Origin of the sequence: Micromonospora chalcea (assembly GCF_028768405.1) — a bacterium.
In the GTDB taxonomy this organism is placed as follows: Bacteria; Actinomycetota; Actinomycetes; order Mycobacteriales; family Micromonosporaceae; genus Micromonospora; species Micromonospora chalcea.
This window is the reverse complement of the sequence record NZ_CP118233.1, coordinates 5,558,057-6,017,322: the sequence shown is the minus strand read 5'-3', so window position 1 is coordinate 6,017,322 and position 459,266 is coordinate 5,558,057. Positions and strand designations below refer to the sequence as shown.

At 72.6% G+C, this 459,266-nt stretch carries 422 protein-coding genes, 4 tRNA genes, 1 other RNA gene and 1 pseudogene (1 of these 428 cut by a window edge); 181 read left to right on the top strand and 247 right to left on the bottom strand.

The genetic code is table 11. The features are described from left to right. Positions 1-244: 244 nt before the first annotated feature. Together PVK74_RS27265 and orn are read right to left on the bottom strand one after the other, a co-directional pair. Positions 245-317, bottom strand: a tRNA-His gene (locus tag PVK74_RS27265). 90 nt (positions 318-407) lie between these two features. Beyond that, on the bottom strand, positions 408-965 hold the full coding sequence (orn, locus tag PVK74_RS27260; RefSeq protein WP_030501804.1) for an oligoribonuclease: 558 nt from the start codon (positions 963-965) through the stop codon (positions 408-410). 107 nt (positions 966-1,072) lie between these two features. Here orn and PVK74_RS27255 point away from each other — a divergent pair, with 107 nt between their 5' ends. Then, positions 1,073-2,368 (top strand): glycosyltransferase 87 family protein, encoded by a 1,296-nt coding sequence (locus PVK74_RS27255; protein WP_274477537.1) that lies wholly within the window; start codon positions 1,073-1,075, stop codon positions 2,366-2,368. A 100-nt stretch (positions 2,369-2,468) separates the two neighbouring features. On the opposite strand, the gene PVK74_RS27250 is transcribed toward PVK74_RS27255, so the two are convergent. The 3 genes from PVK74_RS27250 to PVK74_RS27240 all read right to left on the bottom strand — a co-directional run bounded on the left by PVK74_RS27250 (position 2,469) and on the right by PVK74_RS27240 (position 5,879). After that, complete coding sequence (locus PVK74_RS27250; RefSeq protein ID WP_187693861.1) at positions 2,469-3,320, bottom strand: hypothetical protein; 852 nt, start codon at positions 3,318-3,320, stop codon at positions 2,469-2,471. 140 nt (positions 3,321-3,460) lie between these two features. Next, positions 3,461-4,195, bottom strand: a complete 735-nt coding sequence (locus PVK74_RS27245; RefSeq protein WP_043326141.1) for a YcnI family copper-binding membrane protein — start codon at positions 4,193-4,195, stop codon at positions 3,461-3,463. Positions 4,196-4,211: 16 nt separating this feature from the next. Continuing rightward, positions 4,212-5,879: a copper resistance CopC/CopD family protein gene (locus PVK74_RS27240; RefSeq protein ID WP_043330589.1), complete on the bottom strand. Its 1,668-nt coding sequence runs from the start codon at positions 5,877-5,879 to the stop codon at positions 4,212-4,214. Positions 5,880-6,101: 222 nt separating this feature from the next. Here PVK74_RS27240 and PVK74_RS27235 point away from each other — a divergent pair, with 222 nt between their 5' ends. From PVK74_RS27235 to PVK74_RS27215, 5 genes are all read left to right on the top strand, one after another. Then, positions 6,102-6,689 carry a sigma-70 family RNA polymerase sigma factor gene (locus PVK74_RS27235; RefSeq protein WP_064446940.1) on the top strand — a complete coding sequence of 196 codons (588 nt, stop codon included), beginning with the start codon at positions 6,102-6,104 and terminating at the stop codon, positions 6,687-6,689. Positions 6,690-6,719: 30 nt separating this feature from the next. Continuing rightward, positions 6,720-7,244 carry a MauE/DoxX family redox-associated membrane protein gene (locus PVK74_RS27230; protein WP_043326143.1) on the top strand — a complete coding sequence of 175 codons (525 nt, stop codon included), beginning with the start codon at positions 6,720-6,722 and terminating at the stop codon, positions 7,242-7,244. Next, positions 7,237-7,953 (top strand): DsbA family protein, encoded by a 717-nt coding sequence (locus PVK74_RS27225; protein WP_274477535.1) that lies wholly within the window; start codon positions 7,237-7,239, stop codon positions 7,951-7,953. The genes PVK74_RS27230 and PVK74_RS27225 overlap by 8 nt, the downstream gene beginning before the upstream one ends. Next, a complete protein-coding gene (locus PVK74_RS27220) occupies positions 7,950-9,041 on the top strand; it encodes a hypothetical protein (RefSeq protein WP_274477534.1) in 1,092 nt (363 codons plus the stop codon). The genes PVK74_RS27225 and PVK74_RS27220 overlap by 4 nt, the downstream gene beginning before the upstream one ends. A gap of 334 nt (positions 9,042-9,375) precedes the next feature. Next, a complete protein-coding gene (locus PVK74_RS27215; RefSeq protein WP_274479270.1) occupies positions 9,376-10,575 on the top strand; it encodes an IS110 family RNA-guided transposase in 1,200 nt (399 codons plus the stop codon). A 142-nt stretch (positions 10,576-10,717) separates the two neighbouring features. Here PVK74_RS27215 and PVK74_RS27210 read toward each other — a convergent pair whose 3' ends face one another. From PVK74_RS27210 to PVK74_RS27195, 4 genes are read right to left on the bottom strand one after another with little or no spacing between them, the layout of a single operon-like run. Continuing rightward, positions 10,718-11,479 (bottom strand): energy-coupling factor ABC transporter ATP-binding protein, encoded by a 762-nt coding sequence (locus PVK74_RS27210; protein WP_043326148.1) that lies wholly within the window; start codon positions 11,477-11,479, stop codon positions 10,718-10,720. Beyond that, positions 11,476-12,246 carry a cobalt ECF transporter T component CbiQ gene (gene cbiQ, locus PVK74_RS27205; RefSeq protein WP_043326150.1) on the bottom strand — a complete coding sequence of 257 codons (771 nt, stop codon included), beginning with the start codon at positions 12,244-12,246 and terminating at the stop codon, positions 11,476-11,478. Before cbiQ ends, PVK74_RS27210 begins: the two co-directional genes overlap by 4 nt. A 2-nt stretch (positions 12,247-12,248) precedes the next feature. Beyond that, a complete protein-coding gene (locus tag PVK74_RS27200; RefSeq protein WP_274477533.1) occupies positions 12,249-12,695 on the bottom strand; it encodes a PDGLE domain-containing protein in 447 nt (148 codons plus the stop codon). After that, a complete protein-coding gene (locus PVK74_RS27195; protein ID WP_069087509.1) occupies positions 12,692-13,411 on the bottom strand; it encodes an energy-coupling factor ABC transporter permease in 720 nt (239 codons plus the stop codon). The genes PVK74_RS27200 and PVK74_RS27195 overlap by 4 nt, the downstream gene beginning before the upstream one ends. A gap of 123 nt (positions 13,412-13,534) precedes the next feature. Between PVK74_RS27195 and bcp the strand changes: the two genes are divergently transcribed. The 3 genes from bcp to PVK74_RS27180 all read left to right on the top strand — a co-directional run bounded on the left by bcp (position 13,535) and on the right by PVK74_RS27180 (position 14,801). Continuing rightward, on the top strand, positions 13,535-14,005 hold the full coding sequence (gene bcp, locus PVK74_RS27190) for a thioredoxin-dependent thiol peroxidase (protein WP_043326156.1): 471 nt from the start codon (positions 13,535-13,537) through the stop codon (positions 14,003-14,005). 108 nt (positions 14,006-14,113) lie between these two features. Next, positions 14,114-14,189, top strand: a tRNA-Leu gene (locus PVK74_RS27185). Between the two features lie 84 nt (positions 14,190-14,273). Continuing rightward, complete coding sequence (locus PVK74_RS27180) at positions 14,274-14,801, top strand: GNAT family N-acetyltransferase (RefSeq protein WP_064446937.1); 528 nt, start codon at positions 14,274-14,276, stop codon at positions 14,799-14,801. A gap of 111 nt (positions 14,802-14,912) precedes the next feature. Here PVK74_RS27180 and PVK74_RS27175 read toward each other — a convergent pair whose 3' ends face one another. Together PVK74_RS27175 and PVK74_RS27170 are read right to left on the bottom strand one after the other, a co-directional pair. After that, positions 14,913-15,911 (bottom strand): expansin EXLX1 family cellulose-binding protein, encoded by a 999-nt coding sequence (locus PVK74_RS27175; protein WP_274477532.1) that lies wholly within the window; start codon positions 15,909-15,911, stop codon positions 14,913-14,915. A gap of 71 nt (positions 15,912-15,982) precedes the next feature. Next, positions 15,983-16,282: a hypothetical protein gene (locus tag PVK74_RS27170; RefSeq protein ID WP_274477531.1), complete on the bottom strand. Its 300-nt coding sequence runs from the start codon at positions 16,280-16,282 to the stop codon at positions 15,983-15,985. Positions 16,283-16,447: 165 nt separating this feature from the next. Between PVK74_RS27170 and PVK74_RS27165 the strand changes: the two genes are divergently transcribed. Together PVK74_RS27165 and PVK74_RS27160 are read left to right on the top strand one after the other, a co-directional pair. Further along, positions 16,448-17,515 carry an LCP family protein gene (locus PVK74_RS27165; protein ID WP_043326162.1) on the top strand — a complete coding sequence of 356 codons (1,068 nt, stop codon included), beginning with the start codon at positions 16,448-16,450 and terminating at the stop codon, positions 17,513-17,515. A 109-nt stretch (positions 17,516-17,624) separates the two neighbouring features. Then, entirely contained in the window at positions 17,625-19,067 is a 1,443-nt protein-coding gene (locus PVK74_RS27160; RefSeq protein WP_274477530.1) for a sugar transferase, read from the top strand. Here PVK74_RS27160 and rfbD read toward each other — a convergent pair. Further along, a complete protein-coding gene (gene rfbD, locus PVK74_RS27155; RefSeq protein WP_274479325.1) occupies positions 19,036-19,914 on the bottom strand; it encodes a dTDP-4-dehydrorhamnose reductase in 879 nt (292 codons plus the stop codon). The genes PVK74_RS27160 and rfbD overlap by 32 nt on opposite strands. Beyond that, positions 19,911-20,912 carry a dTDP-glucose 4,6-dehydratase gene (gene rfbB, locus PVK74_RS27150; RefSeq protein WP_274477529.1) on the bottom strand — a complete coding sequence of 334 codons (1,002 nt, stop codon included), beginning with the start codon at positions 20,910-20,912 and terminating at the stop codon, positions 19,911-19,913. The genes rfbD and rfbB overlap by 4 nt, the downstream gene beginning before the upstream one ends. Positions 20,913-20,998: 86 nt before the next feature. Here rfbB and rfbA point away from each other — a divergent pair, with 86 nt between their 5' ends. From rfbA to PVK74_RS27110, 8 genes are read left to right on the top strand one after another with little or no spacing between them, the layout of a single operon-like run. Continuing rightward, entirely contained in the window at positions 20,999-21,880 is an 882-nt protein-coding gene (gene rfbA / locus PVK74_RS27145; RefSeq protein WP_043326169.1) for a glucose-1-phosphate thymidylyltransferase RfbA, read from the top strand. Further along, the gene (locus PVK74_RS27140) at positions 21,877-22,479 is read left to right on the top strand and encodes a dTDP-4-dehydrorhamnose 3,5-epimerase family protein (RefSeq protein ID WP_043326171.1); all 603 of its coding nucleotides are present in this window, start codon (positions 21,877-21,879) and stop codon (positions 22,477-22,479) included. Before rfbA ends, PVK74_RS27140 begins: the two co-directional genes overlap by 4 nt. Continuing rightward, on the top strand, positions 22,476-23,744 hold the full coding sequence (locus PVK74_RS27135; RefSeq protein ID WP_274477528.1) for a hypothetical protein: 1,269 nt from the start codon (positions 22,476-22,478) through the stop codon (positions 23,742-23,744). The genes PVK74_RS27140 and PVK74_RS27135 overlap by 4 nt, the downstream gene beginning before the upstream one ends. Position 23,745: 1 nt before the next feature. Then, positions 23,746-24,597: a glycosyltransferase gene (locus tag PVK74_RS27130; protein WP_274477527.1), complete on the top strand. Its 852-nt coding sequence runs from the start codon at positions 23,746-23,748 to the stop codon at positions 24,595-24,597. Next, entirely contained in the window at positions 24,594-25,670 is a 1,077-nt protein-coding gene (locus PVK74_RS27125; protein ID WP_064446932.1) for a glycosyltransferase family 4 protein, read from the top strand. The genes PVK74_RS27130 and PVK74_RS27125 overlap by 4 nt, the downstream gene beginning before the upstream one ends. 5 nt (positions 25,671-25,675) lie before the next feature. Next, positions 25,676-26,584: a glycosyltransferase family 2 protein gene (locus PVK74_RS27120; protein WP_233514569.1), complete on the top strand. Its 909-nt coding sequence runs from the start codon at positions 25,676-25,678 to the stop codon at positions 26,582-26,584. Beyond that, entirely contained in the window at positions 26,584-27,414 is an 831-nt protein-coding gene (locus PVK74_RS27115; protein WP_274477526.1) for a glycosyltransferase family 2 protein, read from the top strand. The genes PVK74_RS27120 and PVK74_RS27115 overlap by 1 nt, the downstream gene beginning before the upstream one ends. A 15-nt stretch (positions 27,415-27,429) precedes the next feature. Beyond that, positions 27,430-28,719, top strand: coding sequence for an acyltransferase family protein (locus PVK74_RS27110; RefSeq protein ID WP_274477525.1), 1,290 nt, complete (start codon positions 27,430-27,432; stop codon positions 28,717-28,719). On the opposite strand, the gene PVK74_RS27105 is transcribed toward PVK74_RS27110, so the two are convergent. Further along, positions 28,635-30,350, bottom strand: coding sequence for an O-antigen ligase family protein (locus tag PVK74_RS27105; RefSeq protein WP_274477524.1), 1,716 nt, complete (start codon positions 30,348-30,350; stop codon positions 28,635-28,637). The two genes, PVK74_RS27110 and PVK74_RS27105, sit on opposite strands and share 85 nt — an antisense overlap. Positions 30,351-30,503: 153 nt before the next feature. On the opposite strand from PVK74_RS27105, the gene PVK74_RS27100 reads away from it, so the two are divergent. Continuing rightward, a complete protein-coding gene (locus PVK74_RS27100) occupies positions 30,504-32,108 on the top strand; it encodes a hypothetical protein (RefSeq protein WP_274477523.1) in 1,605 nt (534 codons plus the stop codon). Positions 32,109-32,121: 13 nt separating this feature from the next. On the opposite strand, the gene PVK74_RS27095 is transcribed toward PVK74_RS27100, so the two are convergent. Next, entirely contained in the window at positions 32,122-33,315 is a 1,194-nt protein-coding gene (locus PVK74_RS27095) for a hypothetical protein (protein WP_209960243.1), read from the bottom strand. Between the two features lie 114 nt (positions 33,316-33,429). Here PVK74_RS27095 and PVK74_RS27090 point away from each other — a divergent pair, with 114 nt between their 5' ends. From PVK74_RS27090 to hutH, 6 genes are read left to right on the top strand one after another with little or no spacing between them, the layout of a single operon-like run. Beyond that, positions 33,430-34,278 (top strand): MurR/RpiR family transcriptional regulator, encoded by an 849-nt coding sequence (locus PVK74_RS27090; RefSeq protein WP_113971894.1) that lies wholly within the window; start codon positions 33,430-33,432, stop codon positions 34,276-34,278. Positions 34,279-34,290: 12 nt separating this feature from the next. Further along, positions 34,291-35,940: a urocanate hydratase gene (gene hutU, locus PVK74_RS27085; protein WP_274477522.1), complete on the top strand. Its 1,650-nt coding sequence runs from the start codon at positions 34,291-34,293 to the stop codon at positions 35,938-35,940. Between the two features lie 11 nt (positions 35,941-35,951). Beyond that, complete coding sequence (locus PVK74_RS27080; RefSeq protein ID WP_274477520.1) at positions 35,952-37,172, top strand: allantoate amidohydrolase; 1,221 nt, start codon at positions 35,952-35,954, stop codon at positions 37,170-37,172. Beyond that, positions 37,169-38,533, top strand: coding sequence for a formimidoylglutamate deiminase (locus PVK74_RS27075; protein ID WP_064447244.1), 1,365 nt, complete (start codon positions 37,169-37,171; stop codon positions 38,531-38,533). Before PVK74_RS27080 ends, PVK74_RS27075 begins: the two co-directional genes overlap by 4 nt. Next, positions 38,530-39,699 (top strand): imidazolonepropionase, encoded by a 1,170-nt coding sequence (gene hutI / locus PVK74_RS27070; RefSeq protein ID WP_064446923.1) that lies wholly within the window; start codon positions 38,530-38,532, stop codon positions 39,697-39,699. Before PVK74_RS27075 ends, hutI begins: the two co-directional genes overlap by 4 nt. Beyond that, positions 39,696-41,234, top strand: coding sequence for a histidine ammonia-lyase (hutH, locus tag PVK74_RS27065; RefSeq protein ID WP_274477519.1), 1,539 nt, complete (start codon positions 39,696-39,698; stop codon positions 41,232-41,234). The genes hutI and hutH overlap by 4 nt, the downstream gene beginning before the upstream one ends. 2 nt (positions 41,235-41,236) lie before the next feature. On the opposite strand, the gene rdgB is transcribed toward hutH, so the two are convergent. From rdgB to PVK74_RS27020, 9 genes are all read right to left on the bottom strand, one after another. Then, positions 41,237-41,854, bottom strand: a complete 618-nt coding sequence (gene rdgB, locus PVK74_RS27060) for an RdgB/HAM1 family non-canonical purine NTP pyrophosphatase (RefSeq protein WP_043326198.1) — start codon at positions 41,852-41,854, stop codon at positions 41,237-41,239. Continuing rightward, positions 41,851-42,579, bottom strand: a complete 729-nt coding sequence (gene rph / locus PVK74_RS27055) for a ribonuclease PH (protein ID WP_043326200.1) — start codon at positions 42,577-42,579, stop codon at positions 41,851-41,853. Before rph ends, rdgB begins: the two co-directional genes overlap by 4 nt. Positions 42,580-42,652: 73 nt before the next feature. Continuing rightward, positions 42,653-43,399, bottom strand: a complete 747-nt coding sequence (locus PVK74_RS27050; protein ID WP_043326202.1) for an MBL fold metallo-hydrolase — start codon at positions 43,397-43,399, stop codon at positions 42,653-42,655. A 224-nt stretch (positions 43,400-43,623) separates the two neighbouring features. After that, complete coding sequence (locus tag PVK74_RS27045; RefSeq protein WP_043326204.1) at positions 43,624-44,589, bottom strand: PLP-dependent cysteine synthase family protein; 966 nt, start codon at positions 44,587-44,589, stop codon at positions 43,624-43,626. Positions 44,590-44,600: 11 nt separating this feature from the next. Then, the gene (locus PVK74_RS27040; protein WP_030501846.1) at positions 44,601-44,939 is read right to left on the bottom strand and encodes a MoaD family protein; all 339 of its coding nucleotides are present in this window, start codon (positions 44,937-44,939) and stop codon (positions 44,601-44,603) included. Positions 44,940-45,006: 67 nt separating this feature from the next. Next, complete coding sequence (locus PVK74_RS27035; RefSeq protein WP_030501847.1) at positions 45,007-45,495, bottom strand: M67 family metallopeptidase; 489 nt, start codon at positions 45,493-45,495, stop codon at positions 45,007-45,009. 54 nt (positions 45,496-45,549) lie between these two features. After that, on the bottom strand, positions 45,550-46,053 hold the full coding sequence (locus tag PVK74_RS27030) for a DUF2017 domain-containing protein (RefSeq protein WP_030501848.1): 504 nt from the start codon (positions 46,051-46,053) through the stop codon (positions 45,550-45,552). Next, a complete protein-coding gene (clpS, locus tag PVK74_RS27025) occupies positions 46,050-46,340 on the bottom strand; it encodes an ATP-dependent Clp protease adapter ClpS (RefSeq protein ID WP_030501849.1) in 291 nt (96 codons plus the stop codon). Before clpS ends, PVK74_RS27030 begins: the two co-directional genes overlap by 4 nt. A 115-nt stretch (positions 46,341-46,455) precedes the next feature. After that, the gene (locus PVK74_RS27020) at positions 46,456-47,982 is read right to left on the bottom strand and encodes a P-loop NTPase family protein (RefSeq protein WP_069087528.1); all 1,527 of its coding nucleotides are present in this window, start codon (positions 47,980-47,982) and stop codon (positions 46,456-46,458) included. 192 nt (positions 47,983-48,174) lie between these two features. Between PVK74_RS27020 and PVK74_RS27015 the strand changes: the two genes are divergently transcribed. The 4 genes from PVK74_RS27015 to PVK74_RS27000 are packed head-to-tail and all read left to right on the top strand — an operon-like array spanning position 48,175 to position 54,012. Then, positions 48,175-50,847, top strand: a complete 2,673-nt coding sequence (locus PVK74_RS27015; protein WP_064446921.1) for a LuxR C-terminal-related transcriptional regulator — start codon at positions 48,175-48,177, stop codon at positions 50,845-50,847. Positions 50,848-50,863: 16 nt separating this feature from the next. After that, the gene (locus PVK74_RS27010; RefSeq protein WP_043326210.1) at positions 50,864-52,150 is read left to right on the top strand and encodes a nicotinate phosphoribosyltransferase; all 1,287 of its coding nucleotides are present in this window, start codon (positions 50,864-50,866) and stop codon (positions 52,148-52,150) included. An 11-nt stretch (positions 52,151-52,161) separates the two neighbouring features. Then, a complete protein-coding gene (locus PVK74_RS27005; protein WP_043326212.1) occupies positions 52,162-52,743 on the top strand; it encodes an isochorismatase family protein in 582 nt (193 codons plus the stop codon). Between the two features lie 39 nt (positions 52,744-52,782). Beyond that, positions 52,783-54,012, top strand: a complete 1,230-nt coding sequence (locus tag PVK74_RS27000; protein WP_274477518.1) for an MFS transporter — start codon at positions 52,783-52,785, stop codon at positions 54,010-54,012. 215 nt (positions 54,013-54,227) lie between these two features. Here the strand turns inward: PVK74_RS27000 and ctaD are convergent, their stop codons facing one another. Both ctaD and PVK74_RS26990 read right to left on the bottom strand, forming a co-directional pair. Continuing rightward, positions 54,228-55,985 carry an aa3-type cytochrome oxidase subunit I gene (gene ctaD / locus PVK74_RS26995; RefSeq protein ID WP_043326216.1) on the bottom strand — a complete coding sequence of 586 codons (1,758 nt, stop codon included), beginning with the start codon at positions 55,983-55,985 and terminating at the stop codon, positions 54,228-54,230. A gap of 127 nt (positions 55,986-56,112) precedes the next feature. Continuing rightward, on the bottom strand, positions 56,113-57,219 hold the full coding sequence (locus PVK74_RS26990) for an FAD-dependent monooxygenase (protein WP_043326218.1): 1,107 nt from the start codon (positions 57,217-57,219) through the stop codon (positions 56,113-56,115). 329 nt (positions 57,220-57,548) lie between these two features. Between PVK74_RS26990 and PVK74_RS26985 the strand changes: the two genes are divergently transcribed. Beyond that, positions 57,549-58,685 carry a glycoside hydrolase family 12 protein gene (locus PVK74_RS26985; RefSeq protein WP_043326220.1) on the top strand — a complete coding sequence of 379 codons (1,137 nt, stop codon included), beginning with the start codon at positions 57,549-57,551 and terminating at the stop codon, positions 58,683-58,685. Positions 58,686-58,747: 62 nt separating this feature from the next. On the opposite strand, the gene PVK74_RS26980 is transcribed toward PVK74_RS26985, so the two are convergent. Further along, on the bottom strand, positions 58,748-59,530 hold the full coding sequence (locus PVK74_RS26980) for an aldo/keto reductase (RefSeq protein WP_043326222.1): 783 nt from the start codon (positions 59,528-59,530) through the stop codon (positions 58,748-58,750). A gap of 78 nt (positions 59,531-59,608) precedes the next feature. Here PVK74_RS26980 and PVK74_RS26975 point away from each other — a divergent pair, with 78 nt between their 5' ends. Then, complete coding sequence (locus tag PVK74_RS26975; RefSeq protein WP_274477517.1) at positions 59,609-60,643, top strand: DNA polymerase ligase N-terminal domain-containing protein; 1,035 nt, start codon at positions 59,609-59,611, stop codon at positions 60,641-60,643. Between the two features lie 8 nt (positions 60,644-60,651). Then, positions 60,652-61,833 carry a threonine synthase gene (locus tag PVK74_RS26970; RefSeq protein WP_274477516.1) on the top strand — a complete coding sequence of 394 codons (1,182 nt, stop codon included), beginning with the start codon at positions 60,652-60,654 and terminating at the stop codon, positions 61,831-61,833. A 48-nt stretch (positions 61,834-61,881) separates the two neighbouring features. Here PVK74_RS26970 and PVK74_RS26965 read toward each other — a convergent pair whose 3' ends face one another. Beyond that, positions 61,882-62,274, bottom strand: a complete 393-nt coding sequence (locus PVK74_RS26965) for a cupin domain-containing protein (RefSeq protein ID WP_013284343.1) — start codon at positions 62,272-62,274, stop codon at positions 61,882-61,884. 250 nt (positions 62,275-62,524) lie between these two features. After that, positions 62,525-62,929 (bottom strand): hypothetical protein, encoded by a 405-nt coding sequence (locus PVK74_RS26960; protein ID WP_043326228.1) that lies wholly within the window; start codon positions 62,927-62,929, stop codon positions 62,525-62,527. Between the two features lie 209 nt (positions 62,930-63,138). Between PVK74_RS26960 and PVK74_RS26955 the strand changes: the two genes are divergently transcribed. Continuing rightward, complete coding sequence (locus PVK74_RS26955) at positions 63,139-64,230, top strand: beta family protein (protein WP_274477515.1); 1,092 nt, start codon at positions 63,139-63,141, stop codon at positions 64,228-64,230. A 1-nt stretch (position 64,231) separates the two neighbouring features. Here PVK74_RS26955 and PVK74_RS26950 read toward each other — a convergent pair whose 3' ends face one another. After that, positions 64,232-64,513 carry an iron-sulfur cluster biosynthesis family protein gene (locus PVK74_RS26950; protein ID WP_030501863.1) on the bottom strand — a complete coding sequence of 94 codons (282 nt, stop codon included), beginning with the start codon at positions 64,511-64,513 and terminating at the stop codon, positions 64,232-64,234. 192 nt (positions 64,514-64,705) lie between these two features. Here PVK74_RS26950 and dacB point away from each other — a divergent pair, with 192 nt between their 5' ends. Beyond that, a complete protein-coding gene (gene dacB, locus PVK74_RS26945) occupies positions 64,706-66,289 on the top strand; it encodes a D-alanyl-D-alanine carboxypeptidase/D-alanyl-D-alanine endopeptidase (RefSeq protein WP_043326229.1) in 1,584 nt (527 codons plus the stop codon). A gap of 22 nt (positions 66,290-66,311) precedes the next feature. Here dacB and PVK74_RS26940 read toward each other — a convergent pair whose 3' ends face one another. The 5 genes from PVK74_RS26940 to PVK74_RS26920 all read right to left on the bottom strand — a co-directional run bounded on the left by PVK74_RS26940 (position 66,312) and on the right by PVK74_RS26920 (position 70,767). After that, a complete protein-coding gene (locus PVK74_RS26940; RefSeq protein WP_274477514.1) occupies positions 66,312-66,623 on the bottom strand; it encodes a hypothetical protein in 312 nt (103 codons plus the stop codon). A gap of 88 nt (positions 66,624-66,711) precedes the next feature. Beyond that, positions 66,712-67,623: a hypothetical protein gene (locus PVK74_RS26935; protein WP_233607903.1), complete on the bottom strand. Its 912-nt coding sequence runs from the start codon at positions 67,621-67,623 to the stop codon at positions 66,712-66,714. Positions 67,624-67,748: 125 nt separating this feature from the next. After that, positions 67,749-69,332 carry a hypothetical protein gene (locus tag PVK74_RS26930; protein WP_274477513.1) on the bottom strand — a complete coding sequence of 528 codons (1,584 nt, stop codon included), beginning with the start codon at positions 69,330-69,332 and terminating at the stop codon, positions 67,749-67,751. Between the two features lie 345 nt (positions 69,333-69,677). After that, complete coding sequence (locus PVK74_RS26925) at positions 69,678-70,130, bottom strand: pyridoxamine 5'-phosphate oxidase family protein (protein WP_166455613.1); 453 nt, start codon at positions 70,128-70,130, stop codon at positions 69,678-69,680. Positions 70,131-70,173: 43 nt separating this feature from the next. Further along, positions 70,174-70,767 (bottom strand): pentapeptide repeat-containing protein, encoded by a 594-nt coding sequence (locus PVK74_RS26920; protein WP_013284334.1) that lies wholly within the window; start codon positions 70,765-70,767, stop codon positions 70,174-70,176. Positions 70,768-70,823: 56 nt separating this feature from the next. Here PVK74_RS26920 and PVK74_RS26915 point away from each other — a divergent pair, with 56 nt between their 5' ends. Together PVK74_RS26915 and PVK74_RS26910 are read left to right on the top strand one after the other, a co-directional pair. Further along, on the top strand, positions 70,824-72,056 hold the full coding sequence (locus PVK74_RS26915) for a serine hydrolase domain-containing protein (protein ID WP_274477512.1): 1,233 nt from the start codon (positions 70,824-70,826) through the stop codon (positions 72,054-72,056). A 54-nt stretch (positions 72,057-72,110) separates the two neighbouring features. Further along, positions 72,111-72,752 carry an NAD(P)-dependent oxidoreductase gene (locus PVK74_RS26910; RefSeq protein ID WP_274477511.1) on the top strand — a complete coding sequence of 214 codons (642 nt, stop codon included), beginning with the start codon at positions 72,111-72,113 and terminating at the stop codon, positions 72,750-72,752. Position 72,753: 1 nt separating this feature from the next. On the opposite strand, the gene PVK74_RS26905 is transcribed toward PVK74_RS26910, so the two are convergent. Continuing rightward, on the bottom strand, positions 72,754-73,218 hold the full coding sequence (locus tag PVK74_RS26905; protein ID WP_030272926.1) for a PPOX class F420-dependent oxidoreductase: 465 nt from the start codon (positions 73,216-73,218) through the stop codon (positions 72,754-72,756). A 31-nt stretch (positions 73,219-73,249) separates the two neighbouring features. Then, on the bottom strand, positions 73,250-73,891 hold the full coding sequence (locus PVK74_RS26900) for a DUF6642 family protein (RefSeq protein ID WP_043326246.1): 642 nt from the start codon (positions 73,889-73,891) through the stop codon (positions 73,250-73,252). A 256-nt stretch (positions 73,892-74,147) separates the two neighbouring features. Between PVK74_RS26900 and PVK74_RS26895 the strand changes: the two genes are divergently transcribed. Then, positions 74,148-74,927, top strand: coding sequence for a D-Ala-D-Ala carboxypeptidase family metallohydrolase (locus PVK74_RS26895; protein ID WP_274477510.1), 780 nt, complete (start codon positions 74,148-74,150; stop codon positions 74,925-74,927). A gap of 124 nt (positions 74,928-75,051) precedes the next feature. Here the strand turns inward: PVK74_RS26895 and PVK74_RS26890 are convergent, their stop codons facing one another. From PVK74_RS26890 to PVK74_RS26875, 4 genes are all read right to left on the bottom strand, one after another. Further along, on the bottom strand, positions 75,052-75,597 hold the full coding sequence (locus PVK74_RS26890; RefSeq protein WP_274477509.1) for a hypothetical protein: 546 nt from the start codon (positions 75,595-75,597) through the stop codon (positions 75,052-75,054). A gap of 87 nt (positions 75,598-75,684) precedes the next feature. Next, positions 75,685-77,109, bottom strand: coding sequence for an ATP-binding protein (locus PVK74_RS26885; RefSeq protein WP_176722750.1), 1,425 nt, complete (start codon positions 77,107-77,109; stop codon positions 75,685-75,687). 70 nt (positions 77,110-77,179) lie between these two features. Continuing rightward, positions 77,180-77,788 carry a response regulator gene (locus tag PVK74_RS26880; RefSeq protein WP_240925503.1) on the bottom strand — a complete coding sequence of 203 codons (609 nt, stop codon included), beginning with the start codon at positions 77,786-77,788 and terminating at the stop codon, positions 77,180-77,182. Positions 77,789-77,847: 59 nt separating this feature from the next. Continuing rightward, on the bottom strand, positions 77,848-79,083 hold the full coding sequence (locus PVK74_RS26875; RefSeq protein ID WP_274477508.1) for a sensor histidine kinase: 1,236 nt from the start codon (positions 79,081-79,083) through the stop codon (positions 77,848-77,850). A 132-nt stretch (positions 79,084-79,215) separates the two neighbouring features. Here PVK74_RS26875 and PVK74_RS26870 point away from each other — a divergent pair, with 132 nt between their 5' ends. The 7 genes from PVK74_RS26870 to PVK74_RS26840 all read left to right on the top strand — a co-directional run bounded on the left by PVK74_RS26870 (position 79,216) and on the right by PVK74_RS26840 (position 85,664). Continuing rightward, positions 79,216-80,115: an ABC transporter ATP-binding protein gene (locus tag PVK74_RS26870; RefSeq protein ID WP_069087539.1), complete on the top strand. Its 900-nt coding sequence runs from the start codon at positions 79,216-79,218 to the stop codon at positions 80,113-80,115. Then, positions 80,112-80,897: a hypothetical protein gene (locus PVK74_RS26865; protein ID WP_069087540.1), complete on the top strand. Its 786-nt coding sequence runs from the start codon at positions 80,112-80,114 to the stop codon at positions 80,895-80,897. Before PVK74_RS26870 ends, PVK74_RS26865 begins: the two co-directional genes overlap by 4 nt. Then, positions 80,894-81,604: a YqeB family protein gene (locus PVK74_RS26860; RefSeq protein WP_274477507.1), complete on the top strand. Its 711-nt coding sequence runs from the start codon at positions 80,894-80,896 to the stop codon at positions 81,602-81,604. The genes PVK74_RS26865 and PVK74_RS26860 overlap by 4 nt, the downstream gene beginning before the upstream one ends. A gap of 153 nt (positions 81,605-81,757) precedes the next feature. Further along, positions 81,758-82,564 (top strand): CDP-alcohol phosphatidyltransferase family protein, encoded by an 807-nt coding sequence (locus PVK74_RS26855; RefSeq protein ID WP_274477506.1) that lies wholly within the window; start codon positions 81,758-81,760, stop codon positions 82,562-82,564. After that, on the top strand, positions 82,561-84,330 hold the full coding sequence (locus tag PVK74_RS26850; RefSeq protein ID WP_274477505.1) for an alkaline phosphatase family protein: 1,770 nt from the start codon (positions 82,561-82,563) through the stop codon (positions 84,328-84,330). Before PVK74_RS26855 ends, PVK74_RS26850 begins: the two co-directional genes overlap by 4 nt. 13 nt (positions 84,331-84,343) lie before the next feature. Then, positions 84,344-85,087: an FkbM family methyltransferase gene (locus PVK74_RS26845; protein ID WP_064446905.1), complete on the top strand. Its 744-nt coding sequence runs from the start codon at positions 84,344-84,346 to the stop codon at positions 85,085-85,087. A gap of 37 nt (positions 85,088-85,124) precedes the next feature. Next, a complete protein-coding gene (locus PVK74_RS26840; RefSeq protein WP_274477504.1) occupies positions 85,125-85,664 on the top strand; it encodes a DUF1697 domain-containing protein in 540 nt (179 codons plus the stop codon). Positions 85,665-85,673: 9 nt separating this feature from the next. Here PVK74_RS26840 and PVK74_RS26835 read toward each other — a convergent pair whose 3' ends face one another. Beyond that, positions 85,674-86,675 (bottom strand): MBL fold metallo-hydrolase, encoded by a 1,002-nt coding sequence (locus PVK74_RS26835; RefSeq protein ID WP_073830768.1) that lies wholly within the window; start codon positions 86,673-86,675, stop codon positions 85,674-85,676. A gap of 140 nt (positions 86,676-86,815) precedes the next feature. Continuing rightward, on the bottom strand, positions 86,816-87,697 hold the full coding sequence (locus PVK74_RS26830) for a serine hydrolase (RefSeq protein ID WP_113971915.1): 882 nt from the start codon (positions 87,695-87,697) through the stop codon (positions 86,816-86,818). Between the two features lie 38 nt (positions 87,698-87,735). Between PVK74_RS26830 and PVK74_RS26825 the strand changes: the two genes are divergently transcribed. The 4 genes from PVK74_RS26825 (at position 87,736) to PVK74_RS26810 (ending at position 91,991) form a co-directional block, all read left to right on the top strand. After that, positions 87,736-88,713, top strand: a complete 978-nt coding sequence (locus tag PVK74_RS26825; protein ID WP_210871498.1) for a LysR substrate-binding domain-containing protein — start codon at positions 87,736-87,738, stop codon at positions 88,711-88,713. 40 nt (positions 88,714-88,753) lie between these two features. Next, a complete protein-coding gene (locus tag PVK74_RS26820; protein ID WP_274477503.1) occupies positions 88,754-89,929 on the top strand; it encodes an endonuclease in 1,176 nt (391 codons plus the stop codon). A gap of 115 nt (positions 89,930-90,044) precedes the next feature. After that, positions 90,045-90,899, top strand: a complete 855-nt coding sequence (locus tag PVK74_RS26815; protein ID WP_043330601.1) for an aldo/keto reductase — start codon at positions 90,045-90,047, stop codon at positions 90,897-90,899. 108 nt (positions 90,900-91,007) lie between these two features. Further along, entirely contained in the window at positions 91,008-91,991 is a 984-nt protein-coding gene (locus PVK74_RS26810; RefSeq protein WP_166455619.1) for an aldo/keto reductase, read from the top strand. A 63-nt stretch (positions 91,992-92,054) separates the two neighbouring features. Here PVK74_RS26810 and PVK74_RS26805 read toward each other — a convergent pair whose 3' ends face one another. Further along, positions 92,055-93,578 carry an MSCRAMM family protein gene (locus PVK74_RS26805; RefSeq protein WP_274477502.1) on the bottom strand — a complete coding sequence of 508 codons (1,524 nt, stop codon included), beginning with the start codon at positions 93,576-93,578 and terminating at the stop codon, positions 92,055-92,057. A 371-nt stretch (positions 93,579-93,949) separates the two neighbouring features. On the opposite strand from PVK74_RS26805, the gene PVK74_RS26800 reads away from it, so the two are divergent. After that, positions 93,950-94,963: an ATP-binding cassette domain-containing protein gene (locus tag PVK74_RS26800; RefSeq protein WP_064446900.1), complete on the top strand. Its 1,014-nt coding sequence runs from the start codon at positions 93,950-93,952 to the stop codon at positions 94,961-94,963. Then, positions 94,960-95,814, top strand: coding sequence for an ABC transporter permease (locus tag PVK74_RS26795; protein ID WP_064446899.1), 855 nt, complete (start codon positions 94,960-94,962; stop codon positions 95,812-95,814). Before PVK74_RS26800 ends, PVK74_RS26795 begins: the two co-directional genes overlap by 4 nt. Positions 95,815-95,865: 51 nt before the next feature. Here PVK74_RS26795 and PVK74_RS26790 read toward each other — a convergent pair whose 3' ends face one another. From PVK74_RS26790 to PVK74_RS26770, 5 genes are all read right to left on the bottom strand, one after another. Further along, entirely contained in the window at positions 95,866-99,075 is a 3,210-nt protein-coding gene (locus PVK74_RS26790; RefSeq protein WP_274477501.1) for an ATP-binding protein, read from the bottom strand. A 43-nt stretch (positions 99,076-99,118) separates the two neighbouring features. Beyond that, a complete protein-coding gene (locus tag PVK74_RS26785) occupies positions 99,119-99,526 on the bottom strand; it encodes a hypothetical protein (RefSeq protein ID WP_030501892.1) in 408 nt (135 codons plus the stop codon). Further along, positions 99,523-99,783 (bottom strand): hypothetical protein, encoded by a 261-nt coding sequence (locus tag PVK74_RS26780; protein WP_030501893.1) that lies wholly within the window; start codon positions 99,781-99,783, stop codon positions 99,523-99,525. Before PVK74_RS26780 ends, PVK74_RS26785 begins: the two co-directional genes overlap by 4 nt. Positions 99,784-99,796: 13 nt before the next feature. Continuing rightward, entirely contained in the window at positions 99,797-100,510 is a 714-nt protein-coding gene (locus PVK74_RS26775; RefSeq protein WP_113971921.1) for a hypothetical protein, read from the bottom strand. 138 nt (positions 100,511-100,648) lie between these two features. Further along, the gene (locus PVK74_RS26770; protein ID WP_274477500.1) at positions 100,649-101,035 is read right to left on the bottom strand and encodes a globin family protein; all 387 of its coding nucleotides are present in this window, start codon (positions 101,033-101,035) and stop codon (positions 100,649-100,651) included. 116 nt (positions 101,036-101,151) lie between these two features. Here PVK74_RS26770 and PVK74_RS26765 point away from each other — a divergent pair, with 116 nt between their 5' ends. Continuing rightward, entirely contained in the window at positions 101,152-101,718 is a 567-nt protein-coding gene (locus PVK74_RS26765) for a snapalysin family zinc-dependent metalloprotease (RefSeq protein WP_064446896.1), read from the top strand. Positions 101,719-101,745: 27 nt separating this feature from the next. Here PVK74_RS26765 and PVK74_RS26760 read toward each other — a convergent pair whose 3' ends face one another. From PVK74_RS26760 to PVK74_RS26740, 5 genes are all read right to left on the bottom strand, one after another. Continuing rightward, a complete protein-coding gene (locus PVK74_RS26760; RefSeq protein WP_069087546.1) occupies positions 101,746-102,834 on the bottom strand; it encodes a hypothetical protein in 1,089 nt (362 codons plus the stop codon). Continuing rightward, positions 102,831-104,195: a hypothetical protein gene (locus PVK74_RS26755; protein ID WP_274477499.1), complete on the bottom strand. Its 1,365-nt coding sequence runs from the start codon at positions 104,193-104,195 to the stop codon at positions 102,831-102,833. Before PVK74_RS26755 ends, PVK74_RS26760 begins: the two co-directional genes overlap by 4 nt. Next, positions 104,192-104,497 (bottom strand): DUF6403 family protein, encoded by a 306-nt coding sequence (locus PVK74_RS26750; protein WP_043326275.1) that lies wholly within the window; start codon positions 104,495-104,497, stop codon positions 104,192-104,194. The genes PVK74_RS26755 and PVK74_RS26750 overlap by 4 nt, the downstream gene beginning before the upstream one ends. A gap of 47 nt (positions 104,498-104,544) precedes the next feature. Further along, the gene (locus PVK74_RS26745; protein WP_209960204.1) at positions 104,545-104,802 is read right to left on the bottom strand and encodes a hypothetical protein; all 258 of its coding nucleotides are present in this window, start codon (positions 104,800-104,802) and stop codon (positions 104,545-104,547) included. Positions 104,803-104,878: 76 nt separating this feature from the next. After that, positions 104,879-106,171: an AAA family ATPase gene (locus PVK74_RS26740; protein WP_043326280.1), complete on the bottom strand. Its 1,293-nt coding sequence runs from the start codon at positions 106,169-106,171 to the stop codon at positions 104,879-104,881. A gap of 545 nt (positions 106,172-106,716) precedes the next feature. Here PVK74_RS26740 and queC point away from each other — a divergent pair. From queC to dbpB (PVK74_RS26705), 7 genes are read left to right on the top strand one after another with little or no spacing between them, the layout of a single operon-like run. After that, complete coding sequence (queC, locus tag PVK74_RS26735; protein WP_210869975.1) at positions 106,717-107,418, top strand: 7-cyano-7-deazaguanine synthase QueC; 702 nt, start codon at positions 106,717-106,719, stop codon at positions 107,416-107,418. Further along, positions 107,415-108,062 carry a 7-carboxy-7-deazaguanine synthase gene (gene queE / locus PVK74_RS26730; protein ID WP_210869973.1) on the top strand — a complete coding sequence of 216 codons (648 nt, stop codon included), beginning with the start codon at positions 107,415-107,417 and terminating at the stop codon, positions 108,060-108,062. The genes queC and queE overlap by 4 nt, the downstream gene beginning before the upstream one ends. Continuing rightward, a complete protein-coding gene (gene queD / locus PVK74_RS26725; RefSeq protein WP_210869971.1) occupies positions 108,062-108,421 on the top strand; it encodes a 6-carboxytetrahydropterin synthase QueD in 360 nt (119 codons plus the stop codon). Before queE ends, queD begins: the two co-directional genes overlap by 1 nt. Then, complete coding sequence (locus tag PVK74_RS26720; RefSeq protein ID WP_274477498.1) at positions 108,418-109,422, top strand: hypothetical protein; 1,005 nt, start codon at positions 108,418-108,420, stop codon at positions 109,420-109,422. Before queD ends, PVK74_RS26720 begins: the two co-directional genes overlap by 4 nt. Further along, positions 109,422-110,564 carry a DGQHR domain-containing protein DpdB gene (gene dbpB / locus PVK74_RS26715; RefSeq protein WP_274477497.1) on the top strand — a complete coding sequence of 381 codons (1,143 nt, stop codon included), beginning with the start codon at positions 109,422-109,424 and terminating at the stop codon, positions 110,562-110,564. The genes PVK74_RS26720 and dbpB (PVK74_RS26715) overlap by 1 nt, the downstream gene beginning before the upstream one ends. Continuing rightward, complete coding sequence (dpdA, locus tag PVK74_RS26710; RefSeq protein ID WP_210869967.1) at positions 110,561-111,802, top strand: tRNA-guanine transglycosylase DpdA; 1,242 nt, start codon at positions 110,561-110,563, stop codon at positions 111,800-111,802. The genes dbpB (PVK74_RS26715) and dpdA overlap by 4 nt, the downstream gene beginning before the upstream one ends. After that, positions 111,780-112,985, top strand: coding sequence for a DGQHR domain-containing protein DpdB (gene dbpB / locus PVK74_RS26705; RefSeq protein WP_247660004.1), 1,206 nt, complete (start codon positions 111,780-111,782; stop codon positions 112,983-112,985). Before dpdA ends, dbpB (PVK74_RS26705) begins: the two co-directional genes overlap by 23 nt. A gap of 175 nt (positions 112,986-113,160) precedes the next feature. Here the strand turns inward: dbpB (PVK74_RS26705) and dpdD are convergent, their stop codons facing one another. Genes dpdD through dpdE form a run of 8 tightly spaced genes read right to left on the bottom strand, consistent with a single transcriptional unit; the run spans position 113,161 to position 130,504 of the window. Beyond that, positions 113,161-115,314 carry a protein DpdD gene (dpdD, locus tag PVK74_RS26700; RefSeq protein WP_274477496.1) on the bottom strand — a complete coding sequence of 718 codons (2,154 nt, stop codon included), beginning with the start codon at positions 115,312-115,314 and terminating at the stop codon, positions 113,161-113,163. After that, entirely contained in the window at positions 115,311-115,841 is a 531-nt protein-coding gene (gene dpdK, locus PVK74_RS26695) for a phospholipase D-like domain-containing protein DpdK (protein ID WP_210868889.1), read from the bottom strand. The genes dpdD and dpdK overlap by 4 nt, the downstream gene beginning before the upstream one ends. After that, positions 115,838-120,265: a protein DpdJ gene (dpdJ, locus tag PVK74_RS26690; protein WP_274477495.1), complete on the bottom strand. Its 4,428-nt coding sequence runs from the start codon at positions 120,263-120,265 to the stop codon at positions 115,838-115,840. Before dpdJ ends, dpdK begins: the two co-directional genes overlap by 4 nt. Further along, positions 120,258-120,923 carry a hypothetical protein gene (locus PVK74_RS26685; RefSeq protein ID WP_210868894.1) on the bottom strand — a complete coding sequence of 222 codons (666 nt, stop codon included), beginning with the start codon at positions 120,921-120,923 and terminating at the stop codon, positions 120,258-120,260. Before PVK74_RS26685 ends, dpdJ begins: the two co-directional genes overlap by 8 nt. Before the next feature lie 20 nt (positions 120,924-120,943). After that, positions 120,944-124,018, bottom strand: coding sequence for an ATP-binding protein (locus PVK74_RS26680; protein ID WP_210868896.1), 3,075 nt, complete (start codon positions 124,016-124,018; stop codon positions 120,944-120,946). Then, positions 124,015-124,926 carry a protein DpdG gene (gene dpdG / locus PVK74_RS26675; RefSeq protein WP_210868897.1) on the bottom strand — a complete coding sequence of 304 codons (912 nt, stop codon included), beginning with the start codon at positions 124,924-124,926 and terminating at the stop codon, positions 124,015-124,017. The genes PVK74_RS26680 and dpdG overlap by 4 nt, the downstream gene beginning before the upstream one ends. After that, on the bottom strand, positions 124,914-127,466 hold the full coding sequence (dpdF, locus tag PVK74_RS26670) for a protein DpdF (protein WP_210868899.1): 2,553 nt from the start codon (positions 127,464-127,466) through the stop codon (positions 124,914-124,916). Before dpdF ends, dpdG begins: the two co-directional genes overlap by 13 nt. After that, positions 127,463-130,504: a protein DpdE gene (dpdE, locus tag PVK74_RS26665; RefSeq protein WP_274477494.1), complete on the bottom strand. Its 3,042-nt coding sequence runs from the start codon at positions 130,502-130,504 to the stop codon at positions 127,463-127,465. The genes dpdF and dpdE overlap by 4 nt, the downstream gene beginning before the upstream one ends. Positions 130,505-131,027: 523 nt before the next feature. Between dpdE and PVK74_RS26660 the strand changes: the two genes are divergently transcribed. The 3 genes and pseudogenes from PVK74_RS26660 to PVK74_RS26650 all read left to right on the top strand — a co-directional run. Then, on the top strand, positions 131,028-131,168 hold the full coding sequence (locus PVK74_RS26660) for a hypothetical protein (protein WP_274477493.1): 141 nt from the start codon (positions 131,028-131,030) through the stop codon (positions 131,166-131,168). Positions 131,169-131,276: 108 nt separating this feature from the next. Beyond that, entirely contained in the window at positions 131,277-132,053 is a 777-nt protein-coding gene (locus PVK74_RS26655; RefSeq protein WP_274477492.1) for a transposase family protein, read from the top strand. 9 nt (positions 132,054-132,062) lie between these two features. Then, positions 132,063-135,014 (top strand): annotated as a pseudogene (locus PVK74_RS26650) (DEAD/DEAH box helicase); the annotation flags it as partial. 25 nt (positions 135,015-135,039) lie between these two features. Here PVK74_RS26650 and PVK74_RS26645 read toward each other — a convergent pair. Together PVK74_RS26645 and PVK74_RS26640 are read right to left on the bottom strand one after the other, a co-directional pair. After that, the gene (locus tag PVK74_RS26645; RefSeq protein WP_274477490.1) at positions 135,040-135,513 is read right to left on the bottom strand and encodes a hypothetical protein; all 474 of its coding nucleotides are present in this window, start codon (positions 135,511-135,513) and stop codon (positions 135,040-135,042) included. Next, a complete protein-coding gene (locus PVK74_RS26640; protein ID WP_274477489.1) occupies positions 135,510-136,013 on the bottom strand; it encodes an anthrone oxygenase family protein in 504 nt (167 codons plus the stop codon). The genes PVK74_RS26645 and PVK74_RS26640 overlap by 4 nt, the downstream gene beginning before the upstream one ends. Before the next feature lie 226 nt (positions 136,014-136,239). Between PVK74_RS26640 and PVK74_RS26635 the strand changes: the two genes are divergently transcribed. Both PVK74_RS26635 and PVK74_RS26630 read left to right on the top strand, forming a co-directional pair. After that, complete coding sequence (locus PVK74_RS26635) at positions 136,240-137,412, top strand: sensor histidine kinase (RefSeq protein ID WP_274477488.1); 1,173 nt, start codon at positions 136,240-136,242, stop codon at positions 137,410-137,412. Further along, positions 137,409-138,071, top strand: a complete 663-nt coding sequence (locus tag PVK74_RS26630; protein WP_113971935.1) for a response regulator — start codon at positions 137,409-137,411, stop codon at positions 138,069-138,071. The genes PVK74_RS26635 and PVK74_RS26630 overlap by 4 nt, the downstream gene beginning before the upstream one ends. Positions 138,072-138,093: 22 nt before the next feature. Here the strand turns inward: PVK74_RS26630 and PVK74_RS26625 are convergent, their stop codons facing one another. Continuing rightward, positions 138,094-140,265, bottom strand: a complete 2,172-nt coding sequence (locus tag PVK74_RS26625) for an MMPL family transporter (RefSeq protein ID WP_274477487.1) — start codon at positions 140,263-140,265, stop codon at positions 138,094-138,096. A gap of 592 nt (positions 140,266-140,857) precedes the next feature. Between PVK74_RS26625 and PVK74_RS26620 the strand changes: the two genes are divergently transcribed. Then, positions 140,858-141,223: a VOC family protein gene (locus PVK74_RS26620; protein WP_069087558.1), complete on the top strand. Its 366-nt coding sequence runs from the start codon at positions 140,858-140,860 to the stop codon at positions 141,221-141,223. A 32-nt stretch (positions 141,224-141,255) separates the two neighbouring features. After that, positions 141,256-141,990 (top strand): YqjF family protein, encoded by a 735-nt coding sequence (locus tag PVK74_RS26615; protein ID WP_274477486.1) that lies wholly within the window; start codon positions 141,256-141,258, stop codon positions 141,988-141,990. Positions 141,991-142,080: 90 nt separating this feature from the next. Here PVK74_RS26615 and yidD read toward each other — a convergent pair whose 3' ends face one another. Further along, entirely contained in the window at positions 142,081-142,452 is a 372-nt protein-coding gene (gene yidD, locus PVK74_RS26610) for a membrane protein insertion efficiency factor YidD (RefSeq protein ID WP_274477485.1), read from the bottom strand. A gap of 121 nt (positions 142,453-142,573) precedes the next feature. On the opposite strand from yidD, the gene PVK74_RS26605 reads away from it, so the two are divergent. Further along, on the top strand, positions 142,574-143,434 hold the full coding sequence (locus PVK74_RS26605; RefSeq protein WP_064446879.1) for an AraC family transcriptional regulator: 861 nt from the start codon (positions 142,574-142,576) through the stop codon (positions 143,432-143,434). On the opposite strand, the gene PVK74_RS26600 is transcribed toward PVK74_RS26605, so the two are convergent. After that, on the bottom strand, positions 143,431-144,603 hold the full coding sequence (locus tag PVK74_RS26600; protein WP_274477484.1) for an aminoglycoside phosphotransferase family protein: 1,173 nt from the start codon (positions 144,601-144,603) through the stop codon (positions 143,431-143,433). The two genes, PVK74_RS26605 and PVK74_RS26600, sit on opposite strands and share 4 nt — an antisense overlap. Positions 144,604-144,645: 42 nt before the next feature. Continuing rightward, positions 144,646-145,800, bottom strand: a complete 1,155-nt coding sequence (locus PVK74_RS26595; RefSeq protein WP_274477483.1) for a hypothetical protein — start codon at positions 145,798-145,800, stop codon at positions 144,646-144,648. 244 nt (positions 145,801-146,044) lie between these two features. Here PVK74_RS26595 and PVK74_RS26590 point away from each other — a divergent pair, with 244 nt between their 5' ends. Both PVK74_RS26590 and PVK74_RS26585 read left to right on the top strand, forming a co-directional pair. Next, complete coding sequence (locus PVK74_RS26590) at positions 146,045-147,586, top strand: gluconokinase (RefSeq protein WP_210884515.1); 1,542 nt, start codon at positions 146,045-146,047, stop codon at positions 147,584-147,586. Between the two features lie 22 nt (positions 147,587-147,608). After that, positions 147,609-149,117 (top strand): GntT/GntP/DsdX family permease, encoded by a 1,509-nt coding sequence (locus PVK74_RS26585; RefSeq protein ID WP_274477482.1) that lies wholly within the window; start codon positions 147,609-147,611, stop codon positions 149,115-149,117. A 4-nt stretch (positions 149,118-149,121) separates the two neighbouring features. Here PVK74_RS26585 and PVK74_RS26580 read toward each other — a convergent pair whose 3' ends face one another. The 12 genes from PVK74_RS26580 to PVK74_RS26525 all read right to left on the bottom strand — a co-directional run bounded on the left by PVK74_RS26580 (position 149,122) and on the right by PVK74_RS26525 (position 160,825). After that, positions 149,122-149,406: a putative quinol monooxygenase gene (locus PVK74_RS26580; RefSeq protein WP_013474158.1), complete on the bottom strand. Its 285-nt coding sequence runs from the start codon at positions 149,404-149,406 to the stop codon at positions 149,122-149,124. 27 nt (positions 149,407-149,433) lie between these two features. Continuing rightward, complete coding sequence (locus PVK74_RS26575) at positions 149,434-150,192, bottom strand: MerR family transcriptional regulator (RefSeq protein WP_274477481.1); 759 nt, start codon at positions 150,190-150,192, stop codon at positions 149,434-149,436. 110 nt (positions 150,193-150,302) lie between these two features. Next, positions 150,303-150,935, bottom strand: coding sequence for a hypothetical protein (locus tag PVK74_RS26570; protein WP_043326326.1), 633 nt, complete (start codon positions 150,933-150,935; stop codon positions 150,303-150,305). Positions 150,936-151,065: 130 nt separating this feature from the next. Beyond that, the gene (locus tag PVK74_RS26565) at positions 151,066-153,345 is read right to left on the bottom strand and encodes a putative bifunctional diguanylate cyclase/phosphodiesterase (protein ID WP_181373807.1); all 2,280 of its coding nucleotides are present in this window, start codon (positions 153,343-153,345) and stop codon (positions 151,066-151,068) included. Positions 153,346-153,491: 146 nt separating this feature from the next. Continuing rightward, positions 153,492-154,997 (bottom strand): hypothetical protein, encoded by a 1,506-nt coding sequence (locus tag PVK74_RS26560; RefSeq protein ID WP_274477480.1) that lies wholly within the window; start codon positions 154,995-154,997, stop codon positions 153,492-153,494. Further along, a complete protein-coding gene (locus tag PVK74_RS26555; RefSeq protein ID WP_043326330.1) occupies positions 154,994-156,064 on the bottom strand; it encodes a hypothetical protein in 1,071 nt (356 codons plus the stop codon). Before PVK74_RS26555 ends, PVK74_RS26560 begins: the two co-directional genes overlap by 4 nt. A 72-nt stretch (positions 156,065-156,136) precedes the next feature. Then, positions 156,137-156,313 (bottom strand): hypothetical protein, encoded by a 177-nt coding sequence (locus PVK74_RS26550; RefSeq protein ID WP_274477479.1) that lies wholly within the window; start codon positions 156,311-156,313, stop codon positions 156,137-156,139. 2 nt (positions 156,314-156,315) lie between these two features. Continuing rightward, the gene (locus PVK74_RS26545) at positions 156,316-156,549 is read right to left on the bottom strand and encodes a zinc-ribbon domain-containing protein (RefSeq protein ID WP_043326332.1); all 234 of its coding nucleotides are present in this window, start codon (positions 156,547-156,549) and stop codon (positions 156,316-156,318) included. A gap of 78 nt (positions 156,550-156,627) precedes the next feature. Beyond that, positions 156,628-157,455, bottom strand: coding sequence for an SRPBCC family protein (locus tag PVK74_RS26540; protein ID WP_274477478.1), 828 nt, complete (start codon positions 157,453-157,455; stop codon positions 156,628-156,630). Further along, positions 157,448-158,008 (bottom strand): winged helix-turn-helix domain-containing protein, encoded by a 561-nt coding sequence (locus tag PVK74_RS26535; RefSeq protein ID WP_187693773.1) that lies wholly within the window; start codon positions 158,006-158,008, stop codon positions 157,448-157,450. The genes PVK74_RS26540 and PVK74_RS26535 overlap by 8 nt, the downstream gene beginning before the upstream one ends. A 91-nt stretch (positions 158,009-158,099) precedes the next feature. Beyond that, positions 158,100-159,443, bottom strand: coding sequence for a class I SAM-dependent methyltransferase (locus PVK74_RS26530; protein ID WP_274477477.1), 1,344 nt, complete (start codon positions 159,441-159,443; stop codon positions 158,100-158,102). Continuing rightward, a complete protein-coding gene (locus tag PVK74_RS26525; RefSeq protein ID WP_274477476.1) occupies positions 159,440-160,825 on the bottom strand; it encodes an FAD-binding oxidoreductase in 1,386 nt (461 codons plus the stop codon). Before PVK74_RS26525 ends, PVK74_RS26530 begins: the two co-directional genes overlap by 4 nt. A 91-nt stretch (positions 160,826-160,916) precedes the next feature. On the opposite strand from PVK74_RS26525, the gene PVK74_RS26520 reads away from it, so the two are divergent. From PVK74_RS26520 to PVK74_RS26510, 3 genes are read left to right on the top strand one after another with little or no spacing between them, the layout of a single operon-like run. Next, on the top strand, positions 160,917-161,387 hold the full coding sequence (locus PVK74_RS26520; protein ID WP_069087588.1) for an aminoacyl-tRNA deacylase: 471 nt from the start codon (positions 160,917-160,919) through the stop codon (positions 161,385-161,387). A 40-nt stretch (positions 161,388-161,427) separates the two neighbouring features. Then, the gene (locus PVK74_RS26515) at positions 161,428-161,712 is read left to right on the top strand and encodes a DUF427 domain-containing protein (protein ID WP_043330617.1); all 285 of its coding nucleotides are present in this window, start codon (positions 161,428-161,430) and stop codon (positions 161,710-161,712) included. A 58-nt stretch (positions 161,713-161,770) separates the two neighbouring features. Next, positions 161,771-162,487, top strand: coding sequence for an RICIN domain-containing protein (locus PVK74_RS26510; RefSeq protein ID WP_113971947.1), 717 nt, complete (start codon positions 161,771-161,773; stop codon positions 162,485-162,487). Between the two features lie 15 nt (positions 162,488-162,502). Here PVK74_RS26510 and PVK74_RS26505 read toward each other — a convergent pair whose 3' ends face one another. Further along, a complete protein-coding gene (locus PVK74_RS26505) occupies positions 162,503-163,801 on the bottom strand; it encodes an MFS transporter (RefSeq protein ID WP_064446869.1) in 1,299 nt (432 codons plus the stop codon). Positions 163,802-163,854: 53 nt separating this feature from the next. On the opposite strand from PVK74_RS26505, the gene PVK74_RS26500 reads away from it, so the two are divergent. Beyond that, positions 163,855-164,958 (top strand): GlxA family transcriptional regulator, encoded by a 1,104-nt coding sequence (locus PVK74_RS26500; RefSeq protein WP_274477475.1) that lies wholly within the window; start codon positions 163,855-163,857, stop codon positions 164,956-164,958. Positions 164,959-164,996: 38 nt separating this feature from the next. Here PVK74_RS26500 and PVK74_RS26495 read toward each other — a convergent pair whose 3' ends face one another. The 5 genes from PVK74_RS26495 to PVK74_RS26475 all read right to left on the bottom strand — a co-directional run bounded on the left by PVK74_RS26495 (position 164,997) and on the right by PVK74_RS26475 (position 171,615). Continuing rightward, entirely contained in the window at positions 164,997-165,473 is a 477-nt protein-coding gene (locus PVK74_RS26495) for a hypothetical protein (RefSeq protein ID WP_064447233.1), read from the bottom strand. Positions 165,474-165,610: 137 nt separating this feature from the next. Beyond that, complete coding sequence (locus PVK74_RS26490) at positions 165,611-166,186, bottom strand: hypothetical protein (RefSeq protein WP_274477474.1); 576 nt, start codon at positions 166,184-166,186, stop codon at positions 165,611-165,613. Between the two features lie 962 nt (positions 166,187-167,148). Further along, a complete protein-coding gene (locus tag PVK74_RS26485) occupies positions 167,149-169,104 on the bottom strand; it encodes a vWA domain-containing protein (protein ID WP_274477473.1) in 1,956 nt (651 codons plus the stop codon). 2 nt (positions 169,105-169,106) lie between these two features. Continuing rightward, complete coding sequence (locus tag PVK74_RS26480; RefSeq protein ID WP_274477472.1) at positions 169,107-170,588, bottom strand: magnesium chelatase ATPase subunit I; 1,482 nt, start codon at positions 170,586-170,588, stop codon at positions 169,107-169,109. 58 nt (positions 170,589-170,646) lie between these two features. Then, a complete protein-coding gene (locus PVK74_RS26475; protein ID WP_113971953.1) occupies positions 170,647-171,615 on the bottom strand; it encodes an aldo/keto reductase in 969 nt (322 codons plus the stop codon). 57 nt (positions 171,616-171,672) lie between these two features. Between PVK74_RS26475 and mgrA the strand changes: the two genes are divergently transcribed. Continuing rightward, complete coding sequence (gene mgrA / locus PVK74_RS26470) at positions 171,673-172,662, top strand: L-glyceraldehyde 3-phosphate reductase (RefSeq protein WP_043326357.1); 990 nt, start codon at positions 171,673-171,675, stop codon at positions 172,660-172,662. A gap of 1 nt (position 172,663) precedes the next feature. Here the strand turns inward: mgrA and PVK74_RS26465 are convergent, their stop codons facing one another. Next, positions 172,664-173,569: a lytic polysaccharide monooxygenase auxiliary activity family 9 protein gene (locus PVK74_RS26465; RefSeq protein WP_064447744.1), complete on the bottom strand. Its 906-nt coding sequence runs from the start codon at positions 173,567-173,569 to the stop codon at positions 172,664-172,666. Positions 173,570-173,724: 155 nt separating this feature from the next. Here PVK74_RS26465 and PVK74_RS26460 point away from each other — a divergent pair, with 155 nt between their 5' ends. After that, positions 173,725-176,133 (top strand): DUF4153 domain-containing protein, encoded by a 2,409-nt coding sequence (locus PVK74_RS26460; protein WP_274477471.1) that lies wholly within the window; start codon positions 173,725-173,727, stop codon positions 176,131-176,133. 35 nt (positions 176,134-176,168) lie between these two features. On the opposite strand, the gene PVK74_RS26455 is transcribed toward PVK74_RS26460, so the two are convergent. Together PVK74_RS26455 and PVK74_RS26450 are read right to left on the bottom strand one after the other, a co-directional pair. Next, positions 176,169-176,510, bottom strand: a complete 342-nt coding sequence (locus PVK74_RS26455; protein ID WP_274477470.1) for a VOC family protein — start codon at positions 176,508-176,510, stop codon at positions 176,169-176,171. Then, the gene (locus tag PVK74_RS26450) at positions 176,507-177,451 is read right to left on the bottom strand and encodes an AraC family transcriptional regulator (RefSeq protein ID WP_274477469.1); all 945 of its coding nucleotides are present in this window, start codon (positions 177,449-177,451) and stop codon (positions 176,507-176,509) included. The genes PVK74_RS26455 and PVK74_RS26450 overlap by 4 nt, the downstream gene beginning before the upstream one ends. A gap of 71 nt (positions 177,452-177,522) precedes the next feature. Between PVK74_RS26450 and PVK74_RS26445 the strand changes: the two genes are divergently transcribed. Next, on the top strand, positions 177,523-178,011 hold the full coding sequence (locus PVK74_RS26445) for an anthrone oxygenase family protein (RefSeq protein WP_274477468.1): 489 nt from the start codon (positions 177,523-177,525) through the stop codon (positions 178,009-178,011). 31 nt (positions 178,012-178,042) lie between these two features. Here the strand turns inward: PVK74_RS26445 and PVK74_RS26440 are convergent, their stop codons facing one another. Beyond that, positions 178,043-178,537 (bottom strand): GNAT family N-acetyltransferase, encoded by a 495-nt coding sequence (locus PVK74_RS26440; protein ID WP_274477467.1) that lies wholly within the window; start codon positions 178,535-178,537, stop codon positions 178,043-178,045. Positions 178,538-178,949: 412 nt separating this feature from the next. On the opposite strand from PVK74_RS26440, the gene PVK74_RS26435 reads away from it, so the two are divergent. Then, positions 178,950-179,864 (top strand): DNA-processing protein DprA, encoded by a 915-nt coding sequence (locus tag PVK74_RS26435; protein ID WP_274477466.1) that lies wholly within the window; start codon positions 178,950-178,952, stop codon positions 179,862-179,864. 274 nt (positions 179,865-180,138) lie between these two features. After that, a complete protein-coding gene (locus tag PVK74_RS26430; protein WP_274477465.1) occupies positions 180,139-180,600 on the top strand; it encodes a hypothetical protein in 462 nt (153 codons plus the stop codon). Between the two features lie 438 nt (positions 180,601-181,038). Here PVK74_RS26430 and PVK74_RS26425 read toward each other — a convergent pair. Then, positions 181,039-181,111 (bottom strand) — tRNA-Ala (locus PVK74_RS26425). Between the two features lie 90 nt (positions 181,112-181,201). Further along, positions 181,202-181,792, bottom strand: coding sequence for a YqgE/AlgH family protein (locus tag PVK74_RS26420; protein WP_043330624.1), 591 nt, complete (start codon positions 181,790-181,792; stop codon positions 181,202-181,204). A gap of 148 nt (positions 181,793-181,940) precedes the next feature. Here PVK74_RS26420 and PVK74_RS26415 point away from each other — a divergent pair, with 148 nt between their 5' ends. Together PVK74_RS26415 and mdlC are read left to right on the top strand one after the other, a co-directional pair. Further along, positions 181,941-182,741, top strand: a complete 801-nt coding sequence (locus PVK74_RS26415) for an S-methyl-5'-thioadenosine phosphorylase (protein ID WP_064447741.1) — start codon at positions 181,941-181,943, stop codon at positions 182,739-182,741. 109 nt (positions 182,742-182,850) lie between these two features. Next, positions 182,851-184,443, top strand: a complete 1,593-nt coding sequence (gene mdlC, locus PVK74_RS26410) for a benzoylformate decarboxylase (protein WP_274477464.1) — start codon at positions 182,851-182,853, stop codon at positions 184,441-184,443. A 3-nt stretch (positions 184,444-184,446) separates the two neighbouring features. Here the strand turns inward: mdlC and PVK74_RS26405 are convergent, their stop codons facing one another. From PVK74_RS26405 to pruA, 9 genes are all read right to left on the bottom strand, one after another. After that, positions 184,447-185,391: a hypothetical protein gene (locus PVK74_RS26405; protein ID WP_274477463.1), complete on the bottom strand. Its 945-nt coding sequence runs from the start codon at positions 185,389-185,391 to the stop codon at positions 184,447-184,449. 41 nt (positions 185,392-185,432) lie between these two features. Next, positions 185,433-185,855: a hypothetical protein gene (locus tag PVK74_RS26400; protein ID WP_043326371.1), complete on the bottom strand. Its 423-nt coding sequence runs from the start codon at positions 185,853-185,855 to the stop codon at positions 185,433-185,435. A gap of 175 nt (positions 185,856-186,030) precedes the next feature. After that, positions 186,031-186,406, bottom strand: a transfer-messenger RNA (tmRNA) gene (ssrA, locus tag PVK74_RS26395). 103 nt (positions 186,407-186,509) lie between these two features. Further along, positions 186,510-186,989, bottom strand: coding sequence for an SsrA-binding protein SmpB (gene smpB / locus PVK74_RS26390; RefSeq protein ID WP_274477462.1), 480 nt, complete (start codon positions 186,987-186,989; stop codon positions 186,510-186,512). 131 nt (positions 186,990-187,120) lie between these two features. Further along, positions 187,121-187,996, bottom strand: a complete 876-nt coding sequence (ftsX, locus tag PVK74_RS26385; RefSeq protein ID WP_030501420.1) for a permease-like cell division protein FtsX — start codon at positions 187,994-187,996, stop codon at positions 187,121-187,123. A 65-nt stretch (positions 187,997-188,061) separates the two neighbouring features. Then, positions 188,062-188,742 carry a cell division ATP-binding protein FtsE gene (gene ftsE / locus PVK74_RS26380; protein WP_013284225.1) on the bottom strand — a complete coding sequence of 227 codons (681 nt, stop codon included), beginning with the start codon at positions 188,740-188,742 and terminating at the stop codon, positions 188,062-188,064. A 118-nt stretch (positions 188,743-188,860) separates the two neighbouring features. Continuing rightward, a complete protein-coding gene (prfB, locus tag PVK74_RS26375; RefSeq protein WP_043326373.1) occupies positions 188,861-189,982 on the bottom strand; it encodes a peptide chain release factor 2 in 1,122 nt (373 codons plus the stop codon). Positions 189,983-190,027: 45 nt separating this feature from the next. Further along, positions 190,028-190,543 (bottom strand): PadR family transcriptional regulator, encoded by a 516-nt coding sequence (locus tag PVK74_RS26370; RefSeq protein WP_043326375.1) that lies wholly within the window; start codon positions 190,541-190,543, stop codon positions 190,028-190,030. Between the two features lie 134 nt (positions 190,544-190,677). After that, complete coding sequence (pruA, locus tag PVK74_RS26365; RefSeq protein WP_064447768.1) at positions 190,678-192,306, bottom strand: L-glutamate gamma-semialdehyde dehydrogenase; 1,629 nt, start codon at positions 192,304-192,306, stop codon at positions 190,678-190,680. A 569-nt stretch (positions 192,307-192,875) separates the two neighbouring features. On the opposite strand from pruA, the gene PVK74_RS26360 reads away from it, so the two are divergent. Then, a complete protein-coding gene (locus PVK74_RS26360) occupies positions 192,876-194,009 on the top strand; it encodes a hypothetical protein (RefSeq protein WP_274477461.1) in 1,134 nt (377 codons plus the stop codon). A 9-nt stretch (positions 194,010-194,018) separates the two neighbouring features. Here the strand turns inward: PVK74_RS26360 and PVK74_RS26355 are convergent, their stop codons facing one another. Continuing rightward, on the bottom strand, positions 194,019-194,528 hold the full coding sequence (locus PVK74_RS26355) for a DUF6912 family protein (protein WP_043326377.1): 510 nt from the start codon (positions 194,526-194,528) through the stop codon (positions 194,019-194,021). 195 nt (positions 194,529-194,723) lie between these two features. On the opposite strand from PVK74_RS26355, the gene PVK74_RS26350 reads away from it, so the two are divergent. Further along, the gene (locus PVK74_RS26350; protein ID WP_030501414.1) at positions 194,724-194,951 is read left to right on the top strand and encodes a helix-turn-helix domain-containing protein; all 228 of its coding nucleotides are present in this window, start codon (positions 194,724-194,726) and stop codon (positions 194,949-194,951) included. Between the two features lie 95 nt (positions 194,952-195,046). Further along, positions 195,047-195,625 carry an Rv3235 family protein gene (locus PVK74_RS26345; RefSeq protein WP_274477460.1) on the top strand — a complete coding sequence of 193 codons (579 nt, stop codon included), beginning with the start codon at positions 195,047-195,049 and terminating at the stop codon, positions 195,623-195,625. A gap of 220 nt (positions 195,626-195,845) precedes the next feature. Here PVK74_RS26345 and secA read toward each other — a convergent pair whose 3' ends face one another. Beyond that, the gene (gene secA / locus PVK74_RS26340) at positions 195,846-198,743 is read right to left on the bottom strand and encodes a preprotein translocase subunit SecA (RefSeq protein ID WP_274477459.1); all 2,898 of its coding nucleotides are present in this window, start codon (positions 198,741-198,743) and stop codon (positions 195,846-195,848) included. A 169-nt stretch (positions 198,744-198,912) separates the two neighbouring features. On the opposite strand from secA, the gene PVK74_RS26335 reads away from it, so the two are divergent. Together PVK74_RS26335 and PVK74_RS26330 are read left to right on the top strand one after the other, a co-directional pair. Beyond that, positions 198,913-200,070 (top strand): GNAT family N-acetyltransferase, encoded by a 1,158-nt coding sequence (locus tag PVK74_RS26335; protein ID WP_274477458.1) that lies wholly within the window; start codon positions 198,913-198,915, stop codon positions 200,068-200,070. Beyond that, a complete protein-coding gene (locus PVK74_RS26330; protein ID WP_274477457.1) occupies positions 200,067-201,173 on the top strand; it encodes a GNAT family N-acetyltransferase in 1,107 nt (368 codons plus the stop codon). Before PVK74_RS26335 ends, PVK74_RS26330 begins: the two co-directional genes overlap by 4 nt. Positions 201,174-201,218: 45 nt before the next feature. Here the strand turns inward: PVK74_RS26330 and hpf are convergent, their stop codons facing one another. The 5 genes from hpf to mtrA all read right to left on the bottom strand — a co-directional run bounded on the left by hpf (position 201,219) and on the right by mtrA (position 207,078). Then, positions 201,219-201,863 carry a ribosome hibernation-promoting factor, HPF/YfiA family gene (hpf, locus tag PVK74_RS26325; RefSeq protein ID WP_166457271.1) on the bottom strand — a complete coding sequence of 215 codons (645 nt, stop codon included), beginning with the start codon at positions 201,861-201,863 and terminating at the stop codon, positions 201,219-201,221. A gap of 250 nt (positions 201,864-202,113) precedes the next feature. Then, positions 202,114-202,818: a ComF family protein gene (locus tag PVK74_RS26320; RefSeq protein ID WP_043326388.1), complete on the bottom strand. Its 705-nt coding sequence runs from the start codon at positions 202,816-202,818 to the stop codon at positions 202,114-202,116. 6 nt (positions 202,819-202,824) lie between these two features. After that, positions 202,825-204,624: an LpqB family beta-propeller domain-containing protein gene (locus PVK74_RS26315; RefSeq protein WP_043326390.1), complete on the bottom strand. Its 1,800-nt coding sequence runs from the start codon at positions 204,622-204,624 to the stop codon at positions 202,825-202,827. Then, the gene (gene mtrB / locus PVK74_RS26310; RefSeq protein WP_420800509.1) at positions 204,621-206,372 is read right to left on the bottom strand and encodes an MtrAB system histidine kinase MtrB; all 1,752 of its coding nucleotides are present in this window, start codon (positions 206,370-206,372) and stop codon (positions 204,621-204,623) included. The genes PVK74_RS26315 and mtrB overlap by 4 nt, the downstream gene beginning before the upstream one ends. A gap of 16 nt (positions 206,373-206,388) precedes the next feature. Further along, positions 206,389-207,078: an MtrAB system response regulator MtrA gene (mtrA, locus tag PVK74_RS26305; RefSeq protein WP_030501405.1), complete on the bottom strand. Its 690-nt coding sequence runs from the start codon at positions 207,076-207,078 to the stop codon at positions 206,389-206,391. A 214-nt stretch (positions 207,079-207,292) separates the two neighbouring features. Here mtrA and PVK74_RS26300 point away from each other — a divergent pair, with 214 nt between their 5' ends. From PVK74_RS26300 to PVK74_RS26280, 5 genes are read left to right on the top strand one after another with little or no spacing between them, the layout of a single operon-like run. Beyond that, positions 207,293-208,138, top strand: a complete 846-nt coding sequence (locus PVK74_RS26300) for a hypothetical protein (protein ID WP_274477455.1) — start codon at positions 207,293-207,295, stop codon at positions 208,136-208,138. Next, positions 208,135-208,740, top strand: coding sequence for a DUF4129 domain-containing protein (locus tag PVK74_RS26295; protein WP_274477454.1), 606 nt, complete (start codon positions 208,135-208,137; stop codon positions 208,738-208,740). The genes PVK74_RS26300 and PVK74_RS26295 overlap by 4 nt, the downstream gene beginning before the upstream one ends. Then, positions 208,737-210,035, top strand: a complete 1,299-nt coding sequence (locus tag PVK74_RS26290) for a DUF4350 domain-containing protein (protein ID WP_274477453.1) — start codon at positions 208,737-208,739, stop codon at positions 210,033-210,035. The genes PVK74_RS26295 and PVK74_RS26290 overlap by 4 nt, the downstream gene beginning before the upstream one ends. Next, positions 210,032-211,009: an AAA family ATPase gene (locus PVK74_RS26285; protein ID WP_064447732.1), complete on the top strand. Its 978-nt coding sequence runs from the start codon at positions 210,032-210,034 to the stop codon at positions 211,007-211,009. Before PVK74_RS26290 ends, PVK74_RS26285 begins: the two co-directional genes overlap by 4 nt. Next, complete coding sequence (locus PVK74_RS26280) at positions 211,006-212,316, top strand: DUF58 domain-containing protein (RefSeq protein ID WP_274477452.1); 1,311 nt, start codon at positions 211,006-211,008, stop codon at positions 212,314-212,316. Before PVK74_RS26285 ends, PVK74_RS26280 begins: the two co-directional genes overlap by 4 nt. On the opposite strand, the gene PVK74_RS26275 is transcribed toward PVK74_RS26280, so the two are convergent. Beyond that, the gene (locus PVK74_RS26275; protein WP_274477451.1) at positions 212,294-213,247 is read right to left on the bottom strand and encodes a stage II sporulation protein M; all 954 of its coding nucleotides are present in this window, start codon (positions 213,245-213,247) and stop codon (positions 212,294-212,296) included. The genes PVK74_RS26280 and PVK74_RS26275 overlap by 23 nt on opposite strands. Positions 213,248-213,270: 23 nt before the next feature. Here PVK74_RS26275 and PVK74_RS26270 point away from each other — a divergent pair, with 23 nt between their 5' ends. Further along, positions 213,271-214,263, top strand: coding sequence for an RDD family protein (locus tag PVK74_RS26270; protein ID WP_210871345.1), 993 nt, complete (start codon positions 213,271-213,273; stop codon positions 214,261-214,263). 26 nt (positions 214,264-214,289) lie between these two features. Here PVK74_RS26270 and efeB read toward each other — a convergent pair whose 3' ends face one another. From efeB to PVK74_RS26200, 14 genes are all read right to left on the bottom strand, one after another. Continuing rightward, a complete protein-coding gene (efeB, locus tag PVK74_RS26265) occupies positions 214,290-215,612 on the bottom strand; it encodes an iron uptake transporter deferrochelatase/peroxidase subunit (protein ID WP_043326398.1) in 1,323 nt (440 codons plus the stop codon). Continuing rightward, positions 215,609-216,739 (bottom strand): iron uptake system protein EfeO, encoded by a 1,131-nt coding sequence (gene efeO / locus PVK74_RS26260; protein WP_069087459.1) that lies wholly within the window; start codon positions 216,737-216,739, stop codon positions 215,609-215,611. Before efeO ends, efeB begins: the two co-directional genes overlap by 4 nt. Before the next feature lie 27 nt (positions 216,740-216,766). Next, positions 216,767-217,654: an iron uptake transporter permease EfeU gene (gene efeU, locus PVK74_RS26255; RefSeq protein WP_274477450.1), complete on the bottom strand. Its 888-nt coding sequence runs from the start codon at positions 217,652-217,654 to the stop codon at positions 216,767-216,769. 175 nt (positions 217,655-217,829) lie between these two features. Beyond that, entirely contained in the window at positions 217,830-219,329 is a 1,500-nt protein-coding gene (ahcY, locus tag PVK74_RS26250) for an adenosylhomocysteinase (RefSeq protein ID WP_043326405.1), read from the bottom strand. 298 nt (positions 219,330-219,627) lie between these two features. After that, entirely contained in the window at positions 219,628-220,788 is a 1,161-nt protein-coding gene (gene manA / locus PVK74_RS26245) for a mannose-6-phosphate isomerase, class I (protein ID WP_274477449.1), read from the bottom strand. A gap of 3 nt (positions 220,789-220,791) precedes the next feature. After that, positions 220,792-221,814, bottom strand: a complete 1,023-nt coding sequence (locus tag PVK74_RS26240) for a cation diffusion facilitator family transporter (RefSeq protein WP_274477448.1) — start codon at positions 221,812-221,814, stop codon at positions 220,792-220,794. A gap of 28 nt (positions 221,815-221,842) precedes the next feature. Further along, positions 221,843-223,039 carry an SIS domain-containing protein gene (locus PVK74_RS26235; protein ID WP_043326408.1) on the bottom strand — a complete coding sequence of 399 codons (1,197 nt, stop codon included), beginning with the start codon at positions 223,037-223,039 and terminating at the stop codon, positions 221,843-221,845. After that, positions 223,036-223,242, bottom strand: coding sequence for a Trm112 family protein (locus tag PVK74_RS26230; protein WP_030501390.1), 207 nt, complete (start codon positions 223,240-223,242; stop codon positions 223,036-223,038). The genes PVK74_RS26235 and PVK74_RS26230 overlap by 4 nt, the downstream gene beginning before the upstream one ends. A 199-nt stretch (positions 223,243-223,441) precedes the next feature. Next, entirely contained in the window at positions 223,442-224,413 is a 972-nt protein-coding gene (locus tag PVK74_RS26225) for a hypothetical protein (RefSeq protein ID WP_113971974.1), read from the bottom strand. A 105-nt stretch (positions 224,414-224,518) separates the two neighbouring features. After that, on the bottom strand, positions 224,519-225,238 hold the full coding sequence (gene nfi / locus PVK74_RS26220; protein WP_274477447.1) for a deoxyribonuclease V: 720 nt from the start codon (positions 225,236-225,238) through the stop codon (positions 224,519-224,521). Positions 225,239-225,244: 6 nt separating this feature from the next. Then, positions 225,245-225,688, bottom strand: coding sequence for a hypothetical protein (locus PVK74_RS26215; RefSeq protein WP_104113178.1), 444 nt, complete (start codon positions 225,686-225,688; stop codon positions 225,245-225,247). After that, complete coding sequence (locus PVK74_RS26210) at positions 225,685-229,893, bottom strand: toxin glutamine deamidase domain-containing protein (protein ID WP_274479324.1); 4,209 nt, start codon at positions 229,891-229,893, stop codon at positions 225,685-225,687. The genes PVK74_RS26215 and PVK74_RS26210 overlap by 4 nt, the downstream gene beginning before the upstream one ends. A gap of 24 nt (positions 229,894-229,917) precedes the next feature. After that, positions 229,918-230,274, bottom strand: a complete 357-nt coding sequence (locus PVK74_RS26205; RefSeq protein WP_043326416.1) for a hypothetical protein — start codon at positions 230,272-230,274, stop codon at positions 229,918-229,920. 3 nt (positions 230,275-230,277) lie between these two features. Further along, positions 230,278-230,691, bottom strand: coding sequence for a YbaB/EbfC family nucleoid-associated protein (locus PVK74_RS26200; RefSeq protein WP_043326418.1), 414 nt, complete (start codon positions 230,689-230,691; stop codon positions 230,278-230,280). Positions 230,692-230,769: 78 nt separating this feature from the next. On the opposite strand from PVK74_RS26200, the gene PVK74_RS26195 reads away from it, so the two are divergent. Continuing rightward, positions 230,770-232,005, top strand: coding sequence for an SUKH-3 domain-containing protein (locus tag PVK74_RS26195; protein WP_393098022.1), 1,236 nt, complete (start codon positions 230,770-230,772; stop codon positions 232,003-232,005). A gap of 10 nt (positions 232,006-232,015) precedes the next feature. Here PVK74_RS26195 and PVK74_RS26190 read toward each other — a convergent pair whose 3' ends face one another. After that, a complete protein-coding gene (locus PVK74_RS26190; protein WP_274477445.1) occupies positions 232,016-233,455 on the bottom strand; it encodes an aldehyde dehydrogenase family protein in 1,440 nt (479 codons plus the stop codon). A gap of 142 nt (positions 233,456-233,597) precedes the next feature. On the opposite strand from PVK74_RS26190, the gene PVK74_RS26185 reads away from it, so the two are divergent. Further along, positions 233,598-235,034: a gamma-aminobutyraldehyde dehydrogenase gene (locus PVK74_RS26185; protein ID WP_030501380.1), complete on the top strand. Its 1,437-nt coding sequence runs from the start codon at positions 233,598-233,600 to the stop codon at positions 235,032-235,034. A 5-nt stretch (positions 235,035-235,039) separates the two neighbouring features. Further along, positions 235,040-236,311, top strand: coding sequence for a 4-aminobutyrate--2-oxoglutarate transaminase (gene gabT / locus PVK74_RS26180; RefSeq protein WP_113971980.1), 1,272 nt, complete (start codon positions 235,040-235,042; stop codon positions 236,309-236,311). A gap of 66 nt (positions 236,312-236,377) precedes the next feature. Here the strand turns inward: gabT and PVK74_RS26175 are convergent, their stop codons facing one another. The 6 genes from PVK74_RS26175 to PVK74_RS26150 all read right to left on the bottom strand — a co-directional run bounded on the left by PVK74_RS26175 (position 236,378) and on the right by PVK74_RS26150 (position 242,808). Next, on the bottom strand, positions 236,378-237,037 hold the full coding sequence (locus tag PVK74_RS26175; protein WP_064447721.1) for an RlpA-like double-psi beta-barrel domain-containing protein: 660 nt from the start codon (positions 237,035-237,037) through the stop codon (positions 236,378-236,380). A gap of 75 nt (positions 237,038-237,112) precedes the next feature. Then, a complete protein-coding gene (locus PVK74_RS26170) occupies positions 237,113-237,748 on the bottom strand; it encodes a M15 family metallopeptidase (RefSeq protein ID WP_104113171.1) in 636 nt (211 codons plus the stop codon). Then, a complete protein-coding gene (locus PVK74_RS26165; RefSeq protein ID WP_274477444.1) occupies positions 237,745-238,878 on the bottom strand; it encodes a D-alanine--D-alanine ligase family protein in 1,134 nt (377 codons plus the stop codon). Before PVK74_RS26165 ends, PVK74_RS26170 begins: the two co-directional genes overlap by 4 nt. Beyond that, complete coding sequence (locus tag PVK74_RS26160) at positions 238,875-240,977, bottom strand: pyridoxal-phosphate dependent enzyme (RefSeq protein WP_274477443.1); 2,103 nt, start codon at positions 240,975-240,977, stop codon at positions 238,875-238,877. Before PVK74_RS26160 ends, PVK74_RS26165 begins: the two co-directional genes overlap by 4 nt. 116 nt (positions 240,978-241,093) lie before the next feature. Next, positions 241,094-242,146 carry a sensor histidine kinase gene (locus tag PVK74_RS26155; protein ID WP_043326434.1) on the bottom strand — a complete coding sequence of 351 codons (1,053 nt, stop codon included), beginning with the start codon at positions 242,144-242,146 and terminating at the stop codon, positions 241,094-241,096. Continuing rightward, positions 242,143-242,808: a response regulator transcription factor gene (locus tag PVK74_RS26150; protein ID WP_043326436.1), complete on the bottom strand. Its 666-nt coding sequence runs from the start codon at positions 242,806-242,808 to the stop codon at positions 242,143-242,145. The genes PVK74_RS26155 and PVK74_RS26150 overlap by 4 nt, the downstream gene beginning before the upstream one ends. Positions 242,809-243,043: 235 nt before the next feature. Between PVK74_RS26150 and PVK74_RS26145 the strand changes: the two genes are divergently transcribed. The 4 genes from PVK74_RS26145 (at position 243,044) to PVK74_RS26130 (ending at position 246,761) form a co-directional block, all read left to right on the top strand. Further along, complete coding sequence (locus PVK74_RS26145; RefSeq protein WP_064447716.1) at positions 243,044-244,327, top strand: sigma-54-dependent transcriptional regulator family protein; 1,284 nt, start codon at positions 243,044-243,046, stop codon at positions 244,325-244,327. Positions 244,328-244,367: 40 nt separating this feature from the next. Continuing rightward, entirely contained in the window at positions 244,368-245,873 is a 1,506-nt protein-coding gene (gene adh / locus PVK74_RS26140) for an aldehyde dehydrogenase (RefSeq protein WP_043326441.1), read from the top strand. Further along, positions 245,873-246,220: a DUF779 domain-containing protein gene (locus PVK74_RS26135; RefSeq protein ID WP_043326443.1), complete on the top strand. Its 348-nt coding sequence runs from the start codon at positions 245,873-245,875 to the stop codon at positions 246,218-246,220. Before adh ends, PVK74_RS26135 begins: the two co-directional genes overlap by 1 nt. Positions 246,221-246,317: 97 nt before the next feature. Further along, positions 246,318-246,761, top strand: coding sequence for a hypothetical protein (locus PVK74_RS26130; protein WP_274477442.1), 444 nt, complete (start codon positions 246,318-246,320; stop codon positions 246,759-246,761). A gap of 19 nt (positions 246,762-246,780) precedes the next feature. Here the strand turns inward: PVK74_RS26130 and PVK74_RS26125 are convergent, their stop codons facing one another. The 9 genes from PVK74_RS26125 to PVK74_RS26085 all read right to left on the bottom strand — a co-directional run bounded on the left by PVK74_RS26125 (position 246,781) and on the right by PVK74_RS26085 (position 255,358). Beyond that, positions 246,781-247,092: a helix-turn-helix domain-containing protein gene (locus PVK74_RS26125; protein ID WP_013284175.1), complete on the bottom strand. Its 312-nt coding sequence runs from the start codon at positions 247,090-247,092 to the stop codon at positions 246,781-246,783. Next, entirely contained in the window at positions 247,089-247,481 is a 393-nt protein-coding gene (locus PVK74_RS26120; protein WP_274477441.1) for a type II toxin-antitoxin system RelE/ParE family toxin, read from the bottom strand. Before PVK74_RS26120 ends, PVK74_RS26125 begins: the two co-directional genes overlap by 4 nt. Positions 247,482-247,521: 40 nt before the next feature. Further along, complete coding sequence (gene speB, locus PVK74_RS26115) at positions 247,522-248,535, bottom strand: agmatinase (protein ID WP_274477440.1); 1,014 nt, start codon at positions 248,533-248,535, stop codon at positions 247,522-247,524. Beyond that, the gene (locus PVK74_RS26110) at positions 248,532-249,734 is read right to left on the bottom strand and encodes a saccharopine dehydrogenase family protein (protein ID WP_274477439.1); all 1,203 of its coding nucleotides are present in this window, start codon (positions 249,732-249,734) and stop codon (positions 248,532-248,534) included. The genes speB and PVK74_RS26110 overlap by 4 nt, the downstream gene beginning before the upstream one ends. Then, on the bottom strand, positions 249,734-251,155 hold the full coding sequence (locus PVK74_RS26105) for an NAD(P)/FAD-dependent oxidoreductase (RefSeq protein WP_043326455.1): 1,422 nt from the start codon (positions 251,153-251,155) through the stop codon (positions 249,734-249,736). Before PVK74_RS26105 ends, PVK74_RS26110 begins: the two co-directional genes overlap by 1 nt. Further along, the gene (locus tag PVK74_RS26100; protein WP_043326456.1) at positions 251,152-251,976 is read right to left on the bottom strand and encodes an ABC transporter permease; all 825 of its coding nucleotides are present in this window, start codon (positions 251,974-251,976) and stop codon (positions 251,152-251,154) included. Before PVK74_RS26100 ends, PVK74_RS26105 begins: the two co-directional genes overlap by 4 nt. A gap of 58 nt (positions 251,977-252,034) precedes the next feature. Then, complete coding sequence (locus PVK74_RS26095) at positions 252,035-252,943, bottom strand: ABC transporter permease (RefSeq protein WP_113971992.1); 909 nt, start codon at positions 252,941-252,943, stop codon at positions 252,035-252,037. A 76-nt stretch (positions 252,944-253,019) separates the two neighbouring features. Then, positions 253,020-254,177: an ABC transporter ATP-binding protein gene (locus PVK74_RS26090; RefSeq protein ID WP_113971993.1), complete on the bottom strand. Its 1,158-nt coding sequence runs from the start codon at positions 254,175-254,177 to the stop codon at positions 253,020-253,022. Continuing rightward, positions 254,174-255,358, bottom strand: a complete 1,185-nt coding sequence (locus PVK74_RS26085; RefSeq protein ID WP_064447711.1) for a polyamine ABC transporter substrate-binding protein — start codon at positions 255,356-255,358, stop codon at positions 254,174-254,176. The genes PVK74_RS26090 and PVK74_RS26085 overlap by 4 nt, the downstream gene beginning before the upstream one ends. A 206-nt stretch (positions 255,359-255,564) precedes the next feature. Here PVK74_RS26085 and PVK74_RS26080 point away from each other — a divergent pair, with 206 nt between their 5' ends. The 3 genes from PVK74_RS26080 (at position 255,565) to PVK74_RS26070 (ending at position 258,957) form a co-directional block, all read left to right on the top strand. Then, entirely contained in the window at positions 255,565-256,077 is a 513-nt protein-coding gene (locus PVK74_RS26080; RefSeq protein WP_030501361.1) for an Lrp/AsnC family transcriptional regulator, read from the top strand. Between the two features lie 148 nt (positions 256,078-256,225). After that, positions 256,226-257,572 carry an aspartate aminotransferase family protein gene (locus PVK74_RS26075; protein ID WP_043326464.1) on the top strand — a complete coding sequence of 449 codons (1,347 nt, stop codon included), beginning with the start codon at positions 256,226-256,228 and terminating at the stop codon, positions 257,570-257,572. Between the two features lie 5 nt (positions 257,573-257,577). After that, a complete protein-coding gene (locus tag PVK74_RS26070; protein WP_274479323.1) occupies positions 257,578-258,957 on the top strand; it encodes an NAD(P)/FAD-dependent oxidoreductase in 1,380 nt (459 codons plus the stop codon). Positions 258,958-259,057: 100 nt separating this feature from the next. On the opposite strand, the gene PVK74_RS26065 is transcribed toward PVK74_RS26070, so the two are convergent. After that, positions 259,058-259,432 carry a DUF3499 domain-containing protein gene (locus PVK74_RS26065; RefSeq protein ID WP_043326466.1) on the bottom strand — a complete coding sequence of 125 codons (375 nt, stop codon included), beginning with the start codon at positions 259,430-259,432 and terminating at the stop codon, positions 259,058-259,060. Between the two features lie 153 nt (positions 259,433-259,585). Here PVK74_RS26065 and PVK74_RS26060 point away from each other — a divergent pair, with 153 nt between their 5' ends. Beyond that, a complete protein-coding gene (locus tag PVK74_RS26060; protein ID WP_018787548.1) occupies positions 259,586-260,035 on the top strand; it encodes a metallopeptidase family protein in 450 nt (149 codons plus the stop codon). 82 nt (positions 260,036-260,117) lie between these two features. Here the strand turns inward: PVK74_RS26060 and PVK74_RS26055 are convergent, their stop codons facing one another. The 6 genes from PVK74_RS26055 to PVK74_RS26030 all read right to left on the bottom strand — a co-directional run bounded on the left by PVK74_RS26055 (position 260,118) and on the right by PVK74_RS26030 (position 266,746). After that, positions 260,118-260,378 carry a WhiB family transcriptional regulator gene (locus tag PVK74_RS26055; RefSeq protein WP_013284161.1) on the bottom strand — a complete coding sequence of 87 codons (261 nt, stop codon included), beginning with the start codon at positions 260,376-260,378 and terminating at the stop codon, positions 260,118-260,120. Positions 260,379-260,838: 460 nt separating this feature from the next. Beyond that, positions 260,839-261,177 carry a phospholipase gene (locus tag PVK74_RS26050; RefSeq protein WP_274477438.1) on the bottom strand — a complete coding sequence of 113 codons (339 nt, stop codon included), beginning with the start codon at positions 261,175-261,177 and terminating at the stop codon, positions 260,839-260,841. A 12-nt stretch (positions 261,178-261,189) separates the two neighbouring features. Next, entirely contained in the window at positions 261,190-262,587 is a 1,398-nt protein-coding gene (locus tag PVK74_RS26045; protein ID WP_274477437.1) for a DUF4331 domain-containing protein, read from the bottom strand. Between the two features lie 73 nt (positions 262,588-262,660). Then, positions 262,661-262,957: a hypothetical protein gene (locus PVK74_RS26040; protein ID WP_030501355.1), complete on the bottom strand. Its 297-nt coding sequence runs from the start codon at positions 262,955-262,957 to the stop codon at positions 262,661-262,663. A gap of 153 nt (positions 262,958-263,110) precedes the next feature. Beyond that, entirely contained in the window at positions 263,111-265,636 is a 2,526-nt protein-coding gene (locus PVK74_RS26035; protein WP_274477436.1) for a bifunctional FO biosynthesis protein CofGH, read from the bottom strand. Positions 265,637-265,795: 159 nt separating this feature from the next. Then, the gene (locus PVK74_RS26030) at positions 265,796-266,746 is read right to left on the bottom strand and encodes a hypothetical protein (RefSeq protein WP_274477435.1); all 951 of its coding nucleotides are present in this window, start codon (positions 266,744-266,746) and stop codon (positions 265,796-265,798) included. 98 nt (positions 266,747-266,844) lie between these two features. On the opposite strand from PVK74_RS26030, the gene cofD reads away from it, so the two are divergent. Further along, positions 266,845-267,792, top strand: a complete 948-nt coding sequence (cofD, locus tag PVK74_RS26025) for a 2-phospho-L-lactate transferase (RefSeq protein WP_274477434.1) — start codon at positions 266,845-266,847, stop codon at positions 267,790-267,792. Next, positions 267,789-268,874 carry a coenzyme F420-0:L-glutamate ligase gene (locus PVK74_RS26020; RefSeq protein WP_274477433.1) on the top strand — a complete coding sequence of 362 codons (1,086 nt, stop codon included), beginning with the start codon at positions 267,789-267,791 and terminating at the stop codon, positions 268,872-268,874. The genes cofD and PVK74_RS26020 overlap by 4 nt, the downstream gene beginning before the upstream one ends. A 16-nt stretch (positions 268,875-268,890) precedes the next feature. On the opposite strand, the gene PVK74_RS26015 is transcribed toward PVK74_RS26020, so the two are convergent. After that, positions 268,891-269,880 (bottom strand): ArsR/SmtB family transcription factor, encoded by a 990-nt coding sequence (locus PVK74_RS26015; protein ID WP_043326482.1) that lies wholly within the window; start codon positions 269,878-269,880, stop codon positions 268,891-268,893. Between the two features lie 298 nt (positions 269,881-270,178). Between PVK74_RS26015 and PVK74_RS26010 the strand changes: the two genes are divergently transcribed. Further along, positions 270,179-270,754 (top strand): NUDIX hydrolase, encoded by a 576-nt coding sequence (locus PVK74_RS26010; RefSeq protein ID WP_064447703.1) that lies wholly within the window; start codon positions 270,179-270,181, stop codon positions 270,752-270,754. 28 nt (positions 270,755-270,782) lie between these two features. On the opposite strand, the gene PVK74_RS26005 is transcribed toward PVK74_RS26010, so the two are convergent. Both PVK74_RS26005 and PVK74_RS26000 read right to left on the bottom strand, forming a co-directional pair. Next, complete coding sequence (locus PVK74_RS26005) at positions 270,783-271,874, bottom strand: mannose-1-phosphate guanylyltransferase (RefSeq protein ID WP_043330633.1); 1,092 nt, start codon at positions 271,872-271,874, stop codon at positions 270,783-270,785. Positions 271,875-271,939: 65 nt separating this feature from the next. Next, positions 271,940-273,085, bottom strand: a complete 1,146-nt coding sequence (locus PVK74_RS26000; RefSeq protein ID WP_030501347.1) for a glycosyltransferase family 4 protein — start codon at positions 273,083-273,085, stop codon at positions 271,940-271,942. A 150-nt stretch (positions 273,086-273,235) separates the two neighbouring features. On the opposite strand from PVK74_RS26000, the gene PVK74_RS25995 reads away from it, so the two are divergent. Further along, the gene (locus PVK74_RS25995; RefSeq protein ID WP_274477432.1) at positions 273,236-273,925 is read left to right on the top strand and encodes a TIGR03089 family protein; all 690 of its coding nucleotides are present in this window, start codon (positions 273,236-273,238) and stop codon (positions 273,923-273,925) included. Between the two features lie 114 nt (positions 273,926-274,039). Here PVK74_RS25995 and PVK74_RS25990 read toward each other — a convergent pair whose 3' ends face one another. Both PVK74_RS25990 and PVK74_RS25985 read right to left on the bottom strand, forming a co-directional pair. Continuing rightward, positions 274,040-276,031: an acetoacetate--CoA ligase gene (locus PVK74_RS25990; protein WP_274477431.1), complete on the bottom strand. Its 1,992-nt coding sequence runs from the start codon at positions 276,029-276,031 to the stop codon at positions 274,040-274,042. 318 nt (positions 276,032-276,349) lie between these two features. After that, the gene (locus PVK74_RS25985) at positions 276,350-276,865 is read right to left on the bottom strand and encodes an acyl-CoA thioesterase (protein WP_030501344.1); all 516 of its coding nucleotides are present in this window, start codon (positions 276,863-276,865) and stop codon (positions 276,350-276,352) included. Between the two features lie 23 nt (positions 276,866-276,888). Between PVK74_RS25985 and PVK74_RS25980 the strand changes: the two genes are divergently transcribed. Next, the gene (locus PVK74_RS25980; RefSeq protein ID WP_064447700.1) at positions 276,889-277,542 is read left to right on the top strand and encodes a hypothetical protein; all 654 of its coding nucleotides are present in this window, start codon (positions 276,889-276,891) and stop codon (positions 277,540-277,542) included. Between the two features lie 52 nt (positions 277,543-277,594). On the opposite strand, the gene PVK74_RS25975 is transcribed toward PVK74_RS25980, so the two are convergent. After that, positions 277,595-278,758 carry an acyl-CoA dehydrogenase family protein gene (locus PVK74_RS25975; protein WP_043326488.1) on the bottom strand — a complete coding sequence of 388 codons (1,164 nt, stop codon included), beginning with the start codon at positions 278,756-278,758 and terminating at the stop codon, positions 277,595-277,597. A gap of 248 nt (positions 278,759-279,006) precedes the next feature. On the opposite strand from PVK74_RS25975, the gene PVK74_RS25970 reads away from it, so the two are divergent. Together PVK74_RS25970 and PVK74_RS25965 are read left to right on the top strand one after the other, a co-directional pair. Continuing rightward, a complete protein-coding gene (locus tag PVK74_RS25970; RefSeq protein ID WP_043326489.1) occupies positions 279,007-280,434 on the top strand; it encodes a UDP-glucose dehydrogenase family protein in 1,428 nt (475 codons plus the stop codon). Between the two features lie 162 nt (positions 280,435-280,596). After that, positions 280,597-285,504, top strand: coding sequence for an SCO7613 C-terminal domain-containing membrane protein (locus tag PVK74_RS25965; protein ID WP_274477430.1), 4,908 nt, complete (start codon positions 280,597-280,599; stop codon positions 285,502-285,504). A gap of 418 nt (positions 285,505-285,922) precedes the next feature. Here PVK74_RS25965 and purE read toward each other — a convergent pair whose 3' ends face one another. The 6 genes from purE to mca form a co-directional block, all read right to left on the bottom strand. Beyond that, positions 285,923-286,414 carry a 5-(carboxyamino)imidazole ribonucleotide mutase gene (purE, locus tag PVK74_RS25960; RefSeq protein ID WP_104114281.1) on the bottom strand — a complete coding sequence of 164 codons (492 nt, stop codon included), beginning with the start codon at positions 286,412-286,414 and terminating at the stop codon, positions 285,923-285,925. Continuing rightward, positions 286,414-287,571, bottom strand: coding sequence for a 5-(carboxyamino)imidazole ribonucleotide synthase (locus PVK74_RS25955; RefSeq protein WP_209960072.1), 1,158 nt, complete (start codon positions 287,569-287,571; stop codon positions 286,414-286,416). The genes purE and PVK74_RS25955 overlap by 1 nt, the downstream gene beginning before the upstream one ends. Before the next feature lie 64 nt (positions 287,572-287,635). Next, the gene (locus PVK74_RS25950) at positions 287,636-289,672 is read right to left on the bottom strand and encodes a thioredoxin domain-containing protein (protein ID WP_274477429.1); all 2,037 of its coding nucleotides are present in this window, start codon (positions 289,670-289,672) and stop codon (positions 287,636-287,638) included. Between the two features lie 50 nt (positions 289,673-289,722). Continuing rightward, positions 289,723-292,212: a putative bifunctional diguanylate cyclase/phosphodiesterase gene (locus PVK74_RS25945; RefSeq protein WP_274479322.1), complete on the bottom strand. Its 2,490-nt coding sequence runs from the start codon at positions 292,210-292,212 to the stop codon at positions 289,723-289,725. Positions 292,213-292,434: 222 nt separating this feature from the next. After that, positions 292,435-292,719, bottom strand: a complete 285-nt coding sequence (locus tag PVK74_RS25940; protein ID WP_113972001.1) for a hypothetical protein — start codon at positions 292,717-292,719, stop codon at positions 292,435-292,437. Positions 292,720-292,767: 48 nt separating this feature from the next. After that, positions 292,768-293,649 carry a mycothiol conjugate amidase Mca gene (gene mca, locus PVK74_RS25935; protein ID WP_043326504.1) on the bottom strand — a complete coding sequence of 294 codons (882 nt, stop codon included), beginning with the start codon at positions 293,647-293,649 and terminating at the stop codon, positions 292,768-292,770. Positions 293,650-293,887: 238 nt separating this feature from the next. Between mca and PVK74_RS25930 the strand changes: the two genes are divergently transcribed. Next, entirely contained in the window at positions 293,888-294,322 is a 435-nt protein-coding gene (locus PVK74_RS25930; RefSeq protein WP_043326506.1) for a DUF4307 domain-containing protein, read from the top strand. Between the two features lie 144 nt (positions 294,323-294,466). Next, positions 294,467-294,967, top strand: coding sequence for a transcription elongation factor GreA (gene greA / locus PVK74_RS25925; protein WP_043326508.1), 501 nt, complete (start codon positions 294,467-294,469; stop codon positions 294,965-294,967). Between the two features lie 151 nt (positions 294,968-295,118). Here the strand turns inward: greA and ilvA are convergent, their stop codons facing one another. The 4 genes from ilvA to PVK74_RS25905 all read right to left on the bottom strand — a co-directional run bounded on the left by ilvA (position 295,119) and on the right by PVK74_RS25905 (position 299,885). After that, positions 295,119-296,339, bottom strand: a complete 1,221-nt coding sequence (gene ilvA, locus PVK74_RS25920; RefSeq protein ID WP_043326509.1) for a threonine ammonia-lyase — start codon at positions 296,337-296,339, stop codon at positions 295,119-295,121. Then, entirely contained in the window at positions 296,336-297,166 is an 831-nt protein-coding gene (locus tag PVK74_RS25915; protein WP_274477428.1) for a DUF4328 domain-containing protein, read from the bottom strand. The genes ilvA and PVK74_RS25915 overlap by 4 nt, the downstream gene beginning before the upstream one ends. A 147-nt stretch (positions 297,167-297,313) precedes the next feature. Continuing rightward, entirely contained in the window at positions 297,314-298,726 is a 1,413-nt protein-coding gene (locus PVK74_RS25910; protein WP_043326513.1) for an amidase, read from the bottom strand. Positions 298,727-298,742: 16 nt separating this feature from the next. Next, positions 298,743-299,885 (bottom strand): cystathionine gamma-synthase, encoded by a 1,143-nt coding sequence (locus tag PVK74_RS25905; protein WP_274477427.1) that lies wholly within the window; start codon positions 299,883-299,885, stop codon positions 298,743-298,745. A gap of 100 nt (positions 299,886-299,985) precedes the next feature. Between PVK74_RS25905 and PVK74_RS25900 the strand changes: the two genes are divergently transcribed. The 9 genes from PVK74_RS25900 (at position 299,986) to PVK74_RS25860 (ending at position 309,126) form a co-directional block, all read left to right on the top strand. Continuing rightward, complete coding sequence (locus PVK74_RS25900) at positions 299,986-300,312, top strand: hypothetical protein (protein ID WP_064447694.1); 327 nt, start codon at positions 299,986-299,988, stop codon at positions 300,310-300,312. A 2-nt stretch (positions 300,313-300,314) separates the two neighbouring features. Then, positions 300,315-301,007, top strand: a complete 693-nt coding sequence (locus tag PVK74_RS25895; RefSeq protein ID WP_274477426.1) for a nucleotidyl transferase AbiEii/AbiGii toxin family protein — start codon at positions 300,315-300,317, stop codon at positions 301,005-301,007. A gap of 124 nt (positions 301,008-301,131) precedes the next feature. Beyond that, a complete protein-coding gene (locus PVK74_RS25890; protein ID WP_043326522.1) occupies positions 301,132-301,545 on the top strand; it encodes an HIT family protein in 414 nt (137 codons plus the stop codon). Between the two features lie 76 nt (positions 301,546-301,621). Beyond that, complete coding sequence (gene msrA, locus PVK74_RS25885) at positions 301,622-302,284, top strand: peptide-methionine (S)-S-oxide reductase MsrA (RefSeq protein WP_274477425.1); 663 nt, start codon at positions 301,622-301,624, stop codon at positions 302,282-302,284. Positions 302,285-302,568: 284 nt separating this feature from the next. Next, on the top strand, positions 302,569-304,359 hold the full coding sequence (locus PVK74_RS25880) for an N-acetylglutaminylglutamine amidotransferase (RefSeq protein WP_274477424.1): 1,791 nt from the start codon (positions 302,569-302,571) through the stop codon (positions 304,357-304,359). A gap of 2 nt (positions 304,360-304,361) precedes the next feature. Further along, entirely contained in the window at positions 304,362-306,200 is a 1,839-nt protein-coding gene (gene ngg, locus PVK74_RS25875) for an N-acetylglutaminylglutamine synthetase (RefSeq protein ID WP_274477423.1), read from the top strand. After that, on the top strand, positions 306,197-307,381 hold the full coding sequence (locus tag PVK74_RS25870; protein ID WP_104114273.1) for an osmoprotectant NAGGN system M42 family peptidase: 1,185 nt from the start codon (positions 306,197-306,199) through the stop codon (positions 307,379-307,381). Before ngg ends, PVK74_RS25870 begins: the two co-directional genes overlap by 4 nt. Positions 307,382-307,690: 309 nt before the next feature. After that, positions 307,691-308,620: a ribonuclease Z gene (locus tag PVK74_RS25865; RefSeq protein WP_274477422.1), complete on the top strand. Its 930-nt coding sequence runs from the start codon at positions 307,691-307,693 to the stop codon at positions 308,618-308,620. Beyond that, the gene (locus tag PVK74_RS25860) at positions 308,617-309,126 is read left to right on the top strand and encodes a GNAT family N-acetyltransferase (protein WP_210884227.1); all 510 of its coding nucleotides are present in this window, start codon (positions 308,617-308,619) and stop codon (positions 309,124-309,126) included. Before PVK74_RS25865 ends, PVK74_RS25860 begins: the two co-directional genes overlap by 4 nt. Positions 309,127-309,215: 89 nt before the next feature. Here the strand turns inward: PVK74_RS25860 and PVK74_RS25855 are convergent, their stop codons facing one another. Together PVK74_RS25855 and PVK74_RS25850 are read right to left on the bottom strand one after the other, a co-directional pair. After that, positions 309,216-310,586, bottom strand: a complete 1,371-nt coding sequence (locus tag PVK74_RS25855; protein ID WP_210873750.1) for a cystathionine beta-synthase — start codon at positions 310,584-310,586, stop codon at positions 309,216-309,218. A 76-nt stretch (positions 310,587-310,662) separates the two neighbouring features. Beyond that, complete coding sequence (locus PVK74_RS25850; protein WP_013474058.1) at positions 310,663-311,019, bottom strand: YkvA family protein; 357 nt, start codon at positions 311,017-311,019, stop codon at positions 310,663-310,665. A gap of 141 nt (positions 311,020-311,160) precedes the next feature. On the opposite strand from PVK74_RS25850, the gene PVK74_RS25845 reads away from it, so the two are divergent. From PVK74_RS25845 to PVK74_RS25830, 4 genes are all read left to right on the top strand, one after another. Next, a complete protein-coding gene (locus tag PVK74_RS25845; protein ID WP_043326540.1) occupies positions 311,161-312,207 on the top strand; it encodes an SGNH/GDSL hydrolase family protein in 1,047 nt (348 codons plus the stop codon). 102 nt (positions 312,208-312,309) lie between these two features. After that, entirely contained in the window at positions 312,310-313,122 is an 813-nt protein-coding gene (locus PVK74_RS25840) for an SGNH/GDSL hydrolase family protein (protein WP_043326542.1), read from the top strand. Between the two features lie 58 nt (positions 313,123-313,180). Then, on the top strand, positions 313,181-314,443 hold the full coding sequence (locus tag PVK74_RS25835) for an acetyl-CoA C-acetyltransferase (protein WP_043326544.1): 1,263 nt from the start codon (positions 313,181-313,183) through the stop codon (positions 314,441-314,443). Between the two features lie 40 nt (positions 314,444-314,483). Next, a complete protein-coding gene (locus PVK74_RS25830) occupies positions 314,484-315,968 on the top strand; it encodes a CYTH and CHAD domain-containing protein (RefSeq protein WP_274477421.1) in 1,485 nt (494 codons plus the stop codon). 100 nt (positions 315,969-316,068) lie between these two features. Here the strand turns inward: PVK74_RS25830 and PVK74_RS25825 are convergent, their stop codons facing one another. From PVK74_RS25825 to PVK74_RS25810, 4 genes are all read right to left on the bottom strand, one after another. After that, positions 316,069-316,389 (bottom strand): hypothetical protein, encoded by a 321-nt coding sequence (locus tag PVK74_RS25825; protein ID WP_069087424.1) that lies wholly within the window; start codon positions 316,387-316,389, stop codon positions 316,069-316,071. A 38-nt stretch (positions 316,390-316,427) separates the two neighbouring features. Then, the gene (locus tag PVK74_RS25820) at positions 316,428-317,186 is read right to left on the bottom strand and encodes a Bax inhibitor-1/YccA family protein (RefSeq protein ID WP_274477420.1); all 759 of its coding nucleotides are present in this window, start codon (positions 317,184-317,186) and stop codon (positions 316,428-316,430) included. 123 nt (positions 317,187-317,309) lie between these two features. Beyond that, the gene (locus PVK74_RS25815) at positions 317,310-318,140 is read right to left on the bottom strand and encodes a Bax inhibitor-1/YccA family protein (protein WP_274477419.1); all 831 of its coding nucleotides are present in this window, start codon (positions 318,138-318,140) and stop codon (positions 317,310-317,312) included. Positions 318,141-318,250: 110 nt separating this feature from the next. Then, positions 318,251-318,331, bottom strand: a tRNA-Leu gene (locus PVK74_RS25810). A gap of 89 nt (positions 318,332-318,420) precedes the next feature. On the opposite strand from PVK74_RS25810, the gene PVK74_RS25805 reads away from it, so the two are divergent. Then, positions 318,421-320,247 carry a DUF6311 domain-containing protein gene (locus PVK74_RS25805; protein ID WP_393097996.1) on the top strand — a complete coding sequence of 609 codons (1,827 nt, stop codon included), beginning with the start codon at positions 318,421-318,423 and terminating at the stop codon, positions 320,245-320,247. Positions 320,248-320,300: 53 nt separating this feature from the next. On the opposite strand, the gene PVK74_RS25800 is transcribed toward PVK74_RS25805, so the two are convergent. The 8 genes from PVK74_RS25800 to PVK74_RS25765 form a co-directional block, all read right to left on the bottom strand. Next, a complete protein-coding gene (locus PVK74_RS25800; RefSeq protein ID WP_274477417.1) occupies positions 320,301-321,632 on the bottom strand; it encodes an NAD(P)/FAD-dependent oxidoreductase in 1,332 nt (443 codons plus the stop codon). 103 nt (positions 321,633-321,735) lie between these two features. Continuing rightward, a complete protein-coding gene (locus PVK74_RS25795) occupies positions 321,736-322,299 on the bottom strand; it encodes a hypothetical protein (protein ID WP_043326554.1) in 564 nt (187 codons plus the stop codon). A gap of 55 nt (positions 322,300-322,354) precedes the next feature. Beyond that, a complete protein-coding gene (locus tag PVK74_RS25790; protein WP_274477416.1) occupies positions 322,355-323,716 on the bottom strand; it encodes a DUF58 domain-containing protein in 1,362 nt (453 codons plus the stop codon). Next, a complete protein-coding gene (locus tag PVK74_RS25785) occupies positions 323,716-324,714 on the bottom strand; it encodes an AAA family ATPase (RefSeq protein ID WP_043326556.1) in 999 nt (332 codons plus the stop codon). The genes PVK74_RS25790 and PVK74_RS25785 overlap by 1 nt, the downstream gene beginning before the upstream one ends. Continuing rightward, positions 324,714-325,298 (bottom strand): hypothetical protein, encoded by a 585-nt coding sequence (locus PVK74_RS25780; RefSeq protein ID WP_210870315.1) that lies wholly within the window; start codon positions 325,296-325,298, stop codon positions 324,714-324,716. Before PVK74_RS25780 ends, PVK74_RS25785 begins: the two co-directional genes overlap by 1 nt. Next, complete coding sequence (locus tag PVK74_RS25775) at positions 325,295-326,026, bottom strand: DUF4129 domain-containing protein (protein ID WP_174534686.1); 732 nt, start codon at positions 326,024-326,026, stop codon at positions 325,295-325,297. The genes PVK74_RS25780 and PVK74_RS25775 overlap by 4 nt, the downstream gene beginning before the upstream one ends. Before the next feature lie 20 nt (positions 326,027-326,046). Then, positions 326,047-326,760 carry a uracil-DNA glycosylase gene (locus tag PVK74_RS25770; protein WP_187694622.1) on the bottom strand — a complete coding sequence of 238 codons (714 nt, stop codon included), beginning with the start codon at positions 326,758-326,760 and terminating at the stop codon, positions 326,047-326,049. 19 nt (positions 326,761-326,779) lie between these two features. Continuing rightward, positions 326,780-327,466: a dienelactone hydrolase family protein gene (locus tag PVK74_RS25765; protein WP_166457232.1), complete on the bottom strand. Its 687-nt coding sequence runs from the start codon at positions 327,464-327,466 to the stop codon at positions 326,780-326,782. 194 nt (positions 327,467-327,660) lie between these two features. On the opposite strand from PVK74_RS25765, the gene PVK74_RS25760 reads away from it, so the two are divergent. Continuing rightward, complete coding sequence (locus PVK74_RS25760; RefSeq protein WP_073824954.1) at positions 327,661-327,978, top strand: helix-turn-helix domain-containing protein; 318 nt, start codon at positions 327,661-327,663, stop codon at positions 327,976-327,978. An 82-nt stretch (positions 327,979-328,060) separates the two neighbouring features. On the opposite strand, the gene PVK74_RS25755 is transcribed toward PVK74_RS25760, so the two are convergent. The 9 genes from PVK74_RS25755 to eno form a co-directional block, all read right to left on the bottom strand. Next, positions 328,061-329,008 (bottom strand): HAAS signaling domain-containing protein, encoded by a 948-nt coding sequence (locus PVK74_RS25755; protein WP_194798554.1) that lies wholly within the window; start codon positions 329,006-329,008, stop codon positions 328,061-328,063. Continuing rightward, positions 329,005-329,337 (bottom strand): PadR family transcriptional regulator, encoded by a 333-nt coding sequence (locus tag PVK74_RS25750; RefSeq protein ID WP_026268078.1) that lies wholly within the window; start codon positions 329,335-329,337, stop codon positions 329,005-329,007. The genes PVK74_RS25755 and PVK74_RS25750 overlap by 4 nt, the downstream gene beginning before the upstream one ends. A 156-nt stretch (positions 329,338-329,493) precedes the next feature. Beyond that, the gene (locus PVK74_RS25745) at positions 329,494-329,871 is read right to left on the bottom strand and encodes a type II toxin-antitoxin system death-on-curing family toxin (RefSeq protein WP_116504050.1); all 378 of its coding nucleotides are present in this window, start codon (positions 329,869-329,871) and stop codon (positions 329,494-329,496) included. Continuing rightward, the gene (locus PVK74_RS25740; protein WP_073824963.1) at positions 329,868-330,071 is read right to left on the bottom strand and encodes a ribbon-helix-helix domain-containing protein; all 204 of its coding nucleotides are present in this window, start codon (positions 330,069-330,071) and stop codon (positions 329,868-329,870) included. The genes PVK74_RS25745 and PVK74_RS25740 overlap by 4 nt, the downstream gene beginning before the upstream one ends. 35 nt (positions 330,072-330,106) lie before the next feature. Next, positions 330,107-331,048, bottom strand: a complete 942-nt coding sequence (locus PVK74_RS25735; protein WP_274479321.1) for a Ppx/GppA phosphatase family protein — start codon at positions 331,046-331,048, stop codon at positions 330,107-330,109. A gap of 46 nt (positions 331,049-331,094) precedes the next feature. Continuing rightward, positions 331,095-331,604, bottom strand: coding sequence for an amino-acid N-acetyltransferase (locus PVK74_RS25730; RefSeq protein WP_030501300.1), 510 nt, complete (start codon positions 331,602-331,604; stop codon positions 331,095-331,097). 1 nt (position 331,605) lies between these two features. Beyond that, complete coding sequence (locus tag PVK74_RS25725; RefSeq protein ID WP_274477415.1) at positions 331,606-332,160, bottom strand: DUF501 domain-containing protein; 555 nt, start codon at positions 332,158-332,160, stop codon at positions 331,606-331,608. Positions 332,161-332,182: 22 nt separating this feature from the next. Beyond that, positions 332,183-332,818 carry an FtsB family cell division protein gene (locus tag PVK74_RS25720; protein WP_174534683.1) on the bottom strand — a complete coding sequence of 212 codons (636 nt, stop codon included), beginning with the start codon at positions 332,816-332,818 and terminating at the stop codon, positions 332,183-332,185. Between the two features lie 28 nt (positions 332,819-332,846). After that, a complete protein-coding gene (gene eno, locus PVK74_RS25715) occupies positions 332,847-334,130 on the bottom strand; it encodes a phosphopyruvate hydratase (protein WP_069087417.1) in 1,284 nt (427 codons plus the stop codon). Between the two features lie 212 nt (positions 334,131-334,342). Between eno and PVK74_RS25710 the strand changes: the two genes are divergently transcribed. Continuing rightward, positions 334,343-335,035 (top strand): hypothetical protein, encoded by a 693-nt coding sequence (locus tag PVK74_RS25710; protein ID WP_043326578.1) that lies wholly within the window; start codon positions 334,343-334,345, stop codon positions 335,033-335,035. Then, positions 335,032-335,871: an NAD(+) diphosphatase gene (locus tag PVK74_RS25705; protein WP_274477414.1), complete on the top strand. Its 840-nt coding sequence runs from the start codon at positions 335,032-335,034 to the stop codon at positions 335,869-335,871. The genes PVK74_RS25710 and PVK74_RS25705 overlap by 4 nt, the downstream gene beginning before the upstream one ends. A gap of 4 nt (positions 335,872-335,875) precedes the next feature. Here PVK74_RS25705 and PVK74_RS25700 read toward each other — a convergent pair whose 3' ends face one another. The 4 genes from PVK74_RS25700 to mfd form a co-directional block, all read right to left on the bottom strand. Next, entirely contained in the window at positions 335,876-337,495 is a 1,620-nt protein-coding gene (locus PVK74_RS25700) for a DUF885 domain-containing protein (RefSeq protein ID WP_274477413.1), read from the bottom strand. 397 nt (positions 337,496-337,892) lie between these two features. Next, entirely contained in the window at positions 337,893-338,867 is a 975-nt protein-coding gene (locus PVK74_RS25695) for a nucleoside triphosphate pyrophosphohydrolase (protein WP_043326583.1), read from the bottom strand. Beyond that, positions 338,864-339,634, bottom strand: coding sequence for a SurA N-terminal domain-containing protein (locus PVK74_RS25690; protein ID WP_166457228.1), 771 nt, complete (start codon positions 339,632-339,634; stop codon positions 338,864-338,866). Before PVK74_RS25690 ends, PVK74_RS25695 begins: the two co-directional genes overlap by 4 nt. Before the next feature lie 47 nt (positions 339,635-339,681). Beyond that, positions 339,682-343,329, bottom strand: coding sequence for a transcription-repair coupling factor (gene mfd, locus PVK74_RS25685; protein WP_209960033.1), 3,648 nt, complete (start codon positions 343,327-343,329; stop codon positions 339,682-339,684). A gap of 155 nt (positions 343,330-343,484) precedes the next feature. Between mfd and PVK74_RS25680 the strand changes: the two genes are divergently transcribed. Next, positions 343,485-344,393, top strand: coding sequence for a cyclase family protein (locus PVK74_RS25680; protein ID WP_274477412.1), 909 nt, complete (start codon positions 343,485-343,487; stop codon positions 344,391-344,393). A gap of 188 nt (positions 344,394-344,581) precedes the next feature. Here the strand turns inward: PVK74_RS25680 and PVK74_RS25675 are convergent, their stop codons facing one another. After that, positions 344,582-345,622, bottom strand: coding sequence for a S66 family peptidase (locus tag PVK74_RS25675; protein WP_043326591.1), 1,041 nt, complete (start codon positions 345,620-345,622; stop codon positions 344,582-344,584). An 85-nt stretch (positions 345,623-345,707) separates the two neighbouring features. On the opposite strand from PVK74_RS25675, the gene PVK74_RS25670 reads away from it, so the two are divergent. Together PVK74_RS25670 and ppc are read left to right on the top strand one after the other, a co-directional pair. Beyond that, complete coding sequence (locus PVK74_RS25670; protein ID WP_274477411.1) at positions 345,708-346,736, top strand: ABC-2 transporter permease; 1,029 nt, start codon at positions 345,708-345,710, stop codon at positions 346,734-346,736. A gap of 123 nt (positions 346,737-346,859) precedes the next feature. Then, positions 346,860-349,646, top strand: a complete 2,787-nt coding sequence (ppc, locus tag PVK74_RS25665; protein WP_064447670.1) for a phosphoenolpyruvate carboxylase — start codon at positions 346,860-346,862, stop codon at positions 349,644-349,646. Positions 349,647-349,772: 126 nt separating this feature from the next. Here the strand turns inward: ppc and PVK74_RS25660 are convergent, their stop codons facing one another. Further along, positions 349,773-350,573: a hypothetical protein gene (locus tag PVK74_RS25660; RefSeq protein WP_274477410.1), complete on the bottom strand. Its 801-nt coding sequence runs from the start codon at positions 350,571-350,573 to the stop codon at positions 349,773-349,775. A gap of 54 nt (positions 350,574-350,627) precedes the next feature. Here PVK74_RS25660 and PVK74_RS25655 point away from each other — a divergent pair, with 54 nt between their 5' ends. From PVK74_RS25655 to PVK74_RS25645, 3 genes are all read left to right on the top strand, one after another. Beyond that, entirely contained in the window at positions 350,628-351,773 is a 1,146-nt protein-coding gene (locus PVK74_RS25655) for a DNA recombination protein RmuC (protein WP_064447669.1), read from the top strand. 214 nt (positions 351,774-351,987) lie between these two features. Continuing rightward, positions 351,988-352,521 carry a hypothetical protein gene (locus PVK74_RS25650; RefSeq protein WP_064447668.1) on the top strand — a complete coding sequence of 178 codons (534 nt, stop codon included), beginning with the start codon at positions 351,988-351,990 and terminating at the stop codon, positions 352,519-352,521. A gap of 153 nt (positions 352,522-352,674) precedes the next feature. Continuing rightward, on the top strand, positions 352,675-353,598 hold the full coding sequence (locus PVK74_RS25645) for a hypothetical protein (RefSeq protein WP_157539127.1): 924 nt from the start codon (positions 352,675-352,677) through the stop codon (positions 353,596-353,598). A 54-nt stretch (positions 353,599-353,652) separates the two neighbouring features. Here the strand turns inward: PVK74_RS25645 and PVK74_RS25640 are convergent, their stop codons facing one another. Both PVK74_RS25640 and PVK74_RS25635 read right to left on the bottom strand, forming a co-directional pair. Beyond that, positions 353,653-354,063: a hypothetical protein gene (locus PVK74_RS25640; RefSeq protein ID WP_043326603.1), complete on the bottom strand. Its 411-nt coding sequence runs from the start codon at positions 354,061-354,063 to the stop codon at positions 353,653-353,655. 37 nt (positions 354,064-354,100) lie between these two features. Beyond that, the gene (locus PVK74_RS25635) at positions 354,101-355,090 is read right to left on the bottom strand and encodes a 4-hydroxy-3-methylbut-2-enyl diphosphate reductase (protein WP_064447666.1); all 990 of its coding nucleotides are present in this window, start codon (positions 355,088-355,090) and stop codon (positions 354,101-354,103) included. Positions 355,091-355,177: 87 nt separating this feature from the next. On the opposite strand from PVK74_RS25635, the gene xseA reads away from it, so the two are divergent. Together xseA and PVK74_RS25625 are read left to right on the top strand one after the other, a co-directional pair. Continuing rightward, entirely contained in the window at positions 355,178-356,434 is a 1,257-nt protein-coding gene (gene xseA, locus PVK74_RS25630; RefSeq protein WP_209960020.1) for an exodeoxyribonuclease VII large subunit, read from the top strand. A gap of 13 nt (positions 356,435-356,447) precedes the next feature. Then, entirely contained in the window at positions 356,448-356,657 is a 210-nt protein-coding gene (locus tag PVK74_RS25625; RefSeq protein WP_064447665.1) for an exodeoxyribonuclease VII small subunit, read from the top strand. A gap of 40 nt (positions 356,658-356,697) precedes the next feature. Here PVK74_RS25625 and PVK74_RS25620 read toward each other — a convergent pair whose 3' ends face one another. Then, positions 356,698-357,537, bottom strand: a complete 840-nt coding sequence (locus PVK74_RS25620) for a hypothetical protein (protein ID WP_209960018.1) — start codon at positions 357,535-357,537, stop codon at positions 356,698-356,700. A 92-nt stretch (positions 357,538-357,629) separates the two neighbouring features. Further along, positions 357,630-358,319, bottom strand: coding sequence for a DUF4245 domain-containing protein (locus tag PVK74_RS25615; RefSeq protein WP_043326612.1), 690 nt, complete (start codon positions 358,317-358,319; stop codon positions 357,630-357,632). 147 nt (positions 358,320-358,466) lie between these two features. On the opposite strand from PVK74_RS25615, the gene glpX reads away from it, so the two are divergent. Next, positions 358,467-359,498 carry a class II fructose-bisphosphatase gene (gene glpX, locus PVK74_RS25610; RefSeq protein ID WP_043326614.1) on the top strand — a complete coding sequence of 344 codons (1,032 nt, stop codon included), beginning with the start codon at positions 358,467-358,469 and terminating at the stop codon, positions 359,496-359,498. Positions 359,499-359,523: 25 nt separating this feature from the next. Here glpX and PVK74_RS25605 read toward each other — a convergent pair whose 3' ends face one another. Beyond that, complete coding sequence (locus tag PVK74_RS25605) at positions 359,524-360,459, bottom strand: NAD-dependent epimerase/dehydratase family protein (RefSeq protein WP_274477409.1); 936 nt, start codon at positions 360,457-360,459, stop codon at positions 359,524-359,526. A gap of 140 nt (positions 360,460-360,599) precedes the next feature. On the opposite strand from PVK74_RS25605, the gene PVK74_RS25600 reads away from it, so the two are divergent. Beyond that, positions 360,600-361,286 carry a TetR/AcrR family transcriptional regulator gene (locus PVK74_RS25600; protein WP_043326618.1) on the top strand — a complete coding sequence of 229 codons (687 nt, stop codon included), beginning with the start codon at positions 360,600-360,602 and terminating at the stop codon, positions 361,284-361,286. A 7-nt stretch (positions 361,287-361,293) separates the two neighbouring features. Here the strand turns inward: PVK74_RS25600 and PVK74_RS25595 are convergent, their stop codons facing one another. The 7 genes from PVK74_RS25595 to PVK74_RS25565 all read right to left on the bottom strand — a co-directional run bounded on the left by PVK74_RS25595 (position 361,294) and on the right by PVK74_RS25565 (position 368,189). After that, on the bottom strand, positions 361,294-362,886 hold the full coding sequence (locus PVK74_RS25595; protein ID WP_274477408.1) for a hypothetical protein: 1,593 nt from the start codon (positions 362,884-362,886) through the stop codon (positions 361,294-361,296). 58 nt (positions 362,887-362,944) lie between these two features. Next, positions 362,945-363,913, bottom strand: a complete 969-nt coding sequence (locus PVK74_RS25590) for an NAD(P)/FAD-dependent oxidoreductase (RefSeq protein ID WP_043326622.1) — start codon at positions 363,911-363,913, stop codon at positions 362,945-362,947. A 106-nt stretch (positions 363,914-364,019) separates the two neighbouring features. Beyond that, positions 364,020-364,679 carry a rhomboid family intramembrane serine protease gene (locus tag PVK74_RS25585; RefSeq protein WP_043326624.1) on the bottom strand — a complete coding sequence of 220 codons (660 nt, stop codon included), beginning with the start codon at positions 364,677-364,679 and terminating at the stop codon, positions 364,020-364,022. 103 nt (positions 364,680-364,782) lie between these two features. Then, positions 364,783-365,466 (bottom strand): aggregation-promoting factor C-terminal-like domain-containing protein, encoded by a 684-nt coding sequence (locus PVK74_RS25580; protein WP_043326625.1) that lies wholly within the window; start codon positions 365,464-365,466, stop codon positions 364,783-364,785. 231 nt (positions 365,467-365,697) lie between these two features. Then, positions 365,698-367,107 carry a PhoH family protein gene (locus PVK74_RS25575; protein WP_043326627.1) on the bottom strand — a complete coding sequence of 470 codons (1,410 nt, stop codon included), beginning with the start codon at positions 367,105-367,107 and terminating at the stop codon, positions 365,698-365,700. 318 nt (positions 367,108-367,425) lie between these two features. Then, positions 367,426-367,851 (bottom strand): hypothetical protein, encoded by a 426-nt coding sequence (locus PVK74_RS25570; RefSeq protein WP_064447659.1) that lies wholly within the window; start codon positions 367,849-367,851, stop codon positions 367,426-367,428. Further along, positions 367,848-368,189, bottom strand: a complete 342-nt coding sequence (locus PVK74_RS25565) for a hypothetical protein (protein ID WP_064447658.1) — start codon at positions 368,187-368,189, stop codon at positions 367,848-367,850. Before PVK74_RS25565 ends, PVK74_RS25570 begins: the two co-directional genes overlap by 4 nt. 264 nt (positions 368,190-368,453) lie before the next feature. Between PVK74_RS25565 and PVK74_RS25560 the strand changes: the two genes are divergently transcribed. The 3 genes from PVK74_RS25560 to otsB all read left to right on the top strand — a co-directional run bounded on the left by PVK74_RS25560 (position 368,454) and on the right by otsB (position 370,305). After that, positions 368,454-368,894, top strand: coding sequence for a helix-turn-helix domain-containing protein (locus PVK74_RS25560; protein WP_030501268.1), 441 nt, complete (start codon positions 368,454-368,456; stop codon positions 368,892-368,894). 163 nt (positions 368,895-369,057) lie between these two features. Further along, positions 369,058-369,411 (top strand): hypothetical protein, encoded by a 354-nt coding sequence (locus PVK74_RS25555; protein ID WP_013284062.1) that lies wholly within the window; start codon positions 369,058-369,060, stop codon positions 369,409-369,411. Between the two features lie 69 nt (positions 369,412-369,480). Then, entirely contained in the window at positions 369,481-370,305 is an 825-nt protein-coding gene (gene otsB, locus PVK74_RS25550; protein ID WP_064447657.1) for a trehalose-phosphatase, read from the top strand. 101 nt (positions 370,306-370,406) lie between these two features. Here otsB and PVK74_RS25545 read toward each other — a convergent pair whose 3' ends face one another. The 4 genes from PVK74_RS25545 to PVK74_RS25530 are packed head-to-tail and all read right to left on the bottom strand — an operon-like array spanning position 370,407 to position 375,133. Continuing rightward, a complete protein-coding gene (locus tag PVK74_RS25545) occupies positions 370,407-371,177 on the bottom strand; it encodes an isoprenyl transferase (RefSeq protein WP_043326637.1) in 771 nt (256 codons plus the stop codon). Between the two features lie 31 nt (positions 371,178-371,208). Then, on the bottom strand, positions 371,209-372,369 hold the full coding sequence (locus tag PVK74_RS25540; RefSeq protein WP_274477407.1) for a geranylgeranyl reductase family protein: 1,161 nt from the start codon (positions 372,367-372,369) through the stop codon (positions 371,209-371,211). Positions 372,370-372,405: 36 nt separating this feature from the next. Further along, entirely contained in the window at positions 372,406-373,251 is an 846-nt protein-coding gene (locus PVK74_RS25535) for a hypothetical protein (protein ID WP_043326642.1), read from the bottom strand. A 40-nt stretch (positions 373,252-373,291) separates the two neighbouring features. Continuing rightward, positions 373,292-375,133, bottom strand: a complete 1,842-nt coding sequence (locus tag PVK74_RS25530; protein ID WP_274477406.1) for a phosphoenolpyruvate carboxykinase (GTP) — start codon at positions 375,131-375,133, stop codon at positions 373,292-373,294. A gap of 491 nt (positions 375,134-375,624) precedes the next feature. On the opposite strand from PVK74_RS25530, the gene PVK74_RS25525 reads away from it, so the two are divergent. Beyond that, positions 375,625-376,161: a GtrA family protein gene (locus PVK74_RS25525; RefSeq protein ID WP_043330644.1), complete on the top strand. Its 537-nt coding sequence runs from the start codon at positions 375,625-375,627 to the stop codon at positions 376,159-376,161. A 62-nt stretch (positions 376,162-376,223) separates the two neighbouring features. Further along, entirely contained in the window at positions 376,224-376,916 is a 693-nt protein-coding gene (locus PVK74_RS25520; protein WP_274479320.1) for a GtrA family protein, read from the top strand. A gap of 63 nt (positions 376,917-376,979) precedes the next feature. On the opposite strand, the gene PVK74_RS25515 is transcribed toward PVK74_RS25520, so the two are convergent. Beyond that, positions 376,980-377,549, bottom strand: coding sequence for a PH domain-containing protein (locus PVK74_RS25515; protein WP_043326648.1), 570 nt, complete (start codon positions 377,547-377,549; stop codon positions 376,980-376,982). A 111-nt stretch (positions 377,550-377,660) separates the two neighbouring features. Then, positions 377,661-378,533, bottom strand: a complete 873-nt coding sequence (locus PVK74_RS25510; protein WP_274477405.1) for a biotin--[acetyl-CoA-carboxylase] ligase — start codon at positions 378,531-378,533, stop codon at positions 377,661-377,663. A gap of 72 nt (positions 378,534-378,605) precedes the next feature. Between PVK74_RS25510 and PVK74_RS25505 the strand changes: the two genes are divergently transcribed. Next, a complete protein-coding gene (locus tag PVK74_RS25505) occupies positions 378,606-380,189 on the top strand; it encodes an acyl-CoA carboxylase subunit beta (protein WP_069087137.1) in 1,584 nt (527 codons plus the stop codon). 43 nt (positions 380,190-380,232) lie between these two features. Here the strand turns inward: PVK74_RS25505 and PVK74_RS25500 are convergent, their stop codons facing one another. The 4 genes from PVK74_RS25500 to PVK74_RS25485 form a co-directional block, all read right to left on the bottom strand. Further along, positions 380,233-381,105: a hypothetical protein gene (locus PVK74_RS25500; RefSeq protein ID WP_166455851.1), complete on the bottom strand. Its 873-nt coding sequence runs from the start codon at positions 381,103-381,105 to the stop codon at positions 380,233-380,235. After that, positions 381,098-381,598 carry a SigE family RNA polymerase sigma factor gene (locus tag PVK74_RS25495; RefSeq protein ID WP_043326656.1) on the bottom strand — a complete coding sequence of 167 codons (501 nt, stop codon included), beginning with the start codon at positions 381,596-381,598 and terminating at the stop codon, positions 381,098-381,100. The genes PVK74_RS25500 and PVK74_RS25495 overlap by 8 nt, the downstream gene beginning before the upstream one ends. Positions 381,599-381,660: 62 nt before the next feature. After that, entirely contained in the window at positions 381,661-382,644 is a 984-nt protein-coding gene (locus PVK74_RS25490; RefSeq protein WP_166455850.1) for a ketopantoate reductase family protein, read from the bottom strand. Between the two features lie 49 nt (positions 382,645-382,693). After that, positions 382,694-383,437: a M50 family metallopeptidase gene (locus PVK74_RS25485; RefSeq protein WP_166455849.1), complete on the bottom strand. Its 744-nt coding sequence runs from the start codon at positions 383,435-383,437 to the stop codon at positions 382,694-382,696. 99 nt (positions 383,438-383,536) lie between these two features. On the opposite strand from PVK74_RS25485, the gene PVK74_RS25480 reads away from it, so the two are divergent. Beyond that, on the top strand, positions 383,537-383,716 hold the full coding sequence (locus tag PVK74_RS25480) for a hypothetical protein (RefSeq protein ID WP_233514584.1): 180 nt from the start codon (positions 383,537-383,539) through the stop codon (positions 383,714-383,716). Between the two features lie 128 nt (positions 383,717-383,844). Next, positions 383,845-384,597 carry a GH25 family lysozyme gene (locus tag PVK74_RS25475; RefSeq protein WP_043326667.1) on the top strand — a complete coding sequence of 251 codons (753 nt, stop codon included), beginning with the start codon at positions 383,845-383,847 and terminating at the stop codon, positions 384,595-384,597. 66 nt (positions 384,598-384,663) lie between these two features. On the opposite strand, the gene PVK74_RS25470 is transcribed toward PVK74_RS25475, so the two are convergent. Next, positions 384,664-384,870, bottom strand: a complete 207-nt coding sequence (locus tag PVK74_RS25470; RefSeq protein ID WP_043326669.1) for a hypothetical protein — start codon at positions 384,868-384,870, stop codon at positions 384,664-384,666. 88 nt (positions 384,871-384,958) lie between these two features. Further along, positions 384,959-386,944 (bottom strand): serine/threonine-protein kinase, encoded by a 1,986-nt coding sequence (locus PVK74_RS25465; protein ID WP_274477404.1) that lies wholly within the window; start codon positions 386,942-386,944, stop codon positions 384,959-384,961. A gap of 91 nt (positions 386,945-387,035) precedes the next feature. Here PVK74_RS25465 and PVK74_RS25460 point away from each other — a divergent pair, with 91 nt between their 5' ends. Together PVK74_RS25460 and PVK74_RS25455 are read left to right on the top strand one after the other, a co-directional pair. After that, entirely contained in the window at positions 387,036-387,248 is a 213-nt protein-coding gene (locus tag PVK74_RS25460; RefSeq protein ID WP_274477403.1) for an acyl-CoA carboxylase subunit epsilon, read from the top strand. Between the two features lie 100 nt (positions 387,249-387,348). Further along, the gene (locus PVK74_RS25455; RefSeq protein WP_113972043.1) at positions 387,349-387,801 is read left to right on the top strand and encodes a hypothetical protein; all 453 of its coding nucleotides are present in this window, start codon (positions 387,349-387,351) and stop codon (positions 387,799-387,801) included. A gap of 292 nt (positions 387,802-388,093) precedes the next feature. Here PVK74_RS25455 and PVK74_RS31170 read toward each other — a convergent pair whose 3' ends face one another. Next, on the bottom strand, positions 388,094-388,348 hold the full coding sequence (locus PVK74_RS31170; protein WP_064447650.1) for a hypothetical protein: 255 nt from the start codon (positions 388,346-388,348) through the stop codon (positions 388,094-388,096). A gap of 806 nt (positions 388,349-389,154) precedes the next feature. Between PVK74_RS31170 and PVK74_RS25445 the strand changes: the two genes are divergently transcribed. Genes PVK74_RS25445 through PVK74_RS25435 form a run of 3 tightly spaced genes read left to right on the top strand, consistent with a single transcriptional unit; the run spans position 389,155 to position 391,603 of the window. Then, a complete protein-coding gene (locus tag PVK74_RS25445) occupies positions 389,155-390,273 on the top strand; it encodes a S8 family serine peptidase (RefSeq protein WP_274477401.1) in 1,119 nt (372 codons plus the stop codon). A 10-nt stretch (positions 390,274-390,283) separates the two neighbouring features. After that, positions 390,284-390,940, top strand: a complete 657-nt coding sequence (locus tag PVK74_RS25440; RefSeq protein WP_043326679.1) for a Maf family protein — start codon at positions 390,284-390,286, stop codon at positions 390,938-390,940. A 9-nt stretch (positions 390,941-390,949) separates the two neighbouring features. Next, entirely contained in the window at positions 390,950-391,603 is a 654-nt protein-coding gene (locus tag PVK74_RS25435) for an O-methyltransferase (RefSeq protein WP_274477400.1), read from the top strand. Between the two features lie 36 nt (positions 391,604-391,639). Here the strand turns inward: PVK74_RS25435 and PVK74_RS25430 are convergent, their stop codons facing one another. The 4 genes from PVK74_RS25430 to PVK74_RS25415 all read right to left on the bottom strand — a co-directional run bounded on the left by PVK74_RS25430 (position 391,640) and on the right by PVK74_RS25415 (position 395,556). Next, entirely contained in the window at positions 391,640-393,043 is a 1,404-nt protein-coding gene (locus tag PVK74_RS25430; RefSeq protein WP_274477399.1) for an MFS transporter, read from the bottom strand. A gap of 62 nt (positions 393,044-393,105) precedes the next feature. Further along, positions 393,106-393,861 carry an ABC transporter permease gene (locus PVK74_RS25425; protein ID WP_013284036.1) on the bottom strand — a complete coding sequence of 252 codons (756 nt, stop codon included), beginning with the start codon at positions 393,859-393,861 and terminating at the stop codon, positions 393,106-393,108. A 17-nt stretch (positions 393,862-393,878) separates the two neighbouring features. Next, positions 393,879-394,838, bottom strand: coding sequence for a daunorubicin resistance protein DrrA family ABC transporter ATP-binding protein (locus PVK74_RS25420; RefSeq protein WP_043326688.1), 960 nt, complete (start codon positions 394,836-394,838; stop codon positions 393,879-393,881). Between the two features lie 127 nt (positions 394,839-394,965). After that, the gene (locus PVK74_RS25415; protein ID WP_043326691.1) at positions 394,966-395,556 is read right to left on the bottom strand and encodes a PadR family transcriptional regulator; all 591 of its coding nucleotides are present in this window, start codon (positions 395,554-395,556) and stop codon (positions 394,966-394,968) included. 132 nt (positions 395,557-395,688) lie between these two features. On the opposite strand from PVK74_RS25415, the gene PVK74_RS25410 reads away from it, so the two are divergent. Together PVK74_RS25410 and PVK74_RS25405 are read left to right on the top strand one after the other, a co-directional pair. Then, the gene (locus PVK74_RS25410; RefSeq protein ID WP_069087149.1) at positions 395,689-397,440 is read left to right on the top strand and encodes an acetyl/propionyl/methylcrotonyl-CoA carboxylase subunit alpha; all 1,752 of its coding nucleotides are present in this window, start codon (positions 395,689-395,691) and stop codon (positions 397,438-397,440) included. 125 nt (positions 397,441-397,565) lie between these two features. Next, positions 397,566-399,005: a GuaB1 family IMP dehydrogenase-related protein gene (locus PVK74_RS25405; RefSeq protein WP_043326696.1), complete on the top strand. Its 1,440-nt coding sequence runs from the start codon at positions 397,566-397,568 to the stop codon at positions 399,003-399,005. Positions 399,006-399,018: 13 nt separating this feature from the next. Here the strand turns inward: PVK74_RS25405 and PVK74_RS25400 are convergent, their stop codons facing one another. After that, complete coding sequence (locus PVK74_RS25400) at positions 399,019-399,558, bottom strand: TetR/AcrR family transcriptional regulator (RefSeq protein ID WP_043326698.1); 540 nt, start codon at positions 399,556-399,558, stop codon at positions 399,019-399,021. 84 nt (positions 399,559-399,642) lie between these two features. Here PVK74_RS25400 and PVK74_RS25395 point away from each other — a divergent pair, with 84 nt between their 5' ends. Continuing rightward, on the top strand, positions 399,643-400,086 hold the full coding sequence (locus tag PVK74_RS25395) for a DoxX family protein (protein ID WP_274477398.1): 444 nt from the start codon (positions 399,643-399,645) through the stop codon (positions 400,084-400,086). A 53-nt stretch (positions 400,087-400,139) separates the two neighbouring features. Here PVK74_RS25395 and PVK74_RS25390 read toward each other — a convergent pair whose 3' ends face one another. Next, positions 400,140-401,762 carry an MFS transporter gene (locus PVK74_RS25390; protein WP_113972047.1) on the bottom strand — a complete coding sequence of 541 codons (1,623 nt, stop codon included), beginning with the start codon at positions 401,760-401,762 and terminating at the stop codon, positions 400,140-400,142. Positions 401,763-401,816: 54 nt separating this feature from the next. Between PVK74_RS25390 and PVK74_RS25385 the strand changes: the two genes are divergently transcribed. The 4 genes from PVK74_RS25385 (at position 401,817) to PVK74_RS25370 (ending at position 406,693) form a co-directional block, all read left to right on the top strand. Next, on the top strand, positions 401,817-402,332 hold the full coding sequence (locus tag PVK74_RS25385; RefSeq protein ID WP_043326705.1) for a MarR family winged helix-turn-helix transcriptional regulator: 516 nt from the start codon (positions 401,817-401,819) through the stop codon (positions 402,330-402,332). Between the two features lie 61 nt (positions 402,333-402,393). Then, entirely contained in the window at positions 402,394-402,915 is a 522-nt protein-coding gene (locus tag PVK74_RS25380) for a MarR family winged helix-turn-helix transcriptional regulator (RefSeq protein ID WP_043330646.1), read from the top strand. Continuing rightward, positions 402,909-404,642, top strand: coding sequence for an ABC transporter ATP-binding protein (locus PVK74_RS25375; RefSeq protein ID WP_030501234.1), 1,734 nt, complete (start codon positions 402,909-402,911; stop codon positions 404,640-404,642). The genes PVK74_RS25380 and PVK74_RS25375 overlap by 7 nt, the downstream gene beginning before the upstream one ends. Further along, positions 404,639-406,693: an ABC transporter ATP-binding protein gene (locus PVK74_RS25370; protein ID WP_393097957.1), complete on the top strand. Its 2,055-nt coding sequence runs from the start codon at positions 404,639-404,641 to the stop codon at positions 406,691-406,693. Before PVK74_RS25375 ends, PVK74_RS25370 begins: the two co-directional genes overlap by 4 nt. A 70-nt stretch (positions 406,694-406,763) precedes the next feature. On the opposite strand, the gene thrS is transcribed toward PVK74_RS25370, so the two are convergent. Further along, entirely contained in the window at positions 406,764-407,978 is a 1,215-nt protein-coding gene (gene thrS, locus PVK74_RS25365) for a threonine--tRNA ligase (protein ID WP_274477397.1), read from the bottom strand. A 496-nt stretch (positions 407,979-408,474) separates the two neighbouring features. On the opposite strand from thrS, the gene PVK74_RS25360 reads away from it, so the two are divergent. The 3 genes from PVK74_RS25360 (at position 408,475) to PVK74_RS25350 (ending at position 410,069) form a co-directional block, all read left to right on the top strand. Beyond that, entirely contained in the window at positions 408,475-409,098 is a 624-nt protein-coding gene (locus tag PVK74_RS25360) for a DedA family protein (RefSeq protein ID WP_043330647.1), read from the top strand. Continuing rightward, complete coding sequence (locus PVK74_RS25355) at positions 409,026-409,319, top strand: hypothetical protein (RefSeq protein ID WP_187692537.1); 294 nt, start codon at positions 409,026-409,028, stop codon at positions 409,317-409,319. The genes PVK74_RS25360 and PVK74_RS25355 overlap by 73 nt, the downstream gene beginning before the upstream one ends. Before the next feature lie 96 nt (positions 409,320-409,415). Beyond that, complete coding sequence (locus PVK74_RS25350; RefSeq protein ID WP_274477396.1) at positions 409,416-410,069, top strand: DUF998 domain-containing protein; 654 nt, start codon at positions 409,416-409,418, stop codon at positions 410,067-410,069. Positions 410,070-410,086: 17 nt separating this feature from the next. Here PVK74_RS25350 and PVK74_RS25345 read toward each other — a convergent pair whose 3' ends face one another. Further along, entirely contained in the window at positions 410,087-411,490 is a 1,404-nt protein-coding gene (locus PVK74_RS25345; RefSeq protein WP_043326713.1) for an NAD(P)H-quinone dehydrogenase, read from the bottom strand. 106 nt (positions 411,491-411,596) lie between these two features. On the opposite strand from PVK74_RS25345, the gene PVK74_RS25340 reads away from it, so the two are divergent. After that, positions 411,597-412,052: a gamma-glutamylcyclotransferase gene (locus PVK74_RS25340; RefSeq protein WP_030501227.1), complete on the top strand. Its 456-nt coding sequence runs from the start codon at positions 411,597-411,599 to the stop codon at positions 412,050-412,052. A 75-nt stretch (positions 412,053-412,127) separates the two neighbouring features. On the opposite strand, the gene PVK74_RS25335 is transcribed toward PVK74_RS25340, so the two are convergent. From PVK74_RS25335 to PVK74_RS25320, 4 genes are read right to left on the bottom strand one after another with little or no spacing between them, the layout of a single operon-like run. Beyond that, complete coding sequence (locus PVK74_RS25335; protein ID WP_064447638.1) at positions 412,128-413,090, bottom strand: GNAT family N-acetyltransferase; 963 nt, start codon at positions 413,088-413,090, stop codon at positions 412,128-412,130. A gap of 42 nt (positions 413,091-413,132) precedes the next feature. Then, positions 413,133-413,873 carry an SCO6745 family protein gene (locus PVK74_RS25330; protein ID WP_064447637.1) on the bottom strand — a complete coding sequence of 247 codons (741 nt, stop codon included), beginning with the start codon at positions 413,871-413,873 and terminating at the stop codon, positions 413,133-413,135. A gap of 37 nt (positions 413,874-413,910) precedes the next feature. After that, entirely contained in the window at positions 413,911-414,837 is a 927-nt protein-coding gene (locus PVK74_RS25325) for a hypothetical protein (protein ID WP_274477395.1), read from the bottom strand. A 2-nt stretch (positions 414,838-414,839) separates the two neighbouring features. Beyond that, complete coding sequence (locus tag PVK74_RS25320) at positions 414,840-415,469, bottom strand: MBL fold metallo-hydrolase (RefSeq protein ID WP_043326720.1); 630 nt, start codon at positions 415,467-415,469, stop codon at positions 414,840-414,842. Positions 415,470-415,593: 124 nt separating this feature from the next. Here PVK74_RS25320 and PVK74_RS25315 point away from each other — a divergent pair, with 124 nt between their 5' ends. Beyond that, the gene (locus tag PVK74_RS25315; RefSeq protein ID WP_274477394.1) at positions 415,594-416,595 is read left to right on the top strand and encodes a DUF4349 domain-containing protein; all 1,002 of its coding nucleotides are present in this window, start codon (positions 415,594-415,596) and stop codon (positions 416,593-416,595) included. Here the strand turns inward: PVK74_RS25315 and PVK74_RS25310 are convergent. Both PVK74_RS25310 and PVK74_RS25305 read right to left on the bottom strand, forming a co-directional pair. Continuing rightward, entirely contained in the window at positions 416,552-417,811 is a 1,260-nt protein-coding gene (locus PVK74_RS25310; protein ID WP_274477393.1) for an amidohydrolase, read from the bottom strand. The two genes, PVK74_RS25315 and PVK74_RS25310, sit on opposite strands and share 44 nt — an antisense overlap. A 595-nt stretch (positions 417,812-418,406) precedes the next feature. Then, a complete protein-coding gene (locus PVK74_RS25305; RefSeq protein ID WP_043326726.1) occupies positions 418,407-419,990 on the bottom strand; it encodes an acyl-CoA mutase large subunit family protein in 1,584 nt (527 codons plus the stop codon). 203 nt (positions 419,991-420,193) lie between these two features. Between PVK74_RS25305 and PVK74_RS25300 the strand changes: the two genes are divergently transcribed. Together PVK74_RS25300 and PVK74_RS25295 are read left to right on the top strand one after the other, a co-directional pair. Further along, the gene (locus PVK74_RS25300; protein ID WP_274477392.1) at positions 420,194-422,215 is read left to right on the top strand and encodes a serine/threonine-protein kinase; all 2,022 of its coding nucleotides are present in this window, start codon (positions 420,194-420,196) and stop codon (positions 422,213-422,215) included. Between the two features lie 49 nt (positions 422,216-422,264). Next, the gene (locus tag PVK74_RS25295) at positions 422,265-423,929 is read left to right on the top strand and encodes a phospho-sugar mutase (protein WP_274477391.1); all 1,665 of its coding nucleotides are present in this window, start codon (positions 422,265-422,267) and stop codon (positions 423,927-423,929) included. Positions 423,930-424,015: 86 nt separating this feature from the next. Here the strand turns inward: PVK74_RS25295 and PVK74_RS25290 are convergent, their stop codons facing one another. Both PVK74_RS25290 and upp read right to left on the bottom strand, forming a co-directional pair. Beyond that, complete coding sequence (locus PVK74_RS25290) at positions 424,016-424,690, bottom strand: GOLPH3/VPS74 family protein (RefSeq protein WP_030501217.1); 675 nt, start codon at positions 424,688-424,690, stop codon at positions 424,016-424,018. A gap of 100 nt (positions 424,691-424,790) precedes the next feature. Beyond that, on the bottom strand, positions 424,791-425,423 hold the full coding sequence (gene upp / locus PVK74_RS25285; protein ID WP_043326733.1) for a uracil phosphoribosyltransferase: 633 nt from the start codon (positions 425,421-425,423) through the stop codon (positions 424,791-424,793). A 136-nt stretch (positions 425,424-425,559) separates the two neighbouring features. On the opposite strand from upp, the gene deoC reads away from it, so the two are divergent. From deoC to PVK74_RS25235, 10 genes are all read left to right on the top strand, one after another. Further along, complete coding sequence (deoC, locus tag PVK74_RS25280) at positions 425,560-426,519, top strand: deoxyribose-phosphate aldolase (protein ID WP_030501215.1); 960 nt, start codon at positions 425,560-425,562, stop codon at positions 426,517-426,519. A gap of 5 nt (positions 426,520-426,524) precedes the next feature. Then, entirely contained in the window at positions 426,525-427,955 is a 1,431-nt protein-coding gene (locus PVK74_RS25275) for an aldehyde dehydrogenase family protein (protein WP_274477390.1), read from the top strand. Then, a complete protein-coding gene (locus PVK74_RS25270) occupies positions 427,948-428,772 on the top strand; it encodes an aldehyde dehydrogenase family protein (protein WP_064447630.1) in 825 nt (274 codons plus the stop codon). Before PVK74_RS25275 ends, PVK74_RS25270 begins: the two co-directional genes overlap by 8 nt. 536 nt (positions 428,773-429,308) lie before the next feature. Then, complete coding sequence (locus PVK74_RS25265) at positions 429,309-429,827, top strand: BlaI/MecI/CopY family transcriptional regulator (protein ID WP_274477389.1); 519 nt, start codon at positions 429,309-429,311, stop codon at positions 429,825-429,827. A 9-nt stretch (positions 429,828-429,836) separates the two neighbouring features. Then, a complete protein-coding gene (locus PVK74_RS25260; RefSeq protein WP_043326742.1) occupies positions 429,837-430,742 on the top strand; it encodes a M56 family metallopeptidase in 906 nt (301 codons plus the stop codon). Between the two features lie 104 nt (positions 430,743-430,846). After that, the gene (locus PVK74_RS25255) at positions 430,847-432,094 is read left to right on the top strand and encodes a cytochrome ubiquinol oxidase subunit I (RefSeq protein ID WP_166455836.1); all 1,248 of its coding nucleotides are present in this window, start codon (positions 430,847-430,849) and stop codon (positions 432,092-432,094) included. Between the two features lie 11 nt (positions 432,095-432,105). Next, positions 432,106-433,113, top strand: coding sequence for a cytochrome d ubiquinol oxidase subunit II (locus PVK74_RS25250; RefSeq protein ID WP_274477388.1), 1,008 nt, complete (start codon positions 432,106-432,108; stop codon positions 433,111-433,113). Then, positions 433,110-434,789 (top strand): thiol reductant ABC exporter subunit CydD, encoded by a 1,680-nt coding sequence (cydD, locus tag PVK74_RS25245; protein WP_274477387.1) that lies wholly within the window; start codon positions 433,110-433,112, stop codon positions 434,787-434,789. Before PVK74_RS25250 ends, cydD begins: the two co-directional genes overlap by 4 nt. Then, positions 434,786-436,528 (top strand): thiol reductant ABC exporter subunit CydC, encoded by a 1,743-nt coding sequence (gene cydC, locus PVK74_RS25240; protein WP_420800508.1) that lies wholly within the window; start codon positions 434,786-434,788, stop codon positions 436,526-436,528. The genes cydD and cydC overlap by 4 nt, the downstream gene beginning before the upstream one ends. Before the next feature lie 68 nt (positions 436,529-436,596). Next, on the top strand, positions 436,597-437,280 hold the full coding sequence (locus PVK74_RS25235; RefSeq protein ID WP_274477386.1) for a permease prefix domain 1-containing protein: 684 nt from the start codon (positions 436,597-436,599) through the stop codon (positions 437,278-437,280). Positions 437,281-437,328: 48 nt separating this feature from the next. Here PVK74_RS25235 and PVK74_RS25230 read toward each other — a convergent pair whose 3' ends face one another. After that, complete coding sequence (locus PVK74_RS25230; protein ID WP_043326746.1) at positions 437,329-437,670, bottom strand: PadR family transcriptional regulator; 342 nt, start codon at positions 437,668-437,670, stop codon at positions 437,329-437,331. Between the two features lie 115 nt (positions 437,671-437,785). On the opposite strand from PVK74_RS25230, the gene PVK74_RS25225 reads away from it, so the two are divergent. The 3 genes from PVK74_RS25225 to PVK74_RS25215 all read left to right on the top strand — a co-directional run bounded on the left by PVK74_RS25225 (position 437,786) and on the right by PVK74_RS25215 (position 442,576). After that, positions 437,786-438,775, top strand: a complete 990-nt coding sequence (locus PVK74_RS25225) for a hypothetical protein (protein WP_064447625.1) — start codon at positions 437,786-437,788, stop codon at positions 438,773-438,775. Between the two features lie 40 nt (positions 438,776-438,815). Continuing rightward, a complete protein-coding gene (locus PVK74_RS25220) occupies positions 438,816-441,221 on the top strand; it encodes a transposase (RefSeq protein WP_210884190.1) in 2,406 nt (801 codons plus the stop codon). Positions 441,222-441,355: 134 nt separating this feature from the next. Then, positions 441,356-442,576, top strand: coding sequence for an ABC transporter substrate-binding protein (locus tag PVK74_RS25215; protein ID WP_104113226.1), 1,221 nt, complete (start codon positions 441,356-441,358; stop codon positions 442,574-442,576). 120 nt (positions 442,577-442,696) lie between these two features. Here the strand turns inward: PVK74_RS25215 and PVK74_RS25210 are convergent, their stop codons facing one another. The 4 genes from PVK74_RS25210 to PVK74_RS25195 all read right to left on the bottom strand — a co-directional run bounded on the left by PVK74_RS25210 (position 442,697) and on the right by PVK74_RS25195 (position 447,836). After that, entirely contained in the window at positions 442,697-443,290 is a 594-nt protein-coding gene (locus PVK74_RS25210; protein WP_030501201.1) for a GTP-binding protein, read from the bottom strand. A 1-nt stretch (position 443,291) separates the two neighbouring features. After that, positions 443,292-443,669, bottom strand: coding sequence for a DUF742 domain-containing protein (locus PVK74_RS25205; protein ID WP_030501200.1), 378 nt, complete (start codon positions 443,667-443,669; stop codon positions 443,292-443,294). Positions 443,670-443,769: 100 nt separating this feature from the next. Beyond that, positions 443,770-444,174: a roadblock/LC7 domain-containing protein gene (locus tag PVK74_RS25200; RefSeq protein ID WP_013283992.1), complete on the bottom strand. Its 405-nt coding sequence runs from the start codon at positions 444,172-444,174 to the stop codon at positions 443,770-443,772. Then, entirely contained in the window at positions 444,171-447,836 is a 3,666-nt protein-coding gene (locus PVK74_RS25195; RefSeq protein WP_064447624.1) for a sensor histidine kinase, read from the bottom strand. The genes PVK74_RS25200 and PVK74_RS25195 overlap by 4 nt, the downstream gene beginning before the upstream one ends. A gap of 459 nt (positions 447,837-448,295) precedes the next feature. Here PVK74_RS25195 and PVK74_RS25190 point away from each other — a divergent pair, with 459 nt between their 5' ends. After that, complete coding sequence (locus PVK74_RS25190) at positions 448,296-448,634, top strand: hypothetical protein (RefSeq protein ID WP_223201242.1); 339 nt, start codon at positions 448,296-448,298, stop codon at positions 448,632-448,634. Here the strand turns inward: PVK74_RS25190 and PVK74_RS25185 are convergent, their stop codons facing one another. Genes PVK74_RS25185 through yczE form a run of 4 tightly spaced genes read right to left on the bottom strand, consistent with a single transcriptional unit; the run spans position 448,635 to position 451,356 of the window. Further along, entirely contained in the window at positions 448,635-449,711 is a 1,077-nt protein-coding gene (locus tag PVK74_RS25185) for an adenosine deaminase (protein WP_043326756.1), read from the bottom strand. It abuts the gene before it with no gap. 51 nt (positions 449,712-449,762) lie between these two features. Further along, complete coding sequence (locus PVK74_RS25180; RefSeq protein WP_069087173.1) at positions 449,763-450,176, bottom strand: PPOX class F420-dependent oxidoreductase; 414 nt, start codon at positions 450,174-450,176, stop codon at positions 449,763-449,765. Next, the gene (locus PVK74_RS25175; protein ID WP_043326759.1) at positions 450,173-450,742 is read right to left on the bottom strand and encodes an NADPH-dependent FMN reductase; all 570 of its coding nucleotides are present in this window, start codon (positions 450,740-450,742) and stop codon (positions 450,173-450,175) included. The genes PVK74_RS25180 and PVK74_RS25175 overlap by 4 nt, the downstream gene beginning before the upstream one ends. Then, positions 450,730-451,356 (bottom strand): membrane protein YczE, encoded by a 627-nt coding sequence (yczE, locus tag PVK74_RS25170; protein WP_209959978.1) that lies wholly within the window; start codon positions 451,354-451,356, stop codon positions 450,730-450,732. Before yczE ends, PVK74_RS25175 begins: the two co-directional genes overlap by 13 nt. Before the next feature lie 57 nt (positions 451,357-451,413). Here yczE and PVK74_RS25165 point away from each other — a divergent pair, with 57 nt between their 5' ends. Continuing rightward, complete coding sequence (locus PVK74_RS25165) at positions 451,414-451,899, top strand: MarR family winged helix-turn-helix transcriptional regulator (protein ID WP_043326762.1); 486 nt, start codon at positions 451,414-451,416, stop codon at positions 451,897-451,899. 3 nt (positions 451,900-451,902) lie between these two features. Continuing rightward, positions 451,903-452,754: a putative RNA methyltransferase gene (locus PVK74_RS25160; RefSeq protein ID WP_209959976.1), complete on the top strand. Its 852-nt coding sequence runs from the start codon at positions 451,903-451,905 to the stop codon at positions 452,752-452,754. 6 nt (positions 452,755-452,760) lie between these two features. On the opposite strand, the gene PVK74_RS25155 is transcribed toward PVK74_RS25160, so the two are convergent. The 6 genes from PVK74_RS25155 to PVK74_RS25130 form a co-directional block, all read right to left on the bottom strand. Further along, on the bottom strand, positions 452,761-453,441 hold the full coding sequence (locus PVK74_RS25155; RefSeq protein ID WP_043326765.1) for a DUF4272 domain-containing protein: 681 nt from the start codon (positions 453,439-453,441) through the stop codon (positions 452,761-452,763). An 88-nt stretch (positions 453,442-453,529) separates the two neighbouring features. Next, positions 453,530-454,810 (bottom strand): thymidine phosphorylase, encoded by a 1,281-nt coding sequence (locus PVK74_RS25150; RefSeq protein ID WP_043326767.1) that lies wholly within the window; start codon positions 454,808-454,810, stop codon positions 453,530-453,532. Between the two features lie 142 nt (positions 454,811-454,952). Further along, positions 454,953-455,654 (bottom strand): cytidine deaminase, encoded by a 702-nt coding sequence (locus PVK74_RS25145; RefSeq protein ID WP_166455874.1) that lies wholly within the window; start codon positions 455,652-455,654, stop codon positions 454,953-454,955. Positions 455,655-455,757: 103 nt separating this feature from the next. After that, the gene (locus tag PVK74_RS25140; RefSeq protein ID WP_043326769.1) at positions 455,758-457,038 is read right to left on the bottom strand and encodes an ABC transporter permease; all 1,281 of its coding nucleotides are present in this window, start codon (positions 457,036-457,038) and stop codon (positions 455,758-455,760) included. A 2-nt stretch (positions 457,039-457,040) separates the two neighbouring features. Continuing rightward, positions 457,041-458,228: an ABC transporter permease gene (locus PVK74_RS25135; protein ID WP_396796553.1), complete on the bottom strand. Its 1,188-nt coding sequence runs from the start codon at positions 458,226-458,228 to the stop codon at positions 457,041-457,043. Between the two features lie 173 nt (positions 458,229-458,401). Continuing rightward, a protein-coding gene (locus tag PVK74_RS25130; RefSeq protein ID WP_043326773.1) for an ABC transporter ATP-binding protein crosses the window boundary here: on the bottom strand, positions 458,402-459,266 show its 3' portion. Its footprint extends 791 nt past the window's final position; only the last 865 of its 1,656 coding nucleotides appear in the window; its start codon lies beyond the right edge, outside the window; it ends in the stop codon at positions 458,402-458,404.

Below are 459,266 nucleotides of genomic sequence, written 5' to 3'. Positions count from 1 at the left end.
CGGGAGTCCTCGGCCCGACTTCCGACCACATCCGCGGACTGATCGGCTCTATGTACCACCCCAGTGTAGGCGTGCTTCTTCGGACAGGAAGCACATCGCGTCGATTTCCAGCCGGAGTTCGAACGCCTTCCGCAGGGGAGACGCGCACTGGCGGGGCCACGACTCCCCTGCGGTGCCCCTGAAACGACTCACGCCCCCTCGGAGGAGGGGGCGTGATCAGGCAGTGGAGCAGATCCACTATCGGGGTGACTGATGGGAATTGAACCCACGACAACCGGGACCACAACCCGGTGCTCTGCCAACTGAGCTACAGCCACCATGCTCGCCGCTTGCGGTTGCCCGGGCGGTGCGCGGACTAATAATAGCCACACTCCGGCCGACCCCGTCCACCGGGTTCGGCGCGGGCGTCAGAGCTGGGCGGCGATCGCCTTCGCGGCCTCGACGTCCGGGCCCGGCAGCGGCACGAACACGGTCCGCCGGTAGTACTCCAGCTCGCGGATGCTCTCCCGGATGTCGGCGAGCGCCCGGTGGGCCAGGCCCTTCTGCGGCTGCCCGAAGTACACCCGCGGGTACCAGCGCCGGCACAGCTCCTTGATCGACGACACGTCGATCATCCGGTAGTGCAGGTGGGCGTCGAGCCGGGTCATGTCGCGGGCCAGGAAGCCCCGGTCGGTGGCGATCGAGTTGCCGCACAGCGGCGCGGTACGTGGGTCCTTCACGTAGCTGGTCACGTAGTCGAGCACCATGTCCTCGGCCTCGGCCAGGGTGACCGTGGAGCGGCGCACCTCCTCGGTGAGCCCGGACTTGGCGTGCATGCTGCGCACGATCTCCGGCATGCCGTCGAGCACCTCGTCGTCGGCGTGGATCACCACGTCGACGCCGTCACCGAGCACGTTGAGATCGGGATCGGTGACCAGCGCCGCGACCTCGATCAGCGCGTCCCGCCGCAGGTCCAGCCCGGTCATCTCACAGTCGATCCAGACGAGAAGATCAGCCACCGGAACAGACTACGCGCCGCCGACCCGCCCGCGCCTCGGCACGGTGGCCGACGTGGACCGCTAGGGTTTCCTGCGTGCCAGCCGAACCCGCCGCCCCACCCGCCGTCGCCCGCGGCGACGTGGGCGCGCGTACGGTCCGGCGGGTCGTAGCGGTGCTGGCGCTGGTCGCGATCCTGCCGGCGCTCTACCTGCCCAACCTGCGCCACGACTACTACGACCAGAAGATCTACATGTCGGCGATGGACTGGTGGGCGGCCGGGCATCCGCTCTACGACTACGTCCAGCCGGACCGGGTGCAGGGCGCGCTCTACTTCACCTATCCGCCGTTCGCGGCGCTGCTGCTGCTGCCGTTCGGCTATCTGCGGCTCGGCGTCGCGGTCGCCACGTTCGTGGTGCTGACCGTGGCCGCCGTGGTGGTGACGACCCGCTGGCTGGTGCTGCCGGTGCTGCGGCGGCACGACCTGCCGCGCGGGTTCGGGCTGACGGTCGCCGTGCTGCTGGTGCTGGCGGTGGAGAGCACCCGGGAGACGCTCACGCTCGGGCAGATCAACATGCTGCTGGTGGTGCTGATCCTGGCCGACCTGCTGTTCGCCGTACCCCAGGGGCGACGCTGGGCCGGCGTGGGCGTGGGACTGGCCGCGGCGCTCAAGCTCTTCCCCGGCATCTTCGTCCTCTACCTGCTGGTCGCCCGCAAGTGGCGGGCGGCGGCGGTGGCGGCGGCGACCGCGGCGGCGGCCACGTTGCTGGCGGCGGCGGTCGCGCCCGGTGACTCGTGGCGGTTCTGGACCCACGAGCTGTGGGCCACCGACCGGGTGGGCCGCACCGACTACACCGGCAACCAGTCGCTGTTCGGGCTGCTCAGCCGCCTGTCCGCGTCGGCCGAGGCGGACCGGCTGCTGTGGCTGCTGCTCGCGCTGGCGGTGGCCGCGTTCGGCCTGTGGCGCGCGGCGCGGGCGGCGCGCGCCGGGGACGCGCTGGTGGGGCTCACAGTGACCGGCCTGGTGGGCGGCCTGGTCAGCCCGATCACCTGGATCCACCACCTCTACTGGTTCATCCCCGCCGTGGTGGTGCTCGTCGACGCGGCGCTGGATGCCGATCCGGCGACGCCGGCCGGGGCGCGCCGCCGGGGCGGGCTGTTCGCGCTGGCCGCCGTGGTCGGCCTGCCGATCGTGTACGGCCTGGTGACGTTCCAGGACTGGGGCACCGCCATCGTGCACACGGACGACCCGGTCGACTTCGTCGTGCGCAACGTGTACGTGCTGCTCAGCCTGCTGTTGCTGGTGGCGCTCCCGATCCGCCACCACCGGGACGAACCTCGGATAACACGGACTGAACGGACACACCTCGCAACAAACGGCGATCAGCGCTAATCTGGTCTCAACTACCTCAGATTTCTCCCAGGTAGCACCGATCCCCCGGTGAGGACGGCCCTCCGCGTCGGCAGCGCGGAGGGCCGTTCGGTTCTTCCGGTCAGTCCTGGTCGTCCGGGCACCGGCCGGGCGGCGGGGCGATCGCCGCGCGGGTCCGCCCGTGGGCGCCCGAGCCCACCGCCACCAGATGCCGTTCGGGCCGCGACGCCGGACCCGGCTGCCGGCCCAGCCCGCTCAGCGAGGTGACGCCGAGGCGCCCGGCCAGCACCGGCACCTGGTCCGGCTCGACCACGAAGACCACCTCACGCGGCCGCAGCGGCCGCAGCAGCACCACCACGGCGAGGACCACCAGCAGCGTCCCGCCGGTCAGCAGCGCCCACGCCAGCCCGGGGAACCAGCCGGCCCGCAGCTCGCCCCGCATCCGCAGGTCGAGCCCGTCGGCGCCGTCCACGCGCATCACGACCAGGCTCAACGACCGGCCACCCAGCTCGGCCGGGCTCCACTCCAGGGAGCCGATGCCCTCGCGTACCCAGAAGGGCTGGGCCAGCGGCACGGCGACGCCGTCGCCGGCGGTGGCCGGGTCGAGATCGACCGGAAGCGGGCCCCGGGTGACGGCGACGCGGCGCACGGTGCTGTGCGGGACGTCGGCCAGCCACCGCCGCACCTCGTCGGCCGGGGCGAGGCCGAGGAAGACCGGGCCGTGGTCGTCCCGCGCGGTGAGGTGCAGCCGGGCCTGCCCGGTGCGCGCCACCGGCAGGTCGGTGCGCAGCAGCGCGTCCACGTCGGTCACCAGCACCGCGCGGGCGGGCGTGCGGACCGGCTCGAACCGGGCGCCGAAACCGCCGTCCGGGTCGGCATGCCCGGCCGCGAGCCAGAGGCCGGCGCCGGCCAGCAGGGCCGGAACCCCCAGCGCCAGCAGCACCATGCCGGCGATCGTGCGTGCGAAACGCATTCGCGTCGTCCCTCTCGGTAGCCAACTACCCGGCCGACCTTACCGACGCGGGTCGGCCGATCGCCGGATATCGGCGGCACCCGGCCGGGACGGCGACCGGCCCGGCGGATCGTTCCGCCGGGCCGGTGCGTCGCTCGCGTTCAGGACTTCGCCGCGGGCTCCCGCCGGGTACGCGCGAACGCCAGACCGCCGAGGACCAGGCCGGCCAGTCCGGCGACCAGACCGGCCACCCCGAGGGCGGTCGCCGCGCCGGAGCCGGCGTCGTCGTCATCGTCGTCGGCCGCCGCGGCGGCCGGCGCGCTCGCGCCCGGCGAGGCGGGCGCGTTCTCGGCGGCGGCCAGCTTGAGCACCGGCGCCGGGTTCTCCGGCTCCTCCGCGCCCGGCGTCGGCTCCTCGATCCACCGGGAGACGTTGCCGTCGGAGTACGTCTGGAGCACCTTGAACACCATCGTGTCGACCTGCGGCAGCGGGCCCATCGACACCGGGAACTCCTGGAACTCGCCCGGCTTCACGCCGCCGTTCGGCGCCGCGGTGAAGGTGAGCTTCGACACCGCCTCGGTGAGCTGGCTGCCGTGCACCTCGATCGGCGGGTCGACCTTGCGCTTCTCCACCGCCACCGTCCAGCCCGGCACCGGCATCGTGGACACCGAACCGACGGGTGCGTTCTCCGGCAGGTTCACCTCGACCTTGACCGTCGACGCCGTGTCGCTCTCGTTCGGCACCCGGAAGGCGAACCGGCCGTAGCCGCCCTGCTTGCCCTCGGCCGGGTTGATCGTGACGTGCGCCGAGGCCGGCCCGGCCAGGCCGAGCACGGTCGTGGCGACGGCGGTCAGGGTCAGCGCGGCGACGGTCGCGGAGCGCCGGAGACGGATCATCAGTGGGACCTTCCCGTTACTTGATCGGCACGGTGGCGGTCACCGTGGCCTGGTCGATGTCGGACGTGCGGACGGTGATGCGCAACTGCCAGTCACCACGGGCCGGCAGGTTGACCTCCCCGGTGGCGTGGTTGTCGCTCAACGGCAGCAGCGGAACCGTGATCGGCTCGATCCCGGCCGACGGCAGGGCGGCGGTCACCTTCCACTCCTGCACCGGCTGCGGCCGGTTGTCCGGGGTGTAGGCGTACAGGTGCATCGAGTTGTTGCCGGTCTCGGCCGGGTCCAGCTCGACCTGCAGCGAGTAGATCGGGCTGCTCAGCGTGGTGGAGAAGTAGCCGGGCGAGGCGCCCGGCGCGTCCGCGACGGCGGTCCGCGCCGGTGTGGTCTGCACGAGCGTCGCCGACACGCCCAGCACCACCGCCGTGATCACCAGCTCGGCCACCACCGCCCGCCGCATCGAGCCCGGCCGTCCGGCGGCGACCCGCCGCCGCACCAGCGCCCGGGAGTACGCGGCCACGCCGATCACCAGCGCGAACAGCGCGATCTTGGCGAGCAGCAGCTGCCCGTACGTGGTGTCGATCAGGGCCTGGAGGCTGGCCACCTCGATCAGCCCCTGCACGGTGCCGGCCAGCAGCAGCGCGGCCACCGCGAGCGCCGCCCAGCGGGACCAGATCGGCAGGATCGCGTCCAGCTCGCGCTCGTCGGCCCGGCGCAGCAGGAACACCGCGAGCATCACCAGCCCGCCGAGCCAGACCGCCATGGCGCCCAGGTGCACCGCGTCCACCACCACCGACACGGCCGGGGCCGGCGAGGCCGCCGCGTGCCCGGCGAGCGGCCAGGTGAACAGCGCGGCGCCGCCGAGAACGGCGAGGATGATCCCGTCGGTGCGGCCGACCGGGCCGGCGAACAGCGGCCGGAGCAGGAACGCCGCCGCGGCGAGCAGGCCCAGCCGGACCAGGTGGGTCGTGCCGTACGCGCTGCCGAGCACGTCGCCGAGCCCGGAGCCGGTCACGTCGAACAGGCCGCCGCCGTTGACGTAGGGCACCTGGAGCCAGATCTCGGCCAGCGTCGCCACCGCCAGCACGCCCAGCCCGGTCCAGGCCAGCCGGGCCGGGCCGCGGCGGGACAGCCGGCGCGGCCAGAGCGCGGCCAGCACCAGCGCCGGGCCGACGAGCAGCAGCAACCCGGCGTAGCCGGCGTACTTCGCCACCTTCACCGCGGTCTCGGTCACCGGGTTCGCCCGGTTGTCGGTGCCGCTGTCCGTCGGCGGCTCGGACGGCGCGCCGACGGAGTAGGTGAAGGCGCCGGAGACCGGGTGACTGTCCGCCGAGATGACCCGGTAACTCACCAGATAGGTGCCGCGCCCCGCGCCGGGGTCCACCGGGATGGTGACCTCGGCGCCCTGGAACGTCGGCTCGCCCCGGTCGGCCCGCGAGCCGTCGGGGGCGATCACGCGGACCTTCCCGGGCACCTTGCGGACGCTCTCGCTGAAGGTGATCACCACCTGCGCGGGCGCGTCGGGCACCACGGCGGAGGCGGCCGGGCTGCTGCTCACCAGCACCGCGTGGGCGCTGGCCGGGGTGGCCGGGACGAGCAGCAGGGCGACCAGCAGGAGCAGCAGCCCGGCGACGGCCCCGGATCGGGCGGCGACGGCCCGGGACGGGCGGCGTACGGCAGCAGTCATGACCGCCATGGTTCCCGAACCGGAGCCGATCCGGCGAGCCGGTCCCGGGCGGGCGTGACCGAGCGCCCACCCGGCGCGGCGGCGCGCGCCACGCCGGGCCTGCTCGGAGGTCATGGGAGGGTAGTCGGACGGCGGCGGGAAAAAGTTCCCGGCGTGTGCGGGACCACGGAATGGGCCGAAGGACCCTGTCCCCTCCAGGTACGCCGCGTAACCTCGGGTGACGTGATCCCCGGCTCGCGTGACACCGCCGACGACCGCCCCGAGGCGGCCGCCGAGGCTGTCCGGGACACGGCCACCGGCTGGGCGCTCGCCGCCCGCGACGGGGACCGCGACGCGCAGGCCGCCCTCGTCCGGGCCACCCAGGCCGAGGTGTGGCGCTTCGCCGCCGCGCTCGTCGACCCGGACAGCGCGGACGACCTGACCCAGGAGACGTACCTGCGGGCGTTCCGGGCGCTGCCCGGCTTCGAGGGGCGCTCCAGCGTGCGTACCTGGTTGCTCGGCATCGCCCGCCGGGCCTGCGCCGACCACCTGCGCACGGTGGTACGCCGCCGGCGGCTCGACGCGCGACTCGCCGCCCAGGCCGCCACCGACCGCCCCTACCCGGACCCGGCCGGTCAGCTCGGCGCCACCGACCTGGTCCGCCGGCTACCGGCCGAGCGGCGCTCCGCGTTCGTGCTCACCCAGTTGCTCGGCCTGTCCTACGCCGAGGCCGCCGACGTGGAGGGGGTGCCGGTGGGCACCATCCGCTCCCGGGTGGCCCGCGCCCGGGACGAACTGGTCGGCGCCGTCGGCGACACGATGACCGGATAGCGGGAACCTTTCGTGACGCTCGGACGACGAATGACTGTGACCCCCTCCCCCTCCCCGGCCGGCCGCTGGCAGACCCTGCGCCCCTGGCTCGGCGTCGCCGCCCGCCTCGGACTGGCCGCCGTCTGGCTGATCGCCGGCGGCACCAAGGTCGGCGATCTCGCCGCCTCCGGCCGGGCCGTCAACGCCTACCAGGTGATGCCGTACGAGCTGGCCACCGTGATCGGCGCGGCGCTGCCCTTCGTCGAGCTGGCCCTGGGTCTGCTGCTTCTCGCCGGGCTGGCCACCCGGGTCAGCGCCGGGATCTCGGCGGTGCTGCTCGTGGTCTTCATCGCCGGCATCGCCTCGGCCTGGGCGCGCGGCCTGGCCATCGACTGCGGGTGCTTCGGCAGCGGCGGCCAGCTCGCCGCCGGCGAGACACCCAGTTACCTCCCGGAGATCCTCCGGGACCTGGGGTTCCTGGCGCTCGCCGGGTTCCTGCTGATCTGGCCCCGCACGCCGTTCTCGGTGGACGGCTGGCTGGCCGGCGACGACACCGTGGAGGACACCGATGAGTAGCCGCAAGGGCCGCAGGGACGCGGCGCGGGTGGTACGCGAGCAGATCGCCCGGGAGAAGCGTCGCAAGCGCACGCTCTGGACCACGATCGCCGCCGTGCTGGTGCTGGTCATCGCCGGTGGCATCGGCTGGGCCGTCTACTCCAGCCAGAAGTCGGACGACTTCACCGCGCCGCCCGGCGCGAACGACGCCGGCACCGGCATCGTCCAGGGCACCGGGCCGGTCACCATCGACCTGTACGAGGACTACCTCTGCCCGGCCTGCAAGCAGTTCCAGCAGATCAACGGCGAGACGCTCAACCAGCTCGTCACCGAGGGCAAGGCCAAGCTGGTGTTCCACCCGGTCGCCTTCCTCAACCGCTTCTCCACCACCGAGTACTCCACCCGCTCCTCGGCCGCCTCCGGCTGCGCCGCGCAGGGCGGCAAGTTCCGCGAGTTCACCGACCAGCTCTTCGCCAAGCAGCCGCCGGAGGGCGGCGCCGGGCTCAGCAACGACGAGCTGGTCGACATCGGCGCGGGCGTCGGGCTGAACCGGGACGAGTTCGCGTCCTGCGTCTCCGACGGCACGTACCGGTCGTGGACCGAGCACGTCACCGACGAGGCGAGCAAGTCCGGCGTGACCAGCACCCCGACCATCAAGATCAACGGAAGTGAGCTGCGGGACCGCAGCCCCGAGGGGATCAGGGCAGCGGTGGAGGCGGCCGGGAAGTGATCCCCGCACCCCTGCGCCGGGCCGCGCTGGTGTTCACCGGCGCGGCCGTCGCCCTGCTCACGTTCGCCGCGCCGGCCGCCGCGCACGGCGCGGACGCGCCCGACGGCACCGACTACCGCGCCACGATCACCGGCGTCGAGCCCGACCGTCCCGGGCTCACCGCCCGCATGGTGGAGGCCGGCGCGCGGCTGGAGCTGACGAACGACACCGGCGCCGACGTCACGGTGATGGGCTACTCCGGCGAGCCGTACCTGCGCGTCGGCCCGGGCGGCGTGTACGAGAACGTCCACTCCCCCGCCACGTACCTGAACCGGACGCTGGCCGGCGAGACCCGGCTGCCCGCCGAGGCGAACCCGGCCGCCGCGCCGGACTGGCGGCGGATCGACGACGGGCCCACCGCCCGCTGGCACGACCAGCGCACGCTGTGGCGGGAGGAGGCGCCGCCGGCCGCCGTCGCCACCGACCCGGACCGGGAGCACCGGGTACGCGACTGGTCGGTGCCGCTGCGCGCCGGTGACACCACCGGAGCCGTACGCGGCACACTGGACTGGGTGCCGCCGCCCGACCCGTACCCCTGGTGGGTGGCCACCACGCTCGGCTTCCTGGTGATCGGCGCGGCCGGGCTCGCGCCGGGCGGCACGACCGCCGGGGTACGCGCGCTGCGCGGAGTGGGCGCACTGCTCGCCCTGGGCGGCGCGGCGACAGTGGCGCTCACCGTCGCCCGGGCGTTCGACACCGGCACCCCGGGCCTCGGCGGAATGCTCGCCGAACTGTTCACCGGGCAGGTGTGGACGCTGCTCACCGGCCTCGGCGCGCTCGCCGCGGGCGGGTACGCGCTGGCCCGCCGCCCGGCCGCCGACTTCGTGCTGGCGCTGGCCGGCGCGTGCCTGACGGTGTTCGCCGGGGTGACGAACCTCGCCGCGCTGTCCCGCGCGATCCCCCCGGCCGCCGGCCCGCCGGTCCTGGTGCGGGTGCTGGTGGTGGTCGGCCTGGCGACGGGAGCCGGCGCGGTCGCGGCGGGCCTGTTGCGCCTGCGCACCGCAGCAAGAGCAGCCCGCCCCACCCCCCACCCAACCCCCACGCCCTGACCATCTGCGAGCGCCGGGCAGCCCGAGTGGAACACCACGGGTGTCAAACCGCCCTCGACACACCCATCACGTTCCACTCCCGCCGCACTCACCCCGTTACCTTTTTGGTCGTCCCCAGCCGGGGACCCTCGGTCGCCCGGCCCGGTATGACTTCCTGCCCCTGTCGTTCGGATGATCCGGGGGGTGTTGTCGCCGGGTCGGGTGGCGTCGGTGGACCGCTGATAGGGACACGGCCACCCGTGTTCGGGGTAGGTCTCTTCGTAACGTGGCTGCCGGCAGTCCGACGCTCAGACCAGCGGCCGAGGCCACGGAGCGATGCGTGGAGGCGGGTGTGGTGCACGGCGGATATGGCGTCTACCTCGGCTTGGACGTCGGCAAAGAGGGTCACCACGCGGTCGGGTTGGCGCCGGACGGCAAGCGGCTGCACGATGCGGCGTTGCCGAACACTGAGGCCCGGCTGCGGCAGTTGTTCGACAAACTCGCCCGTCACGGCCGGGTGCTGGTGGTGGTCGACCAGCCGGCCTCGATCGGTGCCTTGCCGGTCGCGGTGGCTCGGGCGGCCGGGCATCAGGTGGCCTACCTGCCTGGCCTGGCGATGCGGCGCATCGCTGACCTGCATCCCGGTGCGGCGAAGACCGACGCCCGGGACGCCTACGTCATCGCCGATGCGGCCCGGACCCTGCCGCACACGCTGCGGCGGGTCGACGTCGGCGACGAAGCCCTTGCGGAGCTGGAGGTGCTGGTCGGCTTCGACGACGACCTCGCCGGCGAAGCCACCCGCGTGTCGAACCGGATCCGTGGTCTGCTGACGCAGATCCATCCCGCCCTGGAACGGGTCCTCGGCCCGAAGGTTCACCACAAGGCCGTGCTGGAGTTGCTGTCACGCTGCGGCGGCCCGGTCGGGCTGCGCAAGGCAGGCCGCCGCAAGCTGATGGCGATCGCCGCCGTCCACGCACCCCGCATGGGTGAACGCCTGGTCGAGCAGATCATGACCGCCCTGGACGAGCAGACCGTCACCGTCCCCGGCACCCAGGCCGCGGAGACGATCCTGCCCCGCCTCGCCGACACCCTCCGCGACATCCTGCGGCAACGCGACCAGGCCGCCGGCGAGGTCGAGAGGATGCTTGATGCACACCCTCTTGCCCCGGTCCTGACCTCGATGCCCGGCATCGGCGTCAGGACCGCCGCCCGGATCCTGCTCGAAGTCGGCGACGGCACCGCCTTCCCGACTCCCGGGCACCTCGCCGCCTACGCCGGCCTCGCCCCCGTCACCCGACGATCCGGCAGCAGCATCCGCGGCGAACACCCACCCCGCGGCGGCAACAAGAACCTCAAACGGGCGTTCTTCCTCGCCGCGTTCGCTGCCCTCGCTGACCCCACCAGCCGCGCCTACTACGACCGAAAGAGAGCCGAGGGCAAGCGCCACAACGCCGCCCTCATCTGCCTCGCCCGCCGCCGCTGCGACGTCCTGTTCGCCATGCTCCGCGACAAGATCCCCTACCAGCCCCGCCCAGCCACGCCGATCGCCGCTTGACGAAACCCATAGGGACACCCCCCCGGGCGGCGCGATCTTGCAGTTGCCGCCCCGAGCGCGCGGCTTTTGCCCGGAATGCCCGGGCGGAAAGTGCAAGATCGCGGCGGAGGGGGACGGGCGGGAGGGAGGGGCTAGGGCGGGGTCAGGACGGGCGGGGGGCGAAGCCGTAGGGGAGTTCCAGGCGGTGGGCCGTCAGCAGCGCCTCGTCGGACAGGAGGTCCGCGGTCGGGGCGTCGGCGACGATGCGGCCGCCGTCCAGGATCACCGAGCGGGGGCACAGCTCGGCCGCGTACGGCAGGTCGTGCGTGACCATGAGCAGCGTCACCGGCAGGGCGCGCAGGATCTCCGCCAGCTCCCGCCGGGCGGCCGGGTCGAGGTTCGACGACGGCTCGTCCAGCACCAGGATCTCCGGGCGCATGGCCAGCACAGTGGCCACCGCCACCCGGCGCCGCTGCCCGAACGACAGGTGGTGCGGGGCGCGGTCCCGGTGCTCGCTCATCCCGACCGCCGCGAGCGCCTCGTCGACCCGGGCGGCCAGCTCGGCGCCGCGCAGGCCCAGGTTGGCCGGGCCGAACGCCACGTCCTCGGCGACCGTGGGCAGGAACAGCTGGTCGTCCGGGTCCTGGAAGACGATGCCGACGCGGCGGCGTACCTCGGCCAGCGTGTCCCGGTCCCGGGTGACGGTGAGGCCGCCGACGCTCACCGTGCCCTCGGTCGGGGTGAGGATGCCGTTGAGGTGCAGCACGAGCGTGGTCTTGCCGGCGCCGTTGGGCCCGAGCAGCGCCACCCGATCGCCGCGCGGCACGGTCAGGTCCACGCCGTGCAGGGCGACGTGACCGTCCGGGTACGCGTACCGGACGCCGTCGACGTCGAGGGAGGGCGGCTGCTGCACGTACCCGATCATTGCAGGACGAGCGCGACGGCGGCGATGGTGGCCGCGATCGCCGGCACCGTCGCGGCGACCGCCCACTGGCCGGCGGTGGCCGCGCCGGCCCCCTGCCACACCGCCGGCATCCGGCCGGTGTAGCCCCGGGAGAGCATCGCCAGGTAGACCCGCTCGCCGCGCTCGAACGCGCGCAGGAACAGCGCGCCGACCCCGGCCGCGAAGCCGCGCAACTGCCACAGGAACCGCGGGTCGTCGCCGCGCGACACCCGCGCCACGCGCATCCGGCGGGCCTCGCCGACCAGCACCTCCAGGTAGCGCAGCATGAACGTGGCGATCTGGGTGAGGATCTGCGGGCACCGCAGCCGGTCCAGGCCGAGCAGCAGGTCCCGCGTCGTCGTGGTCGCCGCCAGCAGAAGCGACGCGAGTACGCCGAGCGTGCCCTTGGCGAGGATGTTGAACGCGCCGTGCAGCCCGTCCACGGACAGGGCGAGCCCCGCCACCTCGACCCGCTCCCCCGCCCCGAGGAACGGCAGCGCGAACGCGAACAGCACGAACGGCAGCTCGATCAGCGCCCGGCTGAGCAGCCAGCGCGGGCCGACCCGGGCCAGCGCGGCCACCACGGCGACCAGGAGCGCGTACCCGCCGAAGGCCCAGTACGCCTCCCGGGGCGTGGCCACCACCGCGACGGTGAACAGCACCATCGCGGCGATCTTCACCTCGGGTGGAAGGCGGTGCACCGGCGAGCCGGACTCGCGGTAGAGGACGTGCGCGTGACCGGCGCCCACGGTCAGCGGCTGCCGGTGGACGGGGTCGCTGCGTCGTCCGCCGGGTCGGCGCTCGCGGTGTCCGGGGCGGGCGTGGCGGGCGCGGCGGGGCCGGCGGACGTGGCGGGCGTGGCGGGGCCGCGGCGGCGGGCCAGCCAGAACAGGCCGGCGCCGAACGCGAAGGTGAGCAGCACGCCGAGCACGCCGGACAGGCCGGTGGAGACGAAGTCGTTGCCGATTCCGCGTACGCCGTAGTCGGCCAGCGGGCTGTCCGCCAGCTCGTGGTCCTTCGCCTCCTGGGCCGGACAGCTGCCGCCGGTGATCTCGTCGTCGGCGTTCACCGTGCAGCCCTTGAGCAGCGAAGAGTCGAGCCCGTCCGGGTGCGAGGAGGCGTAGTTGCTGACCACGCCCGCCAGCAGCAGCGCCACCAGCAGGCCGCCGAGAAGGAACGGCCACTGACGCTTGCTCATCGGGCACCTCCGGCGACCGGGACGGCGGGAGCCGGCGTGGCCGGCTTGAGGGCGCGCAGCGCGTACACCAGGTCGGGCCGGACCTTCGCGACGGTGACCACGGTGGTCGCGGTGATCAGGCCCTCGCCGATGCCGATCAGCAGGTGGGCGAAGGCCATGGTGCCGGCCAGGCCGGTGAGGTTGCCGCCGAGGTCGGTGGTGCCGCCCAGCCAGTACTGCAGGACGAAGCCCTGGGACGCGACCACCACGCTGACCAGCGCGGACACGAACGCGGTGACCGCCAGGCCGGCCGGGGTACGCGGCAGCACACGCAGCAGGAGCGCGATCAGCAGGTACGCGGCGGCGGTGCCGAGCAGCGCCATGTTGGTGATGTTGAGGCCGAGCATCGCCACGCCGCCGTCGCCGAAGACCAGCGCCTGCACGATGAGCACCACGGCCACGCAGAGCGCGCCGACCCAGGGGCCGACGAGCATCGCCGCGAGCGCGCCCCCGAGCAGGTGGCCGCTGACCCCGGCGGTGAAGATCGGGAAGTTGAGCATCTGCACGGCGAAGATGAACGCCGCCACCAGCCCGGCCATCGGGGCCAGCCGGTCGTCGAGGTCGGCTCGGCCCCGCATCACGCAGAACGCGAGCGCGGCGAGGGCGAGAGCCGCGAAGATCGCGGCGACCGGACCGTTGATGATCCCGTTGGAGATGTGCATCGCCAGGGTGTCCACGCGCTCAGCGTATTTCCAGGAAGGCACTGTTGCCAATATCTGGCAACAACCTCATGATGGCCGTCACCGCGTCCGCGCGTCGCCGTCCGCCGAGCGCACCGGCCCGGCGGTATCGTCACCGCCATGACCGACCGCCTCAAGCCCGGCGACCCCGCCCCCGAATTCACCCTTCCCACCGACGACGGCGGGACACTCTCCCTGGCCGACCTGCGCGGCCGCAAGGTCATCCTGTACGCGTACCCGGCCGCCATGACGCCCGGCTGCACCAAGCAGGCATGTGACTTCCGGGACTCCCTCGCCTCCCTGCAGGCCGCCGGCTACGAGGTGGTGGGCATCTCGCCGGACAAGCCGGCCAAGCTGGCGAAGTTCCGCGAGCGGGACGCGATCACGTTCCCGCTGGTCTCCGACGCGGACAAGGCGGTGCTGACCGCGTACGGCGCGTTCGGCGAGAAGCAGATGTACGGCCGCACGGTCACCGGCGTGATCCGCTCGACGTTCGTCGTGGACGAGGACGGCAAGATCGAGCAGGCGTTCTACAACGTGCGGGCCACCGGCCACGTCGCCAAGCTGCGCCGGGATCTCGGGCTCGACTGAGGTCGGCGCGCGGTGCGGCTCGTGACGGCCGCGCCGCAGTGGTGACCCCGAATGTGGTCTACGATCCGGAGGCTGTGACACCGGTCCGCGGGCGGTGGTCACGATGAAGGGGCCGTAGCCCAACGGCAGAGGCATGCGGTTTAGGTCCGCACCAGTGCGGGTTCGAATCCCGCCGGCCCTACCAGTCGCCGGTGCCACGCGCACCGGCGACTGTCGGGAAGGTCACGAACGCGGGTCCGCACCGCGTCGCCACGAGCAGGATTACGGCGTGGACCTGCGTTTCTCCCTCGACCCCGACCTGACCCCCGAGCTGCGCGAACAGATCATCGCGCTCTGGGTGGACGTGACGAACGCCGGCGGCGCCGTCGGCTTCGTCGCCCCCGTGACCGCCGACGAGGTACGCCCGCTCGCCACCTCCACGCTCGACGAGGTCGCGGACGGGCCGGACCGGCTACTCGTCGGCCACGAGGGCGAAAAGCTGGTCGCGGTGCTGGTCATCGCCGACAACCGGTTCCACCTCAAGACGCACTGGCGGGTGCTCAAGCGCGTCATGGTGCACCCCGACACGCAGGGGCGCGGCCACGGCGCGGCGCTGATGCGCGAGGCCGAGCGGATCGCCCGAGGGCTGGGCCTGGCGGCGCTGCACGTGACGGTCCGCGACGGGCTGGGGCTGGACCGCTTCTACAAGCGCCTCGGCTACCGCGAGATCGGCCGCCTCCCCGCCGCGCTGCGCCTGTCCGCCACCGACGCCCGCGACGAGATCCTCATGTGGCTGGACCTCCCCACCCCAACCTGACCCCTCGCCCCGCCCCCCGCCGCGCTGATCTTGCACTCATGGCCCCGGCAGATCGGGCATTCACGACACGCACGGGTCCCCAAGTGCAAGATCAGCGAGGGCGGGGGCGGGCTAGGCGCAGCTTGTGGGGGTGGGTGGGGTGGCGGCTGCCTGCACGACGGGGTCGGCGAGGGCTGACGTGGGGGCCGCGGGGGTGGGGGTGGATGCGGTCGGGGTCGGGGTGGACGGGGTCGGGGATGCGGGGCGGGACTTCTTCGGGGTCGGTGTGGTGGCGGCGGGCTTCGCGCCGTACATCCGGACCGCGCTGCGCTGCACCTGGCCCGGGAGCATCCGGACGCCGGTGGCGGTCGCGCGGTTGCCGTACACGTCGGTGACCCGGATCGTGTACGGGCCGGGGCCGGCGCCGGAATCGATCAGCCAGTAGTTGTAGTCCTGCCGCTGGGCCGCCCGCCACGATCCGTTCTGCCGGACCTCGACCGAGCGCAGCGGGTTGCCGTGGTCACCGACCAGGACGGCGAACCACCACTGCGACGAGCCCTCCTTCATGCGGAAGGTGAGCGGCCCGGACAGCGGCGGGTTCACCACGGCCCGGTAGCTGACCTTCACCACTCCCTGCACCGGGTCGGCGATCCGGGCGAACGCTTCCGCGGACAGGTCGAGGTGGCCGGGGGCGCACTCCGGGCACTGGTCCATGACGAGCACCCGGACCGTGCCGCGCGGACCGGTGACGTCGAGGAACCCGCCGCAGGAGGCGCCGGCCGCGTACTCGCCCGGGCCGAGCGCGACGTACATCCGGTTGGCCGGGGCGGCGGGGCGGGAGCAGTTGCCGCCGGCGCCCGCGGAGTCGTAGAAGGTGGCCTTGCCGCTGCGGGTCGTCCCACCGACGGGCGGAGCGGCGCCGAGTGGACCCGCCGCCAGGACCGGGACGCCGGCGGGTGGAGGCGGGGCCGCGCAGGCGGGGGCGGCGCCGCCGCGTACCGCGAGGGCGACAGCGACCGCCGCCGCGACGGTGACCAGACCGGCGGCGGCGAGCCGGCGACGGCGCGTGGCCGCACGGCTGGCGGGCGCGTGGTCGTCGGTCGGCGGGTGGGGTACGGTGCCGTCGGTCACGCCGGTCGATGCTGCCGGACCGGCGTGCCGCCGGACAAGCGAGCTAAGCGAAAGCTAAACCGGCGCGGCGGCTAGTACGGCCGGACCGCGCGGGCGGTGGCGACGATGCCGGCCAGCTCGTCGGCGAGGTCGGGGCGTCCGCGCAGCGAGTCCTCCAGGCGGACGCGCCACACTCCGGTCTCGACCGGGATCCGGTCGTCGCCGGACCAACGGACCCGGTCGCGGGTCTCGTCGAGGGCCGCCCATGTGGCGGGGCCGAGCAGATCGCCGAGTACACGGTAGAGCCAGCGGAACAGTTCCTCGTCGTGGATCGACGCGCCGATGACGCGGGCCGCGTCCCACGCCACCCGGGGCTGGTGGATAACCTGCATCTCGACTCCTCGGTCGACCTGGCTGCCCCACCATCATCGATCCGTGACGCTCCTCACGGCAAGGCCCGGCACGCCGGTCGTGCGGCTCGCCGACCGGTGCCGAGGCCCACCGCCTGCCGTCCGAGGGTCCCCCCGCGGCGCAGCGCGAATCAGTAGCATCGCAGCATGTCAGATCGCCATCAGCTCGCCGATTCCGACGCCCGCTCCGGGGTCTCCGATGTGGAGGCGGGCGAGCCGGTGCGGGAGAAGGCGCCGCGCCGTCGCCGGGGCCGCCGGATCGCCCTGATCGTGCTGCTCGTGATGGTGCTGCTCGCCGGCGGGGGCGCGCTGGCCGGCGGCCTGTACTACCGCTCCGTCGACAAGTCGATCGAACGGGTCGACGCCTTCGAGGGCGTACCGGAGGAGTCGCGCCCGCAGGTCGAGGTCAAGGGCGCCATGAACATCATGATCCTGGGCAGCGACTCCCGCGACCCGGAGAGCACCGGCGGTTCGCGCAGCGACACGATCATCCTGGCCCACCTGCCGAAGGACCGGTCGAGCGCCCAGCTCATCTCGATCCCGCGGGACACCTGGACGGCCGTCCCGAAGTCGAAGGAGGGTCGCGGCGGTCGCGACGCGAAGATCAATGCCGCGTACGCCTGGGGCGGTGTGCCGCTGATGGTGCAGACGGTGGAGAAGTTCAGCGGCGTACGGGTGGACAACGTGGCGATGGTGGACTTCGCCGGCTTCAAGGAGATCATCGACGCGCTGGGCGGTGTCGAGATCGACGTGGAGAAGGGGTTCACCACGAACTACTCGCTGATCGGCACGCGGACGTTCAAGAAGGGCCGCCAGACCATGGACGGCGCCGCCGCGCTCGACTACGCGCGGGAACGGCACGCCTTCCCCGACGGCGACTTCGCCCGCATCCGGCACCAGCAGCAGGTGATCAAGGCCATTCTGGACAAGGCCGCCTCGGGCGGGGTGATGACCAACCCGGCGAAGCTCAACTCGTTCGTCCGCGCCACGTCGAACTCGGTGGCCGTCGACAAATCACTGTCTCTGGTGGACCTCGCGATGGAGATGCGTGGCCTGCGCAGCGGCAATCTGACGTTCTTCACCTGCCCGGTGAAGGGGACCGGCCGGGTCGGCAGCGAGAGCGTCGTGTTCCCGGATCCGGCGCGCGCGAAGACGCTGTTCGACGCGGTCCGCCGCGACTCGGTCCCGGAGATTCTCGCCGTCAGCGGAAAGTAGGACGTCGATCTGCCATGCCGGTGGTGGCGGCGCGGCGGGGCCGCTCGTATCCTGCGATCGTCGTCGGTCTCCGCATCCGGGCCGGCGGCGTCACGGGGGAGGATCGACAATGCCACGCCTTCCGGCGTTCGAGCATCCGGCCGCGCCGTCGAGCGATCCGCCGATGAACAGCGGCCTGGACACGACAACGGTCCTGCCCTACGCCGGGTCGCGGGCGTCGACGCGTACCCGATGGGTGCGCGCATGGATGGTGACCGCGCCCATCGACGTGGCGGCGCTGCTCGCGCCGCTGCTGCTGACCCAGAACTACTGGCGCGGCACGCTGGCCAACGCGGCCCTGACGGTGGGCTTCTTCGCGGCGGGCGGACTGTACCGGCCGCGCCGGCACATCAGCATCCTGGACGAGCTGCCGAGCCTCGGCGGGCGGCTGCTGGCCTCCGGCGCGGTGGTGGCGATCATCGCGGCGCTGCGGCACGACTCGGTGCCGCACGTGAGCGGCTTCGTCCAGGGCGTCGCGTTCTCCGCCGGCCTGGTGATCGTCGGGCGCGCGCTGAACAGCCGGCTCGTCCTGCTGGCCCGTAAGCGCCGGTGGGTGGAGCGCAACACCATCGTCATCGGCGGCGGTCCGATCGGCGGGGAGCTGGCCCGGCTGCTGCGCCGCCACCCGCAGTACGGGCTGCGGTTCGTCGGCGCGGTGGACGCCCCGTCGAGGCCCCGCATGGGGGCGTTGCCGCTGATCGGCACGATCGACGACCTGGAGAAGCTCACCGACATGCTGGAGTGCGAGGTCCTGGTCATCGCCGACCCGGACTGCTCCGAGTCGGAGCTGATGGAGTCGCTGCTGCGTCCGGCCAGCTCGCGGTGTGACCTGTGGGCGGTGCCCCGGCTGTGGGGCTCGCGGTCGCAGGGCGGCTACCCCGACCACATCGGCGCCATTCCGATCGTCAAGATCGGCGACACCACGCTCACCGGCCCCCGGTGGCGGCTCAAGCGGGCCTCGGACGTGGTCTTCGCGGTGACCGCGCTGGTGGTGCTGAGCCCGCTGCTGCTGCTCTGCGCCCTCGCCACGTTCCTCGACGGCGGCCGGGGCGTGTTCTTCCGGCAGGAGCGCATCGGCCGGTTCGGCAAGCCGTTCCACGTCATCAAGTTCCGGTCGATGCGCCCGGAGGACGAGCACGAGTCGCAGACGACCTGGTCCATCGCCCACGATCAGCGGGTCGGGCCGATCGGGCGGTTCATGCGGCGCACCTCGCTGGACGAGCTGCCGCAACTGTGGAACATCCTGCGCGGTGAGATGAGCGTGGTGGGGCCCCGCCCGGAGCGGCCGTACTTCGTGGAGAAGTTCTCGGTGGAGTACCCGACCTACGCGATGCGGCACCGCGTACCGGTCGGGCTCACCGGGCTGGCGCAGGTCAGCGGCCTGCGCGGGGACACGCCGATCTCGGACCGGGCGCGGTTCGACAACTACTACGTCGAGAACTGGTCGCTCTGGCTCGACGTCAAGATCGTGCTGCGTACCGTCAGCGAGGTGTTCCGGGGCGGTGGAGGCTGAGCGCCTCGGCCAGGTCCGCGTGCCAGTCCCCGGGCGGCGGCAGCTTCGCCGCGGCCCACCGGCCGTGCGCGAGCACGCTGTAGCGGGGACGCCGCGCCGGGCGCGGGAAACTGTCGCTCGTGGTGGGCCGGATCCGGTCCGGGTCCAGGCCGCGCAGGGCGAACACGGCGCGGGCCAGGCCGTACCAGGTGGTCTCGCCGGCGGCGGTGCCGTGGTACGTCCCGGGCGCCGCGTCGCCGGCCAGCGCCGCGTCGGCGAGCGCCACGAGCCGCTCCGCGAGACGGTACGACCAGGTGGGCTGCCCGCGCTGGTCGTCCACCACGTCGAGCCGGTCGCGTTCGGCGGCCAGCCGCAGCATCGTGGTGACGAAGTTGCGGCCGTGGGTGGCGTAGAGCCAGGCGGTACGCACCACGTACCCGGTCTCGGGCAGCAGCCGGGCCACCGCAAGCTCCCCGGCGAGCTTGCCGCGCCCGTACGCGTTGACCGGGCCGGTCGGGGCGTCCTCCGGGTACGGCTCGACCGCGTCCCCGGCGAACACGTAGTCGGTGGAGACGTGCACCAGGCGCGCGCCGGACCCGGCGCAGGCGTGGGCCAGGTGGGCGACCGCGTCGCCGTTGACAGCCGTGGCGTCCGCCTCGCGGGTCTCCGCGCCGTCCACGTCGGTCCACGCTGCGGCGTTGAGCACCACGTCGTGCCCGCTCACCGCGTCCCGGACGGCGTGGGCGTCGGTGACGTCGAGGCCGGCGCGGGTGGCGGCGGTGACCGACAGGTCCGGCCGGGTCCGCAGCACGGCGAGCAGGTCCCGCCCCAGCATGCCGCCCGCGCCGGTGACGAGCACCCGGGTCACCGGTGGCCGGCCGTCTTCAGCGGTTCCCACCAGGCCCGGTTGTCCCGGTACCAGCGCACGGTTTCGGCCAGGCCCCGGTCGAGGTCGATGGTCGGGGCGTACCCCAGCTCGTCGCTGATCTTGCTGATGTCCAGCGAGTAGCGGCGGTCGTGGCCCTTGCGGTCGGTGACCGGGACGACCCGGTCCCAGCCGGCTCCGCAGGCGGCCAGGAGCCGCTCGGTGAGCTGCCGGTTGGTCAGCTCGGTGCCGCCGCCGATGTGGTAGACCTCGCCGGCCCGCCCCTTCTCCTGGACCATCGCCACGCCCCGGCAGTGGTCGTGCACGTGCAGCCAGTCCCGCACGTTGCCGCCGTCGCCGTAGAGCGGCACGGTGCCGCCGTCGAGCAGGTTCGTCACGAACAGCGGGACGACCTTCTCCGGGTACTGGTACGGCCCGTAGTTGTTGGAGCAGCGCGTCACCACCACGTCCAGGCCGTGGGTGCGGTGGTAGGCCAGCGCCAGCAGGTCGGACCCGGCCTTCGAGGCGGAGTACGGCGAGTTCGGCGACAGCGGCCAGTCCTCCGTCCAGGAGCCGGAGTCGATCGAGCCGTACACCTCGTCGGTGGAGACGTGCACGAACCGGCCGGCGCCGTGACGCAGCGCGGCGTCCAGCAGCGTCTGGGTGCCGAGCACGTTCGTGGTGACGAACGGCGCCGCGCCGGTGATCGAGCGGTCCACGTGCGACTCGGCGGCGAAGTGGACGATCACGTCGTGGCCGGGCACCACCTCGTCGACGAGCGCCGCGTCGCAGATGTCGCCCTGCACGAAGCGCAGGCGCGGGTCGTCGCGTACCGGGGCCAGGTTCGCCAGGTTGCCGGAGTAGGTGAGCTTGTCCAGCACGGTGAGCGCCGTGGGCGCCGTCGCGGGCACCCCGGCCGCGTCGCCGCCGGGCACGCCCAGCAGCATCCGCACGTACTCCGACCCGATGAAGCCGGCGCCGCCGGTGACGAGGATCCTCACGGGTGGAGGAGTCTACGCCGTACCCGCAGCGCAGGCGGGACGTCGACGGGCCACGGTGGTGACGGCGTCACGGGTAGTCTCCGCGAGTGCGTGGAATCCTTCTCGCCGGCGGCACCGGGTCCCGGTTGTGGCCGATCACCCGGGCCGTCTCCAAGCAGCTGATGCCGGTGTTCGACAAGCCGATGGTCTACTACCCGCTCTCCACTCTGGTGATGGCCGGCGTGCGGGAGATCCTGGTGGTGACCACTCCGGAGGACCGCGCCCAGTTCGAGCGGCTGCTCGGCGACGGCAGCCAGTGGGGGCTGCGGCTGGCGTACGCCGAACAGCCCCGTCCGGAGGGCATCGCGCAGGCGCTGGTGCTCGGCGCGGACTTCATCGGCGACGAGTCGGTGGCGCTGATCCTCGGCGACAACATCTTCCACGGCGTCGGGCTCGGCCGGCAGCTCGCCCAGCACGGCGAACCGGCGGGCGGCCGGGTCTTCGCGTACCCGGTGGCGAACCCGCAGGCGTACGGCGTGGTCGAGTTCGACGCCGACGGCCGGGTGCTCTCGATCGAGGAGAAGCCGGCCCGTCCCCGGTCCCGGTACGCGGTGCCCGGCCTCTACTTCTACGACAACCGGGCGGTCGACATCGCCCGCAAGCTGACGCCGAGCGCGCGCGGCGAGCTGGAGATCACGGCGGTCAACGAGACGTACCGGGCGTGGGGCGAGCTGACCGTGACGGTCCTCGACCGGGGCACGGCGTGGCTGGACACCGGCACGTTCACCTCGATGATGCAGGCCGCGGAGTTCGTCCGGGTGATCGAGGAGCGCCAGGGCATGAAGATCGGCTGCGTCGAGGAGGTGGTCTGGCGGTCCGGGCTGATCGACGACGAGCGGCTGCGCGTGCTCGCCCATCCGCTGACCCGCAGCGGCTACGGCGAATACCTGCTGGGCCTGCTGGCCGAGCGGAGCGGGACCGAAGGATGAAGATCCGGCCGCTGAGCATCGAGGGGGCGTGGGAGATCACGCCCCGGCAGCACGGCGACTCCCGCGGGTTGTTCATGGAGTGGTACCGGTTCGACCGGCTCGCCGAGGTGGTCGGGCGTCCGCTGCGGCTGGCCCAGGGCAACCTGTCCGTCTCCGCGCGGGGCGTGGTCCGCGGCATCCACTTCGCCGACGTCCCGCCCGGCCAGGCCAAGTACGTGACCTGCGTACGCGGGGCCGTGGTCGACCTGGTGGTGGACATCCGGGTGGGCTCGCCGACGTTCGGCCGGTGGGAGGCGGTGCGGCTGGACGACGTCGACCGGCGAGCCGTCTATCTCAGCGAGGGCCTGGGGCACGGTTTCTGCGCGCTGACCGACGACGCCACGCTCAGCTATCTCTGCTCCACCACCTACAACCCGGGCGCCGAGCACACGGTGCACCCTCTCGACCCGGACCTGGCGATCGACTGGCCGGCCGAGGCACCGGTGCTGTCGGCCCGCGACGCCGCCGCGCCGAGCCTGGCCCACGCGCGTACGGCCGGGCTCCTGCCCGACTACCGCCGTACCCGCACCTGTGCCGCACCGTTCGGGGGCGACGAGTGACAGGCGGTTCGCTGGTCGACGCCGCGCAGTCCTCGTCGGACCCCGGCACGACGCCTCCGTCCGGGCACCGGGCGGCCGGTCTGCTGCGGCGGCTCGTCGCGCCCGAGCGCCTCTATCTCGGCGCGCTGGGACTGACCGGCCTGGCGGCGGTCATGTCGGTGGCGCTGCCCGCGGCGGAGCGCGGCGAACTGTCGGCAAACATGGTGAGCGCGACGCTCGGCGCGGCCGTCGGCGGGCTGTCGCTCGACACCTTCCTCATCTCGCGTCCGGCCGGCTGGGTGCAGTCCCGGGGACGGACGTACGTGATCGCGATCCTCGGCGTCGCCGTACTCCTCTCCGGTGTCGCCGCCGCGCTGCTCACCGCGGCGGCGGGCGTCGGCGCCTATCTGGTCGGCGTCGGGTCCGCGGTGGGTCTGACCGTGTTCAACACGGTCTCGTCGCTCGCCCTGCGGCAGCGCAGCTTCCGGCTGGTCTACGCGATGCGCGCGGCGAGCGGCGCGGTCCTGGTCGCCGGGTACGCCGCCCTCTACGCCGCCGGCCGGCTCGACGGCGGCGTGTGGAGCATGGTGTGGCTCGCGGTGCAGTGGCTCAGCGCCTTCGCCGTGTGCGGCCTGGTCCTGGTCCGGCTGCGGCGGGCCGGCGCGGCCCCGGCGCCCACCTCGACCGGCGCGGACCTCCGGGCCGACCTGCTCGCGGCCGGGAGCCTGCACCTGGGCATCTTCGCGCAGATGATGACGCTGCGGTTCAACCAGGTCCTGGTGGCCCGGTTCGCCGGGGCCGGTCCGCTCGGCGTCTACGCGCTGGCGGTCGCCGCCCTGGAGTTCGCGCAGGCCGGAGCCGTGGTGCGGGCACAGCGCATCCTCGCCGACCGGGACGGTGGGAACGGCCCGGACCCGACGCGGGCGGTGGTGACGGCGGCCCTGCCGATCGCCCTGGCCGCGATCGTCGGGCTCGGCGTGCTGGGCTTCCTGGCGCCGGAGTACCGGCACGCCTGGCTCCTCGGGCTGCTGCTCCTGCCGGGCTCGCTGGCCACGGCGGCCGGAAAGAGCTGGAGCGCCCTGCTGCTGAAGCGGCGGGGTGAGAGGGCGACCACTGTGGTCGCCGTGGTCACGTCGGCGGTCGCGGTTCCGGCATACCTCGGCGTCATCCCGTGGGCCGGTGTGGTCGGGGCGGCGGTCGCCTCCTCGCTCGCCTACGCCGTACACGCGTTCGCGTCGAGAGCGAGCCTGCGCCGGGCGCAGCCGCCGAATCCTGGGATGGTGTGAGTTGGACGTCTCGATCGTGGTTCTCGCCTGGGAGGACTTCCACCGCACCCGCGACTGCGTGCTGTCCCTGCCCGCCGAGGCCGAGATCGTCGTGGTGGACAACGGCAGCTCGGCGGAGATCCGCGAGGCGCTGAGCGAGTTCTGCGCCCAGCAGGGCGTCACCTACGTCCAGTCCGGCTCGAACCTGGGGTACGCCCGCGGCATGAACCTCGGCGTACGGCACACCAGCAGGGCGAACGTCATCCTCTCCAACAACGACATCTTCGTGCACGGTGACGCGGTGGCCCGGCTGCTGACAGCTCTGGAGGACCCGGAGGTGGGCGCCGCCTTCCCCGCTGTGGTGACGCCGGAGGGCGTGCCGCAGACCGAGGGCGGCCGGTTCCTGACCATGGGGGTCGGGCTGGGCCACGCCACCGGGCTGAGCCTCGTGGTGCCGCGCCTGCGGATCGTCGCGCCCCCGGAGCAGGCGGACTGGCTGACCGGGCCGTTCGTCGCGTTGCGGCGCAGCACCTTCGACGCCATCGGCGGAGTCGACGAGACGTCGTTCTTCTACTCCGAGGACATGCGGCTGTGCTGGGCGGTACGCCGGCAGGGCAAACGGCTGGCGTACGTGGCGGACGCCGTGATCATGCACGAGGACGACGCGACCGCCAAGCGGCGCTGGTCGGCGGAGGAGATCTCCGAGCGGCGTACCCGGGAGTTCATCCGGGCCAGCCGGGACCTGGGCGGCCGCCGTGGTCGCGTGGCGGCCACCGCGTACGTCTGCGGCATCCTGCTGCGGGCGGCGGTGGGCCGCGACTCCGTGCGCCGCGCGATCGCGCGCGGGGCCGTCGCGGGGCTGCGTGCGTCGTGAAGGTGCTCTTCGTCTGCACGACCGGTGGCTCCGGGCGGCGGCAGTTGGGCGGCGCGGAACGGATGCTCGCCGAGCTGGTGCCGGCGCACGCCCGTACCGGCGTCGACGTGGTGGCCGCCACCTCGGACGACGAGGTGGGCCGGTCGCTGCGCGAGGCCGGGGTGCCGTGGGTCGGGCTCGGCGCGACCAGCCGGATCGACCTCGGCTACGCACGTCAGATCCGCCGTCTCGTCCGCGAGGTGAAGCCGGACGTGGTCTGCGCCCATCTGCTGTCCGCCGCGATGCACGCGCGGGCCGCGCTCAGCCTGGACCGCACCCCGCTCGTGGTCACCCTGCACAACAGCCTCTGGCAGTACCGGGACACCGCCGGGTCGTGGCAGCAGAAGGCCGCCACCCAGTCCAACATCGCGCTGGACCTGGCGATGCGCCGCCTCCGGCCGCACGCGACGGTGGCGGTGTCCGAGTTCGAGGCCACCGAGCTGCGTGAGCGGGGCCGCGTCCGGAACGTCCACCTGATCCCCAACCCGCTGCCGGCCGACTGGCCCGCCCCGAAACCCGCCGACGCGCCGGCGTCCGGCCGGCGTCCAGTGGTCGGCTACCTGGGCCGGCTGGAACGGGAGAAGGGCGCGGACCTGCTGGCCGAGACCGCCGCGCACCTGCCGGAGATGGACGTCCGGGTCGCCGGGGCCGGCTCGCTGCCGATCGCGGCCCGGCCGAACCTGGAACTCGTCGGCCGGGTCGTCGCGGCGGACTTCCTCCGCGGGATCGACTGCCTCCTGGTGCCGTCGCGGGTCGAGTCGTTCGGGCTCAGCGCGCTGGAGGCGCTGTCCCTGGGCGTACCGGTGGTGCACACCGGGGCCGGCGGGCTGGCCGAGGTCACCCGGCACGCCACCGGCACGCTCGCCGTCCGGGCCGACCCCAGCCCCGCCGCGCTGGCCGGCGCCGTCCGCCGGGCGCTGGCCCAGGCCGGGCCCGCCGAGGAGCGGCGGGGTGTGGCCGAGTGGTACGCCCAGGAGTACGCCTTCGACCGGTGCGTGACGCGCTGGCAGAGCCTGTACCGGTCGCTGCGGTGACCGCCGTGGAACTGACTGTCGTCACGGTGCTCTACCGGTCCGCCGGCATGCTCGCCGAGACGCTGCCCACCTGGGTACGCAGCGCCGAAGGGCTGCCGGTGCGGTTCGTCTTCGCCGACAACTGGCCCGAGGACGGCTGCGCGGAGATCATCGCCGGTTGCCTCGACCAGGACCGGTACCGGTACCTTCCCGACTCGTCCAACCCGGGCTTCGCGGCCGGCTGCAACCGGGCCGTCGCGGCCACCACCACCGGCCACGTGCTGCTGCTGAATCCGGACGTCTGGCTGCCCGACGGCGCGCTGGCCCGCATCTGCGCCGCCGTCGCGGAGGACCCCGGCACCCCGGTCGCGGTCGGCCTGGCCATGCACGGCGGCGAGTACGTGGGCATCGACCTGAACCCGGTCTCGCTGTTCATCGACCGGTCCGCCACGACGGCACGGGCGCCACTGGGCCCGTCCGGCGGCGCGGCGGTCTTCCCCACCGAGCTGTACCGCAGGTTCGGCGGGTTCTACGAGCACCTGTTCGCCTGGGGTGAGGACGCCGACCTCGCCCTGCGGCTCCACGCCTCGGGGGTTCGTACCCGGGCGCTGGATCTGATGCTGCCGCACGCCGGTGGGCACAGCGTCGACGGCGACGACCGGCTCCAGGGCTTCCGGGCGTTCCTCCTGGCCCGCAACCGGCTCCTGGTCGCGGCGCGCACGCTCACCTGGCCGCTGCTGCTCGTCGCGCTGCCGGTCCTCGCGCTGGCGCACGTCGCGCTCGCCGCCCGGCGGGTCCGCCAGGGCCTGCTGCGGCCGTTCCTGCGTGGCGTGGGACACGGCCTGCGGCAGGGGCCGGCCGCCCGCCGGCAGTGGACCGGCAAGCGGTTCGGCTTCGCGACCCTGCTCAGCTATCTGACAGTTCGGAGAGCGTGATGACGGGACACCCGTGGAGTGTCGTGACTGTCACCTACAACTCGGCCGACACGCTGCGCCGCTGCTGGCGCGGCGAGAAGCCGTACGAGTGGATCGTGGTGGACAACGCGTCGTCCGACGACTCGGCGGCGGTGGCCCGGGAGCTGGGCGCGCGGGTCGTCCGGCTGCCGGAGAACGTGGGCTTCTCCCGGGCCAACAACGTCGCGCTGCACGAGGCCGCCGGCAGGTACGTCCTCTTCGCGAACCCGGACCTGGAGGTCCGCCCGGACGGGCTGGAGGCGCTCGCGCGGCACCTGGACGCGCACGGCGGACTGGTGGCGCCCCAACTGCTCTCGACCGACGGGACCCCGCAGCCAAACGGGCGTGGCTTCCCGTACGCCACCGCGAAGCTCGGCAACCGGAAGGTGTGGCCGCTGTCCCGCCTGCACGAGTCGTACCGGATGGTCGCGGAGCCGGGCGAGGTCCGCTACGTTGCCTGGCTGATGGGGGCGGCGGTCGCCGGACGCACCGGGGACCTCGTCGAGCTGGGCGGATGGAACGAGCGTTTCTTCCTCTACTACGAGGACCACGAGCTGGGCCTGCGGGCGTGGCAGCGCGGTTTCCCGGTCGCCCTGCTCGGTGACGTGCGGTGGACCCACCACTGGGCGCGGGCGACGAACTCGGTGCGGTGGTCACCGGCGCACACGCTGGAGCTGCGCAGCGCCCGGATCTTCTTCGGCATGTTCCCCGAGTTCCTGGTCGGCCTGCCGCCGGCTGCCCGCCGGCACCACCGGGCGGCCGGGCTGATCGGTTCACGGGTGCCCGCGCCCCGCCCGCCGGTGGCCGGCTGAGCCGGGTCGGTCCGCGTGTCTCCCCTCCTGAAGGCCGCCGTCCGGCGTGCGCTCGTGTCGCAGCCGCTGGCGAGCGCGTACCACGGGCGGGCCAACGGTTTCGGCGCGCTGCGGCTCGTCTTCGCGCTGGCCGTGGTGCTGTCCCACACCGCCGCCCTCGGGTTCGGGCGTCCGCTGATGCACCGGGTCGACCTGGGCGCCCTGGCGGTGGCGGGCTTCTTCACGATCTCCGGTTTCCTCGTCGTCGGCTCGGCGCGACGCAACTCGGTGCCCCGCTTCCTGTGGCACCGGGCGCTGCGGATCTGGCCCGGGCTGTGGGTCTGCCTGCTGTTCACCGGCCTGGTCGTGGCGCCCCTGCTGTACCTCGACCGGCACGGCACGCTCGACGGGCTGTGGCGCAGCCCGGGCGGCGTGCTCGACTACCTGCGGCTGAACTGGTGGGGCGGGCTGCGGCAGTTCGGCATCGCCGACCTGCTGCGCGGTGACACGCCGTACTGGCACTGGCAGGGCGGGAACACGATCAACGGGTCGTTGTGGACGCTCGCCTACGAGATCTACTGCTATCTGGCGGTGGCCGTCCTGGCCGCGCTGACCGTGCTGCGCCGGCAGCTCCGCTGGGTCACGCTGCTCGCCGTGGTCGCGGTGTTCGGCGTCCTCTGCTGGAACCACCTCCAGCCCGGTGCGGCGCTCTGGACCAGCGGGGCGGTCGGTCCGCTGCCGATGCTCGGCGCGCTGCAGAAGACCTACCTGCTCTGGTTCGGGTTCATGTTCCTGGCCGGCGGGGCCGCCGAGCTGTACCGCGACCGGCTGCCGATGAACGACCTGCTCGGCGTGCTCGCGCTCGGCACGGTCGGCTGGCTCGCCGTGCGGGGCGACTTCGTCGGCCCGGGGGTGTACGCCGTCGACGGCGCGTTCTTCGCACCGGCGCTGCTCGCCTACGCGTACGCCGTCCTCTGGCTCGCCGTACGGCTGCCGCGCGTGCTGCACCGCGTCGGCCGCGACAACGACTACTCGTACGGTGTCTACATCTACTCGTTCGTGGTGCAGCAGGTGCTCGCCAAGTTCGGCCTGCCGGCTCTCGGCGTGGCCGGGTTCTTCCTGGTCAGCGCCGTGCTCAGCCTCGGGCTGGCGATGCTCTCCTGGCATCTGGTGGAGAAGCCGGCGCTGCGGGGAAAGGACTGGACGCCGCCCGCGCTGCGCGAGCCGCCGGATCGGCCGGGTCAGGACGGTCCCGACGCGCCTGCGCTGCCCGGGCGCGCGGCGGGCGCCGAGCCGGATCCGGCCGCCGCGCCGGCCGCTGGCTGACGGGGGCCGGCGGCGGCCGGGGCGGCGGCTTGCGCGCCAGGTTGCCGGCGACGCGGCACCGGCAGCGACCGCGCCGACAGGGACGGGTTGTCGGCGGCGCCCAGCGCGACCGCCAGGAGCAGCACGGCTACGGCGCCCAGCCACAGCCACACGTCGAAGAAGAAGATCTGGGCCGCGAACCCGACCAGCAGGAGGCGGGCCGGCAGCGACCGGAGGTGCCGGTAGAGCAGCACCAGCAGCGCCAGCAGGCAGGCCAGTCCGATCAGGCCGAAGTTGTACCAGAACGTCAGGTAGGTGTTGTCGAAGACCTGGGCCTGGCCGTCGCCGATGCCGACGTTCTCCAGGAAGCGCACGTTGGCCTCCGGCCCGTTGCCGAAGACGACTGTGGACCAGTCGCGGGTGATGCCGTCCCAGACCACGCTCATGCGCGTGAAGCGTGCGTCGGCGCTGGCCGGGTCGGAGATCCGTGATCCCGCCACGTCGACGGAGTCCACGGCGCTGGCGGTGGGCGCGGCCGAGGTCGGCGCGACTGGCTCCGGCGGCAGGGAACTCGCCGCCGGAGGCGCCGGAGCGGCCGGGCTCGGCGCGGCCGGGCTCGGCGCGGCAGGGCTCGGCGCGGCCGGGCTCGGCGTGGCAGCGGGCGATTCGGGGGCCGGCGCCGCCGAACTCGCTGCCGGAGCGGCCGGGCTCGGCGTGGGTGCGGCGGTGGTGGTGTCGGGCCGCAGGGCCGGCGGGTTGACCGCCACGAGCGTGAAGGTGACCGCGGCGACGGCGGCAGCGGCGCCCAGGCCGCGCCAGCTGACCTTCCGCCACTGGAAGAACAGCCAGAGCCCGAGCGCGAGAACCGTGCCCACCCAGGCGCTCCGGGTGCCGGAGAGCACCAGGCCGACGAGGTTGGCGGTGACCGGCACGTACCAGAACCGGCCCCGGAGCGTCAGCGCGACGAGCACCATGGCCATGGCGAACGTGCCGTAGATGATGGGGTGCCCGGACAGGCCCACCGCCCGGGTCGCGTCGAACGCCGAGGTGTAGGTCCAGTCGTACGCGAACTGGTCGAAGATCGGCCAGCTCCGGGAAGCGGTCTGGTACTTGGCGAACACTGCCACGGCGACGCTGAACCAGGTGAGCGCCTCCGCGATCCGCCGGACGGCCCGCCGGTCGTGCCGTGCCTCCTCGGCGAGGTGCCAGGCCAGCACGCCGAAGCACAGCAGGGGCGCGACGCCGACCGCGATCGGCTTCACCCCGTGCCAGTGGACCAGCCCCGCGAGCACCGCGCACGCCGGGAGCAGAAGCGCCGCCGCGAGCGCCTTCGGCGGCCACCCGTCGCGTTCGGCGCGCAGCACCCGCCCCCACGCGGCGAGGAGGAACAGGACCAGCAGCAGCGCGTACGAGGGATTCGTCGGATAGCCGACGTCGATGGTCACCGGGACGGCGAACGCGATGACGAAGACCGCCCAGGTGATCCGGACCGGGTCCGTCAGCACCCAGCCGAGCAGGGCGCCGACGGCGACCCCGAGCGCGAGCTGCCACCTGCCCGTCAGCAGGAACCCGGCCGCCAGAACGACGAGGCCGAGGCCGAGGTAGCGGACCCTGCGCTCCACGCCCCTGATCCGGTCAGCCAACACGCGCACCGCACGATCGTACGGATCAGCAGTGGCCGATCGGCACCAGCCCCGGGGACGGGGACGCGGACCCGCAGTTCCGGGCCTGTCGACGCACCTGAGTGGTGGGTTAGGGTGACGGCCGGTCGGCAGGCGGGGATAGGGATCTACGTGGTGACACGGGTGGAACCAGCCGATGTGGACAGAACCGGCGCGGCGGCGGGCCGACCGCCGGGGCCCCGCCCGATCCTGTGGGACAGCACCGCCGTCCTCGCGCTGCTGTGCCTGCTGCCGATCCTGCACGACGTCAAGACCATGCTCGGCGCGCCGTACTGGCTCGACGAGGCGTGGGTCGCGCTGTCCGTCCGGTTCCCGCTGGGCGACCTGCCGGTCACCACGTCGTCCAGCCCGCTCGGCTGGAGCTTCCTGCTGCGGCTGGTGCCCGACCCGGACGACCTGCGGCTGGTCACCCTGGCGTTCCAGGGGCTCGCGGTCGTGGCGGCGTACGGGCTCGGCAGGTCGCTGCGGTGGTCGACGCCCGGCCGGGGCGTGGTGGCCGGCGCGGCCTGCGCGGCGGCGGTCCTGCTGCTCCCCGCCCAGCAGGTGCGCCACGACCTCAAGCAGTACACCGCCGACGCCGCCGTGGCCGTGGGCGTGCTCGCCCTGGTCGCCTGGGTCGAGCAACGGTGGTCGCGGCGGCGGCTCAACGTGCTGACCGCCGCCGTCGCCGCGGGCATGCTGTTCAGCCACGTCACCGCGATCGTGGCGCCGTGCGCGTTCGGCGGGCTGCTGCTGGTCACCACGGTCCGGCGGCAGTGGCTACGCCTGGTCGAGGTGGCGGTGGCCGGGCTCAACGCCGGGCTGGTCCTCACCGGCGTCTACTTCGGCATCTCGATGCAGGGCCGCAACGTACCCATGCAGCAGTTCTGGGCCGGCAACTTCCCCGGCGTCACCGAGCTGCCCGGCTACCTGGCGCGGCAGGTCGACACGCTGATGCCGGTGGTCGGCGCGCCCGGGCTGGTGGTGGTCGCCCTGCTCGTGGCCGGCACGCTGACGCTCCGCCGGCACGGCCGGCCCGCCGCCGCGGTCGCCGTGATGCTCCTGCCCGTGGTGGCGACGATCGTCGGCGTCGCGAAGGTCTATCCGCTGCTGGAACTGCGTACCTCGCACTTCCTGCTCGTCACCGCCGCCGCGGTGGCCGGGCTCGGGGTCGCCGGGTCGGCGAGCCGCGCGGCCGACCTGGCCTGCCGCCGGCTCCCCCGGGTGCGGCCCGCCGTCCTGACCGCTGCCGCCTGCGCGGTAGTGCTCGGGGGGTACGCGGCCGGCAACAGCCACTGGTACCGGTTCGACGGGAACGAGCCGGGGCTCTACTACACGGCGATCGCCGTCACCGACGTGCGTTCGGCGACCGAGTACGTGGCCCGGCACCGCCTCCCGAACGACGTCGTGGTCATGAACAACGCGGCCTGGTACGGGTTCGCGTTCTACTCCCGGCACGAGCGGCTGAGACTGGTGGTGCCGCACGGCAACACGGTGGGCTGGTGGGTCGACATGCCCGACCGGCCCGACGTCGTGGTGGTGCCCGGCCACGACACCACTGCCGTGCAGGCCGGTCTCCGGCACGCGGTCGAGCTGGCGGCCGAGCGCGGCGACGGGGCGCGCGTCTGGCTGATCCGCTCGCACGTCGTCGGCGACGAGGTGGACGCCTGGCGGCAGGCGCTCGCCGCCTACCGCGTCGAGCAGGTCACCGGCGGGGTCGAGCCGGTCGCGCGGATCAGCGCCGCATGACGCGGCGCGGCGGTCAGCTGCCGCGCTGCCACAGGTCGCGCAGGGCGTCCCAGTCGCCGTCCACACCGTCCTTGCAGAGCGTCTCGATGTAGAAGGCCCCCTGCATGTCGTCGGGGTCCCACCAGACGCCGCAGATCGCCCGGCCGTCCTCGCCCTCGAAGGCGTACTCGACGTAGCTGCCGGGCTTGCCGGTCACCCCGCCCTTCGTGGTGCTCGCCTCGCGCAGCCCCGGCGCCAGCGAGCCGCCGGCGAGGTTGAGCTGCTGGCGGTACGCCCGCGCGGTGTCCTTCTGCTTCTGTCCCGGGTAGAGCGTGAAGTGCAGCCACGCGCCGCCGTAGTGGCAGAACACGTGCCCCTTCTCGTCCGCCGGCAGCTTCGGGGCGCCCGGCTGGTCGTAGACGGTGCAGCCGCCGATCCGGGTCAGCCAGGGCTCGACCAGCGGGGCCAGCTCACCCTCGAACTTGGCCTTGTTGATGGCGAGCTGCGTGGCCTCGTAGGGCGGCAACGACGGGCTGGCCGACGGCGTGGGCGTCGCGGCCTCCTTCTCGCGCCCTGCGCCCAGGAAGAACCCGGCGGTGCCGGCGACCAGGGTGAGCACCAGGGCGCCGACGATCGAGATCCAGTCGCGCCGCTTCGGCGCCGGCTGCACCGGGGCGATCCGGCGTCCGCCGGACGGGTCCAGCGGGTCGGTGGCCACCGGCGCCGAGCCGACGGCGGGTGGCGCGGAGACGGCGGACTGCGCGGGGACCCCGGAGGTCGCGGAGACGGCGGCCGGGGACATCGGCGCGCCGGAGATCGGCTGAGCCGCCATCGCCCAGGGCTGCGGAACCCACGGCAACTGGGACGGCGGGGAGACCGGGGCGGCGGCCGGGGGCGGCGGGAGCATCTCGGCCGTCGGGGTGCGCTGGTAGTCCATGCCGAGGCTGCGGAACAGCCGCTCGGCCGCACCTTCCTCTTCGGACGGGTACGCGATCCAGGGCTCGGCGGCGGCGAAGTCGGCGTTGACGTACCGGTGGCCGCCGGAGGTCTGGGCCAGCACGTTCGCCGCGTTGGCGAACGCCTCCCGCCAGCGCTGGTCACCGGCGGCGGCGCCTTCGAGGACGGCGACGGTGACCGGGCGGTCCTGCCCGTCGAGAGCCGCCCACGCCCGGCCGACCTGGCACTCGCCCAACGTCTCGGTGAACCTGTACGGCCCCTCCGGCTGCATGCCCCACTCCTCTGTTCACCCGCCGTGCGGATAGTACAGAGAGCACGCTCATCGGACCTCCCTACGGTCGCGCGACGCTTGCGCTCTGAAAGTTTTCATGCATAGAGTCGGCTCGTGAATGAAAGCGGTGCGGCCTCCCCTGACCGCCTGCTCGACCTCTTCCACGGCGTACGGCTCACCCCGACGCAGCGCCGCATCGCGCACTGCCTGGTGCGGCACGCGGGCGCGGCGGCGTACCTGTCCGCCGCCGAGGTGGCCGAGCTCGCAGGCGTCAGCCAGCCGTCGGTGACCCGGTTCGCCATGGCGCTCGGCCACGACGGCTACCCCGCGCTGCGCCGCCGCCTGCGCGAACTGGGCGCGCGCGACGCCGCCGACCAGGACCGCGCCGGGAACGCCCTGCAACGGGCGGTGCGCGCCGAACGGGACAACCTCGACCGGCTCGCCGCGCAGCTCGCCGACGCCGACCGGGTCGCCGAGGTGGGCCGCCTGCTCGCCGCCAGCCGCCCGCTGCCGGTGCTCGGGCTGCGGGCCGCCGCGCCGCTGGCCGCCTACTTCGCCTACTTCGCGGCGAAGGTGCACCCGGACGTACGGGTGTTCGACGACGGCGGCAGCATGCTCGTGGACCGCCTGGACCAGGCGGTGGCGGCCGGCGCGACGGCGATGCTCGCGTTCGTGCTGCCCCGCTACCCCCGGGAGACCCTGGAGGCGCTGCGCGAGGCCCGGGACGCCGGCCTGACCGTCGTGGCGATCACCGACTCGCCGGTCAGCCCGGCCACCGAGCACGCCCAGGTGGTGCTGCCCGCCGCCGTCGGCGCCGACCTCGTCTTCGACCTGCACACCGCACCGATGACCCTGGCCATGGTGGTGCTCCAGGCGATCTGCGACGCCGCACCGGCCGAGACCCAGGACCGGCTCGAGGCGTTCGAGTCGTCCGCCGCCCGCCGCCAGTTGTTCCTCGGCTGAGAGGAGTACGAGATGCACCAGCCCGTCCGCGCCGCCCGCGGCGTCACCCGCACCGCGAAGGGGTGGCCGCAGGAGGCCGCCCTGCGGATGCTGATGAACAATCTCGACCCGGAGGTGGCCGAGCGCCCCGACGACCTGGTGGTCTACGGCGGCACCGGCAAGGCGGCCCGGGACTGGCCGTCGTACCACGCGCTCGTGCGCACGCTCACCGAGCTGCGCGAAGACGAGACGATGCTGGTGCAGTCCGGCCGGCCGGTCGGTGTGATGCGGACCCACGAGTGGGCGCCGCGCGTGCTGCTGGCCAACTCCAACCTGGTCGGCGACTGGGCCACCTGGCCGGAGTTCCGCCGCCTGGAGTCGCTGGGCCTGACCATGTACGGGCAGATGACCGCCGGTTCGTGGATCTACATCGGCACCCAGGGCATCCTCCAGGGCACGTACGAGACGTTCGCCGCCGTCGCCGCCAAGCGCTTCGGGGGCACGCTCGGCGGCACGCTGACGCTCACCGCCGGCTGCGGCGGGATGGGCGGGGCGCAGCCGCTCGCCGTCACCATGAACGGCGGCGCCTGCCTGATCGTGGACGTGGACCGGTCGCGGCTGGACCGCCGGGTGCACGACCGCTACCTCGACGAGGTGGCCGACTCGCTCGACGACGCCATCGAGCGGGCGCTCGCGGCCAGACGGGACCGGCGGGCGCTCAGCGTCGGCGTGGTCGGCAACGCCGCCACCGTCTTCCCCGAGCTGCTGCGCCGGGGCGTGGCCATCGACATCGTGACCGACCAGACCAGCGCGCACGACCCGCTGTCGTACGTGCCGGAGGGCGTGGACCCGGGCGACGCGCGGGACTACGCGGCGGCCAAGCCGGCCGAGTTCACCGACCGGGCCCGCGCGTCGATGGCGAAGCACGTGGAGGCGATGGTCGGCTTCCTGGACGCGGGCGCGGAGGTCTTCGACTACGGCAACTCGATCCGGGGCGAGGCCAAGCTCGGCGGATACGAGCGGGCGTTCGACTTCCCCGGGTTCGTGCCCGCGTACATCAGGCCGTTGTTCTGCGAGGGCAAGGGCCCGTTCCGCTGGGCCGCGCTCTCCGGCGACCCGCGCGACATCGCGGCCACCGACCGGGCGATCCTCGACCTGTTCCCGGAGAACGAGTCCCTCGCCCGGTGGATCCGGATGGCCGGCGAGCGGGTCGCGTTCCAGGGTCTGCCGGCGCGGATCTGCTGGCTCGGCTACGGCGAGCGGGACCGGGCCGGGGTGCGGTTCAACGAGATGGTCGCGTCCGGCGAGCTGAGCGCGCCGGTGGTGATCGGCCGGGACCACCTGGACTGCGGCAGCGTGGCCAGCCCCTACCGGGAGACCGAGGCGATGGCCGACGGCTCCGACGCGATCGCCGACTGGCCGCTGCTGAACGCGCTCGTGAACACCGCCAGCGGCGCGTCCTGGGTGTCGATCCACCACGGCGGCGGCGTCGGCATCGGCCGGTCCATCCACGCCGGGCAGGTCTGCGTGGCCGACGGCAGCGAGCTGGCCGGCCAGAAGATCGAGCGGGTGCTGACGAACGACCCGGCGATGGGCGTCATCCGGCACGTCGACGCCGGCTACGACGACGCCCGCGCGGTAGCGGAGCGCACCGGTGTCCGCGTCCCGATGGCCGAAGCGTAAGGAAGGGCCCCTTGTTAACGCATTCTGCATGTGAAGGGCCCCTTCCTAACCGGTTCCGCGCGTTGTGGGACGAGATCGCCGACGTCGGGCGGGACGCCGGCAGCGGCGGCTACCTGCGGTACGCGCTGACCGAGCCGGAGCTGCGGCTGCGCGCGTGGTTCCGGGAACAGGCCGACCGGCGGGGGATGCCGGTGTCCGAGGACGGCAACGGCAACCTGTTCGCCTGGTGGGGCGACCTGGAGGCCGGCGACGCGGTGCTCACCGGCAGCCACTTCGACTCGGTGCCGCACGGCGGCGCGTACGACGGTCCGCTCGGCATCGTCAGCGCGTTCCTCGCCGTGGACGAGCTGCGGGCCGCGGGCATCACCCCGGAACGGCCGGTGGTGGTGGCCGCGTTCGTGGAGGAGGAGGGCGCGCGGTTCGGCGTACCCTGCCTGGGGTCGAGGCTGCTCACCGGCGAGATCGACGTCGACCGCGCGGCCGGGCTGCGCGACCAGGCCGGGACGACCTTCGCGCAGGCGCTCGGCGAGCGGCCGGCGGGCGCCGACCCGGCGCTGCTCGGCCGCTTCGCGGCCTTCGTGGAGCTGCACGTCGAGCAGGGCCGCGCGCTGGTCGACCAGGACGCGCCGGTCGCGGTGGCCTCCGCGATCTGGCCGCACGGCCGGTGGCGGTTCGACTTCACCGGCGAGGGCAACCACGCGGGTACGACAGCGATGGCCGACCGCCGCGATCCCATGCTCACCTACGCGTTCACCGTGCTGGCCGCGAACAAGGAGGCCCGGCTGCGCGACGCGCACGCCACAGTGGGCCGGGTGTCGGTCGAGCCGAACGCCACGAACGCGATCCCGTCCCGGGTCACCGGCTGGCTGGACGCGCGGGCGGCCGAGGCGGAGACGCTGTACGGTCTGGTCGAGGCGGTACGCGCCAAGGCCGCCGACCGGGCCGGCCGCGACGGCACCGCGCTGACCTGCACCCAGGAGTCGGCGACCCCGCTCGTCGCGTTCGACCGCGGGCTGGCCGACCGGCTGGTCACGCTGCTCGGCGCGCCGGTGCTGCCCACCGGCGCCGGGCACGACGCGGGGGTGCTGGCGGCGCACCTGCCCACCGCGATGCTGTTCGTGCGCAACCCGACCGGGGTGTCGCACTCCCCCGCCGAGGCGGCCACCGACGCCGACTGCGCCGCCGGGGTGACCGCCCTGGCCCGGGTCCTGGAGGAGCTGGCATGCCGCTGACCCGCTGGCTGGCCGAGTACGCCTGGCTGCCCGACCGCGCCGAGCCCACCCGGGACGTGCTGATCGAGGCGACCGACGGGCGGCTCACCGCTGTCACCCCGCTGACCGGGGACGGTCCGCCGACCGCCGGGGTGGAGGTGCTCGGCGACGCGGTACGGCTGCCCGGGCTGACGGTGCCCGGCCTGGCGAACGCGCACTCGCACGCGTTCCACCGGGCGCTGCGCGGGCGCACCCACGACGGGCGCGGCGACTTCTGGTCCTGGCGCAGCCTGATGTACGCGATCGCGACCCGGCTCGACCCGGACACCTACCTGGCGCTGGCCCGCGCCGTGTACGCGGAGATGGCGCTGTCCGGGATCACCTGCGTGGGCGAGTTCCACTATCTGCACCACGGTCCCGGCGGCACCCCGTACGACGACCCGAACGCGATGTCCGCCGCGCTGGTGGAGGCCGCCGCGCACGCCGGGATCCGAATCACGCTGCTGGACACCGCGTACCTGGCCGGGGGCGTGGACGGCGCGCCGCTGACCGGGCCGCAACGCCGGTTCGGTGACGGCGACGCGCTGCGCTGGGCGGCGCGGGTGGACGCGTTCGGGCCGGCCGACGACCACGTCCGGCTCGGCGCGGCCATCCACTCGGTGCGCGCGGTCCCGGCCGAGCAGCTCGCCACCGTGGCCGGCTGGGCCGACCGCAACGGGCTGCCGCTGCACGTGCACCTGTCCGAGCAGCCGGCCGAGAACGACGCCTGCCGGGCCGTGCACGGCTGCACCCCGACGCGGCTGCTGGCCGACCACGGCGTGCTCGGCCCGCACACCACAGCGGTGCACGCCACCCACCCGACCGCCGCCGACGTGGCGCTGCTCGGCGACAGCCGTACCCGGGTCTGCGTCTGCCCCACCACCGAACGCGACCTGGCCGACGGGGTCGGCCCGGTGCGGCGGATGGCCGACGCGGGCAGCCCGCTGAGCCTGGGCAGCGACAGCAACGCCGTGGTGGACCTGTTCGAGGAGGCCCGCGCGCTGGAGATGGACGAGCGGCTGCGTACCCGACGGCGGGGGCACTTCACGCCGGTCGAGCTGCTCGGCGCCGCCACCGTCGGCGGCCACGCCGCGCTGGGCTGGGGCGACGCCGGCCGGCTCGCCGTCGGGCAGCGGGCCGACCTGGTCACGGTACGGCTGGACAGCGCCCGCACCGCCGGGGTGCCGCCGGCCGGCGCGTTCTTCGCCGCCACCGCCGCCGACGTGACGAGCGTGATCGTGGACGGGAGGCCGGTGGTGGACGGCGGCCGGCACCTGACCGTGGACGTGCCCACCGAGCTGCGGGACGCGATCGCGGCGGTGACCGCGAAGGAGGACTCGTGACGCGCGGCAGCCTGCTCGTCGACCACATCGGCGAGCTGGTCACGAACGACGGCCGCGACGGCGACCCGCTGGGCATCAGGCGCGACGCCGCGCTGCTGGTCGAGGACGGCCAGGTGGCCTGGATCGGGTCGGCCCGCTACGCGCCCGCCGCCGACCGGCGGATCGACGCCGGTGGCGCGGCGGTACTGCCCGGCTTCGTGGACAGCCACGCCCACCTGGTCTTCGCCGGGGACCGGGCCGCCGAGTTCGCCGCCCGGATGGCCGGCGAGCCCTACACCGGCGGCGGCATCCGCACCACAGTCGGCGCCACCCGCGCGGCCTCCGACGGCGACCTGCGCGCCACTGTGGGCCGGCTACGCGCGGAGATGCTGCGGCAGGGCACCACCACCGTCGAGATCAAGAGCGGGTACGGCCTCACCGTCGCCGACGAGGCCCGCTCGCTGCGCATCGCCGCCGAGTTCACCGAGGACACCACGTTCCTCGGCGCGCACGTGGTCCCCGCCGAGTACGCCGACCGCCCGGACGACTACGTCGGCATGGTCTGCGGGCCGATGCTCGCCGCCGCCGCGCCGTACGCCCGCTGGATCGACGTGTTCTGCGAGCGGGGCGCGTTCGACGCCGACCACGCGCGGGCGATCCTCGCCTGCGGGCAGGCCGCCGGTCTGGGCGTACGGCTGCACGCCAACCAGCTCGGCCCGGGGCCGGGCGTACGGCTCGGCGTTGAGCTGGGCGCGGCCAGCGTCGACCACTGCACCCACCTGACCGACGCCGACGTCGACGCGCTGGCCGGCTCGGAGACGGTCGCCACGCTGCTGCCCGGCGCCGAGTTCTCCACCCGGTCGCCGTACCCGGACGCCCGGCGGCTGCTCGACGCGGGCGTGACAGTCGCGCTCGCCACCGACTGCAACCCCGGCTCGTCGTACACGTCGTCGATGCCGTTCTGTGTCGCGCTCGCCGTACGCGAGATGCGGATGACCCCGGCGGAGGCGGTGTGGGCCGCTACCGCCGGTGGGGCGGCGGCGCTGCGCCGCACCGACGTGGGGCGGCTGACCCCCGGGGCGCGGGCCGACCTGATCATCCTCGACGCCCCGTCCCACCTGCACCTGGCCTACCGGCCGGGGGTGCCACTGATCCGCCAGGTTCTGCACAACGGAGTGCCGCGATGACCACAGTGACCATCCTGTCCACCGGGGTCACCCCCGCCGACGTGCTCGCGGTGGCCCGCGGCACCGCCAAGGTCGTGCTCGACCCGGCCGCCACCGAGGCGATGGCGACCTCCCGGTCCATCGTGGACCGGATCGAGGCGGCCGGGCGGCCGGTGTACGGCGTCTCCACCGGGTTCGGCGCGCTCGCCAACACGTTCGTCGCACCGGAGCGCCGGGCCGAGCTGCAGCACGCGCTGATCCGCTCGCACGCCGCCGGGGTGGGCGCGCCGATGCCGCGCGAGGTGGTACGCGCCATGATGCTGCTGCGGGTGCGCTCGCTGGCGCTCGGCCGCTCCGGGGTACGCCCGCTGGTCGCCGAGGCGCTCGTGGACCTGCTCAACCACGACGTCACCCCGTGGGTGCCGGAGCACGGCTCGCTCGGCGCGTCCGGCGACCTGGCGCCGCTGGCGCACTGCGCGCTGGTGCTGCTCGGTGAGGGCTGGGTGCTCGGCCCGTCCGGGGAGCGCGTCCCGGCCGCCGACGCGCTGCACCAGGTCGGGCTGAAGCCGGTGTCGCTGGCCGCCAAGGAGGGGCTGGCGCTGATCAACGGCACCGACGGCATGCTCGGCATGCTGCTGCTGGCCGTCTCCGACGCCCGGCACCTGTTCGCCATGGCGGACGTGACAGCGGCGCTCGCCATCGAGGCGATGCTCGGCTCGGAGCGGCCCTTCCTGCCCGAGCTGCACGCCATCCGCCCGCATCCCGGCCAGGCCGCCTCGGCGGCGAACATCCACCGGCTGCTGCAGGGCTCGGCGGTGATGGACTCGCACCGCGACGACCTGGCGCACGCGGTGCAGGACGCGTACTCCATGCGCTGCGCCCCGCAGGTCGCCGGCGCGGCCCGGGACACGCTCGACTTCGTCGAGGTGGTCGCGGGCCGGGAACTGCTGTCCGTGGTGGACAACCCGGTGGTGCTGCCGGACGGGCGGGTCGAGTCGACCGGCAACTTCCACGGCGCGCCGCTCGGCTTCGCCGCCGACTACCTGGCCATCGCCGCCGCCGAGGTGGGCGCGATCGCCGAACGCCGGGTGGACCGGCTGCTGGACGTCACCCGCTCCCGGGAGCTGCCCGCGTTCCTGTCCCCCGACGCCGGGGTGAACTCCGGGCTGATGATCGCCCAGTACACCGCCGCCGGGATCGTGGCGGAGAACCGCCGGCTCGCCGCGCCCGCCTCGGTCGACTCGCTGCCCACCAGCGGCATGCAGGAGGACCACGTCTCGATGGGCTGGGCGGCCACCAAGAAGCTGCGCACCGTGCTGGACAACCTGACCAGCCTGCTCGCGGTGGAGCTGCTGGCGGCCGTACGCGGGCTCCAGCTCCGCGCCCCGCTGACGCCGTCACCGGCCGGGCGGGCGGCGCTCGACGTGCTCGGCCGCACGATCGGCGAGCCGGGACCGGACGTGTTCCTCGCGCCGCTGATGGAGACGGCGCGCGACGTGGTACGCGGCCCGGAGCTGCGCGCGGCGATCGAACGGGAGATCGGCCCGCTGGGCTGATCTCAGGTGGCGGGCGGGAGCACCTTCGCGACCAGCTTGGCCAGCTCCCGCAGCGCCTTGCCGCGGTGGCTGACCGCGTCCTTCTCCTCGGGCGTCAGCTCCGCGTTGGTGCGCTCCTGCCCGTCGCCCAGGAAGATCGGGTCGTAGCCGAAGCCGCCCTCGCCACGCGGCGCGCGCAGCAGCCGGCCGGACTGGCGGCCGTCGACCAGGTGCTCCTTGCCGCCCGGCAGCACCAGCGCGACGGTGCAGACGAACGCCGCGCCCCGGTGCTCGTCCGGCACGTCGCCGACCTGGTCCAGCACGAGCTGGAGGTTGGCGTGGTCGTCGCCGTGCCGGCCGGACCAGCGGGCGCTGAACACACCCGGCATGCCGTTGAGCGCGTCCACCGCCAGCCCCGAGTCGTCGGCGATCGTCGGCAGGCCGGTACGCCGGCAGCCCTCCCGCGCCTTGATCAGCGCGTTCTCGCCGAACGTGAGGCCGGTCTCCGGCAGCTCCGGGTACTCCTCGACGTCGTCGAGGCCGAGCAGCGCGATCCGGTGCGCGCCGAGCGCGCCGTCCAGGATCCGCTGCAGCTCGACGAGCTTCTTCCGGTTCCGGGTGGCCAGCAGGACCTTGTTCATGACGAGAGCGCCTTCCGCTGCGCGTCGGCCAGTTCCAGGCAGCCCGCCACGCCCAGGTCGAGCAGCGCGTCGAGCTGATCGCGGGCGAAGACACCCGCCTCGCCGGTGCCCTGCACCTCGACGAAGTCGCCGGCGCCGGTGCACACCACGTTCATGTCGACCTCGGCTGTGACGTCCTCGGCGTAGCAGAGGTCGAGCATCGGCTCGCCGCCGATCACCCCGACGCTCACCGCCGCCACCGAACGGTGCATCACCTTCTCCACCTTGCCGGCCAGCGCCTTGCGCTCGGCCAGCCAGGTCACCGCGTCGTGCAGCGCGACGTACGCGCCGGTGATCGCCGCGGTCCGGGTGCCGCCGTCGGCCTGGAGCACGTCGCAGTCGAGCACGATCGAGTTCTCGCCGAGCGCCTTGAGGTCCACGCAGGCACGCAGGCTGCGGCCGATCAGACGGGAGATCTCATGGGTACGTCCGCCGACCTTGCCGCGCACGCTCTCCCGGTCCGAGCGCGTGTTCGTGGCCCGGGGCAGCATCGCGTACTCGGCTGTCACCCAGCCCAGCCCGGAACCCTTGCGCCAGCGCGGCACGCCCTCGGTGACGCTCGCCGTGCAGAGCACCCGGGTCGCGCCGAACTCGACGAGCACCGAACCCTCCGGGTGGGTGCTCCAGCCCCGGGTCAGGGTCACCGGTCGGAGTTGGTCGGGCTCCCGCCCGTCAGGTCGCGCCATGCCTGCACCCTATGCGGTGCGGTGATCGGATCGTCCGCGGGTGTCCGCCGACACGGCCAGGCCGCCGCCGGGGTCACACGTCGTAGCAGGCGCCGGGCCGCACCACGTCCAGCGGCCCGGCGTACGCCCCGGCCGCCGCCTCCACCGTCTGCGACTCGCTGCCCCAGGCCGGTACGAGATGGGTGAGCAGCAGCCGCCCCACGCCCGCCTTGGTGGCCGCCTCGCCCGCCTCCCGGCCGGTCAGGTGCAGATCCGGCGGGTTCTCCACGCCGTCCATGTAGCTCGCCTCGCAGAGGAACACGTCGGCGTCCTGGGCCAGGCGCAGCAACGCCTCGCAGGGCGCGGTGTCGGCGGAGTAGCAGAACACCCGCCCGCCGTGCTCCAGCCGCACCCCGTACGTCTCGACCGGGTGGTTCATCCGGTCGACGGTGACGCTGAACGGGCCGATCGGGAACGTGCCCGGCTGGAGGCCGTAGAACTGGTAGACGTCCTCCACCGAGCCCTCCTCCTGCCCGTACGCGGCGGCGAGCCGGTCGGGCGCGCCGGAGGGGGCGTACATCGGCAGGGGCGGGTACGGACCGTCCGGCGCGTACCGGCGCACCACCACGTAGGACACCGCGTCGAACATGTGGTCGCAGTGCAGGTGGGTGAGGAGGACCGCGTCGGGGGCGTGCAGCCCGACGTAGCGCTGGAGCGTGGAGAGCGAACCCACGCCGAAGTCGATCAGGAGCCGGAAGCCCTCGGCTTCCATGAGATAGGCCGAGCAGGGCGATTCGGGGCCCGGGAAGCTGCCCGCGCAGCCGAGGACGGTCAGTCTCATCCGGTGGCCTCGATCTCACCATGAGTAGTCGATGCGCCGGCGGCGACGCCGCCGATGATCTCTACCGACGCGCTCGCCACGCTGCGCAGCCTACGCGCCGCCCCGGTCGGGCAAGAATCATCTGCCGGAAGTTGTCATCAACGTGACACCCATACACGTCCGCTCCGGGCAGGCGCGGCGGTCCGGCCGGCGGGGACACCACCGGCCGGACCGTCGCCGGACCGTCAGGCCCAGAGCTGCCCCTCCAGCGACTCCTCGGCGTCGGCGAGCGTGCCGCCGTACGCGCCGGTCGACAGGTATTTCCAGCCGCCGTCGCAGACCACGAACGCCACGTCGGCGCGGCGGCCGTCGCGGACCGCCTCGTGCGCCACCGCGAGCGCGGCGTGCAGGATGGCGCCGGTGGAGAACCCGGCGAAGATGCCCTCCACCTCGACGAGCTGCCGGGTCCGCAGCACGGCGTCCCGGGTGCCCACGGAGAAGCGGCGGGACAGCACACCCGCGTCGTACAGCTCGGGCACGTAGCCCTCGTCGATGTTGCGCAGACCGTAGACCAGCTCGCCGTACCGCGGCTCGGCCGCCACGATCTGGATCCCGTCGACCTTCTCCCGCAGGAAGCGGCCGGTGCCCATGAGCGTGCCGGTGGTGCCCAGCCCGGCCACGAAGTGGGTGATGCCCGGCAGGTCCTGCAGCAGCTCCGGTCCGGTCGTCTCGTAGTGCGCCCGGGCGTTCGCCTCGTTGCCGTACTGGTAGAGCATCACCCAGTCCGGGTGCTCGGCGGAGATCTGCTTCGCGGTCGCGACGGCCTGGTTCGAACCACCGGCGGCCGGCGAGAAGATGATCTCCGCGCCGTACATCCGGAGCAGCTGCACCCGCTCGGTGGAGACGTTCTCCGGCATCACGCAGACCAGCCGGTAGCCCCGCAGCTTCGCCACCATGGCCAGCGAGATGCCGGTGTTGCCGCTGGTCGGCTCCAGGATCGTGTCACCGGGACGGAGCCGGCCGGCCTCCTCGGCCGCGCGCACCATGTACAGCGCCGCGCGGTCCTTGATGCTGCCGGTCGGGTTCCGGTCCTCCAGCTTGGCCCAGAGCCGCACCGGCGGCGCCCCGGCGGGAACCGTCGGCGAGAGCCGGGGCAACCCGACCAGCGGGGTGCCACCGCACGCGTCGAGCAGGCTGTCGTACCGCGCCATCGCGGGCCCCCTCAGCGGGCGGCGCGCGTGGAGACCGCGTGCGAGGCGATCGCCGCGGCGGCCGCGAAGCCGAACGCGCCACCGGCCACGGCCGGCAGGATGGTCACGCTGTCGCCGTCGTTGAGCTTGGCGTCGAGCGCGCCCAGGAAACGGACGTCCTCGTCGTTGACGTAGACGTTGACGAACCGGTGCAGCACGCCCGCGTCGGTGACCAGGCGGGCCTTCAGGCCGCCGTGCCGCGAATCCAGGTCGGCGATCAGGTCGGCGAGCGTGTCGCCGCTGCCCTCGACGACCTTCGCGCCGCCGGTGTAGCTGCGCAGGATGGTGGGGATGCGAACCTCGATGGCCATGATGTCTCGTGCTCCTCGTTCGGGATGGTGCCAGGTGACGGGAAAAGGAAGGTGCCGGCGCTGAAGATCAGCGGTCGGAACACTCGTAGTCGACCGTCGCCGGGCTCTGCCCGAACATGTAGGACTGGACGGCGTTCGGGTCCACGGCGGCATCCACGATCTTCACCGGTTCCTCGGTGATCACGCCGTCGACGATCCGGAAGGAGCGGATCTCCTCGGTGTCGGGCTCGCGGGTCGAGACGAGCAGGTAGTGCGCGCCCGGCTCGCCGGCGAAGGAGACGTCCGTGCGGGACGGGTAGGCCTCGGTCGCGGTGTGCGAGTGGTAGATCACCACCGGCTCCTCGTCGCGGTCGTCCATCTCCCGCCACACCCGCAACTGCTCCATCGAGTCGAACTCGTAGAAGGTCATGGAGCGGGCCGCGTTGTCCATCGGGATGTGCCGGGTCGGGGTGTCGCTGCCGACGGGGCCGGCGACCACGCCGCACGCCTCGTCCGGGTGGTCCCGACGCGCGTGGGCGACGATCGCGTCGATGATCGACCGGTCGATGCTCAGCACGCCACCAGCCTAGCCCCTGGCCGGGCCGGGCGGCGAGGTGGCAACCGTCACCACTCAGTCGATGAGCGCGTTGAGCAGGGACTCCTGCAGATAACCGAGGTAGGCGTAGACCGACAGTTGGAACACCCGGGACGAACCGGGGTCCTCGGCGACCGCGTCGTCGAGCTCCTCACCCAGGTCGGTGCCGTCCTTGATCTCCAGGCGTACGCCCATCGCCAGCCGGGCGTCGTTGAGCGCGCGCAGCCACGCCTCGGCCGCCTCCGCGTCGAGTCGCACCTCGCCGCCGGAGTCGCCGTCGGGCAGGGCGGCGAGGATCGCGCCCGCCTGGTCGATCTTCCCGGTCTTCAGATCGCCCTCGGTGTAGCGGCGGAACTCGGCGGTGCCGGCGTCGTCGTCCGGGTAGACGTCGGGGAAGAGCCGGCCGACCACCGGGTCACCGTGGTCGAAGCCGTCGGTCAGCAGCCCGACCACCTCGGCGGCGACCTTGCGCAGCACCCGGACCTCGTCGACGGCGAACGTCGCCACGTAGTGGTCGCCCCGGCGGCGGAACATGCTCATGACCTCTCCACCGTCGCCCAGAGACCGTACGCGTGCAGCTGCGCCGCGTCGTGCTCCATCCGTTCCCGGGCGCCGGTGGACACCACGGCCTTGCCCTTGTGGTGCACGTCCAGCATGAGCCGCTCCGCCTTCTCCCGGCTGTATCCGAAGAGCTTCTGGAACACCCAGGTCACATACGTCATCAGGTTGACCGGATCGTCCCAGACGATGGTCACCCACGGCCGGTCGGAGACCGGCACCTCTTCGGTGTCCGGCGTCTCGACCGGCGCAACCTGTGGAGCCGCCATGCCCCCCATCGTGCCACCGGATCCGGGGAACCGATGAACCGGAACACCGCGGCGGCCGTCGTCACCCGCCCGGGCCGCGTACGCGAGCCCGGGTCGCGGTGTGCCCGCGCCGTGGTCAGGCAAGCAGGATGCCGTGGTCGACAGCATCGGCGAGCACCCCGGTCAGCGAGAGACGGATCACCTCGAAGCGGCGGGACACCTCGCGGGACAGTTCGAGTTCGACCTCGCGCAGCGCGCGCTGGGCCCAGGACCGGGCGGCGTTCGGGTCGTTGTTGTCGGTCGCCCGCCAGTGCTGCCAGCAGCCGCCGTTGAGGGCGACGCCCACGGGCGGGAGCATCTCGTCCCGCTGCCCGCCGGGCAGCCCGGCCAGGGCGTCGAGAGCGCCTTCGCCGGTCAGCGCGGCGACCCCGGCCGTGCTGGTGACCAGGAGGACCCGGTCCAGCTCCCGGCCGTCCGGATGGTCGGCCAGGCTACAGCGCACCGCGTGCGCGATCCGCCCGCGTACGCCCTCTGCCAGCGGCGCGCCGAAGACCCGGGCGGCGGCGGCGTCGACGAGACCGCGGACGGCCTCGTCGCACTGCGCGGTGGCGAGCAGCGACAGCGCCTCCAGTTCGCGGTCGAGCATCTGTGGCAGGCCGACGCAGCCGACCCCGAAGACGATCTCCTGCACCACCCGCAGGTGGATGTTCGCCAACTCCAGGGCGAGGTGCTGACGGATCCGGCGGGCGCAGGCTCGTGACCCCCTGTCGATCCGGTCGGCCAGCTCGCCGGGCTCGACGCCGGCCAGCACCGGCACCCGGCCGTGCGCGCCGGGCGGCACCGGCGGGCTTGCGCTGCCGCGGCGCAGTCCCTCGTCGGCGGCCCAGCCGACCAGGGCACGCCGCAGGTGCGGCAGCTCGGCCCGGCGGGCCGGGAACCACCGGGCCGGGGTGAGCGCCGGCACCGCGGCCAGCAGCGCCGCGCGGTGCGCCTCGATGGAGACCGACACCGGGTCGAGCCGGCGGGCGGACGGACCGGTGGCCTCCGCCGCCGGGCCGTCGGCCGACGCGGTCCAGCCGGTCGTGCCGGGGGTGACGGCGAAGAACACCTCGACCCGGGCGCGCGCCATCTCGGCGAGCAGGTGCAGCTCGGCCGCGCTGAACGCCTGGTCGGCGGAGATCACGAAGAGCAGCGCGCCGGCCCGGCCGACGGCGTCGCGCAGCACCCGGCCGCCGGCCACGCCGAGCGTGCCGGTGTCCGGCGTGTCGACCACGGCGAAGTGCCGCAGCAGCGGGTCGGGCAGGCTCAGCTCGACCCGGCGTGGCGGCCGGGCCAGCGCCGGGCCGGTCGCCATCGGGTCGGCGCCGTAGGCGTGCGGCTGGCGGTAGCCCGGGACGTACGCGGCGCGGGTCGCCTTCTCGGCGTGCTGGACCAGCAGGTTGCTTCCCGCGGGCACGGCGAGCGTCGCGGAGTCGATCCCGAGCAGGCCGGCGATCACCTCGCGCCGGCCGGCGCCGGCCGGGCCGGCGACGACCACGGCCATCGGATCGTCCGGTCCGGGCGTGGCCGCCCCGAGCCGGGTCGGCAGCGGGGCGCACCCGGGCGGGCCGGCCTGACGGCGCGGGTCGGGCACGTCGACCGAGGGGAGTGGACCCGGCGTCATCAGGTGGCCTCCCGGTCAGGCGACCGGGGTGCCGGTCGCGGCTTTTCCCTGGTTGCAGGGGCTGTCGGAAGAGTACGGCTGTCGGCCATCCGACAACGAACACCTCCGATACTCATGGGTAACGGCCAGATTACTCAACTTCACTGCGTAACGGCCCGCACGCGGACGGAACACGGTCGATATGCTGCTCCGATGAGTAGGTGGGAGTTCGTCGGCCGTAGGGATGAACTCAACCGTCTGTTGTCGACGATCGGCCGACCCGGAGGGCGCGGGTTGCTCTTCAGCGGCGACGCCGGAGTCGGCAAGAGCCGGCTGCTGCGCGAGGGCGTCTCCGAGCTCTCCCCCGAGCGGTACGCGATCTGGTCCATCGCGGCCAGCGCCACCACCGCCGCGCTCCCCTTCGGCGGGCTCGTCCAGGTGCTGCCCGCCACCCAGCCGCAGGGGCTCTCCCCCGCCGGAATCCTGCGCTGGGCCGTCGACGTGCTGCAGGAACAGGCCGCCGGCCGGCCCATCGTCCTCGCCATCGACGACGCGCACCTGCTCGACCCACCCTCGGCCGCGCTTGTGCACCTGGTCGCCCGCTCCGAGAACGCCACAGTCATCGGGACGCTGCGCAACGGCGAGCAGATCCCGCTGCCGATCCGCGCGCTCTGGACCGACGACCTGGTCGAACTGGTCGAACTGGGCCCGCTCGGCCGCAGCGAGACCACCGGTCTGCTCGCCGCCATCCTGGGTGGACCGGTCGACGCCGGCTCCTCCGACCGGCTCTTCCAGCTCTGCGCCGGCAACCCGCTGCTGCTGCGCGAGCTGGTCCTGGCCGCCGACGACGAGCTGCGCCGCACGTACGGGATCTGGACCTGGACCGGGCGGCTGGAGCTGGCGCCCAGCCTCACCGACCTGATCGACACCCGGATCGGGCAGCTCACCCCCGGCGTCCGGGCGGTGGTCGAGCTGGTCGCCTTCGGCGAGCCGCTGGGCCTGCAACTGCTGGAACGGGCGGTCGACCCGGCGGACGTGGAGACGGCCGAGGAGCGCGGGCTCATCACCCTGATCCACGACGACCGGCGGCTCAACGTCCGCCTGGCGCACCCGCTCTACGGCGAGGTGATGCGCCGGCACTGCCCGGTCAGCCGCACCCGCCGGCTCCAGGCCACCCTCGCCGGGCTGCTGGAGCAGGTCGGCACGCGCCGCCGCGACGACCTGCTGCGGGTCGCGGTGTGGCGGCTCGACTCGGGCACGGCGCAGGACGTCGCCCTGCTGCTCGACGCGGCGGTCCAGGCGTTCGGCCGGTACGACGTGCCGCTGGCCACCCGGCTGGCCCGCGCCGCGCTGGAGGCCGGCGGCGGCACCGACGCGGCCGAGCTGCTGGCCACCATCCTGATGTTCGGCGACCGGCCGGACGAGGCGATCAGCGTGCTCGACCAGGTCGCCGGGGAGATCCACGACGACCGCCGGCGCAGCCGGTGGCTGACGGTCCGGGGCATGGTCAGCTACTGGGGACTCAACCGGGAGTCCACGGTGGAGGAGATCGCCGCGCGCGGCGAGGAGCTGCGCGACCCCGCCGACCGGACTCGCGTACGCGCGTTCGAGGCCATCATGCGACTGCACCGGCTCGACGTCGACGTCGCGGTACGGCTGGCCCAGGAGGTGCTCGACCGCCCGGCCGCCCCGATGGCCGCCCGGGAGCTGGCCCGCTGCACGCTGGCCCACCTCCAGGCCGCGCAGGGGCAGTATCAGCGCAGCGCCACCGCGATCGCCCGGGTCCAGGCCGAGGCGGCGTGCTGGCGGGCCGACATGCCCTACCTCCAGCTCGCCATGGAGCTGGCCCGGGGCACCCGGCTGACGCTCTCCGGCGACCTGCCCGGCATCGACGCGATAGTCGCCGACGAGTTCGCCGACCTGGCCGGGGCCGGTGACTTCCGGCTCGGCACCGGCTACCTGGCCATCCTCCAGGCGTACGCGGCGCGGCTGCGCGGGCGCGGCGACGAGGCGCTGCGGACCAGCCTGGAGGCGTGCGCGGTGCTCGCCACCAGCCGCGTGTACGCCGGGCTGGCGCACGCCGAGCGCGCCCAGGCCGCCGCGCTGCGCGGGGACGTGACGCACGCGGCCGACGCGATGGCCGAGGCGGACCGGACGCACGCACCCGGCATGGCCGTGCTCTATCCCTGGCTGGAGCAGGCCCGGGGCGCGGTCCAGGCCGCGACGGGTGACCTGCCGGCGGCCACCAAGCACCTGTGCGCGCTCGCCGACCGGCTGCGCGAGGACGGCCTGGCCGGGCACGAGCTGCTCGTCCTGCTCGACCTGGTCCGGTTCGACCAGGCCGCCGCGCCGGTCGGCCCGACCTGCACCGACGGCGGCCGGCGCACCGTGGCGCAACGCCTGGCCGAGCTCTCCGAGAAGGTCGACGGCGTGCTGCCGCCGCTCGTCGCCCGGTTCGGCCGGGCCGCCGCCGACGGCGCCCCGGACGCCCTGCTGGCCGTCGCCGACGGTTTCGCCGACCGCGAGCTGACCGTGTACGCCGCCGAGGCGACCGCCATGGCGCTGCACCGGACGCGGAACGCCCGCGCCGGCGCCACCGGGCCGGTCCGGGAACGCCTCGCCGACCTGCTGCGCCGCTGCGACGAGATCTCCACCCCGGCGCTGCGGCGGCTCCGCCCGACGCTCAGCGACCGGGAGTGGGAGGTCGCCCGCCTGGCCGCCGACGGGGTGACCAGCCGGGCCATCGCGGAGCGGCTGTTCCTGTCCACGCGAACGGTGGAGAACCACCTCCAGCGCGTCTACAGCAAGCTCGGCGTCGCCGGGCGCGGCGAGTTGCGGGCCGCGCTGCGGTCGATGCCGGGGCACGACGGCACGGAGCCGGACTGAACTCTAGGCTGGAGCGGTGAGCACCCTTCGCCCCGCGCTGCTGACCGACCACTACGAGCTGACCATGGTCAGCGCCGCGCTGCGTGACGGCACGGCCGACCGGAGCTGCGTCTTCGAGGTGTTCAGCCGGCGGCTGCCGGCCGGGCGCCGGTACGGGGTGGTCGCCGGCACCGGCCGGTTGATCGAGATGATCCGCGACTTCCGGTTCGACCCGGCCGAGATCGACTTCCTGCGCCGTACCGGTGTGGTGGACGACCGGGCCGCGCAGTGGCTGGCCGACTACCGCTTCACCGGCGACATCGACGGCTACGCCGAGGGCGAGCTGTTCTTCCCCGGCTCCCCGATCCTCACCGTGTCCGGCACGTTCGCCGAGTGCGTGGTGCTGGAGACGCTCGTGCTGTCGGTGCTCAACCACGACTGCGCGGTCGCCGCCGCCGCGGCCCGGATGGTCACCGCCGCACGGGGGCGGGCGCTGATCGAGATGGGCTCCCGCCGCGCGCACGAGGAGGCTGCCGTCGCCGCGGCGCGGGCCGCGTACCTGGCCGGGTTCCGGTTCACCTCCAACCTGGCCGCCGGGCAGCGCTACGGCATCCCCACCGCGGGCACCGCCGCGCACGCCTTCACACTGCTGCACGACGACGAGCGGGCCGCGTTCGCGTCCCAGGTCGCCACGCTGGGCAAGGACACCACGCTGCTGGTCGACACGTACGACATCGCCCAGGGCATCCGCAACGCGATCGCGGTGGCCGGGCCGGAGCTGCGGGCGGTCCGGATCGACTCCGGCGACCTCGCGGTGATCGCCCAGCAGTCCCGCGAGCTGCTCGACTCGCTCGGCGCCACCGAGACGAAGATCATCGTCTCCGGTGACCTCGACGAGTACGCGATCGCCGCGCTCGCCGCCGAACCGGTGGACATGTACGGCGCCGGCACCGCCGTGGTGACCGGCTCCGGCGCGCCCACCGCCGGACTGGTCTACAAGCTGGTCGAGGTGGAGGGGCGGCCGGTGGTCAAACGCTCCGAGCACAAGGCCACCATCGGCGGCCGGAAGGTCGCGGTCCGCCGGCACAAGCCGACCGGGACCGCCACCGAGGAGGTCATCGTCCCGCAGGGCGTGCCGGACCGGCAGCCCAACGACCGGTTGCTCCAGCGCTCGTACGTGGTGTCGGGCGAGCCGGAGACACTGCCCACGCTGGAGGAGTCGCGGGACCACCTGCGCCAGTGCCTGATCTCCATCCCGTGGGAGGGGCTCAAGCTCTCCGCCGGCGACCCGGCCGTCCCCGTCACCGTCGTACCCGCGAGCTGAGGAGGAACCCGATGGCGAACGCCCTGATCATCGTGGACGTGCAGAACGACTTCTGCGAGGGCGGCTCCCTCGCGGTCGGCGGCGGGGCGGGAGTGGCCGCCGGGATCTCCCGGCTGCTCGCCGCCGAGCCGGACCGGTGGGACCACGTGGTCGCGACGAAGGACTACCACATCGACCCGGGCGCGCACTTCGGCGACCCGCCGGACTACGTCGACTCCTGGCCCCGGCACTGCGTGGTCGGCACCTCCGGCTCCGAGTTCCACCCCGAGCTGGCGACCGACCGGGTGGAGGCGATCTTCCACAAGGGCGAGCACGCGGCCGCGTACTCCGGTTTCGAAGGCCATGCGCCCGACGGCGAGTGCCTGGCCGACTGGCTGCGCCGGCACGACGTGGACCGGGTCGACGTGGTCGGCATCGCCACCGACCACTGCGTGCGCGCGACCGCGCTGGACGCCGCCCGGGAGGGCTTCCGGACCACTGTGCTGCTCGACCTGACCGCCGCCGTCGCGCCGGACACGCTCGACGTGGCGCTGCGGGCCCTCGACGGCGCCGGGGTGACAATGGTGGGCGAGCCTGTGATCGCCACCGCTTGACCCGGTAATCGCTTGCGGGTGTCGTACCCCGGCCCCAGGATGACGCCGGAGGTACGGACCGTCGTGAACCTGAAGCCTTACCGGGAGGCGCTCGCCCTACCCGGTGTCCGATCGTTGCTGCTGGTGTCGGTGCTGGCCCGCGTGCCGCTCACCGCCACCGGGGTGACGCTCACCTTCTACGTGGTGCTCGACCTGGGCCGCGGCTACGGCGCCGCCGGCCTGGTCGGCGCCGCGTCGACCATCGGCGCGGCGGTCGGCGCCCCGCTGCTCGGGCGGCTCATCGACCGCCGGGGACTGCGGCCGGTGCTGGTGCTCACCACCGTCGCCGAGGCGCTGTTCTGGTCCGCCGCGCCCACACTGCCGTACCCGGTGCTGCTGCCGGCCGCGTTCCTCGCCGGGCTGCTCGCGCTGCCGATCTTCTCGATGATCCGCCAGTCGATCGCCGCGCTCGTGCCGGTGGAGAAGCGCCGCCCCGCGTACGCGCTGGACTCGATGGCGATGGAGTTGTCGTTCATGGTCGGCCCGGCGCTCGCCGTCGCCCTGGCCACCGCCGTCACGCCGCGCCTGACGCTGTGGGCGGTCGGCGCCGGGATCGTCGGCTCCGGCATCTGCTTCTGGCTGCTCAACCCGCCGGTGCGGGCCGCCGACGAGCAGACCGGGCCGCAGCGCCCGGTGCACCGCCGCGAGTGGCTCACCCCGCGCCTGCTCGCCGTGCTGGCGGTCAGCCTCGCCGCCACCCTCGTGCTCGGCGGCACCGACGTCGCAGTGGTCGCCGTGCTCCGCTCCGGCGGCGAGGTCGGCTGGACCGGCGTCGTGCTCGCCGCCTGGGCGGTCGCCTCGCTGGTGGGTGGCTTCGCGTACGGCGCGGTACGCCGCTCGTTCTCCCCGCTGGCGCTGGTGGCGGTGCTGAGCCTCGCCACCATCCCGGTCGGGCTGGGCGGATCGCACTGGTGGCTGCTCTGTCTCGCGCTGATCCCGGCCGGTGCGCTCTGCGCGCCCACCCTCGCGTCCACCTCCGACGCGGTCAGCCGGCTGGCCCCGCCCTCCGTACGCGGTGTGGCGATGGGGCTGCACGGCTCCGCCGTGACGGTGGGCATCGCGCTCGGCGCGCCGCTGGCCGGCGCGGTGATCGACGCCTCCGCGCCCGCGTGGGGCTTCGCGGTCACCGGCGCGATCGGGGCGCTGGTGGCGCTGGTGGTGCTCCCGATCGAGCTGCGCCACCGCCGCACCCCGATCCCGGACCCCGACCTGGCCCTAGCCTCCCGCTAATCCCCTCGGCCGGCGGGATCAGGAGTTCGTGTCTCCCGCGAGGCGGAGGGCGAGGCCAGTACGGGGAAGTGGCTGGATCCACGCGCCCTGGACACCGCCACTTCCCCGAACTGGTGCCGCGGGGCAGGCGGGCGGGGACGGGAAAGGGCGGAAAGGGCGGGCGCCGCACCCCCGTTGGGGAGTGCGGCGCCCGGCTCGACGTGACGGCGCGAAACTCAGCGCTGGTCGAGGTTGCCTGCGGTGTCCTCCTGGTAGCTGGCGCCACCGTTGACCTCGCTGGTCAGCGGCTTCGCACCACCCTCGGGCGGTCCGGCCAGGCTCTGCCCGGCGGCCAGCTCGGGGAACTTCGCGTCGAAGGCCGGCCGCTCGGAGCGGATGCGCGGCATGCGGTCGAAGTTGCGCAGCGGCGGCGGGGAGCTGGTGGCCCACTCGAGCGAGTTGCCGTAGCCCCACGGGTCGTCGACCTCGACGACCGGGCCGGTCTTGTACGACTTCCAGCAGTTCCAGATGAACGGCAGCGTCGAGATACCGGTGATGAACGCGCCGATCGTGGAGATCGTGTTCAGCGTGGTGAAGCCGTCGATGGCCTGGTAGTCGGCGTACCGGCGCGGCATGCCCTCGTTGCCCAGCCAGTGCTGCACCAGGAACGTGGTGTGGAAGCCGATCATGGTGAGCCAGAAGTGGATCTTACCGAGGCGCTCGTCGAGCATCCGGCCGAACATCTTCGGGAACCAGAAGTAGATGCCGGCGAAGACGGCGAACACGATGGTGCCGAAGAGCACGTAGTGGAAGTGCGCCACCACGAAGTACGAGTCGTGCAGGTGGAAGTCGAGCGGCGGGCTGGCCAGCAGCACACCGGTGAGACCACCGAAGAGGAAGGTCACCAGGAAGCCGATCGAGAACAGCATCGGCGTCTCGAAGGTGATCTGGCCCCGCCACATGGTGCCGATCCAGTTGAAGAACTTCATACCGGTGGGCACCGCGATCAGGTAGCTCAGGAAGCTGAAGAACGGCAGCAGCACCTGGCCGGTGGCGAACATGTGGTGCGCCCAGACGCTCATCGACAGCGCGGCGATGGCGATGGTGGCGGCCACCAGGCCCTTGTAGCCGAAGATCGGCTTCCGGGAGAACACCGGGATGATCTCGCTGATGATGCCGAAGAACGGCAGCGCGATGATGTACACCTCGGGGTGACCGAAGAACCAGAACAGGTGCTGCCACAGCATCGGCCCGCCGGTCGCCGGGTCGTACACGTGGGCGCCCATCAGGCGGTCCGCGGCGAGCGCGAACAGCGCGGCGGCCAGCAGCGGGAAGACCAGGATCGCCAGCAGGCTGGTGACCAGCATGTTCCAGGTGAAGATCGGCATCCGGAACATGGTCATGCCGGGCGCGCGCAGGGTCAGGATCGTGGTGATCAGGTTGACCGCGCCGAGGATCGTGCCCAGACCGGAGATGGCCAGGCCGACGACCCACATGTTCGCGCCGACGCCCGGGGCGTGGTCGGCGGTGCTCAGCGGCGTGTACGCGGTCCAGCCGAAGTCGGCCGCGCCGCCCGGGGCAATGAAGCCCGCGGTGGCGAGCGTGCCGCCGAACAGGTAGAGCCAGTACGCGAAGGCGTTGAGCCGCGGGAACGACACGTCCGGCGCGCCGATCTGCAGCGGCACCACGTAGTTCGCGAAGGCGAACACGATCGGCGTCGCGAAGAACAGCAGCATGATCGTGCCGTGCATCGTGAAGAGCTGGTTGTACTGCTCGGGCGACAGGAACTGCAGGCCCGGCCGCGCCAGTTCGGCACGCATGATCAGGGCCATCAGGCCACCGATCATGAAGAACACGAACGCGGTGACCATGTACATGATCCCGATCTGCTTCGCGTCCGTGGTGCGCAACAGCCGCGCGAGGGCCGACCCCTTGACCGGCTCCCGGACCGGCCAGGGCCGGGTCACGACCGGCTTGGGTGCGACGGTGGTCACGAGTGGCCTCCGGTTCTGGTTGTCCCGCTCGGCGCGCTGGTCATCGGCGCAGCCGTCATCCGCAAGGAGGATAGTCCCCGGTAGGTGGCCCCGCCGCGTGGGGTGGGCGGCTACGATCTCCGGCCGCCTAGAGCGGGCCGGTCAGGAGCCGGTAGTGCTCCCGGAAGATCCGTCCGCCGCGTCCGCGCAGCAACGGGTCGCGCAGCGCCGGCGGCACGTCGCGGGTGCGGTTGCGGTCCCGGGTCCGGTCCCGCACCCAGCGGGTACGCGGGCGGCGGCGACTCTCGTACGCCAGCAGCGCGGCGTCGACGCTGCCGGCGGCGCGCAGCGACTCGGCGAGCACGACGGCGTCCTCCAGCGCCATGGCCGCGCCCTGGGAGAGCGTCGGCGCGGTGGCGTGAGCGGCGTCACCGACGAGCAGCACCCGGCCGTGGAACCACCGCCCCAGCTCGACCTCCTCGGTGCGCTCGACGCACACCGTCTCCAGCGCGTCCAGCACCTCCGGGACGGGGCCGCCGTAGGAGCCGAACAGCTCGCGCAGCCGGGCGAGCGGGTCGGCGGGCAGGTCGGTGCCGGCCTCGTCGGCGTAGCAGTAGAGCCGCCCGGCGCCGAGCGGCACCACCAGGAACCCGGCCCGCTGGCCGAGCAGGGCGGTCCAGTCGGCGATCCGCGGGCCGCCGCGCACGAGGGCCCGGTAGACCACGTGACCGGCGGGGCGGGGCGGCCCGCCGAGCGCGGCGAGCGTGCGTACCGCCGAGCGTGGGCCGTCCGCGCCGACGACCAGGTCGTACTCCGCGCTGGTGCCGTCGGTGAAGCCGACCGCCACGCCTCCGGGCAGCGGGTCGACGGTACTGACCTCGGCGCCGTGGCGGACCGCGCCGCCGGCGCCGGTGAGCAGCACCCGGTGCAGCTCGGCCCGGGGCAGCGCCCGGCATTCCCCCACTCCGGTCCAGAGCGCGTCGAGGTCGACCTCGCACAGCGGCGCACCGGCGGCGTCGAGGAAGCGCTGCCGGTGGATCACCTGACCGAGCGGGCGCAGCGGGCCGTCGAGGTCGAGCCGGCGCATCGCCCGGGCCGCGTTGCCCGGCAGGTAGAGGCCGGTGTCTGTCGACTCCGCGGGTGGCAGCCGCTCGGTGACGTCGGGCCGGAATCCCGCCAGGCGAAGCGCCCGGGCGACGGCGAGTCCGGCGATGCCCGCGCCGACGACGAGGACGCGCAGGGGTGAACCACCCATGGTGGGTTACGCCTCCGGAGGGGAACGGCACGCGTTGGAGGCAAGACATTACTCGCCGCAACCAGGCGGCGGAAGTGCCCGCTCGCCCTGGCACGGACCGCCGGTCGGCGGCACACCCCGTCCCACCGGCAGGAATCCCGCCTCCATCTGGGGGAAGGGGTCGGCCGCGGCACTCGGTCGCACCGCCGGCCGTACGCGGAGCGTTAACGAGCCCGGCGCATTTGCGCAATGATTTGAGACATGTAAATGTATTCCCTGCACCGTGGGAGCGCTCCCGTCCGTAGCACCGACCGAACCGGCGCCGTCCCCGCGCCGAGCCAAGGAGCATCATGAAGCGTCCACTCAGGGCTCTCGCCGCAGCCGGCCTGCTGGCCGCCGGCACCATCGTCGCCGTCGCGCTCGGCGGCACCGCCTCCGCCGACACGCAGATCTGCGAGCAGTACGGCTCGACCACCATCGGCGGCAAGTACGTGGTGCAGAACAACCGCTGGGGCACCAGCGCCCAGCAGTGCATCAACGTCACCTCGACCGGCTTCTCGATCACCCGGGCGGACGGCTCCGCGCCGACAAACGGGGCGCCGGTCGCCTACCCGTCGATCTTCGTGGGCTGCCACTACACCAACTGCTCGCCCGGCACGAACCTGCCGGTGCAGGTGAAGAACATCAGCAGCGCACCGTCCAGCATCAGCTACAACTACGTCAGCGGCGCGATCTTCAACGCCTCGTACGACATCTGGCTCGACCCGTCGCCGAAGCGGGACGGCGTGAACCAGATGGAGATCATGATCTGGCTCAACCGGCAGGGCTCGATCCAGCCCATCGGCTCCCCGGTCGGCACCGCCAACATCGCGGGCCGGACCTGGGAGGTGTGGCGCGGCAGCAACGGCTCGAACAACGTCATCTCGTACCTGTCGCCGTCGGCCATCCCCAGCTTCAGCTTCGACGCGCTGGCGTTCATCAACGACACCCGCAACCGGGGCGCGATCACGAACGACTGGTACCTGACCAGCATCCAGGCCGGCTTCGAGCCGTGGCAGGGCGGCGTCGGGCTGGCGGTCAACTCGTTCTCGCAGAACGTCAACACCGGCGGCTCCAACCCGCCGCCGACCACGTCGGCGCCGACCACGCCCCCGCCCTCGGGCGGCGCGTCCTGCACCGTCACCTACAAGGCGGCGAACGTGTGGAACAACGGCTTCACCGCCGAGGTGACGGTCAAGAACACCGGCTCCGGCACGATCAACGGCTGGACCCTCAACTACAACCTGCCCTCCGGGCAGACCGTCACCAACGCGTGGAACGCCACCGTCAGCCAGAGCGGCTCCGCGGTGACCGCCCGCGACGCCGGCTACAACGGCACGCTGTCGCCCGGCGCGTCGACCACCTTCGGCTACCAGGCGACGCTCAACGGCAGCTACTCGGCACCGAGCAGCTTCACGCTCAACGGCTCCACCTGCGCCCGGGGCTGACCACCGCACACGGGAGGGGGCGCGGTCCGTCGCGGACCGCGCCCCCTCCCCCCGGGTACGCCTCAGCCGGCGAGCGCGTCGATGTCGCGCATCTCCTCGGCGGTGAGCGAGAACCCGAACACGTCGACGTTGGCCCGGATCCGCTCCGGCGTGACCGACTTCGGGATGACCACGATCTCGTGGTCGATGTGCCAGCGCAGCACCACCTGGGCCGGCGACACGTCGTGCGCCTGGGCGATGCGGACCAGCACCGGGTCGGACAGGTCGCTGGTCTTGAACGGGCTGTACCCCTCCAGCGCCACGCCCCGGTCCCGGTGGGCGGCGTGCGTGTGCCGCTCGTACAGCGAGGGGCTCCAGCGGATCTGGTTGACCGCCGGGGTCTCCTCGGTGGCCTGGATCAGCTCGTCGATCTGCCCGATCGAGTAGTTGCTCACCCCGACCGTGCGCGCCATGTTCTCGTCCCGCGCGGCGAGCATCTCCCGCCACACCGGGATGCTGTCGCCGGGCGCGGACGGCGGCCAGTGCACCAGCCACAGGTCCACGTAGTCGGTGTCCAGGGCGGCCAGGCTCGCCTCGATGGTCTCCCGCTCCCGGCCCACCCGGTCCGGCGGCAGCTTGGTGGTGATGAAGACGTCCTCGCGGCGCAGCCCGCTCTCCTTGACCGCCCGCCCGACCTCCTTCTCGTTGCCGTACATGGTGGCCGTGTCGATGTGCCGGTAGCCGGCGTCGAGCGCGGCGAGCACGGCCTGGAAGCCGGCCTCGCCGGTGGCCTGCCACGTCCCGAAGCCGAGCAGCGGGATCCGGACGTCACCGGCGAGCGGAAGGGTGGGCTGGTCGCTGTCCATGTCCCCCGTTCTACCCCGGTTCGCCGCACACACACCGGCATCCCGGCGCGCACGGCGCGTCTGGGGGAGGATGCGGGGATGGCGGACCGGCTGGACGAGTACCGGCGCAAACGGGACGCCGCGCGTACCCCGGAACCGGTGCCCGAGCGGGTGCCCGGCCGGAAGCGGTCCGCGCGGCGCGCGCCCCGCTTCGTCATCCAGCAGCACCACGCCCGGAGCCTGCACTGGGACCTGCGGCTGGAGCACGACGGCGTGCTCGCCTCCTGGGCGGTGCCGCGCGGCCTGCCCCGCGACCCGGGCCGCAACCACCTCGCCGTGCACACCGAGGACCACCCGATGGAGTACCTGACGTTCCACGGGGAGATTCCCGCCGGGGAGTACGGCGGCGGCCGGATGACAGTGCACGACACCGGCACCTACCGGGCCGAGAAGTGGCGCGACGACGAGGTGATCGTGGTGCTCGACGGCGAGCGCACGAAGGGGCGGTACGTGCTGTTCGCCACCGGCGGGCGGGGCCGGGACTGGATGATCAGGCGCACCGACCCGGCGCCGGAGGGCTGGACGCCGATGCCCGACCTGGTCCGCCCGATGCGGCCCGCCGAGGGTGGGCGGCTGCCGCGCGACGCCGACGCCTGGGGGTACGAGCTGCGCTGGGCGGGCGTGCGCGCGATGGCGTACGTCTCGGGCGGCCGGCTGCGGCTGCTCGACGGCGACGACAACGAGGTCACCGGGTCGTACCCCTGGCTGCGGGCGATGGCCGAGGCGCTGGCCCCGGCCGAGGCGGTGCTGGACGGCGTGCTGGTCCGGATCGACCCGGCCGGGCGGGTCCGGCCGCCGACCCGGCGCGACGGGCAGTTCCTCGCCGTCGACCTGCTCTGGCTGGAGGGCGTGCCGAGCTTCGACGTGCCGTACGCGCAACGCCGTGACCTGCTCGACGGTCTGGCGCTCGCCGGTCCGCACTGGCAGACTCCGCCGTGGTTCCCGGGAGTCGGTGCGGACGCCCTGCGGGCCGCCCGTGAGCAGGGGCTCCCGGGAGTGGTGGCGAAACGCCTCGACTCCCCGTACGAGCCGGGCCGGCGCAGCCGGCACTGGCTGAGCATCGACGCGAGCTGAGGACCACCGTGCACCTGACGCACCTGGAGTGCCCGCGCTGCGGTCGTGACCATCCGGCCGACGTGTTGCAGAACCTGTGCGGCTGCGGCTCGCCGCTGCTGGCCCGCTACGACCTCGCCGAGGTGGCCGCCACCGTGGCCCCGGAGCAGTTCGGGCTGCGCCCGGCCGACCTGTGGCGCTACCGGGAGCTGCTGCCGGTGGCCGATCCCCGGTGCGTCACCACGCTCGGCGAGGGCTGGACGCCGATGTGGCGTGCGCCCGCGTACGGCCACGAGATCGGCATCGCGGATCTGCTCGTCAAGGACGAGGGGCTGACCCCGACCGGGTCGTTCAAGGCGCGGGGCGCGTCGGTGGGCGTGAGCCGGGCCCGGGAACTGGGCGTGGAGCGGATCGCCATGCCCACGAACGGCAACGCCGGGGCGGCCTGGGCCACGTACGCGGCGCGGGCCGGGATGGGCGCGACGATCGCCATGCCGCTGGCCGCGCCGACCATCTGCCGGGAGGAGTGCCTCGCCGCCGGCGCGGATCTGCGGCTGATCGACGGCCTGATCAACGACGCCGGCCGGGACATCGCCGAGCTGATCGCCGGGTCGGACGGCGGGATCTTCGACGCGGGCACGCTGCGCGAGCCGTACCGCCTCGAAGGCAAGAAGACCATGGGGTACGAGATCGTCGAGCAGCTCGGCTGGCAGGTGCCCGACGTGATCGTCTACCCGACCGGCGGGGGCGTCGGGCTGATCGGCATCCACAAGGCGCTGCACGAGCTGCGCGAGCTGGGCTGGGTCGAGGACCGGCTGCCCCGGCTGGTAGCGGTGCAGTCCACCGGATGCGCGCCGATCGTGCGGGCGTTCGCGGCCGGCGAGGACCGCGTCACCCCGTGGGAGGACGCGCGCACCGTCGCGTTCGGCATCACCGTGCCCGCCCCGCTCGGCGACGAGCTGATCCTGTCCGCGCTGCGGGAGAGCGCCGGCACCGCGATCGCCGTGGACGACGCGGAGATCCTCACCGACCTGCGCGACTTCGCCGCCCGCGAGGGGCTGCTGCTCTGCCCGGAGGGCGCGGCCTGCCTGACCGCCGCCCGGCACCTGCGGGCCGGTGGCTGGATCCGCCCCGGCGAGCGCGTGGTGGTGCTGAACACCGGCGCCGGCCTGAAATACCCCGGCCTGGTGCAAGGAGGGGCCCCTTCTTAACGTCTCCGGTATAGCAGGGGCCCCCGCTTAACACGTGCGCACCGGGCGTCAGGACGTCGGCGGCTCGTCCTCGCCGGCCTCCTCGGCGGCGTCCGCCTCCTCCTTCGTCTTGTGCACCGCGCCGTCGGCGTGCTCCGGCGGGCCGTAGACGGTGTAGAGCACCAGCGGGTTCGGCCCGGTGTTGACGAAGTTGTGCTTCGTGCCGGCCGGGACGACCACGAGGTCGCCGGAGACGACCTCCTTCTTCTCGCCGGCCACCCGGGCCTCGCCGGTGCCGCTGACGAACGTGAGGATCTGGTCGATGCCCTCGTGGACCTCCTCGCCGATCTCGCCGCCCGGCGGAATGGTCATGATGACCAGCTGGGTGTGCTCCCCGGTCCAGAGCACGCGGCGGAAGTCGGGACTCTTCTCGGCGACTGTCGCGATAGTGAAATGCTCCATGGCCCGCTCATACCCCGATCACGCGCCCGCCACGCCGGGAGTCGCAGATGGTGGAATTCCCCACGCCGATCCGGTTTGGATCCCCGGAGAAGGGGCATGTGCTGCCGACAAGACCGGTGCGGGACGGGCCGGTCGAGCCAAGTCCCCGCTGGCGTACCGCCTGTACGGCTGCGGCGGTGGGAGACGGCCGGAGCGCGGCGACGTTACGACCGGAGGTCGTGCGGCGCCGTGCGCTCGTCTGCGCGTCCGGTCAGGCCAGCACGGCCAGGTGGAACGGACGGTCCACGTGCCCGCTCGTGCCGTGCGTCTCGACGAACACGGCGTTCGCGATACCCGAGCGCGGCGCCACGGTGATGACACCCTGCGGGACCAGCCCGTTCGCCGTCGCGGGGCCCACCGATCCGACGTACGCCGCTCCGGCCACGTCCTGGTCGAACGCGACCTGGTACATCCCGGCGGCGAGCCGGGTGGCCGAGGTGGCGCCGAGGCCGCGGACGAGTTTTCCGTCGGCGTCGACCACGGCGAACAGCATCCGTGCGGTGGCCGGCAGCCCGACCGGCGAACACGAGTTGATCTCGGTGTCGGCGCGTGCGGCCTCCCGCATGCTCGGGATCGGCTGGCCGGTGGTTTCCCTCCTACCTCTGCGGCTGGGCATGGTGATCCTCTCTCCCGCCGGTACGCCGGCCGGAGGCGTTCGTGCGCGTTCGGGCGATCGTCGGCGGTCACCCTCGATGATTCCGACGCTATGTCGGCGCACCGCCCGGCAACCAGCCGGAGAAGTGTCCGATCATTGACAGCCAACGGCTCTGACCTGCGAAAACGTTCACGACGTGACGCAGAGCGATCGGCTGGCTACATTTAAGTATGGTGCAGTCGCCCCGAGGCCCGGTCTACCGCCCGGTGCTGGCCGCGCGGCGCGGTGAGCTGGAGGCGCTGTCCCATCTCGACGGAGCCTCCACCCCGCTGCTCGCACCGGTTCTCGACGTCGCGGCGGACACACCGTCCATCAAGGACTCGCTGGCTCGGTTGCCGGACGGGCTGCTGCCCGCCGTCGACGTGTCGGCGCTTCCGGACACCCCGGAACACGATCCGGTCCGTTGGGGCGTACCGCTGGCGCCTGTCATCGGCCTGACGGACAGCGACCGGCGGCTGGCCGCGCACGGCGCGGCGGCACGGGCCTGGGCGCACCACGCGGTCGTCCGGTTGCGCACCGGCCCGGACCGAAGCGGGCCGGACGCCGCGACGGCCGCCGCGGAGCGGGTGTGGCGGCTGACCGGCCTGATGCCGGAGCAGTGCGACCTGCTGCTCGACGCGGAGGACGTGTGCTGCACCGCGGACGTCCGGCTGGCCGAGCCACGGGTGCGGCGCGCGGCGGAATGGGCCCGGCGGCACGCCTGGCGCTCGGTGACGGTGGCGGCCGGCGGGATGCCGCCGGCCCTGTCCCGGCTTCCGGTGGACGAGCCGGTCCGGCTGGACCGGTACGACTGGTCGCTCTGGCAACGCCTGGCCGACCTGGACCTCGGGTACGGCGACTACGGCGTGAGCTGCGCGGTACGCGGCGCGGACGAGCCGGTCGACCGGGTTCCCACGCTGCGCTGGGCAACCGACGACGCGTGGTGGGTCTACCGCTGGTCGCGGCGCGGCGGGCGGGGCGACGAGCGCTTCGCCGACCTGTGCCGCACGATGACCGCCGCCGCGCACTGGCCGGCAGCCGGGGCCGGCTTCTCCTGGGGCGACCACGAGATCGTCCGGCGGGCCCGGCGCGGCGCGGGCGCAGGCTCCCCGGCCAACTGGATCGCGTGGAGCACCTCCCACCACCTGGCGCAGGTGCTGGCCGCACTGATCCGACCGGAACGGGACCAGCGCGGCCGGGCGTGGTGGGCCGACCCGGACGTCCCGGAACGGGGACGTACCGGCCGCTCGCCGCGCGGCGGGGAGTCCCGCCGCGCCGGCTGACTCACTCCTTCTCGGTGAACCCGAACTGCACCACGCCCTCGTCGTCGACGACCGCGTCCACCGAGGTGTCGTTCAGCAGTTCGGCGGCGTCGGAGTCGAGGAAGATGCGCGCCCCCTCGGTGTCCACCACCTGGTCGCCCCGCACCGGCTCCGGCACCAGTTCGATGGAGAGCGAACCGGCCTCGGTGTCGGCGGCGATGCGCAGCCCACCGGCGTCGGCCACGTCCTGCTGGGCGGCGAGGTCACGGATCACCAGGACGGCGTTGTCGGTCATGGTCAGCATCGCTGAACTCCTCATGGCTGGATGTCGGGATTCGCGCGGGCGACAAGGCCCACGTACAGGTCTTTTCCCTCCCTCGGCCCGGCGAATCCCTAGGCTGGGGGCAGAGACGGCGCGGTGCGCGCCACGCCTCCTGGCGATAACCTTTCACACCGGAGTCTTTCCCGCAGGAAATCTCCATGGCAGCATCGGCACATGCATCGTCGCCTATTCCCCCGGGCGCTCGCGGTGCTGGTGCTGGTCGCCACCGCGGCCACCGCCGGCGCCACCACCGCCACTGCCGAAGCGCCCACCCCCGCGCAGACCCGGCTGCACGCCACCATCGACGCCGTCCTCGCCGACAGCCGGCTCGACGGCGCGCAGGCGGGCGTGGTCGTCGTCGACACCACCACCGGCCGCACGCTGTACGACCGCAACGGGACGCGACGGCTCATCCCGGCCTCCAACACCAAGCTGTTCACCTCCGCGGCGGCGATGGAACTGCTCGGACCGGGCCACCGGTTCACCACCGACGTGAGCGCCGACGGGCCGCGCCACGCCGGCATGCTCTCCGGCGACCTCTACCTGCGCGGCGGAGGCGACCCCACCATCCTCGCCGCCGACTACGACCGGCTCGCCGCGCAGGTCGCCGCGACCGGCGTACGGGTCGTCGCGGGCAACCTGGTCGCCGACGACACCCGGTACGACCGCGACCGGCTCGGCCCGGACTGGACCTGGGACGACGAGCCCTACTACTACGCCGCCCAGGTGTCCGCGCTCACCGTGGCCCCGGACACCGACTACGACGCCGGCACGGTGATCGTCCACGCCGCGCCGGGAACGCGGGCGGGCGCCCGACCGAAGATCACCATGACTCCGGACAACGGCTGGCTGCGCATCGAGAACCGGGCCGAGACGGTGACCGAGGGCGAGACCACCATCTCGTTCGAACGCGAGCACGGCGGCAACACAGTGGTGGTCACCGGCCAGATCGCGCTCGGCCAGGCCACCGAGAGCGACTGGGTGACGGTCTGGGAACCAACCGGGTACGCGGCCGACGTGTTCCGGTCCGCGCTGCGCCGCCACGGCGTACGGGTGCTCGGGCGGACCGTGCTCGGCGCCGCCACCCCGGACACGGCCAAGCCGCTGGCCCGGCACGACTCGATGCCGCTGACCGACCTCATGGTGCCGTTCCTCAAGCTCTCCAACAACGGCCACGCCGAAGTGCTCACCAAGGAACTCGGCCGGCAGCTCTCCGGCTCCGGCACCTGGGCCGCCGGGCTCTCCGCGATCAGCGGGTACGTGGGCGACACCGGGGTGGACACCGGCACGCTGCGCCAACGTGACGGCTCCGGCCTGTCCCGGCGCAACCTCGTCCCGCCGGGACAGTTCGTCACGCTGCTCTCGGCGGTCCGCGCCGAACCGTGGTTCGACACCTGGTACGCCGCGCTGCCGGTGGCCGGCAACCCGAACCGGCTCGTCGGCGGGACGCTGCGCAGCCGGATGAGCGGCACCGCCGCCGCGAACAACGTGCACGCCAAGACCGGCAGCCTGACCGGCGCGTCAGCGCTCTCCGGCTACGTCACGAGTGCGGACGGCCGGCTGCTGGCGTTCTCGATCGTGCTGAACAACTACCTGACCTCGTCGGTGAAGGGGCTGGAGGATCAGATCGCGATCGCCCTGGCCGCGTACACCGAGAGGGAGACGGCCACTGCCCGGCGTACCGTGCCGGCCGCGCCGGAGTCACCGCGCGTACCGGAGGGACGGGAGTGCTCCTGGGTCAAACCGGCGCTCTGCTGACCGGCGCCGTACCGCCCCGGTGCTAGGCGCCGGGGCGGCGCGGCTGCGGGCCGGCGGCGGGGTCACCCCCCTCGACGAGCGCGTCGATCTCGGCCGGTGGGAGCCCGCGCAGGGTGAGCACCCGGCGACCCCACCGGTGCAGCCGGCACGGGTGGGGGCTGGCGTCGTTGCGGCAGATGGTCCCGCCCGACCACGTCCGCGGCGCGTGCACCACCACCGCGCGCACCGCGAACTGGACGTCCTCGACCGTCACGTACGGCGGCATCGGGATCTCGCGCAGCACGTCACCGTCGGCGCGGGAGCGGGCGGGGACGACGGGAGCAGGGCCGGTCATCGGTCGTGCCTCCACAGGGGATGGTCGGACGGGAACAACGGAAACCTACGACGCCGTGCCGGGTACGCGACGGACAAACTGTCCCCGCTCAGCGCAGCGCCACCGCCTGGAGGCTGACGTTGCCGCAGTCGCCGAGCGACTCCTCCACCGTCCAGTTCAGCAGCAGCCGCGCGCCACGCTGGGCGCGGAACTTGATCGTGAACTCGGTGGTGAGCGCGGTGTGCGGGTCCTCCATCCGGAGCGTGGTCACCGGTCCGCCGGTGGAGACACGCACGTCGAGACGGCCACGGGCCATCCAGAGCCCGGCGTACAGACGCACCGTGCGCTGCTGCCCGTCGGCGGCCACCGCCAGGTTGAACCCGCTGCCCCGGTGGCAGGCGTACACGCCGGACATGGTGCCGCTCGCCGACGCGACCGGGTTGCCGTCGCGCCAGGCGTACGCCTCGGGGTTGTTGCTGAAGCTCTGCCGCCGCCCCCGGCCGCCCTCGTCGCGGATCTCGCCGGAGCCGCCCCGCTTGCGGACCGTCCGGTCGGCGCCGGTGAGCCCCCAGTGGACCCAGTCGGTGGTGCCCACGGCGGTGAGGTCGACGGTGGCGGGCACCTCGGCGCGGGTCACGGTGACTGTCGGCGGGAGCGCGCTCGTCGGCGACGGCGACGGCGACGGCGTGGACGGCGTCGGGCTCGGCGACGGTGGCCGCTGCCGGGGACGCAGTCCCGGATTGGCCACCGTGTCGTCGGCCTCGTTCGGCAGCCCGACCCGGCCGGGCGGCGCGGCCGGCAGCCGGGCGTGCTCCTCGCGTGGCGCGTCGTGCCGCTCGACGCCGAGGTAGAGCGCCAGTGCCGCCAGGCAGAGGAACGCGGCCAGCCCTTCCAGCATCAGCCGTCGTCGGCGGCGCAGCCGCCGCAGCGCGGAGCGGGTACGCGGAAGGCCGTGCCGATGCGAGCCGGGGCCGGTACGCGGACGGTCCTCCTGGCCCACCACACCCTCCACTTCGGTCACGACACCGCCGGATACGACTGGTGCGCAACGGGCTTCACGGTGTCACCGGACGGCTCTTTGCGCCATATGTCGAGTGACGGGCGTTTCCAGTTCGTTACCTGGCGGCCGCTCGCCGGACCGGCCGCTCAGCTTACCGTGACCGCCTGCAGCGCCACCCCGTCGTTCTGCGCGCCGGTGACCGTCAGGGCCTGCCATTTGATCAGCAGCCGCTCCCCCGGGGCCGCCCGGAAGCGGATGACGTACTGGTAGAAGCGGTCGCCCGCGGCGAGGGCGACCTCACGGACGACGGGATCGCCGCCGCTGGACAGCGTCAGGTCGAGCCGCGCGCCGGCCGAGAACGTGCCTACGAACAGCCGGACCGTGCGCAGGTCCCCGCTCCCGGCCACCCCGAGCGTGAAGCTCTTCCCGGCGCCGCGCTGGAAGACACCCGCCCGGGTGCCCTCCTGGCGCGCTGTCGGCGTACCGTCGGTCCACTGGAGATCACAGGCGCCCGCGTTGTGCTCCAGCCGCTCGCCACCCGGATCCTGGATCTCGCCGGTGCCGCCCGCCTTGCGATGGAAGCTGTCCGCGCCGGTACCGCCCCAGTGCCGCCAGTCCCGCGTACCGAGCGCGGTGAGCGACAACGCCCCCGGCAGCGGCGCCAGGTCCACGTCGAGCAGCGGCCCGCCGGGTGACACCGGGTCGGCCGGCGCCTGATCGGGCGCCTGGTCGCCGGGCGCCTGATCGCTCGGCGCCGCCACGGGCGACGTGTCCCGGTTCGACGGCGGCGCGGGTGACCGGCTCGCGTACGCCAGCGCCGCCACCAGCCCGGTCACGGCCACCGCCGCCAGCACGGCGCGCCGGCGCCGACGACGGGCCCGGGCCACAGCGACCCGGGTGGCCGGGGCGTCGGCCGGGGGCCGGGTCGGGCCGAGTGTCAGCCTGGTTCGCGCCGCGTCGCGCAGCCGGACGCCGATCCCGCCCGCCAGATCGCCGATCCGGCCGGCCAGGTCGCCGATCCCGCTGGTCAGGTGGCCGATCCCGCTGGTCATATCGGCGAGGCGCGCCGGGATGCTCTCCCGGGCGGAGTGCCGGCCCGGTCTCGCTTCTGTTTCGGCCACCTGCGGCGGGCCGGGTTCGGCCGGATCGGGAGCGGGCCGGACCGGCGACGGAGCGGACAGGTGCAGTCCGATCGGCGCCGGCCCGACCAGCGGAACCCGGCCGCCGGGCGGGTTCGGACGGGACTCGGGGCCGGCCGAAGCAGCGGCCCCGGAGACGAGTGGCCTCGGGCCGAGCGAACCCGGAGCGGGCGTGCCGGAGCCGGGCGGACCCGGAGCAGGCGCACCCGGGCTGAGCGGACCCGAAGCGATCGAGCCCGAAGCGATCGAGCCCGAAGCGATCGAGCCCGGGGCAAGCGGGCCCGGGGCGGGCGTGTCGGCCGGGAGCGGGCCGGCGGCCGGAAGGTCGAGAGCCGGCGGTCCGCCGGCGCGCGGAGGCGGCCACACAGCGGTACCGGGCGGATCCAGGTCGACCGGCGGCACCGGATCGTCCGCGCCGGAAGGTGCGCGTTCGACGTCCGGGGGCGTCACCGGCCGGGACACGCCGGGGTCGGTGTTCCCGGGCAGGCGGCGTGGACCGGTGGGCCGCGCCGGCGCGTCTGCCGATTCGTCCGGCGCGGGCAGCCAACCCCCGACCCGGATTCCGGTCCGCGCGATGTCGTCCTCAGCCACCGACCCTCCTCGGCCACCGGCGGCGAGCGGCCCGGCCCCGTGGCTCGCCGTAGGGAGGATGACACAGAACGCGATCTTGCAGAAGGCATCCGCCCTCGCAATTCCCACGCACCCCACGCCGCCAACCCGCCCACGGACCAGATCTTGGAAGATTCAGGTCCCCATAGGAGCCATTTCCTTCCAAGATCTCCCCCGGCCGGCGCGCCCACCCTCGTCAACCTGTTGATCATGAGGTTGGCGGGGACATTTCGGGCGCGGAATGCCGTCAACTTCATGATCGACGGGAGCGGGGCGGGGGTGGGGGTGGGGGTGGGGCGCCCCCGGGGGGCGGGATGGTGGGTGGCGTCAGTGGCGGGTGCGGCGGTGCAGGCCCCGGGTGGGGTGCCAGCTCTCGATCAGCAGGTGGTCGGGCGGGTCGCCGACCCGGGTGAGCACCACCTCGGTCAGCTCGATCCGGAAGCTGTGCGAGCCGTCCTCGGCGGGCTGCTCCTCGTGCGCCCGGCCGGCGATCTTCGCGTCCCCGTCCCAGGTGGACGGGTCGTCCGGCGGGGCGTCCTCGGTCGGGCTGTGCAGCGCCACCCGAGGATCGCGGCGCAGGTCGAGCGCCTTGACCGCGCCGGCCATGCTGCCCAGCCGCAGCTGCCCGTCGTCACCGAAGTCGAACTCGGTGCCGCTGATCCGCGGCGAACCGTCCCGCCGCAGTGTCGCCATCGTGCCGTGCTTGCGGACCGCGAAGCGGGCGCGCACCCGCGCCGCGAACTCGGGTTCGGCCGCCACCAGATCGGACCACCATGTCATGCGCCCGATTCTGGCCGGGAAACCTGACAACCCGCGGCAGCTTTCAGCCGACCTGGAAACCGAGCGCCTGGGCCAGCATCACCGCCTGCTCGGCGTCGATCCGCGCGCCGGAACGCTGCACCGCCGTCGGGTCGAGCGCGGACAGGTCGCTGCCGCGCAGGTCGGCCCGGATCAGCTTGGCGGCGTGCAACTGGGCGCCGGAGAGGTCCACGCCGGTCAGCGTCGCGCCGGTGAGGTCGGCACCGGTCAGGTCGACCTCCCGCATCCGTACGTCGGTGATCCGCGCCCCGCGCAGGTCGGCGCCGGCGAGCGTGACGAAGGACCAGTCGCCCCGGTCGACCCGCAGCGGGCGCAGGTCGCAGCGGTCGAACGTGCTGCCGACCAGCTTGCAGCCGGTGAACTCGGCCTCGAAGAGGTTGCACTTGCTGAACGAGCACCTGGTGAACGCCGAGTCGGTGTGCCGGGAGGCGTTGAACGCCACGTTGCCGAACACGCAGTCGGTGAAGACCGCGCCCCGGCTGACCGCCTCGGTCAGGTCGACGTGGAAGAACTCGCACCGTACGAAGTGCCTGTCGGCCAACTCCTCGGCGTACCAGTCCTGCTGGCGGTAGGTGACGTCCTCGACCGGCTCCGGCATGCCACCGACACTAGTGACACTTCCCGGCCGCGATACCTGCGGGTAGGTTCGCGGTCGTGAGTGTCACCGTGAGCACCGACCCCGGACGTGTCGGCCTCGATCCCGCCCGGCTGGCGCGGATCGACGAGCACTTCGCCCGGTACGTCGACGACGGCCGGCTCGCCGGCTGGCAGATCGTCGTCACCCGCCGGGGCGAGATCGCCCACTCCTCGACGTACGGGCTGCGCGACCGGGAGGCCGGTACGCCGGTCGAGGCGGACACGCTCTGGCGCATCTACTCGATGACCAAGCCGATCACCTCGGTCGCCGCGATGATGCTCTGGGAGGAGGGCCGGCTCGAGCTGAACGACCCGGTCAGCCGCTGGCTGCCGGAGTTCGCCGACGTACGGGTCTACGACCGGGGTTCGGTGCTGAAGCCGTACACGGTGCCGGCGACCGAGCCGATCCGGATCTGGCACCTGCTCACCCACACCGCCGGCCTGACGTACGGCTTCGCCCAGGTGTCAGTGGTCGACGGCCTGTACCGGGCGGCGGGCTTCGACCTGGGAGTGCCGCCGGGCGCGGACCTGGCGGCGGCCTCGGCCGGGCTGGCCCGGCTGCCGCTGCTGTTCCAGCCCGGCACGAGCTGGAACTACGGCGTCTCCACCGACGTCCTGGGCCGCCTGGTCGAGGTGATCTCCGGGCAGTCGCTCGACGCGTTCTTCGCCGAGCGGATCCTGGGCCCGCTGGGCATGACCGACACCCGCTGGTGGGTGGACGCGGCGGACGCGAAACGCCTGGCCGCGCTCTACGCCCCGCACCCGGCGACCGGTCAGGCGGTACGCGCCGACGGGGTGGGCCGGGCCGCGCTGGCGGAGCCGACGTGGCACTCCGGCGGCGGCGGGCTGGTCTCCACGGCGGCCGACTACCACCGGTTCACCCAGTTCCTGCTGCGTGGCGGCGAGCTGGACGGGGTGCGCCTGCTCGGGCCGCGCACGGTGCGCTTCATGACCCGCAACCACCTGCCCGGCAACCGGGACCTGGCCTCGTTCTCGCCGGAGGGCTTCGCCGAGACGATCCTCGACGGGGTCGGCTTCGGGCTGGGCTTCGCGGTCGTGCTGGACCCGGTGCCGTCGCGGGTGCCGAGCAGCGTCGGCGAGTTCTACTGGGGCGGCCTGGCCAGCACCGCGTTCTGGGTGGACCCGGTGGAGGAGGTCACCGCGCTGCTGTTCACCCAGTTGATGCCGTCCAGCACGTACCCGCTGCGCAGCCAGTTGCGCCAGCTCGTCTACTCGGCGATCGTCGACTGAGCCGGTTCGGCGGAACTCCCGCCGTCCGCCGGCAGGCTGCCTAGCCTGTGAGGCATGAGCGACATCGTCGTGTTCGGCGCCGGCGGGACGGCGGGCTCGCGGATCGCCGCGGAGGCGGTCGAGCGGGGGCACCGGGTGACAGCGGCGGTGCGGCGTCCGGAGGCGGTCGGCTACCTACCCCCAGGCGTACGCACGGTGACCGGCGACGCCACGTCGGCGCGGAGCGTACGCGAACTGGCCGAGGACGCGGACGTGCTGGTGGTGGCCATCGGCGGCGGCGAGCGGGCCCTGTGGCGCGACGCCGCGCGGACGCTGGTCGACACGCTGCGTGAGTTGCCGGACCCACCTCGGGTGATCCACGTCGGCGGTGGCTCGACGCTGCTCACGCCGAAGGGGACCCGGTATCTGGACGAGCCGGACTTCCCGGAGGAGTACCGGGACTCGGCGCACGGTCAGGCCGACGCGCTGGAGCTCTACAGGTCCAGCGCCGACGGGGTGACCTGGACGTACGTCTCCCCGCCGCCGCTGGAGTTCCACCCGGGCGAGCGGACCGGGCACTACCGCACCGGCACCGACCACCCGGTGACCGACGCGCAGGGCCGTTCGGTGCTCACCTACGAGGACCTGGCGGTGGCGATCGTCGACGAGATCGAGGATCCGCGCTTCGGCAACGCCCGGTTCACGGTCGCGTACTGATTCAGTCGGCCAGCCGGGCCGGGAAGCCGCCGGTGGCGATCGGGCCCCAGGACTCGATCGTGACCCGGATCAGCGACTTGCCCTGCGCGACCATGGCCGACCGGTACTCGTCCCAGTCCGGGTGCTCGCCGGAGATGCTGCGGAAGTACTCGACCAGCGGTTCCAGCGCCTCGGGCAGGTCGAGCACCTCGGCCACGCCGTCGACCTGCACCCACGGGCCGTTCCAGTCGTCGGAGAGCACGCACGCAGAGACGCGCGGGTCGCGGCGGATGTTGGCGACCTTGGCACGCTCGGGATAGGTGGAGATCACCAGCCGGCCCTCGGCATCCACCCCGCAGGCCACCGGGGAGGACTGCGGGCGCCCGTCGGAGCGGGTGGTCATGAGCACGACGTGGTGGCGGGGGCGGAGGAACTCGATCAGGGCGTCCCGGTCGACCCGGGTGTTCTTCGCGATGCTGCGTGCCATGCCTCGGTTCTACCAGGCATGTCCGTCGTTCTCAGCGCGGGCGGCCGGCGGACCGCTGCGCGGTGACCTGCTCCGGCACGCGCGGGCGGGCCGAGGGCCGCCAGGCGCGGCCGTTGGCGTAGATCACCCGGAAACCGAGGTACGCGGCCAGCGGCGCCCAGTGCGCCGAGCGCATCCGCAGCTCGGCGGCGTTGTGCCGCTGCCCGTTGGCGAGCACGTCGAGCAGCACCGTCTCGAAGGCGGCCGACTCGACCCAGTCCACCTCGCGGGTGAAGCCGCAGATCAGCGCCGCGCCGGTGACGTCGAGGAACTCGCGCAGCGTGGCGTCGGAGGCGCGCAGCACCGAGCAGCTGCCGAAGTAGAGGCGGCGGCCCTCGCAGCGGCCGGCCATCCGCTCGGCCACGTCCGACAGCTCGACCGAGTCCCAGTCGGTGAGGCAGAGCCGGCTCGGCTCGCCGTGCATGGCGAAGAAGCCCACCCGGTGGTCGGCGTACTGCTTGAGCAGCCAGCGGTCGACGAAGTAGAACAGCTCGTCGCGGGTGGCCGCGTCCTTGTGGATGTAGCGGATGCGGCCGAGCCGCTCCAGCAGGTCGAGCGTGGGCAGGACGGACCCGCGTTCGTTGAGGTCGCGGTGCCACTGCCCCTCGACGCAGAACACGCCGCCACGCGCCAACGCCCACCTCCCCGCCCGTCGAGGTCGCCGCCCGGTCCGGGAGCAGACGTTACCGGTCACGTCCGACGGGCGACACCCGGCAGCGCGTACGCAAAAGGGCAGTATTCACAGCCAATACCCAGCAACCGGGCGATGTGAGAACAATTTCCGCTAATCACCACGAAGAATCCTCGTACCTGTCACGGTGAGAGGGACGGGACGTACCGGTCGATGTGCCCGTCGGATCCCAGTTCCGCTCTGACATCGGGAGGACTCTGTGCGCGTCAACACCCTGAAGCGGGCGGCGGTCGCGTTCGCGCTGGCCCTGCCCGGGGCCGCCGTGGCGACAGTCGTGGCCGTGCCACCGGCGCACGCCGACGGCTGCTACACCTGGAACCGGACGCTGTCCCAGGGAAGCTCCGGCGACGACGTCCGGCAGCTCCAGATCCGGGTGGCCGGCTGGGCCGCGTACGGCGGCATCGTCCGGGTCGACGGCGTGTACGGCCCGGAGACGGCCGCCGCGGTCAAGCGCTTCCAGACCGCGTACGGGCTGCGCGCCGACGGCGTGGCCGGGCCGCAGACGTTCGCCAGGATCTACGACCTGCAGAAGGACAGCGACTGCACGCCAAAGCACTTCAGCTACGCCGAGCTGGACAACGGCTGCGGCAAGGGCGGGTGGGCCGGCGGCCCGCTCTCCGCGTCGGCCACCCGGGAGAACGCGCTGCGCACCATGTGGAAGCTGGAGGCGCTACGGCGCAGCCTCGGCGACAAGCCGCTCTACGTGACCAGCGGGTTCCGCAGCATCGCCTGCAACCGGCAGGTCGGCGGCGCCGCGGACAGCCAGCACCTCTACGGCAACGCGGCCGACCTGATCGCCAAGCACCGCAGCCTCTGCGACATCGCCCGCTCGGCCCGCAGCCGGGGCTTCAGCGGCATCTACGGCCCCGGCTACCCGGACCACGACGACCACACGCACGTCGACTCGCGGCGGGAGAACAACCGGGACAAGTCGTCGAACACGAAGGGCTGGTCCGCACCGGACTGCGGAGTCAAGTGATGCGGTGACGGCGGCCCGGACCGGGGGTGGGGGCTCCCCGTCCGGGCCGCCGTCGGCATGCTCCGGCGCGACCGACGCCACTCCGCGACGGGGCGTCGGCGCGACCGGAACCGGTCGCCGGGCGTCAGCTCGCCCGGGGCCAGCGGGGCCGGGCGCTGGGAGCCGACCGCCCGGCGACCGGTCGCAGACCGGGCCGTACCGGCGGCGCGGCGGGGCGGGCGGCCTGACCCGGCACCGCCCGGGCCGGCTGTCCGGGCACAGGGCGGCCGGCCTGACCGGGTACGCCGGGCCGCGCCACCTGACCGGGTACGCCCGGTCGCGCCGTCTGACCGCGGGCGGCCTGCCCGGGGGCGGGACGGGCGCCGGACGGTCCGGTCAGCACGAACGGGAAGGGCACGTGCACGAACGGGTTGCCGTGCCGGATCAGCGCGTCGATCTGGCGGTCGTTGAGACCGTGTGTCTCCAGCACGCGCCGGCCCCAGCGATGCAACCGGCAGGGGAACGACGAACCGTCGTTGCGGCACTTCGGCCCCGCGGGCCACTCCTCGGCGGCGTGCACCACCACCGCCCGGACCGCGAGGCGGACGTCCTCGGGGGTCAACGGCGCCGGTACCGGCACCTCGCCCAGGATCTGGTCGATGGGATCCGTCGACTGCTCACCAACTCGCACGGCAGGCCTCCCGCAGTTCGGCAGCGGTGCGGCGGAACGGCCGCACCACATCCTCGACCACTGGTACGGCCGGATGACGGCAGCAGTTCAATCCCGCCACGCGGCGAGCAGTTCGGCCGGCCCGAGCGCGGTGACTCCGTCGACCGCTCGGCCACTGCGCACCACCGCGACGACCGGTGTGTGGTCGTCGGCGCCCGGTAGCTGGGCGCGGTGGTGAAGCAGCCGGGCCAGGTCGTGACCGTCGAACGCGCCGTTCTCCAGCCACTTGACCGAGCCCACGAACGTGATCCGCTTGGCCACCGGGCTCCGATCGCCGCCGACCAGGTCGATCTCGGGATCGTTGGTACGCGTCCAGTAACCGCCCACCTCCGCCGTCCCGGACGGCAGGCTCCCCGGCGGCAGCCGCCGCAGGGACTCCCGGATCACCGGCTCGACCGCACGCCCTCGCCATGAGGTCCAGGACGAATGGATGCGGGCGAGCGTCAGATCCCCTCTGCCGCGCTCGATCTCGGCGAGGTAGGGGTCGAGGAAGGCGAGCCAGAAGCGGAGATACGGATCGGCGACCACGTAGCGGGTCTCGCGCGACGGACGGGTGGACAGCGGGAGGGCGGCCTCCACGACCCGCTTGTCGGTCAGCAGTCGGAGCGCGCGGTGCAGCGACGCCTGCGGGATTCCGCCGGCCGCCCGCGCGATGGAGGAGGAGGTGCGCTCCCCGGAGCCGATGGCGCGCAGCACCACGCCCGGCTGGGACTGCGGCGGAAACTCGGCAGCGAGGGCCCGTTCCCCGCTGACGAGCAGCGCGGAAGTGGGGTCCGGGACGGCCTGGGCGAGGTAGTCGCGCACGGTCTCGCCGGGGGCCCAGTCGTCGAGGACGAGCGGCAGGCCACCGGTGACGAGGTACGCGTCGATGGCATCCGCCGGCGGCAACTGGAGCATCTCGGCCACGTCGCCGGGGCTCAGGGGCGGCACGACCATCTCGGTCGCGCGCTGGTGGAACGGGCGGCCGTAGTCGTTGAGCGCCTCCATCATCGCCAGGTCCGAGCCGACGCAGATCAGCAGGACCGGCCGACGGGACAGCTCCCGGTCGAAGACCTTCTGGAGGGTGCCCTCGAAGCCGGGATCGGTGGCGATGAGGTAGGGCATCTCGTCGAGCACGACGACGCTGGGCTGATCCGTGGGCAGCGCGGCGGCGAGGAGGGTGAGAGCCGCGTCCCAGGTGGCCGGCGCCTGTCCGGCGAACAGACCCGCTCCAGGGAGCGTCGAGCCGGCCGCCGCTTCGACGAAGAGCCGCAGGTCGGCGGCGGGGGTGGGTTGCGCCGAGGCGGTGAAGAAGAGGTGGGGTACGCCCGCGCGCTCGACGAACTCCTCAACGAGGCGGGACTTACCCACCCGTCGGCGTCCACGCATGAGCAGCGCCCGTCCCGGGCGCCCCGCCCGGCCGCCGCGTTCGACGCGCGCCAACATGCCGTCGAGCCGGGCCAGCTCCCTCGTCCTGCCGACGAAACCGGCCACGTCATCACCTCATACTCTCAGGACGGATACTCTCATCTCTGATAGTATCCCGAATGAGAGTGTCTATGCCTCAGACCAGGCCGGCGTCCTGGACCAGCAGGGCCACCTGCACACGGTTGTTCAGGTCGAGCTTCGTCAGCAGCCGGGACACGTACGCCTTCACCGTCGCCACGCTCATGAACAACTCGGCGGAGATCTCCGCGTTGGTCCGGCCCCGGCCGAGCAGCACCGCGACCTCCCGTTCCCGTTCGGAGAGCCCGTCGAGCAGCCGTACCGCCCGCTCCCGCTTCGGGTCCGGGCCGGGCGCCGGCGCGGCGCCGGTGACGTGCGCGATGAGTTTGCGGGTCACCGCCGGGGACAGCGTCGCCTCCCCCGCCGCGACCCGGCGTACCGCCGCCACGATCTCGGCCGGCGGGGTGTCCTTGAGCAGGAAGCCGCTCGCCCCGGCCCGCAGCGCCCGCAGCACCTGCTCGTCCGCGTCGAACGTGGTGAGCACCAGCACCTCGGGCGGTTCCGCTGTGGCACGCAGCGCCTCGGTGGCGGCCAGGCCGTCGACCCGGGGCATGCGGATGTCCATCAGCACCACGTCCGGGGCGTGGGCGGCGACGGCCTCGGGCACCTCGGCGCCGTCGGTGGCCTCGCCGACCACCGCGAGGTCGGGTACGCCGCCGAGGATCATCGACAGCGCGCCGCGGACCAGCGGGTCGTCGTCGACGATCAGCACCCGTACCGGGGCGCTCACTGCGCCGCCCAGGGCAGCCAGGCGGTCAGCCGGAACGTGCCGTCGGCGTCCCGCCCGTGCTCCAGGCGGCCACCGGCGAGCGTGACCCGCTCGGCGATGCCGACCAGGCCGGTGCCGGTGCCCGGGATCGCGGTGGCCGGGCTGCCCACCGGCCACGGGTTGCTGATCTCCACCACCAGCCCGTCACCCGGGCCACCGGCCAGCCGGACGGTCACCACCGCGCCGGGCGCGTGCTTGCGGGCGTTTGTCAGCCCCTCCTGCACGATCCGGTACGCGCTGCGCCCGATCGCCGCGGGCACCGCCTCCGGCTCAATCACCTCGTCGACGACGGCGACCCGTACCCCGGCGTCGCGGCTCTCGGCGACCAGCGCGGGCACGTCGGCCAGCGTGGGCTGCGGCCGTTCCGGCGTGGCCTCGGAGCCGACCTCGGCCCGCAGCACGCCGATCACCTCGCGCAGGTCCTGGAGCGCGGCGTGCGCGCTGGCCCGGATCACCCCGGCCGCCCGCGCCACCTCCTCCGGCGGCGCGTCCGGCCGGAACTCCAGCGCGCCCGCGTGCAGGCTGAGCAGGGAGATCCGGTGGGCGAGCACGTCGTGCATCTCCCGGGCGATCCGGCCGCGTTCGAGCTGCCGGGCCTGGTCGAGCCGGAGCTGCTGCTCGGCCTCGGCCCGCTCGGCGCGGTCGCGCAGGGACAGCACCAGCTGGCGGCGGGCCCGGACGAACAGCGCCCACGCCACCACCACGCCGATGAACAGCGCGGTCCAGATCACCGAACCCCAGAACGGCATCGTCGGGTCGGGCCGGACGGCGAGGTAGACCGGCAGGCTGAGCACGTTCCAGGCCGCCAGGGCCAGGCCCACCGGCAGTGGCCGGTGCACCAGCACGGTGAACGTGATGACGAGCAACGCGACGCCGGAGGTGACCGAGAAGAACACCAGCGGCGCGGTGGCCAGTGCCAGCCCGACCGGCCAGCGCCGGCGCAGCCAGAGCGCCCCGCTGATCCACAGGCCGATCAGCAGGTCGACCTCCTCCAGCCAGGCCGGACCGGCGTTGAGCCCGAACTCCGGGCTCGCGCTGGTGACGTCGCCGTGGGCGATGAGCACCCAGAGCAGTGAGGCCACGAACAGCGCGCCGTCGACGAACCAGTCCCGCGGGGTCCGCCGGGGGGTCCGGGCGGGCGTCAGGGAGCCCGGCAGGAGCCAGGGATGATCGGGTACGACGGCGCTGCTCACCCACCCATGCTAGGAAGCCGTCCGGACCGGCCACCAGCTACCAAAGTCGACGACTGCGGTGAACCGAGGTCGACGGCGACGCCGACCGCCGGCCGCAGCGCGTGGCCGGGTGGCCCCGGCAGGCTCGACGGCATGATCGAAGTCGACCAGCTCACCAAGCGGTACGGCCCGCACACCGCCGTCGCGGACGTCACGTTCCGGTGCGAACCGGGCACAGTGACCGGTTTCCTCGGGCCGAACGGCGCCGGGAAGTCCACCACGATGCGGATGATCTGCGGGATGACGCCGCCCAGCTCCGGCGGCGCCACGGTCGCCGGCCGCCCATACCGCGACCTGCCCAATCCGGGGCGGGAGATCGGCGTGCTGCTCGACGCCTCGGCGCAGCACGCCGGACGCACCGGACGGGAGGCGCTCACGCTCGCCGCCCGCACCATGGGCGTGGACCGGGCACGGGTGGCGGCGGCACTGGACCGGGTCGGGCTGAACGAGACCGCCGCCCGGCGCCGCGTCGGGGCGTACTCCCTGGGCATGCGGCAGCGGCTCGGCCTGGCGCTGGCGCTGCTGGGTGACCCCCGGGTGCTGATCCTGGACGAGCCGGCCAACGGCCTCGACCCGGAGGGGATCTTCTGGATGCGCGGCCTGCTGCGCGACTTCGCCGACCGGGGCGGCACGGTGCTGCTCTCCTCGCACCTGCTGCGCGAGGTGGAGGCGGTGGCCGACCGGCTGGTGGTGATCGGCGGGGGCCGGGTGGTCGCCCAGGGCGGCAAGGACGAGCTGCTGGCAGGCGCCGGCACGCTGGTGCGCGCCCGCGACGCGCACGCCCTGCGCCTGACGCTGGAGCGGGCCGCGCTGCCCGCCACGGCCGGCACCGACGGCGGCTACGTGGTCCGGGCCGAGCCGGGTCAGGTCGGCCAGGCCGCGGCGGACGCCGGACTGGTCCTCACCGAGCTGCGCCCGGCCGGCAGCGGCGGCCTCGAACAGCTCTTCCTCACCCTCACCGCCGGCGCGTCGACCAAGGAGGCCGTCCGATGACCACCGCCACCCGTACCCCAGCGCCGCCGCGTCCCGAGGCCGCCGTCGCCGGACCGACGCTGGCCCGGCTGACCGCCGTCGAACTGCGCAAGCTCGCCGACACCCGGGCCGGACGGTGGCTGCTGATCACGATCGGGCTGATCGCGGCCGTGATCGTGGTGGTGCAGCTGTTCGTCGTCGAGGCGCCGGACCAGACGTTCACCGCCTTCTTCACCCCGTCGCTGCTGCCGGTCGGCCTGCTGCTGCCGGTGCTCGGCATCCTCTCCATCACCGGCGAGTGGTCGCAGCGCACCGCGCTCACCACGTTCGCGCTGGTGCCCCGCCGGGAACGGGTGATCGTCGCCAAGCTCGCCGCCGTGGTGCTGGCCGCGCTCGCCTCGGTGCTGGTCAGCCTCGCGGTCGCCGCGGTCGGCACGCTCGCCGCCGGCGCCACCGGCGGGGCGGGCGCCTGGACGTTCGACTGGCAACTGCTGCCGCACGCGGCCGTGTTCCAGGTGGTGAACGTGCTGATGGGCGCCGCCTTCGGGCTGCTGCTGCTGAACACGCCGCTGGCGATCGTCACCTATCTGCTGCTGCCCACGGTGTGGAGCCTGCTCGCCGCGATGATCTCCGCGCTGCGGGAGCCGGCCCGCTGGCTCGACACCTCGTACACGATGGAGCCGCTGCTCGGCGCCGAGATGACCGGCGGGCAGTGGGGCCGGCTCGGCGTCTCGCTCGCCGTCTGGGTGCTCCTGCCGCTGGTCGCCGGTCTGGTCCGCACGCTGCGCCGGGAGGTGTCGTGACCGTGGCGGCCCGGCACACCGGCGAGGATGTCGTGGTCGACGGCGGACGCGGCGAGCTGGTGCTGTTCTGGGCGGGGTTCCCGCTGCTCGGGGCGGGACTGGGCGCCGGTCTGACCGCGCTGTCCGGCTGGATCGCCGGGCTGCCCTGGTTCCCGTTCCAGGGCCTGTTCGAGCTGCTCGACCGGTGGCCGGACGAGCGGGCGTACCCGATCGGGGCCGGGCTGGGCCTGCTCGGCGGCCTGGCCCTGGCGGTGGTGGCGGTACGCGACCGGCTGACCGTCACGGTCGGGCACCGCACGGTACGGCTGCACCGCGACGGGCACGGCCGGGACGTGGCCCGCGCCGACGTCGCCGGGGTGTTCGTCGACGGTGAGGCGCTGGTGCTGCTGGACACCGCCGGCGGCGAGCTGGCCCGGGAGAAGTCCGACCTGGACACCGAGCGGCTGCGGGAGGCGTTCACCCGGCAGGGCTGGCCGTGGACCGGGCAGGACCCGCACCGGGACGCGTACCGCAGGTGGGTCGAAGGGCTGCCCGACCTGCCGCCGGGCGCGGACGCCCTGCTGCGCGCCCGGCAGCGGGCGCTCGACGGCGGCCACGACGCCGAGACCCGGGAGCTGCACGGGGAGCTGGCCCGGCTCGGCGTCGTGGTCCGCGACGAGGGCAAACGGCAGTACTGGCGGCTGGTCCCTGGACCGCCGCCGCGCTGACGGCCTCCGCTCCGGCGCCTGATCCGCGCGGTGCCCGCCGCGACGCCGGTGGACGTGACAAGTCACATCGCTGGCGCGTTTCCGGCATCAGAACGAACTGTTCGGGCATGTTCTCCGTACACAGGTGTGGTACGTGACGTCTACCTCGGAGGCATGGTGTCCGCAGTTCGAACTGATCCATTCGCGGGGGCGATACTCCAGGTCGGCGTACTGGCGGCCCTGGCCGGCACGGTCGGCCTGAGCGCGTACGGCTGGCTGGCCGGTCTGCTCTTCGGGGTGGTCATGGTCGCGGCGCTCGGATACGGGCTGCGCCGCTCGGGCGCGGACCGGCTCGGCCCGGCCGACTGGGTGACGCTCACCCGGGCCACGCTCGCCGGCGGGGTGGCCGCGTTGACAGTCGAGGCGTTCCGCGGCCCGATCGCGGTGCCGGTGCTGGTCGCGCTGGCCGCCGTGGCCCTCTCCCTGGACTGGGTCGACGGGCAGGTGGCCCGGCGCACCGGCACGACCAGCGCGCTCGGCGCCCGGTTCGACATGGAGGTCGACTCCTTCCTCGTCCTGGTCCTCTGCGGGTACGTCGCCGACCAGGTGGGCGCCTGGGTGCTGGTGATCGGCGCGATGCGGTACGTCTTCGTCGCCGCCGGCTGGGCGCTGCCGTGGATGCGCGGCTCGCTGCCGCCGCGCTACTGGCGCAAGGTGGTCGCCGCCACGCAGGGCATCGCGCTGACGGTGGTGGCGGCCGGTGTGCTGCCCCGGCCGCTGGCCCTCGCGGTGGTGCTCGGCGCGCTCGCGCTGCTGGTCGAGTCGTTCGGACGCGACGTCGGCTGGCTGTGGCGGCACCGCGTACGGCCGGCGCTCCCGGCGGCGCCGGTCTCCCCCGCGCCGGCGGGCCACGGGTCCGAGTGGACGCCGGGCACGCGGATCGTGCGCCAGCCCGTCGAGGTCGGCGGGCGGCGCCGGTGACCGACCTGTCCCGGCCGGCCGACGGCGACGACGTCTCGACCGGCGCCACGTCCACGGAAGACAGCACGCCGGACAGCGCCGGCGCCTCGGCCGAGAGCGGCGACCGCACCCCGAACGACAGGGAGACGAGCGACCCGGGCAACGACGCGGTCGGCGCGTGGAGCGCCCGGCGGCTGCTCGGCGCGGCGGTCACCGCGCTGGCCGGAGCGCTCGTGCTGGTGGCCCTGGTCGCGCCGAGCGAGGTCAAACTGCTGTCCCTCGGGGCGTTGCTCCGCATCCCGGTGGAAGGGCTGCTCGCCGTCGCCCTGCTGCTGGTCCTGCCGGCCCGCCCGCGCCGCGTGGTGGCCACGCTGCTCGGCGCGCTGCTCGGCCTGATCCTGGTGCTCAAGGTCACCGATCTCGGGTTCTCGATGGTGCTCGACCGGCGCTTCGACCTGATCGCCGACTGGACGTTCCTCGGCGCGGGCGCGGAGTTCCTGTCCGAGTCGTACGGCGGGGCCGCCGAGGTGGGCGCGCTCGCCCTGGCCGTGGTCGCGGCGCTCGCCGTACCGGTGCTGGTGACGCTCTCGGCGCGGCGGCTGGCCCGCGCCGCGGCGGCCCACCGCCGGGTGACCACGCGCGCCGTCACCGCGCTCGCCGCCGCCTGGGTGGTCTGCGCCGTGCTCGGCGCGCAGATCGTGCCCGGCCTCCCGGTCGCCGCGGACACCGTCGCCGCCGACGTCTTCGACCGTGCCCGGCAGGTGCGGGCGGGCCTGAACGACAAGGAGACGCTGAACACGCAACTCGCCGGCGACCCGTTCCGGGACGTGCCGGGTGAGCGGATGCTCACCGCGCTGCGCGGCAAGGACGTCCTGTTCACGTTCGTGGAGAGCTACGGCCGGGTCGCGCTGGAGGATCCGGAACTGGCCCCGGAGGTGGACGCCGTCCTCGACGAGGGGACCCGGCAGTTGCGCGCGGCCGGTTACGGCAGCCGCAGCGCGTTCCTCACCTCGTCCACCACCGGCGGTGGAAGCTGGCTCGCGCACGCCACGCTGATGAGCGGCATCCGCACCGACAACCAGTTGCGCTACACCAACCTGGTACGCAGCGACCACCTGACCCTCAACGGCGCGTTCAAGCGCGCCGGCTGGCGGACCGCGCTCGTCATGCCGGCGCTGAACCGGGCGTGGCCGGAGGCGGCATTCTTCGAACCCGACACGCTGTACGGGGCAAAGGAACTCGGCTACAAGGGGCCGCTGTTCAGCTTCTCCTCGCCACCGGACCAGTACACGCTGGCGGAGTTCCAACGCCGCGAGCGCGGCCCCGGGCGCACGCCCGTGATGGCCGAGATCCCGCTGCTCTCCAGCCACCTGCCGTGGACGCCGGTCCCGCCCCTCGTCGGCTGGGACGACATCGGCGACGGCTCGGTCTACAAGGGAACGGCGCGCGCCGACCGCTCGGCGGAGGGCACCCGGGAGGCGTACCGGCAGGCCGTCGTGTACTCGCTGCGCACGCTCATCTCCTACGTGCAGCGGTACGGTGACGAGAACCTGGTGCTGGTGTTCCTCGGCGACCATCAGCCCGCCCGCACGATCACCGGCGACGACGCCGGCAAGGACGTGCCGATCACCGTCGTCGCGAAGGACCCGGCAGTGCTCGACCGCATCGCCGGATGGGGCTGGCAGGACGGGCTCAACCCGGACCCGCAGGCCCCGGTCTGGCCGATGGAGTCGTTCCGGGACCGCTTCCTGCGGGCGTTCGGACCGCAGTCCACCACTCACAGTTAGGGATGTCGTGACGATGCTCGCGCGGGCCTGGGGGATCACCCGTTCCCTGGCCGTCTACCACGGTCAGCCGGCCAAGCACCGGCGTGCCCGGCAGCTCTACGGGCAGTTCCTCTCCCCCGGCGACCTCGCCTTCGACATCGGCGCCCACGTCGGCGGCCGGGTGCGCACCTGGCGGCGGCTGGGCGCGCGGGTGGTCGCGGTGGAGCCGCAGCCCGACTGCCTGCGGGTGCTGCGCCTGGGCTTCGGGCGGGACGCCGACGTGGTGATCGAGCCGACGGCGGTCGGTGCGCGGTCCGGGAGCGCGCGGCTGGAGCTGTCGTCGGCGACGCCGACGGTGTCCACCATGTCGTCGTCCTGGATCGAGTCGGTCACCGCCGATCCGAGCTTCGCCGGGGTCCGCTGGGACCGGTCGGTCGAGGTGCCTGTGGTGACGCTCGACGACCTGGTGGCGCGGCACGGCGTACCGGCGTTCTGCAAGGTCGACGTCGAGGGCTTCGAGGTCGACGTGCTGTCCGGGCTCAGCCACCCGGTGCGCGGGCTGTCCTTCGAGTACCTGCCACCGGCGCACGACGCCGCGCTCGCGTCGCTGGACCTCGTGGAACAGCTGGGCGCGTACCGCTACAACTACTCGCCGGTGGAGACCATGCGGTTCGCGAGCGAGAGCTGGCTGGACGCGGCCGGGCTGGTGCGGCTGCTGGAGACGTACCGTCCCGGCGGCCGCTCCGGCGACGTCTACGCCCGGCTGTCGGACTCCTGACGTAGGGTCGGCCCCGGGCACGAGTCGAGGAGGGCCGATGGCCAGGTACGCCGCTCTGCTGCGGGCCGTCAACGTCGGGGTCAACAAGCTGGCCATGGCCGACCTGCGCCGCGTGGTCACCGACCTCGGTCACACCGACGTCAAGACGTACCTGCAGAGCGGCAACGTGGTCTTCACCAGCCCGCCGGCCCGGCCGGAGACGCTGGCCGAGGGCATCGCGAACCGGCTCGGCGACGACCTGGGCCTGCGGGTGCCGGTGCTGGTCCGCGACGGGGACGAGCTGGCCGCGGTGGCCGCCGCGAGCCCGTACGCGGGCCGGCAGGACGACCACACGCGGGTGCTCGTGGTGTTCCTGTCGGCCGCGCCCGCCGCCGCGCGGGTGCGCGAGCTGGCCGTGCCGCCGGGCGAGACGATGGAGTACGAGGTGATCGGCCGGGAAGCGCACCTGCACTTCCCGGCCGGCGGCTACGGACGGACGAAGTTCACCGCCGCGTACCTGGAGAAGAAGCTGGGTGTGGTGGCGACGGCCCGCAACTGGCGTTCGGTGCTGGCCCTGCGCGACCTCACCGCCGCCTGAGCGACGCCGTCAGAACCGGTACGCCGTGTGGTACTCGGGCACCAGCACACGGCTGCGCGGCGAGACCCGGCGTACCTCTGCGACGAGGGCGTCCAGACGTTCCCGGTCGTTGTCTGCGACAGTCGGCGGGTTGGTGAGCGGCGTCTCGAAGTTGTCCCAGTGCACCGGCACCACGACCTTCGGACGGTCCAGCGCGGCCATCAGCCGGGGCACGTAGTCGGCGGTCGCCGTGGTGGCGGCGGAGGCGACCATCGCGACGTCCGGGGCCAGTCCGCTCAGCTTGCGCTCGTCGAAGTCGCTGGCGCCCATGAAGAACACGGACGGTCCGCCGTCGATCCGGATCTGGTACGCCAGCGTGTCGCCCTCGGGCAGGTCGGCGATCGTCTCCGGGCGGGGCGGCGGGCTGACCCGTACCCCAGGGAAGGCCATCGACCAGGTGGGATTCCGGCTGTGCAGCGAGCCGACCACCTCCACCGTGTACCCGTCGAAGTCGAGCACCTCGCCGCCCTTGACCGGGGCCAGTTGCCCGGTCGGCAGCCCGTACGCCAGGCCGAGGTGGTACGCGGTGAGCGTGCCGAAGACCCGGGCACCGGTCCGGACGGCGATGTGCGGCACGTCGTTGAAGTGGTCCCAGTGGGTGTGGGTGACGAAGATGTTCTCCGCCCGGTCGGCGAGCCGGTCGACCACGTCGGCGGCCACTGTCAGCCGGGTGTCCGGGTTGAACGGCTTCCGGAACAGCCCGGTGTCGTACCGGCTCAGGTACGGGTCGACGAGCACCGTCCGGTCCCCCATGTCGATCCGCCAGCCGGAGGTCCCCCACCAGCGGAAGCTCACCGCGCCGCGGCGGCGCGTGCCGCCGGCGGTGCGGCTCGGCGCGGCAACTGGGTTCGGCCCGGCGGCTCGGGCCGGGGCACCGGCGACGAGTCCGGCGGTGGTGACGACGGCGGCGCCGACTGCGGTGTCGCGTAGCAGTCGACGGCGGGCGTAGCCGGACGGCTGGTTCTCGGGCATGTGTCGTCCTCCCCGTTCGGGATCGGTGATCGGTAGGCCCAGACCACCACCCCGCCGATGCCGATGTCCAAGATCGACGAGCGCAACAGCCGATATCCGGACCGATATCACCGCAGGTCAGGCCGAGGGCTCGGCCTGCATCAACGCAAGGATTCGACAGCGGTCCGGGCCGCCTCCCCCATCGCCAGGTCCACATCGATCCGGCGGGCGGCAAGCCGTTCAGCGCGTACCGCCACCGCTATCGCGTACCTGCGACCGTCGGGATACTCCGCGACGCCCGCTTCGAGGTGCAGTCCCGGCAGGGTGCCGGTCTTCCCGGCGACCCGGACCCCGGGCGGGAAACCGGCGGCCAGCCGAGTCCAGAAGAGCTGCCGTGCCATCAACTCCCGGACCATGGCGCACGCGGGTGCCGGGCCGGCCTCGTCCCGCCACACCAGACGGAGCAGCCGGGTCAGCTCCCGGGCGGTGCTGGAGCTGGTGTGCTCGGGGTCGAAGACCCGCATCGCGCGGACCCGTTCGGGCGACAGGGTGGGGAAGATCCGCGCGAAGTCCGCCTCGGTGCGTGCGCCCACGTCGGAGAGCATCGTCTCGACGAGTTGCCGGGGGCCGCCGACGATCCGGGTGCGCGGCAGGTCCAGCTCCGCGGCCAGCATCGGCAGCACGTCCGCCCCGACCCGGCGCAGCAGAAGGTCGGCCGCCGTGTTGTCACTCACCGACATGGCCAGGTACGCGAGGTCGCGCAGGGAGACCTCCACGTCGTCGGCGCAGCCGGCCACACCCCAGCCGCCGAGCCGGTCGGCGGCACCGGCAAGCACCCGTTCGGTCGGGTCGAGCTGGCCGGCGGCTGCCTGCCGGGCGAACTCCAGCACCACCATGATCTTGAAGATGGAGGCGATGACTATCTGCTCGTCGGCGCGCAGCGCCACCTCACCGCCGGTCGGGTCGTCCACGTCCACGACGTGCAGGCAACCCCGCACCCCGGCCCGCCCGAAGATCTCCCCGACCCGTTCCGCCACATCCACGCCGACACGGTAACCAGCGGCGACGCTAGGGTGCCCGGATGGACCTGCTGCGGCACCTGCGGCATTTCGTGGTGGTCGCCCGGGAACTGCACTTCGGCCGGGCCGCCGAGACGCTCGGCATGGCACAGCCGCCGCTGAGCCAGTCGATCCAGCGTTTGGAGCGGGAGCTGGGCGTCACCCTGTTCGACAGGTCACAGCGCCAGGTCGGCCTCACCACCGCCGGCCAGTTGCTGCTCGGCGAGGCCGACGAACTGCTGGCCGGTGAACGCCGGCTGCGTCACCTCGCCGAGCGGGTCCGCCGGGGCGCGCTCGGGGTGCTGCGCGCCGGCGTACCCCCGGAGACCCCGGCCGTGACGTTGCGCGCGCTGCTCGACGCGCTCGCGGCCCGCGCGCCCGGGCTCGCCCTCGACCTGCACGAACTGACGAGCGCCGAGCAGCACCGGATGCTCACGGACGGGCGGCTGGACGTCGGCCTGCTGCACCATCCGGTCGACGGGGCCGGGCTGCGCTTCGGTGAGCCGGTGGACGTACCTGTGGGTGTGCTGCTGCCCCGGGCCTCGCCGCTGGCCCGGCCGCGGGAGATCGCGCTCGCCGATCTGGCCGGCATGGACCTGGTCACCGCGCCACCGGCCACCGCGCCCGGCTGGCACGAGCATCTGCTGACCGTGTGCCGGCAGCACGGTTTCGCCCCGGCCCGGGTCCGCCCCGCGCGCAACCCGGAGTTCCTGTTCGGTCTGCTGCTCACCGGCGGCGCGGTCGCCGTTGAGCCCGCCGCGCTGGCCCGCCGGGAACCGCGTATCGCCTGGCGACCGATCACCGGCACGCCGCTGGTCCGGCGGATCTCCGCGGCCTGGCCGATCCGGGCGGCGCACCCGGCCGCGCCGATGTTCGGCCACCTCGCCACCGAGACGCTGACCGCGCCAGACGAACCGGGCGGGCCGGCGCTCCTCGCCCCGGCGGCCCGGCCGTGGCCGGTGCTGTTCGAGGCCGGCCGGGACGAAAAGTTGGCCCGCTGACCTCCCGCAGTTCACCCCGATCCGACTAACATCGCTGATCATGAATATAAAGCGCGTCACCCGCTCGCGATCCGGGCGGCTGATCGCGGCGGTCGTGCTCGCCGTCGCGGTCGCGATCCCGCTCGGCATGACCGGCGCCGCCTCGGCCGCGACCACGCTGACCGTGGCGCAGGCGCTCGCCGCGCAGGACGGCCGGACCGCCACCGTGACCGGCTACGTCATCGGCCAGCCCACCGCCACCAACACGGTGCTCACCTCCGGCTTCACCGCCGACACCGCGATCGCCATCGCCGACCAGGCCGGCGAGACCGGCACCTCCCGGATGCTGTACGTGCAGGTCACGGCCGCCTGGCGGAGCACCTTCGGGCTGCTCGGCAACCCGTCGCTGCGCGGGCGGCAGGTGACCGCGACCGGCGCGCTGACCGCGTACTTCAGTCACGGCGGGCTGAAGAACCCGAGCGCGATGAGCCTCGGCGGCGGCGCCACGCCGAGCCCTTCCCCGACCCCGACCCCGGCGCCGACCGGCACGTCCGACGCCTACTACGCGGCCGCGGCCGGCAAGACCGGGCCGGCGCTGCGCACCGCGCTGCACGGCATCATCCGGGTGCAGACGAAGCTCAGCTACGACCAGGTGTGGGACGCGCTCAAGGACACCGACCAGGACCCGGCCAACCCGGCGAACGTGATCCTGCTCTACAGCGGACGCTCGCAGAGCAAGACCAGCAACGGCGGCGGTGCGAACGACTGGAACCGGGAGCACGTCTGGGCCAAGTCGCACGGCGACTTCGGCACCGCCACCGGCCCCGGCACCGACGTGCACCACCTGCGGCCGGAGGACGTGTCGGTCAACTCGCTGCGCGGCAACAAGGACTTCGACGCCGGCGGCGGCGCGGTCGCCGAGGCGCCCGGCTGCTACACAGACGCCGACTCGTTCGAGCCGCGCGACGCGGTGAAGGGCGACGTGGCCCGGATGATCCTGTACATGGCGATCCGGTACGAGGGCGGCGACGGCTGGCCGGACCTGGAACCGAACGACTCGGTGTCGAACGGCTCCGCGCCCCGGCTCGGGCGGCTGTCGAAGCTGCTGGCCTGGAACGACCAGGACCCGCCGGACGCCTTCGAGCAGCGACGCAACCAGCGGATCTACGAACGCTGGCAGGGCAACCGCAATCCGTTCGTCGACCACCCGGAGTGGGCCCGGTCGATCTGGGGTTGACGCTCGTCCCCGATGTGAGGAAGCGTGGCGAGCGGGTAGAGACATCCGGTTGGCACGGCCGGGGCGGGCGGCACGGACGCGCCCCGGCACCGCACGATCGGAGATGAGACTCTTCATGGCCCCCAACAGCGTTCCGGACATCGCGCTCAACGACGGAAACTCCATCCCACAGCTCGGTTTCGGCGTGTTCCAGATCGAACCGAAGGACACCGCCCGGGCGGTCGGCACCGCGCTGGAGATCGGCTACCGGCACATCGACACCGCCCAGATGTACGGCAACGAGGCCGAGGTGGGTCAGGCGCTGCGCGCCTCCGGGCTGGACCGCGGCGAGGTCTTCGTGACCAGCAAGCTGAACAACGGCTTCCACCGCCCGGACGACGCCCGCAAGGCGTTCGAGCAGACGCTGCGGGAACTCAAGTTCGACTACCTCGACCTGTTCCTGATCCACTGGCCGCTGCCCACCCGCTACGACGGCGACTTCGTCTCCACCTGGAAGGTGCTGGAGGAGCTGCGTGACGCGGGCACGGTCCGGTCGATCGGCGTGTCCAACTTCCAGGTCGCGCACCTGGAGCGGCTGGCCGCCGAGGCGGACGTGGTGCCGGCGGTCAACCAGATCGAGGCGCACCCCTACCTCGGCAACGAGGAGGTGCGGGCGTACGACAAGGCGCACGGCATCCTCACCGAGGCGTGGTCGCCGATCGCTCAGGGCGCGGTGCTCGACGACCCGACGGTCGTCGACGTGGCCGAGCAGGTCGGCCGGACCCCGGCCCAGGTGGTGCTGCGCTGGCACGTGCAGCGCGGCGACATCGTCTTCCCGAAGTCGACCACCCCGAAGCGGATCGAGGAGAACTTCGCGATCTTCGACTTCACGCTCGACGACACCGCGATGGAGCGGCTCACCTCGCTGGACCGGGGCGAGGACGGCCGGACGGGCCCGAACCCGGACGAGTTCGACTACATCCCGAGCTGAACCGCCGCACACCGAAGGGCCCCGGGGAACCGGGGCCCTTCGACGTTTGACTTCGCGCGCACTCGAAGGGGCAGGGTGACCGGCAAAGCTCCGACGGGGAGGAAATCCATGCGCTACCGCACCATCGGCACCGACCCTGCGACGCGCCGCAAGGTCAGCGTGCTCAGCCTCGGCGCGATGCTCTTCGGCACCGCCACCGACGAGGCCACCTCGTTCGCCATCCTCGACCGCTACGTGGAGGCCGGCGGCACGTTCATCGACACCTCGGACAACTATGCCTTCTGGCAGAACGGGGGCCAGGGTGGCGAGAGCGAGGAACTGCTCGGCCGCTGGCGGCGCAGCCGCGGGGTCGGCGACGAGGTGGTCATCGCCACGAAGCTCGGTGCCCGGCCACTCGCCCCGGGCACCAGCTACGTGGACAACCCCGAAGGGCTGTCGGCGAAGGTGATCCGCGAGTCCGCCGAACGCAGCCGGGAGCGGCTCGGGCTCGACCGCATCGACCTGCTCTACGCCCACATCGAGGACCACACGGTTGCGCTGCGGGAGACCGTGGAGGGCTTCGCCGAGCTGGTCGCGGAGGGCACCGTCGGGCTGCTGGGCGCCAGCAACCACCGCGCCTGGCGGGTGGAGCGGGCGCGGGCGCTCGCCGCCGCGGCCGGGTTGCCCGGGTACGAGGTGCTCCAGTACCACCGCAGCTACCTGCCCCGGCGTCTCGACGTGCCGAGCGAGCTGGACCGGGACGGGGACGTCGGCTGGGTCGGCCCGGACCTGCTCAGCTATCTGCGGGCCGAGCCGCAGCTCACGCTGGTCGCGTACTCGCCGCTGCTCAAGGGCGCGTACGTCCGGCCGGAACGGCTCGGCGAGGAGTACGCGGTGCCCGCCACCCCGGCCCGGCTGGAGGCGTTGCGGGCGGTGGCCGCCGAGACCGGGGCCACCGTCAACCAGGTGGTGCTGGCCTGGCTGATGGGCGGCGACATCCCGTCGATCCCGCTCGTCGGCTTCTCCTCGGTGGCGCAGCTGGAGGAGAGCCTGGGCGCTGTCGACCTGGAGCTGACCGCCGAGCAGCGGACCCGGCTGGACTCGGCGCGCTGACCGGCGCCGGGCCGGGTGGCTCACACGCCACCCGGCCCGTGCCGATCGACCGGATCGTGTCGCTCAGCCGGCCGGGTACCGGTCGACAGCGACGTCGAGCCGCAGGGTGCCGGTGCCCGGCACTGTCACCTCGGTGGCGTCGGCCGGGCGGGCCGCGCCGTCGTACCAGCCGGCGTAGCTGACGAACGGCGGCGTCCACAGCCACGCCACGGTGACCGGCTGGGGGCCGAGCACGCGCAGCGCGTACTCGCCGTCGCGATCCAGCGTCCAGCCGATGACCTCACGGGTACGCGCGTTGCGCACCGTCAGTTCGGCGACCACCGGGCGGCCCTCCGGATCGACGAGCCGGCCGGTGACCAGGACGCCTCGCCGCACGGCGAGGTCGTAGACGGTGGTGGCGCCGGCCCGGACCGTGACCGGCACGGCCTTGCCCCGCAGGGCGAACCCACCGGACCACTGGGTGGCGTTGTCGGCGGTGGTGAACAGCAGCGGCCAGGCGTACGGGCCGAGCCAGTCGATCCGGTAGCGGCCCTGCGCGTCCAGTTCCACTCCCCAATCCGGGAAGTCGCCCGTCTCAGGCGCGAGCGTCACGGTGCCGGAGGTCGCCGGCCTGCCGGTGGCCGCGCTGGTCACGGTGCCGGTGACGACACCGGCACGGTCGAGCCGGATCGGCGGCACGGTGACCGTCTGCCCGGCCCGGAGGGCGACCACCCGGGCCTGCTTCGCGTCACCGGTGCCGCCGGTCGCGCCGACCCACTGCGCGCCGTACGCCGATCCGCCGGCGGGGCGGGCGAACAGGTTCCAGGAGCCGGCCGCGACCAGGCCGACGCGGACGTTCCCGGAGGCGTCGGAGCAGTACCGTCCCGGGTTGGCGGGCAGCTCGCCGGTACCGGCGGGCGCCGGCGTCACGCAGGCCCCGGCGACTGGTGCGCCGGTCGCCGCGTCGACCACCCGGGAGACCACGTTCGCGGCCGGGGTCAGGACGACCACGGCGGTGCCGCTGCCGTCGGGCAGGACGTTCACCGTGGCGTAGCGGGGCAGGTGGGTGTCATCCCGGGTGTAGACCCACACCTCCTGCGGGCCGGGGATCAGCGGCGGGACGGTCACCCGGGTGTCGCCGCACGGATTGCGCCGGGGGTCGAGGAACACGCACACCCCGTCGACCGCGGCGCCGGTGACCGCGTCGCGCGCCCGCAGGGTCGACCCGCTGGGCGTGACCAGGCGCTCGGAGACCTCCGTCGTGTCCCCCGCGGACACCCGGACCGTTCCGGCCTGCGCCCAGCTGGTGCGGCCCGGCACCCACTGCCGGAGCACCTCGTCGTCCTGGCCGTCGCTGTACACCGGGGTGACGGCGATCTTGTAGTCGCCGGCCGGCACCTCCACGCTGAGCTGCCCGGACTCGTCCAGCGGCAGCAGGTCCTTGTCGTAGCTGCTGTCGGCTGCGGTCACGGCGACGTTGCCGCCGGCCGGGCTGCCGTCGGTCCCGGTGACGGTCAGGTGGAGCACGCCTGCCGGATCCGCCGCCGCACCGGCGGCGGTGGGTGCGGCGGTGACGGCCAGGGCCGCCACGGCGAGTGCGCCGAGCACTCTTCGGACGATGGACACGGTGGACCCCTCTCGGTTTCAATGCGCTCAAGAGGCGTCCGCGTCACCACAACCAGGGCACGCCCCCCGTGCGTCGGATGCCGGCGCAGCATATGGCAGACGATCGATCGCGCACTGTCCGCGACCGGTCATCCGGCGGACTGCTGCGGGAACGGTCATAACCCCGTCTTTCTCCCGTACCGGGCCGCCGTCGGCCGGGAACCGCCACCGCCAGATCGGATCTGGCGGACCGTCTGGCGCCGAAGAGGTGAGGCCGGCACAACACCACAGCTCCCCGGCCTCGTTGAAACAGGCGATCGGTCCGGCGGCACGCCGTACGCCTGTCGAGACACCGACGAGAGAGGTAGCAATCCATGAGTAACCGGAACACCGGCCTGGCCGTCGAGGCCGAGGGCCTGGTCCGGTCCTTCGGTACGACGCGGGCGCTCGACGGGCTGGACCTGCGGGTCCCCGCCGGCACCGTGTACGGGGTGCTGGGCCCCAACGGCGCCGGCAAGACCACAGCCGTACGGGTGCTGGCGACGCTGCTGCGCCCGGACGGCGGCACCGCGCGGGTCTTCGGCCACGACGTGGTGCGCGACGCCGACGCGGTCCGCTCCCGGGTGAGCCTGACCGGCCAGTACGCCTCGCTGGACGAGGACCTGACCGGTGCGGAGAACCTGATTCTGCTGGCGCGGCTGCTCGGGCTGAGCCGGGCCGGCGCCCGGGACCGCGCCGACCAGCTGCTCGCCGCCTTCGGGCTGACCGAGGCCGCCGGGCGGCAGGTGAAGAAGTACTCCGGCGGGATGCGGCGGCGCATCGACATCGCCGCGAGCATCCTCAACACCCCGGATCTGCTGTTCCTGGACGAGCCGACCACCGGGCTGGACCCGCGCAGCCGCAACCAGGTGTGGGCGATCGTGCGGGCGGTGGTGGCGTACGGCACCACTGTGCTGCTGACCACGCAGTACCTGGACGAGGCGGACCAGCTCGCCGGGCGGATCGCGGTGGTCGACCACGGCCGGGTGATCGCGGAGGGCACCCCGGGCGAGTTGAAGTCGTCGGTCGGATCCGGCAGCGTCCACATCCGGCTGCGCGATCCGGGGCAGCGGCCCCAGGCCGAGAAGGTGCTGCGGGCGGCGCTGGGCGTACCGGTGCAGCTCGACACGGACCCGGTGGCGCTGACCGCCCGGGTCGGCGAGGACGGCACCGACCTGGAGGCGAGCGCGCAGGCCGCCCGCGCGCTCGGTGAGCTGGCCGGCGCCGGCATCGTGGTGGACGACTTCTCCCTCGGCCAGCCCAGCCTGGACGAGGTCTTCCTGGCCCTGACCGATCACCCGGCCGTCCCGGCGGACGAGCGGGACGACGAGCTGGAGGCGGCGCGATGAGCGACACCGCTATCACCACCGGGCGCGCGCCGTCCGTCTACGTCCCGTCCGCCGAGGCGCTCGCCACGGTGCTCGCCCCGGCGGAACGGCCGGCCCGGCCGAGTCCGCTCGCCGCGTCGCTGACGTTCGGCTGGCGGGCCCTGCTGAAGATCAAGCACGTGCCGGAGCAGCTGTTCGACGTGACCGCGTTCCCGATCATCATGGTGCTGATGTTCACGTACCTGTTCGGTGGCGCGCTCGCCGACAGCCCGCGTGCGTACCTGCAGTTCTTCCTGCCCGGCATCATGGTCACGAGCGTCGTGATGATCACCATGTACACCGGGGTCGGGCTGAACAACGACATCGAGAAGGGCGTCTTCGACCGGATCCGTACGCTGCCGGTCTGGCGGCCGGCCGCGCTGGTCGGGATGATCTTCGGGGACGTGCTGCGCTACGTGCTCGCCGCGGTGGTCATCCTCTCGGTCGGGCTGGTGCTCGGCTTCCGCCCCGACGGCGGGCTGCTCGGGGTGCTGGCCGGGATCGGGCTGCTCGTGGTCTTCTCGTTCGCGTTCTCCTGGGTGTGGACGTTCTTCGGCCTGGTGCTGCGCAGCGAGAAGTCGGTGATGGGGGTCAGCATGATGGCGCTGTTCCCGCTGACGTTCCTCAGCAACGTGTTCGTGGAACCGTCCACCATGCCCGGTTGGCTGCAGGCGTTCGTCAAGGTCAACCCGATCACCCACCTGGTCGGCGCGGTCCGCGCGGCGATGGCCGGCTCGATGGACGGCCCGAACACGATGTGGTTGCTGCTCTGGAGCGCCGGTTTCGTGGCCGTCTTCGGCACGCTGACCATGTACCGCTACAACCGCCACTGACCGCCCGCCGGGGTGGCGGGACCCGAACCCGCCACCCCGGCGTACGGCAGGTCAGAGCCGCCAGGACACCGGTTCGGGCGGCAGGTAGCGGCAGGCGCCGCCGGTGGTGACGGACTCGCGCAGATGGGCGGCGAGCGCCGGATGCCGCTGGTCGATGCGTCGCAGCGTGTCCCGGATCCGCCCGGTCACCGCCTTGCGTGCCCGTTCGGCCTGGTCACCGAGGCGGCGGCTGCGCCCGGCCAGCCCGGCGGCGGTCCGCAACTGGTCGAGCAGCGCGGCGCGCTCCGCGTCCAGCGCGGACAGCCGCCGCTCGTCGTGGCGTACGGCGGCCCGGTCGATCTCGTCGTCGAGCCGCCGCAGATGCCGGCGGTAGCGGGCCTTCGCCTCGTCGTCCAGCACCGGGTCGGCGCCGAGGCGGCGGGCCGCGACAAGTTCCGGGCCGGCCGCCGGGTCGAGCAGCTCGACGGCGGGCACGTCGGTGCCGGGCCTGCTCAACAGCAGCCGCAGGTCGTGCAGCCCTTTGGCGTCGGGTAGGTGCACCACCACACCGCCGTACCCGAGGCGCCACACCGGCCCGTCCGGGCGGAACTCCGGCGGAGCGGACACCGCCGGGCGAACAGCGGCCAGCGGAGAAACCGCCACCGCCGGGGCATCCGTCCGGGCGGCAGCCAGCCGGCCGGGCACCTGTCTCATGCCCAGCGCCCGCGCCTCGGCCGCCGTCGCGGCGCGCAGCCGCCGCGCCTCGGCCGCGTCGCCCGGCCCGTCGCGGCCGGTCAGCGCGGCCACCAGCCCGGCCCGGGCCAGCACCGACCACGGGCGGCCGCCCAGCCGGTCGGCGGCGTCCCGGGCCGCCGTGTAACCGGCGACCGCGTCGTCCCACCGGCCGTCGGCCGCGTCCACCGCGGCCAGCCACAGGTCGACCGGGCCGGCGATGTCGCAGCCGAACAGCGCGGCCATCCACCGTCCCCGGTGCGGCGCCAGCGCCGCCCGCGTCTCGGCGCACCGGCCCGGGTCGCCGTCCACTGCCGCCGCCTGGGCCCGCAGCCGCAGCCACAGCGGCGACACCGACCGGGGGTACGTGGCGCCGGCGGCCTCGATCCCGGCGGTGAGTCCCAGTACGGCGGCCGGGTCGCCGCGTTCGGCGGCGGTGATCGCCCGGAGCAGCTCGGCCTGCGGGTGGCCGGCGCCCACCTTGTCGAGCAGGGCCTCGGCCTCGGCGACGCGGCCGTAGAGAAGCAGCACCGACCAGCGGATGTGGTGCGTCATGAAGGCGTGGTCGGAGTGTTCCGGCTCGGGGTGGCTCTCCACCTCGGCGAAGCACTCCTCGGCGGTGGCGAGGTCGCCCCGGAACGCGGCGATGATGCCGCTGTCCATGGTGGCCGCCATCCGCTGCCGGGGGACCTCGCCCTGCCGGGCGCCGGCCACGAACGAGGCCAGTTCCCGGCGGTATCCCGGGTCGCCCAGTTCCAGCAGCGCGACCCAGCGCAGCGCGGTGGCCCACAGCTCGGTCTCCCGGTCGCCGCCGCGACGGGCCACCTCCCGGATCTCGGCGGTCACCTGGGCTCGCTCCTCGGCGGTCCCGAGCCCCCAGGTGGTGTCGTGGCGGGCCCACAGGCTGAACGTGAGCGCCTCGTCGTCGCTGCCGTGCCTCGCGAGCGTCTCGGTGGCGGTGATCAGGTCGGTGACCAGGCTGCGCACGGACCGCTGCGGATCCGGCTCGCCGATCAACCGCCGGTACGCCTCGCGGACCAGGTCGTCGGCGTCGAGCCGGCGGCGGGTGGCCGAGTGCCGCCGGTGCGCGGTGAGCGCCACCCGGGTCAGCACGCCGGGGTCGTCGGCCTGCCGGGCCAGCGCGGCGGCCTCGGTCAGCAGCCGCTCGACCTCCTCGGCCGGGCCGATGTGGTGCAGCAGCCCGGCCAGTTCCAGCAGCAGCCGGACCCGCGGGACGGGCTCACCGGGAAGATCGAGCGCCCGCCGGTAGTGCCGGACCGACTCGTCCACGGCGAGCCGGCCGGCCGCGTCCCGCGCGGCTGTGACCAGCAGCTCACCGGCGCGTACCGGGTCCAGCTCGGCGCCGGCCAGCCACGCGTGCCGGGCCAGGTGGGCGGGGCTGAGCGCGCCGGCGAGCGCGCCGGACCTGTCCACGGCGCGGACGACGCCCGCGTGCCGGGCCCGCCGCGCGTCCGCGGCGAGCCCGTCGTAGAGCGTCTCGCGGACCAGGTCGTGCACGAAGACGAACCGCCCGCCGCCCCGGGGCAGCACCAGCCGGGCCGCGGCGGCGCGGCCGAGCATGCGGTCGACCTGGGCGACCGGAGCGGGTACGCAGGCCGCCACCGTCCCCCTGTCGAACTCGTGGCCGAGCACCGCGGCGACGGTGAGCGCCTCGACGACCGGGGCGGTCAACTGGGCGAGCCGGCGGCGCACCACCTCCCGGACGCCGGGCGCGATGGTGTCGGTCAGGCCGTCGGTGTGCCAGAGCCGGGCGGTCTGCTCGACGAAGAACGGGTTCCCGCCGGTGCGCCGGTGCACCTCGGCGACCAGATCGGCGCCCGGCTCGCGGCCGGCGGTGCGGGTCATCAGGGCGGCCACGTCGTCCCGGCCGAGGCCGGTGAGCGTGACCGTGGTGGCCTTCGCGCTCAGCGGCACCAGCAACGGGCGCAGCGGATGCTCGCCGGACTCGACCTCGGCGTCCCGATAGGTGCCGACGAACAGCAGCCGCTCGAACCAGGTGTGCCGGGTGACGAACTGGAGCAGCCGGACCGACGCCGGGTCGGCCCAGTGCAGGTCGTCGAGGACCACCACGACCGGCCGGTGCTGCGCGACGGCGACGAGCGCCGCGGTCACCGCGTCGTGCCTGTCGAACTCGGCCCGGCCGCCGTCCCCCGCCTCGTCGCCGTCGTCCCCCGCTTCGTCGCCCTCTCCGGCGGGGCGCTCGCCGAGCAGCGCGGCCAGCCCGGCGTCGACCGCTTCGCGGGCGCCGGACGGGTCGTCGGCGAAGCGGGCCAGCCGGCGCAGCACCTGGACCCAGGGCCAGTAGTCGGGGGCGGTGTCGGAGTCCCAGCATGCGGCGCCGAGCACGAGCGCGCCGCTTCGGCGGGCCTCGTCGGCGGCGGCCGAGACCAGTGTGGTCTTGCCGATGCCCGGCTCGCCGGTGACCAGGGCGAGGCCGCCGTGGCCCGCGGTCAGCCGGGCCACCTCGGCGCGCAACAGCGCCGCGGGGTGTTCCCGCCCGATGATCTGCTCGCCGAACCGCGGCTCCATGACCTCCCGACGCTAGTCGAGGGGTCCGACAAGACGACAGCGATCAGGTCCGCGCGTCGGTCACCACGTGCGCGCACGCCGGGCACGCCGACGGCCCCTGCTCGGCGAACCACCTGCAGGTACGCCGGATGGCGCACTTCGGCAGCGCCTCCTCGGCGGGCGGGGCGGTCTCGGCGTACGAGGCGGCCATCCGCGCGCCCAGCCCGCAGTGCGAGCCGGTCCAGAAGCCGCAGGACGAGGTGACGCACGGACCGGCGAGCCGGACCCGTGCCTCGACCGGCTCGTCGGAGTCGCCGAGCCCGGCGAGCGCCACCTCGGCCGGTACGGCCGGGGTCACGTAGGCCACCCGGCCCGCCGGAGTGATCATGCCCAGGAACACCGTGGCGTTCGACGCCGGGGTGCTCGGGCACATCCGCTCCGGCGCGCCGGCCGGCCGGGCGGCGTCGGTCACCGCTGGATCCAGAACCCGATGTCGTTGATCTTCTGCCCGAGGTCCTGGGCGAACGGGCCGTCGATGACCCAGAGCCCGTACCACTCGGGGCGCAGCTTGATGTTGCCGTGGCCGACGGTCAGCGGGTTGGTCAGTTTCGCGTCGGCGGTACGCAGGGCGGCCAGGCCGGCCTTCTGGATCTCCGCGGCGATCAGCGTCTGCTGCTCGGCGCTCAGGTCGACACCGTCGACCACGAAGCGGAACTCGTTGCGGGCCATGTGCTTCCTCCGGTCACTCGTACGATTCGGTGCCCAGCCCGCGACGCAGGCTGGTTCGGGTGAAGGCCGCCCAGCCGGCGTGCGAGGCGGCGTCGGTGCGTTGTCCGGCGCGGGCGAGCACCCGGGCGGCGTGTTCCGCCCAGCGGCCGGTGGTGGCCGCGGCGTCGCCCCACAGTTCGCGGCAGGCCGCGACCGCGAAGGCGACCTGCTCCGGCGCGCCGGTGAACCCGGCCGGTCCGTCGGCGACCCGGATCGTGCCGTCCGGCCGGACCCGCACGTCCGGGAAGTGGTGGTGCAGGCTGGCCAGCGTGGCCAGGTGGGTGGCGTCGCGCCGGCCGGCGGCGAACCCGGCGTGCAGCTCGTCGTCGCGGCGGTGCCGGATCGCGTGCAGCACCAGCGCGTCGCCGGCCGGCTCGACCCGGGCGACCACGTGCACCGGCGTACTCCAGGCCGGCGGCGAGTTCGCCGACCAGAAGGCGAGCCAGGCGGCGAGCCGGGCGTGGAAGTCGGTCTGGACGCCGACCGCGGGCGCGGAGCCGTCGGGCGCGCGCAGCGCGGCGGTGGCGATGCGGTCCCGGGCGATCAGCGGTGTCGCGGGACGGGCGGGAGCCGCCGCGGCGGCGGCTCCGGTGGAGGCGACGGCCAGGCCGGTCACTGTGACCGCCGAGGCTGCCGCCGCGCCGGCGAGCAGTCGCCGGCGGTCGAGCGGGTGTCCGTTGTCGTTCATCGTCGGCCCTTCGTCGACGGCAGTGGCCCGACGTTATCGACCGGAAGCGATCAGAAAAACACCCCGCGTGACGGGAGGTTGACAGGAAAACCGGGGATTCCCGGCGGCGTGAACGACCATTCCTGTGCTGGTGGGCGATCAGGCGCGCAGCAGTCCGGCGACGGCCCGCTGGGCGTCCACGAGCGCGGTCGGCGGCAGGTCGAGCGTCCAGAGCGCGGCGGCCAGGTAGTCCAGGACGCGCCAGCGCTGCTCCTCGCTCAACGGCGGTCGCCGCGCGCCGCCGAGGACCGGCCCGCCATCCGGGCCGGCGCCGCCGGGGCTGCGCCACACGCCGCCGAGCGCCGCGTTCAGCCGGTCGGTGAGCAGCGCCGCGAGCCGGCGGCGGTCGACCCCGATCAGGTACGGGGCCAGTTCCGCGTCCGCCGCGATCAGCCGCAGCCAGCGGTGCACCGCCTCGCGTACGGCGACCGGGCCGAGCCGGTCGCGCGGCTCGCGGGGACAGGTCACCAGCTCCGTGGTCCGCACGACAAGGGGTACGGATGATCGAGCCCGGTCAGTTCACCGCCACGCTTGATATCGATGGATACCTATCTATAGGCTGGCGGCGTTCCGCTCACCCCCCATCCCAAGGAGTGTGAACCATGCGTAAGCCCAAGCTGTCCCGGATCCTCGCCACCCTCGCGGCCGCGACGCTGGCAGCGCTCGGCGCGGTAGCCGTCAACCCGGCTCCGGCCTCCGCCGCCGTCCGCAACGTCTGCTACAACATCAGCCAGGCCGGCCCGTTCGCCAACACGGCGGTGCAGGCGGCGGCGATCTGGAACAACTACACGAACAACATCAACATGGCCCAGTGCGGGTCCAACCTGCGGATCACCTACACCTACGGCGGCGGCTCGTACGCCCAGCGCACCAGCCTCGGCAACGGCCGCGTGGTGATCGACTACAACCAGGCCCAGCAGTACTCGGCACTGCGCATCATGACGCACGAGATCGGCCACATCCTCGGCCTGCCGGACAACTACAACGGCAACTGCGCCATCCTGATGTCCGGCGGCAGCGCCGGCACGAGCTGCACCAACCCGTACCCCAGCTCCGCCGAGGCCTCCCGGGTCGACTCGCTGTTCGGCTTCGCGGCCCGCAGCGCGACGCCCGCCCAGGTCTTCACCGGCAGCTGGCCGGCCGCCGCGACGGTGGGCGCCCAGCGCTGACGACGCAGTGACGACGGGGTCGGCGGGTCACCGCCGGCCCCGTCCGCGCGTCCGGCCCTTCCCCGGCGCGCCGGCCGCCGTCCGGCCCGGCCGCCCGCCCGCCGACCTGCCGGCGCTCCCGGCCGGCGGCTTGTCCTGCTTGCGGCCACCCGCGCGATCGGCGCCCCGCCCGGACGCGGCGTCGTCGGCCAGAGCCGCCGCGCGGCGGTTCAGCTCCTCGACCCGCTCCCGGAGCCGGCGCAACGCCCCGGCGTCGTCGTCCACCTCGGACACCTCGTCGAGCAGGCCGACGTAGTCGGCGGCCAGCCGCCGGTGCGCCGGCGCGGCCGGACCGGCGTACCCGTCCAGGTCGATGATCTGCTGGGCGAGCACAGCGGTGGCGGCGCCGAGCGCGGCCCGTTCGTCGGCGCGCGCGTCCCGCCCGGCCCGGCGCGCGTCGGCCAGGCGACCGGCCCGACGACCGCCGAACCAGAGCACCGCCGCGCCGGCCACCACGCCGGTCACCGCGCCACCGGCCAGCAGGTACCGGGGCAGCGACGGGCTGATGGTACGAGCGCCGTCCGGCACCAGACCGGCCCGGACCAGCCGGTCGTAGTTGAGCACGATCACCTTCAGCGCCTCGACCGGCCGGTCCACGAACGCGTCGGCGCCCCGGCCGATGGTGGTCTCGGCGACCACGGCCCGGCCGAGGTCCTTGGCGCCGTCGCCACCGAGCCGGGAGCAGCCGTAGGTGTCCCAGTCCTCGCCGTCGCGGCTCATCGCCAGCACCAGCGTGCCCTGGGCGGCGCGCTTCGTGTCGGCGCACGCCTCGCGCAGGTCGGCGCCCGGCTCCATGATCAGCACCACCAGCCGCCGGTTGCCGATGACCCGCTCGGCGGCGGCCCGGTCCAGGTCCACCCCGGGAGCGGCGTAGACCGACGAGACGCGCACCTGCCGCGCGACCGGCCCGTCCAGGATGCCGCCGGACCACAGCGCCCAGCCGGCCAGCGCCAGGCAGGCGAGCGTCGCCCGGCCGAAGGCGGTGCCGACCAGGCGGCCGAGCAGCCGGCGCGGACCGGTCGCCGCCGCGCCGCGCCGGGCGGGCACCCGCGCGGGCCGGGTCGCGACGCCGCTCACGACAGCCTCGCCCGCAGGTAGACGTCCGGCCGGTAGCCGGGCATCCGCACGTCCCGGGCCACGTCGTCCAGCTCGGCCGCCGCGTCGGCCAGCAACTCGCGTACGTGCCGGTCGGGCAACCCCTCGCCCAGCGCGTCCCGGGCCGCCCGCAACCGGCCCACGCCCCGCACCAGCGCCGGGTCGGTGCGGGCGTCGGTGAGCAGCGACAGCTCCACCGCCAGCGCGGAGAGCCCGGCCAGCCGGGCCGGCGTACCGCCCGGACCGACGTCGGCCGGACGGCGACCGCTGCCCCGCACGGTACGGATCGACAGCGCCACGAAACCGGCCACGCAGGCGGCGAAGATCCAGGGCAACGCCGGCAGCGCCACCCGCAGCGGATCGAACGGGCGGTACGGCAGCGGACGGTCGAACAGCCCCGCGTACCGCACGTCGGTCACCTGGCCAAGGTACGTGGCGAGCACGTTCTGCTGCGGGTAGGCGTACCGGCCGAGCCGGCTGCCGAACTGGGCGTAGAAGCTCGCGCCGGCCACCTCGGCGAACTCCGCCGCACTCGGACCGTGGTACTCGATCCAGTCGCCGTACATCACCAGGAGCGGCTGATCCGGGGCGAGCCGGTGCAGCGCCGGCCCGTACGCGGGCAGCGGCTCCCCGTACGGCTGCGCGGGCAGCACCACGAACCAGGCCCCGTCCGGGAACGCGCTGCTCGCCGCCTTCTCCGGCAGCTTGGTCAGCGTGGCGCCGGGGCCCACGTACCGGCCGGTGGCACGCAACGCGGCCACCATCGGTGCCAGCTCCGGACCGGTCGGTTCCCGCCAGCGCAGGTCGTCGCGGTCGGGCGGGGTCGGCTGGTCGTGCAGTGTGGCCAGCAGCGTGAGCAGCGGGCTGGTCACGTCACGGGTGGCGAACCGGGCCCGCCAGCCCGGCAGGTCGTCCGGCGAAGCCACGTAGAGCCCGCCGCTGACCTCGGTGCCGACGATCCGGATCTCGGCGTTCTCCACGTCCTTGACCCGGCGGCGTTCCGCCTCGTCCAGACCGGGCGGGGCGACCAGGATCCGGGTGCCCCGGTCACCGATGGCCGCCCGTACCCGCTGCTCGTCCCAGCGCGCGACCGCCCCGGGCAGCCGCACCACGGGTTCGGCCGCGACCAGCGCCGTCATCTCCTCGACCGACGGCACGCTCGCGTCGCTCAGCTCCCCGGCCGACCCCTCCTGCGGCAGCGCGCCCGCCGACGGGGACCGCCCGTAGCTGACCTCCACGCTCTGCCGTTGCGCCCCCAGGAACACCACGAGCACGGCCGCCGCGGCGGCCAGCAGCGACCAGCGCACCAGATCCCGGCGTACCGGCAGCTTCGGCGCGGTCACCGGCCGGCCCGCCACAGCTCGTCGGCCCGGCGGGCGTGCTCGGCCGCGGCCCGGGCCGCGTCGGCGCCGCCCCGGGCGGCGGCGAGCATCTCGGCCCGGGCCAGCAGCCGCTCCGCCTCCGGCACCGCCGTCGGGGACGCGTCCCGGCTCACGGTGGCGTCGTGGATCGCCGCCCGCGCCGAGGACCAGGCGACGCGCCGGCCCTGCGCGCGGGCGCGGCGCCGGGGCAGCAACGCGGCGAGGAACCCGGCCGCCAGGGCCACCACGCCCCCACCCAGCCAGGGCAGCACACTCGCGGTCATGATCCCTTCCTAACGCACCGCCGCCAGCGGCGCGCGGCGAGGTACGCCTACGACGACGAATAGCCCTCGTTGAACCCCTCGATGAACCCGCCCGCGAACCCGGACGCGACACAGCCGGCACAGCAGAGGATCACCAGCAGCGCCGGCACCGCCACCCACAGGACGATCGCCCACCTGTTCGTCGGCTGCTCCGGCTGCGGCGCGTACGCCTGCGGCGGGTACTGCGGGTACTGCGGCGGCGGGTACTGCTGCTGGTACGGATCCGGCTGGTACGGATCCTGCTGATACGGGTCGTGAGGGTACATCCGGCCATCGTGCCCACCGCCCTCCACCGCCCGGAAGATCCGTTCGGTTCGCCGGACATGCCACGACGGCCCGTCGTCACGCCCGGTGCGCGTCCAGGTGGGTGAGCACCGTCTGGTTGGCCTCCCAGCCGTCCGGGAACTTCACCGGCACGTCCAGGTGCACCCGCTCGGTCGACGGGTACGCGTCGAGCAGCTCACCGATCCCGGCCCGGGCCACCACCACGCAGGCGTGCCGGTGCCGCGACGCCAGCACGCACAGCCGCCCCGACTCCAGGTGGAACGCGGTCGCGTCCCGCCGGCCGGAGAGTGGGTGCAGCACTATCGTCACGTCGTACTCCCGGCCCTGGAGCCGGTTGGCGGTGTCCACGGTGATGCCCGCCCCGGCCGTGCCCAGCCGGGACCGGATGGCCGCGACCTGGTCGCGGTGCGCGGCCCCGACGGCGATCCGGTCCGCGGTGACCGGCGCGCCGCCCGGCGCTGCTTCGCTCACCGCGACCGCGCCGCGCGCCAGCACCCGCAACGCCAGCTCCGCGCAGGCCGCGGCGGCTTCGGCATCGGTACGCACGGTGTGCCGGGCCGGCAGCTCGTGCAACGCCCAGCCGGTCGCGGCGGCCACCTCCACCGAGGCGTCGTAGGCGTCCCCCGGACCGGGCTCGGTGAACGTCAGCACCCGGTCGGCCGGACCGGTGCCGGCGCGGAACCCGGTGAACGGGTAGAACGCGGCGGACACCACCGGGGCGGCCGAGTCGGGCAGCCGCCACGACACCGGCAGCCGGTGCACCGGGAGCTCCGGGTTGTGCCGCAGCAGCGTGGCCACCGCCGACTGCATCGGATCCCAGGTCAGTCCGGTCCAGCGGAACGTCTCCACAGTGGAGAACGGATCGAGCTGCCCGGGATCGCCGACGAACAGCGCCCGCTCGAACCGCCCCGCCACGCGCAGCAGCGCGTCCGCGCGCATCTGGTACGCCTCGTCCACGATCGCCCACGGCCAGCTCCCCTCGGTGACGGTGGCCCACTTGGCCGCCGTACCGATGGTGACCGCCGGGCCGCCCAGGTCGGCGACCTTCGCCGCGACCCGGACCGCCGGATGGCCGGTGACCCGCCCGGTGGGCCGGTAGTCGGTGGCGGAGAGCCGCCCGACGCGCAGCTCCGGGGCCTTACGGCCGAGCCGGTCGATGAGGTCGTCGACCTGCTCGTTGGTCTGCGCCACGATCATCAGCGGGTCGCCGGTGGCGGCGATCTCGACCGCGGCGCGGACCACGAGGGTGGACTTCCCGGCACCGGGAGGCGAGTCCACGACGACGCCGCGGTGCGCCCCCTCCCGGAGGTCCCGCAGCACCCGTTGGATCACCTGCTCCGCTTCGTGCAAGGAAGGGCCCCCTTTTAACGTCTCCGGTAGAGGCGGGGCCCCTTCTTAACACGCGCCGGGTAAGACTGCGGGCATGAGTCAAGCGCCGGTGCTCTACCTCATCGTCTGCGCCGCTCCCCCGGCCCAGCGGATCGGCATAACCCGCCGACCTGATTACTGAGGGCCGGCGTGTGTGTTCACCCGATCCCGGCGTGCTGACTCGACTGCCACGCGCTCGCCGTCCGGCTGGCGACTGCCTCAACGAACTGATCTGCCGGGTTCAACGACACGCCAGCCGACTGCACCCGCCGACAGGACCCGAGGAAAGCTCCGTTCCGTGACCCCACGCAGCAACTTTCCGGCCTACTTCTTCTCTGCTCGGCCCGGTTGGCCGACCTGAGTTGATACCACCGATCGTCGCGACAGTGAGCAGGACACGCCCTGCTCACCTTCCGACAACGCGCAGTACTCGGGTAACGTGACGCCACCTGCGCGCAGAAACTACGCATTACTTGCGGAGCAAGCTACTGCAGTTTCTCGACCAACGACGAAGCGAGGAGCCTCAGATGTCGGCACCCAAGCGCCAAGCGGTAGTACTGCTCAGCGGCGGTCTGGACTCCGCCACGGCCCTCGCTGTGGCCGTCAAGGAGGGCTTCGAGACTAACGCCCTGAGCTTCCGCTACGGCCAACGGCATACGGTAGAACTCGATGCCGCTGCTCGGGTCGCTAAGGCACTGGGGGCGACACGGCACGTCGTTGCGGACATCGATCTTAGGTTGTTTGGCGGCTCCGCCCTGACCGACGAAGCCCTCGCCGTGCCCCACCATGAGAGCGCCGAGGAGATCGGGAGCGAGATTCCCATCACCTACGTGCCCGCGCGGAACACCATCTTTCTGTCGTTCGCGCTTGCCTGGGCCGAGACCTTGAGGGCGTCCGATGTCTTCATCGGCGTGAGCGCTCTCGACTACAGTGGCTACCCGGACTGCCGACCTGAATACATCGAGGCATACGAGCGGATGGCAAACCTCGCCACCAAGGCCGGAGTCGAGGGCACTCAGCGCATGAAGATCCATACGCCCCTCATCAACCTCACGAAGGCAGACACGATCCGGCTAGGCCTCAGCCTTGGCGTTGATTACTCCCTCACCCACAGTTGCTACGACCCGATTGAAGGACACCCTTGTGGCACCTGCGACTCCTGCCTACTCCGCACTAGAGGCTTCGCTGAACTCGGCATGTCAGACCCCGCGGTCGGCAGAGCGGCATGAGACCCGCGTACCGCATTAAAGAAATCTTCTACACGCTCCAAGGCGAAGGTACGCATGCTGGGCGACCCGCTGTCTTCTGTCGATTCACGAGTTGCAACCTCTGGACCGGACGCGAGGCCGACCGACACCGCGCCATATGCCAGTTCTGCGACACAGACTTTGTAGGCACTGATGGGCCAGGAGGGGGTCGCTTCCAGTCAGCCCAGGACCTGGCGGCAGCGGTGGCGAAGGCGTGGGCCGGTGCAGCCCACCCGAGGAGCAGACCATACGTTGTCTGCACTGGCGGAGAGCCGCTACTGCAACTCGATGCCGCCGCTGTCGACGCCCTTCATGACGAAGGCTTCGAGGTGGCTATCGAGACGAACGGGACTCGGCCCGCACCCGCTGGCATCGATTGGATCTGCGTCAGCCCGAAGGCCGGCAGCGAGCTGGTTCTCACCGAGGGTCATGATCTTAAGCTTGTCTACCCCCAACCGGGGGCAGAGCCTGAACGATTCGAAGATCTGAACTTCGCTAACTTTCTCCTTCAGCCGATGGATGGGCCCGACCAAGCAGCGAACACCCGGACCGCCATCAGTTATTGCCTCGCCCATCCTCAATGGTCGTTGAGCCTGCAGACACACAAGTACATCGGGATTGCTTGATGGAAATCTTCCGTGAGTTCACCTTCGAAGCTGCTCACCGCTTGCCGCGCGTGCCCGAGGGGCACAAGTGCGCTCGCCTCCATGGGCACTCCTATCGCGTTGAGGTACACGTACGCGGCGAGGTCGGAGCGTCGACCGGATGGGTGATGGACTTTGGCGACATCAAGGCAGCATTCCGGCCCCTCCTGGACCAACTGGACCACTACTACCTAAACGAGGTGCCGGGCCTCGACAACCCGACCAGCGAAGTGCTGGCGCAATGGATCTGGGCGAGACTTGTCGATCAGTTGCCGCTGTCGGCCATCATGGTCAGGGAGACCTGCACCTCGGGCGCTGTCTACCGAGGCGATGCCTCGTGACGGAGGCGATGGCCGACGAAAGTTCGCCGGGCGTCCCTGCAGACAGCAACAGCCCGTCGCAGGCGCCAGTTCGCGTTCATATCGTCGTCACCTGCGCAAATCGCAAGAACCTGGCAGTGCCTGCGGCGCTGCGGGTCAGGGCGCTTTCGAACTACGCACCTAGGCAGAAGCTCGCAGAGTGGACCCGACGACTGTCCGAACCTAGCCAGTCTTCCACTGCCGCAACGTCGCTCTATGCTGGCGAGCACTGGGCCATAGCACGTCAGCTGGTCAACCCGAGAAGCGTGGAGACGCAACTCTGGATCTGCTCCGCGGGGTACGGACTGATCCCCGCCACCGCGCAGCTTCGCCCCTACGCCGCGACCTTCGCGTTGCGCGAAGCAGACTCGGTCGGACAAGGTTCGACCGAGAACCGCGACTGGTGGCGGGGACTAAGCGAGTGGGTTGGCCCGGAGCCCGGTACGCCCCGATCGTTCTACCACCTGGCCCGAATGAATCCCGACGACACGATCATCGCCGTCCTATCGGATACCTACCTTCGGGCGTGCAGTGATGACCTACTGAGGGCGGCGGGGCGGCTAGGCGACCCGCAACGGCTGACAATCGTTGGGCCGGCTCAGTCGGACCCCGACTTGGACGAGCTCGTCGTCGGCGTGACCGCTCGCATGAGACCGGCAGTCGGCGGCAGTCTGCTCGCCCTTAACGTGCGCGTTGCGCAGCACCTCCTCGGCCGAGTCACCGCGGAGCATCGCACCCACCGCCGCTCGTACTTCCGGGCGTTGGCCCACGAACTGGCAGCCGCCGCGCCCCCGCCGCCGCCTCCGATTCACCGTGAGCGCATGACCGACGACGAGGTTAAGGCCTTCATCCGGCCACTGGCGGAGGCCGGGCCAACCTCGGCAACGCGCCTGCTCAGACAACTACGGAACTCCGGCAAGTCATGTGAGCAGGCACGTTTTAAGCAACTGTTCGATGAGATCTCGCTGGAAGTGCACTGCTGATGGCGCCCTCACATGACTCGAAGAACATCGCACGTCGTGCGCTGCGAATCGCTCAGCCGGGCACTCCAGCGCTCTACCTCTTCGCACTGCAGGCAGAAGAGGTACTCCAAATCGCAGATATCTCCCGCGTCAGCCGAGACGATGCCGGGAAGTTGATCGGCTACCAACGCCCGCAGGTACGGAAGCACATACAAGAGATCGTCGAGTACCTCGACACCGAGGCCGCCGTCTTTCCCAACCCCATCATCTTGGCCCTCTCGTCCAGCGTCCGGTTTCAGTCGAGCAGAGGGCCAGGTGCCGCAGATGGACTCGCGACCTCCGGGCTACTTAGCATCCCCCTGCCGCAATCCGGCAAGCCGAAGCCCGCATGGATCGTCGACGGACAGCAGCGAGCCCTGGCGCTGTCCCGTACCCAACGGCAGCAGTTTCCTGTACCAGTCACGGCGTTCGTAGCGGACAGCGTAGGTTTCCAGCGCGACCAGTTCCTACGTATCAACAACACGCGTCCACTGCCGCGTGGCCTGGTGACCGAACTCCTGCCGGAGGTCGACAGCCCGCTACCACCGCGACTCGCAATCCGGAAGGCACCCTCGGCGCTGTGCGACGTCCTGAATGCCGACAAGGCATCGCCGTTCTACGGGCTGATTAAGCGGGCGTCGACCAACCGGCAGCAGGCACCGAACGCTGTTATCACAGACACCGTCGTTGTCGAGATGATCCAAGAGAGCCTCACCTCACCGGCCGGTTGCCTCTTCCCCTACCGCGACGTCACGCGCAACGAGACAGACTTCGACGGGATCCTCCAGGCGCTCTGCACATATTGGTCAGTAGTGCGTGACACGTTCCCCGAGGCATGGGGCAAGCCGCCAACCAAGAGCCGCCTCATGCATGGGGCCGGCATACGAGCTATGGGACGGCTGATGGACCGCGTGCTGGGCACGGTTGATCCACGCCTCCCCGAAGCACCCGAGTTGATCAGCAAACACCTCGCCGTGATCGCGCCGCATTGCCAATGGACGGGAGGAAGGTGGGACGAACTCAACCTTCGCTGGAACGAGATTGAGAACGTGTCCCGCCATGTACAGGAATTGTCCAATTATCTCATCCGCGTCTACCTGAACGAACGGGCGGGAATTCGATGAAATTCTTCTTCCCCGACAGCCAGGACCAGGTAGACCCCACCTTCGACTTCCTAACAGAGGAACGCGACCCGTTCCGAGTGCGCCAACGCGATGACCTGTACGCCCACGAAGTGCTGAAGCCACCGCCGTTCAACGGCCTCTTGGTCTCCAAGGCAATCGTAGATGGGACTGTCGGCACCAGCACCGGCAAGTACACCCTGCCCCAGCGCCACAGGCTTTACCGGCAAGGGGCGCGTGAGTTCTTCCGCCTCGATAATGGCAGCGCGCCGTTAAAGATCATGGGTGACTGCGGAGCTTTCTCGTACGTTGGCGAGGATTATCCTCCCTACACTGTCGAAGAGGTTGTCAGCTTTTACGAGGGGTGCGGGTTCAACTACGGCATCTCCGTCGACCACGTCATCTTTCAGTACGAGCCGAAGGTCCTTCGTACCGACGAGGCAGCCAAGGAGTGGGTCCGACGGCAACAGATCACCCTCGATCTCGCGGCAGAATTCTGGCAACGTTGTTCAGCCAGCGACGTTCACTTCACGCCCCTTGGAGTGACTCAGGGTTGGAGCCCGGAGTCATATGCCGATGCAGTGGTGGAGTTGCAACGGATCGGGTACCGACGGATCGCGGTCGGGGGCATGGTGCCGCTGAAGACGAAGGAAATCCTCGCTTGCCTCCGCGCCATCGACGATGTACGCCTGCCCGACACCCAGTTGCACCTCCTAGGCATCAGCCGCGTCGACGAAATTCCAACCTTCGCTGGCCACGGCGTAACGAGCTTCGACAGCACGTCGCCCTTCCGTCAGGCATTCAAAGACGACCGGGACAACTACTACGCGCTCGATCGGACTTTCGTGGCGCTTCGCGTCCCTCAAGTCGACGGGAACGCGAAGCTCAAAGCGCGGATTCGCTCCGGTGAGATCAGCCAACGGCAGGCCATGCTGCTCGAGCGCGCCGCGCTAGCCCGCCTTCGCGAGTTCGATAGGGGAGAAATCCCCGTTGAGGCCGCGCTGGAGGCACTGGACGCCTACAGCGCGGTATGGGACGGCAAGGCAAACAGAAGTAGTCAGTACCGAGACACACTTGAGAACCGGCCGTGGCAGGAATGTGATTGCTCGATCTGCAAGAAGGTGGGTATCGAGACAGTCATCTTCCGTGGGGCGGAGCGCAACAAGCGCCGCGGTTTTCACAACCTACACGTATTTGGGCAGCGACTACGCCGGCACCTTGGAGACGACGATCATGATTAAGCAGGGAGACGAGAGCACCATGGCCGCGACCTCTGGGATCGTCCTACACCTTCCGGCGCTCGAAATCAGCCAGGGGCCAGACCGGCGCCTGTACACGTTTGCGGTGGACGGCAAGCAAGTCCCGTCCTTCGCCGCTGTCTCGCGCGTTAGGCGAGACAGCCAGCAGCAGCTGCACGGCTACCAACGGCCCGAGGTCCTGGCCCACGTGGCGGCGATTCGCCGCTACGTGGAGTCTGATGACAGCCCACTACTGCCGAACGCAATCGTCGTGGCCTTCGACGACCGGGTTCGCTTCATCCCTTCTGCAGAGCACAGCGACGGGCCTGGCTACGTTCGGATGGGGACCCTAGTCGTACCCGTGAGTGAGGACTGGGAGGACGCCGACAAGCCTGGCTTCATCGTGGATGGTCAGCAGCGTTGCGCGGCCATTCGGGATGCGGCGGTCTCGGCGTTCCCAATCTGCGTCACCGCCTTCATCACCGCCGACCAGGCCGACCACCGATCGCAGTTCATCCTCGTCAACTCCACCAAGCCCCTCCCTAAGGGCCTAATCCATGAGCTGCTTCCGACGGCGTCTGGCCCACTGCCGAACCAACTGCGCGTACGGCAACTCCCCGCGACGGTCCTTGAGCGACTGAACTTCGAAGAGCGTTCGCCGCTACGTCACATGATCCAGACGCCAACCAATCCCACGGGCGTCATCAAGGACAACTCCATGCTGCGCATGCTCGAGAACAGCATCTCGGATGGGGTCCTGTACCGGTTCCGCGGAAGCGACGGGGCACTGCCCAACATTGGACTGATGGTGACCGTACTGAGCGACTTCTGGACAGCCGTGCGGGAGGTATTCGGTGAGGATGCCTGGGGCAAACCCCCTCGCAAGTCGCGCCTGATGCACGGAGCCGGGATCATCAGCATGGGCTATCTGATGGACGCCATCGCCGACACAAACGGCAGCGGCGAGGACGTGCCGGACACTCAGGGATTCGCTGCCGGGCTGAAGACCGTAAAGGACTACTGCCGCTGGACCGAGGGCACGTGGGATCTGGGCGATGGGATTCCGCGCCGCTGGAACGATGTTCAAAACACCCCTCGGGATATTCAACGAATCACCGACTTCCTGGTTTCCACATATTATTCCAAGCAGGGACGGCGGCACGACCGGTCAAGCCGGCTCTTTTAGCCGCACCTCCCGTCGAGACCAAGGTCCAGGAGTCTAGCGCCGGACTGGCTGCGACCAGCCGCTGAAATTTGCCGGTTGTCCTTGGCCCTACTACTGGGCAGGGCCAAGGACAAGCATTGCCCGGCGGAATGCTGACAAAAGGCAAACGGCGGGGATCCGAGCACGACTTGGCGTTCTAGGAGTTAGTCGCAGCCGGGGAAAGCGAATGCTCTAACGCCTGCAGGAATGAGGTCACCCCACGCCCCCGCGGCAATATCTGTCTACTTCTTGGGCGTGCGGCATCGATGGCGCCGGTAGCGGAATGGGAGGCATGCCAGGTGTCAACGATCAGATAGTCAGCGCGACGCGCGAGCGACTGCAGCGCCGTTGTGGAGACCGTGTCGGCATTTCCCTCCACCGCTTTAAGCGAGCAGAGCCGCGACAGCCGCTTCTCAAGCGATTCTGCCGCTCTCGGTAGGAGCGAATACAGCCCGACTACTCGACCATCAAGCTGTCGCCACGTTCCGTCGGTCTCCTCCGTCGGCTCCTGCACGATCTGAAGCGGCATGCCGACCTCTTCGGCCAGCACCTCCAACTCCGAGCGCTGTCGGAGGTTGAGCCGCTTCTGGAAGTCCTGGCCCCTACCCAGGACCTCCATCACGGTGGCGGCCCGGCTGCCGAGATCAGGAGCAGGAGTATTGAGCAGGACTTCGACCAGGCCGAGACCCCAGTCGAACACGGTTGGCGAGGCCACCCGCCGCCAGAGCGTGCCCACCTGGTCCAGCAGCTCCCGATAACGCGTCTCCGCTGGCGCCGCCTGCAGTAGTTGATCGAGCAGAACGAGGTACGCCTCACGTACCGGTGCGCTCATGTTTTGCTGGTCCGCCAGCACTACCAGGACGGTGTCGCAGAACTCCACCGCCTGTGCTGTCGAAGCCGTGTCCGCAGCGGCCAGACAGAGGAGGTCAAGCACCATCGCCACCTGGTCCGCGTTGGCGCCCGTCCAACCGTCCAGCACATCGCTCGCTAGTTGGCTCAGCTTGGAAGCCTCCAGCGTTCCCAGCCCCTCCCATTGTGCGTGCTGCGAACGCAAGACCTCCGCCGCCTTCGGCCAGCGATCGTCCCGGCTCAGCCGGGAGGACCATTCGACCCAACCTTTGCAAGTGCTGTCGACGAATCGGGCAAGGTCGTCGATGTCACGGTTCAGCCGCCGGTCGAGGCTTATCCGTTCCTCGACGACGAGTGCCTGGACGATCTCGAGCACGACGGACCCGTTCGCGTGGTCCGCGATGTCGAGAACGGCCTGGACGGCGAACTCTGCGATCTCAGGGTCGGCGGTGTTGAGGAACGCCTGAATAACGACCTCGTACTGTCCGTCCTCGAACAATGCGCGGACATCGGCGCCTCCGGTTGTTGTCGGCTGAGCGGCAGGCTGCGCGAGCGCGCCCAGGCGGTGCAGCCGCTCTCGTTCGGCGTCGTCAGCGACGTGCAGCAATCGCTGAAATCGCTCGTCGTCACCTCGCGTCAGAGCGTCGACGGCGGCGACAGCACGGCCGCCTGCGCTGGCCGGGACGTCGACTGCGGCGGCGAGGGAGCCGTAGCGGGCGCCGAGGCCAGTGCTTTCGTACACGTCCTGTGGGGTGAGACCGGCCGCGCAGAGGTCGGCTACCTCGGTCCACCACAGCATTTCGAGGAGGACTTCGTTGACCGCACGAGACCGACGCGTCCGCAGCAGTTCGGCCAGGTACGGCAACTCGCGGAGCTCGCGCCACCGCCCGAGTTCGCCGAGCAATTCGATGCGCAGGAACCGGAGGTTCTCGGCGCTGAGTTGCCCGGTCAGGCGCAGGTCCTGCAGCGCCTGCTCGGCAAGTCGACTGTCCCGCTGCAGCAGAGCAAGTCGGAAGTCACGCAGCAGGTCGATGTGCGAGTGCCGGATCGGGCGTACCCGCGCGTCCCTCCCCCTGACGGTCGCGACGGCGTCTTCCAGCCGGTCGAGCAACTCCACGGGGGCGACAGCGGCACGGCGCACGTACGACACCTGCACTAGGCCCGCCACCTGCAGTGACCGGTCGGCCTGCTCCGCGGTGGAGAGCTGTACCGCCTCGATGGTCGCGGTCGCCGGACCGAGGAACGCCTGTAACACCTCGCGCCCCCGGCGCTGCCCCTCCCGATCCTCGGACAGCAGGTAGAACCCCTGAGGGTCGCGCTGAAGCGGGATGACCAACCAGCCACCATTACCGCTGACCCAGTCCGTTGCCTGTCCCTCTACGAGCATTTCCACGCGCTGGCGGAGGCCCTTGAAGCGGGTCAGGTCTCCCAGGCCGGCCCGCAGCGCTTCCAGCACCGTCACAGTGCACCCCCGAAGCGGTCGAAGGCGTCCATTCGCGCCTGGGCGACGTAGGCGGGATCGCGTCTCAACTCCACCTGCTCCTCGTTGAGGAGGATGCCGTTGTAGGTGATGTTCATGCTGCCAGCCAGGGCGTAGTCATCGCCGGTCAGGGCTTTGGTGTGCAGGCCGCGAGTGGCATTCATGATCATGGAGACCTGGTCGGTAACCCGCATGTCGACGGTGAGCCGTTCAATGCGACGGCGGAAGGCGTCGTTGTGTGCGTCGGACGTCGTGGCAATCACGACCCGCGTCTTTTCCGCAGCCAAGCTGGTGAGGACCTCAGCGAGCCGGATCCACCGGCGACCATAGCGGGTCAGGGCCGGATAGGTGCCGCCGCGGTTGTCGACGAGCTCGACGTCGGAGATCCACGGCGACACCAGCCACAGACATTTGCTGGGGCTGACGAGTTCCGCAGCGAACAGCGCGCCGAGCAGGTCCAGTACCTCGCTCGCGCTCTGCGCCTTGGACTTACGAATGACCCTGTTCACGGCGCCTCCCGTAGCAACACCCGGGCTTCCAGGAAGAGACCGGTCTTCCGTACGCCGAGGACCACCGGATGGCACAGGAGGGCCCCGACTTCGATCGGTTGGGTCTGTAGGTCCAGGAGGATAGATCGCAGTACCGTCCGATCGGCGTGCCCGACCCGCAGCGCCACCTCACGCTGCTCAATCAGCAGTTCGTGGAGCTCCTTACGCCGCTTGTCATCCCACGGCGCGACGTCGAACACGACCGGTCCGAGGTCCACGTGGTCCCGCACGAGGGGAAACGACGCCGCAAGGCGGGGAGCATAGGGGTTTGAGGCGACAGTCGGCTGGGCGGTCTGGCCCCACGGCCACAGTACGTTGGATACCGCGCGGGCCCGTCGCTGGGCGGTCACCCCGGCTCCAAGGTGCAGCACCTCGTCGAGGTATACGTGGTCGGCCAGGAGCCCCCCGAGCGTCCGGGCACTCACCTCGATTCCAGTCTGCTCGGCCGCCTGATCTCGCAGATCCAGCCATGACGCGACTTCCGCCAAGAGGCGAGGATGGGCACCCGGCCCGGCAAGGCGGGTGCTCAGCGCGGAGCGGGCTGCACCACCCAGGGCCAGACCGTGCGCCTGTGCCGCCTCGTCCACGCGCTCAATTGCCCGGGCGACAACAGCGTGACCGTTACGCCAAGAGACCCGGAGCTCGTCAAGCGCCGACCGGACCTCCGCTGCCCCCGTATGGACCAGCAGGCTGAGCTCCTCGTCCATCGTCTCCGCCTCAGACGGGGTGAGTGCGTCCTCGAGCGCGTGAGCGAACGCCTCGGGATTTTCCGCGAGTAGCCGCTGGAATGCCTCGACGTGGCCCGTCCCACCAGGTGAGGGCTCCGAAATCCAAAACACGGTGTCGTCTTCGGAGGACAAGTCCACCATGAGGTCGTCGGTGTCGACGCCGGGACATAGCGTCGAGAGCGCAGCCAGGGCGAGTTGAGCCACCGATAGGGTGAATCGCCTGCGCCACCACGTGGACCATGCCGGCGAACGGTCATCGCCCGAAATTTCCCGCAACGCGTCCCGCACAGCAGAGAGCAGCGTGGAATCGCCGAGCCAGTTCTCCCAGCGCCGCTCGTCGTTCTCGTTCCGCTCGCCGGTCTCATCATCAACCGCCAGGCCCAAAGTCTCGGCTGCCTGCCGCAACGCACCCGCTAGACCTGGCTCGTCCAACGGCTTCCCGCTCTCGACCTGCTCCGATGCAGCGGCGAGAAGCACTACTTCAACGAGAGTGTCGCGGTCAAAGATCGACATGGTGTCCGGGAAATCAGCTTCGACCTCGAGCCGGTGCCGTAGGCGCTGCGACCGCTCCTGGGCAGTGGGAACTTGGATCTCGTCGGGGATCCGGACCTTGCCTTCCAAGGCGTCGCACTGCACGTCCACGCCCACGGCGGCCGGCAGCCACCCGGGCTCCCCGGCAATACCGAAGCTCAGGGCGACCGGTCGAGGGCGGGGCTCCCACACCGTCCCGCGTGCTGTCCTGGCGTACCGCACTGTCCGAACCCCACCGCCTTGGACATGGAGGTGGGCGGTGAGCGCGTCGAGCAACCGACTAACACGCCGGGCCAGCCGGACCGGGGAGCCGGCGGCGAGGGTTGACACGTGGAACTGCCACTCGGGGCGGACGCTGGACGCGTCCCGGACGCTGTCCGGGACAGGCTCCAAGGCTGCGGCCGTCGGCGCATAGACGGCGACCCGGTCGTCGCCCTCGTCGATCAGGTCCACCAGCGCCGCACGGTAGGTGCTCACCACGTCGACCAGCAGTTCCTGGTCAGCGGCAGCAATAGTGGGCAGCGGCAGCCAATGCCGCTTGTTCGTCGCCCACACGCCGAAGTGCCTGCTCACGTTGCCCGGGCAGAACTCGTTCAGCGCCCTCAGTGCCGGGAGGTGCGCGACCTCCAATTCGCCACCGCGCCCGGGCACCTGCAACTCGACATCGGGGACCAGAAGATCGTCGAAAAGGTTGCCCGGCACAAACTGCCGCAGAGGAGTGCGCGTCCGCAGCCCCGCGTCGTCTTCCAGTGGCTCCTCGCCACGCCACTGGTCTCGCAACTGACGACGCATCGTCGGCACCACCGCCAGCAGCAGGGGCCGGGGCGCGTCCCACAGGAGGGTATCGACCACACTGTCCGCCCACTCGCCCTTGCCGATGGCGAGCGCGTCCCGGAGGTGGCGCCGGAGCCGCTCTCGTTCCGGGCCGGGGCGCAACAGCCGATCGAGCAGAGTCGACAGGGCCGCCTGCCGGCTACGCGCCTCTGACTGCTTCTTGGGGTTCTCGCGGAACAGCGCTGAGGCGGGACCCGCCAGGTCTTCCCAGGTCGATTCACCGGCGGAGTAACCCAACTCGATGGACAGCCAGTCGAAAAGAGCGTAGACCGCCTGGATCCGCAGTACGTAGAAGTTCTCGATGGGGAGGTTTCTCGGCGGTAGGTCCGGGTCGAACAGGGCCTCGTACGCGTCCCACGCCTGGCGGTCCCGGCCCCAGTCGCTAAGCACTACCGCGGTCCACGGGCGCATCAACGGCATTCTTCCGGCGCGGCCCTTGCGCTGCAGGAACTGCGCGGCGTCGTGTGGCGCCTTGTGCTGCAGGACCGCGCCCACCCGATCGTCGTCAAACCCGACCTCGAGGGTTGCGGTCGCGACGATCACCTGGGCGGTGGTAGCAACTCCCCGATCCTGCGAACTGGTACGTCCGATCTGCAAGGGTCGATCCGCCTCCACGCCGTGACCCAGGTGGTCTGCCAGCCACCACCATTGCCCGTCGGGATCGCGGTCACCGCTGGCCTCCCGCTGGTTCGCCGCCATCCGTCCCTGCTTTGCCCCGCGCAGGTGCGCGAGGGTCTGCGGGCGACGTGTGACAAGCTTCCCGGGCCACCGCCAGCCTTCGGCGTCCAAAAGATCCCAGTAGAGGCGGTTGGTGCTGTCTAGCTTGTCGGTAAAGGCGAACAGCCGACTGCCGAAAGCGCCGCCGGACGAGGGCGGTGGGTTGAACGGGTCATCCCCGGTTGAGTCGAGGCATCGGGCGAGCGCCATGCAGGCCTGAATGGTGGTGGAAAGCGTACCGGTCCCGGAGTGTGGGTCGTGGCGAAGCGCTAGGAGGTACTCAGCCCCTGACTCCTCCAGTTCGCCGACGTCTGGCTCGACGACAGTGACGGCGTTGGGCGGCAGATCCACGAGCCGGGAGAAGAAGTCACCCGCGTGACGCAGCGTCGCCGACAGGCCGACCCACACCGGAGTACGGCCGAGCCGGTGTTTGAGCCGGCGCAGCAGGAGGGCGTTCTGCGCCCCAGCGGTGCCCTCATACGTGTGAACCTCGTCCAGCAGGACGGCGGCGAGGGTGGCCGGACGAATACCGAACGCACCGAGGTTGCCTGGAGCGGCAAGTTGCCGGTTGAGCGACTCGGTCGTGCTGAGCATGAGATCGGCTGGCTGCTGCCGTGCCCGATCGCGCGTCAGCCTGAGGTACTTGCCCTCCACCTCCGCCTTGCAGGAGGAGGAGGTGCACACCAGCCGCTCATCGCCAGCACGGCAGTCAGCCTCAGGCCATACCAACTCCGCGTCGCACTCGAGGCATCGCAGGTACGGGCAGACGTAGCCCCTTCCGCGCTTCTCCCAGCCGTCAGCCCAGCCCTTCTGAACGTGGTAGGCGGAGGCGGGCGTGGGACCGAACCAGGTCGCGACGCTCAATGTCGCACCCTCTGAACGGTCGGTCTCGCCGAGGCGCTTCGCGTACCCGACTAGCGTTCGCAGTTGGTCCTTCAATAGCTCGTTACGGGGATAGAGGGCCAGAGCGAGTGTGCCGTCTCGTGGCCCACTCCGCCTCGCGGCCGTCTGGTCAGCCAACCAACTGATCAATGGCAGGTAGAAGGCCAATGACTTTCCACTGCCGGTCCCAGCGGTGATCATCGCTCCCGCCTGCTGGCCGCTGACCAGCGCCTCCAGCACGGCCGCTGTACTCCGCTGTTGAAATCCGGACAGCCACGCCGGAATGATCCGCTTCGCGGTGGCGAGGCCTGCATGACCAAGCGACCCGCGGATTTCCGTGAGTACTTTTCCGGCGGCTACGTCCCGCTTGGGACGCCTACGCGGCCGATGGAGGAACCGATGATCCAGCACTAGTGGCCGGCCGTCGGTAACTCGCCTTCCCGGGAATGCCTGACGCAACATGGAGAGCAGACGTACGGTCTCGGCACTGCGGGACCGGTAGCCGCCGGCCGGGGAGCGGACAACGAGCGCGGCATCGACCAGGTCACGTAGCAACTGGGTCGGTTCGCCATGGTCCGCCAGCAGAGCCAGGAGTTCGTCTTCAGTCCACTCGGCGCCAACTGCTCCCCACGCGAGCAGTTCCGCCTCATGAAGCTCGATGGCCGTGAGCGCCTCGAGCGCCGGTTCACCCACTGTTGCCATCCTGAGGCCGCCCCGGCACCACCCGGAAGTTGTGAAGAGCGTTGTTGTCGACAAGCCAACTTCGCACGTCATCGTCGAGGAGGTCGAGTGCCGCGCCGCCCCGTGTCGCTGCAGAGACAAACCCCTTCACCGCTGCAGGCAGCCGCTGCTCAAGCAGTGTCAGGAGTTCGGTGACCTCCGCGAGCACCCGCACCGCGTCAGCGTCGGGCGGCTTACGTTGAAGCCGCGCCAGGTGGACGAGGGCTGCATCCAATCTGGGCGCCACAGCCTCGAGCCCCTCGACGCCGGCGAGTGCCTTCACCAGGTCTCGGAGTTCGAGTGCATTACCGGCCTGCGACGCGACATGATCGCTCCACCCGTCTCGTACAGCCTCCCGCACCTGGCTCCTCAACCCGTTGAGCAGGCGTAGGACCGAACCCAACTGCCGTGTGTCCAGCTCACGTTGTGCCGACCTAAGTTGAGTCCAGAGGTCCGGTGTGGGGTCCACGGGAGCCCACCAGTCGCCACTTCCGAGAGCTGCAGCCTGAGCCAATGCCGTGAGCTCCCGTAGGGCATCGTCAAGTTGCTCGTCGAACTGGCGAAGCGCGTCAAGGTCGGCCTCCAGCCGCAGGGTGCCGCTGGCCTGGTCGACCGCTACGCGGGTCTCCAAGATCCACGTCGTGGCGTTAGTCACTCTTCGCCCCCCGGGGTACTCAGCGCCTGGAGCAGGACCTCAAGCTGACCGAGCTTCCGGCACACTGTCGTCGACAGGTGGTCTAGATCGCCGGCCTGCCCTCCGCTGTGGGTGCACTCCCGACGAGTCGCTGCCATGTTTTGCCGGACCAAGCGGAGGTCCTGGGCTCCCAAGACCGCCTTTCGTGCCCAGTGCTGGACGTTTAGGGCCTCTTGCACGGCTGACGCTCCCAGGTTTGCGTGCCAGTCGAGCGGAAGGTCGGCTGGTAGGTCCTCGAGCCGGTCAAGCGCGTTGCTGAACGTGAACCAGCCGTCATGAGGACGGAACAGGTGGCTGTCGAGAGCACGCTTTCCTACCTCCTTCGCGGCCTGGGCAACGGACCTCGGCGCCTGCCCTTCGAGGCCGCCGGCCAACTCCTTGACGGCCGCAGCCACCTCCGCCAGGAAACCTTCGGTCTCTCCCTCCATGGCGGAAAGCAGGTCCCGGGCCGCCTTGGCGACGACTGGCGCAGCGTCGACGTATCGCGTCGCCACAGCATTAAGCTGCTCTGCAGGTGCGTTGAGCACTCGTTGAAGGCCAGCCTCAAGCTCGGCGGCATCGATGAGTTGTGGTTTGCCGGTCGGTCCCTGCCGCACCGCCGCGAGTTGTCCCACCAGGTCAGTCGCCCGTACATCGCGCAGCACATCGCGTGCCACGCTGTCCACGCGTGCCCAGCCCGATGTGCTCTTGATGACCGCTCCGGCGGTCCCAGTCAGCACAGCGCCGACGTCACGAAGTTGGTCGGGCGAGGCTCCGGCGGCGAGTAGCGCCACTGCTCGGGTGCCCACCGCCGCGCACGCCAGGTCCCGTCCACCGACGTAATCCCGGAACGCCGTCCGGACGAGCTCGGCCCAGTAATCCAGCCGCTCTTCGAGGCTGATCATCATCTCGACCGGATCGTAGCCCTCTGGCCACGGCCATCCGCCCTTGTCTGAGAGCCAGTGCCCGTGGTCCACGAACCACCGCGCCGCGATCAGGACCCGGATGTCCTCCGCACTGCGATGTAGTTCGAAGCGAAGTTTCCCGGCACCGGCAGATCGACCACGAGCGTCCGAGCCGAAGTCGAACGTTTGCCGGCTAATGAGACCGCTCAGGATTTCGGCACCAGGCGTGTTCGCAGTCGCAGTGTGGAACAAGTCCTGGTCAAGATCGAGGCGGGAGGACACGAGACGGTGAAGGATGTCCCTGTAGAGGTCTACCTGGCTATCCGGAAGCCGCTCACCGTTCTGCCACTGAAAGAGATGCAAGAGGGGACTCGGTTGCGCCTGCGGGGGTTCCTCACGGCGCTTGGGCGGGATGATAGGCGTCGCCTGCCGTTGGCGTGCCGCGCCGTTGTCGAGCCCGAAGGCCTCGGCAACGGCGGGCGGTAGGGGCTCTTCGTCTCCCCAAATCACGAGGGCTCGATACAGCCGCTCTGCTTCGTCACCCATTCGGCCGCCGAGCAGAATCTCCTTCCCACGTTGGACCTTGAAGTCGAAACGCTCGCGCACGCGCTCGTGGGGATAGGTGCCGCGCACGATGTGGGGTTCGGCCTCGACGAGCGCCTCTGAGACGCAGATGTCCAGGATCTGCCTCGGCGTTGCACCTGAGCCACGGGCCTCAAGAGACCGCCGTAGTGCAGTGCTGTTGTACGGATAGAGCCCGACCTCGCCCAGTCCTGGGACATAGGTGTTGCCGAAGCCCGCGTGGCATTGACTGCGGAACCGGCACGGCAACCCCTCCTCGCGAGTATCACAGGCGTTGGGCACCCAGTCCTCTGTTCCACTGCTGCGCGCCGCAGACCAGGCAGAATCGACATTCTTACGCCCGAGGCGGACGAGGTTCAGGTAGCGGGCCACGAAGGCGTCACGATCCTCGAGGGGGAAGTTGCCGACCTTGAACTGATGCGTGATGCGCGTCTGTACCGTCTCTGGGAAGTCTGCGTAGCGGTCCTCGGTCACCGCGAAGAGGACGCGTAGCGGAGCCATGTCGGGTCCGGGTTGAATGACGAACTGGTCGTACAGTTCACCGTCGACCAGACCGAACTGGGCGAGATCCTCGAAGAGGAGGACCAGTTCGCGCCCCTGTTGGCGAAGCGCTTGCCGGGAGCGCTGAAACAGCAGGCTCAGGGTTTCGCCCGTGTGATCGTGCAGGCCGATGGTCCTGGGTAGGGCCTTGCGCAGTGCCTCATCCAGCAACCGCAATGCCGGCTCGGGATCCAACGTGATCTGATCCCACAGAACGCGAAGGTTACCGTTTCGAGCCAATTCTCTGCGCACACCCGGCACACGCAATGGTAAGTCCGCGTCCTCGAACCGCTCCTGCTGTTCATCCCGACGGGATGTCTGCGCGAAGATCGACTGTACGACGTGATCGAGTAATCCACCTGACCGGAGAAGGGCTCGGTTCACCTGTGTCAGGACCAGAAGATCGGCCAGGCCGTCCCGGCGCTTTCCGTTCTCGTCCGGCTCTCCGAGGAGGTTGTTGCGCTCCTCCCGAGCGCTCCGCTTGTCCGGGTCCTCGTCGTTGCTTCCTGCTTGCAACTCGAGCGTCCAGGTAAGGGCGAGCCGCATCTCCTCCAGGAGTCGGTCCTGCAACTCGGCAGGCGTCGTCTTCCCCACGGCCGCGTCGATGCGTTTCATCAGGTCCTGCCCTCCACTGCCGGGGAGACCAGCGACGATACGCCGGAGCAGGTCGCGGATAGTCTGCACTGCACGCGGCACGTAGAGGACGTGATAGCGAGGACTTGGGTCTAGGTGTGCGTTGACCCACCGGACCACATGGCTCTTGCCCGCTCCCGATTCACCGGTGACCGCGATTAGCGTATTCCGGTCGGGATCTCCGATGTGAGCCTGAAGGGCGCCTAGGACCTGACGCTCGTCGGAACCATCGCCCGGAAACTGTTCCCCCCTGGGGTGCGACACGACCATGGGCGTGTGCGCCGCGAGGAAAACTGCGCCTGCATCGCTGGGCAATGCACCGATGTCGGAGTAGACCGTCTGGCGGACGTCCGCGTTTGTCCAGCAGCGGAAACCTTTCATCGTGCTGGTCATGCGGCCACCTCCGCAACAAATACCTGGCCAATCCGCCAACTCTGGTCGCCGATCCGGAGGACAGCTGCGGTGCTCGCGTCGGCGGATGGGGCGAGATCAAGGATTCCTCGGCGCTTCAGCTTTTGTGCGGCTAGCGCTACCGAGGCGGAAATTCCCTGAGGTCGTACGCTGCCCTGCGGCAGGGCCGAAATGAGGGCCGGATGGCCGAGCACGGGCAGGATCTCATGTAGTTGACGGAACCACTGCTCCGCGCGTTCCTGCTGCGGCAGTCTGTCGAGGACGTCAAGCAGTGCCCTGGTGGGGTCTACCAGAAGGTAGGCATCCTGCCTGCCGACCTGTGCGACCGTCGCTATCCCGAGGGACCGGATCCAACGCCGAAAGGCTCCCCACTGCTCGACGTTCTCAACAGCGTTACGCATGCCGGCCTTCTCGAACGCGGTCTCTGGCCCCTTGTCCCAATTCACCGAAAGAGGTTCCAGTGGATCCCGTAGCAAGATCCAGGTTAGGGCGAGCGCAACGTCGGACGGCTTGTTCCCGGCCCTCACCTCTTCCAGCGCTCGCGATGAGAGCAGACGGAGGACCAGGCTGCGAAAAACGCGGGAGTCTGCGGATGGGAGTGGCCCAACCTCCCCGCGAATGCTGTCTGTCAGCTTCCATATGCGTCGCCCACGCCCGCCGCGCTCGCTGTCGAACAGCCCCAGGTCCTCGCCAACGCTCAAAGATGAGGTGAGGACGCTTGAGGGGTCGTCGCCAGCGGATGAGACACCACGCGTCTCGGCCATGGCCGTTGGTCGCAGCACCCTCTGCAACTCGTTCTCTTCCACACCGTCGAGTTGCGTCGCCAGATACCGGCTGATCACTAGCAATGCGGGAACGCTTGCGAGTACGTGCCGCTTCAGATAGTCCACGAATTGCTCCCCAGAATGTGCAGGGCGGTGTCGGCGTCGAGCCCCGCGAGATCCCGCCCCACCTCACTACTTCCGATGGTGGCCCCACTCGCCACCAGCAGCACATCGAATGCCGGGGGAGCGGCGAGCCGCCGAGACATTCGGGCTCGCGGGCTCAGCCAGGATCTCGGGATGCGGCGTCCTGGTGGCCAAACCACAAAGGAAGAGCAGGGCGTCAGGTCGCTTGGAGTGACAGGCAAGGGGTCGACAAATAGCCAATCAGGGTCCTCTACAAGACCTCCGACAGTCCCGGCGATGTGCCGGACGCCTCGGCGGACCAGTGCGCGAGCGAGCGGGGGAGTGACTCGCTCATGGTCGTCCGCCAGGAGGAAGATAAGACCGTCACGGGCGCCCGCGGCGTCCGCCAGGTCTTTGAGGTCAGCCATCATATCGCCTGGAAGTGGCCACGCCTGGGACGGCCAAGGCGGCCGTTCGTCCGCCCTATTCTCCCCGCATGCTCGGCAACCTGGGCACCGCCCGCACGGCGAGGCGGGCTCGACGAAGTGGGCTGCCTGGCCGAACAGCGCATAGAGTTCGTTGTCTGGACGGTACGCCTGTGCGATCGCCTCGCAAGCCCGTACGTCTCGCTTGGCAACTGACTCCATGAGTTCCAGGGCTTGGATGGAGCGCCCTGCTTCAGCCTTCTGCCATGGCGTCCACTCCTGCGACCAGAACTGAGCGGTGGCGAGGTCGCCCTGAGTCAGATTCACGGCCGCCCAGTCGGCCTGCTGATCGTCGCCGTCCCCGACCAACTCGGCCAGATCCTCTGCGTCGACCTGGAAGCGGCCAATTCGACGCAGCTCTACGAGGCCCTGAACGAGTTGGGCATTCCAGCGGCGGTTGTACGATCCCCGGCCGACACCGCGGCTGCCTTCTAGATCGAGGAAAGACGTCCCGCGCAACTCTCGACGGTGGCGCCAGAGGTCTGACCATCGCTCTCGAGCAGTATCGGCGGTGAGCACCGTGATCCCGAGACTTGCAGCCTCTCGACGGTCCTGCGGGGCAGTCGCCAGGAGCGCAATCGAGGCGTCGCCGTCGCGCCCACCCCGACCCAACTCCTGGTACCACCGGTCAACCGTCTCGGGCAGGCAGGCATGCACGACGGCCCGAACATGTCCGTAATCAATACCGAGGCCGAAGGCCGACGTGGCGACGACGAGGTCCACCTTGCTTGGCTGGCCGTTTGTTGCACGGAGGTCGGCCAGCACGCGGGCGCGATCGTCAGACTTGGTCTCGCCCGTCACCGTCGCAACCCGTCGATACCCCCCGTCGCGTAGGCGAGTCAGCCAGCGCTGGGCGATTTCCGGAGCGGTGACATAGAGCACGGCTGGCCGCGGCAGGTGCGCCAGGGCCTCAAGCACCCACTCCTCGCGCTGCTGGTCGTCGTCCGCGTCGCTGATCCACATATCGGGCTCGGCCCGGAGGGAGTTGGCCGCGATCAAAGTGCACGTGTCCGCGGATCCGAAGAGATCCCGCAGGTCCCGCAGTTCGTGCGAACCCAGAGTTGCGCTGAGTAGCAGCGTCGTCGGGCTGGGATGTCCTACTTCCCCGGCCCGCTTCACGAGCTCATCCCGAAGGTTGCCAAGCGTCCGGAACTCGGGGCGGAAGTCTCGCCCCCACTGAGTGACCAGATGGGCCTCGTCGACGACGAAGCCTCCGAGGCGACCGCCGGACGCAGCCTCCATCAACAGTGAGCGCAGTGCCCTGCTGACAGACTCTGGCGAGGTGACGAGGATCGGTTGTGTGCCGTCAAGGACCCGACGCCGCAGGCTTTGCCTCGAATCCTCGTTCGTGCTGGCAGTCCATGCGAAATGCAGGGCGGACTTGTCCACCCGGGGGTTCCTGCGCGCGTAGTGATCTCGGAAGCGGCGTTCGAAGTCGTAGGCCAGCGCCACAGTCGGCACGACGATTATGGTTACGGCGTCCGGGTACCGTTCTGCCAAGCAGAGCGCTACCTCCGTCTTACCGGAGCCCGTGGGCAGCATGGCGATGATGCTGCTGCCGGCCGGAACCGACACTACGGCCCGGCAGGCGGCACGTTGGCCAGCGGTGCGGTACTGCGAATGTCCGGTGTAACGCTCAAAGAACGGGTCGGCTGGCAAGTCGTCCTGGTGAAAGCGTTGCCCCAATTTCGTGCCAGCCGCAGCTGCGGCGTCCGGTGCTTCTCCCGACAGATCGAGCCACTTGGGCTGCCAGGCAGGCGCGAACCAGATGCCACCCCACTCCTCTCGTAGGTCTACGACGCCAGCCACTCGGCGTAGCCGGGCGGAGATTTCTGGGGAGACGGTGACTCGCACGTTCCGTTTGGCTACCAGGGACCACCGCCGCAGGAGATGCCGGATGAGCACAGCGAGGTCAAGGTCAGCGCTCTTGGCGTCGCCGACAACTTGCGCCACCCGGGCATAGAGATCGTCCTCGAAGACCGGTGCACCGACCGCGGGGGAGGCCAGGAGTTGACGAAGTTGCTCGTCCTGATCGAGTGATGGCCCGCGCTCTGTCATGAGGCCGGCCAGAGGACAATCGCGCCGCAAGCAGTCATGATCGCAGCGGGCTTCCCGATCCCCCGCTCCAGCGCCTGGCCGAGAGCCTCCTCGCGCTGAAGGTCCAACTGCGCGCCAAGACGTTCAGCAGCTGAACTTAGCCGCTCCGATCTGGCACGCAGTACAGCGAGGCGCCCCGCTACCTCCTCCTGTGCCCGCTTCGCCGCGGCCGCCGGTGCGCTCGCCAGCGCCGGCGACCTCTGCAGGGTGTCATAGGCTGTCTCTCCGGCCATCTGGCATAGTTGCTGCCAGTCAGGGAAAGCGGACAACACCTTCTCCCACAGTTCGCCCCTCAACACTTCGTCGGATCCCGGGTCGAACGGTAAGCCCAGTACATCCCGCACGAGGTCTGCTGGGGCGTAGCCGGAGGCGCTCGTCCAAGTGCGAACGATAGCTGGTGGCAGCAGAGCATCGGCCCGGCGCCGCAAACGCCGGCGCTCGGCTTCACTGGTGACCTGAGCGTGGGAGGCGTCAAATTCCACCAGGAAGTCGCAATGCAGCCAGAGAGTTGGTACTTCGACCGCCGAGCAGAGTCGGACGAAGGCGTGTGCCCGTCCCCGCTCGTCCCGCTGGAGGTATCCGGCAAGCCAGTCGACGAGGGGGTCCCCGAGTCGTAGCGGGGCAGCACCTCTTCGGGCGATGGCCGCGTCGCGCGAGTATGCGCGGGGCCGTTTGAGCAGCGGGCGTACCTCGTCTACTGCATCGGCGGGAAGCCCGTGGATCTCCGAGCCGAAATGCACGAGGCTCTTGTTCGGGTCCCCATAAGTGTGAAGCCCGACGCCTCCTCGCCTCCCGACAAGGCGCGCGAACGCTTCGCGCAACTCGGCGACATCCTGTTCCGCTTCGCGGAGCTCAACCACGGCTGCCTGGTCGAAGTGGGATGTAAGTGCGCCGGACTCGACTTCCTCCAGAAGGTCGACCTCTTCGCGCTCCTCCTCAAGGTTGGCCCGCAGCTCGGCAAGGTCGAAATCGAACGCATGCCTGCCGGACTGCTGCAGCCGCTGGGTCACCTCATCCAGAATTTCGGCCAACCTGTGCTGTAGCGTCGCGGCGGACTGCTCGAAAATTCCGATTCCGTCGGCCAGTAGGCGTAGGTGCGCGCTGACCCAATCGCTGTCCGGTTCAGAGAAGACAACTATCTCAGCAGCACCTGGTCGCTGACTGTATCGATCCAAGCGCCCAATCCTCTGCTCTAGGCGGTTCGGATCGAGCGGCAGGTCCAAGTTCACGAGTACGTGTGCATCCTGCAGGTTACGGCCTTCTTCGAGTGACTGGTCGCCGACCAGCACCTGGCCGCCCGACGCTGACAGGAAATCCCACACGACCTCTTCGTGGTCGCTCTGACCCGCACCGCCGAAGTGCCTGCCGACCTGCCCCGGCCAGCGAGCGGTGGCATGCTCGTAGAACTCCCGAGCCGTGTCAGGCGATGTCGCCACCACCACAACCTTCAGGTCCTGGTCGAGCCGACCTTGTACTGCCTCGAGACTGGAGCGCAGGCGCACGCTCGTGTCCATCAGTTGGAGGCGAGCCACGGCTGCCTTCAGCAGCGGCCGGTCGTTCGGAGGCACGAAGTCATGAGTCCCGGCCGATGCCGCGAGCCGCAACTGCAGGTGACGTAGAAGGGCTCGTGGTCCGCCTAGCCCGTTGAGGACCGCCCTCGCGTACAGGCTTCGACTGGCTCGGCTCCCCAGATGTTCCTGGTATCGCTCTAGGAACGCATCCACTGTTGGGCGGGCGGGGTCATCAATCCGGACGAAGACCGTGCGCCGGCCAGCCACCGGGTAGTCTTCAGTGGCTGGCGTATTCCGGCGATGCCGAACCATCCTCCTGCTGACTCGGTACGTTTCCCGCACGTAGTTGACAAGGTCGGACCAGAGGGGAGACGCTGCGTTCTCCTCCGATCGGCACTCCTGCACGAGGCGGAGAACTGTCGGGTCCGTTCCGTGCAGCAGTTCCAGATTGTTCAGAACGCTGAGGCGATGGCGCCTGGCAGTGCGGGGCGACGAAAGCAACTGAAGTCCGGTGGCCTCTCTCTCGCGTTGTTGTACTCGCTCTCGGAAGCCCTCTATGTCGTTCCTTGGGAAGGCGACAGGATCAATAAGGTTGAGCAGGTCGAGGAAAGTAGCATGATTCCTCCGCATTGGCGTTGCCGACAGCAGCAGGAGGGCGTTTGTTTGCAAAAGGTTAAGGCGGAGTGCGGGCGTTCGGTCGAGAAGATCAGCGGTTCGATGCGCCTCGTCTACAACAACAAGCGCAAAATGCCCCAGTGATCGGTAGCCTTCTAGTTGCTCGTGGGAGGCCAACTGCAGCCTTCCTGCGTCAATCTCCTCCCCCAGGAGGAACCGATCGGCCAACTCCTCCTCCCATTGACTCGTCAACTCGGCCGGTGCGGAAACCATCACGATCGCCGCGGGGTCATCGAGGAGCATCTGGCGGATAACAAGGCCGGCTTCAATGGTCTTGCCTAGCCCCACCTCGTCTGCCAGAAGATAGCGTGGCACCGGATCTGCCAGCACCCTGGCGGCAGTGTCGAGTTGGTGCTGATAAAGCCCGATGGGCGCCGATAGCGCGGCGGTAAAACCTCGGGCGACACCGCGTTGATGGACCAACTGGTCAAGGAAGCGATAACGCGCCTCGTAGTACTCAGGTGAATCACAGAATCCAACTGCGACGGCAGCGACCGGGTCGACCAGTGGCCGGTTCCACCGCACCAACAGGTGCTGCTCTTCAAGGGCGATGTCGCCGGACACGGCGTGTAGCCGAACGAGGTAGCGGCCGTGGCTCAGATGGCCGGCCACCTCGCCTGCCAACCAGCCATACATCGTGCTCCTCACCCAGACCCGCGCGCCATGGTTAAGCTTCGCCAAACGAACCCTAGATGCAGGTACTTTGCGAACTTCCTCGCGCACGCCCGGCAAGTCGACGTATCGGAGGTGCGCCTGCCCACCCTCAACTGCCTCGCACCATGCGAAACCGTCATGGCTCTCGAGTTCGCGCACAATCCGTCTGACCAGATGCGATTTCTCGCCAGCGCTGACGTGCCGCGTCCGGCTAAAAGCATTCGAGGCGGTGGGCAATCCGGACAAAGGGTACCTTTCGGCGCAAGGGCCTAAACACGTAGAGCGGCTTCATTCAATCGCCCACCGCCTTCAGTGGGCCGCGGCTTCAGTCCAGCGAGCGTCCCCTCCCCCATAAGATGTGTCGGGACATTACCGGGAGAGCGCGCGTCGCGGGACCCTCAGGGGTTCACCCGTTCAGCCGACCCCACATCGCCTCTCTGCACTGTCAATGACCTGCGAAGTTGAAGTTGCCCTGCGGAACCTTTGGCCCCGTTCGGATTCCCGAGTTCAGGGCGTCGCCCACGGACTTGATCTTGCGCTGGGGCCGCACAGCCGCCGGTAGTGCGCTAACGATCGTCACAGGAAAGCACACCTCATGTGTCGGAGACTCGACAGGAGCTTTGTTGGCCCGTGGCGGGGCAGTATCCGTGTCTCAACTCGGGGCCGCAGCTACCTTGCCAAGATGACGGAGCTCAAACGGGGCATCTATGAACACGTGATCACACGTTCGCTCGCCGACGAGCTCGAGCGTATGGGAGATGCCGTCGTCCAGCGCCACATGTTCGACCCAGCCGACGCCCACAATGAGCCATTTTCATCGTGATCAAGGGGCCTGAGCAGGTAGGCAGGGGCGTGTCGATGCTCCAGATAGGACGAAGCTCCCGGTAGGACAGCAGTCGACCAAGACGCACTGCCCAGCACAGGAGCTTCGTTGCTGACCTATCCTGCCAGCATCCCGCTGTCCACGCGTAGCCTGACCCGCCTGACCGAGCTGATCCGTGGTCGGCGCCGCACGCTCGGCGGCCGCTGGCGCCGGCTGCCTGCGCAGCAGCAGGCGCTGATGGCTCTGGCCCACCTGCGCAACGGCGACACCCTCACCCGGCTGGCCGCCGGCTTCGCCGTGTCGGTGGCCACCGTATGGCGCTACCTGCGCGAGGCCGTCGACCTGCTCGCCGGCTGCGCCGACGACCTCACCGCGGCGATGCGTCGAGTCACCCGGTTGGCGTACGCGATCCTCGACGGCACGCTGATCCCGATCGACCGGGTCGCCGACCAGCGGCCCTACTACTCCGGCAAGCACAAGCGACACGGCGTGAACGTGCAGGTCCTGGCCGACCCGGCCGGGCGGCTGGTCTGGGCCTCACCCGCCCTGCCCGGCGCCGTCCACGACCTGACCGCCGCCCGCACGCACGGCCTGATCGACGCCCTGACCAGCACCAACGTGCTGACCTTCGCGGACAAGGGCTATCAAGGCGCCCGCGGCGCCATCTGGACCCCGTTCAAACGCCGCCGCACCCGACTGTCCCGCCGGCAGAAGTCCGTCAACCGGCACCACGCCAAGATCCGAGCCCTCGGCGAACGCGCCGTCTCCACGCTCAAGACGTGGAAGATCCTGACCAAACTCCGCTGCTGCCCACGCCGCGCCACCCCAATCGTCCAGGCCATCCTCGTCCTCCAAGCCGCCGAGGAGGCCCGCTACCCACGATGAAAATGGCTCAATGTGCTCGCTCGACATCTCGGAGCGGTAGCCCGTCGAGCGTTGCTAGCCGTTCGCGGCGACGACAAACTCGCTCGCCAGATCGACTTGGCCAACCGGATCGCCGAGAGTATCGCCCAGGCCGAACCCCGTGCGGTGACCGCCGAGGACCAGGTGGCCGACGCCCAGCGTCTGCTGCACGCCATCGCCGCACCGCCCACCCCGCCGGCCGCGCCGGTCTTCCCGACCCGCCCCTCGACACCGCTGTCCACCGGCGCGCTCCTGGTGAACGGGCGGCACCAGCCGCGTATCGGCCACGAGGTCAGCCACGAGATGGCCTCGGCGGACGAAGTGGACCTGCTCTGCGCTTTCATCAAGTGGCACGGTCTGCGCATCATCGAACCCGCGATCACCGAGTTGATCGCCCGAGGTGGCCGGGTCCGCGTCATCACGACCACATACATGGGGGCGACCGACCAGCGGGCGCTTGATCGGCTCGCGGAGCTCGGCGCCGAGATCAAGGTTTCCTACGAGACACGGACCACCCGCCTGCACGCGAAAGCCTGGCTGTTCCGGCGCAACAACGGCACCACCACCGCGTACGTCGGCTCGTCGAACCTGTCCAAGGCCGCGCTTGTCGACGGCGTGGAGTGGAACGTACGCATCTCGAACCTGGAGCAGCCGCACGTTATCGACACGTTCGAGGCGACGTTCGCCGACTACTGGCACGATTCGGCGTTCGAGCCGTACGACCCGGCAACCGACGCCGAGCGTCTGCGCATCGCGTTGCGCGGGGAGCGCGCCGACGATGGGCCGACCGAGATCGCGAACCTGGACGTGCGGCCGTTCCCGTACCAGCAGGAGGTTCTGGACGACCTCGACGCCGAACGGCTGGTGCACGGCCGCTGGCGCAACCTGGTGGTGATGGCGACCGGCACCGGCAAGACCGTGGTGGCAGCGCTTGACTATCGCCGGCTCCAGCGGGCGGGCCACGTCGACTCGCTGCTCTTCGTCGCGCATCAGGAGCAGATCCTGCGGCAGAGCCGGTCCGTGTTCCGCCAGGTCATGGGCGACGGCACGTTCGGCGAGACGCTTGTCGGCGGCGATCGACCGCAGGGCTGGAAGCACGTCTTCGCGTCGATCCAGTCGCTGCACCGGCAGGAGATCGACCCCGAGGCGTACGACATGGTGATCGTTGACGAGTTCCACCACGCCGAGGCGGCCACGTACACGGCGTTGCTGGAACGCCTTCGGCCCCGCGTACTCCTGGGCCTGACCGCGACCCCCGACCGGAGCGACGGCGGCGACGTGCGCCGGTGGTTCGACGGCCGCGCATCGGTGGAGCTGCACCTGTGGGAAGCCCTCGAACGTCAGTTGCTAGCGCCGTTCCAATACTTCGGGGTGCATGACGACGTAGACCTGGCGCGAGTGCGGTGGAAGCGTGGACAGGGGTACGACAAAGCCGAGCTGGACGGCGTCTACACCGGCAACCACGCTCGGGCTCGCCTCATCCTGCATGCGGTCCGGCGCATCGCTGACGTCGGCCGGATGCGTGCGCTCGGCTTCTGCGTGAGCATCGGGCATGCCGAATTCATGGCCGACTGGTTCACCCAGCACGGTGTACCGGCGGCGGCCGTGACGTCAACCCTCGGCCGCGCCGACCGGCACGCGCTGATCGACCGCTTCCGCAAGCGCGAGCTGAGGGCGCTCTTCACCGTCGACCTGTTCAACGAGGGTGTCGACCTGCCGATGGTCGACACCATCCTCATGCTTCGTCCCACCGAGAGTGCCACGATCTTCCTTCAGCAGCTTGGCCGAGGTCTGCGGCTGGACGACGACAAGCCGTGCCTGACCGTGCTCGACTTCATCGGCGGCCAGCACGCGAACTTCCGCTTCGATCTGCGGTGGCGGGCACTTGCCGGGGTCAGCCGTAGGGCGGTGCAGACCGCCGTCGAGGAGGGTTTTCCCTCGCTACCAAGCGGCTGCCATATCCATCTGGATCCGGTGGCTCAAAAGGCAGTCCTCGCCAACCTCAAGTCGGCGCTGCCGACGTCGAAGAACGCCCTGGTGGCGGAACTACGGCAACTCGGTGATGTGAGCCTGCCGGACTTCCTGCGCGAGACCGGCCTGGAGGTCGAGGACGTCTACCGGTCGGCAAGCCTCGGCGGCTGGGCGGGGCTGCGGCGTCTCGCCGGCCTCGACCCGACCGAAGGCGGCCCGGACGACCGTGATCTGAGCCGGGCCATCGGCCGGATGCTGCACACCGACGACGTCGACAGGTTGGATCTACTCGCCCGGGTCGCCGCCGGCCAGCGCCCCGCCGCCGGACGGCTGCTCGACATGTTGCACTTCAGCTTGTGGGGTCCGTCGGTGCCGCTGACCGAACGCGACGCCCGGCTCAAGCGGCTGTGGGCGGAACCGGCGCGCTGCGCCGAACTGCGGCAGGTGGCCGAGGTGCTGCGCGACCGTATCCACCGGGTCACCGATCGACCGGCCTCCAGCCGGGTACCGCTGCGGGTGCACGCCCGCTACAGCCGCAACGAAGCGTGCGCGGCGTTCGGCATGACCAACCCGGGCTCGCTGCGCGAGGGCGTCAAGTGGCTGCCCGACGAGCGAGCGGACCTGTTCTTCGTCACGCTCGTGAAGTCCGAGGAGCACTACTCCCCCACCACGATGTACGCCGACCGCGCCATCACCGACCGCCTGTTCCAGTGGGAGTCGCAGAGCACCACGTCGTCGGGCTCGGCCACCGGGCGGCGATACGTCAACCACGTCGCGCAGGGCTCGACGGTCCACCTGTTCGTCCGCGGGACCAAGATCGCCGACCGGGATCTCGGCGCTCCGCCGTACCTGTACGCGGGGCCGATGACGTACCGGGAGCACAGCGGCGACCGGCCGATGCGGATCCTCTGGGAGCTGCGGACTCCGCTGCCCGCCGACATGTACGCCGCCGCTCGCGCCATCGCCGCCTGATCCGGATTCTTGCCCGCTTGCCTGCTCAGGCGGGCGGGCGAGAACCATCGGCCTGCTCGGGACGTCGGCCGGGCGCAGGTAGCAACCGGCTCAGCAGCACCGCCACCACCCCGGCCACCACCCCCACCACCGTCCCGGTGACCAGGCTCGACATCACCGCAGCACCCCGCAACAACGCCTCCCGCGCCTTCGGCGCCAGCCCGGCCAGCCCCGGCGCGTCCATCCCCAGCGACGAGTCCCAGAACACCTGGTGACTGACCGCGAGGAACACCCCGTACAGCGCCCCGACCACGACAAGCGTCAGGAACGGGCGCGGCGGTCGCCGCCACAGCACGGCGGCCACCCAGCACAGCGGCGGCCCGACCGCCAGCAGCGCGGCCACGATCGTGCCCTCCGGCACCACACCCAGGTCGTGCAGAGCTACGCGCGGGGCGGCCAGCGCGGCGAGCGCGACCAGCGCCGGCCAGGAGAACCCGAGGGTACGGCGGGCCCCGCTCATCGCGTCACGTCGGAAGAATCCGCAACCGAAACAGAAGCAGGCGCGGGAGCCGAAACCGGGGCCGGCGCGGTCGAGCGCACGAACTTCAGCAGCGCAACGAACGCCAGTACGGCGGTGACCGCCCCTCCGGCGACGCGCACCCAGTGCCCAGCGACGAACTCCGCGGCGACCTGCCGCAGGTATTCCGGCGAGTGCGTCCCCACCGGGTCCACGAACATGATCTCGTTGCGCGGCCAGAAGAAGACCGCCGAGAACAGGAACTCGCAGACGACGAAGACGGCTGTGGCGCCGGCGATCCACCAGCGCAGCCGGCCGTCGCGCCAGGTGAGCAGGGTCGCGGCGACGCTGCTCAGGATCACCGACGCGCCGAGCGGCGGGAAGTAGTCGTGCGGGCCGCCGTGGACGAGGAACTCGCGGGCCCGGTCGAGGGAGGAGGGGGCGTCGTTGAAGATGTTCGGGTAGAGCATGACTGTCTCGGCGGCGACCCCGCCGAACGACATCATCGAAGCCCAAACCATCGCAATTAGGGCTATCCAGGTCAGTCGTGTGCGTACCACGAGGGTTCTCCTCACGTTTTGGGGACGCCATCGACGCTAGGTCGGCGGCCAGGCGACGTCGTCCGCGTGGCCGCGCGACCGGTTGTCGCTTCTCGGCGTACGCCTCGGGGTTGTCCCTGACGCCTGCGGACGACAGCGGCGAAGGGCCGCGCGGACCTAGGCTCGAAGCGTGCCCGACGCCCTGCCCACACGTGCCGATGCGCTGCTCGCCGCGGCCACGCTCGGCCTGGTCGCGGTGGCCGTGGCGGCCGAGCGGCCCGCTGCCGGCGGCGCGGCGCTCGCCGTGGTGGTCGGCGCGGTGCTCGGTGGGCTGGTGCTGTGCGCCAGGCGGTGGCCGGTGCCGGCGCTGCTGGCCACGGCGGTCGCCATCCTCCTGTACTACGCGCTGGACCTGCCGCCGGTCGGCGTGGCCGCTCCGGCCGCCGCAGTTCTCTACCGGGCGTCGGAACGCGGGCGGGTGGTCCCTGCTGCTGTGGTCGCCGGGAGCCTGCTGGCCGTATCGGTGGTCGCGCGGCTGGCCGAGGGCGACGACGTCGGCGTCGTCGTCGGTACGCAACTGGGCTCGGAGGCGGCGTTGCTGCTCGCCGTCATCGCCCTCGGTGATGCGGTACGCAACCGCAGGTCGCTCCGGGCGGCGCTGATCCGGCAGGCGGTCGCGGCCGACGAGGAGCGCCACCGGGAGGCGGCCCGTCAGGTCGAGGCGGAACGGCTGCGCATCGCCCGGGAGGTGCACGACACGCTCGGCCACACGATGTCGGTGATCACGTTGCAGTCCGCAGTCGCCCAGGAGGCGCTCGCCGACAGCGACCCGGCGCAGGCGGAGAGCGCGCTCGCAGCGATCCGGTCGGTGAGCGGCAGCGCGATGGCGGAGTTGCGGGCCACGCTCGGCACGCTGCGCCGCGAACCGGGGCCGCGGGAGCCGGTACCCGGCTTCGACCGGCTCCCGGCGCTCGTGGACGGCGTACGCCAGGGCGGGCTGGCAGTCGACCTGCGCGTCGAGGGGCCGGTGGACAGACTGCCGGCGGTGGTGGGCAGCACCGTCTACCGGGTCGTGCAGGAGGCGCTGACGAACGTGCTGCGCCATGCCGGGGCCACCCGGGTCACCGTCACGGTGCGCGCCACGGCCGCTCGGCTCGCGCTTGAAGTGGTGGACGACGGTCGCGGCGGCCCACCCGCCGGTCGGGCGGACGGGAGGGGTCAGGGCCTTCGCGGCATGGCCGAGCGCGTCGCCCTGCTGGGCGGCACCGTCGAAACCGACACAGTCCAGAACGGCACCGCCGCATCCGGCGGCACCGGTTTCCGGGTGGCGGTCAGCCTGCCGCTGGCGGGAGTCGCCGCGTGAGCCCGATCCGCGTCGTCCTCGTCGACGACCAGCACCTCGTCCGTACCGGCCTGCGGGCGCTGCTCGACCGGGCGCCGGACATCGAGGTGGTGGGCGAGGCGGGCGACGGCCGCAGCGGCCTCGCCGTGGTACGCGAGCAGCGGCCCGACATCGTGCTGATGGACGTACGGATGCCCGGCGGGGACGGGCTGGAGGCGACCCGGCGGATCCTCACCGACCCGACGCTGGACGGCGTGCAGGTGCTCATGCTGACGACGTTCGACGACGACGAGTACCTGTTCGAGGCGATCCGCGCCGGGGCGGCCGGTTTCCTGCTGAAGGACACCGCGCCGGACGCCCTGCGGGACGCGGTCCGGACGGTGGCCGGCGGCGACGCGCTGCTGTCTCCCGCCGTGACCCGGCGGGTGCTCGCGGCGGCGGCCCGCTCGCCGGTGGCTGACCCGGCGCGGCTGGCCGGACTGACCGCGCGGGAGCGGGACGTGCTCGCGCAGGTGGGCGCCGGACGGTCGAACACGGAGATCGGGCAGGCGCTGTTCCTGAGCCCGGATACCGCCCGCACCTACGTGAGCCGCCTGCTGCAGAAGTTGAACGCCCGGGATCGGGCGCAGCTCGTCGTGATCGCGTACGAGAGCGGGCTGGTCCGCCCCGGCGAGGGCTGAGCCGCGCCGGGGCGGGTCACAGTCAGACCGGCGTCGCGTCGGCCGGCTCGGGCGCGGCGTGCCGGCCGCCGCCACCGCCACCGCCGTTGCGCCGTTCGTCGCCGTGCCCCGGCCACCATGCCGTGTGGCCGATCAGCCCGGTCAGCGCCGGTACGAAGAACATCGACATGACGAATGCGGACAGCACGATCCCGATCGCCACCGCGAAACCCATCTGCTGCAGGAACGAGATCGGCGCGAGCATCAGCACCCCGAACGTGCCGGCCAGGATCAGCCCGGCCGCGGCGACTGTCGGGCCGGCGTGTTCCACCCCGATCGCGGCGGCCTCGTGCGGTTCGTGCCCTTCGCGCGCCTCCTCGCGGAGCCGGGCGATCATCAGGATGTTGTAGTCGGTGCCGATCGCCACCACGAACAGGTAGAGGATGATCGGCAGCTGGAACGTGACGCCAGGGTTGCCCTGGAGCCCTTGGAACACGTACACGGTCGCGCCGAGCGTGGCGGCGAAGTTGAGCAGCACCGCGATCACCAGGTAGACCGGCGCGACGAGGCTGCGCAGCAGCAACCCGAGGATGAGCGCGATCAGGCCGGCGGCAACCGGCAGGATGACCGAGAGGTCCCTGTTGTTCGCCGAGTTGATGTCCGCGAAGATCGCGGTGGCGCCGCCGACCAGGGCCTTGGTGCCCGGCGGCGCGGCGGCGTGCAGCGCGTCCCGCAGGTCGTCGCGGACCAGCGTGATCGCCTCGTTGGACATCGGGTTCTCGTTCAGCAGCAGGCTGATCCGGGCGACGCTCGGGTCGGTGGCGCTGCGCTCCGGCGGCTGCGCCCGCCCGACGCCCGGCGCCTTGGCCGACGCGGCGGCGAAGTCGTTCACCTGCTGGTCGGTGAGCGGGGTGCCGTTGCCGGTGGTCAGGTAGACCTCGGTGGGCGCGAGCGCACCGGCGGCGAAGCCGCGCTGGAGGTCCTGCGCGGCCCGCGCAGACTCGGTGTCCTGCGGGAATCCGGCGCTGAAGTCGTAGTCGGCCTTGTAGCCGAGCACCCCGGCGGCGAGCGCGACGAGCAGCACACCGGAGGCGGCTGCGACGACGGCCGGGCGACGGCCGACGGCGGCGCCGAGCCGCCGGGACAGGGTCGCCTTCGGTGGGCGCTGCCACGCCTTCGACGGCCAGAACACCCACCGGCCGAGCAGCGACACCAGTGCCGGGATCAGGGTCAGCGAGGTGACGAGCATGACGCCGACGGCGATGGCGAGCGCGGGGCCGAGCGAGCCGAAGAAGCCGAGCGAGGCGAGCAGCAGCACCAGGAACGCCACGATGACGGCGCCGGCGGCCGAGGTGATGACCTCGCCGACCCGCTGCACCGAGACGACCATGGCGGTGCGCTTGTCGTCACCGGCGCGCAGCCGTTCCCGGTAGCGGAACAGTAGGAACAGGATGTAGTCGGTGCCGATGCCGAAGAGCACGATCAGCAGGATGGTCTGCAGGTCCTGGCTGACGTTGAGGTCGAACGCCTTGCCGGCGGCGGCGACCAGCCCGGTGGTGACGGACATGACGACGCTGATGACCACCACCGGCAGCAGCGCGGCGATCGGGCTGCGGAAGATGATCAGGATCAGCCCGATGATGAGGATGATGGTGGCGACGCCGACCACCGCGAACGCGTCGTTGAACGTGTCCTCGTTGTCGACGAAGCTCGCCACGTCGCCGGCCACCCCGGCGGTCAGGCCGCTGCCGGCCAGGTCCGGCCCGAGGGCGGCACGCAGATCGCGTACGGCGTCGAGCAGGCCCGGGTCGTCCGGGCTGTCGGCGTCGAGACCGACAGTGACCACCTGCACCGACTTGTCCGGCGCGACGGCCTGCGGGCCGGTCAGGTAGCCGGAGGTCTGCGGGATGTTCCGGGCCTTCAGCGCGGCGGCGAGCTGGCTCACGCGCGCCTCGTCGGCCGGGGTGAGCGGCTTGCCGTCGCCGCGTTTGACCACGACGGTGGCGGTGGCGGTGGCGGCCTGCGGGAACGACTTCTCGGCCAGCTCGGTGGCCTGCACCGACTCGTAGGAGCGCGGCAGGAAGCTCTCCTGGTCCGCGGAGGTGATGTCGCTCAGTGACGGGCTGGCGGCGATGATCGCTATTGCGGCGACGACCCAGCCGCCGATCACCCACCACGCCTTGCCCACGACGAATCTGCCCAGGCGCTCGAACATCGTTTCCCCCGTGTGTTCGGCTGTGTCGCACGCGATCCTACGCTGCGTGAGCAATCCCTTTCGGACGGCTCGCGGACTTCGTCGACGATCCGGTCTCCACCGCGCTGTGGTGGCCCGTGCTCGCGGCGCCGGTGCTCGCCCCCGTGCTGACGGTCCACCAACCCCGACGCCCCGCCGCTGATCGGGTACGCCGTCGTGTTCGGCGCGCTGCTGGCGCTGAGCACGGTACGGCTCGGCGCCGAGGACAGAACCCACTACGTGGTGGGTGGCGTGCGGAAATCCGGGGCGCGGTGGGCGAGTTCATTCACCGCCCGGCGGCGACGCGCGTCCCGCCCGACGGTCCTTACCGCCGCCCGGAAATACATGGAGGCAGAAGCGATATACCTCAAAGTCATAATCATGACTCTGAGGTATATCGCTCTGGATGGCACACGTCTTCAACGAGGCTGGACCACCGAGCCAGGGCGCTCGACGACGGCTGGCGTCACCGCGACGGCTGCCCGGCAGCGGCGGGCGCGACCAAACCGGGCGGCGGAAGTGTCGTAGAGGGCTCGTAGCCTGGCGCGGTCAACGACGATCGCAGGGAGGCGACGTGCTCGACCACTTCTCCGTAGCGGTGCGCGACCTGGCGGCCAGCGGCGCCTTCTACGACACGGTGCTCGCCCCGCTGGGCGCGCGGCGGCTCATGGAGCCCGGCCCGATCGGTTACGGCGTCGACAAGCCCGACTTCTGGGTGGAACCCGCGCCGTCCGACGCCACGCCGGTGCCGGTGCACATCGCGTTCACCGCTGCCGACCGTGCCACGGTGCGCGCGTTCCACGACGCGGCTGTCGCGGCCGGCGCGGAGGTGCTGCACGCGCCGAAGGAGTGGCCGGAATACCACGCCACCTACTACGGCGCGTTCGTCCGCGACCCGGACGGCAACAACGTCGAGGCGGTCTGCCACCGTCCGGAGTGAGTCCGGTTGCGTCGGCGAGACAGGATGGACCGGTGGAGATCGAACCGGTCGAGCACGCTCCGGTACGCGCCATCCGCCGGTCCTGGCTGGCACAGCGCTGGCACGACCTGACGTTCCTGCACTGGGCGGTCCCGCCGGAGCGGGTGGCTCCACTGCTGCCCGCCGGCACCCGGCCGGACACGTTCGACGGGCTCACCTACGTCGGGCTGATCGGGTTCCAGATGGTCGGGCTGGGGTTCGGCGTCGGCCCGGGCGTGCCGTACTTCGGCACGTTCTGGGAGACGAACGTCCGGCTCTACTCCGTCGACGGCTCCGGGCGGCGCGCCGTCGTGTTCCGCTCGCTCGACGCGTCCCGGCTGGTGCCGGTGCTGGTGGCCCAGCTGAGTCTGCGCCTGCCGTACAAGTGGTCGGCGATGCGGCTGGACCGCTCCGGCGACACGCTCACCTACCGCTGCCGCCGCCGCTGGCCCGGTCCGTCCGGCGCGTCCAGCCGTATGACGGTGCGCGTCGGCGCGCCGATCGCTGAGCCGACGCCGCTGGAGCACTTCCTCACCGCGCGCTGGGGTCTGCACACCCGCGCATACGGCCGCACCCTTCACGTGCCGAACTGGCATCCACAGTGGCCGCTGCACCGTGCCGAACTGCTGGACCTGGACGACGAACTGGTCACCGCCGCCGGCCTGCCCGCGCCGGACGGCCCACCGGTGAGCGTGCTCTACTCCCCCGGCGTCCCCGTCGTCTTCGGCGGCCCCACGTCGGCCGGATGACCGCCACCGCCTTGATCGACACCAGGTCGCCGGAGTGGCGGCATCCGGCGCACCGGGACACCGCCACCTCCCCGACGTGGCGAGGGCGCGTCAGCGCAACGGGTCTTGGGTGCCGTGCGGCACGTCGGGACGGCATCGGCGTACCCGGTCGGCGGCCATCCGACCGCCCACCGCCAGCCCGTACCGCTCGACCGCTGCGAGCCCGTACGCGCTGCACGTGGGCGTGTAGCGGCAGGTCGCCGGCCAGCGGTGCGACAGCCAGCGCCGGTAACCGAGGATGGCGGCCCGGCCGGCGCGGTCCACGGCGGGTCGGCGCACGACGCCGGCGGTCACCGAACCGAGGGTGAGCAGCATCGAGAAGAGGCCCAGGTCGCAGCAGCCCGGCCCGTCACAGGTGGGCACGTCGCAGTTGCACCAGTCCCGGCTCTTCTTCTTGTGGCGGTGCCGCTTTCGGAAGATCACCACGTCATGATGCGACACGCCCGCCAGTGCCGAATGAGGCGACCGGACCGGGTCCGGTGTGATCGGGTCTGTGGACGGCCGGGAACCTAGCGTCGAGGTCGTCACCAGGAAGGAACATCGGGTGCTGGATCGGCTCAACGCCGCGTTGGATTACCTCGAACAGCGGCTCGAGCAGCCGCTCGACGTGGCCGCGCTGGCCCGGATCGCGGGCGTCTCGGAGCACCACTTCGGCCGGCTGTTCTCGGCGCTGGCCGGGCTGCCGCTGTCGGAGTACGTCCGCCGTCGCCGGATGACGCTGGCCGGCGCGGACGTGCTCGCGGGGCGGGAGTCACTGCTCGACGTGGCGGTCCGCTGGGGTTACGGCTCGAACGAGGCGTTCGCCCGCGCGTTCCGGGCCGTGCACGGCGTCGGGCCGACGCAGGCCCGGCAGGCCGGGGCGGTGCTGCGGTCCCAGCCCCGGCTGTCCTTCCGGCTCGTCGTCGAAGGGAACACCAGCATGGACTACCGGATCGTGACCAAGGACGCCTTCCGGCTCGCCGGGCTGAAAGCGCGGGTGCCGCTTGTGCACGAGGGGATGAACCCGCACATCGTGGCGTTCGTCAGGGGCATCGACCCGGCCACCGTACGCCGCATCGAGGCGCTGTCCGACCAGGAGCCGCGCGGGATCGTCAACGTCAGCGCCGAGCTGGCCGGTTCCCGCGACGAGGGCGCCGAGCTGGACTACTGGTACGCGGCGGTGACCGGCGCGGAGGTGCCCGGCGATCTGGACAGCCTGCCGGTCGAGGCCGGTGACTGGGCGGTGTTCTCCAGTTCCGGGGCGTTCCCGGTGGCGGTGCAGCACCTGTGGCGGGCCGTGTTCACGTCCTGGTTCCCGTCCAACCCGTACGAGGCCCGCCCGGGGCCGGAGATCTCGCGCGTGCGGGTCGCCGAGGACGGCGGCACCGCCGACGCGGAGCTGTGGATCCCGGTCCGCCGGGTCTAGGGAGTAGCTGCCGCTCGCGCCAGCGCGGCCGGCACGTCGTGTACGTGGTACGGATGCTCGCCCGGCTCGATGGCGGCGAGGAACATCGCGTACACGGCGGCCAGCCGCAGCGGCGCGACCGGCCGGAGCAGGTCGACGGCCCGGTGCGGGTCGCTGCCCGGCACGTCGGTGCGCCAGCGCCGCGCCCACGCGCCGATCAGCCGGGCGGCGGCGTCCGCGTCGACGTCCTCGGTCAGGCGCAGGATGTCGAAGGCGGGGTGGCCGACGAACGAGTCCGCCCAGTCGATCACCGTCCGCCGCCGACCGTCGCCGCGCACGTTGCCGGGGTGCAGGTCACCGTGCACGAGCGTGTCGGGCAGGCCGCAGTCACGGACCTGCTGGAGCCGGTGGTCGAGCCCGTCGAGCAGACCGGCGGCCGCCGACACGTCGTGCCCGGCGAGCCGCTCGCGGATCCAGTCCGCCAGCCCGACTCCGCGCAGATCCGGCACCCCGGCGGCGACCAGCTCACCGACGACCCCACACGCCCGCAGTTGCACCGCGTGATGCTCTACCGCGATGGAGGCACGCTCCCCCTCCCCGGCCCCGTACCGGTCCTGCCCCGGCACGTCCGCCAGCAGCATCCGCCCCTCCCCGTCGGCGGCGAGCACCATCGGCCCGTTGACCAAGGAGTTCGTGTCACCGGGGAACGCCAGGACCGTGGGCTCGTGGCGGGCGAAGGGCGGGAGCTGCTTCAGCCACGCCGGGCCCGCGTCGGTGTCCAGGCGCCAGATGGCGGAGAGGTTCCAGGTGCGCTGCTGCGCCACCGCCGTCACCCGGCGGCCGAGCCGGCGCAGCTCACCGGTCGCCCAGACGACGCTGCGGTCCGGGCCGCCGGCCCGCGCCCACGACTGGCGCAGCGGGTGCGGCGCGAGGTCCACGGCAACCGGTTCCAGGGGTACGGCGGGAGCGTCGGCGGTCTGCGCCAGGTAGCGGACGTGGCCGCCGGGCGGCGCGGGACGGTCGGCGTCGAGCAGCCGCAGCACGGCGACCGCCAGACCGTGGCGACGACGAACCTCGGCCACGATCGAGGCGACCTCCTGCCACCACGGCTCCGGTACGTCGAACGGCGGCAGCGCGCCGAGCGGACGGCCGGTGGCGTCTAGCAGGACGAGCGTCACGGTGCGGGACACGGCCGGACGGTAGCCGGACGCCCCGACGGGAGGCGAGCGGATTCAGCGCCAGACCGTGCGGCGCAGCCCCTTGTGCCCGGCGCACACGTCGCGCTGGCCACCCGTGCGGCTGATCGAGCCGTCGCGGCACTGCACCAGCCAGCCGCGATCGGACCAGAACCCGGGTACGCACTCGAACCAATCGCACACCCCGGCGGCCGGCCTGCGGATCCGCTGGCCGCCGCAGAAGTCGTACCCGAAGGGGTTCGCCGGGGCGCCGCAGCGGCGCTCGACCGGCGGCTGGGGCGTGCCGCGCGGCGGCGCGGGACGGGCGCGCGACGGCTCGGGGCTGGTCGTGGGCCGGACCTGGACGGCGGGCGCGACCTGCGGCGGCGCGGGGGTTCCGGTGGCCGCCGGGGTGGCCGCGACGGCGCGCTCCGAGCCGGCCCGGGTCGGCGGGTTGGACTCGAAGAGCATCGCCGGGACGACGAGCGCGAGCGCCGCGCCGACGGCCACCGTGCGCCGGCCGCCGGGCACCAGCGCGGAGACCCGGGCCTGGGCGGGGGTGAGCACGGGCGGGCGCTGGGGGCGCTCCGCCGCGTGTTCCTCGATCAGCTCGTCCAGCTCGGCCACGACCGCGGCGCGCTGCTCGATCGCGTCGGCGAACGCGAGCGTGAGCGTGAACCGGAAGTCGGCCACCGCGCCGGTGGGCAGCAGCAACCCGGAGGTACGTCGCCGGTCCAGCACCTGGATCAGGGTGACCGGCGCGCCGGGGTCGTGGGACAGGCCGGTCATCCGGCCGTACGCCCAGTCGCGCCGGCCTCGCCCGCCGAGCAGCACCAGCCGGCGGTTGGTGAGCACGGCGAGCCCGGCGTCGACCACCTTGACCCCCTCGGGGCGGCGCGGGCGCAGCACGGGCGGGTCGGGGTCGACCGTCAGCTCGGGGGCGGGCAGCACTGCGGTGTGCCGGACCTCCACCAGTTGCGCGGCCGGGAGCGTCCAGAAGACCACCTCACCGGGGGCCAGCTCCATCGGCAGGCCGACGCCCGCCTGGGCCGAGCCGTGGAAGGACACCGCGAGCGTACGCAGGCGGCGCAGCTCGTCGTCGCGGCGTCGCCACGCCTCGTCGGCCGCGCGGAAGGCCCGCTGCCGCCGTTCGTTCTGCCGGTGCGCCCACCGGTACCGCCATGTGGAACCCGTCGAATCAGTCTTCGTCACGCCGACTCCTCCGCCGCGCGAGCCCACCAATCGGGGTGTCATTCATGTCAACGATCCGGCAGGGGTACGAAGACACGCGAAAGTCGCCAATTAGACCGATCGGCTGATTGACCGACACTATCGACGGAAACTCCCCCGCGCTTCCCGGCGGCGCTGCTTCGTCATGCGCGCGCGGGAGCACGTCGGTAACGTCAGCCGCACAGCGGGGCGTACCGCGGCCCCCGGGCGGCGAGGAGGTGCACCGGTGGGCGACCCGGCCGTCGTGGTGGGCGTGGACATCGGCACCACCAGTTCCAAGGCGGTCGCGTTCGACACCTCCGGCCGGCAACTGGCGAGCCACTCGATCGGTTACCCGCTGGAGGAGCCGAACCCCGGCTGGGCCGAGCAGGACCCGGACCTCATCTACGAAGCGGTGCTCGGCGTCATCCGCGCGGTCGTCGACGAGCTGGCCGCGCCGATCGCCGGCCTGTCGTTCAGCACCGCCATGCACAGCCTGATCGGGCTGGACGCCGACGGCACCCCGCTGACCCCGTCGATCACCTGGGCCGATTCCCGGGCCAGCGCGCAGGCCGAGCGGCTGCGGGCGGTGCCGTCCGGGCTCGCGCTGCACCGCCGCACCGGCACCCCGGTGCACCCGATGGCGCCGCTGCCCAAGCTGGTCTGGTTCGCCGAGCAGGAGCCGAAACTGCACGAGCGGGTCGCGCACTGGGTCGGCATCAAGGATCTGGTGCTGCGGCGGCTCGCCGACGCGCTCGTCACCGACCACTCGGTCGCCTCCGCCAGCGGGCTGATGGACATCCACCGGCTGGCCTGGGACACCGAGGCGCTACGCCTGGCCGGCATCACCGAGGAGCAGCTCCCCCAGCTCGTACCCACCACGCACGTGCTGCCCGGGCTCACCGCCGAGGCGGCGCGGGCCACCGGCCTGCCGGCGGACACCCCGCTGGTGGTGGGCGCCGGCGACGGGCCGCTGGCCAACCTCGGCCTCGGCGCGGTACGCCCCGGCGTGGTGGCCTGCTCGATCGGCACCAGCGGCGCGATGCGGGTGATGGTGGAACGCCCCGGCGTGGACCCGCTCGGCGGCGTGTTCTGCTACGCCCTCACCGAGGACCGCTGGGTGGTCGGCGGCGCCATCAACAACGGCGGGATCGTCCTCCAGTGGGCGAACGACGCGCTCGCCCCCGAACTGGGCGAGCACGCCGAGGAGGAACTGCTCGACCTGGCCGCCACGGCGCCGGTCGGCTCCGGCGGGCTGATCATGCTGCCGTACCTGCTCAGCGAGCGGGCACCACACTGGAGCGCGCTGCCGCGCGGCGCGTACGTCGGGCTGACCCACGGCCACGGCCGGGCGCACCTGGTCCGGGCCGCGCTGGAGGGCGTCTGCCAGCAGCTCGCGCTGGTCCTCGCCTCGGTCCGGGCGGCCGGGAACGAGGTACGCGAGGTCCGCGCCAGCGGCGGCTTCGCCCGCAGCCCGCTGTGGCGGCAGATCCTCGCCGACGCGCTCGGCATGCCGGTGCGGTTCCCCGCCGGGCACGAGGGGTCCGGCTTCGGCGCGGCGCTGCTCGGCATGCAGGCGCTCGGCCTCATCGAATCGATCGAGGTCGCCGCCGACCTGGTCCGGATCGAAGAGACGGTCCGCCCGGATCCCGCCTCCGCCGCGACGTACGCGGCGCTGCTCCCGCTCTTCTCCGAGCTGTACGACGCACTGGTACCCACTTTCGCCTCACTGCGACGGATGGCGCCGAGCCTGCCGCCGGAACCCCCACCCACCGCACCACCCCGCTGACCGACCGAAGGGCGTGATAGCCGTGGTCACACTGCTCGCCGCACCAGCGGAACCGCTCACGAACGCCGGTGACACCCAGCTCGTCCTCGCCGCCCTGCTCGGCATCGCCGCTGTCGTCCTGCTCATCGCGTGGGGCAAGGTGCACCCGTTCCTCGCGCTGATCCTCGGCGCCGCGGTGCTCGGCGTGGTCGCCGCCGTACCCGTCGACAAGATCGTCACGTCGTTCAGCGGCGGCGTCGGCTCCACGGTCGGCGGCGTGGGCCTGCTGATCGCGCTCGGCGCGATGATCGGCGGCCTGCTGGCCGAGTCCGGCGGCGCGGACGGCATCGTGGAACGGGTGGTCGGCCGGGTCTCCGGGACCGCGCTGCCCTGGGCGATGGCCAGCGTGGCCGCGCTCATCGGCCTGCCGCTGTTCTTCGAGGTCGGCGTGGTGCTGCTGGTGCCGATCGTGCTGCTCGTCTCGCTGCGGGTGAACGTGCCGCTGATCAAGATCGGCATTCCCGCGCTGGCCGGCCTGTCGGTGCTGCACGGCCTGGTGCCGCCGCACCCGGGCCCGCTGGTGGCCATCGACGCGCTCGGCGCGAACCTCGGTCAGACGCTCGCCCTGGGCCTGCTGGTGGCGATCCCCACGGTGATCATCGCCGGGCCGGTCTTCGGTAACTTCATCGCCCGGTACGTGCCGGCCACCGCCCCGGCCGAGCTGCTGCCGACCCGGCGCGACGCCGACGACCACAGCCCGACCCGTCCCGGTGACGGACGGCTCGACGCCGACGGCGACCTGGTCACCGAGGACGACCTGGTCAACCCGGGCACCGGGCGGCCCGGCGGCGCGATCGACGAGCCGGCCGGACGGCGCTCGCGCCGCGCCCCGGCGCTGTGGGCGGCGGTGGTCACCGTGCTGCTGCCGGTGGTGCTGATGCTGCTGCGGGCGATCGGCGAGCTGACGCTCGGCGAGGACACCACCGGCCGCAAGGCGCTGGACATCGTCGGCACCCCGATCATCGCCCTGCTCGCCGGCGTCATCTTCGCCATGATCTTCCTGGGCTACCGGTCCGGCTTCAGCCGTACCCAGGTCTCCGGTTTCCTCGGCGGCTCGCTGCCGCCGATCGCCGGCATCCTGCTGATCGTCGCCGCCGGTGGCGGCTTCAAGCAGGTGCTCGTCGACGCCGGCGTGGGCGACCTGGTGGCGAACGCCGCCGACGGCGCGAACCTCTCCCCGCTGCTGCTCGGCTGGCTGGTAGCTGTCGGCATCCGGGTCGCCACCGGCTCGGCCACCGTCGCCACCATCACCGCCGCCGGCATCGTCGCGCCGCTGGCCGACACGCTCGCCGCCCCCGAGGTGGCGCTGCTGGCGCTGGCCATCGGCTGTGGGTCGCTGTTCTTCTCCCACGTCAACGACGCCGGCTTCTGGCTGGTGAAGGAGTACTTCGGGTTGACCGTCGGGCAGACCATCAAGAGCTGGTCGGTGATGGAGACCATCATCTCGGTGGTCGGTTTCCTCGGCGTCCTGCTGCTCGACGTCTTCATCTAACGGGTCAGGGAGCCTCGACGCCGGAGATGCGGAACTTGTGCACCTCGGCGCCGAGGATCTCCGTCACCTGCTCGGCCTCCGGGCCGGAACCCCGGAACGCCAGCAACTGCTCGTCGGACTCCCACCGCTCGTAGACGTTGATCCGGCCCGGCTCGACCAGGTCCGCGCTGACCGCGAAGTCCACGCAGCCGGGCGCGTCCCGGGCCGCGCGGACGGCAGCCTCGCAGGACGCCAGGTAGGCGTCCCGCCGGGCCGGATCGACGTAGAGGGTGCCGGCGACGATGAGCATGCCGGCCATCCTGCCACCCGCTCCCGGTCAGGACCGGGTGATCGCGTTGGCGTGGATCGCCTCGTTCAGGTACGCGGCCATCCCCGGCCGCAGCGCCTCGAAGTACGCGGTGAACCGCGGGTCCGCCACGTACATGTCGGCCAGACCGGTGTGGATCTCGTACGAGCAGTCGTACCACCACTTGGTGATGAGCTGCCGGTGCTCCTCGGCCAGCGCCATCGCCTCCGGGCCGTCAGCCGGCGCGCCCGAGTCCATCAGCGCGGCGAACCGCCGCCCCCACTCCTCGTTCTCCGCCTTGTTGCGCAGCCAGTCCTCCTTCGAGTAGCGGCCCGCGCGCTCCTGCGACTGCCGGTACGCCTCGGTGCCGCCCCAGCGCTGCTCCGCCTCCTCGGCGTGCTCGTCCGGGTCGAAGTCCCCGAACACCTCGAACCGCTCCTCCGGCGTCAACTGGATCCCCAACGTCCTCGCCTCCATCGCGTGTTCGATCGCCGCGACCATCTCCTGGAGCTTCCCGATCCGCCCGGACAGCAGCTCGTGCTGCCGGCGCAGGTGCGCCACCGGGTCGGCGTCCGGATCGTCCAGGATCTCGGCGATCTCCTCCAGCGGGAACCCCAGCTCACGGTAGTAGCGGATGAGCTGCAACCGGTCCAGGTCCGCCTCGTCGTAGCGGCGGTAGCCCGCCGCCGTGCGCCCGCTGGGCCGCAGCAGCCCGATCTCGTCGTAGTGGTGCAGCGTCCGGACCGTCACCCGGGCCGCCCGCGCCACCTGCCCCACCGTGTACGCCATGGTTCCCTCCCTTCCGCGACCAACGCTGCCGCCTTCCGCTGCGTGAGGGTCAAGCCGGAAAACACGACGACGCCCCCGACCAGGATCGGCCGGGGGCGTCGTCGGTGCGGTCAGTTGGTGACCTTCTCCTTCTCCGGGGCGGCGAAGGTCGCGGTCGGCGGGGTGCGGAAGGCGTGCACCAGGCCGGCGGCGGAGAGCAGCAGGAGCAGGCCCGCGCCGAGGTACACGGCCAGGGCGCCCTGCTCGGCCTTGCGGCCGAACTCGCTGAAGCCGTACGAGGTGAGCAGCAGGCCGCGCAGCGTCTCACCCTTGAACACGGTCTCCCGCTGGGCGGTCACCTCGGCGAGCTGCTTCTGCAGGTCGGCCAGGTTCGCGGCGTTGCTCTGCTCGGCCTGGGCCACCTGCTCACGAAGCGCGCTCTGCGGCTCGCCCAGGTCGGCGTAGGTCTTGCCGCCGGCCATGTTCTTCAGGTGCAGGCCGATGTACTCGTTGGCGTAGCACTCCGCCTGCTTGCCGGTGGTCATCTTCTGGCCGGCGTACTCGCGCAGGCAGTCCGACTTCTTCTCCTCGTCGGAGAGCTTGTCCGCCGGGGTGAAGGTGATGTTCTGCTCGCCGAGCTGGCTGCGTACGTAGTCGTTGGCGAAGTTGGCGTTCGTCGTCAGGACGACGCCGACGACGAGCAGCAGGACCGCCAGGCCCAGCCCACCGATGCTGAACAGCAGGTCGAGAGTCCGTCGCTTCATATCAAGCTCCCGTGTGGAGGGTGTGTTCGTCTTGTTGACGAGAACCATCATGGCGGTGCCGGACCGCCCGTGAGCAGGGTCGAACCCCCTGTCCCGTCCGGGACCTTCGGCCCCCGTGGACCCGGGCCGGTCAGCGGTCCGCGCCCGCCCCGGACAACGCGGGAAGCAGGTCGGTCAGGGCGGCCGGGCGGCCGTACCGCCAGCCCTGGCCCTGCCGGCAGCCGATCGCGGTGACCGCCGCGTGCTGCGCGACCGTCTCCACACCCTCGGCCACCACGGCCAGGTCGAACGCGCCGGCCAGCCGGTTCACCATCTCGACTGTGGCGTACGCGCGGCTGTCCCCGGCGTCCAGCCGGGACACGAACGACCTGTCGATCTTCAGCTCGGTGGCCGGGATGCGGTGCAGATAGCTCAGCGACGAGTAGCCGGTGCCGAAGTCGTCGATGGCGATGCGGATGCCGAGGTCACGCAGCTGGGACAGCCGGTCCAGCACCGCCTCGCTGCCCTCGATCAGCGCGGACTCGGTGAGTTCCAGGGTGAGCGCGCGGGGCGGCAGGCCGGCCGCGGCGACCGCGCCGGTGACGGTGGCGATCAGGTCGGGCCGGCACAGGTGGGCGGCGGCGATGTTGACCGCGACCGTCACCTCCGGCGCGTGCGCGCGCCAGGTCGCCGCGGCCCGGCACGCCTCGTGGATGACCCACCTGTCGATCGCCACGATCAGCCCGGTCTCCTCCGCCAGCGGCAGGAACCGGGCCGGGGTGAGCACGCCGAGGCGGGGATGCCGCCAGCGCACCAGCGCCTCGGCGCTGCGTACCGCGCCGGTGTCGAGGTCGACGATCGGCTGGAACTCCATCAGCAACTGGCCCTCGTCCACCGCCCGGCGCAGGTCGGCGATCAGCTCGGCGCGGCTGACCGCCGACTCGCGCAGTTGCGGCGTGCACGTGCGGTACGCGGCCTTGCCGGCCGCCTTCGCCGCGTACATGGCGATGTCGGCGTCGCGGAGCAGGTCGGTGTGCGAGGCGTGCTGCGGCCCGTACTCGGCGATGCCGATGCTCGCCGACGGGTGCACTCCCAGGTCCTCCTCGCCGGGCAGCGGCTCCAGCGCGGCCAGCAGCCGGATCGCGAGCCGCTCGGGCGGCACCGCGCGGTCCCCGGCGACCAGCACCGCGAACTCGTCGCCGCCCAGCCGCGCGATCATCCCGTCCGGGCCGACCGCGTCCCGCATGCGCTCCGCCGTGGCGGTGAGCAGCCGGTCCCCGGCGGCGTGCCCGAACCTGTCGTTCACCTGCTTGAAGCCGTCCAGGTCGAGCAGCACCACAGCGACCGGCCCGCCGGTGCGCAACGCCCGCCGCAGCCGCCGGACGAACGTCAGCCGGTTCGGCAGGCCGGTGAGCTGGTCGGAGTACGCGAGCCGGCGCAGCCGGCCGACCAGCCGCAGGTTCTCGTTCGCGGCCAGCCCCTGACGCAGCGCCAGTACGCCGAGCAGGGCCATCATGCCGACGAAGACCACGTGCGGGGTCTGCCCGCTGGGCCGCCGCGACAGCATGACCGCGACGATCGCGCCGCCCACCGGCAGGTACGGCAGCGCCACCCGCCACCACGGCGGCAGCGGTGACTCGACCACGTCGTCGTCGCCGTCCTCGTCGACCGGCGGCGGATAGCGGGTGGCCAGGCCGACCAGCAGGTAGCTCAGCGGCCAGCAGATGTCGACCGGGTGACCGGGCGTGTAGTTGCCGTGCGCGACCAGGGAGACGTAGACGGCGTCCGCGCCGGCCCGGATCGCCAGGCCCGCCCCGATCACGGTGAGCGCCCGCCACATCGGCCGGCCCGGACCGGCGACCGCCACCAGGATGGTGAGCTGCATCAGGTCGAACATCGGGTAGAGCAGGCCGAACGTACGCATCGGATCGGCCAGGCCGGCCTCGGTGATCTCCTGGAACACCACCACCCAGCCGATCGGGAGGAGGGCCAGCCCGACGATGACCCCGTCGAGCAGGGTGCGTGCCCGGCCGATCAGGCTGCGCGGGCCGGCGCGGAAACTGAGCAGGGCGGCGGTGCCGGTGACGATGCCGCCGGCGAACAGTCCGGCGACCAGCGGCGTGTGCGGCAGCCCGAGCCCGCCGAGACGCTCGACCGTCCACACCGTACGGCCGAGCGCGGCGAGGACCATGGTGACCGCGAGCAGCTCCCAGAACCGGCGTAGCGCGACCGGGTGGCGCCGCGCCGCGCCGACGCAGAGCACCGCCGCGAGGCTCGACACCGCAACCGCGCCGAGGTCGCTGACCAGCGCCGCGCCGGGCAGCCGGGCGACCAGCCAGGCCGTCTCCCCGAGTACGACGACGGCGGCCGCGACAAGTCCGACACGGCCGGCGAGCGGATGACGGGCCGGCGCAGCGGCGGCGAGGCTCACGTCGAGCTGGGGTACAACGATGCGCTCCGGCTCTCTTCCAGACGTGCACCCTCGACGCCGAGGGCAGGACGACGGACGGCGCAAGCCTAGTCAGCGCCGGGGGCCGCCGCCAGAGTCGACGGCTGTCGGTCAGCGGACCGTGACGGTCAGGACCAGTCCTCCGCCGGGGCCGGGTCCGGCGGTGCGGCGGCCGTGCCGGGCGGGCCGCCGTGCGTCCACGGCGTCTCCTCCGGCGCGGGGAACGCGCCACCCGGCAGGAAACCGTCGGAGAGGCTGGTCAGGCAGATCCGCTCGCCCACCTCCGGGACGCTGCCGGGCGGCGCGGTCAGCCCCCGGCCCATCCCGCCGGACAGTTCCAGCACCACCTCGGTCTTGCCGTCCGCGCCGGGCGTCACGAACACCACAGTCGCCTTCTGCGCCGGGCGCTGCGGCGAGTACAGCCTCGCGCCCACCGGCATCGGCACCGGCTCGGTGGTGACCACCTGGATGCGCGGGCGCAGCACCGGCCGTTTGCCGGAGTCGTCCACCCGCGCCGGGTCGGCGAGCGTCACCTCGCCGACGAACGCCTCACCGGACAGCCGGTGCTCGGCCATCACCAGCGGATCGTCGTAGGCGCGCTGCACCGCCCACGCGGTCGACGCCCGTTCCAGCCGCTGCAACCGCAGCGCCGCCGCCACCGCGCCGTCGCGCCGCGGCTGCGGGCCGCCCCCGGCGTCGACGTGCTCGGCGTGCGCGGTGAACGCGTCCCGGTCACCGGCCCACCGGCCGGCCACCCGAGCACCGGCCGGCAGCGTCCGCAGCAGGCCGACGCCGCGCCACATCAGCTCCCAGGTGGGCGCGAGCTGGTCGCGCAGCAGGCCGGCAAGCTCGTCGTACGCGGCCGCGCGGGCCGCCGGGTCGTCCCCGGCCCGGGTGTACGCCTCGATCGCCGGGGCGAGCCGGCGGTTGTCGAAGTCCGGGTCGGTGGCCGGCCCGGCCGGCGGGCAGTGTGCCGGGTCCTCGGCGCGGGCCGCCGCCTCGGCCCCGGTCAGCCCGGCCGGCGGGTCCAGCCAGCCCAGCACCGCCGGCAGATGCAGGTCCTCCACCACGCTCTGCCCGGTCGCCCAGTGCAACGTCAGCGCCTCGGTCAACGCCAGCAGCGCCGACGAGCCGGGCTGCTCGGCACGCTCGGCGAAGAACGTCAGCCAGCGACCCAGCAGCGGCACCGACTGGTGCACCGGATAGTCACCGTCGGTACGGCGGAACCGGGTCGAGCGCCCGAACAGCCGCAGGAACGTGATCCCGGCCGGGTTCGGCACCAGCAGTTGCGGCGCGTCGACGTACCGGTGGCGGACGTCGCGGCCCCGGTCCACCGGCACCGCCTCGGTCAGGTCACGGAACTCGTCCAGGTACGGCAGCACGATCGCGGCCAGCTCGGCGGCGAACGCGAACCGCTGGTCCCGGTTGCGCGGCTGCGGCACCACCAGCAGCCGGGCCTCGTCGGGCGCGGCGCCGACCATCGCGGCGAGCGGGGCGTTCGCCTCACCGGCGAGCGCGAGCGGCACCAGCACCAACGGCCGCTCCGACAGGTGCAGGTGCCGGACGGTGGCCACCGGCTGGGCCCGCCCGGAGACGACCGCCTGCGCCCGGGCGAGCGCGCGCAGCGTACTCATGCGGTCTGCCCGGCGAGGGCGTCGGCGCGCAGGCGCGCGGCGGCCCGCAGCAGCGCGGCGGCCTCCGCCTGCCCCGGCTCGGGCGCGGCCGAACCCTCGGCGAGCGCCAGCACGTCGGCCACCTCCTCGACGCCGCCCAGCGCCTCGCGGACCGGCCGGCCCAGCGCGCCGGTCTGCCCGCGCGCCTCGTGCCGGCAGAAGTACGCCAGCTCGCAGGCGGCCAGGCAATCAGGCGCGTAGCGGGCCGGCACCTCGTGCAGCGCGGCGGCGAGCGTCGCCGGATCGGCCGCCGGATCGACCGTGAACCCGGCCGGCACGGCGGCGAGCAGGTCCTCGACCCGGGCCATCCGGGCCAGCTGGCGGCGCAGCACCAGCAGCTGGCGGCGCACGTCGAGCAGACTGGCCACCGGCTGGTTGGCGAAGTCGCGCGGGCAGACCAGCACCACCTCGTGCGACACCAGCTCCGGGTCGTGTCCCTCGGCGGCGAGCAGCTCGCGCAACGCCAGCACGTAGACGGCGGACTGGATCGCGGCGGCGGCGACCTTGCCCGGGTCGGCCTGCCCGTCGATCACCGGGAACGACTTGATCTCCACGACGTGGAACCGGCCCGCCAGCCGGGCGGCGACCAGATCCGGTTCCAGGTGCACCCGGGTACCCGCCACGTCCAGGCCGAGCAGCGGGTGGTCGAACAGCGCCGGGCCGTCGCCGCTCGCGGTGAGCGCCGCCCGGGACCGTTCCGGCCGGTCGTCGTCGGCGCCGAGGTCGGTCCAGGTCGCGCCCTCCGGGACGGGTACGCCGAGCCGCTCCGCGACCAGGCGCAGCAGCTCCTTCCCGCCGTCGGCCTTCACCTGCGCCTCGAACGCGTTGCCGCGGGTGATCGCGAAGCGGGACTGACCGAAGCGGGCCGGGAAGCCGAGTCGCTCGGCCAGCGCCGGCTTGTCCGCGCCCGCGCTGTCCAGCACGGCGCGGCGGGTGCAGCCGGGGTTGCCGGTCAGCGCGGCGATGGTACGGGCGTTGTGCCGCCGGGGCGGCCCACCACCCCTGATCCGTGCCAGCCGATCTTCCACCCGATGAAGTGTAAGGAAGGGCCCCCTGTTAACGCCTCCGGTAGAGGAAGGGCCCCTTATTAACACGGTGCGTCAGCGGTCGGCGGAACGGTTCCAGGGCGAGCGGGGCGACTGCGCGCCCGCGACCCGGCGACGCCGGCGGTGGTGCCGCCGCCCGGGGGTGCAGGGTGGACGGGCGGCGGTGTGCACCGGCGGGGCGACCGGAGCGGCCGGCTGCCGGCCGATCAGCCAGTAGAGGAAGCGGGTCACGGTCAGCCGACCGGGAGGCGCTCGGCCTCGGCGCGGGAGATGTCGTACTCGGCGCCGCAGAACGTGCACTGCTGCGCGTACCGGGTGCGCAGCGGGATCAGCGGGACGAAGAAGAGGCTGAACTTGGTGACCCGGCGGGTGATCACCTGGGCGGCCTGGTTGCCGCAGTTGCGGCAGACCTCGGTGACGACGCCGGACCGGACGACCTTGGTCCGCAGCCCGAAGATGAAGAACATCGCCCGGCATTACCCACCCGGGCGCCGTGTTAAAAGGGGCCCCCTCCTCTACCGGAGGCGTTAAGAGGGGGCCCTTCCTTACAGCCAGATCGGCTTCCAGTTGGGCACCTCGTGGAAGCGCCGCAGCTCGGCCCACCCGGCCACGTTCCCGCTCCACGCCGCGTACGGCGGGTTGCCCTCGTCGAAGCCGGACTGCACGAACGTCAGCTTCGTCCGGCCGTCGGACTCCGCCAGTTCCCAGGACGTCACGCCGACGGGCCCCCAGTCGATGGACAGCGCCCGCCCCGGCGTCACGTCGAACACCTTCGCGGCCTCACCGGCGTCGAGGCCGCCCATCGCGTACCGGCCGCCCTCCCAGGGCTCCACGCCGATCGGGTAGCCGAACCAGGCGGTGACCTGCGCCGAGTCGGTGAGCGACGTCCACACCTTGTCCATCGGCGCGTCGATGACCACCTCGCCGCGCAGGTCGGCGGAGGTGAAATCGGTACGCGGCAGCAGCGGCCGGCCGTCCAGGTGGTCGTTGAGGTGGGCGATCGCCAGGTACCAGTACGTCTGGAGCACGCCCCGGATGCTGCTGCCGCTCATCGCCTCCGCGTAGTCGAAGTGGCTCTGCCGCAGCGTGAGTATCGTGCCGTCGCCGTCGGGCTCCAGTTCGAACTCGGTGGTGGTCTCCACCCCGTCGAGCGTCCACGCGAAGCGCAGTGTCCGGTCGTCGACGTGCAGCAGCCGCTGGTGTGGCGCGTCGCCCTCGGGCGTGTAGCGGCCCCAGAACTCGTACCGCCGGGGCAGCTCGACCTCGGCGTGCTCGGCCAGCCAGACGCGCAGCTCGGCGGGGTCGGTCAGGGCTCGGCGGACGGTCGCCACGGGTGCGGCGAGGCGGGCGCGGATGGTCATCGGCTCACTCATGCTTGTCGCCTTTCGGGTAGCAGGCCACGGCGAGTTTGAAGGCGTCGCCCTCGGCGCCGCCGTAGCGCGTGAACAGGTCCTGCAGCGTCGTCTGCAGGTCGTGCAGGAACTCCTGCCGTCGCTCGGCGGGCACCCGGATCTCGCCGGAGACGCCGACGGACGGCAGTTCGGGGGCGGCGCGGTCGAGCGCGGCGATGTCGGCCTGGACCTCTTCCATGAGGTCGAGCAGGTAGCCCAGGCTCAGCTCGTCGCGGGCCCGGCGGGCGCCGCCGATGCGGCCGACCAGGCGGGGCGAGAGCCAGTACGACCGGGCGGCGGCCTGGTAGATGCCCTCGGTGATGCCGCGCACCTGGCGCTGCGCCACCTGCTCGGCCAGCCCGGCCGCGACGAGCTGCTTGACGTGGTAGTAGACGCGCTGCGGCGTCTGTTCCAGCCGGGCCGCGACCTCGGTGCAGGTGCGGGGTTCGGCCAGTTGCCGTAGCACCTCGATGCGCTGCGGCTTGAGCAGGGCCTCGGCCTGCTCGCGCTGTTCCAGGTACAGGACGTCTCTCATGGCAAAATCAGTTTGTACGTACAAAACTTCTTTGTCAATGACTTCGACGAGAGGCCGCGCGGTCCGCGCGGCCTCTCGTCGGTACGACCGGTCAGGGCGTCCAGTCCGGACGCAGCGGGTACCCGTTCACCCCTTCCGGGCCGTTGTGCGTGGCGAGCACGTGGTGCAGCTGGATGCCGTTGCGCTCGAACGCCAGCCGGGAGCCGGCCATGTAGAGGCCCCACACCTTGGCGGTGCCCGGCCCGACCTCGCCGACGCAGAAGTCCCAGTGCTCGACCAGGTTGCGGCACCAGCCGGCGAGCGTCAGCGCGTAGTGCTGGCGCAGGTTCTCCTCGTGGTGCACCTCGAACCCGGCGTCGTGGATCTCGCTGATCAGCCGACCCGGACCGGCCAGCTCGCCGTCCGGGAAGACGTACCTGTCGATGAACGCGCCGGAGCGGTGCGGCGCCCGGTTGTCGGCCCGGGTGATGCAGTGGTTGAGCAGTCGCCCGCCGGGCTTGAGCCGGGAGCGCAGCGCGCCGAAGTAGGCCGGGTAGTTGCGCACGCCGATGTGCTCGGTCAGCCCGATCGAGGAGATCGCGTCGAACTGCTCGTGCGGCGCGTCCCGGTAGTCCAGGTGGCGCACCTCCGCCAGCTCGCTCAGCCCCTCCCGCTCGATCGCCGCCCGCGCCCACTCGGCCTGCGCGCGGGACAGGGTGACGCCGAGCGCCTTGACGCCGTACTCGCGGGCCGCGTGCCGGACCATGCCGCCCCAGCCGCAGCCGACGTCCAGCAGCCGCATCCCCGGCTTGAGCGCCAGCTTGCCCGCGACCAGGTCGTACTTGGCCCGCTGCGCCTCTTCGAGGGTGTCGCCGGGGCTGCGGAAAACCGCGCAGGTGTACGTCATGGACGGCCCGAGCACCTTCTCGTAGAAGGCGTTCGACACGTCGTAGTGGTGCGAGATCGCGCTGCTGTCCCGGGTACGCGAGTGACGCAGCCCGGTCATCAGCCGCCGCCAGCGCGGGGCCGCCTCCTGCGGCGGGGGCGGCGGCGGACGCAGCCGTTCCCAGCCCAGCCCGCGGACCAGCGCGAGCGCCTCGCTCATCGCCGGGATCCGCAGCGGCACCTCGTCCTTGATGACCCGCAGCGCATCGTACGGGTCGCCCGGGTGCACGCCCTCCAGCCCGAGGTCGCCGCTGACGTAGGCCCGGGCCATGCCCAGGTCGCCGGGCGCGGTGAGCAGGTAGGACAAGCCGCGCTCGGTGTGGATCGCCAGGGTGATGCCGGCGTCGGCCGGGCCCACCGCGCTGCCGTCGTAGCCGGTCACCCGGACGGGCAGGTCGCCGGTGGTGACCGCGCGGACCACGTCCGCGACTGTGGGTCCGGTACGCCGGCCGCCCGCCGGCGGGCCGGCCGGGGCGCTCGCCGCCCCCGGTGTTCGGTCGGTCAGACTCATGCTCGGGTTACCGCCTTCTCGTACAGTCCGGTGAGTCGGTGGTCCGGGTCGTAGCGGTCCTTCACGGCGCGCCAGGTCTCCCCGCCGTAGAGCCGGTCGAACTCGCCCCGGTCGTAGTACGCGTCGGAGTAGAGCGACTTGTGACCGCCCACCTCCGACACCTTGCGCTCGATCTGGCGGTTGACGTCCCCGTCGGCGGCGCCCGCCGCGATGGGCACGCTTCCCCAGAAGCCGATGTTCACATACGTTTCGCCCGGTCGGAGCGGATATAGCGGCCACGCCTTCGCCGACCCGGGGCCGGCGGGCTCGCGCAGCCGCAGCGGGCACAGCCACACCGGCGTCATGCCCACGTTCGCCGCGAACCAGCGCAGGAACTCGGGCGTGCGGTCCAGCGGGACCTCCACGTCCTGCACCACCCGTTCGCGGGCCGGGCGGCCCCGCCACCTGTCGACGCGCGCGGCCACCTGGTGCCGGTGCTCCAGCCGCACGATCCGGTGGTAGACGTCGCTGCGCCGGTAGCGCCGCGGCCACAGCCTCCGCACCACCGGGTGCTGCACCCCGAACGCCGCCGAACACCAGAACCAGTCGGTGTCCCAGCGCCAGAGATAGTCGTACGCGGTGAGCGTGTCCCGGGTGCGCCGACGCAACGAGCGGTAGTAGATCTCCTGGCCGGTGTAGTCGGACGGACCGTCCTCGGCCTCGTCGGTGAACGTGCCGAGCACGAGGTACGCCTCGCCGGGGCTGAACATCACCCCGTCCATGGCGTCGACCGGCTCGCCGCCCCAGGCGCCCTTGGCCACCACCTCGCCGACCGCGTCGACCAGTTCCTCCGGCCGGGTGAACCGGATGTTGCGCAGCGCCATGTGACGGCGTACCGGTTGCAGCTCGATGCGCAGCCGGGTGGCGTAGCCGAGGCTGCCCAGCGAGTTGGGGAAGGCCCGGTGCAGCTCGGCGTGCTCGCCCCGGGGCCGGGTCGTGACGATCTCTCCCGAGCCGGTGAGCACGTCCATCTCCAGCACAGACTCGTGCGGCAGGCCGTTGCGGAAGGAGGTGGACTCGATGCCCAGCCCGGTCACCGCGCCGCCCAGCGTGATCGTGCGCAACTGCGGCACGACAAGCGGCATCAGGCCGTGCGGCAGCGTCGCGTCGACCAGATCCTCGTAGGTGCACATGCCCTGCACGTCGGCGGTGCGGGCCGCCGGGTCGACGGCGAGCACCCCGGTCAGGCCGCTCACGTCCAGACCCGGCGTACGTGGAGCGGAACGTGGCCGGAAGAGGTTCGAGGTCTGCTTGGCCAGCCGTACGGGTTCCCCGGCGGGCACCGCGGCGTAGGAGCGCCGCAGCGTGTCCACCGCCCGTTCATGATCACGGACAGCGTGCATGAGATCACCTTACGCGCGGGTACGACAATTCGGGGGACGTCCACGATGGCCTCGCCGACTCACGGTCGGCGCGCGCGTTACCGTGACCGCCATGGCGAATCCCGCGCTGACCGCTCTCGACCACACCGGCCTGCCGTACCGGGTCATCCGGCACGGCCCGGTGGCGAGCCTCGCCGAGGCGGCCGCGGCGCGCGGCGTCGAGGTGCCGGACGTGGTCAAGACGATCGTGGTCCGCCGCGGCGAGGGCGACCTGCTGTTCGTGCTGACCCCCGGCGGCCGGGTGATCTCCTGGCCGAAGCTGCGCGCCCTGCTCGGTGTCAGCCGGCTGTCGATGCCGGACGCCGAGGCGGCGAAGGCCGCCACCGGGTACGCGCGCGGCACCATCACGCCGTTCGGCTCCACCACCGCCTGGCCGGTGGTCGCCGACGAGCGGCTGCGCGGCCGGGAGATCACGCTCGGCGCGGGCGAGCACGGCCTCGCCGTCGCCGTCGACGCGGACACCGCGCTGGCCGCGCTCGGCGCGACTGTGGCCGACGTGACAGACGAGGAGCCGACGCGCTGAGCGGTGGCCGGTGGAGGGCCGGCGGCATAGCGTGGAGGACATGCCGAAAGCCGTCTGGAACGACCTCGTCGTCGCCGAGAGCGACGACACGGTGCTGGTCGAGGGCAACCACTACTTCCCCCGTACGGCCCTGCGCGAGGACCTGATCCGCCCCTCCGACACCCACACGGTCTGCCCGTGGAAGGGCACCGCCTCCTACTACACGCTCGAACACGGCGGCGTGACCAGCCCGGACGCCGTCTGGTACTACAGCGACCCGAAGCCGGAGGCGGAGATGGTCCGCGACCGGGTGGCGTTCTGGAAGGACGTCCGGGTCGTCGACTGAGTCACCGTGCCGCCGGGGTGACTGGCACCCGGCGGCCCCGGTGGGTCACCATGCTCCCATGGCCGACCCGCACTCCGACCCGTCCGGCACCGTCTACGGGGCCCGCCGCGCCCGTGGCGCCCGTGGTCTCCGGCTGCCGCAGGACCCGCTGATGCGGATCGCGCTGGGCGTCGGCGTGACCGGCGTACTCCTCGGGGCCTTCTTCGCCACCGGCGTGCTCGGCGGTGGCGACGAGCGGCCGGTGGTGCCGGCGGCGGCAGTGCCGACCGCGACGGCGAGCGAGCCGAGCGCGGAACCGTCGGCGGAGCCCACGCCGTCGCCCTCGCCGAGCGCGGCGCCGACCACCCCGGCCGCGCCGGTGGCCACGCCGAAGGTGCTCCGGGGCGTGCCGTCCGGGCGCTGCCTCGGCGTGACCGGCGACGAGGCCGAGGGCGCGCAGGCAGCGCTCGCCGACTGCACCGGCGGGCCCGAGCAGCAGTGGGTGGTCACGCCGGTCACGAACGACACCTACCTGCTGGTCAACGCCGCGAGCAGCAAGTGCCTGGACGTCAACGAGGCGAAGACCGACGACGGCACGGACGTGCAGCAGTGGTCCTGCAACGGGCAGGCCAACCAGCAGTGGCGGTTCCAGCAGGCCGGCGACGGCGTGGCGCTGCTGGTCGCGGTGCACAGCGGCAAGTGCGCGCAGGTCGACGACGCGGGCACCGAGCCCGGCCGTGAGCTGGAGCAGGCGCCGTGCAGCGGCGCTCCGGAGCAGCAGTGGGCGGTCGGCTGACCGGCAGCGCGGGCGTCAACCCCGGTAGCTCCAGGCCCGCCGGCCCGCGACCACCGGGAGCGCGAACGCCGGTTCGTCGGCGGGACGGCGGCGCAGCAGCAGCGACAGCCCGGCCGCGCCGACCGACAGCGCGCCCGCCACGTACCAGGCCATCGCGTAGTCGCCGAGCCGGTCCCGGACCAGCCCGGCGCCGGTGGCCGCGAGCGCGGCCCCGAACTGGTGCGCGGCGAACACCCAGCCGAACACCACCGCCCCGGACGCGCCGAACCACTCCCGGCACAGCGCCACGGTGGGCGGCACCGTCGCCACCCAGTCCAGCCCGTAGAAGACGATGAAGACCAGCATGCTCGGCCGGGCCGACCCGGCGAACAGGCTCGGCAGCACCAGCAGCGACGCCCCGCGCAACGCGTAGTAGGCGCCGAGCAGCAGCCGCGCGTCGACCCGGTCGGTGAGCCAGCCGGAGGCGATCGAACCGGCGATGTCGAAGAGCCCGACCAGGGCGAGCAGCCCGGCCGCTGTGGTCTCCGGCATGCCGTGGTCGTGCGCGGCCGGCACGAAGTGCGTACCCACCAGGCCGTTCGTGGTCGCGCCGCAGATCGCGAAACCAGCGGCGAGCAGCCAGAACGGCCGCGTCCGCGCGGCGGCGGCGAGCGCGCCGACCGCCCGGGCCGCCGCGCCGCCCTCCGGCCGGGCCGGCGGCACGACCTCCGTCGCGCCGTAGGCGGGCCGCCCCAGATCCGCCGGGTGCTCGCGCAACAACCACACCACAAGGGGTACGACCGCCAGCGCGGCCCCGGCCACGACGAGTGCCGCCGTGCGCCAGCCGTGGTCGCGCACCAGCACCGCCAGCAGCGGGAGGAAGACCAGCTGCCCGGCCGCCCCACCCGCGGTGAGCACACCCGTCACCAGGCCCCGGCGCTTGACGAACCAGCGCCCGGTCACCGTCGCCACGAACGCCAGGGCCATCGAGCCGGTGCCCAGCCCGACGAGGACGCCCCAGCACAGGATGAGCTGCCAGCTCTCGGTCATCGCCACGGTCAGGCCACTTCCGGCGGCCACCAGCACCAGCGCGCCGGCCACCACCCGGCGGATGCCGAACCGGTCCATCAGCGCGGCGGCGAACGGCGCGGTGAGCCCGTACAGCAGCAGGTTGACCGAGACGGCGGCGGAGATGGTCGCCAGCGGCCAGCCGAACTCGGCGTGCAGCGGGTGCAGTAGCACGCCGGGTGTGGCCCGGAAACCGGCCGCGCCGACGAGCGCGACGAAGGCGACGGCGGCGACGAGCCAGGCCGGGTGCAGGCGGGATCGGTTCACCAGCCGAGTCTCGGACCGGGGTGGCCTCGCCGACGAGTGGCCGGAAAGCCATCATGCGCAATAATCGGGCCATGTCCGTACCGCACCGGGTCGCAGTCCTCGCCCTCGACGGCGTGGTGGCACTCGACCTCGGCACCCCCGCCCAGGTCTTCGGCGCCGCCCGCACCGACGGCGGCGTCCCCCTGTACCTCGTCGCCACGTGCACCCCCGGCGGGCAGCCGGTACGCAGCAGCGCCGGCTTCCAGGTGCTCCCCGACCACGGCCTGGAACTCCTCGACACCGCCGACACCGTGATCGTCCCCGGCATCCACGCCGGTCCGCCACTGCTCGACGGCACGGTGGCCGCCGAGGCGGCCGACGCGCTGCGCGCCGCGTACACCCGGGGAGCGCGCGTCATGTCCATCTGCACCGGCGCGTTCGTGCTGGCCGCCGCCGGTCTGCTCGACGGCCGCCCGGCCACCACCCACTGGGCGTACGCCCCACGCTTCCGTCGCCTGCACCCCGGCGTACGACTCGACCCCGACGTGCTCTTCGTCGACGACGGGCGCGTGCTCACCTCGGCCGGGGTGGCCGCCGGCATCGACCTGTGCCTGCACGTCGTCCGTACCGACCACGGCAGCGCGGCGGCCAACCGGGCGGCCCGGCGCTGCGTGGTGCCGCCGTGGCGGGACGGCGGGCAGGCCCAGTACATCGAACGGCCGGTGCCCCGGGGCACCGACCACGGCACCGCCGCCACCCGCGAGTGGGCCCGGCAGCGCCTGCACGAGCCGGTGGCGTTGCGCGATATGGCCGCGCACGCGCGGATGAGCGTCCGCACGTTCACCCGGCACTTCCGCTCCGAGACCGGGCTCAGCCCGGCGCAGTGGCTGCTCCAGCAGCGCACCGAGCACGCCCGGGTGCTGCTGGAGACCACTGACCTGAGCGTCGACCGCATCGCCCAGGACGCAGGTTTCGGCACCACAGCCGCGCTCCGCCAGCACTTCCACGCCCGGGTCGGCGTGGCCCCCACCGCCTACCGCCGCACGTTCCGCCACCCTTCCCCCGCGACGTCCCCCGCGACGTCCCCGCGTTCCCCGCGCCCCGCTCCCGTCGATCTTGGAGTTGTGGCGCCTGGAAGGCCGGACGTGCCGGAGTTGTCCACCGCCACAACTCCATGATCGGCGGCGGGGCGGATCGGCGGCGGGCGGTCCCGCGGTCAGGCGAGGTGGGGCTGGCGGCGCAAGGCGCGGAGCTGGGTCAGGTGCAGTGGCAGGTGCACGCGGATGTGCAGGTCCAGCGCCCTGCCCCAGGGCAGCGACTCGTCCACGTCCAGGTCGAAGCCCTCGCGTAGCACCGTGTCCACAGGTGTCTCCGCCGCCGGGCCGAGCCGGTCGGCCAGCGCGCACAGCTTCTGGCTGGTGGCCCGGAACAGCACCGCCAGGCCGTCCAGCCCGCCGCACTCGGACACCAGCGCGTCCAGCTGCGGCCGGTGAATGGTGTCCAGGTCGTAGTAGGCGAACGGCGAACCGGCCAGCACCGCCTCGGTCGCCTCGCTCATCAGCTCGTCGTTGGCGGCGAGGTGCGCGACGATCTGCTCGGCGCTGAGTTGCCCCTCCGGCGGCGGCCCGAACCCGCCCGCGTCGATCTCCGCGAACAGTTCGTCGTACGCCTGCCGCAGTGCCGCGACGTCCACCTCGTCCATGTCCCGCATCCAACCCCCGTCGCTGCCGCGCCCACCCCGGCTACCGCGCCCGGTTCACCCGGACGGGTCCGGACAGGCGTGAAGGCCGGCACCCCGTTGGTTCGGGGTGCCGGCCTTCACGTTTTGTCTTACTTGTTCCAGTGCTGGGCGACGAGGTCGGCGGCCTGCTGCTCCCACTGGGCGTAGTGGTCCGGGTACGCGCTCACCTGGACGGTCTGGGCGGCCTTGGTCAGCGGCATGTCCTGCCAGCCGTCGACCTGCTTCAGACCCTTCAGGAACGCGGTCGTGGAGTACTCGGGGTCGGTGATCTGCTCGACCGTGCCCCAACCGGAGGACGGGCGCTGCTGGAACAGGCCCTGCGAGTCGTGGTCGTTACGGTCACCGAGGTGACCGAGGTTCTCCAGCTTCGACTCCTGCAACGCGGTCGCGATCGACACGACCGCGGCACGCTCGTCCATGCCGGCCTTCTTCGTCGCCGCGATGATCGCCTTGACGTTGGCGGTCTGCTCGTCATTGAGGTCGATGCGGGACTGGGCGCCCTGCACGCCGTGCGGAATCAGCTTGTCACCCTGCACGGTGGCGGTGACCGGCTTGACGGCGTGGGTGGTGTCGGCCGCGTGGGCGGCGACCGGGCCGGCGAACACGCCACCGGTGAAAGCCAGACCAGCAATACCCAGAACGCTCTTACGCAGAATCGTGTTCATGATGGGGGCTCCATTCGGGGGTCGACACACCCCCCCGGGGGGGGACCGGGGGTGCGTGGGCACCGTCAGGCGCTCAAGAAAGTCTCAGGGGATCTCGGCTGCTCGCGGGGCTGGGGGCCTCTCCGCGGCGCCGGAAGCATGTCCAACGACCGTCGACCCGGCATCATTCCCGGGCCAGCTCGCCGCCGGGGGCGGCGGGGGTTCACGTCGTCGGAACCAGGCTCAACGACCAGCCGGACGAGATCATTCCCCGCGGCTCACGCCGTCGCACGTACTCAACGGCCGGCACTGTTCCCACAGCCCGCACCCCCTCGCTCCGGGGGCGCGGCCCTGCTCGATCGTTCACCCGGTTACAACGCCACCGGCCCGCCCACGATTCCGCCACCAGAGTGCCGCCCACCACCCCCGAACCCGACACCCCGCACACCATCGACCAGATTCGCCCAGCCCATCCGGGCACCTCGCTCTGTGCCCCGTGATCAAGGAGATTGCGGCCCTTTCCGGCACCCACGAGCCCACTAACTCCTTGATCACCGCGATCTTGGAGTTGTGGCACCTCACGAAGGGCGTCAAGCCGGGCATCCCGGGCACCACAACTCCAAGGTCCGACAAGCCTTCACCAGGCCCCCACACCGGGTTGATCATGAGGTTAACGGTGACAAACCGGACACCAAGTGCCGCCAAGTTCATGATCGACGCGACCGGGCAGGACGTGCGCTGGACGGGAGCGAAGCGGCCGCGACCGGCCCCGCGATCTTGCAGTTTGCGCCCTCCGAGCACCCGATTCGCCCGGTTTGCGGGGCACCGAAGTGCAAGATCGCGCGCGCTCAGGGGGCCTGGGGTCGGGGATCTTGGAGTTGTGGTGCCTCGCGAAGAGTGCGAACCCGGGCATCCTGGGCGCCACAACTCCAAGATCGACGAGAACACGCGGGGACGGGAGCGGGAGGACGAGGGAGCGCGGGTCAGCGGCGGCCGTGGCGGGCTCGTAGGTAGTCGGACACCACGTACTCGCCCAGGTCGTCCAGGTCGGGGGTGAACATCCGGCCACCAGAGCGCCGCGCCACCGCGTCCACGAACCGGCGCAGCCCCGGGTCGTCGCCCAGCATGAACAGGTTGAGCGTCGCGCCGTACCGGGTCAGCCGGTCCACCTCCCGGATCGTCGCCGAGATGGTCTCCGGCAGCGGCGGCCAGTGGAAGTACGCCTCGCCGTCCTCCGGGTCCAGGTGCGCGGTGGGCTCGCCGTCGGTGACCACGAGCACCACCGGCTCGGCACCGGGGTGGCGGCGCAGGTGCCGGCCGGCGAGCCGCAGCGCGTGCTGCAGGTTCGTGCCCTGCTGCATGTCCGGCTCCACCGCCGCCAGCTCCTGCTGGGTCAGCGGCATCGCCTCCCGGCCGAAGCCGACGATCTGCAGCGCGTCCTGCGGGAACCGGGTGGCCATCAGGTGCGACAGGGCCAGCGCGGTCTGTTTCATCGGGCCCCAGCGCCCCTGCGAGATCATCGAGTACGACAGGTCGACGCAGAGCACCACGGCCGCCGACGCCCGGCGTTCGGTCTCCACCACCTCGAAGTCGTCGACAGCCAGCGGAACCGGCACTCCGGGCCCGGCCCGGCGTACCGCGCGGGTGAGCGTGCGCACCACGTCCAGGGGCTGCTCGTCGCCGTGCTCCCAGGGGCGGGACGCCCCGCTCACCTCGCCGGCCGCGCCCGCGGTGCGGAGGTCGTGCTGGCCGCGCGGGCCGGCGGTCAGGTCGGAGAAGACGCGCCGCAGCGCGGTGCTCGCGAGCCGGCGCAGCGCTTTCGGGCTGAGCGTCAGCCCTTCCGCGTCGCGGGTGACCCAGCCCTGGCGGCGCAGCTCGCGTTCCAGTTCCTGCAACCGGCGTACGTCGTCGGCGGCGTCACGGCCCAGCGTGCGGGCGACCGCCTCCACGTCGACGTCGTCGAGCGTGGCGCCGGGCTGGTCCTGGTCGAGGGAGTCCAGCAGCTCGTCGAGTTCGGCGATCTCGTCGAGCGCGCCGGTGGCCTCGCCGTAGCCGAGCGGCTGGTCGCCGCGTACGCGCTCGCCGCGCTGCCAGTTGAGGTCCGGCCGCAGCGACCGCAGGTGCGCGTCGAGCTGGGACAGCTCACCGGCGAGCCGGTCGCCGAGCGACTGGCGCATCAGTCCGGCCAGTTCCTCGCGCTGCCGGTCGGACAGCGACCGCATCAGTCGCTCACCTGCAGCCGCCCGCCGGGCCAGCACGTCGATCAGCTCGTCGACGTTCCTGGGCCGTTCCGGGAAGAACTCCCCGTGCCGCCCCATGAACTCGGCGAACGCGTCGGTGGTGTCCTCCGAGCGGGCGTGCCGGGCGAGCAGGTCGTTGAGGTCGCGCATCATCTCGGCGAGCTGCCGCTGGGCGGCCGGGTCGGCGGCGGCCCGCGCCGCGTCGCGCAGCCCGGCGAAGCGCTGCTCCAGCACGTCGCCACGCAACCCGTCGAGGATGCGCTGGTAGGTCTGCCGGGCCTCGGCGCTGGCCCAGTCGTACCCGGAAAGCTCCGACACCGCGCGGGCGGTGGAGCGGGGCAGGTTGTCGAGCACGGCCTCGGCGAACCGGGCGTCGTCGCCGTCGCGGCCGCGCAGCTCGTCGCGTTCGGCGGCGAGCGCCTGATCGAGCAGCGCGCGGGCCCGGGTTACGGCGCCGTCCAGGTCGCCGCGGCGCAGCGCCTCCCGGCGCAGGCGGCGGGCGCGGGCGGCCAGGTCGTCCAGGCCGCCCCTCCCCTGCGGGCCGCGCCGCAGCAGCTCACGCAGCGACTCGCGCAGGCTGCCGCCGGCGAGCACGTCCGAGCCGACCGCGTCCACCGCGGCGCGCACGTCGTACGGCGGGGCGAGCGGGTCGGGTCCGCCGCGCCACTGCCCGTACCGGAAGCGGTTGCCGCCGGCCATTGTCAGTCCCGGTCCCCGTAGACGGTGCGCCCCGAGTCGGTGACGTCCTTGCCGAGCCGGCGGGTCAGGTGCAGCCCTTCCAGCACGAACTCGATGCCGGCGGCGGCCTCCTCCGGGCTGGGCGCGTCGCCGAGCCCGAGCCGGTCGAGCACCTTGGCCAGCCCCGGTACGGTGCCGACCTGGCGCAGCAGCTCGGCCGAGGAGACCAGTTCCCCGGTCTCCACGGCGCCGCCCTCGGCGACGATCGCGGTGAAGCCGGACAGGTCGAGCCCGGCCAGGCGGGCGCGGAACGTCTCGGCGGTGGCGGTACGCAGCAGGTGCGCGAGCACCTCGATCTCGCGTCCCTCCTCGCCGCTCTCGAACTCGACCTTGCCGCGCAGCGTGGAGGTGACCGACACGGTGTCGCCGATCCGGGCCACCGGCGCCTCCGGCCGGGGCGCCGACCCGGCCCCGCCACCCGAGGCAGCAGAGGCACCGGCCAGCAGACCGGAACGACGCAACGCGGCGGCGGCCACCGTCTCCGCGGCGGCGATGGCGAACCGGGCGGACACACCGGAGCGCGGGTCCACCGACGGGGACTCCCGCACGTCGCGGGCGAACCGGGCCAGCACCTCCAGCACGTGTTCCGGCACGACGGCGACCAGGTCGGCCTCCTGCCGGATCAGCGACAGCTCCAGGTCGAGGTCGAGTGGGTAGTGGGTACGGATCTCCGCGCCGAACCGGTCCTTGAGCGGCGTGATGATCCGGCCCCGGTTGGTGTAGTCCTCCGGGTTGGCGCTAGCCACCAGCAGCAGGTCCAGCGGCAGCCGCAGCTGGTAGCCGCGGACCTGGATGTCGCGCTCCTCCAGCACGTTGAGCAGCGCCACCTGGATGCGTTCGGCCAGGTCGGGCAGCTCGTTGACGGCGAAGACGCCCCGGTTGGTGCGCGGTACGAGCCCGAAGTGGATGGTCTCCGGGTCGCCGAGCGTGCGCCCCTGGGCGAGCCGGATCGGGTCGACGTCGCCGATCAGGTCGCCGACGCTGGTGTCCGGCGTGGCGAGCTTCTCGCCGTACCGCATCGAGCGGTGCAGCCAGCCGATCGGCAGGTCGTCGCCGGCCGAGTCGACCAGTGCCCGGGAGGCGGGGGTGATCGGGTGCATCGGGTGCTCGTTGAGCACCGAGCCGGGAATCACCGGGGTCCACTCGTCCAGCAGCGCGCCGAGCGAGCGGATCAGGCGGGTCTTGCCCTGCCCGCGTTCGCCGAGCAGCACCATGTCGTGCCCGGCGAGCAGCGCGCGCTCGACCTCGGGCAGCACCGTGTCCTCGTAGCCCACGATGCCGGGGAAGCGGTCCTCGCCGGAGCCCATCCGGGCGAGGAGGTTGTCTCGGAGTTCCTGCTTGACCGTGCGGTACTGGTGGCCGGTCGCGCGCAACGCGCCGAGCGTGCTCGGCAGCTCGGCGGGCGGGACCGGGGGAACCTGGTTGGGAGCGGTCACCCGATCCACGCTAGCGCGCTCCGGTGACCGGCGGCGCCCGTCGCCACTGACGCCGCCGGAGCGCCGCTCACCTCCCGAGGCGGGCGCGGACCATCCGGGGCACCGCGGCCAGGCCGGTGACCGGGCGGAACGCGTGCGCGGCGGCGACCAGCGCGGCGTACTCGTCGTCGGTCAGGTCGATCTCGGCGGCGGCCGCGTTGCGTTCCATCTGCTCGACCCCGGACGCGCCGGGGATGGCCACCACGTTCGGGTGCCGCAGCACGTACGCGAGCGCGATCTGGCTCGGCGTGGCGTCGTGCGCGTCGGCCACCTCGCGCAGCGTGGCGATCAGCGCGGTGCCGCGTTCCAGGTTCTCCGGCAGGAAGTACGGGTTGGCCCGGCGTACCGCCCCGGCGGGCGGGTTCGTGGCGTCGTAGCGGCCGGAGAGGAAACCCTGCGCCAGCGGCGAGTACGCGATGACGATCCGGCCGGCCTGCTCCGCGTACGGGATGAGGTCTTCTTCGGGGCCGCGGTCGATCATGCTGTAGCGGACCTGGTTGCTCAGCACCCGGCGGCCCAGCGCGGCCTCGGCGAACCGCCACCGGCGCAGGCCGTAGTTGCTGACGCCGACCTCGCCGACCAGTCCGACGTCCTGCAGCGAGCGCATGCCGCGCATGGTGGTGGTGTCGGCGACCACCGGGTTGGCCTGGTGCACCTGGTAGAGGTCGATGCCGTCGACGCCGAGCCGGGCGGCGGAAGCGACGGCGCGCTGCTGCACCACGGGGGCGACCGGCAGCAGCGGGAAGATCTTGCTCGCGACGACGACCTTGCTCCGGTCGTCGCCCAGCGCCGCGCCGAGGATGCGCTCGCTGCGGCCGAAGCCGTACAGCTCGGCGGTGTCGAACAGGGTGACGCCCAGGTCGAGCGCCCGCCGGACGATCTCGGCGGCGCGGCGCTCGTAGTCGGGGCCGTAGCCCCACTCCTTGGAGCCGAACTGCCAGGTGCCGAGGCCGATCTTGGAGATGGGCTTGGGGGTGTCGAGCTGCACGTAACGCATGTGGCCGAACGTACCCGCGCCGCTGCGGCCGCACTCCGCTGCGGACAGAATGGCCCCGTGACATACCTCGCCAGCGACGACCGTTACCACGAGATGATCTACCGGCGCAGCGGCCGGAGCGGGCTGAAGCTCCCCGTCATCTCCCTCGGCCTGTGGCACAACTTCGGACCGGACCGGCCCTTCGAGCGGCAGCGCGACATCGTCCGCCGCGCCTTCGACCTCGGCATCACCCACTTCGACCTGGCCAACAACTACGGTCCTCCGCCCGGTTCGGCGGAGGAGAACTTCGGCCGGCTGCTCGCAGGCGACCTGAAGCCGTACCGGGACGAGCTGGTGATCTCCAGCAAGGCCGGGTACCTGATGTGGCCCGGCCCGTACGGCGAGTGGGGCTCGCGCAAGTACCTGATCTCGTCGCTGGACCAGTCGCTGCGCCGCCTCGGGCTGGACTACGTCGACATCTTCTACTCGCACCGCTTCGACCCGGAGACCCCGCTGGAGGAGACGATGGGCGCGCTCGACGCGATCGTCCGCTCCGGCAAGGCGCTCTACGTGGGCATCTCCAACTACGACTCGGAGCAGACCGAGCGCGCCGCCGAGATCCTGCGCGACCTGGGCACGCCGCTGCTGATCAACCAGCCGTCGTACTCGATGATGAACCGCTGGACGGAGAGCGACGGCCTGCTGGACACGCTGGAGGGCGTCGGCGCCGGCTGCATCGCGTACAGCCCGCTCGCCCAGGGCCTGCTCACCGACCGTTACCTCACCGGCATCCCGGCCGACTCCCGGGTACGCACGAGCGTCTTCCTCAACGAGGCCGACCTCGACGAGGAGACGATGGCGACGGTCCGGGGGCTCGCCGCGGTGGCCGAGCGGCGCGGTCAGACGCTCGCCCAGCTCGCCCTCGCCTGGGCGCTGCGCGACCCGCGAATGACCAGCCTCATCATCGGCGCGAGCAGCGTGGCGCAGCTGGAGGGCAACGTGGCCGCGCTGGACAACCTCGACCTCGCCGGTGAGGACCTGGCCGAGATCGAGCGCCTGCTCGGCTGACTCACCAGACGCGGCGCCGCCCGGCGCGGTGGTTGCGGACACCGCACGGCCGTCCGGGCGGAGGGCCGCCGGCCCGGCTCAGCCGCCGTCCGACCACCGCCGCGGCGAGCAGCGCGACGACGAGCGCCGCCGCGCCGAGCACGAGCGGCCGGGACAGCGGTCCGCCGTCGGTCACCGTCGCCACCGGCACCGCCGGCTCGTCGTCGGTCGCCGCCCCGGCGAGGGTACGCGGAGGCGACGCGCTCGCCTCCGGCGCTGCCGGGGTCGCGTCCGGCTCACCGCGTGCCGCCCGGAAGATCACGTCCGAGCAGGAGTAGTAGGTGTCCTGGGTGTCCGAGTTCTGCCAGATGACGTAGACGATGTGCCGGCCGGTCCGGTCGGCCGGCAGCCGCCCCCGCATCTCGTACGCGCCGGAGCGGATCGGCGGGTCGGTGACCTGAAGGAACGGCTTCTTCTCCAGGTCCGCCCAGGTCAGCCGCCGCTGCGGCGAGTACGAGCCGGTGGTGACGTAGAACCGGAACGTGCCCTGGTGCGGGATGGTGGTGCGGTAGCGGAACGTGTGCCGGGCACCGGCGGTGAGCGTGGTGGCCGGCCAGTCCGCGCGCGGCAGATCCAGCCCCCGGTACGCGGACAGCCCGCCGCTGCACAGTTCCCCGTCCGGGATGCGTTCCCGGTCCCGCCCGTCGACGCGGGCGACCCGGATGTTGTCCCACTCGCGTACCGCTGCTCCGGCGGCGATCGCGGCCCGGCACGCGGGCGTCCGCGCCCGGCCACCACCTTCCGGCCCGCACGTGGCGGCCCGGCTCAGCGGGCTGGTCGGCGCACCGTGCGCGCCGGCCGGCGTGGCGGCGAGCGGCACCGTCACGGCGACGGCGGCGAGCGCGACGAGCGCGCGGCGTGCGGCCATGTGATCGACCTCCCGCGCACTGGTACGGCCGCGAGACGTCAAAGGTTCGATCCGCGCCGATCGGCCGGGCCGACGTGACCGAACGGACAGACGGGGCGGCGGGGCGCATGTGGGTGGACCTAGAGTGACGAAACCCTGTGATCGAGGAGCGTCCCTTGCCCGAGCCGGAACCGTCCCCCGAGCCCTCCCGCGCCGCCCCGGCGAACGGGCCTCCCGCGGGCGACGTCCCACCTTCCCAGCCCTATCTGCTGGTGATGCCCAGCATGGAGGGCGCGCCCCCACCGGTGCCGTGGCCCGGCGCGGAGGGGCAGCCCGGCTGGGCGATTCCGGTCACCGTCCCGCCCGGCACCCAGGGGTACGCGCTGTTCGTCCCGCTGGTGCCGGCGGCCGGCCAGCCGAGCGCGGTGCCTGCCCAGGCGACAGCACCGGCCGTCGAACGCTCCCCGGTGGAGGATGCCGCCCTCTCCCCCACCACCGGCGACGTCGCCAAGGCGCCGCCGGCTTCCGCAGGCGCGGGCGTGTCCCCGGCCGGGGACGGTTCGACGGGGGCGGCTGATCATGGGGAGCCCGCCACCGCACCGGCCGACCGTCCGGCGGAGCCCGTCGCCGCCACGCCGGACACCGCTCCGGCGGCCCGGCCTGCCGCCACCCGAGCCGACGGAACCCCTTCGGCTGCCGAGGACGCCGCATCGGCGGGTCCGTCCTCCTCGGGCGCCGGCACGACGGCTCCGGCCACCGGTTCGCCTGCCACCCCGGGTTCGTCCCCGTCGGATGCGCCGAACCCGCAGGCCGGCTCCGGCACACTGGCCAGTTCGGGCGCACCGGGTGCGCACCCGCAGGCCGGTTCCGGCGCGCCCGGCACGCCGCACGCTTCCGGCCGGCCCGGGACCCCGAGCACGCCGCCGATCCCCGGCGCGCCGCCCGCGCCGGTCACACCGCACGCTCCGGGGATGCCGCAGCCTCCCGGTCGGCCGGTGGGCGCGCCGCCGTACCCCGGTGTGGGGTGGACCGGCCATCCGCAGGCGCCGGTCTGGGCGCCGCGACCGCCGACGCCGCGGACCTCGTTCCTCGGCGCGCGGTGGCCCGGCCCGAAGGCGGCGACCGGCCGGGCCGTGCCGCTCGCGGTGCTGGCCGGCGCGGTCGGCGGCGCGGTCTTCGTGCCGCTGGGCCGGGTCGGCGTCGGCTGGTTCCTGGGGTGGCTCACGCTCACTGTCGCGGTGGTGCTGGCGATCCGGTCGAAGACCGCTGACCTGCCGCGCGCCGACCGGCTCATCCGGGCCGGGTGGGCGGCGGCCGCGCTGGCGCTGATGGCCGTGCCGGCGTTCCGCAACGCCTGGTGGCTCGTGACGTTCTGCGTACTCGGCGCGCTGGGCTGCGCCACCCTCGCGATCGTCGGCGGGCGGTTGGTGCGATCGATCCTGTTCGGCCTGGTCGCCACGCCGTTCGCGGCGTTACGCGGCCTGCCCTGGGTACGCCGGCACGTCACCGCCTCGGCGTCGGCGGCGACGGTGAGCAAGGTGACTGTCTCGGTGGTCGCCACGGTCGTGGTGCTCGTGGTCTTCGGCAGTCTGCTCGCCTCCGCCGACGCGGCGTTCTCCGAGGCGCTCGGCTCGTTCGTGCCCGAGACCGACATGGGTTCGGTGTTCAGCTGGGTGTTCCTGGCAGTGGTGGGCGGGCTGATCGCGGTGGCCGCGGTCTACACGCTCGCCGCGCCGCCGGACCTGTCCACGGTGGACAGGTCCGGCGAGCGGCGGATCGGCCTGCTGGAGTGGGCCCCGGCCATCGGCGCGCTCGTCCTGCTGTTCGCCGGGTTCGTGGTGGTGCAGTTCACTGTGCTCTTCGGCGGGCAGCAGCACGTGCAGCGGGTCGCCGGTCTCAGCTACGCCGAGTACGCGCGCAGCGGCTTCTGGCAGTTGCTCTTCGTCACGCTGCTGACGGTGGCGGTGCTCGGCGGCGTGGGCCGCTGGGCGCGCCGGGAGCGGCCGGTCGAGCGCGTCCTGCTGCGTGTGCTGCTCGGGCTGATCAGCGCGCTGAGCGTGGTGATCGTGGCGTCGGCATTGTCCCGGATGTGGACGTACCAGAAGGTCTACAGCTTCACCGGCGAGCGGATCTTCGTGATGGCGTTCGAGATGCTGCTCGGCACGGTCTTCCTGATGATCATCCTGGCCGGCGTCCGGTTCAAGGGCCGGTGGATTCCCGGCGCCACCGTCGCGCTGGCCGTGACGATGCTGCTCGGCCTGGCGGTGCTCAACCCGGAGGACTACGTCGCCCGCCGCAACACGCTGCGGTACGAGCAGACCGGCAAGATCGACGCCTGGTATCTGCGGGCGCTGTCCGCCGACGCGACGCCGTCGCTGGCCAAGCTTCCCGATCCGGTACGCCGGTGCACGCTGAGCTGGATCGCCGACGACCTCGCCGAGCCCGACCCCTGGTACGCCTGGAACCTCGGTCGGCAGCGCGCCCGTAAGGCACTGGAGGAGGTCGGCCCGCAGGCGGTCGGCGGCCCGAAGGACTGCCGCCGGGCGGACCAGTTCGACCTGCCGAAGACGCGCGGCCCACGCTGACGTCGCCGACCGGGCCGCGGATCGCCGCGGCCCGGTCAGGCGGGGCCGCCGCCGAAGCCGATCTCGTTGCCGTCCGGGTCGTGGAAGATCGCCTTCCGGACGCCGTTGTCGTAGGTCTCCTGCGCAGCCGGCTCCAGCCCTCGGGCGGCGATCGCCGCGAGACGGGAGTCGAAGTCCTCGACGAAGACAGTCTGCATGGCGTGACCGGCGTGGTCGGGCCGCACCTCGATGTAGAGGTAGCGGTGCTCGGCCAGCTCCCACACCGACTCGTGGTCGTTGGGCAGGAACTGCGGCGGGGCGCCGAGCAGCCGCTCGTACCAGGCCGTCGACACGGCGATGTCATGGATCGGGACGCCGGCGAACAGGTCGACAGTCATCCGGTCAATCTAGCCGCGTCGACGTGCCGACGAGGGCTCGTGCCGTACCGGCGTTTGAACGCGGTGCTCAGCGCGAACGAGCTGCCGTAGCCGACCCGGCGGGCCACCGCGCCGACAGTGGCGCCGGGCTCGCGGAGCAGGTCGGCCGCGAGCGCCAGCCGCCAGCCCGTCAGGTACGCCATGGGCGGCTCGCCCACCAGGGCGGTGAACCGCCGGGCCAGCGCCGCACGCGACAACCCGACCTCGGCGGCCAGCGACGCCACCGTCCACTGCCGGGCCGGGTCGTCGTGCAGCATCCGCAGCGCGCGGCCGACCACCGGATCCGCGTACGCCCGGTACCAGCCGGGCGCGGCAGCCCCGGGCCGTGCGAACCACTCCCGCAGCGCGGCGATGAGCAGCAGGTCCAGCAGGCGGTCCAGCACCGCATCCTGGCCGGGGTCGTCCTTGACGATCTCGTCGGCCAGCAACGGCACGAGCGGAGAGTCCCAGGACTCACGGCGGACCACCGCCAGCGGCGGCAGCGTGTCGAGCAGCCGCCGCCCGACAGTGCCCCGCACCGGGTACGTGCCGGTGAGCAGCACGGTCCGGCCGTCCGGTCCGTTGCCCCAGGTGCGTACGCCCCACCGCGTCATCGCGAACAGCTCCCGCCCGTCCGGCGTGGTGCAGCGCTGGCCCGGGTGCACTACCACCTGCGGCGCCGTGGCCGGGTCGTCCGCCACGGTGTACGGGGCCGGGCCACGCACGATCGCCACGTCACCATCGCCGAGCCGCGCGGCCTCCCCCTCCTCCGGGACGATCCAGGCGTCCCCCCGCACCACGGCGACCAGCGTGAGCAGCGCCTCGTCCCGGATCAGCATCGACCAGGGCGGGGTGAGGATCGAGCGCAGCAGGAAGGCGCCCCGCGCCCGGGGACCGTCGAGCAGGCCGGAGACGGCGTCCACGGAGACGATTGAACACAGGATCGCGCGTCCTGGCCATGGGCCGTCTCACCGCACGGCGGTTCGATGAGGACATGCGACTCGTACAACAACTGACGCTGGTCGGCGCCACAGTCGGGGCCGGGCTGATGGCGGGCCTGTTCGCCGCGTTCGCGTACGCGGTGATGCCGGCGCTGCGCGGCGCGGACGACCGCACGTTCGTGGACGCGATGCAGCGCATCAACGTCACCATCGTCAACGGCTGGTTCCTGCTGGCCTTCCTGGGTACGCCGGTGCTGGCCGCGCTCGCGGCGGTGCTGGCGTGGCGCGGGGCGGTCCGGCCGGCGCTGCCGTGGATCGTCGTCGGGCTTGCTCTCTACCTGGTGATGTTCGTCGTCACCGTGGCGGTGAACGTGCCGCTGAACGACGCGCTCGCGGCGGCCGGTTCCGCCGATCCCGGTGCGGCGCGCGAGCGCTTCGAGTCCGCCTGGGTCACCTGGAACGTGGTCCGGGCGGTGGCGAGCACTGCGGGGTTCGGCGCGCTGTGCTGGGCGCTGGTGCTCGCCGGCCGCGCGGCCGGTTGAGCGGATCCGGCCGGGCCGATCGGGCCTGCCGCTACGACCGGTCTTCGATCAGCGGCAGGTAGCTCTCCGGCAGCCAGCGGACGACCACCTTCGGGAAGAGCGTCCCGCCGAGCCGCCGGTAGAAGCGCTGCGCCGCCTCGTTCTCCGGCTTCACCTCCCAGCGGATGACCAGCCGCTCGGCGGCGGCCCGCTCGGCCAGCGCAGTCATCAGCCGCCGGCCCACGCCACCGTCCCGGGCCTCGGCACGGACGAACAGGTCGTCGAGCGCGAGGATGTCCTCACCGCTCCACATGTGCAGGCGCCGCTGCGCGGAGACGTAGCCGAGCGTCTCACCGTCCCGCTCGGCAAGCAGGACCGTCACGTCGGCGCGGCCGAGCACCTCGCGCCACCGGTCGGGGGTCGCGCCGACGTGCTCGCTCTCCCCCTCGTGGGCCGCGATCTCCCGGACCAGGGCGTCCACTACGGCCGCGTCGTCCGGACCGGCCTGGCGGATGCGGATGGCGTCGTTCACGGTGCTCTCCCTCACGGGTCGGATCATGGGCGGATGCTCATGATCATCCCCCGGAGCCACCACCTGATGATCCTGCTTTCGGGCCGTCCTCGATGACGGCATCGGCCGGTACGGCGCATCTACCGATGACGGCTCCCGTTCGGCCCGCGCTGTTCCCGCCGGTCGTTCAACTCGGCGGCGCTCTTGCCAGGCAAGGAAGGCGTGCCGTCCGATCGAGCGCGGCGGTGTTGCGCCGCCGCCGAACCCCAGCCTTCGCTCACCTGGACGGCAAGGGGAAGCAGGATCGGTCGCCCAGTGTCGGTCCGCTCTTGATTCCAGCCAGAATCGAACATACGTTCTAGCGATGACGTCCGCCGGGGGTTCTCGTCATCAACACAGGCCAGGATGGCTGAGCCAGGAACGCAGCCCAGGGCCTACGATCGTGCCCATGGACACGGCGACGATCGAGCGGGCCTCCCTGGTCGCACTACTTCGCCGGCCTCGCGCGCGCTGGTCGGAGATCGCTCTCGACATCCAGGAAAACGGCAGCGCCAGGGCAGTCCTGGACCGTACGGTCGGCCACTCCGACACGCTCTTTCCGGACGGGATTTCAACCACCGAGCTGATCAGCGCTGCCGTCGCCGAGATCACCGGCTGGCAAGCTGATCGAGTCGGCGTCCACGCCTTCTTCGAAGACACCTACCCTGCACAGCTGCGCGGCATCCGGGAGATGCCACCGCTCCTGTTCAGCCGAGGTGATCTACGGGTTCACGACCAGGCAGTGGCCGTCGTCGGCAGTCGCAAGGCCAGCGAGGAAGGGCTGCGGATCGCCCGAGCCGTCGCCACCACCCTGGCAGGCCGCGGGGTGACCGTGGTCAGCGGTCTGGCCGCCGGCATCGACACCGCCGCACACTCAGCTGCGCTGGAGGCAGGTGGGCGAACGGTCGCGGTCATCGGCACCGGGATCCGCCGGTACTACCCCTCCGCGAACCAGCGCCTGCAGGACCACATTGCCGAGGTCGGGCTCGTCATCTCCCAGTTCTGGCCGGACGCCCCGCCGAGCAGGCAGAGCTTCCCCATGCGCAACGCCGTCATGAGCGGGTACGCAGTCGCGACGGTCGTTGTCGAGGCGGGTGAGACCAGCGGAGCACGGATCCAGGCCCGGCTCGCCCTCCAGCACGGCCGTCCCGTCGTGCTGACGAGCCAGGTCATGCGGTGCGACTGGGCCAAGACGTTCGCCGAGAACCCGGGCGTCTACGTCGTCCACGGCACCGCGCAGCTGCTGGAAGCCGTCGACGACATCCTCAGCTACCAGCCCACCGACGCCGGCCTGGAGAACTTCCCTGACTTCGCCCTCCGCTGACCAGCGCTGGACCATCATCAGCCGGCACGTCGAGGTCCAGCGCGGCTACCTGCGCAACCCGCTACCGGCACACCCCTGGATCTGCCCGACGTGCCGGGGAGTACGGAACGAGGGCTACTCGCTCTGCTTCCGCTGCCAGTCCCACGTCGCTCGGTCCCAGGGCCTTCTCGCGGACCTCGTACTACCGATCTCCTACTCGCCACGCACCTGGCAACACCACTACAACCTCCGGACGTACAAGGGCACAGCTCCGTCCGAGCAGGCTCGGCGAAGCTTGCTTGCGCTCCTGCTGCTGTTCCTGCGTGACCATCTCGCGTGTATAACGTCCAGTACGGGAGCCTCCCCAACGCACGTCATCACCGTCCCGAGCACCCGCAGCCGCACTGGCGCACATCCGCTTGCCGACCTTGTCGGCGACCGGCTCCGGCTGCCCTGGATCAACAGCACGGTCAACCCGAGCTACGGTCCGGAGGATCACGACTTTCACGCCGACTGGTTCAAGCCGTCCCTCCCCACTTCGCTTGCGCCCGTTCATGCGCTGATCCTCGAGGACACCTGGACGACCGGGGCGCGAACACAGTCCCTGGCGCACGCACTGAAGGTCGCCGGTGCCGCCACCGTTGCCGCCGTCATCCTCGGCCGCCACGTGGATCCAAACTTTGCACCGGCCAGGCAATTGCTCAACGCGATCGCCAGCCCGTTCTTCGATACCACTAGGTGCGCAGCTGAAGACTGATCAAGAACACCTCGGCATCCCGATGCTCCTATGGCGGTCATGATCAAATGAAGCCGCACATCGCTGTGCACATACTCGAGTCGAGGCGCCCGGCGATGCGCGCGCCACGCAGCCGGAGCCCTCGGGGATCTACATGCTGCCCGGCCCGACCGAGCATGAATTCTCTGATGACATCAGCAGACACCGTCCGTGCGTCGCCCCACGAACGCATGGTTCGCTCGTCGACCGCAGACATTGGGCGACTGCCAGACTGCCGGCCTACGGGTAGCGGCAAGGGGGAACAAGAAGGGCGCAGTGCGCCGGTCATGTGGGCAGCAGCCGACAAGGCTCGATTTCTGGATGCAGCACGCAAGGCTCATGAGAAAGCGTGATCACGTTCCAACGAATCAGCGGCCCGGTCGACGATTACTCGACCAGGCCGCTGACCTGCTTCAAGGGTGGAGCCGAGGGGACTCGAACCCCTGACCCCCACACTGCCAGTGTGGTGCGCTACCAGCTGCGCCACGGCCCCTTGCGATCGTCCCCGGTCGCCCGGGCACGGGAAGAACTATACACACGCCGCCCCGCATGGTCATCTCGCGGGGGTCCCCCACCGAGGGGGTCAGTTCAGTGCCACATCCGGCGGGAAGTGGGCCACCGCCGCCATCATGCCGCCCTGCCGGCGCAGCACCATCGGCCAGAGATCATCCGGCCGGTCGACGAAGGCGTCACCGGGCAGCGCGTCGAGCACGAACCAGGAGCCCTCCTCGATCTCGCGCTCGACCTGTCCGGCGCCCCAGCCGGAGTAGCCGGCGAACACCCGGATCCCGCCGACCGCCTCGCGCAGCTTCTCCGGGTCGACCGAGAGGTCGATGGTGCCGACCGCGCCGGAGACGCGGTGGAAGCCCTTGACCGGCCGGACGGGGTGCCGCATCCGGGCCAGGCAGATGGCGGAGTCGGGCTGCACCGGGCCACCCTCGAACAGCACGGCCGGGTCGCGGGCCAGGTCGCTCCAGTCGCCGAGCACGTCGGCCACCGAGACCTCGGTGGCGCGGTTCAGCACCACCCCGAGGGCGCCGCCGGGTTCGTGGGCGACGAGCAGCACGACCGTACGGTCGAAGTTCGGATCCTTGAGCCCTGGTGTCGCGACCAGCAGTCGTCCGGTCATCGACTCCATGGCTCGGCCACCGATCGCCTGCCCCTCACTCTGCATGTCCGACACCCGTCAGCCGTGCGCCCGTACGGGCCCGAGGCCGTCGACCGTCCATCCTGTCAACGCCATGTCACGCACCATAGCCTGCGTCCGGCCCGCTGGTTAAGGTCTGACGGCGGGTGATCACGACGGATCGAGGGAGGGTCGGATGGCGGCGCAGGCCGAACTGGCGGTGATCGGCGGGTCGGGTCTCTACGCCCTGCTCGACGGGGTGGAGCACGTGGTGGACACCCCGTACGGCGAGCCGTCGGGCCCGATCACCGTCGCCGAGGTGGGCGGTCGCCGGGTGGCGTTCCTGCCCCGCCACGGGCGTGATCACCGCTACCCGCCGCACCTGATCCCCTACCGGGCGAACCTGTGGGCGCTGCGGTCGCTGGGCGTACGCCAGGTGCTGGCGCCCTGCGCGGTGGGCGGCCTGCGGCCGGAGCTGGGTCCGGGCACGTTCGTGGTGCCGGACCAGTTGATCGACCGCACCAGCGGGCGCGTGCAGACGTACTACGACCGGGGCGCGGTGCACGTGTCGTTCGCCGATCCGTACTGCCCGGTGGGACGGCGCACGCTGCTGGACACGGCGGCCGGGCGGGGCGTGCCGGCGGTGGACGGCGGGACCGTCGTGGTGGTCGAGGGTCCGCGCTTCTCGACCCGGGCGGAGTCGCGCTGGTTCGCCTCGATGGGCGGCACGATCGTCAACATGACCGGCCACCCGGAGGCGGTGCTGGCCCGTGAGCTGGCGCTCTGCTACACGTCGATCGCGCTGGTGACGGACCTGGACGCGGGCGTCGAGGCGGGCGAGTCGGTCACCCACGAGGAGGTGTTCCGGGTCTTCGCGGAGAACACCGACCGGCTGCGCGGGCTGCTGCTGGACGCCGTGGCGGCGCTGCCCGCCGAGCGGGAGTGCGGGTGCGGGCACGCGCTGGACGGGATCAAGCTGCCGTTCCCGCTGCCCTGAGCGCGGGAAGCGCCCGAAAAGTCGGCCTCGGCCCGATAGATTCGGCTGGTCGGGGGACCGGGCACCGGGCCGTCTCCGGCATCCGCGTGGAGGACGGAGGCAGCCGGCGATGGCGACGGTGCGGGAGGCGACCTACGACCTGCTGCGCGCGCTCGGGCTGACCACGGTCTTCGGCAACCCGGGCTCGACCGAGGAGCCGTTCCTGCAGGAGTTCCCGGCCGACTTCCACTACGTGCACGCGCTGCAGGAGGCGTCGGCGGTCGCGATGGCCGACGGCTACGCCCAGGGCACCGGCCGGCCCGCGCACGTCAACCTGCACACCGCGCCGGGCACCGGCAACGGCATGGGCAACCTGGTCACCGCCTGGCACAACCGGACGCCGCTGATCGTCAGCGCCGGCCAGCAGACCCGCGAGATGCTGCTGATCGAGCCGCGCCTGGCCAGCCCCCGGGCGGTCGAGCTGGCCCAGCCGTACGTCAAGTGGGCCCACGAGCCGGCCCGCGCGCAGGACATCCCGGCGGCCTTCATGCGGGCGTACGCCTCGGCGGTGCAGCCACCGGCCGGGCCGGTCTTCCTCTCCCTGCCGATGGACGACTGGGACCGCCCGGCCGACCCGCCGCCGCAGGTGCGTACCGTCGCCACCCGGATCGCGCCGGACCCGGACCGGCTGCGGAGCTTCGCCGACGCGCTGGCCGCCGCCCGCGCCCCGGCACTGGTGCTCGGCGCGGCGGTGGACCGGTCGGACGCCTGGGCGGACGCGGTCGCGCTGGCCGAGCGTCTGGCCGCCCCGGTCTGGGCCGCCCCGGCGCCGGAGCGAGCCGTGTTCCCCGAGCGGCATCCGCACTTCCGGGGCGTGCTGCCGTACGCGATCGGGCCGCTGTCGGAGGCGTTGCGCGGCCACGACGTGGTGCTGGTGGTGGGTGCGCCGGTGTTCCGCTACTACCCGCATGTGCCGGGCGACTACCTGCCCGGCGACGCGCGGCTGCTGCACGTCACAGACGACCCGGACGAGGCGGCCCGCGCCCCGGTCGGGGACAGCCTGCTCGGCGACGCCCGCCTGACCATGGCGGCGTTGCGTGAGCTGCTGCCGGCGACCGACCGTCCCGCGCCGTCACCGCGCCCGCAGCCGGCCCCGCCGGAGCAGGCTGACCCGCCCAGCGCCGACGCGTTGTTCGCCGCGCTGGCCGCCGCGTGGCCGGCGGACGGGGTGCTGGTGCAGGAGTCGCCGTCCAACCTGGCCGCGCTGCGCCGCCGGCTGCCGATCGAGCGGCCGCGCTCGTACCTGACGATGGCCAGCGGCGGGCTCGGCTTCGGGCTGCCGGCGGCGGTCGGCATGGCGCTCGCCGAACGCGACACCGGGCGCGGCCGCCCGGTGGTCGCGGTGGTCGGCGACGGCTCGTTCCACTACTCGGTCCAGGCGTTGTGGACGGCGGCGCGGCTGCGCCTGCCGCTCGCCGTCGTGGTTCCGGTGAACCAGCAGTACGCGATCCTGAAGGCGTTCGCCGAGCTGAAGCACACCCCTGGTGTGCCGGCGCTGGATCTGCCCGGGTTGGACGTGACGGCGGTGGCGCACGGCTACGGCTGCGCCGGTGCGGTGACCACGCTGGACGGGCTCGGCACCGCGCTCGACGCCGCATTGGCCGCGGACCGGCCGACGGTGCTGCCGGTGCCGATCAGCACCGACGTGCCACGGATCCTCTGAGACTCAGCCGGGCTGGACGATCAGCGGGGCGCCGCTGGCGGCGTCCAGCACGGCCCGGCCGCCGAGCGGCGCGTCGAGCGTGACGCTGACCGGCTTCAGCACGAGCTGCGCGGTGCAGACGCCGGTGGAGGCGATCACGGCGCCGCCGATCACCACCACGTCCGGCCGTTCCAGCACGAGCGGGGTGGGCGGGCCGTCGCAGGCGCCGACGCCGAGCACGTAGTCGATCCGGTTGCCGTCGACCGCCCGCAACTGCTGAGCGGACACCAGGCCGGCCGGGAGCGGCCGGGTGGGCACCGCGCCGCCGGGCGCCCGGCCGGTCACGCGCGGCGCGACGGCGATCCGGGCCACGGGTACGGCCAGCTCGTCAACGGTGAACAGCCAGGCGGGCACGTCGGCGCGGCCCCGGCTGGTCCACACCGGCGCGCTGCCCAGCCGCACCTCGGTCACGGTGAGCGGGACGCACGGCGTCGGCGCCGAGGTCGACACCGGGTCGTTCGGGCCGGGCCGTCCGGTCGGTGCCGGGTCGGGCGCGGCGGGGCGCCCGTCGCAGGGCGGCGGGTCGCCCTGGCGGAGCTGGGCGTACGCGTCGGCGGCGCTGACCAGCGGCACCCGCAGCGTGCCGTCGGGGAACCGGATCGTGCCGTCCTTCGGCACGGCGGCCGGGATCGGGATCTGGTCCCGGTACCAGCCCGCCCCGAACGCCACTTTCGTCTCGTCGGTGAAGCCCGGGTCGCCGGTGAGCACAGTGGCGTCCTGGAGCGGCACGTACCCGTCGCGCCAGCCCGGCCCGGGCCGCCAGCCCGCGGCGACCTCCTCGGCCCGCTCGGTGAACGCGGGCCGCTGGTCCGGACCGGTGGGCGGCGTCCGGACGGGGACGGCGCCGGGCGTGGCGCAGGCGGAGAGGGTCAGCAACGAGATCCCGAGCAGGGCGAGCACGCGACGCATACCGGTTGGACGCCGGCCCGTCCCGGCCGGTTCCCCCGGACTCAGTCCTCGCCGCCGAGGTCGGCCTGGTACGCCTCCCAGAGCAGGTCGGCACCGTGGCGCCGGTGCCGGTCGAGCGCGCGCAGCAGGTCCACGGTGCGGGCCCGCACCTGGGCGGCGGACGCCCCGGGCAGCCGGACCGTGTGCTGGAGCGCGGCCAGCGCCGCCAGGATCGCGGCATGCTCGGCGACCAGCAGGCGTACGCCCCGGTGCAGCCGCGGCGCGGCGCGCACCAGGTCGGCGTAGTGGCCTCCCGGCCCTTCGGTGACGCGGACGTGTTCGGTGAAGCCCCGCCGGACCGGGTCGAGGTCGGTGAGCAGGCGCTCCCGCCAGCGCGGGCCGCCGGTGGCCCGGGCGAGGGCGCGCAGGTCACCGGGAGCGGTGGGGAGCACGGAGATCGGCTGCTGGATCGGACTGGTGACCATGGGACACCTCCCGCTGCTGGGCGAACCCGTATGGCGATGGTGGACCCGGTACGCGGCGCTGTCCAGCGCTGCAACGCGTCTCATCTGCCGCATTGGCACCATCTGCCCCGGCAGGCTCAGAGGCCTCAGACGACTGTGCGCCCCGGTCCTCGTGGACCGGGGCGCACAGGCCGTGTGGTGGAGGTGCCGGGAATCGAACCCGGGTCCTTCGCCGGTTTGTCAGGGCTTCTCCGAGCGCAGCTCGCTGTGCCTCTACTCGGCCCCACCGCTCACGCGAGCAAGTTGGTGTGACGGGCCCAGTCGCTGATTGATCTCGCCGCACGGACCCCGCGACCGGGTCCGATTGGCCAGCCTTCTAGCTGATGCCGGCTAACTGGGTCGAAGGCGCTCCCAGGCCGACAGACTTGCTACTCGCCTCAGGCGGCGAGAGCGAAGTCAGCGCGATTGTTCTTGGCGCTTATTGGTTTCCGACGACCGATTCTCGAGACGACGTCGGCTTCCTCGGCTCGCTTCCCCTGTCGCTGCGTACGAAGTCGAAACCAGTCACCCCCTCGAAGCGCTGCCCCTGTCGGCAGCACACCAAGCCTAACGCCTGGCGCAACCGGATTCATCCCGAGGCCCGCCCGACGCGGACAGCCGGACGAACCGGACGTATCACTCAGCCATGCCCTTGCCGCGCCGGCCGACCGCCCGGGCGATCTCCTTGGCGGCGTCCCGCTTGGCCAGGTCCTGGCGCTTGTCGTACGACTTCTTACCCCGGGCCAGGCCGATCTCCACCTTGGCCCAGCCGTCGGAGAAGTAGACCTGCAACGGCACCAGCGTCAGGCCGCTCTCCTTGAGCTTGCCCAGCAGCCGGTCGATCTCGATCCGGTTGAGCAGCAGCTTGCGGGTACGCCGCGGCTCGTGGTTGGTCCAGGTGCCCTGGGCGTACTCCGCGATATGCATGGCGTGCAGGTAGATCTCGCCGTCACGCTCCTGGGCGAACGCGTCGACGAGCGACGCCCGCCCGGCCCGCAGCGACTTCACCTCGGTGCCGGTCAGCGCCATGCCCGCCTCGTACGTGTCGAGGATGGCGTAGTCGTGGCGCGCCTTCTTGTTGGAGGCGACCACCTTGCGACCCTTTTCCCGTGGCATCGGCGCCACCTCCCTCCCGGTCCGTCGCCGGCCACCGGCCGGCGAGCGAAGATCATGCTACCGGAACCACAAGGGCCCTCCCGCGCGGTTTATTCCGCGCGGGAGGGCCCTTGCCGGAGCCGGACGGGTGACTAGACCCGCAGGTAGAAGCGGAGCGTGACCCAGGCGGTGACCGCGCTGACCACGCCACCGACGGCGGCCATCAGCGGGAAGGTCAGGAAGATGTCGGACCAGGAGATCGGGGTGATCAGACCCTCCAGGGCCGCCATCGAACTGCCGGCCGCGAGCACCTTCACCGCGATCAACGCCAGCAGGCCGAGGATGGAGCCGAACAGACCGGCCACCACCGCCTCCAGCACGAACGGCGCCTGGATGAACCAGTTCGACGCGCCGACCAGCTTCATGACCGCCACTTCACGCCGCTTGCTGTACGCGGCCACCTGGATGGTGTTCGCGACGAGCAGCAGGGCGGCGACGGCCATCACCATAGCGATCGCGAGCGCGCCGTTCTGGAAGCCGCTGAGCACGCCGAAGACCTTGTCGAGCAGCTTGCTCTGGTCGACGATCGTGTCGATGCCCTCGGCGGTCTTGTACTTGTCGTAGATCGCCTTGTACTGCTCGGGGTCGTTGAGCTTCACCCGGTACGACTCGGGAAGCTGGTCCGGCTTGACCGCGCTGACCAGGTCCGGGGCGTCGGCGTACATCTGCTGGAAGCGCTCGTACGCCTGGTCCTTGTTGACGTACGTCGAGTCCTTGACCAGCGGGTCCTGGTCGAGCTGCTGACCCAGCGCGTCGACCTGTTCCTTGGTGGCGTCGGTCTTCAGGAAGATCGAGACCTCGACGTTCTCGTAGTAGAGGTCCTTCATGTCGCCGACCTTCTGGTACAGAAGGCCGCTGCCGCCCAGCATGAACAGCGACACCGCCATTGTGATGATCATGGCGATGGTCATGGTGACGTTGCGCCACAGCCCGACCAGTACTTCGGACAGGACGTACTTCATCCGCATCGGGATATTCCTCCGGCTCTCCGGCGTGAGGGTTCGTCGTCAGGGTCTACGGAACGTCGTACGGCTCAGCCGTAGACGCCGCGGGCCTGGTCGCGCACGATGCGGCCGCTCTCGATCTCGATCACCCGGCGCCGCATCTGGTTCACGATGTTGGAGTCGTGCGTGACCATCACGACGGTCGTGCCGGTGCGGTTGATCCGGTCCAGCAGGCGCATGATCTCGATCGAGGTGTCCGGGTCCAGGTTTCCGGTGGGCTCGTCGGCCAGCAGGATCAGTGGCCGGTTGACGAACGCCCGGGCCACCGCCACGCGCTGCTGCTCACCACCGGAGAGCTCGTGCGGGTAGCGGTGCTCCTTGCCACCGAGACCGACCAGCTCCAGCACCTCCGGCACGACCCGGCGGGCGACCGCCTTCGTCTTGCCGATCACCTCCAGCGCGAACGCCACGTTCTCGTACGCGGTGCGGTTCGGCAGCAGCCGGAAGTCCTGGAAGACGCAGCCGATGGAACGCCGGAAGTGGGGTCGCTTCCAGGAACGCATCGACGTCACGTCCTTGCCGTTGACGACGACGCGACCCTTGTTGGGCGTGACCTCGTGCAGCAGCAACTTGATGATGGTGGACTTGCCGGAGCCGGATGGACCGATGAAGAAGACGAACTCGCCCTTCTCGATCGAGACGGACACGTTGTCGAGCGAAGGCCGGGACGCCTTCGGGTACGTCTTCGTCACTTGCTCAAGCTGAATCACGGGTCGGTAGTCTACGCGGTGTAACCGCAGAGCCAAGCCCCCAGGCCCGCCGAAGCGGTGCGCGTCATCGATTTACCCGGTCAGAACGGGATCGATGACGCGCTCAGTCCGAACGTGATCACGCACCGTCAGCGCTGAGCTGCTGCTGCTTCCGCCAGCGGATTCCCGCCTCGATGAAGCTGTCCAGGTCACCGTCGAAGACCGAGGACGGATTGCCCGTCTCCTGTTCGGTACGCAGATCCTTCACCATCTGATACGGGTGCAGGACGTACGAGCGCATCTGGTCGCCCCAGGAGCTGGTGCCGCCGCTCTTCAGGCCGGCCATCTTCTCCTCCTCCTCCTGCCGCTTGCGCTCCAGCAGCCGGGCCTGGAGCACCCGCATCGCGGAGGCCTTGTTCTGCAGCTGGGACTTCTCGTTCTGGCAGGTCACCACGATGCCGGTGGGGATGTGGGTCAGCCGCACCGCCGAGTCGGTGGTGTTGACGCTCTGCCCACCCGGCCCGGACGACCGGTAGACGTCCACCCGGACCTCGTTCTCCGGGATGTCGATGTGGTCGGTCTGCTCGGTGACCGGCAGCACCTCGACGCCGGCGAAGCTGGTCTGCCGGCGGCCCTGGTTGTCGAACGGGCTGATCCGCACCAGCCGGTGCGTGCCGGACTCCACGCTGAGCGTGCCGTAGGCGTACGGCACCTTCACCGTGAAGGTGGCCGACTTCAGGCCCGCCTCCTCGGCGTACGAGGTCTCGTAGACCTCGGTCGGGTAGCCGTGCCGCTCGGCCCAGCGCAGGTACATCCGCAGCAGCATCTCGGCGAAGTCCGCGGCGTCCACGCCGCCGGCCCCGGCCCGGATCGCCACCAGCGCCTCCCGCGAGTCGTACTCGCCGGAGAGCAGCGTGCGGACCTCCATCTCCTGGATGGCCTTGGTCAGCCCGGCGATCTCCGACTCGACCTCGGTCAGCGCGCCCGGGTCGTCCTCCGCCTGGGCCAGCTCCAGCAGCACCCCGGCGTCGTCGAGCCGGGAGCGCAGGTCGCCGAGCTTGGTGATCTCGCCGTTGACGTACGACAGCTGCGACGTCACCTGCTGCGCCTTGGCCTGGTCGTCCCAGAGGTCGGGCGCGGAGGCCTCCTGCTCCAGCCGTGCCTTCTGCTCGCGCAGCTTGTCGAGGTCGAGCACGGCCTCGATGTTGCGCAGCGTGGCGTCGAGTTCCTTGAGCTGTTCGGCGTAATCGGCAGCGGTCACGACAGACAAGACTACTGCGTCGTTCCCTCAACCTGCTGCAGGTGGTCAGCCGACCGGCGCGGTCTTGAGCCAGGACAGCGCCGCCTTGTGGTAGGCGACGGCGAACTCCAGCGCGCTGGCGTCGTAGCTCTCGCCTTCCTTCTTGGCGTTCTTGACCTGCTCCCGCACCGCCGCCAGCGCCTCGGTGTGGTACTCGTTCGCCGTCGCGTAGAGGTTCTTGAGCTGGCTCGCCGAGTGCAGGTTGCCGAACGCCATCCGTAGCGCTATCGGGTTACGGATGGTGTCCTTGCCGGGATTCTCCGCCAGCCAGCGGGAGAATGTCCGTTTACCGGCAGCTGTCAGCGCGTACGGCTGACTCATGCGCGGCCCGGGCTTGCCGAGACGCACCAGACCCTTCTCGGCCAGGACCGGTAGCTCCCGGTAGACCTGACTGCGGGTCATCGACCAGTACGGCGCCAGCCGGCGCTCAGCCGCGGCCATCAACTGGCCGCCAGTCATCGGGCCGTCGTGCAGCAGGCCGAGCAAAGCTGCCGCCGTCGGGTTGACTCCGGAATCCGCCATGCCCTCTAAGCTGCCACTTTGTCGGCTCTGGCGTCCAGGATTTGCCTATTTCGGCACCCGCGGACCGGTCCGATGTGCACTGTCGGATGAGGAAGAGGGCCCGTCCCGGCCGGGACGGGCCCTCTTCGAGCGTCTCAGCCCATGTGCGGGTAGGTGTGATCGGTCGGCGGAACGAACGTCTCCTTGATCGTCCGAGGCGACATCCAGCGGACCAGGTTGTGCCAGGAACCCGCCTTGTCGTTGGTGCCGCTGGCCCGGGCGCCGCCGAACGGCTGCTGCCCGACCACCGCGCCGGTCGGCTTGTCGTTGATGTAGAAGTTGCCGGCCGCGTACCGCATCTTCTCCGCCACCTGGTCGACCACCCGGCGGTCGGTCGCGAAGATCGACCCGGTCAGCGCGTACGGCGCGATCGACTCGGCCTGGGTGACCACCTCGTCGAAGCGGGCGTCGTCGAAGACGTGCACGCCGAGGATCGGCCCGAAGTACTCGGTGGTGAACGTCTCGTGCGCCGCGTCGGAGCACTCGAACAGCGTCGGCCGGACGAAGTAGCCGACCGAGTCGTCGGCGGTGCCGCCGGCCAGGATGCGGCAGGAGTCGTCACCCTTGATCAGCTCCAGCGCGGCGGTGTGCCGGCCGAACGCCTTGTCGTCGATCACCGCGCCACCGAAGTTGCTGAAGTCGGTCACGTCGCCGTAGGTCAGCGAGTCCGCGGTGGCGGCGAGCCGGTCGCGCAGCCCGCCCTCCCAGATCGACCGCGGGACGTACGCGCGGGAGGCAGCCGAGCACTTCTGCCCCTGGTACTCGTAGGCGCCCCGGATCAGCGCGGTGTGCAGCGCGTCCACGTCGGCGCTGGTGTGCGCGACCACGAAGTCCTTGCCGCCGGTCTCGCCGACCAGGCGGGGGTAACCGCGGTAGCGGGCGATGTTGTCGCCGACGGTCTTCCACAGGTGCTGGAACACCTTCGTCGAGCCGGTGAAGTGGATGCCGGCCAGGTCCGGGTCGGCGAGCACCACCTCGGAGACCTCCTCGCCGCGGCCGGTGACCATGTTGATCACGCCGGGCGGCAGGCCGGCGGCCTCGAACAGGCGCATGGTGAAGTGCGCCGCGAACTGCTGCGTCGGGGACGGCTTCCAGACCACCGTGTTGCCGAGCATGGCCGGCGCGGACGGCAGGTTGCCGGCGATCGCGGTGAAGTTGAACGGGGTGATCGCGTAGACGAAGCCCTCCAGCGGCCGGTGGTCGAGGCGGTTCCAGACCCCGGGCGAGGACAGCGGCTGCTCGGCCAGGAGCCGCCGGGCGAAGTGCACGTTGAAGCGCAGGAAGTCGATCAGCTCGCACGCCGAGTCGATCTCGGCCTGCACGGCGGTCTTGGACTGGCCGAGCATGGTGGCCGCGTTGAGCGTGTCCCGCCAAGGGCCGGCCAGCAGGTCGGCGGCGCGCAGGAAGATCGCGGCCCGCTCCTCGAACGGCAGCGCGCGCCACATCGGCGCGGCGTCCTTGGCGGCCTGCACCGCGGCGCGAGCGTCGTCGTGGGTGGCGTGCCCGGTGACGCCGAGAACGTGCGCGTGCTTGTGCGGCTGCACCACGTCGATCGACGCGCCGCCGGCCATCCGCCGCTCGCCGGCGATCGTCATGGGCAGCTCGATCCGCTCGGCGGCCAGTTCGGCCAGCCGCCGCTGGAGCCGTTCCCGGTCGGCGCTGCCGGGCTCGTAGGAGTGGACCGGCTCGTTGAGCGGCTCGGGTACGGAGAACACGGCGTCCATCAACAGGCTCCTGGCGATCTCGACGGCGACGGCGAAACCGGACCCGCGGGCGCCGGCCGGGCGGCCGGACACCGGGGCGCCGCGGGGTGGGCGGCGGCGGGACCTGGCCCGATTCTGTCACGACAAGCCCCCGCCGGACGCGCCTCCCTGGCACATCGGACGGCCGGTTCATCTCCGGACCGTCGGCCCCAACCGACCCGGATCCGACGAAACATCGGATCGCGCCCCAGTTCGTCGACGATTCGTCGGCGCTTACTCGACCTTTGATCCAGCCCACCCTCGGGGGGTGGCGGTGTTCCGGGCCTCCGGGCGGCACCTCCCCGAGCTGGAGTCGACCAACGGCACCACACGGCCCGCCCGGCTGGCGGTTATCGGCCACTGATCCACTCCACCTCGGGGACATGGTGGTATCCGGGCCCTCGGGATGCCACCACATCGCCGTACTGCAGTCGATCAACGCGCACACGGCACACGGCCCGCCCGAGGAGTGGTGATGCGCCGCGTACGCTGGATGACCGGTGACCTGCCCGGCCCGGCCCGGGGATCCGGCGACCGTCGAAGGGAAGACGATGAGCAACCAGCCCGGCAGCTCCACGGCCGCGGAGACGGATCAGCCCGAGACCGTCGGGCCGACCACGGGCGACGGGGCCACCGTCGAGACGTCCTCCGTCAAGGCGTCCTCCGTCAAGGTGCCCTCCGGAGAGACACCGTCGGGCGAGGCACCGGCGAGCGAGGCTCGGACGGCCGAGGACGCAGCCGGACCCGCGCATGGGGACGAGGGGACTGTCACCGGCGGTCGGCCGGAGTTCGCCCCGGGCGCGCTCGTACTCGCCCTGCTCTCGCTCGGATGGCTGGCCGCCATGCTCTGGTCGACCCGCGAGGCGATCCACTCGACCGCGGCCGGCGTCACCGCGATCAGCCTCTCCGCGTACGCGCTGCCCGGCGTCATCACCGCGGCGCTGGTCACCGGCGCCACCGTCGCCCTGGCCGCGACCAACCGGCTCGGCCGGGCCACGCTGCGGTTCCTGGCCGCCGTCGGGACCGGCCTGGTGGTCGGCCTGCTCGCCGCGGTGGCGATCAACCTGACGTACGCCGACAACGCCACCACGAACACGATCGCCGGGACCACGGCGGCAGCCGCGATCATCGGCGGCGCGATGGCGGGCGCGCGTCAGGCCCGGGTGGTGGGTGCGATCACCGCTGCGACGCTCACCGCGCAGATCTTCGTGGTGCTGTTCAGCCGCGCCCGGGACCCGCTGTCCGACCTGTTCGGCGCCGGGGAGACCCAGCAGTCGGTGCTCGACGCCGCCAAGTGGGTCTCGCGTACCGAATCGCTGCTCGCCGGCCTGCTCGCCGGCCTCGCCGCGTACCTCTATCTGACCTGGTCCCGCCGCCGGGCCGAGCGCCGTGACGGCGTGGCGTCGCCGCTGCGCTGGCCGGCCTACCTGGTGGCCGGCGCGGGCGCGGGCCTGCTCCTGCTGCTCACCGAGGTGATCATCCGGATCGGCGGCCGCGGGCTGCTCGACCTGGCCGCCGCGCTCAGCGAGGCCGACGAGGTCGCGCAGACCGCGCTCGGCACCTCGCGGGTGGACAACGGGATCTGGGTGCTCTTCGTAGGCGCGCTGACCACGCTCATCGTGTTCGGCCGCACGCTCGGCCCCCGCCCGGTCGAGGACGAGACGGACGAGCCGGCGGCGTCCTGAGCCGCCGGCTCAGCCGGCCTCGCGCAGCAGCAGGTCCAGCTCGGTCACGTCGTACCACTCCAGTTCGTGGTCCTCGGCGCCGTCGACGGTGAACTGGGCGTCGGGGTCCCCGGCCTGGGCCTCGGCCACCACCTCGACGGCAGCGGCCACGTCCTCGACCGCCTCCGCGCCGTCGACATGAAGCGCGGCGACCGACTTCACCGGCACCGGTCCGGCCGGCCGGACCACGCTGGACCCCAGCTCGCCGCCGACCCGTCCGACCGCCCGGGCGGGCAGGTCGGCCGAGACGACAACCCGTCGCCGGGGCGCGGCGGGGTCGCTCCGGAGCAGGAACAGCGCGTCCTGGGCGGCCCGGGTGAAGGCCACGTACTCCAGTTCCTCCTCGTCGCCCTCGGCGTACCACTCGCGCAGTTCCGGGGTGACCGCGTGCGCCGCCTCGGCGGTCAGCCCCTCCTCGCGCAGCCGGGCGAGCATGGGTACGGTCGCCGGCAGGTACACCCGGACAAGCTCGTCGGTCACCGGTCACTCCCGCATTCAGGCCACTCACCGGCGGACGCCGGCTCCGGGCGCCGATCATGCCGTACGCCAGGACCGTCATACACCCGGCATCCGCGCGGGTGAAGTCTCCCGCCGGTGTGTCAGGCGAACGGGCATGGGGCGATGTCAGCCGGTGATGGCAAACTAAGGCAAACGAAGCCAACCCCGGGAGTCACCGTGGAGTCGAGGTTCCTGCTGCTGTCCGACGTCGCCGCCGAGCTGAACGTCTCGGACTCGCAGGTCTACCACATGGTTCGCAGTGGCGAGCTGCCGGCGATCAAGATCGGCGGTCGGGGGCAGTGGCGGGTCGAGCGCTCCCGGCTGGAGGAATACATCGAGCGGAAGTACGCCGAGACGGCGGAGTGGGTACGCGGGAACCCGCTCGGTGAGCGCGACGAGGAGTGACCACCCGAGGACCGTCGGCCATTGACGCCGGTGACGCCATTCCGGGAAGATGAAGCCCTGTCGGAGGCAAACGAAGGCAAACGCAAGGATTCGAGATGGTCGACACCCGCCGTCCCCGCGCACCCCGCCCGCCGGTCCGTCTCCGGCCCGCCCCGCCACTCGACCCGCCGTGCGTCGACGAGGAGCCGCTGTGGAGTCCCGTCGGGCAGCTCACCCTCGACCTGAGCGATCCGCGCCGCGATGCCGCCGCACGCCCCGCCGGCCGCGCCCCGGACCCGGCACCCGCCTGGCCACGCTGGACCGGCACCCCCGCGTCAGCCCTCGCGTCCGCCGCACCCGAGGGAACGCGGGCCGCACACCGGTTCGTCCGCACCTTCCTGGAGATCGTCAACGGCTTCCGGCCACCCGGCCAGCTCCGGCCGCTCTGCGTGCCCGAGTCGGCCGGCCCGGTCGCGGCCGAGCTGACCCGAGCAGCCCGCCGGGTGACCCCGGTCCGCCGCCGTACCGCCCGGCCGACTCTGCTCCTGCGGCGTCTGCGGGTCTGCGAGCCCCGCGCGGGCGCGGTCGAGGCCACCGCCGTGTTCGCCGGCGTCGGAGGCACGAGCTGGGCCGTTGCGATACGCCTGGAACGCCGCCGAGGCACCTGGCTGTGCCTCGTCCTGGACGTCCTCTGAGCCCGGTCGTGGCCCCCCGACCCGGCTCGACCGCGCCGCGGCCACCCGCGCCTCCACCGGCGCCGATCTTGCACTTCCGTCCCGTAGATAACGGCATGAATCGGGCATGATGAGGGCCGAAACTGCAAGATCGCGGGAGAGAGCGAGGGCCCCGGGGGAACCCAGGGACGGCGACGGGCCCCGGCCGGGAGGCCGGGGCCCGTCGTGGGCGTTCGGGGGGTCAGTTGCCGCCGTTGGGCGAGCCGTGGCAGCGCTTGTACTTGCGGCCCGAGCCGCACGGGCAGGGCGCGTTACGGGACGGGCCCTCGCCGCCGTCGACCTGGCCCGGGGCGGCCCGCCGGGCGGTGCTCGCCGCGACCGCCTGGCCGCTCGCACCGGCCGGAGCCCGGCGCGGCCCGGCGGCGGCAGGGCGCTCCGACTGCTGGCCGATGCCGAGCGCCGGCGCCTGCTGCTCGGGCCGCTCGATCACCGGAGCGCCGCGACCGGCCTCGCCGTCCACGGCGGGAGCGGAGTACTGCAGGCCCTGCTGCTGCGGCGCGCGGTTGAGACCCTTCGCCCGGATCTCCACCGGCTTCTCCAGCAGCTGCACCTCCTCGGCCTCCGGCTCGGCCTCCTCGACCTGCACGTCCAGGTTGTAGAGGAACCCGACAGTCTCCTCCTTGATGCCGTCCATCATGGAGGCGAACATGTCGAAGCCCTCGCGCTGGTACTCGATGACCGGGTCGCGCTGGGCGTACGCCCGCAGGCTGATGCCCTCCTGCAGGTAGTCCATCTCGTAGAGGTGCTCGCGCCACTTGCGGTCGATCACCTGGAGCAGGACCATCCGCTCGAGCTGGCGCACCGCCTCCTCGCCGAGGCTCTCCTCGCGCCTGTCGTACGCGGCGTGCGCGTCCTCCTTCAGGCGGGCGAGCAGGAAGTCCTGGTCGATGCCCGAGCGGGAACCAACCTCCTCCTCCAGCTCCTCGACTGTGACGCCGACCGGGTACAGCTGCTTGAGGCTGGACCACAGCTGGTCGAGGTCCCAGTCCTCGGCGTAGCCGTCGCTCGTCGCACCGACCACGTACGCGGTCACCACGTCGTCGATCATGTTGCGGACCTGGTCGGACAGGTCCTCGCCGTTGAGCACCCGGAGGCGCTCGGCGTAGATCACCTGGCGCTGCTTGTTCAGCACCTCGTCGTACTTGAGGACGTTCTTGCGGATCTCGGCGTTCTGGCCCTCGATCTGGGCCTGGGCGCTCCTGATCTGACGGGTGACCATCTTCGACTCGATGGGCACGTCCTCGGGGATGTTGAAGCGGTCCATGACCGCCTCGACCGCGCCGGCCCGGAAGCGCTTCATCAGCTCGTCCTGCAGCGACAGGTAGAAGCGGGACTCGCCCGGGTCACCCTGCCGGCCGGCGCGACCGCGCAGCTGGTTGTCGATCCGGCGGGACTCGTGCCGCTCGGTGCCCAGCACGTAGAGGCCACCGGCGGCGGCGACCTCCTCCGCCTCGGTGTCGCACGCCTGCTTCCAGGTCGGGAGGATCTCCTCCATCGCCTTGGCGTACTCCTCCGGCTGCTCGACCGGGTCGAGCCCGCGCTGGCGCAGCTCGTTCGCGGCGAGGAACTCGGGGTTGCCGCCGAGCAGGATGTCCGTACCGCGGCCGGCCATGTTGGTCGCGACGGTGACCGCGCCCTTGCGCCCGGCCTGGGCGACGATTTCCGCCTCCTTGGCGTGGAACTTCGCGTTCAGCACGGAGTGCGGGATGCCGCGGCGGCGCAGCATGTGCGACAGGATCTCGGAGTTCTCCACCGAGACGGTGCCGACGAGCACCGGCTGGCCCTGCTCGTGCCGCTCGGCGATGTCCTCGACGACGGCGTTGAACTTGGCCTTCTCGGTCTTGTAGATGACGTCGGGCCGGTCGAGCCGGACCATCGGCCGGTGCGTCGGGATGGTCACGACGCCGACCTTGTAGACCTTGTTGAACTCGCCCGCCTCGGTCTGGGCGGTACCGGTCATGCCGGAGAGCTTGTCGTAGAGGCGGAAGTAGTTCTGGAGGGTGATGGTGGCCAGGGTCTGGTTCTCCTGCTTGATCTCCACCCCCTCCTTGGCCTCGATCGCCTGGTGCATGCCCTCGTTGTAGCGGCGGCCGTGCAGGATGCGGCCGGTGAACTCGTCGACGATCAGGACCTCGCCGTCGTTGACGATGTAGTCCTTGTCGCGCTTGTAGAGTTCCTTGGCCTTGATGGCGTTGTTCAGGTAGCCCACGAGCGGGGTGTTCACCGACTCGTACAGGTTGTCGATGCCGAGGCGGTCCTCCACCTTGGCCACGCCGCGCTCGGTGATCGCGATGGTGCGCTTGGCGTAGTCGACCTCGTAGTCGCCCTCGCCGTCGGTGCCGGGCTGGAGCCGGGCCACCACGGTGGCGAACTCCTGGTACCACCGGGCGGAGTGCTCGGCCGGACCGGAGATGATCAGCGGGGTACGCGCCTCGTCGATGAGGATCGAGTCGACCTCGTCGACCACGGCGAAGAAGTGGCCGCGCTGGACCAGTTCGTCCTTCGACCAGGCCATGTTGTCGCGCAGGTAGTCGAAGCCGAACTCGTTGTTGGTGCCGTAGGTGATGTCGCACTCGTAGGCCGCGCGGTGCTCGGTGGCGGGCCGGTTGGGCAGCACCACGCCGACGCGCAGGCCGAGGAACTCGTGCACCCGGCCCATCCAGGCGGCGTCGCGTTCGGCCAGGTAGTCGTTCACGGTGACCACGTGCACGCCCTTGCCGGCGAGCGCGTTCAGGTAGACCGGCATGACCGAGGTGAGCGTCTTGCCCTCACCGGTCTTCATCTCGGCGATGTTGCCGAAGTGCAGCGCCGCGCCACCCATGACCTGGACGTCGTAGGGACGCTGGCCGAGCACCCGGGAGGCCGCCTCACGGCACACCGCGAACGCCTCGGGCAGCAGGTCGTCGAGGGTCTCGCCGTCAGCGAGCCGCTCCTTGAACTGGTCGGTCATGCCGCGTAGCTCGTCGTCGCTGAGGTTGACGTAGTCGTCCTCGATCGAGTTGACGGCGGCCGCGATGGCCTTGAGCCGACGCACCATGCGCCCCTCGCCGGCGCGAAGGACCTTTTCCAGAATCGACACGGATCAACGCTCCCCTAGACGGTCTCGAACCATCGTAGGCGCTCGGAGGCGACGATGGTCACTGGTGGCGGCGGTCCGGGCTCCGGAACCCGACATAACGCCGCGACCGTGCGCCACCGGCCGCTAATCGGGTTACGCCGTGCGCGAACGATCCGGCACGATGGCTCGGATGGAGCCTGTGGAGATCATCGAGGACGGCCTGCTGCTGCGCCCCTGGCGTGCGGCGGACGCCGACGCGGTGCACCGTGCCTGCCAGGATCCGGACATCCAGCGCTGGACCACCGTACCTCGCCCGTACCTGCCGGAGCACGCCGCCGAGTTCGTGACCACGTTCAGCGCGACCGCCTGGGCCGAGGGCGCGGGCGCACCGTTCGCGGTCTGCGACGCCGGCACCGGGGAGCTGCTCGCCTCGTGTGGCCTGGTCTCCGTGGACCGCGAGCTGGACTCGGCCGAGGTCGGCTACTGGACCGCGCCGTGGGCCCGGGGCCGGGGCGTCGCGGTCCGCACCACCCGCGCGCTCGCCCGCTGGGCGTTCGACGCGCTCAAGCTGCGCCGGCTCACCTGGCAGGCCGAGATCGGCAACCACGCCTCGCGGCTGGTCGCACTGCGCGCCGGCTTCCGCGTCGAGGGTGAACTGCGGCTGGCCCACCCCAGCCCCGGCGGCCGTCCGGAGGGCTGGATCGGCTCCCTGTTCCCGGCCGAGCTGGCCGCGCCCGGCGACCCGGTCCCCTACGGGCCGGACACGCTGCAGGCCCGCCGCGCGGCGGTCTTCGGCCGCCCGCAGCCGGTCCTGTTCGCCACCGCCGGGGACACCGAGCTGCGGCTGCGCGCGCTGGAGGAGCGCGACCTGCCCGCGGTGACCCGCACCTGCCAGGACGAGCAGACGATCCGCTGGACCACGGTGCCGCACCCGTACCGGCCGGAGCACGCCGAGGGCTTCCTGCACGACCTGGTCCGCCCGGCCTGGGCCCGGGGCACCGCCGCGACGTTCGCCGTGGCCGACCCGGACGACAGCTACGTCGCCTCGATCGACCTGCGCATCCTCCCCAACGACCCGCTGGTGGCCGACGTGGGCTACATGACCGCGCCGCACGCGCGCGGCCGGGGTTACCTGCCGGCCGCGCTCACCGCCGTGTGCGCCTGGGGCTTCACCACGCTCGGCCTGGCCCGGATCGAGTGGCGGGCCAACGTGGGCAACACCGCCTCGCGGCGGGCCGCCGAGAAGGCCGGCTTCACCGTCGAGGGCACGCTGCGCGGCGGCGTCCAGCACCGCGGCGAGCGCCAGGACGCGTGGATCGGCGCGCTGCTGCCGGAGGACCTGGTGTGACGCCGGAGACGATCGAGGGGTACGGCGTACGGCTGCGGCCGTGCCACCTTGGGGACGTGCCGGACATGGTGGCCGGGTGCGCCGACCCGGAGACCCGCCGGTTCATGCCTCTGCTGCCCGATCCCTACGACGAGGACGCCGCCCGCTGGTGGATCACCGAGGGCTCGCCGGCGGCGTGGGCGGCGGGTGGGGCCGCGTACACGATCGCCGACCCGGCCACCGACCGGCTCCTCGGCAGCATCGGTCTGAGCCGGCTCAGCGCGGAGCGGGCGAGCTACGAGATCGGTTACTGGGTGGGTCCCGCGGCGCGCGGCCGGGGCGTGGCGAGCGCCGCCACCCGGCTGCTGACCGAGCGTGCGTTTGCCGCCGGGGCGGCCCGGCTGGAACTGCTCACCCGCGTCGACAACGTGCCGAGCCAGCGCATCGCCCTGGCCTGCGGCTACCGGCACGAGGGCGTACGCCGGGCGGCGGGCGCGAGCGCGGGCGGCGTACGCGAGGATCTGATCGCCTGGGTGCGGCTGGCCGACGACCCGCCGGGACCGGTCGCCCGTCTGCTGCCGGACCTGCCCGGCGGCCGGCTCACCGACGGCGTGGTGACGCTGCGCCCGGTGGGGCCGGCGGACACCGGCGTGCTGCACCGGCTGCACTCGCTGCCGGAGGTGGTGGCGAACCGGGTGCCGCCGGTGGCGCCGGAGCGGGCCGCGCTCGCGCGGCGCTGCCGGCTGGCGGCGAGCCGCTGGCTGGCCGGCGAGGCCGCCGACCTGGCGATCGTCGACGCGGTGACCGGCGCTGTCGTCGGCGGGTGCGCGCTGTTCTACGACGAGCCCGCCACCGGCCAGGCGATGATCGGCTACAGCCTGCTGCCGGAGGCGCGCGGGCGCGGGCTGGCCGCGCGTACGGTCCGGCTGGTCGCCGGGTGGGCGTTCGGCATCGGGGTGGCCCGGCTCTGGGCCGGCACCCGGCCGGACAACGTGGCCTCGCAGCGCGTGCTGGAACGGGCCGGCTTCCGGCGGGAAGGGCTGCTGCGCGGGCGGCTGCCCGGCCCGGACGGTGCCCGGGTCGACTCGGTGGTCTACGGCCGGCTCGCCACCGACGAGAACTGAGACGGGCCCCCGCGCGTGCGGGGGCCCGTCTCACCGGTCAAGGGGTCACGTGTCGAGCTGGATGATCCCGTAGTCGTACGCGTGCCGCCGGTAGACCACGCTCGGGCGGCCGGACTCCTTGTCCTGGAACAGGTAGAAGTCGTGGCCGACCAGTTCCATCTGGAACAGCGCGTCGTCGACGGTCATCGGATCGGCGGGGTGGACCTTCGCCCGGGCGATGTGCCACGGCTGGTCGTCGGGTTCGACGTAACCGTCCTCGTCGGGACGTTCGGCGACGGCGGTGGCGGCGCCGTGGCCGTCGCGCGCCGCCAGGCCGGGCCCGTCGAGGTCGGCCACCGGCAGTCCGGCGGTCGCGGCGGCCACGGAGATCGGCGCGTGCCGCCCCCGGTGCACCCGGCGGCGGTCCGCCGCGCGGCGGAAGCGGGTGTCCAACTTGGCGATTGCGGCGTCGAGCGCGCTGTAGAAGTCGCTCGTGCAGGCCTCGGCCCGGATCACCGGGCCGCGCGTGACACAGGTGATCTCCACTCGCTGGCAGTGGTCCGCCTGGCGTGGATTGCGCTCGTGGAACAACTCGACGTCCACGCGAATGAGCTTCTGGTCGTAGCGTTCGATCTTCGCGAGCTTCTCGGCTACGTGCACCCGGTAATGGTCCGGCACTTCGACGTTACGGCCCTTGACCACGATGTCCACGTGACCTCCCTTGTTCGGACGGTCGTTCGGTCCGGAGAATCCGGTCGACCCGCCCGGGAGGGCCCCGCTCGGCGTCGACCGGTGGTGTTCGGCTACGCCTCCTTCCAGCGCCGGGGGAAGGTTGGCATCCTCTCTACCCCCGACACCGAAACGCTAACTCCTGTACCGCCAACCGTCACCCCTGGTTGCCGAAAGGGGTTGCGGAATTTAACACCTCATACACCATGGGGTGAAACGGATACACGAAGCGTCACCGAACGTGCCGCTTTTGCGTTGCGGCGAGCACGGCCGCGGCCTTTGGCGTCATTCCCGCGCGGTGCAACATCCGGCTCACCGCCGCGAGCGTCGCGCCGGTGGTGACGATGTCGTCCAGCAGCACCACGGTCCCGGCCGGGCGGTGTCCGGTCACGGGGCGGCGCAACCGGAACGCCGCCTCGGCCGCGGTGGCCCGTCCGGCGCTGTCCAGCGTCACCGAGTCGGGCCGGGACAGTGCCCGCAGCGGTCGCAGCACGCGTACCGGCCAGCCGGCCGCGCGCAGCCGGGACGCCGCCGGGCGGACCAGCCGGTCCAGGTGGTCGCCGTACCGGGCCCGGGCGGCGCGTGCCGTGTCCGGCACCGCCACCAGCGTCACCGGGCCGGGCGGCCCCACCGCCTCGGCGACCACCTCCGCCAGCAGCGCGCCGAGCGGCCGGGCCAGCCCGTGCCGGCCCCGTTCCTTGTACGCGAGCAGCGCCTCGCGCAGCGCCCCGCCGTACGGGCCGAGCGCGACACAGGGCGGCAGGCCGGGCGGGGCCGGATCGGGCCGGGTGGGCGCGGGGCGCAGCGACTCCAGTTCGCGTACGCAGCCGGGGCAGAAGCCCTGCCGCAGCCGCGCCGCTCCCCCGCCGCAGCCGGCGCACCCGGCGGGCAGCACCAGGTCGGTCAGGTCCGACCAGAGCCCGCCCAGGTCACGCACGGCGGCTCAGTAGAGGAAGAACGGGGCGGTCGGGTTGGTCGCCCGGCTGCCGGCCGGCACGTCGAGCACCTGCTCCCGCTTGACGAAGTCGAACGGGTTGTTCCGCCAGGCCGCCCCGTCCGTCTCGAACATGAACGAGAACGCGGCCAGGCCCCGGTCGCTGCCGCCCGGATACCCGGCGAGCTGGGTGACCGGGGCGCCGATCTCCACCGCCAGCGGGGTCTCCCACACGCCGTCGACGCTGAGCTGGTGGATCGCCGAACGCCGGTCCGCCTCGTTGCCGGCCAGCACGAGTTCGTTCTCCGCCACCCAGTCCACCACCGTCACGCCGGTGAGCAGGGTGGCCACCCGGCGCGGCTGTCCCAGGTTGACCACGCCGCCGTCGACGCTGACCGCGGCGACGTAGAGCGCGCCGCCGCTGACCAGTGCGACCCGGTGGCCTTCGAGGGAACCGGCGACCGCCGTCACCGGGCCGGACACGGACAGCGCGATCTCGCTCATCCGGCCCGACCCGTCGAACCGGTAGAGCTTGCCGTCTGCCGCCACCAGGCCACCCGGCCGGGCCTTGGTCAGCGACCGCAGCCAGGTCGGGCGGCTCATCGCGCGGAACGTGCGGTCGCTCGCGTTGAGCGTGGCCACCGGCTCCGCGCCGGAGCCCACCTTGAGCCGCTTGCGGTTGTCGGCGCCGGTCACGACGAGCGCGGCCAGCACCTGTTCCTCGGCACGGGCGAGCGCGGCGGAGACCACGTTGCGGTTCTCCTCCGGCGGCAGCGGCACGGCGGCCCGCGGCTCGTTGCCGAACGCCAGTGGGCGTACGGCGCCGTCGTAGACGCCCAACCGCATCGGGTTCGCCCCGCGCGGGTACGCGACGACCGAGACGCGCTCCCGCCGGAGGTCGACGGTCAGCCGCTTCTGGTTCTGGATCTTGAGGTCGACCACGCCGTCCAGGTCCGACAGGGACCAGGCCAACTGGGTACCGAGCCGGTTCAGCCGCTGCTCGTTGGCCCCCGGCATGTTCAGGTTGATCTCCCAGTGCCCGTCCGTCCCGGTCGCGTTGTTGATCAGCTGGGTGCCGTCGGGCAACCCGGTCACGCCGGCGGCCAGCCAGTCCGAGGGGCGGTCCGCCAGCCACTTCATCACCTCGGTGATCCGCCGCTCGGTCGGTGCCGAGGAGAGCAGGTAGCGCTGGTCCGGCACCAGCCGGGTCTGGTCCGAGTTCCAGAAGTAGACGGTGCGGGGGCGGTAGTACTCACGCATCGCCGAGTCGCTGGCCAGCAGCACGTTCGGCGCCTCGGTGATCAGCAGCCCGGTCCCGGCCGGCTCGGCGCGGCGCAGCTCGAAGACGTACTGCGTGTCGCTGGCCACCGGCGGCCCGAGCGTGCCGTCCGCCCGCAGCACGCCGACCTGCTGCACCTTGAGCGTCACCGTGCTGGTGCCCTGGTTGTTCGGCGGCGTGCTCTCCGGCTTCTCCCGCAGCCGCACCACGGTCAACTCGACCTCGCTGGTCTGCGGCTTGCCCGGGAGCAGGTCGCGGGACTCCTCGGCGAGGAACTTCCGGGCCCGGGCGTACGCCTGGTCGCGTTCCCCGGCCGCCGCCGCCCGCAGGTAGTTCTCGATGAACGGCACCGGCTCGCTGCTGTCGGCCGGTTCGGGCGGCCGGGCCGGACTGCCGTTGAGCGCCCCGCCCTGCGCGGCCGGCACCGAGCCGTCGATCTGGACGTCTGTCTCACCCGGGATGCCGCAGCCGACGAGCGCGGCCGGAAGCAGGGCGCCGGCCAGCAGCAGGGCCAGGGCGCGGCGGCTCACGGCCGGACCTCCGCCCGGTCGCCTTCGGTGGCGGGCTCCACGGTCAGCGTTCCGGCGTCGGTGCCCGGGCCGATGGCGAGCAGGCCGCCGTCGCGGGGACCGCCGAACGGCACCGTGGCGTCGGCCGGCACCAGCCGCAGCGGGGAGGTGGTGAGCCGGTCCCCGGCCCGGGCCGGCAGCGTGAGCCGGAACTGGGCGCCCTGGCCGGGCGCGCCCCACGCCTCCAGCCAGCCGCCGTGCAGGCGGGCGTCCTCCAGGCTGATCGACAGGCCGAGCCCGGTGCCGCCGGTCTGCCGGGCCCGCGACGGGTCGGCCCGCCAGAAGCGGTTGAACACCAGCTTCTCCTCCCCCGGCTTGAGGCCGACGCCGTGGTCCCGCACGGTGATCGCCACCGCGCTGCGGTCCTGGCCCAGGGTGATCCGTACCGGTTTGGCCTCGCCGTGCTCGACCGCGTTGCCGACCAGGTTGCGCAGCACCCGCTCGACGCGGCGCGGGTCGACCTCGGCGATCACCGGAGTGTCCGGCAGGTCCAGCTCGATCGTGACCCCGACCCGCTCGGCCAGCCCGGCCAGCCGCTCGGTGACCCGGTGCACCACCGGCACCAGGTCGGTCGGCTCGCTGTCCAGCACCGCGAAACCGGCGTCGAACCGGCTGATCTCCAGCAGGTCGGTGAGCAGCTCCTCGAACCGGTCCAGCTCGGCCTGGAGCAGCTCGGCGCTGCGGGCCACCGCCGGATCGAACTCGTCCCGCTCGGCGAAGATCAGGTCGGCGGCCATCCGGACCGTGGTCAACGGCGTCCGCAGCTCGTGCGAGACGTCCGAGGTGAACCGGCGTTGCAGCCGGGACATCTCCTCCAGTCGGAGGATCTGCCGTTGCAGGTTCGTCGCCATCTGGTTGAACGAGGCGGCCAGCAGGGCGAGGTCGTCCTCGCCGTTCACCACCATGCGCTGGTCGAGCAGGCCGGCGGAGAGCCGCTGCGCGGTGCGCGCGGCCACCCGTACCGGCGTCACCACCAGGCGGGTGACCAGGGCGGCCAGCAGGCCGAGCAGGAGGACGAGCGCGACGCCGGTGGCGACCACCGTGGCCCGGGCGTCGGCCGCCGTCGCGTCCTGCCGGGCCAGGGGTACGAGGTAGTAGAGCTCGACCTGCCCGAACTTGGTGGGCACCGGGGAGCCGTAGACCAGGTATTTGGTGCGTTCGCCGCCGAGCGACCCGGTGCGGATCTGGTGGGCGACCTTGCCGGAGGCCACGGCGGCCCGCAGCTCGTCGCCGATCACCGTGCCCACCGGCACCTCGGGCGTGGTGCGCGGCTCGATGAACTCGGCGAAGTTGTCGGCGGTGATCGCCACCACGACGCCGCTGGTCTGCGTCGGGTCACCGCCGGCCAGGTAGTTCACCGTGCCGTCGATGGTGTTCTGGAGCTGCGCCTCCTGCGGCTGGCTGTAGAGGTTGAACTGCTTCGCCGCGTACTCGCTGCCGTTGCTCAGCCGCAGCCGCACGTCGGTCTCGGCGTTCTCCAGCAGGATGCTGGTGATCTTGTCGGCGATCAGGTAGGCGAAACCGCCCACCAGCAGACTCGACGCCACCAGCGTGATGGTGACCACACGCACCTGGAGCGACCGCCGCCAGGCCTGGTGCACCGCGGCGACCAGCCGGGCGACCCGGCCGCTCAGGGCGAGCCAGAGCGCCCGCACGGCGTGGAGCCGGCGGGGCTCGGCGGTCGGCGTGTCCGGCAGCGGGGTGGTCACCACAGTGCTGACCAGGCTATCCGGTACCCGCCTTGTAACCCACGCCCCGCACGGTCAGGATGATTTCGGGTCGCTCCGGATCCGGCTCGATCTTGGCGCGCAGCCGCTGCACGTGCACGTTCACCAGGCGGGTGTCGGCGGCGTGGCGGTAGCCCCAGACCTGTTCCAGCAGCACCTCGCGGGTGAAGACCTGGCGCGGCTTGCGGGCGAGCGCGACCAGCAGGTCGAACTCCAGCGGGGTCAGCTTCACCTCGTCGCCGTCGCGGCTGACCGTGTGCGCCGGCACGTCGATGGTGATCTGGTTGCCGGGCGGCCCGATCGTCAGCATCTCCGGGGCCACGTCCTCGCCCCGGCGCAGCCGGGCCCGCATCCGGGCCACCAGCTCCTTGGGCTTGAACGGCTTGACCACGTAGTCGTCGGCGCCGGACTCCAGGCCGAGCACCACGTCCACGGTGTCGCTCTTGGCGGTCAGCATCACGATCGGCACGCCGGACTCGCCCCGGATGGCGCGGGCCACGTCGATGCCGCTCATGCCGGGGAGCATCAGGTCGAGCAGGACGATGTCGGGTCGGTTGTCGCGGAAGGCGGCCAACGCCCGTTCGCCGTCCGCGACGAAGGACGGCACGAAGCCCTCGCTGCGCAGCACGATGCCGAGCATCTCGGCGAGGGCGGGGTCGTCGTCGACCACGAGTACCCGGGCTCTCATGGGGTTTATCGTTCCATCCCCGTTCGTCTGGAGGGGTTCGGCGTCTCCACGGCACGGTAGCGCCGAGCGGGCCCGCGCACCACAGCAAGCGGCGTGGCCGCACAGCGTGGCGCGTCAGGGCGGACGGGTCCACCGGATGCGGACCCGCCGTGCAACCATGATCCCTCGGGCGCCGCGCCGCCCGCCACCTCCACCCTGCCCGCCAGGAGTACGCGTGCCCGACGCCGGCCCGACCGCGGTGCTGCCGCGCCGTCCGCTGACCGTCGGCGAACTGCTCGACGCGGCAGTGCTCCTGCTGCGCGACCACGCCCGGGTGCTCGTCCCGCTCGCCCTCCTGCTGGCCCTCGCCGAACAGGCGGTGCTCCACCCGCTGCGGCTGCTGGTCGACGCCCACCCGCCCCAGTGGTGGCCGGCGGACCTCGGTGACTCGCTGCCCTGGTACTGGCTGCTGCTGGCGACCGGCGCCGGCACCGAGGCGGCGATCATCGCGCTGCTGGGCGGCCCGGCCACGCGCGGCGCCGGCGCGGCCCTGCTGGGACGCCGCCCCGGGCCGGCCGAGTTGCTGCGCGGCTCCCGGCCCGGCCCCGTGGTGCTGGCCGCCTTCGCGGTCGGCCCCGTCGTCGCGCTCGCCGCACTGACCGGGCCGGGCTGGTTCCTGGCGTACGGGCTGCTCGGCCTGGTGGTGCCGGTGCTGGTGCTGGACGGGGTGCCCGGACACCGGGCCCCGTGGCGGGCGATCCGCCTGGCGGGCCGGGTGAGCGCGCGGGCCGCCGCCGTCCGGCTGCTGGGCTACCTGGGCTGGTGGCTGATCCGGCTCGGCATCGGGCTGGGCGTCTACCACGGTCTCGGCATGCTGGGCCTGTTCGACGTGTCCGCCTGGGCGCTGCCGGTGACCGTCGCCGCCTTCGCCGCGGTGAACGCGCTGGCGTACCCGGCGCTGGCCTGCCTGGACGCGGTGCTGCACCTGGAGACCCGGATCCGCACCGAAGGGCTGGACATCCGGCTCTCCCGTGCGCGACCCGGCGTACCGGAACCGGTCCTGCTGGCGGCGCAGCGGTGAGCCGCTGGTGGACCGAGACCGTGGCGGCCCTCGGTGACCTGCTGCCGCTGCCGCTGGCCGCGCTGATCCTGCTGGCGGTCGCGCTGCTCACCGCCCTGGGCTGGTACTACTTCCCGGCCTGGGTGCCCCGCCGGCTGCCCCGGTTCACGCTGCCCCGGCTGCGCCTGCCGCGCGTGCCCAGGCTGCGGCTGCCCCGGTTCCGGCGCCCCCGCCGGCGCGCCCGCCGAGCCCGCACCGACCCGCCGGCCGTGCGCCTGCCCGCGCCACGGCTGCCGGAACCGGCAGCGGCCGGACCCGGCCTGGCCGACCGGCTCGCGGCCGAGGGCCGGTACGCCGAGGCGGTCCGGGAACGGCTGCGCGAGATGGTCCGGCTCCTGGTCACGCGGCACGTCGTGGAGCCCCGCCCCGGGCTCACAGTGGTCGAGCTGACCGAGGCGGCGGCCCGTGCCCGGCCCCAGGTACGGCCGACGCTGCACACCGCCGGGGCGATCTTCTCCGACCTCTGGTACGCCCAGCGCCCCGCCACCGCCGCGCACGACCACCGGATGCGCGAACTCGCCGCCGACCTGCGTCGCGAGCTGACCGGGGAGGAGCCGCGATGACCGCCACCGTGACGCCGGCGGAAACGGCCACCGCCGCGACGCCGCGCCGTCGGCGGCACCGGCTGCTCGTCCCGCTCGGGCTGGCCGTGCTGCTGATCGTGACCACGCTCGTGCTGCACGCCGTCGACCGGCCCGACACCGACGAGCCCGGCTTCCTCTCCCCGGTCGCCACCGACGACGACGGGGGCAGCCGGCTCGCCGAGGCGCTGCGCGCGCAGGGTGTGCCGGTGCGCCGGGAGACGGCGTTCGACGGGGTGCTGCAGACCGCCGGCATCGCGCCGAGCACCGTCTTCGTGCCCGCGCCCGGACTGGTGCACCCGGACCTGCTCGACCGCCTGACCGCCCTGCCCCCGGGCACCCGCCTGGTGTTCGTCGAGCCCTCCCCGCGGGTGCTCGCCGAACTGGACACGCCGGTCGAGCCGGCCGCCCGGCGCTGGGCCGCGCGGGCCGTGCCGCCGGACACGGACGGCACGCCGTGCCCGCTGCCCGAGGCGGTCCGGGCCGGCACCGCCGCGATCGACCTGCAGCGCTACGCCGGGCCGGCCGAGGTCGACCACTGCTACGGCGGCGCGTTGCTGCGCGTCCCCGGCCGGGTCGAGGTGGTGCTGGCCGGCGCCAGCGACCCGTTCCGCAACGACCGGATCGGCGAGTGGGGCAACGAGGCCCTCGCCACCGGAATGCTCGGCGGGAACCGCCCGCTCGTCTGGCTCGACCTGCCCGAGCCGGTACCGGCCCCGACCCGCCCGAGCTGGTCCCCGGAACCCTTCACCGAGGAGCCCGCCCAGGGCGGCGACGGCGAACGGTCGGAACGGCCCGCCCCGCCCGACCGCGCCGACCCGCCGTGGGAGAACCCGCTCTGGGGCGCCTTCCCGCAGTGGTTCTGGGCGCTGCTGGCGCAGCTCGCCCTGGCCGGGCTGCTCGTCGTGCTCTGGCGGGCCCGCCGGCTCGGGCCGCCGGTGTCGGAGCCGCTGCCGGTGACCGTGCGGGCCGCCGAGACGGTACGCGGCCGGGCGCGGCTCTACCGCCGGGCGGGCGCCCGGGACACGGTCGCCGAGACGCTGCGCGCCGCCGCGCTGGACCGGCTCCTGCCCCGGCTCAACCTGCCTCCGGACACGCCCGACGACGAGGTGGCCGCCCGGATCGCCGAGCGTGCCGGCGCCGACCCGGAACGGGTGGCCGAACTGCTCTACGGCCCCGCCCCGGAGAAGGACCGCGAGCTGCTGGAGCTGGCCCGCGAACTGGACGCCCTGACCCGTACCCTGGCCCCGCATCCGAGCGAAGGAGACACCCGGTGACCGGACCCGTCACGACCACCGCCCCGTCCGGCGCCCGCGCCGCCCTGCACCGGCTGCGCGCCGAGGTGGCCAAGGCCGTCGTCGGGCAGGACGCCGTGGTCACCGGACTGGTGATCGCGCTGCTCTGCCGGGGGCACGTGCTGCTGGAGGGCGTACCGGGGGTGGCCAAGACGCTGCTGGTGCGGACGCTTGCCGCCGCGCTCGACCTGGACGCCAAGCGGGTGCAGTTCACCCCCGACCTGATGCCCGGCGACGTCACCGGCTCGCTGATCTTCGACCAGCGCACCGCCGCGTTCACGTTCCGGGAGGGGCCGGTCTTCACCAACCTGCTCCTCGCCGACGAGATCAACCGCACCCCGCCGAAGACGCAGTCGGCGCTGCTGGAGGTGATGGAGGAGCGGCAGGTCTCGGTCGAGGGCGAGCGCCGTCCGCTGCCCGACCCGTTCATCGTCGCGGCCACCCAGAACCCGGTCGAGTACGAGGGCACCTACCCGCTGCCCGAGGCGCAGCTCGACCGCTTCCTGCTCAAGCTGACGGTGCCGCTGCCGGAGCGGGAGGAGGAGCTGGGTGTGCTCCGCGCGCACCACGCCGGTTTCGACCCGCGCGACCTGCGTGCCGCGGGCGTACGCCCGGTGGCCGGTGCGGCGGACCTGGCCGCGGCCCGGGCCGAGGTGCAGCGGGTGCACGTGGCCGAGCCGGTGCTCGGCTACATCGTGGACGTGTGCCGGGGCACCCGTTCCGCCCCGGCGCTGGAGCTGGGCGCGTCGCCCCGGGGCGCCACCGCGCTGCTGAACACCGCCAAGGCGTGGTCCTGGCTGGCCGGCCGGGACCACGTCACGCCGGACGACGTGAAGGCGGTGGCCCGGCCCACGCTGCGGCACCGGCTGCGGCCGCGCCCGGAGGCGGAGCTGGAGGGCGTGACCGTGGACGCGGTGCTGGACTCGGTGCTGGCCACCGTGCCGACGCCGCGATGACCTGGCGGGCGGGTCTGCTGCTCGGCGTGGGCGCGCTGACGCTGCCGTTCTGGCCGGCGCCGTTCGTCGGGATGGCCGTGCTGACCGTCGTGGTGCTGCTGCTGGTGGCGCTCGACCGGGCGATGGCCGCCCCGCCGCACGCGCTCACGGTGACCCGCTCCGGCGACCGTACGGTGCGGCTCGGCGGCACCGCCACCGTCACGCTGCACCTGACCAACCCGACCCACCACACGCTGTACGCCCAGGTGCGCGACGCCTGGGTGCCGTCGGCCGGGGCCCGCCCGGACGTGCCGCCGCAGCGCCTGCTCACCGTGCCGCCCGGTGGCACCGCCACGCTGCCGGTCCGGCTCACCCCGACCCGGCGCGGCGACCGGCCCGCGGTGGCGCTGACCGTACGCTCGCTCGGGCCGATGCGCCTGGGCGCCCGGCAGCGCGCCGGGCAGCCCGCCACCCCGCCGTGGACGCTGCGGGTGCTGCCCCGGTTCGACTCCCGCCGGCACCTGCCGGAGAAGCTGGCCCGGCTGCGGGTCATCGACGGTGTGCAGGTGACCCGGGGGCGCGGCCACGGCACCGAGTTCGACACGCTGCGCGAGTACGCGGTGGGCGACGACGTCCGTTCGATCGACTGGCGGGGCAGCGCCCGGCGCGCCGACATCCTGGTCCGCACCTGGCGCCCGGAACGGGACCGGCGCCTGGTCTGCGTTCTGGACACCGGCCGCACCTCGGCGGTCCGGCTGGGCGACGAGCCCCGGCTGGACACCGCCATCGACGCGGCGCTGCTGCTCACCGCGCTCGCGGCCCGCGCCGGTGACCGGGTGGACCTGCTGGCGGCGGACACCGAGATCCGGGCGCGGGTGACCGGCAGCGGCCGTCCGGCCCTGCTCGCCCGGCTGGTCGAGGCGGTGGCGCCGCTGGAGCCGACGCTCGCCGAGACCGACTTCGAGCTGATCGCCGGCGAGGTGCTGCGCCGGGAGCGGCAGCGCAGCCTGGTGGTGCTTTTCACCGCGCTGGAGGCGGGCGCGATCGGCGAAGGGCTGCTGCCGGTGCTGCCCCGGCTGGCGACCCGGCACCGGGTGGTGCTGGCCGCCGGCAGCGACCCGGTGCTGAGCAGGCTCGCCACTGCCACCCCGACCGGCCCGGACGACCCGTACGCGGCCGCGTCGGCGTGGCGGGCGCTGGCCGAGCGGGACCGGGTACGCGCCGCGCTGTCCCGCTACGGGGTGACGGTGGTGGACGTGCCGGCGCACCGGCTCGCCCCGGCCGTCGCGGACACCTACCTGCGGCTCAAGTCCCTCGGTCAGCTCTGACCGCGCGCCGGCCGAGCACCAGCGCGTACGCGAGGAAGGCCAGCCACACCGCGGCGCCGGCGGCCACCCGGAGCGCGACCGGCAGCGGCGCCGGGGTGACGAACGCCTCGACCAGCGCGGAGACCGCGAACAGGCCGACCAGCCCGGCCGCGACCACGACGGCGAGCCGGCCCGCCTCGGCGACCGCCCGGCCGCGCCCGAGGTCCGCGGGCGGGGCGATCCAGGCCCAGGCGGTACGCAGTCCGACCCCGGCGGCGACGTAGATGCCGGTCAGTTCCAGCAGGCCGTGCGGTGTGATCAGGCCGAAGAAGACGTCCCCCCGGCCGTAGGCGACCATCACGCCGCCGACCACGCCGATGTTCAGCGCGTTCTGCCACAGCAGCCAGAGCACCGGCACCACGAGCACGCCGGCGGCCAGGCACTGGGCGGCCAGCCAGGCGTTGTGCGTCCACAGGTGGAACGCGAAGGTGGGCGCGGCGAACTCGGTGTAGTAGCCGGCGAAACCGGAGTCGACGAGTTCCCGGGCGGCTTCGTCGCCGACGAACGCGGCGGCGGTGTCCGGGTTGCCGGCGACGAACCAGATCAGGAACGCGGTGAGCAGGCTGAACCCCGTGGCCACGCCGCACCACCACGGCCAGGCCCGGTAGAGGGCGGCGGGCAGGTCGGCGACCAGGAACCGACCCACCGCCGCCCAGGAGAACCGCTGACGGCCGGTGATCCGGGCCCGGGCCGCGAGGACCAGGTGGGACAGGCGGTTCACCAGCGCCGGCTCGGGCGCCCGGGCGCGCAGGGCGGACAGGTGCGTAGCGCTGCGCTGGTAGAGCGCCACCAGCTCGTCGACCTCTGCCGCGTCGAGGCGACGCCGCCCGGTCAGGTACTCCAGCCGCCGCCATTCGGCGTTGTGTTCGGCCACGTACGCATCGAGATCCACTCGCCCTCCCCCGTTCGGCGTCCATGGTGTTCACTGTCGGGGTGCGCGCGCAACCTCCCCCACCGCCCCGGTGGGCCGACGCCGGTCTGGTCAGCGGCGAGGCGGTGGAGCTGGACGTCCGGGCGGCCCGGCTGGGCTCCCGGGTGCTGGCCCTGCTGATCGACGCGGTGATCCAGCTCGCGCTGGCGCTCGTGCTCGGCGCGGTGCTGGGGATGGTGGCGCTCGCCCTGCTCGGGGACTACCTCGACGCCGCCCTGGCGGGGGCGCTGCAGATCGTGCTGCTGGTGCTGGTGCTGATCGGCTATCCGGTGGTGATGGAACGTTTCGCCGGTGGCCGGACGGTGGGCAAGCTGGCCGTCGGGCTGCGGGTGGTCCGGGCCGACGGCGGCCCGGTGGGGGTGGGCCAGTCGCTGACGCGGGCGCTCGTCGGCGTCGCGGTGGAGTGGCCCGGGCTGGTGCTGCCGCTGCTGAGCTGGGCGGCGAGCGTCACGGTGATGCTCACCGACCCGCGCGGACGCCGGCTGGGTGACCTGGTCGCCGGCACGCTGGTGGTGCACACCCGGGGCGCGACGCTGTGGCGGCCGCTGCCGCCGGCCGCGCCGCCGCTGCTGGCCTGGGCCGGCACGCTCGACCTGACCCGCCTCGACGACGGGCTGGCGCTGGCCGTGCGGCAGTACCTGGACCGGCTGCCCCAGCTCGCCGAACCGGACCGGTTCCGGCTGGGCCGGGGGCTGTGGACGGAGGTCGCGGCGGTCACCTCGCCGCCTCCGCCGTGGGCCGCGCCGGACTGGGCGTACCTGTCGGCGGTGCTCGCCGAGCGGGGGCGGCGGGCGGCGCACCGGCTGGGCCGCAGCCGGGCGGTCGCCGCCACGCTCTGGCCGGAGCTGGTCCCGGCGCCCGCCGTGGTGCCGGGCTCCACCGGGCCGGGCGCCGTCCGGCCAGGCCCCGCCGGGCCGGGCGCGGGCCGGCTGCGGCCCGCCGCGCCGCAGGTCGAACCCGATCCGGTACGCCGCTGAGCCGCCTCGGGTGAGCTGAGCCGGCCTCAGGAGAACAGCGCGCGCCCCCACCAGTCGGCTGCGTCGCGCAGGCCGGGCGGGCAGGCGAACAGGCCGCTGGAGACGTGCCGCAGGTATTCGTTCATCGCGTCGTTGCGGGCCAGCCGGGTCTGGATCGGCACGAACTGCCGGCGCGGGTCGCGCTGGTAGGCGATGAAGAACAGCCCGGCGTCGAGCCGGCCCAGCCCGTCCGAGCCGTCCACGAAGTTGTAGCCGCGGCGCAGCAGGCGGGCGCCGTCGTTGGTGTCCGGGTGGGCCAGCCGTACGTGCGCGGTGTCGGCGATGAGCGGCTCACCGTCGTCGCCCCTGGCGGCGAAGTCCGGCTCGTCGAACTCGTCCCGGCGGCCGATCGGCGCGCCGCTGCCCTTGGTCCGGCCGACGATCATCTCCTGTTCGGCCAGCGGGCTGCGGTCCCACGTCTCGATCAGCATCCGGATCTTCCGGGTGACCAGGTAGGAGCCGCCGGTCATCCAGTCCGGGCCGTCACCGGGCTGCACCCAGAGCTGGTCGCGGAGCAGGGCGGCGTCCTCGGCCTTGAGGTTGGCGGTGCCGTCCTTGAAGCCGAACAGGTTGCGTGGCGTGGCCTGGTCCCGCGACGTCGACGAGGTACGCCCGAAGCCGAGCTGCGACCAGCGGACGCTCACCACGCCCATGCCGATCCGGGCGAGGTTGCGGATGGCGTGCACCGCGACCTGCGGGTCGTTGGCGCACGCCTGGACGCAGATGTCGCCGCCGGACAGTTCCGGCCGCAGCGCGTCCCCGGCGAAGTGCGGCAGGTCGGCCAGGGCGGCCGGACGCCGGGCGGCGATGCCGAAACGGTCCCGGCCCTGCGCGTCGCGGAACAGCGTCGGTCCGAAGCCCACGGTGAGGGTGAGCTGCGACGGGGGCAGCCCGAGCGCCTCGCCGGTGTCGTCCGGCGGAGCCTCGGGCATGCCGCCGACCGCGCCGATCACCCCGGCGTCCTTCCCGGCGGTCATCCGGGCCGCGGCGGCGGTCCACTCCTGGAGCATGGCGACGAGCCGGTCCCGGTCCTTGGTGACCACGTCGAACGCGACGAAGTGCAGCCGGTCCTGGGCCGGGGTGGTGATGCCGGCCTGGTGCTCGCCGAGGAACGGCACGGAACCGGCGGCCGATCCGGTCGCTGATGCCTCGTTCCCGCCGGCGAGCAGCGCGCCCGCGCCACCCGCCACCCCGGCGACACCGGCCACGCCGACGCCGGCCAGGGTCATCGCCCGGCGCCGGGACAGGCCGCGGCCGGTCCGCTCGCGGTTCGGCTCGCTCGTCGCGTCACCGCCGGCCGGGCCGGTCATCGCGCGACTGCCGCCGCGACCTTGCTGACCGGCTCGGCCAGCGCGTTGACCGCGTCCGACAGCTCCTTCAGCTCGTCCTTGCCGAGCTGGGTGTGCAGCTTCCAGCCGTCGCCGGCGCGGTGCTTGCCGAGCGTGGTCTCCACGTTCGCGAACTCGCTGTCGAGCTGCTTGACGAGGTCGGGCGCGCGCTGCTCCAGCGCCGGACGCAGCGCGGCGACGGCCGCCTTGGAGCCCTCCAGGTTGGCGTTGAAGTCCCAGAGGTCGGTGTGCGAGTAGCGCTCCTCCTCGCCGGTGATCTTCCCGCTGGCGACCTCGTCGAGCAGCGCCTTGGCGCCGTTGGCGAGCTGGAGCGGGGTGAGCTTCTCGGCGTCCGCCTTGGCCACGATCGCCTTGACGTCGGCCAGGAGCCGGTCGGCGATCGGGCCGTCGGAGCTGACGTCGCCGGTGGTCCAGAGGTCCTTCTCGATCCGGTGGAAGCCGGTGAACTCCATGCCCTCCTCGACCACCTCCTCGCGGCCGTCGATCTTCGGGTCGAGATCGCCGAAGCTCTCCGCGACCGGCTCGATCCGCTCCCAGTAGGTGCGGGCCACCGGGTACAGCGCCTTGGCCTTCGCCACGTCGTTCGCCTTGACCGCGGCCACGAACTCCTCGGTCTTCGTCAGCAGCGCGGCGGTCTGGCTGCGCACGTACCGCTGGTAGCTGGCGGTGGCCTGGGTCAGCGCGGCGTCGGGGGCGACAGTCGCGGCGGTGCCGCTCACCTTCAGCGCGCCCCGGATGCCCCGGCCGCTCATTCCCGGCTTGCAGGCCGTCTCGTACGTGCCGGCGGTCAGCTCGACGCGCAGCTCCCGGCTGAGCCCGGGGGCGATGTTCTCCACCTCGCCCATCACCCGGTCACCCGCGGCGTAGACGTAGAACTCGTTGACCTTGGAACCGTTGTTCGTCACCTTGAACGTGACCTGACCAGCGTCGATCTCGGTGTCGGCGACCTCGCAGACGGTGTCGGTGGCCTTGACGGCGATCGGCCCGCCGTTCTTGGCGTCGGCGTCGTCACCGCCCCCGCAGCCGGTCAGTCCGGCGACGGCGAGCAGCCCGGCGGCGGCGGGCGCGACGAGTCGGGTGGTACGCATCGTGCGGTCTCCTCGGGAACGGGTGGTTCAGGCGCGGGGGGACGGAACAGCGGCGACGTCGGCCGGCGCGGTGGGTGTGGCGGCGGCCGGAACCGGCTTGGCGGTCCGGGCGGGCTTGCGCAGGAAGAGCACGAGCACCGGGACCGCGTACGCGACCCAGGCGACCAGCTCCAGCACCGTCGGCGCGGCGGTGACGTTGAACATGCCGGCGAGCAGCGCGCCGTACCAGGCGTTCGGGTCGAGCGTGGTGGAGATGTCGAAGGCCAGGTCGTTCAGGCCGGGCAGCACGCCCGCCTCCTGGAAGTCGTGCACGCCGTACTTGAGGATGCCGGCGGCCACCAGGATGAGCAGCGCCCCGGTCCAGGTGAAGAACCGGCTGAGGTTGATCCGGACGGCGCTGCGGTAGAGCAGGAAGCCGATCACCACGGCGGTGGCGATGCCGCCGGCCAGGGCGAGCAGCGAGCCGGGCCCGGTGCCGCCGGCCGCGCTCTCGGCGGCGGCGTAGAAGATCAGCGCGGTCTCCAGGCCCTCCCGGATGACCGCGAGGAACGCCATGCCGGCGACCGCCAGGGAGCCGACCGCGAGCGCGTCGGTGAGCTTGCCGCGCAGCTCACCCGCGATGGTGCGGGCGGCCCGGCGCATCCAGAAGATCATCCAGGTCACGAACACCACGGCGGCGACCGAGGTGACCGCCTCGAACAGCTCGCGCGACTCCGACGTGCGCAGCAGCGAGGTCGAGGTGTACTGGATGAGCGAGCCGAAGCCGACGGAGAGCGCCACGGCCAGGCCGACGCCGGTCCACACCTGCGGCAGCCGGTCCCGGCGCTGCGACTTCACCAGGAACGCGACGAGGATGCTGACCACAAGTGTCGCTTCCAGGCCCTCGCGCAGGCCGATCAGGTACGTGGCGAACATCAGCTGCTCCGTGGTCGCTAACTTAGGGCAGGCATACCTTCCTCCTGTTCACAGCAAACGTCAAGCTGATCGCGGTAACGTCACCCGGTTCGGCACCCGCTGGCCCACCCCGTACGCGAAAAGGGACCGGGACGGCCGCGCGGCGGCCGACCCCGGTCCCTTCCGGAGTGTGAACTCAGTAGCGGTAGTGGTCGGGCTTGAACGGGCCCTCCGTGGAGACGCCCAGGTAGGCGGCCTGCTCCTTGGTGAGCGTGGTCAGCTTCGCGCCGAGCGCGTCCAGGTGCAGCCGGGCGACCTTCTCGTCCAGGTGCTTGGGCAGCACGTAGACGCCGATCGGGTATTCCTCGGTCTTGGTGAACAGCTCGATCTGGGCGATCGTCTGGTTGGCGAACGAGTTCGACATCACGAAGCTCGGGTGGCCGGTGGCGTTGCCCAGGTTCAACAGGCGGCCCTCGGAGAGCACGATGATCGCGTGGCCGTCGTCGAAGCGCCACACGTCGACCTGCGGCTTGATGTTCTCCCGGGTCACGTCGCTGCGCTTGGCCAGGCCGGCCATGTCGATCTCGTTGTCGAAGTGGCCGATGTTGCCCACGATGGCCTGGTGCTTCATCCGGGCCATGTGCTCGTTGGTGATGACGTCGAAGCAGCCGGTCGCGGTGATGAAGATGTCCGCCTGCTCGACCACGTCGTCCAGCGTGGCGACCTGGTAGCCGTCCATCGCCGCCTGGAGCGCGCAGATCGGGTCGACCTCGGTCACCACGACCCGGGCGCCCTGGCCGCGCAGCGACTCGGCGCAGCCCTTGCCCACGTCGCCGTAGCCCATGACCACTGCCATCTTGCCGCCGATCAGCACGTCGGTGGCCCGGTTGATGCCGTCGATGAGCGAGTGGCGGCAGCCGTACTTGTTGTCGAACTTGCTCTTGGTCACCGAGTCGTTGACGTTGATGGCCGGGAAGAGCAGCGTGCCGGCGCGGTGCATCTCGTAGAGGCGGTGCACGCCGGTGGTGGTCTCCTCGGTGACGCCCTTGATGCCGGCGGCGATCCGGGTCCAGCGCTGGTTGTCCTCGGCCAGCGAGCGGTGCAGCAGTTCGAGGATGACCGCGTACTCCTCGGAGTCGGCGGACTCGACCGGCGGTACGGCGCCCGCCTTCTCGAACTCGGCGCCCTTGTGGACGAGCAGGGTGGCGTCGCCGCCGTCGTCCAGGATCATGTTCGGGCCCTGCCCGTCCGGCCAGGCGAGCACCTGCTCGGTGCACCACCAGTACTCCGGCAGCGTCTCGCCCTTCCAGGCGTAGACCGGCACGCCGGCCGGGGCCTCCGGGGTGCCCTCGGGGCCGACCACGATCGCCGCGGCGGCGTGGTCCTGGGTGGAGAAGATGTTGCAGGACGCCCAGCGGACCTGCGCGCCGAGCGCGACAAGGGTCTCGATCAGGACGGCGGTCTGGACGGTCATGTGCAGCGAGCCGGTGATGCGGGCGCCGGCCAGCGGCTGGGCCTCGGCGAACTCACGCCGGATCGCCATCAGGCCGGGCATCTCGTGCTCGGCGAGCCGGATCTCCTTGCGACCGAACGCGGCGAGCGACAGATCCGCCACCTTGTAGTCGCCCTCGGCGAGGGTGCTCGGCCGAGCCTGCGACGACGCGCCGCTGGAGGCCGCGGGGAGGGTGCTGGTCATGGAAGCTCCTGTCGAACGATGTGGTGCGCAGCCTTCCACCTTACGCGCGCGACCCACCCGGCCGGTGCCCGGTTGACCGAGCACACAATCGGCCGGTCGGCGGACAGCGCACGGGGCGGTCGGTCGTGGACGGACTTTCCGTCCACGGCCCGGCCGCCCCGTGCATCCCCCCGGTTTGGTTCCCCCGCACGTCATCGGACCTTCGTCGCGACAACGCTGCGTACCCATAGGGTCACACCACGCCACTAGGCCGTCAAGCTATTCCGGGAAAGTCGGACTTGCGGCTTTTGCTGAGCGCTCAGCGCAGGCCACAGGTGGCGACGAACGCCTCGCCGTCCCCGCCCAGCGTCAGCGGACCTCCCGCCGCCGTGCCCACAGCGGCCTGTCCCGCGCCCAGCGTGACCACGCCCACCCCGTCGTCAACGGTGAGCTTCCCGGTCCGGCAGAGCACCACCCGCGGCCCGGGCAGCGTCAACCGCGCCCCCGGCGACCCGGTGGCGACCTCGACCCGGTGCAGCGCGAAGTCCTCCACCGGCACCGGCCACGTCAGCACCCCCGGCGCCACCGTCTCCGGCCGCAGCACCGGCTCGGTCAGCACCTCGAACCGGAGCACCCGCAGCAGCTCGTCCACGTCCACCCGCTTCGGGGTCAGCCCGCCACGCAGCACGTTGTCGCTGGCCGCCATGATCTCCACGCCGGTGCCGCGCAGGTAGGCGTGCAGGTTCCCGGCCGGCATCCAGATGCCCTCGCCGGGCACCAGCCGAACGTGGTGCAACAGCAACGCCACCACCACGCCCGGATCCTCCGGATAGCCGGCCGCCAGCGTGCGTACCAGCTCGGCGTCCGCCGACCCGGGACCGGCGTCCGCCGCCGCCAGCACGGCCGCCACCAGCCCGGCGCGCTCCGCCCGCGGCCAGCTCAACAGCAGGCGTACCGCCTCCCGCAGCCCCGCCGGCCCGGCGCGCAACGCCGCCACCACAGGTTCCAGCGCGGGTACGCCGAACGCGGCGATCGCCGCCGCCGACTCCCCCGGATCGCGGAAGCCGCACAGCGCGTCGAACTCCGAGAGCGCCACCAGCAGCTCCGGCTTGTGGTACGGGTCGACGTAGTTGATCCGCTCCACGTCGGCGGCGTGCCCGGCGCGGGCCTGCTCGGCGTCCGGATGGGCCTGGAGGCTCAGCGGGGAGTCGGCGGCCAGCACCTTCAGCAGGAACGGCAGCCGGGTGCCGAACCGGCCGACCAGCCGCTCACCCAGCCAGTGGCCCGGCTCGGCCACCAGCAGCTCGGTGAGGCTGACCGGACGGCCGTCCCGCTGCACGGTGCCCGGTGCGCCCGGGTGGGCGCCCAGCCACAGCTCCGCCTCCGGCCCGTTGCTCGGCACCGGCCGCCCCTGCAACTCGGCGATCGCGGTGCGCGAGCCCCAGGCGTAGTCGCGGATCCGGCCCTGCAACAGCTCCATCGGTCAGCTCCCGGGCCGCCCGGCCACCTCGTCGGCCGCGTACGCCTCGCCGGTGGTCGCGGCCTCCGGGACGGCGGTCGCCGCCGCCTGCCCGGTGCCCGCCCGCTCCGCCTCCGGCGAGTAGATGTCCGGCTCCAGGTAGATCACCCGGGCGGTCGGCACCTCACGCCGGATCCGGGCCTCGACCGCGTTGATGTCGCGGGCCAGGTCCTCGGCGGTCTCCCAGGCCGGCACCGCGATCTTCGCGGCCACCATCAGCTCCTCGGGGCCCAGGTAGAGCGTCTTCATGTGGATGATCCGCTCGACCTCGGGACCGTTCGTGACGGCCTGCTCGATCTTGGCCAGCTCGCCCTGCTCCGCGCCCTCGCCGAGCAGCAGGCTCTTGGTCTCGATCGCCAGCGTGACCGCGATGACCACGAGCAGCACACCGATCATCGCGGTGCCCGCCGCGTCCCACATGCCGTTTCCGGTGATCAGCGTCATGCCGACGCCGAACAGCGCGAAGACCAGACCGACGAGCGCGCCGAAGTCCTCCAGCAGCACCACCGGCAGCTCCGGGGCCTTGGCCCGGCGGATGAACCGCACCCAGGTCTGGTTGCCCCGGATCAGGTTGGACTCCTTGATCGCGGTACGGAAGGAGAAGCCCTCCATCACGATCGCGGCCACCAGCACCGCCACCGGCACCCACTGCCAGCTCTCGATCGGGTGCGGATCGGACGCCTTGTGGTACGCCTCGTAGAGCGCGAACAGGCCACCGAGGCTGAACAGCACGATCGCCACGATGAACGCGTAGATGTAGCGCTCCCGGCCGTACCCGAACGGGTGCTGCGGCGTGGCCTGCCGCTTGGCCCGCCGGCCACCGAGCAGCAGCAGGCCCTGGTTGCCCGAGTCGGCCACCGAGTGGATCGACTCGGCCAGCATCGACGACGAGCCGGTGAGGGCGAACGCGACGAACTTGGTGACGGCGATACCGAGGTTCGCCGCCAGGGCGGCGACGATCGCCTTCGTGCCCCCGTTCGCGCTCATTCCCCGCCTCGCTCGATGCCCCGTGTGCTCACTGGTTCGCCAGCTCCTTCATCTCCGTGATGGCCGGTACCGCCATCGGGTCCAGGCCGTGTGCCAGGGCGAGGTAGATCGAGGCGAAGTCGGGGACCGCCACCAGCGACGCGAGCCGCTCCAGCGCGGAGCCGCCCTCGGCGGTCACCACGTCGCAGCGCACCCCACGGCGCTCGGCGAGCGTCTGCACCGCGTCCGCGCGGCGCTCCTCGACCGCCAGCGGCTCGTCGGTGTCGTCGTCGGCGTTGAGCCCGCCGTCGCGCAGCAGCACCAGCCGCAGCCGGGTGCCGTCGGACTCGTCGTCGCCCGGGTCGGCGAAGATGTCCCGCTCGCCCTCGGCCAGGCCGCCGAACACGCCGTCGAGCAGGCCGACACGACCCCGCCCCGCCTCGCCCAGCGCGCCGGCGACCACCGGGTAGCGGGCATTGGCGGACAACGTGTCGCCGAAACGCCGGGCCGCGACGGTCGCCAGCGGAGACGAGCCCCAGACGATCGGGATCGAGCCGGACAGCCCCAGCGCCAGCGACTTCGCCGGGTTGACGAAGGACTCCGCGGTCGGCCGGCATCGATCGGCGTCCGCGTCGAGCCGGGCCGCCGTCTCCGCCAGGTCGGCCTCGTTGACCTTCACCAGCCCGAGGGTACGGGCGGCGAGCAGAACCGGCACGGTGAGCGCCCAGAGGCTGGCCCTCGCCGGCGCGCGCCGGGGCACCGGGATGAACGGCGCCCGGGCCCGCTCCGCCACCGACTGGAGTTGCGAGTCGGGCGCGCCCACCGCCACCAGCCGGGCGCCACGGCGGTGCGCCGCCTCGGCCGCGCCCAGCGCCTCGGGGCTGCGCCCGGACGCGCTCACCGCGATGACCACGTCCGCCGCACCCACCCAGCCCGGCACGCCGGCGCTGCGGTGCGGGATGACCGGCACCGGGCAGCGCGGCCCGGCGACAGTGGCCAGCACGTCACCGGTACGCCCGGCGGTGCCGATGCCGGCGATGACCACCGCGCGCGGCCGGCCGTCGTCGGCGAGCACTGACAGGTTGGCCTCGGCGGCCAGCGCCGCCGACTCACGCACCTGCGCGCCGGCGGACGCGGTGTGCCGGAGCATGCCGCCCGGGTCCCGCTCGGCCAGCAGCGCCGCGTCGTCGAGCAGGGCCTCATCGGCGTGCCGGTGACCGCTGACCCCGGCCGTACCCTCCATCACCGCGACGACCCGCCCCGCGCCTCGTCGGCCGCGGGTCCACCGCGCGCCTCGTCCAGCAGGAGCACCGGTACGTCGTCGCGGACCTCGAAGATGCGACCGCACTCGGTGCAGGTGAGCGTCTGCGCCTGCGCGTCGTAGTCGAGCGGGGCGTGATGCGTGTCCGGGCAGGCGAGGATCTCGAGCAACTGCGGGTCCAGGGCCACGGCGCGGCTCCTTCCACGTATGCGGTCTCACCGGTCGGCGGTGCCGATCGGCGCACGCGATCTTATCGGCCAACCGGCCCCGGCACCGGGCCCCGTTCGGCCCCGGTGTCCGGTCCTCCGGCCGGGCAGGTGGCGGCCACCGGGTCACGGCGTGACCACCCACCGTCACGGTAACCCCGGGAGCCGGTCGGGTTCGGCCTCAGTCCGGCAAGCGGGGCAGGAGGCTCGTCGCGTCCCCGCCCGCGGGCGCGGGCGGCGTCGACCCGGAGACGGGCGGGGTCGGACCGGACGAAGGCGCGCCGTACACGCTGCCCGCCGGACGGGGCGCCGGCGTGCCGCCGTACACCGTGGGGGCCGGCCCGGTGGCGCCGGAGCGGTAGGTGGTGGTGCTGCGTGGCAGCGGGACCGGCGGCTGGTCGGCGACCGGCCCGCCGCCGCTGCGGTCGGCGCGACTGCGGCGCAGCAGCAGGACGATGAGCGCGGCGCCGACGAGCACCAGCCCGATACCGAACCACATGATCATGGAACCTCCGAACGACGAGTCGTCGGCCGCGGCGGTGGCCGGGGCGACGGCAGCGGCGACCGGCGACGTGTCAGTCGCCTCGGCCGGTGTGGTCTCGCTCGCGCTGGGCGTCGGCGAGGGCTTACGGGACGGACTCGGGCTCGGCGTACGCGGCGCGCCCACCAGCCGGGCCGACCCACCGGCCCGGCCGAGCACGTCACCGTTCGCGGCGCTCGCCTCGCCCGCCAGTTCCAACCGCCCGCCGACGACGCCGGCCAGGAAGGACACCCGGTAGCGCACGGTGGCGCCCTTGCCCTTGCACAGCGGCCGGTCGACCGGCGCGACCTGGGCGGTGGCGACCGCGCCGTCACCACCGGAGACCGGCACCGGCGTCCAGCCGTCCCCGGCGGCCACCTGCACCCGCACCTGGTCCGCCCGAAGGCCCTCCAACCGGAGCCCGATCGCGGTACGCAGCTGCACGCAGCCGTCGGTGCGCTTGCGCACCTCGACAGTCACGCCACCCGGCGAACCCCCGGCGGTGAAGCTGCCCGCCGAGCGCAGCCCGACCCGGTCGTCCCGGGCCGACGCCGGCGACGCCGGGACGGCGATCAGGCCACCCAGCAGCGCGCCGACAATGGCCCACCGCGCCGCGTGCCGCCCCACCGACATCCCCACCTCACCGTTGCGTCCGGACCGGATCCGCCGGTCAGGTTACTACCGGGCCCGGAGGGCACCTTCGCATCGACCACGCCACATGTGTGCCGCGCCACGCGATCACCGCCGGTCCAGGTCACCGCCGGAGACGACGGCCGAGGCGAGCGCCCGGCGGCACAGTTGGTCGGCCGTCCGGGTCGTCTCCGGCAGCCGGTACCGGGGCGTCAGTGCCAGTACCCGTTCGACCGCGTTGTCCAACCCCATCCGGTGCCCGACGCTGACGAAGACCGGCCGGACGCCCTCCCGGGTACGCAGCACCCGCCCGACCACGTCGCCCTCGTCACACAGGTCGGCGCTGTCACCACGCTCGGGGCCCGGCCCGGTCCACGAGCCGACGAGCGGCGTCTTCCCCACGCCGATCGCGGGCAGCCCGGTCACCAGACCCAGATGGCAGGCCAGCCCGAACCGGCGCGGGTGCGCCAGCCCGTGCCCGTCGCACACCAGCAGCTCCGGGCGGACGGTCAGCCGGTCCAACGCGGCCAGCAGCGCCGGCATCTCCCGGAAGGCGAACAGCCCCGGCACGTACGGAAAGGCGGGCCGCCCCACGCACACCGCCTCGTCCACCACGGCGAGGCTGACTGCGTCCAGCACCGTGACGGCGGCGGCGAGCAAATCACCGTCCTGCGCGTACGCCACGTCCAGGCCGACCACCGTCGCGGGCGCGGCGGGACCGGGCCCCACCAGGTCCACCCGCGACCGCAGCTCCTCCTGTACGCGCCTCGCCTCCGTCGCGTCGGCGGGCGGCACGTACGGCACGGCCGGATCTTCGTCGACGGACATGGCGTGTCAGGAGGGGGTGGCGGCGATGGTGGGGTCGGCGGCGGGGTCACCGGCCTGCTGGAGCTGCTCCTCGAACATCACGAAGGTCCGCCGCCTGACTCCCCTGATCAACGCCTGCTCCTGGGGCGTCGGATACCGACGCTCCTCCCGTAGCGTGTCCTGGATTGCCCGAACGGTCTCGTAGAGAGCGAAGATCGGACCGTCACCACTCAGATAACGGCCCCGTTCATGCTCAGTGAGCTGAATGAACTCATCTCGCGATATCTCATTGATCTCGTCGCCGCCGACGAAAAGCACCTTGTCGATGAGATTGTTGGCCTCGCGCCAGCCTCCGGTGTCCTTGAACAGGATCCAGCCCGCTACGCCGCCGTCGGGGGTGGCTACAAGCTTCAGGGGAGAGTGGTAGTAGTCGAAGAACTTCGGCAGCTGCAAGCCCTCCACCTGCCTCATCGCGGTGATTCCTCCCCAAGACTCTCCTGCACCTTGCCCCAGTAGGCACTCTGCGCTCTCCGGAGAAGTCCATCACGTATAGCGCGTTCACCCTGCGTCAACGACCTGCCCTCGATCTCAGCCACCGCTTCCAGATCGCGTCGGATCTCGTACAGCGCATGCTCCCACTCTGCGACGTCGTCGAGCGACACCAGGTGCAGCCGAAGCTCTGCCACATGACCGTTCGGCATTCCGAGATTCAGCAGTATGTCTCGGTAACCGCTGGCCTGCGGCTTAAGGAAGCGGTCCTTTATGTGCAGGATCACGATCTCTGGATCGGCTTCAAGGCGTCCAAGCGCCTGGTAGACCGCGTCGAGGGTATGGAACTGCACTTTGGCCGCAGCCAAGTCCTTGAGCTGCGACGCGTCATACCCGTACTCAGCCTCCAGCTTGTCGAGAACCCGCTCCCGGCTCTTGGGCTCGCTTCTCCAGTCGGGCCTGCCCTCGTCCGCAGCGAGCTTGACGGCGAGTGTGTTCAACTGTTCCTGGGCGACCGCCGCATCTGCATAGAGCCGGTCGATGTATGCGAGGCGATACACCTCATCATGGCGTCGCGTCTCATCGAATCCGAGCTGCAGTGTCGACTGACTGCGCGCTGCTACCGAACTGGTGAGTTGACGCTGGGCTTGGCTGACAGGCGTCGAGTGGGGTTTCAGTGGCTCGGGCGCGATCACCGCCTCGGCCCCGCGGACGGCTATGTCGTTGATGACCTCGCCGAGTACGTCGATGGCCTGCTGGTGGCTGGCCAGGTGATGCAGGGTCAGCGGTCGCGCGGTCAGCGAGTTCGCGAGTTCCGGTGTGGCCAGGATCATCCGGACCAGGTCGGGCCGCTCGGCGAGCTGCCGTACCAGCGTCTCGGCCAGCAACTCCTCCCGTCGCGGCGGCGCCTCCCAGCTCTGGTCGAGCATCCGTTGCACGCGCGGGTCGGCGAACAGCCGGCTGAGGTCGGCCGCTGCGGCATCGTCCAGCCCGGGTGCGAGCCGCCGCAGCGTCGGCGCGTCGGCGGCCTGCGCCAGCTCCACGGGTGTCACCCCGGCGGCGAAGGCCGCGTCGAGGCTTCCGCTCTCGGCGAGCACGTCGCGTACGTAGAGCCCGCCGGCGATCCGGTCGGCGTGCGCCTGCCGGTGTTCCTCGCGTACCCGGTCGGGTTGCGGCTCGACGGGCGGCGCGCTGCCCGGCGGGGGTGCGTCCGCCCGGGTGTGGAAAGTGGTGGACTCGCCGAACAGGTGGACGTGATTGAAGTCCGGCGCGTTCCCGTCGTCGGCCGGCGGCGGCTCGGACAGGCGTGGCGGCGCCGGGCGGGGCAAGGGCTCGGGCAGGACGTTGAACGTGCCGGGCGGGCGGCCGGTGAGCGGCATCGGCCGTCCGTCAGGGCCGAGCACCAGCGCGTCGACGCCGACCACGTTGCCCTCGAACGGGCGACCGCTGTGGTGGTAGAGCGGCCGGTCGGCGACGGCGCCCGACTGCGGGTCGAGGAAGAGGACCGTGCCGTTCTGGTTCAACGCCACCCAGGCATGCGATCCGCCACCCTCGAAGCTGGTGATGAGGAAGGCGTAGCTGCCGTGGCCGCCCGACGCCAACTGCGCGTAGAGGTCGCGGTAGCCGCGATCCACCAGCCACTGGCGCTGCGGGCCGGTGATGCCGGGCCGGTCGACCGGGCACAGGTTCTGGAACCGGCCGCCAGTGGTCTGCTCGACCCGCAGCGGTCCGTCCGCCTCGCCGCCCACCGGGCGGAGCACGTCACCGCCGAGGTAGCCGTCGAACGTACGCGGAGCGGCGACCCGCGGCCGTCCGTGGACCCATGTCTCGAACAGCGACAGGGTGCAGTCGAGGCAGTTGATGCCCCGGGTCGCGTCCGCCGCCGGTCCGCCGTCGTTCGCCAGGCGGAACCATCCGCCACGCCGGGGATCGGCGGTACGCGCGACGCTGCCGTCCGGGTTGCGGGGCATCTGCCGTTCCAGGTCGGTCTGATGCAGTGCGAGCGGTGGCCGGAGCCCTCCCCGACGGCCGTAGGGCCGGGACCTGTCGATCGGTTCGGGGTGGCCGTGGCCGGTGAGCGCGGAATGGTCGGCCGTCTCGACCGCGCCGACGGCCAGGTCCGCCACGTCGTCGTTGATCCGGTAGAAGTCGAGGTCGTCCTCGACCATCACCTGCTCCGGCACGAGTCGCCCGGCGAGGACCTGCCGAGCCTCCTCGCGCAGGTCGGCCGCCTCGAGATCCGCCTCGTGCGCTTCGCGGTGCCATCGTTGCGCCGCCAGCGTCCGCCCGGTGCGACGCAGTTCCATCGCCTGCGCGGCCCAGTCGCTGGCCCGTTCCTCGTGATAGGCGGCACGCTCGTGCAGCCAGTCGGCCCTGGTCTGACGTCGGCGATCCTCGAACCACGTCCGCTGGGCCTGCAGGTAACCGTGGTAGCGGCGCCGGTCGAACGACTCCCGGTCGGCCGCGAGGCGCGCGGCGCGCTCCTGGATGGTCCGTAGGTCGGGAGGCGGCGGGTCGACCGGGCCGGGGTTGGGTGCCGGCGGATCGATGGCGGGCCGAGGCGGCGCCAGGGACTCCAGCAGCGGAAAGCGCGGGTTCGGCGTCGGGCGGGGGTCCGGCCCGAGCGGCCCCTGGGGTGAGGCGGACTGCGGCTGCGGCGGCGGGGCGCTCAACGGTGCGGGGTGCCCGACGTCGGGGGCAGTCCGGTCCGACGGTGGTGGCGCCGCCGACTGCGGGTGCTCCCCGATCGATGGGGACAGCGTGGCCGGTCCTGCTGCCGCCTGGACCGGAGTCGATGGCGGCGGCGAGTTGCTGCCGGGCACCAGGGGCGGGTAACCCGTGGCGGTTCGCGGGTCGACCTGCTCGGCAGGGAACGCGACGGGCACATCCGTGATCACCGAGGACAACGTGGGGCTGGAAGCGACCGATAGCCGCGTCAGGTCCGGTGGGGTGGCAGCGGCCACCGGCGGCGTCGCCGTCTCCGGCGCCGGACGCGGCGGGTCAACCGCCAGCGGGTGAGCGGCGGCAGCGTGCGGTGGGACGGGTGCGGGTGTCGGGGAGACCTGGCCCGCCACCGCTTCGCCGCCCTGGACGACCGGCTCGGCGACCCGCTGGGCCGGGATGAGCCCGACGGGGTCGCCGACGGGTGGCACGTCCAGCCCGACCGGCGGAACGGTCAGCCCGCTCAACTGCCCGTCGAGGCGGCGTTGCAGCGCGGAGTCGGTCTGGCCGGTGGCGGAGCCGGTCGCGCCGGACGCCGCGGCGCGCGCGAGATCCTCCAGCGACGGGCCGTGACCGGTGGCCAATCCGGCCGCGGTCTCGGCCAGAGTCTCCCCGGCCATCTCCCGGCCGAACCGCTCGCCGATCTCGGCGAACCGCCCGCTCGCATGACGGCCCAGACCCGCGAGCGGCGCGACCGCCCCACCGGCGAAGCCGCCGAGAGCCGACGTGCTCACGTCGGTCAGGTCCAGGCCGTCACGTCGGCCGGTGGTGTTCTGATACGCCTGCGTCGCGAGGTTGGTACCCGCTTCCTGACCGGCCTCCACCAGGCCGCCGAGCGCCGCCCGTCGGGCCAGTCCACGGGCACCGGCCTTCGCCGCCTCCTTCGCGGCCCGCTCACCCGCCTCCTTGAGCCCCTGCTTGACCGCCTTTCGGGCGAGCTGGGCCACCAGGCGCTTGAAGATCTGCTGGACGACGACCCTCGTCGCGGTGATCGCGGCGGCGGCCGCCGGGGAGGCGGCGCCCAGGGTGAGCACGGCGGCCACCGCCAGGGCCAGCAGTTCCACCACCAGGATGCCCAGCTCGATCCAGGCTTCGAGCTTCGCGCCCTCGATGTCGCAGCCGCAGGAGTCGACCAGCCGGCCCAACTCGTCGGTGGCCGCCACGAGGACGTGCAGCGGCGCATCCTCACCTTCGGCGAGCTTGTGCCAGGCCCTGTCGAACGCGCCGGCGACCAGGCCGACGCCGCCGTATCCGCTCTTCACCTCACCGGCGGCGGCGGTGGCGTCGTCGCGCGGACCGGTCAGGACGCCCGCGACGCCGTACCACTGGTCGGCCAGGTCCCAGACGGAGCGCTCGTTGCCCTCCGGCCACTCGACGCCCACGACCCAGTCGAGCGCTTCGTAGATCCAGCCGGGCACGTCCCACGGGCAGAAGTCGAGCGGGTGCGGGATCGGGCTGGGCAGCATGCTCACGCGCGGATCCTCCGGTGGTCAGCGCCAGGGCCGACGCGGGTTGTGGCCCTGCTGGGGGATCTTTCCGAGGTCACGGGCGTTGCTCAGGTCCGTCTCCACGGTGGCCGCGACCGAGCGGACGACGTCCGACCCGAGGACCTCCAGCGACCGGCCGAGTTGTTCCCACGCCCGCAGCAGCGTCTCGGCGTAGCCCTGGTAGTGCTTGTCGAAGGCGGCGCCGATGTCGTCGCGGCCCCAGGGTCGTTGGGCGCTCGCAGTCGCGATCGGGTCGCCTGTCTCCCGCCGGGCCGCGCTCATCGCCTTACCGGACAGGGTCAGGTCGGCGCCGCCGCGCCGGGCCCGGTCCGGGTCCAGCCAGATCTCTCCCCCGGCCACCTGTCACTCGCCGCGTGCCAGCACGGCGTCGGCCCGGCCGAGCAGCGCGCCGAAGTCATTGGTACGCAGGAACTCGACCGACGGTGATCCCGGGGGCAGATAGCCGGAGACCAGCTCACGGGTGGCGGTGACCGCGGCCGTGGAGGCGCGCAGCACGGTCTCGGTGATCTTCCGGCTCAGCCCTCCGGCATCCCGGTCCCGGAAGACGGCAGGGCTCACCTCGACGCTGATCAGCTCGCCTCGCGCGCCGACCACAGCGGTCACCTGACCGTCGTCGGAGCGTTCGGTGACCCGCAGCTCGGCCAGTTTGACCTGAAGTTCGTCCAGACCGGACCGCAACCGCTGGTACTGGCCGTACACCTCGTCGAATCGCGCGCGTAGTGCACGGTTCGCATCCCGGTCCGCACTCTCGGCCACCGCCGCACCCCTTCCGTCACCGTGGGTAGGCCCGACCATACCGGGTGCCACGAAATCCGTGGGGTCCGGTAATTTCAAGTGGTGATCGAGCGACAGCAGGCCGAGCAGATCGCCTCGGTATGGGCCCGGCGGGACTCCGACCGCCTCGGTTTTCCCTGCACGCCGGTGGTCGAGGAGTTCGACCTGGGCTACGTGGTGTTGTCCACTGTGTCCGCCGATGCCCGGGCGCTGCCCGGCGACCTGCCGACCACAGTCATCGACAAGGAGACCGGCGAGGTCTCCACCTGGCCGCGGATTCCGGCGCCGGCGGTCGAGGCGTTGTACCGGCAGCAGCGGCCCGATGAACCCCGTGCGCCGCGCGCCGTCGACCCGGCCGCCCAACTGCTGCGCGAGTTGACCCGGCTGCCCACGCCGGGCGCGGCGGCGCACCTCACGCTCGACGGCCGCCGGCACGTCGCGCAGGGTGCCAAAGGAGATGTCGAGGTCCGGCACCATCCGCTGGTCCGGTCCTATCTGGACGAGCTACCCCCGGGCCACCTGGTGCGGGGCGGTGAGCGGCACGCCGAGATGATCGTGGTCTCCGACGCGCTGTACGAGCACGACCACCGCCGGGCCGCCGAGGGTCTGCCGCCACTGACCATCGAGGACGCCCGCGACCTGCTCGGCACCAGCCGGATCGAGAGCTTCCGGGTGCGCGAGCCCGGTGACCCGGCGGGTGGTCCGGCCGACCTCCGCTGCGAGTCGTGCATCAGATTCCTCGTGCACGTCAACGTGCTTCCCTGGCCGGAACTGGCCTACGCCGAGGAATGGCAGTCCGAGCCACAGACACCCCCCGAGCCCGGCCGGTTTCCCACCGAGGTCGCGAACGCGCTGGTGATCGCCGGTTGGCGCCCGCACTTCGGCGACGAGGTCTCCGCCGCCACCTCGGTCCGTAAGGTCACCGAGGTCAGCGGCACCAAGCACACCCATGCCTCCTTCCCCGCCGCGCTGGCGACACTCACCGCCTTTCCCGGCCTGGTGACCGCGCGCCAGGGTCCGGGCGAAGCGGTGTGGATCTCGCGCTTCGAGATACGACCGCGAAAGGTGGCGCACAGCGCCGACTCTCTCGCCGACTTCGGCGCGGTCATCGGCGCGCGCCTCTTCCCGCTCGGCAGCGAACGTCAGGAGAGCATCCTCGCCATCGACGAGCACGGCCGGATCTTCGCCCTCGACCAGGCCGGCGAGTGGTTCCTCGGCGCCGATATCGACGCCGCCCTCACCACCCTGCTGCTCGGCCGTGCCCCCGCCCGGGTCCGCGACGACGGCACGTGGTGAGGCCGAGCGATCAGAGAGGCACGCCCGTCAGCACCATCACCCGCGGCTCGGTGTAGTCGTCCATGGCGCTGCGCAGCCCTTCCCGCCCGACGCCGGAGCCCTTCATCCCGCCGTACGGCATCTGGTCGGCCCGGTACGACGGCACGTCCCCGACGATCACACCGCCCACTTCGAGCGTGCGGGCGGCGTCGAACGCCACGTCGAGCCGGTGGGTGAAGACGCCGGCCTGCAGGCCGTACGCGGAGTCGTTGACGGCGGCGAACGCGGCCCGGTCGTCCGCGACCGGGGCGACCACCAGCACCGGTCCGAACACCTCCTCGGCGCACACCTTCGCGTCGGCGGGTACGCCGCTGAGCACTGTGGGCGGATAGGTCGCGCCGTCGCGCCGCCCGCCGACCTCGACGACGGCGCCGGCGGCGACCGCCTCGTCCACCCAGGTCTCGACGCGCTGCGCCGCCTCGACCGACACCAGCGGGCCGACGTCGGTCAGCTCGGCGCGCGGGTCGCCGGTACGCAGCGCCTGTACCGCCGCGACGAGCCGGGGCAGGAAGCCGTCGTATAGCCGTTCGTGCACGTAGACGCGCTGCACCGCGATGCAGGACTGCCCGGCCTGGTAGTTGGAGAACGTGGCGATGCGCTGTGCGGCGAACGTCAGGTCGTCGTCCGCCGACCAGTCCGCGCAGATGACCGCTGCGGCGTTGCCACCGAGTTCCAGCGTGACGTGCTTGTCCGGGGCGGCCCGGCGGATGGCCGCGCCGACCGGCCCGGAGCCGGTGAACGACACGACCGGCAGGCGCGGGTCGGCGACCAGTTCGGCGGCGCGCTCGTTCGGTAGCGGCAGCACCGAGAACATGCCCTCGGGCAGGTCGGTCTCGGCCAGGATCTCGCCGAGCAGCAGCGCGGTGAGCGGGGTGGCCGGGGCCGGCTTGACCACGATCGGCGTACCGACGGCGAGCGCCGGGGCGACCTTGTGGGCGACCAGGTTGAGCGGGAAGTTGAACGGCGTGATGCCGAGGACCGGGCCGCGCGGAACCCGCCGGACCAGGGCGATCCGGCCGGTGGCGGCGGGGTCGGTGTCGAGTCGTTGCAGGTCGCCGGAGAAGCGGCGGGCCTCCTCGGCGGCCCAGCGGAACGTGGAGACCGCGCGCCCCACCTCGGCCTTGGCCCATTTGACCGGCTTGCCGTTCTCGGCGGTGATCAGCGCGGCGACCTCGTGGGCCCGCTCGGCGAGCCGGCGGGAGACGTGGTCCAGGGCCGCCGCGCGGGCGTGCGCGGGCAGGGCCGCGGCCTCCGCCGCTACCCGGGCGGCCCCCGCGACTGCGGCTTCGACCTGGTCGGCCGTGGCGAGCGTGGTACGCCCCACCGGCTGCCCGTCGTACGGGTGGGTGACTGTCAGCTCGTCCTCGCCGTGGGCGGGGCGACCGGCGACGTAGAAGGCTCTCGGCTCCACGACCGGCAGCCTAGACCACAGGCGCTCACGCGGAAACAGTTGCTCAAACCCTTGTCTGCCTCGGATTTAGTAGCCAAGATGGCAGTCAGATTGCGATAACCTCCGCTGACCCTCTCCCCGGCCACCTTCACGGAGACTTCTGATGAGCGACCAGCAGCAGCTGCGCAACTTCGTCAACGGCGAGTACGTCGACCCGGTGGACGGCGGCTACGCCGACCTGATCGACCCGTGCACCGGCGAGGTCTTCGCCCAGGCCCCGGTCTCCGGCGCGGCGGACGTGGACGCGGCGATGAAGGCCGCCTCCGCCGCGTTCGAGACCTGGCGCGACACCACCCCGGCCGAGCGGCAGCGGGCGCTGCTGAAGTTCGCCGACGCGGTGGAGGCGCGGGCCGCCGAGCTGGTCGACGCCGAGGTCCGCAACACCGGCAAGCCCCGGCAGCTCACCACCGAGGAGGAGCTGCCGCCGGCGGTGGACGAGCTGCGCTTCTTCGCCGGCGCCGCGCGTCTGCTGGAGGGCCGCTCGGCCGGTGAGTACATGGCCGGGCACACCTCGTACGTGCGGCGCGAGCCGATCGGCGTATGCGCCCAGGTGACGCCGTGGAACTACCCGCTGATGATGGCGGTCTGGAAGATCGCCCCGGCGCTGGCGGCGGGTAACGCGGTGGTGCTGAAGCCGTCGGACACCACGCCGGTGTCGACGCTGCTGCTGGCCGAGATCGCCGCCGAGCACCTGCCCCCGGGTGTCTTCAACGTGGTCTGCGGCGACCGCGACACCGGCCGTACGCTGGTCTCCCACCCGACCCCGCAGCTCGTGTCGATCACCGGCTCGACCCGCGCGGGCATGGAGGTCGCCGCCGCGGCGGCGCCGGACCTGAAGCGGACGCACCTGGAGCTGGGCGGCAAGGCCCCGGTGGTGATCTTCGACGACGCCGACGTGGCGGCAGCGGCCGAGGCGATCGCGATGGGCGGCTACTTCAACGCCGGTCAGGACTGCACGGCGGCCACCCGGGTGCTGACCGGGCCGGGCATCCACGAGGACTTCGTGGCCGCGCTGACCGAGCAGGCCCGCAACACCCGTACCGGCGGGCCGGACGACGCCGACGTGCTCTACGGCCCGCTGAACAACGCCAACCAGCTCGCCCGGGTGAGCGGTTTCGTGGACCGCCTGCCGGACCACGCGAACGTCACCACCGGCGGCGCCCGGGTCGGCGAGCGCGGCTTCTTCTACGCCCCGACCGTGGTCTCCGGCGTACGCCAGGCCGACGAGATCATCCAGGACGAGGTGTTCGGGCCGGTCATCACCGTGCAGCGTTTCTCCGACGAGGACGAGGCGGTGCGCTGGGCCAACGGCGTGGACTACGGCCTGTCCGCCTCGGTGTGGACGCGCGACCACGGCCGGGCCATGCGGATGACGCGGCGGCTGGACTTCGGCTGCGTCTGGGTGAACACGCACATCCCGTTCGTCTCGGAGATGCCGCACGGCGGCTTCAAGCACTCCGGCCACGGCAAGGACCTGTCGGTCTACAGCCTGGAGGACTACACCCGGGTCAAGCACGTCATGCACAACATCGAGGGCTGATCGCGATGGCCACCAGCGAGGAGCTGCACAAGCGCCGGGTCGAGGCGGTGGCGCGGGGCGTCGGCAGCACCATTCCCGCGTACGTGGACCGGGCGGGCGGCGGCACGATCACCGACGTGGACGGGCGGGAGTGGATCGACTTCGCCGCCGGCATCGCCGTCACCAACGTGGGCAACTCCGCGCCGCGTGTGGTCGAGGCGGTACGCGCGCAGGTCGAGCGGTTCACCCACACCTGCTTCATGGTCGCGCCGTACGAGTCGTACGTGGCGGTCTGCGAGCAGCTCAACGCGCTGACCCCGGGTGGTTTCGGGAAGCGCTCGGCGTTGTTCAACTCCGGCGCCGAGGCGGTGGAGAACGCGGTGAAGATCGCCCGGCACGCGACCGGGCGGCCGGCGGTGGTGGTGTTCGACCACGCGTACCACGGCCGGACCAACCTGACCATGGCGCTGACCGCGAAGAACATGCCGTACAAGCACCGGTTCGGGCCGTTCGCCGGTGAGGTCTACCGGGTGCCGATGTCGTACCCGCTGCGCGACGGCGGGCTGGACGGCGCCATCGCGGCGGCCCGGTCGATCGAGATGATCGAGAAGCAGGTGGGCGCGGAGAACGTGGCCGCGCTGCTGATCGAGCCGATCCAGGGCGAGGGCGGTTTCGTCGTACCCGCTGAGGGTTTCCTGCCGGCGCTGCGCGAGTGGGCGACGGCGGCCGGGGTGGTCTTCGTCGCCGACGAGATCCAGACGGGTTTCTGCCGCACCGGCGACTGGTTCGCCTGTGAGCACGAGGGCGTCGAGCCGGACCTGATCACGCTGGCCAAGGGCATCGCGGGCGGGCTGCCGCTGGCGGCGGTGACCGGCCGGGCGGAGCTGATGGACGCGGTGCACGTCGGCGGTCTGGGCGGCACGTACGGCGGCAACCCGATCGCCTGCGCCGCCGCGCTCGCGTCGATCGAGACGATGCGGGAGCTGGACCTGGCCGCCGCCGCGCGCCGGATCGGCGCGGTGATGGGTGAGCGGCTGCGCGCGATCGCCGCCGGTGACCCGCGCGTGGCCGAGGTACGCGGCCGGGGCGCGATGCTCGCCGTGGAGATCGTCGTACCGGGCACGTCGACCCCTGACCCGGCCGCCACGGCGGCGATCTCGGCGGCCTGCCACGCGGCCGGGCTGCTCACGCTGACCTGCGGCACCTACGGCAACGTGCTGCGGTTCCTGCCGCCGCTGGTCATCTCCGACGACGAGCTGGGCCGAGGGCTGGACATCCTGGCGGCCGCCTTCGGCTGACCCCCGACGTGGAACACCATGGGCCGATCATCCCCAGGACCGGCCCATGATGTCCCACCCCGGAATTCAGCGAATCAGCTCGACGGTGTTGCGCCGGACCAGGTTCTTGCCCGGTTCCCGGATGGCGTCCATGGCGGCGGTGTTGAGCAGCACGCAACTACCGGACGGCCCGGTGACAGTCACGGTCACCGCCTTGTTGTTGTCGAGGTTCGTCACCCGCAGCCGGGTGCCGAGCGGGAACTGACCGCTGGTGGCGGCCGGCGCCCCACCTTCGGCGAAGAACGTGAGCGCGCCGGAGCAGACGCTGCCGCCGATCGGCTGCGCGGCGCCGGGCCGGGTCTCGCCCGGCTGCGCGCCCGGGGCCGGAGCGGCGCCGCCGTCGAGGCGTTCCACCACGTTGCGGCGGATGACGTTCTTGCCCGGCTCGCGTACCAGGTCCATGGCGGCGGCGTTGAGCAGCACGCAACTACCGGACGGCCCGGTGACCGTCACCGTGGCCACCTTGCGGTTGTCGAGGTTCGTCACCCGCAGGCGTGTGCCCACCGGGAACCTGTCGCTCGTCGCGGCCGGCGGGCCGCTCTCGGCCGAGAAGGTCACCGACCCGGCGCAGGCCGACCGCCCGACCGGCGCGGTGTCCGCGAATCCCAGTCCGGTTCCCACCGAGACCGCCACCGTGGCGGTCACCGCCACGATTGCCGCCATCGCGTGCTTACGCTGCACCCTCACGTTCTCTCCCGTCGTCGCTGTCGTTCCCCGCGTGGTACGGACGGGAGGGCCGGAACGTTCACCTGAGCCGACGGGCTACAACGGACCGTAACGGGTGTGCGGCGCCCCGGTCATCAGCGCCCAGTACCTGTCGCCGTAGGACCAGTGCCACCACTCCGTCGGGTAGTTCACCATCCCCGCGCCGCTCAACGCCGCCACCAGCACGTTCCGGTTGCGCCACGCGCTCACCGGGATGTGCCGGGCCGCGGTGAAGCAGGCGTCGGCGCTCTCCTCGGGGGTGGCGTCGAGCGCCGTGCCCATGTCCAACTCCACCCCATCGGCGTCACACAGCGTGAGGTCAACTGCTCCGCCGGTGCTGTGCGGGGCCACCTCGACCGGCGACACGAACTTGGTGGTCTCCCGGTGCAGCCGGTCCGCCGGCCAGTCCGGGTGCCGCCGCCGCAGCTCGTCCCGGTAGCCGGTGAAGATGTCGAGCTGCGCCCGGTATGGCCGGTAGCCCTCGACCACGAGCAGGCGCAGCCCGGCCGGCAGCGCGCGCTGCGCGGCCAGCAGGCGGTCCGCGACACCGCGCCGCACCCGCGCGTACGCCCCGGCGGGGTCGGCGGCCCGCGCGTCCACCAGCAGCCCGGGCACCTCGCGCAGGTCAACCAGGGGTTCGCCGTCGTCCCGGCTGGACACGGCGGCGACGCGGGGGTCGGAGAGGAGGATCACGGCGTACCCCCGGGGTGTGCGGTGGACGGCCGGGCCGCGTGCCGGGCGAAGGCGAGCGCGACCAGCCGGTCCACCACCTCGGGGTACGCGACGCCGGACTCGGCCCACACCTTCGGGTACATCGAGTGCGCGGTGAAGCCGGGCAGCGTATTCAGCTCGTTGACGTAAAGGTCGCCGGTGGTCTCGTCGTAGAGGAAGTCGACCCGGGCCAGGCCCCAGCCGCCGATCGCGGTGAACGCCCGTACCGACAGCTCGCGGATCCGCTCGGTGACCTCGTCCGGCAGCGGGGCCGGGACGATCATCGGGTCGGCGTCGCCGAAGTACTTCTGCCGGTAGTCGAACCAGCCGCCCGCGACCCGGACCTCGCCGACCGCAGACGCCTCGGGCTGCCAGCCGCCGAGCACGCCGCACTCCAGTTCCCGGCCGGTCACGCCCTGCTCGACCAGCACCACGTGGTCGTGCCGGAACGCCTCCTCCACGGCCGCGACCAGGTCGTCGCCGCCTGCGACCCGGGAGATGCCGATCGAGGAGCCCATCCGGGCCGGCTTGACGAACAGCGGCCCGCGCAGCCCGACCACCAGCTTCTCCGGGTCCGCCGCGGCCCGCCAGGTCGGCTCGTCGAACCAGACGTACGGCGTCGTCGGCACGTCCTCGGCGCGCAGCGCCCGCTTCATCGCCACCTTGTCCATGCCGACGGCGGAGGCGAGGATGCCGCACCCGACGTACGGCACGCCGAGTGATTCCAGCAGCCCCTGCACCACGCCGTCCTCGCCGTACGGGCCGTGCAGCACCGGGAACACCACGTCCAGTTCGGCGTGCACAGTGGCCGGGGAGTCGGCGGCGGTGACCGCGACCGTGCCGGCGGCTGCCCCGCGTCGCAGCTCCACCGCCGGGCCGGTGACCGGCAGCCGGTCGTCGATCGCCCGTCTGGCCGCCACCGTGCCGAGGTGCTGCGCGAGCACCGGCTCCGGCAGCAGCCGGATTCCGCCGGTACGGGTGAGGCCGAGCGCCACCACCCGGTGCCCCTGCCCGGCCAGGGCCCGGGCCACGCCCAGCGCCGAGGCGCAGGAGACCTCGTGTTCCGCCGACGGGCCTCCGAACAGGACACCGATCCGCACTGTCGACCTCATGCCGCCACTCCCACAGTCATCGGGTCGCCCGCCAACCGGGCCACCAGGTCCGCTTCCACGTTTCCGCCGGTCAGCACCACGCCGACCGTCCGCCGCGTCCCGGCGCCCGAGCTGCCGGGACCGCTCACCTCGTCCAGCCGCAGCGCGCCGGCCAGCGCGGCCGCGCCGGACGGCTCGACCAGCACCTTCAGGTCCAGCAGGAGCAGCCGGAACGCCTCGACGATCGCGTCGTCGTCGACCCGGACCACGCCCCGCACACCGGTGCGGGCCACCGCGAACGGCAGGTCGCCGACGCACCCGGGGCGCAGCCCGTCGGCGAGGCTCGGCGCCGGGGCGACGGGTGTGGGCCGTCCGGCGGCCAGGCTGCGGGCCAGCGAGTCGCACCCGACCGGCTCCACGCCGTACACCTGGATCGGCGTTCCGGCCGCCGCCAGGCAGGCACCGGCGATGCCGCCGCCCCCGCCCACCGGCACCACCAGCGCATCCAGCGGTGTGCCGCGCCGCGCCGCCTCCTCGATCAGCTCCAGGCTCGCGCTGCCCTGCCCGGCCACCACATCCGGGTGGTCGTACGCGTCAACGAGCGGGTGGCCCTCCACCTCGGCGATCCGCCGGGCGACGGCGAGGCGCTCCTCGACCGTCGTGCCGGCCCGGACCACCCGGGCCCCGGCGGCACGCGCCCGGTCCACCTTGACCGGCGCGGCGTCCACCGGCAGCACGACAGTGGCGGCCAGCCCGTGCCGGCGCGCGGCCAGCGCCACCGCGACGGCGTGGTTGCCGGTGCTCTGCGCGACCACGCCGGTGTGCCCGGCGGCGGCGAGCCGGCCCACCGCCAGCATCGCGCCGCGCATCTTGTACGAGCCCCCGTCCTGGAGGTTCTCCGCCTTGAGCAGGATCCGGGCGCCGGCCAGGCGGTCGATCACCGGGCTGTGCAGCACCGGGGTACGCACCACCCGGCCGGACAGTGCGCGGGCGGCCTCCTCGACATGTATGCGGTCCGGCAGCGCCGGCCCGTCGATTCGGGGCATGGTCTCTCCTTCGGGATTCGAGTGGACGCGGCGGCGCGGCAGGTCGAACAGCCAGCGCGCGCCGAGCGTGGTGAGGCCGCGGTGCGCGGCGAGGCTGAGCGCCAGCACGAGCGCGGTGAGCACGACCGGGTAGACGGTCACCAGCAGCGCCCGGGCGGGTCCGCCCAGACCGGCCACCGGCGCGGCGAGGAGCCGGTCGAGCAGCGCCAGCACCGGCATGTGGATCACGTAGACACCAAGCGTGCGGCGGCCCAGCCGGGCCAGCGCCGGACCGGCCAGGCGGTGCCGGGCCAGCCGGGCGGCGGCGGTCAGCCCGAACGCCACAGCGAGCACGGAGACGAGCAGGTACGCGCCGGGCCAGCTCTGCACGCCGGCCAGGCCCATGGCGGCCAGCCCGATCGCGTACGCCGCGCCGGTGCCGGCGAGCCGCCGGGTGCTCGCGCCGTCCGCCCACCGCGTGAGGTACGGCTTCAGGCGCACCCCGGCCAGGAAGAACACCAGGTTCTGGTAGACCTGCCCCCGGTTGCCGGGGCTGTCCAGCAGCCCGGTGGCCGCCACCGCGGACAGCGCGCCCGCGGCGGTCAGCAGTACCGCCGGGTGGACCCGGCGCAGCGCCTTGGCGAGCACGAAGTAGAGCGCCAGCGCGTACAGGTACCACAGGTTCGAGGGCGTCACGGTGAGCTGGGCCAGCAGCTCACCCGGGTCGGTGGCCCGGTCGGTCGGGAAGCCGGGCGCCAGCGCCAGCAGCGCGGTGTGGATCAGCAGCCAGATCGCGTACAGGTAGAGGTTCCGCGTGATCCGGGGCCGTCCGGACACCCGCCACGGGCGGGCCACCGCGTTCGCCGCGAAGATGCCGGAGATCGCGAAGAACAACGGCATCCGCAGCGGCAGCAGCTGCTCGCCGAGCAGCCCCCACGCGCCCGGCACCGGCAGGCCGGCCCGCCAGTCGATGCGCAGGTAGTCCTTGACGACGACGTGCCAGAGCACCACGAGCACGATGCAGGCGCCCTTCGCCACGTCGGCCCAGGCCACCCGGTCACCGGGTGGTGCGCTCCCCTCGGTACGCGTCGGCACTGCGGTCTCCTCTCCGGCCCTCTCCAAGGCAGGCGGCGGTGCCGCCGGTCCGGTCCTCGGGCAGGTGTCATCGCGGGATGCCGCGACGGCGGCTCCCGGAGTCGTATGTGGGGTGGTCAGCCCACGTGGGGCAGGTGGACGTCGACCCGCAGGCCGCCGTCGTCACCTGGGCGGGCGGCGATGATGCCGCCGTGCGCCTGGGTGATGGAGCGGGCGATGGCCAGGCCGAGCCCGGCGCCGCCGCCCTGGTTGGTCCGGTCCCGGGCGAGGCGCCGGAACGGTTCGAACAGCCCGTCGACCGCTTCGGCGGGCACGGCCTGCCCGCTGTTGGTGACGGTCAGCGCGGGATCGCCGCCGACGGTGACGACGAGCCGCCCGCCCGGGCGGTTGTACTTGATGCCGTTCTCCACCAGGTTGGTGACCAGCCGTTCCAGCAGCACCCGCTCGCCGGTCACGATCCGGGGCGACAGCCGGGTCTCGACCGTCACGCCGGCCTCGGCGGCCCGGTCGGCGTACGCGGCCAGCACGCCGCTGACGATCTGTTCGAGGCGTTGCGGGGTGGAGGACCGCAGGCCCTGGTCGCTCTCGCTGAGCGCCAGCAGCCCTTCGATGAGCCGTTCGTTGCGTTCGTTCGTGGCGAGCAGTTGCGCGGTCAGCAGCTCCAGTTGCTCACCGGTGAGCGACTGCGCCATGCCGACCTCGATCAGCGTGCGTTGCACCGCGAGCGGCGTACGCAGCTCGTGGGAGGCGTTCGCGGCGAACCGCCGCTGCCCCTCGTACCCGGCGGTGACCCGGTCCAGCATCGCGTCGATCGCGCGGGCGAGCCCGGCCAGCTCGTCCCGGCCGCGATGCCGGATGCGGTAACCGAGGTTCTGCGGGCCCAGGTTCGCCATCGGGGCGGCCAGGTCGCGCACCGGGCGCAGGCACCAGCGGGCCGCTCCCCACACCGCGAATCCGGCGGCCACCAGCACCAGCAGTTGGACCAGCAGCGGCAACAGCGGGACGAACGGGCGGCCCGGCTCGCACACCGCGCCGATGGTGGCCAGGCCGCAGAACCACTGGGCCTGCCCCCACACCAGTTCGAGCAGCGACTTGACCATGTTGGGCACGAAGAACCCGGCGAGCAGGGCGAGCAGCCCGACCAGCAGGATGCGGCGACGGGGGCTCATTCCGGCTCGCCGATCCGGTAGCCGGCCTTCGGCACGGTGTGGACGACCGACGGCTGGCCGAGCTTCTTGCGCAGGGTCATCACCGTCACCCGGACCGCGTTGGTGAACGGGTCGGCGAACTCGTCCCACGCCTGTTCCAGCAGCTCCTCGGCGCTGACCACCCGGCCGCCGGCCCGCATCAGCACGTGCAGGACGGCGAACTCCTTCGGGCTCAGCCCGAGCGGGCGGCCGTCCCGGGTAGCGGTGTGCCGGGCCACGTCGAGCACCACGCCGTGCCGTTCCAGCACCGGCGGCAGCGCCGGCGTGGACCGGCGGCCCAGCGCCTGGACCCGCGCCACCAGCTCGGCGAACGCGAACGGCTTGGTCAGGTAGTCGTCGGCGCCCAGCCCGAGGCCGGCGACCCGGTCCCGGATGCCCGCGGCTGCGGTCAGCAGCAGCACCCGGGTGCCGGCGTCGGACCCGGCCAGGCTCCGGCACACCTCGTCGCCGGTGGCGCCGGGCATGTCCCGGTCCAGCACCGCCACGTCGTACCGGTTGACCCCGATCCGTTCCAGCGCGCCGTCGCCGTCGTAGCAGACGTCGACAGCCATGGAGAACCGTCGCAGCCCCTCGGCGACCGTGTCCGCCAAGAGCCGCTCGTCGTCCGCCACCAGCACCCGCACCTTGCGCTCCCCGTGTCTTCCCTCGTCGTCCGGCACACCTTCGCAGGCCGGAGTTAAGGGTTCTGTAAGCGTCCGCAGCAGCCATCCTCCACGCGGGCCACGCTGCGACAACCGGCGTACGGCCGTCTGGGCCGTTCGTCCGGTCCGCGGGCGGCGCGAGCACCGCTGAAGTGACCCGGATCACGCATTGGCGCTCGGGCGTGAGGTGGGTCACGATGGGTGGAAGGAGGCGCTGGTGGCTGACCCGTGGCTCGCCCTGGAGTTCGGCGCGGATCCGGCGGAGCGGATCGCGCAGGTCGGTGCCGCCCACGAGGCGTTCCTCACCGCCGGCACCACATCCGGCCGGGTCCGGGAGGTGGTGGCCCGTTCCTGGGAGCGGTCCGCGCTGCTCGACCCGGAGGCCACCGCGCCGGTCGACCTCACCGACGACGCGCTGGAGACGTACCGCGCCGCGCACCCGCTCGCCCGGGTGATGCCGCTCTTCCGCGACCTGCTCGGCGGCATCGCGCAGGACGGCGCGCACCTGATGGCGGTCTGCGACGCCGCCGGGCGGCTGCTCTGGGTGGAGGGCCACCCCGGGGTGCTGCGGCACGCCGAGCGGATGAACTTCGTACCGGGCGCACGCTGGGACGAGGCGCACGCCGGCACGAACGCGCCCGGCACCGCCCTCGCCGTCGACCACGGCGTGCAGATCTTCGCCACCGAGCACTTCGTGCGGCCGGTGCAGCGCTGGACCTGCGCCGCCGCGCCGATCCACGACCCGGTCAGCGGCGCGCTGCTCGGCGCCGTCGACATCACCGGCGGGGACCACCTGGCCAACCCGCAGAGCCTGGCTCTGGTCCGGGCCACCGCCCGGGCCGCCGAGGCGTTCCTGGCCGGCGTCGCGCCCGCCGCGCCGGACGTCGCGTACGTGTCGGCGCTCGGCCGCGACGAGGCGGAGCTGCGCGTCGGCGGCCGGCGCATCCGGCTCGGTCGCCGGCACAGCGAGCTGCTGGTGCTGCTCGTCGACCATCCCGAGGGGCGCACCGGGGAACAGCTCGGCCTCGACCTCTACGGCGACGACAGGCGGCACCCGGTCACGCTGCGCGCCGAGCTGTCCCGGCTGCGCCGCGTGCTCGGCGAGGAGCTGCTCGACTCCCGCCCGTACCGGCTGCGCCCGACCGTGCGCGCCGACTTCCGTACCGTCACCGAACTGCTGGAACGTGGCGATCCGGCGGCGGCGCTGCGCGCGTACCGTGGGCCCCTGCTGCCCCTGTCGGACGCACCGGGAGTCGCGCGACTGCGCCGCCTGGTCGACGGCCAGTTGCGCGCCGCCGTGCTGGCCGGCGGCGACCCGGGGCTGCTCGCGGCCTGGACCGCGACGGCGGCCGGCGCCGACGACCTGGCCGCCTGGCAGGCCCTGGCGCGGGCGCTGCCGCCGGGCGCGCCCCGCCGGCCGCTCGCGCTCGCGCGGGCCCGCCAGCTCGCCGAGGAGTACGCGCTGCCGCGCGCAACGTTCCTGCAACGTCCTGGAAACTAGCCTGCCCGCCATCCACCCCAGACGGACGGCGGAGGTACCCATGACGCGCTACGACGCCCCCACCCACTGGCAGTCCCGCTACGACCACTACATCGGCGGCGAGTACGTGAAGCCGCACGGTGGCAAGTACTTCGAGAACCCGACCCCGGTGACCGGGCAGACCTTCTGCGAGGTGGCCCGGGGCACCGCCGAGGACGTGGAGAAGGCGCTGGACGCGGCACACGGCGCGGCCGACGCGTGGGGCCGCACGTCGGTCGCCGAACGCTCGCTGATCCTCAACCGGATCGCCGACCGCATGCAGGACAACCTGGAGTCCCTGGCGATCGCCGAGACGTGGGAGAACGGCAAGCCGGTACGCGAGACGCTCGCCGCCGACATCCCGCTCGCGATCGACCACTTCCGCTACTTCGCCGGGGCGATCCGGGCGCAGGAGGGCTCGCTCGGCGAACTCGACGACGACACCGTCGCCTACCACTTCCACGAGCCGCTCGGCGTGGTCGGGCAGATCATCCCGTGGAACTTCCCGATCCTCATGGCGGTGTGGAAGCTCGCCCCGGCGCTGGCCGCCGGCAACGCGGTGGTGCTCAAGCCGGCCGAGCAGACGCCCGCCTCGATCCACTACCTGCTCTCGCTGATCGGCGACCTGCTGCCGCCGGGCGTGATCAACGTGGTGAACGGCTTCGGCGTCGAGGCGGGCAAGCCGCTGGCGTCCTCGCCGCGGGTGGCGAAGGTGGCGTTCACCGGCGAGACCACCACCGGGCGGCTGATCATGCAGTACGCCAGCGAGAACATCAAGCCGGTCACGCTGGAACTCGGTGGCAAGAGCCCGAACATATTCTTCGACGACGTCAGCGCCGCCTCCGACGACTTCCTGGACAAGGCTCTCGAAGGCTTCACCATGTTCGCCCTCAACCAGGGCGAGGTGTGCACCTGCCCGTCCCGGGCGCTCATCCAGCAGGGCCACTACTCCGACTTCCTCGCCGCCGCCGTCGAGCGGACGAAGGCGGTCAAGCAGGGGCACCCGCTGGACACTGACACGATGGTCGGCGCGCAGGCCTCCAACGACCAGCTGGAGAAGATCCTGTCCTACCTGGACATCGGGCGGCAGGAGGGCGCTCGCGTCCTGGCCGGCGGCGAGCGGGCCGACCTCGGCGGCGAGCTGTCCGGCGGCTACTACGTCCAGCCGACGATCTTCGAGGGCGACAACTCGATGCGGATCTTCCAGGAGGAGATCTTCGGCCCGGTGGTGTCGGTGACGTCCTTCGCCGACCTGGACGACGCCGTGAAGATCGCCAACGACACGCTGTACGGGCTCGGCGCGGGCGTGTGGACCCGGGACCTCAACACCGCGTACCGGGCCGGGCGCGCCATCCAGGCCGGCCGGGTCTGGACGAACTGCTACCACGCCTACCCGGCGCACGCGGCGTTCGGCGGCTACAAGCAGTCAGGCATCGGCCGGGAGAACCACAAGATGATGCTGGAGCACTACCAGCAGACCAAGAACCTGCTGGTCAGCTACTCGCCGAAGAAGCTCGGCTTCTTCTGATGGGCGACACCGTGACAGTGACCCCCGCGGCGGCCGACCTGATCCGGTCGCTGCGGGGGCAGCACGGCCCGCTGATGTTCCACCAGTCCGGCGGCTGCTGCGACGGCAGCGCCCCGATGTGCTACCCGGCCGGTGAGTTCCGCACCGGCGGCTCGGACGTGCTGCTCGCCTCGCTGACTGTCGACGGCGTACCCGAGCCGGTGGAGTTCTGGATGTCGAAGGCCCAGTGGGAGCTGTGGAAGCACACCCGGCTCACCGTCGACGTGGTGCCCGGCCGGGGCAGCGGCTTCTCCCTGGAGGCCCCGGAGGGCGTCCGGTTCCTCATCCGGTCCCACCTGAACCGCTGATCTGTCCGAGATCTTGCAGCTCGCGGGCATCGCGGCGGTGGGATGCTGACGCCGTCCACTTCGGAGTCGCATCCCACCGCCCGACAGGAGACCGCCCATGCACCCGGTCCGACAGCCAGTGCTCGCCGCCGGCCTCACCGCCTTGGCCACCGCCGCCACGCTCGGGCTCTCACCCGGCGCCGCCGTCGCCGCCCCGGCGGCCTCTCCGAGCATCTCCGTCAACTGGTTCGGCACGGCCGACGGGCGGGCGCACACCGCCACCGTCGGCGGCCGGTTCGACTGCGGCGCCGAGCGCGGCCTCGCCTACATCGAGGTGCACCTCGACCAGCGGCGCGGCTCGGTCACCGGCTTCGGGTTCGGCGTGATCGGCGCGTGCACCGACGAGCGCACCGCCGGCACCTGGACCGCGACCATCCCCGCCGACCAGGGCAGGTTCCGCCCCGGCCCGGCCACCACGATCGCCCGCCTGGTGATCGAGCCCAACTCGATCACCGAAACCACCGAGCCCGTACGCCTGCGCCCCCGCTGCGCCCGCCCCTGACCGTCTCGGCGGCCTCCGGTCAGGCGATCTGCCGGAGGTCGTCGCCGTAGTCGAAGATGATCCGCAGCCGGGCTCCGAGGGCATTGGCGTACCGGCTCAGCGTTGCCACCTCGTTGACGTCGAGGTCGCCGTTCTCGATCTGGCTCACCCGGCCGGGCGTGACCCCCATGATCTCGGCGACCTGCCGCTGGGTCAGGCCCAGCCGCTTGCGCTCCTCGGCCAGGTGGAACGCGCTCACCCAGGCGTCGGTCCGGGCGCGCTCCGCCTCGTAGGCCTCGTCGTCGCCGCCGAGTTCGGCGCGGACCTCGTCCCAGTGATAGAACTCCGTCACGACTCCCCCCTTCGCTCGCGCTCGCTGTCGAGCCAAGCCTTGTAGGCAACCTCCGCCGCCGGGATGTGCTGCCGGTACCAGCGACTCCAGTCGCCCGCCTTGTTGCCGGCGACCAGCAGGACCGCCTGCGACCACGGATCGAAGACGAACAGCACCCAGATCGCCACGTCCCGACCGGAGCGGGGCCGCAACTCCTTGAGATTACGGAGACTGCTTCCGCGCAGCGTGTCCACGAGCGGGCGGCCCAGCCCCGGCCCGACCTCGGCCAGCTTGTCCACCGCCACCCGGACGCTCTCGTACGACGCCGGGTCGTGGTCCCGCAGGTCGCGCAGCCAGTGCCGGACCTCTCCGGTGACCCGGACCGACCAGCGCTTCCCGTCCGCACCCATGCCCTGACTATAGCCCGGGCTAAACATCCCGGCCTACCAGTCAGCGGTCATCCAGGAGCGGCTGGGTGGGGTTCCACGGGGTTCCGGTTTCGGCGTCGTGGCGGCGGCGGGCTATCGCTGAGAGCGCCTCCAGCACCACCCGGTTGCCCAGGTACGCGGTGATGTCGGCGTGGTCGTACGGCGGGGCGACCTCGACCACGTCCAACCCGACCACCGGCAGCTCGTAACAGACCCGGCGGACCGCGTCGAGCAGTTGCCGGGAGGTGAACCCGCCCGGCTCTGGCGTGCCGGTGCCGGGGGCCATGCCGGGGTCGACCACGTCCACGTCGACGGAGAGGAACACGCCCTCGCACTCGTCGGTCGCGATGCCGAACGCCTCGGTGAGGCAGGTGTCGAGGCCGCGCGCCACGATCTCGGTCATCTCGTACGAGCGCATCCGCTGCTCGGCCATCCACGCCAGCGTGTCCGGGCCGGGCCAGTAGCCGCGCAGCCCGATCTGGAGGAAGCGGTCGCCGCGTACCGCACCGGACTCGATCAGCCGGCGCATCGGCTGGCCGTGACCGTGCAGCGAACCGAACTCGACGTCCCCGGTGTCGGCGTGCGCGTCGAAGTGCACCAGCGACACCCGGCCGAGGCCGTGGTGCCGGGCCACGCCGGTGGCGTCGGACAGCGCGATGGAGTGGTCGCCGCCGAGGACCACCGGGATCGCCCCGGCGGCGGCGACCGCGTGCACGGCGGTCTCCAGCGCGACGAGCGAACGCTCGATGTCGCCGCTGAACATCTCCACGTCGCCGGCGTCGTAGACGCACAGGTCCTTCAGCCCGTCCACGCGCAGCGCCAGCGACGGGCGGGAGCCGTCGTGCGGCAGGTAGCAGGCCTGCCGGATGGCGGACGGCCCGAACCGGGTGCCCGGCCGGTGCGAGGTGCCACCGTCGAACGGCGCCCCGATGATCACCACGTCCGCGTCGGCGTACGTGACCGGCTCCTCGACCGTGCACGGCGGCACGCCGAGGAACGTGATGTCGGGGCCGTACATCGGGCCGTACCGGGTCATCGTTCCTCCATCCCCCACGGCGAACCGTAGCCGGTGAGCAGGTCCAGGAAGGGGGTCGGCGGGAACGCCTCGGGACCGAGCACGCCCGTGCCGGACCAGGCGCCGGTGGCGAGCAGCTCCAGCGCGACGACCGGGTTGACGGCGGTCTGCCAGACCACCGCCTGGTGGCCGTACTCGGCCATCGACCACTCGTTGTCGACCACGTGGTACAGGTAGACCCGGCGCGGCTGCCCGTCCGGGCCGGTGCCTGTGACGTACGTGCCGGCGCAGGTCTTGCCGCTCATCCGGTCGCCGAGCGTGGCCGGGTCGGGCAGCGCGGCGGCCACCAGGTCGCGCGGCGACACGTCGACGCCGCGTACCCGCACCGGCTCGGTCGAGTCGAGCCCGAGCTTGTGCAGCGTGCGCAGCACCTCGATGAACTCGGCGCCGAGGCCGTACTTGAAGGTGACCCGCTTCGCCTGGACCCAGCGCGGGATGAGCAGCACCTCCTCGTGCTCGACGTTGACGCACTCGACCGGGCCGATCCCGTCCGGGAAGTCGAAGACCTCCGGCTCGCTGAACGGTTCGGTGGTGAACCAGCCGCGCCCGGCCTCCCAGATCACCGGCGGGTTGAGGCACTCCTCGATGGTGGTCCAGATGGAGAACGAGGGCGCGAAGTCGTAGCCGGCGACCGTCAGGTTCGCGCCGTCGCGTACCCCGATCTCGTCGATCTCGGCGAAGAGTTCGTCGGCGGCGTAGCGGGCGAAGACGTCGGACAGGCCCGGTTCGACGCCGATGCCGCAGAGCGCGAGCCGCCCCGCGGCGGCCCATTGCTCCGCGACGGCGAACTGCTCGTCGCCGAGCTTGACCCCGGTCTGGGCGTAGGGACGCTCGGGGTGCGGCCGGGACAGCGACATCGCCATGTCCAGGTAGTCGGCCCCGGCGGCGAACGCGCCTTCGAAGATCGGCATGACGAAACGCGGGTCGACCGCGTTCAGGACGTGCGTGATCCGGTGTTCCCGGCACAGCGCGGCCACCGCGTCGGCGGAGGAAGCGTCCACAGTGGCGGCGACGAACCGGTCGCCGTGCCCGGCGACGGCCCGCGCCGCGCGCGCCGGGTCGTGGTCGGCGACCACCATGAGCTCGAAGAAGGTACGGCGGGCGGCGATGGATACGGCTGCGGAGCCGACGCCACCGGCGCCGACGAGGAGGATACGCATCAGGAGTCGAACCCCAGTCCAAGACGGTCGAGAGTACGGAGCCAGAGGTTGCGCCGTCCGTCGCGCGCGTCGGCGCGGGCGAGCGACCAGCGGGTGAGGTTGATGCCCACGGACCGGACCGGTTCCGGCGGGAACGGCAGCGGCTTGCGGCGCACCAGGTCGAGCCGGGTCAGCGGGGTGTCGGTGCCGGAGAGCAGGTCGAGCGTCACGCGGGCGCCGAATCGCGTCGCGCCCACGCCGAGCCCGGTGAACCCGGCCGCGTACGCCAGGCGTCCGGAGTACGCGGTGCCGAAGAACGCGCAGAACCGGGTGCAGGTGTCGATGACGCCACCCCAGCGGTGACTGAAGCGCACATCGGCGAGCTGCGGGAACGTCGTGAAGAAGTGCGAGGCGAGCGTAGTGAAGGTGGCCTCGCGCTGCTCCAGCGCGGGCGCCACCCGGTTGCCGTAGTGGTAGATCGCGTCGTAGCCGCCGAACAGGATCCGGTTGTCGGCGGTGAGCCGGTAGTAGTGGAACTGGTTGCCGGTGTCGGCGAGCCCCTGCCGGTGCCGCCAGCCGATCGCGTCGCGCTGCGCGGCGGTCAGCGGCTCGGTCATCAGCGCGTAGTCGTAGACCGGCACGATCCAGGAACGCAGCCGGCGCAGCAGCGGCGGGAACGCGTTCGTGGCGAGCACGACCTGCCGCGCCCGTACCGCGCCGGGCGCCGCGTCCGCGCCGCCCGCCGTGCTGGCGAGCAGCGCCGCGCCGTCGCCGGCCAGGCCGGTGACGCGGGTGTGCTCGTGCACGCGTACGCCCAGGTCGAGTGCGGCCCGGCGCAGTCCCCAGGCGAGCTTCGCCGGGTCGAGCAGCGCCACCCGGTCGCGGTCCCACATCCCGCCCAGGTACGTCGGCGACGCCACCTCGGCGCGTACCTCGTCGCGGTCGAGCAGCCGCACGTCGTGGCCGTACCGGCGGGCCAGGTCGGCGTCCGCGGCGAGCCCGTCGAGCTGGTACGGCTCGACCGCCACCGCCAGCTCACCGGTGCGTTCGAAGTCGCAGTCGATGTCGTACTTCGCCACCGTGGCGGCGATGGCGTCCAGGTTCTCCCGGCCCAGCCGTTCCAGCTCGCCGATCTCGCCGGGGAACCGCTCGACGCCGTTGGCGAGCCCGTGGGTCAGCGAGGCGGCGCAGAACCCGCCGTTGCGCCCGGACGCCGCCCAGCCGCACGTGCCCGCGTCGACCAGCAGCACGTCCCGGTCCGGGTCGGCCTCCTTTGCGAGCAGCGCGGTCCACAGTCCGGCGTACCCGCCGCCGACCACGAGCAGGTCGGCGGTGTGCGAGCCGGACAGCGGCGGCAGCGGGTCGGGCCGCTCCGGGCGGTCCAGCCAGTACGGCACGGGCGCGGCGTCGGCCAGCGCCCGGCCGGTATGCGGGAGTGTCATGGCTTGCCCGCCGGTGTGGCGACCACCGCGAGGGCGGCCCGTCGCGCCCGCCGCCCGCGCAGCGAGGTGGCCCCGACCAGCAGCAACGCGATCACGAACATGGCCGTGCCGATCACGTTCACCTGCGGCGGGATGCCCCGCTGGGAGGCGCCCCAGACGTACATGGGGAACGTGACTGTGGTGCCGGCGTTGAAGTTCGTGATGATGAAGTCGTCGAAGCTGAGCGAGAAGGCCAGCAGCGCGGCGGCCACGATGCCCGGCAGCACCAGCGGCAGCGTGATCCGCCGGAACGTCTGCCACTCGCTGGCGTACAGGTCCATCGCGGCCTCCTCCAGCCGCCGGTCCATGCCGGAGAGCCGGGCCTTCACGGTGACCACGACGAACGACACGCAGAACATGACGTGCGCGATGACGATGGTCCAGAAGCCCTGCGGCACCCCGGCGGCGACGAAGAGGGCGAGCAGCGAGGTGCCCATCACGAGTTCCGGGGTGGCCATCGGCAGGAAGATCAGCCCGTTGAGCCCGGACCGCCCGCGGAAGCTGTGCCGGACCAGCGCGAACGCCATCAGCGTGCCGAGGAGCGTGGAGACGACTGTGGCGATGAGCCCGATCTGCATGCTGCGCACCACGGCGTCGCACATGTCCGAGGTGGCGCAGGGCTGCTTCCAGTTGTCGAGCGTGAACTCGTTGAAATCGTAGGAGAGCCGGCTGGAGGGCCGGTTGAAGGACAGACCGGCGACCACCATGATCGGCAGCGTCAGGTAGCCGAGGACGAGCAGGGCCACGCCCATCACCCACCGGTCGGCGAGCCAGCGCCTCATCAGAGCCTGCCTCCATTCGCGACTGCGGGGCTCCGCTTCGCTGCGCTCCTCGCGCTCATCACAGCACCTCCTCCGTGCCGGCCTTCCGCAGGTAGACGAAGACGATCGCCAGGATCGCGGCCATCAGCAGGAACGACAGCGCCGCGCCCTGCGGATAGTCCAGCCGGACCAGGAACGCCGAGTCGATGACGTTGCCGATCATGTACTCGTTCGGCGTACCGAGCAGCTCGGCGTTGATGTAGTCACCGGTGGCCGGGATGAAGAACAGCAGCGTGCCGGCGATCAGGCCGGGCATCGACAGCGGCAGCGTGACCTTGGCGAACGCGCGCAGCGGGCTCGCGTACAGGTCGCTGGCCGCCTCCAGCAGCCGGGGATCGAGCCGCTCCAGGCTCGCGTACAGCGGCAGCACCAGGAACGGCAGGAAGTTGTACGTCAGGCCGAGCACCACGGCGATCGGGGTGGCCAGCAGCCGGCCGTCCGGTCCGAGCAGGTGCACGTCGCGCAGCAGCCCGACCAGCGCGCCGTTGTCCGACAGGATGGTCTTCCAGGCCAGCGTGCGCACCAGGAAGCTGGTGAACATCGGCGCGACCACGGCCACCAGCAGCAGGTTCTTCCACCGGCCGGCCTTCTGCGCGATCGCGTACGCCAGCGGGTAGCCCATCAGCAGCGCGAGCACCAGCGCGATGGCCGAGTAGAGGAACGACCGGGAGAACTGCGGCCAGTACGCCTGGAGCGCGTCCGGGTAGTTGCCGAACGCCCAGGTCATCGCGTACCCGGTGGAGAGCGAGCCGGCCGGGTCGTAGAGGCTGGCCGAGGCGAGCTGCACCAGCGGCAGCGCGAAGAAGACGAGCAGCCAGACCGCGCCGGGCAGCAGCAACAGGTACGGCAGGAGCCGGCTGCGCCCGCGCCGCACCGGCGGCGGCGCCGGTTTCCCGGCGGAGGCCGGTACGTGGGCCAGCGCGCTCATGCCGCCACTCCGCTTCGCTCCGTGCCGCCATGAGACACCTTCGCGCTGAGCCAGCCGATTCGCTCGCTGCGCTCGCTCATGCCGACGCACCCACCGGCGGCTCGTCGAGCAGCGGCGCGGTCTGGTCGTCCTCACCGGCGGCCCGGGGCAGCAGGAACGCGTGCCGCGGATCCCAGTGCGCGGTCACCGCCGTGCCGACCGCCAACTGACCGCCCAGCCCGCTGTTCGCGGCGAACGCGGTCAGCTCGCTGCCCCACGCGGTGCGCACCAGGTACTGGGTGCTCACCCCGACGTAGGAGGCGTCGCTGACCACGCCACCGACGTGCTGGTGTCCGGCCGGCACCCGGTCCGGGTCGTCGACCAGGTGCAGCTTCTCCGGACGTACGCCGAGGAAGGCCGGCCCGTCGGTGAGCCGGGCCCGGCCGGCGGGCACCGAGAAGCGCGAGCCGTGCGCCGTGACCAGCACGTCGTCGGCGGCGCGCCCGCCGGCTTCGGCGGCGAGCAGGTTGGACTGGCCGAGGAAGTTCGCCACGAACGCGGTGGCCGGGTACTCGTAGATCTCGGCGGGCGCGCCGAGCTGCTCGATCCGGCCGGCGTTCATCACCGCGACCGTGTCGGCCATCGTCATGGCCTCCTCCTGGTCGTGGGTGACGTGCACGAACGTGATGCCGACCTCGGTCTGGATCCGCTTCAGCTCGATCTGCATCTGCCGGCGCAGCTTCAGGTCGAGCGCGCCGAGCGGCTCGTCGAGCAGCAGCACCTGCGGGTGGTTGATGAGCGCCCGGGCCAGCGCGACGCGCTGCTGCTGGCCGCCGGAGAGCTGGGCCGGGCGGCGCCGGCCGTACCCTTCGAGCTGCACCAGCGCGAGCATCCGCTCGACCTGGTCGCTCACCTTGCGGATGCCGCGGCGGCGCAGCCCGAACGCCACGTTCTCGTGGATGTCCAGATGCGGGAAGAGCGCGTAGCTCTGGAAGACGGTGTTCACCGGCCGCTTGTACGGCCGCAGCCCGGCGATGTCCTGCTCGCCGAGCAGCACCTGCCCGCTGGTCGGCTGCTCCAGCCCGGCGATCATCCGCAGTGTGGTGGTCTTGCCGCAGCCGGACGCGCCGAGCAGGGCGAAGAACGAGCCCTGCGGGATGGTGAGGGTGAGGTCGTCGACGGCGGTGAAGACGCCGAACCGCTTGGTCAGGTCGACCAGGCGCAGGTCGCCGGCCGGGGTCTGCTGCCCCTTCACGCGCCGATCACCTGCTGGAACTTGGTCTCGTACTCCTTCTCCTGCGCCTCGTCGAGCGCCATGAAGACCTTGGCTTTGGACAGCATCGTGTCGTCCGGGAAGATCAGCGGGTTGCTCGCCAGGTCCGGGTCGATCTTCTCCATCTCGGCCTGCGCGCCCTGCACCGGGCAGATGTAGTTGACGTACGCGGCCAGCTTCGCCGCCACCGCCGGGTCGTAGTAGTGGTTCATCAACGCCTCGGCGTTAGCCTTGTGGGTGGCCTTGTTCGGCACCAGCATGTTGTCCGACCAGAGCATCACGCCGGACTCGGGCACCACGAACTTGATCTTCTCGTCGTCGAAGCCGAGCTGGACCACGTCGCCGGACCAGCCGATGCACGCGGCGATGTCGCCCTTGGCCAGATCGGGCGCGTAGTCGTTGCCGGTGAACCGCCGGATCTGCTTGCTGTCCACGGCCTTCTTCAGCTTGTTCAGCGCGTCGTCGAACTGGGCCGAGGTGAACTTGGCCGGGTCGTGGCCGAGCGACTGGAGCAGCAGGCCGATGGTGTCGCGCATCTCCGACAGCACAGTCACCTTGCCCTTGAGATCGGGGCGGGTGAGCAGCTCGTCGACGGTGCGGATCTCCTTGGTGACGTTCGCGTTGTACGCGAGCCCGGCGAGACCGGACTGCCACGGGACGGCGAGCTGGGTCTCGGCGTCGAAGGAGCGACCGCGCAGCGACTGCAGCAGGTTCGCCTCGACGTTCGGCATCTTCGACTTGTCCAGCTTCTGGACCCAGCCGAGGCGGATCACCCGGGCGGCCATCCAGTCGGTGAGCACCATGATGTCCCGGCCGGTGCTCTGACACCCGGCGAGCTGGTTGCGCACCTTGCCGAAGAACTCGTTGTTGTCGTTGACGTCCTCGGTGTACGTCACCTGGATGCCGGTGGCGGCGACGAACGCGTCGAGCGTGGGGCGCTTGGACTCGTCCTTCTCGTCGGTGTCCATGTACTGCGGCCAGTTCGAGAAGGCGACCTTCTTCTCGGTGGCGGACAGATCCTCGCTCTTGCAACCGGCTTCGGTCTGCTGGGCGCCCTTGGTCCCGCAGCCGGCCAGGGCGCCCGCGGTGGCGAGCAGTGCGGCCGAGCCGACGGTCCCGGTGAGCAGACCACGCCGGGTGAGGGTCCGAAGGGGACTACGCATGTGACGACTCCTTGGGGGGCATCGTCGGCGGCGGGACGGGGGGCGGCACGCCGGCGGGAGGGTCAGTGGCGATGGACGACTGATCCTGACATGAGAAAACCTCTCTCACAAGGGATTCCGTTGCTGGAATAGCCAGTCGCCACGAAATACGCCAGACTGCGCGGGGCACTACGCTCGATACGAAGAATCGGATACAAGGAGCGTCGATGGTCAACCGGCACCAGGAGAACGCCAACGGCGGCCGTCGGGTCACCGTGCGTGAAGGCGCCAATCACGTTCTGCTCGACGACGTGGCGAAGCAGATCATCGAGCAGCTCCAGGAGGACGGGCGCCGCCCGTACGCGAGCATCGGCAAGGCGGTGGGCCTCTCCGAGGCGGCGGTACGCCAGCGGGTGCAGCGACTGCTCGACGCGGGCGTCATGCAGATCGTCGCGGTCACCGATCCGCTCCAGCTCGGCTTCCCCCGCCAGGCCATGATCGGGCTGCGCACCGACGGTGACCTGGAGTCGGTGGCCGACCGGCTGGCCGAGTTCGAGGAGATCGACTACGTGGTGATCACCGCCGGCTCGTTCGACCTGCTGGCCGAGGTGGTCTGCCGCAACGACGCGCACCTGCTGGAGATCCTGCAGAAGCTGCGCGGCGTGCCCGGAGTGCTCTCCACCGAGGCGTTCGTCTACCTGAAGCTGCGCAAGCAGACCTACAGTTGGGGCACCGCCTGATGCGGATTCCGTTGACAGCACAGTGCTATGGCGCTGAATCCGTCGCGGTGAAGCTTCTTCGCTTGCCTTATCGGCACCGCCTGTGGGATAACCGTGGGCAGAGCGGCCGGTGTCACCCCTGACCGGCCCGAGACCCGATGGGGCTGACATGGCCAACGCCACCGACCACCTGTGGATGCACTTCACCCGCATGGCGAGCTACCCCGCCGGCGAGGTTCCGACAATCGTCCGGGGCGAGGGCGCGTACGTCTGGGACGCGCAGGGCCGCCGCTACCTGGACGGGCTGGCCGGGCTGTTCGTCGTCAACGCCGGCCACGGCCGCGCCGAGCTGGCCGAGGCCGCCGCCAAGCAGGCCGGCGAGCTGGCCTACTTCCCACTCTGGTCGTACGCCCACCCGAAGGCCGTCGAGCTGGCCGAGAAGATCGCCACGCTCACGCCCGGCGACCTGAACCGGGTCTTCTTCACCACCGGCGGCTCCGAGGCCGTCGAGGCGGCGTGGAAGCTGGCCCGGGCCTACTTCAAGCGCACCGGCAAGCCCACCAAGCACAAGGTGGTCAGCCGCTACATCGCCTACCACGGCACCTCGATGGGCGCGCTGTCGATCACCGGCCTGCCCGGCATCAAGACCGACTTCGAGCCGCTGGTGCCGGGTGGCATCAAGGTGCCGAACACCAACTTCTACCGCGCCCCCGAACACGGCGACGACCCCGAGGCGTTCGGCCGCTGGGCCGCCGAGGAGATCGGCCGCGCGATCGAGCGGGAGGGGCCGGAGACGGTCGCCGCCGTCTTCCTGGAGCCGGTGCAGAACTCCGGCGGCTGCTTCCCGCCGCCGCCCGGATACTTCGAGCGGGTACGCGAGATCTGCGACGCGTACGACGTGCTGCTGGTCAGCGACGAGGTGATCTGCTCCTGGGGCCGGCTCGGCGAGTACTTCGGCGCGGTGCGGTACGGCTACCAGCCGGACATCATCACCACCGCCAAGGGCATCACCTCCGGCTACGCCCCGCTCGGCGCGATGATCGCCAGCGAGCGGCTGATGGAGCCGTTCCTCACCGAGACCGGCATGTTCGCGCACGGCGTGACGTTCGGCGGCCACCCGGTCTCCTGCGCGGTCGCGCTGGCCAACCTGGAGGTGTTCGCCCGGGAGGACCTGATCGGGCACGTCCGGGCCAACGAGGGCGCGTTCCGGTCCACCCTGGAGAAGCTGCACGACCTGCCGATCGTCGGCGACGTCCGCGGTGACGGCTACTTCTACGGCATCGAGCTGGTCAAGGACAAGACCACGCGGGAGACGTTCGACGAGGCCGAGTCGGAGCGGCTGCTGCGCGGCTTCCTGTCCACCGCGCTGTTCGACGCCGGGCTCTACTGCCGGGCCGACGACCGTGGCGACCCGGTGGTGCAGCTCGCCCCGCCGCTGATCGCCGACCAGCAGCACTTCGACGAGATCGAGCAGATCCTGCGCGCGGTGCTGACCGAGGCGTGGTCCCGGCTCTGACGCCGATGACCGGTTACCGGCACCTCTCGTACTGGCTGTCCAGCCTGGACGAGCCGCTGACACCGCGACCCGGGTTGCCCGGCGACACGGACGCCGACGTGGCGATCGTGGGCGCCGGGTACACCGGGCTGTGGACGGCGTACTACCTGGCCGAGGCCGACCCCACGTTGCGCGTCGTCGTGCTGGAGCGGGAGATCGCCGGGTACGGCGCATCCGGGCGCAACGGCGGCTGGTGCTCGGCGCTGTTCCCCACCTCGCTGCCGGCGCTGGCCCGACGCCACGGCCGGGACCGCGCGCTCGCCCTGCAACGGGCCATGCACGACACGGTCGGCGAGGTGGGGCGGGTCGCCGCCGCCGAGGGCATCGACTGCGACTGGCGGGCCGGCGGCACGGTGACGCTGGCGCGCAGCGAGGTCCAGCTCGCCCGGGCCCGCGCCGAGGTCGACCAGGCCCACGCGCACGGGCTCACCGACGACGACCTGACGCTGCTGGACGCCGCCGAGGCCGCCGCGCGGTGCGACGCCGAGGGGGTACGCGGCGGCACGTACACCCCGCACTGCGCCGCCGTGCACCCGGCGAAGCTGGTCCGGGGCCTGGCGCGGGCGGTGGAGCGCCGGGGCGTACGCATCCACGAGCGCACCCCGGTGACCGCGCTGCGGCCGGGCGCGGCGGTGACACCGGCGGGCGTGGTCCGGACGCCGGTGGTGGTCCGCGCGACCGAGGGCTACACGCCCGGGCTACCCGGCCAGCGGCGCACAGTGGCGCCCGTCTACTCGCTGATGGTGGCCACCCCGCCGCTGCCCGAGGAGACGTGGGCGCGGATCGGGCTGGCGGAGCGGGAGACGTTCTCCGACTACCGGCACGTCATCGTGTACGGCCAGCGCACCGCCGACGGCCGGCTCGCGTTCGGCGGGCGGGGCGCGCCCTACCACTACGCCTCCCGGGTGCGGCCGGGCTTCGACCGGGAGCCGCGGGTGTTCGCGGCGCTGCGCCGGACGCTCGGGGAACTGTTCCCGGTGCTCGGGCCGGACGTGCCGGTGACGCACGCCTGGGGCGGGCCGCTCGGCGTGGCCCGGGACTGGGCCGCGTCGGTGGGGCTGGACCGCCGCACCGGGCTCGCCTGGGCCGGCGGGTACGTCGGTGACGGAGTGGGCACGAGCAACCTCGCCGGTCGTACGCTGGCCGACCTGATCCGCGGCGTGGAGACCGACCTCACGGCACTTCCCTGGGTGGGCCACCGCTCCCCGCGCTGGGAACCGGAGCCGCTGCGCTGGCTGGCGATGAACGCCGGCCTGAGGATCATGTCCTCAGCCGACCACACCGAGCACCGTACGTCCCGCACGTCCCGCCGAGCCGACCTCTTCAACCGCTTCCTGGGCCACTGACCCCGGGTTCCCAATCCGTTGATCAAGGAGTTTGTGTCTCCCGGACACGGTTTCCTTGACACAAACTCCTTGATCAACGCGCGGAGGGCGGCGGGGTCGGTCAGTGGTGGGGTGGGATGACCCGGAGGTGGCCCCGGCGGCCCTGCTGGTGGGGGGCCTGGGGCTTGGTGGTGGGTTCGTCCTCGGGGGGACGGGGCGGGGCGGGGCGGGCGGCCTCACGGACCGCCTCGGCCAGCGCCACCAGGTCGTCGGTGGTGGGCGGCGGCGGCTCGAACTCACCCTCGTGCCGCACCACGTCCCAGCCGCGCGGGGCGGTCAGGCTGCGGGCGTGCGGCTCACACAGGTCGTACGTGTGCGGTTCGGCGAACGCGGCGAGCGGGCCCACCACCGCCGTCGACTCGTTGTAGACATAGGTCAATGTGGCGACCGCTTGCCGGGGGCAGCCGTTACGGGAGCAGCGCCGTGGTGACCTCACGGCGGCAGGGTATCCCCATTACCGGGTCCGGCGCACCGCTTCGCGTTACGACACGCCCGTCATGGTGATCACAATTCCTCCGATCGGCTCCCCGGCGCGCCGGACAGCCGCGCGGCGACGGGTGGACCGCCGCCCCGGGCTACCCTGTCCGTCATGACGAGCCCGCAGAACCGCCGCCCCGGCTCCGGCCGGCGCACCCACCGTGACCGGCACGGTCGCGGGCTGCGCGGGCGGCTGGTGCCGGCCACCGTCCCGCTGGCCCGGACGAAGGCCGAGGTCTTCGACGACCTGGTGCTCGACACGGTGGAGACGCTCGAACGCCGGTTCGCCAAGGAGCTGGCCGGGGTGGAGTTCGCGGTCGAGGACGTCCCGCCGGATCTGAACGTCTACGACTCGGACGTGCTGGAGGACGGCGAGGTGCCGCTCGCCCGGCTGCTGCCCGGGCGGCCCGGCCGCCAGGAGGTGCCGCCCCGGATCGTGCTCTACCGGCGGCCGCTGGAGTTCCGCGCGATGGACCGCGAGGATCTCGCCGACCTGGTGCACGACGTGATCATCGAGCAGGTGGCGAATCTGCTCGGGGTGGACCCGGACGAGCTGGCCTGACGCCGCCACCCGGCCGGCCCCCGCCGGCCGGACAGCGACCCGGGCCCGGACGGCCCCCACCGCCCGTCGGCCCGTACGTGGATCAGGCGGCGACCCGCCGCTTGAGCTTGCGCCGCTCCCGCTCGGAGAGGCCACCCCAGATTCCGAACCGCTCGTCGTGGCCGAGCGCGTACTCCAGGCATTCCGTCTTCACTTCGCACCGCGAGCAGATGCGCTTCGCCTCGCGGGTCGAGCCGCCCTTCTCGGGAAAGAACGCCTCCGGGTCGGTCTGCGAGCAGAGCGCCCGCTCCTGCCACTCCGGCGCGTTCCCGAGCAGGTCGGCCACCTCGAGCTGGCCGTCCATCGATTGCCTCCTTGTCGCGCACCGGCGTCATTCGCCGCTGCAACCCCCCACGCGAAAGGCGTGCCTGTCCGTACGGTCACCATTTGTTGCGTTCCGTGCGAACAACCCCATTCAAATTACACGCGTGTAATGCGTGCGCCGTCAAGCCAAACTTGATAATGGAGTCGCCCTCCCGACACGTCCGGGACGACCGCCGCGGTCGCCCGTAGCCTCGCAACCTGCCCTATCGATTCAGACCCCGGACGAGTAACGCCCTCCCCGGCGAGTTGCCGGAAGTTTTCTGCCGTGGCGCACCGCCGGCGGGCCGGCCGGACGCCCCCGCCGGCCGCTCGTACCAAGATCAGAATTGGTGGGCCAAAGGGTAACGCGCTCGTTGCGGTACCGCCCGCCGAGCCGTCCAACGCCGACTGCGCCCCGTCCACCATGTGGACAGGGCGCAGGCGTCGGCGCGGTCGCCGGTTCAGTCCACCCGGGCGGGTGAGCTGGTCGGCCAGACGAATTCGGCGATACACCCACCGGTAACAGAGATCGCGCCGGCCGATGTGTTCTCGTCCCGCCAGACGGTATAGACACCCGCCTCCAGATCCGGGTAGACGGCACTGTGGAAGACCCCGTCCAGGACGTGCCGCTCGCGTACCGCGGAGTGGGTCCGCGGGCTGTCGAGGTCCGCCCGGCTGATCTCGATTTCCCGGCCGTGCAGGTCCCGGCCGGTGTGGATGATCAGCGCGCCGCGGTCGCCGCCGAGGTCGAGCACGACGCTGCCGACCTCCGACGGGCCGAGATCGTGATGGTGTGACATCCGCGTCTCCCGTCAGGACTTCTTCGCCTGCGGGTTGCCGAACCCGTCGTACGGTGTGCCGAGGAACGGGAAGTCGGCCAGGAACGGCGCGGTGACGTCGGCCGCGCTCAGACCCGGCGTGACCGCCGCGGCGGCGGCGTCCGGACGGAACGTCTTGTCGACAAGTGGCACGGTCAGTCCCGCGATGGCACGCAGCGCGATCGTCACCACGTCGTCGGCGACGCGACGGCCGTTCGGGTAACCGGCCAGGTCGCCGCCGAGCACGCCGAACCGGTCCGGTGTGCGGCTGGGCCGGATCGCCGTGTTCAGCCGCAGCATGTCCGCCTGGACGTCGCCGGTGGTGTTGGCGAAGCCGTCGATCAGTCCGGCCGGGATTCCGGTGAGCAGGATCGCCACCAGGTCGGCGCGCGGCTTCTTGGACTTGTTCAGCGCGTCCAGATTTCCGAACACGCCCGGGTACAGCGCCGGCAGCAGCGCGGCCAGCTCGGGCCGCTCGACGAACCCGGCGAAGCGCTTGTCCTCCGACGGCGGCAGCGTGTTCCAGACGTCCTTCCGGGACATCGGCACGATGACCTCGTTGAACAACGGGTTACCGAGCCGCGACACCTGGGTGAACGGACCGGCCGCGGTGTCCGCGGAGACCCGGTCGCCGAGCACCCGGACCTGCTGGCGGGACGCGCTGGTCCACACCCCGATGGTCGAGGCGCGGTCGGCCACGCCGTAGCGGGCGGCCTTACGGCGCACCTGGCTCAGCGGCACCTGCACGGCGAGGCTGTGCACGTTCAGCCGGTCCAGCGCGTTCACCGGCTCGCCCTCGGTCCGGAACAGCTTCTTGCCGGCCACGTGCAACTGCTGGAACGGCCGCAGCGTGCCCAGGTCGAACACCGCGCCCAGGTCGACGAAGAAGCCGTCGGCCCGCTGGCCGGCGAACACCTTCTCGCCGGTGGACAGCTTGAACGTCGCCTGGCGTACCAGGTTCTGGTACTTCGGGGTGGACAGCGGCCCGACGTTGCAGGGCGGGCAGGGCAGCTTGTGCGCCAGCACCCGCGCCCGGCCGTCGGCGATCCGGGTCAGCCGGTAGAACTGCCGCCGGTTCCAGTTCTTGCTCTCCAGCGACTCGATCGGCCCGGTGTTGTAGAGAAAGCTGTTCTGGTTCGTGATCTCGGTGGTGAATTCGAAACGATAGGTGACGTCCGGATTACCGTCGCCGTCGTTGTCGATGTGAATCTCGTACCGGACGTCGTCGCCGAACTCGAAGAAGTTCGGGCCGCCGGAGGGAAGTTGCAGCGGCACGTAGTTGGCGATCAACGTGACCGTGTCCGGCTGGCTCGGCGTGACGAACGCGTACAGGTCGGAACTGTCGGCGACCGGATCCTTGGCGATCTCCGGGGCCTCGCGGTGAGAGGACATGACGGACGCACCTTCGTCGGGGGAACGGAAGACGGAACCGGCGCCGGGAGCCCACGCCGGTGGAGGGGTGGGATCAGCGCCGGCCGGCGGCGCGCACCAGGCGGTCGGCCAGACCGCGGTCGCGGATCTCGACCCTTGTCGTACCGACGAAGACGTCGATCGCGCCGGTGGCGGCGTCGCGGAGGTGAGCCACGATCGGCTCGTCGCGCCGGCTCGCCGTGGGGGAGTTCTGCGCGGCGGACAGGCCCGGCACGGTGAGGGCGGCGGCGCCCAGCGTCGCGCTCGCCGCGGCGGTGAGCGTCTGCCTGCGGGTCAACCGCGGCCAGGTCCGCCGTTTCTTCGGCGCGTCGGTGGTCTCGTCAGTGCTCATCGGCAACCTTTCCGGACCGGCGCCGCAGCGCCGCAACGGGCCCGGGACGCCCGGACACCGCCGGGCCCCGGTTCTGGGGTCACCGGCGGCGGTCCTCGCCGAAACCGCCGCCGGCATCCACAGGTACGGCAGGCGACGGGGAAAGGTTCGACCTCAGGCGCCGGCGTGACCGTACGCGGTCGTCCGCTTGCGGAACGGGCGGCCCGCGGCGGTGGCGATGGCCCGCAACTGCTCCTCGGTACGGGCCGAGCCGTTGCCCGAGCCGGCCATCCGGGAGATGGTCTCCTCCATCAGCGTGCCGCCGAGGTCGTTGCAGCCGCCACGCAGCATCGCCACCGTGCCCTCGTCGCCGAGCTTCACCCAGGAGCACTGGATGTTGCCGATCCGCCCGTGCAGCAGCAACCGGGCCATCGCGTGCACCGCCCGGTTCTCCCGCCACGTCGGACCCGGGCGGGCGATGCCGGCCAGGTAGATCGGCGCGTTCGTGTGCACGAACGGCAGCGCCACGAACTCGGTGAAGCCGCCGGTACGGTCCTGCACCCCGGCCAGCACCCGGAAGTGGGCCAGCCACTGGCCCGGGTGGTCGACGTGGCCGTACATCATCGTGGAGCTGGACCGGATGCCCAGCTCGTGCGCCGTGCTCACCACCTCGACCCAGGCGGCGGCCGGCAGCTTGCCCTTGGTGAGCACCCAGCGCACGTCGTCGTCGAGGATCTCCGCGGCGGTGCCCGGGATGGTGTCCAGCCCGGCCTCGCGGAGCTGGAGCAGCCACTCCCGCACCGGCACGCCGGCCTTCGCGGCGGCGGTGACGATCTCCATCGGGGAGAACGCGTGCACGTGCATGCCCGGCACCCGCTCCTTGATCGCCCGGACGATGTCGGCGTAGCCGGTGACCGGCATCTTCGGGTCGATGCCGCCCTGAAGGCAGACCTCGGTCGCGCCGGCCGTCCACGCCTCCTCGGCCCGGTCGGCGACCTGTTCCAGGGACAGCCGGAACGCGTCGGCGTCGCTCTCCCGCTGGGCGAACGCGCAGAACCGGCACCCCACGTAGCAGACGTTCGTGAAGTTGATGTTCCGGTTCACCACGTACGTCACGTCGTCACCCACCGCGTCCCGGCGCGCGTCGTCGGCGAGCCGGCACAACTCGTCCAGCGCCGGGCCGTCCGCGCCGAACAGCGCCAGCGCCTTCGCCTCGTGCGCCGGCGTCAGCAGCGCGGCCGGGTCGTCCGCGGCCAGCCGCAGGCCCGCGCGCAGGTCGGCGTCCGCGCCACCGGCAAGGGGTACGCCCGCGCGCGCCTGCGGCGCCACCTTGCCGGCCACCTCGGCCCAGTCGCCGTACACGCTGTCGAAGTCGCCCCGCCGGTCCTCGGTGCGGCCGGTGACGTCGATGGTGGCGTGCAGGTCGGTCCGGCCGCCGTAGGTCTCCTCCGGCTCCTGCCAGGGCTGCCCCACCGGGCGGGCCTCCTCGACCGCGAGCCCGGTGGCCGGGTCGGCGAGCGCCGTGACGTGCGGCAGCAGGCGCGGGTCCAGCCACGGGCCGCCCGCGCGGACGTACTCCGGGTAGACGGTCAGCCGCTCGCGCAGCGTGAACCCGGCACTCGCGGTACGCGCCGCCAGCTCCTCCAGGTGCGGCCAGGGGCGCTCCGGGTTGACGTGGTCGGGCGTGACCGGGGAGACGCCGCCCCAGTCGTCGATGCCGGCGCGCAGCAGCAGGTCGTACTCGCCCGCGATCAGGTTCGGCGGAGCCTGGATGCGGGCCTTCGGGCCGAGCAGCACCCGGGCCACCGCCACGGTGGCGGCCAGGTCGTGCAGCTCCGCGTCCGGCATGCCGCGCATCGCCGTGTCCGGCTTGGCGCGGAAGTTCTGCACGATCACCTCCTGGAGGTGGCCGTACTCCCGCATCGCGCGGCGGATCGCGAAGATCGCGTCGACCCGCTCGACCCGGTTCTCGCCGATGCCGATCAGGATGCCGGTGGTGAACGGCACCCCGACCCGGCCGGCGTCGTCGAGCACCCGCAGGCGGACCGCCGGCTCCTTGTCCGGTGAGCCGAAGTGCGGGCCGCCCGGCTCGGACCACAGCCGGGTGGCGGTGGTCTCCAGCATCATGCCCATGCTCGGCGCGACCGGCTTGAGCCGCTGCAGCTCCGACCAGGAGAGCACGCCCGGGTTGAGGTGGGGCAGCAGGCCGGTCTCCTCCAGCACCGCCACCGCGCAGGCGCGCAGGTAGTCCAGCGTCGAGTCGTACCCCCGCTCGTCCAGCCACCGGCGGGCCGCCGGCCACCGCTCCTCCGGCCGGTCGCCGAGCGTGAACAGCGCCTCCTTGCAGCCCTGCGCGGCGCCCTCGCGGGCGATCGCCAGCACCTCGTCGCGCTCCAGGTAGGCGGCGGGCAGCCGGTGCGGCACGGTCGCGAACGTGCAGTAGTGGCAGCGGTCCCGGCAGAGCCGGGTCAGCGGGATGAAGACCTTCTTCGAGTACGTGACCACGCCCGGCCGCCCGGCGTCGCGCAGCCCGGCGTCGCGGATCTCACCGGCGATCCGGAGCAGTTCGTCGAGCATCTGCCCGCGCGCGGCGAGCAGCGCGCCGGCCTCGTCGGCGTCGAGCGCCCGGCCGGTGGCGGCCCGTCCCAGCGCCCGCCGGACGCTCGCCTCGGTCGGTTCGGGGTCGCTGCGATCAACCATCCGCCCAGCCTATGCGCTGCCGGGCGACAGGCCGCCCGCGCCCGCTCGCGGTCCGGGCAACGGGACGGCCCGCGTGGCCCGCCTCACAGCGGGACCGGCGCGGGCCGTCGGGAGCCTGCCGTCGGGCGGGCGACGGCGCTCCGTCGCCCGCCGCGCGGCTCAGCGGGGCTGGTTCGGGTCCTCGCGGTCGAACCGCTGGGTGCGCTCGTCGTCGGCGGCGGGCGTCGACGCGCCCGGTTCGGCGGACTGGCGCGGGATCGCCTGCGTCGGGTCGGCCGACGGCGGCTGGCCGAACGGCGGCGCGGACTGCGGCGAGCCGTACTGCGGCGCCTGCTGCGGACCGGCGAACGGCGAGCCGGACTGCGGGGCCGACTGCGGGTCGGCGAACGGCGGGCCGGACTGCGGGGCGTGCGGCGGCGCGGTGTTGAACGGCGGCGCCGACTGCGGCTGGCCGTACTGGCCGGGCTGCTGCGGCCAGCCGGGCGGCGGCGAGCCGGCCTGCGGGTAGCCCGGGCCGGGCTGCTGCGGGTAGCCACCCGGACCGGGGTAGCCGCCGGGCTGCCCCGGCTGCTGCGGCCAGCCGGGCTGGGCCTGGCCGTACACGCCCGGCTGCGCCTTGGGCTTCGGCACGTAGTAGAGCGTGCGCCAGATCTTGAACACCACGAACGCGGCGACCGCGAAGAGCGCCAGCCAGGCAGCGCGGGTCAGCAGACCGAGGAACGCATCGAGCACCTCACCGTCGGCGAGCCGGCCGACCAGCCAGATCAGGAACGTCAGCGCGCCGAACACGGCGGACACGGCGTACTCGACCAGCGCCACCTGCGTGATCAGCTTGGCCTTCGGCACGACCGGGCGGATCACGGTGGCGATCAGGACGGCGAGCAACGGCAGGACCGTCGCCTCCAGGCCGACGAAGCTGAAGTACGTGCTTCCCGCCCGGCCGCTGAACGTGCTGTAGTCGTCGACCGGCACCAGCAGGCGCAGCAGGCCGACGAAGAGCAGCACGGCGTTGGCGCCGAGAAGGACGAGCGCGGCCAGTTCGCGCAACGGCTTGATCAACTGGCTGGCCTGCGCGGCGTCGCCGGACGCGGGCTCGGCGGGGCTGGTCACGGACTCCCCCAGGGGACGAAAGCGGACAGTTGCCGAAGTGAGCGTAGTCTCTCCGGCCACCGAGCGATCGACGGCGGCACGTGCGGAAGGATGGACGCATGCGCATCGTGGTTCTGACCGGCGGCATCGGGGGCGCCCGTTTCCTGCTCGGCGTACGGGCGTACGCCCGCGAGGTGGGCGCCGAGGTGACCGCCGTGGTGAACGTCGGCGACGATCTGCTGCTGCACGGGCTGAAGGTCTGCCCCGACCTGGACAGCGTGCTCTACACGCTCGGCGGCGGCGCCGACCCGGAACGCGGCTGGGGCCGGGTCGGCGAGACCTGGACGGTGAAGAACGAGCTGGCCGCGTACGGCGCGGAGCCGAGCTGGTTCGGTCTGGGCGACAAGGACATCGCCACCCACCTGGTCCGCACCACGATGCTCAACGCCGGCTATCCGCTGTCCCAGGTCACCGAGGCGCTGGCGGCGCGCTGGCAACCGGGCGTACGGCTGCTGCCGGCCACCGACGAGCGCCTGGAGACCCATGCCGTCGTCACCGACGAGCAGGGGCGGCGCGCGATCCACTTCCAGGAGTGGTGGGTGCGGTACCGCGCCGACGTACCCACCGACCGGTTCGTCTTCGTGGGCGCCGAAGCGGCGAAGCCCGCGCCCGGCGTGGTGGAGGCGATCGCCGCCGCGGACGTGGTGCTGATCGCGCCCAGCAACCCGGTCGTCAGCATCGCCCCGGTGCTGGCCGTGCCCGGCCTGCGCGACACGGTGACCGGCGGGCCGGCCCCGGTGATCGGGGTGTCGCCGATCATCGGCGGCGCGCCGGTACGCGGCATGGCCGACCGCTGCCTCGCCGTGCTCGGCGTGGAGTGCAGCGCGGCCGGGGTGGCCGGCCTCTACGGCGCCCGGTCCACCGGCGGGCTGCTCGACGGCTGGCTGGTGGCGCCGGAGGACGAGGGCACGGCGGTGCCGGACGTGGTGGTCCGCGCGGCGCCGCTGCGGATGACCGACGAGGCGGCGACCGCCGCGATGGTGCGCGCCGCGATGGAGCTGATGTGAGGCTGGAGATTCTGCCGGTGCAGGGCATCGGCGACGTGACCGAGGGCGACGACCTGGCGGCGCTGATCGCCGGCGCGGCGCCGTGGCTGCGTGACGGCGACGTGCTGGTGGTCACCAGCAAGATCGTGTCGAAGGCGGAGGGCCGGCTGGTCGACGTGCCCGCCGACGGCCCGGAACGGCTCGAGGCGCGGGACCGGATCCTGGACGGCGAGACCGCCCGGGTGGTGGCGACGCGGGGCGCCACCCGGATCGTGCAGACCCACCACGGGTTCGTGATGGCCTCCGCCGGCATCGACGCGTCGAACGTGGACAAGACCCGCCTGGTGCTGTTGCCGGCCGACCCGGACGCCTCCGCGCGGACGTTGCGTGCCGCGCTGCGCGACCGGTACGGCCTCGACGTCGCCGTGATCGTCAGCGACACCATGGGCCGCCCGTGGCGCAACGGGCTCACCGACGTGGCGCTCGGGGTGGCGGGCATGCCGGCGATCCGCGACCACCGGGGCGAGGTCGACCCGTACGGCAACGAACTGTTCGTCACCCAGATGGCGGTGGTCGACGAACTGGCCGGCGCCGGCGAGCTGATCAAGGGCAAGTGCGACCAGGTGCCGGTCGCGGTGGTCCGGGGTTATCTCGGCACCCCCCGGGACGACGACGAGGGCGCCCGGGCGCTCGTCCGCGACGCCTCGATGGACCTGTTCTCGCTCGGTACCGCCGAGGCGCGCGCCGCCGGCCTGCGGGCGGCGGCGACGCTGCCGGACCGGGCCGGGCCGGAGCCCGCCGACGCGGACGCGGTGCGGCGGGCGATCGGCTCGGTGGCCGACGTGGTAGCGCCGGGCACGACCTTCACGCACGTCACAGACGACGAGGTACGCGCCGGGCTCGCCGCCACCGTGCCCGGCTGGCCCGCCTCGGCCACCGGCCTGCTGCTCGGCGCGGCGCCGACCCCGCTCGACCCGGCGGACCTGGTCCGGTTCGGCGCGGACGTGCAACGCCTGCGCGCCGCGCTGGCCGCCGAGGGAATCGGTTCCGTCCTGCTCCCGCCCCCGGCCGGCAGCGCCGCCAGCGCCACGCTGGCGCTCTGAGACGGCCCGGCGGAGGTCAGGCGTCGAGGACGGCTCGGCCCAGCGGCGTCAGCGTGTGCAGGACGGTGTTGCGCTCGCGCTGGCTGACCAGCAGCCCGGCGTTGCGCAGCACTGTGGTGTGCTGGCTGGCCGCGGCGGCGGAGATGTGCAGCCGGCGGGCCATCTCGCCGGTCGTGCAGCCCTCGTCGGCGGCATGCAGCACCCGCGACCGGGTGCGGCCGATCAGGGCCGCGAGCGCCTCGCCCTGGGGTGACCCGGCGGCGCCGGACGCCGGTGTCAGGCCGGCCAGCCGGTCCACCGGGTAGACGAGCACCGGCGGCAGGGTCGGGTCGACGAGCGCCACCGGGGTACGCGAGCAGAAGAACGACGGGACGAGCAGCAGCCCGCGCCCGTCCAGGTGCAGTTCCCGGGTGTCCGGATAGTCGAGCACCTCCAGCACGCCGGAGTTCCACCGCATGTTCGGCCGCAGGCTGGCCAGCAGCCCTTCGGCGCCGCCGTCGAGCATGGCGCGGGCACGCCGGGCCCGGTCCGCCTCGACCGCTGCCTGCACCCGGGCCCAGTACGGCGTGACGGCCAGCGACTGGTATCGCGCCATGGAGTCGGTGAGGTGGTGCAGTGTCTCCGGCTCACCCCGGGCGAGCGCCGTCGCCGAGGGCGGCAACGTGGTCTCCTCGGCGAGCCGGGTCAGGTCGCGGCGCAGCATGTCCGTAGGGGTGCCGCGGACCGCGTCCAGCCCCACCTCGAAGCCCTCCCGGCTGGCGAACGGGGTGAGGAAGTCGGGGAAGTAGCCGCGCGGCGGGTTGAGCGCGAGGAGCAGGCGGTACTGCTCGGCGTCGCTGTCGGTGCGCAGCCCGTGCGCCACGGTCCGTCGCCATGTGGTCATCATCGGGTCGCGGCTGCGCCCCTGGAGCAGGTGCAGGCTGAGAACCAGCTCCCAGAGCGGGTCCGCGCGCGGGGCGACCCGGGTCCGCAGGACGTCTTCGCCCGAGAAAACGATCTTCAACATGGAGTGCTCCCGTGCGGACGGCGGGGGTGCCCGCCACGGCTCGACTTTACCCGCCGGCAGTAATCTCCATCTTTAAGCCTGAGGTGAAAGACCTCGACGGTGAGGTGACCGGTTCGGCAAACTCTTCCTTGCCCGCCGACGCCGGGGCGCAGTCTCGACCCGGTCGCCGGCTGACGGGCGTGGCCGGGCGGCACCACGAGGGTCTGCGACATCGTCGCAGGGGTGCCGCCCGGCCTTCGCTCATCCGCAGGTGGGTCGCCGCGCCGGCCTACCGTGGTGGCGCTCGTAGAGTGTCCGGGTGCCCGACACCGATCTCACCACGTACGCCGACCTGCACGCCGACGCCGTCGCGGCGCTGAGCCGCTGGACGGCGACCAGCCCGGCCGCCGGCGCCGCCCGGGACCGGACGCTGGCGCTGCTGGCCGACGGGCCGGCGGCGATGAGCCGGACACACCGGGCGGGGCACGTCACCGCCAGCGCGCTCGTGCTCGACCCGGACGGCCGGGTGCTGCTCTGCCTGCACGGCAAGATCCGCAGGTGGGTGCAGCTCGGCGGGCACTGCGAGCCGGGCGACCGGACGCTGGTGGCGGCCGCGCTGCGCGAGGCCACCGAGGAGTCCGGCATCGCCGGTCTGACGATCGAGCCGGAACCGATCGACGTGGACATCCACCAGGTCGCCTGCCAGGGCGGGTCGTTCCACTACGACGTCCGGTACGCGGTGCTGGCCCCGGCCGGGGCGGTCGAGCAGGTGAGCGCGGAGTCCGAGGCGCTCGGCTGGTTCCCGCCGGACCGGCTGCCCGAGCCGCTCGCCCACGCGACGGCCCAGCTGGTGCCACCGGCGCTCGCCGTGCTGGCCCGTCGCGCCGCCCGCTGACCGGAAGCGGGCGGCCGCACCGGCCGGATCAGACCAGGCCCTCCTCGCCGCGTTCCTTCAGCTCGTCCACGACCTTCTTCACGTCCTGCGCGCGGTCACGCGGGCAGACCAGCAGCGCGTCCGGGGTGTCCACCACGATCAGGTCGTGCACCCCCACGGTGGCGACGAGCCGGCCGGAGTGCGACACCACGACCGTGCCGGTGGTGTCGTGCAGCAGCACGCCCGGCTTGGCGTCGCCGCCCAGCACCACGTTGCCGGCGCCGTCGGCCGGCAGCACCTCGCCGAGCGTGTGGAAGTCACCGACGTCGTTCCAGCCGAAGTCACCCGGCACGGTGCCCACCCGGCCCGCCGTCGCCGCGCCCTCCATGACCGCGTAGTCGACCGAGATCCGGGGCAGCGTCGGCCAGACCCGGCCCAGCACGTCGTCCTGCTCCGGGGTGCCCCACGCCGCCGCGATGGCGGTGATCCCGGCGTGCAGCTCCGGCTCCTGGCGGGCCAGCTCGGCGAGGAAGACGTCCACCCGCCAGACGAACATGCTGGCGTTCCAGAGGTGCCGGCCGGAGTTGACGTAGACCTCGGCCACCTCGGCGGCCGGCTTCTCCTTGAACTCGCGTACCGGGCGCAGCGTGCCGTCCCCCACCGGGTCGCCGGTCTCCAGATAGCCGTAGCCGGTCTCCGGGCGGGTCGGGGTGATGCCCACCGTCATCAGCAGCCCCTGCTCCGCGCCGCGGATGGCCTGCCGTACCACCTCCGCCAGCCGGGCCGGGTCGCCGATCAGGTGATCGGCGGCGAACGAGCCCATCACCGCGTCCGGCGTACGCGCGGCGATCACCGCGGCGGCCAGCGCGATCGCCGCGCAGGAGTCGCGGGGCGACGGCTCGACCAGGATGTTCTCCTCCGGCACGCCGGCCAGCTGCCGGGCCACCGCCGCGGCGTGCGCGGCCCCGGTGACCACGAGCGTGCGCTCCGGTGTGGTCAACGGCGACAACCGGTCGACAGTGGCCTGCAGGAGCGAGGCCGGCGTGCCGGTCAGCGGGTGGAGGAATTTGGGATGGCCGGCACGGGACAGCGGCCACAACCGTGTGCCACTGCCACCCGCCGGGATGACGGCGTAGAACATCAGCACATCATGCCCGAAGCGGGCGAGTCGTCACGGTCGGTCGGCCGGGGCCGTCCCGCCGGCCCTCAGGACCGGGCCCGTCGCCAGGCCGCGATGTGCACGTCCGCGCTGGACTCCCAGGTGAACTCCTTGGCCCGGTCGAACCCGGCCTTTGCCAGCGAGAGCCGCCGCGGCTCGTCGTCCAGCAGAGCGGCCAGGTCGGCGGCGATCTGGTCCGGGTCCTCGCTGGTGTACGCCACCGCGTCGCCGCCCACCTCGGGCAGGGACAGGCGCGGCGTGGTGAGCACCGGGGCCGCGCACGCCATCGCCTCCAGGATCGGCAGGCCGAAGCCCTCGCCGTAGGAGGGGTAGGCGGCCACGAGCGCGCCACCGAGGAAGCCGGGCAGATCGGCGTAACGCAGGTAGCCCGGGCGCAGCAGCCGCAGGTGCGACGGCACCTCGGCCACCGCGCGGTCGATGTCGTCGTCGTGCCCCTGACCGCCCGCGACCACGAGCGCCGGCGGGTTCGGCCGGTCGGCCACCGCCCGCGCCCAGCCGCGGATCAGGTTGGGTACGTTCTTGCGCGGCTCCTTGGCCCCGAGGAACGCGACGTAGCTGCTGTCGCCCAGACCCAGGCGAGCCCGCACACGCGCCTTCTCCTCGTCGCCGGGCGCGTGGAAGGCGTCCTGGTCGACGCCGTGATAGGCGACGTCGATCCGGGTCGGGTCGGCGTCCAGCAGCCGGATCAGCTCGTCCCGGGTGGCCTTGCTCGGCACGATCACCCGGCCGGCCCGCCGCAGCGAGGTCTTGATGGCGCTGCGGAAGAACGTCCGGCGCGACTTGTCGTAGTGCTCCGGCTCGGTGAAGAACGTCGCGTCGTGCACGGTGACCGTCACCGGGCATCCGGCCCGCAGCGGACAGGTGTAGAAGGGCGAGTGCAGCACCTCCGCGCCCACCTGCTGGGCCAGCAGCGGCAGGCCGGTCTGCTCCCAGGCCAGCCGCGCCGGCCGGTGCGCCACCGCCGCCGGGGCGGGGATCACCTCGGCGCCCGGCAGCATCCGGGTGTAGCGCTCCAGGTCGGTGCGGAGGCTCACCACCGCCAGGTCGACGCCGGTGCCGCAGACCCGGCCCAGCGCGCCGAGCAGTCCGTCGACGTATCTACCGACGCCGCCACGGTCGGCGGGGACACTCGTGGCGTCGATGAGAACGCGGGGCGGGCGACCGGCGGTCACGGGGCGGCTCCTCAGATGGCGCAGTTGTGGGGAAGAACACTGTCGGCAAGCGTACGCCGCGCCGGGCGCACAACGCTGACCGCGACCCGACGGTACGCCGACTTGACGTTGTCATCGAGTACGCACGCGGGGCGCGTATCGTTCGCGCCGATGGCCGACAACATTGCCCGGGTGTTCGCCGACGCGATCGCGCCGGACCCCACCCGACCGCTGCTGACCTGGTACGACGACGCCACCGGCGAGCGCACCGAACTGTCCGGCGCGACGCTTGCGAACTGGGTGGCGAAGACCGCGAACCTGCTCACCGACGAGATCGGCGCCGCGCCGGGCGACCCGGTCGGCGTGTTGCTGCCGCCACACTGGCAGACCGCCGCCGTGCTGCTCGGCTGCTGGTCGGCGAAACTGACGGTGACCGACGCGCCGGGGCCGGTGGAGGTGCTGTTCGTGGCCGCCGACCGGGCGGACGGGGCAGCCGGGTGGCCGGCCGGCGAGCGGTACGCGCTGGCGCTCGACCCGTTCGCGCTGCCGATGCGGCAGGTGCCCGCCGGCTACGCCGACTTCGTGACGGCGGTACGCGGACACGGCGACCACTTCACGCCGTACCCCGAGGGTGGCGAGGGGGACGCGGCGCTGCTGGCCCGCGCGACGGCCCGCGCCACCGCGCTGGGCCTGACCCAGGGCGACCGCCTCCTGGTAGACGTGGCCACCCACCCCGACCCGGTCGACTGGCTGCTCACCCCGCTCACGGCAGGAGCCAGCGTGGTGGCGTGCGCCCACCCCGACCCGACCCGCCTGGCTTCCCGCGCCGAAACCGAGAAGACCACCCACACCCTGCCCTGACCCTCGCCCCTCCCCCGTTGATCTTGCAGTTTCGGCCCTCGGGGCGGGTGATTCGCCCCGTTCGCCGGGGCAGAAAGTGCAAGATCAACGGGCGGGTCGACGGGGACGGCGGGATCAGCGAGGCGAGACGGGGCTGTCGGTGGTGGACCGGCGCTGGGCCAGGGCGGCGAACGCCGTCAGGGACTCGGGGTTGGCCAGGGCGCCCTTGGCCGCCGCGCTGTCCACCGGGGTACCCGTGAGGATCTTCTTGACCGGGACCTCCAGCTTCTTGGCGCTCAACGTTCTCGGCACGGCCCGGACCTGGTGGATCTCGTCCGGCACGTGCCGCGGCGACAGCGCGGTACGCAGCTCCCGGCAGATCTTCTTACGCATGTCGTCGTCGAGTTCCAGGCCCTCGGCGAGCACCACGAACAGCAGCAGCTCACCCGCGCCGCCCTCGTCGTCCTCCAGGTGCACGACGACCGAGTCGACCACCTCGTCCAGCCCCTCGACCACCGAGTAGAACTCGGCCGTCCCGAGGCGCACGCCGCCCCGGTTGAGCGTGGCGTCGGACCGGCCGGTGATCACGCACCCGCCGCGCTCGTTCACGGTGATCCAGTCGCCGTGCCGCCACACCCCGGGATAGACCTCGAAGTACGCCTCCCGGTAGCGCGCGCCGTCCCTGTCGTTCCAGAACCCGACCGGCATGCTCGGCATCGGCTCGGTGATCACCAGCTCGCCGAGCTGCCCGATCACCGCGCTGCCGTCGGCCGAGCGGGCCTCCACCTTCGCGCCCAGCGCCCGGCAGGCGATCTCCCCCGCGTACACCGGCAGCAGCGGCACGCCGCCGACGAACCCGGTGCACACATCAGTGCCGCCGGACAGCGACTGGAGCTGGAGGCGGTCGCTGACGTTCTCGTACACCCAGGTGAAGCCCTCGGCCGGCAGCGGCGCGCCGGTCGAGCCGAGGCCGCGCACCGCGGACAGGTCGGCGATCTCACGCGGCACCAGGCCGGCCTTGCGGCAGGCCAGCAGGAACGGCGCGGACGTGCCGAAGTACGTGGTGCCGGTGTCGGCGGCCAGCCGCCACAGCGCGCCCAGGTCGGGGTGGCCCGGGTTGCCGTCGAACAGCACGATCGCCGCGCCCACCGCCGGGCCGGAGACCAGGAAGTTCCACATCATCCAGCCGGTCGTGGTGAACCACAGGAACCGGTCGGACGGACCCAGGTCGTGGTGCAGCGCCAGCATCTTGAGGTGTTCCAGCAGGATGCCGCCGTGGCCGTGCACGATCGGCTTGGGCAGGCCGGTGGTGCCGGAGGAGTAGAGCACGTAGAGCGGGTGGTCGAACGCCACCGGCGTGAACGTCAACGGCTCGTCGGTCGGCGCCGCCAGCTCCGTCCACGGCAGCGCGCCGTCGGGGGCCGGGCCGTCCGGATCGAGGTACGCGATGGCGACCGTGTGCCGCAGCGACGGCAGCGCGGCCCGGATCGCGGCCACCTCGGCGCGCCTGTCGACAGGCTTGTCGCCGTACCGATAGCCGTCCACTGCCACCAGCACCGTCGGTTCGATCTGCTGCCAGCGGTCGGTGACGCTGCGGGTGCCGAACTCGGGCGCGCAGGAGGAGAAGATCGCGCCGAGGCTGGCGGTGGCGAGCAGCAGGACGTACGTCTCCGGGATGTTCGGCGCGTACGCGGCCACCCGGTCGCCCGCACCCACGCCGAGGCGGCGCAGCCCGGCCGCCACCCGGCGGACCCGCTCGCGCAGCTCGGCGGCGGTGAGCGTCTCCGGGGCGCGGGTCTGCCCGTGCGCGATCACCGCCGGGTCGTCGTCGCCCAGCCCCGGCATGCGCAGCACGTTCTCGGCGTAGTTGAGCGTCGCGCCGGGGAACCAGCGGGCGCCGGGCATGGCCCGGTCGGTCAGCGTGGCCGTCGGCGGGGTGTGCGCGACCACGTCGAACCAGTCCCAGATCGAGCGCCAGAACGCCTCCAGGTCGGTCACCGACCACTGCCACAGCGCGTCGTAGTCGGCGAACTCCAGCCCGCGGTGCTCGGCCAGCCAGCGCAGGTAGTCACCGATCCGGGACCGCTCCCGCACGTCCGCCGGCGGCGTCCACAGCACGTCAGCCACTGATCCACCCTCCCTGAGGCCCTGCCACGACGGTGTGCCGGGGCCGTGGCGCCATCTTGCCCTACCTCGTGCCGCCATTGTCCGCGCCGGGCACGGCGCACGGGGCGTGGCCCGCCCACACCCCGCACCCCCACCCCATGTGGCCCGCGTGTAAGGAAGGGCCCCCTGTTAACGCCTCCGGTAGAGGAAGGGCCCCTTGTTAACACCTCGCCCTCCGCGGGTGTCCAGGCGCCGGTGGAGGCGGCGTGTGTCGGCGGGGGTGTTAATAGGGGTCCCCTCCTCTACCGGAGGCGTTAACAAGGGGCCCTTCCTTGCACCTCAGCCGGCGCGGTGGGCCTGGATCGCCCGGCGGCGGGCCAGCCGGTGCGCCCGCCGGATCTCGGCCTCCCGGAAGCGGCGCTCGTCCTCCGGCGTCTCCGGCAGCACCGGCCGGACCGGACGGGGCGTGCCACCCACGTCGACGCCCACGAAGACCAGGTACGCGGTGGCGACCCGGACCGGTTCCTCCTCGGCCGAGTCCCAGCGCTCGGCGACCACCTTCACGCCGACCTCCATCGAGGTGCTGCCGGTCCAGTTGATCTGGGCGTGCGCGTGCACGAGGTCGCCCACCCGGACCGGCTCGGAGAAGACGATCTCATCGATGGAGGCGGTCACCGCGGTGCCGCCACTGTGCCGGGCCGCCGCCGCGCCGGCAACGTCGTCCACGAATTTCATCAGTACCCCACCGTGCACGGTCCCGTACAGATTGACATCGACCGCGGTCATGATGCGACTGAGCGTGACGCGGGAGTACGAGGTCGGTTTACCCGGCGGGACCGCGGGATGATCTGTCATGCCGAAAACGGTACGGTGCGCGGATGCGACATCTCTGGAGCTTCCTCGCCGGGTTGGCGGTGGCGCCCGTCACCTGGGTGCTCGTCACGCTCGGTCAGGACGGATCTGAGCGGACCGTCGACCGCTGGGTGGAGATCGGGACGTACAGCACGCCGAACCTGATCGAGCCGGCCGTCTATCTGGGCGTCGCCGGCATCCTGCTCGGCCTGCTCGGCACGTTGCGCTTCTCGCCGCTCGGCCCGCTCGTGGCCGGCCTGCTGCTCGCGGTCCCGTACCTCGGGCTGTTCGTCGCGCCGTTCAGCGTGCGGGACCGGGTGCCCGGTGACCTGAAGCTGCTCGGTGACCCGCTGCCGCTGCGCGACCCGCTCGACAACGGCACGCTGTTCCTCATCGGCGTGCTGCTGCTGATGGCCGTGTTCAGCACGAGCCGCTGGCGGCGTCCCGCCACACCCGCGCCGGCCGAGGCGGAGCTGACCCCGGCCGCCGCGCCGGTGGAGCACAAGCCGACGCTCACCGACTGGCCTCCGGCGCCGGCGAAGGACCCGGACACGCCACCGCTCACGCTGGCGTACCCCGAGAGCCCGACCGAGCCGCTGCCCCGCCGTACCGGCGGCGAGTCGCCGTGGTCCGCCCCGCCGCGCGGCGCGGGCCGGCCGGAGGGCACCGAGAGCCGTTGAACGAGCGCGGGCGGGCCGGTGTGCACCGGCCCGCCCGCCCGAACGCCTCCGGTCAGCCCTTGAGCAGCTGACGGGCCATGACGATGCGCTGCACCTGGTTGGTGCCCTCGTAGATCTGGGTGATCTTGGCGTCCCGCATCATCCGCTCGACCGGGTAGTCGCGGGTGTAGCCGTAGCCGCCGAGCAGCTGGACCGCGTCCGTGGTGATCTCCATGGCGGCGTCTGACGCGAAGCACTTCGCGGCCGCGCCGAAGTAGGTCAGATCCGCGTCGCCGCGCTCGGACCGGCCGGCGGCGGCGTACGTGAGCTGCCGGGCCGCCTCCAGCTTCATGCCCATGTCGGCGAGCATGAACTGGATGCCCTGGAAGTCGGCGACCGGCTTGCCGAACTGCTTGCGCTCCTGGACGTAGCCCTTGGCGTAGTCCAGCGCGCCCTGGGCGATCCCGACGGCCTGGGCGGCGATGGTGACCCGGGTGTGGTCCAGCGTCTTCATCGCGGTGGCGAAGCCGGTGCCCTCGGCGCCGATCATGCGGTCGGCCGGGATCCGTACGTTGTCGAAGTAGACCTCGCGGGTCGGCGAGCCCTTGATGCCGAGCTTCTTCTCCGGGGCGCCGAAGCTGACGCCCGGGTCGGACTTCTCCACGACGAAGGCGGAGATGCCCTTCGACCGGGCTGTGGGATCGGTCACGGCGAAGACGGTGTAGTACTCGGAGACGCCCGCGTTGGTGATCCACCGCTTCACGCCGTTGAGCACCCAATGGTCGCCGTCGCGTACCGCCTTGGTGGTCATCGCGGCGGCGTCGGAGCCCGCCTCCGGCTCGGAGAGGCAGTAGGAGAACATGCCCTCCCCGGCCGCTACCGGAGTCAGGTACTTGCGCTTCAGCTCCTCGGAGCCGGCCAGCAGCAGCGGCATGGTGCCCAGCTTGTTCACCGCCGGGATCAGCGAGGACGACGCGCAGGCCCGCGCCACCTCCTCGATCACGATGGCCGTGGCCAGCGCGTCCGCGCCGGCGCCGCCGTACTCGACCGGGATGTGCGGGGCGTGGAAGTCGGCGGACCGCAGCGCCTCGTAGGACGCCTTCGGGAACTCACCTGTCTCATCGGCCTCAGCGGCATGCGGTGCCACCTTGGCCGCACAGACCTCACGGACCGCCTCCCGGATCGCCTCGTGCTCCTCCGGCAACCGGTAGACGTCGAACGACTGCTCTGCGGCCATGTCGGCCCTCCCCTTTCACCGCTATCATGCGCAGTCTGTACCGCCCGGGGGCCGAAGACTGCCGCAAACTGAAGGATAGCCACCGGCCCCTGCCGGACCTTACCGGCGGGTAGGCTCGCGCCCGAGCGTCGCCCGCCCGGCCCCACTACCCTCACAGCAGAAATTCAGTTCCCTCGGTGCCCGGCCCAGGCGCCCCCAGCAGAATGCGACGCATGGAAGCGCCGCCAGTGCGAGCGGAGAAGACAGGCGTGACGATTCCGTACCCGAACACCCAGCCGATGCCCGCCATCGCCGCGGTGACCCCGCCGTCCGGCGCCCCCCGCCCCCGGGTGACGTTCCTCGGCACCGGCTACCTCGGTGCGACCTACGCCATCTGCTACGCCGAACTGGGCTACGAGGTGCTCGGCTTCGACGTCGACGCGGACAAGATCGCCAAGCTGAACGCCGGTGAGGTGCCGATCCACGAGCCCGGCCTCGACGAGCTGCTGCGGCGCAACCTGGCCGCGGGCCGGCTGCGATTCAGCACGGACATCAACGAGACCGCCGACTTCGGCGACGTCCACTTCATCTGCGTCGGCACCCCGCAGCGGGCCGACGGCATGGGCGCCGACCTGTCGTACGTCGAGGCGTCCGTGACCAGCCTGGCCCAGCACCTGACCCGTAAGGCGCTGATCGTCGGCAAGTCCACCGTGCCGGTGGGCACCGCCGAGTGGGTGGAGCAGCTCGTCGGCAAGCACAGCCCGGCCGACCTCGGCGTCGAGGTGGCGTGGAGCCCCGAGTTCCTCCAGGAGGGCTTCGCCGTCGACGACGTGCTGCGTCCGAACCGGATCGTGGTCGGCGTCAAGAGCGAGTGGGCCAACGGCATGCTCTACGCCGCGCACAAGGGCGTCTTCGACCTCGCCGCCACCGAGGACCGCGAGGTACCGCTCGTGGTCACCGACTTCGCCACCGCCGAGCTGGTCAAGGTCGCCGCGAACGCGTTCCTCGCCACCAAGATCTCCTTCATCAACGCGATGGCGGAGGTCTGCGAGGCCGCCGGCGGCGACGTCACCCAGCTGGCCCGCTCGATCGGCTACGACCCGCGCATCGGCAACCGCTTCCTCCAGGCCGGACTCGGCTTCGGCGGCGCCTGCCTGCCCAAGGACATCCGCGCCTTCCAGGCCCGCGCGCAGGAGCTGGGCGCCGGTGAGGCGCTGCGCTTCCTGCACGAGGTCGACCTGATCAACCTGCGCCGGCGCAGCCGCGTCGTGCAGCTCGCCGCCGAGCTGCTCGGCCGCCGCTCCGGCCCGGCCGGGCCGGACCTGTCCGGCACCCGCGTCGCGGTGCTCGGCGCCACGTTCAAGCCCAACACCGACGACGTACGCGACGCGCCGGCGCTCGCGGTCGCCGCGCTGCTCGGCAAGGCCGGCGCCGACGTGCACGTGTTCGACCCGCAGGGGATCGAGAACGCGCGCCGCGCGGTGCCCGAGCTGACGTACGAGGAGACCATGAACGACGCCGTCCGCGGCGCCGACCTGGTCTGCGTACTCACCGAGTGGGCCGAGTTCCGCAACGCCGACCCGGTGGCCCTGGGCGAGCTGGCCAACGGCCGCAAGGTGGTCGACGGGCGCAACTGCCTCGACTCCACACTGTGGACGCAGGCCGGCTGGGAGTACCGCGGCATGGGCCGCCCCTGATCCGCTGACCGCGCGGACCGGCCGCCGGGGAACGTCTCCCGGCGGCCGGTCCGCTTTTTGTTGTCCGGAACGCGGCGGCAACTGTCGAAATCCCGGCCCACTCAAGGCATGCTGCCTCTGGGAGGTCCACAGTGCGAGGGCACGGGCGGACGGGAGACTGTCGTGGAGAGCTTCAGGTGCGCCTCGTGCGGGCAGGACATCAAGCCCGCCGTCGTCTGCCCGCACTGCGGCGCGCACCAGCCGCAGTGGGCCGAGCACCTGGCCGACATCGAGCGCTCGATCGCCGAGATGAAGGCCCGCGACGCCGAGATCGCCCGGGAACAGCGGCAGATCGCCGCCAAGATGCAGGCCGCCCTCTTCCAGCGGGACATCCTGGCGCACGCCGGTGAGGAACGGGTCCGGCAGGCCACCCGGCCGCGCCGGGTCCTGCGCCGCCGGCCCGGCCGCCGCCCGCCCACCGCCGCCACCGGCGCGCCGCCCCGGGTGCCCCGCCAGGGCACCTCGCCGCCCGGGCCGCCGGAGGACCTGCCTCCGTCGCCGCCGCGCGGTCGCCCCCGCTGGCTCGATGCGGACGACCCGGAGCACCCGCCCGAGGCGTCCTCGCGCGAGGTGCAGAACATCCCGCTGGGGCTGGGCGCGCTCCTGCTCGGCGTCGCCGCGGTGGTCTTCGCGGCGGTCGCCACCAGCTCGATGGACGCGCTGGCGCGTCTCGGCGTACTGCTGGTGGCGACGGCGCTGATGCTCGTCGCCCCGCCGGTCCTGGCCCGGCGCGGGCTGACCTCCACCGCCGAGACCGTCGCCGCGGTCGGGTTGCTGCTGGTGCCGCTGGCCGGGTACGCGCTCTGGGCCGTGGACCGGATCGGCGGCGACGGATCAGGTGCCGCGTTCGCCGGGACGATCTTCCTGGTCACCACGCTCGTCGCCCTGGGGTACGCGTACGGGACGGGTCTGCGCGCGCCACGCTTCGCCACAGTGCTCGCCGCCCAGCCGGTGCTGCCGCTGCTGGCGTACGAGCGGATCACCGGGCCGGTCGGCTGGGCGCTGGTGCTCACCGTGGTGGCCGTGCTCGACCTCGCGCTCGTCCGTTCCGCTGTGGTACGTGAGCGGCCGGTCCGGCGTGACCTGCCCGCCACCGCGCCGACCCCGCCCGTCCCGCCCCGGCAACGCGCCGACGAGGACCGGCCCGAGTCGGCGCCGGAGGAGGCCGGCGAGGTGCTCGGCGGGGACGCTCCCCCGGAGCCGGCCGCCACCGCCCGGCCGGTGCCGTGGCTGCCCGAGCTGACCTGGCTGCTGCACGGCGTGGCGGTCGCTGTCGCGCTGGCGTACGCGGTCACCGGCCTGCTGCGCGCCGCCACCGTCCCGCCGGCCGCCGCATCGGGCGCGGTGCTGCTGCTCGCCGCCCTGGTCGCGCTGGCCGGCACGCTCGTGCTGCGCCGGCCGCCGCTGCCCGATGTCGGCGCCGGCATCCTCACGCTCGCGGTGATCGGCGCACTCGGCCGGGTCGCCTCGGTGGCCCTGCCGGGCCGGTCCCTGCTGCTGATCTCCGCCGTCATCGCGCTGACCGGGCTCGCCGTCCGGGCAGTACCGGAGGCGGCCCGGCGGGGTCCGCAGCTCGCGTCGGCGGTGGCGCTCACGGTCAGCGGCCTGGTGGTCGCCGGTGGCGCGCTGCGCGCCGGGCTGGCGCCGCTCCGGGCCGCGCTGCCGGCCTGGTCGGCGGACCTGAGCGGATGGCACGCCGAGCTGGCCCGGGCGGTCGGCCCGACCGGCTGGCAGCTCGCCGCCAGCGCGCTGCTGCTCACCGTCGCCGCCGTGATCGCGCTGCCGCCCGAGATCCGGCGTGAGTTCGCGGTGGTCGGCGCGGCGCTCACCGCGCTCGCCGTACCCGCGTCGCTCGGCCTGGGATGGGCGGCGGCCTGCTGGCCGATGCTGCTGACCGCGGTCGTCGTCGGTGTGCTCGGGCTGAGCGCCGGCACCGAACGCGCGGCGGTGACACACGCGGTCACCGCGGCCGGGCTGGGCCTGATCGGCGCCGGCGCCGCGCTCGCCCGGCCGGCGCTGACCGCCGCGGCGCTGACGCTGCTCTTCCTGGCCGGCGCGCTGGTCTCCCTCGCCCCTCGGGTCCGGCTCGCCGCCGCCGCGACCGACACCGTCTGCGCCTGGGCGGCCGGCGGCGCGGCGTTCGCGCTGCCGGGCGCCGTCGCCGCGTTCGTCGCCGCCACCGCGCCGACCCCGCCGATCGCCACTCCGGCGAACCTGCGCGAGATCACCGTGCCGATCCTCGCGGCGAGCTTCCTCGCCGTCTGCGTCACGCTCGGCTACGCCGCCCTGGTGCAGGTGGCGCAGCGGCACCTGAGCATTCCGCACGCGCTGGGCACCGTGCTCGGCACGGTGGCCGTCGCCGCCGCCGCGTTCGGCGCGCCGGGCGCGACCTCGGCGGACGCCTGGGTGGGCAGTCTGCTCCTGGTCGCCGCCGCGCTGCTGGCGCTCGCGCCGCGCATCGACGCGGGACGCCGCGCCGACATGTCCCTGGACGGGTCCGACCTGGCCCTGGCCGCCACCACCGTGGCGCTCGTCGCCACACTGGCCCGGATCGCCGCGGTGCTCGCCCCCGGCGGTCAGCTCGTGGTGGCCTCCGCGCTGGTGCTGCTGGTCGCGGTGGCGGCCCGGGCGCTGCCGGAGGAGTGGCGGCGCGGACCGATCCTCGGCATCGCCGCCGGTGGCCTGCTCCTCGGCCTGATCGCCGCCTGGAGCGCGCTGCGCGGCGGGCTCGGCGTGCTGGCCACCCCCGGCCCGATCTGGGCCGGGGACCTGAGCGGGTGGCCGGCCGCGCCGACGGGCGGGTCGACCTGGCAGGCACCGGTCGCGCTGGTGCTGCTCGCGGTGACCGCCGCCGTCCTGCTGCCCGCGCCGTGGAAGTACGACGTTTCTGGCCTGGCCGTCGTGCTCGCCACGGTGGGCGCGCCGGCCGCGTTCGAGTTGCCCTGGTGGTCCCCGGTGGTGGTGGGCGCAATGGTGGCCACTGTCTACGGCATGGCGGCCGTGGCCGCTGTCGATCCCCGGGCCTCGCTGTCCCGGGCCACGGTGGCCGGTGTGGTCGCGCTGCACGCGGCCGGGGCGGGACTGGTCCGCCCGGGGACCACGGCGCTGGCGCTCGGCAGCATCGCGCTGATCGGGGCGACGGTGGCCGCCCTGGCCCGTACGCTCGCGCCGTCGCTCGTGGACGACGTACGCGCCGAGGGCATGCCGCCGCACCTGGTGCAGGTGGGCGGCGCAGGCGCGGGCGCCGCGGTGGTCGCCCTGCCCGGCGCGGTGGCCGCCCTGGCCGCCGCGTTCGGCCACCCGCCCCAGGTGGTGCTGACCGCCGCGCTGGCCGCCACCAGCATCGGTCTGGCCGCGATCGCGGCCGCGCGCCGGTACGTGCCGCAGTACCTCCCGTTCGCCAGCGTGGCGGTGGTCGGCGCGGCCACCGTCACCGCTGCCGCCGCGCTCGCGGTCGGCCTGCCGGCGGGCGTGTTCGCCGCCGCCGCCGCGCTGCTCGGCGTGCTCGCCGAACTGGTACGGGCCGCCACGGTCCCGCCCGCCGGCTCGGCCCGGCCGGTACGCCGCTGGACCGTCCTGCTGAACGGGGCGATGCGACGTGACCCGGACGATCCGGTGCTGCGCTGGCGGGTCAGCCCGGCCGCCGGCGCGCTCGCCGCCGCGGCGTTGCCCACCGCGCTGGCGCTGGCCACACTGGCACCCGCGCTTGTGGTGGCGTTGTTCTCGCCGTTCGCGGTGCTGAGCCGGGTGTGGCAGGGGCCGCCACCGGAGCTGCTGACCCCGCCGGCGAACGCGGTGAATCCCACCCACGTGCTCACCGCGCTGCTGCTCACAGTGACCGCGGCGCTCGCCGCCACCGGGTTCAGCGGGGGCCGGCGGTCCCGTGCGGTGCCGGTGATCCTGCCCGGGGCGGCGGTCACGCTGCTGATCACGCCGGTGGCGCTCGGCCGAGGCTGGCCGGTGACCGCGCTGGCCGCGCTGGCGGTGTTCACCATCTCGATGCTCGGCCTGGCGCTGACCCCACCGCCGGCGCTGGCCGAGCCGGGCCGGTCGATCCGGGTGGCCCGGGTGCTGGTCTTCGCCCTCGGGCTGGCCGCCGGTGGCGCCGGGCTGGCCGGCAGCCTCGCCACCAGCGACCTGACCGTGTTCACGCTCGGCGGCGCGGTGGGCGTGGGCGCCGTCGCCGCGCTGTTCGGCACCACCCAGCGCGCCCGCATCCTGGGCTGGCTGTTCGGCTCGCTGATGGCGCAACTCTTCGTGCTCACCGTCGGCCTGAAGTCCGGGCTCGCCGCGGTCTGGTCCGCCTTCGGGGTACTCGCGGTCGGCGCGGCGTTGCAGGTCTTCGCCGCCACACTGCCCCGGCTGCGCCGCCCCGAGGCGTACCGGGAGGCGGCCACCGTCGAGTGGAGCGGCTTCGGGGCGGCGCTAATCGCGCTGGCCCTGGCGTACGACTCGCCCCGGCACATCGCCGCGCTGCTGGCCGCGTGGGGCGCGGTCCTCGGGGTGGCGGCCACCCGTCCGGGGCGGCGGCCGATGGAGCGCAACCTGCTGTTCTGGGCGGTCGTGGCCTGCGAGATCAGCGCCTGGTGGATCCTGATGCGGGTGGCCGACGTGGCGCTGCCGGAGGCGTACACGCTGCCGTTCGCGGCGCTCGCCCTGCTGGTCGGGGTGCTGCAACTGCGCCACCGGCCCGACCTGTCGAGCTGGGTGGCGTACGGCCCGGCGCTCGTCACCGCTTTCCTGCCCACGCTTGCGATCGTGATCGCCACCGACTCCAGCATGCTGCGCCAGGTGCTGCTGCTACTCGGCGCCGTCGCGGTGCTCATCTTCGGCTCGACCAGCCGGCAGCAGGCCCCGGTGATCGTGGGCGCCGCGGTGACCGCGATCGCGGCCGTGCACGCGCTGTTCAGCCTCGGCCCGTGGCTGGTGCTGATCCCGGTCGGCATCGTGCTGCTGGCGCTGGGCGCGAGCAACGAGCGTCGCCGCCGCGCCCAGGAGCGCCTGCAGACCGCGCTGCGCGGCATGCGGTGAGCCGATCGGGCCTGGCGGTGCCGGGCCCGCCCGACTCACGCCCGACGCCGGGCCGCGTGCCCGCCGGTCCGCGGCACCTCACCCGGCCGGTCCGCGGCACCCTGCCCGGCCGGTCCGCAGCGCCCTGCCCGGCCGGCTCGCGGCGTCTCCCCGGCCGTTCAGTCCGGTCACACTCCGTGTCGAAGTGCCGGGGCGGGCGGGCACCTCTCTGCCGACTTTGCTCTGCAGCCACGGAGGCAACGGTCGCCCACCGTGACGAGTGCCGCTGCGGAGCCAATTTCGAGGAAACGCAGAACCGCAGGTCAAGGCCGCGCCGCGTCGATGGCTGCAGAGCAAAGTCGGCGGAGGGCACAAACAGGCCCGCCCAGCTGGTCACGCTCAGCAACCAACCGAGTTAAGCACGAAGAGTGACGAACGGTCAGGTGAGGGAGGCGCGCAGCGCGGCTTCCTTCTCGGCGACCAGATCCTCCAGGCTCGCCTGGTAGGCGGCCATCCTGTCGCGCAGCACCGGGTCGGCGGCGCCCAGGATGCGTACCGCCAGCAGGCCGGCGTTGCGGGCGTTGCCGATCGAGACGGTGGCGACCGGCACACCGGCCGGCATCTGCACGATGGACAGCAGCGAGTCCATCCCGTCCAGGTACTTGAGCGGCACCGGGACACCGATCACCGGCAGCGGGGTGACCGAGGCGACCATGCCGGGCAGGTGGGCCGCCCCGCCCGCGCCCGCGATGATCACCTGAACGCCCCGGCCGGCGGCGGCCCGGCCGTACTCGATCATCTTGCCCGGGGTGCGGTGCGCCGAGACCACGCCCACCTCGTACGGCACGCCGAACTCGTCCAGCGCCTCGGCGGCGGCCCGCATGACCGGCCAGTCCGAGTCGCTGCCCATGATCAGCCCGACGGTGCTCATCAGTGCCCCTCCTGGAGCCAGCGGGCGGCACGCGCGGCCCGGGCCCGTACGTCCTCAAGGTCGTTGCCGAGCACGGTGACGTGCCCGATCTTGCGGCCGGGGCGGACCTGCTTGCCGTACAGGTGGACCTTGGCCCCGGGCTCGGCGGCGAACAGGTGGTGCAGCCGCTCGTCGATGGAGATGCCGCCCGGCCCGCCGCCGAGCACGTTCGCCATCACCACGACCGGCGCGGTCAGCGAGGTGTCCCCCATCGGGTAGTCGAGGACCGCCCGCAGGTGCTGCTCGAACTGCGAGGTCCGGGCCCCCTCGATGGTCCAGTGCCCGGAGTTGTGCGGCCGCATGGCCAGCTCGTTGACGACCAGCCCGGACGGCGTGTCGAACAGCTCCACCGCGAGCAGGCCGACCACACCGAGCGCGGTCGCGAGGTCGATGGCGAGCTGCTGCGCGGCGACGGCCTGCTCCTCCGGCAGGTCGGGCGCGGGCGCCAGCACCTCGACGCAGATGCCGTCGCGCTGCACCGTCTCCACCACGGGGTACGCGGCGACCTGCCCGAACGGCGACCGCGCCACCTGCACGGCCAGTTCCCGGCGCAGCGCCACCCGTTCCTCGACCAGCAGCGGGGTGCCACCGGCGAGCAGCGTGGCGGCCAGCTCACCGGCCGCGCCGGCGTCGTCGACCATCCAGACGCCGCGCCCGTCGTAGCCGCCCCGGGCGGCCTTGAGCACCACCGGCCAGCCGGTCTCCTCGCCGAAGGCGATCAGGTCGGCCGGGGACTCCACCGGACGCCAGGCCGGGTTCGGCGCGCCCAGCTCACCGAGCCGTTCCCGCATCACCCGCTTGTCCTGCGCGTGCACCAGCGCCTCGGCCGGCGGGAACAGCTTCACGCCCTCGTCGGTCAACGCGCGGATGTGCTCGTTGGGCACGTGCTCGTGGTCGAAGGTGACCACGTCGCAGCCCTTGGCGAACGTACGCAGCGCGGCCAGGTCGGTGTGGTCGCCGTACTGGACGTCGGCGGCGACCAGCGCGGCGCCGTCGTCCGGGGCGAGCGCCAGCACGCGCAGCGACTGGCCGAGGGCGATGGCGGCCTGGTGGGTCATCCGGGCGAGCTGGCCGCCACCCACCATGCCCACGACGGGGAGACCGGTACGGGAGTCCATAGCGCCGCCAGCCTATAAGGGCCGGTGCCGGGCCGGACCGCGAGGGCGGCCCGGCCCGCTCCGCTCAGCCGAGCTGCGCGACCAGCTCCTCGACGCCGGTCACCGGCCGCTGGCAGACGAAGCCCCGGCAGACGTACGCGGCGGGCCGCCCGTCGACGAACGGTCGTCCGGCCAGCAGCGGCACGCCGGGCTGGTCCGGGGCGCCGGCCACCACCACCGCGCCGGGCGGGGCGTGGCGCCGGGCAGCGGCCACCAGCGGGTCGCCCTCCGGGTCGCCGGTCGCCACCGCGATCTCGTACGGCCCGGACAGCAGCGCCTCGCCGACAGTGGCGGCATAGCCGGTGAACCGGGCGTGCCGGTCGACGATCGGCGCGACAGTCGACAGCGTCTGCTCGGCCGCCTCCCGGTAGCGGGTCTCCCCGGTCAGCGCCGCGTACGCCACGAGCGCCGCGACGATCGCCGAGCGGCCCGACGGGGTCGCGTTGTCGGTCGGGTCGGCGGGCCGGGTGACCAGGCGCTCGGCGTCGTCGGCGGTGTCGTAGAAGGCGCCGTCCGGGCCGGCGAACCGGGCCAGCGCCACATCGAGCAGCTCACCGGCCAGGCTCAGCCACCGCCCCTCGCCGGTGAGCTGGTGCATCGCGCAGAACGCCTCGGCGACGCACCCGTAGTCCTCCAGCACCCCGGCCGGCTCGCCCACGACCTTGTCCCGGGAGACCCGGCGCAGCCGCCCGTCCACCACGTGCACGGTGGCCAGGTGCTCGGCGGCGTCCCGCATCGCGCCGTCGGAGACGATCAGCACGCCGTCCATCAGGTTCGCGTCCTCGTCGTCCGGGGACACGAGCAGCGCGGCGACCTGCTGGAACTCGGCGATGGCGGTGATCGCGAGCCCGTTCCAGGCGGCCACCACCTTGTCGTCGCGGGCCGGCTGCGGGCGGGTGTCCCGGGCGGCGAGCAGCCGGCCCACCACGTCCTGCCACCGGGCCCGCACCGCCGGGTCGGCGTCGTCGACGTCCCGGGCCAGCCGCAGCACGCTGCTGCCGTGCTCGAACGTGCCCTCGGCGGTGACCTCGAACAGGTCGGCGGCGAACCGGCCGTCGTCGGCCCCCAGCACCTCGACGAGCTGGTCGGGCGTCCAGACGTAGGTGAGCCCCTCGACGCCGTCGGTATCCGCGTCCAGCGCCGAGGCGAAGCCTTCACCGGCCCGGTGCAGCTCGTCGGCGACGAACCGGGCGGTGTCCCGGGCCACCCGGCGGGCCAGCCCGTCGCCGGTGAGCCGCCAGAGCTGGGTGTAGACGCGCAGCAGCAGCGCGTTGTCGTAGAGCATCTTCTCGAAGTGCGGCACCGTCCAGTGGCCGTCCACCGAGTAGCGGGCGAACCCACCGGCGAGCTGGTCGTTGAGGCCGCCACGGGCCATCGCCTCGCAGGTGTGCCGGACGATCTCCAGGCTGCGCGCCGAGCCGGTGCGCTGGTGGTGCCGGAGCAGGAAGAGCAGGTTCATGTGCGGCGGGAACTTCGGCGCGCCGCCGAAACCGCCGTTCGTCTCGTCGTACTCCCGGGCGAGCTGGCTCACGGCGGCGTCGAGCAGGTCGGCGGTGAGCGGGGCGGTCACGCCCCCGACCGCCTGCGCGCCGCCGATCGCCTCGACCACGGCGGCGCCCTGGCGCAGCACCGCCTCGCGCTGGTCGCGCCAGGCGGTGGCGACCGAGCCGAGCAGGCGGATGAAGTTGGCGCGCGGGAAGTACGTGCCGCAGAAGAACGGGGTGCCGTCCGGCGTCGCGAAGACGGTCATCGGCCAGCCGCCCTGCCCGGTCATCGCCTGGGTGGCGGTCATGTAGACCGCGTCGACGTCGGGGCGCTCCTCGCGGTCGACCTTCACGCAGACGAAGTCGTCGTTCATCAGCCGGGCCACTGCCTCGTTCTCGAACGACTCGTGAGCCATCACGTGACACCAGTGGCAGGCTGCGTAGCCGACCGAGATCAGCACCGGCACGTCGCGCCGCTTCGCCTCGGCGAACGCCTCGTCGCACCACGGCCACCAGTCGACCGGGTTGTCGGCGTGCTGGAGCAGATAGGGCGAGGTGGCCTTGGCGAGTCGGTTCACCACCCGACCCTATCCACCATCGCCTTCCGACGCCGCCGGTGCGGCAGGGGTCAGGAAGCGCCGTCGGCGCGCAGCGGGAAGACGTTGTCCCGGGCGCCGTCGCGCAGCGACCCGAGCACCGCCGCGATCTTGTCGGCGGGCATCGGCTTGAAGAAGTGGTAGCCCTGGGCGGCTGTGCAGCCCAGCTCGGCCAGCGCGGTGCGCTGCTCGGCGGTCTCGACGCCCTCGGCCACGACCCGCAGCCCCAACTCGTGGGCCAGCCCGACGGTGGTCCGGACGATCGCCGCCGCCTCGGGCGAGTCGGCCATCCGGAGCACGAACGACCGGTCCACCTTCAGCTCGTCCACGGCGATCCGGGTGAGGAACGTCAGCGAGGAGAAACCGGTGCCGAAGTCGTCCACCGCGAGCTGCACGCCCATGGCGCGCAGCGTGGCCAGCACCTCGTCGATGATCTCCAGCTCGCTCATCACCACCGTCTCGGTGATCTCCAGGACCAGCCGGTGCGGCGGGACCTGGTGGCGGCGAAGCGCCTCGTCGATCTCGGCGGGCAGTCGCGGGTCGAGCAGGCTGCGCGCGGACAGGTTCACCGAGATGGGGACGTCCAGCCCGTCCCGCGCCCACGCGGACGCCACGGCCAGCGCCTTGTCCAGCACGTACCGGGTGAAGCTGCCGAGCTGCTCGCTGTTCTCCACCGGGCGGATGAAGTCGGCCGGGCCGAGCCATCCCCGGCGCGGGTGCCGCCACCGGATCAGCGCCTCCACGCCGGTCGGCGCGCCGGTGGCCAGGTCCACCGCCGGCTGCAACGCCAGGACCAGCTGGTCGTCGGCGGCCAGCGCCTCCCGCATCTCCGCGAGCAACGCCAGGTGGTCGGTGCTCGCCGCGTCGCGGGAGCTGTCGTACGCGGCGACGCTGCCGCCGCCCTCCTTCGCCTGGTACATGGCGATGTCGGCGCGCCGCAGCAGCTCGGTCAGGTCGGCCGCGCCCGCGTCGGCCACCACCACGCCCACTGCCACCTCGACGGACATCCGTACCCCGGCCACCTCGGTCGGGGCGGCGAGGCGTTCGGCGACCTCCCGGGCCTGGCGCAGCGCGTACGCCAGCGGGGCCGTCCGGTCCTCGACCATCGGCACCGAGGTCAGCAGCAGCGCGAACTCGTCGCCGCCGAGCCGCCCGAGCAGGTCGCCCGGCCGGGTCAGCGCGGCGAGGCGGCTGGCGGTGAGCCGCAGCAGCTGGTCGCCCGCCGAGTGCCCGAGCGTGTCGTTCACCTCCTTGAACTGGTTCACGTCGAGCAGCAGCAGGGCCACCGGGTGGTCGTGCGGGCGCTGCCGCAACGCCTGGTCCCCCTTGGTGAGCAGCGCCGCCCGGTTCAGCAGGCCGGTGAGCTGGTCGTGCACCGCGTCGTACGACGAGCGGGCGGTGACCAGCCGCAGCTCCCGATGCGTGGCGGCGTCGTGCAGGGCGGCGGCGAGCGCGTCCCCGAAGGCCGCCACGCCGTCGCGTTCCCGGGCGCTCGGCGGGGCGGACCGGGCGAACCGCACCCGCAGCCGGCCGACCTCGGCGGAGCCCACGACGAGCCGCCGCATCAACTCGTGCTCGGCGACGCCGGCGCACCCGGCGGGTTCCACCTCCCGGTCCCGGACCTGCCCGCCACGGTCGGCCCGGTACCGGCGCCAGCGTCCCTCGCCCCGGGCCACGTCGACCTCGACCAGTTCGGCGCCGAACAGCGTGAGCGCGCCGGTCACCGCGGCGGTCGCCACGCCCCGCTCGTCGAGCTGGTTGAGCGCGGCGGCGGCCTCGGCGAACGCCCGCCAGGTCCGGCGCTCCTGGTCGGCCCGCAGCCGGTGCCGGTAGGTCTGCTGGAGCAGCCAGAGCGGCGGCGGCAGGAGCAGCAGCCAGCGCGCGTCGAGTTCGAGAAGCGCGACGACCACCAGGCCGACCGCCACGTTGCCGACGAACATGAGCAGCTTGCCGCGCAGCGCGGCGAACAGCGGCGGCCCCATCGGGATGCCGTGCCGCAGCGCGAGCGTGACGGCGCCCAGGAAGGCGGTGGTGAGCAGGTACGTCACCGCGGCGGCGGTGAGCGTGAGCGCGAGTTCCGGGGTGGGCGCGGCGAGCAGCGGCGGGCCGAGGGCGGTCGCGACGGCCGCCGCGAGCGCGGTGGCGGCGGTGAGCGAGCCGGCGATCCCCGCCAGTTCCAGGGCCGGTCGACGGTCCGACACCACCGACATCACGGTCCAGGCGGTGCCCACGCCCAGCAGGGCGGCGGCCGGAAGCCATCCGGCCGGCACCAGCCAGAGGCAGACCACCAGCGCGGCCTCGCCCCAGGTGATGCTCACCATCCCCGAAGCGGTACGGAAGCGCAGCCGGGCGAGTTGGGCAACCGCGAACGCGACAGTGGCGATGCCGAACCGCGCCGGGCCGGGCAGCGGGTGGTCCACCGGGAGGTGTGGCGGGACGACCAGGCCGAGGACGGCGGCCAGCAGACCGGTGAACGCGACCGCGACGGTCAACACGACGACGCCCGTCGGCGTCCCGCGCAGGCCGACCCGGTCCGGGGGACGGTCGGCCGGCTCGGTGGTCACGGGGCCGCCCCGTCACCGGGCCGGGCGGAGGCATGGCCGGGGGCCGGTGCTGCCTTCGACATCGGCGTCCCCCTTCCGCGCAGGGTCCGGGGCCTGACGGTCCCCCCGGCGGAAGGCTAAGCCAAAGCCGGTGGTCGCAACAGGGGGCGACGACCGGCTTGGGCGTGATTCACGCGGTGTTCAGCTGTTCCGTCGCTGCTGGGAGCCGCTGGGCGTGTTCGTCGGTGAATCCTGCTCGACGAGCCCTTCTGTCGGATCGGCGACTGCGGAATCGGCCCGGCCCGGGGTGCCCTGGTGCGGGAAGCGGTCGGGCAGCCGGCGCAGCCGGGCGTTCATGTTGCGGATCAGCAGGACGGTGACGGTGGCCAGCGCAACGATGAGGAAGAGGCCCATCGGACCGGCCAGACCACCCGTGCGGGTGTCACCGAAGTTGTTCTGTGCGAGCACCTCGACGGTGGTCAGCATGGTGTTCCTCCGATGTGCGACTGCGCACCAGGGTAGACCCCGGCCCGGTCAGTGGGCACGGCACGCCTCCCGTACGCCCGCGAAGAGGTCGGACTCGGGCAGCGGGCTGTCCACCAGCGACCGGGCGAGTTGGAAGTCCTCCGTCGGCCAGGCGCGCTTCTGCAGTTCCATCGGCACCTGGAACCAGAACCCGTCCGGGTCGATCTGGGTGGCGTGGGCGCGCAGGGCGTCGTCGCGGACCGGGAAGTAGTCGGCGCACTCGACCCGGGTGGTGATCCGCGCACCCTTGTCGGGGCGCTCGTCCCAGCGCTTCATCCACTCGCCGTACGGCGATTCGAGCCCGGCTTCGAGCACCGCCTCGTGCAGGCTCATGATCTTGGCCCGGGAGAAGCCCACGTCGTAGTAGAGCTTGAGCGGCTGCCACGGCTCGCCCAGCTCGGGATGGCGCTCCGGGTCACCGGCCGCGTCGAACGCCGCCACGGTGACCTTGTGGGTCATGATGTGGTCGGGGTGCGGGTAGCCGCCCTCCTCGTCGTACGTGGTGACGACGTGCGGGCGGAACTGCCGCATCAGGCGCACCAGCGGCGCGGCGGCGACGTCCACGTCCTGCAGGGCGAAGCAGCCCTCCGGCAGCGGCGGCAGCGGGTCGCCCTCGGGCAGCCCGGAGTCGACGAAGCCGAGCCACGCCTGCTCGACGCCGAGGATCGCCCGGGCGGCGTCCATCTCGGCCCGCCGGATGTCACCGATGTTGGCCCACACGTCGGGGCGGTCCATCTTCGGGTTGAGCACGCTGCCCCGTTCGCCACCGGTCGCGGTGACGACGAGGACGTCCACCCCCTCGGCGACGTATTTCGCCATGGTGGCGGCACCCTTGCTCGACTCGTCGTCGGGATGGGCGTGCACCGCCATGAGACGCAGCTGTTCTGCCACCTTCGGCGCTCCTCGTCTGTGCCCGCCGACCACCCTCCGGTCGGCTGACCTGCCGGAATCTCCCCCCGCGCCCGCGAAAGCCCCCGTGACGGCCGGTCGGGGGCCGCCACCGGAGTGGCCAGGGCCACGCCCGCCGGTCCAGGCCGACCTGCCATCCTTGACTCAGCGCCGGGCTGGGAAGATGGACCTAGCCATTCTTGCCGATGCCGCCGACAACAACGCCAGGAGATACCCGCCGGTGAGCGAGACGCACGCCACAGTCGCCGCGGAGGCGCCGGTCTACCCGCCCGGCCGGTACGGCCGACGCCGGGAGCCGGGGCGCCGCCGGCCGGTCCTGCTCGCCCTGACGGTGGCGGTCCTGCTCGCCGTCCTCGGGCTGGGCGCGGCGAAGCTCTACTACCAGTACGGCGACCCGGAGTACCAGGGCGAGATGATCAGCTACTCCGACATCACCGACTCCCGGGTGACAGTCGACTTCCGGGTCACCGTGCCGCCGGGTGGCTCCGCCACCTGTCTGCTGCGGGCCCGCTCGCACGACGGCGCCCAGGTGGGCAGCATCGAGACCACTGTGAGCGCCGAGCCGGGCCAGCGCCACATCCGGACCCGCCAGGAGGTGCCCACGAGCGCCCGGCCGTTCATCGGTGAGGTGTTGCGCTGCCGGCCGGCCGGCTGAGCCGGAGCGCCGGCGAGCCGCCGGCAACCGCACCCCGGTCCCGTCGCCGGCACCGGGGTGATTGAGCACACCTCGACGTGTGCGGCACTGGTAGCCTTGCAAGTTCACCTGTCAGCCAGTCCGCACCAACCGAGGAGACCGCCTGTGTCCACAAATGGAAACGAGGCGCCCGCCACCTGGCTGTCCCAGGACGCCTACGACCGTCTGCAGGCAGAGCTCGACGAGCTGATCGCCAACCGGCCGGTCATCGCTGCCGAGATCAACGCCCGGCGCGAGGAGGGCGACCTGCGGGAGAACGGTGGCTACCACGCCGCCCGCGAGGAGCAGGGCAAGGCCGAGGGCCGCATTCTCTACCTCAAGGAGCTGCTGCGCACCGCCAAGGTCGGTGAGGCTCCGGACACCGACGCGGTGTCGCCGGGCATGGTCGTGACGATCTACTTCGACGACGACGCGGACGACAGCGAGACGTTCCTGCTCGGCTCCCGGGAGATCGCCTCCACCACCGACCTGACGGTGTACAGCCCCGAGTCCGCGCTCGGCCAGGCCATCCTCGGCGGCAAGGCGGGGCAGACCTGCACCTACACCGCGCCGAGCGGCGCCGATATCAAGGTGACCATCGTCTCCTTCGAGCCGTACAGCGGCTGACCTTCCGGACCCGCGCCGGATGGCTCGGGTCCCGAACCCGACCGAGGCTGACAGGCTCCTCGGACCCGAGCCGCACACCCGAACGCCCCGACCGGATCATCCGGCCGGGGCGTTCGCGTTCCGCTGTGACGTCGGTGTTCCACCGAGGGGCTCAGCCCTCGCCGGTGAAGACCACCTGGTAGCCGCTGGCCCGCAACGCGCTGATCAGGGTGTCCGAGTGCTCCACCCCGCGCGTCTCCACGGACAGGGCCACCTCCACCTCGCCCAGGCGCAGGTGCGGGTTGGCCCGCTGGTGCACCACGTCCACCACGTTGGCGCGGTGCTCGGCGATCTCGCCGAGCAGCGAGGCGAGCTGGCCGGGCCGGTCGACGCAGCGCACCGTGATCCGCAGGAAACGGCCGGCCGCCGCCAGACCGTGCTCGATCACCCGGAGCATGAGCAGCGGATCGATGTTGCCGCCGGAGAGCACCGCGACCACCGGCGCGGTCACCTCCACCGCGCCGGACAGCAGCGCCGCCACCCCTACCGCGCCGGCCGGCTCGACCACCTGCTTGCCGCGTTCCAGCAGCATCAGCAGCGCCCGGGAGATGTCCTCCTCGGAGACCGTGACGACGTCGTCGACGAGCTTGCGGACGTGGGTGAAGGTCAGCTCCCCCGGCCGGCCGACGGCGATCCCGTCGGCGATCGTCGCGAACGAGGGCAGGCGTACCGGCTCGCCGGCCCGCAGCGAGGGCGGGAAGGCGGCGGCGCTCGCCGCCTGGACCCCGATCACCCGTACGTCGGGACGCAGCGCCTTGGCCGCCACCGCCATCCCGGAGACCAGTCCGCCACCGCCCACCCCGGTCACGATGGTGCGCACGTCCGGGCACTGTTCGAGGATCTCCAGCGCGACGGTGCCCTGACCGGCGATCACGTCCGCGTGGTCGAACGGGTGGATGAACACCGCACCGGTCCGCTCGGCGAAGGTCTGCGCCGCGACGAGCGACTCGTCCACCGTGTTGCCGACCAGCTCGACCTGCGCGCCGTACCCCTTGGTCGCGGCGACCTTCGGCAGCGGCGCGTTCACCGGCATGAAGACGGTGGCGTGCGCGCCGACCAGCCCGGCGGCGAGCGCCACCCCCTGGGCGTGGTTGCCGGCGCTCGCCGCGACCACGCCCCGGGCCCGCTCCTCGGCCGAGAGGCGGGAGATCCGCACGTACGCGCCACGCACCTTGTACGACCCGGCGCGTTGCAGGTTCTCGCACTTGAGCCAGACCGGCCCGCCGAGCGCGGCGCTGAGCGGCCGGGACGGCTCCAGCGGGGTGGTACGGGTGACACCGCCGAGCAGTTCCCGCGCAGCTTGAACGTCGGCGAGACCGACCAGTTCCGTCATGCCCCGATCGTGCCACCCGGCCCCGGTGGGATTTGCGCCGACGTGGCCGACGGCGCGGGCGGAACCGACGCGACGGAAGCGGGCCGGTCGGGGTGCCCCGGCCCGCCCGGCTGACCCGGCCACGCCGACTGACCCGGCCACGCCTGCTGACCCGGCCACGCGGGCACGGCCCGGGCGAGCCGGTCCTGCTGGGCGGCGGAGATCCGGCGGATCAGCACGACGAACGCGATCCCGGCGACCAGGCAGGCCAACGCCGGCACCAGCCGGGGCGCGAGCGCCTCCTCGTAGTAGCGCACGTACGTGCCGAACTCCGCGTCGTTGCGGGGCAGCTCGGTCAACCGGTCGTACCGCTGCTGCTGCGCCTGCGCGACGAACCGGTCACCGATCAGGAACACCAGCCAGCTCACCCACCACACCCCGACCAGCCACGACTGGCGGCGCTGCCAGACGCTGTTCCGGAGCAGGTCGGCGAGCACCCGGGCCGGCACCACGAGGTTGGCGAACGGCACCAGCCAGCCGGCGATCGCCCACGCCGGGCTCAGGCTCGGCACGGCGCCCGGGAAGGCGTCCAGGTTCTTGCGCGCCCGCCAGGTCCAGATCACCACGAGCGTCCCCGCGGTCAGCAGGGCGAGCAGGTAGGGCAGGGTGAACAGCACCTCGACCAGCACCGCGCCGAGCAGCACGTCCCGGTCGAGCTGCTCGGCGGCCGAGCGGGCCATCCGCACACCAACCAGCGGGAACAGAGCCGTGAGCAGGTAGCACAGGGTGGCGGCGCCGACCGCGGACGCCCCGGCCACCGCCAGTCCGCGCACGCCGTACGTGGGCACGCCGGGACTCACGGCGGGTTGGCCGACGCGCGTACCGCAGCGCTGGCACTCCTCAAAGGCCGGGGACGTGGCGTCCCCGCAGGTCTGGCAGTTCATCGGGGACCGTCCGAGTTGGTGTGCGCGACAGGGTGCGCACACGCTAGACGATCACGCGGTGGCCGGCGACCCCGTTCCGACGCGGGGGTAGCCGGGGGCGTGCCGCGCCCACGGCGCCTGCATCTCGAACTGACCGGCCACGCCGAGCAGCAGCAGCTCGGAACCGGGCGGGCCGACGAACTGCACGCCCACCGGCAGCCCGTCCGGGCGGCGGCCGACCGGCACCACGATCGACGGCAGCCCGGCGATGTTCCACGGCGCCGCGTACGGGGCGTACCTGATGTTCGCCGACATGTTCGCCAGCCAGGAGCGGCCGGACCAGCCGGCGGCCTCCGGCGGCGGCCCGGCCAGCGCCGGGGTGAGCAGCAGGTCGATCGAGTTGTCCGCGAAGAAGTTCACCGACCGTTCGCGCCAGGCCGCCCGGTCGGCCTCCCGCACGTACCCCCGGCGCTGCGCCCACTCGCCGAGCGTGACGTGCCGGCGGCTGCGGCGCTGGAGCTGGCGCGGGGCGACCCCGGCGGCGCGCACGTCGGCGGCGGCCGCCGCGAACCAGGTGGCGATGCCCTGCAGGCCGAGCCGGGTCGGGTAGACCGGGTCGGTGGGCACGGTGTCGTGACCGGCGGCGGCGAGCAGGCGGCCGGCCGCGGCCACCGCGTCCCGGTTCGGGGCGTCCGGCGAGACGCCGCGCACCGGCGAGCGCAGCGAGACGCCGACCCGTAGCCGCGCCGGCGGGACCAGCTTGTCCGGCCGGCGGCCGGCCAGCACCGAGAAACCGACCACCGCGTCGGCCACGGTGCTGGTGAGCATGCCGTGCTCGGTCAGGCCGAACCAGTCGTCCGCGCCGAGCTGGCAGGGCACCACGCCCCGGCCGGGCTTGAGCCCGACCAGGCCGCAGCAGGCCGCCGGGATGCGGATCGACCCGAGGCCGTCGTTGCCGTGCGCCATCGGCACCAGCCCGGCGGCCACCGCGGCGGCCGCGCCGCCGGAGGAGCCGCCGGGGGTACGCGCCGGATCCCACGGGTTGCGGGTGGCAGCGGTGTCGTCGTCGGTGAGCGCCCACAGGCCCAGTTCCGGCATCCGGGTCACGCCCAGGATCACCGCGCCCGCTCCGCGCAGCCGCCGGACCACCTCGTGGTCGGCCTCCGCCACCGGTGTACGCATGGCGGCCGACCCGTTCCACGTGGGCAGGCCGGCCACCGGCGTGTTCTCCTTGACCGCCACCGGCACGCCGGCGAGCGGGAGGTTCGCCAGTTCCTCCTGCTCGTCGACCTTCTCCGCCTCGGTGATCGCCTCACCGCCGCGTACCGTGCGGAACGCGGCCAGGTCGGCGTCGACCCGGGTGACGTGATCCAGGTGGTCGGCGACGACCTGGGTGGCGGAGACGTCGCCACGGCGTACCGCCCGGGCGATCTGTTTCGCGGTCGCACCGACCCACGTCGTCGGCAAGATCTCCGGCACTGCCACCCTCCCCAGCCAGCGGTCAGCCCAGGGCCTGCTCCAGATCGGCGAGCAGGTCGTCGACCGTCTCGATGCCGACAGACAGTCGCACGAGATCGCCGGGAACTTCAAGCGGCGAGCCCGCAGCGCTTGCGTGTGTCATCCGGCCCGGGTGCTCGATCAGGGACTCGACGCCGCCGAGCGACTCGGCGAGCACGAACAGCCGGGATCGGTTGCAGATGTCCACGGCGTGCTCCTCGCCGCCCGCCGCGCGGAACGAGATCATGCCGCCGAACCGCCGCATCTGCTTGGCGGCCACCTCGTGGCCGGGGTGCGAGGGCAGGCCCGGGTAGATGACCTGCGCGACCTGCGCGTGGCCGTCCAGGTAGGCCGCGATCCGCTCGGCGTTGTCGCAGTGCCGGTCCATCCGTACCCCGAGGGTCTTGATGCCGCGCAGGGTGAGCCAGGCGTCGAACGGGCCGTTGATCGCGCCCATCGCGTTCTGGTGGTAACGCAGCTCCTCGCCGAGCGCCCGGTCCGCCGCGACGAGCGCGCCGCCGACCACGTCGGAGTGTCCGCCGACGTACTTGGTGGTGGAGTGCACCACCACGTCCGCGCCGAACGCGATCGGCTGCTGCAGGTACGGCGAGGCGAACGTGTTGTCGACCACCAGCAGCGCGCCGGCGTCGTGCGCCACGGCGGCCAGCGCCGCGATGTCGGCGATGCCGAGCAGCGGGTTGGTCGGCGTCTCCACCCACACGATCCGGGTGGCGCCCGGGCGGATCGCCGCGCGCACGGCGTCCGGGTCGGAGACCTTCGCCGGGGTGTAGTCAAGCCCCCAGCGCTCGGCCACCTTGGCGAACAGCCGGTAGGTGCCGCCGTACGCGTCGTCCGGGATCACCACGTGGTCGCCCGGCTTGCAGACGGTCCGCAGCAGCGTGTCCTCGGCGGCCAGGCCACTGGCGAAGGCGAGCCCCACCTGGCCGCCCTCCAGCGCGGCCAGGCACTCCTGGAGCGCGTCCCGGGTGGGGTTGCCGGAGCGGCTGTACTCGTAGCCCTCGCGCGGCGCGCCGACGGCGTCCTGGGCGTACGTGCTGGTCTGGTAGATCGGCGGAATCACCGCGCCGGTGCGGGCCTCCGGGGCCTGACCGGCGTGGATGGCGAGTGTGTCGAAGCCGTGCCTCATGCCGCAGACGTTAGTCCGCCCGCTTCCCCTTTGCTCCCGGTAGGCCGGGCGCGCCTGTCACAACCAGGACTCTGTCGGGGTGGTCGGCCATACTGGTCCGGTGAGTACGACCGAGGCGCTCCCCTCCCGCCTGCACGGCGTCGCCGACCGGATCCCCACGTCACTGGACGACCTCAAGGGGCCCGAGCGCGGCCGGGTCACGCTGCCGACCCGCCTCGCGTGGTCCGGGCTCAGCGAGTTCGACGTCGACGACAGCGGACAGCGGCTCACGCTCTACCGCACGCTGATGGACTGCGGGCAGCGCGAGGACATCGTCCGGTACGTCAACCCGGCGCTCCTCCGGCAGGACTGGTCCCGCATCCGCAAGCTGACCGCGCACCGGGTGATCCGACTCTGGGAGAGCAGAATGCCGGGCCTGGCAGCCTAGCCGTGGACGAGTTGCACACGCGCTTGCTGCACGTCGGATTCCGTGCGGGTGACGACCTCGGTCTGGTACTCGCGGGTGGCTACGCACTCGCCGCGCACGATCTCGTGAGCCGACCGTCCCGCGACATCGACTTCGCCACCGCAACCGCGTTGCCGCTGCCCCTCGTGGCGGCGCGGCTGGCCGAGGCGTACCGAGCCGGAGAATTCGGCTGCCGGGTCGTTGAGGCGACGCCGCGGATGGCCCGGTTGCTGGTCGAGGGGCAGGGTTTCGCCTGCGAGGTCGACCTCTTGAAAGAGGCGATCGGGCCGCCGGCGAGGTTGCAGATCGGCCCGGTGCTCGCGCTGGAGGATGCCATCGGCCTCAAGGTCAGGGCGCTTCACGACCGCGCCGCGCATCGCGACTACATCGACGTATGCGCTGCCAGCCGGATCGTGGAGTTCGCGGGACTCGAATCCTTGGGCGCCCAGCACACCGTCGCGTTTTCGCTTCACGAGCTGGCCGACCGACTCGGCGGGGTCGACGAGCTCGACGTGGAGACATTCGCCTCCTACGGTCTCGGCGAGGACGAAATCGGCGGACTCAGGCGCTGGGCCCGTCGGTGGGAGGCGGACATCCGGGCGCGCCTCGCCAACGGCGAGACCGGCCCGACCGGCATCCCCGACGACGACTGGGACGCCTACCTCGATCGCGCCTGACCTACGGCCGGTCTTCTCGTCGATCATGAGGTTGACGGTGGTCGCCGTCCGATTTGTCGCCGCCAACCTCATGATCAACGCTCGCCCGGAGGTGGGGTGGGCGGGCCGGGCCTAGGGTGGGCGGATGAGCGGGTGCGTGTTCTGCGGGATCGTGGCGGGCGAGGTGCCCGCGTTCCGGGTCACCGACGAGCCGGACGGGGTCGCGTTCCTGGACACCCGCCCGGTGTTCAAGGGGCACGTGCTCGTGGTGCCCCGCACCCACCTGGTCGCCCTGTCCGACCTGCCGCCCGACGCACTGCCCGGCTACTTCCGGCTGGTCCAGCGCATCGCCGTGGCGGTGGAGACCGGTCTCGACGCCGGTGGGACGTTCGTGGCGATGAACAACCGGGTGTCCCAGTCCGTACCGCACCTGCACACCCACGTGGTTCCCAGGACGAAGGGCGACGGTCTGCGCGGCTTCTTCTGGCCGCGTACCCGGTACGCAGGTGACGCCGAGGCCGAGGCGTTCGCCGGGCGGATCTCGGCGGCGCTGGCCTGACGTCGCGGTGGGCGGGTAAGGAACCGGGGGGCCACGCTGTTGCACACGCTGGGAAAGCCAAGAGAGGAGTCCCACCGTGTTCCTCCGCCGCATGAAGGCCGAGATGATCTCTCCTGACCAGGCCCTGCCGGGCCGCCCGATCGCGATGCCGATCGCCGACCGGCACGAGGTGCTGCCGTCGACGCTGAAGGGCCCGTTCCCCGAGGGCGCGCAGGTCGCTGTCTTCGGCATGGGCTGCTTCTGGGGCGCCGAGCGGCTGTTCTGGACCCTCCCCGGCGTGATCACCACGTCCGCCGGCTACGCGGGTGGCTACACCACCAACCCGACGTACGAGGAGGTGTGCTCGGGTATGACCGGGCACGCCGAGGTGGTCCAGGTGGTCTACGACCCGTCGAAGATCGCCTACGAGGACCTGCTCAAGGTCTTCTGGGAGAACCACGACCCGACCCAGGGCATGCGCCAGGGCAACGACGTGGGCACCCAGTACCGCTCGGCGATCTACACCATTACCGACGAGCAGGCCGCCGCTGCGAAGGCGTCGCGGGACGCGTTCGCGCCGATCGTGGCCCGGGCCGGCAAGGGTGAGATCACCACCGAGATCGCGCCGCTCGGCGACTACTACTTCGCCGAGGACTACCACCAGCAGTACCTGGCGCCGACGAAGAACCCGAACGGCTACTGCAACCACGGACCGAACGGGCTGAGCTGCCCGGTCGGCGTGGCCCGCACCGCCGGCTAGACCCCTCCACCGATCTTGGAGTTGTGGTGCCTGGCAACCCTCGCGAAACCGGCATCACAGGCACCACAACTCCAAGATCGCGGATTCCGGCTGCGGCTGGACGGGCATGCGGCGTTCCTCACAGCCGGCACGGGCCCGATTTTCCGGCATCCGCGCCCTGGGGGGCAGGAAGCGACGCTGTGCGCGGCAACCACGCTGCGTGACGGCGCATCGTAGCAAGCTGTCACACGTTCGTCATCGTCTCAACAGGCGAACCGAAACAACCTCTGGCAGCATTGGCTCGTATGTGCGGACTTGCGGGAGAGTTCCGCCGTGACGGTTCACGCGCCGATGTCTCGGCCGTGGAGCGGATGGCGGCCACGATGAGTGACCGAGGGCCCGACGACAGCGGCGTCTGGTCGCAAGGGCCGACCGCGCTGGGACACCGGCGCCTGAAGATCATCGACCTGTCCGCGGCGAGCGGCCAACCCATCGTGGACGCCGCCGCCGGGCTCACCGGTGTCTTCAACGGCTGCATCTACAACTACCGGGAACTACGCGCCGAACTGCAGGCCAAGGGCCACCTGTTCTTCTCGTCCGGCGACAGCGAGGTAGTGGTCAAGGCGTACGCCGAGTGGGGGCTCGACTTCGTCGACCACCTGATCGGCATGTTCGCGGTGGCGATCAGCGAGCGCGACACCGGCCGCCTGGTGCTGGCCCGGGACCGCCTCGGCATCAAGCCGCTCTACCTGGCCGAGAGCCCCGGCGTGGTCCGGTTCGCCTCGACCCTGCCGGCGCTGCTCGCCGGTGGCGGCATCGACACCACCATCGACCGGGTGGCGCTCGCCCACTACCTGAGCTTCCACAGCATCGTGCCGCCGCCGCGCACCATCCTCGCCGGCGTCACCAAGCTGCCGCCGGCCACGGTCCGGGTGTACGAGGCGGACGGCTCCACCCACGAGCGGGTCTACTGGGACCCGGCGTTCGGCCGCGCCGCCGAGCGGGCCGGCTGGTCCGAGCGGGACTGGCAGGACGCGCTGCTCGACTCGCTGACCACCGCCGTACGCCGCCGCATGGTGGCCGACGTTCCGGTGGGCGTGCTGCTCTCCGGCGGCCTCGACTCCAGCCTGGTGGTCGCGCTGCTCGCCGGCGAGGGGCAGGCCCGGTCCGGCCTGGCCACGTTCTCCATCGGCTTCGACGCGGTGGGCGGCCGGGAGGGCGACGAGTTCGTCTACTCCGACCTGGTCGCGAAGACGTTCGGCACCGACCACCACCAGATCCGGGTGCCCACCGGTGACCTGCTGCCGCCGCTGGAGGCCGCCGTCTCGGCCATGAGCGAACCGATGGTCAGCCACGACTGCGTCGCGTTCTGGCTGCTCAGCCAGGAGGTCGCGAAGCACGTCAAGGTGGTGCAGTCGGGTCAGGGCGCGGACGAGATCCTGGGCGGCTACCACTGGTACCCGCCGCTCGCCGGGGTGGACCGGGAGCAGGCGCTCGAGACGTACGCGAAGGCGTTCTTCGACCGCGACGCGGCCGGACTGGCCCGGGTGCTCAACCCGGCGTGGCTGGCCGACGGCGACCCGGCGCGGGAGTTCGTCGCCGCGCACCTGGGCCGCCCGGGCGCGCAGACCGCCGTCGACGCCGGCCTGCGGATCGACACCCAGGTCATGCTGACCGACGACCCGGTGAAGCGGGTCGACAACATGACCATGGCGCACGGGCTGGAGGCCCGGGTGCCGTTCCTCGACCACGAGTTCGTCGAGCTGGCCGCGAGCTGCCCGCCGGAGCTGAAGCTGGCCCAGGGCGGCAAGGGCGTGCTCAAGGAGATCGGCCGGCGGGTCCTGCCCCACGAGGTCATCGACCGGCCCAAGGGCTACTTCCCGGTGCCCGGACTCACCCACCTGGAGGGCAAGCTCCTCGACCGGGTACGCGACGCGCTCACCGCGCCCGAGGCGCGCCGTCGCGACCTGTTCCGCGCCGACTACGTCGACGCGCTGCTCGCCGACCCGAACGCCGAACTGACCCCGTTGAACGGAAACAAGCTGTGGCAACTGGGACTCCTGGAAATGTGGCTCCAGAGCCACGGAATCGACTGACCGTGACCGACACCCTCGCCACCGGAACGGCACGTACCGACCGGGAACGGGTGCTGGGGCGCCGCCGGGAACGCATCGGCCCCGGCGGTGACCCGGTCGCACCGGGTACGCCGGAGCAGCGGCAGCCGGAGCCCACGTCCACCGACGCCTCGGGCGTGGTGCTGGACTGCGGCTGGGGCCGGCTGGTGTTCGGGCAGACGTTCGACGACCAGGTGCACGTGGCCGACGTGCTGCGCTCCGAGGCGGTCGGCGCCCGGGACATCTGCATCTACCTGCGCGACCCGCACGTGCTGGTGTCGCGGCTGCCGGACGAGCTGTTCATCGACCCGTCGCTGACGTACCGGCTGCCGCTGGGCGAGAAGCGGCCCGCCGCGACCGAGGGCGGCGAGGTGCCCGGGCTGACCGTCCGGCCGCTGCGTGACGCCGTCGACGCGGAGGCGGTGAACCGGATCTACGCGCGCAACGGCATGGTCACCGCCCCGGTCGAGATCCTCGTGGACAACGCCGGCACGGACCGGTTCCTGCACCTGGTGGCCGAGGACACCACGGGTGAGGTGGTCGGCACCATCACCGGCGTGGACCACGTCGCGGTCTTCGGTGACCCGGAGAACGGCGCCAGCCTGTGGTGCCTGACCGTGGACTTCAACACCGCCCCGCCCGGCACCGGGCAGGCGCTGCTCACCGCGCTCGCCGACCGGCTCGACGGGCGCGGCCGGGCGTTCGTGGACCTGTCCGTGCTGGCCGAGAACTCGGGCGCGATCCGGCTGTACGAGCGCCTCGGCTTCCACCGCACCGGCACGCTCTGCGTGAAGCGGAAGAACCCGATCAACGAGCGCCTGTTCCTGCCCGCCATGCCCGAGGGGTACGACGAGCTGAACCCGTACGCGAAGATCGTCGCGGACGAGGCGATGCGCCGCGGCATCCGGGTGGAGGTGACCGACCCGCACTGGGGTGAGCTGAAGCTGACCACCGGCGGCCGGACCATCCACACCCGCGAGTCGCTGTCGGAGCTGACCTCGGCGGTGGCGATGAGCCGCTGCGACGACAAGCGGGTGACCCGGCGCATCCTCACCGAGGCGGGCCTGTCGGTGCCGCGCGGGCGTACCGCCACCGGTGAGCCCGACGACGTGGCGTTCCTGAACGACGTGGGTCCGGTGGTGGTCAAGCCGGCGCGGGGCGAGCAGGGCAACGGCATCACCGTCGGCGTGCGTACGCCCGAGGCGCTGACCGCGGCCGTCGAGCTGGCCCGCCGGTTCTGCCCGGACGTACTGATCGAGGAGCTGCGCGCGGGCGAGGACCTGCGGGTCGTGGTGATCGACCACGAGGTGGTCGCCGCCGCGGTACGCCGCCCGGCGCAGATCACCGGCGACGGGGTGCACGACATCACCGAGCTGATCGAGCGGCAGAGCCGCCGCCGGGCCGCCGCCACCGGGGGCGAGTCCCGCATCCCGATCGACGACATGACCCGCGAGGTGGTGGCCGAGGCCGGGTACCGGATGCACGACGTGCTCCCGGAGGGCGAGGTGCTCGCGGTACGCCGGACGGCCAACCTGCACACCGGCGGCACGATCCACGACGTGACCGCCGAGCTGCACCCGGCGATCGCCGAGGCGTGCGTGACCGCGAGCCGGGCGCTGGACATCCCGGTCACCGGGCTGGACCTGCTGGTCCCCGCCCCGGACCGGCCGGAACACGTGTTCATCGAGGCGAACGAGCGGCCCGGACTGGCCAACCACGAACCGCAGCCCACCGCCGAGCGCTTCGTCGACCTGCTCTTCCCGGGTACCCGGGCACCGCAGCGACTCTGGTCGCCGGCCGGTGCGGCAAGCTCTGGGGCATGACCGCACGCAAGCCCCAACCGCTCAAGCTCGACCTCGACTACCTCCGCCAGGTGCTGGTGGAGCTGCTGGAGATCCCCAGCCCGTCGGGGCGCACCGACCACATCCAGCAGTACGTGGGCGAGAGGCTCTCCGCGATCGGGATCAGCTCCACGCTGACCCGTCGCGGGGCGCTGAGCGCCTGTCTGCCCGGTCCCCGGGAGACCGGCGCCGACCGGGCGATCGTGGTGCACACCGACACCATCGGCGGCATGGTGAAGCGGCTCAAGGAGAACGGCCGGCTGGAGGTCAACCCGATCGGCACGCACAGCGCCCGCTTCGCCGAGGGCGCCCACGTGCGGATCTTCACCGACGACCTGGAGCGGGTCGTCACCGGCCAGGTGCTGCCGCTGAAGGCGAGCGGGCACCGCTACAACGAGGCGGTCGACCTGCAGGGCGTCGGCTGGGAACTGGTCGAGGTGCGGGTGGACGAGCCGGTGCACGACGAGGCCGGGCTGCGGGCGCTCGGCATCGACGCCGGGGACTTCGTCGCGTTCCTGCCCAACCCCACCATCACCCCGAACGGGTACGTCAAGTCCCGCCACCTGGACGACAAGGCGGGCGTGGCGGCGGTGCTGACCGCGTTCAAGGCGATGGTCGACGCCGGTGTCACCCCGGCGGTCACCGCGCACCTGCTGGTCACCGTCACCGAGGAGATCGGCCACGGCGCGAGCCACGGGCTGGACCCGGACGTCGCGGAGATCGTGTCGGTGGACGCGGCGGTGGTCGCGCCGGGCCAGCAGTCCCGGGAGACCGCGGCGACGCTCGCCATGGGCGACGGGGTCGGCCCGTTCGACTACCACCTGACCCGCAACCTCGCCTCGATCGCCAAGGAACACGGCGTCGACCTGGTCCGGGACGTGTTCGACTACTACCGCTCGGACGTGGCCGCCGCGGTCGAGGCCGGGGCGCACGCCCGGGTGGCGCTGCTCGGGTTCGGCGTGGACGCCACCCACGGCCACGAGCGCACCCACCTCGACGGCCTGCACCAGCTCACCCAGCTGCTCTGCCTCTACCTGCAGAGCCCGCTGGTGTTCCCCGAGTGGGACGCCGAGCCGGAGGGCGACCTGGCCGACTTCCCGTCGCTCGCCGTGCAGCCGGCGAACGAGGACGGCCCGCGCGAGGGCCCGATCGGCCTGGACTGACCGGGCCTGTGATCGAAATCCGTTGCCGCGGCCGCCGCGAAGTGGATAGCGTGGCGGTACACGGGAAAGGAGGTGGTCCAGACTTGTATAGCAATCGGACTCGTGAGGTGGCTGTCCGCTAGCCGCTGTCCTCGACAGTGAAATCTCGCCCGCCGCGAGGCGGGCACCTGCAGGATCGTCGAGACCGTGTGGCAGCGGTGCGGCGAAACCACGACAGCCACCCGACCCCCGGGGTGTCGGCCCAGTCCAGCCGGCCCGCGCGCGAGCGCGGAAGCCCCGGGGGTCGCTTTTTGCGCTCGGGAGGGTGCGGTGTCCATGCGTGAGCTGGTGGTGCTCGGTACGGCCAGCCAGGCCCCGACCCGGCAGCGCAACCACAACGGCTACCTGCTGCGCTGGGACGACGAGGTGATCCTCTTCGACCCGGGCGAGGGCAGCCAGCGGCAGATGCTGCACACCGGGGTCACCGCCACCGACCTGACCCGGATCTGCGTCACCCACTTCCACGGCGACCACTGCCTCGGGCTGCCCGGCATGATCCAGCGGCTCTCGCTGGACCGCGTACCGCGCCCGGTGGCGGTGCACTTCCCGGCCGGCGGCGCCGAGTACTTCGCCCGGCTGCGGCACGCCTCCAGCTTCTACGAGACCGCCGAACTGGCAGTCGAGCCGATCGACGCCGACGGGCAGCGGATCACCCTGGGCATCGGCACGCTGGAGGCCCGCCGGCTGCGGCACCCGATCGAGACGTACGGATACCGGCTGGTCGAGCCGGACGGCTGCCGGATGCTTCCGGAGCGGCTGGCCGCGTACGGCATCGCCGGTCCGGACACCGGAAGGCTGCTGCGCGACGGCCACCTGGACCGCGACGGGCGCCGCGTCACCCGGGACGAGGTGAGCGTGACCCGGCCGGGGCAGCGGTTCGCGTTCGTGATGGACACCGGGCTCTGCGACGGCGTGTACGCGCTCGCCGAGCACGCCGACCTGCTCGTGATCGAGTCGACGTTCCTGGAGTCGGAGGCGGCGCTCGCCGCCGAGGTCGGGCACCTCACCGCCGGCCAGGCCGCGCGGGTCGCGGCCGAGTCGGGGGTACGCACGCTCGTGCTCACCCACTTCTCTCAGCGGTACGCCGACCCGCGCCGCTTCCACGACGAGGCCCGCGAGCACTTCTCCGGTGATCTGGTGATCGCCGAGGATCTTCAGACGGTACAGGTGCCGCCCCGGCGGGTACCGTCGCCCGGGTGACGATCTCCCTACGTTCCGCGACCGAGGCCGACCTGATGGCGGTCGGCGCCCTGCACCAGCGTTCCCGGGTGGCGGCGTACTCGTCGTTCCTGCCGCCCGAGGCGCTGGCCGACCCGACGCCGGAGGCGATGGGCCGCTACTGGGTGGAACGGCTGACCTGGGAGGGCGCGGACCACCGGATGACGGTGGCCGAGCGGGACGGGAAGCTGGTGGGCTTCAGCTACCTCGGGCCCGACGACGAGGGCGACCCGGCGACCGGGCTGCTCAACGCGATCCACCTGGAGCCGACCGAGCGGGGCCGGGGCACCGGACGGGCGCTGATGGTGGACGCGCTCGACGCGATGCGGGCCCGGGGCTGGACGCGCGCGGTGCTGTGGGTGCTGCGGGACAACGCCCACGCGCGCCGTTTCTACGAGCGCGGCGGCTGGACCGCCACCGGTGATGAGCGGGACGAACACATCGGCCGGGTGCTGGTCCCCCAACTCCGCTACGCCCGCCGCTTGTAAGGAAGGGCCCCTTATTAACGCCTCCGGTAGAGGAAGGGGCCCCTTTTAACACCGCGGTGTTAAAAGGGGCCCCTTCCTTACAAGCAGGGTCAGCGGGCGCCGAGGTGGGCCAGCAGGTCCTGGCGGGTCAGCACGCCCTTGGGCTTGCCGTCGACCAGCACCAGCGCCGCGTCCGCCTTCTCCAGCAGCCCGACCGCCTCGCTCACCGGCTGGCCGCCGCCGATCATCGGCAGCGGCTCGCCCATGTGCCGCTCGATCGTGTCGTGCAGGTGGGCCTGGCCGGTGAACAGCGCGTCGAGCAGGTCCTTCTCGGCGATCGAACCGGCCACCTCACCGGTCACCACCGGCGGCTCGGCCTTGAGTACCGGGAGCTGCGAGACGCCGTACTCGCGCATGTAGTCGATCGCGTCGCGGACCGTCTCGGTCGGGTGCACGTGCACCAGCTCGGGCAAGCCACCGGGCTTGCCGGCGAGCGCGTCGGCGACCGTCGGCTCGGTGCCCGAGTCGTCCAGGAAGCCGTACCGGGCCATCCACTTGTCGTTGAAGATCTTCGACAGGTAGCCCCGGCCGCCGTCCGGCAGCAGCACCACGATCACGTCGTCCGGGCCGGCCTTGCGGGCCACCTCCAGCGCGCCCACCACCGCCATGCCGCAGGAGCCGCCGACCAGCAGACCCTCCTCGCGGGCGAGCCGGCGGGTCATCTCGAAGGACTCCTTGTCCGACACCTCGACGATCTCGTCGGCGATCTTCCGGTCGTACGTCTCCGGCCAGAAGTCCTCACCGACGCCCTCGACCAGGTACGGCCGGCCGGTGCCGCCCGAGTAGACCGAGCCCTCCGGGTCCGCGCCGATCACCTTGACCCGGCCCTCGGACGCCTCCTTGAGGTAGCGGCCGATGCCGGAGATGGTGCCGCCGGTGCCGACGCCCGCCACGAAGTGGGTGATCTTGCCTTCGGTCTGCTTCCACAGCTCCGGGCCGGTGGTCTCGTAGTGCGAGCGCGGGTTGGCCGGGTTGCTGTACTGGTTGGGCTTCCACGCGCCGGGGATCTCCCGGGCCAGCCGGTCGGACACGTTGTAATAGGAGCGCGGGTCCTCCGGCGCGACGGCGGTCGGGCAGACCACCACCTCGGCGCCGTACGCGCGCAGCACGTCCTGCTTGTCCTGGCTGACCTTGTCCGGGCAGACGAAGACGCAGCGGTAGCCCTTGAGCTGGGCCACCAGGGCCAGCCCGACGCCGGTGTTGCCGCTGGTCGGCTCCACGATCGTGCCGCCCGGCCGCAGGATGCCCGCCTTCTCGGCGTCCTCCACCATGCGCATCGCGATCCGGTCCTTGACCGAGCCGCCCGGGTTGACGTACTCCACCTTCGCCAGCACGGTGGCCTGGATGCCCTCGGTGACGTTGCGCAGGCGGACCAGCGGGGTGTTGCCGATCAGCTCGACGACGTTGTCGTAGTACTGCACCTCGTTGTGCCCTTCGTCGCGCCGCCGTCGTGGGGCGGTCGGTCAGCCGTCAGTTCGCCGACCAGCGTACGTGCCGTCAGGGCACCACATGCCCCGGGATGACCGAGCTGCGACGTGCCTCCCACTCCAGGAACCGTTCGGTCTCGGCGAGCACGCTGCCGGCCAGCCAGGTGACCATCACCGCGTCGTCGGCCAGCCCGAAGATCGCCAGCGGGATCTCCGGCAGCAGGTCGATCGGGCTGACGATGTACGCGGTCGCGCCGGCCATCAGCGCCAGGCGCAGGCCGCCGTCGTACTCGCCCCTGGTGGTGGCGCGGATCATCCTCGGCAGCGCCGCCAGCCGGGCCCCGAGCGACGGCCCGCCCCGCGTACCGGCCGCCAGCGCCCGGGCCAGCGCGGCGAACGCGGCGCTGCGCTTCAACGTCTTCCCCATGTCTTCGCCCCTCTCCGCCCGACCATGGTGCGGCCCGGGGGCAAGCCCGCGTCCGCCACCCCCATCGGTACCCAGTCCGGGCGCCGCCCAGCCATCCGATCAAGGACAGCAGTGGTCGTACCGGCGCGATACTGTCGGTTCATGGGGGACGCTGGTTCCGTCGCGCCGGTCCACTGGCAGCGCGTCCGGCAGATCGCCCGCCTCGCGGCGATCGGCACGGGCGCCACGGTGGCGGCCACCGCCGCCACCGGCGGGGTGCTGCTCGGCCAGGCCCGGCAGGCCCGGCGCACCATCCCGATGGCGCAGGCCCCGCCACCGCGCTGCGACGGCGTGTACGGCGCGAAGCTGCCCGGCCCGCCGGTCACCATGGTCATCCTGGGCGACTCCTCAGCAGCCGGCTACGGCGTGCACAGGCGCCGGGAGACACCGGGCTCGCTGCTGGCCACCGGGCTGTCCCGCCGCCTGCACCGGCCGGTACGCCTGCACCGGTTCGCCGTGGTGGGCGCGCTCTCGTCCGGGCTGAAACCGCAGGTCGAGTCCGCCCTGGAGGTCGAGCCGGACGTGGCGGTGATCCTGGTGGGCGGCAACGACGTCACCAACCGCACCCCGCCGGGGCTGGCCGTGCGCTACCTGGTGGACGCGGTCCGCACGCTGCGGGCGGCCGGCTGCGAGGTGGTCGTCGGCACCTGTCCCGACCTGGGCACCATCCGGCCGATCCAGCCGCCGCTGCGCTGGCTGGCCCGGCGCTGGAGCCGCCAGCTCGCGGCCGCGCAGACGGTGGGCGTGGTCGAGGCCGGCGGCCGGGCCGTCTCACTCGGCGACATGCTCGGGCCGCGGTTCGCCGCCGAGCCCGCCCGGATGTTCGCCTGGGACCGGTTCCACCCCTCCGCAGAGGGGTACGCGATAGCCGCGGCGGCGTTGCTGCCCACCGTGCTGTCCGCGCTGGGCGCGGTCCCGGAACGCAGGCCTGTCCTGCCCGGCGTGGAAGGCGTACGGTCGCTCCCGGAGGCGGCTCACGAGGCGGCCCGGCACGCCGGCACGGAGGTCAGCGGCGCCCAGCTCCGGGGTCGCGACCGCGGGCCCGGCGGACGCTGGGCGCAGCTTCGCCGACGGGCCTTCTTCGGCGTCGGCGCGCTGCCCCCGACCGGCAGCGCCGCCGACTCGGCCACCCTGGAGGAAACGGCATGAGCGAGCGAAGCGGAGTGCTGTCATGAGCGAGCGCAGCGAGCGAATCGGCCAGCTCAGCGCAAACGTGCCTCATGACGGCACGGAGCGAAGCGGAGTGCTGTCATGAGCGAGCGGAACGAGGTGGCCCGGTGGGGCCGGGCGGCGGCCCTGTCGCTGCTGGCCGGCACGGTGGGCGGCGCGGCGGTCCTCGCCGGGCAGGCCATCGCCGCCCGCAGCCGGGAGTACGCCCAGCCCGAGCTGGGTCTGGTGTTGCGCGCGACGGTCGGCCGGGCGGACGCGCCGCCGCTGCGGCTGGTGCTGCTCGGTGACTCGTCGGCGCTCGGTGTCGGCGTCGACCGCTTCGAGGAGACGATCGGCGGTCAGCTCGCGAACCTGCTCGCCGAGGGGCCGCACGGCCGCCGGGTGCATCTGTCCAGCGTCGGGGTCTCCGGCTCCCGCGCCACCGACCTGGCCACCCAGGTGGCCCGGGCGCTGCTCGGCGAGCGGCCCGACGTGGCGGTGGTGCTGATCGGGGCGAATGACGCGACGGCGCTGAGCCGCCCGGGTGACGCGGCCGCCTATCTCGGCTCGGCGGTGCGCCGGCTGCGGGAAGCGCACGTCGAGGTGGTGGTGGGCACCTGCCCCGACCTCGGCGCGGTACGCGCGGTCGCCGCCCCGCTGCGTCAGGTGCTCGGCTGGTCCGGCCGGCGGATGGCACGGGCCCAGACGGCGGCCGTGCTGGACGCCGGTGGCACGGTTGTCGACCTGGGCACCGAGACGGGCCCGGTGTTCCGCGCGGATGCCGGCACGCTCTGCCGCGACGGCTTCCACCCGTCCGCCGACGGCTACCGGGTCTGGGCGCACGCCCTGCTGCCGGCGGTCGAGGCGGCGGCGACTGTCGCGTTCCGGCACCACCGCCGACCGCCCACGGGGTGACATTTCCCGCCCGCCGCACACCTTCCCGCGCATGTTACCGGCGCGTTAACGTTGGCTCATGCCGATTGAGTCGCCCCGCGACGCCGTCATCGTCGCCACCGCCCGGTCCCCCATCGGCCGCGCGTTCAAGGGTTCCCTCCGCGAGGTCCGCCCGGACGACCTCGCCGCCACCATCGTCCAGGCCGCCCTCGACAAGGTTCCGGCGCTCGATCCCACCACCATCGACGATCTCTACCTCGGGTGCGGCCTGCCCGGCGGCGAGCAGGGCTTCAACATGGCCCGGGTGGTCGCCACGCTGATGGGCCTGGACGGCCTGCCGGGCGCCACGCTGACCCGCTACTGCGCGTCCTCGCTCCAGACCACGCGGATGGCGATGCACGCGATCCGGGCCGGTGAGGGCGACGTGTTCATCTCCGCCGGTGTGGAGATGGTCTCCCGGTACGCCCGGGGCAACTCGGACACGCTGCCGCCGGAGGCGCAGGCGCTGGTCGGCGGCGGCTGGGAGAACCCCCGCTTCGCCGAGGCCCGGGAGCGTTCCGCGGCCCGCGCCCAGGGCGGCGCCGAGGTGTGGGCCGACCCGCGCGAGGCCGGGCAGCTCCCCGACATCTACCTCGCCATGGGGCAGACCGCGGAGAACCTGGCCCAGGTGTACGACGTGACCCGCGAGGACATGGACGCGTTCGGCGTCCGCAGCCAGAACCTCGCGGAGAAGGCGATCGCGGACGGCTTCTGGGCCCGCGAGATCACCCCGGTCACCACGCCGGACGGCACGGTGGTCAGCACCGACGACGGCCCGCGTGCCGGGGTGACCCTGGAGGCCGTGGCCGGTCTGAAGCCGGTGTTCCGCCCGGACGGCCGGATCACCGCCGGCAACTGCTGCCCGCTCAACGACGGCGCCGCCGCAGTAGTGATCATGAGCGCCGAGCGGGCGTCCGAGCTGGGTCTCACCCCGCTGGCCCGGATCGTCTCCACCGGCGTCAGCGCGCTCTCTCCCGAGATCATGGGCCTGGGCCCGGTCGAGGCGTCGAAGCAGGCGCTGAAGCGGGCCGGCATGACCATCGACGACGTCGACCTGGTCGAGATCAACGAGGCGTTCGCCGCGCAGGTGATCCCCTCGTACCGGCAGCTCGGCATCCCGGAGGAGAAGCTGAACGTCGCCGGTGGCGCGATCGCCGTCGGCCACCCGTTCGGCATGACCGGCGCCCGGATCACCGGCACGCTGCTCAACGCGCTGGAGTGGCACGACAAGACCATCGGTCTGGAGACCATGTGCGTCGGCGGCGGCCAGGGCATGGCGATGGTGCTGGAGCGACTGAGCTGAGACCGGTTCGCCGGCGCGCGGGCCGGGTACGGGAGGCCGTATGGCGACCGTCGTGGAACGTGAGCGCAAGTACTCCGGCGACGAGGGTTTCCAGCTGCCCGACCTGACCGGGTGCGGTGGCGTCGTGACCATGTCCGACGCCACCGTCTCGGATCTGGACGCCGTCTACTGGGACACCGATGACCTGCTCCTGCTGCGCAGCGGGCACGCGCTGCGCCGGCGTACCGGGGGGCACGACGCGGGCTGGCATCTCAAGGTGGGCGCGGTCGGCGGCGCGCGGGTCGAGCACCAGTTCCCGGCCGGGGCGTCCGACGACGGCCCGCCGGCCGAGATGGTCGCGCTGATCCGGGGCGCGTCGCGGGGCCGTACCGTCGCTCCGGCCGCCCGGGTGGTCAACCGCCGCCGGGAACGGCGGCTGCTGGACGCGGACGGCCGGGTGCTGGCCGAGGTGGCCGAGGACGACGTCCGGTCCGGGGATCTGGTGGACGGCGCCGCGCGGACCTGGCACGAGATTGAGATCGAGCTGGTCGACGGCGACGAGGCGCTGCTCGACGCGCTGGGCGAGCGGCTGCGCGCGGCAGGTGCCCGGGAGGTGGCGGTCAGCAAGTCGCACCGGGCCGTCGCGGGCCGGATCGAGCGCTTCGACGACCGGGAACCGGACGGCCCGGCGGGGCCGGTCCTCACGTACGCCAGGGCGCAGCGGGACGCGATCGTCGGCAACCACGCGGCCGCGTACCAGGGTGACGAGGACGCGGTCCACGACATGCGCGTCGCGGCCCGCCGGTTGCGGGCGACGCTGCGTACGTTCCGGGGGTTGTGGGACCGCCGGGAGAGCGAGGCGGTCCGGGCCGAGCTGCGCTGGCTCGGCGGCGAGCTGGGCCGGGTCCGCGACACCCAGGTGATGGCGGCCCGGCTCACCGAGGCGGTGCACGAGCTGCCGGACGAGCTGGTGCTCGGCCCGGTGGCCGCGCGGATCGGCGAGCGGTTCGCGGCCGACCTGGCCGGGACGACGGTGGCGCTGCGGTCCGCGTTGGACTCCGACCGCTATGCCGAGCTGCTGGCCCGCCTGGATCGGCTGGTCGACGGCGCACCTGCCGACGTGGGCCGGCGCTGGGTGGACCGGCGGATCCGCAAGGCGGTACGCCGTGCTGACGAACGGCTGGACCGGGCGCTCACGCTCGAAGGGACGGCCGGGGACGCGGCGCTGCACGAGGCGCGTAAGAAGCACAAGGCGGCCCGGTACGCGGTGGAGGTGCGGGAGCCGAGCGCCGGCAAACCGGCCGCCCGCCTGGTGAAGCGGTTCAAGGCGCTCCAGGATCTGCTCGGCGCCCACCAGGATTCGGTGGTGACCCGGGAGACGCTGCGGCGGCAGGCGCTCCAGGCGTACGCCGACGGCGAGAACACGTTCACCTACGGCCTGCTGCACGGGAGGCAGGCGGAGGCCGCCGGCCACGACCGCCCGGCGGTCCTGCGGGCACGCGACCGGGCCCGACGCCGCAAGGCACGCCGCTGGCTCAACCCCTGACCGCCCCCGCCACCCGGTCGATCATGAAGTTAGCGGGGATCCGCGTCCGTTTTGTCGCCGCCAACTTCATGATCAACGCGACGAAAGGGCAGGGGGCGGGTCAGAGGGCGGCGCGGGTTCGGGTTATCGCCTCGGCGGCCTCGGCCAGGACGGGGGCGGGGGGATCGGCCAGCGTCAGGTCGGCGGTTACCACGCGGAGCTGGTCTGGGAGGGCCTGGTCGCTGGGGAGCCGGGGCACCTCGCGGCGCGGCTCGCCCGCCGCGTCGGCGGCCAGGTTGGCGATCTCCTGGACCAGCTTGTGCACCAGGTCGGCCCGGGACACGTTGCCGCCCTCGGCCTTGGCCGACCAGCGCGGCTGCTGCCAGTGCCCCACCTGTCGGACCAGCAGGGTCACCGCCCGGTCCAGTTCCGCTGCGCTCATCGCCCCCGAGTCTACGGCGACGCCGGGCCGGAGCGTGCTCAGCGGCGTACGTAGCTGAGCAGGCGCAGGATCTGCCAGTACAGGAAGATCAGCCCGACGAGCAGCCCGAACGCGCAGTACCAGGCGTAGCGGCGGGGCAGCCGATTCGCGGCCGACCGCTCGACCAGGTCGAAGTCGAGGATGAAGCTGAGCGCGCCGGCGATGATCGCCACCACCGAGAACACGTACGCCAGCCAGCCCACCCGGTCGCTGAGGCTGTAGACGGCCACGCCCTGCCGCCCGGTGAACAGGTACGCGAACAGGTTGACCAGGCCGATCGCCACGATCCCGACGAGCGTGCCGATGACCAGGCGGGCCAGGCGCGGCGTGGCGCGTACCAGCCGGGCCCGGTAGAGCACCGCCATGCCGAGGAAGACGCCGAACGTGCCGACCACCGCCTGCGCCACGATGCCCGGGTAGACCAGTTCGAAGGCACGGCTGGCCACCCCGAGCAGCAGCCCCTGCAACATGGCGTACCCGACGATGACCGGCGGACTGGTGATCTGCTTCAGCGAGATGACGAGCACCAGGGCGAGGCTGGCCAGCGCGCTTCCGGCCAGCGCGGCGGAGATCCACGCGGCCTGCGGCACCAGCACCCAGGACAGCGCCGCCGTGACGCCGGTGACCAGCAGCAGGCCCACGGTGCGGCTCACCACGTCGGCCACTGTCATCGCGTCGGCGGTTCCGACCCCGAGCACCTGCCGTTCGGCGCGGCCGACGTCGTCCAGCCGGTCCAGCACCGGATTGGCACTGCGCACCGTGACCACCTCCCGCCCACGTACCCGAGTCCCACTCTGCCCCGGGCGGCCCGGAAGAGGCGGGAAAACGGCGACGCCCGCCGCCGCGGATGCGGCAGGCGGGCGTCGGCGGAAAGCGAGACGTCAGTCGTCGCCCTGGAAGTAGCTGAGCAGCCGCAGGATCTCGATGTAGAGCCAGACCAGGCCGACCACGATGCCGAAGGCGGCCGTCCACGAGTAGCGCTGCGGGAGTCCCATCCGGACCCCCTCCTCGATGTCGGCGAAGTTGAGCACGAAGCTCAGCGACGCCACCACGATGCAGACCAGGCTGAAGCCGATGGCCAGCGGGCTGCCGTCGCGCAGGTGCGTGTTCACGCCGAACAGCGCCAGCACCAGGTTGACCATCATCACGCCGAACAGGCCGGCCATGATCGCCACCATGATCCGGGCGAACTTCGGGGTGGCCCGGATGATCCGCGCCTTGTAGATCATCGCCATCAGGAAGAACACGCCGAACGTGCCCGCGACCGCCTGGAGCACGATGCCGTCGTAGAGCGACTCGAACGCCTTGCTGACCATGCCGACGAAGACGCCCTCGATGATCGAGTACGCCACCACGAGCGCCGGGTTGGCCATCCGGGAGAACGAGATGATCAGACCCAGCACCAGGCCAACCACCGCGGCGCCGATCCACGCCACGCCGACGAGCGAGTCCGGCACGAGCACCCAGGCCGCAGCGGCCGAGGCGCCGAGGATGGCGAGCATGAGGACCGTCTTGACGACCACGTCGTCGAGCGTCATCGGGGTCACGGTGGGCGGTGCCACCGGCTGGCCGTAGCCGCCCGGGTACTGCTGCTGGGGGTACTGCTGGGGGTATCCGGGCTGACCGTAAGGCCCGGGCTGGGCGTACCCGGCCGCCCGCTCACGCTCTGCCGCCTGGCCGAGCCGGGCGAGCACCGGGTTCGAGGTCTTCACTTCTCAGGCCTCCCTCAGGGGGTCGATCGCACGTAGACGTGCTACTCCAGGGTAGACGTGGCCGCAATCGCGCGTGCGACGGCTAGCTGTGGGAAACCTGAGAGTTCGTGTGCCCGGGGCGGGGGTCGAACCCGCACGCCTTGCGGCAGCCGCTTTTAAGGCGGCCGTGTCTGCCGTTCCACCACCCGGGCGGGTGACACCGGCGCGCCGACACGCGCGGTGCAGATCTCACCGTAGCGGCTCGGCCGCGACCCGGCGTACCCCGACGGCTGCGGCCGTTATGGTCGAGGCCGTGACCAGCGCCGCCCGCACGGCCTCCGGGCCCGACCAGGTCCGGGCGGCCCGCCCGGCGACGGTCACGCGGCGGATGACGGCCGCCGTCCGGCGGCGCCGCGCCGACCTGCTCGTGGGGCTGGCGTTCGCCGCGTTCGCCGCCTGGCTCACCCACGGCCTCTGGCCGGCGCCGGGCACGCGGGTACTCGCGCTCAACCCGGCCGACCAGACGCTGTACGAGTGGTTCCTGGCGCTCGACGCGCGTGCCCTGCGCGGCGAGCTGAGCCTGGTCAGCGACCGCCTGAACGCGCCGGACGGGGTCAACCTGATGGCGAACACCTCGGTCGTCGCGCTCGGCGTGCTGCTCGCCCCGGTCACGCTGGCGTTCGGCGCGCCGGTCACGTTCGCGCTGCTGGTCGCGCTCAACCTGGCCGGTACCGCGCTGGCCTGGTACCTGCTGTTCACCCGCGTCCTACGGGCCCGTCCACTCGCGGCCGGGCTGGGCGCATCACTGTGCGGCTTCGGGCCGGGCATGGTCTCGCAGAGCAACGGCCACCTGCACATGACCGCGCAGTGGCTGATCCCGGCGCTGGTCTGGCTGGTCGTCCGGCTGCTACGCGCCGCCGACCCGGCCGGGCGCCCGGACGGCCCGGACCGCCGCCGGATGATCTCGTCGGCGGCCGGGCTCGCCGCCGTCGTCACCGTGCAGGTGTTCGTCGGCGAGGAGGTGCTCTTCCTCACCGCGCTCACGCTGGCGGTGATGACGCTCGCGTACGGGCTGGCCGACCGGGAACTGCTGCGCCGGGCCGGTCCCGGCTTCGCCCGCGGGCTGCTGGGCGCGGCCGGGCTGGCGCTGCTCGTGCTGGCGTACCCGCTCTGGGTGCAGTTCGCCGGTCCGCAGGGCGTCGCCGACGGGATGTTCCCGCCCGCCTACTTCTCCGCCGACCTGGCCGGCTGGACCCGCCTCTCCGCGCTGACCGTGTTCGGCAGCCCGGAGGCGGTCCGGCTGACCACCGGTCCGGCCGAGTTCACCACGTTCCTCGGCTGGCCGCTGCTGCTGGTCGCGGTCGGCTGCGCGGCCTGGCTGGGCCGGCGGCCGCTGGTGGTGGCGCTGGTGGCAGGCGCGCTGGTGACGGCCGCGCTCGCGCTCGGCCCCGAGGTCGTGGTCGGCGGCGAACGGACCGGGCTTCCCGGCCCGTACCGGCTGCTGGCCGGGCTGCCGGTGGTGGACGGCGCGCTGCCGATGCGCTTCGCGCTGGCGGTGCTGCCGCTGGTCGGTACCGTGCTCACGCTCGCCGTGCACCGGGCGCTCGGCGAATCCGGCCGGGCCCGCCGGGGCGTCCCGATCGCGGTCGGCGCGGCGGTGCTCAGCGTCCTGCCGACGCCGCTGCCCACGATGGACCGGCCGCCGCTGCCCGAGTTCGTCACCGGCGGCCACTGGCGGCAGTGCGTACGCCCCGGTGGGGTGCTGGTGCCGGTGCCCACCGCCACCCCGCAGGACCCCTGGCCGATGCGCTGGGCCACCGCCACCGGCGTCGGCTTCGGCATGCCGGAGGGCTTCTTCATCGGCCCGTACGGGCGGGGCGGCTCGGCCACCATGGGCACCTGGCAACGTCCCACCTCGGCCCTGCTCGCCGACGTGGCCCGCCGGGGCGTGGCGCCGGCGGTCGGTGACCGGCAGCGCCGCCAGGCCGCCCGGGACGTCGAGTTCTGGCGCGCGTCCTGCGTCGCGGTGACCGACGACGCGCCGCACGCGGAGATGCTGCGCCGCACCCTGGAACAGCTCTACGGCCCGGGCGTCCGGCTCGCCGACGCCTGGACCTGGCGGTTCTGACCACGAAAACGGCGCAGGGACTTTCCAAACGGAAAGTCCCTGCGCCGGATCTGTCAGACGCGCGCGGCGACCGGCGGGGCGGACGCCTCGGCGAACTCCTCACGCGGGTCGTGCAGCTGACCCAGCGCCACCACCTCACGCTTGAGGAAGAACGCCAGCGTCCAGTCGACCACCACGCGCACCTTGCGGTTGAACGAGGGGATCCGCGACATGTGGTACGTCCGGTGCATGAACCAGGCCGGCCAGCCGGTCATCTTGATGCCGTAGACCTGCGCCACGCCCTTGTGCAGGCCGAGGCTCGCCACGCTGCCGGCGTGCTTGTGCTTGTAGTCGACCGGCTCGCGCCCGCGGATCACGTTGGCGATGTTGTCGGCCATCCGCGCCGCCTGCCGCACCGCGTGCTGGGCGCTCGGCGAGCAGAAGTTGCCCGGCTCCTTGGTCAGGTCCGGCACGGCGGCGCAGTCGCCGGCGCTCCACGCGCCCTCGATCACCCGGTCGCCGTCCACGATCTGCAGCGTGGGCCGGCAGGTGACCCGGCGGCGCTCGTCGCGCGGGAAGTCCGTGGCGTCGAGCATCGGCGACGGCTTCACACCGGCGGTCCAGACGATGGTGTCGGACGGGAAGCTGTCCCCGTCGGAGAGCTTCACCACACCGTCGACGCAGGACTCCAGCCGGGTGTCCAGGCGGATGTCCATGTCCCGCTTCATCAGCTGCTGCACCGTGTAGGCGCCCATGTCCCGGTCGACCTCGGGCAGCACCCGCTGGGTCGCCTCGACCAGCACCCAGCGCATCTCCTCCGGCTTCAGCTCCGGGTAGTAGCGCAGCGCGTCGCGGGCCATGTCCTCCATCTCGGCGAGCGCCTCGATGCCGGCGTAGCCGCCACCGACGAAGGTGAACGTCAGCGCGCGGCTGCGTACCGCCGGGTCGGTGGTGGAAGCCGCCACGTCGAGCCGGTCCAGCACGTGGTTGCGCAGGTAGATGGCCTCACCGATGGTCTTGAACCCGATGCCGTGCTCGTGCAGGCCGGGAATCGGCAGGGTGCGGGAGACCGAGCCGGGCGCGACCACCACGTGGTCGTACTGGATCTCCCGGGCCGGGCCGCTGATCGGCTGCACCACTGCGGTCATGCGGTCGTGGTCGATCCGGGTGACGGTGCCCGCCACCACGGTGCACTTGCGCAACTCCCGCCGCAGCGGCACGACGGCGTGCCGCGGGGAGATGTTGCCCGCCGATGCCTCCGGGAGGAACGGCTGGTACGTCATGTGCGGCTGCGGGTCGACGACGATGACCTCGGCCTCACGCCTGCTCAGCTTCTTGGACAGGCGCAGAGCGGCGTACAGGCCCACGTGACCGGCACCCACGACAAGGATCCGCTTCGGGTTCACGTCATCTATCTTTCCCCGGCGGCCCCCGGTAATCCCGCGCGAGACCCCCTTCTGTGACGGAGCACAACCCATGTGACCTGCGCAACGTCACCGGAACGCTGCGTCACTTGCGACGCAGCAACCAGCCCAGCAGCGCGCTCAGCCCCACCGCCACCAGCAGCCCCACCACTGTCGCCGCCTGCGAGCCGTCCGTCCCGCCGACGCCACCCAGCCACGCCAGCACCACGCCGAGCACAGCGCTGGCGAGCACCACCCCGCCCGCCCGGCTCAACCACCGGAACACCACGTCCGGGTCGATCAGCCCGTCGTAGGGCAGCAGCGCGGCGAGCGCGCAGAGCGAGTGCGCCAGATAGAGCAGCGTCGCCACGGCGAGCAGCCGCCACAGCGCCGGCGGCCGGTCGAAGCCGAGCGTGGCCAGCAGCCAACCGCCGACCGTCACCAGCGCGGCGAACGTCGGCCAGATCCGGCGCGGACCGAACGCCGGCAGCACCGCGGCCACCGCCAGGGCCAGCAGCGAGCGCGCGGTGAGGGCCTGCACCGGGTACGCGAGCAGGAAACCGGCCAGCACGGTGAGGAAGATGCCGCCGCGTACCAGCAGCGGCAGCGGGCTGACCCGGGCGGCCGCGTACCGCAGCGCCCGCACCCGCTCGACCAGGGCGTCCGTCACTGAGCCGGCCTTTCGTTCGCGACTGCGGGACTCCGCTTCGCTGCGTTCCTCGCGCTCACCGCAACCCTGCCTTCGGGGCGGTCGCCAGCCGGGCCACGTCGCGGAGCACCTCGTCCAGGCTGCCCGCGCCGGCCCAGCGCACCACCGGCACGCCGTGCTCGCGGAGCTGGCCGATCATCGTGTCCCGGTCCAGCCGCCACAGCCGGTACGCCACCTCGGCCCAGCCCCGCTCCTTCGGCACCGGCAGTTCGGCCGGCAGCGTGTCCACCGCCACCACGAACCGGCCGCCGCGGGCCAGCCGGGCCAGCATCTGCGCGGACCGCTCGTCGAGCAGCGGGGTGAGCACCACCACGAGCGCGTCCGAGGAGAGCAGTTGCGGGCCGAAGACCTGGTCGTACGGCTCGTGCGGGGACGACTCGGCGTGCACGTCGAGCAGCCACTCCAGCACGGTCAGGTACTGCCGCCGCCCGGTGGCCGGACGCAGCCGGCGCGCGGCCGGGCCGTACTCCAGCATCGACACCCGGTCACCGCGGTGCAGGTAGTGCTCGGCGATAGCGGCGGCGGCCCGAACCGTGGTGTCCAGCACCGACGCCGGGCCGTTCACGCCACCGGAGCGGCCCGCCTCGGCGAGCACGTCCAGCAGCACCACCACCTCGGCGTCCCGGTCCGAGAGCGTCGCCGCCACGTGCAGTTGGCGGGCCCGCAGCGACACCCGCCAGTCGATGCGGCGCAGCCGGTCGCCGGGCGCGAACACGCGTACCCCGGCCAGCTCGCCGCCCTCCCCCGGCCGCCGCGACCGGTGCGCGCCGACCAGCCCGGCGGCCCGGGGCATCGCCTCGACCGCGTCGAACGGCTCGGTACGCGGATAGACCCGGGCCCGGATCGAGTCGGTGATCACCGCGCGGGAGACCAGCAGCCCGTCGGCGACGGCGACCCGCACCCCGGCCGGGCCGATCGGGTGCCGCCCCCACCGCAGCGCCGTGCCGGTCAACTCCAGGTCGACGGCGCTGCCCCGGGGTACGGAGGTGACGAACGGGCGGTCCGCCCCGCCGGAGCGGCTCACGTCCAGCCCGGTGCCGCCGAAGCCGACCTGCTCCACGCGCAGCCAGCGCGACATCCGGGTCCGCACCACCGCCAGGTCGTACCCGACCAGGTCCGGGTTGGCGACGGCGACGGTCGCGGCCAGCGGCGCGCCCTCGACCAGGTGGGTGTCCCCGACGCCCAGCTCCAGTTCCGGCAGGCCCGCGGGGCGGCGGCGCAGCGCGTACGCGGTGCCCAGCGCGAACGGCGTGGCGAGCACCACCAGGTCGATGCGGCCGAGCAGGACCGCCGCGACGAGCAGCACGCCGGTGAGCAGCACGGCCCGGCCGAGCGCCCAGGTGGGCGCCCAGCCGCTCGCCGCCTCGGCCCGATCCATCAGCGCCCGGCGGCGTAGCTGGGCAGCGCGCCGCTGGCCGGGGCGGGCGTGGACTCCAGCACCTCGCCGACCACGAACGCCGGGTCCACCCGGCGCAGCCACATCTCCGGCCGCAGCGTGATCCGGTGCGCCAGCGCGGGCGCCGCCACCGCCTTGACGTCCTCCGGCACCACGTAGTCGCGGTTGGCGAGCACCGCCCGGACCCGGGACAGCAGGAGCAGCGCCAGCGAGCCGCGCGGGGACGCGCCGACGAGCACCGACGGGTGCTCCCGGGTGGCGGCGGTGAGCGCCACGATGTACCGGCCGACCGAGTCCTCGACCACCACGTCCTCCAGCGCTGCCTGCATGGCGCGCAGCGTCGCGGCGTCCACCACCGGCTTGATCTCCGCCTCCTCGCGGCGGCGGGCGATCCGGCGGCGCAGCACGTCCCACTCCTCGTCGTGGCTGGGGTAGCCGAACGACACCCGCAGCAGGAAGCGGTCGAGCTGCGCCTCCGGCAGCGGGTACGTGCCCTCGTACTCGATGGGGTTCGCGGTGGCCAGCACGTGGAACGGCTCGTCCAGGCGGTAGGTCACGCCCTCCACCGAGACCTGCTTCTCCTGCATCGCCTCCAGCAGCGCCGACTGCGTCTTCGGCGGCGTCCGGTTGATCTCGTCGGCGAGCAGCAGGTTGGTGAACACCGGCCCGGCCCGGAAGGCGAAGTCGCCGCTGCTCTGGTCGTAGAGGAACGAGCCGGTCACGTCGGCGGGCAGCAGGTCCGGCGTGAACTGGAGCCGCCGGAAGTCCAGCCCGAGCGCCTGCGCGAAACAGCGCGCGGTGAGCGTCTTGCCCAGGCCGGGCAGGTCCTCCAGCAGCACGTGACCACCGGCGAGGATGCCGGCCAGCACCAGCTCCAGCGCGTCCCGCTTGCCGACCACGACGGTGCCGACCGCCTCCAGGACGGCCCGGGCGAGCCGGCCCACCTCGGCGGGGGCCATGCTCCGGTCCACGTCGTTCATCAGATCTTCTCCAGTTCGGCGACGATCGCCGCGAGGTCGCGCGGCGACGGAGGGCGGCGGGCGGGGGTGGTGAGGAACGTCCACAGAGGCTCGCCGAGCACCGACCGGGCGCGGGCCGGATCGGACTCGCGGGTGACGCCGTGGCGCTGGCGCAGCCGCTCGTCGGCCAGCTCGCCGAGGCGGGGCAGGATGCGTTCGGTGAACCGCTCCCGGTTGTCGGCGGACCAGTCCAGCGGGCGCTCCCAGCCGTTGATCGCGGTGCGCAGCGCGTCCCGGGCGGACCAGTTCCAGGTGCCGGGCTCCTCACCGGCGGGCGTCCGGGCGCCGGCGCGGGGCGGCGGCGGGGGCGACAGCGCGGCGGTGACCCGGCGTACGGCGAGCACGGCGAGCACCCCGGCCACGATGATCCAGATCGGCACCTTCAGGCCGACCGCGCGCAGCCCGACCACTACCACCACCACGACGGCGGCGGTGACCGCGGCGGTACGCAGCAACGCGCGCCCCCGGCCGCCACGGGACGGACGCTCGGCCTCCCCGGCGGGCTCCTCGCCGAACGAGAGCAGGTCGTCGATGCTGGTGCTCACGACGCCTCCCCCGCCAGGCTGGTCAGCTCACCGCGCAGCCGGCGCAGCGCGGCGCGGGCCTGATCCCGGGTGTGCTCGTCGACCGGGTGCGTGGCGTACCGGGCCTCCCGGTAGACGTGCGCGAACCCGTCGAGCACGTCGGCGCTGGCGATCGCCGGGATGCCGGCCTCCGGGTCGCCGCGCAGCAACCGGGCCACCAGGTCGGTCGGGGTGTCGCCGGTGTGCCGGGGCACGCCCGCGTCCTCGGCGGCCTCCTCCAGGCGTACCCAGCAGGCGATGACGGCGGTACGCGGGTCGGTGGAGCGGTCGTCCAGTTCGACGAGCCCGGCGTCGAGCGCGGCCACCACCTCACGCGCGGTCCCCTCGGCGGTACGCCGGGTGCGCCGCACCGGCACCGCGCGAGTCGTCCGCCGCAGCGCGCCCCGGAGCACGTTCCACAGCACGTACCCGATGGCGCCCAGCACCGCCGCGGACAGCAACGCCACGGCGGCGGTGGCCAGCCAGCCGGGCACACCGCCCGACGTGGACTCACCCACGTCGCGGGGTTCCACCGGGTACGACGGCACCGCCTCCGGCGACGGGTAGTCCGGCACGTACGGGATGGTGTCGGCAGCGGGCGGGATCCGGCTGGCCCCGATTGCGGAGTGACCGGCGGCGAACGCGGCGAGCGCGAGCAGCACCGTCACCGCGGCGACCGGCCACCACCTGCGCAGTACGCCGAAATCCATCCCACCGCCTCAGGTGTTCCTCAGTCCACCCCGGCCAGGTCCTTCGCCCGGGTGAACACGTCGTCCAGCATCGCCGGTGTGAGCCGGCCGGTGAACGTGTTCTGCTGGCTGACGTGGTAACAGCCCAGCAGGTCCGGCACGGACTCGCCGGACCAGTGTGCCCCATGACCGAACGCCGGTCGCGGCGTGGGCGGCCGCTGCCCGTACACCTGACGGAGCACCGGCCACCACGCGGCCCACGCGAACGCCCCCAGCGCGACCACGACGCGCACCGTTGGCCGGATCAACTGGACCTCACGGTGCAGCCACGGCGCGCAGGTGTCCCGCTCGGCCGGGGTGGGCTTGTTGTCCGGAGGCGCGCACCGCACAGCCGCGAAGATGCGGGTCTCGCGCAGCGTCAGGCCGTCGTCGGCGGAGACGCTCGTCGGCTGGTTGGCCAGCCCGGCGCGGTGCAGCGCGGCGAACAGCACGTCACCGGACCGGTCCCCGGTGAAGATCCGGCCGGTGCGGTTACCGCCGTGCGCCGCCGGCGCCAGGCCGAGGATGGCGATGCGCGCGTCCTGCGGACCGAGGCCGGGCACCGGCCGTCCCCAGTAGTCCTGGTCGCGGAACGCCGCGCGCTTGACCCGCGCCACCTCCTCCCGCCACGCCACCAGGCGCGGGCAGGCGAAGCAGTCGCTGACCGCGCCGTCGAGGTCGGCCAGGTCGGCCGCCCGCGCGGCGCGGGCGACCACGTCCTGCGGGGTACGCGACTCAGCCAAGCTTCGCCCGGAACAGTTCCAGCGTGCGGGCCCAGGCGGTGGCGGCAGCCCGCTGGTCGAAGTGCTCCGGCCGGTCCTCGTTGAAGAACGCGTGCGCGGTGCCCGGGTAGTCGAACGTCTGGCAGGTGCCACCGGCCGACTCGATGGACCGGCGGACGCTCTGCACCCCGTCGGCGGCGGACAGGCCGTCCGCCTCGGAGCAGTGGATGAGGGCTGCCTTCCCCGCGTAGTCAGCCCAGTCGGCGGCCATGCCCTCCCAGGGCAGGCGCGGGTAGAACCCGGCGGTGGCCACGATGCGCTCGGAGAACGTGCCCGACCACAGGGCCAGGCTGGCGCCCGCGCAGAACCCGGCGCAGCCCACCTTGCCGGCGACCTCGGGCCGGCTTGCCAGGTATTCGGCGGCAGCGGCGATGTCGCTCGCCGCCTCGTCCATCTGGGAGCTGTTGAGCATCAGCCGCGGCTCGGTCGGCTTGACGGCCGGGCCGCCGTGCCGGAAGTCGGGCGCGAGCGCGACGAAGCCGGCCTCCGCGAAGCGGTCGACCACGGCCCGTACGTGGGGTACGAGACCCCACCAGTCCTGGATGACGATGACCGCCGGGCTCGCCGCACCGCCGGAGGGTATCGCGAGATACCCCTCGCTCGTCCCCCCGTTGCCGGTGAAGCTCACCATCTCGCCCATGGGCCTGTCCTCCTTGCGGTCAGTCAACGTTGGCTGGTCGCACAGTTGGCTGTTATGTGCCGGTAGCGTGCCACGCGGTCAGCGGCCCGGGGAAGACAGAACAACAGTGGCATTCACCTCCTGTTGAACCGCCCCACAGGTATAGCGATCGCTAAACTGGTCGCATGGTGCCGGACGCGAGAGGAGGGGAAGGCATGAGCGACTACTCCCGATGGCAGGACATCCGCGTCGACCACGTCGCCCGGGCCGGAGGCGAAGAGGCGGTCGACGCGGGCAAGCAGCAACTCCTCGCCGAGGTCATCGGTCACCGACTCGCGGAAGTGCGCCGAGCGCGGGGGTTGACCCAACAGCAGGTGGCTGACCGCATGGGCGTCACCAAGGGACGGATCTCCCAGATCGAGCAGGGAAAGATCTCCGGTCAGGACGTGGTGGCCCGGTTCGCCGCCGCCCTGGGTGGCCGACTCCATCAGGCGATCTACTTCGACGACGGCGACATCGCCGCCATCGCCTAACAGCGGCTCCGCGCGAGATCTTGGAAGATTGCGGCCCCTATGAGGGCCGTTTCCTTCCAAGATCTCGCGCGGTCGAGCGCGCTCAGGGGGTTGACGTGGGTTCCGGGGAAGCGCTGGTGGTGGGCGCGGTCGGGGTGGCGCTGTCCGTGGGCGCGAATGCGGGCGGGGCGATCGACGGTGAGACCGGCGGGCCGAACGGGGCCCGCTCCGGACAGTACGGGTAGGTGTTACGCATCTCCGGCACCGCGCCCGTGTCGGCCATGCAGCTCGGCCAGCCGAGCGTGATCGGCACGCCGTTCTGGTCGAAGAGCCGCGCGTCGCGGATCAGCCGCCCCTGCTGGTCGTAGACGAAGACGTCCTCGATCCGCTCGTACCGGTGGTCCACCGACGTCTGCTCGTAACTGCCGTAGACGTCGGTGTCGGCGCGCTCGTCCACCTGGGCCAGCACGGCGATGGAGAACAACAGCAGCGCGGCGGTGGCGATCTGGTGCAGTTGTCGCCGCCACCCGGTGATCCCGGCCGAGCGACGACCCCACCACATGGACGCGACGATCGCGCCGATGAGCAGCAGCATCCCCATCGAGCTGTTGCCGTCCAGCCGGGGCACCAGGCCGGACCGGCCGTCCACCATCCAGGCCACGATCAGCGCGGCCAGCCAGCCGCGCACCAGCCACCAGGCCGGGCGCAGCGGACGCAGGAAGTCGCTCACCGTCTCGTGCCCGAGCACCGGGCCGAGTTGGCGGTCCAGCAGGCGGAGCTGCGTGGCCGCCTGCTCCCGCGCCTCGGCCAGCCGGTGGAAGCGCGCCGGTCGCCGCCCCTCCCCGGCGCCGGCGGCGGCGCGCAGCTCGGCCGCGTACGCCTCGGGCGTGCCCAACCGGTCCACGAGCGCGCCCTCGCCCTCGGCGGCCACCTCGGCGAGGTGTTCCGGCAGGTCCTCGGTCAGCTCGTCACGGACCCCGGGCGGCAGGTCGACGAGCGCCGCGCGAACCCGGTCGACGTAGTCCGTGATCTCCTGCCCAGTGACGGTCATGCCGCCATCCCCCGATCGTCGAGCAGTGCGTCCATGGTGGTGGCGAACGAGCGCCAGGTCTTGCCGGAGCGGGTGAGCTGGTCACGCCCGGCGGCGTTGAGCGAGTAGTACTTGCGGTGCGGCCCGGACTCGCTCGGCACCACGTACGTGGTGAGCAGACCGGCCGCGAACAGCCGGCGCAGCGTGCCGTAGACCGAGGCGTCGCCGACCTCGGCGAGACCGGCCTCGCGCAGGCGCCGCAGGATGTCGTAGCCGTACCCGTCCTCGTCCTTGAGCACGGCGAGCACCGCCAGGTCGAGCACGCCCTTGAGGAGCTGCGTGGTATCCACGCTCCGCACACTAGTGCGCAATCCGCACTACCGTCAACGACACAGCACCATGTCGCCCACCGGGGCCGGTGATCAAGGAGTTGGCGTCCTCAGAGGCGCCCGGATCGGACACAAACTCCTTGATCACCGCCGGAAGGGCAACCTTCCGTCGACGGCTCAGACGTAGAGCTTGCGGAGTTCGCGGGCGATGTCCGAGACCTCGGTCAGGGTGCCGCTCGCCACCGACATCACGAGAGCCTCGGCCTGATCAACGTCGACATCCTGGATCGGCACCTCGTTGAGGGCCAGAAACACCCGCCCCGCCGCCCAGGCGAGACGCTTGTTCCCATCAATCAGCGCGTGGTTCATGCAGACCGAGTGCAGCAGCGCGGCGGCCTTGGTCCAGAGATCGGGATAAGCCTCCTGGCCGAACGCCACGGTGGCCGGGCGGACCACCGCCGAAGAGAGCAGACCGAAATCACGGACCTGCGGCGTCCCACCCAACACGATCGAGGCGATCTCCACGAGGTCGTCGACCTCGAGATAGTGGATCACTCCGCCAACCGCCGCAGCAGCTCGGCGTCACGCTCGGCAACCTCCCGCGCGAGATCCCGCACGCGGGCACGATGACTGCGCGCCGAGACGTACTCCTCGACTGCGACAACGATGGTGGCGTTCATCGACCGGTGCTCCTGCTCGGCAAGCTGCTTGAGCCGTTCGTGCAGTCCGTCGGGAAGATTGACAGTGGTGACCATATGGAAATCATACCGGCCGCACGCAGGGGAACCACCTATCTCGAGATCGCCCCCAGGCTCCAGGCGATGCCGTCGAGGATGTCGTGCTCGGAGGCGACCACCGACGGCATCCCGGCCCGCTCCATGATCACTCGCAGCACCAGCGCGCCCGCGCCGATCACGTCGGCCCGCCCCGGGTGCATCACCGGGTACGCCAGCCGCTGCTCACTGCTCTTGCCCAGCAGGTCGGCGGTCACCTCGGCCACCTGCTCGTACGAGACGCGGGCGTGGTGGATGCGGCTCGGGTCGTACTCCTGGAGCCCTTGCGCCAGCGCGACCACGGTGGTGACCGAACCGGCCAGCCCGACCAGCGTGGCGGCCTCGCGGCCGGGCACGGCGGCGAGCGCGCGGTCGACGGCGGCGGCGATGTCGGCCTCGGCGGCGGCGATCTGTGCCGCGGTCGGCGGGTCGCCGTGCAGGTGGCGTTCGGTCATCCGGACGCAGCCGATGTCCACCGAGATCGCGCCTCGGACGCCGTCGGCGCGGGTGCCGACGACGAACTCGGTCGAGCCGCCGCCGATGTCGACCACCAGGTACGGCGGTTCGGCGTCGGCGGGCAGGCCGCGCACCGCGCCGGTGAACGACAGGCGTGCCTCCTCGTCGCCGGTCACGACCTCGGGCGGTACGCCGAGCGTGCGCTCGACCATCGTCCGGAAGTCGGCGGCGTTGGAGGCGTCCCGGGAGGCCGACGTGGCGCACATGCGGACCCGGTCGGCACCGGACTTCTCGATCTCGGCCGCGTAGTCGGCGAGCGCCACCCGGGTCCGCTCGATGGCCTCCGGGGCGAGCATGCCGGTCTGGTCGACGCCCTGCCCCAGGCGGACGATCTCCATCCGCCGGCTGACGTCCACGAGCGGCGCGGCCTCCCCGTCCGACGCCTCGGGCAGGTCGGCGATCAGCAGTCGGATCGAGTTGGTCCCGCAGTCGATGGCTGCCACACGCGCACTCACGGCGCCCACCCTACGGCAGCCCGCCCGGGGCAGCTCAGAGGCGCAACAGCATGCGGGAGTTGCCCAGGGTGTTGGGCTTGACCCGTTCCAGGTCCAGGAACTCCGCGACACCCTCGTCGTACGAGCGCAGGAGCTGCTCGTAGACCGGCTGCGGCACGGGCGCGCCGTCGATCTCGCGGAAGCCGAACGAGCCGAAGAAGCCGGTCTCGAACGTGAGCACGAAGATCCGGGCGATGCCCAGGTCGCGCGCCGAGTCGATCAGCTCACCGACGATCCGGTGCCCGATCCGGTGGCCCCGGCAGGACGGGTCGACCGCCACCGTCCGGATCTCGGCCAGGTCCTCCCACATGACGTGCAGCGCGCCGCACCCGACGACTGTGCCGTCCGGCGTCACCGCGACCCGGAACTCCTGCACGTCCTCGTACAGGGTCACAGTCGCCTTGCTGAGCAGCCGCCGGTCGTCGGTGTAGGTGTCCACCAGCCGCCGGATGCCGCGCACGTCAGCGGTGCGGGCCCGGCGCACAGTGATCTGGTCGGCGCTCATCTCACTCCGCCGGCACGTCCACGCAGGGGCCGGCGGCCCACCACTTCTCCACCAGCGCCAGCGTCTCGTCGCCGAACGGGTTGACCCCCGGCCCGGCCGCGAGCGCGTGCCCCAGGTGCACGTGCAGGCACTTCACCCGCCCCGGCATGCCACCGGCCGAGATGCCGGCGATCTCCGGCACCTCGCCGATCGCCTCCCGGCGGGTCAGGTAGTCCTCGTGCGCCGCCCGGTAGCGCGCGGCCAGCTCCGGATCCTCGGCGAGCCGCTCGGCCATCTCCTTCATCAGCCCGGCCGACTCCAGCCGGCTGCACGCCGCGGTGGCACGCGGGCAGGTCAGGTAGAACAGCGTCGGGAACGGCGTGCCGTCGGCCAGTCGCGGCGTCGTCTCCACCACGTCGGGCAGGCCGCACGGACACCTGTGGGCCACCGCGCGGGTGCCGCGCGGCGGGCGTCCGAGCTGCGCGGCCACCGCGGCCAGGTCGGCCTCGGTGGCCGGCTGGCGTTCCGGCAGGGGTACGGAGTCCGCCGCCGGCTCCGACGGTGGTACGACGCTCAAGATGGTGCCTTTCGTGTGGTGCTCACTTGTCCCCGCGCTCGGCGTTCGCCGCCCGCACGCTCGACCACAGGGTGTCGTACCAGGGCTCCGGCGCGGTCGGCGCCCCCGGCTTCGCGTCCTTGCCGGCGTCCTTGGCCGCGCCCTCCGGGTCGGAGAGCACCACCAGCAGCGTCTCGCCCGGCTTGCCCATGAAGAAGCGCTCCCGGGCCTGCGTCTTGACGTACTCCGGGTCCTTCCACTTGGCCGCCTCGGCGGTGAGCCGCTCGATCTCGTCGCGCTGGGCGGCCTGCGCGGCCTCCATCCGCTCGATGTCGGCCTGCTGGTCCAGGTAGACCCGGACCGGGTAGGTGTACGCCAGGGCGAGCGCGATCAGCACCGCGAACAGCACTGTGGCGCGCCCGGTGATGCGCCGGGGTTGGGGTGCGGTGAGCCGCTTGACCGGAGCACCGGCGGCGGTACGCCGGGCCGCGGCGGGGCGGCTGGCGGAGCGTACGCCGTCGCTGGCCCGGGACGCGCCGGGTGACCGGCCGGCGGCGCGCGTGTCCGCGCGGACGCCGTTGTCGCGAGCCGTGGACCGGACCCGGGCGCCGCCCGTCCGGCCGGGCTGTCCCGGCCGACGGGCGGGCCGCTGGCCACCCGGTGTGCGGCGCTGCTGCATCGTCACACCCCTCCCCCGGAGCGCTCGCTCAGGCCGAACGGTAGCGCGGGAACGCGCCGGCGCCGGCGTACCGCGCCGCGTCGGCCAGCTCCTCCTCGATCCGCAGGAGCTGGTTGTACTTGGCCACCCGGTCCGAGCGGGCCGGGGCGCCGGTCTTGATCTGCCCGCAGCCGGTGGCGACGGCCAGGTCGGCGATGGTGGTGTCCTCGGTCTCGCCGGAGCGGTGGCTCATCATGCACTTGAAGCCGGCCCGGTGGGCCAGGTCGACGGCGTCGAGCGTCTCGGTGAGCGAACCGATCTGGTTGACCTTGACCAGCACCGCGTTGGCGGCCTGCTCCGCGATGCCCCGGGCGATGCGCTGCGGGTTCGTCACGAACAGGTCGTCGCCGACGATCTGGATCCGGTCGCCGAGCGCGGCGGTCAGGGTGGCCCAGCCGCTCCAGTCGTCCTCGGCCAGCGGGTCCTCGATCGACACGATCGGGTAGTCGCCGGCGAGCTTGGTGTAGTAGTTGCTCATCTCCTCGGCGCTCTTCGCGGTGCCCTCGAACGTGTACGTGCCGTTGTCGAAGAACTCGGTGGCGGCCACGTCGAGCGCGAAGACGATGTCGGTGCCGAGCCGGTAACCGGCCTTCTCCACCGCCTCGGCGATCAGGTCCAGCGCGGCGGCGTTGGTGGGCAGGTTCGGGGCGAAACCGCCCTCGTCGCCCAGGCCGGTGGACAGGTCCTTCTTCTTCAGCACCGACTTCAGCGCGTGGTAGACCTCGGCACCCGAGCGCAGCGCGTCCCGGAACGTCGGCGCGCCGATCGGCGCGATCATGAACTCCTGGATGTCGACGTTCGAGTCGGCGTGCGCGCCACCGTTGAGGATGTTCATCATCGGCACCGGGAGCAGGTGCGCGTTCGGTCCGCCCAGGTAGCGGAACAGGCTCAGCTCGGCGCTGCCCGCGGCGGCCTTGGCCACGGCCAGGGAGACGCCGAGGATGGCGTTCGCGCCCAGCTCGCCCTTGTTGTCCGAGCCGTCGATGTCGATCATCTTCTGGTCGATCAGCCGCTGCTCGCTGGCCTCGTAGCCGATGAGCTGGTCGACGATCCGGTCCTCGATGTTGGCGACCGCCTTCTCGACACCCTTGCCCAGGTAGCGGTCCTTGTCACCGTCGCGCAGCTCGACCGCCTCGAAGGCGCCGGTGGAGGCGCCGGACGGCACCGCGGCGCGGGCGATCGTGCCGTCGTCGAGCCCGACCTCGACCTCGACCGTCGGGTTGCCCCGCGAGTCCAGGATCTCCCGGGCGACGATTCCCTCGATGGTTGCCACTGAGTCGCTCCTCGTTTGTGTGGTTCCGGTCCGTATGGGCCGCGACGGTGCGGCTGAGGCAGGTGTTGAACGCAGCGTATCGGTCCCCGCCCCGCCGTACGCCGCTCGGGGCGGCCCCCGAGGCGCTTGCTGAGACGGACATTCCCGGATTACCGGTCGTCAACCGGCAACCGGTTTGCGAGAGGTTGCGTCGATCGACAAGGCTGGGCATCATGCCTGCCGCCTCGACGACTCTCCGCGTGCTCGCCGCCTCGGTCATCGCGTCGCTCTCGGTCACCGGCTGCCAGGCCCTGGACGACGCGGGCGTCGCGCTCGGTCGGGCCGACCTGGTCAACGACCTCGCCGCGCGGATGGACCGGGCGCTGGAGCAGACCTGGGCCGCCGACTACCAGCTCGACGGCGGTCGCACCGCCTCGATCGCGCAGACCAAGAAGCCGCTGCGCTCCACGTACACCTGGCCCGGCGGCAAGATCACGGTGACCCAGGAGTCGGTGACCCGGTGCGCGAGCACCGCCGCCCGCACCTCCTGCACCGTGTCTCCGCCCGTGCTCACCGCCGGAAAGCCCTCGGTGATCGTCTACGACGAGGCACGCAAGCAGGGCCTGGTCACCCCGCCCGCGGTGATCCGGCTGCTCACCGAGGCCGCGCTCGCGCCGGACGCGGTCATCGAGCAGAGCGACACCACGCTGGCCGGGCACCATGCCACCTGCGTGAACGTCACCCACGACGGTGAGCGCTTCAGCACCTGCGTGACGAACGAAGGCGTGCTGGGCAGCTTCTCCGGCACGATCGACGGCAAGCCGGCCGAGGTGACGCTGAGCCGCTACACCGAGAGCGTCGAGGCCGCCGCGTTCGCCGTACCGGCCGGCGCGGGTGTGGTGGACCGCCGCCCCGCCACGTCGTGACCCCGCCCGACGGCGCCGGGTTCCGGCCCGCCGCCGATCACGGGCGGCCGCCGCAGCCGGGCGACCTGGCGCTGCCGGTCGCCGGCCGGAAACTGCTGACCGGCCCGGACGCCGCGCAGCCGCTGCGCATCGGCGCGCTGCCCGGCGACCTCGCCTGGACACCCGTCGGCACGCTCGACGGCACCCCGGCATGGGCGGCCGAGGTCACCGACCCCGAGTCGCTGCCCGGCCGGTGGCGCGGCTGGCGCGGCCTCGCCGCCGAACTGCCCGCACCCCACGCCGACCTGGCCGGACGGGCGCTCGCCGTGGTCACCTGGCGGCGTACGCACAGGTGGTGCGGGGCGTGCCGGGCCGAACTGGCCGACGTGCCGGGCGAGACCGCGCGGCGCTGCCCGGACTGCGGGCTGACCGTGTTCGTGCCGCTGTCCGTGGCGGTACTGACCGCGGTCACCCGCCCCGGCCCGGCCGACGGAGCGGGCGAACTCCTGCTGGTCCGGCACGCGCAAGGGCCGACCGGGTTGTGGGCGCTCGTCGCCGGGTTCGTCGAGGCCGGCGAGTCGCTGGAGGCGGCGGTGCACCGCGAGATCGCCGAGGAGGTCGGCCTGGCCCTGCGCCGCCCCGCGTACGTGGACAGCCAGCCGTGGGCGCTGACCGGACCGGGCACACTGCTCGCCGGGTTCACCGCCGAGGTGACCGACCCGGCCGCACAACCGGTGGCCGACGGCACGGAGCTGACCGAGGCGCGCTGGTTCCCGGTCGACGCGCTGCCCGCCGAGCTGCCGCCCGCGTACTCCCTGTCGCGCTGGCTGATCGACGCGGTCGCCGCCCGCCGGTGAGCCCTCACACCCCCAGCAGGGTGCGCAGGTGGCGCGGCGGCGGGCAGTCGTACGCCAGCATGGCGTCGTGCCAGTCGCGCACCGGCACGCCGTCCGGACGGGCGGCGGCGATGTCGGCCATCTCGCTGTAGCCGACGAAGTACGTCGACAGCTGCGTGGAGGTGAGCAGCGCCCGCCGCCACTTGCCGGCCGCCTCCCCCTCCTCCTGGAAGCCGCGCCCGGTCATCAGCGCCATCGCCTCGGACTCGGGCAGATCGTCGCAGTGCACTAGCTGGTCGAGCAGCGCGTTGATGGTCATCCGCAACTGCATCTTGAGCTGCTGCAACCGCACCGGCAGCCCGCCGAAGCCGAGCCCGGCCATCAGCTCCTCGGTGTAGACCGCCCAGCCCTCGATGAACACGCCCGACTCGGTGAGCGCGCGTACCCGCGTCGGCCCGTCGTAGCGGCGGGCGTGGGCGAGTTGGAGGAAGTGGCCGGGCATCGCCTCGTGCACGGTCAGGTTGCGGATCATGTGGTCGTTGTATTCCCGGTAGAACGACTCGACCCGCTGCGCCGGCCAGTCCGCCGGGGTGGGCGCGATGCAGTAGAACGTCGGCACGTCGGCCGTCTCCAGCGGCCCCGGCGAATCGCAGTAGGCGACCGCCACACCCCGCGCGAACTCCGGCATCTCCTGGATGACACACGGGTCACCGACCATGCTGACCAGGTCGTGGTGGCGCACGAAGTCACTCGCCTCGTCCAGCGTCACCGAGGCGAGGTCGACGATGGCGGCGTCGTCCGGGTGCTCGGCGGCCAGCAGGTCCAGCGCCCGGCGTACCGTCTCGTCGTCGGCCGGGCCACCGACCAGCTCGACGGCCGCCGCGCGGATCTCCTCGGTGACCCGTTCCAGGTTGGCCCAGGCGCGGCGCTGCACCTCGGCGGCGCTTAGCTCGGTGTCGAGCGTGTGCCACAGCCGCGCCTCCCAGCGCCGCCGGCCCAGCCGCGGGTCACGCCCCGGGCCCGCGTCGGCCGCCAGACCCTGCCGCAGCCACGCCACGAACTCCTCCAGCGCGGCGATCGCCTCCGTGGCCGCCGGGCCGACCCGGTCACGCAGCGCCGGCGCCTGGGCGAGCAACGCCGGCACCTCGTCGCGGATCAGCGCCGCCGTGCCGGTGAACTGCCCGACCGCCGTCTCCGCGTGGATGCGCGGCATGTCCCGCAGCGTCGCGCGCGCCGTCGCAAGCGCATCCGGTACGGCCGACAGGCGCCCGGCGAGGCTGGTCAGGCGCTCCTCGGCCGGGGCGAAGGGACGGGCCAGCAGGGCGTGCAGCAGCGGCCCCGGATTGTGGCGCAGCGGATCCCACTCGTGGGCGCGAATCTCGGTGGCCTCGAACAGCCCTCTGTCGATCATGCTGGTGAGCAGCGCGTGGTCGACGCTCTCCGCCACGTCGAGCGCGTCCGGGTCGATCTCGGCGAGCGCGTCCGCCGCGTCCTTCAGCATCGCCTGATCGGCGGCGAGCGCGTCCGCGGACAGATCGGGCAGCCGGTCGTCGTAGCGGTGGTCCCCGGCGGAGGTGGCCAGCCCGGGCCGGCTCTCCAGCAACGCCTCCACGATCCGCTCCGCCAGCGGTACGAACGACTCCATACCCGGCACCCTACCGATCACCCCCGACCCCTTCCGCGACCCAGCTCCCGCCCGCCGGGCCACCCTCCGCGTTGATCAAGGAGTTCGCGCCCGCCGCGACCCCAAACTCCTTGATCACCGACACGGCCCGCCGGGTGGCTGGGCAGATCTTGGTACGGAACGGCCCCTATGAGGGCCCTTTCGTACCAAGATCTACCGCCGATCCCGAGATGCGGTCTACGAGTCTCGGGAAGCGAGAGGGCTCAACTCGGGCCGGCAGCGCGCTGGGTCCCGACCGGGCGGACAAGGGCCCTCCGCGATCTTGCACTTCCTGCCCGGACGGAAGGGACATTTGCGATGCCCAGGGGGCCGCAAGTGCAAGATCGCGGGGGCTGGAGGGCGGGAGGGGTGCGCGGGGTCAGGTGGGGCGTTCGGCGGCTCGGACCGCCTCGGCGTACGCCAAGGTGGCACGACGCAGGGCGGCCTCCGGGTCGATGCCGGCCTGCCGGGCGGCGGCGACAGTTGCCAGCAGGCTCGCCCCCAGCCGCGCTTCCGGGTCCACCTGCGACTCGGCCAGCGGGGGCGGTACGGCCAGGCCGACCCGGCCGGCGCGGTCCAGGATCTTCGCGGCCAGCGCGAGCGCGGGCTGGCTCAGCGCGATGCCGTCCAGCACCGATTCGCGGGTCTTCTCGGCCCGCTTGATCCGTTCCCAGTTCGCCTCGATCTCCTCGATCGAGCCGGCCGGCTCGCCGGAGAACACGTGCGGGTTGCGCCGCACCATCTTGTCGACGAGCGTTCCGGCCACGTCGTCGACGGTCCAGCTCTTGCCGTCCGGTAGGTCCTCGGCCAGCCGGGCGTGCAGCAGCACCTGGAGCAACACGTCGCCCAGTTCCTCGCGGAGCGCGTCGGTGTCGTCGGCGCTGATCGCGTCGTACGCCTCGTAGCACTCCTCCAGCAGGAACCCGGCCAGGCTGCGGTGGGTCTGCGCCCGCTTCCACGGGTCTCCGCCCGGGGAGGCCAGCCGGTCCATCACCTCGACCGCGTCGAGCAGCCGGGCGCCGGGTGGGTCCCACGAGCCGTACATCAGTTCCAGCTCGGCCAGCCCGGGCTCGCGGGCCAGCCGCAGCCCCAGCTCACGGGCCAGCGTCTCGTCGCCGGCCGGGCCGGCCAGCCACACCGCCCCGCCGTGCGTGGCGGCGGCGTCGAGCAGCGCCTGGGTCGCGCCCTCGGTCACCACGCTCACCTCGGCGCCGGCCGTCCGGACCGCCCGGGTCAGCTCGCTCTCCGCACCGGCGAGGACCGGCGCGGAGCGTACGGCGTCCCAGGCGGCCGAGGTCAGCAGGCCGGCGGGCAGCCGGGGTGAGGTGACGAGCAGGACGATGCGGGCGGTCATGCGGTTCCGGGAGCCGGCGAACCACCGGCCGGTGCCTCCGGCGTCGAGATGTCGGTGACCGGGCCGTCCTGGCTGACGTAGGGCAGCGAGTAGAAGACGAGCGACTGGCCGGTGTTGACGAGCGACGGCACGGCGCTCACGCCGAACCGGGGGTTGACGCTGACGTCCACCTTCTCGGCCTGCTGCTGCAGCGCGTTGCTGAGCGCGGTGGCGCTGCGCACGAACCCGGCCTCGCCGAACGCCTGCCGGACCTGGTCGACGGTCAGGCCCGGCTGGATCGCCCCGGTCTTCTCGATGGCGCGGTAGACGGCCATCAGGGACTCGTCGCTGAGGTCGGCCGGGGGCAGGCTCTGCTGGAGGGTGGCGGAGAGGTCCACCCACTCGCCCCACAGCTTCGTGTACTCGGTGGTCGCCGGCATCCGCAGCGGCTGCTGAAGCTGCTCCGGGGACACCTCGTCGGTGACCTGGAGGCCCTTCTCGGCCGCGACGCGCTTGCCGAGGTCGAGCGCGACGAGCAGGTTCAGCACGTCCTGCCGGGTCACCGGGGACCGCAGCTCCTCCGGCGAGGGCGTCTGCGGCGCCTGGTTCCGGACGGCGTCCGCGTACTGCCGCTGCGCGTCGTCGTAGATCGCATCGACCCGCTCGACGGAGTAACGGGTGTCTCCGACGTAGGCGGCGACGTCCGGGGCGGACCGGCCACAGGCGGCGAGAGAGAGCGCGGCAAGGGCCGCGACGCTGACGGCGACGAGGGAACGACGTGCACGCATGTGGCTCACTCTCTCACGCCCCGTACCGGCCTGTGACTCCACCCACCTCATCGCGCACCCGCCGGGACCGCACGAGCCAGCTCCTCGGGCTTGCCCAGGACATCCGCCAGGAGCTGCTCGCACCACTCCAGCAACGCCTGGTCGCGCAGCGGCTCGCCGCCGATCCGCCGGGTGCTGGGCCGGGGCACGCTGACCTGGTCGAGCGCCTGCTTGTAGACCGAGTCCGGGTGGTAGCGCTTGAGCCGCATCTGCTTCGAGTCGGGCAGCGGCAGCGGGCCGAACCGGATGTGCTTGCCCTGCATCGACACGTCGGTGAGCCCGTAGCGGCGGGCCAGCAGCCGGAACCGTGCCACCGCGACCAGGTTCTGCACCGGCGCGGGCGGCTCGCCGTACCTGTCGGTCATCTCGGCGACCACCTCGCGCAGCCGCTCGGCGTCGCGGGCCTCGGCGAGCTTGCGGTACATCTCCAGGCGCAGCCGCTCCACTCCGACGTAGTCGTGCGGCAGGTGCGCGTCGATCGGCAGGTCGACCTTGACCTCCGTCTCCTCCTCGGTGCTCTCGCCCTTGAACGCGGACACCGCCTCGCCGACCATCCGGACGTACAGGTCGAAGCCGACGCCCTCGATGTGGCCGGACTGCTCGCCGCCGAGCAAATTGCCGGCGCCGCGGATCTCCAGGTCCTTCATCGCCACGTACATGCCCGCGCCGAGTTCGGTGTGCTGGGCGATGGTGGCCAGCCGCTCGTGCGCGTTCTCGGTGAGCGGCTTCTCCGGCGGGTAGAGGAAGTACGCGTACGCCCGCTCGCGGCCCCGGCCGACCCGGCCGCGGATCTGGTGCAGCTGGGCCAGGCCGAGCAGGTCGGCCCGCTCCACGATGAGCGTGTTGGCGTTCGGGATGTCGATGCCGGACTCGACGATGGTGGTGCAGACCAGGACGTCGAACTCCTTCTCCCAGAAGCCGACCATCACCTTCTCCAGCGCCTCCTCGCCCATCTGGCCGTGCGCCACCGCGACCCGGGCCTCCGGCACCAGCTCCCGCAACTTGCGGGCCGTCTTCTCGATCGACTCGACCCGGTTGTGCAGGTAGAAGACCTGACCGTCGCGGAGCAGCTCGCGGTGGATGGAGGCGGCCACCTGCCGGTCGTCGTACGCGCCGACGAACGTGAGCACCGGGTGCCGCTCCTCCGGCGGGGTGGCGATGGTGGACATCTCCCGGATGCCGGTGATCGCCATCTCCAGCGTGCGCGGGATCGGGGTGGCCGACATGGCGAGCACGTCGACCGAGGCGCGCAGCGTCTTCAGGTGCTCCTTGTGCTCGACGCCGAACCGCTGCTCCTCGTCGATGATCACAAGGCCCAACTGCTTGAACCGGGTGGACGCCTGGAGCAGCCGGTGGGTGCCGATGACGATGTCGACGGTGCCGGCGGCGACCATCTCCAGCGTCTGCTCGGTCTCCTTCGGCGTCTGGAACCGGGACAGCTGCCGGATCGAGACGGGGAACTGGCTCATCCGCTCGGCGAACGTATTGTAGTGCTGCTGCACCAGCAGCGTGGTCGGCACCAGCACCGCCACCTGCTTGCCGTCCTGCACCGCCTTGAACGCCGCCCGTACCGCGATCTCGGTCTTGCCGTAGCCGACGTCGCCGCAGATCAGCCGGTCCATCGGGACGGTTTGTTCCATGTCCCGCTTGACCTCCTCGATGGCGGCCAGCTGGTCCGGCGTCTCCTGCCAGGGGAAGGCGTCCTCCAGCTCCCGCTGCCACGGGGTGTCGGGGGCGAAGTTGTGCCCCTTGGACGCCTTGCGCGCGGCGTAGAGCTGGATGAGCTGCGCGGCGATCTCGCGGACCGCCTTGCGCGCCCGCGCCTTGGACTTCTGCCAGTCCGAGCCGCCCATCTTGTGCAGCGTGGGCTGCTCGCCGCCGACGTAGCGGGAGAGCTGATCGAGCTGGTCGGTCGGGACGAAGAGGCGGTCGCCGGGCTGGCCGCGCTTGCTCGGCGCGTACTCGATGACCAGGTATTCGCGGCTGGCGCCGTTGACCGTGCGCTGCACCAGCTCGACGTACCGGCCGATGCCGTGCTGCTCGTGCACCACGAAGTCGCCGGCCTTCAGCTCCAGCGGGTCGATGGTGTTGCGCCGCCGGCTGGGCATCTTGCGCATGTCGCGGGTGGAGGTGCCCCGGCCGCCGGTGACGTCGTTGCCGGTGAGCAGCACGAACTTCGACGCCTCGTCGACGAAGCCGGCGGTCAGGCAGCCGCACGACACGAGCAGCTCGCCCGGTGCGGGCGCGGTGGGCACCTCCTCGGTGAGCCGGGCGCCGAGACCGGCGTCACGGAGCACCTCGACGGCCCGCTGGGCGGGGCCGTGCCCCTCGAAGACCAGCGCGATCGACCAGCCCTCGCCGGCCCAGCGCTTCAGGTCCTCGACCACCCGGGCCGTCTCGCCGTGGTAGAGCGGGGCCGGCTGGGCGGCCAGGCTCACCGCGATGGCGTCGTCGGGGGTGACGTCGACCTCGGCCGGCGCGTCCTCCCAGGGCTGCCGGGCCGGTGCCGCGTCCGCCTCCACCAGGCCGAACGGCGCGAGCGTCCACCAGGGCTGGCGCAGGGCGCGGGCTGCCGTGCGTACCTCGGCCAGGGTCTTGAAGGCGGCGGCGCCGAGGTCGACCGGGGCCTGGCCGCCGACGGCGGCTGCGGCCCAGCTGGCCTGGAGGAACTCCTCCGAGGTACGCACCAGGTCGTGCGCGCGGGTGCGGATGCGCTCGGGGTCGCAGAGGAGTACGTGGGTGCCGGCCGGCATGCAGTCGACGAGCAGTTCCAGCGCGTCGGCGCCGATCAGCACCGGCGCGAGGGACTCCATGCCCTCCACCGGGATGCCCTCGGCGAGCTTGTCCAGGATCTCGGCCAGCTCGGGGTGCTCGGCGGCGAGCGCGGCGGCCCGCTCCCGCACGTCCGGGGTGAGCAGCAGCTCGCGGCACGGCGGCGCCCACATCTGCGCGACGCCCTCGATGGTGCGCTGGTCGGCGACCGCGAACGTGCGGATCTCCTCCACCTCGTCGCCCCAGAACTCGACCCGGGACGGGTGCTCGTCGGTGGGCGGGAAGACGTCCAGGATGCCGCCGCGTACCGCGAACTCGCCGCGCTTGGTGACCAGGTCGACCCGGGCGTACGCCATGTCGGTGAGCCGGCGGGCGACCTCTTCCAGGTCGGCCTCGTCACCGGCGGCGAGCTGGACGGGTTCCAGGTCGCCGAGGCCCTTGAGCTGCGGCTGGAGCAATGACCGGACCGGCGCGACGACGACCCGCAGCGGCCCGGTGCGGCCGTGCGCGTCGGCGGCCTCCGGGTGGGCGAGGCGGCGCAGCACGGCGAGGCGCCGCCCGACCGTGTCGGAGCGGGGCGACAGGCGCTCGTGCGGCAGCGTCTCCCAGGACGGGAAGACCGCCACCTGCTCCGGCGGCAGCAGGCTGCCCAGCGCGGAGGCCAGGTCGTCGGCCTCCCGGGTGGTGGCGGTGACGGCGAGCACGGGACGGCCCGCGCCGCCGGCCGGCTCGTCGGAGGCGACCGCTGCCACCGCGAACGGGCGCAGCGCGGCGGGGGCGGTGAGGTCGAGCCCGTCGACCTGCGCGGCACCGGAGCGCGCCAGGTCACGCGCCCGGGCCAGCCCCGGGTCGGCCAGGGCGGCGGAGAAGAGTCCGGTGAGCATCAGTGATCACTTCCAGCGGATCGACACACGACGACGACCCCGCGTCCAGCCGGACGGGGGGTGCACCGTTCGAGCCTATCCCCCTCCACCGACGATCCGGGCCCGCCCGATCTTCGATCTTGACCGGCCGTGACCGGGCGTGGTGCGGTGGGCGGATGGTCGAGTATCGGGCGGTCTTCGACGCCCAGGTGGATTTCGCAAACGGTGGTGGCCTGCGCACGGACGGGTTCCGGTTGGACGTGCCGCACCCGGACGTCACCGACGACGAGGTGGCCGCGCTTCTGGTCCGGCACCTCGGGCTGCTCATGGTCGGCGAGGTGCGGATCACCAACCGGACCGTGGTCGAGGAGCCGCACAAGGGCGGACGGGGCCTCGATGTGCCGGCCTCGGGTGGGCGGAAGCTCGTCGAACTGAGTCACGTGATCGCCGAAGGGCTGGTCACGCTGCCCGGCTGGCCCGGCCCGGCGATCAGCGACTGGCTGACCCGGGAGGAGTCCCGGAATCGGTACGCGCCGGGCGTCGAGTTCCACGTCGCCCGGATCGACATGATCGCCAACACCGGCACGTACGTGGACACGCCGTCGCACCGCTTCGCCGACGGCCCGGACCTGACCGGGGTGCCGCTGGACCGCCTCGCCGACCTGCCCGGCCTGGTGGTGCGGGTGCCCGCCGGTACCCGGGCGGTGGACCGGCTGATGCTCGCCCCGTACGACGTGGCCGGGTGCGCGGTGCTGCTGCACACCGGCTGGGACGCGCACTTCGGCACCGACAGGTACGCCGCGCCGGAGGCGCCCTTCCTGACCGGTGACGGCGCGCAGTGGCTGGCCGAGGCGGGCGCGGCGCTGGTCGGCATCGACTCGATCAACATCGACGACATGACTCCGGCGGCGGAGGGCCGGCGCCCGGCGCACACCGGTCTGCTGGCCGCCGGGGTGCCGATCGTGGAGCACCTGACCGGCCTGGACGCGCTGCCGCCGACCGGCTTCCGGTTCACCGCCGCCCCGCCACGGGTCGCCGGCATGGGCACGTTCCCGGTGCGGGCCTTCGCCGTCGTCAACGCCTGACCCACGCCGCCGCCCGCCGCCAACCGCCGCCCGCCAAGCGCCGGGTGGAACGCCATGGGTGTCAAAAGGGCGCTGAGACACCCATAACGTTCCACTGACCGCCACTTCGAGGCGTGAGTGGAACGGCGTGGGTGTCAAACGGCGACGTAGACACCCATGCCGTTCCACCGAGCAGGCGGGCGGCGAGGTCAGTAGCGGACCGCGATGCGGCGCTCCACCGCGTCCACGCGGATCTCGCCGCCGTACGGGATGATCAGCTGCGGGTCGGTGTGGCCCAGGTCGACGTCGAAGACCACCACCGGGTCGCCCGCGTAGGGGGCAAGAGCCGACAGGATCGCCGCCCGCTGGTCGGCGGCCCAGGCCAGCCGCTCCGCGACCGTGTGGGGCCGGTCGAAGTCCCACGCCTTGGGCCGGCCCACCACAATCGCCGGGAAGCCGGCGAGCAACCCGCGCTCGCCCAGGTTCCGCACGATCCGGAAGACCTCCTGCGCGGACGGCATCTCCTCCGAGGTCTCCAGCACCAGCACCGAGCCGGCCAGGTCGGCCGCGCGCGGAACGCGGTCGGTCGCCATCAGCCAGTGCAGGATCTCCAGATTGCCGCCCCACGTGCGGCCCTGCACCACCTCGGCCGGGCCGTGCCAGCGCCAGCCCTCGGACGGGTACATCGGCGGCTCCTCGGCCAGCGTGGCCGGGTCGCGCCAGTCGCACGGCTCGTCGCCCCACTCGGGGGCGGCGGTCAGCTCGTACCAGCCGGAGGTGAACAGCGCGGCGCGCAGCGAGTCGAACGTCAGCGGGTGCGGCTTGCCGGAGCGCCCGAGGTGCACCAGCACGGACCCGCCGTGGTAGCCGACGAGATCCAGCCGGTAGAGGTGGTTGAGCACGTTGGTGTTGTCCGAGTAGCCGAAGTACGGCTTCGGGTTGGCCCACAGCTCCTCGTCGTTCAGGTACGGGGTGACAGTGATCAGGTCGTCCCCGCCGACGGTGGCCAGCACGGCGGTGATCGTCGGGTCGGTGAACGCGGCCATCAGGTCACGTGCCCGGTCGCGCGGGTCGGCGCCCATGACGCGGGTGGTCGGGTACTCCACCGGTTCCAGCCCCAGCTCGTCGCGGAGCCGGCGCAGCCCCAGCTCGTACACGTGGGGGAAGAGACCCGGCAGGCCGGCGGAGGGTGAGACGACCGCGACGCGGTCGCCCGGCTTCGGTTTGGGGGGATAGACGGGTGCCTGCATGGCCCGACGCTATCGGCCCGGACCAGCGGTTTTCGCCCTGACGAAACCGCCTCAGCCAGGCAAATGCCGCCAATAGGCTGAGCGCGTGGACGACGCGCCGGAACTGCGTACCCGGGACTGGCTGCCGCGCACGGCGGCGCTGATCCTCGGCACCCTGGCGCTGGCCAGCGCGTTCATCGCCGCCTACGTCGGCGCGCTGCACAAGCCCGACCCGCGCGACATCCCGGTCGCCGTCGTCACCAGCGACCAGCAGGCCCAGGCCGTGATGTCCGCCGTCCGCGCCCGCACCGACACGATCAAACCCGTCGGGTACGACAGCCGCGGCGCCGCCCAGGACGGCCTCACCGACAGATCGGTGTACGCGGTGCTCAGCTCCGCCCCGGACGGCGGCCTGACGCTCGCCACCGCCAGCGCCGGAGCGCCCGCCGCCACCGAACTCGTCACCGACGTGTTCACCGAGGCGGCCCGGCAGGCCGGGGTGCCGCTTCAGGTCACCGACGACGTGCCGGTCTCCGCCGACGACCCGCGCGGCCTGGTCCCGTTCTACCTGGCCGTCGGCGTGGTGCTCGGCGGCTACCTGGCGTCCACGGCGCTCGGCATCTCACTCGGCACCAGCCCCCGCGACCTGCGCCGGGCCGGGCTGCGGATCGCCACGCTCGCGGTGCACGCGATCCTGCTCGGCGTCATCGGGGCGATCCTGGTCGGACCGGTGCTCGGCGTGTTCGCCGGTCACGTGGCGGCGGTGGCGGTGGTCGGCGCGCTCGCCGCTTTCGCGGCCGGGATGGTCGCCGCCGCCGTCCAGGGCTGGCTCGGACTGCTCGGCACCGGCATCGTGATCCTGCTGCTCGTGGTGCTCGGCAACCCCGGGTCCGGCGGCATCTACGCGCCCGAGTTCCTGCCGCCGCTCCTGCGCGGCATGCACCGCTGGAACGTTCCAGGCCTCGCCACCGACCTGTTCAAATCGGCCATCTACTTCGGCTGGCGCGGCGGCGGCTGGGCGCTGACCGGCCTGCTGATCTGGGTCGTCGCCGGCCTGGCCGGGCTGCTCACCGCGACCATGTTCCGCGCCCGACAGCGCCCGGCGCCGGGCCGGCACGCCGTCGACCGGGGCTGACCGGCGGGCCGTCCCAGAGTGCAGATCATCACGCGGTCCCCCTCCTGTCCCCCGGGGGTACGCGGATACGATCCAGGGGAGTCGGACAGCGCTGTCCTTCGTCCTCGCGTAAGGAGCGCAACCGTGACCGACCAGCACGACCACGACGGCCCCGACGCCGCTCTCCGGGCCGACATCCGCCGCCTCGGCACGCTGCTCGGGCAGACCCTCGCCCGGCAGGAGGGCCGCCCGCTGCTCGACCTGGTCGAGGAGATCCGCGCCCAGGTCCGCTCCGACGCGCCGGCCGCCGCCCAGCGCCTCGCCGGGCTCGACGTCACCACCGGCACGAAGCTCGCCCGTGCCTTCTCCACCTACTTCCACCTGGCGAACATCACCGAGCAGGTGCACCGCGCCCGGGACCTGCGCCGCCGCCGCGCCACCGACGGAGGCTGGCTGGACCAGGCCGCCAAGATGATCGCCGAGCGGGGCGTACCGGCCGAGGAGATCGCCGCCGCGGCCCGCCGGCTGGCCGTACGCCCGGTCTTCACCGCGCACCCGACCGAGGCGGCCCGCCGGTCCATCCTGTCCAAGCTGCGCGCGGTCGCCGACGAGCTGGACACCGAGACCGCGAACGCGATCCTGTACGGCGCCAGCGACGAGGGCCCGGCGAACCGCCGCCTGGCCGAACTGCTCGACCTGATGTGGCAGACCGACGAGCTGCGGCTGGACCGGCCGGACCCGACCGACGAGGCGCGCAACGCGATCTACTACCTGCGCGACCTGTACGCCGAGGCCGCGCCGCAGGTCCTCGACGACCTCGCCGACACGCTGCGCACGCTCGGCGTGGAGACGTCACCGACGTCCCGCCCGCTGAGCTTCGGCACCTGGATCGGCGGCGACCGCGACGGCAACCCGTTCGTCACGCCGGTGGTCACCCGCGAGGTGCTGCGCATCCAGCACGAGCACGGCATCGCCGCCACCGAGAAGGCGATGGACGAGCTGATCACCGAGGTCAGCGTGTCCCGGCGGCTGCGCGCGGTGTCGCTCGACCTGTCCGCCAGCCTGGCCAAGGACCTGGACGCGCTACCCGAGGTGGCGCCCCGGTTCCGCCGGGTCAACGCGGAGGAGCCGTACCGGCTCAAGGCGCGGTGCGTGAAGGCGAAGCTCGCCAACACCCGGGAGCGGCTGCGCGCCGACACCCCGCACGTGCCGGGGCGCGACTACCGGGGCTCGGCCGAGCTGATCGCCGACCTGGAGCTGCTGCGCGCGTCGCTGGCCCGCAACTCCGGCCAGCTCACCGCCGTCGGGCGGCTCGCCTCGACCATCCGTACGGTGTCCGCGTTCGGGCTGCACCTGGCCACCATGGACATCCGGGAGCACGCGGAGAAGCACCACGAGGTGCTGGCCCAGCTCTACGAGGCCGTCGGCGAGGTGTCCGACTACCCGGCGCTGACCCGGCTGGAGCGCACCAAGCTGCTCGCCGACGAGCTGACCGGCCGCCGGCCGCTCTCCACCCAGGACAGCCCGCTCACCGAGTCGGCCCGCAAGACGTTCGACGTGTTCGCGGCCATCCGCGAGGCGCAGGACCGGTTCGGCCCCGAGGTGATCGAGTCGTACATCATCTCGATGACGCTCGGCGTGGACGACGTGCTCGCCGCCGTGGTGCTGGCCCGCGAGGCCGGCCTGGTGGACGTGCACTCCGGGCGGGCCCGCATCGGCATCGTGCCGCTGCTGGAGACCCCGGCCGAGCTGAACGCCGGCGGCGAGCTGCTGGACGAGCTGCTGTCGCTGCCCGCGTACCGGGCGCTGGTGGCGGCGCGGGGCGACGTGCAGGAGGTGATGCTCGGCTACTCGGACTCCAACAAGGAGGCGGGCATCACCACCAGCCAGTGGTCCATCCACCGGGCGCAGCGCGCGCTGCGGGACGTGGCCGCGCGGCACGGCGTACACCTGCGGTTGTTCCACGGCCGGGGCGGCACCGTCGGCCGTGGCGGCGGTCCCACGCACGACGCGATCCTGGCCCAGCCGTACGGCACGCTGGACGGCGCGATCAAGGTGACCGAGCAGGGCGAGGTCATCTCCGACAAGTACACGCTGCCGGCGCTGGCCCGGGAGAACCTGGAGCTGACTGTCGCGGCGGTGCTTCAGGCGACGCTGCTGCACACCGCGCCCCGGCAGCCGGCCGAGATGCTGGAGCGCTGGGACGCGGCCATGGACGTGGTGTCCGAGTCGGCGTTCCGGTCGTACCGGTCGCTGGTCGAGGACCCGGACCTGCCCGCGTACTTCTGGGCCTCCACGCCGACCGAGCTGCTCGGCGCGCTGAACATCGGCTCCCGGCCGGCGAAGCGCCCGAACACCGGCGCCGGCCTGTCCGGCCTGCGGGCCATCCCGTGGGTGTTCGGCTGGACGCAGACCCGGCAGATCGTGCCGGGCTGGTTCGGCGTGGGCTCCGGGCTGGCCGCCGCGCGGGCGGCCGGGCTGGCCGACGTGCTCGCCGAGATGAACCGGAACTGGCACTTCTTCCGCACGTTCCTGTCGAACGTCGAGATGATGCTGACCAAGACCGACCTGACCATCGCCCGGCGGTACGTGGAGACGCTGGTGCCGAAGAAGCTGCACCCGATCTTCGACAAGATCGAGCAGGAGTACGAGCTGACCAAGCAGGAGGTGCTGGCCGTCACCGGCTCACCGGCGCTGCTGGAGAACTCCCCCGTGCTGCAGCGCACGCTCGCCGTGCGGGACACCTACCTGGAGCCGCTGCACCACCTCCAGGTGGCGTTGCTGCGGCAGTACCGCGAATCAGGTGCGGCCGGGCGGGCGGTGGCGACCGCGCCGGGTGGGCGGCGTGCCCCGAACGACGGTACGGCGCTGGAGCGGGCGCTGCTGACCACCGTCAACGGCATCGCCGCCGGCATGCGCAACACCGGCTGAGGTGTAAGGAAGGGCCCCCTCTTAACGCCTCGTGCATAAGAGGGGGCCCTTCTTAACGCCTGCGCGCGGCGCGTCGCGAGCAGCGCCCGACGCGCGGCACCGCCGCGCCCGGCGCGGCGGTGCCGGCTAGAAGTCGCCGCCGCCGAAGTCACCGCCGAAATCTCCGCCGCCGAAGCCACCGAAGTCGCCACCGGCGTAGTCACCGCCGCCGAAGTCGCCACCGGCGTAGTCACCACCGCCGCCCATGTCTCCGCCCTGGTCGCCGAAGTCCTGGCCGTCGCCGAAGCCCTCCTGGTAGCCGGCGTCGTAGCCGTACCCGGGGTCGGCGAACGCGGGCGAGAACAGCGCGTCGGCGATCAGCAGACCGCCGACCACACCGACGCCGGCGCCGAGCGCGGTCTTCCACCACGGCGTGGAGTACCAGCCGGCCGGCACCGGCCGCCCCTGGAACCGGCCACCCGGGTAGTAGTAGGGCGTCGCGTTGCCCGGCTGCGGTCCGGCCCGGAACGTCTGCCCCTGCACGTCGACCTGACGCTCCTTGGTGAGCGCGCCCGCGCCCTGGGCGGCGGCGAGCGGCGGCAGCTCCGGGCCCGGGTCGATGCCCATCGCGGTACGCGCCGCCCGGATGTACGCCAGCCCTTCCAGCGCGGTCTCCCGGGCCAGCCCGAACTGGCGCGGCGTGCTCGCCTGCTCCAGCTGCGAACCGGCCGCGTTGTAGCGCTCACCCGCGTCGGCGAGCGCCTGGCGGACCGCCGGGGCGTCGCCGTGCAGGTTCATCAGCTGGCCGCCGAGCCGCTCGTACCACCGCTGCGCCTCGGCGCGGGCGTCGGCCAGTTCGTTCGAGCGACGCGATCTGCTCCCCCTCCGCCAGAACATGAACGCACCTCCGAGCAGCAGGATCAGGAACAGCCACAACGCGAACTCCATGACTCGAACGTACCCACCGGGCGCACGTCGTACCCGTTTGGCAAGCTCTTGGCCATGAGCTTTGCGACGCTGGCCGTGGTGGTGCTCTGCCTCGCCGCGGGCGGCGCGGTGGGCTGGCTGGCCGCGCGGGCGCGCGCGGCGGCCGACATCGCCCGCCTGGAGGCGACTCTCGCCGCGACCAAGGCGGGCGAGGGCCGGCTGGAGCAGTCCATGCGGGCGCTGAGCTACGAGGCCACGGCGCAGTCGCAGGAGGCGGTGGCCCGCGCGGTCGCGCCGCTGCACGACACGCTGCGCCGCTACGAGCAGCGGGTGGCCGAGCTGGAGCGGGACCGGGTCGACGCGTACGCCGAGCTGCGCGAGCAGGTGCGGTCCATGAGCGCGGTCTCCGGCGAGCTGCGCACCGAGACCAAGCAGCTGGTGGCCGCGCTGCGCGCGCCGCAGGTGCGGGGCCGCTGGGGCGAGCACCAGCTCCGCCGGATCGTCGAGGCCGCCGGCATGCTGGAGCACTGCGACTTCAGCGAGCAGGTCACCGCCGCGACCGACCACCAGGGGGTACGCCCCGACCTGGTGGTCCGGCTGCACGGCGGCCGGACGGTGGTGGTGGACGCGAAGGCGCCGTTCGACGCGTACCTGACCGCGATGGAGGCACGCGACGAGCGGGGGCGTGACACCCACCTGGACGCGCACGCCCGGCACCTGCGCGCGCACGTGGACGGCCTGGCCGCCAAGTCCTACTGGTCGGCGTTCGACCAGACTCCGGAGTTCGTGGTGCTGTTCGTGCCGGCCGACCCGTTCCTCGATGTGGCCCTGCAACGCGACCCGTCCCTGCTGGAGCATGCGTTCGCCCGCAACGTGGTGCTGGCCACCCCGGCGACGCTGGTGGCGCTGCTGCGCACGGTGGCCTACTCGTGGCGGCAGGAGGCGCTGGCGCGCAACGCGGCGACCGTCCACTCGCTGGCCCGCGAGCTGTACGGGCGGCTGTCCACGCTGGGCGACCACGTCGGCAAGCTGGGTAGTTCGCTGGGCGGGGCGGTGACGGCGTACAACCGGGCGGTGGGTTCGCTGGAGGCCCGGGTGCTGGTGAGCGCGCGGAAGCTGGCCGAGCTGGGCGTCTCCGACGACGAGCTGGCCGCCCCGGCGCAGGTCGAGCTGGCGCCGAGGCAGCCGCAGGCGCCCGAGCTTCGCCACCACGAATTCTGAGCCACAGCGCGGCTCGCCGAAGCGCATGCGGCAGCTGCGCCTGCCCGCCCAAGTCGAGACAGAATCGCATTCTGCCAGACTGCCGCATTGCACGATGCCCCCTTTGGCATAACGGACATTAAGGCAATTAAGCCCGGCCACTCTTAGCCGCTTGCCGATACTTCGATGTCTATGTACGGTGTCCGCAACACCCCTTCCAGAGAACGAGGTGCACATGCGGGGAATCCGTCGCGCATTGTTGGCGACATTGGGCGCGCTGGCCATTTCAATTGGCGGCCTGACTCTTCCGAACAGCGGCGCAGCATGGGCTGACGAACCAGAAGAAACCATCATCATCGTCGAGCTCGGCACGACTCAGGAAGAGATCGACGCCGCAGGGCTCGACCTCGACGTGGCCGAGGCGAAGCTGGCCATCCCGTCGCTGGCCTGCGAGGAGGGCGGTGGCGCGTTCAGGACTCTCGCACCGCCGCCGGACTGCACCAACGGCACTTCGTGCAACGTGTTCTGTGGGGTTGTGCACAACCGGAGCGGAAAGACACTCAACCTGAGCCGCGATTCGTCGAGCCACACCTCATGCTCGGTGACCGGGCCGTACGGCAACCTTCCCAGCGGAAAGAGCTCGAATTCCTACTTCGGCTGGCGCGACACCGACTGCTTCAGGTCGACCACCCATCGCATCTTCTACCGTGGATGGTTCTACGGTAAGGGAAGCTGGATCCGCATCTACAACGGCGTCTGGATCTACTAAGCGAACCAAAGCGTGAAATGAATTGGTGCGGGCGCTTGGCGCCCACACCAATTCATTTCATATCCATTAATTCTCAACCGCATTCCAATGGGCTCAGGGTGTTAAGGTGAGCAGCGCCCTGACCGCGTCAGCGCCACCGCTTAAGGGGAAATCATGACCCGACCGCCATCAGCTCGGCCACGACGGGTGGTCGCGGCGTTCATCGGCACGGCCCGTGAGAAGCTGGCTGTTCGGGGAAGGTGGGAGCTTTCGGCGGCATTCGTGGCGGCCTTGCTCTGCGCCGTCGCCGCGGCTTCCTTCCTGTCTTTCTTGACCTGGCAGACTGCGCCTGCGCTGCCGACCGACGGGGAAGCGCAAAGGATGATCGAACCGGCTCTGCCGGCAAACTCCGAGGGGCCTCATCGGCTCGAGGCGGTCTTCGCTGCGGACGCCGAGCGAGGTTGGAAAGATCTACTACTCGGGACCGACGGCTACCGTACCGGCTCGGTGAGCTGGTTGAGCACCTGGCCGGACCGGTCCGCCGCAGTCTCTGCCGTCAACAACGCCCGCGATCCGCTGCGGCGGGCGGGATGGGACGTCGGGCCCGTCCTGGACGAGACATGCTGCCCGACCTTCGTGGCGTATCGCGATGGTTGGCGGATCGAGGTGGGCTCACAGGGCGTCGTCGACGCTGATCGCGTGGGCGTTCAAGCCTCGGTAACTCGCACCGCCCCCGCGCTGGCGTCGCCCGCGGCCCTGGCCGGTGCGGCGTTGGGGGCGATTGCGGGCTGGTGGATGATCGCCGGCATCGCACATCACATACGGCGTCGGCCGGCCGCTGAAAGCCAGCCGGTCGTGGTGCTCTTCATCACCGGCAGCGTCGCGTTGCTACCGGCCGCGGCAGTGAGCGCACTGGCCCTTGGCCAGGCCCTCAGCGCGCCGGCGGAGCCGATCCCGGTCTGGCTTGGATTTGGATTCGTCTTTCTGCGGCTCGGTGCATGGATCGGCGCTGCGCTTCTCACGATTGCCGTTCTGACGTTGTGGAGACGTCCAGGGCTGGACGACGCCCGGCAGGTGACGCAGAGCCGCCCAGTCTGACAACAGATGGTTCGACGCTTCGTCGGCCTGCCGGCCGGGACTTCAGTAGCCAGGTCAGGCGGGGCGGGCGGACTCGACCACGAACGGGGTGCCCTGCTGGCAGGTGGTCATCATGCCCGGTTCGGGACGGCCGGTGACCTCGACCCGGGCGCCGGCCTTGAGCACGTCGCGGGGGCCGCCGACGAGCAGGTGGCCGTCGAGCAGCAGGCAGTTCGGCTCGACCCCGGCCTGCACGGTGCCGGTGATGACGGTGCCGCCGACGCCCGGCGGCGTCGACGGGCCGCCCTTCCAGGAGGGGTCCGGCCGGCTCGGGCCGGTGCCGGGATCGGGCTGGCTGGTCACCGGGGCGGCTCCCGTCGTACTCGGGCTGGGGCTGGGATCGGCGGACCCGTCGCCGGGTGCGGCGCAGGCGGTCAGCGCGAGGCCGGCGAGCAGTGCGACGAGCACCGTACGAGGAGTCTTCATGGTCGGTTGGACGCGGCGGACGGCCGTTGCGTTCCCGTCAGCCGCGCGCCGCGGCGGCGGCCTTCATGTCGCGCTTGAGTTCCTGCGGCAGCGAGAACGTCAGCCGCTCGTCGGCGGTGGTGATCTCCTCGACGTCGCCGAAGCCGCGCTCGGCCAGGTGCGCGAGCACCTGCTGGACCAGCTCGTCCGGGACGCTCGCGCCGGAGGTCACACCCACAGTGCTCGCCCCGGCCAGCCAGGCGTCGTCGATCTCGTGCGCGAAGTCGACCAGGTGCCCGGCGCGGGCGCCGGCGTCCAGCGCCACCTCGACCAGCCGGACCGAGTTCGAGGAGTTGCGCGAGCCGACCACGATCACCACGTCGCACTCGGGGGCGATCTCCTTGACCACGTGCTGGCGGTTGGAGGTGGCGTAGCAGATGTCGTCGCTGGGCGGCGACTGGAGCAACGGCAGGCGCTTCTTGAGCCGGGCCACGGTCTCCAGCGTCTCGTCCACCGACAGCGTGGTCTGGGACAGCCAGACCACCTTCTCCGGGTCGCGCACGGTGACCTTGTCGACGCCGTCGGGGCCGTCGACGAGCTGGATGTGGGCGGGCGCCTCACCGGCGGTGCCGATGACCTCCTCGTGCCCCTCGTGCCCGATGAGCAGGATGTCGTAGTCCTGCGCGGCGAACCGCCGGGCCTCGTGGTGCACCTTCGTGACCAGCGGGCAGGTGGCGTCGATCGCCCGCAGCGAGCGCTCCTTGGCCTGCTCGTACACCTCGGGGGCGACGCCGTGGGCGGAGAAGATGACGGTGGCGCCCTCCGGCACCTCCTCGTTCTCCTCCACGAAGATCGCGCCCTGGGCCTCCAGCGTGCGCACCACGTGCTTGTTGTGCACGATCTGCTTACGCACGTAGATCGGCGCGCCGTAGAGCTTCAGCGCCTCCTCGACGGTCTGCACCGCCCGGTCCACGCCCGCGCAGTAGCCGCGGGGGTTGGCCAGGAGCACGCGCTTGCCGGTCCGGGGAGTCGTCTCAGCGTCAGTCACCCGCCCATCGTACGTGGCGCTCTCCCGTGCGGCAGCGGCCGCGAGGCGCGCGCGGGCGCTGTCGGTCCCGGGCCGTAGGGTGGGCTGGTGAGCGCGGGAGAGGACGGGCAGAGCAAGCCGGACGGGCAGAGCAAGCCGGACGGGCGGAGCACGGCCGAGGAGCCGTGGCCGGTCCGGGTGGTCAGCCAGAAGGTCGGCGCCTGGATCGCCCGCCTCGGCTGGGTGTGGGTCGACGGCCAGGTGGCGCAGATCAGCCGCCGTCCCGGCGCGAGCACCGTCTTCCTCACGCTGCGCGACCCGTCGGCCGATCTGAGCCTCACCGTCACCACGAACCGCGACGTGCTGGACGCCGGCGCGCCGGAGCTGCGCGAGGGCGCCCGGGTGGTGCTGCACGCCAAGCCCGAGTTCTACGCCGCGCGGGGCACGCTCAGCCTGCGCGCCGACGAGATCCGCCAGGTCGGCCTCGGTGAGCTGCTGGCCCGGCTGGAAAAGCTCAAGAAGCTGCTCGCCGCCGAGGGCCTGTTCGACCGGTCCCGCAAGCGGCGGCTGCCGTTCCTGCCGGGCCGGGTCGGCCTGATCACCGGCCGCGCCTCGGCGGCCGAGCGGGACGTGCTGACGAACGCCCGCCGCCGCTGGCCCGCCGTCGACTTCCGCACGATCAACGTGGCGGTGCAGGGGCCGAGCGCGGTGCCGGACATCGTCGGCGCACTGAAGGTGCTCGACGCCGATCCGGCGGTCGACGTGATCGTCATCGCCCGGGGCGGTGGCGGCATCGAGGATCTGCTGCCCTTCTCCGACGAGACGCTGTGCCGGGCGGTCTTCGCCTGCCGCACGCCGGTGGTCAGCGCGATCGGCCACGAGACCGACGCGCCGCTGCTGGACTACGTGGCCGACGTGCGCGCCTCCACCCCGACCGACGCGGCCAAGCGCATCGTGCCGGACCTGACCGAGGAGGTCCGGTTGATCGGCCAGGCCCGGTCCCGGCTGGAACGGGCCGTTCGCCACCTGGTCGACCGGGAGCAGCACCGGATCGACCTGCTGCGCTCCCGCCCGGTGCTGGCCCGGCCGCAGGTGATGGTCGAGCAGCGGGCGGTGGACGTGTCGGCGCTGCGTGACCGCGCCGGCCGGTCCCTGGAGCACCGGCTGCGGGGGGCCACCGACGACCTGCGGCACACGCTGGCCCGGCTGCGCGCGCTGTCCCCGGCCGCGACGCTGGAGCGCGGCTACGCGATCGTGCAGCGCGCCGACGGCCACGTCGTCCGCGCGGCCTCCGAGGTCGCCAAGGGCGATCCACTGCGGGTACGCCTCGCCGAGGGCGAGCTGACCGCCACCGTCGACGGCTGAGGAAAGAGAGACGATGACCGGGACGAAGGACGAGCAGCTCAGCTACGAGCAGGCCCGCGCCGAGCTGGCCTCGGTGGTGGAGAAGCTGGAGGCCGGTGGTACCTCGCTGGAGGAGTCGCTGGCCCTCTGGGAGCGCGGCGAGCAACTCGCCGGGGTGTGCCAGCGCTGGCTGGACGGCGCGCGCGCCCGTATCGACGCCGCGCGGCAGCGCGCCGAGGACTGACGGTGGGGTCCGGCGTGATCGCCGAACCCCACCGCGGAGGTCAGTTGAACAGGTTGTACAGCTCGGCGGGCGCCTCGACGACCTGGTCGGCCGGGGGCTTCTGGGCCGCCGACGCGTTGCCGTAGTCGGTGTAGGTGATCTTCAGGTCCTGCGCGGCGTTCTGCCCGGCCGCCGGGATCTTGAGCACCATCTCGCTGAGCCGGCCCTGCGTGTCGACCTTGGCGGTGAACGGCACGGACTGGGCCTGCGCGCCGAGCGCGGTGATCACGGCCGGGTCGAGCGAGCCCGCCTCGGCGGCCTTGGACACGTCGACGGTGCCCTCGTACGTGCCCTCGCCGGTCTGCCGTACCTCGGTGATGCCCTGGGTGAGCACGGCGCTGCCGGCCGGGTCGAGCTTCTCGAAGTCGAAGCCCAGCGCCCGGTTGCCCTTGATCCGGTTCTGGTCGAGGTGGTGGTACTTGCCGGTGTTGAGGTTCTTCACGCCGGGGATCTGGGTCGCCGCCGTGCCGCCCAGCTCCAGCTTCACCCAGCTGTCCGGCTTGGCGTGGATCAGGTCCAGCTTCATCATCAGGTCTGACGACGGGTCGCCGATGGTCATCCGCATGTCGGCGCTCTGGCTCGGCTCGTGCACCTGCCCTTCGGCGGTGGAGCCCGCGCCGGTCATGGTGAACTTGAAGTTCCCTTCACGGATCGCGTTCGTGGAGTCGAGCAGGGCCTGCTTGGCCGCGCTGCTGGACGCCGTGGCGCTCGGTGCGACGCTGCCGGAGGCGCTCGGGGTCGAGGAGGCGCCGGAGGTCGTCGCGTCGCCGTTGCAGGCCGCCAGGCCGGGAATGAGCAGCGCCGCGGCGAACGCGGTGGCGCTGAAGCGTCGTATCTTCACGTCAACCTCTCCAGGTGGGTCGTCCGGGCTCGATGTCCCTTCTGTTCCCGGAAGCGGGGATCCGCAATCCCGCCTCACCCGGAGGGAGGACGTCAGCGCAGTGACGTGGCGAGCCTGCGCAGCTCCGTCTCCCCGGCGTCGCCGACCACGATCACGGTGCGGTTCGGCTCCAGCAGGACGAGCGCCTGCTCGTTGCCGCGGGCGGTGTAGCGCTGCCAGCTCAGCCCGTCGGGCAGGTCGGCCGCCCCCTGCGGCCGGCCCTCACTCAGCTCGGCCGGGAGGAGCTTCTCCGCCGGGACGTTGCTCTCCACGAGCTGCGCGCCGCGGCCCTCCGGGGTCACGTACCCGATCCGCAGCGTCGAGCCGTCGGCCTCGGTCCGGAAGCGGGCGTTCACCGTACGCCAGTCGTCGCCCAGACCGGTCGGCGCGCTGACCGGGAAGACGTTCGCGGAGCGGGCCTGTTCCAGCGCGGGCGCCGGGTCGACGGTGACCGGCGAGTCGCCGCCGAGGAAGCCGCGGTAGAAGGCGAGCAGCAGCGCGATCGGGACCAGCAGGATCAGCAGGGACAGCGCCATGTCCTTCGGCGACCGCTCGGAGCGGGCCTTCTCCTTACCGGCGGGCGGCGCGGGCGTGTCGCCCGCGGCGGCCGGTTCGCCCTGCTCCGCGACGAGTGCGGGCTGGCCCTCGGGCGGGGTCGGGCCGCCACCCGGTCGGACCGGTGGCTGGCCGTCCGGCGGGGTGGCGTCGGTCGGTGCGCGGTCGGCAGGCTGTGCGGCTTCCACCCGGCCATTGTCGCAGCCCGCCGGGAGGCGTGATCCTGGCCTCCTCCGCCCCGCCGGGACCGCGAACCTGAGATCGTGTGAGGATCAGCGACAAAACCGGCGGCGACGACCGCCGGTCCCACCCCGCAACGTCGCGAGGAGGCCGCCATGACAACCACCAGGACGCGGACGCCCCAGGATCTCGACCGCAACCTCGCCCTCGATCTGGTACGGGTGACCGAGGCCGCGGCGATGGCCGCCGGCCGCTGGGTCGGCCGGGGCGACAAGGAGGGCGGCGACGGCGCAGCGGTCGACGCCATGCGCAAGCTGATCAACTCCATCCCGATGCGCGGCGTCGTGGTGATCGGCGAGGGCGAGAAGGACAACGCGCCGATGCTGTTCAACGGCGAGGAGGTCGGCGACGGGACCGGCCCCGAGGTGGACGTGGCGGTCGACCCGATCGACGGCACCACGCTGATGAGCAAGGGCATGCCGAACGCGCTCGCCGTGCTCGCGGTGGCCGAGCGCGGCGCGATGTTCGACCCGAGCGCCGTCTTCTACATGGAGAAGCTCGCCGTCGGCCCGATGTACGCCGACGTGGTCGACATCAACGCCGGGGTGGCCGAGAACATCCACCGGATCGCGAAGGTCAAGGGCACCGACGCCGCCGAGGTGACCGTGTGCGTGCTGGACCGGTCGCGCCACGACGACCTGGTCAAGCAGATCCGGCGTACCGGGGCCGGGATCCGGTTCATCTCCGACGGCGACATCGCCGGGGCCATCGCGGCGGCCCGCGGCGAGTCGGACGTGGACGTGCTGATGGGCATCGGTGGCACCCCGGAGGGCATCACCGCCGCGTGCGCGCTGAAGTGCATGGGCGGCATGATGCAGGCCAAGCTCTGGCCGAAGGACGCCGAGGAACGCCGCAAGGCGCTGGACGCCGGGCACGACCTGGACCGGGTGCTGTTCACCGACGACCTGGTCACCGGCGACAACTGCTTCTTCGTGGCCACCGGCGTCACCTCCGGCGACCTGCTGCGCGGCGTGCGTTACCGCTCCGGTGGCGCGTACACCCAGTCGATCGTGATGCGCTCCAAGAGCGGCACGATCCGGGTGATCGACTCGTACCACCGCCTGGAGAAGCTCGCCCTCTACTCGGCCGTCGACTTCGACGGCCGCCCGCTGGCCGAGCAGGAGTGAGCCCGGCGGCGTCCCGCCCCCGCCCCTAACGGGCGGCGGGGGCCGGGGCGCGCAGGCCGGAGACCATCTCGTCGACGACGCGGTCCAGCGGCGTCGCCTCGATCCCGAACGTGCTGGTGGCGGCGCTGGAGTCCATCACGAACGGCGCGGCGAACTGGTGCGCGGTCTCCCGCATCTCGCGGGCGAACGGGTCGGCCAGGCCACCGAGCCAGAGCACCGGGTAGGGCATCCGGGCCAGCCGTGGCGACGCCACGCCGGCCCGCTGCGCCGCCCGCTCGGCCAGGTGCCGCATGGGCACCGGCGGCGGGCTCGGCACGTGCCAGGCCCGTCCCCAGGCGCGCGGGTCGGTCGCGGCCGTGACGAGGGTACGGGCGACGTCCGGCACGTACGTCCAGGTGTGCGGGGCGTCCCAGTCGACAGGCAGGAACACCCGCTGCCCGGCGAGCACCTTGGGCAGCACCATCATGGGCAGCGAGTTGCCGCCGAGCCCGATGTAGTCGGAGCCGCGTACCTCGGTGACCCGGGCCCGGCCGGCGCGGTGTGCGTCCAGCGCGTCGGCCCACATCCGGTTGCGGACGCGGCCCTTGACGCCGGTGGCGGCGAGCGGGGTCGCCTCGGTCATCGGCGCGTCGACCGGGCCGTACCCGTAGAGGTTGCCGACCGTGGCGAGCACGGCGTCGCTGCGCTCCGCGGCGGTGAGCAGGGCGGCGGCCAGCGGCGGCCAGTCCGTCGCCCACCTGTGGTAGGCCGGGTTGGCGCAGTTGTAGAGCGCGACCGCGCCCGTGGTCAGCTCGGTGAGCCGGTCCGCGTCGGCGGCGTCGGCGGCCACCCGCTCGACCGCCGGGTGTTCCGGGCCGGTGCCGCGCCGGGTGACCACCCGCACCTGCTCGCCGCGCTCGGCGAGCAGGTCGGCGGTGGCGGTGCCGACGGGGCCGGCGCCGACGATCACATGCAGGGCCATGACAGATCCACCTTTTCTGAAGCAGTTGTCCGAAGCGAGAGCACCGCTCTCGAAACAGAGCATGACTCAAACGCAGGTCGACTGTCAAGAGCAGTGCTCTCTCTTTTGATTGCTGCTCTCATCCGTGGCAGAGTGAGGGCATGGTCGCTCCCTCACTGCGCGCCCGGGTCCGCGCCGGGATGATCGAAGAGATCAAGACGGTGGCCCGCCGCCACCTGGACACCGACGGCGCGAACCTCTCGCTGCGCGCGGTCGCCCGGGACCTCGGCATGGTCTCCTCGGCGATCTACCGCTACTTCCCCAGCCGCGACGACCTGCTCACCGCGCTGATCCTGGAGGCGTACGACGCGCTCGGCGACGCGGTGGAGGCGGCCGACGCCGCCGCCGACCAGGCCGACCTGCGCGGACGCTGGCTCGCCGCCTGCCGGGCCGCGCGCGCCTGGGCGCTGGCCCACCCCGCCGAGTACGCGCTGCTCTACGGCAGCCCGGTGCCCGGGTACGCGGCCCCCGACGAAACCATCGTGCCGGCCCAGCGTCCACCGCTGACGCTGATCGGCATCCTGCGCGACGGGCTGGCCACCGGCCGGCTCGCCCCGCCCGACCAGGAACTGCCCGAGCCGCTGCGCGGCGACGTGACCGAACTGGTCGAGCAGATCGGCATGGACGTACCGCCCGCGCTGCTGGCCCGCGGCATGGCCGGCTGGACCCAGCTGTTCGGGCTGATCAGCTTCGAGCTGTTCGGCCGGATCAACCGGGCGCTGCCGCACCGCGACGAGTACTTCGACCACCAGATCGGCCTGATGGCAGACCTCATCGGCCTGCCCTGACGCCGGGTCAGCCGGGCCGCGAGCGGTCCACCGGGACCGCCGGCGGGTACGGCGGCTCGTACGGCGGTCGCCACGGCCCGATCAGCCGGGCCGCCCGCCAGCCGAGCAGCAGCCCTGGCACCGTGCCGAGCACGGCGAGCACGACGGCTGTCCCGGCGTACACCGGTCGGCCGTGCAGCCATCCCACCATCGCCGCCCCGGCCAGCGCCGCGGTGAGGCCCGCGGCGGCCAGCACCTCGGCGACCCACCGGCCGGGCGCCGCCCGCAGATCGCGCGAGACGAGGGTGAGCACCGCGGCGCCCAGCAACAGCGGCACGACGACCAGCGGAGCCAGTCTGACCAGCGTGGTGTTCTCGCTCGTCCAGACCGCGAACAGCAGCATCGCGATCAGGACCTGGAGCGCGCCCTGGAGGACAGGCAGCGACGAGCCGTGACCGGACGCCCGTCCGGCCCGTGTCCGGGCGACCAGAAGCACCAGCACGACCAACGCCGGCACCAGCAGCAGCGCACGGACCGTGTCGTCGTACCGGTCCCCCGGCGAGATCATGCCCAGCGGCGGCGGCTCCCCTTCCCACCGGCCACCCGGGAACCCGATCCGCTGCCACCTGCCGGCGACGTCACGCAACGCGAAACCGTCCCGGGCGTTCGCCACCAGCACCACGTGTGCGCCACCGGGGACGTCGAGCACGGCGAGGTCCTGACCGGTGATCCGTTTCCCGTCCGGCCCGGCCTCCTCGTAGCGGGCCTTCAACAACTCCCGCTGCTTCTCGGGGATCTCCCAGGACAGTCGCCAGGTCCGTCCGGCGTCGTCGCTCTCCTCCACGCGGATCCGGCCCGACGCCACCCGGTAGCAACGCTGGGGCGTGGCGGCAACGCACACCGGGTGGTCCGGTCCGATCCTGGTCGGCACGCGCTTCCACAGGGCCTCCTGCTCGGCGTCCACCGGGTCGCGCCACGTGACGCCGGCGTCGTCGCTGATCCGCCACCAGGTGGGGATGCCCTCCTCCGCCGACATCGGGCCGGTGGCGGCGCCGGCGGCCAGCCGACCGTCGACCACCTTGGTGGCGACCGCGTCGGGGCGCTCGATCGGGCTCGTGGCCGCCACCGCGACGAGCGCCGCCGGCAGCAGCACGACCAGCCGGACCAGCCGGGCGGCCCGGTGCCCCACCGGGTCCCGCCGTGCCGCCTTCCACGTCCACGCGGCCACCGCGAGCGCCGGCAGGGTGAGCAGGTCGGTCCGGTCGGCCCGGATCAGCGACGGCCCGCTCACCACGCTCCACAGGCCGGAGGCGGCCGTCGCGGCGTACCCACTGCTCTTGACCAGCGCGAAACCGGCACCGACCGAACCCAGCGCGAAACCGGCGACGGCCCGGGGCCGGAGCCCGGGCACGGCCAGCGTCACCAGCACCGCCACCAGCGGCGGCGCGAGCACCAGCCCGGCGACGTCGCTCAGCTTGCCGGTCACCAGGCCCGGAAAGGCCGCCTTGAACACATGGTCGTTGAGCACCAGCACGATCAACGAGAGCACGGTTCCCGGATGACCCAGCCAGGCGAGCGAAATCCGGGCACCGTCGGGTGCTGTCGACTCGGAGGGGCGCATCCGTCCATCGTGGGCGCGGACAGTCGCGCTCCGGCCACGGAACGGTGAGGATGCGGCGTCAGGTGCCGTCGGAGGAGTGACCGGGGAACAGGTGCGCGGTCGGGTCGATGACGACAGCCGCGTTGTTCACAGCCGTGGCCGCCTCGCCGAAGCCGGTGGCGATCAGGCGGACCTTGCCCGGATATTCGGTGATGTCGCCGGCGGCGAACACCCGGGGCAGGTTGGTGGCCATCGCGCTGTCCACCACGATGTGCCGCCGGTCGATGTTCAGCCCCCACTCGGCGAGCGGGCCGAGGTCGGCGGTGAAGCCGAGCGCGGCCACCACCGTGTCGACCGGCAGCGTCTCCGCCTCGCCGCCGCGTACGGTCAGCTCGGCGCCGGTGACCGTCTCCTCGCCGTACAGGCGGCTCACCTCGGCGTTGACGACGATCCGCACCGGCAGCGCGCGGACCCGCTCGATGGTGGCGGCGTGCGCCCGGAAGCGGTCCCGCCGGTGCACGAGCGTCACCGACCGGGCCAGCGGCGCGAGCGTGGCGGCCCAGTCGAACGCCGAGTCGCCGCCACCGACGATGAGCACGTGCCGGTCGGTCAGCTCGGCCGGCTGCGGCACGAAGTAGACGATGCCGCCGCCGGTGAAGCTCTCCGCGACCGGCAACGGCCGGGGCGTGAAGCTGCCGAGCCCGCCGGTGACCAGCACCGCGCCGCAGCTCAGCTGCTCGCCGCCGGCCAGGCCGAGCACCGGCCGGCCGTCGAGGTAGGACAGCTTTTCCGCGCGTACGCCGAGCTGGTAGTCGGGGTGGAACGGCGCGGCCTGGGCGACCAGGTTCGCGACCAGCTCGCGGCCCTTGATCGCGGGGAAGCCGGCGACGTCGAGGATCAGCTTCTCCGGGTACATGGCGGTGATCTGACCGCCCGGCTCGGGCAGCGCGTCGATGACCGACACGGAGAGCCCGCGGAATCCGGCGTAGTAGGCGGCGAAGAGCCCTGCGGGACCGGCCCCGATCACGGCGACATCGACCTCGCGCATGGCTCACCGTCACTTTCCGTTTCGGGATCAACCCTCGCTGATGCCGAAACGGTAGGCGGGCGGGTGGCCGCGGGCAAGCATGTCCCGGGGTCTGATCAACGCGCCGTCAGGGCAGCGTCATCCTCGGTGAGCCGAGGTGGTCGGTGTCGCCGGTGTCCCTGCGGCGGCGGAACAGGATCGCCGCCACGACGCCGCCGAGCAGCCCGAACAGGTGGCCCTGCCAGGAGACGCGCTCGTCGGTGGGGAGGATGCCGAGCAGCTGCCAGCCGTAGAGCAACCCGACGAGCAGGCCGACGGCGAAGTTCCACCAGCTCCGCTCGACGACGCCCCGGGTGAGCAGGATGCCGAGGTAGCCGAAGATGACGCCGCTGGCGCCGACCACCACCGAGTTGGGTGAGCCGGTGAACCAGACGCCCAGGCCGCTGACCAGGATGATGACGGCGGTGGACCAGAGGAACCGGCGGGTGCCCGCGGCGAGCACGAACGTGCCCAGCAGGATCAGCGGGATGCTGTTGCTGTAGAGGTGGTTCCAACCGGCGTGCAGGAACGGCGAGAAGAAGACACCGTCCAGGCCCTGGATCCGCTGCGGGATGATGCCGGCGGTGTAGTCGAGGCCGAGTCGCAGGCCGACGTCGAGCGCCTCGATGAGGAACAGCACCGGCACGACCGCGCACATGGCGACGAAGGCCCGGCCGAGCGCCGCGTAGAACGCATCGGTGCCGAACCGGTGAGGGTCGCCGCCGCGTGGGCTGTCAGGCCAGGTCACCTACCAAGAGCTATCAGTAAAAGTGGCGGGCCGCCAGTCGGGGCCGGGTACGACGACGGCGGGGCACCCGGTTCCGCCCGGGTGTCCCGCCGTCGTCACGACGTCAGTACCAGCCTGAACTCTGCGACTTCTGCCAGGCGCCGCACGGGGTGTCGTACCGGCCCTTGATGTAGCCGAGACCCCACGTGATCTGGGTCGCCGGGTTCGTCTTCCAGTCGTCCGCGACCGAGGCCATCTTGCTGCCCGGCACGGCCTGCGGGATGCCGTAGGCCCCGGAGGAGCTGTTGGACGCCTTCGGGTTCCAGCCGCTCTCCTTGGTCCAGAGCTTGTCCAGACACGGGAACTGGTCGATGCCGAAGCCCTTGTCGAGCATGACGGCGCAACCGATCTTCCGGTTGCCGCTGTACTCCGCGCACGAGGACGGGATCGGGCCGTCGTACGGCTTGATCTTCGTCTCGCTCTCCGCCGCCTCCCGTTCCTTCTTGCGGGTGGCGGCGGCCGCCTCGGCCTTCTTGGCCCGCTCGGCGGCCTCCTTCGCCGCCGCGGCGGCACGCAGCTTCGCCTGGTACTCGGCGGCACGCTGCCGGGACGAGTCCACGCGGTGGTCGGACAGCCGTTCGCGCTGGTACGCGTACTCCGCCTGGTCGACCTCCAGGCCGACCTGCGCGGTCAGGCCCTGCTGCTGGGTCTGGCGATCCTCGCCCAGATAGAAGCCGCCGGCCACGCCCACGGAGAGCAGTGCCACAGCGGCGGTGCGGGCGCCGAACCGGCTCCACAGCCGACTCACGAAGTTTCCCTTCGTCGGGGGCAGGGACGCGGCACGCGTGGCCTACCGGGCCGCGCCGAGGTGCCGCGAGCGCTCCGGTACCGGTGTGACTGCGGGGCGTACATGGCTCCCGAGTGGTCGGTGACGCTCGATGGACACCATTGCGCACAGTGAGGCCGGTGGGAAATGGCCCGGCCTAAAAGTGATCTGCGTCACCCTAAAAATCAGGACAAATTAGGGCAAAAGCGGCGGTCAGCCGGGGATGTCCTCCAGTAGATCGGTGACCATAGCGGCGATCGGAGAACGCTCCGATCGGCTGAGCGTGACGTGCGCGAAGAGGGGATGCCCCTTCAGCGCCTCGATCACCGCCGTCACCCCGTCGTGCCGGCCGACCCGCAGATTGTCCCGCTGCGCCACGTCGTGGGTGAGCACCACCCGCGACCCCTGACCGATCCGGGACAGCACGGTGAGCAGGACGCCCCGCTCCAGCGACTGCGCCTCGTCGACGATGACGAACGCGTCGTGCAGGCTCCGGCCGCGGATGTGGGTCAGCGGCAGCACCTCCAGCAGCCCGCGCGAGGTGACCTCCTCCAGCACGTTCTCGTGCACCACCGAGCCGAGCGTGTCGAAGACGGCCTGCGCCCACGGCGACATCTTCTCCGACTCCGACCCGGGCAGGTAGCCGAGTTCCTGGCCGCCGACCGCGTACAGCGGACGGAACACGATCACCTTCTTGTGTCGGCGTCGCTCCATCACCGCCTCCAGGCCGGCGCAGAGCGCCAGCGCGGACTTGCCGGTGCCGGCCCGGCCACCGAGCGAGACGATGCCGATCGACTCGTCCAGCAGCAGGTCGAGCGCGACCCGCTGCTCCGCCGAGCGGCCGTGCACGCCGAACGCCTCCCGGTCGCCCCGGACCAGCCGGACCGTCTTGTCCGGCAGCACCCGGCCCAGCGCCGAGCCGCGCCCCGAGTGCAGCACCAGACCGGTGTGGCAGGGCAGGCCCGCCGCGGCGTCGACGTCGAGCGTCTCGCCCGCGTACAGCCGGCCGATCTCCTCCTCGGACAGGTCCAGGTCGGCCATGCCGGTCCAGGTCGGATCGCTGGCCTGGCCGTGGCGGTACTCGTCGGCGCGCAGGCCGACCGAGGCCGCCTTCACCCGCAGCGGCATGTCCTTGCTGACGAGCGTGACCTCACGCCCCTCGGCGGCCAGGTTGAGCGCCACGGACAGGATGCGCGCGTCGTTCGACTCGTTGCGGAAGCCGGGCGGCAGCACCCCGTCGTCGGTGTGGTTCAGCTCCACCCGCAGCGTGCCGCCCTGCTCGTTGGCGGGCACCGGCCGGTCCAGCCGGCCGTGCCGTACCCGCAGCTCGTCGAGCATGCGCAGCGACTGACGGGCGAACCAGCCCAGCTCGGGGTGGTGCCGCTTGCCCTCCAGTTCGGAGATGACCACCAGCGGCAGCACCACCTCGTGCTCGGCGAAGCGGTGGAACGCCGCCGGGTCGGAGAGGAGGACCGAGGTGTCCAGGACGAAGGCCGGGCCGGCTGGTCGGGGCTCCTCGGCCTCGACGGCGGCGCTGCGGCGGCTGCGGGTGGTCCGGCGGGTCTGGGCGGTCGAGGCCGGGGTCTGCTGCTCGGCTCCGGCGGGGGTACGGCGAGTGGTCACAGGCCTGCTCCGCGGATGGGCACCCGGCCACCCGAGTTCCGCCTCTTCCGGTGCCCGGAGGACACGGGGTCGGATGCGGGCCCCGTGTGCGAGGACGCAGGTCCGGGCTGTCCGGCTGGCCCGGGAAAACCCCGCGCCATGCCTAGACGCTAATCGCCGCGGGGCCGCGGGGCTAGAGGTGCGCGTGGATCATCGCGTGCCAGTCGCCGGACGTACACCTGTTCGGGTGACGGGCGGACCGGAACCGGCCGGGATGCATGCCCCCTGCGCGCATCCCGGCCGGTCGCCCACGGGCGGCACCGCGTCGCGGTGCGGGCCTCAGCCCGGCCGCCGCGCCAGCGTGCCGGCCCTCGGCCCGGCGCCGGCCGCGCCGAACGACGATCCGGTGTACGTGGTGCCCGCCCGCCCCACCGCGCCGAGCTGGGCGGTGGCGGTGACCCGGACGGCCGGGGCGGAGCCGGACCGCACGGCGACAGCGGCCGGTACGGCGGTGCCGGCGAACGGCACGGCCGAGCGCCCGGCCGACGTCACCACTGTCGCGCCGGGGGCGGACAGCGCCGAGGCGATCGCGGCCTGGGCATCTCGACGGCGACGGTTCCAGGCGCCCCGGTCACCGTCGAAGTAGCCCTGCCGGTAGCCGAACCGGTAGCCGATGCGGTAGCTCAGCTGCCCGTGCAGGCGACCGGCCGCGTAGCAGGTGGAGCCGAGCACCAGGACGAGCACCACGGCGAGAAAAGGGGTCATCGCTCGTCCGTCCCGGGGAGTGGGTCGACCACCAGCAGGCGTTCCAGGTCGTCGGTGCTGACCTCCTCGACCAGCTCGACGCTGATCCGGCAGCCGTCGAGGATCACCTCGGCCACCGACGCCCGGCGGATCTCGCCGCCGGAGTCGTAGACCCGCACGCTCAGCTCGGGGCAGCCGAGGTGGGTACGCCAGGCGTCCCACTCCCCCCGGTCGCCGACGCTGAGCGAGAGATACCGGCACCCGCGGGCGAGATAGAGACGCCAGGGGGCGCTCAGCCCTGCGGACACGCCGTCCGCGATCAGCCCGAAGGCCTGGGCACGGGTCGCGAGCTCGGTCACGAGACCCCCTCGGCACCCGCGGAGTGACGCATGTGAGCACTCGTCGTCTCAAGCACGTGACACACCGTAAGTTGTCTCATGAGCGTGACAGTATCAGCTTTTCAGACCTTTGCCGCCGTACTCGTGTCCATCTATTCTGCCCAGGTGACACCCCTCAGGAGCAGCACTGGATCGTTTACCGGAAAACCTCGATCACCGTCACGTCAGCGTGACAGCAGCGTGCCGAGACCGCCCGACGGGACCGACTGGCCGTACCGTCACGGGGTGACCGAGACGGCCAACGCGCGGAAGATCGCCTTCGCCACCTTCGTCCGACGTGCGCTCGACGACGCGCGAGCGCTGCGGGCCTGGAGCGGAACCGAGGTCTCCCGGCGCACAGGCGTCTCCCGCCAGACCATCAACCGCTGGGTCCGCGGCGACTGGGCCAGCGACCCGGAGGCCGAGCGGGTGGTCGCCTTCTGCGAGGGCCTCGGGCTCGATCCGGCCGCCGCCTTCACCGCGCTCGGCTGGGACCGCGCCGCCGGCCCACGGGCCACGCCCACCCCGCCTCCGATGGACCCGGACGTGGAGGCGCTGCTGCGCCGGCTGGTCGACCCGACCGTGTCGGACGCGGAGAAGTTCCACATTCGAGAAACCATTCGTTACCTCGCATATCGCCCGACACTGCCGGGCGGTGTCCGAAATAGGGGGAAACAGGCCGGGTAGTTCCTCAGATGGCGAAAGAACGGAAGGTCAGACCCGATCGTTTCGCCTCGGGGACGGATCGGACCCGCTAGCGTCCACGTTTGTACTGCTAGGGGCTCGTCATCGGCGGGGGGACGGGACACAGCCGAACCCAGCCCTGCGGGACAGAAGGAGGGGTCTGTCCATGACCCTGAAATGGTTGGCAGTCGTGGTCGCGGTGGTGTCGCTGACATCGTGCGTGACCGGCAACGTGGTGGTCGGCGTACTGGACGGCGGGCAGCTTCCCCTGGTCGTCAACCTCTTCGCGCTCACCACGGCCGGCACCGCGGTGATCCTCGCCGTCGTCGCCGAACTGCACGATCGTCTCAACGACCGGGTCAGCGCGCTCACCGAGTTCCTGGTGGCGCGGCTGAACGAGATCGAGGCGCACACCGGCGACCGCAACACCGGCTTCGTGGAGGGCTACCTGCTCAGCCACGGGCAGGAGGCGGCAGTGGTGCCGTTCGGGCGCCGGGGACGGGGAGCCGCCGAACGCTGATCCCCACGACGTTCCCACGTCACATCTCGGCCACGAATACGCCGCCCGGCGCGGGGTACGCTGACGCGCGTGCCGCCGTTGAATCTGGGCAACCAGCAGCCGAAGACCCCGTTGAACGCGGAGCACGCCTGGCGTGCGACCGCCGATCGCGCACGGGACGTCGTTCTCTTCTTCGACTTCGACGGCACGTTGGCGCCGGTCGACGACGACCCCACGGCCGTCCGGCCCGCGCCCAACGTGCTCACCGCGCTGGAGGCGCTCGCCCCGCACGTGCGGCGGATCGCCATCGTCTCCGCCCGGCCGGTGGACTTCCTCCGCGACCACCTCGGCGGCCTCGCCGGGATCGACCTGTACGGGCTGTACGGCCTGGAGCACAGCCACTCCGGCGGCGAGACGGTCACCGAGCCGGCCGCTCTGCCGTGGGTGCCCACCATGTCCGAGCTGGCCGAGCAGGCCCGCGCCGAGCTGCCGCCGGGCGCGCTGGTCGAGTTCAAGCGGCTCTCCGTCGCGCTGCACTGGCGTACCGCCCCGCAGCTCGGTGAGCTGGTGCAGGAGTGGGGCCGGGCCCAGGCCGAGCGGCTTGGCCTGCGCGCCCAGCCGGGCCGGATGGTGCTGGAACTCAAGCCCCCCGTCGACCGGGACAAGGGCATGGTGATCGGCGAGACGGTCCGGGACGCCGGCGGCGCCTGGTACTTCGGTGACGACGTCTCCGACATCAAGGCGTTCGCCGCGCTGCGCGCCCGCGCCGCCGCCGACCCCGGCTTCCTCGGGGTCTGCGTCGCCGTGGCCAACCCGGAGACCGGGCACGAGGTGGCCGACGCCGCCGACCTGACCCTGGACTCCCCCGCCGCCCTGGCCGAGTTCCTCACCGACGCCCTGCGCCACCTGACCTGACCCAGCTCTTCCGCGTCGATCTTGCACTTGCCGCCCCGACAAACGGGGACGAAAGCCGCGCACGCGGGGCCGGAAGTGCAAGATCGACGGGGAGGCGGCGGTCAGGTGCCGAATCGGCGCTGGCGGGTGGCGTAGGAGCGCAGGGCACGCAGGAAGTCGACCTTGCGGAAGTCGGGCCAGTTCAGCTCGCAGAAGTAGAACTCCGAGTGCGCGCTCTGCCAGAGCATGAAACCGGAGAGTCGCTGCTCGCCACTGGTCCGGATGATCAGATCCGGGTCCGGCAGCCCCTTGGTGTAGAGGTGCTCGGAGATGTGGTCGACGTCGAGCGAGGTGGCCAGCTCCTCGAGCGTGCCGCCGTTCGCGGCGTGCTCCGCCAGCAGCGAGCGGACCGCGTCGGCGATCTCGCGCCGCCCGCCGTACCCGACCGCGATGTTGACCTGAGCCCCGCCGTCGCGGTCCCGGGTGCGTTCCTCGGCGGCCTTGAGCGCGGCGGCGTGCTGCGCCGGCAACACGTCGAGCGCGCCGACCATCCGCAGCCGCCAGGGGTTGCCCTCCTCGGCCAGCTCGGTGGTGAGGTCCTCGATGATCTGGAGCAGTGGGTCCAGCTCGGCGGCCGGGCGGGAGAGGTTGTCGGTGGAGAGCAGCCACAGCGTGACGTGCCCGACACCGGCCGCGTCGCACCAGCGGAGCAGCTCCTTGATCCGCTCGGCGCCCATCCGGTGGCCGTCGTTCGGGTCGACGAAGCCCATCTCCCGGGCCCATCTGCGGTTGCCGTCGCACATCACGCCGACATGCGCGGGTACGGGCTTGCCCGCGAGCTTCGCCGTCAGCCGGCGCTCGTACACGGAGTAGAGGAGTTTCCGCAGAGTCATCACCTTGCAGGGTAGCGACCCGTGAGAAAGATCAGTGTCTCGGTGGCGTATCAGCCGACGGCGAGCCGGTCCGGCGCGGTCGCGGCACGTCAGCGGCGATCGCCGCGAGCGTGCGGGCGTCCAGCCGCCCGTCGCCGAGCCCCAGCTCCACCACGGTGCGGTAGACCCGCTCGTCGCGCCCGGCCGCGCCGACCACCGCGTCGACCACCCAGCGCCGACGCGCCAGCCAGGCCGCCGCCGAGCTGTGCCGCAGGTGGGTGCCGAGCCGGGCGCGCAGCGCGGCGGCGTACCCCCGGGCGGCCTCGGCCGGACTGCCGGCCGCCGCCGCGCCGGCCAGCGCCCCCGAGCGCAGCGCGTAGAAGATGCCCTCGCCGGTGAACGGGTTGATCAGCGACAGCGCGTCCCCGGCCAGCACCACCCGGCCCCGCCCGGGCGCCGGCCGGTGGGTGGACAGCGGCAGGTGGTGCGCGCGCAGGCCGGTCACCGTGACCGGGTCGACGCCGGGCAGCAGCGCGGCCATCCGGTCCAGCAGGTGCGCGCGGCTGAGCGGCTCGCCGCGCAGCACCTCCCCGTACCCGACGTTCGCGCGACCGTCACCGATCGGAAAGACCCAGGCGTACGCGGGCCAGCGCGCCGCCGAGGTGACGATGAGCTGTTCGGGCGGCCCGGGCGGGGCCGGCGCGTAGCCCCGGATGGCGAGCGCCAGGTGCCGGTCCGGGTTGACCGGGTGCCCGAGCGCGCGCCGGACCACCGAACCGGCGCCGTCCGCGCCCACCAGCGCCCGCGCGGACAGCTCACCGTCGAGCACCACCCGGTCGGGAGCGATCTCCACCCGGCGTACGGTGTGCCGCCGCAACTCCGCGCCGGCCGCCACCGCCGCCGCCACCAGGCGTGCGTCGAACACCTGGCGGGGCACCGTGTACGCGGGCCGGGGCAGCGGCCGGGCGACGGTGCCGCCACCGGGTGCGACCAGGCGCAGCGCGGGCAGGGGCGGGTAGCCGTCGACGGCCCCGGTCACGCCCAGCTCGTCGAGGACGTCCAGCGCGTGCGCGGCGATGCCGTCCCCGCACGCCTTGTCGCGGGGGAAGTCGGACCGGTCCAGCAGCAGCACCCGCGCCGCCCCGGCCCGTCGTGCGCCGAGCGCGGCGGCCGCTCCCGCCGGCCCCGCCCCCACCACCACGACGTCCCACACCCCCTCATCCTCCCCCGCCGGCCCCCACCCCGGGCATCAACGGGACCGGGTGGCCCGGTACAGCGACCAGACGCAGAGGGCTGCCGCCGTGACCAGCGGGGCGCCGTCGCGGATCAGGCCGTCGGCGCCGAGCAGCCACCAGCACAGGGGCAGGTCGATCGCGAGGACGCCGAGGGTGACGGCCACCAGGCCCTTCCGCGCCCACGCCTTGTCGCGCAGCAGGAACGCGGTGCAGAACAGGACGGCGTAGCTGACCGCGATGCCGGCGCCGAACCAGAAGATCAATGCCGGTACGGCGGCGAGCCGCCCGTCCAGCACGGCGCCGGTCGCCACCAGCGCCGGCACGAGCATCAGCGGGCTGTAGGTGAACGCCGCGACCCGGGCGGTGAGCAGCCAGCCGTTCGCCTGCGGACGCTTCGGCGTCATCTCCCGCCAGGCGATCGTCCCGCCCTCGACGACCAGGCCCTTGCGGTGCCGGACCAGGTGCGCGCGGATCGCCTCGGAACGGTAGAGCAGCACCACCACGGCGACGCAGAGCGCGGTGAGCACGGCGAATCCGATCAGGCCGGGCAGCGCGGGCACCCCCTGCCGGGGCACGATCAGCCGCCCGACCGCGAAGATCGTGGTCACCGCCAGGATCAGCCCGAACGGCCGGGCGCCCACCCGGCCCTTGTTCACCTGCCCGATCAGCAGCAGGAAGCCGAGCGATCGGAGCATCGCCCAGCCGGTGCGTACGGCCAGACCGAACTCCTGCTCCGGGGCGTACCAGTAGTTGAGCAGCTCGACCACGACGGTGGCCGCCGCGGTCACGGCGAGCAGCGTGGTCAGCGCCCGGACGGCGGACGGCCGCCGGACCTCGACAGGTTCAGCGGCCGTCCTCATGGCATCCGATGTTGCCCGGCGCGGGCAACAGGCACACCTGTTACTTCTGCGGCTCCGCGTCGAGGCGGGCGCGCAGCGCGTCCAGCTCGGCCCAGAGCACGCCGGGGAGCTTGTCCCCGAACTTCTCGAACCACTCGGTGACCAGCGGCAGCTCGTTGCGCCACTCGTCCGCGTCGACCTTCAGCGCGATCCGGACGTCCTCCGGGGTCATGTCCAGACCCTCGACGTCGAGCGCGTCCGGCGCCGGGACCATGCCGATCGGCGTCTCCACCGCCTCGGCCCGGCCCTCCAACCGCTCGATGACCCACTTGAGCACGCGGGAGTTCTCGCCGAAGCCCGGCCAGAGGAAGTTGCCCTCGGCGTCCTTGCGGAACCAGTTGACGTAGTAGATCTTGGGCAGCTTGGCCTCGTCGCCGTCCGCGCCCTTGCCCATCTCGATCCAGTGCCGGAAGTAGTCGCCGGCGTTGTAACCGATGAACGGCAGCATGGCCATCGGGTCACGACGCACCACGCCGACCGCGCCGGAGGCGGCGGCGGTGGTCTCCGAGGAGAGCGTGGCGCCCATGTAGACGCCGTGCACCCAGTCGCGGGCCTCGGTGACCAGCGGGATGGTGTCCCGCCGACGGCCGCCGAACAGGATCGCGTCGATCGGCACGCCGTTCGGGTCGTAGTAGTCGTCGGCCAGGATCGGGCACTGGGTGATCGGGGTGCAGAAGCGGCTGTTCGCGTGCGAGGAGAGGTTCTCGCTCTCCGGCGTCCAGTCGTTGCCCTTCCAGTCGATCAGGTGCGCCGGCGGCTCACCCATGCCCTCCCACCAGATGTCGCCGTCGTCGGTCAGCGCCACGTTGGTGAAGATGGAGTTGCCGCGGTCCAGCGTCCGCATGGCGTTGGCGTTGGTCTTCCAGTCGGTGCCGGGGGCGACACCGAACAGGCCGTACTCCGGGTTGATCGCGTAGAGGCGGCCGTCCTGGCCGAACCGCATCCAGGCGATGTCGTCGCCGATGGTCTCGACCTTCCAGCCCGGGATGGTCGGCTCCAGCATGGCGAGGTTGGTCTTGCCACAGGCGGACGGGAAGGCGCCGGCGATGTGGTAGACCTTGCCCTCCGGCGAGGTGATCTTGAGGATCAGCATGTGCTCGGCCAGCCAGCCCTCGTCGCGCCCCATCACGCTGGCGATACGCAGCGAGTAGCACTTCTTGCCCAGCAGCGAGTTGCCGCCGTAGCCGGAGCCGAAGGACCAGATCTCCCGGGTCTCCGGGAAGTGCGAGATGTACTTCGTCTCGTTGCACGGCCAGGCCACGTCCTGCTGACCCGGGGCGAGCGGCGCGCCGATCGAGTGCAGCGCGTGCACGAAGTCGGCGTCGTCGCCCATCGCCTCCAGGATCGCCGACCCCATCCGGGTCATGATCCGCATGGAGGCGACCACGTACGGACTGTCGGTGATCTCCACGCCGAACATGGGGTTCTCGGCCTCGATCGGACCCATGCAGAACGGGATGACGTACATGGTGCGCCCGCGCATGCTGCCGCGGTACAGCTCCGTCATCGTCCGCTTCATCTCGGCCGGCGCCATCCAGTTGTTGGTGGGGCCGGCGTCCGCCTCGTCGACGGAGCAGATGAAGGTGCGCTCCTCCACCCGGGCGACGTCCGTGGGGTCGGTACGCGCGTAGAACGAGTTGGGCTTCTTCTCGGGATTCAGCCGGATGAGGGTGCCGTTTGAGACGAGCTCGTCGGTGAGGCGGCGCCACTCCTCATCAGACCCGTCCACCCAGACCACGCGGTCGGGGGTGGTCAGTTCCGCGACCTCACGTACCCAGGCCAGCAGCTTGGGGTGGGACGTCGGGGCCTGATCGATACCCCGAACAGCAGCCGGAGCAACCATGTCACTTCTCCTTGTGGTCGACGCTGACCGATCTATGGGGTGCACGAGTTCTGGCGGGCAAGTACGCCGCCTCGTGGAAACCTGGGATTGGGCTCAGCGTAAACCGGACTGCCTCGCCAGTCAGTGGGACTGGTTGTGAAGAACTGCACAAGGTACGGCCACGCTGCGGCTTCACGATCTGATACCCGCTTTCGCGCGCAGTTTCACGCAAATCCTGCGGTGAACCTTCGACGGCCCGCTCCGTCCCCGGAGTGACCGCGACGCCCGATCGCGGGGAAGCGTACGAACATGTCGTGAAAGACGATTCCGTGATGGGCTCCACAGATTCACACAGCGGGTTACCCTCTGCTCACGGACATCGAGAACGGGCGACAGATCCCCGACCCGGGCGGCCCGGCCGCGAGGGCCACGACGAAGCCGTCGTGGCCGACTCGCCGTTGCGGTCCGCCCGTGTACCCCACAACCGGTACTCTCGGCGGGTGGCCGCGACGATGACCGGGGACCAACCGGGGGCTCCGCAGACCCGTCGGGGTCCGATCGGAGCACTACTCGACCGTTTCGGTCACCTGATCCACGAGTTGAGCAAGTTCGCCACCGTCGGCGGCTTCGCCTTCGTGGTCGACTTCGTCCTCTTCAACTTCCTGTCCAGTGGCCGTGACATGCCGCCGCTCGCCGCGAAGACCATCTCCACGGTGATCGCGGCGACCGTCGCCTTCCTCGGCAACCGGTTCTGGACCTGGCGGCACCGGCAGCGCTCCAACCCGGCCCGGGAGTACGCGCTGTTCTTCTTCTTCAACGCGGTCGGTCTCGGTATCGCGGTGGCAAGTCTCGCGGTCAGCCACTACGGGCTGGGCGCGGTCTGGCCGGCGGTGTTCCAGACCCCGCTGGCCGACAACATCGCCAGCTTCATCGTCGGCACCGGCCTCGGGACGCTCTTCCGGTTCTGGTCGTACCGACGGTTCGTCTTCGTCGACGCGGGAACACCACCCGTTCCGGCAACGAGCCACGACCGAGAGTCCGGGGCGTGACGAACCGCCCATCCCGACCCGCCGGGCCGAGCCGGCCCAGCCCACTGCCTAAGGTGTTCCGCATGCCTGGAGTCCGTCTGCTGCCCGAGCGCTGGCAGAAGTTCATCCACGAGGCGCTCAAATTCGGCATCGTCGGCGGCATCAACACCGTCATCAATTACGCGGTGTTCAATGCCCTGGCACTCACGGTTTTCCGCGACGGTCAGCTGAAAGCGACTGTGATCGCGACGATTGTCGCCACGATCACGTCGTATCTGATGAATCGTCACTGGACGTACCGGGATCGGCCGAAATCGGCACTCCGGCGGGAATACGTCCTGTTCTTCCTTTTCAACGGCGCCGGCCTGGTCATCGAACTCGGCGTCCTGGCCCTGGCCAAGTACGGCCTCGGCGTACACGGACTGCTGGCGCTGAACGTCGCCAAGACCATCGGTGTCCTGCTGGCGACGCTGTTCCGCTTCTGGTCCTACCGCACGTTCGTCTTCCAGCCGGTGCCCAAGCACGCCGAGGAGACCTGGCACTCGGTGCCGCGTGACGAGTGGGACAACGTCGCCGAGATGGACCCGGTGGCCGAGCTGGCCGAGTCGGTGAGCGAGCTGGAGGAGGAGGGACCTCCCCCGGGCGCCGGGCGACCTGACTACGCGCCGCCCCGGGGCCGTCCGGCACCTGCTGACGCCGGGCTCGGGGGCGCGCTCGGCGCCGACCTGGACGCCGAATTCGCCGCCGAACTCCAGCCCCGCCGCGCGCGCCGCTGACCGACGAAGAGGGCCGGCACCTCCGCTTCCGGGGGTGTCGGCCCTCTTCGGTCGGCGGCGCGGTCAGGGCTGGTCGCGCAGGGACTTGCCCTCGGCCATGTCGGCGAGGATCTCGCGCATCTCGTCGTCGCCCAGGCTGTGCTTGTCGTGGTGCGCCTCGACCAGCTCGTACAGCTTCGTCTGCACCCGGTCCACGCCCGGCACGTCGTGCAGCACCGACTGGCCGCGCTCACCCGCCGACTCGATGGTCAGCGTGCCGCAGCCGAGCAGCCGCTCCACGAAGCGCTGGTTCATGGCGTGGTCGTTGATCCGGGTCAACGGCAGGTCCCGCCGGTTGCGCGACAGCACCCCCTGCTGGAGCAGCACGCGCTCGTTTGTGAACAGGTAGTGCGTGGTGCGCCAGACCAGGAACGGCCACAGAGCCAGCCACAGCACCAGCGCCAGGGCGACCACCGCGAGGGCGTAGAGCGCGATGGTGCCGCCGCTGCCGTCGGGCAGCAGAATCCAGCCGGCGACGACTGCCGCGACGGCGAGCACGAGCACCAGGACCGGCCGGATCAGGGCCTTCCAGTGCGGGTGCAGGTGCAACACGACGTGCTCGTCCTCGGTGAGCACGTCTTCGGGGAACGCCACGGGGGAACCTCCTCGCAGAACAGGACGCGCTGACCGTAACCGGTCGGCGCATCCCGTCGGCATCGGCCGCGCGGGCGGCTGCCCGTGGTTGTTAAGAGGGGGCCCTTCCTTTCACCGCAGGTGCAGCACGTCTCCCGCGGCCAGCCGCAGCGTCTCGGCATTCGTCTCCACCAGGAGCTGCCCGTCGGCGTCCACCCCGGTCGCGGTGCCGTGCGCCTCGCTGTCGTCGGGCAGCAACACCCGCACCTGGCGACCGATGGTGGCGCACCCGGCCAGGTACGCCTCGCGCAGCCCACTGGCCTCCGCATCGCCTCCGGCGTCACGCCAGCGCTCGTACCAGTCGGCGAGCGAGCGCAGCAGCGCCCGCAGCAGCGGGTCCCGGTCGGTGGCGGTGGCGCCGGCGAGCTGGAGCGAGGTGGCGGGCAGCCCGGTCGGGTTCTCCGGCAGCTCGTCGGCGCGCAGCGTCACGTTCAGCCCCACACCGACCACGATCGCGGGCGGCCTGTCGTTCTCCCCCGGCACCGCCTCGGCCAGCACGCCGGCGCACTTCGCGCCGTCCACCAGCAGGTCGTTGGGCCACTTCAGCCGCGCGTCCAGCTCGGCCAGCAGGCGTACCGCCTCGACCAGCGCGACACCGGCGAGCAGCGGCAGCCACCCGTACCCGGTGACCGGCACCGGCGCCCAGCCGCGCTCGGGGACCGCCTCGCCGGGCCGCAGCAGCACGCTCGTGGCGAGACCGGCGCGCGGCGGCGACTGCCAGACACGGCCCCGACGGCCCCGGCCGGAGGTCTGCCGCTCGGCGACCACCACCAGGCCCTCCGGCTCGCCGCCCCGCGCCGCGGCCACCGTGTCGGCGTTCGTCGAGCCGGTCTCGGCCAGCAACTCCAAGCGTCGCCAGGGCCCGTTCGGCGCGACCAGCGCGCGCCGCAGCCGGGCCGCGGAGAGCGGCGGTCGGTCCAGATCCGTGTACGGCGAGCCGGGCATCACGCCAGCCTACGGCCCGGATGAGGCGTACTGCACAGCCTCAGACACCTGAACCATCGTTATATTCCACGGGTGACTACCGAGACCGGGTTCAACATCCACACGACCGCCGGCAAGCTGGCGGACCTGGAGCGACGGCTCGACGAGGCGGTGCACGCCGGGTCGGCACGCGCGGTCGAGAAGCAGCACGCGCGGGGCAAGAAGACCGCCCGCGAGCGGATCGAGATGCTCCTCGACGAGGGATCGTTCGTCGAGCTGGACGAGTTCGCCCGGCACCGCTCGACCAACTTCGGGCTGGAGAAGACCCGCCCGTACGGGGACGGCGTGGTGACCGGCTACGGCACCGTGGACGGCCGGCAGGTCTGCGTCTTCTCGCAGGACTTCACCGTCTTCGGCGGCTCCCTCGGCGAGGTCTTCGGCGAGAAGATCGTCAAGCTGATGGACCTCGCGATGAAGATCGGGTGCCCGGTCGTCGGCATCAACGACTCCGGCGGCGCGCGGATCCAGGAGGGCGTCACGTCCCTCGGGCTCTACGGCGAGATCTTCTTCCGCAACGTGCGGGCCAGCGGCGTCATCCCGCAGATCTCGCTGATCATGGGCCCGTGCGCGGGCGGCGCCGTCTACTCCCCGGCGGTCACCGACTTCACCGTCATGGTCGATCAGACCTCGCACATGTTCATCACCGGCCCCGACGTGATCAAGACGGTCACCGGCGAGGACGTCGGCATGGAGGAGCTGGGCGGCGCCCGTACCCACAACACCCGCAGCGGCAACGCGCACTACCTCGGCACCGACGAGGAGGACGCGATCGAGTACGTCAAGGCGCTGCTGTCGTACCTGCCGTCGAACAACCTGGACGAGCCGCCGGTGTTCGACGCGCCCGCGATCCTCGACGTCACGGATGAGGACCGGGAGCTGGACACGCTGATCCCGGACTCGGCCAACCAGCCGTACGACATGCACCGGGTCATCGAGCACGTGCTCGACGACGGCGAATTCCTCGAGGTGCAGCCGCTGTACGCGCAGAACATGGTGGTCGGTTTCGGTCGCGTCGAGGGGCGCCCGGTGGGCGTGGTGGCGAACCAGCCGATGCAGTTCGCCGGCACGCTCGACATCGCCGCGTCGGAGAAGGCGGCCCGGTTCGTACGCACCTGCGACGCGTTCAACATCCCGGTGCTCACCTTCGTGGACGTGCCCGGCTTCCTGCCCGGCACCGGCCAGGAGTGGGACGGCATCATCCGGCGCGGCGCGAAGCTCATCTACGCGTACGCCGAGGCCACCGTCCCGAAGGTCACAGTCATCACCCGCAAGGCGTACGGCGGCGCGTACGACGTGATGGGCTCCAAGCACCTCGGCGCCGACCTGAACTTCGCCTGGCCGACCGCACAGATCGCGGTGATGGGCGCGCAGGGCGCGGTGAACATCCTCTACCGCTCGGAGCTGGCGAACGCCGAGGACCCGGCCGCGGTCCGGGCCGAGAAGATCGCCGAGTACGAGGACACGCTCGCCAACCCGTACATCGCCGCCGAGCGCGGCTACGTGGACGGCGTGATCCCGCCGCACGAGACGCGTACCCAGATCGTGCGGGCGCTGCGGGTGCTGCGGACCAAGCGCGAGACGCTGCCGCCGAAGAAGCACGGCAACATCCCGCTGTAGTACGTCGGGTGCCCCCGCCGCCTCGGTGGCGGGGGCACCGGCGTCAGCAGCCCGGGTTCGTGGCGCGGCACAGCCGCTCGGCCGCGACCCGGGCCAGGTCCCGCAGTGTCACCTCGTCGCCGCCCGGTCCGGTGCTCAGCACCGTGACGAGGTCACCGACCCGCACCACCACCTGCTCCTTCGGCGGGGTCCCGTCACCGAGCCGCGCCCCGGTGTCCAGCCGCCGGCCCTGCCCGACGGCGTGCCGCACGAGCACCGACTCGTCGCCGGCGAAGCCGCTGTCGACCGTCTGCCAGGAGTGGACGACCTCCGCCTGGACCCGCTTGCCCTTCAACTCCACCGGGCCGGTGAACCGCCACGTGCGGCAGGGCGCGAGCAGCGCGGGCAGCTCGTCGAAGAGCCGCTCGCCGTCCCGCGGCGCCAGCCGGTGCACATCCTGCAGGACCACCGCCTGCGGGGCCGACTGGTCACCGGCGCCCGGCCGCTTCCGCAGGAGGGTCACCGACCGCGAGTAGCGGGACTTCACCCACTCCGTCCGCAGGCCCTGCTCCTGCCGGCAGACCTCCAGCATCTTGTCCAGCTGGATCTCCTCGTCGAGGCCGGAGTCGTTCCACGGCGTGGTGCCGGCCGGCCGCACGTCGGACGGTTGCAGCAGCGCCTCGGCGGGCACCTCCGTGGCGCTCCACGGCGTCGCCGACGGATTGGCGGCGACCGGGGCCCGCGCTGGTGAGGCGGCACGCCCGGAGGCCACGAACGCGGCCCCGGAGGAGAGTGCGAGCACCGCCACCGCCGCGGCGGCCACCGTGCGGCGGCTGCGGCGCCGGGCACGTGCCCGCAGCTCGGCCGGTTCCGCCCAGCGGACGTTGCGCAGGTCCCGCTGCATCACGTCGATGAACGCCAGGTCGTCGTCACGCATCGGCGGGCTCCTCCAGATCCACTACCGCGAGCAGTTCGGCCAGGGCGGCTCGGCCCCGGGACAGCCGGGCCTTGACGGTGCCGACCGGGGCCTCGGTCTCCCGGGCCACCTCGGCGACCGGCATGCCGAGCAGGTAGTACAGCGCGAGAGCGACGCGTTGTTCCTCGGGCAGCCGCCGCAACGCGGCCACCACCTCGACCGTGTCGGTACTCGGCGCCGGCATGCTCTCCTCGGCGCCATGGCGCAGATAGGCGCGCGCCCGGCTGCGCAGGCTGCGCCAGCGGCTCACCGCGATCCGGCTCGCCACCACCCGCACCCATGCCTCCGGGTCGTCGTATCCGCGCACTGTGGACCACCGCTGCCAGGCCCGGATGTACGCCTCCTGCACGGCGTCCTGCGCCTCGGCGAGGTCGCCGGTGAGCACGTAGACGAAGCCGAGCAGCCGCTGTCGGCTGCCCCGGTAGAACTCGTCGAATCCGTCGACGTCCGGCACCTGCTACCTCCCGAGTGACGGTCGCAGGGGACACGCCTGGCGTGCCTGGTGCGGTTGCCCGCTCAGCCGATCATTTTCTCGAGTTCGCCGAGCGGGAAGCCGCCGGCCGGGATCCGGTCGCGGACGGCCCGGCGGACGGCGGTCTGCACCACCGCGTTGGCCGGGGTGGGTACGCCGTGCAGGCGCCCGAGCAGCACGATCTCGCCGTTGAGGTGGTCGGTCTCGACCGAGCCCGCGCCCCGGGCCAGGCTCTGCCAGGTGGAACCGCCGGAGCGCTCCTCGCCGCCGACGGGCCGGTGCGACACCAGGTCACCGCGCTCGGCGGCCTCCTCCTCGACGGTGGTGTGCGCGATGCCGGCGGCGGCGAGCGCCGCCTCGCCCTCGGCGCGTACCCGCTTCGACAGGGCCTCGGGCACGTCCCGGCCGAGCAGCGCCTGGAGGCCGTTGCCGAGGTTGGCGAGCAGCTTGCCGTACTTCCAGCGCATCACGTCGTCGCGCACCGGCGCGACGAACCCGGCGGAGGTCAGGTCGGCGGCGACCGCCCGGCTGGTGTCGTCGGCGCCGCTCGGGTAGCGGCCGATGTGCAGCATGCCCGGGTGCGGATGCCCGTTGGCGACCACCAGGCCCGGTTCCAGGTGGGTGGCGGGCAGCCACACGCACACCGGGTGTACGCGGGCGAAGCGCCGCAGCGCGGCCGGCTCGTTCGCCACGCCGTTCTGGGCCAGCACGACCGGCAGCCGTTCGCCCGCCGTTCCGCCGCCCTCGACCGGCGCGTCCGCCCACGCCGTCAGCGCCGCCACGGTGTCCTGCGACTTCACGGTGAGCACCAGCACGGTGTCGGCCGGCAGGGGCGGGCCGTCCGGCCCGGCCACCGCCGGCAGCCGGCCGATGACCTCACGCTCCGGCGTGCGCAGCGTCAGACCCCGCTCCCGCAGCGCGTCCAGATGCGCGCCGCGGGCCACGAGCGTCACGTCGTGGCCGGCGTCGGCCAGGAGTACGCCGATGGTGCCGCCGACCGCGCCCGCTCCGATGATCACATATCGCACGGGTCCGATTCTGCCCCTATGTGGCCTCGCCCGCCGGATACGCCGCTTGTCAGGCGGTGAGCCCCGCGTCGGCCAGGATCGGACCGGCCAGCAGCAGCGCGCCGACCACCAGCGCGCCCACGCTCACCAGCAGGAACACGCCCACCCATAACAGCGCCGGGAACGGCGTGAGCCGGGCGAGCTGGTCGGCGTCGGACTGCGGCATCCGGCCCCGGGCGCGTTGCCGGTGCAGCTCGAACACCGGTCGTACGCCGCCGAGCAGCAGGAACCAGACCGACGTCCAGGCGAACGCGGCCTGCACCTCGGGCGAGGTGTACCAGGAGACGGCGAGCACCACCCCGCCGGTGACAAGCAGCGAGAGCACGCCGAACAGGTTGCGGATCATCACCAGCATGGCGAGCAGCAGCGCCACCGCCAGCCACAGCAGCAGCGTGATCCGGTTCCCGGCCAGCAGCCACGCGCCGCCGAGGCCGAGCAGCGACGGCGCGACGTACCCGGCGAGCAGCGTGAGGATCATCCCGGGCCCGGTGGGGCGGCCGGCGGAGAGCGTCAGCCCGGAGGTGTCCGAGTGCAGCCGGATGCCGTGCAGCCGGCGGCCGGTGAGCAGCGCGACGAGCGCGTGGCCGCCCTCGTGCGCGATGGTGACCGCGTTCCGGGCGATCCGCCACGGCAGCCGGGTGGCGACCACGGCGAGCGCGACCACGGCGGTGAGCACCACCAGCAGCGGCGGCGGGTCCGGCTGGGCGCTCGTCAGCGTGTCCCAGAGCGTGGTGAGGCCGTCGATCAGGGGCATGGGCGGGGAGCCTACCGGCCCGAGCCGTGTCGTTCGACCGGCCGAGTCTCATAGAGTGTGAGACTGATCGGACGAGGCGCCGGAGCGGAGGTGAGGTCGGTGAGCGCAGCTCCCTTGGAGCCCTACAGCTCGCACGAGCAGGACGGCGACAGCCACTCGCTGCGGCTGCACCGGCTCGACGGCGCGCACTACGTCGAGGACGCGGTGGCCAAGGCGGGTGAGACGCTCAGTGTCACCGAGCCGTTCCGCTGGGCGATGGACCCGAGCGCGCTCCGCTGATCCGCAAACGACGCGCCACCTGGGCGAACGATGGGCGTCGATGAAAATTTCCTTGCTCCCTATTGCGATCTAGGGCACTAAGCTCCAAAGATGGGCGTCAATAAACGGACGTTCCTCTGGAGGCAACCATGGCCCGTACCAGACTCTCCGTACGCCGGCTCCTCGCTGCCGGCCTGGCCGCCGCCGCCACCGCGGCCGTGGCCCTCGTGGCGACCGCCGGACCGGCCGCCGCCGCGACCACGCCCGGGATCGACGTCTCCCGTTACCAGGGCAGCATCAACTGGACCAGCGTGCGCAACGCGGGCATCCAGTTCGCCTTCATCAAGGCCACCGAGGGCACGAGCTACAAGGACCCGAACTTCAACGCGAACTACGTCAACGCGTACAACGCCGGGGTGATCCGCGGGGCATACCACTTCGCCCGGCCGAACATCTCCGCCGGTTCCACCCAGGCCAACTACCTGGCCAGCAACGGCGGCGCCTGGTCGGCCGACAGCCGCACGCTGCCCGCCGCGCTGGACCTGGAGGGCAACCCGTACAGCGGCGGCTACTGCTACGGCCTGAGCACCACCGGCATGCGCAACTGGGTCCAGGACTTCCTCAACACCTACCGCTCCCGCACCGGCCGGTACGCGGTCATCTACACCACGACGAGCTGGTGGAACCAGTGCACCGGCAGCTGGAGCGGCCCGTGGGCCAACCACCCGCTGTGGATCGCCCGCTGGGCCAGCTCGCCCGGCACCCTGCCGGCCGGCGCTCCGTTCTACAGCTTCTGGCAGTACACGAGCACCGGCTCCGTCTCCGGGATCAGCGGCAACGTGGACCGCAACTACTGGAACGGCGACCGCAGCCGGCTGATCGCCCTGGCCAACAACACCTGATCCACCGGCTTACGACAGTGGGACCGCCTCCGTGCGAGGCGGTCCCACTGTCGCGTCGTACGTGGCTCAGGCTCTGCGGCGCGCGGAGGCCGGCACGGGCGTCCGGCGCATCCAGCGCCACGCCGCCACACCCGCGATCGTGAGGGTCAGCACACCGAGGACCGCGACCGGCGCGGACAGGCCGGCGGCGATCAGGAGCAGCACGACGTCGCCGAGCGCAACGAGCATCCACAGTGCCAGCCGCGGGCCGGTGTCCCTGCGTCGGTAACCCATGTCGCGCCTCCTTCCGTCGTCGGAGGGATTCATACCCCCGAGGACGGAAAGCCATGCGAGCGAGTTTCGTGACCGGCGGGATTCCCGGTCAGTTCTGACGGTCCGGCACGAAGCCCTTGGTGATGATCTCCCAGTTGGCCAGGTTGGCGTCCCAGTCCTTCGCGGGCACCTCCCAGCGCAGCGCGAAGCCCCGGTTGCTGGCGGTCGCCACACCACGGTTGCGGACGTGGAAGCGGGTGTCGCCGTTGCGCGTCTCCAGCCAGTCCCAGTCGGCGCAGGTGCGGAAGTAGGGGTCGCACTTGGTGATGCCGACCAGTTTGTAGTTGCGCACGAAGTTGCGCCGGCTCGACTCCTGGCTCTTCCAGTCCGCGTACGCGTCCTTCTTCGGGTTCGGCGTCCACTGGATGAACAGCACCCGCCGAGCGCCGCCGACCTCATAGAGCACGACGTTGTCGCTGCGGACCCGCGCCTCGAAACCGTTCGGGATCGGCACCTTGAAGCCGTTCGGGCCGGTGTAGAGACGCCAGCCGGCCGGCAACGCGGCCCCGGACGCCGACGGGCTGGCCGACGGCGTGGGGCTGGCCGACGCGCTGGTCGCCGGGGCGCTCGGGGACGCGCTCTCGCTCGCCGCGGGCGGCGGCGCCGCCGACGCCGAGGTGCCGGCCGTCGGCTCACCGCCGTCGCCGTCGTCACCGTTGTTCAGCAGCGGCACGGCCACCACCAGACCGACGAGCAGCAGCAGGACCAGCGCGCCGATCAGCAGGTTGCGCCGGTTGGGCGCGGACTTCTCGACCGGCAGCACCGTGGCCCGGCCGGTCGACTGCGCCTCCTGCACCGGAGCCGGGCTGACCGGTGCGGAGCCGGTCACGGCCGGGCTGACCGGCGCCGGGGCGTGGGTGACCGGCTCGCCGTCGAGCCGCGTCTCGTCCAGCGCCGGGTCGACGCCGTCGACAGGGGCCTCGTCGTCCACCCGGGTCTCGTCGGTGGAGGGCGCCGGGTCGAGCTTGGTGGTCGGATCGGCGGCCGGCGGAGCCACCTTCGCCGTCGGGCCGGCGTCCGAGGTGGGCGCCGCCACCTTCGCCGTCGGGTCGACGGCTGCGGCCGTACCCCCGGTGGCGGCCCCGGAGACCGAGGTCGCCGCGCGCTCGGCCTGGTCGGCCGGGCGCGGCGCCGGTACCAGCGGCGGGCGCGGCACGCGCGGACCGTTCGGCCCCGGCCGGCGTACGCCGTCCAGCAGTGAAATGCCCTTGGCCCGGCGACCGGCGGCCTTGCGCAGCATGCGCTCCGCCACCTCGGCGGTGATCCGCTCATCCGGGTCCTTGCGCAGCAGCCCCTGGAGCACCGGCTTGAGCGGCCCGGCGTTGCGCGGCGGCGGCAACGGCTCGGTGGCGAGCGCCGCCAGCGTGGCGATCGCCGACGGACGCGCGTACGGCGACTTGCCCTCGACCGCCGCGTAGAGCGTGGCGCCGAGCGACCAGAGGTCGGCCTCCGGCCCGGCCGTGCCGTCCCGCGCCCGCTCCGGCGAGATGTACGCGGGCGAACCGAGCACCATGCCGGTGCGCGTCACGTTCGGGTCGCCGGGGATCGTAGCCAGGCCGAAGTCGGTGAGCACCACGCGGCCGTCCTCGCCGAGCAGCACGTTGCCCGGCTTGACGTCGCGGTGCATGATGCCCGCCTTGTGCGCGGCCTTCAGCGCGTTCAGCACGCCGAGGCCGATCTCGACCGCCTTGGCCGACGAGACCGGACCGTCCTCGGCGATGGTGTCCTGCAACGACTTCGACGCCACGTACTCCATGACGATCCACGGATCGCCGTCGGTGCGCAGCACGTCGAAGATGCGGACCACGTTGACGTTGTTGAGCCGGGCGATCGCCCGCGCCTCCCGCAGCGAGCGCTCGCGCATCTCGCGGCGCTCCTCGGGGGTGAGGCCGGGCGGCGGGACCAGTTCCTTGATGGCCACGTCCCGGTGCAGCACCTCGTCCCGCGCCTTCCAGACGCGGCCCATGCCGCCCTGACCGAGCGGCGTGATAAGCCGGTACCGGTCGGCGACGAGTTGGGGGAGCGCGTTCGACATCGCAGAAACCGTACCCGGCCGCTGCGACGCCTACACCGTCGGCACGCCACTGTACGGCGAAGGTCGAATTCGTGACGGTTACCCTTGGGGCATGTCTGCCGAAGAGCCGCTGTTCCGGATCGTCCGCGGCGTGCCCACCGCCGAGGAGCTGGCCGCTCTGGTCGGCGCGATCATGGTGCGTCCCCGCCCGGCCCAGGCCGCCACGCCGGCCCCCGTGTCGCAGTGGGCGCGCAGCACACGTCCCGCCCTCGCCGGCCCGGTCGCCGGCGCCGGCGCGTGGCGGGCCTCCGGCCTGCCCCGCTGACGTCTGGTTCCACCCGCGGCGCCGGGCGGGGCTGCCGGGATCCACGTTGAGCCACTAACCTCACTCAGGGAAACCGTGTGGTGACGGGCAGGAGGCTCCGATGATCCCGGAGGACAACCAGCCAGCCGGCTGGCTGCGCGGCTACGGCGGCATCGAGGCCGACATCCGACAGATGCGGGAGTTCGCCGACCGCCTCCAGGACGAGGTGACGCGCAACTACTCGCCGCATTTGTCGTACATCGCCGACGACATGAAGGCCCCGGTACCCAATCCGGCCGACGCCTTCATCGAGCTGGTCCATTTCCTCCAGGCCCACCACGACACCCAGACGGCAGCGGTCAGCGCCGTGTGGGACCTGGCACCCGCCACCGGCCGGCTCGCCGACGCCGCCGGCCGGATCGCCAACCACTACGGCGACGCCGACGCGTTCTCCTCCGCACGGGTCACCGACGTCGAACGGGCACTCGCCGGGCCGTCGAGCACCGTCGCCCGCCCGCTGCCGCCACTGGCCGACCCCACCGCCCCCGAACAGAGCCGGGTGATCCTGCCGTGATCGAACGGGGCAGCGGACGCACCTCCGGGCTGACCGACTGGCGGCTGATGGACGTCCTCAGCATGTGGGCGTGCCTCCAGGACCAGGACACCGCCGGCCAGTGGAAGCAGGTCGCCGGTTGGCGCAAGGTCTGTGACCTCGCGCTGACCCACCTCAGCCGGCTGCGGGAATACCGGCGCGGCCTCGCCGAGGCCTGGCCGCCCGAGACCAACGCCGCCGCGCGGGCGTACATCGCCGAACTCGACCAGCTCATCGACCGCGTGCAGCGCACCCACGACGCCGCCGCCGCGAACTACGACGCGCTCGCCGCCGCCACCCGCGCCATCGGCAGCGCGCGGGCCGAGCTGCAACCCCTGCACGAGGAGTACGAGAAGAAGCTGCGGCAGAAGCGGGCGTACGAGGCGACGATCGCCGACCCGAAGGCGGTGGCGGGTAGCCGGTTGCCGGAACGGCCCCCGGTCACTGACGACGACTTGGAGCAGTTGAACGTACGGGCGCGCGGGTTGATGACGGGGTTGAGCGGCGAGCTGCAGCACGCCCAGGTCATGCTCCAGCGCCCGCCGGCTGCTCCTCGGCCTGGCATCGAGACGAATAACCCAGATGTCTACGGGGCCAGCGGGGCAGCACCAGTTATTCCACCAATCGTTCCGGTTACTGTCACAAGTCCAGGCCCAAGGTCAAAGCCAGCGCCGCTCGGCGGCACCTCCGGCCAAGGACCACAAAATCCCCCCACCGTGGGCGTCGGACCAATCCTTGGCGGCGCCGGTTCCACCTTGACGCCTCCTCCAAGCATCACCACACCAAACGTTTCATCGACTCCCCCATCGTTGCCGAGTGCGACTCCCCTTCCCCCAACCGTTCCTGGCGCTCTAGGTGCTAGCCCGCCTCCGCGAGATGCTCGACCTCACCCCTTCACTGGCAGCCCGGTTTCAGGCGAGGCGCCGAAGAACTTCCTCCCTCGCACGCAGCCGAACGGGTTGATCGGTCAACCATTCGGCCCGGGTCTCGTCCAGCCGTCTTCTCCGAATACCACCCCGCGCAGGGTAAATCCCGTCGGCGGTGTCATAGGAGGTGGCGGCGCGGGTACCGCGCCCGCTGGCAATGCTGGATCGCGTCCCGGGATTGGAAGAAACCCCGTGATGGGCCCGATGGGCGGATCACCTCTCGGCGGCTACCCCTCCACGACTAACCGACCCGGTCGTCGGGACGAGACGAGTGGAGTTTCTCGACCATGGGATCAAGACAACCCCTGGGAGACCGACAAGGGGGTTAGTCCAGTGGTGCTACCTCCGACCGATGATGGTCCGATCGATCCGGGACCAGCCATCGGGCGAGATCGCTGACTGATTCAACATGCGCATCGCCCTCTCGATTTTGGCCGTCGTCAGCTTCATCTCAGCCCAAGCAGCGCAGCCAGCCGCGCCAGAGGATGCATTGCGAGTCCGGAAAGATCAGTGGCATCTGGACTTCCTCAGGGTGAATGAAGCTCATAAGATCTCTCGCGGAGCCGGGGTACTGGTAGCCGTCCCCGACACTGGAGTTGACCCTCATCCGGACCTCTCCCAAAATCTGCTTGAAGGAAGGAATGTTCTGACGGGAAGCGGCGATGGTTTGCGCGACGCGAACAGTCACGGAACCGCCATGGCGGGACTTATCGCCGCCCACGGATCTGGCAGGGAAATCGGCGCACTCGGCATAGCACCGGAAGCCAAGGTTCTCCCAATAATCTCCTCCACCTCGGACAACTATGGCGAGGCGGACAAGCTCGCCGAGGCAATAGATTATGCAGTCACGCAGCATGCCGGAGTCATAAGCATCTCGAGCGCCGGCGTCGCGAGCGAGAGGCTGATTCGATCAGTAAAGAGCGCACTCGCTGCAGACATAGTCGTTATCGCAGGCGTCGGCAACCTCCCGGAAGCTGCGACGATCGGCTATCCAGCTGCAGAGGAAGGTGTGATCGCCGTAGGCGGGACCGATCAGGCCGGGAACCACGCCCAAATTTCCGTCACAGGATCCAAGATCGAGGTCGCTGCCCCAGCCGTTGATATCTACAGCACCAGCTACGGCGGCAAATATTCGAAGGGCACGGGGACATCCAGTGCTACCGCGATCGTTGCCGGCGCTGCTGCACTCATCCGCTCCAAGTACCCCAACCTCCCCGCGCAGGAAGTCGCCCACCGGCTGACCGCCACCGCCGTCGACAAGGGACCACCAGGCCGCGACGACCAGTACGGCTACGGCGTCATCGACCTGGTAGCGGCGCTCACCGCCGATGTCCCCCCGCTCGGCTTCGAGTCCTCGAACGTCACGCCACCGGCGTCGGCGGAGGCAGCCCCGGAAAAGGGCGACGACAGCAGCGCGACCGTACGCGGGCTCGCCACCCTGGGTGTGCTGGTGGCGGCGGGCGGCGGATACCTGTTCTGGCGTCGGCGCCGACGTGCCGACGACCCGCCGCCGAGGGTCAGCCGGTAGCGTCGGCGGGGTGTCGACCTCCGTACCGGTGCGCCTCGTGCTCGCCTCGCAGTCTCCCGCCCGCCGCAAGTTGCTCCAGGCCGCTGGCATCGAGCCCGACGTGCTGGTCAGCGGCGTGGACGAGTCGCAGGTGGTCAGCGAGCGCGCCGAGGATCTGTGTCTGGAGTTGGCCCGGTTGAAGGCGCAGGCCGTACGCGATCGGCTGCGGCCGTCGCCGGATGAGCGCACTCTCGTGCTCGGCTGTGACTCGGTGCTGGCCTTCGACGGTGAGATCCTCGGCAAGCCTGATGACGCGGCGGACGCCACCCGGCGGTGGCAGCGGATGCGCGGGCGCAGCGGTGTCCTGCACACCGGGCACAGTCTGATCGACGTGACGCACGAGTCGCGGGCCGAGGCCGTCGCGTCGACCACTGTGCATTTCGCCGACATCAGCGACGAGGAGATCGCCGCGTACGTGGCGACGGGCGAGCCGCTGGCCGTTGCCGGCGCGTTCACCATCGACGGGCTGGGCGGCGCGTTCCTGACCGGGATCGAGGGTGACCCGGGCACAGTGGTGGGGTTGTCCCTGCCGTTGCTGCGCCGGCTGCTCGCCGAGGTGGAGCTGAGCATCGTCGACCTGTGGACGAAGGTCGCGCCCGGGGGCCAGGAGATCGAGCATCTCGGCTAACGTCCGGACATGACCACGAAGCCTCTGCCGCTCACCCCGGAACTGCACGCCTATCTGGTGGCCCATGGGTCCGCGCCGGACGAGATCGTCCGGGAGCTGGCCGAGGAGACCCGGGCGGCCCTGCCCGCCGAGGCGGTCATGCAGGTCGCGCCGGAGCAGGCGGCGTTCCTGACGTTCCTGACCCGGCTGCTCGACGTACGGCAGGCGGTCGAGGTGGGCACGTTCACCGGCCTCTCCTCGCTGGCGATCGCCCGAGGGCTCGCCGATGGCGGGCGGCTGACCTGCTTCGACATCTCCGAGGAGTACACGGGCGTGGCCCGGCGCTACTGGGAGCGCGCCGGTGTGCAGGACCGGATCGAGCTACGCATCGGCCCGGCCGCCCAGACGCTGCGCGAGCTGCCCCGCGAGCGTTACCTGGACTTCGCGTTCATCGACGCGGACAAGGTCGGCTACCCGATCTACTGGGACGAGCTGGTGCCGCGCATGCGCCCCGGCGCGGTGGTCGCCGTCGACAACACGCTGCGCGACGGCCGGGTGCTCGCCCCGCGAAACGCCGACGACCGGGCGATCGCCGCCTTCAACGACGCGGTGATCGCGGACGTGCGCGTCGAGGCGGTCATGCTGCCGATCGCCGACGGCGTCACGCTCGCCCGAGTGCTCTGAGCCGGCCCGAACACAACCTCGCCGAAACGGAGTCGATCAAGTCGCGCGGACCGGCGCGGGCAAGGCACGCCCCAGCCGCACCGTCAGCAGCACCGCCACTGCGATGAACGCGGGCAGCAGCAGGAACGCCGGGTGCGGGCCGGCGCCGTCGGCCACCCACCCGAGCGCGACCGGCGCGATCCCGAAACCCACACCCATCGAGTACGCCGACCAGCCCGCCGCCTTGTCGGCGGCCGGACCGGCGACTGCGAGCGCGATGGAGATCGCCAGCGGGTAGTGCAGCGCGTTGCCCAGGCCGAGCACGACCAGGCCGGTGACGGCGAGCCAGCCGACCGTACTGCCCCAGAACAGCGCGAACCCGGCCAGCGAGACGGTGAGCGCGCCGAGCAGCAGCGGCACCGGCGGCCAGCGCAGCGCGGCCCGGCCACCGGCGATCCGGCCGGCGAACATGCCGCAGACGATCGCGGCCACCGCCGCCGACGCCCCGCCCGCGCTCAGCCCGGCGTGGGTCCGCAGCACGTCGGCGGTCCAGAGCGACAGGCAGACCTCGATCGACCCGGTGACGGACATCAGAACCCAGGCGATCCAGTACGCACGCGGCAGCCTCCCCGCTGCCCCACGCACCCCGGAGGCGGGCACCTCCGACGCCGGCATCCCCGGCGCGGGCACGGCCGAAGCGGGCACAGGCACGGCACCCCCGGACGACACGGTGACGGGAGCGCCCGAAGCGGGCACGGCGGCGTCGGATGCGCCGACGGCGGGGCCTGCCGGAGCGGGCGCGGCGGCCTCGGCCACCCCGGACGTGGGGACGGCGGGCCCCCGGGTGGATGCGGCCACGGCGACCGGTGTGCCGGCAGCCGCGACAGCGGGGGCGCGGTTCGGCCCGCGTACCCGGAAGGTCAGAGCCGCGAGCGCGACAAGCGTGATCAGCCCGACCTCGACGGCCATCAGCGGTCGCCAGCCGAGGCCGGCGTCGACGCTGGCGCCGATGGTCAGCGGCGCCAGGATGCCCATGCCGGCGCACGCGGCGTTGGCCTCGGTGAGCGCGGCGGGGGCGGCGGGTCCGTGCCGGGCGGTGAGCACCACGCTGACGCCACTGACGATCATCATGCCGAAGGTGGCGATGACCGCGACGGCGGCGAGCGTGGCCGGTAGCGGGCGGAGCAGGCCGAGCGCGGTGACGCCGGCGGCGACGCCGGCGAGGCCGAGCCAGATGGCGGGGCCGCGGCCGAGGCGGCGGGCGATCGGGGCGAACAGCGCTCCGCCGGCAAGCGCGCCGACGGCGATGCCGGTGCTGTGCAGGCCGGCGACGGCGGCGCTGGTGCCCTGTTCGTCGCGGAGCAGCGGTACGACCGGGCCGAATCCGTAGAGGAAGAAGCCCCAGAGACCGAGCTGGGCGTAGGTCAGCCAGGTGATCCGGTCACGGGCGAGGCGGGGCACCGGCCCACGCTACGCGCGTGGCGCCGGTGCCCCCTGCCTCCTGAGAGGTACGTCTCCCCTGGTCAGCGGACACTGCGGGCGAACTGGCGGGCGGCCCAGAAAACGCCTGCGGCGGCGAGCACCGCGATGATGCCGAGGCCCTGCCAGACGCGGTCGTTGCCGAGGTCGCCGTTGAACAGCGCGCGCGTGCCCTCGACCGCCCAGGAGAACGGGTTCCACTTGGCCACGCCCTGGAGCCAGCCGGGGGCGAAGGTGAGCGGCAGCAGGATGCCGGAGAGCAGCAGGACCGGCTGCGCGACGGTGTTCATGAGCGGGGCGAGCGCGTCCTCGCTCTTGACCTTGAGCGCGATGCCGTAGGAGACGGCCGAGGTCATCAGCGCGATGAGGGCGAGCATCAGGTACGCCAGGAGCAGGTTGCCGATGAAGACGCGCAGGTCGAACGCGAGCGCCAGCAGCGTGATGATGATCGCCTGCGCGATGAGCGAGACCACGTCACGCAGGGACCGGCCGAGCAGCAGCGCGAGCCGGCTGACCGGGGTGACCCGGGAGCGTTCGATGACGCCGGCGCGCAACTCGGCGATCAGGCCGAAGCCCTGGAACAGGCCGCCGAAGATGGCCAGCAGCACGAGCAGGCCGGGCACGAAGATCTTGTACGCGGCGGCCTGCGTCGGGGCGTTCAGCGCGGGCTTGAGCAGCGGGGCGAACAGGAGCAGGTACATCACCGGCTGGAAGACGCCGACGAAGATCCACACCGGGTTGCGCAGCAGCAGTTGCGTCTGGCGCTGGAAGATCAGCCAGGTGTCGCGGGCGAGTTTCATGACAGCTTCTCCGGGGTTCAGGACTCGCGCAGCGAGCGGCCGGTCTTGGTGAGGAAGACGTCGTCGAGGCTGGGCCGATGCAGCTCGATCGAGCGCAGGTCCAGCCCGGCGTGGTCGAGGCGGCGCAGCACCTGCGGGATGGCGGTGGCGCCCTCGTCGACGTAGAGGCGCAGGCCGCCCTCGTCGACGGTCTCCAGCTTGCTCACGTACGCCTCGGTGTCGAGCAGTTCGGCGGCGCGCGGGGTGCTCGGGGCGTCCAGTCCGACGATCACCACCTCGCCGGAGATCTCCCGCTTCAGCTCGGCCGGCGTGCCCTCGGCGACGATCTCGCCGTGATCCATGATCGCGATGCGGTCGCAGAGCGCGTCCGCCTCGTCCAGGTAGTGCGTGGTGATGAAGACGGTCATCCCCTCGGTACGCAGCCGGCGGATCTCGTCCCACATGTGCGCGCGGCTCTGCGGGTCGAGGCCGGTGGTCGGCTCGTCCAGGAAGACGATCTTCGGCTCGTGGATGATGCCGAGCGCGATCTCGACCCGCCGGCGCTGGCCGCCGGAGTAGGTCTTGCACTTGCGGTCGGCGTACTCGGTGAGCTGGAAGGCTTCGAGCGCGCGCTCGGCGCGTCGGTGCGCCTCGGCCTTGCTGATGCCGTAGAGGCGGGCCTGGAGCACCAGCTCCTCGCGGGCGCTCGACTCGTCCCAGGTGCTGCCGCCCTGGGCCACGTACCCGATCCGGCGGCGCACCTCGGCCGGGTCCTTGCGCAGGTCGGCGCCGGCCACGGTGGCCTCGCCGCCGTCCGGCTCGATGAGCGTGGCGAGCATCCGCAGCGTGGTGGTCTTGCCGGCGCCGTTGGGCCCGAGGAAGCCGAAGATCTCCCCCTCGGCGACGTCGAGGTTGACGCCGCGGACGGCGTCCACGGTCTTCGTCTCGCGACCCTCGCGGGAGCGGTACGACTTCCGCAACCCCCTGGTCTCGATCATTTCTGCTCCTGGTCGTCCGGGCGGGCCTGACCGGCCGCCGATCGTCCGCGAGGACGCACGAATCCCCCGCGATTCCTACCGAGGCTAACGCGATATAGCTTCTTTGGTCAACGTTGATTATGTCGTGTCATCGGGAGCCGTCGGTCCAGCCCGACCAGCCCTCGGCCCGCTCCATCCCATCCGGCAGGTACGACACTCCCGACTCGATCCGCTCCGCGATCCGCTCGCACCACGCCGTCTCCGCCTCGGCGCGGGCCAGCCACAGCTCGAACATCCACCCGACGTGCACCGGCTTGCGGGTGCGTACCCAGTCCGAGTCGAGCGAGGCGCGCATCGACTCGACCCCGGCGCGAAGGAGGTTCGCCCGGTTGCGCAGCGCCGCCGCGGCCTCCTCGCGCGGCATCGCCGGCAGGAAGGAGAACGCCGCCACGAACGGGTCCGGCGGCTCCTGCACCTGCCACCACTGCGCGCGCAGCAGCGTCTCGAACTCGTCCTCCCCCTTCGCCGTCACCTCGTACGTGGTGCGGGCCGGGCGGGCGCCCACCTGCTCGACCGAGACGGTCCGCAGCAGGCCCTCGTCGGTGAGTTTGCGCAGCGCGTGGTAGATCGAGCCGGGCTGCACGTTGGCCCACTTGTCCGCGCTCCAGCTCAGCAGCTCACGGCGCACGTCGTAGCCGTGCACCGGCTGCATCCACCGGACCAGGCCCAGAATCATCATCCTCGTTGCCGACACCCGACAAGCGTAATAGGCAAATTTGACTACAGTGCCGCATCCCACACTGAGCGATCGTTAGGCTCCGCAGGTAGGCCGCTAAACTCCCGGCAACGACCTCCCGGGAGGAGCCTCAAGGTGCGCAAGGTTCTCATCGCCAACCGCGGCGAGATCGCCGTCCGCGTCATTCGCGCCTGTCGCGACGCCGGCCTGGCGAGCGTCGCCGTCTACGCGGACTCCGACCGGGACGCCCTGCACGCCACGCTCGCCGACGAGGCGTACGCGCTCGGCGGCGACACCGCCGCGGACAGCTACCTGCGCATCGACAAGCTGATCGACGTCGCGGCCCGGTCCGGCGCGGACGCGGTGCACCCCGGCTACGGCTTCCTCTCCGAGAACGCCGACTTCGCCCAAGCCGTCATCGACGCCGGGCTCACCTGGATCGGCCCCACCCCGCAGGCGATCCGCGACCTCGGCGACAAGGTGACCGCCCGGCACATCGCGCAGCGGGCCGGCGCGCCGCTGGTGCCCGGCACCCCGGACCCGGTGGGCAACGCGGACGAGGTGATGGCGTTCGCCGTCGACCACGGCCTGCCGGTCGCCATCAAGGCCGCCTTCGGCGGTGGCGGGCGTGGCCTCAAGGTCGCCCGCACCATGGAGGAGATCCCGCACCTGTTCGAGTCGGCCACCCGCGAGGCGGTCGCCGCGTTCGGCCGGGGCGAGTGCTTCGTCGAGCGCTACCTCGACAAGCCGCGCCACGTCGAGGCGCAGGTGCTGGCCGACCAGCACGGCAACGTGATCGTGGTGGGCACCCGGGACTGCTCGTTGCAGCGCCGGCACCAGAAGCTGGTCGAGGAGGCGCCCGCGCCGTTCCTCACCGACGCCCAGCGCGCCCAGATCCACGACAGCGCCAAGGCCATCTGCCGCGAGGCCGGCTACCACGGCGCCGGCACCGTGGAATACCTGGTCGGCGCGGACGGCACGATCTCCTTCCTGGAGGTCAACACCCGGCTGCAGGTCGAGCACCCGGTGACCGAGGAGACCGCCGGCATCGACCTGGTACGCGAGCAGTTCCGCATCGCCGACGGGGAGAAGCTGCGCTTCACCGAGGACCCGACGCCGCGCGGACACGCCATCGAGTTCCGGATCAACGGCGAGGACCCGGGCCGCAACTTCCTGCCCGCCCCGGGCACCGTCACCGCGCTGCGCCTGCCCTCCGGGCCGGGCGTGCGGGTGGACACCGGCATCTCGGCCGGCGACGTGATCGGCGGCAACTTCGACTCGCTGCTCGCCAAGGTGATCATCGTCGGCGAGACGCGCGCCGAGGCGCTGGAGCGGGCCCGCCGGGCGCTCGACGAGATGGTGGTCGACGGCATGGCCACCGCGCTGCCCTTCCACCGCCTGGTGATCCGCGACGAGGCGTTCACCGCCGAACCGTTCACCGTGCACACCCGGTGGATCGAGACCGAGTGGGACAACACCGTACCGGCGTTCACCGCCGCCGCCGGCGCCGCCGACGAGCCGGCCGAGCGCGAGACCGTCGTGGTCGAGGTGGGCGGCAAGCGGCTGGAGGTCGTCCTCCCCGCCGGGCTCGGCGCGGGTACGGCGGCAGCCGCGCCCGCCGCGAAGAAGCCGGCCCGCCGGGGCGGCGGAGGCAAGGCGGGTGCCGCGGTCAGCGGCGACACGCTCACCTCGCCGATGCAGGGCACGATCGTGAAGATCGCGGTCGCCGACGGCGACGAGGTGGCCGAGGGCGACCTGGTCGTGGTGCTGGAGGCGATGAAGATGGAGCAGCCGCTGCACGCGCACAAGGCCGGCACGGTCAGCGGGCTCGCCGCCGAGGTCGGCGCGGTGATCACGTCCGGCGCCGCGATCTGCACCATCGCCTGAGGTGTAAGGAAGGGCCCCTTCTTAACGCCTGAGGTAGTGAAGGGGCCCCTTCTTAACAGCGCGAGGCCGGGTGGTGTGAGCCACCACCGGGGGCGGGCACGGCCCGGGGCGGGAATGATGGCCGGGTGCGGTTCCTTCACGGCGCGGTCCCCGCGCACGACCTGACCTACAACGACGTCTTCATGGCGCCCAACCGGTCCGAGGTGGGCTCCCGGCTCGACGTCGACCTGGCCACCACCGACGGGACCGGCACCACGATCCCGCTCGTGGTGGCGAACATGACGGCCGTCGCGGGCCGGCGGATGGCCGAGACGGTGGCCCGGCGCGGCGCGGTGGCGGTGATCCCGCAGGACATCCCGATCGAGGTCGTCGCCGACGTGGTGGGCTGGGTCAAGCAGCGGCACCTGGTGCACGACACGGCGATCGCCCTCGGCCCGACCGACACCGTCGGCGACGCCATCCACCTGCTGCCGAAGCGGTCGCACGGCGCGGTGGTGGTGGTCGACGGGGACGGCCGGCCGATGGGCGTGGTGACCGAGGCGGACACCGTCGGGGTGGACCGCTTCGCCCAGCTCCGGCACGTGATGTCGACCGAGCTGCACACCGTGCCGGCGGACGCGGACCCGCGTACCGGATTCGACCGGCTGTCGGCGGGCCGGCGGCGGATCGCGCCGGTGGTGGACGGCGACGGCCGCCTGGTCGGGGTGCTGACCCGGCAGGGCGCGCTGCGCGCCACGCTGTACAAGCCCGCGGTGGACGACCGGGGGCGGTTGCGGATCGCCGCCGCGGTGGGCATCAACGGCGACGTCACCGGCAAGGCCGCCGCGCTGCTGGAGGCCGGGGTGGACACGCTCGTCGTGGACACCGCGCACGGGCACCAGGAGCGGATGCTCCAGGCGCTGCGGGCGGTCCGCCGGCTGGACCCGCCGGTGCCGGTGGCGGCGGGGAACGTGGTCACCGCTGATGGCGTACGCGACCTGGTCGACGCCGGTGCGGACATCGTGAAGGTGGGTGTCGGGCCGGGCGCGATGTGCACCACCCGGATGATGACCGGCGTGGGCCGTCCGCAGTTCTCCGCGGTGCTCGACTGCGCCGCGGCGGCCCGCTCGCTGGGGCGGCACGTGTGGGCCGACGGCGGCGTACGCCACCCGCGCGACGTGGCGCTGGCGCTGGCCGCGGGCGCGTCGAACGTGATGATCGGCTCCTGGTTCGCCGGCACCTACGAGTCCCCCGGCGACCTCTACACCGACGCCGACGGGCGGCGCTACAAGGAGAGCTTCGGCATGGCGTCCTCGCGTGCGGTGAGCGCCCGTACGGCCGAGGACAGCGCGTTCGACAGGGCCCGGAAGGCGATCTTCGAGGAGGGCATCTCCTCGGCCCGGATGTACCTGGACCCGAACCGGCCCGGCGTCGAGGACCTCATCGACGAGATCATCTCGGGGGTGCGCAGCGCGTTCACGTACGCGGGCGCGCGCAGCCTGGAGGAGTTCCACGAGCGGGCGCTCGTCGGTGTGCAGAGCGCCGCCGGCTACACCGAGGGGATGCCGCTGCCGACGAGCTGGTGATGTTCGGTCCCGCTCAGTCGAACAACCGCCTGATCACGGTACGGGCGGCAGCCTCCGGGTCGTCGCCCACCCGTGGCGGCAGCGCGCCGGAGAGCCAGAGCGTGGCGAAGCCGTGCACGATCGACCAGGCGGCGAGCGCGTCGGCGTCCGGCTCCCGCCCGGTGTGCCGGGCCACCCCCTCGCGCAGCACGTCGCCGGAGCGGGCGCGGGCGGCGACCAGCTCCGGGTCGTCGGCCCGGTACAGCTCGGGCCGGAACATGACGTCGAAGTGCGCCCGGTGCCGCACCGCGAACCCGACGTAGGCCACGCCGGTGTCGAGCAGGTCGTCCCCGGCCTGCCGCAACGCGTCGGCGAGCAGTTCGAAGCCCTGGGTGGCGAACGCGGTGAGCAGCCCGGCCTTGTCACCGAAGTGGTGCGCCGGCGCGGCGTGCGAGACCCCGGCGCGCCGAGCCAGCTCACGCAGGCTCAGCGCGGCCGGTCCGGACTCGGCGATCGCCTCGGCGGCGGTGCTCAGCAGGACGCGGCGGAGGTCGCCGTGGTGGTACGAGGCCATGCAGTCACCCTAACTTGTCATTGACAAGATGGCACCATCGCCGCAATCTTGTCAGCGACAAGATGCTCGTCGGAGGGATCGACAATGGCACCCCTGATCGCACTGCTCGCCGGCACCGCGCTGGCCCGGATCGCCGGCCTGCTCGGCGTGGACGCCCTGGACGGGTGGCACCCCGCGCTGCGGGTCGGGCTGGCGCTGATGTTCGTGCTGACCGGCGTGGCCCACTTCGCGTCCCGCCGCGCCGGCCTCATCGCGATGGTCCCGCCGTCGCTGCCCCGGCCGGACCTGCTGGTCACAGTGACCGGCGTGCTGGAACTCGCCGGCGCGCTCGCGCTGCTGTTCCCGGCCACCGCGCGCCCGGCGGCGGCCGGGCTGGCACTGCTGATGCTCGCCATGTTCCCGGCCAACGTGTCAGCCGCACGGCGACGCCTCACGCTCGCCGGGCGCCCGGTGACGCCGCTCGGCGTCCGTACCGTGCTCCAGGTCGTCTTCGTGGCCGCGGCGCTGGCGGTGACCCTCGGCGGATGACCCGCCGCGGGCCCGGCGACCCCGCCCGCCCACGCCGACCGGCGGAACCCGGCTCAGGCCCGGGACGGCTCCGCTTCGGCGGGCTGGGACTCCCCGGTCTCCCCGTGGCGAACTGTCGGCAGGCGCAGGCAGGCGACCAGACCGATCAGCAGGAAGCCGGCGCCCGCGAACGCCGCGTACCGGGTGGCGTCGGAGAACGCCGCCTTCGCCTCCTCGGCGATCGGCGCGGTACGCGGGTCCGCCTCCAGCCCGCCGATCGCCGCGCCGGCGCTCTCCTTGACCGCGCTGACCACCTGGTCCCGCTGGGCCGGGTCGAGGCCGGGCTGGTCGGCCAGGCGGTCGCCGAGCAGCCCGCCGAGGCCGGCGAAGAGCACGGTGCCGAGCACCGCGATGCCGAGCGCGGAGCCGACCTGCCGGGCGGTGCTCTGCAGGCCCGAGCCCTGGCCGCTGCGGCGTACCGGCACCTCGGACAGCGAGACGCCGGTGAGCTGGGCGGTGGCCAGGCCGACGCCGACGCCGTAGACGAACAGGAAGCCCACCGGCGCCCACCAGCTGGTGTCCGGCGCGACCACGAATCCGAGCCCGGCCACGCCGACCAGTTCGGCGGCGACACCGAGCTGGACCACCCGGGCCGCGCCCCAGCGCTGGGTCAGCGGCGCACCGATGCCGCTGGCCAGGAAGCTGCCGACGGCGAGCGGCAGCAGCGCCAGGCCGGTCCGGAAGGCGCTGTAGCCGAGCACGTTCTGGAACCACAGCGGCAGCGCGAACAGCAGGCCGAACTCGCCCAGGCTGACGATCGCGGCGGCCAGGATGCCGTTGCGGAACGAGCCGATGCCGAACAGCGACAGGTCGAGCAGCGCCGGACGGCCGGCCCGGTTGCGGCGTACCTGCTGGGTCAGGAAGAGCCCGAGCGCGGCGAGCCCGAGGAGCGCGGCCACCGGCACCGGTGAGATCGACGCGGTCCACTCCAGCCCGAAGAGGCTGAACGGCCGTTCCCGCTCCCACCAGCCGTAGGTGCGGCCCTCGATCAGCGCGAAGACCACGCCGGTCATGCCGATCACGGAGAGCAGCGCGCCGGTGAGGTCCAGGCCGCGTTCGGCCCGGTCGTCGCGGGACTCGGCCACCAGCACGAGCGTCGCCACGATCACGGCGAGGCTGACCGGGACGTTGATGCCGAAGGCCCACCGCCAGGAGTACGTGGTGGTGAGCCAGCCGCCGAGCAGCGGCCCGAGCGCTGCTGCGCCACCGATGGTGGAGCCCCAGACGGCGAACGCGATGCCCTTCTCCCGGCCGGTGAAGTTGGCGTTGAGCAGGGAGAGCGAGGTGGGCAGCATCATCGCCCCGCCGACGCCCTGGAGCACCCGGGCGGCGATGAGCGTCTCGCCGGAGCCGGCGAGCGCGGCGAGGACGCTGGCGACCACGAACACTGTGACGCCGACGAGAAACATCCGCCGCCGTCCGGACCGGTCGGCGAAGCGGCCGGCGACCAGCAGCAACGCGGCGAAGACCAGGGTGTACGCCTCCTGCACCCACTGCGCGTCGGTGGAGGTGATGTCGAGGTCCCGGATGATCTGCGGCACCGCGACGTTCACGATGGTGGCGTCCACGATGATCATCGCTACGCCGAGGCTGATGGCCAGCAGCCCGAACCAGCGTCCGCGCCCGTCGCCGCGCATGGTGCCCTCCCTTTAGCTAGATTTTCTAGCTACCCGAAGTGCTAGCTTTATCCCATGGAGGGGGTGCCGTCAACCGGGGAGCCTGCACCGGGTCCGCCGCCGAGCAGCGAGACCTCCCGGGCGCTGCGCGAGGTGCTGCGGATCGCCGGTGACACCCGGGCCGCGCTGGCCCGCCGCCTGGGCCTCAACGCGACCGACGCCGCCGCGATCCATCACCTGATCTCCAGCCCGGAGCCACTGGGCCCGGTCGAACTGGGCAACCGGCTCGGCATCCGGTCCGCCTCGGCGACCACGCTCGTGGACCGGCTGGTGCAGGCCGGTCACGTCGCCCGGGCCCCGCACCCGCACGACCGGCGTCGGCTCAGCCTCCAGGTGACCGAGAGCGGCGTGGGTGAGGTGCTGGAGGCGCTGCGCCCGATGCTCGTCGGCGTCGACCGGGCGGTCTCCCGGCTCACCCCCGAGCAGGCCGAGGCCACCACGGCGTTCCTGCGCGAGGTCACCGAGGTGATGCGCGAGTACGTCGCCACCGCCCCGGACGAGCCTCCGCGCGCCCGCGCCGACCGCGGCTGAGGAGATTCTCAGAAATAGTTTGGGCCCTGATGGTTCGGGAGCTAATCTGACGCTCGTGAACATGGGCCCGCTCGTCCGCTTCCCCGACGCCCTGCACCACGCGCCACTCGGCCGGCTGGTCTCCATCGCCGGCCACGTCGTCGAGCAGCACTGGGGGCGTTACCTCGCCGAACACCACGGGCTCACGTCCGCCGGCATGCGGGTCCTGATGATCCTCCTCCGATCCGGCGACGTGAGCCACCGGGAAATGGCCGAGCTGTGCTTCGTCCGGCCCGCCACGCTCACCGGCATCGTGGACACCCTCGAACGCGACGGCTTCGTCACCAGGCGCCGCGCGCCCGAGGACCGCCGCACCGTCCGGCTCGCCCTCACCGACAAGGGCGGCGAGCACGCCCGCACCATCATCGACATGATCCACAGCGACCGGCCACTGACGTCCGTCGACGCCGACCCGGACAAGCGGGCGGTCATCCGCGAGTTCCTGATCGAAATCATCACCGGCATGTCCGACGGAGACCTCCGTCGGTTGAACCGGGACAGCGAGTCCGACACCGAGCCGCCAACGGGGAGCCATCCGTGTTGATCCGCCTGCTCCGCACACATCTACGCCCGTACCGACGATGGCTGGTCGCCGTGGTGGCGTTCCAGTTCGTCGGCACCATCGCCTCGCTCTACCTGCCCAGCCTCAACGCCGACATCATCGACCGCGGCGTCGCCGTCGGCGACACCGACCAGATCCTGCGTACGGGCGGCTGGATGCTGCTGGTCAGCCTGCTCCAGATCGCCTGCTCGATCGCCGCCGTCTACTTCGGGGCGAAGACCGCGATGGGCTTCGGCCGCGACGTGCGGGGCGCCATCTTCCGGCGGGTGAACAGCTTCTCCGCCCGCGAGGTGGCCCGGTTCGGCGCGCCGTCCCTGATCACCCGCAACACCAACGACGTCCAGCAGGTGCAGATGCTGGTGCTGCTGAGCTGCACCATGCTGGTCGCCGCGCCGATCATGAGCGTCGGCGGCGTGGTGATGGCGCTGCGCGAGGACGTCGGGCTCTCCTGGCTGATGCTGGTCTGCGTACCGGTGCTCGCCGTCGCGCTGGGCCTGATCATCCGCCGGATGGTGCCGGGCTTCCGGCTCATGCAGACCCGGATCGACACCGTCAACCGGGTGATGCGCGAGCAGATCACCGGCATCCGGGTGGTCCGGGCCTTCGTCCGGGAGCCGTACGAGACCGACCGGTTCCGGGCGGCGAACACCGACCTGACCGCCACCGCGCTGCGGATCGGACGGCTCCAGGCGCTGATCTTCCCGATCGTGATGCTGGTCCTGAACGTCTCCAGCGTCGCGGTGCTCTGGTTCGGCGCGGCGCGCGTCGACTCCGGCCAGATCCAGGTCGGCGCGCTGACCGCGTTCCTGCAGTACCTGATGCAGATCCTGATGGCGGTCATGATGGCCACCTTCATGCTGATGATGGTGCCCCGGGCCGCGGTCTGCGCCGAACGCATCGAGGAGGTGCTGGACACCGACTCGTCGGTGGTGCCGGCGCCCGACCCGGTCACCGAGGTCACCGGCCACGGCGAGCTGGAGCTGCGCGGCGCCGGATTCCAGTACCCGGGGGCGAGCGCGCCGGTGCTGCACGACATCTCGTTCCGCGCCGAACCGGGCCGCACCACCGCGATCATCGGCTCCACCGGCGCCGGCAAGACGACGCTGCTGACCCTGATCCCCCGGCTCGTCGACCCGACCGCCGGCGCCGTCCTGGTCGACGGCGTGGACGTCCGGGAACTCGCCCCGGAGGAGCTGTGGCGGCGGATCGGGCTGGTACCCCAGCGGCCGTACCTGTTCAGCGGCACCGTCGCCAGCAACCTGCGGTACGGCAACCCGGACGCCACCGACGCCGACCTGTGGGCCGCACTGGAGATCGCCCAGGCGCGTGACTTCGTCGCCGAGATGGCGGGCGGACTGGACGCGCCGATCGCGCAGGGCGGCACGAACGTCTCCGGTGGCCAGCGGCAACGGCTGGCGATCGCCCGTGCGCTCGTACGCAAACCGGAGATCTATCTCTTCGACGACTCCTTCTCCGCGCTCGACCTCGGCACGGACGCCCGGCTGCGGGCCGCCCTCAAGCCGGTCACCGCGGACGCGGCGGTGGTGATCGTGGCCCAGCGGGTCTCCACGATCGTCGACGCCGACCAGATCATCGTGCTCGAGGACGGGGGTGTCGTCGGGATGGGACGACATGAGGAACTGCTGGAGAGCTGCCCCACGTACGCCGAGATCGTGGCGTCGCAGCAGACGGCGGAGGTGGCCGCGTGAGCGCGCCGGTTCCGCAGCAGAAGAACGAACCGAAGCGGCTGCCTCCGGCCGGACGCCGGCCCGCCGGTGGACCGCCGCACATGAACATGGGCATGCCGGCCGAGAAGGCGATGAACTTCGGGCCGTCGGCGCGCCGCCTGCTGGGGCGGCTGCGGCCGTACCGGCTCCAGCTCACCGGCGTGCTCGCGCTGGCCCTGGGCAGCGTCGGGCTCAGCGTCGTCGGACCGAAGGTGCTCGGCCACGCCACCGACATCATCTTCAGCGGGGTGATCGGGCGGCAGCTCCCGCCCGGCACCACCACCGAGGCGGCGGCGGAGGCGGCCCGCGCCGAGGGCAACGGCAACTTCGCCGACATGCTGGCACGGATGGACGTCATCCCCGGCGCCGGCATCGACTTCGACGCGCTGGGCCGGGTGCTGGCGTTCGCGGTGGTGCTCTACATCGGCGCGAGCATCCTGCAGTGGGCGCAGGGCTGGGTGCTCAACGGGGTGGTGCAGCGCACCGTGCTCAAGCTGCGCGCCGACGTGGAGGACAAGCTCAACCGGCTGCCGCTGCCGTACTTCGACAAGCAGCCCCGGGGTGAGCTGCTGAGCCGGGTCACGAACGACATCGACAACGTGTCGCAGACGCTGCAGCAGACGCTGAGCCAGTTGCTCACGTCGCTGCTCACAGTCGTCGGCGTACTCGGGATGATGTTCTGGATCTCGCCGTTGCTGGCGCTGGTCGCGCTGGTCGCGGTGCCGCTGTCGGTGGTGGTCACCGGCCAGATCGCGAAGCGGTCCCAGGGCAAGTTCATCGCGCAGTGGAAGCACACCGGCGAGCTGAACGGCCAGATCGAGGAGGCGTACACCGGGCACGAGCTGGTCAAGGTCTTCGGCCGGCAGAAGGAGGTCGAGGCCGCCTTCCACACCAAGAACGAGGAGTTGTTCCGGGCCAGCTTCGGCGCGCAGTTCGTCTCCGGCATCATCATGCCGGCGATGTTCTTCATCGGGAACCTCAGCTACGTCGCGATCGCGGTGGTCGGCGGGCTGCGGGTGGCGTCGGGCTCGATGAGCCTCGGTGACGTGCAGGCGTTCATCCAGTACTCGCGGCAGTTCACCCAGCCACTCACCCAGGTCGCCTCGATGGCCAACCTGCTGCAGTCCGGCGTGGCCTCGGCCGAGCGGGTCTTCGCCGTGCTCGACGCCGACGAGCAGAGCCCCGACCCGGCCGAGCCGGCCCGGATCGCCGACCCGCACGGGCGGGTCGAGTTCGAGCACGTCTCCTTCCGGTACGACCCGGAGAAGCCGCTCATCGACGACCTGTCCCTGGTCGCCGAGCCGGGCCACACGGTCGCCATCGTCGGTCCCACCGGCGCGGGCAAGACCACGCTGGTCAACCTGGTCATGCGGTTCTACGAGCTGGACGCCGGCCGGATCACGCTGGACGGGGTGGACATCTCCACGATGCGCCGCGACGACCTGCGCGGCCGGATCGGCATGGTGCTGCAGGACACCTGGCTGTTCGGCGGCACCATCCGGGACAACATCGCCTACGGCCGCCCGGACGCCACCGAGGAGGAGATCCTCGCCGCCGCGCGGGCCACGTTCGTGGACCGGTTCGTCCGCAGCCTGCCGGACGGCTACGACACCGTGATCGACGAGGAGGGCAGCAACGTCAGCGCCGGCGAGAAGCAGCTCATCACCATCGCCCGCGCGTTCCTGGCCGAGCCGTCGCTGCTGATCCTGGACGAGGCGACAAGCTCGGTGGACACCCGCACCGAGGTGCTGCTCCAGCGCGCCATGGCGGCGCTGCGCTCGGACCGGACGAGCTTCGTCATCGCGCACCGGCTCTCCACCATCCGCGACGCCGACCTGATCCTGATGATGGAGCAGGGCCGGATCGTGGAGCAGGGCACCCACGAGCAGCTCGTCGCCGCCGGTGGCGCGTACGCCCGGCTCTACCGGGCGCAGTTCACCGGCGCGGTGATCACCGACGAGGTTCCGGCGCCGGCACCGGCCGGCCCGCCGAACGGAATGCGTGCCGGCGCCGGCACGCCGGTCGGGAACTGACGTGGACCCGGCCACAGGTCCGACACCGGTCCCCGTCCGGGTGCCTTCCCGGCACCCGGACGGGCCGGGGTCAGACCGGGAGCAGCGCCGCCGACCGGCTCGCGACCACCGCGCCGATCAGGCCCAGCGCCTGCACGGCGGGCATCGGGTCGAGCACCCGGCCGTCGCGCAGACGCAGCGAGAGCGACCCGTCGGCCGCCTCCCGGGGGCCGACCACCCCGGTGTACGGGATGCGCCTGCGGGCCGCGTCGCGGATGCGGGCGCCGAGCGAGCCGGCATGGTCCACCTCGGCCCGCAGCCCGGCCGCCTCGGCCCGGCGGGCCAGCCCGGCGGCCGCGTCGGCCTGCGCCGCGTCGAGCGGGAGCAGCAGCAACTGCACCGGGGCGTACCAGGCCGGGAACGCGCCCTCGTGCACCTCGATCAGGTACGCGAACAGCCGCTCCATGCTGCCCACGAGGCTGCGGTGCACCATCACCGGCCGTTTCCGGCGGCCGTCCGAGTCGGTGTACGACAGGTCGAACCGCTCCGGCTTGTCGAAGTCGAGCTGGACGGTGGAGATGGTCGACTCCCGGCCGGCCGCGTCCACGATCTGAATGTCGATCTTCGGGCCGTAGAACGCGGCCTCGCCCGGCGCCTCCACGACGTCCACCCCGTCGAGCGCCGCGCGGAGCAGGTCCTCGGCCCGCGCCCAGCTCGCGTCGTCGCCCACGTACCGCTGGCCCGGCCCGCGCAACGACAGCCGCAACCCGGCGGGACGCACGCCGAGCGCGGCGTGCGCCTCGCCGATCAGCCGCAGGACCTCGCGGACCTCGTCACCGACCTGGTCCAGCGCGCAGAAGGTGTGCGCGTCGTTGAGCGAGATGGCGCGCACCCGGGACAGCCCGCCGAGCACCCCGGAACGCTCCGCCCGGTACATACCGCCCAGCTCGGCGATCCGCAGCGGCAGCTCCCGGTAGGAGCGCCCACGGGCGCGGAACACCAGCGCGTGATGCGGGCACAGCGCCGGGCGCAGCACGAACTCGTCGTCGGCGCTCAGCCGCATCGGCGGGAACATGTCGTCGGCGAAGTAGCCGAGGTGCCCGGACAGCTCGAACAGCTCCCGTTTGCCCAGCGGCGGCGAGTAGACGTGCCGGTAGCCGGCCCGCCGCTCCAGCTCCCGCACGTACTCCTCGACGGCGTGCCGGGCGGCGGCGCCGTCCGGCAGCCAGATCGGCAGCCCGGCGCCCGCGAGCGGGTCGGAGACGAACAGCTCCAGGTCCCGGCCGAGCCTGCGGTGGTCGATCATGTCGCTCTCCTTGATCGGGTACGACCCGGAGGCGAGCAGGCCCGGAACGCCGCGAGGCCCCGGAGCGGATCGCCCCGGGGCCTCGTCGACGGAAACGTCAGTGCGGCGCGCCGGGAACACCCGGCGTCGTGGTCACTACCGCGCTGCGCATGCCCCGACCGTAGACGCGCGGACGGCACCGGCGCACCTGGATTTCGGAGAGAGGGTGCGGGTCGCCGACACGGGACCTGCCGGCGACCCGCGGCGGCCCGGACATCGGGAACGGGGGACCCGACGGCTCCGGTGCCGCGTCCCGCCAACGGTACGCCGCGATCCGTCGATCCGCCGCCCCGCTCCGCGGCCCCGCCCATCCGTCACTTCCGGCCGGGTCGGCTCGTTCCACACCTACGGCCCGTCGGTGTCGCTGGTCACCGCCAGGTGGGGCCGGTGGTGGTGACGCCGGACATGGCGTCACCCTCGATCCGGTCGAACGGAGAACTCCGGCGAGGTGGCGGTCGTGGCCGAGCTCATCTCTGACGTCGCGTCGCCCATGTGGGCGTACGCGCTGCTGCTGACCCTGCTGATCGCCGACGCCTTCGTCCCGGTGGTGCCGACCCAGCTCGTCATGATCACGAGTGGGGCGCTGACCGTCTACGGCGGGCTCAGCCTGCCGGTCACCATCGCTGTCGGCGCGGCCGGCGTCTTCATCGGCGACCTGACCTGCTACCTGATCGGCCGCACCACGCCGACCCGCCGGCCGGCACGGGCCACGCCACGCGGACGGGCACGCCGGGCCGTCACCCGGGTCACCCGCGGGCTGCGCGAGCCGGGGCCGCTGGTGATCCTGCTCTGCCGGTTCGTGCCCGGCGGCCGGATGGCGGCCTGCTTCTCGGCCGGCCGCAGCCGCTACCCGTACCGCCTCTTCCTGCCCTACGAGGCGGCGGCGGCGCTCGCCTGGTCCAGTTACGGCGCACTCGTCGGCCATCTGGGCGGTACGGCGCTGACCCACTCGGCGTGGCGGCTGCTGCTGATCGGTGGGGTGGCGGCGGCCGGGTTCGCGCTGGCCGGGTGGGCGATGACCTGGATCAGCAGCGCCCGGCAGACCCGCGCCGAGGCCACCGCCGACTCGACCGGCAGCTGACCCCCGAGCACCTGATCGACGTGAAGGAAGAACAGGCCATGAGCGACGCGGCGGTGTGGCACGACGTCAAGGCCAGGGCTCGGCGAATCGATCCCTCATGGGATGACGCCGAGCGCGTGACCCGGCGCGGGCAGCTCAGAGAACAGATGCTGGCCTCGATCAACGGCGCGCAGTCGACGGGAGACCCGGCAGACGATGCGCCTTCACCCGACGGGACCTGACGCCGTTCTCGGGGGTCCGGTAGGGGACGACCCGGGTAGCGAAGTGGGTGGTGGTCCCGGATCCGTCTGGGGCGGTTCCGGCGACAGGCTGGCCGTATGCCTGGAACGCGGAGCAGCGGCCTGTTGGCCCTCGGCGGGATCGTCCTGGCGGCGGTGCTCGCGGTGATGGGTCACGTCGGGGTGAGCGACGATCTGGATCCCTGGTCGCTGACCGTCAGCGACTTCGCCGTCTCCGATCGGGGCGGCGTCATCGACACCGCGATGGCGGTGCTCGCGGCGGCCAGCGTGGTGCTGCTGCCGGCGCTGCGCCGGGCCGGTGCGGGCCGGGTGCCGCTCGCGCTACTCACCGCCTGGTCGGCCGGGTTGCTGGCCGCGGCGGTGGTGCCCACTAACGAGCCGGGTACGCCGATGGACACCGCCGCGTACGTGCACCGGTACGCCTCGGTGCTGTCGTTCCTGGCCCTGCCCGTGGCCGCCTGGCTGCTGGCCCGCAACCCGGTCGCGGGAGCCGCGGCCTGGCTGCGCGGCCTGACCGTGGCCAGCCTGCTGCTGGCGGGCGCGATGATCTGGTCCGCCTACCCCGGCGACCGGGCCCTGCTGGGCCTGATCGAGCGCGCGCTCATCCTCACGGAGACGGCAGTCATCACCACCCTGGCCCTGCACCTCACCCTGACCAAAGTCGTCGATCATGCAGTTGTGACCCCGCATAGACCGGGCATACCGGTCGGATCGGGGGCCGCAACTCCATGATCGACGAAAGAAAGGGGCTACTCCAGCTCGTGGAGCATGAGCTGGCGGGCGGCCTCGGTGATGGAGCCGGACAGGCTCGGGTAGATGGTGATGGTGTGGGCCAGCTCGTTGACGGTGAGGTTGTTCTCCACCGCCATCGTGATCGGCAGGATCAGCTCGCTGGCCTTCGGCGCCACCACCACGCCGCCGATCACCTGGCCGCTCGCGGGCCGGCAGAACAGCTTGACGAAGCCGTCGGCCAGGTCGTCCATCTTCGCCCGCGCGTTGCCGGACAGCGGCAGCATCACCTGGCGGGCCGGGGTCTTGCCGGCGTCCACCTCGTCCTGGGAGACGCCGACGGTGGCCAGCTCCGGGTCGGTGAAGACGTTCGCCGCGACGGTACGCAGCCGCAGCGGCCGGACCGCCTCGCCCAGCGCGTGCCACATGGCGATCCGGCCCTGCATGGCCGCGACGCTCGCGAGCGGCAGCACGCCGGTGCAGTCGCCGGCCGCGTAGATGCCCGGCACGTTGGTACGGGACACCCGGTCGACAGTCACGTAACCGCCCCGGGCCAGCTCCACGCCGTACTCGGCCAGGCCCAGGTCGGCGGTGTTCGGGATCGAGCCGACGGCGATCAGCGCGTGCGAGCCGGTGACCTGGCGGCCGTCGGAGAGCACCACCTCCACCCCGTCGCCGACGCGGCGGACCGCCTCGGCGCGGGAGTTGTTCAGGATGCTCATGCCCCGGTTGCGGAACACCCGCTCGATCGCCATCGCGGCGTCGGCGTCCTCGTGCGGCATGACCCGGTCCCGGCTGGAGACCAGCGTGACCTTGACGCCCATGGCCAGGTACGCGCTGGCGAACTCGGCGCCGGTCACGCCGGAGCCGACCACGATCAGGTGCTCGGGCAGGTCGGGCAGGTCGTACACCTGACGCCAGGTCAGGATGCGCTCGCCGTCCGGTACGGCGGTGGGCAACTGGCGCGGGGTCGCGCCGGTCGCGACGAGCACCGTCGACGCGGCGATGGAGTACTCCTCGCCGCCGCCGGCCGGGGTGACGATCACGCGGTGGGTGTGGCCGAGCGTGTCCTCGCCCAGCCGGGCGGTGCCGGCCACGAACTCGACGCCGGCCTTGACCAGCTTGGTGTGGATGTCGGCGGACTGCGCCAGCGCGAGCCGCTTGACCCGCTCGTGCACCGCCCGGGCGTCGACGGTGACCGCCTCCAGGCCGTCGGAGTGCACGCCGAACTCCTCGGTGTCCCGGTAGCCGGTGACCACCTCGGAGCTGGCGATGAACGTCTTGGAGGGCACGCAGTCGGAGAGCACGCAGGCGCCGCCGGCCCCCTCCGCCTCGACCACTGTGACCTCGGCGTCCAACTGCGCGGCGACCAGGGCCGCCTCGTACCCGGCCGGCCCGCCGCCGATGATCACGATCTGGCTCACAGCATTAGCCCCTCGTCTGTGCTCACAGTGACTTTCTTCTCCCCGTCGGGTTCGACACGCACTGTCGTATTCTCCCCCACCCGCCAGCCGGGCTATCGTCGTCGCCGTGCGTCTCTACGCTGCTTACGGCTCAAACCTGGACCCGGCCCGCATGCGCGCCTACTGCCCGCATTCGCCGATGGTGGGTACCGGCTGGCTGGAGGGGTGGCGGCTCACCTTCGCCGGCGAGGACGTCATCGGATGGGAGGGCTCGGTCAGCACCGTTGTCGAGTCCCCGGGTGACCGGGTCTTCGTGGCGCTCTACGACATCCACCCGTACGACGCCGCGCAGCTCGACGAGATCGAGGGCGTGACCGCCGAGACGTACCGCAGGCTGACCGTGCGCGTGTCGACGCTCGACGGCGACGTGACCGCGTGGGTCTACGTGTTCGACGGTTACGAGGGCGGTCTGCCCACCGCGTGGTACCTGTCGGAGCTGGCGAACGCCGCGGAGAAGGCGGGCGCGCCGGACGACTACGTCACCGAGCTGCGGTCCCGCCCCACCGGCACCGCGTCCGCGTAGCGCGTCTCCCACACCCACAGTGTGCGCCGTGCGGCCGCACCCGCGCTCGGCGACCCCGGTACGAGGGGTGCCGGGTCACACCCGCGAGGCGGGCACGCTCCGCTCGTACATGTCGACCCAACGCTCCTCCACCAGCCCGACGGAGCGGTAGAGCGTGACCGGTGCGGTCGGGTTGGCCAGGTCGACGCCGAGCCCGGCCCCTTCGCGGCCCTTCGCCGCGTAGACCGCGAAGGCCCGGCGCAGCAGCGCCGCACCCACCCCGCGCCGCCGGTACGCGGGCAGCACCGACAGCGTCCGCACCCACCCCCGGTCCTGGTCGAGCGCCTGGTCGGAGGACTGGAGCGCGCCGGCCGGCTCGCCGTCGACCTCGGCCAGGAACCACTCGTCCCAGACCTTCCCGTACGAGGGCAGCAGGTCCCGCCACTGCTCGAAGTCGAGCGGGTCGTGGTCGGGCGTGTCCCGGAACGCGGTGTCGTAGATCCGGTGGAACAGCCGCAGGTCGTTCTCGTCGTCGGCGCGCAGCGGCCGCACCGTCACCCCGGGCGGGGGCGCCGGTTCGGCGGGCAGGTCGGCCAGCGAGCGGCTCATCCGGATGTAGCGCTTGATCCGGGTGAACCCGGCCTCGGCCAGCTCACCGGCCCAGCGGGTCTCCGGCGCGTACACGCCGGCGCGGGCGGTGAGCGCGGGCAGGCCGCGCTCGGCGGCACGTTCGGCGACCCGCTCCAGCAGCCGCGCCAGCAGCGGCGCGCGCAGGTCGGCGCCACGGTCGGGGTCGACCAGGACGTCCACCCATTCCCGGCCGGCACCGCTGGGGTTGGCCAGGATCGACCAGGCCACCGCCGTACCGTCCGGGTCGGTGACCAGCCAGGAGTCCCGCGCCGGGTCGACGAACGGCGCGATCAGCGCGGACCGCACATCCTCGGCGTCGAAGTCGGGGTAGCCCACGGCGAACGTGTCGGAGGCGTGCACCACAGCCAGGATCGCGGGCACGTCGTCGAGGGTCGGGCGGCGGGCCGACCAGCCGGCGGGGAGCGTCACGGGCCAGATCCTGGCAGCCGGACCAGCGGGGCCGCCTCCCATTTATCCGCGCCGGGCGCGCTTCCGCGCGGCGCCGAGCAGACCCAGCAGCTCCGCCCCCTCGGCGGTGCTGAGCGCGCGGAACGCCGCCGACGCCAGCCGGTCGGTCACCGCCTCGGCCCACAGCCGGCGTCGCACCAGCGGCCCGACCGGCGGGTACGGGGGCGCCCAGCCGCACGCCGCCGCGCCCGCCTCGCCCTCCGGCCCGGCCAGCACCGCCTCCAGCGGGGTCAGCCCGGCCGCGCGTACCGCCAGCAGGTACGCCCCGGCGAAGTGCTCGCGCAGCAGCAGCATGCCGACCGCCGCCCGGGCGCCCGGCGACGGATCGGGCACCGGCATGGCCCGCCAGGCGGCGAACAGCGGCATGCCGCTGCCGTCCGCCGCCTCGACCGCCCGGCCCAGCAGCGCGGCGAGCCGGGACGACTCGGCGCCGTCACCGAGCCGGGCGGTGCCCCACCGGCAGCACTCGGCCAGGTTGGCGGCGGCCACCTCCAGCGGCGGGACGGTGCGCGCGGCGGCGTCCCAGCCGTCGGTGACCGCCTCGGGGGCGATGAAGCCCAGCGCCGCGGCGACCGTCTCGGCGCGGACGTCACCGAGCGCACCGGCCCGTCCGGTGATGTAGAAGGCCCACCCGGAGATGCCCAGCAGCCGCGCCCGGCGCAGCGTGGACGGGCAGCGCGCGAACGCCTCCCCGAGTTCGAGCACCAGCGGTTTGCAGGCGGCGGCGAGCTGTTCCGGAGTCATCGGCCGCCCGTCACTCCACCGTAGCCATTCATCACGCTCAGTCTGCCCGGTCGTCACCGATGTCGGCATCCCCCTCTTCGGCGTCGAGCGCCTCCAACACGGCCTCCACCTCACCGGCCCGGCGCCGGGCCGCGGTGACCGCCCGTTCCGCGCCCCGCCGGGCCAGCCGGGCCCGGCTCAGCTCCTGCTCGGCCACGGCCCGGCGACGCTCCAGCTCGGCCAGTTCGGTCTCGATCCGGTCCAGCGTCGCGGCGCCGTCCCGCTCGGCCGCGTCGGCCGCCGCCAGCTCCTTCTCGGCCCGGTCCAGGTCCGTCCGGGCCCGGGTCAGCTCCCGGGTCGCGGTCCGCCGCCGCCCGGCCCGTTCGGCCCGCGCCGCCCGCTCGTCGCGGGCCCGGCGCGCGTCGGCCCGCTCGGCCGCCCGATCCGGTACGACAGGCGCCTCCTCGCCCCCTGTCACGAGCCGCAGCTGGGGGCGGGGCACCTCGCCGAACCCGGCGTAGTGGCTGGCCCGCAGCAGGCGTCCGGCGCGTACCTGTTCGGCCACCTCGGTGTCCGACAGCGCGGCGTTGAGTGTCGCCTCCACCTCGCCCAGCGGCAGCCGCCCGGCCGGTGGCGCGGCGGGTTCGGTGGCGGCGAGACGGCGTACCTCCGCCACCAGCACGCCCACGACGGCGCGCCGCTGCGCGGACAGTTCCCGCAGCGTGCCGCCGCGCAGGTCGCGTTGCGCGGCGCGTAGCGACTCGGCCAGCTGGCTCAGGTCGGCGACCAGCTCGGGCCGGCGGATGGCGAGCAGGTTGACCAGCCAGGCCGCCACCGTGGGCCGGCGCAGCTTGGCGATCTCGCGGGCGGTACGCGGGTCGCCGGACTGCCGCGCCTGCGCGACGGCGGCGTCCCGGGCCGCGACGAACCGGTCCGGCGGCGTGGCGTAGAGCTGCCGGATCACCTCCGCGGGCACCTCGGCCATGCTCAGACGTCGATCCGGGTGCCCGGCTCCAGACGGCGGTAGTCGGTCTTGGACAACGCGGTGTACTGCCGGTCCAGCACGCCGAGGCCGTTGCCGTTGAGCAGCGCGTCGTGCAGCGCGTACGCCCGGCGCGGGGCGACCGCGCGGATGAAGTCGACCACCTCGGAGAACTTCGACCAGGGCGCGTGGATCGGGGCGAACAGCGTGTCCACCTGCACGTCGTCGGGGACGAACAGCGCGTCGCCCGGGTGGTAGAGGACGTCGGCGAACAGGTAGCCGATGTTCGGGATCACCGGGATGTCCGGGTGGATGACCGCGTGCTGCCCGCCGTACGTCCGCACCGGCACTCCGGCGACGGTGAGCGACTGCCCCGGCGAGACGGTGACGAGCGCCTCGGCGGCGTCGCCGAGCACCCCGGCGAGCGAGGCCGGGCCGTGCACCGGCACCGGCCGCCGCTCCAGCGCCCGGGTGAGCGCGGCGACGTCCACATGGTCCGGGTGTTCGTGGGTGACGAGCACCGCGTCCGCCCCGTCCAGCGCCTCCGGCTCGCTGAAGCCACCCGGGTCGACGACCAGCACCGCCCCGTCGTGCTCCAGCCGGAGACAGGAGTGCGAGTACTTGGTGACGTGCATCGTGACTCCTCGCATACCGAATCGTGATGTCCTCAGCGCAGTCTGCCGGAACCGGCGCGACCACGCGCCACGTCCGAGGTATCGGTCCCGGTGGGCGGGGCCGCCGACGATCGGAGTACGGGGAATGGGTGGACGACGGTTCCGGGGCCTTGCCCTGGTGGCGGTGGGCCTGGTCGCGGCGCTCGCCGTGGGCGCCTGCGGCGCGGACGAGGACAGCGGCGGCGACGCGGCCGCGCCGGCCATGGACGGAGGCGCGGCGCGCGAGCAGCCCGCCGAGGGCGGCGCGGATCGCGACCAGGCGGCTCCCGGCGGCACCGGCGGCGCGGACCTGCGGGTCGACCAGCGGTCCATCATCTACACCGGGACGATGCAGATCCGGGTGGACGATGTGGAGGCCGCGTCGCGGGAGGCGGTCACCGCGGTGACAGCGGCCGGTGGGTTCGTCGGCGGCGACCGGCGGTCGAGCCGCTCCGCCGAGGCCCGGGCGGTGCTGACCCTGCGGGTGCCGGCGGACAAGTTCGCGGGTGTGATCGACCAGCTCGCCGGCCTCGGCCGCCAGGAGCGCCGGGAGATCCGCACCGAGGACGTCACCGAGCAGGTGGTCGACCTGGACGCCCGGATCGCCACCCAGCGGGCGCGGGTGGAGAGCGCCCGCAAGCTGCTCGCCCAGGCGAGTTCGGTGGACGAGCTGGTCCGGCTGGAGAACGAGGTGGGCAGCCGTCAGGCGGACCTGGCCGCGCTGGAGGCGCGCAAGCGCCGGCTGGCGGACCTGACCGCGCTCTCCACCATCACCGTGACGTTGCTCGGGCAGGACGCCAGCACCGCCGAGGAGGAGGCGGATCTGGGCTTCCGCAGCGGGCTGGACGGCGGGTGGACGGCGTTCCGGGCCTCGGCCCGCATCGCGCTGACCGTGCTCGGGGCGGTGCTGCCCTTCGCGGTGGTGATCGGCGTACCGCTGTGGTTGCTGCTCCTGTGGCGGCGCCGGCGGGCCCGGCGTACGCCGCCGCCCGGCCCGGGCGCGATGCCGCAGCCGGGCCTGGGCCCGATGCCGCCGGGCCCGGCCGGTCCGGCCGACGCTCCGGTCAGCGCGCCGCCGCCAGTGCCCGCAGCGCGGTCTGGACCATGAGGCGTACGCCCGCCTCGATGGCGCGCTCGTCCACGTCGAACGAGGCCCGGTGCAGGTCCACATTGGGCCCGGTGCGGCCCACGCCGAGGCGGGCGAGCGCGCCGGGGACGTGCTCCAGGTACCAGGAGAAGTCCTCGCCGCCCATGCTCTGCGGCGTCTCGGCGATGCCGTCGGGGCCGAGCGCGGCGGCGGTGGCGGCGGTGAGCACGCCGATCGCGCCGGCGTCGTTCGTCACCGGCGGCCGGCCGCGCAGGTATTCCAGATCGACAGTGGCGCCGGTGGGCGCGAGAACGTCCCGCACCACCTGAGCCACGATCTTGGGCGCCTCGTCCCAGGTGTCGCGGTCCATCACCCGCAGCGTGCCGGCCGCGCACGCCTCGGAGGGGATGACGTTGTAACGGGTGCCGGCCGAGGCGTGGCCGAACACCAGCAGCAGCCCGCTGTTGGCCGGCACCCGGCGGCTGATCAGGGTCGGGACCTCGGTCACCAGCCGGCCGAGCGCGTCCACCAGGTCGACTGTCAGGTGCGGGCGGGCGGTGTGTCCGCCCGGCCCGGTGAGCCGGACGGTGACGTTGTCGGCGGCGGCGGTGATCGGGCCGACCCGCAGGCCGACCTTGCCCACCGGCAGGTTCGGGTCGCAGTGCAGCGCGAAGATCTGCACCACGTCCTCCAGACCGCCGGCCTCGATGACCTCCAGCGAGCCGCAGGGCAGGATCTCCTCGGCCGGCTGGAAGATCAGCCGTACCCGGCCGTCGAGCTGGCCGATGTCGGCGAGTTGGGCCAGCAGCATGCCGACGCCGAGCATCACCGACGTGTGCACGTCGTGGCCGCAGGCGTGGCAGACGCCCTCCACCGTCGAGCGGTACGGCACGTCCTTCGGGTCGTCCAGCGGGAGCGCGTCGATGTCGGCGCGCAGCGCGATCACCGGGCCGTCCGGGCGTCCGTCGATGTCGCAGATGACGCCGTTGCCCTTCGGCAGCAGGCGCGGCTTCAGCCCGGCGAGGGACAGCTCGCGGTGCACCAGGGCGGCGGTCTCGAACTCCTCGCCGGACAGTTCCGGGTGGGAGTGGAGGTGCCGGCGGGTCGCGATCAGGCCGGGCACGCGCAGCGCGAGGAGATGGTCGAGCTCGAAGGGCAGGGGCTGGGAACCGGTCGGCGCCTCGGGCCGGGACGACGCCAGCGGGCCGCCGGAAGGCAGCGTCAACGCACTCGTCACGTCGAATTCTCGATCACTAGAGATGGATGGATCATCGGGTAGAACAGCAGACAGCCTAGACCTCCGGCGGTGACGCTGCGCAACATCTTTCGCGTAGCGGTCGGACCGCGCAGCGTCACGAATGCCCTGGTGAGAGTGCTCGAATATCTGCGGGACAGCAGGTAGATCACGGTCGGAGCCCGTCATCCGCCTCCCACCTCCTACAACGCGTAACCGTTTCAACGGCCACTAATATCCGGGCCGCTGTTCCGAATTGTCGCATTAGTCGCGGCAATTAACTGCCGCTCGGACAATTGCGCGACAACTGTCGGCTGCCGGAAGACTCCCGACGGTGACATGACCGCCCGGCCGTCGACCGCACAGGCTGTCCGTCCCGTTCATCCGATCCGGTTACCCGAATCGCCGAATCGCACACGCGCGGCACCGGGCGCCACCGCCCGGCCACCCGCCGGGACCGGCCGGGCGCCGTCGCCCGGGAGGGGACCAACGGTACGCCTCAGCGGCCTCGTTTGCCCAGTTCAGACCACTACCGGACGCACGACGGCGGCCCGCGCCGGGCACCTGCGTGCGCCGACGGGACCGCCGCCTGAAAACGTCAGAACCGATCGCTCGGCCGGTAGATCCCCCACACCTCGCGCAGCGTGCCGCACACCTCGCCGACGGTGGCCCGGGCGCGCAGCGCCTCCTTCATCGGATAGAGCACGTTGGCGTCGCCCTCGGCTGCGGAACGCAGCTCGGCCAGTGCGCGCTCCACCGCGCCGGAGTCCCGCTCGGCGCGCAGCCGGGCCAGCCGCTCCCCCTGCGCCGCCTCGATCGCCGGGTCCACCCGCAGCGGCTCGTACGGCTCCTCCTCGTCGATCTGGAACCGGTTGAGGCCGACCACCACCCGCTCACCCGAGTCGATCTCCTGGGCGATCCGGTACGCCGACTGCTCGATCTCGCGCTTCTGGAAACCGGCCTCGATCGCGTCCACCGCCGAACCGTGGTCGAACACGCGGTCCATCAGCTCGGTGGCCGCCGCCTCCACCTCGGCGGTCATCGCCTCCACCACGTACGACCCGGCGAACGGGTCGACGGTGGCGGTCAGGTCCGTCTCGTACGCCAGCACCTGCTGGGTGCGCAGCGCCAGCCGGGCCGCCTTCTCGGTGGGCAGCGCGATCGCCTCGTCGAAGCTGTTCGTGTGCAGCGACTGGGTGCCACCGAGCACCGCGCCGAGGCCCTGCACCGCCACCCGGACCAGGTTCACCTCCGGCTGCTGGGCGGTGAGCTGCACGCCGGCGGTCTGGGTGTGGAACCGCAGCATCATCGACTTCGGGTTCTTCGCGCCGAACTCGTCACGCATCAGCCGGGCCCAGATGCGCCGGGCCGCGCGGAACTTCGCGACCTCCTCCAGCAGCGTGGTGCGGGCCACGAAGAAGAACGACAGGCGGGGCGCGAAGTCGTCCACTGCGAGCCCGGCGGCGAGCGCCGCGCGGACGTACTCCACGCCGTTCGCCAGCGTGAACGCGACCTCCTGCGCGGGCGAGGCGCCGGCCTCGGCCATGTGGTAGCCGGAGATCGAGATGGTGTTCCACTTGGGCACCTCGGCCCGGCAGTAGGCGAACGTGTCGGCGACCAGCCGCAGCGAGGGCTTCGGCGGGAAGATGTACGTCCCCCGGGCGATGTACTCCTTGAGGATGTCGTTCTGGATGGTGCCGTTGAGCGCCGCCCCCGGCACGCCGTTCTCCTCGGCCACGAGCTGGTAGAGCAGCAGCAGCACCGAGCCGGGCGCGTTGATCGTCATCGAGGTGGAGACCTTGTCCAGCGGGATGCCGCCGAACAGCGTGCGCATGTCCTCGATGGAGTCGATGGCGACCCCGACCTTGCCCACCTCGCCGTGCGCGATCGGGTCGTCCGAGTCGTACCCCATCTGGGTGGGCAGGTCGAACGCGACGGACAGGCCCATCGTCCCGGCGCGCAGCAACTGGTGGTACCGCGCGTTGCTCTCGGTCGCGGTGCCGAAGCCGGCGTACTGTCGCATCGTCCAGGGCCGGGAGGTGTACATCGTCGGGTAGACCCCGCGGGTGTACGGGAATTCGCCCGGCTCGCCCAGCCGGGCCTCCAGGTCCGCCGGAAGGTCTGCCGCCGTGTAGACGCCCTGGATCGGGAAACCCGACTCGCTTGACCGCGCATCGCTCATTACCGGATGGTAGGACGCGCTGACCGCCTGGTGGGTGAGGGATACCGCACACCTGGCCACGGCACACCACCGGAGGTGAGCAACCGGCCACATACCGTCGAGTAGGTAAACGCCCGCCGCGTCGGGTTTCGCATCGGGCGTCGGAACCAGCAAGATAGAGGGGTTGTGTCCCAGCCCCCTCGATATCCCCCGGTGGCTTTTCTGTGACTCAGATTCCGACGTGGAGCGGCGGACCGGCCAGTCCCCCCACTGGACGCGCGGCGCCCGGCACCACCATCGGTGGTCGCTACTCGCTGCGCTCCCCGGTGGGCAACGGAGGCATGGGCACGGTCTGGCGGGCCACAGACACATTGCTGCGCCGCGACGTGGCGGTCAAGGAGGTCGTCCTCCCGCCGGGGCTCGCCCCGAGCGACCGCGACGCGCTCTACGAACGGACGCTGCGGGAGGCCCGCGCCGCCGCCGCGATCCAGCACCCGGCCGTGGTGCAGGTCTACGACGTGGTCACCGAGGGCGGCCGGCCGTGGATCGTGATGGAACTGCTGGACGCCCGCAGCCTCGCCGACATGGTGATCGAGGACGGGCCGGTCGCGCCGCGCGCCGTCGCCAAGATCGGCATCGCGTTGCTCGGCGCGCTGGAGGTGGCGCACGCCATCGGTGTGCTGCACCGCGACGTCAAGCCGGCCAACGTGCTGATCTGCTCCGACGGCCGCTGCGTGCTCACCGACTTCGGCGTCGCCCGGATGCCCACCGACGTGCAGCTCACCACGCCGGGCATGGTGCTCGGCTCGCCGCACTTCATCTCCCCCGAGCGGGCCATGGGCCAGGAGTTCGGGCCGCCCAGCGATCTGTTCTCGCTCGGCGTGACGCTCTACACAGCGGTCGAGGGCCGTCCCCCGTTCGACAAGGGCGACCCGATCGAGACCATGCACGCCGTGGTCGAGGACCCGCCCGCCACGCCGCAGCGCAGCGGCCCGCTCACCGGCGTGCTGATGGGGCTGCTGGAGAAGGACCCGGCCCGCCGGATGGACGTGCACCGGGCCCGCGCCAACCTGCGCGAACTGCTCGCCGGGCCGCTGACCAGCACCGCCACCGCGGTCAACTCGGTCACCGACCCGTACGCGGTGGTGCCGGTGCCGCGCCCGACCACGCCGCCGGCCATCGCGGCCGAGCCGAAGCCGAGCGGCCAGATCGGCGGTCGGGCCATGATCGGTCCGGACGAGTCGCTGACCGACCGGCTCGCCGCGCTGCGCCGCGGGGAGCGGCCCGTCGGCGAGAAGCCGGCGGCGGGCGACGCCGCGCTGGACGAGACCAGCGCGGACGCGCTGGCCGGACCGCTGCACACCCCGACCGGCGCGATGTCCGGGCCCGCGCCCGAGGCCACCCAGCGCATTTCGCCGGACGCCACGGTCCGGCTCGGCCAGGGCGCCGGCGCGGACGCCACCCAGCAGGTGCCGACCACCCAGCCGGTCTACGGCCGTGCCGCCGACGCCACCCAGCCGGTGTACGGCGGCGGCAACCAGTGGTCGGTGCCCGGCACCGGCCAGCCGTGGACCACGCCGGCCACCGCTCCGGCCGCCGGTGGTGGCGGCGCGCTCGGCTCGGCCAAGGGCCTGCTCGGCCGGATCAAGGCGTGGCCGCGCAAGGTCCAGCTCGCCGCCGCCGGTGGCCTCGCCGTGGTGCTGCTGGTGAGCGTGATCGCGCTGACCAGCGGCGGCGACGACACGCCACCGCCGATCGTGGGCACGCTGCCGTCGAACTCGGCTGCCGCCGCGCCCGAGATGCAGGAGCAGACCGTCAAGGGCGTGACCATCCAGGTGCCGAAGGGCTGGCAGCGGCAGACCGGCGGCCTCTACGTCGACTACGTCGACCCCGAGGACGAGGGCCGCAAGGTGCGGGTGATCGCCGAGCCGTGGGGCGGCACCTCGATCAGCTGGGCCGAGTTCGCCTCGCGGAACCTGAACAAGAACAGCGCCAAGAGCAAGACCTGTCCCGCCCCCTACACCGAGGTGTCGGTTTCCGAGCAGCCGCTCGCCGGGCAGACCGCGGGCCAGCTCGAATACACCTGCGGCGAGGGTGAGTCCATGCGTCACGGCATCTGGCGGGGCGTGGTCAAGGACGGCAAGGTCTACTCGTTCTACCTCTCCTCGACCGACGCGCGGTTCGCGGAGAGCAAGCCGATCTTCGACGCGATGGTCGGCTCGTTCCAGCTCACCGAGGCGAACTGAGTCGAGGCCGACGGCCAGTGGTGATCCGCCGCCGTGCTATCAAGAGGCAATGGCGGCGGAAACCACTGACCTAGACGACCTTCGCGTCCGAGCCGAGCGCTGGCTCGCCGACGACCCGGACCCGGCCGACCGCGACGAGCTGCGCGCCGTCCTGGACGGGCTGCCCGGCACGGCGACCGACCTGGCCGACCGGTTCGCCGGCCCGCTGACGTTCGGCACCGCCGGACTGCGCGGCCCGCTGCGCGCCGGGCCGAACGGCATGAACCTCGCCGTGGTCACCCAGGCCGCCGCCGGGCTCGTGCGCTGGCTCGCCGCCCAGGGCGGCGAGGGCCCGCTGGTGATCGGGTACGACGCCCGGCGCGGCTCGCTGGCCTTCGCCGAGCGCACCGCCCAGGTGGCCACCGGCGCGGGCCGTCCGGCGCTGCTGCTGCCCCGGCCGTTGCCCACGCCGGTGCTGGCGTTCGCGGTCCGGCAGCTCGGCGCGGTCGCCGGGGTGATGGTGACCGCCAGCCACAACCCGCCGCAGGACAACGGCTACAAGGTCTACCTGGGCGCGCAGCTCGGCGGTGAGCCGGGCGCCGGCGCGCAGATCGTGCCGCCCGCCGACGCCGGCATCGAGGCGGCCATCCGGGCCGTCGGCCCGCTCGCCGAGGTGCCGCTCGGCCCGGTCGGGCAGGTGCTCGGCGACGACCTGGTGGCCGCGTACGTGGAACAGGCCGCCGCCGTGGTGGACCCGACCGGGCCGCGCGACCTGAAGGTGGCGTACACGCCGCTGCACGGGGTGGGCGGCGCGGTGCTGACCGCCGCGTTCGCGCACGCCGGGTTCGGCGTGCCGGGCGTGGTGCCGGAGCAGGCCGAGCCGGACCCGGCGTTCCCGACCGTCAGCTTCCCCAACCCGGAGGAGCCGGGCGCGGTGGACCTGCTCGTCGCGCTCGCCGACCGCACCGGCGCGGATCTCGCCATCGCCAACGACCCGGATGCGGACCGCTGCGCGGTGGCCGTACGCGACGCCGGGTCCTGGCGGATGCTGCGCGGCGACGAGGTGGGCGCGCTGCTCGCCGACCACCTGATGCGACGTGGCGTGACCGGCCTGTACGCCACCACGATCGTGTCCTCGGCGCTGCTGCGGGCCATGGCGGCGGCCCGGGGTCTGCCCTACGACGAGACGCTCACCGGGTTCAAGTGGATCGTCCGGGCCGGCGGCGGCCGGGAGCCGCTCGTGTACGGCTACGAGGAGGCGCTCGGCTACTGCGTCGCGCCGGAGCACGTACGCGACAAGGACGGCATCACCGCCGCGCTGACCGTCGCCGAGCTGGCCGCCGGTCTGAAGGCCGAGGGCCGTACGCTCCTCGACCGGCTGGACGAGCTGGCCGCCGAGTTCGGCGTGCACCACACCGAGCAGCTCTCGGTCCGGGTGGAGGACCTGCGCGTCATCGCGGACTCGATGGCGCGGATCCGGGCGGCCACCCCGACCGCGCTGCTCGGGCAGCCGGTGACCGAGGCGACCGACCTGCTCCCCGACGCGGACGTGGTGATCCTGCGCACCGGCGCGGCCCGGGTGGTGATCCGGCCGTCCGGCACCGAGCCGAAGCTCAAGGCGTACCTGGAGGTGGTGGAGCCGGTGACCGGCGGCGACGTGCCGGCGGCCCGGCAGCGCGCGCGTGCCGCCGTGACCGAGCTGCGCAACGAGATCGCCGCCGCCCTCGGCCTCTGACCGGGTGTAAGGAAGGGCCCCTTATTAACGCCTCGCGTTAATAAGGGGCCCTTCCTCTACCGGAGGCGTTAAGAGGGGGCCCTTCCTTACCGCTTGCCCAGGGCGGCGTCGACGGCCTGGCCCAGCGCGGCGATGACCAGACTGATCGACGGGCGCACCACGCTGTCGTCCAGGCTCACCGTGCCGGAGAACCCGGCGCCGGCGGCGATCTCCTCCAGGCGGCGCCCGGCGTCCTCGGCGGCCGGGCCGGTGAGCCCGAGCGCCGGCTCCATCCGCAGCACCGCGACGAGCGTGGCGAGCGCGGCGGTCCGCTCGTCGGGAAGTTGCCCGCTGGTCAGCGCGTCGGCCAGGCGCTGCCGGATGTCCGCCTCGACCGAGGGGTCCGCCACCGGGTAGCGGTGCACGTGGATGAAGTCCAGCTCGGTCTCCTCCACGTCCCGGACCACGCCCCGCCCGCACAGGTCGGTGAGGATCCGGTCGCGCAGCCCGTGCCGCAGCCGCTGCACCCAGGACGAGGGCGTGTGCGGGGTCTCCGCGGCGATCTTGGCGAGTACGGCGTCGGCGATCGGCTCACCGGTCGGCGCCGGATCGATCACCGCCAGGTTCCCGTCCGCGTACGCGAGCCGTCCGGCCAGGGCCAGCTCGACCAGCACCGCCGCGGCCATGCCCAGGTCAAGGCTGATCCGCGGCATGGTGGCCTTGCCGGTTTCGTCGTCGTACGCGAGGAGCAGCAGCTCTTCGGCGAGCGCAACACCAGTCATGGCCCGGAACGCTAGCGCCTCCCCGCACCCCCGCGCACCAACTCGCCGGGGCAGTCCGGTTCCCGGTGCGGAGGGCCGACCCTCCGCACCGGGACCGGCCTCAGAAACGGGGCATGCCGCCGAACTGGCGGTCGCCGGCGTCACCCAGGCCGGGGACGATGAACTTCGAGTCGTTCAGGCCCTCGTCGATCGAGGCGGTGACCAGGCGCAACGGCAGGCCGGAGCGCTCCAGCCGCTCGATGCCGACCGGCGCGGCCAGCACGCAGAGCACGGTGATGTCGGTGCAGCCGCGGTCGGCGAGCAGCCGGCAGCAGTGCTCCAGCGAGCCGCCGGTGGCGAGCATCGGGTCGAGCACCAGCACCGGCAGGCCGCTGAGGTCGCGCGGCAGCGACTCCATGTACGCGCGGGGCTCGTACGTCTCCTCGTCGCGGGCCAGGCCGACGAAGCCCATCGACGACTCGGGCAGCAGGCCGAGCGCGGCGTCGGCCATGCCGAGGCCGGCCCGCAGCACCGGCACCAGCAGCGGCGGGTTCGCCAGCCGGCTGCCTTCGGTGGCGGTGACCGGGGTCTGGATCGAGTACTTCTCGACCGGGAAGGAGCGCGCGGCCTCGTACACCAGCATGGTGGTGAGTTCGCGCAGCGCCGCCCGGAACGACGACGAGTCGGTCCGGGCGTCCCGCATGGCGGTCAGCCGCGTCTGGGCGAGCGGATGGTCAATGACGGTTACGTCCACGATCGCTCAACCTACCGCTCCGTGGACCGGCGCACGGTGGGTGCGGCCCGACCAGCGACCCCGCTCACGTACGACGCTCGCAACCCGTTCACCGTGACCAAGATCACAGGACTCGCGAGTGCGTACTATTCGGGGCATGACGGCGACAACGACGTCGGCCCGGTCGGATCTCTCCGAGCTGGGACGATCCGAGACCGCTCTGCGGACCTTCCTGCACGGCCTGCCCGGCGTGGACCAGGTCGGCGCGGAGCAGCGGGCGGCGCAGCTCGGCACCCGCTCCATCAAGACCACGGCGAAGGCCGAGGCGATCGACCTGGCGATCCGGATGGTCGACCTGACCACCCTGGAAGGCGCGGACACGCCCGGCAAGGTGCGGGCGCTGGCCGCGAAGGCGCTGCGCCCCGACCCGGCCGATCCGAGTTGCCCGCACGTGGGCGCCGTCTGCGTCTACCCGTCGATGGTCCCGTACGTGGCCGAGGTGCTGCGCGGCAGCGGCGTGCACCTGGCCAGCGTGGCGACCGCGTTCCCGTCCGGTCAGGCCCCGCTGGAGATCAAGCTCGCCGACGTGCGGGCGGCGGTCGAGGCCGGCGCGGACGAGATCGACATGGTGATCAACCGGGGCGCGTTCCTGGCCGGGCGCTACGCCGAGGTCTACGACGAGATCGTGGCCACCAAGGAAGCCTGCGGGGACGCCCACCTCAAGGTGATCCTGGAGACCGGCGAGCTGGCCACGTACGACAACGTGCGGCGGGCGTCCTGGCTCGCCATGCTCGCGGGCGGCGACTTCATCAAGACCTCCACCGGCAAGGTCCCGGTCGCGGCCACCCTGCCGGTGACGCTGGTGATGCTGGAGGCGGTCCGCGACTTCCGCGCCGCCACCGGGCGTCAGGTCGGCGTCAAGCCGGCCGGTGGCATCAAGACCACCAAGGACGCGATCAAGTACCTGGTCATGGTCAACGAGACGGTCGGCGCCGACTGGCTGAGCCCGGACTGGTTCCGGTTCGGCGCGTCGAGCCTGCTCAACGACCTGCTCATGCAGCGCACCAAGCTGACGACCGGCGTCTACGCCGGCCCCGACTACTTCACCCTGGACTGAACGCGATGTTCGAATACGCACCCGCCCCCGAGTCCCGCTCGGTGGTGGACATCAAGCCCTCGTACGGGCTCTTCGTCGACGGCGCGTTCGTCGACCCGGCCTCCGGCGGCAGCTTCAAGTCGGTGAACCCGGCCTCCGAGGAGGTGCTGGCCGAGATCGCCGAGGCCGGCGCCGACGACGTGGACCGCGCCGTGCGCGCCGCCCGGACCGCGTACGAGAAGGTCTGGGGTCCGATGCCGGGCCGGGACCGGGCCAAGTACCTGTTCCGGATCGCCCGGCTCATCCAGGAACGCTCGCGCGAGCTAGCGGTGCTGGAGTCGCTGGACAACGGCAAGCCGATCAAGGAGTCCCGCGACGTCGACCTGCCGCTGGTCGCCGCGCACTTCTTCTACTACGCGGGCTGGGCCGACAAGCTTCCGCACGCGGGCTTCGGCCCGGACCCGAAGCCGCTCGGCGTGGCGGCGCAGGTCATCCCGTGGAACTTCCCGCTGCTCATGCTGGCGTGGAAGATCGCCCCGGCGCTGGCCGCCGGCAACACGGTCGTGCTCAAGCCCGCCGAGACCACCCCGCTGACCGCGCTGCTGTTCGCCGAGATCTGCCAGCAGGCCGACCTGCCCGCCGGCGTGGTCAACATCGTCACCGGTGCCGGCGACACCGGCCGGGCGCTGGTCGAGCACCCGGGCGTGGACAAGGTCGCGTTCACCGGCTCCACCGAGGTGGGCCGGGCCATCGCCCGCTCGGTCGCCGGCACCCGCAAGAAGCTCACGCTGGAACTGGGCGGCAAGGCCGCGAACATCGTCTTCGACGACGCGCCGATCGACCAGGCCGTCGAGGGCATCGTCAACGGCATCTTCTTCAACCAGGGCCACGTCTGCTGCGCCGGGTCCCGGCTGCTGGTCCAGGAGTCGGTGGCCGACCGGGTGCTGGAGTCGCTCAAGCGCCGGATGGCCCAGCTCCGGGTCGGTGACCCGCTGGACAAGAACACCGACATCGGCGCGATCAACTCGGCCGAGCAGCTCGCCCGCATCCGGGAGCTGTCCGACGCCGGGTCCGCCGAGGGTGCGGAGCGCTGGTCGCCGCCGTGCGAGCTGCCCGAGCGCGGCTTCTGGTTCGCGCCGACCATCTTCACCGGCGTCACCCAGGCCCACCGGATCGCCCGCGAGGAGATCTTCGGCCCGGTGCTGTCCGTGCTCACGTTCCGCACCCCGGCGGAGGCCGTCGAAAAGGCCAACAACACGCCGTACGGGCTGTCGGCCGGAATCTGGACCGACAAGGGTTCCCGGATCCTGTGGCTGGCCGACCGGCTGCGCGCAGGCGTGGTGTGGGCGAACACGTTCAACAAGTTCGACCCGACGTCGCCGTTCGGCGGCTACAAGGAGTCGGGCTACGGTCGCGAGGGCGGCCGGCACGGGCTGGAGGGGTACCTCAATGTCTGAGCGGGTCGCGGTACGCAAGACGTACAAGCTCTTCATCGGCGGGAAGTTCCCGCGCAGCGAGTCGGGACGGTCGTATCTCGTGCAATCCGCGAACGTGTCTCTTGCCTCCCGGAAGGACGCGCGGGACGCGGTAGTGGCCGCCCGCGCCGCGGTGAAGGGCTGGGCCGGGGCGACCGCGTACAACAGGGGTCAGATCCTCTACCGGGTCGCCGAGATGCTGGAGGGCCGGCGCGAGCAGTTCGTCGCCCTGGGCGTACCGGCCGACGAGGTGGACGCCGCGATCGACCGCTGGGTCTGGTACGCGGGCTGGTCCGACAAGCTGTCCCAGGTGTACGGCGGCGCGAACCCGGTGGCCGGCCCGTACTTCAACCTGTCCGCGCCGGAGCCCACCGGCGTGGTGGCGGTGGCCGCCCCCGAGGAGCCCGCGCTGCTCGGCCTGGTGAGCGTGATCGCCCCGGCGATCGTCACCGGCAACACGGTCGTGGTGGCCGCCTCCCCGGCGGCGCCGCTGGCGGCGGTGACGCTGGCCGAGGTGCTCGCCACCTCCGACCTGCCCGGCGGGGTGGTCAACATCCTCACCGGCCGGCTGACCGAGACCGTGCCGACGCTCGCCGCGCACATGGACGTCAACGCGATCGACCTGACCGGCGTCACCGACGCCGAGCTGGCCGCCGACCTGGAGATCAAGGCCGCGGAGAACCTCAAGCGGGTGCTCCGGCCGGCCCCGGCCGACCACGACTGGTACGCCGATCCCGGCATCACCCGGATGACCACGCTGCTGGAGACCAAGACGGTCTGGCACCCCAAGGGCGTCTGACAGACGGCAGTCCGGTCCCGGCCCGAAGTGGCGGCACACCCTCCCGGGTTGCCGCCACTTCCCGTCCCCGCTCTTCCCGCGAACGGTCGTCGACCGCACCCGCAGCCGAGCAAGATCGACACCAGCACGGCGAAGTGGGCCGATCAACCCGCCTCGGATGCCACCACCTCCCCGAACTGGCGTTGATCTTGTCGAAGGCCCCGCAGGAGGCCGACAGGATCAACACCAAAACCTCCGAAGTGACCCGAGCCGCGCCCCGACACTCACCCGGCCGCCCAGCAAGATCAACACCACTTCCTCGGAGTGGCCACATCGACCGACCCGGGACTGCACCACTTCCCCGAGGCAGAGTGGATCTTGGCAGGGTCGTCCGAGGAGAGCTAGATCGACACCAGTACGGCGAGGTGGCTGCATCGAGCCGCCTCGGACCACACCACCTCCCCGAGCTGGTGTTGATCTTCGGGAGGGAGGGGCGGGGACCGGAACCGGGGACCGGGGCGGCGGAGAGGGTCTACTACCGGGGGTAGGATTGGTGGGTGACTCGGCTGGGGGACCTTGAGCGTGCGGTGATGGACGTGCTGTGGGACGCGGCACCAGCCGCCTCGGGCGGTGTGACGGTGCGCGAGGTCGCCGACGCCCTGGACGGCCGCGAACTGGCCTACACCACCGTCATGACCGTGCTCGACCGGCTCGCCGGCAAGGGCATGGTGCAGCGCGAGCGGGAGGGCCGCGCCTGGCGTTACCGCCCCGCCGCCACCCGCGAGGCGCACATCGCCCAGCTCATGCTCGAAGCCCTCGATCTCGGCGGCAGCCGGGACGCCGCGCTGGTGCGCTTCGCCCGGTCGGTGACCGGCACGGAGGCGGACGTGCTCCGCGCCGCGCTCAGCGCCGAGGCCGGAGCGACCGGGCCCACGATCGTCGAGACCGGGGCAACCGGGCCAGCGACCACCGAGACCGGAGCGACCAGGCCAGCGACCGCCGAGGACGGACCGACCGGCCGGATCGAGGACCCCCGGCCCGGTCGGCCGGCGCTCGACGAGGCGACGGACCGGTAGGCGGCCGCCGTGGCGTACGCCCTGCACTTCGCCGCGACCATTCTGGCCTGCTGGCTGACCGCGCAGGTCCTCGCCGCCGCGCGCTGGACGTGGCGCGCGCCCCGGGTGGCGATCCTGTGCTGGCAGGCGGTCGGGCTGGCGCTCGGCCTGTCGGCCATGGGGTTGCCGATGGCGCTGGGCCTCGACGTCTACGACCGGGCGACCGGGTGGGCGCTGCTGGCGCTGGCCGACGACCTGGCCCACGGCACGCTTCCGGCCGGTGTGGGCGCGGTGCACCTCAGCCTGGTCGGCGTCGGTCTCGGCATCGGCGTGGTGCTGCTCACCACGACGGTACGCAGCCTGCACGGCGCGGTACGCGCCCAGCGCCGGCACCGGGAGCTGTTGCACCTGGTGGCCCGGCGTGACCCGACGGTGCCCGGCGCGCTGGTGCTGGACCACCCGAGCGCTGCGGCGTACTGCCTGCCGGGGGTGCGGCCCCGGGTGGTGGTGAGCGCGGGCACGCTCGACCTGCTCGACCCGGCCGAGCTGGCGGCGGTGCTCACCCACGAGCGGGCGCACGCCCAGGAGCGGCACGATCTGGTGCTGCTGCCGTTCACCGCGTTGTGCCGGGCGCTGCCCTGGTTCCAGTGGGTGCGGGACGCGCACGCGCGGGTGGCGCTGCTGGTCGAGATGCGCGCCGACGACAAGGCCCGGGAGCTGCACGCGGACGCGCCGCTCGCCGGTGCGCTGCGACGGTTCGCCGCCGCCGAGCACCGGGTGCAACCGGCGGGCACGCTCGGACTCGGCGACCGCGATCTGGACGTACGGGTGCAGCGGCTGCTCGTCGCGGACCGCCCGCCGCGGGTGCTCGGCGCGATGGCGCTCGCCGTCGCGGGCACGCTCGTCTCCCTGCCGTTCGCCCTGTTCCTGAGCTGATCTCGCCCCCCTAAGGGACTTCTCCGGGTTCGCACACCCCTATAGGTAGTGAAGCTACGTGTAGGTTGGCTACGACAAGAGAGTCGACCCATGGGAGGACGACAGTGGATCCGCTGCTCCTCGCCCGCCTCCAGTTCGCCACCACCACCTCGATCCATTTCCTGTTCGTGGCGGTCACGCTCGGCCTGGTCACGCTGCTGGTCGGGTTGCAGACGGCCGGCTTCCTCACCGGCAAACCGGTGTACGAGCGGCTGACCCGGTTCTGGGGCCAGCTCTACGTGATCAACTACGTGCTCGGCATCGCCACCGGCATCGTGATGGAGTTCCAGTTCGGGCTGAACTGGAGCGGGCTGTCGCGCTACGTCGGCAACGTGTTCGGGGCGCCGCTGGCCATCGAGACGCTCGTGGCGTTCTTCCTGGAGTCCACGTTCCTCGGCATGTGGATCTTCGGGTGGCACCGGCTGCGGCGCGGCGTACACCTGGCGCTGCTCTGGGGCGTGGCGATCACCGCGTACGCCTCGGCGTTCTGGATCATGGTGGCGAACGCCTGGCTGCAGAACCCGGTCGGGTACGAGGTCCGCGACGGCATCGCCCACCTCACCGACTTCGGCGCGCTGCTCACCAATCCCACGTTCGGCATGGCGTTCGGCCACGTGATCTCGGCGAGCCTGGTCACCGGCGGCCTGCTGATGGCCGCGGTGAGCGCGTGGCACCTGCTGCGGCGTACCAGCGACTACGCGCTGTTCCGCACCTCGCTGCGCCTCGGCCTGGTCACCGCGGCGCTAGCGGTCAGCACGCTCCAGGGCTTCGGCTTCGCCCAGTTCGGCCCGGTCGCGCAGCTCCAGCCGACGAAGTTCGGCGGCGGGCCGGAGCGCGACGCGCTCGTCGCCGACTGGACCGCGCGGTTCGGCCCCGGCGACTGGGATCCGCCGGTGCTCTCCAACGTCGGCCTCGGCTTCATGATCCTGATCGGCTTCACGCTCGGCGCCCTCTGGCTCCTGCTGCCGCTGCTCTGGCGCGACTGGATCATCCGGTTGCGGTTCCCGCTCTGGCTGATCCTGCTCGGCCTGCCGCTGCCGTTCGTGGCGATGCTGCTCGGCTGGATCGCCCGCGAGGTCGGCCGCCAGCCCTGGGCCGCGTACGGGCTGCTGCCCACCGCGCAGGCCGTCTCCCCGGTCTCGCCGGGGCTGATGCTCGCCTCGCTGATCGGGTTCAGCCTGCTGCTCGGCGCGCTCGCGGTGACCAACTGGACGCTGCTGGCCCGGCACGCCGCGCGCGGCGCGCACGACCCCGCCCTCGGCCGACCGCCCGCGCCCGACACCGACCCCCACCACCAGCCCGTGCTCGTCTGAGGGAGCCCACCGTGGAACTCGCCTGGTACGCCCTGCTCGGCCTCTTCTTCGCCACCTACCTCGTGCTCGGCGGCTACGACTACGGCGTCGGCCTGCTGCTGGCCCGGCGCGGCCCGACGCCGGGCAGCCGGGCCACGCTCGCCGCGCTCGGGCCGTTCTTCCTCGGCAACGAGGTCTGGCTGGTGGCGGCCGTCGGCATCCTGTTCGGCGCGTTCCCCCGGCTGGAGGGCGAGCTGCTCTCCGGCTTCTACCCGGCGGTGCTCGCCGCGCTGGCCGGGGTGGTGCTGGTGACCGCCGGGGTGCAGTTGCGCAGCCGCCCAGTCTCCGGAACGGCGCGCGCCGGCTGGGACCGGGGGGTGGTGGTCGGCAGCGTGCTCGCCGCGCTGGGCTGGGGCGCGGTGCTCGGCGGGCTGCTCCAGGGCGTGCCGCTGAGCGCCGACGGGCATGTGGTCGGTGTCGGTCATCTCGCCACCCCGTTCGTCGCCGCCGCAGGGCTGGCCCTGCTGGCGCTGGTGGCGGTGCACGGTGCGACGTTCCTCACGCTCCGGCTGCCCTCCGCCGACGCCCCGGCGCTCGCCCGGCTGGCGAGTGCCCTGGTGCCCGCCGCACTCGTCGCCGTCGGCGCGGCCACCGTCCTGGGCGTGCTCTCCGATCGGGTACGCGCCGCGGTGGCGCGCCCGGCTGTGGCCGTACTCCTGCCGTTGGCGCTCGTGGCCGCGCTGCTAACGGCCCGCGCGGCGCTGCGGCGGGCCCGGGCCGGTGTGGCCTTCGCCGCGACCGCGACGGCGCTGGCGCTGCCCGCGCCGCTGGTCGGGGCCGCGCTCTGGCCCCGGATCCTGGTCTCCACGGCCGACCCGGCAGCCTCGCTGACGGTGGCCGAGGCGGCCGCCGGCCGTCCGACGCTGGCACTGTTGGGATGGCTCGCGTTACCGCTCGTGCCGGCCCTACTAGGCTTTCAGGCGATGTGCTGGTGGGTGTTCCGGGGACGGATCGACGGCAGGGCACCGGTGTACTGGTGAACCGCCGCCCGTTCGACCCGCGTCTGCTGCGTCGGGTCCCCGCGGCCCGGCGCGACCTCGCCGTGCTCGCGGCGCTGGGCGGGCTGACCGCGCTGCTGGTGATCGCCCAGGCGACCGCGCTGGCGACGCTGCTGGCCACCGCGTTCGACGGGCGGCTGCACCGGCCGGCGCTGGCCGGTCTCGTGGCGGCGGTCGCCGGGCGGGCGCTGGTGAGCTGGGCGCAGGGCACAGTGGCGGCGCGGGCCGCCGCGACGGTCAAGGCGGCGCTGCGCGCCGACCTGCTGGGCGCGGTCGGCCGGCACGGACCCACCTGGGTCGCCGGGCAGCGGGCCGGGCAGCTCGCCACGCTGGCCGGGCGCGGGCTGGACGCGCTGGACCCCTACTTCACCGGCTACCTGCCGCAGCTCGTGCTGAGCGTCACGGTGCCGGTCGCGGTGCTGGCCCGGATCGTGTTCGCCGACTGGAGCTCGGCGCTGATCATCGCGCTCACCATCCCGCTCATCCCGATCTTCGGCGCGCTGCTCGGCTGGCAGGCGCAGGCCGCCACCGAACGGCAGTGGCGGCGGCTGTCACTGCTCGGCGGGCACTTCCTCGACATGGTCGCCGGGCTGCCCACGCTGCGCGCGTTCGGCCGGTCCAAGGGGCAGGTCGACGTGGTCCGCCGGATGGCCGACGGCCACCGCCAGGCCACCATGAAGACGCTGCGCATCGCGTTCCTGTCCGCGCTGGTGCTGGAACTGGTCGCCACGCTCTCCGTCGCGCTCGTCGCGGTGCCGGTCGGCATCCGGCTGCTCGGCGGCGGCCTCACGCTCTCCACCGCGCTGCTGGTGCTGCTGCTCACCCCGGAGGCGTACCTGCCGTTGCGTGCGGCGGGCAGCCGGTTCCACGCCAGCATGGAAGGGCTCACCGCGCTGGACGAGGCGCTCACGCTCTCCGCCACCGACGCGCCCGCCACCACCGAACCCCGCCGTCCCACGCCGGGCGGCCGGGGCGAGATCCGCTTCGAGGGCGTGAGCGTCGCGTACGACCGGACCACAGCGCTGCGCGACGTCACGCTGACCATCCGGCCCGGCGACCGGATCGCCGTCATCGGGCCCAGCGGCGCGGGCAAGAGCACGCTGCTCAACCTGCTCCTCGGCTTCGTCGCACCGACCTCCGGCCGGGTCACCGTCGACGACGTGGACCTGGCCGGAGTCGACCTGGACGCCTGGCGGCGCGAACTGGCGTGGGTGCCGCAGCGGGCGCACCTGTTCGCCGGGTCGCTCGCCGACAACATCCGCCTCGGCGCGCCGGACACCCCGGACGACGTGCTCGCCGCCGCGGTCGCCGACGCCGCGCTGGACGAGGTGGTCGACGCCCTGCCCGACGGGCTGGACACCCGCCTCGGCGAACGCGGCCACGGCCTGTCCAGCGGTCAACGGCAGCGGGTCGCGCTCGCCCGCGCGTTCCTGCGGGACGCGCCGATCGTGCTGCTCGACGAGCCGACCGCGCGACTGGACTCCGCCAGCGAGGCGGTCGTGCTGGACGCCACCCGGCGGCTGGTCGCCGGACGTACCGCGCTGCTCGTCGCGCACCGGCCCGCGCTGCTCGCCGACGCCGACCGGATCCTGCGCGTCGAGGACGGCCGGGTCACCGAGCTGCACCCGACCGCCACCGGGCCGGGAGTGGCCCGATGATCCCCGGCGCGGAACGGGCGGTGCTGCGCCTGGCCCGGCCGTACCTGAGCCGGCTGCTCGGCGCCGGGCTGCTCGCCGCCGCCACCGAGTTCGCCGGCCTGGCGCTGATGGCCACCGCCACCTGGCTGCTGATGAGCGCGGCGGGCCGCCCGCCGCTGGACCGGCTGACGGTGGCCATCGTCGCGGTCCGGGCGCTGGCGGTCAGCCGGGGCGTGCTGCGGTACACCGAACGGCTCGCCGGGCACGACGCCGTGCTCCGCATGATCACCGACGTACGGGCCCGGGTGTTCGCCACGCTCGCCGCCCGGCGCGACGCCGGCCGGCGTACCGGGGACGCGCTGAGCCGCCTGGTGTCGGACGTGGAGGCGGCCCAGGACCTGCTCCTGCGCGTGCTCGTACCGGGCGCGGCTGCGGCGGTGGTCAGCGTGCTCGCGGTCGGCGTCGCCGCGCTGATCTCACCGCCGGCCGCCGGTGTGCTCGCGATCGGCCTGCTGGTGGCCGGCGTGGCGCTGCCCGCGCTGGCCACCCGGCTCACCCGCCGCGCCGCCGACGAGGTCGCCCCGCTGCGCGGCGCGCTCGCGGTGGACGCGGTCGACCTCACCCACGGCGCCGCCGACCTGGCCGCGTTCGGGGCCACCGGCGCCGCGCTCGCCGCCGCCGAGAACCGGGGCGCGCGGCTGGCGAAGCTGGAACGCCGGCTCGCCGCTACCGGCTTCGCGGTGGACGCGACGGGCGTACTCGTGGGTGGCCTCACCGCCGCCGCGGTGGTGGCCGTGGCGCTGCGGGCCGGGGTCGGCGGGGTGCTCGTCGGCGTCCTCGCGGTCGGGTCGCTCGCCGCCGTGGAGGTGGCTCTCGCGCTGGTCGCGGCGGCCCGCCAGCGCGCCCAGCTCCGGACCGGGCTGGCCCGGGTGGCCGACCTGCTGGCCGAGCCCGCCGCCACGGCGCCGCCGGCGAGCGCGCCGGAGCCCGCGATCGACGGCCACGACGTACGGTTCGCCGACGTGACTGTGCGCTACCGGACCGGGGCCGCCCCCGCGCTGGCCGATTTCGACCTCGACCTGCCGGCCGGCCGCCGGGTGGCGGTGGTCGGGCCGAGCGGCGCCGGCAAGAGCACGCTCGCCGCCGTGCTCACCGGCGCGGTACGCCCCGACACCGGCCGGGTCACCGTAGGCGGCGTGCCGGTGGCCGGGATCCCGGACGAGCACCTGCCCCGGGTGGTCGGCGGCCTGCTCGCCGAGGCGTACGTCTTCCACGCCACGGTCAAGGAGAACCTGCTCCTCGGCCGTCCGGACGCCACCGAGGCGGACCTGGTCGCCGCGACCCGGGCGGCCGGCCTGCTCGACTGGGTACGCGAACAGCCCGACGGCTGGGACACAGTGGTCGGCGAGCAGGGCGGGCAGCTCTCCGGCGGGCAGCGGCAGCGCCTCGCGCTGGCCCGCGCGCTGCTGGCCGCCCCGCCGGTGCTGGTGCTCGACGAGCCGACCGAAGGGCTCGACCCGGCCGCCGCCGACGCGGTGCTGGACTCCACGCTCGCCGCCACCCCGGCCGGGCACTCGGTGCTGCTGATCAGCCACCGGCTCAGCGGCCTGGCCGGACTGGACGAGATCGTGGTGCTCGACGGCGGCCGGGTGGTACAGCGCGGCCGGCACGACGAACTGGTGGCACACCCCGGCTGGTACCGGGAGCAGTGGCTGCGGCAGCAGACGGCCGAACGCGGCTACCTGGCGGTCACGCCGTAGCGCGCACTGAATCCGATCGGGGTTTTCCCTGACGCGGTAGCCCGTCCCCCGATGGCAGGCTTGTGCGCATGCGGGTCCATGACGAGGCGGTGGTCGACCGCCGGCTGCGCGAGCTGTCCGGACGCCTGTACGGGCCGGACCGGCTCAAGGCCGACCTGCTGACCGAGACGCGGCACGCGCTGGAGGACGCCGTCGAGGCGTACCGGGAGGAGGGCCTGCCGCGCGCGGAGGCGGAGCGGCGGGCGGTCGCCGAGTTCGGCAGCGACCGGCAGCTCGTGCCGGAGTTCCAGGCCGAGCTGGCCACCGGCGCGCTGCGCGGGCTGGCGCTGCGCACGCTCCTGATCTCGGTGGTGCTGATCGCCGCCGGTGACCTGACCTGGCAGGGGTCGAGCTGGAGCGGCGGTCCCCCGCCGCCGGCGAGCTACCTGCTGCTCTCCGCCGGGCTGAACGTCATCTGGGGCGTGATCGCCGCGCTGGCGCTGGCCGCGTTGCTCGTCGGCCCGCTCACCGCCCGGTGGGGGTCGCCCCGGCTCGCCCGTCCGGCCCGGCTGATCGGTTTCGGTCTGACCGGCGCCCTGGCGCTCGGCGTGACCGCCGGCGGCGCGCTGTTCGGCTGGTCGGTCGGGCTGTGGGACGCCGCGCTCACCTGGCCCCCGATGATCATCGGGGCGACGGTGGTGTCCGCGGCCTGGTTCGCACTGGTCCGGGCCGCCCGCTGCTGGGTGCTCGCCGAGCGGCGGTTGGCCGGCTGAGCCGGTCGGCCGCCCGAGCGGCCGGCCCACCGGTCCGGCCGGCGGGGTTCAGGCCGGGGCCGTGGGCGGCTCGTCCGCCCCGAGGAACCGGCCGACGGTGGCGCTGAACTCGCGCCAGCCGGCCCGCTCCCCCACCAGCGCCCGGCCACCGGCCTCGGTCAGCTCATAGGTGCGGCGCTCCCGGCCGTTGACTGTGCTCCACGTGCTCGCCACCAGCCCGGCCCGCTCCAGCCGACGCAGCGCCGGATAGATGGTGCCGGTGGGCAGATCCAGCGTCCCGCCGCTGCGGGCACGCAACGCCTCGATGATCGCGTAGCCGTGTCGCGGGCCCTGTTCCAGCACGGCGAGCAGCAGCGCGTCGAGGTGTCCGTGCAGCGCCTGCGCCTTCATGCGTAGCAACGCTACTTGTCGATCCTCCGGAACGCCAAGGGGTGCGGCTCCCGGCCGCAACGGTTCGCCCACTAGGGTATGTGCGCAGAGTCACTCGGCGGCGCGACGCCGCCGGGTGGGCAACCGAACGCACACGGAGGTCAGCGTGGCCCGCCAGTCGCCCCAACGGCCCGACGCCGACGAGCCCGAGCTCGACGACACCGACGCGCCCGCCGCAGCCGACGAGGTCGAGGCGGACCGCCCGCCGGCGGACCGCGCGCTCTGGGACGAGGTGCGGATCGACCCGGTGGAGATCGCGCTGCCCGCCGGCACCGGCTTCACGCTGCGGGCGTACCGGCCGGCGCGCGAGCTGACCCCGACCGACGTCGCCGAGCGCGACCAGGACGACCCCTTCCTGGCCCGCCGCCAGGTCGTCGAGACCGAGGACGACGAGGAGGTGGTGATCCTCGACGAGGAGTTCGCCGCCCTCTCCGCCGAGGAGGACGACGAGGACGACGACAAGGCCGAGAAGGCCGCCAAGGGGCGCCGCAAGGGCGAGGCGGACGACGACGCGACCGAGGACAAGGCCGAGTCCGAGGACGAAGAGGACGACGACGAGGACGAGGACGCCGCGGGCGACGAGGAGGTGCCGGTCTTCCTCACCCACAAGGGCCGGCTCCTGCTGTTCAAGACCCCGGAGTCATTGGTCTCTTTCATCCGTTCCGGCGCGCCCAACGACCTGTCCCAACTGGACAGCTGGAATGAATTGTCCGAACGGCTGGAACCGGCCGACATCGCCCCGCTGGACGAGGACACCTACGAACTCGACCTGGTGGTGGAGAACCTGCGCGGCGGCCACGACGCATGGGACCACGAGCTACTCATCGAAGCTGGTGAGATCGCCCGTGACCTGGCGTACGCGCTGCGGCTACCAGCCGTGCTGGACATGCTCTCCGCCGGCTCGAGCCTGGACGATCTGGACGAGGCGCTGCGGGCTTCCGTCAACGGCGGAATCGGTGGTTTCCTGGGTCGGCGCCGGCTGAAGAAAATCGGGGCACAAACCGCAAGTTTGGGTTGGCGCACCATTGTCGGCAAGATCTCTGCGGTTGTGGACTGGCGCGACTGACCCGGAGCGGGGAGCATCAGTCTCTGGCAGAGCAAGACCTGTGTCCCGGGAGGAGGACGACGCCGTGGCGCTCGTGCGCGTGTACTGCGGTCTGGCCTCGGCAGATCCGGCCGACCGAACGGCTTCGGCCGGAACGACGCTGACGTCCGCTGTGGTCGACGACGCAGGCCGTCTGCTGCACGTCTGTGAGATCGCCGACGAGGCCGCCGGGTACGCCCAGCTGGTCGCGCTGCTGGTGGAGCGGTCCGGCGGTCCGAGCGGCGCGGCCATCGCCGCGGACAGCGACGACCACATCGTCACCTCGCTGCTGAGCGCCGCCGGCCGTCCGCTGGCGATCGCCGACGACGACTCGGTCGACGACTTCGCCGAGCGCTTCGCCGACGACGACTCCCTGGAGGAGATGCAGTCCCCGCCCGCCGAGCGCCGCGCGGTCGGGCTGGCCCGCGCGCTGCAGGCCGGCGCGCTCTCCGCGGTGACCCTCCCGGCGCCGCGTGAGCTAGCCGGATACACGCAGGTCCTGGCCGCGCACGCGGCGCTGGCGAGCGGCCGGCACTCGGCCGCGGTGACGCTGCGCGAGGTGCTCCGCGAGCTCTACCCGGCCGCGCTGCGCGCGTATCCGGACCCGGCGGACCGGGTCGCCCTCGCGGTTCTCGACGCGCTGCCCGAGCCGGGGATGCTCACCGGTTCCGCGGCCCGTGGCCGCGACGGCGGGCTGACCGCCGACGCGGTGGTCGCGCAGCTGGCCGCCGAGGGTCTGGCGGACGCGGGCGACATCTCCGACGCGGTGACCGCGCTGCGGGTCGCCATCTCCGAGACACCCCGGCGGGCCACCGTCAACCGGACGCTCACCGCCGCCGTCGCCGAGACGGTACGGCAGGCGGTCGCCTCGGTCCGGACCTGTGACGCCGGATGCGACGCGCTCGTGGGCGCGCTCGCCGAACGCACCGCTCCCGCGCCCGCCACCGGCCGCCGGGCCGCCGCCCGACGCGGTGAGCAGGTCGACGAGCTGGCCCCGGCCACCGACCTGCGCGCGGTGCGGCCGGTCCAGCCGGAGCCGGCCGCCGAGCCGGCACACCGTGGTCGTCCCGAGCCGGCCGGCGCACCCGAGCCGGCCGGACGGCGCAGCCGCCCGGAGCCGATTCCCGGCGGGCGCCGCGGCCGGCCCGAGCCGGTCTCCGGCCCGGCCGCCACGACGACGCCCCGGCCGCTCGCCCCGCCACCCGTCGCTCCCGCCCCGGTCACGCCTCCGCCGGTCGCTCCGGCCCCGGTGACTCCCGTGGCTCCGGCTGCCTCGCTGGGCCGTCCGGCCTCCGCGCCGCCGTCCCGGCCCGAGCCGACCGGCGCGCCGCTGCCGTCGCGGGTGGACGGACCCACCAACCGGCCCATCTCCGCGCCTCCGCCGCCGCCGCCCGGCATCACCCCGATCGCCCCGTCGCCGCGCGGCGCCGTGCCGCCGGCCGAGGCCGGCGAGCCGTTCCGGCCGACGCTGACCACCGCGGCGATCAACAAGGCGCGGGCGGAGCGGCAGCGCACCGTCATCCCGCCCCGCCCGAAGACCAATCCGCACCAGGAACCGCCGACCGGCGGGTTCAGCGCCACCGACCTGAGCATCCCGGTGCCGGCCCCGCGCCCGCCGGCGCCGGAGGCAGCCCCGCCGGGTTCCCGGGCGAACTGGCCGCTCGTGAACAACGAGGACGACACCGCCCGGGAGCGGGAGGGCACCACCTACCCGTATGGACGGGGCGTGGACGCGCCGAGCGACCCGGGCCGGGTCACGCCGCCGTGGCTCGCCGACGACCTTCCGCAGGAGCCGCCGATGCTGCGGCTGGTGGAGCCTCCGCCGCTGGCCGACCGGGCGCTGCGCGACGAGATGAGCCGGTCGGCCGCCGATCCCGGGCTGGACACGCCGCCGCTGCGTCTGGTCGACCAGGGCGACCCGGGCCGCGTGCCCATGACCGCCCCGCCCGAGCGGCGTCCCGCGCCGAAGGAGCACCGGCCGCCGCCGGTCTCCGACGACGGCGACGGTGACCTGCTGATCTTCGCGCAGGCCAAGTCCGCCTGGTTCGTCGGGCACGGGGACGAGGCCGACCTGGAGTGGTCCAGCACCGCTGACACCGGCTGGCAGGCGGCCGAGCAGGCCGCCCGCCCGTCCGTCGGCGCGGAGACCAAGGCCGGCCTGCCGAAGCGGGTGCCGCAGGCCAACCTGGTGCCGGGCTCCCCGCTGCGCGAGGAGCGTCCCCTGCGGATCGTCCGGAACGCGGCGAGCCTGGCCGAGAACACCACCGGATACTTCCGGGGCTGGCGGCGTGGCCAGGAGATCGGCGGCTTCGCCGTGGGCGGCCGTCCGGGCCGTGAGGCGGCCGGCGGCTGGGACTTCACCCGCGACACCGGGGACCGCGAGGACGACCGGGAGTACGAGTACCGCTCGGCCGGTTACCGCTCCTGATCAGAGTCCGCCAGGCCCACGAGTGGGGTGTTTCATCCCACACCTGGGCGATTTGACGCTGAGCTGGACCGGCCGGGAACATACCCGGCGGACCAGCGGCGGCGCCTGTTCGCCGGGGTGGGAAGGCGATTCCAATGGCGACACCGGCGTTCGACTCCACTGTGCTCACCCGGCGGGGCGTCCTCGCCGCCGCGGCCGGGAGCGTGCTGCTGGCAGGCTGCGCGCCGCAGGGCCAGCGGCCGGAGGACGGCCCGTCCAGCAGCGCGCCGAGCGACCAGGATCTGATCGTCGGGGCGAGCCTGGAGCTGACCGGCGCGGGATCGGTGCTCGGCGTCGCCCAGCGGCAGGCCCTGCAGCTCACCGCCGACTCGCTCAACCGCACCGGCATCCCGGTCGGGAACCTGGTCCGGTCGGTCCGGCTCCAGATCCTGGACAACGGCAGCAACCCGCAGGTCGCCGCCCGGCATGCCGCCGAGCTGACCCGGGCCGGCGCGCAGGCCCTGATCGGCGGCGTGCTCGGCGAGACCTCCGTCGCCCTGGCGACGGCCGCCCAGCAGGTCAAGACGCCGTTCCTCTCGCTCGGTTACGGTGACCGCATCGTGCTGCCGCTCGACGAGCGCACGTTCACCTACAAGCTCACGCCGGACGCCGTGGACATGGCACGCCGCCTGGTGGAGCTGTTCGAGTCCATGAAGGTCCGGAAGGTGTCCCTGCTGGCCGCCGACGGGCTGCACGGCGACTCGGGTGTGCGGGCGATGCGGGAGGCGCTCGCGGACAGCAGCACCGACCTGGCCCGCACGGTGCGCCTGCCGGCGACCGGCCGGCGCTTCCGTGCCGCCGCCGAGCGCGTCGCGGGTGGCGAGCGGGACGGCGTGGTCGTCTGGGCCACCGCGCCGGACTCCGGTGCCGCGGCACGGGAGCTGCGCGCCGCCGGGCACCGCGGCCCGATCTTCTTCGACGCCGGCGCGGTCGCCGACGACACCGTGCAGGGGGCCAACGCCGCCGCCGTGGAGGGCGCATACGCCGTGCACCCGGCCTGCCTGGACATCTCCGCGGTGACCGCCACCACCACGGCGCAGCTGGCCCGGCGGGACTTCGCCACCCGCTACACCCAGCGGCACGGCGGCAGCCCCGGCTTCGCCCCGTACGCCTCGGACGCCCTCCAGCTCCTCGCGTGGTCGGCGCGGATGGCGACGAGCCTGGACCGGGGCCGCCTGCGGGCGCTGCTCCAGGCGCAGGCGGTCCAGGGCATCGCGGGCGGGTACGCGTTCACCGCCGCGCGGCACGGTGGCATGGAACCCGACTCGCTCGCCGTCTACCAGGTCTACCGGGGCGGCTGGACGCGTCTCGGCTGACCCGGAGCGCCGCCCGGCGATTCCTTCCTGGAGGTCACCGGGCGACCGCGTACCGTGTCCGTCCCCGGACGGCAAGAAGCGCCCGGTGGCCTCAGGCCGCCGGGCGCTTCCGCGCGTCGGTCAGGCGGGTGCGACGGCCCGCGAGCGCCGCATGGTGAGCACGTACTCGACCAGCGAGATCAGCACGTGCTTCGTGGACTCCCGGTTACGGGCGTCGCACGGCACCACCGGCACGTCGCGGGAGATCGCCAGCGCGTCCCGGACGTCCTGCGGATCGTGGTACTGCATGCCGTCGAAGCAGTTGATGGCCACCAGGTACGGCAGCCGCCGGTGCTCGAAGAAGTCGATGGCGGCGAAGCAGTCGGCGAGCCGCCGGGTGTCGACCAGCACCACAGCGCCGATCGCACCCCGGACCAACTCGTCCCACATGAACCAGAACCGCGTCTGACCCGGCGTACCGAACAGGTACAGGATCAGATCCCGGTCGATCGAGATACGACCGAAGTCCATCGCCACCGTGGTCGTCGTCTTGCCCGGCACCTGCCGGGTGTCGTCGACGCCGACACCGGCGGAGGTCATGATCGCCTCGGTGGTCAGCGGCGTGATCTCGGAGACCGAGCCGACCAGCGTCGTCTTGCCGACGCCGAACCCACCGGCGATAACGATCTTCGCCGACGTCACTCGGCCGCTCGGGGCCGGCGGCCGGTGCGACATGTCAGAGCCTGCGAAGTCCACTCAGCACCCTCTCCAGCAGTTCAGTGCCCACCGCGTCGTCGGAGTCGTCCAAAATGGTCGGCTCGTGGACCGCGACCAGGCCGTCCGTCGCCATGTCGGCGATGAGCACCCGGGCCACGCCGAGCGGAAGCTGCATCCGCGCCGCGATTTCGGCGAGCGACTGCACACGTCCGTCACACAACGCGGCGATGTACTGGTGTTCACGACCGTGGCCACCATTGCCAGTGGCAACCGCTCGGCCGCGCACCGTCGTCTCGACGAGCGCCTCCAGGGCGATGTCGAGCCGGGGACGGGTACGACCACGGGTGACGGCGTACGGCCGGACCAATGCGCCGGTCGGCTCGTCACGATCCGCCATGTCGCCGCTCACCTCCCTCGTACCCGGCACCGGCTCGCCCCGGTGACATCCGTCGCTGTCGTTGTTGTTCCCGCACCTGACCCACCGGCCAGCGCGTCATTCAGCCCATCATCCCCACAGCCGTGCGCGGCTGCGGCGTCAGGGCATCGCCCACCCGGTCCACGAGCAGGGCCATCTCGTACCCGACCTGACCCACGTCGCAGCTCCGCGCCGCCAGCACCGCGAACGACGAACCGTCGGAGATGGACATCAGGAACAGGAATCCGTTGTCCATCTCGACGACTGTCTGCAACACCGCTCCGCCCTCGAAGCAGCGGGCCGCGCCCTGGGTCAGGCTGACCAGACCGGACGCGATCGCGGCGAGCTGGTCGGCGCGGTCCCGCGGAAGGTCACGGGACGAGGCGAGAAGCAGGCCGTCGGCCGAGACCGCGACCGCGTGCGCCACACCGGGCACCCGGTCGGCGAAGTTGGCGAGCAGCCATCCGAGATCCTGCGTAGTAGTCATCCTTGTTGCTCCTTCTGCCCGCTCCCGGCCACCGGGCCTGAGCCAGACTGCGAGGACTGCTGCCCGCCCGGAGTGCCCTCCGGGCCGGTCGTGTTGCTGTCGGTGTTACGCCCGCGCTGCACGCCCCGATGGTAGGCCGACAGCAGGCCCCGGACGCCTTCCGGCGTCCGCCGCTGCACCGAGGCAGAAGGCTTGTCGATGCTGCCGGGCACGAGCTGCGCCATCGGCTTCCGCTTCGGCAGGCCCTTCTGGGTGGTCTCCGCGACCGGCACCTCGGTGGCCGCCGAGGCGGCGCGCCAGCCGTCGTCGGCCGCGGTCTGCCAGGGCGAGGACTGCGGCGACGCGGTCGGCTGCCGGGTGGGCAGCCCTCCGCCGTACGCGGGACGGGTGTTCCCGTTCGCCGCGCCGTTGTCACGCGGTGCTCCGCCGGCCGTCGGAGTGTGTGCCATCGGTGCGTTACCTGTCGTCGCGGGTGTCGGCTGCGGCACGGGCCGGCCGGCGGTGTCCACCTTGGCGAACTGCTGGGTGGCGTCGCCGCCGTTCGTCGTCGGGGCCGGGGCCGCCGCCTCCTCGTGGGGCCCGGGCCGGCGGGTACGGAACCACGCCGACTCGAGCTCCCGGAAGATCGGCAGCTCCATCGTCTCGTCGGCGTACCGCTGGCGGTTGCCCTGCTGCTGCGCTGCCGGGCCCGGTCGCGCCGCCGGGGCGGCAGCCGGCCGGTTGGTCGCCGGGGTGGCAGCCGGCTGGTTCGTCGCCGGGCCGGCGGCCGACGGCTGGCCGGTCGCGGGCTGCGCGGTGGCCGGCATCTCCGTGCGCGGCACCCGGGGCAGCTCGGTGGTCATGTCCATGCCGCTGGTGGGCCGTTCCGGCGCCGCGGGGGCCGGGGCCGGAGTGACCGGCGGCCAGACCGGCGGCGCACCGACGCCCGGCCCAGGCGTCACCGGTCGCGCCGGCAGCTGGTTCGCCGGCGGCGCGGAGACCTGGTAACCGGCGGCCGGCTGGCCGGAGACCGGCGCGGCCGACGTGGGCTGCCCGGAGACCGGCGTGGCGGAGACCGGACGGCCCGTGTACGGGTCGCCGGAGACCGGCGCCGCGGAGACCGGACGGCCGGAGAACGGGTCGCCGGAGACCGGGGCGGCCGAGACCGGACGGTACGGCAGCGGGTTGCCGGCGGCCGGGGCGCCGGAGACCGGCGGCAGCGGCGGCGCCGACACCGGCGGGACCGGCGGCGCGGAGACCGGCGGCGGGCTGTAGGGCCGCGCCTCGGGGCTGCTCGGCAGCTGGCGCGGGATCGCCGGCTGCTGGCCGCTGGTGCCCGGGTCGCCCTCGGCCGGGTTGCGCCGCTGGGGCAGCGGCTCGAACCCGGAACCGGACGAGGGCCGGGAGCCGAACCCGCCGTCCCCGTCGCCCGGGTTGGCGCCGGTCAGGTCGGACCAGGCCGGCATGGCGCGAGCGCCACCGGCGTTCGCCGGGGTGCCCGAGCCGTTGCGCGGCGCCGGGTCGAAGGCGCGTCCGCCGAGCGTGACCTGGTTGCCGGAGGCGCCCGGGTGCGGGGCCGGCGGCAGGCTCTGCGGGTTGTTGTTGCCGAAAGCGGCCAGGGCGCCGAAGGCGGGCGTCGGTCCGCTCTGCTGCGGGGCGGCGGGCGGCAGGGCCGGCGCGCCCGGACCACGGCCGGCCAGGGCACGCGGCACCAGGACCGTGGTGGGCAGCGTCACGTCGGCGACGGTGCCCCGGTCGGTGCCCGGTCGCAGCTCGACCCGGACGCCGTGGCGGGCGGCCAGCCGCGCCACCACGACCAGGCCCATCATCCGGGAGACCGCGACGTCCACCTGCGGCGGCGTGGCCAGCCGCTCGTTGAGGTCCCGGAGCTGCTCCGGGCTGATGCCGATGCCCCGGTCCTCCACGTAGAGGGAGGCACGGTCGCCGACCCGGCGGGCCTCCACCATGACCTGGGAGTCGGGCGGGGAGAACGCGGTCGCGTTGTCGAACAGCTCGGCGACCAGGTGCACGAGGTCGTTCACCGCGTGGGCGGCGACCTCGATGTCCCGGTCGATCACCCCGAACTCGATCCGGGTGTAGTGCTCGACCTCGGACTGGGCGGCGCGGAGCACGTCGATCAGGGCGGCGGGCTCGCGCTGCACACGCGTGGAGTCCGCGCCGGCGAGCACCAGCAGGTTCTCGTCGTTGCGGCGCATCCGGGTGGCGAGGTGGTCGAGCTGGAACAGCTCGGCCAGCCGGTCCGGGTCCTCCTCGCCGCGCTCCAGCCGGTCGAGGTGGCCGATCAGCCGGTCGACCAGGATCTGCGAGCGGCGGGCCAGGTTGACGAACATGGTCGCGACGGACGCCCGCAGGGCGGCCTGCTCGGCGGCGGTCCGGACGGCCTCCAGGTGGACGGCGTTGAACGCCTCGGTCACCTGGCCGAACTCGTCCTTGCTGCGCACCGGCAGCGGCTCGGCGATCTGGTTGGCCAGCTGCACCGGGGTGAGCTGGCCGGTCACCTGCGGGTCACGCAGCCGGGCGACGGCCTGCGGCAGCCCGTACTGGGCCACCGCCAGGGCGCCCTGGCGCAGGTCGCGCAGCGAGCGGGCCATCGAGCGGGCGACCAGGTACGCGAACAGGATGGCCAGCAGCAGCATGGTGAGCAGCAGGCCGGTCTCCAGGAACACCTGGCGCTGGGTGTCCGAGCGCAGCGCGTCGGCCTGCCGGACCACGTTGCCGTCGAGGCGGGACTCCACCGTCCGCATCAGCTTCGCGTTGGCGACCATGGCCTGGTCCCACTGGTCCGCGCCGAACTGGGCGTTCTCCATCGAGCCGCTGTTGTTGCCCGAGATGAAACTCGTGTAGAGCTCCGCCCGGCGCAGGTCCGGCCCGGAGACGGTCTGGTCGTAGAACAGCTTGTCCGGGTCGGTGGCTACCGCCTGGAACGTCGCGAACGCCTGCGACTGGCCGGTGCCGCTGGCGATGAACTGCTCGCGCAGCGCGGGGGTGTACTGGTTCTGGGTGATCGCCTGGTGGACGACCACGCGGCGCTGGGTCAGGAATTCCTTCTGCCGGGCGACAGCGGCCGCCGCGCGCATCCGGTCACTCAGGTCGTTGTCGCCGGCGAGCTGGGTGGCGGAGTCGCGGATCGCGAGCAGGTCCTCGATCAGCTGCCGGTAGGTCAGGTCGGCGTCATTGATCTTGAGCTTGCCGTTCAGCACCTGGCTGCGCGTCGCCGGGAGGTCCTTCAGCTGGGTGTCGATCGCGTCCAGCAGCCCGACGAAGTTGCGCGGCAGGTCGTCGATCTCGCCACGCTGCCGCAGGTACGGCGACTTCGCCTGGTCCACCCGCTGGTTGGCCCGGTTGTAGCCCTCCTGGTACTGCGCCCGGGTCTGGAACTCCTTCGCGCCGAGGAAGAGCACGGCGCCGACCCGCTCGTCCTGCACCGTGTCGATCAGGTCACCCGAGTAGCCGATCAGATTGGCCAGGTCCCCCGCACGGTTGGCATTGTTGAGCGTCTCCAGGTGGTCGACCAGACCACTGGTGCCCACCACGACCGTGGCGATGGTCGGCACGATCATGATCAGACCGAGCTTGGACCAGATCGGCATGTCGCGCAGCCGACTCATCGGCCGGCGCAGCCGCGACAGGAAGGAGCCCGCCGTCGTTGGCCGTTTGCTCACGTCACCGCCCTCGCATTACCGCGCCCGACGTCACCTGAGGGCAACGCCGAGCGACCGACCCGGCGGGTCGGACCTCCGAGATTCCATCACGCCGCCCCGCAAAGAGAAAGACCAGGTTGTCCCTCACCGGAGGTGTGATGAGATGTTGATGCAATTTGATAGCTATCCGTCTGGCCGGAGTCACTGAAGGTAATGGAACACCCGCATCGCGTTGTCCTGCTCGCTGGCCCCTCCGGGTCAGGAAAGTCATACATAGCGCAGCGAACCGGACTTCCGGTGCTCTGCCTGGACGACTTCTACAAGGACGGCGACGACCCTACGTGTCCGCGTCGGAACGGACAGGTGGATTGGGAGTCCCCACTGTCCTGGGATGCGGACATGGCGGTGCAAACAATCACCCGACTGGCTCGGGAGGGCAAGGCCGAAGTGCCGGTTTATGCGATCGGCGCGGACCGCAGGGTGGCCACCCGGCCATTCGACATCGACGGATCGCCAATCTTTGTCGCCGAGGGGATCTTCGCCGCCGAGATCGTGGCCGAGTGCCGCCGGCAGGGCGTGCTCGCCGGCGCGTACGCGCTGCGCCGCCCACGCGGCGCGACGTTCCTGCGCCGCCTCGCCCGGGACCTCGCCGAGCAGCGCAAGGCGCCCCGGGTGCTGCTCCGGCGCGGGGTCGCGCTGCTGCGCGCCGAGCCGGCCGTGCTGCGCCGGCAGACCGGGCTCGGTGCCGAGGCGGCCCGGGCCGGTCAGGTGCTGCGCGGGGTGGCCGCACTGCTCTCCGGCCACCCCCGCCAGTCGTGATCAGCCGATCAGCTCGGCGTACGCCGGCTTGATCACCTCGTCGATGATCCGCAGCCGCTCGTCGAACGGGATGAACGCGCTCTTCATCGCGTTGATGGTGAACCACTGGAGTTCCTTCCAGCCGTAGCCGAAGGCCTCCACCAGCAGCGCCATCTCCCGCGACATCGAGGTGCCGCTCATCAGCCGGTTGTCCGTGTTCACAGTCACCCGGAACCGCAGGTCGCGCAGCAGCCCGATCGGGTGGTCGGCGATCGAGGCCGCGGCACCGGTCTGCACGTTCGACGACGGGCACAGCTCCAGCGGGATGCGCTTGTCCCGCACGTACGCGGCCAGCCGGCCCAGCACCGGCGGGTTGCCGGGGGTGATGTCGTCGACGATGCGTACGCCGTGGCCGAGCCGGTCGGCGCCGCACCACTGGATCGCCTGCCAGATGGACGGCAGGCCGAACGCCTCACCGGCGTGGATGGTGAAGTGGAAGTTCTCCCGCTGGAGGTACTCGAACGCGTCCAGGTGCCGGGTGGGCGGGAAGCCCGCCTCGGCGCCGGCGATGTCGAAGCCGACCACCCCGGTGTCGCGGTGCCGCACGGCCAGCTCGGCGATTTCCTGCGACCGGGCGGCGTGCCGCATCGCGGTGAGCAGCGTGCCGATCCGGATCGGGGTGCCCGCCTCGGCGGCCAGCGCGCTGCCCTCCCGGAACCCGGTGACCACCGCGTCAACCACCTCGTCCAGCGTCAGGTTCTGCTCCAGGTGCTGTTCCGGGGCGAACCGCACCTCGGCGTAGACCACACCGTCGGCGGCCAGGTCCAGCGCGCACTCGCGGGCGACCCGGCGCAACGCGCCGGCGGTCTGCATGACCGCCACCGTGTGCGCGAACGTCTCCAGGTAGCGCTCCAGCGAGCCGGAGTTCGCCGCCTCGGTGAACCAGACGCCGAGCGCCGCCGGGTCGGTGGTGGGCAGTTCGTGGCCGACCTCGGCGGCCAGCTCGACGATCGTCGCGGGCCGCAGGCCGCCGTCGAGGTGATCGTGCAGCAGCGCCTTCGGGACCTTGACGATGTCCTCGTACGAGATTGCGACCATGCTCCGACCCTAGTCACCCCCGGTACGGGCGCGGCGGTGGACCGGGCCGGTTCAGGGCCGCCAGCCGTACACCCGCTCCACCGCCAGCCGCAGGACCACCCGCCCGTCGGCCACCATGGCGTCCCGGTACTCGGCCCAGTCCGGGTGCTCGCCGCGGATGCGCCGGTACACCTCGACCAGCTCGTCGACCGTCGCGTCGTCGATGGCGGCGGCCGGCGGGGTGAGCGTCACGGTGCCCTCGGCCACGGCGTACGCCCCGCCGTCGTCGGTGGTCACGTGGAAGCTGGCCCGGGGATCGCGGCGCAGGTTGCGCACCTTCGCCCGGCCGTCGGTGGTGGAGCAGCGGATCAGGCCGGGCTCGGCCAGGTAGTCGAGGTTGGACAGCTGGGGCCGGCCGTCGCGGCGCAGGGTGACGAGCACCCCGCGCCCGCGCTCGCCGAACAGCTCCCACAGCCGGGCGCTCATGCGGTCACCCGCAGCGGGGCGAGCGCGGCGGCCAGCCGGGCGAGCTGATCCAGCATCAGCGCGGCGGCCTCCTCGCGGCCGGGGTCGGGTCGCAGCTCGCCCGACTCGTCCAGCGCCTGCCGGAGGAAGACGACCACCTGGTCGTTGACCGGGGTCATGTTCAGCGTGGTCACCACCTGCTTGATCATCTGCACCGCGCGCAGGCCCCCGGAGGTCATGCCGTAGCTGACGAAGCCCACCGGCTTGTGCTGCCACTCGTGGTAGAGGTAGTCGATCGCGTTCTTCAGCGGCGCGCTGAAGCCGTAGTTGTACTCCGGCATCACCAGCACGAAGGCGTCCCCGGCGTCGATCTCGGCGCTCCAGGCGCGGGTGTGCTCGTGCACGTAGTTCCGCTCGGACGGGTGGTGCGGCTCGTCGTGGAAGGGCAGCCCGACCTCGGCCAGGTCGAGCAGGCGCACCTCGTCGAAGCCGGCGTGGCGGACGGCGGCGGCGGTGAACCAGTCACCGATGCGACGGCCGACCCGGCCGGGGCGGGTGCTGGCGACGACGACGTTCAGGCGGGGCATGGTGAGGTCACTCCTGTCGGGGCGGCGGCCGGGGCCGGCGCGGTGAGCCGGGGAACGAGCCAGGCGACGATCGGCCCGATGCCGATCGCGTAGAGCAGGGTGCCGGGGCCGACGACGCCGCCGAGCAGCCAGCCGACGGCCAGCACCGTCACCTCGATCGCGGTGCGGGCCGGGCCGAGCGGCAGGCCGCGGGCGGCCAGGCCGGTCATCAGCCCGTCCCGCGGGCCGGGGCCGAGGCGGGCGCCGAGGTAGAGCGCGGTGGCGAGGCCGTTGAGCAGGACGCCCGCGACCAGCAGACCGATCCGGCCGGCGAGCGGGGCGACCGGCGGCAGGAGCGCCAGCGTCGCGTCGAGGGCCAGGCCGACGAGCGCGACGTTCGCCACGGTGCCGACCCCCGGGCGCTGCCGCAGCGGGATCCACAGCAGCAGCACCAGCAGCGCCACGCCGTTGACCAGCACGCCCATCGGCAGGCCGGTGCGCTCGGCGAGCCCCTGGTGCAGCACGTCCCAGGACGCGAGCCCGAGGTCGGCGCGGACCATCAGCGCGACGCTGACGCCGAACAGGCCCAGGCCGGCGAACAGCCGCACCAGCCGCGACGGCAGTTTGGTTGACATGTCATCAAGCTAGACCGCAACTTGGTGACATGTCAACAACACCGGTAGGATCGGTCCGTGGACGAACCGCGTTGGCTGGACGAGCAGGAGGACCGCGCGTGGCGCGGCTACCGCCGCATGCGACGCCTGCTCGACCTGGAACTGGCCCGGGAACTGATGCAGGACGCCGGCCTCTCCGAGCCGGACTACGACGTCCTGAGCGACCTGTCCGAGACCCCGGAGCAGCGGCTGCGGCTCAGCGAGCTGGCCGACCGCATGCTCTGGTCCCGCAGCCGCCTGTCCCACCACATCTCCCGGATGCAGCAGCGTGGCCTGGTCACCCGGGAGGAGTGCGCCACCGACGGCCGCGGCTCGGTCGTCACGCTCACCCCGGCCGGGCGCCAGGCCGTCGAGGCCGCCGCGCCCGGGCACGTCGCCGCCGTACGCCGGCACCTGATCGACCTGCTCACCCCGGCGGAGCTGGCCGCGCTCGGCACGCTCAGCCACCGGGTGGTCGACCACCTCACCGGCCGCCCCACCGGCCGCCCGGAAGCGAAGGACTGAGGCGTGGACGACCGCATCCTCGCCCGGCTGCGCTGCCCGGTCTGCGCCGAACCGCTGACCGCCGCCACCGCCGGCACCACCCGCGCCCTGCGCTGCCCCCGCGGGCACAGCTTCGACACCGCCCGGCAGGGGTACGTCAACCTGCTCGCCGGCCGCTCCCCGCACACCGGGGACAGCGCCGAGATGGTCGCCGCCCGCGCCGACTTCCTCGCCGCCGGCCACTACGACGCCGTCGCCGCCGCGCTCGCGACCACAGCGGTACGCGTCGCGGGCGTCGACCCGTACCCCCTGGTGGTCGAGCCCGGCGCCGGGACCGGGCATTACCTCGCGGCGGTGCTGGCGGCGCTGCCGGAGGCCGCCGGCCTGGCCCTGGACGTCTCCAAGCCGGCGCTGCGCCGCGCGGCCCGCGCCCACCCGCGGGCCGCCGCCGCGCTCGCCGACACCTGGCAGCGCCTGCCGCTGGCCGACCGGTCGGTGGCCGTGCTGCTGAACGTGTTCGCGCCGCGCAACGGCCCGGAGTTCCACCGGGTGCTCGACCCCGGCGGCGCGTTGCTCGTCGTCACCCCGGCCGCCGACCACCTGGCCGAACTGGTCGAGGCGCTGGACCTGCTGCGGGTGGACCCGGCCAAAGCCGACCGGGTCGCGGGCAGCCTCGGCGCCCACTTCGCCGAGGAGTCCGCGACCGGGCACCGGGCCCGCCTCGCGCTGACCCGCGCCGAGGTCACCACGCTCGTCGGGATGGGACCGAGCGCCTGGCACGCCGAACCGGAACGGCTCGCCGCGCGCATCGCCGCGCTGCCCGAGCCGGTCCCGGTCACGCTCTCGGTCCGGCTCGGCGTGCACCGCCCGCGCTGACCCGGCTCAGGTGGAGAGGTCGACCTCTTCCCAGCCCGGCGGCTCGTCGTGGTACGGCCCGCGCAGCACCACCGCCCACTCCAGCGCCCACCGGCGCTGACCGATCGCGTTGGCGTCCACCAGGCCCGGCAGCGCGCCGCCGGCCTTCTCCGTCTCCAGGTACGCCCAGTCCAGGCAGTAGTGCAGGTCGAGCAGCGCCGCGGCGTCCCCGGGGTGCTGCGGCGCGGCCAGGATCCGGGCCTGCCACTGGGCGAACGTCTCCCCCGCCACCAGGTTCGGCATCCGCTCGACCAGCCGCTCGTCCACCGGCACCGTCGGGTCCAGCTCCTTCGCCAGCCCGAGCACCCAGGCCAGCGAGAACAGCGCGTCGTGGTGCAGCACGAACGACCTGTGGTCACCCCGGCCGCCCATCACGAACTGCCACTCCGGCGGCGTCACCGAATCGACCAGGTGCGACTCCAGCAGCCAGCTCATCGCCGCCTGCGCGGGCATGCCGAAGCAGCGGGCCAGGATCACGTGCAGCACCGCGATCCGGGCCTCGACCTCCGGCGTCGGACGCAGCTCGATCTCGTCGCCCGGCTCCCAGACCAGCGGGAACTGCGGCGGGGGCAGCGGCAGGCCCAGCCGGGACAGCTCGTCCAGGCTCGCCTCCCGGACGGCCCGGGGGTCGGGGGCGGATACGCGCACGGTCAGTCCCTGTCTGTTCGGGTCCTCGCCGGTCGGTCCCCCCTGGCCTGGGAGGATAGCGACTCCGACCGGCCCGGCACCATGGCCCTCAGCCGATCCGCTCGATGACGAGCGGCGTCGCCTCCGGCGCGTCCGGCGCGATCCGCACCGCCTCGCGCGCCTCGGCCAGCGCGGCCGGGATCCGCTCGGCGTGCTCGGCGCGCAGCTCGAACAACGGGTCGCCGACACGCACCCGGTCACCCCGTCGCTTGTGCAGCACCACGCCGGACGGGATGCTCACCGGGTCCTCCTTGCGGGCCCGGCCCGCGCCCAGCCGCCAGGCGGCCACCCCGATCGCGTACGCGTCCAGCTCCGCGACCCAGCCGTCCTCGGCCGCGGTGACCACCTCGACCTCGTTCGCGGTGGGCATCGGCGCGTCCGGGTCGCCGCCCTGCGCCCGGATCATCGTCCGCCAGGCGTCCATCGCCCGGCCGTCGCGCAGCGCCGCCTCCGGGTCGGCGTCGGGCAGCCCGGCCGCGTGGAGCATCTCCCGGGCCAGCGCCAGCGTCAGCTCCACCACGTCGGCCGGGCCGCCACCGGCCAGCACCTCCACCGACTCGGTCACCTCGACCGCGTTGCCGACGGCCAGGCCGAGCGGCGTGGACATGTCGGTGAGCAGGGCGACGGTCCGTACGCCGTGCGCGCCGCCCAGCTCGACCATGGTGCGGGCCAGCTCGCGGGCGTCGTCGGCGTTCTTCATGAACGCGCCGGAGCCGACCTTCACGTCGAGCACCAGCGCGCCCGTGCCCTCGGCGATCTTCTTGCTCATGATCGAGCTGGCGATCAACGGGATCGCCTCGACGGTGCCGGTGACGTCGCGCAGCGCGTACAGCTTGCGGTCGGCCGGGGCGAGCCCGTCGCCGGCCGCGCAGATCACCGCGCCCACGTCGCGGAGCTGCGCGATGAACTCGTCGTTCGTGAGCGCCGCCCGCCAGCCCGGGATCGACTCCAGCTTGTCCAGCGTGCCGCCGGTGTGGCCCAGGCCCCGGCCGGACAGTTGCGGGACGGCCGCGCCGCAGGCGGCGACCAGCGGGGTCAACGGCAGGGTGATCTTGTCACCGACACCGCCGGTGGAGTGCTTGTCCACTGTCGGGCGGGCCACCGGCGACAGGTCGAGCCGCTCGCCGCTGGCGATCATGGCGGCGGTCCACCGGGCGATCTCCGGCGCGGTCATGCCGCGCAGCAGGATCGCCATGGCCAGCGCGGACATCTGCTCGTCGGCGACCAGACCCTTCGTGTACGCGTCGACCACCCAGTCGATCTGCCCCTCGCTCAGCACACCCCCGTCCCGCTTGGCCCGAATGACGTCAACCGCCGTAAAAGCACTCACTTACAAGATCCAATCAGTTTGATCGCGCGTGGCCACACCGACCCGCGAACGGTGACCAGGTCCGGCCGGGGCCGACCGTGCCCGGCGGAGGGATCAAGCCTGACCGCCCGGAGCCGGGCACGGTCGGCCCCGGCCCACAACCTCAACCCCAGCGAACCGGAATCTCCGTAGGAGGCTCACCCTCACCGGCCCAGAAGACAGTGCCCGAAGCATCCACCACCACCACGCGCGGCGTACGCGCCAACCCCCACTCGATCGCGCTCGCCGGGTCGTCCCAGGTCGAGCCCTCCTCCAGCACGCCGGTCTCGGCGTCCTCGGCGCCGCCGGAGGACCGCTCCCAGTACGCCGTCCAGACCTGCTGCCCGGCCGAGAGGTCGGGGTGCACGAACACGGTGCCCCGGCCCCGCCAGGCGGCCAGCCGGTCCGGCACCACCGGCACCGGGTGCTCGCCGGTCACCGCCTCGATGTCGGCCACGTCGAAGGCGTGCGGCAGAAGCTCGGCCATCCGCAGCGGCCCGCCCTTCGACTCGACCAGGCACTCCGGCCCGCCCTGCTCCCACAGCAACTGCCGGCACCTGCCGCACGGCATCAGCGGCTCGCCGGTGGCGTCGACGCAGGACAGCGCCACGATCCGGCCCCCGCCGGTCGCGTGCAGCTGCGACACCACGCCGCACTCGGCGCAGAGCGTCACGCCGTATCCGGCGTTCTCCACGTTGCAGCCGACCACGACGCGGCCGTCGTCGACGAGCGCGGCGGCGCCCACCGGGAACTTCGAGTACGGCACGTAGGCATGCCGCATGACCTCGGTGGCGGCGGCCCGCAGCCGCTCCCAGTCGATCTCCATCACGACCCCCATTCTGCCCAATTTGCGCCGATCGGTCGCGGCGCGGCCGGAGACGACGATGCCCGGCGGGTCGCCCCGCCGGGCACGGTGTCGCGGCGGGCGGTCAGCCCTTGATGTACGGCTTGCCGTCGGCGGCCGGCGCCCGGACCTTGCCGACCAGCCCGGCCACGGCCAGGATCGTCGCCAGGTACGGCAGCATCGCCAGGAACTGGCTCGGGATGCTGCTGCCGATCGCGCCCAGGTAGGTGGCGAGCTGGTCGGCGAAGCCGAAGAAGAGCGCCGCGAGCAGCGCGCCGGTCGGGCTCCACCGGCCGAAGATCAGCGCGGCCAGGGCGATGAAGCCCTTACCGCCGATCATGTTCTTGGTGAACGAGTAGAGCGCGAGCGTGTACGAGGCGCCGCCGACACCGGCCACCAGACCGGCCAGGATCACGTTGCGGTAGCGCAGCCGCAGCACCTTCACGCCCAGCGTGTCGGCGGCGGTCGGGTGCTCGCCGACCGAGCGGGTCCGCAGGCCCCACCGGGTACGGAACAGCGCCAGGTGGATGACCAGCACCAGCAGCAGGCCGAGGTAGAGGAAGATGTTGCCCCGGAACAGCGCCGGACCGATCAGCGGGATGTCGGACAGCAGCGGGATCTCCCAGTTGCCGAACCGGGGCGCGCTGTTGTACTTCGCCGCGTCGGTCTGCATCAGTCGCTCGTAGAGGAAGCCGGTGATGCCGACCGCGAGCAGGTTGAGCACGATGCCCATGACCACCTGGTCGACCAGGTAGCGGATGGAGAACACGGCCAGCAGGAACGAGATGAACGCGCCACCGATGGCGGCGGCCACCAGGCCGACCCAGACGCTGCCGGACATGCTGCCGAACAGCGCGCCGGAGAACGCGCCCATCAGGAGCTGGCCCTCGATCGCCACGTTCACCACGCCGGAGCGCTCGCAGAGCACACCGGCGAGCGCGCCGAAGATCAGCGGCAGGGCCAGGATGAACGTGCCGCGCACGACGTTCACCAGCGGCATGAAGTTGCGGCCCTCGGGCGCGGCGGAGACCTGCCAGCACAGGAAGCTCAGCACGAAGGCGACCAGCCCGGCGCCGAGCAGCAGCGCGAACCAGCGCTTCGGCACACCGGCCAGCAGCGCGCCTCCGGCCGCGGCGGTGATCAGCCCGAACAGGATCGCGCCGACCGTACCGTTGATCTCCAGGGCGGCGCCGCCCTCGGTCTCGCTGAGCGTGAACCGGGCGTGCTGGTCGGTCGCGAGCGCGCCGAACAGCACCGCCGCGAGCACGCCGAGCGCCAGCAGGACCACGCCGATCTTCCGGTTACGGGTCCAGAAACCCTCGTCGACCGCGGTAACGGCGACCTCGGGGACAGCGGTGGTGGACATGCTCACCAGCCCTTCGCGAGGCTCGTCTGCAACCGGGCGGCGCGGGCCGCCCGGAGCTGGAAGATCGTCTTCACCAGGGCAGGCGCGGCGATGAAGATGACGATGAGCGCCTGGAGCACGGTGACCAGTTCCAGCGAGATGCCGGAGTACGACTGCATCCGGTTGCCACCGGCCTGGAGCGCGCCGAACAGCAGCGCGGCCAGCAGCACGCCCCACGGCTTCACGCGCCCGAGCAGCGCGACCAGGATGCCGTCGAAGCCGATCTGCGCGATCACCAGCGGGGTCAGCGCGGTAGCGGTGGTGCCGAGCACCATGGTCGAGCCGCCCAGCCCGGCCAGCATGCCCGCGAGCACCATCACCAGCACGTACGTCTTGGTCACGCTGATGCCGGCGGTGCGGGCCGCGTCCGGGTTCGCGCCCACCGCCCGCAGCTCGAAGCCGAGCGTGGAGCGGTTGAGCAGCCAGGCGATGAACCAGGTGGCCGCCACCGCGAGCAGGATGCCGGCGTGCACCCGCAGGTCGTCGCCGAGCAGGCGGGGCAGCTGCGCGGAGGACTCGACCGGCTTGCTGATCGCGTCCGACCGGTTCGGGTTCTGCACCCCGTTCTGCACGATGATCCAGGACAGGAAGTAGACCGCCACGTAGTTGAGCATGATCGTGTTGATCACCTCGTGCGCGCCGGCCCGGGCCTTGAGGATGCCGGGGATGAAGCCCCAGAGCGCGCCGCCGAGCGCGCCCGCGATCAGCGCCACCAGCAGGTGCACGACGGGCGGCAGCGGCAGCGCGAAGCCGGCCACGGCGGCCAGGATGACGGCGATCGTCGCCTGGCCCTGGGCGCCGATGTTGAACAGGCCGCCGCGGAAGGCCAGCGCCACCGACAGGCCGGTGAAGACGAGCGGCGCGGCGTAGGTGAGCGTCTCCGAGATCGGGCTCATGACGGCGGTGAAGCCGACCGCGTCCGGGTCGAAGATCGCGCCCTTGAACAGGTTCGCGTACGCCTCGCTGACCACAGTCCAGCTGGCGTTCAGCGCGTCCGTGGGGCGAGCCGTGATGTAGCTGTAGGTGGCCAGCACCTCCGGGTCGGACACGATGATCAGCACCGCGCCGACCACCATGGCCAGCAGCACCGCGAGCACCGTCACGGTGACCGTGTTGGCCGCCCAGAGGTTGTCCAGGAACATCCGGCCCATGCCGGGACGGGACTCCCCGGCCGGGTCCGGCCTCTTCGCGGTCGCAGTCGCGGGCACCGTCTGCTCGGTGTCACCGGCCGGCTGCGTCGGCGTCGCCCGGGCCTCGCTCAGCGACTCCTGCGCCTCGGTCGCCGGTTCCTTGTCCGGCGAGCCCGAGACGGGGTTCGGGTTGGTCATGCCTCGTCCTCGTTGCCAGGGCCGCCCTCGGTCGCGGTGGCGGCGTCCGGGGTGGCGGCGTCCGGGGTGATGCCGGCCATCAGCAGGCCGATCTCCTCGCGCGGGGTGTCCGGGCCGACGATGCCGATGATCCGGCCGCGGTACATGACCGCGATCCGGTCGGCCAGGCCGATCACCTCGTCCAGTTCGCTGGAGACCACCATCACCGCGGTGCCGATGTCCCGCTCGCGGATGACCCGGCTGTGGATGAACTCGATCGAGCCGACGTCCACGCCCCGGGTGGGCTGGGCCGCGATGAAGAGCTTCAGCGGCCGGGACAGCTCCCGGGCCACGATCACCTTCTGCTGGTTGCCGCCGGAGAGCGTGCCGACCGCGGCGTCGGCCGAGGAGGTACGGACGTCGAACTGCTCGATCCGCTCCCGGGCCGACTTCGCGATGGCCTCGGGCTTCAGCGACAGGCCCTTGCCGAAGGGCGGCCGGTCGTAGATGTCCAGCACCAGGTTCTCCGCCACGGAGAACTCCTTGACCAGGCCGTCCACGCTGCGGTCCTCCGGCACGTAGCCGACGCCGGCGTGGAGCACCTTCTTGGTCGACCAGCCGTGCGTCGGCTCGCCGTCCAGGCTGATCGTGCCGGCGAGCACCGGGCGCAGGCCCATGATCGCCTCGATCAGCTCGGTCTGGCCGTTGCCCTGCACGCCCGCGACACCGAGCACCTCACCGGCGTGCACGGTCAGGTCGACGCCGTCGACCGCGCGTACCTGCCGGTCGTCGTCCACGACCAGGCCGGAGACCTCCAGGACCGGCTTGCCGGGGGTGGCCGGCTTCTTGTCCACGGTCAGCCGGACGCTGCGGCCCACCATC

Coding starts and splice junctions, on each gene's coding strand:
- gabT (WP_113971980.1), top strand. CDS start 235,040: ATGGCCACCAGCGAGGAGCTGCACAAGCGCCGGGTCGAGGCGGTGGCG.
- PVK74_RS27250 (WP_187693861.1), bottom strand. CDS start 3,320: ATGCGTTTCGCACGCACGATCGCCGGCATGGTGCTGCTGGCGCTGGGG.
- PVK74_RS26640 (WP_274477489.1), bottom strand. CDS start 136,013: ATGTCGTTCGGCGGGGTCGCCGCCGAGACAGTCATGCTCTACCCGAAC.
- yczE (WP_209959978.1), bottom strand. CDS start 451,356: ATGTCAACCAAACTGCCGTCGCGGCTGGTGCGGCTGTTCGCCGGCCTG.
- PVK74_RS25330 (WP_064447637.1), bottom strand. CDS start 413,873: ATGACTCCGGAACAGCTCGCCGCCGCCTGCAAACCGCTGGTGCTCGAA.
- PVK74_RS26225 (WP_113971974.1), bottom strand. CDS start 224,413: ATGTCGGTGGGGCGGCACGCGGCGCGGTGGGCCATTGTCGGCGCGCTG.
- PVK74_RS25845 (WP_043326540.1), top strand. CDS start 311,161: ATGGGGGACGCTGGTTCCGTCGCGCCGGTCCACTGGCAGCGCGTCCGG.
- PVK74_RS26940 (WP_274477514.1), bottom strand. CDS start 66,623: ATGACCGGCCCTGCTCCCGTCGTCCCCGCCCGCTCCCGCGCCGACGGT.
- queC (WP_210869975.1), top strand. CDS start 106,717: ATGTCGGCACCCAAGCGCCAAGCGGTAGTACTGCTCAGCGGCGGTCTG.
- PVK74_RS27015 (WP_064446921.1), top strand. CDS start 48,175: ATGAGTAGGTGGGAGTTCGTCGGCCGTAGGGATGAACTCAACCGTCTG.
- PVK74_RS26270 (WP_210871345.1), top strand. CDS start 213,271: ATGGTGTTCACTGTCGGGGTGCGCGCGCAACCTCCCCCACCGCCCCGG.
- PVK74_RS26535 (WP_187693773.1), bottom strand. CDS start 158,008: ATGAGAGACGTCCTGTACCTGGAACAGCGCGAGCAGGCCGAGGCCCTG.
- PVK74_RS25975 (WP_043326488.1), bottom strand. CDS start 278,758: ATGGCCGCAGAGCAGTCGTTCGACGTCTACCGGTTGCCGGAGGAGCAC.
- PVK74_RS25690 (WP_166457228.1), bottom strand. CDS start 339,634: ATGCGTGCACGTCGTTCCCTCGTCGCCGTCAGCGTCGCGGCCCTTGCC.
- PVK74_RS26835 (WP_073830768.1), bottom strand. CDS start 86,675: ATGCCCGAGAACCAGCCGTCCGGCTACGCCCGCCGTCGACTGCTACGC.
- PVK74_RS25145 (WP_166455874.1), bottom strand. CDS start 455,654: ATGGAGATCGACTGGGAGCGGCTGCGGGCCGCCGCCACCGAGGTCATG.
- PVK74_RS25840 (WP_043326542.1), top strand. CDS start 312,310: ATGAGCGAGCGGAACGAGGTGGCCCGGTGGGGCCGGGCGGCGGCCCTG.
- PVK74_RS26985 (WP_043326220.1), top strand. CDS start 57,549: ATGAAGCGTCCACTCAGGGCTCTCGCCGCAGCCGGCCTGCTGGCCGCC.
- PVK74_RS25640 (WP_043326603.1), bottom strand. CDS start 354,063: ATGAAGACTCCTCGTACGGTGCTCGTCGCACTGCTCGCCGGCCTCGCG.
- PVK74_RS26415 (WP_064447741.1), top strand. CDS start 181,941: ATGGCGGCGCAGGCCGAACTGGCGGTGATCGGCGGGTCGGGTCTCTAC.
- cofD (WP_274477434.1), top strand. CDS start 266,845: ATGCGCATCGTGGTTCTGACCGGCGGCATCGGGGGCGCCCGTTTCCTG.
- PVK74_RS26780 (WP_030501893.1), bottom strand. CDS start 99,783: ATGGCCCGCAACGAGTTCCGCTTCGTGGTCGACGGTGTCGACCTGAGC.
- PVK74_RS26085 (WP_064447711.1), bottom strand. CDS start 255,358: ATGCGTAGTCCCCTTCGGACCCTCACCCGGCGTGGTCTGCTCACCGGG.
- PVK74_RS26105 (WP_043326455.1), bottom strand. CDS start 251,155: ATGACACTCCCGCATACCGGCCGGGCGCTGGCCGACGCCGCGCCCGTG.
- PVK74_RS27020 (WP_069087528.1), bottom strand. CDS start 47,982: ATGACGCCGGGTCCACTCCCCTCGGTCGACGTGCCCGACCCGCGCCGT.
- PVK74_RS26475 (WP_113971953.1), bottom strand. CDS start 171,615: ATGCGTTACGTGCAGCTCGACACCCCCAAGCCCATCTCCAAGATCGGC.
- PVK74_RS25200 (WP_013283992.1), bottom strand. CDS start 444,174: ATGACTACTACGCAGGATCTCGGATGGCTGCTCGCCAACTTCGCCGAC.
- PVK74_RS25600 (WP_043326618.1), top strand. CDS start 360,600: ATGGTCGCTCCCTCACTGCGCGCCCGGGTCCGCGCCGGGATGATCGAA.
- PVK74_RS25500 (WP_166455851.1), bottom strand. CDS start 381,105: ATGCGTGACGACGACCTGGCGTTCATCGACGTGATGCAGCGGGACCTG.
- PVK74_RS25180 (WP_069087173.1), bottom strand. CDS start 450,176: ATGAGCGCCCGGCTGTGGGAGCTGTTCGGCGAGCGCGGGCGCGGGGTG.
- PVK74_RS26290 (WP_274477453.1), top strand. CDS start 208,737: ATGACCGCCACCGTGACGCCGGCGGAAACGGCCACCGCCGCGACGCCG.
- PVK74_RS26110 (WP_274477439.1), bottom strand. CDS start 249,734: ATGCGTATCCTCCTCGTCGGCGCCGGTGGCGTCGGCTCCGCAGCCGTA.
- PVK74_RS25645 (WP_157539127.1), top strand. CDS start 352,675: ATGACCCGACCGCCATCAGCTCGGCCACGACGGGTGGTCGCGGCGTTC.
- PVK74_RS25765 (WP_166457232.1), bottom strand. CDS start 327,466: ATGGGCGAGATGGTGAGCTTCACCGGCAACGGGGGGACGAGCGAGGGG.
- PVK74_RS26500 (WP_274477475.1), top strand. CDS start 163,855: ATGCGCAATAATCGGGCCATGTCCGTACCGCACCGGGTCGCAGTCCTC.
- PVK74_RS25385 (WP_043326705.1), top strand. CDS start 401,817: ATGGAGGGGGTGCCGTCAACCGGGGAGCCTGCACCGGGTCCGCCGCCG.
- PVK74_RS26560 (WP_274477480.1), bottom strand. CDS start 154,997: ATGAGTACGCTGCGCGCGCTCGCCCGGGCGCAGGCGGTCGTCTCCGGG.
- PVK74_RS26870 (WP_069087539.1), top strand. CDS start 79,216: ATGATCGAAGTCGACCAGCTCACCAAGCGGTACGGCCCGCACACCGCC.
- PVK74_RS25995 (WP_274477432.1), top strand. CDS start 273,236: ATGGCCGACAACATTGCCCGGGTGTTCGCCGACGCGATCGCGCCGGAC.
- PVK74_RS25880 (WP_274477424.1), top strand. CDS start 302,569: ATGTGCGGACTTGCGGGAGAGTTCCGCCGTGACGGTTCACGCGCCGAT.
- PVK74_RS26490 (WP_274477474.1), bottom strand. CDS start 166,186: ATGAACACGATTCTGCGTAAGAGCGTTCTGGGTATTGCTGGTCTGGCT.
- PVK74_RS25570 (WP_064447659.1), bottom strand. CDS start 367,851: ATGACCCCTTTTCTCGCCGTGGTGCTCGTCCTGGTGCTCGGCTCCACC.
- PVK74_RS27200 (WP_274477533.1), bottom strand. CDS start 12,695: ATGAGCAAGCGTCAGTGGCCGTTCCTTCTCGGCGGCCTGCTGGTGGCG.
- PVK74_RS26335 (WP_274477458.1), top strand. CDS start 198,913: ATGGAGCCTGTGGAGATCATCGAGGACGGCCTGCTGCTGCGCCCCTGG.
- thrS (WP_274477397.1), bottom strand. CDS start 407,978: ATGATCGACCACCGCAGGCTCGGCCGGGACCTGGAGCTGTTCGTCTCC.
- PVK74_RS27000 (WP_274477518.1), top strand. CDS start 52,783: ATGACGCCGGAGGTACGGACCGTCGTGAACCTGAAGCCTTACCGGGAG.
- PVK74_RS26045 (WP_274477437.1), bottom strand. CDS start 262,587: ATGTCCTCTCACCGCGAGGCCCCGGAGATCGCCAAGGATCCGGTCGCC.
- PVK74_RS25655 (WP_064447669.1), top strand. CDS start 350,628: ATGAGCTTTGCGACGCTGGCCGTGGTGGTGCTCTGCCTCGCCGCGGGC.
- PVK74_RS26070 (WP_274479323.1), top strand. CDS start 257,578: ATGACCGGTTACCGGCACCTCTCGTACTGGCTGTCCAGCCTGGACGAG.
- cydC (WP_420800508.1), top strand. CDS start 434,786: ATGATCCCCGGCGCGGAACGGGCGGTGCTGCGCCTGGCCCGGCCGTAC.
- PVK74_RS26455 (WP_274477470.1), bottom strand. CDS start 176,510: ATGACTGTCGACCTGTTCGCCGGCGTCCCGATCCATGACATCGCCGTG.
- PVK74_RS25850 (WP_013474058.1), bottom strand. CDS start 311,019: ATGGGGAAGACGTTGAAGCGCAGCGCCGCGTTCGCCGCGCTGGCCCGG.
- PVK74_RS26880 (WP_240925503.1), bottom strand. CDS start 77,788: ATGATCCTCGGCGGCGTACCCGACCTCGCGGTGGTCGGCGAGGCCACC.
- PVK74_RS26120 (WP_274477441.1), bottom strand. CDS start 247,481: ATGGGTGCGGACGGGAAGCGCTGGTCGGTCCGGGTCACCGGAGAGGTC.
- PVK74_RS25445 (WP_274477401.1), top strand. CDS start 389,155: ATGCGCATCGCCCTCTCGATTTTGGCCGTCGTCAGCTTCATCTCAGCC.
- PVK74_RS27225 (WP_274477535.1), top strand. CDS start 7,237: ATGAGTAGCCGCAAGGGCCGCAGGGACGCGGCGCGGGTGGTACGCGAG.
- PVK74_RS27005 (WP_043326212.1), top strand. CDS start 52,162: ATGGCGAACGCCCTGATCATCGTGGACGTGCAGAACGACTTCTGCGAG.
- PVK74_RS25390 (WP_113972047.1), bottom strand. CDS start 401,762: ATGCGCGGCGACGGGCGCGGACGCTGGTTCGGGCTGCTGGCCATCAGC.
- glpX (WP_043326614.1), top strand. CDS start 358,467: ATGACAACCACCAGGACGCGGACGCCCCAGGATCTCGACCGCAACCTC.
- PVK74_RS26435 (WP_274477466.1), top strand. CDS start 178,950: ATGGACACGGCGACGATCGAGCGGGCCTCCCTGGTCGCACTACTTCGC.
- PVK74_RS26240 (WP_274477448.1), bottom strand. CDS start 221,814: ATGAGCGCGAACGGGGGCACGAAGGCGATCGTCGCCGCCCTGGCGGCG.
- efeU (WP_274477450.1), bottom strand. CDS start 217,654: ATGTTCGCCACGTACCTGATCGGCCTGCGCGAGGGCCTGGAAGCGACA.
- PVK74_RS26015 (WP_043326482.1), bottom strand. CDS start 269,880: ATGTTGAAGATCGTTTTCTCGGGCGAAGACGTCCTGCGGACCCGGGTC.
- PVK74_RS25555 (WP_013284062.1), top strand. CDS start 369,058: ATGACCCTGAAATGGTTGGCAGTCGTGGTCGCGGTGGTGTCGCTGACA.
- PVK74_RS25545 (WP_043326637.1), bottom strand. CDS start 371,177: ATGACTCTGCGGAAACTCCTCTACTCCGTGTACGAGCGCCGGCTGACG.
- PVK74_RS26950 (WP_030501863.1), bottom strand. CDS start 64,513: ATGCTGACCATGACCGACAACGCCGTCCTGGTGATCCGTGACCTCGCC.
- PVK74_RS26510 (WP_113971947.1), top strand. CDS start 161,771: ATGGCCGACCCGCACTCCGACCCGTCCGGCACCGTCTACGGGGCCCGC.
- mdlC (WP_274477464.1), top strand. CDS start 182,851: ATGGCGACGGTGCGGGAGGCGACCTACGACCTGCTGCGCGCGCTCGGG.
- PVK74_RS25175 (WP_043326759.1), bottom strand. CDS start 450,742: ATGCCCCGCCTGAACGTCGTCGTCGCCAGCACCCGCCCCGGCCGGGTC.
- PVK74_RS27095 (WP_209960243.1), bottom strand. CDS start 33,315: ATGCAGCCGGAGGGGCCGTACAGGTTCACCGAGACGTTGGGCGAGTGC.
- PVK74_RS25660 (WP_274477410.1), bottom strand. CDS start 350,573: ATGGAGTTCGCGTTGTGGCTGTTCCTGATCCTGCTGCTCGGAGGTGCG.
- PVK74_RS26485 (WP_274477473.1), bottom strand. CDS start 169,104: ATGGCCGGCGGCAACCGCTTCCGGTACGGGCAGTGGCGCGGCGGACCC.
- clpS (WP_030501849.1), bottom strand. CDS start 46,340: ATGGCGGCTCCACAGGTTGCGCCGGTCGAGACGCCGGACACCGAAGAG.
- PVK74_RS27210 (WP_043326148.1), bottom strand. CDS start 11,479: ATGATCGGGTACGTGCAGCAGCCGCCCTCCCTCGACGTCGACGGCGTC.
- PVK74_RS26345 (WP_274477460.1), top strand. CDS start 195,047: ATGGTCGACACCCGCCGTCCCCGCGCACCCCGCCCGCCGGTCCGTCTC.
- PVK74_RS25695 (WP_043326583.1), bottom strand. CDS start 338,867: ATGACCGCCCGCATCGTCCTGCTCGTCACCTCACCCCGGCTGCCCGCC.
- PVK74_RS25755 (WP_194798554.1), bottom strand. CDS start 329,008: ATGACCGTCACTGGGCAGGAGATCACGGACTACGTCGACCGGGTTCGC.
- PVK74_RS25400 (WP_043326698.1), bottom strand. CDS start 399,558: ATGGCCTCGTACCACCACGGCGACCTCCGCCGCGTCCTGCTGAGCACC.
- PVK74_RS27230 (WP_043326143.1), top strand. CDS start 6,720: ATGACTGTGACCCCCTCCCCCTCCCCGGCCGGCCGCTGGCAGACCCTG.
- PVK74_RS25590 (WP_043326622.1), bottom strand. CDS start 363,913: ATGCGCGAGGTCGATGTCGCCGTGATCGGGGCCGGTCCCGCAGGGCTC.
- PVK74_RS25835 (WP_043326544.1), top strand. CDS start 313,181: ATGCCGATTGAGTCGCCCCGCGACGCCGTCATCGTCGCCACCGCCCGG.
- PVK74_RS26095 (WP_113971992.1), bottom strand. CDS start 252,943: ATGAGCGCGCTGGCCCACGTACCGGCCTCCGCCGGGAAACCGGCGCCG.
- PVK74_RS25730 (WP_030501300.1), bottom strand. CDS start 331,604: ATGAGCGCCGACCAGATCACTGTGCGCCGGGCCCGCACCGCTGACGTG.
- ahcY (WP_043326405.1), bottom strand. CDS start 219,329: ATGACCAGCACCCTCCCCGCGGCCTCCAGCGGCGCGTCGTCGCAGGCT.
- deoC (WP_030501215.1), top strand. CDS start 425,560: ATGACGGCGACAACGACGTCGGCCCGGTCGGATCTCTCCGAGCTGGGA.
- PVK74_RS25720 (WP_174534683.1), bottom strand. CDS start 332,818: ATGCAGCAGCGCCGCACACCGGGTGGCCAGCGGCCCGCCCGTCGGCCG.
- rdgB (WP_043326198.1), bottom strand. CDS start 41,854: ATGAACAAGGTCCTGCTGGCCACCCGGAACCGGAAGAAGCTCGTCGAG.
- PVK74_RS25525 (WP_043330644.1), top strand. CDS start 375,625: ATGACCGGGGACCAACCGGGGGCTCCGCAGACCCGTCGGGGTCCGATC.
- PVK74_RS25520 (WP_274479320.1), top strand. CDS start 376,224: ATGCCTGGAGTCCGTCTGCTGCCCGAGCGCTGGCAGAAGTTCATCCAC.
- PVK74_RS26570 (WP_043326326.1), bottom strand. CDS start 150,935: ATGAAGCGACGGACTCTCGACCTGCTGTTCAGCATCGGTGGGCTGGGC.
- PVK74_RS27245 (WP_043326141.1), bottom strand. CDS start 4,195: ATGATCCGTCTCCGGCGCTCCGCGACCGTCGCCGCGCTGACCCTGACC.
- PVK74_RS26765 (WP_064446896.1), top strand. CDS start 101,152: ATGCGTAAGCCCAAGCTGTCCCGGATCCTCGCCACCCTCGCGGCCGCG.
- PVK74_RS26520 (WP_069087588.1), top strand. CDS start 160,917: ATGGCGAATCCCGCGCTGACCGCTCTCGACCACACCGGCCTGCCGTAC.
- PVK74_RS25470 (WP_043326669.1), bottom strand. CDS start 384,870: ATGGGTTACCGACGCAGGGACACCGGCCCGCGGCTGGCACTGTGGATG.
- PVK74_RS26925 (WP_166455613.1), bottom strand. CDS start 70,130: ATGACATGGTGGTCCGATCTGGTGGCGGCCGAACCCGAGTTCGCGGCG.
- PVK74_RS26525 (WP_274477476.1), bottom strand. CDS start 160,825: ATGCACGCTGTCCGTGATCATGAACGGGCGGTGGACACGCTGCGGCGC.
- PVK74_RS26060 (WP_018787548.1), top strand. CDS start 259,586: ATGACGAGCCCGCAGAACCGCCGCCCCGGCTCCGGCCGGCGCACCCAC.
- PVK74_RS25325 (WP_274477395.1), bottom strand. CDS start 414,837: ATGGCCGAGGTGCCCGCGGAGGTGATCCGGCAGCTCTACGCCACGCCG.
- nfi (WP_274477447.1), bottom strand. CDS start 225,238: ATGTCCGTCGACGAAGATCCGGCCGTGCCGTACGTGCCGCCCGCCGAC.
- PVK74_RS25510 (WP_274477405.1), bottom strand. CDS start 378,533: ATGCCCGGCTCGCCGTACACGGATCTGGACCGACCGCCGCTCTCCGCG.
- PVK74_RS26465 (WP_064447744.1), bottom strand. CDS start 173,569: ATGGCCGCACGCCGCGCGCTCGTCGCGCTCGCCGCCGTCGCCGTGACG.
- PVK74_RS25890 (WP_043326522.1), top strand. CDS start 301,132: ATGAGCGGGTGCGTGTTCTGCGGGATCGTGGCGGGCGAGGTGCCCGCG.
- queD (WP_210869971.1), top strand. CDS start 108,062: ATGGAAATCTTCCGTGAGTTCACCTTCGAAGCTGCTCACCGCTTGCCG.
- PVK74_RS26040 (WP_030501355.1), bottom strand. CDS start 262,957: ATGAGCACTGACGAGACCACCGACGCGCCGAAGAAACGGCGGACCTGG.
- PVK74_RS26420 (WP_043330624.1), bottom strand. CDS start 181,792: ATGCAGAGTGAGGGGCAGGCGATCGGTGGCCGAGCCATGGAGTCGATG.
- PVK74_RS25425 (WP_013284036.1), bottom strand. CDS start 393,861: ATGAAACTCGCCCGCGACACCTGGCTGATCTTCCAGCGCCAGACGCAA.
- PVK74_RS25210 (WP_030501201.1), bottom strand. CDS start 443,290: ATGTCGCACCGGCCGCCGGCCCCGAGCGGCCGAGTGACGTCGGCGAAG.
- PVK74_RS25805 (WP_393097996.1), top strand. CDS start 318,421: ATGGTCGAGGCCGTGACCAGCGCCGCCCGCACGGCCTCCGGGCCCGAC.
- PVK74_RS25790 (WP_274477416.1), bottom strand. CDS start 323,716: ATGGATCGGGCCGAGGCGGCGAGCGGCTGGGCGCCCACCTGGGCGCTC.
- PVK74_RS26370 (WP_043326375.1), bottom strand. CDS start 190,543: ATGGCGGATTCCGGAGTCAACCCGACGGCGGCAGCTTTGCTCGGCCTG.
- PVK74_RS25650 (WP_064447668.1), top strand. CDS start 351,988: ATGCGGGGAATCCGTCGCGCATTGTTGGCGACATTGGGCGCGCTGGCC.
- PVK74_RS25700 (WP_274477413.1), bottom strand. CDS start 337,495: ATGGAGTCGTTCGTACCGCTGGCGGAGCGGATCGTGGAGGCGTTGCTG.
- PVK74_RS26055 (WP_013284161.1), bottom strand. CDS start 260,378: ATGGACGGCCAGCTCGAGGTGGCCGACCTGCTCGGGAACGCGCCGGAG.
- PVK74_RS27240 (WP_043330589.1), bottom strand. CDS start 5,879: ATGACTGCTGCCGTACGCCGCCCGTCCCGGGCCGTCGCCGCCCGATCC.
- PVK74_RS26080 (WP_030501361.1), top strand. CDS start 255,565: ATGGTCAACCGGCACCAGGAGAACGCCAACGGCGGCCGTCGGGTCACC.
- PVK74_RS26965 (WP_013284343.1), bottom strand. CDS start 62,274: ATGGAGCATTTCACTATCGCGACAGTCGCCGAGAAGAGTCCCGACTTC.
- PVK74_RS25675 (WP_043326591.1), bottom strand. CDS start 345,622: ATGCAGGCACCCGTCTATCCCCCCAAACCGAAGCCGGGCGACCGCGTC.
- pruA (WP_064447768.1), bottom strand. CDS start 192,306: ATGGACGCCGTGTTCTCCGTACCCGAGCCGCTCAACGAGCCGGTCCAC.
- PVK74_RS26975 (WP_274477517.1), top strand. CDS start 59,609: ATGGCGGACCGGCTGGACGAGTACCGGCGCAAACGGGACGCCGCGCGT.
- PVK74_RS26660 (WP_274477493.1), top strand. CDS start 131,028: ATGACGGAGCTCAAACGGGGCATCTATGAACACGTGATCACACGTTCG.
- PVK74_RS27030 (WP_030501848.1), bottom strand. CDS start 46,053: ATGAGCATGTTCCGCCGCCGGGGCGACCACTACGTGGCGACGTTCGCC.
- PVK74_RS25940 (WP_113972001.1), bottom strand. CDS start 292,719: ATGCTGACCACCGTCGAGGTGCTCGCACAGAACAACTTCGGTGACACC.
- PVK74_RS26545 (WP_043326332.1), bottom strand. CDS start 156,549: ATGTTCTTCATCTTCGGGCTGCGGACCAAGGTCGTCCGGTCCGGCGTC.
- PVK74_RS25215 (WP_104113226.1), top strand. CDS start 441,356: ATGGCGACACCGGCGTTCGACTCCACTGTGCTCACCCGGCGGGGCGTC.
- PVK74_RS27040 (WP_030501846.1), bottom strand. CDS start 44,939: ATGGCCATCGAGGTTCGCATCCCCACCATCCTGCGCAGCTACACCGGC.
- speB (WP_274477440.1), bottom strand. CDS start 248,535: ATGACCCGGTACGGCCCGATGTACGGCCCCGACATCACGTTCCTCGGC.
- PVK74_RS26215 (WP_104113178.1), bottom strand. CDS start 225,688: ATGAGGCAGGTGGAGGGCTTGCAGCTGCCGAAGTTCTTCGACTACTAC.
- efeB (WP_043326398.1), bottom strand. CDS start 215,612: ATGACCGGCCCGGCCGGCGGTGACGCGACGAGCGAGCCGAACCGCGAG.
- PVK74_RS25830 (WP_274477421.1), top strand. CDS start 314,484: ATGGCGACCGTCGTGGAACGTGAGCGCAAGTACTCCGGCGACGAGGGT.
- PVK74_RS25305 (WP_043326726.1), bottom strand. CDS start 419,990: ATGAGCGATGCGCGGTCAAGCGAGTCGGGTTTCCCGATCCAGGGCGTC.
- PVK74_RS25870 (WP_104114273.1), top strand. CDS start 306,197: ATGACCGCACGCAAGCCCCAACCGCTCAAGCTCGACCTCGACTACCTC.
- PVK74_RS25485 (WP_166455849.1), bottom strand. CDS start 383,437: ATGCCCCTGATCGACGGCCTCACCACGCTCTGGGACACGCTGACGAGC.
- PVK74_RS25315 (WP_274477394.1), top strand. CDS start 415,594: ATGGGTGGACGACGGTTCCGGGGCCTTGCCCTGGTGGCGGTGGGCCTG.
- efeO (WP_069087459.1), bottom strand. CDS start 216,739: ATGCGTACCACCCGACTCGTCGCGCCCGCCGCCGCCGGGCTGCTCGCC.
- PVK74_RS26165 (WP_274477444.1), bottom strand. CDS start 238,878: ATGAGGTCGACAGTGCGGATCGGTGTCCTGTTCGGAGGCCCGTCGGCG.
- PVK74_RS26800 (WP_064446900.1), top strand. CDS start 93,950: ATGAGTAACCGGAACACCGGCCTGGCCGTCGAGGCCGAGGGCCTGGTC.
- PVK74_RS25680 (WP_274477412.1), top strand. CDS start 343,485: ATGGTCGAGTATCGGGCGGTCTTCGACGCCCAGGTGGATTTCGCAAAC.
- PVK74_RS25530 (WP_274477406.1), bottom strand. CDS start 375,133: ATGGTTGCTCCGGCTGCTGTTCGGGGTATCGATCAGGCCCCGACGTCC.
- PVK74_RS25905 (WP_274477427.1), bottom strand. CDS start 299,885: ATGAGGCACGGCTTCGACACACTCGCCATCCACGCCGGTCAGGCCCCG.
- PVK74_RS26680 (WP_210868896.1), bottom strand. CDS start 124,018: ATGACCAGCACGATGAAAGGTTTCCGCTGCTGGACAAACGCGGACGTC.
- PVK74_RS26445 (WP_274477468.1), top strand. CDS start 177,523: ATGCGACTCGTACAACAACTGACGCTGGTCGGCGCCACAGTCGGGGCC.
- PVK74_RS26575 (WP_274477481.1), bottom strand. CDS start 150,192: ATGGCGTACACGGTGGGGCAGGTGGCGCGGGCGGCCCGGGTGACGGTC.
- PVK74_RS26990 (WP_043326218.1), bottom strand. CDS start 57,219: ATGGGTGGTTCACCCCTGCGCGTCCTCGTCGTCGGCGCGGGCATCGCC.
- PVK74_RS26580 (WP_013474158.1), bottom strand. CDS start 149,406: ATGCTCATCGTCGCCGGCACCCTCTACGTCGATCCGGCCCGGCGGGAC.
- PVK74_RS26210 (WP_274479324.1), bottom strand. CDS start 229,893: ATGCTGCCCAGCCCGATCCCGCACCCGCTCGACTTCTGCCCGTGGGAC.
- PVK74_RS25140 (WP_043326769.1), bottom strand. CDS start 457,038: ATGTCCACCACCGCTGTCCCCGAGGTCGCCGTTACCGCGGTCGACGAG.
- PVK74_RS25290 (WP_030501217.1), bottom strand. CDS start 424,690: ATGACTGGTGTTGCGCTCGCCGAAGAGCTGCTGCTCCTCGCGTACGAC.
- PVK74_RS25395 (WP_274477398.1), top strand. CDS start 399,643: ATGGCACCCCTGATCGCACTGCTCGCCGGCACCGCGCTGGCCCGGATC.
- PVK74_RS26050 (WP_274477438.1), bottom strand. CDS start 261,177: ATGTCACACCATCACGATCTCGGCCCGTCGGAGGTCGGCAGCGTCGTG.
- PVK74_RS25295 (WP_274477391.1), top strand. CDS start 422,265: ATGGCGGCGGAAACCACTGACCTAGACGACCTTCGCGTCCGAGCCGAG.
- PVK74_RS26825 (WP_210871498.1), top strand. CDS start 87,736: ATGGACCTGCTGCGGCACCTGCGGCATTTCGTGGTGGTCGCCCGGGAA.
- PVK74_RS25760 (WP_073824954.1), top strand. CDS start 327,661: ATGAGCGACTACTCCCGATGGCAGGACATCCGCGTCGACCACGTCGCC.
- PVK74_RS26955 (WP_274477515.1), top strand. CDS start 63,139: ATGGTGCAGTCGCCCCGAGGCCCGGTCTACCGCCCGGTGCTGGCCGCG.
- PVK74_RS27170 (WP_274477531.1), bottom strand. CDS start 16,282: ATGCAGGTTATCCACCAGCCCCGGGTGGCGTGGGACGCGGCCCGCGTC.
- bcp (WP_043326156.1), top strand. CDS start 13,535: ATGACCGACCGCCTCAAGCCCGGCGACCCCGCCCCCGAATTCACCCTT.
- PVK74_RS25710 (WP_043326578.1), top strand. CDS start 334,343: ATGCCTGCCGCCTCGACGACTCTCCGCGTGCTCGCCGCCTCGGTCATC.
- PVK74_RS26750 (WP_043326275.1), bottom strand. CDS start 104,497: ATGACCGCGAGTGTGCTGCCCTGGCTGGGTGGGGGCGTGGTGGCCCTG.
- PVK74_RS26135 (WP_043326443.1), top strand. CDS start 245,873: ATGGGCGACACCGTGACAGTGACCCCCGCGGCGGCCGACCTGATCCGG.
- hutU (WP_274477522.1), top strand. CDS start 34,291: ATGCACCAGCCCGTCCGCGCCGCCCGCGGCGTCACCCGCACCGCGAAG.
- PVK74_RS26405 (WP_274477463.1), bottom strand. CDS start 185,391: ATGCGTCGCGTGCTCGCCCTGCTCGGGATCTCGTTGCTGACCCTCTCC.
- PVK74_RS26100 (WP_043326456.1), bottom strand. CDS start 251,976: ATGAGGCGCTGGCTCGCCGACCGGTGGGTGATGGGCGTGGCCCTGCTC.
- PVK74_RS26185 (WP_030501380.1), top strand. CDS start 233,598: ATGAGCGACCAGCAGCAGCTGCGCAACTTCGTCAACGGCGAGTACGTC.
- PVK74_RS26035 (WP_274477436.1), bottom strand. CDS start 265,636: ATGGTTGATCGCAGCGACCCCGAACCGACCGAGGCGAGCGTCCGGCGG.
- PVK74_RS25435 (WP_274477400.1), top strand. CDS start 390,950: ATGACCACGAAGCCTCTGCCGCTCACCCCGGAACTGCACGCCTATCTG.
- PVK74_RS26815 (WP_043330601.1), top strand. CDS start 90,045: ATGGCCCCCAACAGCGTTCCGGACATCGCGCTCAACGACGGAAACTCC.
- PVK74_RS26645 (WP_274477490.1), bottom strand. CDS start 135,513: ATGAGCGGGGCCCGCCGTACCCTCGGGTTCTCCTGGCCGGCGCTGGTC.
- PVK74_RS25205 (WP_030501200.1), bottom strand. CDS start 443,669: ATGGCGGATCGTGACGAGCCGACCGGCGCATTGGTCCGGCCGTACGCC.
- PVK74_RS25185 (WP_043326756.1), bottom strand. CDS start 449,711: ATGGTCGCAATCTCGTACGAGGACATCGTCAAGGTCCCGAAGGCGCTG.
- PVK74_RS27115 (WP_274477526.1), top strand. CDS start 26,584: ATGACGGGACACCCGTGGAGTGTCGTGACTGTCACCTACAACTCGGCC.
- PVK74_RS26625 (WP_274477487.1), bottom strand. CDS start 140,265: ATGTTCGAGCGCCTGGGCAGATTCGTCGTGGGCAAGGCGTGGTGGGTG.
- PVK74_RS26775 (WP_113971921.1), bottom strand. CDS start 100,510: ATGAACGACAACGGACACCCGCTCGACCGCCGGCGACTGCTCGCCGGC.
- PVK74_RS26790 (WP_274477501.1), bottom strand. CDS start 99,075: ATGGAGCCGCGGTTCGGCGAGCAGATCATCGGGCGGGAACACCCCGCG.
- PVK74_RS25465 (WP_274477404.1), bottom strand. CDS start 386,944: ATGTCGAACGCGCTCCCCCAACTCGTCGCCGACCGGTACCGGCTTATC.
- ftsX (WP_030501420.1), bottom strand. CDS start 187,996: ATGCGGATGAAGTACGTCCTGTCCGAAGTACTGGTCGGGCTGTGGCGC.
- PVK74_RS25230 (WP_043326746.1), bottom strand. CDS start 437,670: ATGAAGGCGCAGGCGCTGCACGGACACCTCGACGCGCTGCTGCTCGCC.
- PVK74_RS25475 (WP_043326667.1), top strand. CDS start 383,845: ATGGCCCGTACCAGACTCTCCGTACGCCGGCTCCTCGCTGCCGGCCTG.
- PVK74_RS26075 (WP_043326464.1), top strand. CDS start 256,226: ATGGCCAACGCCACCGACCACCTGTGGATGCACTTCACCCGCATGGCG.
- PVK74_RS27160 (WP_274477530.1), top strand. CDS start 17,625: ATGCCACGCCTTCCGGCGTTCGAGCATCCGGCCGCGCCGTCGAGCGAT.
- PVK74_RS26960 (WP_043326228.1), bottom strand. CDS start 62,929: ATGCCCAGCCGCAGAGGTAGGAGGGAAACCACCGGCCAGCCGATCCCG.
- PVK74_RS27140 (WP_043326171.1), top strand. CDS start 21,877: ATGAAGATCCGGCCGCTGAGCATCGAGGGGGCGTGGGAGATCACGCCC.
- PVK74_RS26910 (WP_274477511.1), top strand. CDS start 72,111: ATGAGCGACATCGTCGTGTTCGGCGCCGGCGGGACGGCGGGCTCGCGG.
- PVK74_RS26820 (WP_274477503.1), top strand. CDS start 88,754: ATGAATATAAAGCGCGTCACCCGCTCGCGATCCGGGCGGCTGATCGCG.
- PVK74_RS25420 (WP_043326688.1), bottom strand. CDS start 394,838: ATGATCGAGACCAGGGGGTTGCGGAAGTCGTACCGCTCCCGCGAGGGT.
- hutH (WP_274477519.1), top strand. CDS start 39,696: ATGACCACAGTGACCATCCTGTCCACCGGGGTCACCCCCGCCGACGTG.
- PVK74_RS26005 (WP_043330633.1), bottom strand. CDS start 271,874: ATGTTCTACGCCGTCATCCCGGCGGGTGGCAGTGGCACACGGTTGTGG.
- PVK74_RS25740 (WP_073824963.1), bottom strand. CDS start 330,071: ATGGTCACCACTGTCAATCTTCCCGACGGACTGCACGAACGGCTCAAG.
- dacB (WP_043326229.1), top strand. CDS start 64,706: ATGCATCGTCGCCTATTCCCCCGGGCGCTCGCGGTGCTGGTGCTGGTC.
- PVK74_RS26840 (WP_274477504.1), top strand. CDS start 85,125: ATGGCCAGGTACGCCGCTCTGCTGCGGGCCGTCAACGTCGGGGTCAAC.
- PVK74_RS25320 (WP_043326720.1), bottom strand. CDS start 415,469: ATGCACGTCACCAAGTACTCGCACTCCTGTCTCCGGCTGGAGCACGAC.
- PVK74_RS26845 (WP_064446905.1), top strand. CDS start 84,344: ATGCTCGCGCGGGCCTGGGGGATCACCCGTTCCCTGGCCGTCTACCAC.
- PVK74_RS25785 (WP_043326556.1), bottom strand. CDS start 324,714: ATGAACGACGTGGACCGGAGCATGGCCCCCGCCGAGGTGGGCCGGCTC.
- PVK74_RS26810 (WP_166455619.1), top strand. CDS start 91,008: ATGCGCTACCGCACCATCGGCACCGACCCTGCGACGCGCCGCAAGGTC.
- PVK74_RS26745 (WP_209960204.1), bottom strand. CDS start 104,802: ATGTACCCTCACGACCCGTATCAGCAGGATCCGTACCAGCCGGATCCG.
- PVK74_RS26515 (WP_043330617.1), top strand. CDS start 161,428: ATGCCGAAAGCCGTCTGGAACGACCTCGTCGTCGCCGAGAGCGACGAC.
- PVK74_RS25460 (WP_274477403.1), top strand. CDS start 387,036: ATGTCTGCCGAAGAGCCGCTGTTCCGGATCGTCCGCGGCGTGCCCACC.
- PVK74_RS25985 (WP_030501344.1), bottom strand. CDS start 276,865: ATGACAGATCATCCCGCGGTCCCGCCGGGTAAACCGACCTCGTACTCC.
- rph (WP_043326200.1), bottom strand. CDS start 42,579: ATGGCGCGACCTGACGGGCGGGAGCCCGACCAACTCCGACCGGTGACC.
- PVK74_RS26530 (WP_274477477.1), bottom strand. CDS start 159,443: ATGAGTCTGACCGACCGAACACCGGGGGCGGCGAGCGCCCCGGCCGGC.
- PVK74_RS25455 (WP_113972043.1), top strand. CDS start 387,349: ATGATCCCGGAGGACAACCAGCCAGCCGGCTGGCTGCGCGGCTACGGC.
- PVK74_RS25605 (WP_274477409.1), bottom strand. CDS start 360,459: ATGGCCCTGCATGTGATCGTCGGCGCCGGCCCCGTCGGCACCGCCACC.
- PVK74_RS26155 (WP_043326434.1), bottom strand. CDS start 242,146: ATGAGCCCCCGTCGCCGCATCCTGCTGGTCGGGCTGCTCGCCCTGCTC.
- PVK74_RS25955 (WP_209960072.1), bottom strand. CDS start 287,571: ATGGACTCCCGTACCGGTCTCCCCGTCGTGGGCATGGTGGGTGGCGGC.
- dbpB (WP_274477497.1), top strand. CDS start 109,422: ATGGCGCCCTCACATGACTCGAAGAACATCGCACGTCGTGCGCTGCGA.
- PVK74_RS25625 (WP_064447665.1), top strand. CDS start 356,448: ATGACCGGGACGAAGGACGAGCAGCTCAGCTACGAGCAGGCCCGCGCC.
- PVK74_RS26865 (WP_069087540.1), top strand. CDS start 80,112: ATGACCACCGCCACCCGTACCCCAGCGCCGCCGCGTCCCGAGGCCGCC.
- PVK74_RS26980 (WP_043326222.1), bottom strand. CDS start 59,530: ATGGACAGCGACCAGCCCACCCTTCCGCTCGCCGGTGACGTCCGGATC.
- PVK74_RS25415 (WP_043326691.1), bottom strand. CDS start 395,556: ATGATGATTCTGGGCCTGGTCCGGTGGATGCAGCCGGTGCACGGCTAC.
- PVK74_RS27045 (WP_043326204.1), bottom strand. CDS start 44,589: ATGGCGCGGTACGACAGCCTGCTCGACGCGTGCGGTGGCACCCCGCTG.
- PVK74_RS25135 (WP_396796553.1), bottom strand. CDS start 458,228: ATGGGCCGGATGTTCCTGGACAACCTCTGGGCGGCCAACACGGTCACC.
- mfd (WP_209960033.1), bottom strand. CDS start 343,329: ATGCTCACCGGACTCTTCTCCGCCGCCCTGGCCGACCCGGGGCTGGCC.
- PVK74_RS25535 (WP_043326642.1), bottom strand. CDS start 373,251: ATGAGGACGGCCGCTGAACCTGTCGAGGTCCGGCGGCCGTCCGCCGTC.
- PVK74_RS31170 (WP_064447650.1), bottom strand. CDS start 388,348: ATGACCTGGGCGTGCTGCAGCTCGCCGCTCAACCCCGTCATCAACCCG.
- PVK74_RS26795 (WP_064446899.1), top strand. CDS start 94,960: ATGAGCGACACCGCTATCACCACCGGGCGCGCGCCGTCCGTCTACGTC.
- PVK74_RS26920 (WP_013284334.1), bottom strand. CDS start 70,767: ATGCCGGAGCCGGTCGAGGACGTCACCTACCGCCAGCAGGACTGGTAC.
- PVK74_RS25350 (WP_274477396.1), top strand. CDS start 409,416: ATGCCTGGAACGCGGAGCAGCGGCCTGTTGGCCCTCGGCGGGATCGTC.
- adh (WP_043326441.1), top strand. CDS start 244,368: ATGACGCGCTACGACGCCCCCACCCACTGGCAGTCCCGCTACGACCAC.
- PVK74_RS25270 (WP_064447630.1), top strand. CDS start 427,948: ATGTCTGAGCGGGTCGCGGTACGCAAGACGTACAAGCTCTTCATCGGC.
- PVK74_RS25775 (WP_174534686.1), bottom strand. CDS start 326,026: ATGGATTTCGGCGTACTGCGCAGGTGGTGGCCGGTCGCCGCGGTGACG.
- orn (WP_030501804.1), bottom strand. CDS start 965: ATGACCGGGCTGGACCTGCGGCGGGACGCGCTGATCGAGGTCGCGGCG.
- PVK74_RS25980 (WP_064447700.1), top strand. CDS start 276,889: ATGCGACATCTCTGGAGCTTCCTCGCCGGGTTGGCGGTGGCGCCCGTC.
- PVK74_RS27165 (WP_043326162.1), top strand. CDS start 16,448: ATGTCAGATCGCCATCAGCTCGCCGATTCCGACGCCCGCTCCGGGGTC.
- PVK74_RS25825 (WP_069087424.1), bottom strand. CDS start 316,389: ATGAGCGCAGCGGAACTGGACCGGGCGGTGACCCTGCTGGTCCGACAG.
- PVK74_RS25235 (WP_274477386.1), top strand. CDS start 436,597: ATGCGGGTCCATGACGAGGCGGTGGTCGACCGCCGGCTGCGCGAGCTG.
- PVK74_RS25380 (WP_043330646.1), top strand. CDS start 402,394: ATGGGCCCGCTCGTCCGCTTCCCCGACGCCCTGCACCACGCGCCACTC.
- PVK74_RS26540 (WP_274477478.1), bottom strand. CDS start 157,455: ATGAGTGAGCCGATGACCATCCGCGCCCGCCTCGCCGCACCCGTGGCG.
- PVK74_RS26905 (WP_030272926.1), bottom strand. CDS start 73,218: ATGGCACGCAGCATCGCGAAGAACACCCGGGTCGACCGGGACGCCCTG.
- PVK74_RS25275 (WP_274477390.1), top strand. CDS start 426,525: ATGTTCGAATACGCACCCGCCCCCGAGTCCCGCTCGGTGGTGGACATC.
- PVK74_RS26130 (WP_274477442.1), top strand. CDS start 246,318: ATGCACCCGGTCCGACAGCCAGTGCTCGCCGCCGGCCTCACCGCCTTG.
- PVK74_RS26360 (WP_274477461.1), top strand. CDS start 192,876: ATGAGCAACCAGCCCGGCAGCTCCACGGCCGCGGAGACGGATCAGCCC.
- manA (WP_274477449.1), bottom strand. CDS start 220,788: ATGGAGCTGTTGCAGGGCCGGATCCGCGACTACGCCTGGGGCTCGCGC.
- smpB (WP_274477462.1), bottom strand. CDS start 186,989: ATGCCACGGGAAAAGGGTCGCAAGGTGGTCGCCTCCAACAAGAAGGCG.
- PVK74_RS25595 (WP_274477408.1), bottom strand. CDS start 362,886: ATGCGCCCCTCCGAGTCGACAGCACCCGACGGTGCCCGGATTTCGCTC.
- mtrA (WP_030501405.1), bottom strand. CDS start 207,078: ATGAGAGCCCGGGTACTCGTGGTCGACGACGACCCCGCCCTCGCCGAG.
- PVK74_RS26400 (WP_043326371.1), bottom strand. CDS start 185,855: ATGGTCACCAGTCCGATCCAGCAGCCGATCTCCGTGCTCCCCACCGCT.
- purE (WP_104114281.1), bottom strand. CDS start 286,414: ATGAGCACCGTCGGGCTGATCATGGGCAGCGACTCGGACTGGCCGGTC.
- PVK74_RS26855 (WP_274477506.1), top strand. CDS start 81,758: ATGGTGTCCGCAGTTCGAACTGATCCATTCGCGGGGGCGATACTCCAG.
- dpdF (WP_210868899.1), bottom strand. CDS start 127,466: ATGACAGAGCGCGGGCCATCACTCGATCAGGACGAGCAACTTCGTCAA.
- ilvA (WP_043326509.1), bottom strand. CDS start 296,339: ATGACGGAACTGGTCGGTCTCGCCGACGTTCAAGCTGCGCGGGAACTG.
- dpdA (WP_210869967.1), top strand. CDS start 110,561: ATGAAATTCTTCTTCCCCGACAGCCAGGACCAGGTAGACCCCACCTTC.
- queE (WP_210869973.1), top strand. CDS start 107,415: ATGAGACCCGCGTACCGCATTAAAGAAATCTTCTACACGCTCCAAGGC.
- PVK74_RS27050 (WP_043326202.1), bottom strand. CDS start 43,399: ATGAGACTGACCGTCCTCGGCTGCGCGGGCAGCTTCCCGGGCCCCGAA.
- PVK74_RS26280 (WP_274477452.1), top strand. CDS start 211,006: ATGACCTGGCGGGCGGGTCTGCTGCTCGGCGTGGGCGCGCTGACGCTG.